Below are 416,839 nucleotides of genomic sequence, written 5' to 3'. Positions count from 1 at the left end.
GATCGTCAATGCGGCGGCGCACACGGCGGTCGACAAGGCCGAGAGCGAGCCGGACTTTGCGCGCAAGCTCAACGCGACCTCGCCGGGAATCGTGGCCGAGGCGGCCCAGCAGATCGGCGCGCTGATGGTTCACTACTCGACTGATTACGTCTTTGACGGCAGCGGCACGAAGCCCTGGAAGGAAGACGATGCGACCGGCCCGCTCAGCGTGTACGGGCGCACCAAGCTCGAAGGCGAGCAACTGGTGGCGCAGAACTGCGCCAAGCACCTGATCTTCCGCACCAGCTGGGTGTACGCGGCACGTGGAGGCAACTTCGCCAAGACGATGCTGCGGCTGGCGAAGGAGCGCGACAAGCTGACCGTCATCGACGACCAGTTCGGCGCCCCCACGGGTGCGGAACTGCTGGCCGACGTGACGGCGCATGCCATCCGGGCGACGCTGCAGGACCCTGGGAAGGCGGGGCTGTATCACGCGATTGCCGGCGGTGAAACGACATGGCATGGCTACGCGCGCTTCGTGCTCGAGCAAGCCAAGGCGGCGGGTGTTGAACTCAAAGCCGGGCCGGAGGCCGTCGAGGCCGTGCCGACCAGCGCCTTCCCGACCCCGGCCAAGCGCCCGCACAACTCGCGCCTGGACACCACCAGGCTGCAGGCCACGTTCGGCCTGCGCCTGCCGCCCTGGCAGGAAGGCGTCGCGCGCATGCTGCGCGAGATTCTTTGAACTTTCACGAGAAAAAGAACATGACCAAGACGACGCAACGCAAAGGCATCATCCTCGCTGGGGGCTCGGGCACTCGCCTGCACCCCGCCACGCTGGCACTCAGCAAGCAGCTGCTGCCGGTGTACGACAAGCCGATGATCTATTACCCGCTGAGCACCTTGATGCTGGGCGGCATGCGCGACATCCTGATCATCAGCACGCCGCAGGACACGCCGCGGTTCCAGCAACTGCTGGGGGACGGGAGCCAGTGGGGGATCAACCTGCAGTACGCGGTGCAGCCCAGCCCCGATGGCCTCGCGCAGGCGTTCATCATCGGGGACAAGTTCGTGGGTAATGATCCCAGCGCGCTCGTGCTGGGGGACAACATCTTCTACGGGCACGATCTTGTGCATCTGCTGTCCGATGCAGACACGAAGACTTCCGGAGCCACGGTGTTCGCCTATCACGTGCAGGACCCGGAGCGCTACGGCGTGGTGGCCTTCGACGCCAAGGGCAAGGCCAGCAGCATCGAAGAGAAGCCGCTCAAGCCCAAGAGCAATTACGCAGTGACGGGGCTGTACTTCTACGACAACCAGGTTGTCGACATCGCCAAGGCTGTGAAGCCAAGCGCGCGTGGCGAGCTGGAGATCACCGCGGTGAACCAGGCCTACCTGGACCGCGATCAGCTGAACGTGCAGATCATGCAGCGTGGCTATGCATGGTTGGACACGGGCACGCACGACAGCCTGCTGGAAGCGGGGCAGTTCATTGCAACGCTGGAGCATCGGCAGGGGTTGAAGATTGCCTGCCCGGAAGAGATCGCATGGCGCAACGGATACATCGACAGCGAAGTGCTCGCCAGGCTGGCTGCGCCGCTTCAGAAGAACGGTTATGGCAAGTACCTGAGTCATCTGCTGGCCGAAGAGGTTCGCTCATGAAGGCCATCCCGACAGCCATTCCTGACGTACTGGTGATCGAGCCCAAAGTGTTCGGCGACGCGCGAGGCTTCTTCTTCGAGAGCTTCAACCAGAAGGCCTTCGACGAGGCCGTTGGCCGGCATATCGATTTCGTTCAGGACAACCACTCGCGCTCGGTCAAGGGCGTGCTGCGCGGGCTGCACTACCAGGTCCGGCAGCCGCAGGGCAAGCTGGTGCGGGTCGCGCAAGGCGCGGTGTTTGATGTGGCGGTCGATATCCGAAAGTCGTCGTCGACGTTCGGCCAATGGGTAGGCGTCGAACTGACGGCGGACAATCACAAGCAGCTGTGGGTGCCCGCGGGATTCGCACACGCTTTTCTGGTGCTGAGCGAAACGGCAGAGTTTCTCTACAAGACCACCGATTACTACGCGCCGGCACACGAGCGCTGCATCGCATGGAACGACCCAGGCCTGGCGATCGCGTGGCCGGATACCGGCGTCAGCCCGCAGCTCTCGCTCAAGGATCTGGCTGGCACGAGACTGGAAAACGCAGAAATCCCTTAGAACGCCTCCGTCATCCCATACGCCCGCATCTGCGCCTCGAACCGCGCCACGTCGTGGCTCAGCACCACGAGGTCGTGCGTCACGCCCTGCCAGTCCTTCACGTGCTTGCTCAGCAGCGCCTCAGGGCGGAAGCCCAGGGCCTGAAAGACGGCGATGGCGCTGCGCTGGTCGACGGTCATGCGGGCGACGAGTTTTTCCGCTCCGCGCTCGATGGCCAGCGAGCAGGCCTCGCGCGCGAGCCGCTGGCCCAGGCCGCTGCCGCGCTGCTCGGGCGCGGCCAGCACGCGCAGTTCGGCGACGTGGCTGGACCACGAGTGCGGATCGCGGATCACCGCCGCGCAACCGAGCACCGCGGCGTCGCGCACGGCGAGCACGCTGTCGATGTCGCCGCGCTCGATGGCACGGACCCAGGCGTTCATCACCTTGGGCTGGGTGATGTCGCGCGGCAAAAAGAGCAGGTCGTGCGCGGGCAGCGCCTGTGCGAAGGCCAGCACGGCGGGCGCGTCGTCCGCGGTCATCAGGCGCAGGACGATGTTGCCTTCGCTGCTCGTCACGGTGCGCGGATAGGTCCGCGAGAAAGAATCGGAAACGGCGGTGATGGTCATGTCGATCGCACTCCAAGCCATTCGTCGAGTTTGGGCCACAGCCTGCGCACTGCATTCGGCCCGGCGGCAAGGCTGACGTGGCCGCCCTTGAGCACGACTTCTTCCTTGTCGGCCGAGCCGATGCCGGCAATCAGCGGCTGCCCCGCTTCATACGGAACGATGTGGTCGTGCTGCGCGAGCGCGTGCAGCACCGGTACCTTGATGTTCTTCAGCAGCACCTTGCGCCCGCCGAGCGTCAGTTCGCCCTTGTGCAGCTTGTTGCCCCACATGAGCTCCTTCACGGTCTGGCGGAAATACTCGCCGGCCAGCGGCAGCATCTCGGTGCCCCAGCGGTCGAACATGCGGTACGACTTGACGAACTCGTCGTTGTCCATGTTGTCCCACAGCTGCACCACGCCTGCGCTGCGGCCCGCCGGGCGCAGCATGTCGAAGGAGGCGAACAGCATCTCGGGCGGCACGTTGCCCACGGTGTCGACCAGCCGGTCGACGTCGAAGTAGCGCTTGTCCGACCATGCATGGAACATCTTCATGTGGCTGAAGTCGATCGGCGTGGTGAAGAGCGCGAGGTTCTTCATCGGGCCGCCGGGATGCAGCGCCGCGTAGAGCGTGGAGAGCACGCCGCCCATGCAGTAGCCGATGAGCGTGACGTCTTCCTCGCCCGAGCGTTCCTGCACGCGCCGCAGCGAGTCGGGGATGAAGTCGAGCACGTAGTCTTCGATGCGCAGGCGCTTCTCGTCGGAGCGCGGCGCGTTCCAGTCCATCATGTAGACGTCATAGCCCTGCAGCAGCAGGTGCTCGACCATGCTTTGGCCTGGCGCAAGGTCGAGGATGTAGCCGCGGTTGGTGGTTGCCATGACGATCAGCACCGGCACGCGGTAGATCTCGTCGACCATCGGGCGGTAGTGGTACAGGCTCAGCGTGCCGCGCCGGTGGATCTCGTCCTTCGGCGTCTGGCCGACGGTGGGCGTGGCCGAGGTGAGGAAGTCCAGGCCCTTGATGTTGCGCTGGATCGCGCGCTCGATCTCTGCGCCGATGTCGGGCAGGGCGAAGGCGTCGGGGGCGGTGGTCATGTGGGGCGCTTTCCTGCTGGCTTGCGCGTGCGGGCCGGCTTCGCTGTTGCGGCCGGCGGCGGGTTCGGCGGCTGGCGCGTGCGGCGCGGCTTCGGCGCAGCGGCTTGCGCGGTTGGCGCGGGGCCGGCGCCGCCCTCCACCGCACGGGCGATGCGCGCAAGGTGGTCGTCGATGCGCTGCAGTTGCTCGCCCAGCACCTGGAGGTCGGCGCGCGTGGGCAGGTTCAGCAGCGTCAGGTAGCGCGCCATCACGTCGCCCAGCGCCTTCTGCGCGGTGAGCGAGGCGTTCATGCCGCCGTGCATGCCCTGGCGGAACGGGTCCGAAGCCATGGCCTCGTTGGCGAATTCGTTGGTGCTCTTTTCCCACTGGGCGGTGAGCTCGCGCCACATCGCCATCGGGTCGAGCGGGGAGAACTTGTTCATGGCTGGTGCTCCCTTGTTTGTCGTTGTTGTCGTCTCAGGTGTTCGGGTGCCGCGCCGTGTGCGCCGTGTGCGCCGTGTGCGCGGAAATGGCGTCGACGATCTGCGGCCACATCGGAATGGGCAGCGCGTGGCCCATGCGCGGAATGCGCAGCAGCTGCGCGCCCGGGATGGCATCGGCCACGTCGACGCCGCAGGCCACCGGCACCAGCGGATCGGCGTCGCCGTGGATCACCAGCGTTGGCACGCGCACGTCGCGCAGCGCGGGCTTGCGGTTGCCCGAGGCCAGGATGGCCGCGAGCTGCCGCGCCACGCCGGCCGGGTTGAGTCCGCGCAGGAACACGAGCTGGGCCTTTTCGGCGTCGTGCGCCTCGTCGAGCGGAAAGTCAGACGGGCCGCGCAGCACGCGCCACACCCTGGCGTAGTGCGGCAGGTAGGCCTCGAAGGTCGTCGGCGAAGGCGTGAACAGCACGGCCATCGCCTCGGGCGTGGGCGGCGGCAGGCCCGGGGCGCCGGTGGTCGACATGATGCTGGTGAACGACAGCATGCGGTGCGGATGGTGAATGCACAGCTCCTGCCCGATGGCACCGCCCATCGAGGCGCCCACGATGTGGGCACGCGCGATGCCGAGCGCGTCGAGCAGCCCGACGCAGTCGGCGGCCATGTCGCGCAGGTTGTAGGGCGTTCGCAGCGGCTGGCCCGCCATTGCCTGCGCCATCAGCGCCTGGATGTCGGGCACGCCAAGGTGCGAGAGGTGCGTCGAATGGCCGATGTCGCGGTTGTCGAAGCGGATCACGCGGTGCCCGCCGGCTTCGGAGAGACGGGCGCAGAACGCGTCGTCCCACGCCACCATCTGCGCGCCGAGGCCCATGACCAGCAGCAGCGGCGGTGCATTGGCGTCGCCGAAGCTGTCCCAGGCGAACTCGATGCCGTTGGCGCGCGTGCGCTGCTCGACGCGGGGCGGGACTGCGGTCATGGCTGCGGCCCGGCTTACTTGCGCTGCAGCAGCTTCGTCACTTCGTCCACGTTGGCCTGAATGCGCTGGCGCACCACGTCGAAGGCGTCGGCCTGCGACTTGGCGGCGAGGTTGGCCAGCTCCTTGATGTCGTCGATGGCGCGCTGGAACGACTGGCGGCCGAGTTCGTCGAGCTTGGCCAGGTTTTCCTTCGGGTCCTTGCCCGGCATTGCCTTGGCGGCGGTCTGCCATTCGGTAATGGCGCTCTTGATCATCTCGGTCTGCCGCTGCACGACGGTCTGCAGGCCCTGGTAGGACTTCTCGTTGGCCTGCATCAGCGCCGCCAGGTCCTTGCGGCCGCTCTCCAGCAGCTTGCCGGCGCCGCCGGTCAGGTTGAGGTTCTGCAGCTTGTCGGCCATGCCCTTCAGTGGATTGAGCATGTCCGCGGCGGTCGGCATCGCCGTCTTCGCGCTGGCGGTGCTGCTGCTGGCAGTGGTCTTCTTGGCGGCGGCTTTCTTGGCAGTGGCCATGGTGCGGAATCTCCTGTGACGGTGAACGGTTGGATGGCAGGGACCAGCCTGGCGGCAAAAGTCCCTCGCCACGATACGCCGCACAGATGCACCGGAGGTTGCCGCAGCGACAAAAATGCCTGCGGGATTTCCCTTGGGTGCCGGGCTTCTTCTTACATCGGCGGCGCGAAGCCGTTGCGGCCGGCCGTGACGCGCAATGCCGTGGGCGTGCCGTTCTTCTCCTGCGCATTGACCAGCACGTGGGCGCCGGGCACCAGCAGCGCGTCGGTGCCGGGGCGGAAGGTGACCACGGGCACGTCGGGCGGCACGATGACGGTCTTCTCGCCGCCCTTGTAGGTCAGCCGCAGCTGCTGGCCGCCGCGCACCGACTTCGGCGCCGCGGCCAGGTCAGCGACCGTGGCGTTGGTCATGGTGCTCTGGGGCAGCAGGTCCCATGGGCGGTGGCCTTCGCCGGTGCCGCGCGCGGCCTCGGGGAACACCACCACTTCGAGCGCCTTCTGCGTGCCGTCGGCCTGCGGCATGGCGGCGGTACCGATGAAGCTGCCACGCTTGATGTCGGACAGCTTGATGCGATAGACCTCGGACACGGCCAGGTCGGCCGGGCGCGCGAGCGAGACGACCTCGCCGCCGCGGTCCTGCACGACGAGGGTGTTGGCATCGACGCGCACGATGGTGCCGCGGATGCGTACGGTGTCGGAGCTTTGCGCCGATGCTGCGACTGGCAGCACGGCGGCGGTCAGGCAAATTGCTGTGGTGGCGAGCAAGGCTCTGGACGGAAAAATTGGCATGGGATGTGGTGGCTGATGGAGGGCCGGTCAATGTACGTCGCGGCGGCGAATCGTGCAGAGCGCCGACTTAGCCCTGAATGAGCAATAGAAAAGGCCGCACACCGCGCGATGCGGTGTGCGGCCTTTTTTACGAAGAGCCCGGGGGCGTCAGTCGATCAGGCCGATTTCAAGCGCGCCTGCCGTGGCCGGGCTGCGCGAGCCGACCATCGCGAAGAGCTTGCTGCTCTGGCTCGCGAAGTGGAACGCGGTGCCGCCGAACGTTGCCGCGCGCATGTTGACGGGGCCGTTCGTGCCCATGGAGCCCAGGCTCGCATTGAGCGTGGCTGTGGAGCCGTCGGGGAGCGCCTGCGTGCGCGTGTAGTTCAGGGCGTCGATGGCCGTGCTGCCCCAGCTGCCGCTGGTGGCGCCGCCGCGCGCGGCGATGGTGGGCCAGGTCGCGCGCTCGGGCAGGCCGATGCGGAACACCGACCTCGTGGGCGTGGATGGCACGATGCCGGCCGAGAGGTAGATGTTCTCGCCGCCGATGCGCGCGATCGCGAAGCTGCCGTTGTCCGACGGATTGGCCACGTTCACGATGCGCCAGGTGTCCACGGTCGCACCGGCCGACACGGTGTAGGTCAGCACGGAGGCCGCGGGGCAGGTGTCGATTCGATAGATCACGTTGTCGTTGCACAGGTAGAGCACGGTGCCACCGCTGGCCACCTGGATCTGCGTGATCGACGAATCGCCGGCGGTGGCCGTCAGGTTGATGCCCAGCCGGTTGTAGGTGCCGTCGAGCGCTGTCTGCGTCTTCACCAGCGCACGCGATGCCACGAACGGCCGCACGCCGTAGCTCACCGGCGTGACCTGCGCGACCGCGAACGGGAACGATCCGACCACCGTGTCCGTCGCGAGGCGAAAGCGCGCCGTGTTCACCGGGCTTGTGATGCGGCTGCTGTCGAAGATGAAGCTGCCGGCCTCCGCCGTGTCTTCGGCGAAGCTGCCCGAGGCGACGGTGCCGGTTTCATCGGTCATCTCGTAGCGCTTGCTGTCCAGGTTCAGCGCCAGCGTCTGCCGCGTGCCGTTGGTGGCGTAGACCTTGTAGCGGCCGTTGCGTGCATCGGGCGCCGTGCCGGTGTCGATCAGGTTGAGCTGGATGTAGCCCTGCGTGCCGGGATTGCGAGTGCCGACCAGCACCGAAAGCGCGCCGCTCTGCATCGCGAAGTACTTGCTCGCGCCGCTCAGGTTGACGCCACGGATGCCCTGGGGTTGGTTCGGGTAGGCGGTGCTGTCCACGGGCATCGTCAGAACGCCATAGGTGTCGTCCGTGCCGGTGGCGGTGCGCACCGAGTTCGCGGTGTCGATCAGGTTCGTGCCCCAACTGCCCGTGGTCGACGAGCCGATGCCGCGGGTGGTGGGCCAGCTCGATGATTCGGGCAGGGCGATGCGCATGAACTGCTGGGCCGGAGTCACGCTGACGCCGCCGTTCAGATAGACGTTCTGGCCGCCGATGCGCGCGACGCGGAAGTTGCCGATGTCGCTGCTGTTGGCCACGTTGGTGGCGACCCAGGCGTCGTCGGTGCCGGCCGTGACCGAATAGGTGCGCTTCGACGCGGTGGGACAGAGGTCGATTTTGTAGATGATCGCGTCGTTGCAGATCTCCAGCACGGTGCCGCTGGCCGACAGGCGCATCGAGAGCATCGACGAGTCCTGCGAGCCGCCGGGGCTGCGCGTGACGCTGAAGCGGTTGTAGGTGCCGTCCAGCAGCGCCGCGGTGGTCACGAAGTCGCGCGCGGCCACGAAGGGCTGCGCGGCATACGTGGCGGGGCTCGAGTACGCGGTCTGGAACGGGAAGGCCCCGACGATGGCGTCGGTCGTCACCCTAAAGCGCGACGTATTGGCCGCGGTCGTGATGCGGCTGCTGGCAAAGACGTAGGTCCCCGGTTCGGTGAAGTCTTCGCTGAAAGTGCCGGACTCGGCCACGCCGAGGTTGTCCGTCATCGTGTAGTTGCCGGCGTCGAAATCGACCGCCAGTTGCTGTTGCGTGCCATTGGCCGCGTAGACGCGATAGCTGCCGTTGCGCGCGTCCACGCCCAGTGTCTTGCCGGCCGCGACCTCTGGCTTGCCGCTGCCGCCCGACGACAGCGAAAGGCCGCCGGAGCCGCCTCCTCCTCCTCCGCAAGCCGCCAGCAAGGCGACCATGCACCAACTCGCGAGATTCCTCGTTATCCTCATTTTTGTGCCCTTTTGTTTTCAGATAGGCTCGACAACAGGCCGGTTGGCTGCTGAACCAAACCCGGGGAAATCGTAACCAGAGGTCAATGTCACGCCGAGGGTGACAAATGCCAGCCAAGCCCCGAGCATTGGCGCAGGCTCTTGCCCCGTCTACAATCTGCCGTTCCGAGGAGCGTTGCAGCGCCGTCAGGCGTGAGGCTCGGACCACACATCGCAACCACGCTCACCCGCTGTTCTTGCGGTGAGTCCGTTCCCCGTACGCAGCGGCATCTTTCAAACCAGTTTTGTTGGAGTTCCCATGAGCGCTGTTCTCAAGCCCACCCCCGTTTCGACCGCCGACCAGGCGATTGCCGACCTGTCCCTCGCCGCCTGGGGCCGCAAGGAAATCAAGATCGCGGAAACCGAAATGCCCGGCCTGATGGCCATTCGCGAAGAGTTCTCGAAGGCGCAGCCGCTGAAGGGCGCGCGCATCACGGGCTCGCTGCACATGACCATTCAAACGGCCGTGCTGATCGAGACGCTGCAAGCCCTCGGCGCGACCGTGCGCTGGGCCTCGTGCAACATCTTCTCGACGCAGGACCACGCCGCTGCCGCCATCGCCGCCGCCGGCACGCCGGTGTTCGCCATCAAGGGCGAGTCGCTGAAGGACTACTGGGACTACACCCACGCCATCTTCGATTTCGGCCCCAAGGACTCGAAGGGCGAAGGCCCGAACATGATCCTGGACGACGGCGGCGACGCCACGCTGCTGATGCACCTGGGCCAGCGCGCTGAAAAAGACCTGGGCGTGCTCGCCAACCCGGGCAGCGAGGAAGAGCGCATTCTCTTCGCCGCCATCAAGGCCAAGCTGGCCGTCGACTCGACCTGGTACACCCGCAAGTCGGCCGAGATCATCGGCGTGACCGAGGAAACGACCACCGGCGTGCACCGCCTGAACGAGATGAGCGCCAAGGGCACGCTGCTGTTCCGCGCCATCAACGTGAACGACTCGGTCACCAAGAGCAAGTTCGACAACCTGTACGGCTGCCGCGAATCGCTGGTTGACGGCATCAAGCGCGCCACCGACGTGATGATCGCCGGCAAGGTGGCTTGCGTGGCCGGCTACGGCGACGTGGGCAAGGGCTCGGCACAGGCACTGCGCGCGCTGTCGGCGCAGGTGTGGGTGACCGAGATCGACCCGATCAACGCCCTGCAGGCCGCGATGGAAGGCTACAAGGTCGTGACGATGGAATATGCCGCCGACAAGGCCGACATCTTCGTGACGACCACCGGCAACAAGGACGTCATCACGCACGACACGATGGCCAAGATGAAGGACCAGGCCATCGTCTGCAATATCGGCCACTTCGACAACGAGATCGACGTCGCGTCGATCGAGAAGTACGAGTGGGAAGAGATCAAGCCGCAGGTCGACCACATCAAGTTTCCCGACGGCAAGAAGATCATCCTGCTGGCCAAGGGCCGCCTCGTGAACCTGGGCTGCGGTACGGGCCACCCGAGCTTCGTGATGTCGTCGTCGTTCGCGAACCAGACCATCGCCCAGATCGAGCTGTTCACCAAGCCCGACGCCTACCAGGCCGGCAAGGTCTACGTGCTGCCCAAGCACCTGGACGAGAAGGTCGCGCGCCTGCACCTGAAGAAGGTCGGCGCCATGCTCACCGAGCTGACCGACGCGCAGGCCGCCTACATCGGCGTGAGCAAGAACGGCCCGTACAAGCCGGACACGTACCGCTACTGATCGACAACGGATGCGCGCTGATCAACTGTTGGTGGAGCGCGGCCTGGCCGCGTCGCGTTCGCAAGCGGTGCGGCTCATTGCCGGCGGCTTGCGCTGGCGCGACGCGGGCACGAGCGACGCATGGCGCTCGGTCGTCAAGAACAAGGACGACGTGCCCGAATCGGCCGAACTCGAGCTGGTCGACGCGGCCGAGGCGCGCTACGTGTCGCGCGGCGGGCTCAAGCTCGAAGGCGCGCTGGCCGCGAGCGGCATCGATCCCTCCGGCAAGCTGTGCCTCGACGTGGGCCAGTCGACCGGCGGGTTTACCGATTGCCTGCTGCAGCGCGGTGCCGCGAAGGTGGTTGGCGTCGATGTCGGCCATGGGCAGCTGCATGCGCGCTTGCGCGAAGACGAACGCGTGGTCGCCATCGAAGGCGTCAATGCGCGTGCGTTGTCGCCCGACGACCTGGAGGAAGAAGGCGAGTCGCGTTTCGACCTGATCGTTGGCGACCTGTCGTTCATTTCGCTCACGCTGGTGCTGCCGGCGGTGGTCGAATTCCTGGCCGATGACGGGCGCCTGCTGATGCTGGTCAAGCCGCAGTTCGAACTGCAGCCGGGCCAGGTCGGCAAGGGCGGCATCGTGCGCGACGAGTCGATGTATGCGGTGGTCGAGAAGCGCCTGCACGACGCCTGCGAGGCGCTGGGCCTGCGGGTGCTGCAGTGGTTCGACAGCCCCATCGCCGGAGGCGACGGCAACCGCGAGTTTTTCATTCACGCCGTTCGTGCCGCCCAGGACGCGAACGACGGTTCCTAAGGAGACGCAGGTGCGCCTTCCGCTGAGTTTCGAATTCTTCCCGACCAAGACGCCCGAAGGCGCGGTCAAGCTGCGCGCCGTGCGCCAGCAGCTGTATGTGCGCAAGCCGCAGTTCTGCTCGGTCACGTACGGCGCGGGCGGCTCCACGCACCAGGGCACTTTTGGTGCGGTGCAGGAGATCCTGTCCGAAGGCGTGGACGCCGCGAGCCACTTCTCGTGCATTGGCGCCACGCGCGCCACTGTGCGCGAGCAGCTCGCCGAGCTGAAGGCCATGGGCGTCAAGCGCCTGGTGGCCCTGCGCGGCGACCTGCCGAGCGGCTACGGCATCGGCGGCGAGTTCCTGTATGCGAGCGACCTCGTCGCCTTTATCCGCGAAGAGACCGGCCGCGACTTTCACATCGAGGTGGCCTGCTACCCCGAGATCCATCCGCAGGCCCGTTCGCCCGAGGCTGACCTGCAGGCCTTTGCCGCGAAGGTGAAGGCGGGCGCCGACTCGGCGATCACGCAGTACTTCTTCAGCCCCGAGGCCTACTTCCGCTTCGTCGACGACGTGCGCAAGCTGGGGCTCGACACGCCGGTCGTGCCGGGCATCATGCCGATCACGAGTTCGACGCAGCTCATGCGCTTCTCGGACGCCTGCGGCGCCGAGATTCCGCGCTGGATCCGCCTGCGGCTGCAGTCCTTTGGCGACGACACGGCATCGATCAAGTCCTTCGGGCTCGACGTGGTGACCGACCTGTGCGCGCGTCTGCGCGACGGTGGTGCCCCGGCGCTGCACTTCTACACGATGAACCAGTCGGCGGCCACGCTGGCTGTACTGGAGCGCCTCGATTGAGAGGGCGCGCGGGGCTTCGTGCAGTCCTGGTCGCTGCGACCTGCGTTCTCGCGGGTTGCGCCATGCCGCCGGCCACGGACGCCGAAGGCGGAACGGCGAAGCTGCTGCCCTTGCCCCGTGCCATCGCGGTGCCGCCGGGCGCGGCGCCGCGTTCGAGCGTGCCGTCGGTGCGCTATGACCTGGCGGTGTCCGGAATGGGCGAACAGACGTCGGACGACGGAGTCCCCGGCGACGACGGGCCGCGCGAAATCTTCGAGCGTGGCGGCGCCTCGTGGTACGGCATCCAGTTCCATCAGCGCAAGACCGCCAGCGGCGAGCGCTTCGACATGACCGCCCTGACGGCGGCCCACAAGACCCTGCCTTTCAACACGCGCGTGTGCGTGCGCAGCCTCGTCAACGGCAGCGAGGTGCTGGTGCGCATCAACGACCGCGGGCCCTATGCAGCGGGTCGCGTGATCGACCTGAGCCGCGCGGCGGCCGACCGCATCGGCCTGACGGGCCTGGGCATCAAGCAGGTGGCGCTGTCGATCGTCGACCGTGAAGGGATGCGTTGCGGTGGCTTGCCGGTGGAGGCCGGCGATGCGTCGGCGCCAGTGGCGGCGGCGGCTGCGGCCGTACAGCAGCGAGCCAAGTCGCCGGTGCCCGCGCGGCGCAAGGTGGTCGTGCCGCCCCGTCGCCGTAAATAAGAAACGAAAAGGCGGGGGCTCAGCCGCCCGAATCGAGCGAGAAGGCGGCGTGCCGGTCTTGCGCCAGGCGCTCCACCAACTGCGGCAACGCGTCCGCCAGCAGCGGCTTCAGCGTGTACGGCGGATTGATCAGGAACATGCCGCTGGCCGGCAGCCCCGGCCGGTGCGTTTCGCCCGATGCGTCGGTCGTGATCTTGCTGGACTTGACCGTCAGCGTGGCATGCAGCCACGACTTGCCGGCCTTGGTCGCCATCGTCTTGAGCCGGCGCGGCAGGTCGTGCGCCTCGGGGCGCGGAATGATCGGATACCAGATCGCGTAGGTGCCGGTGGCAAAGCGCTTGAGCGCTTCGGCCGCGAAATCGAGCACGCGGCCGTAGTCGGTCTTCATCTCGTAGCTGGGGTCCATCAGCACCAGTGCGCGGCGCGACGGCGGCGGCAGGAACTTGGTGGCGCTGCCGAAGCCGTCTTCGCGCAGCACGGCGATCTGGCGGCCGGCCTCGAGTTGGGCGATGTTGGCGTCCAGCGTGCGGGCGTCGGTCGGGTGCAGCTCGAACAGCTTGAGCTTGTCGTGATCGCGCAGCAGGTGCTGCACGATGAACGGCGAGCCAGGGTAGACGCGGGCGCCGCCCTTGGGGTTGAAGTCGTGGATCACGCTCAGGTAGCGGGCGATAGCGTCGGCCAGTGGGGCTTCGGCTTCGGGTGCTACCTTTTTGCTAGCGGACTTCGCTGCGGGGGCGGGCGTGGTGGGCTCTTTCTTGTCCGAAAGAAGGCGCAGGATGCCGTCGGCCGCTTCGCCGCTCGTGCCGGCATAGTCGCCGTCGAGCCGGTACAGGCCGGCGCCAGCGTGGGTGTCGACGACCGTGAGGGCTGCCTCTTTTTCAAGCAGATGGTCGAGCGTGGCAATCAGCACCGTGTGCTTGAGCACGTCGGCGTGGTTGCCGGCATGGAAGGCGTGGCGGTAACTGAACATAGGGGGAGAATGGTAACGGTGTTGGGGCGCACATATGCGAATTTGCCAGCACAGGGCCATTCTTTATATAATCGCGGGCTTCGCAGCGTTTTTGTGGCCCCGCGGCGAAGACTACCTTCCCACCTAAGAGATTCCCGTCAGAGGAACGCCGACCGTGGAAAAGGGCCCGACAAACCCTCTTTTCAAGAGAAAAACTCATGACCAAAACGTTCAGCGCCAAGCCCGCTGACGTGACGCACGAGTGGTTTGTGATTGACGCGACCGACAAGGTCCTCGGACGAGTAGCCAGCGAAGTTGCTCTCCGTTTGCGCGGCAAACACAAGGCCATTTACACGCCTCACGTCGATACCGGTGACTTCATCGTCATCATCAACGCCGCGCAACTGCGCGTCACCGGCGCCAAGTCGATCGACAAGGTGTACTACCGTCACTCGGGCTACCCGGGCGGTATCACGGCGACGAACTTCCGCGACATGCAATCCAAGCACCCGGGCCGCGCCCTGGAAAAGGCTGTCAAGGGCATGCTGCCCAAGGGCCCGCTCGGTTACGCGATGATCAAGAAACTCAAGGTGTACGGTGGTGCTGAGCACCCGCATACCGCCCAACAGCCCAAAGTGCTGGAACTGTAAGGAGCCTTGAGAATGATTGGTGAATGGAACAATGGCACCGGCCGTCGCAAATCGAGCGTCGCCCGCGTGTTTCTGAAAAAAGGCACCGGCAAGATCACGGTCAACGGCAAGGACATCCAAGAGTTCTTCGGCCGCGAAACCTCGATCATGATTGCCAAGCAGCCCCTCGCGCTGACCAACAACCTCGAAGCTTTCGACGTGATGGTGAACGTGAACGGTGGCGGCGAATCGGGTCAAGCCGGCGCAACGCGCCACGGCATCACCCGTGCGCTGATCGACTACGACGCGTCGCTCAAGCCCGTCCTGAGCCAAGCCGGCTTCGTGACGCGCGATGCACGTGAAGTCGAGCGTAAGAAGGTCGGTCTGCACTCCGCCCGCCGTCGCAAGCAGTTCAGCAAGCGCTGATCCTGTTCACTGCGAACAAAAAGCCGCCTTCGGGCGGCTTTTTCATTGGAAGCCCTCTTGGCGCAAGGGCCTCCAACCCCACTTGCATTGGGGTGCACGCCACACCCACCCTGCCGAGAATGCGGCATTGCAGTAGCATTCGTTCTATTGGCCGCATGTCCGGCCCCCTAGGAGTTATCACCCCATGAGCGCCGTTGCCGAAAACATCCAGACCCAGATGCCCGAGCCGATTGTCTTCACCGACAGCGCGGCCGCCAAGGTGGCCGACCTGATCGCCGAGGAAGGCAATCCCGACCTGAAGCTGCGCGTGTTCGTGCAGGGTGGCGGTTGCTCCGGCTTCCAGTACGGTTTCACCTTCGATGAAATCACCAACGAAGACGACACCACCATGACCAAGAACGGTGTGTCGCTGTTGATCGATGCCATGAGCTACCAGTACCTGGTCGGCGCCGAGATCGACTACAAGGAAGACCTGCAAGGCGCCCAGTTCGTGATCAAGAACCCGAACGCCACCAGCACCTGCGGCTGCGGATCGAGCTTCTCGGCCTGATGCCCGGATGCTGCTGACCCAGCTTCCCCAATAAGCCGCCTCCGGGCGGCTTTTTCGTTCCTGTTTCTCTTTCCCTGCCTATGACCTCCGAGGCTGAAGCCGCCGCCGTCAATCCCGTCCGCAAGAGCCTGTTGTGGCTCGTCGCTGTCGGCTTCTTCATGCAGACGCTCGACGCCACCATCATCAACACCGCGTTGCCGGCGATGGCCGCGAGCCTCGGCGAGAGCCCACTGCGCATGCAGTCGGTGGTGGTGGCATACGCGCTCACCATGGCGATGCTGATCCCCGCCTCGGGCTGGATTGCCGACCGTTTCGGCACGCGGCGCATCTTCTTCTCGGCGATCGTGCTGTTCGCCGCCGGATCGGTGCTGTGCGCGCTCTCGCATGGGCTGGGCCAGTTGGTGGCCGCCCGGGTGGTCCAGGGCCTGGGCGGTGCGTTGCTGCTGCCCGTGGGGCGCCTGGCGCTGCTGCGCACGGTGCCGCGCGGGGAATTCCTGCAGGCGATGAGCTTTGTCGCCATTCCGGGCCTCATAGGGCCCTTGCTGGGCCCCACGCTGGGCGGCTGGCTGGTGCAGTACGCCTCGTGGCACTGGATTTTCCTGATCAACGTGCCCGTGGGGCTGCTGGGCTGCATCGCCACGCTCAAGTACATGCCCGACCTGCGCGGCGTGGTGCAGAAGCGCTTCGACAGCGTGGGCTACGCGATGCTGGCCTTCGGCATGGTGGCGATTTCGCTCTCGCTCGATGGCGTGGGCCTGCGCCAGGGCGGCGTAATGGTCGTGCTGATCTTCGGCTTTGCGAGCATCGTCGCCTATTGGCTTCGCGCCTCGCGCACGCCCGAGCCTCTGTTTGCGCCCTCGCTGTTTCATGTGCCGACACTCAGCATCGGCCTGATCGGCAACCTGTTCTCGCGGCTGGGCAGCAGCTGCATGCCCTTCCTGGTGCCGTTGCTGCTTCAGGTGTCGATGGGCTATTCGCCGGTGCGCGCCGGGCTGATGATGCTGCCGATCGCGCTGGCCGGCATGGCCATGAAGCGCTTCGCCACGCCGCTGATCACGCGCCACGGCTACCGCAAGGTGCTGGTGGTCAACACCATCCTCGTGGGCTGCACCATGGCCAGCTTCGGGCTGACGGCGCCGGGCCAGCCGATGGCGCTGCATGTGCTGCAACTGCTGGCTTTCGGCGCGGTCAATTCGCTGCAGTTCACCGCAATGAACACGATCACGCTGAAGGACCTGGACGGCAGCATGGCCAGCAGCGGCAACAGCTTGCTGTCGATGGTGCAGATGCTGGCAATGAGTCTCGGCGTGGCGGCCGCCGGCGCCGTGCTGGCGGGTTACAACGGCATCTTCGGCACCGAGACGCCTGCGCACACGCTGGATGCCTTTCAGGCCACCTTTGCGAGTATGGGGCTGATCACGGTGGCTTCAGCGATGATCTTCTGGTATCTGCCTTCGGAAGTGCGGGCGCCGCACCCCGCGCAGCCGGAGGTTTCCGGCCAGGGCTGAGGGCGAATCAAGCGGGATAGATCGCGCCGAGCACCCGTGCCCCGCGCGCGCCAGTCACGCTGGCCAGATTGCCCGCTTCACGCCTGACGGTGGCGCGGGCAAGCCATGCAAACGCCGCCGCCTCGACCTGCTGAGGCGGCAGGCCGTGATCGGTCGAGGCCGCCACATGGATGCCAGGCAGCAGCACGCGCAGGCGGTCGAGCAGATGGTCGTTCAGCGCGCCACCGCCGCAGACGATCAGCAGCTTGCTATCTTTTCCATAGCTCTTCACGTCTGCCGCACATACGTGCGCGGTCAATTCGGCCAGTGTCGCCTGCACATCGGCAGGCGCCATCGTCGTGGTGCCGAGTTGCGCGGCGAGCCAGGTCGGGTTGAACAGGTCGCGTCCGGTGCTTTTCGGTGGCGTCTTGGCGAAATACGGGTCGGCCAGCAACTGCGAGAGCAGGGCGGGCAGCACCTGTCCGCTGGCCGCCCATTGGCCGCCACGGTCGAAGGGCTGGCCCTGGTTGGTCTGGCACCAGTGATCCATCAGCGCGTTGCCAGGGCCGCAGTCGAAACCGAGCACGGTGGCGCCGCCCGCCGTATTCGTCGCCGGCAGCAGGCTCAGGTTGGAAATGCCGCCGATGTTCAGCACAGCGACCGTCTCGTCGGCCCGGGCGAACAGCGCGCGGTGAAAGGCTGGCACCAGCGGCGCGCCCTGTCCGCCGGCCGCGAGGTCGCGGCTGCGGAAGTCGCCGACCACGTCGATGCCGGTCAGCTCGGTCAGCAGCGAGGGGTTGTTGATTTGCAGGGTGTAGCCGACCTCGTCGAACTCGAGCGGCCGGTGGCGCACGGTCTGGCCGTGCGCGCCGATGGTGGTGACTGCCTTGGCATTGGTGCCGCTGTCCGCCAGCAGTTGGGCGACGACACCGGCATACGCACGCGCCAGCCCGTTGCCGGCCAGTGCCGCACGATGCAGTTCGTTGTCGCCGGGAGTGTTCAGCGCGAGCAGTTCGGCGCGCAGGCCCACAGGAAACTGCGCCGTGGCGTAGGCCTGCACCGCGATGCGGCCGCCGGAAAAGTCGGCGAGCACGCCATCGACGCCATCGAGCGAGGTGCCCGACATCAGGCCTATGAAAAGTTCGGCGGCCATCTTTGGATCAGGGCTGGAGAAGCCGGCCGCGCGACGGAATCAGTCGGCGCTGGCCTGGATGACCGAGAAAGCGGCTGCCAGCTCGGTGCGCGCGCCCACGGCGACGCGTTCGAAGGCCGGACGCATGGCGGCGGTGATTGGCGCGCCGCCTTCCTGTGCGATGGAAGCCGGGTCTTGATAGACGCCGCCCACGCGGAATTCGAAGTGCAGGTGCGGGCCAGTAGCCCAGCCGGTGGAGCCCACCGCGCCGACCGTCTGGCCCTGGCTCACTGCCTGGCCGGCCTTGACGTCGATGCGGCTCAAATGCGCATACGCCGTCTGCTGGTTGTTGCGGTGATTGATGATGACGATGTTGCCGTAGCCGTTCTGCGTGCCCGCGAAATCGACCGTGCCGTCGCCGACCGAACGCACCGAGGTGCCCGTGGGCGCTGCGTAGTCGATGCCGTTGTGCTGGCGCCAGCTGTTCAGGATCGGGTGCATGCGCATCGCGAAACCGCTGGACACGCGCGAGAACTCGACCGGCGTCGCCAGGTAGGCCTTGCGCAGGCTGTCGCCGTTCGGGCGGTAGTAGCTGCCCTTCTGGCCCGCGCCCGGGGGCTGGAACCAGACGGCCTGGTGGATCTTGCCGTTGTGCTCGAACTCGGCCGACAGCACGCGGCCGCTGCGCAGCGCCTGCCCGTCGGCTTCGAAGGTTTCGTACACCACGGCGAAGCGGTCGCCCTTGCGCAGCGCGCGCACGTCGACGTCGCCCGCGAAGATGTCGGCCAGCTGGCTCGCCACCGCGTCGGGAATGCGCGAGTCGTCGGTGGCGGCGAACAGCGAGGTGCGGATGGTGCCGCTTGCCAGGCGCGTGCCCGGCGTGAGCATGTCGCGCTCGGTCACGCCGGCAAAGCCGGTGGGCGTGCGTTCGATGACGAAGCGCTTGAAGCCGCCGTCGCCGTCGGGAATCCAGCGGGCGCTGAGCTTCTTGAGCTGGTTTTCCTGCGTGGCCTCGGCCGTCACGGTGCGGCCGGCGCGCGAGAACAGCGCGTTGCGGGCTTCCACGCTGCCGCGCACGAAGGCGGTGGCGGCCGGGTCGGAGATGCCCAGGCGCTTCATCAGGGCCTCGGCCGTGTCGCTCGAACGGGTGACGTCGGTGCGGAACAGGGTGAAGCTGAAGTTCTCGAGCGATTCGCTCTGGTCGGCGAACGAGACGGGCGCCGTGGCTTCGAGGATCTGGTGGACCGGGAGGTCGGATGCGTCAGGGCCGAGTGAGGCCACCGCGAGGGTGCCGGCGCTCAGCAGCGCGGCAGCAATGACCGCGGTGATCTGCTTGGGGTAGGTCCGGAATGTATAGGCCACGCGAGAAGCAAGTAGCTCCTCGGCGGCAAGAATGCCGTTGATCAAACTGTGAATTCCAGCTCAGGTTCTGCAAATCCGTGCTGCAAGGCCCAGTACGTTCAGGGCGGCAGCAGACGGTGCGGAAAAAAGCGCCGCTTAGAATTCGGCGCTTGAAAAGTCGGGCTGAGTATAGCTTCGGCACCCCAAAAGTCAGCTAAAAAAGCCCGTAAAGGCCGAATCTGTTACATCCATGAGCCTCTCAAATAGTGTAGGACGCGCGCTCGAAATTTCCCTCCGAGGCGCCGAAGAACTGCTGCCTCAGGACGAGTGGGTGCGCAAGCTGCAGCGTTCCGAAGCCACCGGAACCCCCCTGCGCATCAAATTCGGCCTGGACCCGACTGCCCCTGATATCCACCTCGGGCACACGGTGGTATTCAACAAGATGCGCCAGCTGCAAGATCTGGGCCACACGGTGATCCCGCTGATCGGCGACTTCACCACCACCATCGGCGACCCGTCCGGGCGCAACAGCACCCGGCCGCCGCTGACCCGCGAGCAGATCGAGGCCAATGCGGCGACCTACTTCGACCAGCTGCGCCTGGTGCTGAACGTCGATATCGCCGAAGTCCGCTACAACTCCGAGTGGAGCGACCCCCTGGGTGCCCGCGGCATGATCCAGCTCGCCGCCAAGTACACGGTGGCCCGGATGATGGAGCGAGACGACTTCAACAAGCGCTTCAAGGGCGGCCAGTCGATCTCGGTGCATGAATTCCTCTACCCGCTGATGCAGGGCTACGACTCGGTCGCGCTCAAGAGCGACCTCGAACTGGGCGGCACCGACCAGAAGTTCAACCTGCTCGTCGGTCGTCATCTCCAGCAGGAATACGGCCAGGAACCGCAGTGCATACTCACTATGCCGCTGCTGGAGGGGCTCGACGGCGTCGAAAAGATGTCGAAGAGCAAGAACAATTACATCGGCATCAGCGAAGACGCCAACACCATGTTCGCCAAGGTGCTGTCGATTTCCGATGACCTGATGTGGCGCTGGTACACGCTTCTGAGCTTCCTGTCGCTGGAGCAGATCGCGGCGCTGAAGGCCGAGATCGAGGGTGGCCGCAACCCGAAGGACGCCAAGGTCGCGCTGGCCAAGGAAATCACCACGCGCTTCCACAGTGCGGCGGCGGCGGATGCGGCCGAACAGGATTTCATCAACCGCAGCAAGGGCGGCGTGCCGGACGAGATTCCGGAGGTGTCGCTGTCGGGGGCTCCGCTGGGCATCGCCCAGTTGCTCAAGCAGGCGAACCTGGCGTCTTCGGCCGGGGAGGGCAATCGCCTGATCGACGGCGGCGGCGTGCGGATCGATTCGGCCGTGGTCAGCGACAAGGCGCTGAAGCTGCCCGCAGGCAGCTACGTGGTGCAGGTCGGCAAGCGCAAATTCGCCCGCGTGACCCTGAGCTGAGGGTTTTTCAGCGAACCTCGATGGTGACGCGCCGGTTCCGCGGCTCGTCCACCTCGTCAGCAGTCGGAACGGCCAGGTCGCGCTCGCCGCGGCCCACGGCCTCGATGCGGTTGGCCGGGAACTGGCGTTCCACGAAGAGCTGGACCACTTCCTGCGCCCGGCGACGCGACAACTGGTCGTTCTGCTCGCCGCTGCCCTTGGTGTCGGTGTGGCCCGTGACCACGATGTCGCTGCCGCTGCGTGCCAGGGCGGCAGCCAGCGCCTCGGTCATGATCTGCTGTGAAGCCGGCGTCAACGTGGTGCCGCCGAGCTCGAAATACACCGTGTAGCGCTGCGGCGGAGGCGGGCGCATGTCGAACAGCGGCTTGTTGTCCGCCTGCACCTTGGCCGGATCGGCCTGGTCGACCACCGGAGCGCCCTTTGCGCCCACCGCGGCCGTGGCGCGCTGGTAAGGTGTGGAAAGCACTTCTTCGCCGTCCTTGGCTCGCACCACCACTGCCGATGGCTTGCCGTCCGCCTGCGGCAGCAGCACCACCCGCGTGCCGGGCGTCGAGCATGCGGCCAGCAGCAGGGCGGCCAGCGCGGCCGGAAAGAGGAATGCGAGGCGGGACTGTTGGGGCTTGGGGGTCTTCATCATCATGGCTGGCCGTCGGCTTGCACGATGAAGTCGGTGCCGCGAATGCCGATGGTGGCCGTCTGCGTCTCGACCCGCACTGCGTCGGGGTTGGTCTTGCCGATCAGGCCGGTGATCATGCGCATGGAGCCTCGCAGCAGCGAGACCAGCATGCCGCCTTCGTGCGTCGTGCCGTCGAAGTGGAATTCCTTCAGGTCGAGCCGCGACGAGGGGCCGACCACCAGCGTCGTATCGTCGCGCAGTACCACGGAGGCTGAGGAATCGGGGCCGGTCACGATGCGGTCCACCGCGCCCAGCGCATCACCGGGGCTGGCGGCGCGGGTGGCGCCGGCGCCGTTGAGCAGTTGCACGTTGCCGCGCACGAACTTCACGAAGCCCGCCTGGGGATCCGCCTTGGCGGCTGGCGCGGCGGTAGCAGGCGCCGGTGCGGACGCGGCTGAGGCAGGTGGCGCCGCCACGGGAGCGGCCGACGGCGTCTGGGCTTGTGCCAGTGCGGCCGAGGCCACAATGGCGAGGCCGCCCAAGGCGATCACGAGGTTTTTCATCATCTGGGCTCTCTGCGAAGGACTGTTTCGCGTTGGTCGCGAATTATTAAGGCGAAGGCGTTACATGTAGACACGGGGCCGATAATTCAGACGGTTCTTGCGGCCTTTTACCGCTTTTTGCGTTGCCTTCTTGCCCAATTCCCTATGGTTCTTGCATGACGTTTACCCCAAAGACGCTGCTGCGCGTGTCCGTTGCCGTGGCTTTGATCACGATCGTGCTCAAGGGGCTGGCCGGCTACATGACGAATTCGATGGGCCTGATCTCGGACGCCATGGAGTCCTTCGTGAACCTGGCGAGCGCCATGTTCGCGCTGGCCATGGTGACCATCGCCGAGCGGCCCGCCGACGACGACCACCCCTACGGCCACCACAAGGCCGAGTACTTTTCCTCGGGCTTCGAAGGCATCCTGATCGTTGGCGCGGCCATTGCGATCCTCTGGGTGTCCATCCAGCGCCTGTTGTCGCCGCAACCGCTGGAGCAACTGGGCTGGGGCCTGGCGCTGTCGGTGCTCAGCTCGGGCTTTAACGCGGGGCTGGCTTTTCTGCTCTTCCGCGCGGCACGCACGCACCGATCGATCGCGCTGGAGGCCGACGGCCGCCACCTGATGACCGATGTCTGGACCTCCGCCGCCGTGGTGATCGGCATCGTCGGCGTGCAGCTCAGCGGCTGGCTCTGGCTCGACCCGCTGCTGGCCATCGGCGTGGCGCTGAACATCGTGCGGGAGGGCGTCAAGCTGGTGTGGCGCTCATCGCAGGGCCTGATGGACGAAGCCCTCGACCCTGAAACCCTCGCAACCGTGCGCGGCACGCTCGACGCCTTTGCCGCCCGCATGCCCGAAGGCACGCGGCTGCGCTTCGACGACATGGTGACCCGCAGCGCCGGCCAGCGCCGCTTCGCCGACCTGCACATGCACGTGCCCGGCGACTGGACCCTGCAGCACGCCGCCAGCATGCGCGACCAACTGGAGCAGGCCCTGATGGACGCCGTGCCCGGCCTGCGCGTGACGATCCAGCTCCTGCCCCTGACCATGGAAGCCCGCGCCACCCAGGCCGGCGAACATCACCCCCTATGAAAGCTGTTCTCCAACGCGTGGCGAATGCACGCGTCGACATTGCCGGCAGCACCGTCGGCGCCATCGACGCGGGCCTGCTCGTGCTGCTGTGCGCGGAGCGTGGCGACATCGACGCGCTCGCCGACCGCATGCTCGCCAAGATCCTCAAGCTGCGCATCTTCTCGGACGAGGCCGGCAAGATGAACCGCAGCGTGCAGGACATCGGCGGCGGCCTGCTGGTGGTGAGCCAGTTCACGCTGGCGGCCGACGCGAGCGGCGGCAACCGACCCAGCTTCACCCAGGCCGCGCCGCCCGACGAAGGGCGTCGGCTCTACGAATACTTCGTGGCGCAGGCGCGCGCCGCGCACCCGGTGGTGGCCACCGGCGAGTTCGGTGCCGACATGCAGGTGCATCTGCTGAACGACGGGCCCGTCACCATCCCGCTGCAGATGACGGCGTAGCGGCGGCGGCCGCTTATCTATTTGCCGTACGGGCTGCGAATGCCCAGGCCCGCAAGAATCTCGATTTCGTACGCTTCCATCTCGTCGGCGTCGGCCTCGCTGGTCTCGTGATCCCAGCCTTGGGCATGCAGCGTGCCGTGCACCAGCAGGTGCGCGTAGTGATCGGCCAGCGTCTTGCGGTTTTCCTTTGCCTCGCGCGCCACCACCGGCGCGCACAGCACCAGGTCGGCCATCACGAGCGGGCTTTGCGCGTAGTCGAAGGTCAGCACGTTGGTCGCGTAGTCCTTGCCGCGAAACTCGCGGTTCAGGCGCTGGCCTTCATCGGCGTCGACGATGCGCACGGTGATCTCGCCGTCGATGTCGAGCGCATGGCGAATCCATCGCGTCACGCTGTGGCGCGGCAATGCGGCGCGATGGCGCTCCACGCCCTTGAAGCGCCCGAACTGCAGCGAGAGCGAAAGTGCCGGAAGTGCGGATGCGGCCATCTCAGCGAGCTCCCGCACGCTTGCGTTGCCCGTCATAGGCATCGACGATCTTCGCCACCAGCGGGTGGCGCACCACGTCCACGCTCGTGAAGTGCGTCATGGCGATGCCGTTCACGCGCTTGAGCACGCGCTCCGCGTCGATCAGCCCGCTCAACTGCTGCTTGGGCAGGTCGATCTGGCTCACGTCGCCCGTCACCACCGCGCGCGCGCCGAAGCCGATGCGCGTGAGGAACATCTTCATCTGCTCGGGCGTGGTGTTCTGCGCCTCGTCGAGGATCACGAAAGCGTTGTTCAGCGTGCGCCCGCGCATGAAGGCCAGCGGCGCGATTTCGAGCGCGTTGCGTTCGAAGGCCTTCTGCACCTTTTCGTAGCCCATCAGGTCGTAGAGTGCGTCGTACAGCGGGCGCAGGTACGGGTCGACCTTCTGCGTCAGGTCGCCCGGCAGAAAGCCCAGCCGCTCGCCTGCTTCCACCGCGGGCCGCGTCAGCACGATGCGCTGCACGGCGGCGCGCTCCAGCGCATCGACCGCGCAGGCCACAGCGAGATAGGTCTTGCCGGTGCCGGCCGGGCCGATGCCGAAGGTGATGTCGTGCTTGGCGATGTTGTCGAGGTACACCGCCTGCGTGGGCGTGCGTGCGCGCAGGTCGGTGCGACGGGTGACGAGCATCGCTATGTCGTCGTCGCCATCGAGCATGCCGCCGTCGCCGGCCAGCGTGAGCTGCACCACGGCAGCGTCGATGGGCCGCTGGGCAATTTCGTACAGCGCCTGCAGTACGTCCATTGCGCGCTGCGCGGAGGCCTTGGGGCCGTCGACCTTGAACTGTTCGTGGCGGTGCGCGATCTTCACGCCCAGCGCTTCTTCGATGCGGCGCAGGTGGGCGTCCAGAGGTCCGCACAGGTGGCCGAGGCGCGAATTGTTCAGTGGGGTAAAGGTGTGTCGCAGAATCACGCCGGACATTTCAAGGAAAAAGGGCACCCATGATAGGCAAACTGACCGGCACGCTGGCCGAACGCAATCCGCCGCAGGTGGTTGTGGATTGCAACGGAGTCGGCTATGAGGTCGACGTGCCGATGAGCACGTTCTACAACCTGCCGAACCTCGGCGCGAAAGTCTCCCTGCTCACGCACTTCGTCGTGCGCGAGGACGCGCAGATTCTCTACGGCTTCGGCACGGCGGAGGAAAGGGCGGCTTTCCGCCAGCTCATCAAGATCACCGGCGTGGGGCCGCGCACCGCGCTGGGCCTGCTCTCGGGCATGAGCGTGGGCGAGCTTTCGCAGGCGATCACGACGCAGGAGCTCGGACGGCTCGTGAAGATTCCGGGCATCGGCAAGAAGACCGCCGAGCGGCTGCTGCTGGAGCTCAAGGGCAAGCTGGGTGCTGACATCGGCCTGCCGGCGCATGCGGCTTCCGATGCGCAGGCTGACATTCTTCAGGCGCTGGTCGCGCTGGGGTACAGCGACAAGGAGGCTGCGCTTGCGCTCAAGGCGCTGCCGAAGGATGCGACGGTGAGCGAGGGGATCAAGATGGCGTTGAAGTCGTTGGCTAAGTGAGCGCTGTTCTCCGGGGCGCGCTCACGCCGCCCGGTGTCATTCGCACGCACCCCGGAACGAAACTCTCGCCGCTCAGGGGTAGATCTTTTCGCCCTTCGCCAGCATCTCGACGAACTTCTCGATGCGGCGTGCCCGGGTTTCAGGCTTCTTCGCCCCCTGCGTACGGAACAGCACCGCAAAGCGGTTGCGCGCATCCAGCGTCGCGAAGAACTTCGCAGCTTTCTTGTTCGCATCCAGCGCGGCCTGCAGATCGGGCGGCACCGTCGCCACGCTCGCGGCTTCGTAAGCCGCGTCCCAGCGCCCGTCGGCTTTCGCGCGCTCGATCTCGGCCAGTCCGGCCGGCTGCATGCGGCCTTCGTCGATGAGCTTGAGCACCTTGGTGCGGTTGATCTGCGACCAGATGCTGCGCTTGGTGCGCGGCGTGAAGCGTTGCAGGAAATACTGCGCGTCATCGCTCTTGCGCTGGCCGTCGATCCAGCCATAGCACAGCGCTTCCTCGAGTGCGGCGGGGTGGTCGATGGAGGCGATGCCGCTGTCCTTCTTCGCGATGCGAAGCCATACGCCGGCGGCGGTCGTGTGGTGGCGCTTGAGCCAGCGCGTCCACGATGCGGCGTTGGTGCACTCGACTGGCGTGTCGTGCGGAATGCGCTCCGCCGTCTTCGTGGTCATGGCACCCACCAGTAGCGCAGCGCGTGGAAGTAGATGGGTGCTGCAAAGATCACCGAGTCGAGCCGATCGAGCATGCCGCCGTGGCCCTCGATCATCGAGCCCCAGTCTTTCACGCCGCGATCGCGCTTGATGGCCGACATCACGAGGCCGCCGAAGAAGCCCATCAGGCAGATCGTGAGCGCCATCAGTGCGGCCTGCCACGGGTTGAACGGCGTGGCCCAGTACAGCGCCGCGCCCAGCGCGGTGGCGCTCGCCACGCCGCCGATCAGGCCTTCCCAGGTCTTGGAGGGCGACAGCTCGGGCGCCACCTTGCGCTTGCCGAAGAGCTTGCCCCACACGTACTGCAGCACGTCGCTGCCTTGCACCACGATCACCAGGAACGCGATCAGCAGCAGGTTGCGGCCTTCGAAGCCAGGAATCTGCAGCGTGAGCAGGGCCGGCACGTGGCTGATGCAGAACACGCACACCATCAGCCCCCACTGGATCTTCGAGGTGCGCTCCAGGAAGCGGCGCGTGTCGCCGCCGACCGCCGCCAGGATGGGCAGCAGCAGGAAGGCATAGACCGGGATGTAGATCGCGTAGAGCCCGTACCAGTCGATCCAGATCAGGAAATACTGTCCTGGCAGCGCGAGGTAGAAAGCCAGCGCGATCGGCGCATGGTCGCCGCGCCGCGTATAGGCCAGGCTGATGAATTCGCGCAGCGCATAGAACGAGATCAGATAGAACAGCACGATCACGCCGCCCTTGCCAAAGGCAAAGGCAATGCCGATCACCGCCACCATCACCCACCACGCATTGACGCGCGAGTTGAGGTTGTCGATCACCGAATGCGGCTGGCCGTGCGCCACGCGCCACTTGAGCAGTGCGCCGATGGCCGAGGCCAGTATCAGCACGCCGGCCACGCCGCCGAAAAGCTTGAGCGTGGTCCACGCGAAAGGAGAGAGTTCGATCACGAGGCGCTCCCTCCGTTGCTTTGTCCGTTTTGTTGTTCGATGCGGTCGTATTCGGGGCGCAGGTCGAGCATCGCCGTGCGCGCGCGAGCGATGAAGGTGTTCTTGTCCTCACCCTCTGCCAGCTTGATCGGCGCGCCGTAGCGCACCGTGCAGGCCAGCGGAATCGGCACCAGCGTGCCCTTGGGCAGCACGCGCTTCAGGTTCTCGATCCACACCGGTACCAGCCGTACGTTGGGGCAGGCGCGCGCCAGATGGAAGAGGCCGCTCTTCAGCGGCAGCAGGATTTCGTCGCCCGTGTTGCGCGTGCCCTCGGGGAACATGATGAGCGAGTCGCCGGCATCCAGCGCCTCCTTCATCTGCTCGACCGGGTTCTCGCCCTGGCCCGAGCCGTCGCGGCGGATCATCAGCGCATTGAACACGTCGGCACCGATGAACTGGCGCGTCTTCGATGCCATCCAGTAGTCCTGCCCGGCCACCGGCCGCGTGAGCGCGCGCAGGTCGGGTGGCAGCGTGGCCCACAGCAGTACGAAGTCGCCGTGGCTCGTGTGGTTGGCGAAGTACAGCGTCTGCTCGGCCTTCGGCGTGGTGCCCGACCAGATGGCGCGCACCCCGGTCAGCAGCCCGGCCGCGCCGATGATCAGCTTGCCGGCCACGATGGCGAGCCCGCGCCGCAGCACGGTGCTTTCAGGCTTGTCGTTGTTCTTGTTGTTTTCTTCGGTCAAGAGAGGTCCTGTGTCATCAAGGCAAGGAGGAACAAGGCGCTCTGGCACGCGACCACGATGGCGTGGCGCTGCATGAGCTGTCGGGTGCCCTGTACGCGGTCGTCGAGCGGGCGCGTGGTGTTGTGTTGCGACGGCGGTGGCTCGCGCAGTCCCAGGGCGGAGAGTGCCTTGTCCAGCGCATCGAGCGAAGCGACGGTGTTGCGCGCGAGTCCGTCGAACAGCGCCTCGTCGAAGCGCAGCCGGAACGCGAAGTAGCGCTCCAGCGCGCCGAGGATCACGACCGCGCCGAAGCCCATGGTGGCAGTGGTCGAGAGCGAGCGCAGCGTCAGCGCGAGCACCAGCGCCGAGATGCAGGTGAGCGCAAAGCCCCAGAGGCCCAGCAGCGCGATGGCGCGCAGCAGGCCGGCCAGTGCGGCGCAGGTGGTTCGGTCGTTGTCATCGGTCATGGGGCGGTACCTCCGGCAAAGGTTTGAACGGCTCCAGTGACACCCGCCAGGCCCCCCGCAGCACGATCTGCGGCCGTGCGCGGCGCATCGTGTCTTCGGCCTGGGCGACGCCGCCGGCCGGGCCGTAGCGGCCCAGCCAGGCGATTGCCGCCGCAGCGCTGCGCGAGAAGCCGAGCGCGCAGCAGACCCACACTGTGGCACCGTCCGCGTTCCGGCGCTGGCCCTCGATGACGGCCGCCGCGCGCTGCAGGCGCACGGTTGGCGGCACCGTCAGGTCGAGCAGCGGCACGCAGCGCGCATGCGGCATAACGCCCGCCGGCATCTGCAGCTCGGCGCACAGGCTCACCAGACGGGGCTGTCCGGCGGCCAGCCACTCGGCGTGCGTCGGCCGGCGGCCCAGCCGCAGGCCCGGCACCACTTCGACCGAGGCGGGGAGCTTGCGCGTCCAGAGCCAGGCGTTGACGGCGGCGCCGAGCCGGTAGGGCGCCAGCATCCAGCGTGCCGCCCAACCCATGCGGCCGTGGCCGTCCATCTGGAAACCGCGTGCGCCGAAGCCGATGTAGTTCAACGCCACCAGCGCGAGCGACGCGGCCGGCCATGCGAGCCACAGCGCGACGCCACCGCCGTACAGCGCGGCCGCCAGGAACAGCGCCGCGCCCACTGCGTAGAAACCCGCGAGCTTCCAGCGCTGCGAGTCGCGCGTGATGCGCCACGCACGCGGCATCGACACCACGCGCTCCAGCGGCCACAGCCACACGCAAAACAGGCCGAGCAGCGCGCCGGTCGGAATGTCGATGAAGTGGTGCTGCCACGTCGTGAGCACCGACGCGCAGATGGCGAAGGCCCACACATGCAGCACCAGCCGCGCCCAGAGGGGCCGGATGAACTGGCGGTACCAGTCCCACAGGATCACGGCCAGCGCGATGTGCAGCGAAGGCGCCTGGTTGAACGGCTGGTCGAACCCGCGCAGCGCGTTGAACAGGAAAGCCGGCGCCCCATCGACCGGCGGTTGCCCGAAGCTGAAGTGCAGCGGCCAGAGGATGAAGCAGCTGCAGGCGATGAGCGTGGCCGTCACCAGCCGCAGCGCGTGCCGGTCGAGCGTGTGCCTGCTACGCGCCAGGAACAGCGACAGCGCATAGAAGACGTTGATCGTCCAGTACGGAAAGATCGTCCACGGCCAGAACGGCACCTGCCGCTCCCACTCGAAAGCCATCGACGGCACGTTCGCCCGCGTGGTCGCCCACCAGTTGGCGAAGCCATAGGTCGCGTAGAACAGCGGCCCCAGAAACACCAGCCATGCGGCGGCGCGCTTCCAGGGCCGTTGCGCCAGCCAGGCGGTCATTGCGTGACGCGCACTGCCAGCGACACCGTGAAGATGCCCCACTCGTCGACCCGCTGGTCGATCTTGCGGAAGCCCGCTTCTTCCACCAGCTGGTCCATCTCGTACTGCGTGCGGCGCCGCATCACCCAGGCCTCGCCCTGGCGGTGGCTGGTGAGGGCGCGCGCGATCATCTCGAGCTGCGGATGCCAGGGCTGCCCGGTGTAGACGAGGTAGCCGCGGTCTTCCACCGCGTCGCCCACGCCCGCGAGCGAGCGGCGCACCATTTCGTTGTCGGGGAACAGCTCGTACAGGCCCGACACCACGGCCAGCGTGGGCCGCGGCAATACGCTCGCGAGGCTCATGCGGTCGAAGGCATCGGCTTGCACGAATTGGGCGACGTCTTCCAGGCCCTTCTCGGCGATGAGCGCCCGGCCATCGCGCACGTTGATGTCGCTGTAGTCGCGCAGCAGGATGGAGCTGGCCTTGACGGGGCTGGCCAGCACCGCGTCGAGCACGTAGCGGCCGTGGCCGGCGGCGATGTCCATCACGCGCACCTCGCGGTGCATGTCGGCCAGGCGTTCCATCGCGATGCGCAGCAGCTCTTCGACGTGGATCTTGCGTTGGCGTATGCCGCGCCAGCCGATGGAGTCCAGGTAGGTCTTGTCGATGGAGCGGCCGATGGCCGAGCTGCCCTGCGGATGGTTGCGGTACACGTAGTCGAGCGTGCTGCCCGAGTCGAAGCCGGTGGCATGGCCGAGCTTGATGCCCTCGGACATCGTGCCGCCCAGCTTCAGGCTCGCGCGGGTCATGGCCCAGTAGGCGCCGCGCGGCGACAGGGGCGACAGCGGCTCGGCCAGCGCGCGCGACTCGTCGGCCGTGTCGCCGCTCAGGTGCGCCTCGCGGCGGTCCACCGGCACGGCGGGCTCGTCGAAGCGCTGCAGGATGAATTCGCGGATCGAGGCCACGGCCGGCGCCCGGTCTTTCTCGCCCAGGGTGTCGTGGAAGAAGCCCGGCAGCTCCGTCTTGGTCTTCACTGCGCTGCCCAGCCGCTCGAAGAACTGGTGCTGCGGCTTGTGGTGCACCACCCAGTCGGCGCCCGAAATGAGCAGCTGCACTGGCAGCGTGATCGCGTTGGCGTCGGCCACCACGCGGTCGGCGGCCTCGTACAGGCCCAGCAGGATGTTGACCGCGATGGGCCGCGAGATCAGCGGATCGCTCTCGTAGCTGGCGATGCGCTGCGGGTCGTGCGTGAGGAACTTCGCCTTCACGTAGCTGTTGACGAAGAACAGGCCGCGCAGCTTGTGCATCAGCCCGAGCCCGGCGCGTGCGAACGGCACGTAGAGCTTGACCTTGAAGGCCGGCGAGGCGAGTGTGAGGCCGCGTACCTTGGGCGCGTAGTCGTGCGCCCAGGTGGCGATCAGCACCGCGCCCACGCTCTGCGCGACCACGTGGATGTCCTGCTCGGGCACGCCGTGCGCCGTGCCGATGTGCTGCACGAAGGTCTGCACGTCGCGCACCGAAGTGCCGAAGCTCGGGCTGTAGCCGCGCTGCCCGGGCGAGCGGCCATGGCCGCGGGCGTCCCAGGCGAAGAAGTCGAAGTCGGGCAGGTTCAGCTCGTCGACCAGGTGCGCCATGCGCGCACCGTGTTCATGGCCGCGATGGAACAGCACGATGGCGCCGCGCCGCGTGGCGCCGGTGGCCGGCCAGTGGCGGTAGAAAAGAGATTCGCCGTCGTGCGTCTGGAAATGAAGCTCGTTCGGAGCGCGTGGAGTGGTGTCGTTCATTGAATCCCTGTGAAATCTTGTAGGAGCTTGTTCAGTGGCGGCCTGCGGCGTCGGCCTCGGCCAGTGCGCGGCGGATGCGGTTGACGGTGGTCCAGGCCACCAGCACTGCAAGCAGCGGCATCAGCCAGGCTGTCCAGCCCGGCAGCGGCAAGCCCAGCGCCACGTAGAGGCCGAGCGCGCCGAACACGAAGGCCCGGTCGCTCTTGCCCAGCGGGCCGTCGTAGCGGCGCGAGGCGCCCACCGTGGGGCCAAGCGCGCCGGCGAATTCGCTCAGCCCGGCCAGCACGATCACCGTGCCGACCCAGAAGCCGCTGAAAGGCAGCACCAGTGCAAAGGGCAGGTACAGCGCCGCGTCGGAGACCACGTCGGTCAGTTCGTTGAGAAAGGCGCCCAGCCTGCTCTGCTGGTTGTGTTCGCGCGCCAGCATGCCGTCGATGGCGTTGAAGGCCATGCGCAGGAACATCCACAACGGAATGAGCCCGAAGGCCGCCAGCGAGGGCGCCGCGAAGAAGAGCCAGAGCCCGAGCGCGACCGAAACGACGCATGCCGCCATCGTGACCTGGTTGGCTGTGACGCCCATCGCATGCAGGCGGACCACCAGCGGCCGCAGCAGGGCCTGGAAACGCGGCTTCAGTTCGTAGATCGACACGTGCTGGCTTCCCCTCGTTTGTTATGTGCCGAAGCATTCTGCCAGTCTGGCCCAAGGACTAAACTTGCCGACGCAGACCCTTACCCAATGACCATCCAGACAGACGACTTCGCGCCCGCCCCCCAACGCGTGGTGTCCGCAGCCCCCGCATCGCCCAACGAAGAGGCGATCGAACGGGCCCTGCGCCCCAAGCTGCTCGACGAATACGTCGGCCAGGCCAAGGTGCGCGAGCAGCTCGAAATCTTCATCGGCGCCGCGCGCAAGCGCAAAGAGGCGCTCGACCACGTGCTGCTGTTCGGCCCGCCGGGCCTGGGCAAGACCACGCTGTCGCACATCATCGCGGCCGAGCTGGGCGTCAACCTGCGCCAGACCTCCGGCCCCGTGCTCGAGAAGCCCAAGGACCTGGCGGCGCTGCTGACCAACCTGGAGCCGAACGATGTGCTTTTCATCGACGAGATCCACCGCTTGAGCCCGGTCGTCGAGGAAATCCTGTACCCCGCGCTGGAGGACTACCAGATCGACATCATGATCGGCGAGGGCCCCGCGGCGCGCAGCATCAAGCTCGACCTGCAGCCCTTCACCCTGGTGGGCGCCACCACCCGCGCCGGCATGCTGACCAACCCGCTGCGCGACCGCTTCGGCATCGTCGCGCGGCTGGAGTTCTACACGCCCGAAGAGCTGGCGCTGATCGTGACCCGCAGCGCCCGCCTGCTCAAGGTGGAGACCGACGAAACCGGCGGCTTCGAGATCGCCCGCCGTTCGCGCGGTACGCCCCGCATTGCCAACCGCCTGCTGCGCCGCGTGCGCGACTACGCCGAGGTCAAGGGCAATGGCCGCATCACCGAAGAAATTGCGCACAAGGCACTGGCCATGCTCGACGTCGATCCGCAGGGCTTCGACCTGATGGACCGCAAGCTGCTTGAGGCCGTCATCCACCGTTTCGACGGCGGCCCGGTGGGCCTCGACAACGTGGCGGCCAGCATCGGCGAGGAGCGCGACACCATCGAGGACGTGATCGAGCCCTACCTCATCCAGCAGGGCTACCTGCAGCGCACGCCGCGCGGGCGCATCGCCACGTTGGCGGCGTACCGCCACCTGGGCGTGACGCCGCCTTCGAGCCGTTCTGACGGACAAGACCTCTTCGGAGCCTGAAGACACATGCACACCCATGACCTGAGCGCCTGGCAGCACGACCACCATTTCGGCGCCGACACCGCCTCCGCCGAGCGCAGCACGCGCCTCGTGATGTGGATCACCGCCGCGATGATGGTCGTCGAGATCGGTGCCGGCTGGTGGTTCAACTCGATGGCGCTGCTGGCCGACGGCTGGCACATGAGCTCGCATGCGCTGGCCATCGGCCTGAGCGCCTTTGCCTATGCGGCTGCGCGGCGCTACGCGCGCGATCCGCGCTTTGCCTTCGGCACCTGGAAGATCGAAGTGCTCGGCGGCTTTGCCAGCGCGCTGGTGCTGTTGGGCATTGCGGCGCTGATGGTGGTGGGCTCGCTGGAGCGGCTGTGGTCGCCTTCGGCCATTCACTACCCCGAAGCCATCTCGGTCGCGGTGCTGGGGCTGGTGGTCAACCTGGTCTGTGCGCGGTTGCTGGGTGGGGCGCATCACCATCATCACGGGCATGACCACGGTCACGCCCATGAGCACGACGACCATGGCCACGACTTGAACCTGCGTTCCGCCTACATGCACGTCGTCGCCGACGCAGCCACTTCGGTGCTGGCCATCGCGGCGCTGCTGGGCGGCTGGTTCTATGGCTGGGCCTGGCTCGATCCGGCGATGGGCATCGTCGGCGCGGTGCTGGTGGCGGTCTGGGCCAAGGGGCTGCTGAAGGAAACCGGCAAGGTGCTGCTTGACCGCGAGATGGACCACCCGGTGACGCAAGAGATCCGCGAAGGCGTCGAGACGACGCTGGCCGATTCGGAAACGCGCGTGGCCGATCTGCACGTGTGGCGGGTGGGGCGTGATGCGTACGCCTGTGCGCTCACGGTGGTGACGCATTCCATGACGCTGACGGCGGACGAGGTGCGGGCGTGCTTCTCGATGCACGAGGAGATTCGCCACTCCACGGTGGAAATCCAGCGCTGCGTCGACTAGCTCCTTGTTCTTCCCGCAGGCCGCGTGTGCCGCACGATCAGAATCTGCGCCGCGTAGTAGGTCGCCAGCACCCACAGCGACGCCAGCGGCAGCGGTGACACGAAACGGTTTGTCGCCAGCAGCGAATCGCTCAGCATGAAGAAGCACGCGCCCACCGCCACCCACGGCGCGGACGGGTCCGCGCTGCGCAGCACGGCGGCTCGCCCGATGGCTTGCGCCGCCATGCAGGCGATCACGATCACATAGACGCCGACCGGCACCCGCAGGGCGACGGGCAGCCCGCCTTGCCAGAGAAACGCGTACATCCCCCCGCCGATCAGCAGCGTTGCCGCGAGCACGCCGCGGCGCGGAAACAGGCCGACCCCGATGCGGAACAGCGCGATGTACGCCAGGTGCGCCAGCAGGAAGCACACGAGCCCGGGCACGAACAGCTTGGCCGGCCCCATCAGCAACACGTCGCCCGCTAGCGAGGTCACCAGCCCCGTCAGCAGCAGTCCGTCGAAGATCGTTACGGCACCCGCCGCCACCGCCCGCCGCGCGGCGAAGAAGATCGCGATCGACAGGGCCAGCGGCTTGAAGACGAGGTGCAGCCAGCCAATGCCCAGCGCCGCGCTGGCCGTGGCCAGGGCCGCTGCCTCGATCAGCAGCACCTCGGTCATCGACAACCGCCCCTGCAGCACGCCGCCAATGGCCCACAGGCTCGCCGTCAGCGCGGCCAGCCAGACGGCGGCCTGCGGCAGCGGCATGGTGTCGGAGAACCACAGGAAGAATATGGCCCCCGCCAGCATCAGCATGAACTGCGCGCCCGCGAACCACTGCACGGCCCGGCTCACCACCGGTTCGTAGCGCGTCACCTTGGAAATGTCGAAGGCTGGTTTCGGAAATCGCGCCGCCACGTCCGTGGGCCGCCAGCCCGGTGGCTTGAACCACACGAGCAGCTTGTCGGCCCAGCTGCGCGCATGCCATGAATCCTTCGCCAGCGCCCAGTACACCTCGGCGTTGGCCCACAGCGGGTCCCAGCTGCGCAGCTCGCCGCGCGTGCCGTACACGCAGCGTTCGTCTTCCTCGCGGAAGCTGCCGAACATCCGGTCCCACACGATCAGGATGCCGCCGTAGTTGCGGTCGAGGTACTTGTCGTTCACCGCGTGGTGCACGCGGTGGTTCGACGGCGAGCAGAACCAGCGGTCGAACCAGCCCAGCTTGCCCACCTGCTCGGTGTGCACCCAGAACTGGTAGAGCAGGTCGACCAGCGCCACCACGCCGAACACCAGCGGCGGCACGCCCGCCACCGCCATCGGCAGGTAGAACACCCAGCCCAGCAGTGCGCCGCTCGAGGTCTGCCGCAGCGCGGTCGACAGGTTGTAGTGCTGGCTCTGGTGATGCACCACGTGCGCCGCCCACAGGATGGCCGACTCGTGGCCCATGCGGTGCAGCCAGTAGTAGCAGAAGTCGTAGAACACCAGCGCCAGCAGCCAGCCGTACCACGTCGTCCAGAAGTCGCGCGCCGCCTCTTGCGGAAACAGCGCCACCGCCGAATACACGGCCGTATAGATGCCGATGCGCAGCAGCCCCGTGAGCACCGCGCTGATCTGGCTCAGCATGCCCAGGCCGATGCTGTTCACTGCGTCGGCGAGGCGATAGGTGTCTTGCCCCGTGCCGCGTCGCGCGCGCACGCGGCCGACCGCGAATTCGATTGCGATCAGCAGGAAGAAAACGGGAGTTGCGAGAACGATGATCTGGCCGGGGCGCATCGCGCGATTGTGGCGTTGCCGTCGGACCACAAGTCACCGGGATGTCACGGAGGCGCCATCGTATGGTCACGTGGCGGTGGGAGCCTACCCGTCCATGCAACGCGACGACGCCTTCCTTCGTGCATGGCACGACACCGCGACCCGGGCCCTCGACCCCGAGGACGACGATCGCGTACGTCCACCCCTGCAATTCCGCACCCTCTGGATCTCCGATCTGCACCTGGGCACGCCCGGTTGCCAGGCTCGTGCGCTGCTCGATTTCCTGAAGCACACCGAGTGCGAGACCCTGTTCCTGGTTGGCGACATCATCGACGGGTGGCAGCTCAAGCGCCACTGGTACTGGCCGCAGGCGCACAACGACGTGATCCAGAAGCTGCTGCGCAAGGCGCGCAAGGGCACGCGCGTGATCTTCATCCCGGGCAACCACGACGAGTTCGCCCGCAAGTACCTGCATCACAACTTCGGCGGCATCGACGTGGCCGAAGAATGGATCCACGAGACGGCCGACGGCCGCAAACTCTGGATCATCCACGGCGACCTGTTCGACGGCGTCATCCAGTGCGCCAAGTGGCTCGCCTACGTGGGCGATTCGCTCTACGAGTTCACGCTCAAGCTCAACCGCCACCTCAACTCGCTGCGTGCGCGCATGGGGTTGCCGTACTGGTCGCTGTCCAAGTACCTCAAGGGCAAGGTCAAGCGCGCGGTGAGCTACGTGGGCGACTTCGAAGTGGCCGTGGCCCGTGAAGCCCGCAAGCGCGGTGCACAGGGCGTGGTCTGCGGCCACATTCACCATGCAGAGATGCGCGACATCGACGGCATCCTCTACTGCAACGACGGCGACTGGGTCGAGAGCCTGACGGCACTGGCCGAGCATGCCGACGGCACGCTGGAAATCATCGACTGGGCGCAGCACATGCCCGTGCCGACGAAGGCGACGCCGCAGCGCGAAGCCATCGCGGCCTGAGCCGGTCGGGCAGGCCGGTCAGCCCTTGCGGCTGGAGTCGTTCGACGTATGGCCGAGTTGCTCGCGCCAGACGTCGTAGTGCCGAAGCATGCTCTTGCCCACGTCGTCCATCCATAGCCACCAAGCCAGCGCGAGCTTCTCGGGGCCGTCGGGCTCCAGCGGAGAGGTCTGGAAAAGGGTGGCGGGCGGTTCCGGCAGTTCGTAGTCGCACAGCCGTTCAACGCTGCTGTGCGAGAAGCCGGGAATGACAGTGCTCACTGCTGTGCTCCTTCGAGGGCGGCGCGTTCTTGGGCGCCCGGAACAACTCCCGCACGCATTGGAGCAGGAACCGGGACGCCGACACATCGGATTATCCCGAATGGAAACAAAAGACTACGCCAGACGGTGGCTTTCGAGGCGCCATGTCGCGCGCGGCTCTACGTTCGTCCGATCCGACGATGCCGCTGAACCTCCTGGGGCGTCACACTCGGCCGGTGTATTCCGACAGCAGGAGACGACAGACACCATGGCCTGGGCACTCACGGCGGCGGAGACCGCATTCCGCGACGAGGTTCGAGACTTCCTGGCGCGTGAGCTGACGCCCGAGCTGCGTGCCGCGGGCCGGCGCTGCTCCGGCATCTTCACCGACTACGAATATGGCAACCGCTGGCACCGCGTGCTGGCAAAGCGCGGCTGGAGCGTGCCGAACTGGCCGGTCGAGCACGGCGGCACCGGCTGGACGCCGATGCAGCACTACCTTTTCGCGGCCGAGCTTGCCGCCGCCGATGCGCCGCCGCGTGCACCCATGGGCCCAGGCATGGTCGCGCCGGTGATCATCGCCTTCGGCACCGAAGCGCAGAAGCGCGCGTGGCTGCCCGGCATCCGCTCGGGCGAGGACTACTGGTGCCAGGGCTACTCGGAGCCGCAGTCGGGCTCCGACCTGGCCTCGCTGCAATGCAAGGCGGTGCGCGACGGTGATCACTACGTCATCAACGGCACCAAGATCTGGACCACCCACGCGCAGTACGCCAACCGCATGTTCTGCCTCGTGCGCACCACCTCCGGCGGCAAGCCGCAGCAGGGCATCAGCTTCCTGTGCTTCGACATTCCCGCGCCGGGCATCACCATCCGGCCGATCATCAGCATCTCGGGCGACCACGAGTTGAACCAGGTGTTTTTCGACGACGTGCGCGTGCCGGCCGACGGGCTCATCGGTGAGGAAAACCAGGGCTGGACCATCGCCAAGTACCTGCTGCAGCACGAGCGCGGCGGCGCATGGGCGCCGATGCTGCGCGCGCGTCTGCGCCGGCTGACTGCCGCGGCGGAAGCGGCCTTTTCAGCTTCTGGCGGCGACGCACACGAAGCCGACGACATGGCCCTGCGCCTGGCCGAAGCCGAGTGCGCCATCGACGCCCTCGAAGCTACCGAGCTTCAATCGCTGCGCGCGCAGGCCCGCGGCGAGCAGCCGGGCATCCGCCCATCGATGGGCAAGGTGCTGGGCTCAGAGTTGCGCCAGCGGCTGACCGAACTCGGCGTCGAAATCGCCGCGCACTACGCCGCCGCCGACCTGCCGCTGGACGACGGCTTGCATGGCGAGCTGCCTATTCCCGAAGACGCCGTGTTCTCGATGTCGGCCTACCTCAACGACCGCGCGGCTTCCATCTACGCGGGTTCCAACGAAGTGCAGCGCAACATCGTCGCGGCTCACCTGCTGGCGAACTGAGGTTCTTCCATGAGCACCCTCACCGAACAGGACGAAACCCTCGCGATGCTGCGCGACAGCCTCGCGCGCTACCTCGACGACAACCACGGCTTCGAGCAGCGGCTGTACGCGCTGCGCAAGGCCGACGATGCGCCACCGCCGTTCTGGCAGGGCCTGGCCACCGAGCTCGACCTGCTGGGCGCGGCGCTGCCCGAGTCGCAGGGCGGTCTGGGCGGTGGCATGGCCGCGCACCTTGCGATGATGGAAACGCTGGGCGGCGCGCTCGCTGCCGAGCCGTATCTGTCGACGATGGTGATCGGCGCGGGCCTGCTGCAGCGCCACCCCGGCGCGCTGGCCGATGCGCTGCTCAAACGCGTCGTTGCGGGCCAGGCCATGCTCGCCTTCGCACACGGAGAGCCGCAGAGCCGGCACGACCGCGCTGACGTGCAGACCGAACTCGCGTGCGACGGCAACGGCTTTCGCCTGAACGGCCGCAAGGCCGTGGTGCACGCCGCGCCATGGGCCAGCCACTTCATCGTGAGCGCGCGCAGCAGTGCCGGCCTCTCGCTGCTCGTCGTGCCCAGAGACACAGCCGGCGTGCGCCTGCGCGTCTACCCGACCCGCGACGGCGGCCGCGCCGCCGACATCGCCTTCGACGACGTGCGCCTGCCCGCTGAAGCGCTACTCGGCGCCGAGGGCAGCGCGCTGTCGCAGATCGAACGGGCGCTCGACGAAGCCACGCTCGCCGTCTGCGCCGAGTCCATCGGTGTCATGCGCCGCCTGATGCGCGACACGCTCGACTACGTGCGCCAGCGCAAGCAGTTCGGCGTGCCGATCTCCAGCTTCCAGGTGCTGCAGCACCGCCTGGCCGACATGTACATGGCGCTGGAGCAGGCGGCGGCGCTCACGGCGAGCGTTGGTGAATACATCGACACAGCCGGAGACAACGAACGCGCCCGTGCCGTGTCTTCCGCCAAGGTCGCAGCCGCCAAGGCCTGCAAAGCCGTGGGGCAGGGAGCGGTGCAGCTGCACGGCGGCATGGGCATGACGGAGGAGCTGGCGGTCGGCCACTACGTGCGCCGCGCCACGCTCATCGAAGGCCAGTTCGGCCCGCCCGCGTGGCATCTGCGCCGCGTCGCGAAGCTGCGCACCGCCGCAACGTAGATATGGCGAACGGGCCGCATTCGTCGCTTTGGACGATGCAGCCCCGCCGCCCCCGCGCCAAGATGCCTCCACACACAGGAGACAGACCATGGCAGGTCCACTGCAAGGCCTTCGGGTGATCGAGATGGCGGGCATCGGCCCCGGGCCCTTCTGCGCGATGCTGTTCGCCGACATGGGCGCGGAGGTGGTCCGCATCGAGCGCCCCGGCACGCGCACCGCGCCGCACGACATCCTCGCGCGCGGGCGCAGCACGCTGCAGGTCGACCTGCGCGCGGAAGGCGCGGCGCAATCCGTGCTCGACGCCATCGGGAAAGCCGACGTGCTCATCGAGGGCTTTCGCCCCGGCGTGATGGAGCGTCTCGGCCTAGGCCCTACCGAATGCCATGCGCGCAACCCGCGGCTGGTCTACGGCCGCATGACAGGCTGGGGCCAGCACGGCCCGCTGGCGCATGCGGCAGGCCATGACATCAACTACATCGCCATCAGCGGCGCGCTGCACGCCATCGGCCGCGCGGGCGAGCCGCCGGTGCCGCCGCTGAACTACGTGGGCGACTTCGGCGGCGGCGCGATGCTGCTGGCCTTCGGCATCCTTGCCGCGCTGCACGAGGCGAAGAACTCCGGTCAGGGCCAGGTGGTCGATGCCGCCATGACCGATGGCGCGGCACTGCTGTCGGCCATGATGTACGGATTCAAGTCGGCCGGCCAGTGGAGCAACCAGCGTGGCGAGAACATGCTCGACGGCGGCGCGCACTTCTACGACACCTACGCCTGCGCCGACGGCAAGTACGTGGCCGTGGGCGCCATCGAGCCGCAGTTCTACGCGCTCATGCGCGAGCGCTGCGGCATCGCCGACGACACCGCCTTCGACGCACAGATGGACGCCGACCGCTGGCCGCTGCTCAAGCTGCGCATGGCCGACGTGTTCCGCACCCGCACGCGCGACGAGTGGTGCGTGCTGCTCGAAGGCAGCGACGCCTGCTTCGCGCCCGTGCTCGACTGGGACGAGGCCCCGGAGCACCCGCACAACGTGGCGCGCGGCACCTTCGCCAACGTGGGCGGCGTGGTGCAGCCCGCGCCCGCGCCGCGCTTCAGCCGCACCGCGCCCGTGGTGCCGCCGGCCACGGCGCGCGACGACGGCCCCACCATGCTGCGCCGCTGGGGAGTGGCAGCGGATGCCATCGCGCCCCTGTGCGGCGCCTGAAAGAGCCCCGCATGTTCCTCACCCAACCCCTGCTCAAAGGCCGCCGCGAAAACGCCAAAGCCACCGCCGTGGTCTGCGGCAACACGCGCCTGGACTTCGGCGCCTTCACCGACCGCGTCGCGCGCCTGGGCGCCGTGCTGAAGCAGCTCGGCATGGCGCGTGGCGATCGCGTCGGCATGATGAGCCTCAACTCGCACCGCTTCGTCGAATACTTCTTCGGCACCTGGTGGGGCGGCGGCGTCATCAATCCGGTCAACATCCGCTGGAACCCGAAGGAGGTCGCGTACTCGCTCGACGACTGCGACACCCGCATCCTGCTGGTCGACGACCTCTTCGCGCCCATGGTGCCCGCGCTGCGCCAGCTGTCGAAGTCGCTGCGCACTGTGGTCTATTGCGGCGACGGCGTCGTGCCCGAAGGCATGGCCGGCTACGAGGCGCTGCTGGCGCAAGCGCAGCCCATCGACGACGCATCGCACAGCGGCGACGAGCTCGCCGCCATCATGTACACCGGCGGCACCACCGGCCAGCCCAAGGGCGTGATGCTCACGCACGGCAGCCTGTGCATCAATGCGCTGGGCACGGTGGCCGCATTGCCGCGCGACACGCACGACGCCGCCGCCATCGTCGCGGCGCCCATGTTCCACGTGGCCGGCTGCGGCGTGGCGTTGCAGAGCCTGTTGCGGCAGATGCCGGTGCACGTGGTGCCGATGTTCGACGAACTGGCCGTGCTGCAGACCTTGCAGTCAGCGCGCATCACCGAGATGTTCCTGGTGCCGACCATGATCAAGCGCGTGATCGAGCATCCGCGTTTCGCCGAGTTCGACCTGTCCAGCCTGCGCCTGCTGTCGTACGGCGCGGCGCCCATCGACGCAGCGCTGCTCGACCAGGCCATGCGCGCCTTTCCGGGCACCGCGTTCGCGCAGGTGTACGGCATGACCGAGCTGTCGCCCGTCGTCACCGCGCTGCCGCCGCACTGCCATCAGCCGGGGCCCGACCGCGAGCGCCTGCTGCGCTCGGCGGGCACGCCGATTTCCATTGCCGAAGTGCGCATCGTCGACGGCGAAGACAACGAGCTGCCCCACGGCCAGGTCGGCGAGATCGTCGCGCGCGGCCCCATGGTCATGAAGGGCTACTGGAACAAGCCCGAGCAGACCGAGGCCGCATTGCGCGGCGGCTGGATGCACACCGGCGACGGCGGCTACATGGACGAGCAGGGCTTCGTGTACGTGGTCGACCGCATGAAGGACATGATCGTGAGCGGCGGCGAGAACGTGTATTCGGCCGAGGTCGAGAACGCCATCGCGCAGATGCCGCAGGTGCTGATGTCCGCCGTGATCGGCGTGCCCGACGACAAGTGGGGCGAGCGCGTGCATGCGGTGATCGTGCGGCGCGAAGGCATGGCGCTGGAGGCAGAGGCCGTCATCGCCCACTGCCGCGACCACATTGCCAGCTACAAGTGTCCGCGCAGCGTGGAGTTCCGCGACGCGCTGCCGCTCTCGGCGGCCGGCAAGCTGCAGAAGTTCCAGCTGCGCGAACCCTTCTGGGCCGGCAGGGAGCGCCGCGTCGGCTGAGCGCCCGAAGACAGCAAGACAACAAACCAAGGAAGACAACATGTCCATCGATTTCCGCCGCTCCTGGAGCGACGAAGACCTGGAGCTGTACCGCGACAACGTGGTGCGCTTCGTCGAGACCGAAGTGCTCCCGCACGACGAGGAAGCCCGCAAGCGCGGCCACGTGGGGCACGAGGTGTGGCGCAAGGCCGGCGCCCTGGGCCTGCTGTGCGCCGACATTCCCGAGGAATACGGCGGCGCCGGCGGCGACTTCCGCCACGAGGCCGTGGTCTACGAGGAGATGTCGCGCCGTGCGCTCACCGGCATGGCAACTTCGGTGCACGCCATCGTGGCGCACTACTTCCTCAACCACGGCACCGAGGCGCAGAAGCTCCACTATCTGCCGCGCATGGCGCGCGGCGAACTGGTAGGAGCCATCGCCATGACCGAGCCCGGCGCGGGCTCCGACCTGCAGGGCGTGCGCACCCGCGCCGAGAAAACGAAGGACGGGAAGGACGGCGGCTACCTCATCAACGGCTCCAAGACCTTCATCACCAACGGCTTTCTCGCCGGCGTGGTGCTGGTGGTGGCCAAGACCGACCCAACGCAGGGCGCGAAGGGCACGTCGATCCTCATCGTCGAGACCGAGGGCTGCAAGGGCTTTCGAGTGGGCCGCGTGCTCGACAAGATCGGCATGAAGGCGCAGGACACCTCCGAGCTTTTCTTCGACGACGTGCGCGTGTCCGCCGATGCGCTGCTGGGCGGCGTGGAAGGGCAGGGCTTCTTCCAGCTCATGAGCGACCTGCCTTACGAGCGCACCATCATCGGCCTGAGCGCGCTCGCCACCATGGAAGGCGCCTACCAGGCCACGCTCGACTACGTGCGCGACCGCAAGGCCTTCGGCAAGCCGATCGCCGAGTTCCAGAACACCAGGTTCAAGCTGGCCGAGATCGCCACGCAGATCAAGGTGGGCCGCGCCTTCATCGACCGCTGCGTGGAAGACCTCGTGGCCGGCAGGCTCGACACCGCCACCGCCTCGATGGCCAAGCTCTGGGGCTCGGAGGCGCAGGGCCGCGTGATCGACGAGTGCCTGCAGCTCTTCGGCGGCTACGGCTTCATGAACGAGTACATGGTGGCGCGCATGTACGCCGACGCCCGGGTGCAGCGCATTTACGGCGGCACCAACGAGATCATGAAGGAAGTGATCGCCAGGGCGCTGTGAGCCTTGGCGACGTATTCATCAGCATCGTCAGGACAGCCGCCGGATCTCCGCCCGTGCAATCTCGCGGTGGGGGTACGACGGCGAGAGGCCGATGAACTGCGTGTACTTCTCGCGCGCCGCGTCGGTGTGGCCCGCGTCTTCCAGCTCCAGCGCTTCCAGCGTGAACTGGGTGAAGAGCCGGTTGGCATCGTTCTCGCGCGCCGACGCGGCCAGCGACTTGGGCTGCAGTTCGGGCTGCGCGGCGTAGATCTGCCGCTGCACTTCGATCACCTCGATCAGCGCGCGGCCGATGCGCTGGATGTTCTCGTCCACGGGGTCGAGGCCGGTGGCCCGCACATCCGCTGCGGCCTGGTCCAGCAGGTGCGAGGCCACGCGCAGCAACTGGTGGAGCTGCTTGTGTGTCATGGGTGGGCCGCTCCGCGCACGCAGCAGCTTTCGGGCTTCGCCGCTTCGGCGAAGCCGGTTTCGTGCAGAGCCTTCATCCGTTGTTCCGCTTGGCGCTGGATGCCGCCGCCCGTGCGCGCGGCTTGCGCTGCGAGGCTGGCTGGGCCGCAGCTTCTTCTTCGGCGCGCAGCTTCTCGGCGAGCTGACTTGTCCGCTCGGCGATGGCCAGGCTCTTGGCCATTTCGGCGCCGTGCACCTTCACCGAGAACGCCTTGCTCACGCTGCCCTTGCCTGTGCTGTAGGTAATGGCCAGCCAGTAGCCGGGATGGCTGGGGTTGGGCGTCTTGAAGTGCACGCCGCTCACGCCGCTGGTGTTGTTGCGCCGGGTGATCTCGGATTTCGAGCGCTTTGCCGTGCGCGGCCCGGGCGGATGGGCCGACAGCCCCATGCGGATCGCCTCCTCGGCCGGGTGTATGCGCGCCAGTCCCGTCATGCGCTTGAGCTGCTGCGCGCGCTCCTGGATCGCCAGCGCCTGCGCGTCGTCGCCCAGGTCCGCGACGGAGAAGTCGGTGCGAAGAATTTCGTCGGGCGCGATGTAGGTCTTGGCCATCCACGCCCGCACACGGCCGCCCGGCGCAAGATGGTGGAACACGCCCGTCACGCCGGTGCTGTTGTTGGTGCGGTGTTTTTCGGCCCGCTCGCGGCGCGCCTGCGGCGGCACGCTGCGCACGATGAAGTCGCGCCAGTCCTGCGCGTGGAGCAGGGCCTGTTCCGCGCCGCCATAGCTGGCCTTGCCGAACAGCCTGTGATGGCGAACGCCGTTGCGAACGATGGAAACTTCGAAACCCCAGGACCTGGAGTAGATGCCGTACATGGCTGCCGGGTTGGGGATACCTTTGGGCATTCTCGACGTGATGCTGCTACTTTTGCGCTCAGTTTTACTGAGTCTGATGGGCTCCCCGATCTGCTCGTCGCTCATCGGCGCGCGCATTTCGCAGCTATTTTGGCCGAAGCGCCATGACGATTCCGCGGAAGCGGTCATGCCCGGGACAAAGCGGGGGATAGCGCCGGGAACAGCACCGGGGATAGGGCGTGCATTTTCACCGGCCCTCGCGCGAACGAGGCCGGTCCCGAGGGGCTGCACTCTCACTGCTGCGGCCTCGCCTCGGCGGCGGCCTGGGTGGTCTGCCGGGTCTCCTGCCGGAAGGGAATGACGAGCAAGTCGGCGGTGGAGGTTTTCGGCATCAGCTTCTGCTCGAGCTGGCGCTCGCGCTCCTCGATGGCCAGCAGCTTGGCCTTCTCGGGCCCGTGCTCCTTGATGGAGAAGGCCTTGCTCACGCTGCCCTTGCCCGCGGTGTAGGTAATGGCGAGCCAGTAGCCCGGGTGGCCCGGATTGGGGGCCTTGAAATGCACGCCGCTCACGCCGCTGGAATTGGTGCTGCGCCTGATCTCGGACTTCGAGCGCTTGGGCGCCAGCAGTTCGGAGTGGCTGGCCGGCGGGCTCTTGCGGATCGTTTCCTCGGCCGGATGCAGCTTTGCCAGCCCGGCCATGCGCTCCAGCTGTCGCTCACGCTCCTCGATGGCCAGCGCCTGCGCGGCCTCGCCCACCAGGTTCACGGGAAAGTCGGTGCGCAGGATCTCGTCCTGCCCGATGTAGGTCTTGGCAACCCAGGCGCGCACCCTGCCGCCCGAGGCGACCTGGCAGAAGACGCCGGACACGCCGGTGGTGTTGTTGATCCGCAGCTTCTCGGCCCGGGTGCGCCGCGGCACCGGCGGCACGCTGCGCACCACGCCGTCGCGCCAGTTCTGTGCCTGCAGCAGCGCCTGCTCCTCGCCGCCGTAGCTGGCGCGGCCGAACTGCTTGTAGTAGCGCGTGCCATTGCGCACGATCGACACCTCGAAGCCCCAGGCACGAGGGTAGATGCCATACATGGCGGCGGGGTTGGGAATACCTTTGGGCATGGTGGCTTCGGCTTGCGTCGCTCTCTGTTGCTTGCGGTACCGCAGCGTTCGGAAGGCGCGGTTCCTGAGAGGGATGCTAGGGATTGCGAGGCGGCCGGGGTATCACCGGAATCCGTAGTAATCGTGACTGCCGAAGTCACGCCTGAAGAACAAAGTTCTACATCGAGAGCCGGGCAGGCCGCTACCTGATCACCCCGAGCCTGCGCGCGATTGCCACGGCCTGCGTCCGGCTCTTCGCGTCCAGCTTCATGTTGATGTTGCGCAGGTGCGTGCGCACCGTGCTGTCCGACACGAACAGCTTCTCCGCCATCGCGTTGTTCGAGTAGCCCTCGGCCAGCAACTGCAGCACGCGGATTTCCTTGCGCGTCAGCGGCTCCTTCATGGCGTTGTCGCCGGTCGGCGCCTCCGCTTCGCCTGCTACCGCCGGTCCCACGGCTTGCAGCAGCCGTTGCAGATGATCCGCCAGGATCGGGTCGTTGGTGCTGCTGCTGCGCGCGCCCTCATGCTGCGCCGCCGCATACCGATGCACCAGCATTCCCACGGCCGGCCCTTCGTCGAGGATCAGCCGCATGAACCCTTCCTGGCTTGCCGTCTGCAGCACTTCGCCGAATTCGTCGACGGCGGCGGCCACGTCGCCGACACGCTGCAGCGCCAGCGCGCGCAGCACCTTGAGCTTGAGCACGCGCCGGTTGCGGGCCGAGGCCAGCGCGGCGTGCAGCTCCGCGTCGAGCACGCCCAGCGCCGCGCGCGCATCGCCGAAGGCGATCTCCCAGCGTGCCTTCGCCAGCGCGAGGTAGTCGAGGTCGTGCGCGGGCAGGCGCTGCCGCTGCTCGCGTTCCCACAGCGCGGGGTCGTCGGCGCGCAGCAGTTCGTCGTGCGAGGCGGGCCCGTTGCCCTGCAGCAGCAGCATGCGCGAGCGCTCCAGCTTGGCGCCCGCCACCACGCGCGGCAGCTGCCGGTGGTGGCCCAGGTATTCGAGCTCGGTCAGGGCCTGGAAGGCTGCGTCGATGTCGCCCGCATGGAAGGCGAGGCGCGAGCGCATCACATGGCTCAGGATCATGTGGTCGGGCAGGCCCACGTCGCGCGCCAGCGGCAGGTACACGTTCAGCAGGTGCTCGGCCTGCACGAGCTGGTTGGTCTCGTACACGGCGCCCGCGTACAGCACGCCGGCCCATGCATTGCCGTGGCTGTGGTTGTAGGACACCGCATGCGTCGAATCGACCGCCATGCGCAGCCGCGCGGTGGCCTGCCGCAGCCGGCCTTCGTGCAGGTCGAACAGGCCCGCCAGCGACTCGGTGTACATGCGGTTGAAGGTGCTGTTGCCCTGCTCGCGCCGAGCCACGTCGAGCAGGCGCCGCGCTTCCTGCTGGTCGCCGCGCACGGCCAGGATGTGGGACATGGCGTTGAGCAGCACGCTGTCGGCAAAGGCCAGGCCGGTGGGCAGGCGCGCCAGGCTCGGGCGGCCGGCTTCGTAGGCCTCGTCGTGCCGGTCCTGCATGGCCAGCAGCAGGGGCACCAGCGTGTGGGCGCTGGCGCGCACTTCGGCAATGGGGCTGTCGAGGCAGCCCGACTGCTCGAGCTGCCGCATCGCGTCCCACGGGCCATGGGTGAAGCAGGTGGCCCAGAGCGAGATGGGCTGCAGGAACGGGTGTTCGCGCAGCTGATGCTCGGGTATGGCCGAGAACCAGCGCGCCAGCATGCGCATGCGGCCCTGTTCGAGGAACTGCGTCGCGTAGCTGTCGAGCAGGGTCAGCGCATACGGGTGGTCGCCGCCTTCGATGGCATGGTCGATGGCAGGCACGGGGCGGTCGTGCGCTTCGTACCAGCCCGCCGCCGCCAGGTGCAGGCGCTCCAGCTCGCCGGGCTGCTCGCGCGCCAGCTGCGCGCGCAGGAAGTCGGCAAACAGGCTGTGATAGCGCCATGCATCGCCGTCGCCGCTCACGGGCGTGACGAACAGGTTCGATGCGGCCAGCCGTTCGAGGATGGCCGCGCAGTCCACGCGCGGGCACAGCGCCTGGCACACCGACGCGTCGAGCTGCCGCAGGATGCTGGTGCGCAGCAGAAAGTCGCGTATCTCCTGCGGCTGGTGCGCGAGCACGTCTTCGGCCAGGTAGTCGGCCACGGCGCGGTCTGAGCCTGAAAAGCGTTCGACAAAACCGCTCGTGGTGCCATGCCGCTCCAGCGCCATCGACGCGAGCCAGATCGCGGCCACCCAGCCTTCGGTCTTGCGGTGCAGCTGCGACAGCATGTCGGCCGGCAACGCCTGGGTTGCCTGCACTTGGCGCAGGCTGAAGAAGGCGCTGGTTTCTTCGAGGCTGAAGCGCAGGCGGTCGGTGTCGATCTCCATCAGCTGGCCGCGCGCGCGCAGGCGCCCCAGGCCCAGGTCGGGCAGGCTGCGCGAGCCGATCACGATCTGCCCGCGTCGCGGCAGGTGCTCGATGATTTCGCGCACCAGCCCCAGCACGGCCGGCTCCTGCACTCTTTCGAAGTCGTCGAGAAACAGCGTGAAAGGCGAGTCGTGCGCGGCCAGCGCGGCCACAGCATCGAAGGGCGCATTGGCGAGCGGCTCTTCCACACCCAGGCGCTGCACGGCCTCGGCCAGGCAGGCGAGAAAACGCGATACGTCGTTGTCGGCACGGTCCAGCGTGAGCCACGCGGTGGCAATGCCCTGCGCCTCCATGCGCTCGCGAATCTGCGCCATGGCTGTCGTCTTGCCGAAGCCGGCCGGCGCCCGCACGAGCACCAGCTTCACGGCTGCCGAGGCGATCTCCTCGCTGATAGCGGTGCGCAGCACCTGCGTGGCGACGAAGGCCGGGGGGTTGAGCTTGGTTTCGAGAATCCGGGGTGTGGGGGACTGCATGCGGTGCTGCTGAAATCCCGTCGTTTCCGACGATGTGTGCGGCTGATTCTGCTTCCTAAACTGGCTGTGGACAAACCCGTCAAGACACCTCAAGGACACCAGCAGATGCAACTCGATTCCAGCATTGCAGCCGTCGTCACCGGCGGCGCCTCGGGGCTCGGCGCCGCCACCGCGCGCCGCCTTGCCAGCCACGGCGTGAAGGTCGCGCTGTTCGATCTCAACGCCGAGCAGGGCGAGGCCTTGGCCAAAGAGCTGGGCGGCGTCTTCTGCAAGGTCGACGTCACCTCCGAAGAGCAGGTCGACGCGGCCTTCGCCAAGGCACGCGCGGCGCACGGCCAGGAGCGCGTGCTCGTCAACTGCGCCGGCACCGGCAACGCGGTGAAGACCGCGAGCCGCGACAAGGCCACCGGCGAGATCAAGCACTTTCCGCTCGCGAATTTCGACCGCATCATCCAGATCAACCTGGTCGGCACTTTCCGCTGCATCGCCAAGTCGGCGGCCGGCATGCTCACGCTCGACATGCTGCAGGACGGCGAGCGCGGCGCCATCGTCAACACCGCCTCGGTGGCGGCGCAGGACGGCCAGATGGGCCAGGCGGCCTACACCGCGTCGAAGGCCGGCATCGTCGGCATGACGCTGCCGATTGCGCGCGACCTCATGAGCGAGGGCATCCGCGTGAACACCATCCTGCCGGGCATCTTCGACACGCCGCTGCTGCAGGGCGCGCCCGACAACGTGAAGGCCGCGCTGGCGGCGTCGGTGCCATTCCCCAAGCGGCTGGGCAACCCGGCGGAATACGCGACGCTGGCGGAGCTGATGATCACCAACGGCTACTTCAATGGCGAAAGCGTGCGGCTCGATGGCGCCATCCGCATGGCGCCGCGCTGAGCGGTTCGACCCTCCGCACGCTCGCGCACGGACATACCTCTTATGGGGGATGTGCAGGCGCGCACCTTCCGATTGAATTCGCAGCCAGAGGCAGCATGGCCGGCCGACGCATCGGCCGCACCAGGTGCCACTGGAGGGGAATTCGATGAGCGCTATCGACGAAGAGGTGACCAGGCGCCGTGCCGCGCTGGGCGACCCCGCCTTGACAGGTTCGACCCAAAAGTGGGGGCTTGCGCTTTCGGGTGGTGGCATCCGCAGCGCAACCTTCTGCCTCGGCGTCTTCAGCGCGCTCGCGCGGCGAGGGGCGTTGCTGCGCTTCGACCTGATGTCTTCGGTGTCGGGCGGCGGCTATGCCGCCTCCATGCTCGGGCGGCTCTTCAGCCGGGCGCGCAATCGCGCGGATCTCGATCGCATCCAGGACGAAGTCGGCAAGGCAGGGTCGAGCTGGTTCATCTGGTGGCTGCGCGCCAACGGTCGCTACCTGATTCCGCGCGGGCCGCTCGATCGCACCTTCGCGGTGGCGCTGTACCTGCGCAACCTGCTCGGTGTGCACGTGGAGCTGGGCCTGGTGTCCGTGCTGGCGGGGCTCGCGCTTGCAGCGCTGAATCTGGTGGTCTGGTGGGGCATGGCGGAAGTGGGGTATCTGCCCGGCATCGCGGGCTACTTTCAGTGGCTGGCCGAGTGGCTGCCGTCGTGGACGCCGGTGGTCTGGTTGGCGCTGCCGGTGGTCGGGGTGTTCGTGCTGGTCCATGCGTCGGCATATTGGGCCGTGCCGTGGGTGGCGGCCACGCGCCAGCAAGGCGGCGTCTGGAGGATCTGCCTGGGCGTGCTTGTCGCGAGTGCCCTGCTGCTCGGGCTGGGCCTGACATTCGGAGATATCCGCAGCGAGACCGGCGACGATCTCAGGAACTTTCTCTGGAGCGGTTTCGGCGTGCTGATCGCCGTCTGGTTCTTTGCCGTGCGTCTGGCGGATGGCGTGTTGACGGAGTCCGAGGACCGCGGCACCCACCAGCCACAGCCCGACAAGGCGCGGAACCTCCTGACGAACAAGCTCGCCTTCAGTTTTCGCGTGCTGATCGTCGTGCTGGCGGTCGGGCTGGCCGATCGGCTCGCATGGCATGTGGCGTTCCAGCAGATCGGGCTGGCGAGCGCGGGCATTTATCTCGCGATGGCAGCGGCAGTGTTGCGTGTGGTGCTGCCGCTGGCGTCGAACCTGGTGCCGGGGCGGTCGACGTCGAAGGCCCTCATGGCCATTGCGCATCTGCTGGGCTATTTGCTGGCCTTCCTGCTGTTCGCGTGGTGGGTGTCGCTGGTGTACAAGGCCGTGCTCGGCGGGCTGTTCGTGCCGCGCCAGGACCTGGCTTTTTCCGATGCATGGCGCATCTGGGGGCTGCTGCTGGTGCCGGTCGTGAGCTATCTCTGGTGCACGGGCAAGACGCCGGCGTTCCTGAACCTCTCGTCGTTGCATGCCTTCTACCGGGCACGGCTGATCCGCAGCTATCTGGGTGCGGCCAACGCGCAGCGTTTCGGCCAGCCTTCGGCGCAGGGCGCGTACGGGGTTCTGGGGGCGTTGGACTCCGTGCCGGCGGTGTTCCCGCCGAACCTGGACACCGCCTCGGTCAACACCATCGTTGCGGACGATGACGCCGATCTTGCGCACTACAAGCCGCAGGCCTCAGGAGGACCGGTCCACCTGCTCAATGTGTGCCTCAACCAGACCAAGGACCCGAGGGGGCAGCTCTTCAACCAGGACCGCCGCGGCCTGTCGTTGACCGTGGCATCGGGCGGCCTCATGCGAGTGGGGCAGGAAGAGTGGAAGGAGCTGAAAGGCAGCGACACGCCGATGACGCTCGGCAGCTGGATGGCCGTGTCGGGTGCCGCCGTGGCACCGGGCCTGGGCAAGCTCACGCGCGGCGGCGTGGCTGCGCTGCTCGTGTTCGCGGGCGTGCGGCTGGGCTACTGGTGGCGCCAGCCGGAGAAAGACAAGAAGCATTGGTCGGATTTCCTGACCAAGTCGTGGGGCCTGATGCGCGAGACGCTGGCGATCTTCGAGGGCAAGGAAGGCCGCGACTGGTTCATGACCGATGGCGGGCATTTCGAGAACACCGGCGCCTACGCGTTGCTCTCGGAGCGCGCGGAAGTCATCGTCGTGGTGGATTGCGGAGCCGACCCCGACTACACCTTCGGCGATGTCGAAAACCTGGTGCGCAAGGCACGCATCGACTTGCAGGCCGACATCGAGTTCCTGCGGCCCCGGCGGGCACTGCCGGGCGAGGTTCCGCGAGGGCTGGCGTCGGAGCCCTCGGGCTTCTACGGTGCGCTGCACGCATTCGGCTCGCTGCAGGAGCTGGCCTCGAACGCGAGCAATGCCTGCCTGGCGGTGGCCCGGATCAACTACGCCGACAGGGACGGAGTTGTGGAGGTCGGGCCGAAGCTGACGCGGGAGCGCGGAATCCTGCTGATCGTCAAGCCGAACATGTGCAAGGGCCTGCCCATCGATCTTCAGAACTTCAAGCGGGCAGCGCCAACCTTTCCCCAGGAAACGACCGCCGACCAGTTCTTCTCGGAAGCGCAATGGGAGAGCTACTTCCGGCTCGGGCAGGTCCTGGCGCAGGACCTGAGCCCGGCATTCATCGAAGCTCTGCGCGCGGACTGCGTCAAGCACGAACCGGCGCATTTCGTGCCGGACGACTGCTCGGTGGCCCTGTCGGGCGCTGCGCTGAACGGCGACGAAAAAACGGCGCGCGGGCGCATCATCGGCAGCGTGGGCGCCACGGCGGTGGGCGCGTCGATCGGGCTGGGCGCGGCGGCGACGCTGGGGGTGTCCGCGTGGCAGGCGATCGACAGCGTGAAGGTGGGGAGCGCCAGCCGCGTGGACAGGGAGCGCAAGGCGCTCGATGAACTGAGCGATCTCTGGAGCAAGCTGCCCGCGGCTCTTCCTGCGAATGCCAGGCCGACGCAGGTCGCTCCCCAGCTCGAGGCGCTGGCCAGCGAGCTTCTCAAGACCGCGGACACGCTGTGCCCGGCCGGTGAGGTGGACTGGTTCAAGCGCTCCGAGCTGGCCAAGCGCATCTACGCAGACACCCTCGCCGAGTGCAGCAAGGTGGTGCCTTATGTCTTTTCTCGCGCTTGCAAGGGGCTTGTGGAGGCGGAGCATCCGGAGGCGCAGAGCGGGCTTGCCGCCTGCCTCAAACAGGGGCCGGACAAGGTCGCCAAGGAGCCGCTGCCGCGCTATTGGGGTTATGACTATTCGGCCGCGGCGCCGCTCGATGGCATGCACCTTTGCAGTTCTTTCCGTGCCGAATTGCTTGTGGCCCGTAATCACTATCTGACGGATTACGGAGAGGCTGGCGATCAGAGCGCTTCGCCGTCCGGGAAGGATGCAGGAGCGTCGAAATCGGACGGTCTTGGTGAGCGTCGCGCGTGTCCCACGGTAGAGACGAAGCCAGCCGGGGCTCCGCCGGCGGTGGGTGCTCCTCCCGTGAATGCACCGGTTCCGGCGCCGCCGCCCGCGCCGGCGGCTTCCGCGCCCGCCCCGGCTGTACCTGCCGCATCGCCGCCTTCCGCCGCGCCACCTCCCGCCGCGCCGCTTGCACCGGCTGCTGCCGTGACGGCGCGAGCCACCTCGGCACCTGCGGCGACGTCTGGCAGCGAGGGCCCGAAGAGTGAAATCTGCAAGGGCGTGCAGGTCTACATCCAGATTTACGACGGCAGCCAGAGAGACGCCGCACGCACCTATCGTGAGGGTTGGCAGGGCATGGGCGCCAGCGTGCCTCCGATCGAGAACGTCACGGAGTCGGCGCGCAAGAACAACCTCCCGCCGCCGAGGCAGGTGAGCCAACCCACGGTGCGCTATCACGACAAGGCATCGATCGGTTGCGCCTACGCGCTGCGCCGCGATGCCAATTGGTCTGTGGAGCCGCTGTCCCCCCGACTCAAGCCGAGCAACCGCACCGTCGAAGTCTGGATTCCGACCTCGGCGTCACTCTCCGCGAAGTAGGGGTACCCAAAACCGTCCGTTCCGACGACGCCGCGCCGCGGTGCGGCATCAACAATGCTCCGATCTGCCGTACTGATCACGCAACCGGAGAATTTCCATGCCCGAAGCATTCATCGTCGCCGCCGCACGCACCGCCGGAGGCCGCCGCAACGGCCGCCTTGCCGGCTGGCACCCGGCCGACCTCGCCGCGCAGGTGCTCAACGCCCTGGTGGAGCGCACCGACGCCGACCCCGCGCTGGTCGAGGACGTCATCATGGGCTGCGTCGACCAGGCCGGCGAGCAGTCTTCCAATATTGCGCGCAACGCGGTGCTGGCGTCGAAGCTGCCCGAATCGGTGCCGGCCACTTCGGTCGACCGCCAGTGCGGCTCGTCGCAGCAGGCGCTGCACTTCGCGGCGCAGGCCGTGATGTCGGGCAGCATGGACATCGTGATCGCCGCCGGTGTGGAAAGCATGACGCGCGTGCCGATGGGCATGCCCAGTACGCTGCCGCTGAAGAATGGCCTGGGCTTCTACGTGAGCCCGCTCATGGCGCAACGTTACCCCGACATCCAGTTCAGCCAGTTCACCGGCGCCGAGATGATCGCCAGGAACTACGGCATCGAGAAAGACGAGCTCGACCGCTATGCGCTGGAAAGCCACAGGCGCGCCATTGCCGCCACCCAGGCCGGCCTCTTCGAGCGCGAGATCGTGCCGATTGCGGTGCGCATGGCCGACGGCACCGAGCCCGGCGAGCTGCACACCACCGACGAGGGCATCCGCTACGACGCCACGCTGGAGAGCATCGCGGCCGTCAAGCTCATTGCCGAAGGTGGGCGCTGCACCGCCGCCACCGCCAGCCAGATCTGCGACGGCGCCAGCGGCCTGCTGGTGGTGAACGAGCGCGGCCTGAAGATGCTGGGCGTGAAGCCGCTCGCGCGCATCCACCACATGAGCGTGATGGGCCACGACCCGGTGATCATGCTGGAGGCACCGCTGCCCGCCACGCAGCGTGCGCTGAAGAAGGCAGGCATGAAGATCGAGGACATCGACCTGTACGAAGTCAACGAGGCCTTCGCACCGGTGCCGCTGGCCTGGCTGCAGGCGCTGGGCGCCGACCCGGCCCGGCTGAACGTGAACGGCGGCGCGATCGCGCTGGGTCATCCGCTTGGCGCCTCGGGCACCAAGCTGATGACCACGCTGGTCCACGCGCTCGGCCAGCGCGGCAAGCGCTACGGCCTGCAGACCATGTGCGAAGGCGGCGGCATGGCCAACGTGACCATCGTCGAGCGGCTCTGAGCGCGGCGCGCCCGCGCTGCGGGGCGCCCGGATCGGCGATGCCAACATAATCGGGCCCCATGGGCGCCCTGCCAGCCATCCTCGATCCCCGCTCCGTCATCATTCTTGCGGGGCTCATGGGCGTGGTGATGGCGCTCGTGATGTTCTTCATGCGGCGCAGCTACCCGGCCACCATCCAGGGGCTGGACGAGTGGTCCCAGGCGCCGCTCATGGCGTTCGTGAGCACCATGCTGTTTGCGGCGCGCGGCTTCTTTCCGGACTTCCTCACGATCGTCGTCGCCAACTTCGTGCTGTACCAGGCCTGCATCCTGTACTACGCGGGCAGCCAGAAATTCCTGCTCGGGCGGCGCGACACCCGGGGCTGGACGGTGCTGAACGGCTGCCTGGCGCTGGCCATGTTCTGGTTCAGCAGCGTGAAGCCCGACTTCGAGACCCGCCTGCTGCTCATTACCCTGGCGGTGTCGGCGCTGTTTTTCTTCCACGCCCAGCTGTACATGCGCCACGAGGGCGGGGTGTTCGGCAAGCGGCTGATGATCGGGCTGCTGCTGGCGCAGGCGCTGGTGGCCGGCCTGCGCTTCGTGTCGGTAGTGGCGGGGCTGGCTGGCAGCAGCCTGATGGACGGCACATGGATCCAGGCGCTCTACATCAGCATGTACTCGTTCACCGTGCTGCTGCTGTCCATCGCCGTCATCCTCATGGCCACCGACCGGGTGCACACTGAGTTCGAATACCTGGCCACGCGCGACCCGCTCACCGGTGCGCTCAACCGTCGTGCGGTGCTGGATGCATGTGGCGCCGTGTTTACCTCGGGCCGCCGGCGCATGGCGCTGCTGATGGTGGACCTTGACCACTTCAAGGACATCAACGACCGCTTCGGCCACCAGATGGGCGACGCGGTGCTGCGCGAGGCCGTCGGCCGCATGCAGCGCGCCATCGGCGACAAGGGCCTGCTGGGGCGCTACGGCGGCGAAGAGTTCGTGGTGCTGCTGCCCGATGTCGGCAAGGCCGAGGCGATGGAGATCGCCGCGCGCCTCAAGCAGAACATCGACGAACCGTTCCCGGCCGATTCGCCGATGGCCGCTGTCGGCTCGATGGCGGTGAGCATAGGCGTGGCGGCCAGCGAGAGCGGCACGGGCAGCACTGGCGTCGACGATGTGCTGGCGCTGGCCGATGCGGCGCTGTATCGCGCGAAGGCGATGGGGCGGGATCAGGTGATTGCGGCTGCCTGAGGGTCGTTGTCACCGCCGGACCGCACCGCTCGCCAGCACGATCCCCGGCACCACCAGCGCCAGGGCCAGAAGCACCGCACCGGTGATCGGTTCGTTCATCCAGACCGCCGCGCCCAGCGTGGTCAGCACCGGCACCAGCGCCGCCGACAGCGACGCGCGCGGCGCGCCGAGCCGCGCGACGGCCACCATGTAGACCACCAGCCCAAGCACTCCCGCGACCACGCCTTGCGTCGTGGCTTGCAGCGCGATATCGGGCCATGGCGCGCTGAGCAGCTGCGGTGCACCGACGATCAGCAGCACAGGCAAAAGCGTCAGCGCCGACCACCCGTTCACGAACGCTGCGCCCTGCCACGGCGTGAGTCCGCAGTGCGCGAACGCGAGCGAATGCATGGCCCACAGCATGGCCGCCGCAAGGAAGAGCAGATCACCGCGCCAGTCGAGCGAGCCGCCGCGAAAGCTCCCCGCAGCGAACAGCGCCATGCCGATGGCAATGCAGGCCAGCCCAACAAGCCTGGCGCCCTCGACCTTCTGCCCCTTGTGAAGCCACGCGCCAATGGCGGTGAAGAGCGGCAGGCTGCCTGCCATGAAGATGCCCATGTGGCTCGCGGGCGCCCATTGCGCGCCGGCCAGCACCAGCAGCCCGAAGGGCAGGCCGCCGCCGATGACGAGGAGCGCGAGCACCAGCCGCGAGGCCTTCGGCGCGATGCGCTTGCTGCCGAACCACAGCGGCGCGAGCAGCAGTGCGGGGATGCCGTAGCGCATCAGCGCCAGTTCCATCGGCCCAAGCGTGGTGGTCACGCCGTGGCGCGAAACGAGTTGCCAGGCGCTGCCGATGAAGGCTGCGGTCAGCGCGGCGAGCAGGCCGGCGGAAAGATTGCGATCCATCATCGCGGCGAGTCTCGCGACCGCGCCGCGCGGCGGCTATCAAATTCGTGCGCTGCCGGCGAGCACGCGGCGGGCTTCGCCCAGCGTCACGCCCACCTCGCGGCGGAACACCGCGCCCAGGTGGCTCTGGCTGCAATAGCCGAGGTCGTGCGCGATGCCCGCGAGGTCGCTGTCGCCATCGACGAGCCGCTCCATGGCTACTGCGAGCCGCAGATGCTGGCGGTACTGATGAAGGCTCAGGCCAGTCTGCTGCCGGAAGCTGCGTGCCAGATGGAATGGCGAGCGCGAGACTGCGTCGGCCACTTCGCGCATCGGGAGCTTCGCCTCCCGGTCGGCGGTTTCCGCGAGCAGCCGCTTCGCGCGCATGACCGCACCCGTCAGCGGCAGTTGCCGGCGCGACATGCCGAGTTCATCGACCAGTGAAGCGATGGCATCGGCACCGGCATCGCCCGCACGCAGTTGCCGCTGCGCCGCGTGAACCCGGTACAGCGACCGTGGTGAAAGCAGGCAAAACACCGGCGCCGCATCTGCGCGAGACGGCCGGTGCCGACTGACGACCATGCTGTGTCGGGCTGCATGCACCACCGGCCGCAGTTGATAGACCATGGCGTCGCAGAACTGCATGGCGGTGAGCCCGTCGACCAGCCAGGTGCCGTTGCCCGTGCGCACATCTAGCACCGTGCGGCCCACCGGGAAGATGATGCGCCGCGATTCCAGCGTGTAGGGGATGCTCCAGTCAGGCCCTTGCTGCGCGTGGGAGCGCACGTGCTCGACCGTGAACTCGTGTCCGGTGTAGAGGAGGGTGCGTTCCTGTGGCATGACTGGATGGCCGTTGACTACTTTTCGCCCCAGCGCCAGCGCGGTGGCTCGCCCTTGATCCAGCAGACGGCGACGAGCGCGATGGTCAGCCCCATGAGGGCCGCGAAAAACAGCAGGGGTTCCCGTTCGGGGCGGATGGACAACACAGCCGTCACCACCAGCAGGCCGTACGCGGCCATCACCGCCCAGCCTTGCCAGCAGTTGGGCAGGCCCCAGCCCCAGCCGTAGCGCTTGGCGGGAAACCAGTAGGGCTGCTTTTGCATCACGTCTCCTTGTCGATTTGCCGGATTCTGTCCGCTCTGCCTGAAGAGATGCTGAGCTTCAGCCTCACGCAAACGGATAAGGCCCTTGCATCTTCCCGATGTGGCTCACATGGCTCACCATGCCGTGCACCTCGTCCCACAGATGCAGCATGCAGCCGGGCCGGCCCATGTAGGAGGCCGGCGCCGCATCGGCGGCCAGCTGCAGCGCGATCTCGGTCGTGCTGCTCGGGCATGAACACACGACCGTGCCCGCCCAGCGCCGCAGCATGGTGCGGTGCACGTGGCCGCACAGCACCAGCTCGATGTTGGGGGCGCCGCGCACGATGGCCTCGAGCGGCGCCGTGTCCATGTAGCGGTACGTATCCATGTAGGGAATGCCGCTCACGAAGGGCGGGTGATGCAGCATCAGCAGCGTCGGCTTGATGCGGTCGGCTTCGAGCGTGCGCCGCAGCCACTCCAATCCTTGCGCATCGATGCCGCCATGGTGAAGGCCGGGAATGCACGAGTCCAGCGCCACGATACGCACCGCATGGTCGTCGATGCAGTAGTGCAGCGCGCCTTCGGCCGGCAGGTATGCATGGTCCGCGAAGGCCGCACGAAAGTTCTCGCGGTGGTCGTGGTTGCCGGGAATCACGAGGTACGGAATCGTCAGCTTCGCGAGCAGGTGCCGCACCTGTGCGTATTCCTCGGGCTTGCCTTCGTCGACGAGGTCACCGGTCAGCAGCACCAGGTCGGGCTTGCGGTCGAGCGCGTGCAGGTGGTCGATGGCTTCCTCGAACATGCGGTTCGAGTCGGCCACGCCCTGGTAGAGCTGGCCGGCGGGGCGGATGTGGGGGTCGGAGATCTGTGCGATGAGCATGCCGCATCATCAAGCACGATCCGTTCCCTCCGGTGAATTCAGATGCCGACGAACTCGGCCACGTCGGCCAGCGGCGCGCGCTCGGTCACCAGCGCATCGAGCGGTCGGCTGCGGTCGGCATAGCCGATGGACATGCCCGTGAACAGCATGCGTTCGGGCGGCAGCGCGATGAACTGGCCGATGGTCTGCGGGTAGATCGCCCAGCACTCCTGCGGGCAGCTGTCGAGCCCTTCTCCGCGCAGCAGCAGCATCACGTTCTGCAGCATCATCCCCAGGTCGGACCACTGCGGCGGGCCCATGCGGCGGTCGACGCTGCAGAACAGCGCGAGCGGCGCGCCGAAGAACTGGTAGTTGCGCGCAAACCATTCGCGGCGCGCGGCCTTGTCTTCGCGGGGAATGCCCAGCCGCGCATACATCGCCTCGCCCACGGCGAAGCGGCGGTCGCGGTATGGCGCGACAAGCTCGCGCGGGTAGATGTCGTACTCGCTGCCTTCGCCGGTGGGCGCCTCCTGCACGCGCGTGCGCATGATCGCCTTGAGCTCGGCGAGTTTTTCTCCACCCACCACATGCAGGTGCCACGGCTGCAGGTTGCCGCCCGAAGGCGCGCGCAGCGCCTGCTCGACGACGCGGCGGATGACATCGCCGGGCACCGGCGTGTCGAGAAAGTCGCGCACCGAGCGGCGGGTGGCGATGGCGTCCTGAACGTTCATGCAAAAGTCCTCTTGAAGGGCCATGCTAGGGGCAACCCTCGAACGACCTCAATCGTCCGTTCCGACGATGCGGCGCCGAGTGGCGGCTGCCTAGCATCGCCCCAGCGTACAGGAGACAAAACATGTTCGGATTGATGCAAGACCGCCCGCTGCTGATCTCGTCGCTCATCGACCACGCAGCCACCTTCCACCCGCATGCCGAAGTCGTGGGTCGCACGGTGGAGGGGCCGGTGCATCGCACCAACTACGCGGAGATACAGCGCCGCGCCAAGCAGGTGGCCAACGCGCTGAAGACGCTGGGCATCGAACCCGGCGACCGCGTGGGCACGCTCGCGTGGAACACGTACCGCCACCTGGCGCTGTACTTCGGCGTGTCGGGTTCGGGTGCGGTGCTGCACACGGTGAACCCGCGGCTATTTCCGGAGCAGATCGACTACATCGTCAACCACGCCGAAGACAAGGTGCTGTTCTTCGATGCCAACTTCGCTCCGCTGGTCGAGAAGCTCGCCCCCGGCCTGAAGTCGGTGCGCGCCTTCATCGCGATGACCGACCGTGCCCACATGCCCACCATCGACGTGCCCAACCTGCTGTGCTACGACGAGCTCATCGGCGCGCAGAACGAGACCTACGCCTGGCCCGAGTTCGACGAACGCACCGCCTCGTCGCTTTGCTACACCTCGGGCACCACCGGTAATCCGAAGGGCGTGCTGTATTCGCATCGCTCCACGGTGCTGCACTCGCTGATGGAATGCGCGCCCGACACCTTCGGCGTCAACTCGCAGATGACGCTGCTGCTCGCGGTGCCCATGTTCCACGCCAACGCATGGGGCATGCCTTATGCGGCCGCGATGACCGGCATGAAGCTCGTCATGCCCGGCCCGCACATGGACGGCCAGAGCCTGTACGAGCTGATGCGCGACGAGAAGGTCGGCTTCTCGCAGGCCGTGCCGACCATCTGGCTCATGCTGTTCCAGTACTTCGACGCGCACCCCGAAATCGACACGCGCGCCATCGGCCTCAAGCGCATCGGCGTGGGTGGTGCGGCCACGCCGCGCAGCATGATCGAACGCTTCGAGCGCGACTTCGGCGCCGACTTCGTGCAGGGCTGGGGCATGACCGAGACCAGCCCCATCGGCGTGATCGGCAACCTGCTGCCCAAGCACCTGTCGATGCCGAAGGAAGAGCAGATGCGCGTGAAGATGCGCCAGGGCCGTGGCGTGTGGGGCGTGGAGTTGAAGATCGTCGGCGAGGACGGCCAGCGCCTGCCGCACGACGGCAAGGCCTTCGGCCATCTGCACGTGCGCGGCCCGTGGATTGCGAGCGGCTACTTCAAGAGCGAGGGCGGCCCGGCGCTCGACGCCGAGGGCTTCTTCCCGACAGGCGACGTCGCCAACATCGACGAAGACGGCTACGTGCAACTGGTCGACCGCGCGAAGGACGTCATCAAATCGGGCGGCGAATGGATTTCTTCCATCGACCTGGAGAACGCCGCGAGCATGCACCCGGCAGTGGCCGAAGCGGCGGTGATCGGCATCGCGCATCCGAAGTGGCAGGAGCGTCCGCTGCTCATCGTGGTGAAGCGTGCGGGTGTCGAAGTCACGCGCGAGGAACTGCTCACTTTCCTTGCACAGCGCGTCGTGAAGTGGTGGCTACCGGAAGACGTGGTCTTCGTCGACACGCTGCCGCATACAGCCACCGGCAAGCTGCTGAAGACCAAGCTGCGCGAGCAGTTCAAAGGTTACGTTGCGACGACATCTGTTTGACGGTTTGATGACTTGTTAGATTTTTCTGTGGACAACTCTGTGAGTTGTGGGTGGAGGCGCAGAGGCGAAGCGAGGATTGGCGTGGCTTCCCACCACGTTGCCTGTTGAATAGGCAGCCCGTCGATGGGGGAGGCCGAAAGGCATAGGGTGGGCGCATATGTATACAAACAGGAGGGGCGATCGGCGTCGACTCCCTCCTATAACTGGACACCGCGAAACTAGCTGGTGCCCCGCGCCAGCTGAGCCCGCCCGAACGGCGTGATGCGCCGGATCACCGCCAGCTCCTGCGGCTCGCGGCTCTCCTTCCACGCCAGCACCGGGCTGATCGCCGCGTCGACGAACCCGGCCTGCTTCAGCGCCTCGATGCAGTTGATCTCCTGCGCGTCGTCCACGCGAAGCGGGAATGTCGAACGCTCGATCATGCGCAGGTAGTGCAGCGGTTCGATGCCCATGCGTGCCGGCTTCGGTGGTGCGTCGGTGTTGCTGGCGTTGCGACCGCGCAGGTTGTCGATCTCGGCGTGCCCCTCGTCGGTGATGCAGACCACCAGCGCCGCCTGCGCCAGCCTGTAGCTGCCCCCGGTGTCGAAAGCAGGGTCGATGGCGGCCTCGATCAGGCCGGTTGCTTTCAGGACGGAAACGCGTCGCACGTCCTGCGCGTCCGTCACGTGCATCGGCAGGCGAGCGTGTTCCAACTGAAGAAGGTAACTGAGCGGCACCGAAGATCCCCTGTCTACGTTTTCCCCGGCCCTCAACGCCGCGTCATGCCGTCCAGCCAAAGCAGGGGCGGCAAGAACGCCCCCCGACTTCCTGAACAACTCATGCGCCTCGGACCAATCCAGCCCGCGAGGGTGTTGGTCGAGAAGGGTGTGAATTGTGAATATTTGTCAACAATTCTTGTAGGACGGCCGGTCGAGCGCCATCACCGAAACAGGGTATTTCCTCTGGCCGGGTTCTGGGGTTTCAGAGAAAGCAGTCGACGCGCTCGCTCAGTGCTTGTGACCGCCGTGTCCCGCGGGCTGCGCAGAGGCATTGAGCGCCCGCACTGGCGCTTTCACTTCGACGGATTCACGCTTGCCGTCCTTGCCTTCGAACACCAGCGTCAGCGGCACGGTGTCGCCTTCCTTCACCTGCTGCTTGAGGTCGAGCAGCATCACGTGATAGCCACCGGGCTTGAGCTCGACGTTCTTGCCCGCGGGCAGGTCGAGCGCGGGGACCTGGCGCATGCGCATCACGTTGTCCTGCATGGCCATTTCGTGCACCTCGACGACGGGCGTGACGGGCGAGCTTGCCGAGACCAGTTTGGTGTCTTTCGCGGCGCTGAGCTGCATGAATGCGCCGGTGGCCTTCTGTTGCGGCACGGTGGCGCGCACCCAGGCGTCCTTGACGGTGACCTGGGCGTGGGCGTGTGCGGCGAGCAATGCGGCGGTGGCGATGAGGAGGGTGCGTGCGATGGGGTTTTTCATGAATGAAATCTCCTGGAGTTGAAGTGATGGAAGTCAGGCGGATGCGGTCTGAAGGATCTGGCGAAGGTCTTGCGCGCATTCTTCCGCGCTCTGTTCGTGGCGCAGCACGAGGCGGATCTTTCCCTTCGGGTCGAACACGTAGCTGAAGGCCGAGTGGTCCATGGTGTACGAGGAGCCCGTGGGCACTTTCTTGTAGAACACCTTGAAGTCTTTCGCGGTCTCGCTGGTTTGCTGCATGTCGCCATAGAGGCCGATGAAGCTGGCGTCGAAGGCCTGCGTGTAGGCCTTGAGCACGACAGGCAGATCACGCTCGGGGTCGACGGTGACGAAGATCACCTGCAGGCGCTCGCCGTCCGCGCCGAGCAGTCGCTTGATTTCTGCCGCGCGCACGAGTGCTGTGGGGCACACGTCGGGGCACTGGGTGAAGCCGAAGAACATCATCACGGCCTTGCCTTTGAAGTCGGCCAGCGTGCGTTCATGGCCGTCCGCGTCGGTCAGGCGGAAGTCCTGCGCGTATCCGGCGCCGGTGATGTCGACGCCGTTGAAGCTGGCGGGCAGCACCTTGTCGCAGGCTGCGAGGGTCGTGAGTGCGGCGAGGCTGCCGACGGACAGCAGCAGGAAGCGCCTTGTTGGATGGGGTGTGTGGATCATTGAAAAAGCTCTCTTCGGCACAGGTGCGGGTGCCGATGGATTCATTGCAGGAACACACGCGATGGGCGAGCCTCGACCGAGGCGGCAGCATCACGCGCGCAAGAACTGAAGAAGCGTCAGGAGAGCGAAGGAGGCCCGCGCGCCGGCAAGGGCGCCGCAGTGACCGCGGCGATGTGCGCGGACGGAATCGCCTGGACTGCACGAGCCAGCGGCATGAGCGCGGGCAGCTCGACGATGGGTGTTGTCGCGGGCGGGGCTCCGTTGAGCACGCACAGCGGGCAGTCCATGTGGCCCGCGCCCAGCTCTTGCGCGCCGTCGTCGGTGTGCACGATGGCTTTCACCGAGCCGGCGTTCGAGCAGACCAGTTCCACGGTCTGCGGATGCACGACCGGCGAGGCGATGGCCGCGCCGAGCGACAGCGCGAACCACAGCAGCACCCAGCGGATCAGGTCCACGCCCGGACGCTGCAGGCCCGCGCGGGCGGCGGGCCGGTTCGGTGTGGCGTAGGGAGGCGCGAGCATCGGCGCGGATTATCGGTCAGCATGCTCGGTAAAGAAAAAAGCCTTGTAAGTCATTGACTCACAAGGCTTTTTCGTTTTGTTGGTGGCTCTTCACGGACTCGAACCGCGGACCTGTGGATTATGATTCCATCGCTCTAACCGACTGAGCTAAAGAGCCGTCAGTGCTGATTTGCACCGAGCCCAAAATTATAGCCCAGGCTGAGGGCCCAGTTCAACCACCCGCGGGCAACTTGCCCAATTCTTCGGAAACGAGCCGCACGATCAGCTTGTCCAGCGTCTGCACCGAGTAGTTGCCGACGTCGTGCACCGTCTGCGTTCCCGGGCCGCTCGCCGGGTTGGTCGCTTCCCTGTAGGTCAGGAACACGAAGCGTCCGCCGGTGTACTGCGCGATCTGGCGCTGGATGTATTCGCCCTGCTTGTCGAGCCCCGAGGCGCCCACGCTCAACACCTTGATGCCCTTGCCCAGCGCGGCGACCATGTCGTCGTCGTAATGCGGGCCGCCGTAGTCGAGGTGCGGCGGAGCGTCGGCCAGCAGCACCACGAGGCGCGTGGTGCCGTTGCCGCGCCAGCTCATCTTGTGGATGGTTTCGTTCAGGGCCTCGTTCATCGCCTCGGGGTAGTCGCCGCCGCCTGCAGCACGCAGCGCATCGAGCACGCCCTGGAAGGCGTTGAGGTCGTTGGTGAAGTCGTGGCGGCGCACGAGAAATTCGTCGGTGCGGTCGCGATACGCCACCAGGCCAAAGCAGGTGTCGGGGCGGCTCGGCAGTTTGGCGACCTGGTCGGCGATCGTGCGCAGGGTGGTCTTGAGCTTCGCGATCTCGTCGTCCATCGAGCCGGTGGCGTCGATCAGGAAGACCAGGTCGAGCCGGGCGCGCGCGGGCACGGCGCCGGGCTTGCCGTCGAGCACGACGTCGATGGCGTTCTTCTGGCCACGCTGCAGGAAGGCGGTGCTCTGTCGGCCGTTCTTGCGCACGGTCACTTCGTACACCGGGCTCTGCGCCTTGTCGAAGGCGTTCGGATGCAGCCATGCGCGCCCGCCCGCATCGGTGCGGGCCCACATGGCGGCGCCGTTCGCGGCCTGCACGGCCACTTCGGCATCGGGCACGACTGCGCCGCGCGCGTCGCGCACCTGGAGCAGGTAGCGCGCGCTGATGTCGCGCTCGCGGTGAACGACCTGGGTGCGGCCGCGAAAGGCCAGGTATTCGCTGAAGTCGGCGTTGTCGTCGACCATGCCGGCGGTGACGGGCTCGTTGGCGGGGCGCGGGGCCTGGGCTGGCGGCTGGAGGCCGCCGCTTATGCGTGCCGCGGGGGCTGCCGGTGTAGCGGGTGCCGGTGGAACTTCCGCGATGGCGGCGTCGGCCCGGGCCTCCGCTGCGGGAGCCGGCATGGATTTCGCCGCCGAAACCGAAGGCGCCACAGGGCGACGCAGCGAGTAGTCCTTCAACGCATCGGTGCCCGCGGGTTCGCGCCGGGTTTCGGAAACGCGCGCCATGCCCGGTGTCTCGTAGGTCTGGACCGGCCTCGCGCAGTGCGTGGCCGACGGCGCCTCGAAGTTCGGCACCGTCTGCGCTACCTGCAAGCGGCTGTCGGGTGCGGGCGTGGGCCAGCGCGTGGCGCCGGCAACGGCAGGGGGCTCGGTGGCGCCGCAGGCGGTCAGGAGCAGTTGGGCGCACAGCAGCACGACGAGCGGGCGGCGAAACCTGGGAACGAAAGCTTGGGTCATGAAAGCACTCCGGGTGGTTGGGTGCAGGCTGATACGGCCGGCCACCGCCAGCGGGGTTGAGCCTCGTCGACTTTTTTTGCCACCCCGAACCCCGGTGCGGTCCGCCGCCCGTACAAGCTGGGGTGAAAATCCTTCGATGTCCGCGCTTCCCCGCGCCTCTTCCGCCAAGAACGCCCCCGAGCGCCAGGCCATGCCCGACGACCAGTTGATGCTGGCCTACGCGCAAGGCGACGCCGCCGCGTTCGACGTGCTCTACGCGCGCCACGAAGGCGGACTGTTCCGCTTCGTCAAGCGGCTGCTGGGCGCGCGGCTCGTGGCGCAGGCCGACGAGGTGTTCCAGGACACGTGGGTGCGGATCATCTCGGCGCGCGACAGCTTCTCGCCACAGGGCGCGACGTGGCGCACCTGGGCCTTCACCATTGCGCACAACCTGGCGATGGACCGGCTGCGCGTGAGCGGGCGCGAAGTGACGCTCGATGCGCACCCGGACGACGACAGCGACCCCGTGCCCACGCTCGACCGCGGCGTGCGCGGGGCCGTCGATGCGGCGGCGCATCCGTCGGCCGAAGAGCTGGCGTTCTGGCGCGCCGCGGGTCGTCGCTTGCTGGCCTGCCTCGATGAACTGCCGGCTGAGCAGCGAGCCGCGTTCCTGCTGCACCATGAGGACGGCCTGACCGTCGAGGCGCTGGCCGCGAGCCTGGAGATTGGCTTCGAGACCGTGCGCAGCCGCCTGCGCTATGGCTTGCAAAAACTGCGCGGCTGCATGGAGCGCTATCTGTCGGTGCTGGAGCAACGGGCATGAGCGGCAACAACACCGAATTCGACGACGACAACGGCGATCTGCGCGACCCCGCGCTGCGCCGCGCGCTGGACCATGCACCCGACAGCGATGCCAGACCCGATCCGCGCACGCGCGACGCGATCCTGAAGATGGCGCACAACCTGGCTCCTGCGTCGGTGACAGCGAGCCCTGCCGCCAACAGCGCGAGCGCCGCGCCGTGGTGGCGACGCCTTTTCGGCGGTGGCGGTGAGCCGCGTGCGCGCATGCCGTGGAACGCGGCTTTCGCGACGGTGCTGGTGGCTGGCTTCGTGGCGGTGCTGTGGCATCGCGAGCCAGTGCCTGATGCGCGACTCGCTGGTGAAGCGCGTGTGGGCGGGGCGACTGCGCAAGCGCCGGCGCCGGTTGCACCACCTGCATCGGCACCAGCTGAATCGGCCGCGGAGGTTGCGCCTTCAGCCGAAGCACCGGCGGCCGCCGCTGCGCCGCCGCCAGCCGTCGCAAAAGCGCCCGCAGCACCTGCAGCCGAGCAACGCGCCAAGGCCCCTGTCGCGCGCGACTCTTCTTCCCCCAAGAAGGCCGCTGATGCGGCGAGTGCAGATGCCCCCCAGCGGGCTGCGCCGCAGCCATCTCTCAAGCAGGCAGCCCCTGCGCCCGCTGCGCCTGTGCCGGCCGCTCCCGCCGAGCCGGCCGTGCCTTCTACGCCGCCTGCCGTCGTGGCCGAGCAATCCGCACCCGCGCCCGTCGTTCGCGATGAACGCCGCGAAGCGCGCGTGGAAAACGAACGGCGAAGTGCTTATGCGGCAGGAGCGCCCGCGGCGGCAGCACCACCGCCACCAGCCGCCGCGCCCGCGAACCAGGACAACGCCAGCGCTGAACTTTCCGGCGGACTGAGTTCGACCGCGCCTGGCGCTGCCGCCAAGGCCATGACAAGGTCTCGGAGCGCGGCAACGTCCTTCTCCGCACTCGAGCGATGGACGTCCTTCAACTTCAAGCGTTCAGGCGCCAGCGTGCGCCACGAGCGCGGCGACATCGAAGGCCTGCCGGCGCTCGTGAGCACCGTGGCGCGTTCGGCCACGACGCCCGATGAACCACTCGCCGCACCGGTCGAGGCGCGGCTTGAGCTGTACCGAGGCAATGCGCTGCTCGCCGTGCTTGAAATCGCCGGCGGCCAGGTGCGCTGGACATCGCAGCCCGGCGGCGCGGCTCTCGTCGGCACGCCGCCAGCGCAGGCGCTCGACGCGCTGCGTTCGCTGCTTACGCGCTGATCAGATCAGGCGTTCTTGAAATCCGGCGCGCGCTTGTTGAGGAAGGCGTCCATGCCTTCCTTCTGGTCGACGGTGGCGAACAGCGCGTGGAACAGCCGGCGCTCGAACATCACGCCGTCGCTCAGGCCGCTCTCGAAAGCGCGATTGACCGATTCCTTCGCCGCCATCACCGAGATCTGCGAGTAGCCGCAAATGATCAGTGCCGCGCCCAGAGCCTCGTCGGCGAGCTTCTCGAAAGGCACCACGCGGCTCACGAGGCCGGCGCGCTCGGCTTCGGCCGCGTCCATCATGCGGGCCGTGAGCACCATGTCCATGGCCTTGCTCTTGCCCACCGCGCGCGGCAGGCGCTGCGTGCCGCCAGCGCCGGGGATCACGCCGATCTTGATTTCGGGCTGGCCGAACTTGGCGTTGTCGGCCGCGATGATGAAGTCGCACATCATCGCCAGCTCGCAGCCGCCGCCCAGCGCGAAGCCGGCCACCGCGCCGATCACCGGCTTGCGGATCGAGCGGATGGTTTCCCAGTTGCGCGTGATGTAGTCGCCCTTGTAGGTATCGATGAAGCTGTACTTGGCCATCGCCGCGATGTCGGCACCGGCAGCGAAGGCGCGCTCGCTGCCCGTGAGGATGATGCAGCCGATGGCGTCGTCCGCATCGAAGGCCTTGAGGGCCTGGCCCAGCTCGGTCATGAGCGCGTCGTTCAACGCATTCAGGGCCTTCGGACGGTTGAGGGTGATGATGCCGACCTTGCCTGCTTCGGTCCGCACTTCGATGTTTTCGTAGCTCATGGTGTCTCCGGGGGAAGGGGAAGAAAAACGCGCTTCACTATACCCAGCATGGCCGGCGCGGGTGGCGGGGCATTGCGAGTTCCCATAGAGTGCCCGCCATGAGTTCCAACTACGCCTACCTGTTCGTCGCCATCGTGGCCGAAGTGATCGCCACCAGTTTTCTCAAGGGGTCCGAAGGCTTCACCCGGCTGTGGCCCACGCTGGCCTCGGTGGTGGGCTATGTGATCGCGTTCTTCTTTCTCTCGCTCACGCTGCGCACCATCCCCACGGGCATCGCCTATGCGATCTGGTCCGGCGTGGGCATCGTGCTGATCTCGCTGGTGAGCTGGCTGTGGTTCGGGCAGAAGCTCGACGGGCCTGCCATTGCGGGGCTCGCGCTGATCATCGCGGGCGTGGTGGTCGTGAACGTGTTTTCGAAGTCGGTTTCCCACTGAGCGACCCTGCTCGGCACACGTGGCTTTTAGTTGAGAATTGTTCTCATCTAGAATGCCCGCCATGGAGTTCCCGATGCAAGAACATGCCGTGTTGCTGCGGGCCTATGCCCGCGTGCAGGAGCGCTGCTCGCGCCTGCTGGTCGAGCAGGCCGCGCTCGTCGAAAGGTTGGAAGCGCAGATCGTGCGTTTGCGTGGCGCGCTGGTGGCGCGCGACTCGGCCATTGCCATCGTGCGCGAAGAGCTCGCGGTGCGTGCCGCCGCGGGCGGTGCACTGCCGAAGCGGCTGAGCGCGCTGCTGTCGCCGGGCAGCAAGCGCCATCTGATGATGCCGCCCGAGCCGCAGGCGCCCGCCGATCTGCGCGAGAAGGCCGTGCTGTGCGTGGGCCATGAAGAAGAGGCAGAGGCGCCTTCGCTCGCGCGCCAACTGGTCGAGATTGCCGGTGGCCGCTACCTGCACCACGACGGTGGCGACGACGCGGACGATCCCGCGCTCGAAGCCAGCCTGCGCGCCGCCGACCTCGTGATCTGCCAGACCGGCTGCGTGAGCCACGGCGCCTACTGGCGTGTGCAAGACCACTGCCGACGCACCGGCAAACCCTGCGTGCTGGTCGGTGAACCGCAGCCGATGCTCTTCGTGCGGCACCCGACTGCGGCGGAAAGCGCCTAGCCGGCCAACCAGCCCGCCACCTTCGTGGCGTCGTGCGAGAACAGGCGCCAGGTGGTCACGCCGACAGGCAACACCAGCGGCAGCCTGATCAGCTTGCGGTCGCGCGCCACGATGGCCGTGCACTTCGTGGCATCGCCCAGGTACAGCGCCAGGTCGTCGAGCTTGGCGATGCGCCAGGCCTGCGCAGGCTGCTGCTGGCCCTTCTTGCCGGCAGCGGGCAATTCGATGCCGATCCACTCGTCGTTCGCGGAGAAGCCGGCCTTCTCGGCCGCGCCGCCGCGCAACACCACCTTGACCTGAACGCTGCCATTGGCCTCGGCCACGCGCAGGCCCAACGCCTGCGCCTGCTGCGACGGGTCTTCGAGCGTGGCCACGCCGTGCGCGCGCAGCAGTTGCGCGAGCGGAAGCTCCTCGGTCGAATGCACCCAGCGCGCCAGCTCCAGCGCATACGGGCGGCCGCTCACGGCCTCGAGCGCCGCTGCAATGTCGGCCTCGCTGATCGGCCCGCCGCTGCTGTGCGTCCACAGGTGGCGCATCACGTCGTCGAGCGAACCCTTGCCTTCATGGCGCAGCGTGAGGTCGAAGCACAGCGCCACCAGTGCGCCCTTGGTGTAGTAGCTCACCGTGCTGTTGGGCGTCTGCTCGTCCTGGCGGTAGTACTTGACCCAGGCGTCGAAGCTCGCGTCGGCCACCGGCTGCACCAGGCGGCCCGGCGTCTGCATGACCTGGTTGATGGTCTTGTTCATAAGGCGCAGGTAGGCCGCGTCGTCGATGCGGCCGGCACGCCGCAGCAGCAGGTCGTCGTAGTAGCTGGTGAAGCCCTCGAAGAACCACAGCAGCTGCGTGTAGTTCTCCTGGCTGTAGTCGTAGCGCGCGAACTCGGCCGGCCGCATGCGCTTGACGTTCCAGGTGTGGAAGTACTCGTGGCTGATGAGGCCCATCAGCGTGGTGTAGCCATCGGGCTGCTTCTTCTTTTCGCCGCGCTGCGGAAGGTCGCGGCGGTTGCAGATCAGCGCGGTGGAATGGCGGTGTTCGAGCCCGCCGTAGCCGTCATCGACCGCATTGAGCATGAACACGTAGCGGTCGATCGGCGGCTTCGGGCCACCGCGCTTGCCGACCTTGTCGCCGTGCCAGAAGCGCATCTCGGCTTCACAGATCGCCTTGGTGTCGGCAATCAGCTTCTCGCCGTCGAAGGATGCAGCGGCACCGGCAACCACGAAGCGGTGCGGCACGCCGCAGGCTTCGAACTCGGCACTCCAGAAGGCACCCAGCTCGACCGGGCTGTCGGCCAGTTCGTCGTAGCCCGAGGCCTGGTAGCTGCCGAAGCCGTGCTTGTCGGCCTTCAGCGGAACGAGGGCAGTGGCGCACGACCAGCGCGCGGCGTCGTCGGCCAGCTTGGGCGCGACGATCTCCAGCGCATGCGGCGCCTCGGTCTGGCCTTCGACGCGCAGGCACACGCTGGTGCCGTTGAAGAAGCCGCGCTCGGCGTCGAGCCAGGCAGTGCGCACCGAGTTGTCGTACGCGCAGACCTGGTAATGCAGCACCAGCGGCTGGCCGGGTGTGCATTCGACCAGCCAGCTGCATTTGTCGAGCTGCATCAGCGCCGGCTTGCGGCGGCCCTGCGTGGCGCGCAGGCCCTGCAGGTTCTTGGCGAATTCGCGCACCAGGTAGCTGCCCGGAATCCACACCGGCAGCGACACGTGCTGCTGCGCGGCGGGCGCGTCGATGGTGAGCGTTACGCTGAAGAGATGCGAGTGCAGGTCCGCGCATTCGACGCGATAGCGCACGCCCGCCACGGGTGCGGCGACAGCGGCGGCGCGCCGCGAAACGGTCTTCGTCGCCATCAGCTGGACGAAGCGGCGAGTTGCTTCTCGACCTGCTCTGCGGGAATGGCGCCGGGCGTGCGGGTGCCGTCGCTGAAGATCAGCGTGGGCGTGCCGGTGATGTTGTACTTGCGGCCGAACTCGACGTTGCGCTGCAGCGCGGTCACGTCGCAATTGCCCGTCGCGGTGGTGGGACGGGTGCTCGATTCCATCCAGTCGCCCCAGGCCTTGCCCTTGTCCTTGCTGCACCAGATGTCGCGCGACTTGATATTCGAATCAGGACCGAGCACCGGGTACAGGAACAGGTACACGGTGACGTTGTCGACCGTCTTCATGTCCTTCTCGAAGCGCTTGCAGTAGCCGCAGTTCGGGTCTTCGAACACCGCGAGCTTGCGCTTGCCGTTGCCGCGCACGATCTTGATCGAGTCCTTCAGCGGCAGCTGGTCGAAGGCGACGGCGCTGAGCTTTTCCACGCGCTCTTCGGTCAGGTTCTTGCGCGACTTCACGTCGATCAGGTTGCCCTGGATGAGGTAGTTGCCCTGCTCGTCGGTGTAGAAGATCTGCGAGCCGTTCACGCGCACTTCGTAGACACCCGGAATCGGCGACTTCGACACTTCGTCGATGGCCGGGAACTGCGGAATGCGTGCGGGCAGGTTCTTGCGGATCTCGGCTTCGCCGGCTGTGGCGGCCACGACCGCGCCCAGCGTGCAGGCGGCGAGTAGAAGGTTGCGTACGAGTGTCATCGGGAGATCCGTTGGTTCGGTTCTAAATCTAAAAGAGGTGCGGGTCGTGTCAGGCCTTCAGGCCCATGGCCTGCGCCGTGATCCAGCGCTTGACGAGGCGCGTGCGGTCGAAGCCGCGCATGCCCCAGTTGCGCAATGCAGGAAGCGGACCCAGGTTGTGCGCGAAAAGCTGCTGCAATCCGTCGGTCGCCAGGCTCATCTGCAGCACGTCGGCGCGGCGGGCGCGTTCGTAGCGGCGCAGCAGGCGTGCATCGCCCACGCTGCGCCAGTAGTCGCGGTTCTTGATCACGTCGGCCAGCGCGGCCGCATCGGCCAGGCCCAGGTTCAGGCCCTGGCCGGCGAGCGGATGCACCGTGTGGGCCGCATCGCCCGCCAGTGCCCAGGAGCGAGTCGGCTGTCCGGGCATGGCGCCGGTCCAGCGGTCGGCGATGGCGCGGGCCAGCGGCCAGGCGCCACGCTCGCTCGTGAGCTTGAGCGCGCCGAGCGCGTTGTGGCTGGCTTCGGTGATGGCTGCGTTGAATTCGTCGTTGCCCTGCGCGAGCAGTTCGGGCGCGCGCAGCTGGTCGACCGACCACACCAGCGCGACCGTCTTGCCGTGCGCGCCGCCGAGCGGCAGCAGCGCGAGCACCTCGCCCTTGTCGTTGAACCACTGGCGCGCGATGCCGTCGTGCGACTGCTCGGCCTCCAGGCGCGCCGCGATCGCGTGTTGCGGATAGCGCGTGACCTCGTAGCTCACGCCGAGGGCTTCGCGCGTGGTGCTGGCCTTGCCTTCGCACACCACGGTGAGCGGGGCGGCCACGGGCTCGGTCACCACTTCGATCAGGGGCTGGAAGCGCACTGCGTCGGCCAGTTGCTGCTCGAGCGCGGGCACATCGACGATCCAGGCCAGCGCATCGACCTTCTGGCGCGCGGCGCTGAACTGCACCCGGCCGCCTTCGTCGCCATGCACGAGCATTTCGCGCACGGCCGTGGCGTGGGCCGCATCGGGCCAGGCGCGCAGCGATTCGAGCAGCGTGCGGGAGGCGGTGTTGAGCGCGTAGGCGCGGATGTCTTCCTTGCCCTGCATGGCCGGCGGCACCACCAGCGCGACGCGCACACGCTCGCGCGCGAGCAGCAGGGCCAGCGTACGGCCAACGATGCCGGCGCCGCGAATGCAAACTTCAGGGGGGAGGGCCATCAAAGGATTGTAGGAGTTGCCCGCCAGCCCGCGCCCGGCGCCTTTCCCCCGGGGCGCCAAGGTCTTCCGGCTGCGGCGATGCGGGACAATTGCGGCCGAATTCCAAGGAACCCCCACCGTGTCCCAGCCCGCTTTCGACCTCGAAGCCACCATCGCGCGCCTGTTCGTCTACCCGGTCAAGTCCTGCGCCGGGGTCGAGCTTCCCGAAATGCTGCTGACCGAGACGGGCCTGGAGTTCGACCGGGCCTGGATGGTGGTCGACGCCCGGGGCGAATTCGTCTCCCAGCGGCAGCTGCCGCGCATGGCGCTGATCAAGCCGCAGATGAAGCACATGGAAGTGGTGCTGCGCGCCCCGGGCATGCTGGCGCTGCACCTGGCCTTCGACCGGGTCGAGGAGCCGGTGCGGGTGCGCGTGTGGAACGACGACGTGGCCGCCTACGACATGGGCGACATCGCCGCGCAGTGGTTCAGCGACTTTCTCTCCGAGCCCGGCAAGCCGCAGACCCTGCGCCTCGTGCGCTTCGACCCCGAGCACAAGCGCCTGTCGAGCATGAAGTGGACCGATGGCGTCGAGGCGCAGACCCAGTTCGCCGACGGCTACGCGCTGCTGGTGGCAAGCGAAGGCTCGCTGGCCGAGCTCAACGAACGCCTCGCGGCGCAGGGCCACGGGGCAGTGGGCATCGAGCGCTTCCGCCCCAACATCGTGCTGGCGGGTATCGAGTCGCACGACGAGGACCGGGTCGATGCGCTGCACATCACGACCGGCGAAGGCGAGGCTGAGCTGCGCCCCGTCAAGCCCTGCACGCGCTGCCCGATTCCCGACATCGATCCGGCCACGGCCCTCAGCAGCCCCGAGGTCGGCGACACGCTGCGCACCTACCGCGCCGATGCGCGAGTGGATGGCGGCATCACCTTCGGCATGAACTGCATCGTGATCCAGGGCGTGGAGCACATGCTCAAGGTCGGGCAGGCGGTGGGCGCGAACTACAAGTTCGAATGACCAGCGCCAGGCCGGCGCTTCAGAACTTCACTCCGGCGATCAGGATGATGTTCGCGTAGGGCGTGCACTCGCCCGTGCGCACGACGGCGCGGGCTTTTGCGCTGCGGCGCTTGAATTCTTCGTGCGACACCGTCTGCGGCGCGATGCCCAGCGACTGCGGATACCAGCCCGGCAGCTTCTTCGCATCGCCCAGCGCCTCGTCGGCCACCACGATGCTTTCCACCTGCATTTCCGACAGCACGGCCTGCAACACGTCGGTGAGCTGCGGCACGCCGCGCGCCACGGCGAGGTCGATGCGGCGCGGGCCGTCGGGAATCGGCAGGCCGGCGTCGCCGAGCACGAGCATGTCGCCATGGCCCAGCGAGGCGATCACATGGGACAGTTCGGCGTGCAGCAGGGGAGAGCGTTTCACAGCTTGATCCAGTCGGGAGGCAGGGGGCTGCGCAGCACGGCGTCGCGCTGCGGAATGGAGGGCTGGGCGCCGGGCTGCTGGATGCACAGCGCGGCAGCGCGGATGCCCAGGCGCACGGCTTCATCGAAGGACTGGCCTTCGCCCAGCGCGACTGCGAGCGCGCCCAGGAAGGTGTCGCCGGCGGCCGTGGTGTCGACCGCCTGTACCTTCGGCGCGGGATGGTGGCGCGCGCCGTCGGCATCGACTGCCACGGCGCCGCGCGCGCCGAGCGTGACGACTACGCGCGCAATCCCCTTGGCACGCAGGGCTTGGCCGGCCTGGGCGGCTTCCTGCGGGCTGTCGGCCGACTGGCCGCACAGCGTCTGCGCCTCGATCTCGTTGACGACCAGCGTGTCGATCTGCGGCCACAGCGGTTCGGCAATCGCCTGCACCGGCGACGGATTGAGCAACACCTTGCAGCCCGCACCATGCGCCACCGCGATGGCGCGCGCGACCTGGTCCATCGGTGTCTCGAACTGCGTCACGAGGAAGGCCGCGCCCTGCACCTGCTGCTTCAGCGCGGCTTCGTCGATCTCGAGCTGGGCATTGGCGCCGGGAATCATCACGATGCGGTTCTGGCCGCTGTCCTCCACGAGGATCAGCGCCGTGCCGGTCGGCTCGCCCGCCACGGTGCGCAGCGCGGCGGTGTCGATACCGTCGCGCTCCAATGCCTGGCGCAGCGACTGGCCGTGCGCGTCGTCGCCGACGCAGCCGATCATTTGTACCTGGCCGCCTTCGCGCGCGCAGCTCACGGCCTGGTTGGCGCCCTTGCCGCCGGGAATGTTGGCGATCGAATGGCCCAGCAGGGTCTCGCCCGCGGCCGGCGCGTGCGGCACACGCAGCACCAGGTCCATGTTGAGGCTGCCGAGCACCACGATGCGCGGCGCCTGGGAGTAACTGGTGGAAGAAGGCTTCAGGCTCACGGGGTGCGGGACTTTCGGGTTTCCGTTGAAGGCGTTTCGGTTGCGACAGGAGCTGCGGGCTCGCGGAAGCTCGCGTGCCGCGCGGTCGAGGCGCGCACGCGCAGCTCGGGCTGCAGCACCACCTTGCGCGCATCGCGCCGCTTGCCGCCGACGCGTTCGAGCAGCATGTCGACCGCCAGCGCGCCGATGCGCTCCTTGGGCTGCGCCACGGTGGTGAGCGGGGGGCTTGTGTAGGCCGAGAGTTCGATGTCGTCGAAGCCGACGATCGAGAGTTCGTCGGGCACCCGCACGCCGCTTTCATGCGCGGCACGCAGCGCGCCGATGGCCATCAGGTCGTTGCAGACGAACACGGCCGATGGCTTGCGCTCGGTGCGCAGAATGGCGTGCATCGCCTCGTAGCCGCCCTGGCTGGTGAAGCCGCCGCGCCACAGCAGCGCTTCGGCATTCGCGATGTCGGGTGTTGCGCCAGTTTCGGCCAGCGCCATGCGCCAGCCTTCGATGCGCTGCTCGCTCGGCATCACGCCCACCGGTCCGCCGATGCAGGCAATGCGCTTGTGGCCCAGCGACAGCAGGTGCCGCACCGCGAGCAGGCCGCCCTGCATGTGCGCGGTTTCCACCAGGTCGCAGGCCGGGTCGGCGATCTCGCGGTCGACCAGCACCGTGGGCATGCGCAGGCCGCGCAGCTGCTTCATGAGGGAGTCGTCGTCGCCCGCGCCGGTCGACACCACGATCAGCCCGTCGATGCGGCGTTCGGCCAGCACCTGCAGGTAGACGCTCTGGCGGTGGGGCTCGTCGTCGGTGTTGCACAGCACCAGCGTGTAGCCGGCGCCGAAGCAGCGGTCTTCCACGATGCGCACGATTTCGGCGAAGTAGGGGTTCGAGCTGTTGGGAATCAGCATGCCCAGCGTCGAGGTGGTGTTGCTCTTCAGGCTGCGCGCCATCGCGTTGGGCACGTAGCCCAGCTCGCGGATGGCGAGCTCCACGCGCTCGCGCACCTTGGCGCTCACGTGGCGGGTGTCGTTGACCACGTGCGACACGGTGGTGACGGACACATCCGCCTTGAGTGCGACGTCCTTGATGGTTGCCATGGCTTTTCCTGTTCCTGGTGGGGCGGGATTCTGTCGTCAGGCCAGACGGCGGTCGGCACGGCGCTGGCGCAGGGTGTCGATGATGACCGCCACCACAATCACGGCGCCGGTGATGATGCGTTTGCTCGGCTCGCTCGCGCCAACCTGCGCAAGGCCCGCTTCGAGCACCGCGATGATCAGCACGCCGAAGAAGGTGTTGATCACCGAGCCGCGGCCGCCCATGAGGCTGGTGCCGCCGATGACCACGGCAGCGATCACCTGCAGCTCGATGCCGACGCCGGCGTTCGGGTCGGCTGCTTCGAGGCGCGCCGATTGCATCAGGCCCGCGAGGCCGGCCAGCAGCCCGGTAACGGCGAACACGATGATGCGGATGGGGCGCGGGTCGACGCCCGCCAGGCGCATCGCTTCCTCATTGGTGCCGATGCCCACCACGTGGCGGCCGAATACCGTGCGCGTGAGCACCATCTGCCCGATGACCACCAGCACCACCGCCAGCACGAAGGCGGCCGAGATGCCGCCGATCCACGGCGCGGCCAGGCCCGAGATGGCGTCGCCCACATACTGCGTGCGCGAATCGGTCACGAGGTAGGCGCCGCCGCGCACCGCTTCGAGCATGCCCAGCGAAACGATGAAACTCGGCAGCCGCCACGCGACCGACACCGCGCCCGTGACCGTGCCGCAGATGAGCCCGGTAACGAGGCCGAGCACCGCGGCCACCGGCACCGAGAGCTTCCATTCGAGGATGGCCGCCGCCGTGACGGCCGCGCTCAGCGCCAGCACCGAGCCGACTGAAAGATCGATGCCCGCGATGATCAGCACGAAGGTCATGCCGACCGCCATCACCGCCAGCGCGGGAATCTCGTTCGCGATGGAGACGAAGGTCTCGCGCGTCAGGAAGTATTCGCTCAGCGAACCGAAGAGCGCGATCATGCCCACGAGCACGACCGTCAGGCCCAGGTAGGTGCCGAGCTGGCCCTTGAGTGCGGAGGGCGAGGCCGGCAGGTTTTGTTTGGTGGAGGCTTCGGCGTTCATTGTGTGTCGGCGGTGACCGGGGTCGAATCGGAAACGGGAGATACCGTCGGCGGGCTGGCGGCGCGTCCTGTCGCGTCGCTGAATGCTGCGGCCAGCAGCGATTGTTCGGTCCACTCGCCGCGCTCGAACACCGCGACCAGCCGGCCGGCGCTCATCACGCCGATGCGGTCGCACATGGCCATCAGTTCGCGCAGGTCGCTCGACACCATCAGCAGCGCCTTGCCGGCGTCGGTCATGCGGTCGAGTTCAGCGTACAGATCGGCGCGCGCGCCCACGTCCACGCCGCGCGTGGGTTCGTCGAGCAGCAGCACCTTGCATTCGCGATGCAGCCAGCGCGCGAACACCACCTTCTGCTGGTTGCCGCCGCTGAGCGTGGCCACCGGTTGCTCGATGCTGCGCGAGCGGATGCGCAGCAGTTCCACCAGCTTCTGCGCAATGCTGCGCTCCTTGGCGCGCTGCAGCCAGCCGGCGTGCGAGATCGCGCCCAGGTCGCTCAGCGTGGCGTTGACGCGGATCGATTGCGTCAGCAGCAGGCCTTGCGACTTGCGGTCTTCCGTGACGAGGCCGATGCCGGCGCGGATGGCCTGCATCGGCGAGCGCCAGCCCTTGCGCGCGTGCTGCGTGGGCTGGCCGTTTTCATAAAGGGTGATCTCGCCGCGGTCGGCGCGGTCGGCGCCGAACAGCAGCCGCACCAGTTCGGTCCGGCCCGAGCCGACCAGACCGGCCAGGCCCATGACTTCGCCCGCATGCAGGTCGATGTCGACGTCGCGCACGACCTGCGCCCGGCCGATGCCGCGTGCGCTCAGCAGCACGGGCCCGGCCACGCGGCGGTCGCGGCCTTCATGCTCGTGCACCGCGCGGCCGACCATGCGCTGCACCAGTTCGGATTCGCGCACGCCGGCCATGGCGCGCACGTCCACCAGCCGGCCGTCGCGCAGCACGGCCACGCGGTCGGCGATGCGCTGCAATTCTTCGAGGCGGTGCGACACATACACGATGGCCACGCCGCGCGTCTTCAGCAGCTCGATCTGCTCGAACAGGTGCGAGGTTTCGCGCGGCGTGAGCATGGCGGTGGGCTCGTCGAGCACCAGCACGCGCGTGTCGTCCTGCAGGTTGCGCGCGATCTCCACCATCTGCTGCTGGCCGATGCCCAGCCGCGCCACGGGCGTGGCCGGGTCGATGTTCTCCATGCCGATCTTGGCGAGCTGGCGCGCGGCCAGCTCGTGCAGCTTGCTGCGGCGGATCCAGCCGGTCTTGTTGGGCAGCCGGTCGAGCAGCAGGTTCTCGGCCACCGACAGCGTGGTGACGAGGCCGAGTTCCTGCATGACCATGCGCACGCCCAGCCGCTCGGCGTCGCGGCGCGAGCCGGGCGCAAAGGGCTTGCCGTCGAGCAGCATCTGGCCGCGCGTGGGCTGCACCAGGCCGCAGACGATTTTCGACAGCGTGCTCTTGCCGGCGCCGTTCTCGCCCGTGAGGGCCAGCACTTCGCCGGCATTGAGCACGATCGAGACGTCGTCCAGCACCGGCGCCGCATAGTCCTTGCCCATGGCGCTCAGCGAGAGCACGGGCATGGCCGTTGTGAGATTCATGGCGGCGGATGCTGTCAACGTCTGCTCTTTCTGGTTGCTTACTTCGAGTCTTTGGTGACCAGCACCACGTCGGTCTTCACTTCGGCGGGCATCTCCGACTGCTTCTTCTTGTCGGCGATGGCTTTCAGTGCGGTCTCGATGCCGAACACGGCTTGCTTGGCGGCGAACTGGTCGGCTGTGGCGAGCACGCGGCCGTCCTTCAGCATCGGCTTGATGGCGCCGATGTTGTCGTAGCCCACCACCAGCACCTTGCCGGTCTTGCCCGCGGCCTTGACGGCAGCCACGGCGCCCAGCGCCATGCTGTCGTTGCCGGCGAGCAGGGCCTTCAGATCGGGGTGCTCGCGCATCATGCCGGCGGCCACGGTGTTGCCCTTGTCGATTTCCCACTGGCCGGACTGCACGCCCACCACCGTCACGCCGGCGGCCTTCATTGCGTCCTGGTAGCCCAACGTGCGCTGCTGCGCATTGAAGGTGGTCGACACGCCTTCGATGATGCCGACCTTGTCGCCCGACTTCAGCTCCTTGGCCAGCGCGTCGCCCACCAGCTTGGCGCCGGCGCGGTTGTCGGGGCCCACGAACGGCACCAGGATGCCCTTTTCCTTCAGCGCGGCACCGTCGAGCTGGTTGTCGATGTTGACGACCAGGATGCCCTTGTCGATGGCCGCCTTGATCACCGGCACCAGCGCCTTCGAATCGGCCGGCGCGATGACCAGCGCGTTGATCTTCTGCGCCACCATCTGCTCGACCATCTTGATCTGGGCGGCGGTGTCGGTCTCGTCCTTGATGCCGTTGGCCACCAGCGTGTACTGGGCGGCATTGGCCTTCTGGTGCGCCTTGGCGCCGTCTTCCATGGTGCGGAAGAACTCGTTGGCCAGCGACTTCATGACCAGCGCGACCTTGGGCTTGTCCTGGGCGAAGGCGGGTGTTCCGGCGATGGCGCCCAGCAGCGTGAGAGCGGCGGCGCTTTGCAGGGTACGGCGGGTGAACTTCATGGTGAATGTCTCCTGAGGTGGTTGATCAGAACGGTGCGCCGGTCTTTGCCGGGGGCTCCGATGTTAGCTGAGGGAAACGTTTGCGCAAACGTTTGCCAGTCGGTGCTAACCCTGAGGTTTCGAGCAGGCAAATGCGAGCTCGAAGACCTGCCGGACGGGCCTGCAACCATGCTCGCCTAAAATCGCCGGTTACCCAAGAGGACCTCCCATGAGTTTGCAATGCGGCATCGTCGGCCTGCCCAACGTCGGTAAATCCACCCTTTTCAATGCGTTGACCAAGGCCGGCATCGCGGCGGAAAACTATCCGTTCTGCACCATCGAGCCCAATGTGGGCGTGGTGGAAGTGCCCGATCCCCGGCTCGCGCAACTGAGCGAGATCGTCAAGCCCGAGCGCGTGGTGCCCGCCATCGTCGAGTTCGTCGACATCGCCGGCCTGGTGGCTGGTGCCAGCACCGGCGAAGGCCTGGGCAACAAGTTTCTGGCGCACATCCGCGAGACCGACGCCACCGTCAACGTGGTGCGCTGCTTCGACGACGAGAACGTGATCCACGTGGCCGGCAAGGTCGACCCGATCTCCGACATCGAAGTGATCCAGACCGAACTCTGCCTGGCCGACCTGGCCACGGTCGAGAAGGCGCTGCACCGCCACACCAAGGTGGCCCGTTCCGGCGACAAGGACGCGCAAAAGCTGGTCGGCCTGCTCGAGCGCTGCCAGGCCGCGCTGAACGAGAACACGCCGGTGCGCGCGCTCGACTTCACCAAGGAAGAGCTGCCGCTGGTCAAGAGCTTCACGCTCATCACCGCCAAGCCTGCGATGTTCGTGGGCAACGTGGCGGAAGACGGCTTCGAGAACAACCCGTATCTCGACCGCCTGCGCGAATATGCCGCCAAGCAGGGCGCTCCGGTTGTCGCCATCTGCGCCAAGATCGAAGCCGACCTGGCCGAGATGGACGACGAAGACAAGAAGATGTTCCTCGCCGAGATCGGCCAGGAAGAACCGGGCCTGAACCGCCTGATCCGTGCGGCCTTCAAGCTGCTGGGCCTGCAAACGTACTTCACCGCCGGCGTGAAGGAAGTGCGTGCATGGACCATCCACATCGGCGACACCGGCCCGCAGGCGGCCGGCGTGATCCACGGCGACTTCGAGAAGGGCTACATCCGCGCCCAGACCATCGCGTTCGAGGACTACATCGCCTTCAAGGGCGAGCAGGGCGCGAAGGACGCGGGGAAGATGCGTTCGGAAGGCAAGGAATACGTCGTCAAGGATGGCGACGTGATGAACTTCCTGTTCAGTTCGTAGGGGGCAACACCTGAGGCCCGGCGGAGCCGGTTCCTCGGTGTCTCGCGAAAAGAGCTTCGCGATTTTCTTGATGTTGTTGGGTAGACTGCGCGCGCCCTATTTTTCCTGCAAGGCCCGCCTTCATGCTCACCGTCCACCACCTCAACAACTCGCGCTCGCAGCGTGTGCTCTGGCTGCTCGAAGAACTCGAGCTGCCGTACGAGATCGTTCACTACCAGCGCGATCCGCAAACCAGTCTGGCGCCTGCTTCGCTGCGGGCCATTCATCCGCTGGGCAAGTCACCGGTGGTAACGACGGATGACGGACTCACGCTCGCGGAATCGGGCGCGATCATCGAAACGCTCATCGAGCGCTACGGCCACGGCCGCCTTGCGCCTGCGGCCGGTTCGCCGGAGGCGCTGCGCTATCGCTACTGGCTGCACTTTGCCGAAGGCACGGCGATGTCGCCGTTGCTGCTCAAGCTGGTGTTCGATCGCATCGAGACGAGCAAGATGCCTTTCTTCGCGAAGCCGATCGCCAAGGCGATCTCGGCCAAGGCGAAGTCGGCGTTCATCAACCCGAACATCGCAAGCCACCTGAACTACATGGAAGCCGAACTCGGCAAGAGCGAGTGGTTCGCCGGCGATGCGTTCACGGGCGCGGACATCCAGATGAGCTTCGTGGCCGAAGCTGCGCAGGCGCGCGGCGGGCTCGATGCGAAGCGGCCGAAGCTGATGGCGTACCTGGAACGAATCCACGCGCGTCCCGCGTACAAGCGCGCGCTCGAACGCGGCGGACCCTACGCCCTGTTGAACTGATCAGAAGATCTGCAGCAGCGCCACCGTCATGGTGATGTAGCGCAGAAACTTGCCCACGGCCATGTAGGCAACGCATGGCCAGAACGGCAGCTTGAGCCAACCTGCGACCGCGCACAGCGGGTCGCCCACCAGTGGCAGCCAGCTCAACAGGCAGGCCTTCGGGCCGAGCCGCTCCAGCCAGCCCAGAACACGCACATGATGTTTCGAGTGCGAGTATTTGTCGGCCACCTTGTGCGCGCCGTAGCCCATCCACCAGTCGACCGCGCCCCCCAGCGTGTTGCCTATGGTCGCCACCGCGATGGCCGGCCAGAACATGTCGGGGTTGAGCTTGAGCAGCCCGAAGAGAAAGGGCTCGGAGCCCACCGGCAGTAGCGTCGCGGAGACGAACGCCGCCACGAACAAGGTCGAGAGACCGTACTGCGGCAGCGCCAGCAGCGCCATGAGGGAGTCGAGCCAGGCTTGCATAAGGTCGGCGCAGTATAGGCAGCGCTTGCTTCGCAACCCCGCAGGAGAAAGCCCCGGAATGCACCGGTGTTTGTACGGGTACCCAGGGCGCAAATCGTTTCAGTCGCTGAAATGCGGCGTGGCTACAATCGTGCCTCATTTTTCAGCAGCCGAACGCGCACGCTCCTCTTTCCAATGACCTTGCAGATCGGCACCCACACGCTGGAAAACCGCCTGTTCGTCGCGCCCATGGCCGGCGTGACGGACCGGCCCTTCCGCATGCTGTGCCGCGAACTCGGCGCCGGCTATGCGGTCAGCGAGATGGTCACGTCGCGCAAGGAACTCTGGGGCACGCTCAAGACATCGCGTCGCGCGAACCATGATGGCGAACCGGGCCCCATTGCGGTGCAGATTGCCGGCACCGATGCGGCCATGATGGCCGAGGCCACGGTCTACAACATCGAGCGTGGTGCGCAGATCATCGACATCAACATGGGCTGTCCGGCCAAGAAGGTCTGCAACAAGTGGGCAGGCTCGGCGCTGATGCGCGACGAGCCGCTGGCGCTTGAAATCGTGCAGGCCGTGGTCGATGCGGCGCAGCCTTTCGGCGTGCCGGTCACGCTCAAGATGCGCACCGGCTGGAGCCAGGAGCACCGCAACGCAGTGAAGCTCGCGCGCGATTTCGAATCGGCCGGCGTGCAGATGCTCACGGTGCATGGCCGCACGCGCGAGCAGGGCTACAAGGGCTTTGCCGAGTACGACACCATCGCCGCCGTGAAGGCCGCGGTGCGCGTGCCGGTGGTGGCCAACGGCGACATCCGCTCGCCCGAGAAGGCACGCGACGTGCTTGCGGCCACCGGCGCCGACGCGGTGATGATCGGCCGCGCCGCGCAGGGCCGCCCGTGGATCTTTCGCGAGATCGCGCACTTCCTGGAAACGGGCACGCATCGCGCGCCGCCGCTGGTCGCCGAAGTGCGCCGCTTGCTGCTCGACCATCTCGTGGAGCACTATGCGCTCTACGGCGACTACAGCGGTGTGCGCACGGCGCGCAAGCACATCGGCTGGTACGTGCGCACGCTGCCCGATGGCGAAGCGTTCCGCGCACGCATGAACACCATCGAGGACTGTGCCGAGCAGCTGCGCGCGGTCGGCGACTATTTCGACGGGCTGGCGGACCGCATGGATCGCATGCCCGTGCAGCACCTGGCGGACGAAGAGGCGTCGTCGGGTGAAGAGGAGGCGGCTTGCGCCGTCGATTGAAAAAAAGAGAAGAAGCAATGAGCAAGAAACATATCGAGGACTGCGTGCGCACCAGTCTGGACAGCTACTTTCGCGATCTGCGTGGCACCGAACCCGACGGCATGTACGAAATGCTCGTGCGTGTGGTCGAGAAACCCCTGCTCGACGTCGTGATGACGCGCGCAGAAGGCAATCAATCCAAAGCCGCGCAATGGTTGGGCCTGAATCGCAACACGCTTCGCAAGAAGCTCGTTGAACACAAACTTTTGAAATAACTCCACGGCATATCCAATGGCCCAGACCGCACTCATCTCCGTTTCCGACAAGACCGGCATTCTCGAATTCGCCCAGGCGCTGCATGCGCTGGGCATCAAGCTGCTGTCCTCCGGCGGCACCGCCAAGCTGCTGGCCGATGCCGGCCTGCCCGTCACCGAAGTTGCCGACCACACCGGCTTTCCGGAGATGCTCGATGGCCGCGTGAAGACGCTGCATCCGAAGATCCACGGCGGCCTGCTCGCGCGCCGCGACCTGCCCGCACATGTGGCTGCCATCAAGGAACACGGCATCGACACCATCGACCTGCTGATCGTCAATCTCTATCCGTTCGAAGCCACCGTGGCCAAGCCCGGCTGCACGCTGGACGACGCGATCGAGAACATCGACATCGGCGGTCCGGCCATGGTGCGCAGCGCGGCCAAGAACTGGAAGGACGTGGGCGTGCTCACCGACGCATCGCAATACGCCGTGGCGCTCGCCGAGCTCAAGGCCGACGGCAAGCTCAGCGACAAGACCAAGTTCGCGTTTTCGGTGGCAGCGTTCAACCGCATCGCCGACTACGACGGCGCCATCAGCGACTACCTCTCGGCCATCGACTTCGACGCCAGCATCGGCCAGCCCGCGCCCAAGCGCTCGCTGTTCCCCGCGCAAAGCAACGGCCGTTTCGTGAAGGTGCAAGACCTGCGCTACGGCGAGAACCCGCACCAGCAGGCCGCGTTCTACCGCGACCTGCATCCGGCGCCCGGTTCGCTCGTGTCGGCCAAGCAGCTGCAGGGCAAGGAGCTCAGCTACAACAACATCGCCGACGCTGATGCCGCGTGGGAATGCGTGAAGAGCTTCGACGTGCCGGCTTGCGTGATCGTGAAGCACGCCAACCCCTGCGGCGTTGCGATCGGCAAGGATGCGGCCGAGGCTTACGGCAAGGCCTTCAAGACCGATCCGACCTCGGCCTTCGGCGGCATCATCGCCTTCAACCGTCCGGTCGATGGCGCGACGGCCCAGGAGATCTCCAAGCAGTTCGTCGAAGTGCTGATGGCGCCCGATTACACGCCCGAGGCACTGGAGCTGTTCCAGGCGACCAAGAACCGGCAGAACGTGCGCATTCTCAAGATATCGCTGCCGCCGGGCGGCGCGAGCGACTGGGACAACGGCCGCAATGCGATGGACGTGAAGCGCATCGGCTCAGGCCTGTTGATGCAGACCGCCGACAACCATGAACTCGCGGCCAGCGACCTCAAGGTGGTCAGCAAGAAGCAGCCCACGCCGCAGCAGCTGCAAGACCTGCTGTTCGCATGGAAGGTCGCGAAGTACGTGAAGAGCAACGCGATCGTGTTCTGCGCCAACGGCATGACCATGGGCGTGGGTGCGGGCCAGATGAGCCGCCTCGATTCGGCGCGCATCGCCAGCATCAAGGCCGAGCATGCCGGCCTGTCGCTGAAGGACACGGCAGTGGCCAGCGACGCCTTCTTCCCGTTCCGCGACGGCCTCGACGTGGTGGTCGATGCGGGCGCTAGCTGCGTCATCCAGCCGGGCGGCTCGATGCGTGACCAGGAAGTGATCGATGCCGCCGACGAGCGCGGCGTGGTGATGGTGCTGTCGGGCGTGCGTCACTTCCGCCACTGATCGGCGGCCGCGAGACTTACTCGTGGTTGCCGAACCGGTATTTCAGCTGGAAGGTGATGGCGCCGTACAGCCGGTTCTTGATCGTCGGCACGTAGGCGATGTTGAGGCCCCAGTTCTTGCCTTCGATGGCAGCCACCGGAAGGATGGCCGGGAACCAGTTGCCGTTGCGGTAGTTTGGGTAGCCGTCGAAGCCGCCCACTACGGCGCCGAACTTCACGCCATAGAACTCGAAGGGCAGCGCGTACAGGCCCACGTAGTTCGACTGCCGGCGGTCGCTGTTGCGGAAGGTGCCCGCAGTGACGCGGAAGGTGTCGTTCAGCGGGTACTCGAAGCCCAGCCCCTGGTTGACGTTCTCCAAGCCCTTGCCGCCGTCGAAGTGCGCCGAATAGAAGCCTGGGTTGATCCAGATGTTCTTCGGATCGAAGGACTCCTGCGCTGATGCGAAGCCGGGAATGAGAAGAGCGATGCTCAGGACCGGCAACGTGCGCAGGGAGTTCATGGGCTAGGGCGTCCTGAAGATTTGTCTTGCGGCTTCGATGGTGGCGGCGATGTCGTCGTCGCTGTGGGTTGCGCTCACGAAGCCTGCTTCGTAAAGCGCGGGGGCAATATACACGCCGCGATCGAGCAAACCGTGAAACAACGCATTGAATTTCGCGTTGTCGGTTGTCATCACGGTGGCATAGTTTTGCGGCAGGTCCTTCATCAGGAAGAAGCCGAACATGCCGCCTTCGCTGTCGGCATTGAAGGGCTGGCCTTCGGCTGCTGCGGCGGCCTTCAGGCCGTCGACCAGCGTGCGCGTTTTCCTGCCGAGCGTTTCATAGAAGCCGGGCTTGGCGATTTCCTTCAACGTGGCGAGGCCACAGGCCGTGGCCACCGGATTGCCCGACAGCGTTCCCGCCTGGTAGACCGGACCCAGCGGCGCGAGCTGCTCCATGATCGCGCGCGGCCCGCCGAAGGCCGCCAAAGGCATGCCGCCGCCGATGACCTTGCCAAGAACAGTGAGGTCGGGCTTGATGCCCAGCACGCCTTGCGCGCCGTGCAGGCCCACGCGAAAGCCGGTCATCACCTCGTCGAAGATCAGCAGGGCGCCGTGTTGCGTGCAGAGTTCGCGGCAGCGCTTGGCGAACTCGGGCGTGGCGCGCACGAAGTTCATGTTGCCGGCAATGGCTTCGATCATCAGGCAGGCGATGTCGTTGCCGTGCAGTGCGAAGGCCTCTTCGAGTTGCTGCAGGTTGTTGTACTCGAGCACGATGGTGTGCTGCACCACCTCGGGCGGCACGCCGGCCGAGGTCGGGTTGCCGAAGGTGGCGAGGCCGGAGCCGGCCTTTACCAGCAGTGCGTCGGCGTGACCGTGGTAGCAGCCCTCGAACTTGATGATGCTCTTGCGGCCGGTGGCGCCGCGCGCCAGGCGCAGCGCGCTCATGGCGGCTTCGGTGCCCGAGCTTACGAGCCGCACCATCTCCATAGACGGCACCAGCGCGAGGATGGCCTCGGCCAATTCGATTTCGCGCTCGGTCGGCGCGCCGTACGAGAAGCCTTCGAGCACGGCCTTCTGCACCGCCTCGACCACGGCAGGGTGGCCATGGCCCAGGATCATCGGGCCCCAGGAGCCGATGTAGTCGATGTAGCGCTTGTCGTTGGCGTCCCAGAAGTAGGCGCCCTGCGCGCGCTGGATAAAGCGGGGCGTGCCGCCCACGGCCTTGAAGGCGCGTACGGGCGAGTTGACGCCCCCGGGGATCACGGCGCGGGCGCGCTCGAAAAGAATGTCGTTGCGGTCGGTCATCAGTGTCGGGTGTCGTGTGGGGGGAGGGCGAAGTCCGGTGCGGCGTCCGGGTCTTCATCGTCTTCGTCGTCCTCGGGCTCGGCCCAGAACAGGCGGTCGGGCAGTACGTGGCCCATGCCGGGGCGAAAGCCCGCGTCGAGGCAGCGGTCCATGTAGGCCAGCGCCTCGGTGGTTGCGGCCACGAGGTCGGTGCCGCTCGCCAGCAGGGCGGCCAGCGCGGCCGACAGGGTGTCGCCGGCGCCGGCGAAGACGGCTTCGAGCCGTTCGTACTTCTCGTTGGCAAGCACCGACTGCGGCGAGGCCAGCACGTTGTCGATGAACTGCTCGGGCAGCACCATGCCGGTTACCAGCGTGTAGGGCACGCCGAACTCGCCGGCGGCCTTCGCAATGTCGCGCGCGCCGGGCGGACGCTCGCCGTTCCAGTCCGGAAGCAGCCAGCGCCACAGAGTACTGTGGTTTCCAACCAACACCGTCGTCTGAGGCAAAACAAGTTCCCGAAAAGCGTCCAGATAGGGCTCGATCAGGTTCTCGTCCCACCACGAAAGGTTGGGCATGTAGGCCACCACGGGCACCTCGGGATAGTCGGCGGCGGTCTCGGCGATGGTGCTCAGGGCCTCGGGGGTACCGGCAAAGCCCACCTTGATCAGCTGGACTTCCACGTCCTCCAGGATGGCGCGCGCCTGCTCGGCGATGGCCTCCTCGTCGAAGGGAAAGTGGTCGAAAATCTCGGCCGTGTCCCTGGCGTAGGCGCCTGTGACGACGGGCAGGACGTGTGCGCCCACCGACGCCATGGCGAGGGCATCGGCGCCCAGCCCGCCCGCCCCGCTGGGGTCGCTGGCGTTGAACACCAGCACGCAGGGGGGATTCAGGTCGCGTTCGGCCAGCTCGCCTTCATCCTGCGAGGGGTCGTTAAGATCGCCCGGTTTGCGGGTTTTGTCTGCTGGAAGTAAGTAGATGGTCATACGCCGGGCGGAATCCCCTGGATGGTGGCATAGGCGCGACGTTTACCGTCTGCCAGTGAGATACGCATAGATACACTCGTTGCATTTAATGAACAAGGACTTTAAGCTCCGATGAATACGAAAACTTGGATGTGCCTGATTTGTGGGTGGATCTATGACGAAGCGGTTGGTGTACCGGAAGACGGCATCGCGGCAGGCACGGCCTGGGCCGATGTGCCGATGAACTGGACCTGTCCTGAGTGCGGTGCGCGCAAGGAAGACTTCGAAATGGTTGAAATCTGAAAGCATGGCATAGATAGAGCTACGCGGTCTGCGTCGATGTTCGGCGCGGCGGGCTTCCAAGTCTCATGAGCAGGAGCGTTTGCAATGGGCCCGAATGGATCAGGTTACAAGGTGCTTGTCATCGACGACAGCAATACCATCCGGCGCAGTGCCGAGATTTTTCTGAAGCAGGGTGGGCACGAGGTTCTTCTTGCGGAGGACGGCTTCGACGCGCTCTCCAAGGTTAACGACCACAAGCCGCATCTGATTTTCTGCGACATCCTGATGCCGCGGCTCGACGGCTACCAGACCTGCGCCATCATCAAGCGCAACGCCCATTTTTCCAACGTTCCGGTCGTCATGCTGTCTTCGAAAGACGGTGTATTCGACAAGGCCCGCGGCCGTATGGTCGGATCGCAAGACTACCTGACCAAGCCTTTCACCAAAGACCAGCTGCTGCAGGCCGTGCAGCAGTTTGGCATCGTTCAACAGGAAGTGCAGTAATGCCTATTCGCAAAATCCTCGTCGTCGACGACTCCAAGACGGAACTGGTGTTCCTGACCGACCTCCTCCAGAAGAACGGCTTTGCTGTCAAGACGGCTGAAAACGCCGACGACGCCATGCGCCGCCTGGAAGAAGACCACCCCGACCTGATCCTCATGGACGTCGTGATGCCCGGCCAGAACGGCTTCCAGCTCACGCGCGCCATCGCCCGTGACCCGAAGTACGCGGCGATCCCGATCATCCTGTGCACCAGCAAGAACCAGGAAACCGACCGCGTCTGGGGCATGCGCCAGGGCGCACGCGACTACATCGTGAAGCCGGTCAACGCAGCCGACCTGATGTCCAAGATCAGCGCGCTGAACTGAGCGAAAGCCTGCCGAGTCCATGGCGAATCGCGATGCTCTGAGAGCCTTCCAGTCCCGGCTGGCGAGCCGCCTGCAGGCCGCTCGCACGACGGGCGTGGCTGCCACGTGGCTGGCGGTCGAGGCGGGCGAGGGCAAATACCTCTTTCCGCTGGGACACGCCGGCGAAATCTTTCCCTGGACGCCGCCACAGCCCGTGCCCTACACGGAGCCGTGGTTCCTCGGCGTTGCCAACCTGCGCGGCGGCCTCTATGGCGTCGTGCAGCTGTCGGCATTCGCCTCCGGCGTTCCAGTCGTGCTGGCCGCCACCGAGGCGGCGCGCATCCAGTCGCGGCTCGTTGCTTTCAACGAGCTGCTCGAAGTCAACTGCGCATTGCTGGTCGATCGACTGGCGGGGTTGCGGGGGGCGGAGGCCTTCACGGCGTCCGAGCCTCCTGGCGCAGAAGCACCTGCCTGGCATGGGCATCTGTTTACCGATGCAGCGGGGGAGCGCTGGCAGGAAGTCAACCTGCAAGCGCTTTCGCAGCAACCCCAGTTTTTGAGTATTGGTGCGTAGTGCTCCCGCACGCCGTACCGGAAACCACCTGAAGGACCGACCGTGAGCTCGATCGCCGACAAGTTCAAGAAATTACTGCCCGTGAACAACGGGAACGACAAGGCCCGCGTCGATGGCTCCGGTTCCACGATATCGCTTGACGATGTCGACACCGTCCAGGTTCCGGACGAGAAAACCGTGCGCCTCGCCAGGAAAGGTGCCGCGACCACGGACACCAGCTTCGGCGAGCTCGACCTGCCGGGCGGCGGCGACGCCGCCAACGAGCCGGGCGCCACGGCTGCCGAAGCGGTGCCCGACACCACCGGCGGCCGCGCGGGCTCCAACCCTGCCAGGCAGCAGCGGATTCTGGCCATCCTGCTGGCCGTCGTGGTGCTGCTGCTGCTGCTGGTTGCAGGCTCCGCCATTCTTCGCGCGGAACGCCTGGCGCAGCAGGTGGCGGCCACCGGCCAGTCGCTGATGCAGTCGCAGCGTCTTGCCAAGTCGATCTCGCAGGCTCTTGTCGGCAGCGCCTCGGCGTTCGTCGAAGTGAAGGACAGCGCCGACGACCTCTCGCGCCGCGTGCAGGGCCTGACCAACGGCGACGACTCGTTGCGTCTGGAACGCGTGGGCAACCAGTACGACGAGGAGATGAACAAGATCAATCCTCTCGTCACCCGCGCCGACGCCAGCGCCAAGGCCGTGCTGGCCCAGCGCCAGATCCTGACGCAGGTGGGTGCCGCTCTGCGCGACATCAACCAGCAGTCGTCCACGCTGCTCGAAATGACGGAAACCGTCGCGTCGCTGAAGATGCAGCAGAACGCCACGCTGCCTGAAATCTCGGCCGCCGGCCAGCTCGTGATGCTGACGCAGCGCATCGGCAAGTCGACCAACGAGTTCTTCACGGTCGAGGGCGTGAACCCCGACGCCGTGTTCCTGCTGGGCAAGGACCTGAACACCTTCCAGGAAACCACCCGCGGCCTGCTGGACGGCAACGCGCAGCAGCGCTTCCCCGGTTCGAAAGACCCGCAGACCCGTCAGCAGCTCGAAGCCATCCTGAAGACCTACGAGCAGATGCGCACACAGGCTTCGGCCATTCTGGGCAACCTGCAGGGTCTGGTGGCGGCGCGCGAAGCGCAGGCTTCCATCCTGACCGACAGCGAGCCGCTGCGTAAGTCGCTCGGCGACCTGCAGGAAAAGCTCTCCGCACGCACCGGCCTGGGCGCCGGCACCATCGTGCTGCTGTTCGTGCTGTCGCTGGCCGCCCTGGCACTTGCCGGTGCCATCGGTTTCGTGCAGGTGCGCGAAGGCCGCGAACGTGCCGCCGTCGCCGAACGCGAACGTCTGGCTGCCGAGCAGGCTTCCGACGAAGCCGGCCGCGTGAACAACGCCAACCAGGCCGCCATTCTTCGGCTGATGAACGAACTGCAGACAGTGGCCGAAGGCGACCTGACGCAGGAAGCCACCGTGACCGAGGACATCACCGGCGCTATCGCCGACTCGGTGAACTACACGGTGGAAGAACTGCGACTGCTGGTGGGCAACGTGCAGAACACGGCTACCCGCGTGGCGCAGACGACGTCGCAGGTGGAAAGCACCTCGACCGAGCTGCTGGCCGCCTCGACCGAACAGCTGCGCGAAATTCGCGAAACCGGCCAGTCGGTGCTGACCATGGCCGAGCGAATCAACGGCGTGTCTACCCAGGCGCAAGAGTCCGCCACGGTGGCGCGCCAGTCGCTGCAGGCTGCATCCTCGGGTCTGCAGGCCGTGCAGAACGCCATTGGCGGTATGAACTCCATCCGCGACCAGATCCAGGAAACCTCCAAGCGGATCAAGCGCCTGGGCGAATCCTCGCAGGAGATTGGCGAAATCACCGAGCTGATCTCGGACATTACCGAACAGACGAACGTGCTGGCCCTGAACGCCGCCATTCAGGCCGCATCGGCCGGTGAAGCCGGACGAGGCTTCTCGGTGGTGGCGGAAGAAGTTCAGCGACTGGCCGAACGCTCCGCAGACGCTACGCGCCAGATCTCGGCGCTGGTGAAGGCGATTCAGACCGACACCCAGGATGCCGTGGGCGCCATGGAGCGCTCCACCCAGGGTGTGGTCGAAGGGGCCAAGCTGTCCGACAACGCGGGTACCGCGCTGTCCGAGATCGACCGCGTGTCGCGCCGACTCGCCGACCTGATTGAGCAGATTTCGCAATCCGCCTCCCGCGAAGCCGATTCGGCCAACGTGGTGGCCGCGAACATCCAGCACATTTTTGCCGTGACGGAACAGACCGGAGAAGGTACGCGCACCACCGCCCAGCAGGTGCGCGAACTGTCGCAGATGGCCGAAGAACTGCGTCGTTCGGTGGCTCGTTTCAAGATTGCCTGACCCACAAGATAGATAAGAACGGCGAGCACCCAACGTGTCGATTCAAACCCCTGCCACGGCCCCCCTCGCCGGCAACGTGCCGGCCACCGAAGACCTCGGGCCGCTGGCCTGGGTGCTGGGAGAAATCCAGAAATCCCTCGACGGTGTAGGCAAGTCGCTGCGGCGCTTCGTGCGCGACGTGGACGCTGCGGCCGAGCCCGAAGCCGGCCCGTTGCAGATGGCCCGCCAGCAACTGCACCAGGCCGTTGGCGCGCTGCAGATGGTGGGGCATTCCTCGCCCGCGCTGGTGCTTGGCGCCATCGAGTTCGCGGTGCAGGGCTTCATCGCCGAACCGCAGCGCTGCACCGATGCCGCGGTGGTCAAGATCGAGCGTGCCGGCTTCGCTGTCACCGATTTCCTCAACGCCCTGCTGGCCGGCAAGCCCGTGTCGTCGGTGGCGCTGTTTCCCCAGTACCGCGACGTGCTGGAACTCGTCGGCAACGAGCGCGTTCACCCCGCCGACCTGTGGAGCACCGTCTGGCGCTGGGTCGAGATCAAGCCCGCGCCGACGCAGGCCGCTATCGCCTATGACCCGGCCGTGCGCTCGAAGCTCGACCGCGAAGTGCTGCAACTCGTCAAGACCGGCGACGTGCAGGCCGCCCGGCGGTTGCATGCGCTGTGCCTGGGCCTCGGCCGCGGCGCATTGCTGCCCCGCGTCGCCAGCTTCTGGACCCTGGCCGCCGGCTTCTTCGAAGCGCTGGCCACCGGGTTGATCACGCCCGACTCCTACGTCAAGCGCGCCGCCTCGCGCGTGCTGCTGCAGTACGCCACGCTCGCGCGCGGCGACAGCCTCGTGTCCGACCGTCTCGGGCAAGACCTGCTGTTCTTCTGCGCGCAGGCCGTACCCACCGCCAGCGACGACGCCGCCACGCTGCGCACCGTGCGCAGCGCCTGGGGCATCGCCGGCGAACAGCGCATCGACTACACCGTCGAGCAGTTCGGCCGCTTCGATCCGCTGGTGCTGCAACAGGCGCGCAAGCGCATCGAGACCGCCAAGGAAATGTGGTCGGGCCTCTCGGGCGGCGATATCACCCGCACGCGCCAGGTGGCCGACACCTTCGCGCAGCTCGGCGAATCGCTGCAGAAGCTGCACCCGCCGAGCCTGCCGATGGTGCAGGCGCTGACCCATTCGGTCGAAGCCTCCGTGCGCTCCGGCCAGGCCCCGGGCACCGAACTCGCGATGGAAGTCGCCACCTCAGTGCTCTACCTGGAAGCCGCGCTCGAAGACCTGGACCCCAGCGATCCGCAGCTCACCTCGCGCACCCTGCAACTGGCGGGCCGCATCGAACGCGTGCGCGCGGGCGGCCATTCCGAGCCGCTCGAGCCGTGGATGGAAGACCTCTACCGCCGCGTGAGCGACCGCCAGACCATGGGTACTGTGGTCGACGAACTGCGCAGCCACCTGAGCGAACTCGAGAAATCGCTAGACCAGTATTTCCGCCGCCCGGCCGAAAAGGGCCTGCTGCGCACCGTGCCGACGCAGCTCCTGCAGATGCGCGGCGTGTTCTCCGTGCTCGGCCTCGACCAGGCCGCGCTCACCGTTCAGCGCATGCGCGACGACGTCGAGGCGATGCTCGTCAGCACCTCGCCGGCCGAAGAAATGGCCGGCTTCGACGCGCTGGGCAACAACCTCGGCGCGCTGGGCTTCCTGATCGACATGCTGGGCTACCAGCCCGCACTGGCCAAGCGCCTGTTCGTGTTCGACGCCGAAGCCGGCGAACTCAAGCCGCTGATGGGCCGTCAGGCCACCGACAGCGCGGTTGCCGACGGCGCCGCCCCGAGCCCGGCGCCGGTCGCTCAGGCCGTGCTCAGCATCGAGGAGGTCGACGCACAGATCGCCTCGAAGCTCGCCGCTCTCGCCACGCCCAACCGCAAGGCCAAGGTTTCGCCGATCGAGGAATTCAGCAGCAAGGCCGACAGCTGGACGAACAAGATTTCCGGTCCGTCCGCGCTGCCCGACACCGAAGTCACCGAGCTCGAAGAAGACGACCTGCAGAACATCTTCCTCGACGAGGCCCGCGAGGTGGTGCAGAACGGCCTGGCCGCCATTGCCGAACTCGCCAGCTACCCGGACGACACCGAAGAACTCACGATCCTGCGTCGTGCCTTCCACACGCTCAAGGGCAGCTCGCGCATGGTCGGCCTCACCGACTTCGGCGACGCTGCCTGGTCGCTCGAACAGGTGCTCAACACCTGGCTGGCCGACCAGCGTGCCGCCACGCCGGAACTGCTGTCGGCCACCGAACGCACGATGAAGGACTTCAGCCAGTGGGTCGAGGCCATCGCCTCGGGCTCTGCGCACGGCTGGCAATCGGCACCGTTCAGCCGCGTGGCCAACGCGCTGCTGGCCGGCGAGCCCGTGCCCCCGCCGGTGCGCGTGGCCGATGCGGAGGCCCTGGCGGTCGCCGCGCGCCACATCGCGGCCGAAGCGCCTCACTCCGCGCCCGCACCGCTCGAGGTTGCGGCGCCGGTGGCGGCGCAGCTGCCGCCCCTGCAACTGCCCGATCTGCCGGACCTGTCGCTCATCTCGGAAGCACCCGCACCGGTCGCGGCGCCCGAGGTGCCGTTCGAAACTGTGGCTTGGCAAGAGCCCGAGAAGGCTGCCACGCCCGAGCCCGACGACGATTTCGCATCGACCGACTTCATCGATTTCGAAGCGAAGCAGACCACCGAGCCTGCAGCGCTTGAAGCCTTGCCGAGCGGCGAGGAGTTCGATTTCCTGGCGCCCCCTGCGAAGACTCCAGCGGCCGCCGAGCCGGAGCCGGCAGAGCCCGCTCCAGTCATCGAATCGATCGAGGCCACCGTGCCGACCACGGCCGGCCTGCCCGACCTGGACTGGGAGCCCGAGCCGCTGCCCGTGCAGGCTGCTGCTGTTGTTGCAGCCGAGCCCGAAGTCATCGAAGCCGCGGCACTGCCGCTGCACGAAGAAGAGCCAGAAGAGCCGGTCGCCGCACCCGAGCCGCAACCGGTGGCCGAAGCAGAACCGGAGCCCGAGCCCGAACTGCCTGCCCTGGCGGTTGCCGAAGAAGTGGTCGTGCCCATCTTCGAAGCACCCCCGGTGCCCGAAGAAGCGCAGATCCTCGTTGCCGACAAAGAAACAGAAACAGAAGCAGAAGCGCCCGAACCCGTCGTGGCCGCTGCGCCCGTCGCGCCGCAGGAAAGCGCCGAAGACCAGGTCAAGGTCATCGGCCCGCTGCGCATCGGCATTCAGCTCTACAACGTCTACCTCAACGAGGCCGACGAGTGGTCGCGCCAGCTCGCCACCGACGTCGGTGAATGGGCGCTCGAATCGCACGAACGCCTGCCCGACTCGACCGTCGCGCTGGCCCACTCGCTGGCCGGCAGCTCGGCCACGGTCGGCTTCCACAGCCTGTCGGGCATGGCCCGCCTGTTCGAAGCCGCGCTGCAGCATCTGCAGATGCAGGGCAGCGGCACGCGTGAGCAGGGCATGGTGCTGGTGGCCGCGGCCGACGAGCTGCGCCGCCTGCTGCACCAGTTCGCCGTTGGCTTCCTGCGCGATCCGGCCGAAGGCACGCTGCAGGCGCTGCGCGACATCGCCAATTCGCCGATGCCGACCGAAGTTGCCATGCGCGCCGAAGTCCGGCCGCTGCAGCAGGTGGTGGTCAGCGAATCTGTCGCCGACGTGGCGCTGGACGATTCCGAAGACGCCATCGACCTGGCCGACGCGGTCGACGTCGACCTGTTCCCGATCTTCGAGGAAGAGGCTGCCGAACTGCTGCCCCAGCTCGGCGAGGCGTTGCGCCAATGGGCGCATCACCCCGACGACAGCGCGCCGCGCGCCTCGGTGCTGCGCACGCTGCACACGCTCAAGGGCAGCGCGCGACTGGCTGGCGCCATGCGCCTGGGCGAGCGCGCGCACCGCATGGAGTCCGAGATCGAAGTCCTGGGCTCCCAGGGCGCGGAACGGGCCGACATCGAAAAGCTGCTGACGCGCCTCGACGCCCTGCAGGCCACCTTCGACGCGCTGCGCGCGGCCGACGATGCCACGCAGGTCGAGCTGGCCCAGATCGTGGCCGCGGCCACCGCGACCGCATCCGCCGCCCAGCTGCTGCAGGTGGCGCCCGAAGCCGGCGTGCCGGCGAACGACGAAACCGCCGCCCCCGTGGCGAGCCTGGAAGACGAAGAGTTCGTCGCTGCCGCACCGGCTGCACCCACGACGCTGCAACCGCGCCCCGCGCCCGCACTGCTCACGCCCCTGCGTGCCGCAACGGGCCAGGCCGTGCGCATTCGCACCCAGCTGCTCGATCGCCTGGTCGCGCAGACCGGCGAGGTCATCATCACGCGTTCGCGCCTGGAAGCCGAACTCGGCCAGCTGCGCGGATCGCTGTCCGACCTCACGGGCAATCTGGACCGCCTGCGCCAGCAACTGCGCGACATCGAAGTGCAGGCCGAAAGCCAGATGCAGTCCCGCCTGGCGCAAGCCAAGGACTCGCAGCAGGGCTTCGACCCGCTGGAGTTCGACCGCTTCACCCGCGTGCAGGAACTCACGCGCATGATGGCCGAGTCGGTGAACGACGTGGCCACCGTGCAGCGCACGCTGCAAAAGACGGTGCAGGCGACGGAAGACGACCTCAGCGTGCAGGCGCGCCAGACGCGCGAACTGCAGCGCGGCCTGCTGCGCACGCGCATGGTGGAGTTCGAAGGCATCTCCGACCGCCTCTATCGCGTGGTGCGCCAGGCCTCCAAGGACACCGGCAAGCAGGTGCGCCTGGACATCGTCGGCGGCTCGATCGAAATGGACCGCGGCGTGCTGGACCGCATGACGCCCGCCTTCGAGCACTTGCTGCGCAACTGCGTGGCCCACGGCATCGAAGATTCGGCTGTGCGGGAGAAGGCCGGCAAGGACGCCAGCGGCCTGATCGTCATCGACCTGCACCATGAAGGCAACGACGTCTCGGTGAGCTTCCGCGACGACGGCGCCGGCCTCGACAACAAGCGCATCGCCGAGCGCGCCCGCGCTCTCGGCCTGCTGGGCCACGACCAGGAACTGTCGGCCGAAGAAGCCACCGAGCTGATCTTCAAGCCCGGCTTCTCGACGGCGGGCCAGGTCTCCGAACTGGCCGGCCGCGGCATCGGCATGGACGTGGTGCGCGCGCAGATCGCGGCGCTCGGCGGCCGCATCGAAACGCACAGCAATCCGGGCCAGGGCACCACCTTCAAGCTGGTGCTGCCGCTGACCACCGCCGTGACGCACGTGGTGATGCTGCGCGCGGGCGAGGTGTCGGTCGGCGTGCCATCGAACCTGGTGGAACTGGTGCAACGCGTGGGAGGAACCGACCTCGAGGCCGCCTACCTGCACAACAGCCACCCCTTCGGCCACGAACAGGTGCCGTTCTATTGGGCCGGCGCGCTGCTGCAGGCCTCGACCCGCAGCGAACATGCGGGCGCCAAGAACAACACGATCGTGGTCGTGCGAAGCGCCGCGCAGCGCGTGGCCCTGCACGTGGACGAAGTGCTGGGCAACCAGGAAGTCGTGGTCAAGAACCTCGGCCCGCAGCTCGCGCGGCTGCCCGGTCTGGCCGGCATCTCTGTGCTGGCTTCGGGTGCGGTGGCGCTGATCTACAACCCGGTGGCGCTGGCCGCGGTGCACGGCGAGCAGGCGCGCCAGCGCCAGGCCGCCGCGCTGGTGGCGCCGGCGCATGCCGCATCGGCCACGGCCGAGCAGGGTGGCGCACCGCAGGAGCCGTTGCCGGTGCTGGCCCCGGTGGCGCCGCAGATTCCGTTGGTACTGGTGGTGGACGACTCCATCACCGTGCGTCGCGTCACGCAGCGTCTGCTGCAGCGCGAAGGCTATCGCGTGTCGCTCGCGGCCGACGGCCTGCAGGCGCTCGAACGGCTGCAGCAGGAACGTCCGGCGGTGGTGCTGTCGGACATCGAGATGCCGCGCATGGACGGCTTCGACCTGGCCCGCAACATCCGCGCCGACGCCGCACTGGCCGAGCTGCCGATCATCATGATCACCTCGCGCATCGCCGAGAAGCACCGCGACTATGCGCGCACGCTGGGCGTGAACCACTACCTCGGCAAGCCGTACTCGGAAGAGGAACTGCTGCGCCTGGTGCGTGCGTACACGAGCGAGTCGACAACGCTGGCGGCCGCCGCCTGACGCGCGGTTTTCAGGCAGCGATAAAGAAAAGGGCCTTCGGGCCCTTTTCTTTTTCTATTTCTGCAGTGCCTTCGCCCGCGCCACCCCGTAGCGCTGCAGTGTCTTCTCGCGCGCCTCGGCGTGGTCCACCACCGGCTTCGGGTACGTCTCGCCGAGCTTGATGCCGGCCGCTTCCAACTCCACCGGCGACGCCAACCACGGCGCATGGATCGCCGCATTCGACAGCCCCGCCAGCTGCGGCAGGTAGCGGCGGATGAACTTGCCCTCGGGGTCGAAGCGCTCGCTCTGCGTCACCGGGTTGAAGATGCGGAAGTAGGGCTGAGCATCGCAGCCGCTCGAACTGGCCCACTGCCAGCCGCCGTTGTTCGACGCCAGCTCGAAGTCGTTCAGGTGCAGCGCGAAGTAGGCCTCGCCGCGACGCCAGTCCAGCCCCAGGTCTTTGCACAGGAAGCTCGCCACCACCATGCGCAGGCGGTTGTGCATGTAGCCGCTCTGGTTGATCTGCAGCATGGCCGCGTCCACCAGCGGGTAGCCGGTGCGGCCCTGGCACCAGGCGTCGAACAGCTGGTCGGCGTGCTTGCCGTGGTGCCAGGCGATCTTGTCGTACTCGGGCCGGAAGCTCTTCGACTCGCCGCCCCTGTGCACGTGCGGAAAGTGCACCAGGATCTGGAAGTAGAACTCGCGCCAGATCAGCTCGCTCAGCCAGGTCGTCGCCCCGGCGTTGCCCTGCAGCGAGAGCTGGTGCGCCAGGCTGGCCATCTGCCGGATCGACACCGTGCCGAAGCGCAGGTGCACGCCCATGTAGCTGGGCCCGCGCACCGCAGGGAAGTCGCGCGCCTCGTGGTAGCGGTCGATGCGCTCGAAGAAATCCTCGAACAGCAGGCCTGCGCCGCGCGTGCCGGTGGGGATCTCCAGCGCCGAGAGGTTGCTCTTCTCGAAGCCGATCTCCCGCAGCGTCGGCACCGGCTCGCCATAGGCCTGCGGCGAGGGCGCCAGCGCATCGGCATGGCTGCGCACCGGGTACGGCTTGAGAAAGAACGCATCGACCTTCGCCAGCCAGGCCCGCTTGTAGGGGGTGAACACCGTGTAAGGCTGGTCGGTCTTGGTCATGACCTCGTCGCGGTCGAAGACGGTGGAGTCCTTATAGGTGTGGAAGGCCACGCCGGCATTGGCCAGCGCGCCGAACACCTTGGCGTCGCGCTCCAGCGCGTCGGGCTCGTCGTCGCGGTTGGCGAACACCGCCTGCACGCCGAGTTCGCGCGCCAGCGCGGGAATCTCCTGCACCGCCGCGGCATGCCGCACGACCAGCCCGCCGCCCAGCGCGCGCAGTTCGGCCTCGAGCTCCACCAGCGATTCGCGGATGAATTCGACCCGCCGGTCGACCGTGGGCAGGGCGTCGAGGATGGCCTTGTCGAACACGAAAACACAGACCACCTGGCGGCAGGCCCGCAGCGCGCGATACAGGGCCGCGTTGTCGTCCACCCGGAGGTCACGGCGGAACCACATGAGCCCTTTGGGATAGGTCTTGTCAACGGCCAGTAAAATCGGGGGCATATGGCCGCCGATTCTGCCCCGATGAACCTTACGCATCACTTTTTGATAGCGATGCCCGGGATGGAAGACAAAACTTTCAACCGCAGCGTCGTATACCTCTGCGAACACAGCGAGCGCGGTGCGCTCGGCCTGGTAATCAACAAACCCAGCGACATCAACCTCAAGGTGCTGTTCGAGAAAATCGAGCTCCACCTGGCCCGCCCCGAGCTGGGCGAAGCCCCCGTCTTCCAGGGTGGCCCGGTGCAGACCGAACGCGGCTTCGTGCTGCATGAGCCGGTCTTCACCCAGGCAGAGAAGCCCGAGGAATCGGTCTACGCCTCGACCATGACCATTCCCGGCGGGCTCGAAATGACCACTTCCAAGGACGTGCTGGAGGCCCTGGCCACTGGCGCCGGCCCGCGCAAGGTGCTGGTCTCGCTGGGCTATGCGGCCTGGGGCGAAGGCCAGCTCGAGTCCGAACTGGCTGAAAACAGCTGGCTTACCGTTGGCGCCGACCCGGCCGTGATCTTCGACACCCCGATCGAGCAGCGCTACGACAGGGCGCTGCTGCTGCTGGGCCTCGAGGCGTGGAAGCTGTCGCCGGACGCCGGACACGCATGAGCGCAGCCGCCATGCCAGACGCTCCCGCTCCCACCGCTTCTTCTCCCGTTCCCGCTGCTGCCGTTCCCGTCCCAGCCCATTTCCAGACCTTCCTGGCCTTCGACTTCGGCCTGAAGCGCACGGGCGTGGCCAGCGGCAACCGGCTGCTGCAAACAGCCACCCCGCAGCCCACCATCAAGGCCGAGGGTGACGCCCGCTTTGCGCAGGTAGAGGCGCGCATCAAGGAATGGCAGCCCGACGCCCTGGTGATCGGCGTGCCCTACCACCCCGACGGCGCCCCGCACGAGAACACCCGCCGCGCGCAGAAGTTCGCGCGCCAGCTGCGCGGCCGTTTCAACCTCCAGGTGTTCGAGGTCGACGAGCGCTACAGCACCACCGAGGCTCTGTCATCGGGCGCGCGCGATGCCGACGCTGCTTCGGCCTGCATCATCCTGGAGCAATTTTTGAGGAGTCTCCCGTGAGTTCAATTCCCGATGCCGAAGCGCTCTACACGAAGCTGCTGGCCGGCGTGAAGGCGCTGATGCGCCCCGAGACAAAGCTGGTGGGCATCACCTCCGGCGGCGCCTGGCTGGTCGAACGCCTGCAGAAAGACCTGGGTCTGAGCGGCGCCCCCGGCGTCATCTCGTCGGCCATGCACCGCGACGACTTCGCGCGCCGCGGCCTCTCGGCGAGCGCGCAGACCGTGCTGCCCTTCGATGTGAACGGCACCGACGTGCTGCTGCTCGACGACGTGCTCTACACGGGCCGCACCATCCGCGCGGTGCTCAACGAGCTGTTCGACTTCGGCCGTCCAGCCAGCGTGCGCCTGGCGGTGCTGGTGGACCGGGGCGGACGCGAACTGCCCGTTGCCGCCGACTTCGCCGCTACCACGCTCACATTGCCAAACACTCAACTGCTTGCCCTCGCGCGCGCCAACGATGGTGCCTTCAGCCTCAAGGTGGAGGAAAACAAGTAATGCTCTACAAGCGAAATCCGCAGCTCAACAAGAACGGCGAGCTGATCCATCTGCTGTCGATCGAAGGCCTGCCCAAGGACATCGTCACGCACATCCTCGACACCGCCGCCAACTTCACGAGCGTGAGCGACCGCGAGGTGAAGAAGGTGCCGCTGCTGCGCGGCAAGAGCGTGTTCAACCTGTTCTTCGAGAACAGCACCCGCACCCGCACCACCTTCGAGATCGCGGCCAAGCGCCTCTCGGCCGATGTCATCAACCTCGACATCGCGCGCTCCTCGGCCACCAAGGGCGAGTCGCTGCTCGACACCATCGCCAACCTGAGCGCCATGGCGGCCGACCTATTCGTGGTGCGCCACAGCGAGTCGGGCGCGCCCTACCTGATCGCGCAGCACGTGGCGCCGCACGTGCACGTGGTGAACGCCGGCGACGGCCGCCACGCGCACCCGACGCAGGGGCTGCTCGACATGTACACGATCCGCCACTACAAGAAAGACTTCACGAACCTCACGGTCGCCATCGTCGGCGACGTGCTGCATTCGCGCGTGGCGCGCTCCGACATCCATGCCCTCACCACGCTCGGCTGCGCCGAAGTGCGCGTGGTCGGCCCCAAAACGCTGGTGCCGAGCGACATGGCCGGCATGGGCGTGCGTGTTTGCCACACGCTCGAAGAGGGCATCAAGGACTGCGACGTCGTCATCATGCTGCGCCTGCAGAACGAGCGCATGAGCGGCGCGCTGCTGCCGTCGTCGCAGGAGTTCTTCAAGACCTTCGGTCTCACGCCCGAGAAGCTGCAGCTGGCCAAGCCGGACGCCATCGTGATGCACCCGGGCCCGATCAACCGCGGCGTGGAGATCGACTCCACCGTGGTCGACGGCAAGCAGAGCGTGATCCTCCCGCAGGTCACTTTCGGCATCGCGGTTCGCATGGCCGTCATGAGCATCGTGGCAGGTAACGAAGCATGAACACACTGATCACCAACGGCCGCGTCGTCGACCCCGCTTCGGGCATCGACAAGAAGGCCGACATCGCCATCGCCGACGGCAAGATCGCCGGCATCGGCAGCATCCCCGCCGGCTTCAAGGCCGAGCGCACCATCGACGCCGCGGGCTGCATCGTCGCCCCTGGTCTCGTCGATCTTGCCGCGCGTCTGCGCGAACCAGGCTACGAGCACGAAGGCATGCTCGAAAGCGAAATGGCCGCGGCCATTGCCGGCGGCGTCACCAGCCTCGTGTGCCCGCCCGACACCGACCCCGTGCTCGACGAACCCGGCCTGGTCGAGATGCTCAAGTTTCGCGCCGAGAAGCTGCAGTGCGCGCGCCTGTTTCCGCTCGGCGCGCTCACGCGCAACCTCGCTGGCGGCGTGCTGACCGAGATGGCCGAACTCACCGAGGCCGGCTGCATCGGCTTCAGCCAGGCCGACGTGCCGCTGGCCGACACGCAGGTGCTGCAGCGCGCGCTGTCGTACGCCAGCACCTTCGGCTACACCGTGTGGCTGCGTCCGCAGGACCGCGACCTCGGCAAGGGCGTTGCAGCCAGCGGCCCACTCGCCACGCGGCTCGGCCTTGCGGGCGTGCCCGTGTCGGCCGAGACGATCGCCATCTTCACCATCGTCGAGTTGATGAAGGCCACCGGCGCGCGCGTGCACCTGTGCCGCATCTCCAGCGCCCGTGGCGTGGCGCTGGTGCGCGAAGCCAAGGCGCAGGGCCTGCCGCTCACCTGCGACGTCAGCATCAATTCGCTGCATCTTGTCGACACCGACATCGGCTACTTCGACAGCCGCGCGCGCCTGAACCCGCCGCTGCGCCAGCAGGGCGACCGCGAGGCGCTTTCTGCCGCGCTGGCCGACGGCACCATCGATGCGCTGGTGTCCGACCACACGCCGGTCGAGGCCGACGCCAAGACGCTGCCCTTTGCGGAAAGCGAAGCCGGCGCGACCGGGCTCGAACTGCTGCTGCCGCTCGCGCTGCAATGGGGCGAGCGCAGTGGCGCGGGCGTGGCGCGCGCCATCGAGGTCATCACCTCCGCGCCGGCACGCCTGCTGGCCGCCGAAGACGCGGGCACCGGCATCGGCCGCCTGGTGGAAGGCGGCGTGGCCGACCTGTGCATTGCCGACCCCGGGCTCGAATGGCAGGTGCTGCCCGATGCGCTCAAGAGCCAGGGCAAGCACACGCCGTTCGCCGGCTATCCGATGCAGGGCCGCGCGCGGCACACGCTGGTGGCAGGCCGGGTCGTGCACGGCTGACAGACAGAAAGAAAGAACGACGCCCCGATGGTTCATTCGTTGAAAGCCTGCTGGCGCCTGCTGCACGCGGTGGGGCATGCGCTGGTCGGCTGGTGGACGATCCGCTTCACCTTTCCCAGCCTCGAGCAGGCAGAGCGCAATGCGCGCGTGCAGGCATGGTCGAAGCGCATGCTCGAGATCATGGGCATCACGCTCAAGGTGCAAGGCACTCCGCCGCCCGAGGGACCGGTGCTGCTCATTTGCAATCACCTCTCGTGGCTCGACATCACCTGCCTCCATGCGGCGCGCCATGTGCGCTTCGTGTCGAAGTCGGACGTCAAGAACTGGCCGCTGATCGGCACGCTTTCCAACGGCTCCGGCACGCTCTACATCGAGCGCGAACGCCGCCGCGACGCGCTGCGCGTGGTGCACCACATGACCGAGGCGCTGCGCAACGGCGATTTGATCGGCGTGTTTCCCGAAGGCACGACCAGCGACGGCCGCGGCCTGCTGCCGTTCCATGCCAACCTGCTGCAGGCAGCCATTTCCTCGGGTGCACCCGTGCTGCCCGCCGCGCTGCGCTTTGCCGATGCTGCTACCGGCGAGACCAGCCAGGCTCCGCGCTACATCGACGACGACAGCCTCGCCGCCTCGCTGTGGAACACCCTGCGCGCGCCGCCACTGCTGGCCATCGTGCGCTTCGGCGAGCCGCAGGACCCGCATGGCCGCGAGCGCCGCGCCTGGGCGCAGTCGCTGCATGAAGACGTGCAGCAGTTGCGCCGCGAAACACACTGAAGTCAAAAAAAAGCGCTCCTCGAGGGAGCGCTTAACGACGCAGGAATGCGCCGTGAGGAGGAACCGGGAGCCCTTCGGCAAATGCTGCCTGCCGAAGACCTTCAAGCCTCCACTTTGACCGCGTGCGCGGCCCGTGCCTGCGGGATAAGGCAGGCCGGGCGCGTCGGTGCTTGCCTACATTCAGCCCAGCAGGCCGTGCAGGATGTTGGTGACCGGGCTCACCACGTGGCTCACCGTCTGCTCGACCTGGCTGGTGATCGGCGTCACCACTTCGGTCAGGCCCGAGCCGACGGCATGGCCCGCGCCTTCGACCACGCTGGCCACCGTGTCGACCACCGGCGCCACGACGCCCGTGGCCCCGGCCAGGATGTCCGTTGCCGGAGCCGCGGCGTGGGAGACCGTGCTGCCCACGGTCTCGACTGCCGGAGCGACTGCGTCGCCCGCCGGCTGCAGGACGTTGGCCACGGCGCCGTCGCCGCCCAGTGCGCCGAGCAGACTGCCGACGAGACCGTCCGCGCCCAGCAAGCCGCCGACCAGGCCGTCGCTGCCCAGGAGGTTGCCCACGATGCCGTCTTCGCCGAGTACGCCGCCGAGCAGGCCGCCACCGCTGCCACTGCCGCCGCCAAGTACGCCGCCAAGGAGGCCATCGTCACCCAGCACACCGCCCAGGAGACCTCCGTCGCCGCCGGTCACACCGCCGAGCACGCCACCCAGCAGGCCATCGTCACCCAGGACACCGCCCAGGAGACCGCCGTCGCCGCCGGTCACACCGCCGAGTACGCCACCCAGCAGGCCGTCGTCGCCCAAGACACCGCCAAGGAGACCGCCGTCGCCGCCGGTCACACCGCCGAGTACGCCACCCAGCAGGCCGTCGTCACCCAAGACACCGCCAAGGAGGCCACCGTCACCGCTGAGTACGCCGCCCAGCAGACCGCCTTCGCCCAGGACACCGCCGAGGAGACCGCCGTCGCCGCCGAGCACTCCGCCCAGCAGGCCGTCATCACCCAGGACCCCGCCGAGGAGACCGCCGTCGCCGCCGAGCACTCCGCCCAGCAGGCCGTCATCACCCAGGACCCCGCCGAGGAGGCCGCCTTCGCTGCCAAGCAGACCGCCCAACAGACCACCGTCGCCCAGCACGCCACCGAGCAAGCCGCCATCACCGCCCAGCAGGCTGCCGAGCGGGCCTTCGGCGCCGAGAAGGCCGTCGTCGGCCAGAACACCGCCCAGCAGGCCGTCGTCACCGAGAAGGCCGCCAAGCAAGCCGTTATCGCCCAGCACGCCGCTGAGCAGGCCGCCATCTCCTCCGAGCAAACCGGCCAGGGGTGTCTCGCTCAGCAGGTCGCCGACCACGCCGTCGGGTCCGAGCAGACTGTCGACCAGCCCGCCTCCGCCGAGCAGGCCGCCGGTGAGGCCGTCGCTGCCCAGCAAGCCGGCGAGCGAGCCGTCGCCGCCGAGCACGCCGCCCAACGGGCCATCGTCGCCGAGGAGGCCGCCAACACCACCGAGCACGCCGCCAAGCAAGCCACCGTCGCCGCCGAGCAGGCCACCCAGCAGACCGTCGTCACCCAGCACGCCGCCGAGCAGGCCGCCGTCGCCGCCGAGTACGCCGCCAAGCAGGCCATCATCGCCCAGGACGCCGCCGAGGAGACCACCGTCGCCGCCGAGCAGGCCACCCAGCAGACCGTCGTCACCCAGCACGCCACCGAGGAGGCCGCTGTCACCGCCGAGCAGGCCACCCAACAGGCCGTTATCACCAAGGACGCCACCGAGCAGCCCGCCGTCACCTCCAAGCAGACCGCCAAGGAGCCCGTCATCGCCCAGCAGTTGCCCGATCAGACCGTCTTCGCCGAGCACGTTGCCCAGCAGGCTGCCGTCGCCCAGCAGGCCTTCGAGCACCTGTCCGACCACGCCGTCGGTGCCGACCAGTTCGTCCACGAGGCCGTCGATGCCAAGGCCGGTGGTCACGCCGCCGAGCAGGCCTTCGCTGCCGAGCACGTTTTCGAGGATGTTGCTCAACGCATCGGTCAGGTAGTCGACCTGGCCGATCAGCGATCCGACGAGCGCGTCAGTCAAGCCGTCGCCCAGCAGGCCGTCCACCACGGGGGTGAGCACGCCGCCGATGTTGACGGCCAGGTTGTCGACGGTGTTGTCCAGCGGATCGAAAGCGTTCGGGTCGTCCGGCCTGAACTCGTTGCCCGCGATTGGCGAGAGCACGTCGTCCAGCAGATCCGTGAGGCCGTCGGCCGCGGGCATCAGCGATGCCAATGTGCCGGAGGAACTGGCGGCGACGCTTCTTGCCGCGGCGGCGCTGCCACCTCCGAGGCCGAGGACGTTGTCCAGGGAGCCGAGCAGATGGCCGGCGAGGCTGTCGCCTGGATCGAGCAGGTGGTCTGCATCAGCGTCTGCATCGGCGTCTGCGTCCGCGTCGGCATCAGCGTCCGCATCGGCATCGGCATCGGCGTCTGCATCCGCATCCGCATCCGCATCAGCGTCAGCGTCTGCGTCTGCATCACCGTCCGCATCCGAGTCTGCATCTGCATCCGCATCTGCGTCGGCATCGCTGTCGCCAACACCCGGAACGAAGAACGGAACCGCGCCGCCGTCACTGCCGCCGCCACCGCTCAGCGCGGCGCCGAGCGCGACGGCACCCAGTGCGCCGAGCGCGAATTCGCCCAGGCCGATGCCGCTGCCGGCGGCGGTCTTCTTGCTCACCGCAAGCGCTGCGGCTTCCGCGTCGCTGTCGGGCGAAGTCACTTCCAGGTCGCCCGAGGCCACGTCTACATTCACCTGCTCGAGGCCGCTGGCCAGCTTGGTCGTGCTGATGGTGGCGTCGGTGCCGCCCGTGAAGACGCCGGACAGCGGCGCCTTGTTGGTGGCCGATCCGGGAAAGAGAACGTTGGCGTGGCCGTCCTGTGGAACGATCACGCGGTCGCCGGCCATCAGCGCCTGGCTGCCGTCGACGGGAATCGAGACGCCGTCGCGCATGAGGACCGTGCCGGGCGTGGCATTCGAAAGCGATCCGATGCCGGCCGGTGCCGCGGGCTGAACTGCGGCGGCGCCAGTCCCCATGGGGGCAATCGGCTTCACTGTCGCCTGGGCGATGACCACCGGCGCAGCACCGTTGTCGGCGCCTCCGGCGATCGAAGAAATCGATGCATTGGCATCCGTCATGGCAGTCTCCTCGGTGGTGGGACTTACTGACGGGGCAACTTGCGTGCCGCATCTTCATGATGCATCGAGCGCGCAGGCGCCGAACGTGCAAGCTATTGATTCATATGAATTTTTTGCTGGATCGGTGCCGCGATGGGTGTCGGCGAAAGCCCTTTGCTGAGCGCTCTTCGGCGCTTGTTACGTAGCGTTGTTACGCGCTGGGGTCGTAACGAATGCTCGCGTAATGGCAGGTGGCCGGGTTGCTTGCGGGTCCGGCTCATGCAAAGCCAATGCACCCGCCGAAGGCTTCGGCTGTGGATTGTGCTACCCGACCGGATCACACTGGAGATGCGCATGGGCGTGGCGCATTTCTTCACCATACGCTGCCGCGCCTCGTGAGTTCGGGCATCGATAACTAGCGCACACCGGATGATCGCCACCCTGGAGGAGCTGCAGTTTCTTCAGAAGATGCCGGTCAAGGGCAAGTACGCCGTCGCACCCAAGCTGGTTGGATTGGCGATCACGCTGGAGGACGTCGCGTCGATGGTGCGGACACTGACGACATATGCAAATCGCATCGAGTGGGCGATCCATCCCAGGTGAGATCTGGGCGGATGCAGCCCCTTGAGTCGATCCTCACGACTCACGTGCTCCCGTTGTTTTTGACTCGTTCCCGACGATGTCGCGAACGAGCTCCAGGAATCCGATCGCGATTCTGGGCGCATCAGGCAGGTAGACAGCAGTGATCAGCAGCGGCGGGGCTCGAAACGGGCGAAGCACATTGGAAGGGTGTGGTCGATGTGGGTTCCTGATCATCGACGCGGGGACGAATGTGCAGCCAATTCCGATAGCGCTCAAAACGAGCATGGTGGAGCGACTGAACACCAGCGCCCCGATCTTTGGTTCCATGCCCTGCAGACGGAAGGCTTCGCGAATGATGTCGTGGCCGTGCGATGACCACATCGGGTCGCCGAGCAGAAGTTCCTGGTCGGTGAAATCCTGGCAATCGAGCGTGTCTTTCTCCGCGAGCGGATGGCCGCTGCGCATCGCCGCCAGCCAACCGTCGGACCACAACACCTCCGTCAGCAGCGACTCCGACAGGTCGACGACCGGCAGAATCAGGGCCAAGTCGAGCTCCCGTCGCTGGAGCGCCGCTACCAGTGCGGAAGATGAGTCTTCGACCAGGTGCACCTGTGTTGCGGGATACCGCTCCTTGTGTGCGGCAAGAAAATGCGTGAGCCGGTTGGTGACGGCCTCTTCGCACACACCGAGCCGCAGCTCACCGCCTTGGCCACGCGCTGCGCTTGCGGCTTGCGTAATGGCGCTCTCATGCATCTGCAACATTCGTTTGGAAGCTGCCAGATATTCCACACCCGCCGGCGTCAACCGGAAGGTCGCGTTGCCCTCCCGCTCGATCAGCCTTGTACCCAGCTCGCGCTCGATGACTCCGGCGTGAGACTTGAAGTGCGGCCAGGCTGATGGCGCGTCGCCTCTTTCGAGTGCCTGAGCAAACTCGATGAAGTAGTGGAGCTGGCGCAGATTCATGTGGACGAATCCGGTCGTTGCGAGGATGCCAGTCGGAGGCCGACCCTCTCGGAGGCCTCGTTCAACGGGTGATCTGCGGCGGGGGCCGGGGCAACCACGCCGATCTCGAGGCTGGGTGCAAGAAAGGGCACCATGCTCATGCCAGGCAGGTCGAGGAGCCGGAGTGATTCGGGCACGAAGGCAATTCCTCTGCCGGTTGCGGCAAGCACCATCATCGTCGAGCGATGCTTGGCGCGAACGACGCTGGGGGCCGGCATCCCGCTCTGACCGAACGCTTGCTCAATGAGTTGAAGGCCGGCGCCGGGCTCATCCCTTTCCCCGAGGATGAGCGACTCATTGGTCAAATCAGCCGGACTCAGTTGCGAGCGATTTGCGAGGCGATGCCCAGCGGGCAGCACCGCAAGCCAGGACTCGGCCCAACGATGTACGACTTGCAGCCCCTGAAGATCCATCATCAGCGGAACGAAGGCGAGATCGATCACTCCTGCACGGACAAACTGCACGAGCTCTGCGGGCGGCAACTCGACAAACCGCAGCATCAGGTGGTCCAGCTGTGCACACGCGCCAAGCGTGTGCCACACCGGACTCCCAGTGGCTACATCCTCGCAAAGCCCGATCTTGACGACTGCTGTGTGCCCGTTTGCGACATCCAGTGCCGACTGCCGGGCCATGCGCAACTGGACGACCAGTTGCTGGGCTGCAGGCAGGTAGCAAGCGCCTGCAGCGGTCAAACCAACGATGCGGTTCTGATGACGCTGGAGGAGTTCGAAGCCGAGCTCCGTCTCCAGGACCTGGAGTTGCACGCTCACCGCAGGCTGCGTCACACCAAGGCGTTTGGCTGCCAAACGAATGTTCAATTCGGCGGCGACCACAACAAAGGTCTCGAGGCGGCGAAGCTCCATTTGCCATCCAGCAGGCGGGCGGGTCCGCCAGGTTATCGCGTCATAAGAATGCAGATGTTGCCCCCGGACGCCCCCCGCCCATAACCTTCGGCAGCTGGCTTTACCCCATGAGGCCGGCCATTCTAGTAACCACATTCAAGGAACCCAATGAGCCCCAAGGAAATCGTCGAGGCGTGGCACGTCACCTGGCGTACGGACGTGGCCGAAGCAAACAAGCTCTACCTCGCGGAGAACGTCAAGGTGCTGCTTCCGGGCGCGAAGGCCGTCGTCGGTTGGGAGGCGGCAAACGCGCATTTCCTGCGCGTCGCCGCAGGCCTGAATGCCCAGACCCTGATCATGGATCCCGCCTATATCGTTTCGATCAGCGAGGGCAACAAGGTCGCGCGCCGATTCTGGTTGGACATCGAATCGACGGACGGCAGGAAGTGCGAGATGTTCGTCTTCAACTTCTACATCGTCGAAGACGGAAAGATCGTTCATTTCGAGGAGCACTTCGACACCTACGCGCGTGCCGGCAGCACGGACCTGTCCGCGTACCGCAAGGACCATGACCCGAAGGCCTGGATCATCCACTGAGTCCCGCGTCTACCACGTCGAGCACCACGAGGCATTGAAAGCACATGAAGACAGCGCGCAATGAGCAGTCCCCCGGCCTGCAGGCCATGGAAGAGGGTCCGGCGGTGGGAAGCGTCGGACCCGGTGCCGTCGAATTTCGAGGTGTGAGCAAGATCTACGACGGCGTGCCGGCTGTCGAGAACGTGGACCTGAAAATCAACCCCGGGGAGTTCGTTTCGCTCCTCGGACCCAGCGGTTCGGGCAAGTCCACGCTGCTGATGATGTTGGCAGGATTCACGGATGTGACCTCCGGGACCATTCTGGTGGACGGCCAGCGTCTGGACCGGGTCCCTCCGAATCGTCGCAACCAGGGCATCGTGTTTCAGAGTTATGCGCTGTTCCCGCATATGTCGGTCCGGGAAAACGTGGAGTTCCCTCTCAAGGCGCGCGGCGTTGGCGTTGCTGCTGCGAAAAAGCTGGTCGATGCGGCGTTGGATCGGGTGCGCATGTCGACGTTTGCCAATCGGCGACCGGCGCAATTGAGTGGAGGTCAGCAGCAGCGCGTGGCCCTGGCGCGCGCGACCGTCTTCGACCCCCCGCTGATACTGATGGATGAGTCATTGAGTGCGCTTGATCGCAAGCTCCGGGAAGAAATGCGCGTCGAGATCAAGGACCTTCACCTCGAGCTCGGCAAGACGATCATCTACGTGACGCACGACCAGCAGGAAGCGCTCACCATGTCGGATCGCATCGTGGTTTTGCGAAACGGCAAGATCGCCCAGGTTGGCAAGCCGCTGGACGTCTACGAATCGCCCAGCGACTCGTACGTCGCGGGTTTTGTCGGAGATGCCAATTTCATCTCGGGCGTGGTCGGCCTGGCCAGCCGCGGTGTCGTCGATGTCGTCACGCAGTCGACGCGCATGCAAGTGCATTCGGACCTGAAGTGCGCGGAGGGGGACAAGGTTGTAGCCATGGTCCGCCCCGAAGCCATTCAGCTCGGCCCTCGCGGCATGCACGTTGGCGACAGGGAATGCACCACCTTGCCTGGGATCGTCGGGCAGGTTGCATTTCTGGGGGATGCCCACGAGTACCACGTCAAGGTCGACGACCAGGTGATCGTTGCCAAGATTCCTCGCTCTTTCAACAACGTTCTGCACCAGCGGGGTGCCGCGGTCGAAGTGAGCTTTGCCATGGACGATGTCCATCTGTTCAACGCCTGAAGCCCCATCAAGGAGAAGCCCCTCATGAACACCGTTGTCCGTTGGTCAGTGATTGCAATCGCAATTTCCACCCTGGCTGTATCTGCCCAAGCACTCACCGTGGTCGTCGGGGGAGGGCTGCAGGGAGACAGCGCCATCAAGGCCTTCGTCGAACCATTCGAAAAGGAAACCGGCATCAAGGTCAACGTGGTGCGCGACCAGGCGACAACCGCAAGCGTGAAGCTGAAGGCGCAAAGCGGCAACATGGACTTCGACGTGGCGGGCTTCTCCCCGGCGGGAGGGACGATGCTGTCCAGGAGTGCGTTGCTGGAACCTGTCGACTACGCACGCTTCAACAAGGCCGTGATCGACAAATTGAGCCCGGAATCCAGGAAGCCGTGGGGCGTGCAATTCATCTACTACTCCTGGGTCCTGGGGCTGGACGCATCCAGGTATCCCGCCGGCAAGCCTGCACCCGCCAGCTGGACGGATTTCTGGAACGTCGAGAAATTTCCGGGCACCCGCGTGCTGCAGAACGGGGAGCTGGGCAGTCAAGGCCCCTTCGAGGAGGCACTGCTCGCGGACGGCGTGCCCATGGACAAGCTCTATCCGCTCGATGCAGACCGAGCGTTCCGTAGCCTGGACAAGATCAAGCCGCACATCCGCAAATACTGGAAGGTAGGCAGTGAACAGATGCAGATCTTCTCGAGTGGCGGTGCGGCGTTGGGCATGGGCTTCGACGGCCGTTTCACTGCGCTGTCTCAGTCGGGCAAGCCAATGAAGATCGTCTGGAACCAGGCAAAGATGACCGGCCTGTACTGGATCATTCCCAAAGGAGCCAAGAACGTTGGCGAGGCTCACAAGTTCATCGAGTTCACGCTGAATCCCGAGCGCCAGGCAGCGTACGTCACGTTGACCGGCTACAGCCCCGCCAATCCGGATGCGTTCAACTTCATCAGCAAGGAGATGGCGGACACGATGGTGACCAGTCCTCAGAACCGCAAGCACGCCTACATGGTGAATGACGCGTGGTACTCCGAAGTGGGACCCGATGGCAAGAGCAACGGGGAGCGTCTGGCGCAGCGCTGGAATGAATGGATCACGAAGTAATCGCGTTCTCTCGCGGACAACACCATGACGCTATCTCGCACCTCGATGCTTCGCCTGGCGGTAGCTCCTGCCGCCTTGTTGATGATCGGATTCTTCTTCTATCCGCTGCTGCGCATCGCTGGGTTGAGCGTGCACTTACCCGAATTTTCGCTGCGCGAGTACGCAGCGGCGTTCAACCCGATCAACGTTGGCATTGCAGTCAAGACGTTCACCATCGCCGGGACCGTAACGCTTGCCTGCCTCGTGCTCGGTTATGCGCTAGCCGCTTGCCTGGCGCAAACCCGGGGCAGGGTGAAGCAGGTGGTTGCGCTTTGCATCATTGTTCCGTTCCTGACGAGTTTTCTTGTCCGCACTTATGCCTGGGTCGTCCTCCTGGGTGACCAAGGCGTATTGAACGGCGCGCTGCTCGGCATGGGCCTGATCAAGGAACCGTTCGAGTTGCTCTACAGCCGAACCGGCATGTACATCGGCATGATCCACGTCATGCTGCCCCTGATGGTCCTGCCGATCTATTCGGCGATGCAGGCCATTGACCCGATGTTGTGGCGCGCCGCCCGGGGACTTGGCGGCGGCGGGCTGCGAACGTTTCTGACTGTCTATCTACCGCTGACCATGCACGGGGTCCGCAGCGGTTGCATCCTGGTCTTCGTCCTTTCGCTGGGCTTCTACATTACGCCGGCGATGTTGGGCGCTTCGCGCGACGTCATGTTGGGCAACCTGATCGCCACCAACGTGGAAACCACCCTGAATTTCGGCTTCGCCGCCGCGTTGGCTTTGGTGCTGCTGGGGGCAACTTTGGTGATCTACGCCTTCCTGCGTCTCGTCGGCGCGGGAGCCGCTGCACCCGACGGTCGGCGGCCTGCGTTCTCGCGCTGGCTGGGTGACAGGGGTGAAGCAATCGGCGCACGCCTCTTTGGCGGCGGTACACCCGCCGTTGCATGGAGCGGGGCGGGCTGGCGGGCTGGTTCGGGCCGATCAGCGGGGCGGTGGAAGGGCGCGGGCCGCCTTGCTCTGTTCAGCTTCGGGTTCCTGGCCTGCGCCTATCTGGTGGCGCCGAGTGTGATCGTGGCCATCGTTTCATTCAACGATGGCGACAATCTTGCGTTTCCTCCGACCCATTGGTCACTGCGCTGGTTCAGATTCCTGCTCGCCGACGAGCAATGGGCGGCGGCAGCGGTGACGAGCGTGAAGATTGCCTTTGCCAGCACGGTGCTCACGCTGGTTCTCGGAACCGCGGCAGCCTACGGCGTTGCGCGTCTGAACCACAGGAGGGAGGGGCGAGTCATCTACGCGCTGGCTCTGGCACCGATGGTGGTGCCCTCCGTGGTGACCGCGCTGGGCGCATTCGCCGTGTTGTCCGACATCGGCTTGTATGGAACGCTCACGGGCGTCATCACCATGCACGTGTGCCTCAGTATTCCCTTGGTGCTCGTCGTCATGGTGGCGTCCTTCTCGGGCTTCGATCCTCGGCTCGAGATGGCGGCGCAGAGCCTGGGCGCTTCCCGCATCCTCACATTCAGGCGTGTGATGCTGCCGATTCTCGCGCCCGGCCTGATGTCGGCCGCGATGCTGGCGTTCCTGCACTCGTTCGACGACGTGGTCATGACCAGCTTCATCGCCGGGACCAAGGTGGTGACCATTCCCCTCAAGATGTGGGAAAACATCCGCAACCAGGTCGACCCGGCCGTGGCCGCGTTGTCCACGCTGCTCATCCTGCTGCCCTTCATTGCGCTGGTGGTACGCCGAGGCACTCAGGCTGGCGATGTTCGTGCCGGGGCCGCATCAACGCCTGCCTCGGTCGCACACTGAAGCAGCGCCAACTGCGCAGGGCAACTCTTCAAGAGTGCCGCCCAGACATGTCATTTGTCGCAACCCCTTCGGCGCGCTGATTCGCCTGCCGGAGACACAAGCCGGACGCCAGTCGTTTCGGGGGATTTCGGCCGATTCCATCAATTTGAAAAACGGATTAATCGATCTAAACATTCGATTATGCGGATCACGATTCAAAAAATACATTAGCTCTGATGGTCACACCACACATCCGCGCCGAACCCCATGACTCAACTCAATGCCACTCATGATCCGGCGCGTCGCAGCTGGGTGGAAGCTGCGAACCTGCCTGCCCATGACTTCCCCGTGCAGAACTTGCCCTTGGGCGTTTTTGCGACGCCCGATCATCCGCCGCGCGTGGGGGTCGCGATAGGAGATCATCTGCTCGATCTTGCCGAGGCAAACAGGGCCGGGTTCTTCACGGGCGATGCCAGGGAGGCAGCGAACGCCACTGCGAGTGGTTCGCTCAACCAGCTCATGGCGCTGGGTTCAATTGCCAACTCGGCGCTACGCGCGCAAGTGTTCGAGATGCTGGCTGAAGGCGGCGCCCTGTCCGCGCGCGCGCAAGCTCAGGCTGGCAGGTTGTTGCTGCGCAATGACGCAGTGGCGATGCAGTTGCCTTGCACCATCGGAGGCTATACCGACTTCCTCACATCGTTCGATCACTTGTTTCGCGCGCGCCGAAGCACGCACCCCGAAAATCCGGTTCCCGACGCCTTCTTCCACTTGCCGCTTGCCTACAACGGCCGCGCGAGTTCGGTGAGGGCCAGCGGGCACGATGTTGTGCGCCCCAACGGACAGTCCAGGGGCGCTGACGGGACGATGTACTTCGGACCGGCGAAAGCACTGGATTTCGAACTGGAACTCGGTGCGTTCGTCGGGCCGGGAAATGCCCTAAGCCACCCCGTTCCCGTGCATGCGGCGCAGGAGCAACTGTTCGGATACTGCCTGCTCAACGACTGGTCCGCGCGCGACATCCAGCGATGGGAAACGACACCACTGGGCCCTTTCCTGGGCAAGAGCTTTTGCTCGGTCATCTCGCCCTGGGTTGTCTCTGCAGAAGCTCTTGCGCCTTTTCGTGTGCCGGCGCGGGCAAGGACTGCAGATGAGCCCGGCGTCATGCCCCATCTCCACGACTCCGTCGACGCCACACAGGGCGGGCTCGACTTGCAACTCGAGGCGTGGCTGACGAGCGCGAACATGCGATCTGCCGGCTTGCCGCCGTTGAACGTCACTTGGACCAATGCCAAACACCTGTACTGGACCTTCGCGCAGATGGTCGCGCACCACACCTCGAATGGCTGTGATCTCAGGCCGGGCGATCTGATTGGCAGCGGGACCGTATCGGGCCCCGACCTGGCCAGCCGAGGCTGCCTCGCGGAGTTCCAGGAGCCACTGCGTCTGCCGGATGGAACGGCCCGGCAATGGCTGATCGATGGCGATGAGCTCGTCTTCAAAGCGCGTGCCAGCAAGGATGGATACGTGCCGATCGGATTCGGCGAATGCCGATCGCGGATCTTGCCTGCGGCTCCCTGGCCAGCAGCGCGCTAGTTCTCAGAAGTTTCGTTCTCAAATTCAAATTCAAATAGACAGGAGACAAGGATGAAATCAACAGTCGTATTTCTTGCGCTTTTTGCAAGCGCGATTCACGCTGGCGCCCAGAACTATCCGGCGCAACAACCGATCCAGGTGATCGTGCCGTTCTCCGCCGGAGGAGCGGTGGACGGCATGGCGCGAGTTTTCAGCCGGGCGATCGCCACGCAGCTCGGTGCCCAGGTGGTTGTCATCAACAAGGAGGGCGCGGGTGGGACGATCGGCTTCTGGCAGGTCGCCAGAGCGGCACCGACCGGCTACACCCTGGCTTTCGGTCCGTCCACACCGGTGACCAGCGGCTCGATCCTGTTGAAAGGACCCAAGTACGACACGCTGATGCCGGTCTGCCAGACGCATGAAAATGTCATGACGGTGGTCGTCAGCGCCGACTCGCCGATCAAGTCCATTCAGCAGTTGATCCAGATGGCCAAGGCCGATCCGGGAAAGATCGCCTATGGCGCCGCCGGGCAGGGCACTGTGCCGCATCTGTCCGCCGAGCATTTTGCGCAAGCGGCAGGCCTGAAATTCAACGCCATCGCGTATCGCGGAGACAGCCCCATGCTCGTGGACTTGATTGGCGGCGCCATCCAGTTTGGCGTGTCCTCTGCCGCGGCCGCCGGAGCAAACGACAAGCTGCGGGTGCTCGCAGTTTTTGCGGAGCAACGGCAAGACCGCTATCCCGATGCGCCGACCTTCAAGGAATTGGGCATCGCTTCGCTGGCACCGGGCCTGAACGGTCTGTGGGCCCCCAAGGGGACTTCTCCAGCCGTTGTCGAAACACTGGCCAAGGCTTGCGAGGTCGCCGTGCAGTCGAAGGAGTTTCGCGACACCGCCAGGACGCTGTCGCAGCATCCTGCCTATCTCGGCAGCCAGCAATACCTTCAGCGCGTCAGTACCGACTTCCAGGCGCTGGAAAAGGTGATTCGATCGCTCCATCTCAAATCCGAATGACGAATGCCCAACCGGAAAATCACATGAACACGCCCCATCGCTCCATACGCCGGATCGTCACAGGCCATGACGCCGAAGGCCGCTCCTGCATCGCAGAAGACGCTTCAGCACTCAATGTGCGCACCGTGGAGTCCAGGCCGGGGTTTCAGGCAGTCAATCTGTGGTGTACGACGTCGTCGCCAACATCCATCGAAGCCGCGGACGGGTTGAACCACCTGCAGGGCATAGCGCCTCCACCACGAGGAACCGTCTTGAGGATCATCGACCTGCCGCCCGAATCGAAGGACCCGGAGGAAACGCGGCGGCGGATCCAGGCTACGTTCGGCAAGATGTTCGACGATGCGCATCAAGACGATGCCGGGACAAAGAAGCATCCAGGCATGCATCGGACAACAACGGTCGACTACGCGCTGATCCTCGAGGGTGAGGTTGTCGCGGTCCTGGATACGCAGGAAGCCACGCTTCGAGCTGGCGACGTTCTCATCCAGCGCGGCACGAACCATGCGTGGGCCAATCGCTCGGACGCTGTGGCGCGCATCGCTTTCATCCTCATCGACGGGGCCTGAGCCGTCGACCAGACGGATCATGAAAACAGCCCTGGCCGCCGAGGTCACGGCATTTGATTCCGGATGGTTGCACGCTCATGACTGGCGGCACGACGCCCTGAGACGCAGTTGCCCGCTTCCCCGTGAGGTTCCAAGCTGAGTTCGGTGAAGGGAGAGGGTTTGCCTTCTGAATAGCGCAGCACGATTGCAATTGCCGATCCGGCAACTAAGCATTCGAAATATTGCGCTGGTAGCACTAGCGCATCGCCCCTACGATGAATCGCCCCCCATGTCGGATGCATAAAGAACTCGCGCTGAGGAGACTTGTGGGTAGTCGGCGCATATTGAGCCTCCTCCTGCCGATTGCGACAGGGCAGGCCTTTCAAGGAGTCAAAGCACACGATGGTTTTCGGCGACGACAGTTTCGGCTTCGCGTTTTCCTGCAACGACGCGAAGATGTCCATTTGCGTCAGCACCTGGAGCAGGCGCCTGGCCCAGATCGGGCGCGTAGTCGGCCCCATCCTGATCATGTCCGGATCACTTCCGGACCCGGACTACATCTCGCAGATTTTGGGAAAGCGCCCCAGGGACATATTCATCATCGCAAACGCCGATGCCAACAGGGAGGCGAGGATGCTCAAGCTCCGCTTTCCCGATGTACGCATCGCACTGCATCGCAACACTAACGCCAAGGTTGTGCTTGTGGCGCCGGACACAGTCTGGGTTTCCAGTGCTGACTTCGGCAAGACGACGCAGATCGAATCAGTCATCGGCCTGCATTCGAACAACGTGTTCGAAAGAACGCGGGAAACTATTTTCAAGAAAGTGTGGGTGGACGCCAGCGAAATCGCCTGAGATCGACGCCTTGTCGTGCCAGTCCGAACGTGTCCGCGAGTGCACAACTTCGGTAGCGTCTCATCCAGCCGCTTCTTCGCCACCGTTGCCGGGGCCCGGCATGTCAATTTTCTTCAAGACAGGCGTTTTCCGGGCTGCAAGAATGGCTTCATGCGAGAAGACGGACATCGTGAGGAAGTACCGAAGGCCGATGGCCCTCGATCCCGGAATGCGGCCCAGGACGACGCGCGCTTTTTCACTTCCGGATGCATCACAGGCGAGGAGCGAGTGGATTGCCTGACCGCAACTTTCAGGAAGCACCGCTATGCGCTGCATGCGCACGAGACTTTCGTCATCGGGGCGATCACGTCGGGCTGCGGCACCCTGTGGCTTCAGGGCACACGGCAGCGCGCCGGCCCGGGAGACCTGACACTGCTCAACCCGGAGGATGTGCACGATGGGGCGCCACATGACGCCAAGGGCTACAGCTACCGGGTGACTTACCCTTCCGCGTCGCTCGTTCGGGGCCTCGCGGCCGAGATCGCGGGCCGCGAAGTCCAGCCGCATTTCCGATGCCGGGTGATCCGGGACCCCGCCGCGGCCACTCGCCTGGTGGCCGCGCACCGGGCGCTGGAGACGTACGGCTGGTCGCTGGGCACGGAGGAGTCTCTCCTGCTGGCCTATGCCTGCTGCCTCGAACGACATGCCGAGGGCTTCAGCCCCGAAGCCCTGAGAGGGCGGGAGCAACGGCGAGTGTCCAGAATCAAGTCGCTGCTGAACGAGCAAGCCACGTCGAACGACGTGTGCCTGGCCGACCTCGCCGGCGAAGTCGGCGTGAGCCGGTTCCACCTGATCCGCATGTTCCGCAGTGAAGCAGGGACGACACCGCACGCCTATCTGGTTGGCCGCCGCATCGAGGCGGCAAAGCGTCGCTTGCGCCAGGGAGAAGCGCCGATCTCCGTTGCGTCGGCGACCGGCTTTGCGGACCAGGCCCACTTGACGCGCGTCTTCAAGGCCAGAGTGGGCGTGACCCCCGGCGCCTACAGGGACGGGGTGTCGAAATGAGGCAGCCCGAGGGCCCCGCGTCTTCGCTGGCCACCGCCGCCGAAGGCGCAAAGGACATCCTGCCTGCAGTGATGGTCGCGGTTCCGATCGGTCTGCTGCTCGGCGCCCTGTGCAGGTCCAAGGGCATTCCGGCGGCGGAGGCCGGATGGATGTCCCTCCTCGTCAACGCGGGCGCATCGCAGTTTGCGGCAGTGCAACTGTGGGCGAACGACGGGCCAAGGCTGGGGCCCATCCTGCTGTCCACTTTGCTGATCAATGTGCGCCACGCGCTGATGAGCCTGACCCTCGTTCCCAAGCTGGCGAAGGCCGGCATGACGCGCCTGCGCATGCTCGTCGCGCTGGCCTTTCTCACCGATCCGACGTGGGGATTCGCAGAGCAGCGTGCGCGCGCGGGCCTGCCCGTCACCTGGCCCTATTGGATGGGCCTGGCGCTCACCTTCACGGCGGCGTGGACTGGTGCGACCATTGCCGGCGCGTGGCTGGGCGCCTATCTCGGGGATCCGCGGCAGATCGGCGCGGACTTCGCGCTGGCGGCATTGTTCATCGGCATGACGGCCAGGTTCTGGGCGGGGTGGCGGCGCACCGGTCTTGCCATTGCCGCCAGTGGCCTGTCGTCGGCAGCCGTGTTCCATACCCTCGGTGCACCGTGGCACGTGATTGCCGGTGCCGTGGCCGGCATTGCGGCGGCGTACTTCACGGCGCAGCCGGAGGAACCTCGGGAGCAGAAGTTCGCATGACGTTCCACGTGACAACACTCGAGGCGATTGTTGCGATGGCCGTCGTCACCTATCTCACGCGAGTCGTCGGCATGCTGGTGATGCGTTGGGATCGATTCTCCGTCCGGGGCCGGGCGAAAGCGGCCCTGGATGCCATTCCGCCAGTCATGTTCGTGACGATCATCGCTCCGACCCTGCTTGTCACCGGCTGGCCTGAAACGTTGGCGGGCTTGCTGGCGGCTGCGGCCTCGGTCCGCCTTCCGCTCCTGGGGACGATCCTTGTGGGCGTCGTTGCGGTGGCTGTGTTGCGTCTTGGCCTTGGCGTGCCAGGTGTTCCATGAGCGAGGGCGTGATGAGTCCGGCCGTACTCTCCTTTCTGACATCGAACAATACGATCTTCACCGTTCATGAGCATGGCCCTGTGGTCACGTTCCGGGAGGCGCAGTTATCGCTTCCCTTCGATCCCGACGCGATGGTCAAGAGCCTTGCCTTCCGTCTCCCGGGTGACCGATATGCGATTGCTGCGATGCGGGCGGCCGAGCGCGCGGATTACAAGAAGATCGCTGACGCGCTTGGCGTGAAGAGAGCCGACCTCCAGATGGCGACGGATGCGGAACTGGTGCAGGCCCTGGCGATGGTTCCGGGAGGAGTAGCCCCCTTGCCAATCAACAACGCGCAGGTGGTGATAGACCTCGGAGTTACGGCGATGGAAACGATCTATTGCGGCACTGGGCGCAATGATTCGACGCTGGAGATCCGCAGCGCCGAACTCCTCCGGGTAAATCGTGGTGCGCTGCGTGACCTCGTAAAGCGGTGATCGTCTGCAGACGACACGATCCGAAAGTCTCGTAGCGGCACGAGACCTCGGCGCACACGAAATCGCTGCGTGCCCAAGCTCTCAGCCTTGAACTGGACGGCGTGAGAACGTGAGGGAGTCCAAAGAACATCACGGCACTCACGATCGGCAAGCGAAGACCATCATTCGCCAGACTTGGGTAGCCGCTGCGGGCACCCGCGCCGCACCAGGAACCGATGATTCCTGGCGCGGCGTCCCTTTACCACTTCATGCGCAGCCCGATCGAGCCCTGCAGGGAGGTCTTCACATCCGTCGCGCCGCCCGAGGCCCACAGCTTGCCGATTTCGCCGTAGATGCTGGTGGTCTGGTTCAGCGCCAGGGTGAGACCCCCGGCCAGTTCGCTGACAGTGGAGCCGGTGCGGCTCGTGATGTCAGTCGTGGCGGCAGGTCCGATGAAGCGGGCGACGTCGGCGCCGCCGCTCGCCTTGTAGACGTTGAAGCGGCCATACGGCTGCAGCATGCCAAGGCTCGTAGCGATCTCGCCCTTCACGCGCACGCCGACGCGCGCGATCCAGCCGTCGTCGCTGTCTTGCCGCACGTTCGCACCGGAGATCGCGATGTCGTCCAGGCTGATGTGCTGGCGAATCAGCTGAAGTTGCGGCTCGATCTTCCAGCCGCTGTCGCCCATTGCGAATGCCTGGCCCACTTCGATGGATGCCGTCAGGCTGTCGCCCTTGCCCGAGCTGCGCTGAGTCGACAGGGGTTCGACGGTGTAACGGTGCCGCCCGGCCTGCAGCACGGCGTCGGCGTAGAAGCCCGAATCGGCGGTCCAGGTGCCGTAGGCGCCCAGGTACTGGCTGCGCAGGTCGTTGGAACCGACGGCCAGGTTGGCGATGCCGCTCGCGAAGCCGCTGACCCTGACGCTGCCGTCGAGCTGGCCGACGTACACGCCGGCGCGCCAGTTCGATGTGGCGAACAGATCGGTGCCGGCCTGGAAGCCCTTGACGTTGCCCTTGCTGTGCGGGTCGACGGTGCCTTGCTGGCGGATGTCGATGTCGGTGGCGATCACGCGGCCCCAGGCGCGGCGCTCGGTGTCGGTCGATGCGGCGGCGCCTGCCTTGACATCGTCGTCGCCGATGCGTTGATGCAGGTTGCCGATCATGGCCAGGTCCGCCTGGCGCACCTGGCTGGGCAGCGCGGAGAGCAACGGCACTTCGGCGCGGTAGGCCGGCACTTGCACGGCGCTCGTGCCTGCACCGCCCGTTGTGCCGCCTGTCGATCCGCCAGTGCCTGCGGTTGCCGTGGTGGTCGATCGCAGGTACCAGTTCTCGCCGGTGCCGCTGGCGTCGGCGGCATACAGGCGGTACTCGTAGGCACCCGCATCCACGTGGCCGCCCGCGAGCGAGAACGCGTCCTTGGTGGTCTGCGCGGTGGTGGTGGCGCCGTTGAGCGCCGAGACCACTTCGATGCCGTTGCCCACGGTCAGTGCGCCCAGGCCACCGAGCTGGGTGATCTGCACGCTGGTCCTGCCGCTGGCCGAGGCGCTTGCACCGTTGAGCACCAGCCGGTCGCTCACGCTGGTGCTGTCGCCCAGGAAGGTGCCCAGCCGCAGCACGCCGTTGTTGCCCACATAGGCGCCGTTGACGGTGAGGGTGGTGCCTGGTGTGGTGCCTACCAATGTGACAGTGCCGCTGTTGGCGAGCGAGGCAACCGTCTGGCTGAAGCCTGCAAGGTCGAGCGTGGCACCGCTTCGCACGGTGTGCGCCGAGGCTGCGCTGAAGGTGTCGGCGACGCCGGCCTTCAGGGTGCCTTCGGCCACATCGGTCGCGCCGGTATAGCTGTTGGAGCCCGAGAGCGTGAGGGTGCCGCTGCCGATCTTGGTGATGAAGCCGCCGCCGGTGATGTTGCCGCTGAGCGTGGCGCTGAAGCTGCCGGTGTCGATCACCGGGTCGTTGTTGCCGGTCAGCACCACGGCGTTGGCGAGGTTCAGGCCGTCGGCCGCGAAGCCGAGCGTGGTGCCGTCGTCCATCGCCAGCGTGCCGGTGCCCAGCGCCAGGTTGTTGCCGACGTTCAGCCGGCCTTGCTTGAGCGCGGTGCCGCCGCCGTAGCTGTTGGCCGCTGTGAGCGTCGTGGTGCCGGCGCCTTCCTTGACGAGCGAGCCGGTGCCGCTGATCGTGCCCGACAGCGTGAGCGCGTCCGAGCGGTTGATGACCAGCGTCGCGTTGTTCAGGACGTTGCCCACGATGCTGCCCGTGGTGCCGCCGTTGCCGAGTTGCAGCGTGCCGGCACTGATGACGGTGCCGCCCTCGTAGCTGTTGTCGGCGGTGAGGATCGTCGTGCCCGTGCCGGCCTGCACAAGCGCGCCGGAACCGCTGATGGTGCCCGACAGCGTCAACGCGTTCGAGCGCTGGATGGTCAACGTCGCGTTGTCGACGATGTCGCCTTTTACCGAGCCGGTGGTGCCGCCGCTGCCGAGTTGCAGCACACCGGCGCTGATCGTGGTGGTGCCGGTGAAGGCCTGGTCCTGCGTCAGCGTGAGCGTGCCCGCACCGGTCTTCTCGATGCCGCCCGTGCCGCTCACGAGGCCGGCGTAGGTCGCGTTGTCGGGCTGGGCGAAACGCACCAGCCCGTTGTCGGTGATTGCTGCCGGCGCGAATTGCGCGCTGCTCTGCAACACGCCGCCCGAACCGACGGTCATGCTGCCTGTGTAGGTGCTGGCATCGGCGCCCAGGATCAGGGTGCCGCCATTGACGGTCGCGCTGGTGATGCCCGAGGACGGCAGCGCCACGTTGAAGGTCCAGACCCCGGCATTGCTCTGCAGCGTCTGGAACCCGGCCAGGGAAAGCGGTGCAAACGTCGAGGCGCCGCCGTCTTCGCTTTCGAGCGTGAGAAGGTTGGCGCCGCCTCCGCCGCTGATGTTGCCGGTGATCGAGGAGCCCGTGTAGGCATGCAGCGCATCGTTGCCGTTTGCGAAGTTGAGCGACCCGATGACGCTGCCCTTGTTGGTGAAATCGACAGCAGAGGTGCCGTTGGCACCGAACACCGTGGCGGTGCCGGGGTTGGTGCTGCCCGATACATAGCCCGCCTCCATCGTGCCGGTGTTGACGATGGTGTTGTTGCCGGAGTTCGCCTGGAACCAGATCGCCGCATGGGTCGATCGCACGGTTCCGTGATTGATGATCGTGTTGCCGCTGCCGACGGGATTGATGGCCTCCGAATTGGTTGCGCTTCCATTCGCGAAGACGTTGGCGCCTTGCTCGATGGTGATGGTGCTGTTGCTGTTGAACTCGATGGTGTTGGCGCCGATGCCGCCTGGGTACGGGCTGTTTCCGTTGGTGGAGCTGTTCTGCACCGTGGCGCCGTTGCGAATCGTGATGGTGGCATTGTTGCCAAGGCTGATCGCGGAGTTGTTGACTGTGTCGATCAATGCACCCGACTGGACATCCACAGAGGTGTTGGCAGCCGTGGTCGGTCCCGTCCCGACGGTCGTGCCCTGCGTTCCTCCTGCCGAACTGCAGGCGATGGCCGCACCCGTGGCCACACAATCCGCCGCGGCCGGCATTGACACCGTGGCCAGAGCCAGTGTCACCGCTGCGCCTGCCGCGCTCACAGTGGCGCGAGCTTTCGCATGACCACGACTCAACTCCGAAACTACGGTCCATGCTGCGAGAGCATCGTTCCAAACAATGCCAAATACTTTGTTCATGATGTTCCTGGTTGATTCCGCCGCCGCGGAGTAGCGACACAATCCAAGCCAAGATCAGGCAGAACGGCCCTTGCCGCACAAGCCCTCAGCACTGGAGCGTCTAGCGTGAGGGCGCGAGCATATGTAACAAGCGGTCGCTCGGGGGCGATGCTTTGTTAACTCTAGTTAACTTTTATTAACTAGTTCACACATATAACGGGATTTCGCTTCAAAACCTTGTTGCCTGGGCCCGACGGGGCTTGGAGGACGACGTCGATCATGGTCCTCAATACAACCCCGTCAGACGGAGCGGAAACAGGCGAAGGCCGACACACCAACCGACGTGAACATCATTGCGCGTGTGCGGCAACTGATACCACGGCACGCAGACCGAGCAGGTAGCTGTCCACGCCAAAGCCGCAGATCTGTCCTTTCACGATCTCGGCGAACACCGAGTGATGGCGAAACGTCTCGCGCGCATGGATGTTCGACATGTGCAACTCGACCACAGGCACGGTGAGGATCGCCAGTGCGTCGCGAATGCCGTAGCTGTAGTGCGTCCATGCACCCGCGTTGATGAGCACCGCATCCACGCCCTCGGTGAAGCCGCGGTGGATGCGCTCGCACATCGCGCCTTCGCTGTTGGTCTGGAAGCTCTCGACCTCGGTGCCGAGCTCCTTGCCAAGTGCCTGCAACTGCGCGTCGATCTCGGCCAGCGTCACCGTGCCGTACTGCTTCGGGTCGCGCTTGCCGAACATGTTGTGGTTGATGCCGTGCAGCATGAGGATCTTCATGGGGGTCGTCTCCTGGTCGTCGGGTCAGACCAAGGGAATGGTCATGCGGTCGATGAGGCTGCGCGTGTCGGGCCGCACGCCGCGCCACCACAGGAAGGCTTCCGCAGCCTGTTCCACGAGCATGCCGACGCCGTCGGCCAGCTTCGGCACGCCGGCGTTCTGCGCCAGGCGCAGGAAGGGCGTCAGGCCCTTGCCGTAGGCGAGCTCGTAGGCCAGCTTCGCACCCTGCAGTGCCTGCGCGGGCAGGGGCGGCAATTCGGCCCTGAGGCTCGCGGAGGTGCCGTTGATGACGATGTCGAATCGCTCGCCTGCCAGATCGCCGTAGCCGCAGCCTTGCACGCGGCCGTGCCCGGCGAACTGTTTCGCCAGGTCGACGGCCTTGGCCTGCGTGCGGTTCGCCAGCACCACCACGGCCGGTTTTTGCGCGAGAAACGGCTGCAGTGCGCCACGCACCGCACCGCCCGCGCCGATCACCAGCACGCGCGCGCCCTTGAGCGGGAAGCCCAGGTTGCGCTGGATGTCGTTGGTCAGTCCTACGCCGTCGAAGTTGTCGGCAAGGATGCGGTCGCCTTCGAACTTGAGCGCGTTGGTGGCGCCGGCGAGTTCCGCGCGTTCGAGCCGCTCGGTGGCCAGTGCATAGGCCTGCAGCTTGAACGGTGCGGTGACGTTCATTCCGCGCCCGCCCGCCTTGCGGAATGCGTGCACGTCGTCGGTGAAGCGCTCCAGCGAGCCTTCGATCGCGCTGTAGTCGATGTCCTGGCCGGTCGCTTGCGCGAAGCTGCCGTGGATCATCGGCGACTTGGTGTGTCCTATCGGGTTGCCGATCACGGCGTACTTGTCGGTCATGGCTGTTTCCTTACTTGCTGTAGAGCACGCCATCGGCTTGCATGTCTGCGATCTGTGCGGCGTCGAAGCCGAGGCTCGCCGCGATTTCCGCGTTGTGCTCGCCCAGTTCGGGCGCCACCTGCGTGATCGAGGTGTCGCAACCCGACATGTGGAAGGGCAGGTTCGGCAGGCGGATTTTTCCGAGCACCGGGTGCTCCTGCTCGATCACCATGCCGCGCGCACGGATCTGCGGATCGGCCAGTACTTCGTCGATGCGTTGAACCTTGGCTGCAGGCACGTCGATGCCGTCCAGCATCTTCAGCACCTGCGCGACCGGGTGCGCCGCCACCCACGGCTTCACCACTTCGAGGATCTCGGCGCGATGGGCATTGCGCCCGGCCGAAGCGTGCAGCCGCGTGTCGCTGCCGAACCCCGCAGGGCCGCCGTTCTGTTCGACCAGCGCGGCAAAGCGCTTCCACGCGTCGTCCACCTGCGCGGCGATCACGAGGTTGCCGTCCTGCGCGCGGAACACGCCGTAGAGCGTGGAATTGGGCATGTCGTGCCCGGTCTGCACCGGCACCTCTTGGCCATTGGAAAGCGTGTAGCACTGCACCGCGTACTCGTGCATGGACACCAGCGTGTCGTACAGCGCCATGTCGATGTGCTGTCCGCGGCCAGACTTCACCCGCCCCAGCAGCGCGGCGTTGATTGCGGCGACCGCGTGGATGCCGGTGTACATGTCGCCGAGCGAGATGCGCAGCAGCGGCGGTGCTTCGCCCGGGTTGCCGACCATCTGCATGATGCCGCTCTTGGCTTCCGCGATGAGGCCGAAGCCGGCGCGGTGCGAGTCGGGGCCGGTGTGGCCGTAGGCCGAGATCGAGCAGTACACCAGGCCGGGGTTGGTCTCGGCGAGTTCGGCATAGCCCAGGCCCAGCTTGTCGAGCGCGCCGGGGCGGTAGTTCTCGACGAACACGTCGGCGCTGTCGACCAGCTTTTTCATCAGTGCCCGGCCGCGTGGGTCCTTCGTGTTCACGCTGAGGCCCTTCTTGCCCATGTTCTGCTGCAGGAAATAGCCGCTGTGGTCGCCGACGAACCACGCATGCTGACGCCCTGCATCGCCCGTGCCGGGGCGCTCGACCTTGATGACTTCCGCGCCTAGCGCGGCGAGGCAGCGGCCGACATAGGGCCCGGCCAGGAAGTGGCTGTAGTCGACGACGCGGAAGCCGGCCAGCGGCAGCGCTTGTTTTGGCGACGTGCTCATGCCGGCTTCCTCGGCACCATCACGCGGTGCTCGCCCTTTTGCACGACCTCGTCGCGCTGGTTGATGAGCTCGGACGGCAGCACGAGGATGCCCCAGCCCGGCTTGCTCTTCGATTCACGCTTGCTGCCGACGTGGAATTTCACGCGCACCGTGTCGCCGAGCTTGATGGGGGCTACAAAGCTCCATTCCCAGCCGAGCGACATGCCCGGCATGAAGCGCATGTCGCTCTTCGTCTTGAGCCCGTCGGCCACCGACAGGCCGAACAGTCCGTGCGCCACGCGGGTGCCGAAGGGCGTGGTGCGCGCATAGGCTTCGTCGGTGTGAACGGGGGTGTGGTCGCCGGTGAGGTCTGCATACGCCATCACGCGGGCTTCTGTCACTTCATAGGGCGGGCTGATGCACTCCTGGCCGACGACGGCGTCGTCCCAGTACTTGTCTTCGATGGTCAAGGCGGTCATTGGTGTGTGTCTCTGTATTGGGAGAGCGACTCTTCAGGCGCGGGGATCGATGGCGAGCGCGCGCGCCACGGCGCCGGCGCTGGCCTGGATGAATTCGACGGCCAGGCCGTCCGGCAGGCGCAGCCAGTTGCGGCCCTGCGGCATCTCGGTCACGCCGAAGGCCTGCGCGGCGGCGAGTGCGGCCTCGAGGTCTTCGCACATCACACCGAGATGGCCGAGGCGGCCTTCAGGCCCTGCGTAGTCCGGCTTGGCCATGAACTGCATGCCGCCGAGGGTCCAGTACTGCACCGGCTCTTCGAGCGTGCCCTGTACTTCGCGCATCGTCATGCCGCAAACGTCGTGGAAGAACCTGATGTGCCAGTGGATGTCCTTCACCCAGATGGCGACGTGCTCCACATAGGCGCGCGGCGTGCTCATTTCGCCTCCAGCCGGCGTTCGATGCCCTTGATGGCCGCAACCAGCGTCTGGTTGACCGGCGTCGGCACGTTGTGCTCGCGCCCGGCGCGCACCACCGCGCCGTTGATGAAATCGATCTCGGTGATGGAGCCTTTCTCCAGGCTCTGCAGCATCGAGGTCTTGAATTCGTAGGGCAGGCCTTCGGCGGCCATCACCCATGCGTCGCGCGGCGACTGGATAGACAGCTTCACGCCGATGGATCGCGCGACGGCCATGGCCTCGGCCACGGCGGCGACGGCCGTGGCCTCGATCTCGGGCACCGCGTAGAGGCTGCCGTACACCTGGCCCGTGATGCCGCTGAGCGCGCCGGTCGAGACGTTGATGAGCAGCTTGTCCCACATCACGCCCAGGATGTTGTCGCTGACCTCGCAAGGGAGTTGGGCGCGCTCGAATTCGGCCGCGATGGCCCTGGCGCGGTCGCTCACGCTGCCGTCGAGTTCGCCGATCACCGTGCGCTTGCCGCGCGTGCCGGCAATGACGCGGCCCGGGCCGAGCAGGACGCCGCCGACGTAGGTCTTGCCGGCCAGCACGTGCTTGCGGCCGGCGACGTTGGCCAGGATTTCCTCGTGGCCCATGCCGTTCTGCAGCGACATCAGCGCGGTGTCGGGTCCGACGATCGACATCGCGCCTTCGATGGCCGAGCGCGTGTGGAAGGACTTGACCAGCACGATCACCAGGTCGGCTGGTGCCAGGCCCTCGACGCTTGTCGATGCGCGCACCTTGACGCGGCGTTCCGAGTCGCCGTCCTTCATGAGGAGGCCATCGCGATTGATGGCGTCGACGTGCGCCTGGAACGGATCGATGAGCGTGACGTCCGACCCGCCTGCGGCGAGCGTGCCGCCGATGGCACAGCCGAGGGCGCCTGCGCCCAGGAAATAGATTTTCATGCCTGTCTCTCGAAAGAGTGTCTCGAAGGGGTGTCTCGAAGGGATGCCTTGAAGATAGGTTTCGAAGAACATTTCGTCCATGACATGGAGCGAATGGTCTACATTCCGTTTTGAAATGAATGCGGACGACGACAACCTCGATGCGAGCGCGGGCTTGCTCAGCCTGAAGCTGCTGCGCCTGTTCGACCTGATCTACACCACGCAGAGCGTGACGCGCGCGGCCGACCAGCTCGGCCAAAGCCAGCCGACGGTGAGCAACTGGCTGGGCCGGCTGCGCAGGCATCTGGGCGACGAACTGTTCGTGCGCACTGCGGCAGGCATGCAGCCGACGCCGCGCGCGGAAGAGCTGATCGTTCCGGCGCGCGAGGCACTGGCAGCGCTGCGCCGCGTGGCCGCGCCGCCTGAAGCGTTCGACCCGTCGCGTTCGACGCGGCGCTTCCGTATCTGCATGACGGACGCCAGCCACATCACGCTGCTGCCGCAACTGCTGGCGCACGTGCGCGCCGTGGGGCCCGGCATTCGCCTGGAGGCTGCGCGCATCGACGAGCAGACCGGGCAGGCGCTGCAGTCCGGCCATGCCGACCTTGCGATAGGGCTGGTGCCATGGCTCGAGTCAGGCTTCTATCAACAGGTGCTGTATCCGCAAGACTGGGTGTGCCTGGTCAATGCCCGGCACCCGCGGGTCGCGGCAAAAGGCATGGGCTTGCGCGACTTCAAGGCCGAGGCACACATCGGCATCGTCGGCGGTACGGGCGTGCAACTGCTGGAGGCGGCACTGCTGCGGCACCGCGTCGAACGGCGCATCTTGCTGGAGCTACCCGGCTTCCTGGGACTGGCCGCCATCGTGTCGACCACCGACCTCGTGGCCACCGTGCCCCGCCAGATCGGCGAGACGCTGGCCCGCACCAACGGGCTCGCTGTCTTCGATTGCCCGGTGCCTGTGCCGCCCTTCACCGTCAAGCAGCACTGGCATGCACGCTACAACCAGGACCCGGCGAATCGCTGGCTGCGCGGTTTGTGCGAACGGCTTTTTGCCAAGAAGTCGAACGCGCGTAAATAGAGGATCGAGCCTGTCGACGGTCAGGGTGAAAAGCACGATGCGCTTTGAGCGCCTGCTCCGGGCGATAGCTTCAACCCGGAGCGCAGTGAACGAAGTGGCCTTGATGGTGCAGCCCGACGGCACGACCGAATGGCATTGCGAGACCGACCTGGGCCCGATCACCGTCGCCCCAAGAAAACTCGAGTGGCCGATCAAGCTCTTGAGCGCCATGACCGAGCGCGTTGCGACGACCACGTTGGGCAGCGCAAGGTTCTGCCGCGCTGCACGTTTCGCCGTTTCGGAGAAATCCAACCGTCGCTTGGGTGGCACACGCCACCGTTGGTCAAGGCAGAGCCGCATTACCTGATCAATGCATTCACGCGTTGTCAGGCGAGCACCCCTCGCGAGACATCGAGCGAATCAGCTTCGCGCTTCCGGGGATGTCAGGTGCCGTTCGGCGTGTTGCGTGAGCGGCTCGCCGACATGGCTGTGGAGAAGCTCAGTCATCAGGATTGGGTGCCAGCATCCGGTGCATGGCGTTCAAAGGCTCTGCGCACGCCGTGAGAGAACGATGCCATTCCACTGAAAAATGAGTGAGTGAATCTCGATTTTCGATGCAGTCAAAAAACAAGGGATGAAGTCTTGGTTGCTCTACTCCGTCGATCGCTGCATCGTGAATGGAACGCCTTGTAATGCACAAGTGTTGGTTGATGTTAGGCCTGATGCGCCGGTATTTCCTTTTTTGTCGGACTCCACTTAAGAGCTGGCCATAACTTGTCACACGGTGAATCCGAAGCGACGCTCCGCGTCACTTTCCGGGATCAATTGGCGCGTTCTTCTCCGGCGGGGTCTGAGGCATGAATCGTGCGCCGCATGGCTTGGTCGGCGAGTGGATCCGGGCCCGAGCCTGCGACATGCCGCTGGCCATGCACGATGAAAGTATTCCCCGCATGCGAAGTACGCAACGCGTGCGGCGGCTGGTTCTCTTCAATCTAAAAAAATCATTCCCATGATGATGTTTCCCCGAGGATGCGTTTCCGCACTGATGCTTTCGGTGCTCCTGTCTGGCTGCGGCGGTGGAGGTGGAGGTGGCGGCAACCAGGGCAGTGGCCTGGCCGGCCTGTCCGGTCTGGGCAGTGGAAGTCAAGGCAGCAATGGCACCGGCCAAAGTGGCGGTGGCACAGGCGGCACAGGCGGCACGGGTGGCACGGGTGGCACGGGTGGCGGCACAGAAGGGGGCACTTCGCCCGTCGCAGCGACCACAGCACTGGTGACCAGGCTCGGCAAGCCCGCCCGGGTGCTGTTCGGGCTCGGCTCCGGTTCCATCGACGAGATGAAGAAACAGGACATTCATCCGGACATCGTGGACACCTACCTGGTAGGCACTGGCGCAGGCGCCTGGCCCACCTGGAACAGTCCCGACGGCGCGTACCTCACATACACCGCGCAGGCCAACCAGGCCTACGGCGCGATTCCGATGTTCACGCTCTACCAGATGCAGGGCGATCTGAGCGGCATCAACGACGCGACCTTCATGAACAAATACTGGGGGCAGACGCGGCTGATGTACCAGCACATTGCGGACCTGCGCGGGCCCGTTCTGATCAACCTGGAGCCTGACTTCTGGGGGTTCCTTGCGGCGAAGAGGCCCGATCACGATGCGACGCAAGTTCCAGCCGTCGTGAACAACCAGCCGGAATGCACCGGCTTGCCGAACACCGCCGCGGGCCTCGGCCAATGCCTCGTGCAGATGGGCAGGCAGATCGCGCCCAAGTCTATGTCGTGTTCACCAAAGAGACCGGACCAGGCGCCGGCGGTCCCGCCCGTCTCTACAAGTTCGACGGCACCAACTGGACCTTGCTCGACAGCAACGACTCCGCCGGTTACGGCGGCATGTCCGTCTCCGGCACCGGCTCGACCACGCGCATTGCGCTGGGTGTGACCAACACCTGGGGCGACTTCAGCGGCCAGCAAATCATCCAGCTGTCCGACGATGCCGGCCGCAACTGGCGCGAGATCGCGGCCACCATGCCGCATACGCCGGCCGACGCACCCTTCTGGGGATGGCCCGACGACATGGAGATCGATCCTGCCGACCGGGATCACATCCTGTACGGCCATGGCGGCGGTGTCTGGGAAACGCGCAACGCGTCCTCGGCCACGCCGAGCTGGAACGAGCTGAACGACGGCATCGAGGAGACTGCCGTCCTGGGCCTGGCCACGCCGCCGGCCGGCGCCACGTACACCGTGATCAACAGCACGGGCGACATCGGCACCTGGGTACACACCAACCTCGCGACCAAGCCGACCCTGACGCCGGCCACCAGCTGGAGCAACGGCTTCGCCGCCGACATGGCGTGGTCCGATCCGCAATACATGGCCACCATCGGCGTCGTCCTGGGCAACAGCACCGGCTACGGCGTGTGGTCCGGCGACGGCGGCAAGACCTGGGCGAAGTTCGCCACCTACCCGCCGGGCGTCGCGGAAAACAAGGGTGGGGAAGCGAGCATCGCCGTCACCGCGCGCAACAAGGCGATCTGGGCGCCCGGCTACTCGGTGCCGTCCTACACCACGGACAACGGCGCCACCTGGGTGCCGACCAATCTGCCCGCGATCAACACCATCTTCCCCCGCGCCTACCACCTGGTCGCAGATCGCAAGAAGCCGAACAAGGTCTATGCCTACGATTCCGGCGGCCACTGGTGGGGCACGCCGGGCAAGGTCTATGTCTCGACGGATGGCGGCCACACGTTCACGCTGAGCCAGGGCTCGGTGGACGCGGGGCTGGCCCCCAACTACTTCACGAACACCTCGCTGGCGGTCAACCCCAACGTCGAAGGCGAGCTCTGGCTGGCCGACGGCAACGCCGTGTACCAGTCGGTGGATTCAGGAGCAACCTGGACGAAACTGAGCCAGTTCGCGTCGATCATGGGCAGCAACCCGTGGCCCGACGTCCAAGGCGCCACCTTGGTGGCCTTGGGCAAGGCGGCGCCTGGTGGGGCGTACTCGGCCTCAGTCTATGTGGTGGGCGTGGTGAACGGCGTGTGGGGCGTGTACCGCTCCGATGACGCCGGCGTCACCTGGACTCGCTTCAACGACGACGCTCACCAGTTCGGCGGCATCGGCGTGATGGCGGCCGATCAGAACATCTACGGACGCATCTACTTGAGCGGCACCGGCCGGGGCGTGTTCTACAGCAACTGAACCCCGTCCGCTTCGTCCCCGCATCGCTCAACTGCTTCCTCTTGCCGCCCTACGGAAGCTCCTGTGCGCTGACCGGGTCCGCCGTAGGCGGCAGCGCCCCACGCAGCGGGCCGGGCGCCAGCTTGCGCGTATCGACCAGCGGCTGCGACGGCGGAATGAGCTGCGTGCCTTCCATGCGGGTGCTGCCCGCACCCCGGTTGTTCGAGCGCTGCAGCAGCGTATCGGGCAGCACCGGCGCGGCGTTCACCCCGCGCAGCATGATGTTGTCGGTGCTGGGCTGCGTCTGCAGCTGCTGGCCGCGGATCTCGTCGTAGCGGTCGTAGGCGAAGGCCTCGGTCGAGGCGCCATCGCGCATCACCGCCGGGCGCAGGAACATCATCAGATTGCTCTTGGTGCGCGTGCGGTTCTCGTTCTTGAACAGGTTCCCCAGCACCGGGATGTCCCCGGCCAGCGGCACCTTCTCGATGTTGTTGTTGTAGGTGTCCGACAGCAGGCCGCCGAGCATGACGAGACCGCCGTCTTCCACCAGCACGCTGGATTCGAGCGAACGCTTGTTGGTGGTGGGGCCGTTGGGGTCGGTGGTGGTGCCGGGCGCGACGTTCGAGATCTCCTGGAAGATCGTCATCTTCACGGTGCCGTTCTCGTTGATGGTCGGACGCACGCGCAGGGTGAGGCCGACGTCCTTGCGCTCGACGGTGGTGAACGGGTTCACGCCCACCGAGCCCGAGGTGCTGGCGTACGAGCCCGTAGGGAACGGCACGTTCTGGCCGATGATGATCTTGGCCTCTTCGTTGTCCAGCGTCAGCAGGTTGGGCGTGGAGAGCACGTTGGCATCGCCGTCGCTGTTGAAGAAGTTGGCGATCGCGCCCAGGATGTACTGGCCGCCGATCTTGCCGGCGATGCCCAGGTTCAGCCCCGGCTGGATCGAGGAGGCCAGCCCGGCGGCATTGCGGGTGGCCAGCGCCTGGGTCAGCGCCAGGATGTTGGTCTTGTTCAGGCTGGAGTTGGTGCCGATGACCCCGTTGTTGCCCAAGGCGCTTTGCCACTGCACGCCGAAGTTGGCGGCCTTGCTGGCGCTGACCTCCACGATCAGCGCCTCGATCATGACCTGCGCGCGGCGGCCGTCGAGCTTGTCGATGACGGCGCGCATCTGGCGGTACTGCGGCTCGGGCGCCGTGATGATCAGCGAATTGGTCGTCGGGTCGGCCTGGATCTGGCCGCCGGTGGAGGGCTGGTTGGCGTTGTTGAGCGGGGCGTTGGCGGCTGGCGAGCCGCTTTGGCCGCCCGTGCTGTTCTGCGTGGCCTGCTGTGGCGCGGCACTGCTGCCGTCGGGCGCACCCGCGCCCGTGGTGCCCGATGGCCGGTTCGCTGCCATCGCGGCGCGCAGCGTGGCCGCCAGACGTACCGCATCGGCGTTCTTCAGGTAGACCACATAGATGTTGCCGGCCGCGCCGTTGCTGCTTTCCGCAGGCGGGCGGTCGAGCTTCTCGACCAGCGTGCGCACGAGCTGCGCGCGCGCCGGGTTGGCCGCGCGCATGAGCACCGAGTTGCTGCGCGGGTCGGCCAGCAGCGTAGTGCGGAACGATGCGTCGGCACCACCTGGTGCTTCGCTGACGCTCGATGCACCCGACGCACCGCCATCGATGAGCCGCTGCACCAGCGGAATCAGGTCGGTGGCAATCGAGTGCTTCAGCTGGATGACCTCGACATCGGATGCATTCGGCACATCGAGCGCCGCGATGATGCGCGCGAGCCGGCGCATGTTGTCGGCGTAGTCGGTGATCACGAGCGAGTTGCTGCCCGGGTTCACGTTGATGGTGTTGTTCGGTGGAATCAGCGGGCGCAGCACCGGCATCAGGGCGTTGGGTGACTCGTGGTTGAGCCTGAAGATCTGGGTGATGACCTGATTGCTTGCCGACGCTGGTACGGCTCCGATGGAGGTGTTCACGGCGACGCTCTGCAGCTTGGCGTTGGCTTCGAGCACCACCTTGTAGAGGCCGTCGGCCTCCACCACTGCAAAGCCCTGCAAACGCAGCGCAGCGGCGAACTGGTTGAAGGCCGCGGCCGGCTGCACGGCGCGGTCGGTCACGAGGTCCATCGTGCCCTTCACGCGCGGATCGACCACCACATTGCGCCCGGTGACCACCGCCATGGTGCGCGCCACGGCCTCGATGTCGGCGTTGGAGAAATTGAGCGTGATCGGACTGCTGCGAACAACAGGCGCTGGCGCGGCCTCGGCCGGCGCGGACGTTTCCACCGTCCGTGTCTCGGCAGCGGCAACCGCCTGCAGCGTGACCCGCACCGAATTGCCTTGCAGCTCTGCCGTGTACGGCACCGGCTGCCGCAGATTCAACACCACCCGGCTGCGCTCGCCGGCCTGCACCACATTGATCGAGCGCAGGTTGGGCTGATTCACTTCGATGGCTGCGCGCCCGACATCGTTGGTGGCGCCAAGGAAGTCCAGTGCGATGCGCGCGGGGCTCGCGACCGAAAAACTGCCGGGCACGGCGGCGAGGGGTCGTGCCAGGTCGATCTGGATCACCTCCACACCCTGTTGCATGGCGCTTGCGACCGCCTTGATCGCGTTCTGCGCGCAGGCGGTGCCGACCGCGCCGGCCGCAAGCAGACCCAGGCACACGGCCCGGAGGCGGAACCGGGACCGGGACCGGAGAGCGCCCCGTGCGCCGAGGTCTTTCACTGGCGGGCGGTTCGTCTCAGATCGAATGGCCGAGCACCATCGCGACGCCCGGTTGCTTGTTCGGCCGAACGAAGCTGTCGCGTGTCAGGCGCCCCATCTTGATGGTGAGCGTGTGGGTGTTGAACCACTTGTCATAGAGCGCATTGATCTCGCCGCTGGCGTACAGCTGCGAGAGGCTCAGATCGACCGCCGCGAGCAACGCGGTGTCGCCCTTGCGCACCATCACGGCGTACGGTTCGACCGACAGCGCAAGCCTGCTCAGGCTGAGCGTATCGATCCCCTTGTCGTTCGACACGAGGCCCTGCAGCAGCGAGTCATCCTGCGCAAATGCGCGCACCTTGCCTTCCTTCAGGGCCTTGTAGGCCTCGCCGTTGTTGTCGTAGGTGGTTAACTTCGCGTCACGCAGCTCACCGTCGGCGAGTTGCTTGAAAAGCTTCTCCGAGGTCGAACCCTTGGCCAGCGCGATCGGCATGTTCTTCAGGTCCTTCACCGTCTCCACGTGAAGGCTCTTGTTTGTCAGCACGCGCATCCCGGCGACGAAGAAGGTGTAGCTGAAGTCCACCTTCTCCTGGCGCGCCATCGTGTTGGTGGTCGAGCCGCACTCGAGGTCGATTTCGCCTGCGAGCAACTTCGGAATGCGCTCCGGGCCGGCCACGAGCTTGTACTGGACCTTGATGTCGGGAAGCTTGAGCTCGCGCTTGATCTCTTCGACCGCGTGCAGGCACAGATCGATCGAATAGCCGACTGGCTGCTTCTGTGCATCGACGAACGAAAAAGGCGGCACGGCTTCGCGCACGCCGAGCACGATCGTGTGCGTTTCGCGGATCTTGCTCATCGTGTCGGCGGCCTGCGCCGGCACTGCCGCCAGCGCCATCAGCACGGGGACCAGGGGAATCATTGCGGCATGCAGCAGCCGCAGGGGAAAAGGGAACATGGGGTACGACGCCAACGGCGGTTTGAATTTCGATGTCGATCACACGCCGTTGCTGTCTCGCCGACCCTCGGGGGTCGCGTTCGCATCCACCGCCCGGCATCGCTCGCAAGAGATTCGGTTCTTGCGAGCGATGCGGACCCCATGTGTCATTCGGTAACCTTGCGCGCTGATTGTTTACTGAAACGTGTACCTTCCATTGGCATGAAAAATGGAATTCAGACGCTCGTTTTTCGAGTCAATCGCCACGTTCTGCCGGCGCTCGAGGGAGCCATGGTCGTTTCAGCTTTGTCCTGGACTTGCGACAACTCGCCCATCGGGTCAAAGACGCTCACGTTCCAGTAGGTCGGAACGTAGTCGTGCCCTGCCAGCGCAAGGGCATTGCAGATAACGATGTGCACTATATTTCTGAACGCTGATGACGAAAAAGGCCGAATCCAGACTGCTTTGTTGAGCCATTTCACTCACAGCCACTGCACGGCGTATTCCCTGGCAGCGGGATAACCCGTACAAGCGAAGTTTGTGAAAGCTGCCTAATAGTTCATGTTGCATTTGAAGTCGGGCAAAAAAGTGCACTTTCTTGCAGCTGCCCCTAACTTGAAGGAGACACATGAAAACTCATCAGCCTTTGGCAGTTTCCGCGATCGTCGCAGCCGTTCTCGCCAGTGGGTGCGGTGGCGGCAGCAACAACAACGCATTTCCTTTCATCGGAGTCAGCAACCCGCCTGTAGCCACCGTGCCGCCCCCTTCAGGCTCTGCGGCGCTGACATGTGATGACACGCTAAAGGCGAATTTCAAGCCTGACGCCAGCACGAGCGTTGTTGCGGTCAAGTCTTTCAAGAAGGGAGACGCTCTCGTCCTGGGTGGTGCGGCGACGGCGACAACGCCGGTGGCTGCCAGTGACGTCTGCATGGTCAAGCTCAATGTGGGGCTCGGAAATCCTGGACCCGAGGGCGCTCCTTCGACGTCGCCCGGCATCGGCATCGAGATCTGGCTGCCATCGAAAGCAGCCTGGAACTCGCGCGTTCATGCGTTGGGCGGCGGCGGCTGGCAAGGAGGCGCCGCCGGAAGTGCAACGGCGATTGCGAGTGCCGCAGCGGCCGACGTGGCGGGCAAAGAGGGCGCCGTTTCGTCGACCACGGATACCGGGCATTCCTCGCTCGCGGGCGGCTCGTTCGCAATGAACCCGGATGGCACCATCAACAAGACGTTGTGGACCGACTTCGCGAGCCGAGGCATTCACGAACAGGCCGTCAAGACGAAAGCGTTGGCAGCGGCCTACTACGGAACGCCGGCCAAGTACGCCTACTGGGAGGGCGGCTCGACGGGTGGACGCCAGGGGCTGAACCTGGCGCAGAACAACCCCACCGACTTCGACGGCATCATCGCCAACTATCCTGCCATCAACTGGAGCAGGTTCATCACTGCGGAGCTCTATCCGCAGATCGTCTTCCAGCGTGACCTGGGTGGTGTTGCACCGACCCAGGCTCAGCAGGATCTGGTTTCCAACGCCGCCATTGCCGCATGCGATGTGGTGGCCGGCCAGCACCTGGGCTATGTGCTCGACCCCGCTTCTTGTACGTACGACCCGACGACAGATCTCACGGTTCTCTGCACATCCGACGGTGGAACGAACGCAACGAGCGCGTGCGTCACGAAAGCACAAGCCACGGCCATCAACAAGGTCTGGTACGGCATGACCGCCGATGGCTCGGCACCGTCGCCGGCGACCGACAACGGCTGGTCTGCGACTTCGTCCTCCACGCTGCTTGGCTCCGCAAACCAGCGCTGGTACGGACTGAACCGCGGGGCTTCGCTGTATGGCGCCATGTTCGCTTCTTTTGGTCTGAACGGCCTGACCAGCCCGAATGGCGCATTCCCCATCGCGTCTGACCAGGTGGCGCTCGAGTTGCAGAACTCGACCATCGGCGACCCTTCGTTCGTGAATGCGACCGGCAACGGCCAATCGCTTTGGAAGCAACTGAGCTACGCGCAGTTGAGCAATGCCTACGACCGCGGCGTGACGCTGCAGCCGCAGTTCGGAAACATCAACACCGACAACCCGGACCTCTCCGCGTTCAAGAATCGCGGCGGCAAGATGCTGACCTGGCATGGTCTGGCCGACGAGCTCATCATGGCGCAGGGGACGGTCAACTACTACAACAGCGTGGTCGCCAGGATCGGCGGGTTGAGCGATGTCCAAGGCTTCTATCGGCTCTATCTGGTGCCAGGGGCCGGCCACGGCGATCCGAATGGAACGTCCAACCCGACAGCGGAAGTTCCCTACTTCACGCCGACCCAGTTCTACGACGCGCTGACGGCGTGGGTGGAAAAAGGCACCGCTCCGGATGCCCCGACCCTGCAGACCCTTGGCGGTGCAACATCGAAAACTCGTCCCATCTGCGTGTACCCGAAGAAAATCACTTACACCAGTGGCGACATCGGTTCAGCGGCAAGCTACACCTGCTCGTAGTTGCGGCCACGATCGGCGATTGTGGTGTGGCAGCCCGTGCGCGAACTTCGAGGCGCAGGGTGGTGGCTCTGACGGCGCCGACGAAGGTCGTCTCCACAGCGGGTGGTCCGCCGGCGGGGGGGCGGCCGGTTGCCAGGCTGCCGCACGCAATGGCCTCCTGCCAGCGCACCGCCGTGCGGCTCGCGGCCTGTGCGGGCGGACGCGCGGTCGCGTCGGGATGCGGAATTCAGAGGATGCCGGTGACTGTTGGCAGCTCCCGCAGGAGCTTGTTCAGCGCGCCGTGGCGATCGAATGGCTTCTCTCGCGAGCTCTCGACGTGGTTTATGCGCGATTCCGGCCCGACTTGGCAAAGCGTGGCGCGACTGGAACGCCCGAATAGGGTGCTTCGGCTGGAAGAATTCCGGCAACGGGTATCTGAACAGGGGCTTTCTGGTGCCTTCGACAGGAATCGAACCTGTATCTGAGTCTTAGGAGGACCCCGTTCTATCCATTGAACTACGAAGACGGATGAGGGCGCAGGGAGGCAGGACCCCACTGCGCGCCGCGATTTTATAGGCTTAGCGATGACAGGACGCGCAGGGCCCGCCAGCGCGGGCTAACCCGGATACGAAATCTTCGAAAAGTTGACCGCGATCAAGCAGGCGTGAATCAGTGGCGCGCACCATCGTGCCGGTCCGTATCTCTGCTCAGATCCAAGAACAAAAAAGAGCGAAACACTACACAGGAGACAACCTGATGAAGAAGATCGCCTCGCTCGTTCTGGGTCGTACGAAGGTCGTTGCCGCGGCCGTCCTGGCGCTGGCAGCCGCCACGCCCGCCCTCGCATGGGAACCCACCAAGCCGGTGGAGTTCGTGATACCCGCCGGCACCGGCGGCGGCGCCGACCAGATGGGGCGCCTGCTGCAGGGCATCGTCATCAAGTACAAGCTGATGAAGGAGCCGCTGATCGTCGTCAACAAGTCGGGCGGCGCGGGTGCCGAGGGCTTTCTGGCGGTGAAGGAAGCCAAGGGCGACCCGCACAAGATCGTCATCTCGCTGTCGAACCTGTTCACCACGCCGATGGCTACCGGCGTGCCTTTCAACTGGAAGGACATGACGCCTGTCGCCATGCTGGCGCTCGACCAGTTCGTGCTGTGGACCAACGCGACCGAGCCCTACAAGAACGCCGGCGAATACATCACCGCGGTGAAGACCGCGGGGCCGAGCAAGTTCAAGATGGCCGGCACGGGCTCGAAGCAGGAAGACCAGATCATCACCGTCGCGCTCGAGAAAGCCACCGGCACCAAGTTCATCTACGTGCCGTTCAAGGGCGGCGGCGAGGTGGCGGTGCAGCTGGTGGGAGGCCATGTGAATTCGACGGTGAACAACCCGATCGAGGCGGTGGCGCAGTGGCGCGCGGGCAAGCTGCGCGCGCTGTGCGTGTTCGACGACGAGCGCATGCCGTTCAAGGCCAAGGTCACGGACACGCAGTCGTGGAACGACATCCCCACCTGCAAGGAAGCAGGCGTGCCGACCAAGTACACGATGCTGCGCGGCATCTTCATGCCGCCCGGCGTCACGCCCGACCAGCTTGCGTTCTACAAGGACCTGCTGGTCAAGGTGGCCGCCACGCCGGAGTGGAAGGAGTACATGGAGAAGGGCGCCTTCAACCCGACCTTCATGACCGGCGACGCCTTTGCGAAATGGCTCACCGAAGCCGAGGCCACGCACCGCACGCTGATGGCTGACGCGGGCTTCCTCGCAAGCAACAAGTAGCCGACAGGCCGCGACGGCGGCACGCGCCGCGCGGCGCCGCCGGAATGTCGGCGGCCCGACGAACGGCGTGCGCGCCGCATCCGTCCCTTTTTTCTTTCTCACACACAACCACGATGGGGGCTCCATGGAGCACGACGAAACATCCGAGGGCCCGGCGCGTTCGGGCATCTCCACCCACCTGGTCGAAGCGGCGGTGGCATTGGCGCTGCTGGTGATCGGCCTGGTGGTGGTCTTCGAGGCGCGCAAGTTGGGCGCGGGCTGGACCACCGACGGCCCCGGCGCAGGCTACTTTCCGTTCTTCATCGGCGTGATCATCACGATCTCGGGCGCCGGCATCCTCTACCAGGCACTCCTCGGCAAGAGCCGCAACACCGCAGTGTTCGTCGATTCGGTGCAGCTCAAGCGCGTGCTGTCGGTGCTGGTGCCGGCCACGGTCTACGTGCTGGCGATCACCTTCCTCGGCATCTACCTGGCGTCGGCGATCTACATCGCGCTGTTCATGGTGGTGCTGGGCAAGTACGCGTGGTTCAAGAGCGTGCTTGCCGCGCTGGGCGTCAACACGCTGTTCTTCTTCATGTTCGAGGTCTGGTTCAAGGTGCCGCTGTTCAAGGGCACTCTCGATCCGCTTCGATTCCTCGGCTACTGAACCTACTCACGGAGCACAAGCGAAATGGAAGAAATCAGTGCCCTGATGCAGGGCTTTTCAGTGATCCTCACGCCGATGAACATCGGCCTGATGTTCGTCGGCATCATCCTCGGCGTGTTGATCGGCGTGCTGCCTGGCCTCGGCGGTGCCAACGGCGTGGCGATCCTGCTGCCGCTCACCTTCACGATGTCGCCGACCTCGGCCATCATCATGCTGTCGTGCATCTACTGGGGTGCGCTATTCGGCGGGGCCATCACCTCGATCCTGTTCAACATACCGGGCGAGCCGTGGTCGGTGGCCACCACCTTCGACGGCTATCCGATGGCGCAGAACGGGCAGGCCGGCGCGGCGCTGACCACGGCCTTCACCTCATCGTTCGTGGGCGCCTTTCTCGCGGTGGTGATGATCACCTTTCTCGCGCCGCTGGTCGCCAAGTTCGCGCTCAAGTTCGGCTCGCCCGAATTCTTCGCGGTGTACCTGCTGACCTTCTGCAGCTTCGTCGGCATGGGCAAAGGGTCGCCCTTCAAGATCCTGGCGTCGATGGCGCTGGGCTTTGCACTCGCGAGCGTGGGCATGGACACTGTTACCGGCCAGCTGCGCCTGACCTTCGGCCAGCCCGAGCTGATGCGCGGCTTCGACTTCCTGATTGCGGTGATCGGCCTGTTCGGCATCGGCGAGATTCTTCTGTCGATGGAAGAGGGCCTGAAGTTCTCCGGCAAGAGCGCGAAGATCGATCCCAAGGTCGTGTGGCAAACGTGGAAGCAGTTGCCCAAATACTGGGTGACCTCCATCCGCAGCTCGCTCATCGGCATCTGGATGGGCATCACGCCCGGCGGCGCAACACCAGCCTCGTTCATGAGCTACGGCCTTGCCAAGAAGATGTCGAAGAAGGGCGCCAAGTTCGGCACCGGCGAGATGGAAGGCGTGGTCGCACCCGAGACCGCCGCGCATGCAGCCGGCACGAGCGCGCTGCTGCCGATGCTGGCGCTGGGCATTCCCGGCTCGCCAACTGCTGCCGTGCTGCTGGGCGGCCTGCTGATCTGGGGCCTGCAGCCCGGTCCGCTGCTGTTCGTCGAGCAGAAAGACTTCGTCTGGGGCCTGATCGCCAGCATGTACCTCGGCAACATCGTCGGCCTGATCGTGGTGCTCAGCACCGTGCCGCTGTTCGCGTCGATCCTGCGCATTCCGTTCTCGATCATCGCGCCGGTGATCATCGTGATCTGCGCGATCGGCGCCTACACCGTGCACAACGCGATGCTCGACATCTGGTTCATGCTCGGCTTCGGCGTGATGGGCTATCTCTTCAAGAAGCTCGACTTTCCGCTCGCGCCGCTGGTGCTTGCGCTGGTGCTCGGCGACAAGGCCGAAGACTCATTCCGCCAGGCCATGCTGGTGTCGCAGGGCGACGTGATGGTGATGTTCTCGAACCCGCTGGTCGGCGGCATCACCACGCTGGCTCTGGTGCTGCTGTTCTGGCCGCTGATCTCCAAGGCGCTGGCGCTGCTCAACAGAAAGCCGAAGAAGCCCGACGAGTTCGCGGTCGAACGGCCGGTGGACTGAAACACAACGAGGAGCCAAAGACATGCCTGTGATCGCACTGACCCAGGAGATGGGTTCCCTCGCGAAAGACGTTTCGCTGAAACTCGCCGAGACGCTCGGCCTCGCCGTGATGCGCCACGAAGTCATCGAGCACGTGGCAGACCGCATGCAGGTCTCCACGAGCCTGATAGGCCGGCTGCGCGGCGGCAAGGCTGGCCTGGTGGAGCGCCTGACCACCGACTCGCGCAGCGTGGCGCTCTACACCGCCGAAGAGCTGTTCGCGCTGGCCGACCGCGGCAATGTGGTGCTGCGCGGCTGGGGCGCCACCTGCCTGCTGCAGCCGGTGCCGCACGTGGTGTGCGTGCGCATCACGCGCTCGTTGAAGAAGCGCGTCGAGTGGCTGATGGGCGACCTCGAAACCGACGACGCCGAATTCGCCGAAGCCGAGATCCGCCGCAGCGACCAGGCGCACGCCGCGCGCATGCACGCGCAGTTCGGCGTGACCTGGGGCGACCCGGTGCTCTACGACCTGGTGCTCAACACCGATCGTCTGTCCGTCGAGAGCTGCGTCGAGCAGATCCGGCTGATGGTGAGCCGGCCCGAGTTCGCAGAAACGCCCGCATCGCGTGCGCTGCTTGCCAACATGGCGCTGGAAGCACGTGTGCGCGCTGCGCTGAAGGAGCGTGAGGCAACGCGCGACATCAACGTGACGATCACCGCGAACCAGGGCGAGCTGATGCTGCGCGGCATCGTGCTCAACAGTGACGAGCGGGCGCAGACCGAGGCAGTTGCGGCGGAGGTGTCTGGTGTCAGCGGGGTCCACAACCAGTTGAGGCTGATGGCCAGCACGCGGCGCTTTGCTTCGGCGAAGCAGACCTGAGCGCGAGGCTCCGAATTCCCGATTTGCTCCCTCTCCCGCAAGCGGGAGAGGGAACCAATCCCTCAGCCGTGCCTAAATCTTCCCGCGCTTCCTCAATCGACTAAGGGTTTCTGCTGAGAGATTCAGATACGAAGCCAACTCCTTGCTGGGGATCCGGTCCTCGAGCTCCGGATGCTTTCGGATGAACCGATGCACGCGCCCCGCCGCATCGAGCAAATGCAGCGTGATCGTGTGCGCCATGATCTCGCTCATGCCCCGCATCACCAGGAACTCGAACAGTTCCTTGGTTTCCGCATGCCGGTTCAGAAAGGCGATCCATTCCTTCAGCGGAAGGCTCGCCACCCGCGCCTTCGTCACGCAGACGATGCCGTAGGGCGTCGGCGTACCCAGCCGCAGCGCGGCATAGCTCGTTTCCATGTCGTTCTCGTCGGCGAAGCGAAGGATCATTTCCTTGCCCTCCGGGTTGCTCACCACCCGCTTGAGGATGCCGTCGAGGATGAAGTATTGCTCCATCTCCCGCACCCCCTGGTGCAGCAGGAACTCGCCCTTGTTGCCGTCCACGATGACGAGATGGGTTTCCAGTTCGGCGCGGTCGGCTTCGCTCAGGTCCTTGAGAAGGATGTTCTGCCGGAGCTGGGCACGAATGATGTTTTTCTCCGGGTGGTTTTCCAACAACGTCATGGTCACCGTCTTGCTCGATTTTTTCGCTGCCGGCGCCATTCATCGGGGCGCGCCGTTTTCGGGAAAGTTGACCGAGGTCAACGGCCGAAAGCTTGAGCCCGAATCATAGTCTTGGCTCGGGCCTTGGCCATTCACCCATGCAGAAGGAGAGACATGTCTTCAGTCAGAACAGAGAAAGAGGCAACCACCACGCTGGACGATGCCCTCAAGCCCGTGAAAACCCGCGATGCCGATGGCGAACAAGTGGTTCGCGCCCTCAAGAGCTTGACGGAAGACACGCCGGCCGCCGAGACCATCGACGGCTTCCATCTTGTCATCGATGCGCTCAAGCTCAACGACATCGACACCATCTTCGGCCTGCCCGGCATCCCGATCACCGACCTCACGCGCATGGCCCAGGCCGAAGGCCTGCGCGTCATCTCGTTCCGCCATGAGCAGCACGCCGGCAACGCCGCCGCTGCAGCTGGCTTCCTCACGCAGAAGCCCGGCATCTGCCTCACGGTGTCGGCCCCCGGCTTCCTCAACGGCCTCACAGCGCTGGCCAACGCCACCACCAACTGCTTCCCGATGATCCTTATCAGCGGCTCCAGCGAGCGCGAGATCGTCGACCTGCAGCAAGGCGACTACGAAGAAATGGACCAGCTCGCCATCGCCAAGCCGCTGTGCAAGGCCGCCTTCCGCGTGCTGCACGCAGAAGACATCGGCGTGGGCATTGCACGCGCCATCCGTGCTGCACTGTCGGGCCGCCCGGGCGGCGTGTACCTCGACCTGCCCGCCAAGCTGTTCGCCCAGACCATGGACGCAGCGGCCGGCAAGAAGTCGCTCATCAAGGTCGTCGACCCGGCGCCGCGACAGATCCCCGCACCCGATGCCGTCAAGCGCGCGCTCGACCTGCTCAAGGGCGCAAAGCGTCCACTGATCCTGCTCGGCAAGGGTGCTGCCTATGCGCAGGCCGATGCCGACATCCGCGCATTCGTCGAGAAGACGGGTATTCCCTACCTGCCGATGTCGATGGCCAAGGGCCTGCTGCCCGACACCCATGTGCAGTCGGCCGCGGCCGCGCGCTCCTACGTGCTGCAGGAAGCCGACGTCGTGCTGCTGGTCGGCGCGCGCCTGAACTGGCTGCTCTCGCACGGCAAGGGCAAGACCTGGGCGCAGGAAAAGGGCGCCAAGCAGTTCATCCAGATCGACATCGCACCGACCGAGATCGACAGCAACGTCGCCATCGAAGCACCCGTGATCGGCGACATCGGCTCCTGCGTTGCCGCGCTGCTGGCCGGCATCGATGCCAAGTGGGCCAAGCCCCCGGCCGAGTGGACCGGTGCGATTGCCGAGCGCAAGGACAAGAACCTGTCGAAGATGGCCGTCACGCTGGCCGCACGGCCTTCGCCGATGAACTTCCACAGCGCGCTCAGCGTGATCCGCGACCAGGTGAAGGCGCGGCCCGATGCCATCGTCGTCAACGAAGGCGCCAACACGCTCGACTTCGCGCGCAGCATCGTCGACATGTACGAGCCGCGCAAGCGCCTGGACGTGGGCACCTGGGGGATCATGGGCATCGGCATGGGCTTCTCGGTGGCCGCAGCCGTCGTCACCGGCAAGCCGGTGATCGCCATCGAGGGCGACAGCGCCTTCGGCTTCAGCGGCATGGAGGTGGAAACCATCTGCCGCTACAACCTGCCGATCTGCGTCATCGTCTTCAACAACAACGGCGTCTACCGCGGCACCGACGTGAACGCCAGCGGCACGCCCGACGTGGCGCCCACCGTGTTCGTCAAGAACGCGCGCTACGACAAGCTGATGGAAGCCTTCGGCGGCGTCGGCGTGCACGCCACCACTGCCGATGAACTTCAAAAGGCCCTGGCCGAGGCGGTTGCCTCAGGCCGGCCGACCCTGATCAATGCCGTCATCGACGAGACCGCCGGCACCGAAAGCGGCCGCATCACGAGCCTGAACCCCAGCACGGCGAAGAAGAAGTAACCCGAGTTCCATCATTCAAGGAGATATCCAAATGAGCAGCAGCAACAACAAACCACTCAGCGGCATCAAGATCATCGACTTCACGCACGTGCAAGCCGGTCCCGCCTGCACGCAGATGCTGGCCTGGTTCGGCGCCGACGTCATCAAGGTCGAGCGCCCCGGCGCCGGCGACGTCACGCGTTCGCAGCTGCGCGACATTCCCGATGTCGATGCGCTGTACTTCACCATGCTCAACAGCAACAAGCGCTCGCTGACGCTGGACACCAAGCAGCCCGAAGGCAAGGTCGTGCTGGAGAAGCTGATCCGCGAATCCGACGTGCTGGTCGAGAACTTCGGCCCCGGCGCGCTCGACCGCATGGGCTTTACCTGGGAGCGCATCCAGGAACTCAACCCCAAGATGATCGTCGCCTCGGTCAAGGGCTTCAGCGACGGCCACCACTACGACGACCTGAAGGTGTACGAGAACGTTGCGCAGTGCGCCGGCGGCGCCGCCTCGACCACCGGCTTCTGGGACGGCCCGCCCACCGTGAGCGCCGCGGCCCTCGGCGACAGCAACACCGGCATGCACCTGGCCATCGGCATCCTCACGGCCATCATCGGCCGCCAGCAGACTGGCAAGGGCCAGCGCGTGGCCTGCGCGATGCAGGACGCGGTGCTCAACCTCTGCCGCGTGAAGATGCGCGACCAGCTGCGCCTGGACAAGCTCGGCTACCTGGAGGAATACCCGCAGTACCCGCACGGCACCTTCAGCGACGTGGTGCCGCGCGGCGGCAATGCCGGCGGTGGCGGCCAGCCGGGCTGGGTGCTCAAGTGCAAGGGCTGGGAGACCGACCCGAACGCCTACATCTACTTCACGGTGCAAGGCCATGCCTGGGCTCCCATCTGCGACGCCATCGGCAAGCCCGAGTGGAAGACCGACCCCGACTACACGACCCCGAAGGCACGCCAGCCGCACATCACCGACATCTTCGCGACCATCGAGGGCTGGCTGGCCGACAAGACCAAGTTCGAGGCGGTCGACATCCTGCGCAAGTTCGACATTCCCTGCGCACCGGTGCTGACGATGAAGGAACTGCTGCACGACCCGTCGCTGCGCGCCAGCGGCTCCATCGTCGAAGTGCCGCACAAGGAGCGCGGCAGCTACTTCACCGTGGGCAGCCCGATCAAGTTCTCGGACCTCAAGCCCGAGATCACCGGCTCGCCGCTTCTGGGTGAGCACACCGAGGAAGTGCTGGCGGAGCTGGGCTACAGCAAGGACCAGATCTCCAACCTGCGCGAAGCCAAGGCTGTGTAGGCCGGGTTCACTGCGGGGGCTTCACCCTCCGCAGTGAACGACGACATGTAGACAGGTAGCGCCGGGAGGCACGTATGCAAACGAACCTGGATTTCAAGCAGCTCGTCGAAGGCGCCGGCGACGCGATCATGGTGTGCGATGCGGCAGGCGCGATCACGTTGTGGAATCGCGCCTCCGAGCGCATCTTCGGCTTCACCGAAGCCGAGGCGCTCGGCAAGTCGCTCGACCTGATCATTCCCCAGCGGCAACGCCAGCGGCACTGGGACGGCTACAACAAGACGATGGAAACCGGCGTCACCAAGTACGGCGCCGACCTGCTGCGCGTACCGGCGCTGCACAAGGACGGGCACACGCTGTCGATCGCCTTCACGGTGTCGATGCTGTTCTCCGCCGATCACGAGGTCACGGGCATCGTTGCCATCGTTCGCGACGAGACCGCCCGCTTTGCCGAGGAGCGCAAATTGCGCGCCCGTCTGGTAGAAGTCGAAGCCACGATGATCAAAGAAGGAGACAGTCAATGAGCAAAGCACTCGAGGGCGTTCGAATCCTCGATTTCACCCATGTGCAGTCCGGCCCCACCTGCACCCAACTGCTGGCCTGGTTCGGCGCTGACGTGATCAAGGTCGAGCGTGCAGGCGAAGGCGACGCAACGCGCGGCCAGCTGCGCGACATTCCCGGTGCGGACAGCCTCTACTTCACGATGCTGAACCACAACAAGCGCTCGATCACGCTGGACACCAAGAAGCCCAAGGGCAAGGAAGTTCTCGACAGCCTGATCAAGACCTGCGACGTGCTGGTCGAGAACTTCGCGCCCGGCGCACTCGACCGCATGGGCATTACCTGGGCCCACATCCAGAAGCTCAATCCGCGAATGATCGTGGCCTCGGTCAAGGGCTTCGGCCCCGGCAAGTACGAGCACTGCAAGGTCTACGAGAACGTGGCCCAGTGCGCCGGCGGCGCGGCATCGACCACCGGCTTCGAGGACGGCCCGCCGCTCGTGACCGGCGCGCAGATCGGCGACAGCGGCACCGGCCTGCACCTGGCGCTCGGCATCCTCGCCGCGCTGTTCCAGCGCAATAGCACCGGGCGTGGCCAGCAGGTGCTCGCGCCGATGCAGGACGCCGTGCTCAACCTCTGCCGCGTGAAGATGCGCGACCAGCAGCGCCTGGAACGCACCGGCACCATGCACGAGTACCCGCAATACCCGGACGGCAAGTTCGGCGATGCAGTGCCGCGCGCCGGCAATGCATCGGGCGGCGGCCAGCCCGGCTCGATTCTCAAGTGCAAGGGCTGGGAGACCGACCCCAACGCGTACATCTACTTCATCACGCAGGCCGCAGTGTGGCCGGCGGTGTGCAAGGTCATCGGCGAAGAAGGCTGGATCAACGACGAGGCCTACGCCACGCCGGCAGCGCGCCTGCTGCACCTGAAACCGATCTTCGCGCGCATCGAGCAATGGACCATGACCAAGACCAAGTTCGAGGCCATGGACATCCTCAACGAGTACGACATTCCCTGCGGGCCGATCCTCTCGATGAAGGAGATCGCCGCGGACGAATCGCTGCGCGAGACCGGCACCATCGTCGAGGTCGACCACCCGGTGCGCGGCAAGTACCTGACGGTGGGCAACCCCATCAAGATGTCCGACAGCCCGACGGTGGTGACGCGTTCGCCGCTGCTCGGCGAGCACACCGAGGAAGTGCTGCGGCAACTCGGCTACGGCGCGGACGAGCTGGAGACACTGCGCGCCGAACGCGTGATCTGAGAAAGCGCGGCGGGCTCAGGCCCGTTGCCACCATGAGTTGAAAAGAAAGCGCTGCCTGCGGGTGGCGCGGAAGGCCCTTGGGCGCGTGGATTTGGCGCCTTCCATCCATAACTCATGGTGAATGGTTTTTATAAATTCATTTAATTTTTATTTATTGTCCGTCGACCCTACATTTTGAACTCGCCGGGATTTTTCATCCGATTTACCCATTCGGCATTCATTCAAGGAGAAGGTCATGGAAAACCATTCACCCATTCAGTACTGGCGCGACGAAATCGAGCGCAATGCCTATAACGCAGCATTCTTCGAATTGGGCCTGCGCTGGCATTGGGACGGCGAAACCTACGACCGCCTGATGGGCCTGAACCAGAGTGCCAACGAGCGTATCGGCCATTATCTGAAGACCCATCAGCCGCATCTGCTGAAGGCCTACGACGCCGAATTTTTGGCCGAGGCAATCGAGCAGAAGAAGGAATTGCACAGAAAGCGGGAAATGGCTTCGTCGAGCTATTTCAATTGGGCGGAAAGCCACGGCGTCGAGCTCGGCGCCTGAAATTCCTTGCAAATAAGCAATCTGCTCCGACCATGAACATCCACGAATACCAGGGCAAGGACGTGTTGCGCCAATACGGCGTGGCGACACCCCGTGGATTCGTCTGCCGTTCGTCCGACGAGGCGGCAGACGCCGCCACCCGTCTCGGCGGCCGGGCTTGGGTGGTGAAGGCGCAGATCCATGCAGGCGGCCGCGGCAAGGGCGGCGGCGTGAAGCCCGCGTGGTCCGTCGCCGAAGTGCGGCGGCACGCGGACCAGATGCTCGGCATGACGCTGAAGACGCCGCAGACGGGCCCCGAAGGCCGTGTGGTGAAGCAGCTGCTGGTCGAGGAGAGCGTGGAGATCGACAAGGAGCTGTACCTCGGCTTCGTGGTCGACCGCAATTCGCAGCGCGTGGCGCTGATGGCTTCGAGCGAAGGCGGCATGGACATCGAGGAGGTGGCCGCGCGCACGCCCGAGAAGATCCACAAGCTCTTCATCGACCCGGATACCGGCCTGCGGATTGCCGATGCAGACGGCATCGCGCGCCGCATCGGCATCTCCGAGCGATCGGTGGTGCAGGCGCGCGTGTTCATGCAGAACCTCTATCAAGCCTTCGATGGCAGCGACGCTTCGCTGGCCGAGATCAATCCGCTGGTGCTCACGCGCGACGGCCGCGTGATTGCGCTCGACGCGAAGTTCGACTTCGACGCCAACGCGCTGTTCCGCCAGCCGGAGATTGCCGCGATGCGCGACTTCGACGAGGAAGATCCGGTGGAGGTAGAGGCCTCGAAGTTCGATCTTTCGTACATCGCGCTCGACGGCGACATCGGCTGCCTGGTCAATGGCGCGGGCCTTGCGATGGCGACGATGGACGCAATCAAGCTCTACGGCGGCTCGCCAGCCAACTTCCTCGACGTGGGCGGCGGTGCAACGGCGGAGAAGGTGACCGAGGCCTTCAAGCTGATGCTGCGCAACCCGAAGCTCAAGGCAGTGCTCGTCAACATCTTCGGCGGCATCATGAAGTGCGACGTGATCGCGCACGGTGTCGTTACAGCAGCGCGAGAGACCGGTCTCACCGTGCCGCTGATCGTGCGCATGAAGGGCACCAATGAGGACCTGGGAAGGACCATCCTCGCGCAGTCGGGGCTGTCGATCATCAACACCGACGACATGGCCGAGGCTGCACAGCGGGCCATTGGTGCGGCTCGGAACTGGGTGCGCTAGGTATGAAAGCTTGCTTCCTCATTCGCTGTTTTTCGGGGTGCGCTCACGCCGACGGGGTACCTTGCTCCGCGAATGTCCCCCGGCCTGCGGCCTCCTCCTTTATTTCGCTGCGCAAGGCACCCCATCGACGTGATCGTTCAGAGCACTGGTTGATCGGCCAGCACCAGAGCCGCGCTTCTTGTGCACGGGGCATCGGGTACTCCCCGCAGCGAAATAAAGGAGGAGGCCGCAGGCCGGGGGACATTCGCGGAGGGGAGTACCCGGTGTCCTGTGCACGCACCCCGAAGCCAAGCAACCACAAGATGGAGCAAGTGAAATGTCCATCCTGATCAACAAGCACACCCGCGTCATCACGCAGGGCATCACCGGCAAGACAGGCCAGTTCCACACACAGGCCTGCCTCGAATACGGCAACGGCAGACACTGCTTCGTCGCGGGCGTGAACCCGATGAAGGCCGGCCAGTCGATGGGCAACATCCCGATCTTCGGCACCGTGAAAGAAGCAAAGGCCGAGACAGGCGCCACCGTCTCCGTGATCTACGTGCCGCCAGCCTTCGCAGCAGCGGCAATCGACGAAGCAGTCGATGCTGAGCTCGACCTCGTCATCTGCATCACCGAAGGCATCCCCGTGCGCGACATGATCCGCACCCGCCACCGCATGCAGGGCCGCAAGACACTGCTGCTCGGCCCCAACTGCCCAGGGCTCATCACGCCCGGCGAAATCAAGATCGGCATCATGCCGGGGCACATCCACCAGCGCGGCCGCATCGGTGTGGTCTCGCGCTCGGGCACGCTGACCTACGAGGCCGCGAGCCAGCTTGCAAGCTTCGGCATCGGGCAGTCGACTGTGGTCGGCATCGGTGGCGACCCGGTCGGCGGGCTGCGGCACATCGACGTGCTGAAGATGTTCAACGACGACCCGCGTACCGACGCCGTGATCATGGTCGGCGAGATCGGCGGCGATGCCGAAGAGGAGTGCGCGCGATGGATTCGCGACCACATGCGCAAGCCCGTTGTCGGCTTCATCGCCGGTGCCAGCGCGCCGCCGGGCAAGCGCATGGGCCATGCGGGCGCAATCATTTCCGGCGGCCGTGGCACTGCTGAGGAAAAGCTCGCGGTGATGAAGGAATGCGGCATTCACGTGACGCGCAATCCGGCCGAGATGGGAAAGCTGCTCGCGTCGCTCGTGATCCCCGACTACCTCCCGTTCGATTGACTGATTGACCGACGGTAGGCCGCCCAGAATTTTCATCAATCCAGAAAGCAGATAACAACATGGAACAGCAGCAGAAGAAATGGGTCCGCTTCGAGCATGCCGGTGGCATCGGCTTCGGCACACTGGAGGGCGATGCCGTGCACGAGCGCCAGGGCGACATGTTCGGCAGCTCAGAGCTCACGGGCCGCGTGTTCGCGCTGGCCGGGCTGCAACTGCTCACGCCCACCGAGCCGACCAAGGTCATCGCGCTATGGAACAACTTCCACGCATTGGGCGCGAAGCTGAGCCTGCCGGTGCCGGCCGAGCCGCTGTACCTGCTGAAGACGCCCAACTCATACCTCGCGCCCGGCGCTCCCATCCGCAAGCCGCTGTGCGACGGCAAGGTGGTATTCGAAGGCGAACTCGGCATCGTGATCGGCAAGACCGCCACCGCCGTCTCCGAGGTCGATGCGCTCGACCATGTGTTCGGCTACACCTGCGCCAACGACGTGACCGTGGCCGACATCCTCAACCGCGACGCCTCGTTCGCGCAGTGGGTGCGCGCCAAGGGCTTCGACACCTTCTGCCCGATGGGCCCGGTGGTCGCCACCGGCCTCGACCCTGCGACGCTCACCGTCACCACGCTGCTCAACGGCGAAGTGCGGCAGAACTACCCGATCAGCGACATGCGCTTTTCGGTGCAGCAACTCGTGAGCCTCATCTCGCAGGACATGACGCTGCACCGCGGCGACGTGATCCTCTGCGGCACCTCGGTCGGCGTCGGCTCGATGAAGCCCGGCAGCCTCGTGGAGATCGAGATCGACGGCATCGGCAAGCTCAGCAACCGCTTCGGCTGACACATCGCCGAAGGGTCGCGCAACGAATTCAACTCTTGGGGATCGACATGAAGATTGCAATCATCGGCGCGGGCGCCATCGGCGGACTGGTTGGCGCAAAGCTCGCGCTGGCCGGCGAGGACGTGACGTTCATCGTGCGCGGCGCCAACCTCGATGCCATCGGCAAGAACGGCATCAAGCTGATCTCGGCCGAAGGCGAGGAACAGGTGGCGCGCAACGTCAAGGCCACCGACCGCTATGACGAGGCCGGCCCGCAGGACATCGTCGTCCTCGCGATGAAGGCCCACCAAGTCGAGGCGGTGGCCAACGACGTGCCAAAGCTGTTCGGGCCCGACACGGTGGTCGTGACCATGCAGAACGGCATTCCGTACTGGTACTTCCACCAGCACGGCGGCGCGCTCGCGGGCACGCCGGTGCGCAGCGTCGATCCCTCGGGGCTGGTCGCCGCGAAGATCCCCGCGCAGCGCGTGATCGGCTGCGTGGTGTATCCGGCATCGGAGCTGATCGCGCCTGGCGTGGTCAAGCACATTGAAGGCGACCGTTTCCCTGTTGGCGAGCTCGATGGCTCGACGAGCGAGCGTGTGAACCGTGTCTCTGCCTGCTTCACAGGTGCTGGCTTCAAGGCGCCCGTGCTCGACAACATCCGCTCCGAGATCTGGCTCAAGCTGTGGGGCAACCTGACCTTCAACCCGATCAGCAGCCTCTCGCATTCGACCCTGGTCGACATCTGCCAGTACCCGCCTTCGCGCGAGCTTGCCGCAGCGATGATGCGCGAGGCCCAGGCCGTTGCGCACAAGCTCGGCATCGAGTTCCGTGTGACGCTCGAAAAGCGCATTGCGGGCGCCGAGAAGGTCGGCAAGCACAAGACATCGATGCTGCAGGACGTGGAGGCAGGACGCGCACCGGAGATCGACGCACTGGTAGGCGCGGTGGTCGAACTGGCCCGGCTCACTGAGACCCCGACGCCGCACATCGACACCGTCTACAGCCTGGTCAAGCTGCTCGCGCGCACGATGGAAGACCAGCGCGGCCGGGTCAAGCTCCATGAAATGACGACAGCATGAGACGCACACGCAGCGCAAAGATCGTCGCCACGCTCGGCCCGGCCACCACCGACGAGCCGGCCATCCGCGCGCTGTTCGAGCGTGGCGTGGACGTGTTCCGGCTCAACTTCAGCCACGGCACGCAGCACGACCACGCGCGGCGTCTGGAAACCATCCGTCGCCTCGAGAAGGAATTCAACCGGCCCATCGGCATCCTGCTCGACCTGCAGGGGCCGAAGCTGCGGCTGGGCACTTTCGAAGGCGGCCGCGCGCAGCTCGATGCGGGCGCGCGCTTCCGGCTCGACATGGACAAGACCAGCGGCAGCGCACGCCGCGCGCCGCTGCCGCATCCGGAAATCTTCGCTGCGCTGCAGGACGGCACCGAGCTGCTGCTCGACGACGGCAAGCTGCGGCTGCGCGTGGACAGCCACGGCGCCGACTTCGCAGAGACCACGGTGCTGGTCGGCGGGCCTATCTCCGACCGCAAGGGCGTGAACGTGCCGAGCGTGCTGCTGCCGATCTCGCCGCTGACACCGAAGGACCGCGACGACCTCGACTTCGGCCTGTCGATGGGCGTCGACTGGGTTGCGCTCTCGTTTGTGCAGCGGCCCGAGGACATCGAGGAGGCGCGCGCCATCATCGGGACGCGCGCCTGGATCATGGCCAAGCTGGAGAAGCCCGCCGCCATCGAGCACCTGGACGCGATCGTCGCGCTGTGCGACGGCCTGATGGTGGCGCGCGGCGACCTTGGCGTGGAGCTGCCGCCAGAGCAGGTGCCCGAGCTGCAGCGCCTGATCGTGCGCGCCTGCCGCAAGGGCGGCAAGCCGGTGGTGGTGGCGACGCAGATGCTCGAGTCGATGATCGCCTCGCCGGTGCCCACGCGCGCCGAAGTGTCGGACGTTGCGACCGCCATCTACGACGGCGTCGATGCGGTGATGCTCTCGGCTGAATCGGCTTCGGGCAAGTACCCGCTCGAAGCGGTCGCGATGATGGACCGCATCATCGTGCGCGTGGAAGCCGATCCTTCGTATCGCGCGGGCATCGATGCCACGCACGATGCGGCGCTGTCGACCACGGCCGATGCCGTGTGCGCCTCGCTGCGCCAGGTGGCCGCGCTTCTCGCGCCGGCTGCCACCGTCACATACACCTCCTCGGGCTTCACCAGCCTGCGCGCGGCGCGCGAGCGCCCGGCCGTGCCGATATTGAGCCTCACGCCCGACACCGTCGCGGCGCGCCGCATGGCGATGGTCTGGGGCGTGCATGCGGTGCTGGTCGACGACGTGCACGACGTGGGCGAGATGATCGAATGCGCCTGCCGCACGGCACGCACCGAGGGCTTCGCGAAGGCGGGCGACGACGTGGTGGTGGTCGCGGGCCTGCCCTTCGGGCAGTCGGGCACGACGAACCTGTTGCATGTCGCGCGAATACCGGACTGAAGCGGACTGAGCGCGCGGCGTCAGCGCAGGTGTTGCGCTGTACGATGCCGCTCGACTGCAGCCACCTTCTTTCCCGATGAAGCATGCGACCCTGCGCCAGTTGAAAGTTTTCGAGGCAGTGGCGCGGCTGCTGAGTTTTTCGCGCGCGGCCGAGGAGCTTCATCTCACGCAGCCCGCCGTCTCCACGCAGGTGCGCAAGCTCGAGGAACACGCGGGCAATGCGCTGTTCGAGCAGTTCGGCAAGAAGATCTACCTCACGCCCGCGGGCACCGAACTGCTGCAGATCAGCCGCGCGATCATCCAGCAGTTCGAGGCGGCCGAGAACGCGATGATGCAGTTCAAGGGCGTCTCGGGCGGAAAGCTCAACGTGGGCGTGATCAGCGCGGGCGACTACTTCTTTCCGCGCCTGCTGGTCGAGTTCGCTAGCCGCCACCAGGGCGTGACGCTGAACTTCACGGTGCACAACCGCGCGGGGCTGCTGACCCACATTGCCGAGAACCTCACGGACCTCGCGATCATGGTGCGGCCGCCGACCGATCTGGACACCGTCAACCAGCCGTTCGCACCGCACCCTTACGTGATCGTCGCGGCACCGGGCCACCCGCTGGTGGGCGTGAAGAAGATCCCGATGGCACGGCTGATGCGCGAGCCCTTCGTGGTGCGCGAGAAAGCATCGGACACCTGGCATTCGATGGAAGACGGCTTTGGCGGCGACCTGAGCGGCATCAACATCGCAATGGAAATCCGCAGCACCGAAACCATCAAGCAGGCGGTGATCGCGGGCATGGGCGTGAGCTTCGTGTCGGCTCACACGGTGAGCCAGGAGATGCGCGCGGGCAGTCTCTGCGTGCTCGATGTCGAAGGCTTTCCGCTGATGCTCAACTGGTACGTGGTGCACCGCCGAAGCAAGCGCCTGCCACCGGTGGCGCAGGCCTTCAAGGACTTTCTGCTGAGCGACGGGCCGTCGCTGATCTCGCAGATCGTGCCGTTCGGGAACCACAAAGAAAAAGAGCGCGGCGAGTAACTCGCGCGCTCTTTGTGGGGGAGAGGTCCGGTGCGGCGGCTCAACGCTGCACTGCCGCCCTGCGGCGTTGCATCAGCGCGGCGCGTGCGGCCTTGTAGAAGATCACGATCGGCAGTGCGGCGAACAGTTCGCGCATTGCGTCGTTGGCGGTGGACGAAGAGGCCGGAGTACGGAGGCTGCTGGAATTCAGGGTGGTGTGGCTCATTGAGGGCTCCAAAGGATTGAATCTAAAAGACCGAAGGGATTACCCTGAATTTTAGGGTTTACCCTAGACGAGAGCAAACGCCATTTTCGCGTTTCTTGACCTAGGTCAATTTTTTCGGAGGCAGACAGGTTCTTGCGTAGGCCTGCAACCCGTCTGCAGGAGCGCTTCCGGAGCACATGAGGGAGCGAGCAACGCGCATCGCAAATTCATGAAGGCCATCGCACGGGCCATCGAAAGTTCGCGCGAAGACTTCCGCGATTTTTTCTTCATCGCAATGCCATCGCATCGCGCGATGCACATCGCATGCAGCGTGATGCGTGCACGCATCGCAGTGTGTTCAGTGCGGCATCGACACACGCAAAGTGCGCGCGCAACGAGACCTCGTGCTAGGGATATCACGGGGGTCCCACGAGAGCGCGATTCGTGTGAACTTGACTGAGGTCAAGAGTTTTTGAGTCGCTCGGTCCGACAGTCATTCACGCGCAGAAAACTGGTGATCCCAATGCCGTGTAGCGATGCCAAGGAAACCTCGTCGCCTTTCGATGCGCACCGATCGCTCGACTGATTGCTCTGTATTCGCAGCCTGTCGGACTTAAACGAAAACACCAAGGACAACTCCATGACTCGGCCCACCTCCACGACCGCGGGTTCCAACCCCGCGATGTACCCCCCGTCCGAAACCTATGGCGCCACCGCGACGCGGTCCGAGGCGTTCCGATGGGGTCAGTTGCTGATCGGCATCGTCTGCATGGCGATGATCGCGAACCTGCAGTACGGATGGACGCTCTTCGTCAATCCGATCGCAGACAAGCACGGCTGGAGCCGTGCCGCGATCCAGGTCGCGTTCACCATCTTCGTGCTCACAGAGACATGGCTCGTGCCCATCGAAGGCTATCTGGTCGACCGCTTCGGCCCGCGTCCCGTGGTGCTGGTGGGCGGCGTGCTGTGCGGCCTGGGTTGGGTGCTCAACTCGGTGGCCGACTCGCTGCTGCTGCTGTACATCGCGGCGGCCGTTGGCGGTATCGGCGCCGGTGCTGTCTACGGCACCTGCGTGGGCAATGCGCTCAAGTGGTTCCCCGATCGCCGGGGGCTTGCCGCGGGCATGACCGCAGCGGGCTTCGGTGCGGGCTCGGCCCTCACGATCATTCCGATCTCCGCGATGATCAAGTCGAGCGGCTATGAATCTGCGTTTCTGTATTTTGGGATCGGGCAGGGACTCATCGTGTTCCTGCTCGCATGGATGCTGACCCGTGCACCGAGCCACTCCAAGGCATCGAACAGCCGCAACGTGCAGCAGGCGGGCCGCGACTACGCGCCGTCCGAGGTGCTGCGCTCGCCCGTGTTCTGGGTGATGTACGCGATGTTCGTGATGGTGGCCGCCGGCGGCCTGATGGCCACGGCGCAGCTCGCGCCCATTGCCAAGGACTTCAAGATCATGGACGTGCCGGTCAACATCATGGGCCTGGTGCTGCCCGCGCTGACCTTCGCGCTCGCCATCGACCGCGTGCTCAACGGCTTGACGCGGCCCTTCTTCGGCTGGGTGTCCGACAAGATCGGCCGCGAGCAGACCATGTTCATCGCCTTCGCGATGGAGTCGGTCGGCATCCTGATGCTCTACCACTACGGCCAGAACCCGGTGCTCTTCGTGATCCTGACGGGTATCGTGTTCTTTGCCTGGGGCGAGATCTACAGCCTGTTCCCATCGACCTGCGCCGACACCTTCGGATCGAAGTACGCGGCGTCGAACGCCGGCATGCTTTACACCGCGAAGGGCACGGCCTCGCTGCTGGTGCCGTTGTCGAGCGTGCTCGCGGCAGCCACCGGCAGCTGGCAGGCGGTCTTCATCGTGGCCAGCGCGGTCAATGCGCTCGCGGCGCTGATGGCGTGGTTCGTGTTGCGGCCGATGCGCCGCAAGCACATCGAGGCGAGCCGCGTCGTCGAATAAATAGACCAACATCGGCTTTCCGTCAGCCGGTACCATCCGGCTTTCTTTCGCCCACGCAGCCCTGCCATGAAGATGGCAGGGCTTTTCGCCGATGCACAGGAGCCCGCAGTGACCATCTACCGACTTGACGCGCATGAACCGGTCATCGACGCCAGCGCCCGCGTGGCCGAGAGCGCCAGCGTGATCGGCCAGGTCGTGCTCGCAGCCGGCAGCCGCGTCGGCGCGAATGCGGTGCTGCGCGGCGACAACGAGCCCATCACCATCGGCCGCGGCAGCCATGTGCAGGCGGGCGTGATGCTGCATGCCGACCCGGGCTATCCGCTGACCATCGGCGACGACGTGACGGTGGAGCCGCACGTGATGCTCCACGGCTGCACCGTCGGCGACGGCGCCGTGGTCGGCGAGCACACCATCGCGCTCAACGGCTCGGTGGTCGGCCGTGCGTGCATCGTCGAGTCCGGTTCGCTGCTGACCGAGGGCAAGGTCTTTCCCGACCGCTCGCGCATCGCGGGCAGGCCCGCGAAGGTCACAGGCGAGGTCGATGACGCTGAGGCCGAAGCGCTTCTGCGCAGGGCGCGCGACAGCGCCGGTCCCTTCGCCCGTTAGGGCCTTTCCGCACCCTCCCGAAACCCTGCGCGCCCGCAGGGTTTGTGCGCATTGGCACCGTGCTTGTTTCGGCGGAAATTGACTTGCGTCAAGGCCCCCGGCGCCCGATTCATCGACATTGATCCTCAAGCGGATGGCCGCGGGATTCACGTCGAATTTCATGACGTTGGTCCCGTGACAGAACCACGATGAAAACAGCTCCGCTTGCAAGCAGACAGCAATGCAGCAGCGGCGCCGGCAACGGACCAGATCGGACGGGATCATGAAACTACAACAAGCGCAGCAGGGGCACGAGGTACCGCATCCGGCCTTCGGCCCCACCGACAAGGAAGACGAACTCGTCGCCGTGCATCGCAGCCTGCTGCAGCATGCGGACGAACCCGGCGCGCTGCTGCCGATCCTGCACGACGTGCAGGACGCATTGGGCTACATCCCCGCGCACACGGTGCCGGTGATTGCCGACGCGCTGAACCTCTCGCGTGCAGAGGTGCACGGTGTCGTCACCTACTACCACCACTTCCGTGCCGAGCCGGCTGGCCGGCACGTGATCCAGATCTGCCGCGCCGAGGCCTGCCAGGCGATGGGCGCGGACGCCTTGCTCGCCCACGCGGAACTGCGCCTGGGTTGCAATGCGCACGGCACCTCGAAGGACGGCGCCTTCACGCTGGAGCCTGCGTTCTGCCTCGGCCTGTGCGCTTCATCGCCCGCGATGACGCTCGACGACCAGCCGCATGCGCGCATGACGGCCAAGAGCTTCGATGCGCTGGTCGCGCAGACCGCGGGAGGCCGCGCATGAGCACCATCACCGTCTACGTGCCTCGAGACTCGGCCGCACTCGCGGCGGGCGCCGATCGCGTGGCCCGATGCATCGCGAAGGAAGCCGCTGCGCGCGGCCTCATGCTCGAGCTCGTTCGCAACGGTTCGCGCGGCATGTTCTGGCTCGAACCGCTGGTCGAAGTGAACACACCGAGCGGCCGCATCGCCTACGGACCGGTGACGCCCGACGACGTGGCTGGCCTGTTCGATGCCGGCTTCCTCACCGGCGGCAAGCATCCGCTCGCGCTCGGCCTGACCGAAGACATTCCCTACCTGAAGAAGCAGGAGCGCCTGACCTTCGCGCGCATGGGCATCACCGACCCGGTGTCGCTGACCGACTACCAGGCCTACGAAGGCTTTGCCGGCCTGCGCCGCGCGCTGGCGCTCGCACCCGAAGAAATCGTGCAGCAGGTGCTCGACTCGGGCCTGCGCGGGCGCGGCGGCGCGGCCTTTCCGGCCGGCATCAAGTGGAAGACGGTGCTGGGCACGGCTGCGGCGCAGAAGTACATCGTCTGCAATGCCGACGAGGGCGACTCGGGCACCTACTCCGACCGCATGACGATGGAGGGCGACCCCTTCATGCTGATCGAGGGCATGACCATCGCCGGCCTCGCCACCGGCGCGACGCAGGGCTACATCTACGTGCGCTCCGAATACCCGCACGCGATCGCGACGCTGAACGAGGCCATCCGCATTGCCGAGGCAGCGGGCTTCCTCGGCGACAACATCCTGCGTTCGGGCAAGCGCTTCTCGCTCGCGGTGCGCAAGGGCGCGGGCTCGTATGTGTGCGGCGAAGAAACGGCGTTGCTCGAAAGCCTCGAAGGCAAGCGCGGCATCGTGCGCGCCAAGCCGCCGCTGCCGGCCATTGAGGGCCTGTTCGGCCAGCCCACGCTGATCAACAACGTCATCACGCTGGCAAGCGTGCCGCTGATCCTGGCGCGCGGCGCGGCCTTCTATCGCGACTACGGCGTCGGCCGTTCGCGCGGCACGCTGCCGATGCAACTGGCCGGCAACATCAAGTACGGCGGCCTGGTGGAGAAGGCCTTCGGCGTCACGCTGCGCGAGTTGCTGTACGACTACGGCGGCGGCTCCGCCTCGGGCCGGCCGATCAAGGCGGTGCAGGTTGGCGGGCCGCTCGGCGCCTACCTGCCCGAATCGCAATGGGACCTGCCGCTCGACTACGAAGCCTATGCAGCCGTCGGCGGCACGGTGGGCCACGGCGGCATCGTGGTGCACGACGACACGGCCGACCTGTCGAAGCTCGCGCGCTATGCCATGGAGTTCTGCGCGCTCGAGTCGTGCGGCAAGTGCACGCCCTGCCGCATCGGCTCGACGCGCGGCGTCGAGGTCATCGACAAGATCCGCAGCAACCAGAACCGTCCGCAGCAGGTGATCTTGCTGCGCGACCTGTGCAACACGATGGTCCACGGTTCGCTGTGCGCCATGGGCGGCATGACGCCGTTTCCGGTGCTCTCGGCACTCGACCACTTCCCGCAGGACTTCGGTCTCGTGGTTCCCGATCGCGAAGCTGCCTAGGCGGTTGCGGCGCAGCAGCAGGAGTAAGAAAGACATGTTGGACCATCTCAAGGAAACCGATTACGGCACCCCCAAGCGCGAATCCACGCGCGAGGTGACGCTGGAGATCGACGGCAACGAAGTGACGGTGCCCGCGGGCACTTCGCTGATGCGCGCGGCGGTGGATGCGGGCATCCAGGTGCCCAAGCTCTGCGCCACTGACAGCCTGGAGCCCTTCGGCTCCTGCCGGCTGTGCCTGGTCGAGATCGAAGGCCGCAAGGGCTTTCCGGCCTCGTGCACCACGCCCGCCGAAGCCGGCATGAAGGTGCGCACCCAGACGCCCAAGCTGCAGGACCTGCGCAAGGGCGTGATGGAACTCTACATCTCCGACCATCCGCTGGACTGCCTCACCTGCTCGGCCAACGGCAACTGCGAGCTGCAGGACATGGCGGGCGTCACCGGCCTGCGCAACGTGCGCTACGGTTTCGACGGCGCCAACCACCTGAAGAGCGAGAAGGACGAGTCGAACCCGTACTTCAGCTACGACCCGTCGAAGTGCATCGTGTGCAACCGCTGCGTGCGCGCCTGCGAGGAAACGCAGGGCACCTTCGCGCTGACCATCAGCGGCCGCGGCTTCGAGTCGCGCGTGTCGCCGGGTCAGGACGAGGCCTTCATGGATTCGGAGTGCGTGAGCTGCGGCGCCTGCGTCGAAGCCTGCCCCACCGCCACCCTGCAGGAAAAGTCGGTGATCTGGCTCGGCCAGCCCGAGCACAGCGTGATCACCACCTGCGCCTACTGCGGCGTGGGCTGCGCCTTCAAGGCCGAGATGAAAGGCAACGAGGTCGTGCGCATGGTGCCGTGGAAAGACGGCAAGGCCAACGAAGGCCACTCCTGCGTCAAGGGCCGCTTCGCCTGGGGCTACGCGACGCACCAGGACCGCATGCTCAAGCCGATGATCCGCAAGAACATCACCGACCCATGGCAGGAAGTGAGCTGGGACACCGCGCTCAACTACGCCGCGGGCGAGTTCAAGCGCCTGCAGGCCAAGTACGGCAAGGACTCGATCGGCGGCATCACCTCGTCGCGCTGCACCAACGAAGAAACCTACCTGGTCCAGAAGCTGGTGCGCGCCGCCTTCGGCAACAACAACGTCGACACCTGTGCGCGCGTGTGCCATTCGCCCACGGGCTACGGCCTGAAGCAGACGCTGGGCGAATCGGCGGGCACGCAGACCTTTGCCTCGGTCGACAAGGCCGACGTCATCATGGTGATCGGCGCGAACCCGACCGACGGTCACCCGGTGTTCGCCTCGCGCATGAAGAAGCGGCTGCGCCAGGGCGCGAAGCTGATCGTGGTCGATCCGCGCCGTATCGACATCGTGAAGTCGCCTCATGTGAAGGCTTCGCACCACCTGCAGCTCAAGCCGGGCACCAACGTGGCCGTGGTGACGGCGCTGGCGCACGTCATCGTCACCGAAGGCCTGATGGCCGACGACTTCGTTGCCGAGCGCTGCGACACGGCTTCGTTCAAGGAATGGAAGTCGTACGTCGAGCAGCCGGAGCAGTCGCCTGAAGCCACCGAGAACGCTACCGGCGTGCCGGCGGCCGAGCTGCGCGCCGCCGCACGGCTGTTTGCTACGGCAGGCAACGGCGCCATCTACTACGGCCTGGGCGTGACCGAGCACAGCCAGGGCTCGACGACGGTGATGGGCATCGCCAATCTCGCGATGGTCACCGGCAACGTCGGGCGCGAAGGCGTGGGTGTCAACCCGCTGCGTGGCCAGAACAACGTGCAAGGCGCCTGCGACATGGGCTCGTTCCCGCATGAGCTGCCGGGCTACCGCCATGTGTCTGACAGCACCACGCGCGCCTCGTTCGAAGCCGCCTGGGGCGTGCAGATCAACCCCGAGCCGGGCCTGCGCATTCCCAACATGTTCGACGCCGCCATCGGCGGCAGCTTCAAGGGCCTGTACTGCGAGGGCGAGGACATCGTGCAGTCCGACCCGAACACGCAGCACGTGGCGGCCGCGATGATGGGCATGGAGTGCGTGGTGGTGCAGGACATGTTCCTCAACGAAACCGCCAAGTACGCGCACGTGTTCCTGCCGGGCTCCTCGTTCCTCGAGAAGGACGGCACCTTCACCAACGCCGAGCGCCGCATCTCGCGCGTTCGCAAGGTGATGCCGCCCAAGGCCGGCTATGCCGACTGGGAAGTGACCGTGAAGCTCGCGCAGGCCCTCGGCTATCCGATGGACTACAAGAGCCCCGAAGAAATCATGGACGAGATCGCCGCGCTGACGCCCACCTTCCACGGCGTGAGCTACAAGCGCATCGACGAGCTCGGCAGCATCCAGTGGCCCTGCAACGACGAGGCGCCCGACGGCACGCCCACGATGCACATCGACCACTTCGTGCGCGGCAAGGGCAAGTTCATCGTCACGCAGTACGTGGCGACCGATGAGAAGGTCACGCGCAAGTTCCCGCTGCTGCTGACCACCGGGCGCATCCTCTCGCAGTACAACGTGGGCGCGCAGACGCGCCGCACCGACAACAACCAGTGGCACAGCGAAGACCGGCTGGAAATCCATCCGCACGATGCCGAGGAACGCGGCGTGAGCGACGGCGACTGGGTCGGCATCCAGAGCCGCGCGGGCGAGACGGTGCTGCGCGCCACGGTGTCCGAGCGCATGCAGCCGGGCGTGGTCTACACCACCTTCCACTTCCCCGAGTCGGGCGCCAACGTCATCACCACCGACAACTCCGACTGGGCCACCAACTGCCCCGAGTACAAGGTCACGGCGGTGCAGGTGATGCCGGTGATGCAGCCTTCGGCCTGGCAGCAGGAGTACAGCCGCTTCAACCAGACGCAGCAGGACCTGCTCGCGGCCGCATCGGCGCAGCAAAGCGGCGAGACGGTGCCGGCCAAGTGAGGATGCTCGCCGCATGAACCTCGTCACCGACGCCGTCCAGTTCTGCGAAGGCGCGCAGCTGCTGCCCGTGCGCGGTATGCGCGGTGGCCGGCCGTTCGACGTGCAGGACTGGGTGGCCGAAGAGGTGCCCGTGGCGCTCGAATACAACGGCATCTCGCATGCGGTGATGCTCGCGACGCCGCTCGACCTGGAAGACTTCGCGCTCGGCTTCTCGCTCAGCGAAGGCATCCTCGAAGCGGCGCACGAGCTCTATTCGGTGGAAGCCGAGCCATCGGCGCTCGGCGTCACGGTGCATCTGCAGGTGTCGAGCGCGGCCTTTGCGCGCCTCAAGCTGCGCCGCCGCTCGATGGCCGGGCGCACCGGTTGCGGCCTGTGCGGCACCGAGAGCCTGACGCAGGTTTCGCGCGAACTGCCGGTGCTGCGCAGCGACGGCGCAGCGCAGTTCGACCGCGAAGCCATCGGCCGCGCGATGTCGCAGCTGCCATCGCAACAGACTTTGCAGGAAGCCACCGGCGCCGTGCACGCGGCCGCCTGGTGTTCGGCCGATGGCGAAGTGATGTGGCTGCGCGAGGACGTGGGCCGCCACAACGCGCTCGACAAGCTGGTGGGCGCGCTCGCGGCCAACGACGTCGACGCCTCCACAGGCTTCATTGCCGTGACCAGCCGCGCGAGTTTCGAGATGGTGCAGAAGGCCGCGATGGCCGGCGCGCCGCTGCTCGCCGCGGTGTCGGCGCCGACCTCGTTCGCGGTGGCCACGGCGCAGCGCACGGGCCTTACGCTGGTGGGCTTCGTGCGGCAGCAGGACCTGGGCGTCTACAGCCATCCGCAGCGGCTGCGCACGGCAGACACGCAGCGCGTGCGCTGACGCTTCATCAACAAAAACTCAATTTTTCGAAGGCCCCATGGAGCACGATCATTCGGCACAGCTGGTCAAGATGGCCAATCAGATCGGCACCTTCTTCCAGGCGCAATCGCCGAGCGATGCCGGCGCCGCCACGCAGGCGATTGCCGGGCACCTGAAGTCGTTCTGGGCGCCGAGCATGCGCATCCAGCTGATACGCGATTTCGACTCCGGCAAGACGCCGCTGCTGATGCCTATCGTGGCATCAGCGATTCGCAGCCATCGGGCGACGCTGCTGCCTGCTGCGCCATGAGCAGCGACTCGTAGTAGAGGCACAGCGGCATTGCGACGAACACCATGCCCGCGACGTAGATCACGAGGCTGGTGACCGGGAACTGCATGTCGTCCCAGTACGGTATGGAAGCCACCGCCGCGCTGATGGCGATCAGCGTGATCACGCCGCGTAGCGCGCCGCGCATGAACGCGATGCGCGAGAGCCCCGGTGGGGCGTATGTCCGAGGGCCTTGCGCAAAGCTCTGAAGGCTTTGAAGGCGTTTGCCCTTGTCTCCATCTTTTTTCATCGTCGTCGCTCCTCGGTGAAGGCGAAGACGGTTCTTATCACGCGCGCAAGACGCGGGTCAAGACCGAAGTCCGGCTACTGCGGGACAACCCGCGCTCAGTCGTACTTCACGGTGTAGATCAGGTCGAGCCCGCTCGTCTGCCCCGCCTGCCCGCGCAGCGTGAGCCGCGTCGTCAGGTCGTAGAAGATGAAGATCGTGCCGAATGTGCCGCCCAGGCTGCGTTCGTAGGTGAGGTAGAAATCTTTAGACAGCCGCTTGCCCAGCGTGACCGCCGACTCGCGCAGGTCGCCGCCACTGCCCGGCCCCTTGAAGCCGAGTTCGTCTAGCCCGAAGCGGCTGGCCAGGCTGCCGCCGCTGCCACTGCCGCCGATCTTGCCGAGCAGCGACAGCGCGGCCTGCTGCAGCAGCGCAGACTCGCCGCCGCTGGTGGCCGAAGCGCGGCCCAGGATCACCCATGACAGCGTTTCGGCATCGGACAGCGCGGGCTCCGAGTACAGCTTTACGCGCGGCGATTGCGCGGTGCCGGTGATCTGCACGCCCGCGCGCTGCGACAGGTTCGGGCGGATCGCCAGGACGTCCAGCGCCGGGTTGTCGAAGGGGCCGTTGAAACGCGCCACGCCGGTTTCCACGTCGAGCTGCTGGCCGTAGGCGCGGTACTGGCCTTTCACGGTCTTCACTTCGCCGGTGATGCGCGGCGGGGCATTCAGCCTCGTGCTGCGGATCTCCAGGTCGCCTTCGAGCCGCGTGGTGATGCCGCGGCCCTGCACCGCGAAGTCGTCGCCAAGGTCGAAGTTGATGACGATGTCCGGCGGCTTGGCGGTCTGCGGCTTGGCGGCCTGCGCGTCGGCCTGGGCGGATTCGCGCTGCGCCGTCTCGGTGGCCTCGCGGTCCTTGGCGGCGGAGCGTACGACGACGTCGCTGCCGAGGCTGGGTGCGGTTTCGTCGGGCAGGATGATGACGGCACGGTCGGTCTTCAACTTGCCGCGCACGTTGAACTGGCCGTTGTCGAGCCGCGCCTGCACATCGCCCGAGAGCGTGACCTGCCGGTCGGTTCGCACCAGCACGCGCAGCGCGCGCAACTGGCCCTGCAGGGCCATGCGGATGCCCGAGGCCGTGCCGCTGGCGGGGCCCCAGCTCAGGTCGCCGCTGGCCGAGAGCGTGCCGCCGTCGCTGCGGGACTCGCTGGCCGAGGTGCTGCGGTTGCCGCTCTGGCCGCCGATGCGCGTGGAGCTGCCGGTGCCGCCCTTGAGCGTGAATTCGGTGATCTCGATGCGCTCGCCGCTGAGCGTGGCGCGCAGGCGGCCGTCGCGCAGGTCCAGCCCTTCGACGGGCGCGCGCAATGCGAGCTTGTCGGCGCCCAGCGTGCCGTTCCAGCGCGGCACGGTGCGGTTGCCCGACAGCGTGGCACTGGCGTCGAGCGTGCCGGCAATGCGCCAGCCCGGCGGCGCGAGCATCGACCACACGCCGAGGTTCGGCAGCGCGGCCTTGATGGTGCCGCCCAGCGGCGCGTCGGGCGCCCACTGCCAGCCGCCGGCGCGCTGCTGCACGCGGGTGTTGATGTCGGCGTCGATCTTGCCGGCGCGTTCGCTGTCCCACGCGAGCACGGCGTGCACCGCGTCGCCTTCGGCATCGAGCCGCAGCTCGGCCTGGCGCAGGCCGGCCGGCGTGCTGGGCGCGTCGCCGTTCCCGGAGGAGGAGTTCATCGTGCGCTCGCTCGCAGTGCCCGTCCCGGTGCTGGTGATGCGAGTGACGAGCGCGGCCTCGCCGGCCTGCACGCGAATGTCGCCGCTCTGCCGCCCGATGCGGGCCTTGGCGCGCAGCGTGTCGCCGGCGTCGATGTCCCAGTCGCCGTTGAACATCAGGTCGCCGCTGATGCCGTATTCGCCGAGCGTGGTGTTGGCGCCGAATGCGCTGGCCCACGCCATCGGCAGGCCCTGCAGCTGGCCCTTCGACTGCACGCGGAACACGCGGTTGGGCACCGCGCCGCTCTGGCTGAAGCGCAGCGGCTGCCAGTCGATGCGCACGGTGCCGGGCACCGGGCCGCGCAAGGTGGCCGCGGCGGCGGAGGCTTCAACGTCGAGGCGGGGCGCGTTGCCACTGGTGGTGCGGATGGTTGCCGTGACCTCGCGGCTCAGCTCCAGCACCCACGGGTCGCCGGGGCGGGCGCTGTCCTGTGCCTGCAGCTTGAGGCTGGCCAGCGCCGCGCGCCACTGGCCGGCGCCCGCGATGCCGCCGCTGGCACGGGTGTCGATGTTGAACTTCTGCGTGCCGGTGGTGGCTTCGCCCTTCAGCGTGAGCGAGGCCTGTGCGAGGCTGCCTTCGAGGTTGGCGCGCAGGTCGCGCAGTTGCACGGCGGTTGTCGTGCCGCCGGGCGTGGCCGAGGGCAGGCTCAGGTCGAGCCGCGGCACGCCGAGCATGGCCTTGAGGCTGGGCTCGGCGCCGCGCTGCGCGGGCGCGTTGGCGTTCTGCAGCCGGCGCTGGATGGTCTGCCAGCCGCCTTGCCAGCTGGCGTCGAGCTTCGCCGAGCCCTTTGCGCTGGCGTTGCCGAACACACCTGACAGCCCCGGCAGGCTTTGCACCCAGCGCTGCACGGTGTCGGCATCGTCGATGCTGACCTTGATGTCGCCACCGCCCGTAGACGGCGCGATGCGGCCATCGACCTGCGCGCTGCCGCCCGGCAGCACGAGGTTGAGCTTGCCGCTTGCCGCCCGCTCGGCCACGCGCACCTGCAGCCGGCCGTCGACGCTGGCGCGCTGGGCCTCGATGCGCAGCGTGCGCAGGTCGAGCACCTGGTCCTTCCACTGGCCCTGGGCCAGCGCGCGGTCGAGCGCGAAGCCAGGCAGGGCCTTGCTACCGGCGCCGCCCTCGGCACGCAGCGCAGCGTCGAAGGTGATGGTGCTTTCCTTCTGCTCGGCCTTGAGCTGCCCGCTGACGGGCGCGCCCGAGAGTTCGCTGTACAGCGCACCGGGCCGCACGCCGCGCACGGTGGCCTGTGCCTGCCAGGGCGACGGTGCGGGGCTCCACTTGCCGGCCGCGTCGATGCGCCCGCCGCCCGCGCGCACTGTGGCTTCGGGAACGGTCCAACTGGTGCCGTCGAAGCCGACCTTGGCCTGCACCTGCTCGAGCGGCAGTTTCTCTTTGTCCCACGGGCCGGGCACGGCGTTGCGGATGTCGGCCGAGGCCTTCCATGCGGTGGGGCCGGTGTCGGCGTCGGGTTGCAGTTCGACCGTGCCGGTGAGCTGCGTCTGGGGCGCGCCGGGCCACAGGCTCGACGCATCGACGTTGCGCAGGTCGGCCTTCGCGTCGATCACCGGCTGGGGCAGCCAGGGCGCGATCTGCGCCTGCAGGCTGGCTTCCATGGGCGCATCGGCGTTCTCTTCGGCCGGCTTCAATTCGGCTGCTACCTGCAGCCGCGCGGCGGTGCCGGCGAGGGTGCCCTTCACGGTGGCGGTGGCGAGCACGTCGATGTTGTGGTCCTCGGCCAGCGGCGCCTTCACGCGGCCGTCGAGCGACGCATCGATGGCCATCGGCGCGGGGCCTTGCAGCTTCACGCGGGTGCTGTAGTGGCCGTCGGCAATGTCCACGCCCTTGACCTCAAGCACATGCTCGGCGGCCTTGTAGCTGTAGCTGCCCGAGAGGTTGAGCGCCTGCAGCACGGGCGGGCCGGCCCAGCGCAGTTCGTCGATGCGGAAGGGCAGCTCGACCTCGATCGGCAGCGCGAGCTGCTCCAGCGGCTCGGTGGGCTTGTCGCTGGGCGGGCCGCGCTTTTCGATGAGCACCTGCTTCGCGTGCACCTCGCCGAGCTGCACCTTGCGTTGCAGCAGCGGCGCGAGTTGCCAGCCGATGGTGGCGTCGTTCACTTCGACGGCGATGCTCTCGCTCTGGTACTTGAGCCAGCCGATGCGGCCGCCGGTGCGCAGCGAGCCGCTCACGTCGCGGCTTTCGAGCGTCTGCCCGGCCGGCAGCCGCTGCGCTGCCTGGGCGAGCGCGAAGGCGAGCGAGGTGTTCGAGCCCAGCCACCACCACGCGCCCGCGACCAGCAGCACCACGGCGAGCAGCAGGCCGGCCACGGTCCAGGCCAGGGCGCGCATTGCCCGGCGCGCGCGCGAGCGGCGGGGGGCGAGGGGCGTTGGCGTGGGGTCTGCGTCGGTCTGCATCGAAAAAAATCAGAAGGTGAAGCCGAGGCGGAAGTGCAGGCGGAATTTCTTCGAGTCCACGCCGTAGGCCAGGTCGGCCTGCACCGGCCCCACGGGGCTGCGCCAGCGCGCGCCCACGCCCACGCCCACCTTGGGCTTGAGCTCGACGGGCTTGTCGGCCACGGCGCCGGCATCGGCGAACACCACGCTCTCCCATTCGGTGAGCTTGCCGTTGTAGACGAAGGGGCGCTGCCACTCCACGCTGGCCACTCCGAGGTAGCGGCCCGCAACGGTCTGGCCGTCGGCGCGCACGGTGCCGATCTGCTTGTAGCTGTAGCCGCGCACGGTGGTGTCGCCGCCGGTCAGGAACATCAGCGTGGACGGGATCTGCGCGCTGTCTTTGGCCGACACCGCGCCAGCCTCCAGGCGCAGCTGCAGGCGGCTGCGGCGCGCGCGTGCTTCCTTGTCGTCCGCGGAGCCTAGCGGCAGCACGCCGAGCCAACGCGCGTAGGTGCGCGTGAAGGGCGTCTGCTCGCCGGTGAGCGTGTAGCCCGCGGCCACTTCGAGCGCAAGGCCGAAGCCGCGCGAGGGCGACGCGTTGTCGTCGAAATAGCGGCCGGTCCAGCCCCAGTTGGCCGTCACGGCAGAGGCCGAGGGCGGTGCGTTGATGCCGCGGTTCTGCGCATAGTCGTACTGCAGGAAGTAGCTGCGGTCGATGTGGTCGCCCGACTTGCTGCGCCCACCTCGCAGGCGTCCGCTGTCGACCACGTAGCTGCCCGATTGCTCGCTCTTCAGTTCGGCGCCCGAGAACCATTGCCAGCCCCGGTCGTCGGGAATCGCCTTCCACTCGGTGCCGAGCGACTTGATGTCGTTGTCGACCGACAGCCGTGAGACGGAGCGCCAGCCCAGCAGCGGAATCTGGTTGTGGATGTGGTCGATCGACAGGCGCGGGCCGTTGTCGGTGGTGAAGCCCACGCCCATCACCACCTTCTGCAGCGGCGCCTCGCGCAGCTGCGCGATCACCGGCGCGGCCAGCGGGTTGCCGCTCTCGGTGTCGAGAGTGAGGAACACCGAGTCGTAGTAGCCGCTGCTGGCCAGGCGCTGCTGGGCATCGAGCAGCTTCTGCTGGTCGTAGTCGGTGCCGCTGGGCAGGCGCGCGATGCGGCGCGCGCCGTCGGGGTCGTAGCGCTGGATGCCGTGCAGCATCAGCGGGCCGAACTTGTAGGCCGGGCCCGACTGGTAGGTGACGCTGAGGCGGGCCTCGCTGCGGTCGGCATCGACTTCGGCGCGGCTGACCTCGATGCTGCCGGTGGGAAAGCGCTTGGCCGTCAGGCTGCGCAGCGCGGTGGTCTTGGCATCGTCCCAGGCCTGCTGGGTGAAGGGCTGGCCGGCGCGCAGGGCCCAGTTGGTGCGGATCGAGTCGCGCTGCGCCTCGGCAGTGGCATCGTTTGCGATGGGGCCGCCGTAGCTGATCTGCACGTTGCTCACCTTGGTGCTCTCGCCGGGCGAGACGGTGATGACGATTTCGCGCGGGGCCTTGGTGCTTTCGGGTGTCTCGTTGAGTTCGAGCGTCAGCGTGGGCGAGAAGTAGCCCATGGTGCCGAGCAGCTCGCGTGCATTGGCTTCGGCGGCCACCATGAGGCGGGAGATTTCCGTGGCGCCGAGGTCATCGAGCTCGCGGTAGCGCTGGATCTCGAGGTGCAGCTTGAGGTAGTCGCGTACGGCCTCGGGGCCGCGCACATCGACGGTGAAGGCGTCGCGCTTGTCGGCCTTTTTCTTGTCGTCGTCCTTGCCGTCGTCAGCGGCGGCAGTGCTGTCGGCGGCACCGCTGCGCACGAGGCCGGCCGCGGGCTTGTTGTCTTCGGGCGCCTCTTTCTTCGGCAGCAGGCTGCAGCCTTGCAAGAGCAGGACGCCGGAAAAAAGCAAAGCCGGCCACCATGCCGGCGAAGAAACTGAAACCACCCTGACCATGGGCGGATTCTGACAGCAAGATTCGCCGGTTCCTGAAGCGTCCGGATACAGATGGCTTCGTCCTACTTGGACAGCATGCGCATCGCGTCTTCGAGGCCTCGCAGGGTCAGGGGGTACATGCGGTTCGACATGAGCTGCTGCATCACCGCGATGCTCTGGCGGTACTGCCACACGCCTTGGGGCTCAGGGTTGATCCACGCGAACTTCGGAAAGGTGTGCGTGAGCCGCTGTATCCACTCTGCGCCGGCCTCTTCGTTGTTGTATTCGACGCTGCCGCCGGGCTGCAGTATTTCGTAGGGGCTCATGGTCGCGTCGCCGACGAAGATGAGCTTGTAGTCCTTGTTGTACTTGCGCAGGATGTCCCAGGTCGCGAACTTCTCGGAGAAGCGGCGCTTGTTGTTCTTCCACATGAAGTCGTACACGCAGTTGTGGAAGTAGAAGAATTCGAGGTGCTTGAACTCGGTCTTCACGGCCGAGAACAGCTCTTCCACGCGCTGGATGTGCTCGTCCATCGTGCCGCCCACGTCCATCAGCAGCAGCACCTTGACGTTGTTGTGGCGCTCGGGCCGCATCTTGATGTCGAGGTAGCCGGCATTGGCCGCGGTCGAGTGGATGGTGTCGTCGAGGTCCAGCTCTTCGTCATGGCCTTCGCGCGCGAACTTGCGCAGCCGGCGCAGCGCAACCTTGATGTTGCGCGTGCCCAGCTCCTGCGTGTCGTCGTAGTCCTTGTAGGCGCGCTGGTCCCACACCTTCACTGCGCTCTTGTTCTTGCCCGCGCCGCCGATGCGGATGCCCTGCGGGTTGTAGCCACCGTTGCCGAAAGGCGAGGTGCCGCCGGTGCCGATCCACTTGCTGCCGCCCTCGTGGCGCTCCTTCTGCTCTTCGAAGCGCTTCTTGAGCGTTTCCATGAGCTCGTCCCAGCCCATCTTTTCGATCTTGGCTTTTTCCTCGGCGGTGAACTCGCGCTCGAGCGTTTTCTTGAGCCAGTCGAGTGGCACTTCCTTCGTGAAGTCGGTCAGCATCTCGACGCCCTTGAAGTAGGCGGCGAAGGCGCGGTCGAACTTGTCGTAGTGCTTCTCGTCCTTCACGAGCGCGGTGCGCGAGAGGTAGTAGAAGTCGTCGATGCCGTAGGCGCCGTCGGAGTTGGGCCCCACCACGTCGGCCTGCAGGGCCTCGAGCAGCGTGAGGTATTCCTTGACCGACACCGGCAGCTTGGCCGAGCGCAGGGTGTAGAAGAAGTCGATGAGCATGGGGTGCTCCTTGTGTTTCAGCCGCGCGGCTTGTCGAGCAGGTACAGCAGCTGGGCCTTCACCTCGGGCCATTCGCCCGCGCGCAGGCTGTACATGACGGTGTCGCGGATGGTGCCGTCGCGGCGCATCACGTGGCCACGGATCACGCCGTCTTTCTTCGCGCCCAGCCGCTCGATGGCACGCTGCGAGGCGAAGTTGAAGTTGTCGGTGCGCCAGCCCACCACGTTGCAGCCGAGTGCGTCGAAGGCGTGTGTGAGCATCAGCAGCTTGCAGGTGGTGTTGACGTGCGTGCGCTGGCAGCGCGCCGCGTACCACGTGTAGCCGATCTCCACGCGCTTCACGCCCGGCAGGATGTCGTGGAAGCTGGTGCTGCCGAGCACCGTGCCGGTGGCCTCGTCGGTCACTGCGAAGGCGAAGCGGTCTGCGGTCTTCAGCGCGGTCTCGATGTAGGCGCGCGTGTCCTGCGGCTCAGGCACTGAGGTGACGCGCAGTTTCCACAACTCGCCATCGGCGGCCGCGGCGCGCAGGCCGTCTTCATGGGCCAGCGACAGCGGCACCAGCGCGATGCCGCGGGCCTTCAGCGTGACGGGTTCGACGAACGCCATTTCAAACTCTCTTGTGTTTTCAGCCTTTGGGATCGCCATACTTGCGCACGTACCAGGCGCGCGCCAGCTGCACCCCGCCACCGCCGCCCAGGCCGATCAGCAGGATCCCGAAGATTTCCTTGTTGCCATAGCCGGCGGCGCCGAAGGCATCGAGCCCCAGCAGCAGCCCGAGCCCGCGGCCGAGCAGCGCACCCAGCACGAACAGCACTGCCTGGGCAATGCCCAGCTTCATCAGTTGCCCGGTGGGATGCGGCGTCTGGCTCATCGGCTCACCCGTCTATCGGTTGTTGCGTTGCATGAAGACGAGCTTCTCGAACAAGGTCACGTCCTGTTCGTTCTTGAGCAGTGCGCCCACCAGCGGCGGCACGGCGACCTTGTCGTCCTTGCTCTGCAGCGCTTCGAGCGGAATGTCTTCGGCCACCAGCAGCTTGAGCCAGTCGAGCAGCTCGGAGGTCGAGGGCTTCTTCTTCAGGCCGGGCAGGTTTCGCACGTCGTAGAAGGTCTTCATCGCGGCCGTGAGCAGCTCTTGCTTCAGGCCAGGGAAGTGCACGGCGACGATGTGCTTCATCGTCTCGGCATCGGGGAACTTGATGTAGTGGAAGAAGCAGCGGCGCAGGAAGGCGTCGGGCAGCTCCTTCTCGTTGTTCGAGGTGATGAACACCACGGGGCGGTGCTTGGCGCGGATGAGTTCGCGCGTCTCGTAGCAGTAGAACTCCATGCGGTCGATTTCGCGCAGCAGGTCGTTCGGGAATTCGATGTCGGCCTTGTCGATCTCGTCGATGAGCAATGCCACCGGCTGGTCGGCCGTGAAGGCCTGCCAGAGCACGCCCTTGATGATGTAGTTCTGGATGTCCTTGACGCGCTCGCCGCCGTCGACGTCTTTCAGTTGCGAGTCGCGCAGGCGGCTCACGGCGTCGTATTCATACAGGCCCTGCTGCGCCTTGGTGGTCGACTTGATGTGCCACTGCAGCAGCGGCAGGCCCAGCGACTGGGCCACTTCCTCGGCCAGCATGGTCTTGCCCGTGCCGGGCTCGCCCTTGACGAGCAGCGGGCGCTTGAGAGTGATGGCCGCATTGACCGCGAGCATCAGGTCTTGCGTGGCGACGTAATTGTCTGAGCCCTGGAATTTCATGAGTGAGATGAGTGAGACGGAGGCTGGGGTGGAGAAAAGAACACACTCGACACGCGTTGTGCAGCCTCAGGGTTGGCCTGCACAGGGTTCCAGGGGACCCCTGCATATAATCGAATGTTGATTCGAAAAACTGTACTCTCCACGAGATTGTGCGCGCAAAATGAACAAGTTGTTGACCACGATGTTTGCCCTTGCTGTCGCTTGCGTGACGGTCTCGGCTGAAGCCCAGCAAGTCACTGGCAAGGCCCAGGACGGAGCAAAGAAGGTTGCGATGTGCGTGGGCTGCCACGGCATCATTGGCTATCAGGCCAGCTTCCCAGAGATCCACAAGGTGCCGATGATCGCCGGCCAGAGCGCCACGTACATCACGGCCGCGCTCACTGCATACAAGGGCGGCGACCGCAAGCATCCCACCATGCGCGCCATTGCCGACACGCTCACCGACCAGGACATCGCCGACCTCGCTGCTTACTACAGCCAACTGGGTCTGAAGGACGGCAGCGCACCGCCCGCCACGCTTGCCAAGGCAACGCCCCCGAACGTCGAGGCACTCGTCACCCGCAACGCCGACAACAACTGCACCAAGTGCCACGGCGCCAACTTCAACACGCCGAACGACGGCACCGTGCCCAAGCTGGCCGGCCAGCATGCCGACTACCTGTTCGTCGCGCTCAAGTCGTACCGCGTGAAGAACAACCCGCACCTCGGCCGCTCGAATGCGGTGATGGGCCAGCAGGTCGAAGACAAGAAGTTCACCAACGCCGAACTCAAGACGCTGGCCAGCTACATTAGCTCGCTGCCCGGCGAACTGAAGACGGTGCCCGAATCGCGCATTCACCACGGCGCCGAATAAGCACTTCGCTCATAACAAAAAAGCCCGCTGCGAGCGGGCTTTTTTGCGTCCGGGATTTCCCTGAGATCAGACGTCGAAGAAGGCAGTCTCGTCAGTACCCTGCATGCGGATGTCGAAGCGATACGTCACCGCACCGCCTTGCTCCACGCGCTCTGCGATCAGCGTGTGGCGGCGATCGGCCGGCACGCTCTGCAGCACTGCGTCCTTCGCGTTGGCTTCGGCTTCGTCGCTGAAGTACACGCGCGTGAACGCATGCAGCAGCAGGCCGCGCATCAGCACGATCACGTTGATGTGCGGTGCTTCACCGGGCGATTCGGCGCCGGGCTTCACGGTGTGGAACACGAAGCGGTTGCCTTCGGCGGTGCCTGTGCCGACGCGGCCGAAGGCACGAAAGCCGATGGCGCGCGCCTCGTCGGGCGTCTGCGGGTAGCGGCCTTCGCCATCGGGCTGGCTGATCTCGACCAGCGCGTCGTTGATCGGGTTGCCGTCGCCGTCGATCACCCGGCCTTCGAGGCGGATGCGCTGGCCTGCGGCCTTGTCGAGCGCCAGCACGGCGTCGAAGGGCTGGTCGAAGTCGTAGCCGTATTGCGTGGCGGTGAGGCCGTAGGCGAAGTAGGGGCCCACGGTTTGCGAGGGGGTCTGGCCGAAGTCGGCTTCCTGTGCGGTCATCAACATGGTGTGTGTCTCCTGGCTCAGCGGTTCTCGAAAGGCGTTTCGTCTGCGCCGCGCAGCACGATGTCGAACTGGTAGCCCAGTGCGTAGCCCTCTTCGGTGATGTCGAGGCTGAAGTCGGCGATGAGCCGGTTGCGGTAGCGCTCGGGCGTGCCGGTGATCATCGGGTCGTACTGCATCAGCGGGTCGCCGGGGAAGTACATCTGCGTGACCAGGCGGCTCGCGAAGCTCTGGCCGAACAGCGACAGGTGGATGTGCTGCGGGCGCCATGCGTTCGGGTGGTTGCCCCAGGGGTAGGCGCCGGGCTTGATGGTGAGAAAGCGGTAGCGACCTTCGCTGTCGGTCAGGCAGCGGCCCGCGCCCAGGAAGTTGGGGTCCAGCGGCGCGTCGTGCTGGTCGACCTTGTGCACGTAGCGGCCGGCGGCGTTGGCCTGCCACAGCTCGACCAGCGTGTTGGCCACCGGGCGGCGGCGATCGTCGAGCACCCGGCCGGTGAGGATCATGCGTTCGCCCAGCGGCTCGCCGTTGCGGCGCGCGTTGCGCGTGAGGTCGTTGTCGAACTCGCCGATGCTGTCGTGGCCGTACACCGGCTGCTGCAATTCGCCGAGCGAGGCCTTCAGCGGAATCAGCGGCTTCTGCGGGCCGCGCTTCACGGTGGACTTGTAGCCGGGATACACGTAGCTGGGGTGGGCTTCCCAGTCGCGCGGGGTGAGGATGGGCGAGGGGCCCTTGGTCTTGGTCAACATGTACGTTGTCTCCTGTCGTGGGACGAATCCGGAAGCCGCCACTTTAGAAGCGCCATCCGATGATGTAAATTGAAGATTGCTCCGTTTTCAATAACCAGAAGGCATTGAAAGACCGCGTGAAAGACTCCGCCGATCTTCGCCAGGACTTCGTGCGCAACGTGCAGTTGCGGCACCTGCGCTGCCTCGTTGCCGTGGCGCAGGAGCGCCACCTCGCGCGCGCGGCCGAACGGCTGGCGTTGAGCCAGCCGGCCGTGTCGAAGACGCTCTCCGAGCTGGAGGCGATCGTCGGCACGCGGCTGGTCGAGCGCAGCAAGGCCGGCCGGCGCGGCGTGCAAGGCCTCACGGCCGCCGGCGAGCAACTGCTCGCGCACGCGCTGCGCGTGCTCGAAGCGCTCGATGCCAGCGCGCAGGCCGTGGCGCCGGCGGCGGGCGGGCGCATCGAGCGGCTACGCATCGGCGCGCTGCCGAGCGTGGCGCCGGCCCTGCTGCCGGTGGCGCTGGCACGGCTGCGCGACAGCCGGCCCTCGGTGCAGATCGTGGTGAAGAGCGCCGCCAACCCCACGCTGCTCGACGAGCTGCGCGCCGGCGAGCTCGACCTGGTGGTCGGCCGCATGAGCGATCCGCGCCTGATGGGCGGCCTGAGCTTCGAGCTGCTGTACACCGAGCCGCTGGTGTTCGCCGTGCGCGCGGGCCATCCGCTGGCGCTGAAGGCGGCGTCGGTGCAGGCGGTGCTGGCCTATCCGCTGGTGGTGTACGGCGAGGGCACGATCCCGCGCCACAACACCGAGAGCTTCCTGTCGGCGCGCGGCCTCGTGCTGCCGGCCAATGCATTGCAGACGCTCGACGTGGCGGTGGCACGCGCGCTGGTGGCGGTGTCCGATGCGGTATGGATCACGCCGCTGGGCGCCGCGCGCGGCGAGCTGGCGGACGGGCGCCTCGCGCGGTTGCGCATCGAGACCGTCGGCACCGAGGAGCCGGTCGGGCTGCTCCAGCGCAGCGATGCAGAGCCTTCGGCGCTGCGCGGCGCCATGGCAGCGCTGCTGCGCGAGGCCGCGAAGCAGCAGGGCGCGGTGCCGCAGCGGCCCCGGAAAACCTCTCGTGGCTAACTGACTAGTCTTTCGTGGCCCTGCGCTGCACGCAGGCCACGTAGCCCTCGCCATCCGGCGGCCGGCCCGCGCGCTGGCTCTCCCACATCATCTGGCCCAGGCAGTCCATCGCCTCGTGATGCGCATGAAGCAGCGAGCCGCGGCGCGCGGCCAGCAGCTCGACGGCCTGGCGGATGCCGCGCGGCTGGTCGATGGAGCACTGCTCGCTGATCGACAGATGCATCGACAGATGAAGGAACGGGTTCTCGCGCCCGTTCGATCCGTCGTAGACACGCGCCACTGCCGCGTCGGCATCGACAAGGTCCTCGTGGTACTCGGGGTGTTCGTCGATCCAGCCGGCCGCGATGGTCTCTAGCGCTTCCATCGGCAGGCCCTGGCGGTGCTTGGCGTACACGTCGCAGAAGAAGCGGCGCACGTCTTCCTGGGAGGGGTTGAACATATATAGATAGAGCAGAAGAAAAAGAGGGATGGGAGCCGTGTGTGGGGGCCGTGTTTGCGAGCCGTTTCGCAGGCGGCTTCGGGAGCTTGGGATGTGTCGGATGTTCCGGGTACAGGGCGTTACATCGTTACGTAACGAATCGCCAAATGACCTTCTTACGAGCTGTTTCCACACCCCGGTGGAAACCCCCGCTTAAAGAAAAATTTCCATACAAATCAACAGGTTGCATTGCTCTGAACCGCTTTGGCATGGGGCGCAAAAAAAGCGGCACGCTAGTTGCCCCTTAGTAGGCATCTTTTGTCACAGAGGCTGCCATGACCGCTCAACAAGCATCGACCAATTCGACCGAAGGACTTGCCGCCGCTGGCGTCGCTCCTGTGGTCATTGCCCAGGCCACCGTCACTCCGCTGGGCGCTCCTGCCTCGCTGGGTTCGGCGGCGCCCGCCGCAGCTGCTGGCCCGTCCAGCATCGGCACATTATCGAATGCCACGCCGGGTGTCGCAGTGATGCGCGACGGTGTCAGCATTCCCGTCGATGGCAATCAGACGCTGATGGCCGGCGACCGCGTGATCGTTCCGCAGGACGGCCACGCCAATGTTCTCTTCCCCGGATCGGCCACCAACAAGGCCCCGCTGGCTGGTGTGTTCACCGGCGGCACCGACGCCACCATCGGCTCGACCAAGCTGCCGGGCGGCCTCGAACAAGTGAATGTGGATGTCGCCTCGGGCGACCTGCAAGTGACCCCGCCGGACAGCGACGCAGATGCCGCTGCCCTGGCCGTGACCAAGAAGCTCGCTGCCGGCAGCGGCATCGGGCTGGGTGAATTCGCACTCGGCGCCCTGGGCGCCGCAGCGCTTGGCGCCGCCCTCAGCGGCGGTGGCGGCGGCAGCGACAGCGTTGTTCCGCTGCTCGTCGGTTCGGGCAATCCGACCACGCCCACCACGCCGGGCGACTCCGACGCGGATGCCGACTCGGATGCAGATGCCGACGCCGACGCGGATGCGGACGGTGATGCAGACGCTGATGCCGATGCCGATGCCGATGCCGATGCCGACGCTGACGCCGATGCCGACGCCGACGCCGACGCCGACGCCGATGCCGATGCCGATGCCGATGCCGATGCCGATGCCGATGCCGATGCCGACGCCGACGCTGATGCCGACGCTGATGCTGATGCTGATGCTGATGCTGATGCCGACGCTGATGCTGATGCTGATGCCGATGCCGATGCCGATGCCGATGCCGATGCCGACGCCGATGCAGACGCAGATGCAGATGCAGATGCAGACGCAGACGCAGACGCAGACCACCTCCTCGATCCAGGCGACGGCGCCGTCGGTCACATCACCGACAGCCTCGGCAATGCGCTCGGCCTTGGCGACTCGCTCACGCCGGTCAACAACGTGGTCGACGGCCTGACCGACACGCTCGACGACGTGCTGGCTCCGCTGCTCGGCAGCGAGTTCACGCCGAACGATCCCAACCAGTTCGACCCCATCGACAACACCGTCGGCAGCGTGACCGGCCTGCTGGGCGACTCCCTGAGCCCCACGCTCGACAACCTGCTGGGCGAGGGCGCCACGACCGCCATCCTCGGCACGGTGCTGGGCCAGGTCGATTACCTGACCGACGCGCTGGACAACGGCCTGACCAACCTGATCGGTGACCACGGCATCATCAGCGGCCTGACCGACGCCCTCGGCCTCGGCGGCCTCACCGACCAGCTGGTGGGCGACGACGGCCTGCTGGGCGGCGTGCTCGGCAACGTGCTCGGCGACGGCAGCCTGGTGTCAGGCCTGCTGGCTGACGATGGCCTTGTCGGCGGTCTGCTCGGTGAAGACGGCCTCGTCGGCGGCCTGCTGGCCGAAGACGGCGCCGTGGGCGGCCTGCTGGGCAATGTGCTGGGCAGCGACGGTCTCGTGGGCGGCCTGCTCGGCGACGGCGCGGTGGGCAGCCTGACCGGCGGCCTGCTCGGCGACGAGGGCCTGCTGGGTGGCCTGCTCGGCGACGGCAGCGCACTGGGCGGCATTCTGGGCGACGACGGCCTCGTAGGCGGCCTGCTCGGCGGCGACGGCGCCCTCTCGGGCCTGCTCGGCAGCAGCGGCCTCACTGGCGAACTGCTGGGCCATGGCGGCCTGGTCGACAGCCTGCTCGGCCAGGACGGCGCGATCTCCGGCCTCATCTCTGACAGCCCGCTGGGCGGCCTGCTCGGCGGCGAAGGCGGGCTCCTGGGCGGCGCGCTCGACGGCCTGCTTGCAGACGACGGCCTGGTAGGCGGCTTGCTGGGTGACGATGGCCTCGTCGGCGGTCTGCTCGGTGGCGATGGCCTCCTGGGTGGCGTGCTGGGCGGCGACGGCCTGCTGGGCGGTGTGCTCGGCGACGACGGCCTGCTCGGTGGCGTGCTGGGTGACGACGGTCTGGTGGGTGGCCTGCTCGGTGGCGATGGCCTTCTGGGTGGCGTGCTGGGCGATGACGGTCTGGTCGGCGGCCTGCTGGGCGGCGACGGCATCGTGGGCGGCCTGCTCGGTGACGACGGTCTGGTGGGTGGTCTGCTGGGCGACGATGGCCTGCTGGGCGGTGTGCTCGGCGGCGACGGCCTCGCTGGCGGCCTGCTCGGGCCGGATGGCCTGGTTGGCGGCCTGCTTGGCGAAGACGGTCCGGTCGGTGGCCTGCTGGGTGAAGACGGCCTGCTTGGCGGTCTGCTCGGCGATGTGCTGGGTGGCATCGGCGGTGGCGGCACCCCCGGCACCGGCGCCGCGCTGCTCGACCCGGCCGACGGCGTGCTCGGCAACCTGGCCGACGGCCTGAACACCGGCCTGCTGGGCGGGCTCGGCCTGGGCAACGTACTCGGGCCGGTGGTCGGCGTCGCGGACGGCCTGACCGACACGGTCGACGGCCTGCTGGGCCCGGTGCTCGGCACCAGCTTCACGGAGAACGACCCCAACGTGCTCGACCCGGTCGACGGCCTCGTTGGCCAGGTGGCAAGCGGTGCCTCCGGCCTGCTGAGCCCGCTGACAGATCAACTGCTCGGCGCGAACACGACGGCCGCGCTGCTGAACGGTGTCACGGCTCAAGTCGACTACCTGACGGACGGTGTGGCCAACCTGCTGGGGGGCGATGGCCTGCTCGGCGGGGTGCTGGGTGACGACGGCCTGCTTGGCGGCGTCCTCGGCGGCGATGGCGGCCTGCTCGGCGGTGTCCTGGGTGACGACGGCTTGCTGGGCGGTCTGCTCGGTGGCGACGGCGGCCTCCTCGGCGGTGTCCTGGGCGACGACGGCCTGCTGGGTGGCGTACTCGGCGGTGACGGTGGCCTCCTCGGCGGTGTCCTGGGTGACGACGGCCTGCTGGGCGGCGTGCTCGGCGGCGACGGTGGTCTCCTCGGTGGTGTTCTGGGTGACGACGGCCTGCTGGGCGGTGTACTCGGCGGCGACGGTGGCCTCCTCGGCGGTGTCCTGGGTGACGACGGCCTGCTGGGCGGTGTACTCGGCGGCGACGGCGGACTCCTCGGCGGTGTCCTGGGCGATGACGGTCTGCTGGGTGGTGTGCTCGGCGGCGACGGTGGTCTCCTCGGCGGTGTCCTGGGTGACGACGGCCTGCTGGGTGGCGTACTCGGCGGTGTGACCGGTGGCGACGGCGGCCTGCTCGGCGGCATCCTCGGTGACGACGGCCTGCTGGGCGGCGTGCTCGGCGACGTGACCGGTGGCGACGGCGGTCTGCTCGGCGGCATCCTCGGTGACGATGGCCTGCTGGGTGGCGTGCTCGGCGGTGTGACCGGTGGCGACGGCGGCCTGCTCGGCGGCATCCTCGGTGACGATGGCCTGCTGGGCGGCGTACTCGGCGGTGTGACCGGCGGCGACGGCGGCCTGCTCGGCGGCATCCTCGGTGACGACGGCCTGCTGGGTGGCGTACTCGGCGGTGTGACCGGCGGCGACGGCGGCCTGCTCGGCGGCATCCTCGGTGACGACGGGCTGCTGGGTGGTGTACTCGGCGGTGTGACCGGTGGCGACGGCGGTCTGCTCGGCGGCATCCTCGGTGACGACGGCCTGCTGGGTGGCGTGCTCGGCGGTGTGACCGGTGGCGATGGCGGCCTGCTCGGCGGCATCCTCGGTGACGATGGCCTGCTGGGCGGCGTACTCGGCGGTGTGACCGGCGGCGACACCGGCGGCCTCCTCGGCGGCATCCTGGGCGACGACGGCCTGGTTGGCGGTCTGCTCGGCGGTGTGACCGGCGGCGACGCTGGCGGCCTCCTCGGCGGCGTCCTTGGCAGCGACGGCCTGGTTGGCGGTCTGCTCAGCGGCGTGACCGGCGGCGACGCTGGTGGCCTCCTCGGCGGCGTCCTTGGCAGCGACGGCCTGGTTGGTGGTCTGCTCGGCACCGTGACCGGTGGCGACGCCGGAGGCCTGCTCGACGGCGTGCTCGGTAACGACGGTCTCGTCGGCGGCCTGCTCGGCAGCGACGGCCTCGTCGGCAGCCTCCTGGGTCAGGACGGTCTGGTGGGCGGCCTGCTCGGCGGCCTGACCGGTGCCGACAGCCCGGTGGCCAACATCCTGCAGCCGGTGACCTCGGTCGCCAGCGGCCTGACCGACACCGTGTCCCCGATCGTCTCGAACGCGACGAGCGCGGTGCACGACGTGACGGCCCCGGTGACCGACATCCTGGCCGGTGCCACGACGGCGGCCGCTCCGGTGGCAGACGCTGTCAGCACCGTGGTGAACGGTGTCGAACATGCAGTCACCCCGCTGGTGACCGATGTCGTGACCCCGATCACCAGCCTGGTCGAACACGCCGCATCGCCCGTGACGAACATCCTTCACGGTCTGCTGGGCTGATCACTAAAAGACAAAGAAGGAAGAGGGGCGAGGGAGCTAGTAGCTGCTGCAGCACCAGGGACAGGCCACCACCGGCCTGTCCCGCGAAAGGACCGATATGAAAAAGAATTTCCAGACACTGACCATCGTCGCGCTCGGCGCAGTCCTCGTGGGCTGCGCGGCCCCGAAGACCGGCCGTGACGATGCAACGTATTACTACTCGAACAAGGCCGCCACCGCGGTGCCGAAGGTGGAGCCGGCACCGCCGCCGCCGCCGCAGAACGGACCCGTCGGCGTGCCGAAGATCGTCTACTTCGACTTCGACAAATACAACATCAGGCCGGGCGATCGCAACATCGTCGAGGCGCATGCGAGCTTCCTGCGCAACCGGCCGGCGAGCCGGGTCGTGATCGAAGGCCACACCGACCAGCGCGGCGGCCGCGAGTACAACCTCGCGCTCGGCCAGCGCCGTGCCGACTCGGTACAGCGCGCGCTCACGCAACTCGGCGTACCCGCCGAGCGCGTCGAAGCCATCAGCTGGGGCCTGGAAAAACCCGCGTCGCTCGAAACCACCGAGGAGGGCTATCAGCTCAATCGCCGAGCCGAATTCAGCTACCGCTGAACCGGATCACCGCGATGACTTCGACGACGGCGGTTTCCGGCCCACGCACACGTCATCAAAGCGAGAGCAGATGACGGGCGCGGCCGGTCTCCCGCATTCGTCCGGAGCCGAATGATGTCCTTCCCAGACCAGCTCCACGCCTGCCACGAACGCCTGGTGTCGGTGTGCGCGGCGCTGCCTGCCCCGTACCCGGCATTCACGCTGTTCTTCTCCGTGAGCGATGGCTCGCAGCGCGCACATGTCGTGCACGCGCGGGCCGCCGATTTCGAGACCGCCTGGCGCGAAGGCGCCGAGCATGCCGAGCGCTGGGTGCGCGAGCGCGGCATCGTGTCGCCGTGGCTGCGCATCGACTGGGTCGAGGGCGCGAGCCCGATGGACTGGGCCCAGTTCAAGACACAGCTCACTGCCGTCAAGCGCAACTACTTCCGCCTGGGCCTGGCCTTCGACAAAGACTTTGCGCTGGCCTTCACCGAGCAGGAGCTCAACGCCAACGCCATGCTGTGCGGCGATTCGACCATTCCGCATTCGGTGGTGAACGCGCGCAACTTCGAGGTCTACGGCCAGGCGCGTTTCCAGAGTTCGCCGCCGCTGGACATGCCCTCGGACCAGCCGGTCTACCTGCTCGCCACGGTGGGCGTGTTCTGCCAGCCCGACGGCGTGGTGCACAAGCTGGTGGGCACGGGGCTCGACGCGGGCCGCCGGCAGTTGCCGGCACTCAACCCGCAGTCGGTGCTCGACCTCGTGCGCAGCGGCTCGTCGTACCTGGCGCGCCAGGTGCAGAGCGACGGCCTCTTCGTGTACGGCTACTTTCCGTGCTTCGACCGCCGCATTCCGACCTACGACGCGATGCGCCATGCGAGCGCGCTCTACGCAATGATCGAAGCGTGGGAGCTCACGCGCGACGAAACGCTGCGCGCGGCCATCGACCGCTCGCTCGACCATCTCACGAGCTCGCTGATCCGCGACTACACGCTGGTGGACGGGCGCGCGGTGGCGTTCCTGGTCGACACCGGCGGCGAGATCAAGCTCGGCGGCAACGCAGCCTGCGTGCTCGCGCTGGTGAAGTACTGCGAGCTGACGGACACGCGCCGCTGGCTGCCGCTGCTGGAAAAGCTCGCGCTCGGCATCGCGTCGCTGCAAGACCCGGCCACCGGCCGCTTCAACCACGTGCTGCATGCCGCCGACCTCACGGTCAAGCAGGCCTCGCGCATCATTTACTACGACGGCGAAGCGGCCTACGGCCTCATGCGCCTGTATGCGCTCACGCGCGACCCGCAATGGCTGGCCGTGGTCGAGAAGGCCTTCGACCATTTCATCTCCAGCCAGCACTGGCAGGCGCACGACCACTGGCTCAGCTGCTGCGTGTACGAACTCACGCACTGGAGCCCGCAGGAGAAGTACTTTCGCTTCGGCCTGCAGAACGTGGCGGGGTATCTGGACTTCGTGCTCGACCGGAAGACCACCTTCCCGACGCTGCTCGAACTCATGCTGGCCGCGCAGCAGATGCTCCAGCGCCTCGAGGGCATGCCCGCGATGCGGCACCTGCTCGACGAGCTCGACGTCGAAAAGTTTTACCGCGCGCTCGACTACCGCGCGCACTATTTGCTCAACGGCTTCTTCTGGCCCGAGATGGCGATGTATTTCCGGCGGCCATCGACCGTCGTCGGTTCGTTCTTCATCCGCCATCACTCGTTCCGCGTGCGCATCGACGACGTCGAGCAATACGTGTCGGGCTTCGTCGCCTATCACCGCTACCTGGTGGAGCGGCGCGCCTCGCCCGGCGCGGCCGGCACGGGCGGCGGCAGCAGCACCGGCGTGGGCGGCGCGCGCGACGACGGCGCCGTCTGGACCGCGAGCGAGATGGCACGCGTGACCGGCGGCGAATGGGTCGTCAAGCCCGAGGACGGATGGCGCGCCACCGGCGTGGCGCAGCGCTCTTTCATGCGCAAGGGCCGCGTGGTGTTCGACCACCAGACACGTCCGTCGAAGACACCGCTGGCGGCCGTCACGCTCAAGGGCGTGCTTCAGCCGGCTGCAGCCGTGCTGTGCACCGACCCCAAGCCGCACCTCGACAAGCGCGTGCCCGTGCTCAAGGTGCCGAACGTGCTGCAGGCCGTGCTGGAGCTGGGCGACCATGCGCGCGCCGAGTTCACCGGCCGCGTGTGCGGCGTGCTCGGCAGCGCCGCGACGAACGGCGCGGCAAGCGGCACTGTTGCCGCCATGCTGGCCGGTGCACTCACCGTGTGGGGCGAGGTCGGCCAGCCCGAGGGCAACGTCAGCCTGCCATCGGGCATTGCCTGGAACATGACCTGCATGCCGCGGCATGCGGCCTACTGGGTGCTGGAGATGGGCACCTCGCACATGCCGGCGTCGGCGCAGCTGGTGCGGCCTTCGCTGGTGGTGGTGACGGGGCTGTCGGCCGCATCGCAGAAACACCGCGGCCCGTCGGAGGCCGCAGCGCGGCTCGACAGCCGGATCTTCCAGGCCATGGCGCCGGGCGACAGCGTGGTGCTCAACCGCGACATGCCCGAGTTCGCGACCTTCGCCGAAGCGGCGATGGCGCAGCAGCTGCAGATCGTGACCTGCGGCGAGCACAAGGACGCCGACGTGCGCCTGCTCGCCTTCGACCACGGCGAAGTGCAGGCGATGGTGGCGGGCGAGCCCTTTCAGCTGCGGCTCAATGCGCCGGGGCGCCACATGGGCGCGAGCGCCATCGCTGCGCTCGCGGCCCTGCAGGCCATGCGCCTGCCGCTGGCGGCCGCGGTCGAGCCCTTCGCGCACTTCGAGCCGCCGGGCGGGCGCGGTGCGCTGCACACCATTCACATCGGCGGCGGCAGCTTCAAGCTGATCGACGAGACCTACGACGCCAACCCGAGTTCGATGCGTGCGGCGCTGGAGCTGCTGTCGCAGGCGCCCTGCGAGCCGTCGCGCCGCGTGGCGATCCTGGGCGACATGCAGGAGCTCGGCCCCGCCGCGCAACGCCACCACCTCGACCTCGAAGCCGAGCTGCTGGCCTCCCAACCCGACCGCGTGCTGCTGTGCGGCCCGCTGATGCGGGCACTGCACACACGCATCCGCACCAAGGTGCGCTCGCACTGGTTCGTCGACGTGTCCGATCTGTCGACCGCGCTCGGCAGCCTGCTGCAGCCAGGCGACTGGGTGCTGGCGAAGAGTTCAGCGGGCGTCGGCCTGTCCCGGTTGGCCCGGGTTTTGAAAGCACTGCCATGAGATGGAACGTACTCGCGAACTCGCCCTTCGAACATGAGGCGCCGCTGCGTCGGCAGCCGTTGCGCCGGTGGTGGCTGGGCTGGCTGCAACTGCTGTGCGCATGGGTGCTTTGCATGCTGCTGTGCGCCAACATCGCATTGGTGTTCGCAGAGGGTTTGCCCCAATCAAACAGGGAGGCCAAAGCAGGGAGTCCGGCCGGTTGCGCGGTTAAGGGAAGCGCCGCGCACCGGAGCCGGTTCATGGGAGGCGAAAGCTGTCGTGTTGATGTGCACGGCGAGTGAATTTTTGCCTTGTAACAGCCGGGTAACAGTTGATAATGACGCAGGCGTCATTGCACGACGGATCGGCTCTTTCCCATGATCAAGTTCCTCTTGCCCAGTCAGTTGGTTGCCGACACGCCAGACGAACCTGGCGCCAGTCCCTATGCGGGCGCTTTGAACGCCGCATTCCGAGCGGCCTACCCGCTCGTGAAGAGCGCGGCGTGGCGCTCGCTGCCCATCAGCCTGTTCGGGCTGCTGCCTTCGATCTTTCTGCTGCAGGTGTATGACCGCGTGCTCTCGCGCAGCGGCACCTCGACGCTCGCTGCGCTGGTCAGCGGCATCCTGTTTTTCCTGTGCATCGAGTTCTGGCTGCGTACGCGCCGCTCGCGCCTGCTGCGCAACGCGGGCGCGATCATCGACCACGGTGTTTCTGGCGCGCTGCTGAACTCGATGCTGGGCCGCCCGCTGCGCGCGCTCGAAGCACGGCCTGCTTCTGTGTGGCACCTGTACTTCCGCGACGTGGCCTCGGTGCGCGGCACCGTCACCGGCGGGCTCGCACAATCGATCTTCGACCTGCCGATGGCCATCTTCGCGCTCATCGTCATCGGCATCGTCGCGCTGCCGGTGCTGCCGGTCGTGGCGCTGTTCCTGGCCATCATGTCTTTCCTCGCGTGGTGGTGGGCCGACGAAGTGCGCTCCGGCCGCGTCGAGGAAGTGCAGCGCGGCCGCGGCCTGGAGCGCGTCACGGCCGAGATCTGCAACGCGCGCGAAACCCTCAAGGCCCAGGCCAACGACGCGCCAACCATCGAGATGTGGCGCAAGACCTACAACTCATGGCTCACCGAGAGCTTCAGCAAGAACGGCCAGATCGAAACCGCGCGCGACGGCACCACCGTGCTGCTCACCGTGTTCTCCGTCGTCGTGGTGACCGTGGGCGCGGTCTCGGTGATGGAGCAGTGGATGACGGTGGGCGGTCTCGTCGCCTCGAACATGCTGGCGCTGAAGGCGCTGCAGCCGGTGGCGGGGCTGGTGTCGAACTGGCGCTCGCTGGCTACCGCCAAGGAAGCCGCCAAGCGGCTCGAAACCGTGCTGCGCGAACCGGTCGAGAAGCCGCCCACGGGCATGACGCTGCCGCAACCGCTGGGCCGCATCACCCTGAAGGACGTGAGCTTCAGCTTCACCGAAACCGCGCAGCAGCCGGTGCTGGAAAACGTCGACCTCGACATCGGCCCGGGCGGGCTCCACGTGATCGTCGGGCGCAACGGCGCGGGCAAGTCCACGCTGGTGAAGCTGCTGTCGGGCCTGTACACGCCCACGCGCGGCATCGTCAGCATCGGCGAGTACGACCTTTCTCAGTTCGGCCGCGAAGAGCTGTCGCACTGGATCAGCTATCTCTCGCAGGAGGTCTACTGGTTCGGCGGCTCGCTCATCGACGTGATGCGCCGCACGGCCCCGGGCCAGAGCGACGAGCAGATCGTTGCGGCCTGCAAGCTCTCGGGCGCGCACGACTTCATCTCGCGGCTGCCCGACGGCTACCGCACCATGGTCGGCGAAGGCGGCACCGGCGTGTCGGTGGGCGAGCGGCGCAAGCTGGCGCTGGCCATGAGCTTCCTGCGCAAGCCCTCGGTGCTGGTGCTCGACGAGCCCAGCAACGACCTCGACTTTCAAAGCGAGCGCAACCTGCTCGCTACGCTGCTCGCGGTGGCCAAGGTGCGCACCGTGGTGGTGGTCACGCATTCGCTGCGCATCGTCTCCGCCGCCAGCGTGGTCTACCACGTCACGGGGCTGGGCAATGTGGAGCAGGGCACGGCCGCAGTGATGGTGCCGAAGCTGTTCGGCGTGAAGAAGCCGCTGGTCGCGCTGGGCGATGCGGAAGACGGTGCAGCGGGGGCCACGGCCTCCCGCTCGATGGCGTGATACGCGAATGACGAGTGACCGGGGACGCGACTTGAAATCAGATTTGCCGCAGATTCTTCAGGACGAGAACGACAAGCGCGCGGCCCAGACCTCGCCGCAGGGGCGGCGGCGCCAGTGGATCATCGGCGGCGCGATCGGCGTGCTGGCCCTGGTGGGCCTCGGCTTCCCGATGGAAACCGTGGTGGTCGCGCCGGGCCGCGTGATTCCTTCGGACCGCGTCAAGTCGATCCAGCACTTGGAAGGCGGCATCGTCAGCAACGTGCTGGTGAAGGAAGGCGATAAGGTCAAGCAGGGCCAGTCGCTGGTCGAGATCGACCTTGGCGGCAGCGGCCTCAATCTCGAAGAGCTCACGGCCCGCTATGCCGCCACGCAGGCCACCCGCGTGCGCCTCATGGCCGAGAGCCGCGGCCAGCCGCTCAAGCGCGAATCTTTTGCCACCGACATCGACGAAGCCGTGTTCGAAGGCGAGACCGGCGCCTACCAGGCGCGCGCGCTCGAACAGCGCGGCGTGATGGCCGGCGCCGTGTCGGGCCTGGAGCAGGCGCGCAGCAAGCAGCTGGAGCAGCAGGCCAAGGTCAAGGGCCTGAGCGACCGGCTGGTGCTGGCGCAGAAGGAACTCGAAATCTCCGAGCAACTGCTCAGCGAGAAGCTGGTCGGCCAGGTCGAGGTGCTGGAGAAGCGGCGCCAGGCCGAGAGCGCGCGCAGCGAACTCGCGGTGGCGCGCCAGGGCGTGATTTCCGCCAACGCTTCCATTACCGAGGCGCAGGCCAAGATGGCCGAGGCCGAAGGGCGCTTTCGCCGCCGCGCGTCGGACGAGCTGGCCACGGTCGAGCGCCAGTTCGCGAGCCTGAGCGAAGACCTGGCGCGCGCCCGCACCCAGCGCTCGCGCACGGTGGTGAAGGCGCCGTCGGACGGCATCGTCAAGGGCCTGCGCAACTCCAGCCCCGGCTGGGTGGTGAAGCCCGGCGAGTCGATTCTCGAAGTGGTGCCCGACGAGGACGAGATCATGGTCGAGGCGCGGCTCAACCCCAACGACCGCGGCTTCATCGAAGTGGGCCAGCAGGCGCGCGTGAAGATCACCGCCTACGACTACCTGCGCTACGGCGCGGTCGACGGCAAGGTCAAGCTGGTGGCGGCCGACGCCGACCGCGACCCCGCCATCTCCAGCGGCGCGCCGTACTACCGGCTGCTCATCAGCATGTCGCAGTCCCATGTGGGGCGCGACGAGAACCGCATCACCGCCGGCATGGAGTCCGAAGTGGACTTGCGTGTGGGCACCGACCCGTTCATCTGGTACATCCTGCGACCTGTGCTCAAGCTGCGGCGCGAAGCCTTCCGCGAACCATGAAGTACCGCAAACCGGTCGACCTGCGCCGCATGGGCTCCGGCGCTGTCTGCGCGGCGTTGTGCGCGAGCTTCGCGCTGCCGCCCGCTGCCTTTGCGCAGGAGCAGCAACAACAGCAGCAGGAGGCGGGTGCCACGCTCATGCTCGCACGCCGCCTGTCCCCGCCGTCGCTCGGCGCCGCGAACTACACCCAGCAGGTGAAGCAGGCGCTGATCGCGCTGTCGCAGGAATACCCCGAGGTGCAGACGGCGCAGGCTGCAGCCAACACCAGCAGCTACAGCGTGGACGCGGCCAAGCAGGCGCGCTACCCGCGCTTCAAGCTCGGTACTTCGTCCGGCAACTACAACAGCGGCGCGGAAAACGCCAAGACGCAGAGCTACACCGTGCTCACCGCCGAGGCGCGCGTGAGCCTGATCGACGGTGGCGCCATGAGCGCCGCGCAGCGCGCCGCCGAAGCGGGCAACCAGGCGGACGACGAAGCCGTCATCACCACCTCGCAGAAGGTGGTGCTGGATGCGCTCACCGCCTACCTGCAGGTGCAGCGCTTCGACCTCAAGAAGCAGATTGCGCACAAGGCCACCGAGGTTGTAGCCGAAATCTCCAAGGCCGAGGCCCGCCGCGTGGCGCTGGGCGTGAGCGGCGACAACGACCTGAACATGGCGGCCTCGCGGCGCGCGCTGGTGGCCGCGCGCGAGTCCGACTTCGAGGCGCAGCGCGACGAGGCGCTCGCCAAGTTCCGCAACTACTTCAAGTTCTCGCCCAATGCCGAGTCGCTGCCCGTGCTCGCTGCACCGGCGCAATGGCGCATCGGCTCGCAGGAAGAAGCGCTGCGCCGCGCAGAGTCGCGCAGCACCGAGATCGCCGAGGCGCAGGGCCGCATCGACCGCGCCAAGGCGCTGGCCGACCAGCAGGACGCGAGCCTCTATCCGACGATCGACGCCGTGCTTGTGAAGAGCAAAGACCCGCGCGGCGTGTCGCCGCAAGACCCGACGCGCGCGGCCTTCGAGCTCAACTGGAACTTCGGCAACGGCTTCGACCGGCAGCTGCGCCTGAAGTCGGCACTGGCCGAAGTCGCGAACCAGGAAGCCAAGCTCGAAGGCGTGAAGCTCAACCTGTTCGAGCTCACGTCGGCATCGTGGTCGCGCACCGTCTCCGGCCGCGAGCGCGAGAAGCAGCTGATGGAAGCCGTCAGCACCGCCGGCCAGGCCTTCCGTGGTCGCCGCCGCCTGATGGAGTTCGGTCGCGAGACCCTGCCCAAGGTGCTCGACGCGCAACTCGACTACTACACGCTGCTGTTCGACTACGTCGACGGCGTGTTCGACCTGCGCATCTCCGAGCTGCGCCTGGCGCGAACCACCGGCGAACTGCGCATCGACCCGGTGGGCACCAACGGCTGGATCGACCGCCTCTTCGGCGCGCCCAGCCGCCAGGTGCTGACGGAAGACGGCCTGCTGGCAAAGCTCTGTATCTCGAGCAACACGGCCTGCGCGAGCGAGCCGGTGGCCGAGCGCAGCGTGGACGCGGCTGGAGCGAACCCACCGCTGCGCAGGACCCCGCGCCTTTCGACGCCCTGAGGCCGGCTGTCGTCGGTCAGGCGTCTTCGGGGATGCCCGGTTCGCCGTCGAGGATCTGGTACTTGCGCATCTTCTCCCACAGCACCTTGCGGCTGATGCCCAGGTGTTGCGCGGTGTCCTGGCGCTTCCAGTCGTTGATCTCCAGCGCCGCGATGATGCGGTTGCGCTCGCTGCTGTTCCAGCCCTTGCGGTCGGCGCTGCCGTCGAGCGAGCTGCCATTGCCGTTGCTGCCGCCGCTGCCCATGCCATTGCGGTCGGCGAAGATCGCCGGCGCGGGCGTGCCGCGCGTGAGTGCGATCGCGCGCTGGATCAGGTTCTGGTCCCAGGCGTGCAGTTGCCGCGCGATCACGCCCACGCGCTCCGCAAGATTGCGCAGCTGCCGCACGTTGCCCGGAAAGTAAGTCTCGGCCACCGCGTCGCTGAGCCAGTGCGGCGTTTCGCCGAGCGTTTCGAGCTCGTCGCCCAGCACGTTGGTCAGCAGCGCCTTGAAGATCGCGATCTTGTCGACTTCGCCGCGCTCTTCGAGGCTGGGCACGTGCAGCTCGATCACCGCGAGCCGGTAGAACAGGTCGGCGCGGAACTCGCCGCTCGCCACCATCTCGCGCAGGTTGCGGTTGGTGGCCGCCACCAGCCGGAAGTCGACGCGCACCGGCGCCGTTGCGCCCAGCCGCGTGACCGCACTGTCTTCCAGCACGCGCAGCAGCTTCACTTGCTGATAGCGCGGCAGGTCGCCGATTTCATCGAGGAACAGCGTGCCGCCCGTGGCCTGCTCGAAGTAGCCGCGATGCGCGTGCACCGCGCCCGTGAAAGAGCCCTTGGTGTGGCCGAAGAACAGCGACTCGAAGAGCCCGTCGGGAATCGCGCCGCAGTTCACCGCCACGAACGCGCCCTTGCTGTAGTGCTGATGCCCCAGGTGTAGCTGCTGCGCGATGCGCTCCTTGCCCACGCCCGTTTCGCCGCGCACCAGCACGCTGTGATCGCAGTCGGCAAAAGCGCCCACCTCGGCCAGCAGCCCCTTCATCGCTTCGGAGTGCGCCACCAGCACATCGGGCGGCTGTGGCGCCACCTCGCGCGCGCGCAACTGCCGCACCAGCTTCGCGACCATCGTGCGCAGCTCCGCGCAGGTGAAGTCGTACGGCAGCACGTGCAGGTATTCGGGCGGATAGGTCCGCGAGTCGCGCTCGCGCGAACCCGCCGCAACCCAGATCACCGGCATGCCCTGCAGCAGCTCGGTGGCATGCGCCAGCCCGCCGCTGTCGATGACCGTGACGCTGATGATCGCCACCGAGGGACGCAGCGCCACACCGCGATCCTGCGGCGGAGGGGGCAGGCCATCGGCCCGGATCACCTCCACGTCGAAGCTCGCCATGCACCGCGCGATGCGGTCGAGGATGTCGGCTTTGCCTTCCCAGACAAAGAGGTCGAGTTCGTCGAAGTTGGAGGCGGGGGAATTCATCGGAAAAGGGGCGTCAATACACAAGCATGGGCAGGCCCTTGCAGTCGAGCGACTTCAGGTTCACGTCGATCTGGCCGAGGTTGATGCCGAGTACGTTTGTCAGGAGAGGGGTGAGGACCGATGTACCGACGGCGTCGAGCAGCGGCTTGAGCAGGCCGGCCAGGACCGAGACGGCATTGGAGATTGCCCCGCTGGGGCTGCTGCTTTGACTCGCGAGGGTGTCCTTGAGCATGTTCTTGCAACCCTGCTCGCCAATGCTGAACAAGCCGGTGCATTGATTCAAAAGACCCGAGACCAGATCGAGGACGCCGTTGAGCAGCCCTGTTATCAAGCCGCTCTGTCCGGCTTCTTGTCGGATAGTGTTGATGGCGCTTGAGTACCGCTGACCCCAACAGAACACGTTGCTTGCCGTGCAGATGCTTGCGGTGTTGTTCCAGAGCTGCGTGGCCAGGTTGTCCAACTGGGTGCCAGTGGGCGTGCCCGTTGGGGCCTGGCCGCCGAAGAGCAGAGTGGTCAACTGGCTGAGGAGGGTCGACAGCGTCGTGCCGAGCTGCAGGTTGTTGACCGGCGTGGTGCCGGTTTCGCCCTCGGCAAGGGTCAGCTGCGCATCCGGCGTGGCTTGCAGCACACCTGCGTCCAGATGGCCATTCACCTTGAGCAAGCCCAGCACGTTGATGAGTTCCATGTCCTTCAACGTGGTCGGATAGCTGCAGGCGGAGGTCTTTGAGAAGCGATCCGCCGGCGCGATTTGCCCCACGCATATGTTCGCGATCTTGCTGTTCACGGAAAACTTCACGCGATCCTTGCCGCTCACCGGGTCCTGGAGCGCGGGAGTACACATGTCGGTGATCGTTCCGGTGCCCGTCACTGCATCGAGCACGATGGGCAGGTCGAGACTGACCAGCGATTTCAGCAGCGAGCCGAGCAGCCCTGCGTCGGTGGTCACATGAATGTAGGTGCGCACCTGGGCGTTGTAGGCCTGGGCTCCGATGCCGCCGATGCCGATGGACGGAGGCTGGATCACGCCCGCCTGGACCGTAACCTTCGCCAGCGACAGGAGGTTGATGTTGAGCGCGCTGACATCGATTGCATGCTGCGAAGTCGCCACGCCGATCGATGTGTAGAGCAGGTCCAGTGCGCTCACGCCCACGTTCAACGCGCCGCTTCCGCTGCCGCCCGGCGCGATGATCTGCGCGAACAGCCCGCGGGGACCGTCGGCCAGCGAACCCAGCTGCACCATGAGGTTGGTAAGCCCGAGCTTGGCCTGGATGGCCTGCAGCAGCGCGATGTTGCTGCTCAGCAGGCTGTTCTGGCCCGCCACCGTCACGATGGCGTTGAGCAGGTCGCCCAATGCCACGGAGCGGCCCGCGAGCAGCGTGTTCAACTCGCCCACGCCAATGTCAGCGGAGACCGGGATGCCCAGTGCGGCCAGCAGTCCGCCCGGCGTGATCTTGGCCTGGGCGAGGCCGTCATAGGCCACCAGGGAGGTGCCCGACAGGTCGAGCCCGATGCCCTTGAGCAGCCGCCCCAGCGTCGAGTCGCCGCTGACGGTGATGAGCTTGCTGCCCACGGAGAACTCGGCGAGCGGCGCGCTGAGTGCTGCCACGGCGCTGACGCTGATGAGCCGGTTGCCCGTGAAGAACGACAGCAGCGTGGGTGAAGCCTTCTGGAAGGCCACGCGCACTGCATTGGCCGGGCCCGTGACGGCGGGCGTCTGGAAGCTCGTGTCCTTGTCCCAGTAGCCGCACTGGACTTCGCCCGCGGCCAGCGTCAGCCCCACCGGCATGTTGGCGCTCGAGCCGCCCGGCGCACCGTTGGCGTTCAGTTGCGCCGCCGTGATTGCGGCCGCGCAGCCGCCACGGATCTGCTGCGCACCTGCCAGCGCGGCAAGGTCCGCCGTCTTCTGGAACTCCCGCTTCATGAAGTAAATGAAGCCGATCTCGGTGCCGATCAGCGTGATGACGACCAGACTCATCGCGATCGCAGTGTTGATGAGGACCGACCCGCGGGATCGCGTGCGGCGGGAGTGGCTCCGGAATGCGGCGTTCATGGCGATGGCGTCCTCTTCAGGACGATCGAAGCGCGGCGCTCGTCCGGCTTTGGAGTTGGGTGGGCATCCACTGCTCCACCAGTGGAATCTTCGGCAGCAGCTGGTTCGCGCTGTACGGATAGCTCACGGTGACGTCATAGCGGATGTAGGCCCCTGGGCCGCTCGGGTTGCTGCGGGCCACGTTCACCGGAACATTGGTGACGATCCAGCTGCGCCGTGTCGCCACGCTGCTGTTGGCCGATGCGGGCACCACGAGCGAGTTGGCCAGCGAGTCGTACACGGCGTCCTTGACCCGCTGGTCGCCTGCCGTCGGCGCCGGCGTCAGCAGGCCCACGGCCCGCGCTCCCTCCTCCGATGCGCGCGTGACCGACTGCTGCAGATAGAACACCGCCCCGAAGGTCACGAGTGCGTACAGCACGCTGAACAAAATGATGAAGACCATCGCGAACTCGATGGCGGCCACGCCGTGCTGCCGGCCGCGCATGACCGCGCCCTTGCTGCCGTTCGAACGGCGCCCGGTGCTCACGGCGCCCTCCCGTCGAGAAGCATGCTGGCTTTGCCGACGATCTGGTCGGGCATGGCGAAGCTGGGAAAGGGCGGCAGCAGGAGCTTCAGGTTGGTGGCCGTGACGGTCACGACCATCTGGCAACGGGTGTCCCAGGTGGCGCCACAAGTGGGGGCGGCGCAGTTGTTGGTGACCACCCCGCACACGGTGGCGCTGACGCTGCGCGTCACGGTGGCCGGCATCCAGCTGCTGCTTGTCGTGGCAGTGGTCTGGGCCAGGGTGGCGCGTGCTGGCAGGGTGGGCTGGTAGCGCAGTGCTGCGCGCGCGCCGTCTTCCGCCGCGTTCTGCAGCCCCAGGCGAAACGCGAACAGCATGCCGTAGCTGATGATTCCGTAGAGCAAGGAGAAGGAGATCAGGAACACCATGGCGAACTCGACCGCGTACGCGCCGCGCTGGGCGTGCGCTCGGGTGCGAAGGCGTTGGGTGTTCATGGCGATGCCTGGCGTGTCTGCCTCTGCCTACTTCGTCGGCGCAGCGCCGCCGCCGACCGCCGTCTGCTTGACGATCGAGCCCATGCTTTCCGGAATCGGGAACTCGAAGCTCTTCAGATAGCGTTGGTAGCTGCGACTCGCGATCTCGCCGGCAATGGGCCGCGGCGTGACGGATGCGATCTCGCCGCTGCGCTGCCATGCGAGCAGGTCCTGCGTGGCGTCGCCCACCTGTGGCGACCCGTACACGAACTCTCCTTCTGCCCCAGCCATTTCTTCCTGGCCCTGCGGCGGCACGGGCACGGGCACTGGCGCCGCCGCAGGTTCCGGCGCCTTGGGCGGCGTCGCCTGCTGTGCGAGCGCGGAGGGGGCGGCTGCCATCAGCGCGGCCGTGAGGCCGAATGCGGCCGACAGCGCGGCGAGACGGGTGGCGTGTGCTTTTCTCATGGGGTGCCTTGTGAGGTCGAGTTCGGCGAAAGGGAGACCGCGGCATCCGCGGTGGACGGATTGCGCTGGCTGGCCGTGCGGATGCCGCCCGTGCCGGACCAACGCGAGGCCTTGAGCATCAGGGGAGGCTGCTGCGGCGCCGGGTCTTCGCGTGCCGGTTCCTTGGTGGTGTTGGGAAGCGGGCGCACTGCCGCAACAAGAGGCGGCATGGCGCCGGCGGCCGCGAGAGGCACCGCGCCGCCCGCGCGCAGTTGCTGCGCGGCGTCCCGCACTGCTGCGCGCGCAGCGGGGGACATGCGGTTGGCCTCCATCAGGCTGTTCGCCTGCTCGCCCTGGCCTGTGACTTCGAGGTAGAGCGCGAGGTTGGACTGGGCCTGGGTGCTGTCGGGGCGCAACTGCAGCGCCTGCATCAGCGGCAGCCGGGCGTCGGCGATCTGTCCCGCGCGCAGGTTGGCATAGCCCAGATCGCTGAGCAGCAGGGCATCGGTCGGTGTCAGGCGCTGGGCCTGCTTCAACAGCTGCACGGCTTCGGGGTAGCTGCCGCGCGCGCCTGCCAGCAGGCCGAGGCCGCGGTAGCCGGCGCTTTCGAGCGGCGTGCCCAGCAGGCGCTTGTAGGCTTGCTCGCTCAAGTCGGCCTGGCCGGTCTGGCGCAGGGCGTCGGCGCGCATGCGCGTGGACTCGGGCGACACGCCCCAGCGCTGTTCGAGCGCGTCGATGTGCGCCAGCGATGCGAACCACAGGCCTTCCTTCTGCATCTGCTCGACGAGCTTGAGGTAGGTTGCCTTGGTGTCGACGGCGGCACCGGCCTTGGTGTCGGCGGCAGCTTCGGCGGACGCGCGCTGCTGCGCATCGGCAGCGGCTGCGTACTGGTCCTTGAGTGCGCCGCATCCGGTGATGGCCATGGCAGCGGCGGTGCAGGCCAGCACGCGGCCAGCAAGGCCCGCGTGCTTTGAAAGGGCTGGTGTTTTCATTTGCCGATGGCTCCCAGTGAACGGAATATGGCGATGAAGCCCGGCCCCGCGGTGACGATGACCAGCGCCGGCAGCAGCGTGATCACCATGACGCCGGTCATCTTCACGGTGATCTTTCCGATGCGTTCCTTCATCTCCGAGCGGCGGCTTTCGCGCAGCCGGTCGCTGAATATGCGCAGCGGCTCCTGCACCGCGCCGCCGTGCCGGTCGACCTGCACCAGCAGCGAGACGAGGCCGCGCATGTTCTCGTTCTTGTGCAGCGTCGCAAGGCGATGCAGCGAATGCTCGCGGGTGCGGCCCTGGCTGTATTGCGAATTGGCGATGCCCAGCTCGTAGCCCAGCACGCGCAGCACGTGCGAGAAGTCGGTGGCCATGATCTGCAGGCTCTGGTCCAGGCTCAGGCCCACGCCCTGCAGCAGCCGCAGCAGGTCGATGAACAGGGGAAGCTCCCGGGCCGCGCGCTCGCGCCGGCTGGCGGCAAAGCGGCCGAGCACCCACTTGGGCGCCATGAAGCCGACGGCCGCTGCCGTCGCGAGGACGATGGTGACTGTGCTGCGCGTGTGCCCGCTGCTCCAGAAGACATAGGCCAGCAGCGGGAGCGCCAAGGCGAGGGAGATCCGCGTGATCAGGAAGACCAGCTGCGCCCGCTTCGACCGAAGGCCGCACTGGTCGATGAGGTTGCGGTCTTCGTCCGCCACCAGTGCCCGGCCGAGACGCGAGTCCAACCAGTGGAAGGGCAGGTCGAGCTCGGGCTTGGGTGGTGCATCCGGGTCCGCGAGTTCGACGGCGGATTTCGGATCGGGTGCGACGACCGCCTGCCGGATGGCCCGGCCGATGACCTGCCCGCTGCGCGTGCGGCGCAGCTCGGCCGCGACGAGTGCGCCAGCGCCGACCAGCAGGCCCAGCGCCAGCAGCACAAGGCTGAAGATGGCAAGTTGATTGGGTGTCAACGTCATGCCAGCCTCGCCAGCCGGTATAGGAGCGCAGCGCCCGTCAGCTGCAGGCCCACCGCGGAAAAGATCAGGATGCGGCCCGTGCCGTCGTTCCACATTCCCATGAAATAGCTGGGGTTGGTGAAGATCAGAAAGGCGCCCACGCCCACCGGCAGCAGGCCGAGGATCCAGGCCGACAGGCGCGTTTCCGAGGACAGGGCGCTGAGCTCCTGCTCCGCCTGCTCGCGGTCGCGCATGAAGTTGCCAACGCGCTCCAGCAGCAGGTCGGCGCGGCCACCATAGCGCACGCCCAGGCCAAGAATGGAGGCAAGCAGGTACATCTCTTCGATGCGCACGTTGTCAGCCGTCTGGTGCAGCGCGCGGTCGAGGTCCACCCCCGCGCGCACCAGGGCCGCCGAGCGATCCAGATGACCGCGCAGCGGCGCCTGCGTGGTGGCAATTGCCAGCTGGAAAGCCGCCTGCGTGGAGTTGCCGATGGTGATCAGGCGCACCATGGCATCGATGTAGCCGGGGAGCTGATGAATCAGCTTGCGGCGGAACTTCTGCAGTTGCAGCCACAGGGCGAAGCTCGCCATCAGCAGCAGAAGAAACAGCACGCCCAGCGCCGCGAGCCATCCGACGAAAACGCCGACCAGCAGGCAGATGGCGACGATGGCGATCAGCGCGAAGACGATGGTGCGCGGCTCGATCACGCCCACCATCCACCCAGGGACCGCGCGCTCGAGCAGGCCGGTGCGAGCGGGCGTGGCGGACCCCGCCCCACCGTCGAACCACGGGTCCGTGGTCAGGCTGGAGGCAAGGCCCTCGCCGGGGAGATCCCGCAGGGGCATCGGCACGGCGGTTGCCGTGGCCGCCGTGCTAGTGGCCAGAATCTGCTGATTCAGATGCCGTTCCGTCGCCTGCCGCGCCTGCCGGCCCTTCGCCCATTGCCACAGCAGCACCCCTGCGGCTGCCAGCAGCAGCGCCACGCAGGCGACCGCGAGCAGGACTTCACGCACGGTTGTCTCCCCCATGCTGCGACGCACGCTGCAGCGACTGGCGGAAGCGCGTGATCTTGGGCGAGTGCGGCGCGATGCCCAGCGACACCCAGCGGTCGCGCTCCTCGCCGTCGGGCGAGGCGACCGGCTCGTAGCGGTACAGCTCCTGCATCGCCACCACGTTGTCGTTGACGCCCGTGACCTCGCTCAGCGAGATGATGCGACGCTGGCCGCTGGACAGCCGCCCGATCTGCACGATGAAGTCGATGGCATTGGCGATCTGCCGACGCAGGCTGACTTCGCTGCCCTGATAGCCGGCGAAGCCCGCGAGCATTTCGAGGCGGTAGAGGCACTCGCGCGGCGAGCTGGCGTGAATGGTGCCCATCGAGCCTTCATGGCCGGTGTTCATGGCCTGCATCATCTCGATCACTTCGGCGCCGCGCACCTCGCCCACGATGATGCGGTCGGGCCGCATGCGCAGGCTGTTGCGCAGCAGGTCGCGGATCGACACCACGCCCGTGCCGTCGAAGCCGCCGGGTCGGCTTTCGAGCCGCACCACGTGGCTGGTGCCGAGCGAGAGTTCGGCCGTGTCCTCGATGGTGATAACGCGCTCGCGCGCCGGGATGAAGCTGGCGAGTGCGTTCAGCAGCGAGGTCTTGCCCGAGCTGGTGCCGCCGCTCACGAGGATGTTGCAGCGCGCGCGCACCGCGATCTCCAGCAGCTGCGCCATGCCCGCGTCGAAGGTGCCGAGCTTCACCAGGTCGGCCGGCGTGAGCGGCTCCTTGCGAAACTTGCGGATCGAGACCGACAGGCCGTCGATGGCCAGCGGCTCGATGATCACGTTGATGCGGCCGCCGTCGGGCAGGCGCGCATCGACCATCGGGTTCGATTCGTCGAGCCGGCGGCCCAGCGGCGCGAGGATGCGGCGCACGATGCGCATCACGTGCTCGGCATCGGCAAAGCGCACGGTCTCGCGCTCCAGCATGCCGTGGCGCGACACGTACACGTTCTGGTAGCCGTTGATCAGGATGTCTTCGACCGCAGGGTCGTTGAGCAAGTCTTCCAGCGGGCCGAAGCCCGCGAGCTCTTTCGTCAGCGCATCGGAGATGAGCTGCATCTCTCGGTCGTTGATCGGCACGCGGCGCAGGCGCACGAAGCTGTCGACCTCCAGTTCGACGAACTGCTGGATCGAGGCGCGCGACCAGCGGCCGAACTCCGCGCCCAGCTCCTCGATGCGACTCAACAGGTGGTCATGCGTCCAGCTCTTGATGTCCTGGAACTGCTGGGAGTTGATGAACGCCTGGTCGTCGTCGGCAAATTCGATATCGGTGGACATGGGCTCAACCTTCGTGTGAACTCTTCCAGAGGCCGGTAACTTGCGACATGAGCGCAACCCAGCGTGGATCCTTGGCCGGGGGTTGGCCCGTGGCAGACATGTATTCCTGGTGCAGGCTGCGGGCGAGTCCCGTCACGGCCTGCGCATAGGGGTCGCTGCGCGCGGTGCGCACCAGCATCTCGCCGCGGCTGGCTGCAGCGAGCAATTGCGCGCTGCGCGCCGGCAGCACATGACGCAGCGGAAGTTCGAGGCGCTCGGCGATGTCCTTGGCCGACAGGCCCACGTGGCCGTCGAACTTGTTGACCACCAGCGACAGGCGTTCGATCTCGACGCCGCGCGCGCGCAGCTCCTTGAGCATGTTGGCCGTGGACACGATGCCGCCGATGCTCTGGTCGCACACGACCCACGCCTGCTGCGCTTCGCGCACGGTCTGCGCCATGAAGTCGATGGTCGAGAAGCCGCCAAGGTCGGCGATCTGGAAATCGAAGAAGTCGGCCAGGCGCTTGATCAGCGCGACCGAGTCGGCATGCGAGATCTCGCGCACCTGCGCCAGGCTCGCGGGTAACGGCAGCACGGCCACGCCGCTGGTGTGATGCGCGAGCGCGGTGTGCAGCAGTGTCTGGTCGAGCCGGCGCAGGTTGCGCACGCCGTCGACAAAGCTGAAGCCGCTTTGCGTGTCGAGGTAAAGCAGGCCGTCGCGCGCCGGCAGGCCCAGGTCGAGCAGTGCCACGCCATGCCGTGTGCTGCGGCCCGGCGGGCGCGCGGGCGCCTGCGTGAGTTGGTCGTTCAGCGTCAGGGCCAGGCTGGTGGCCAGCGTGGTCACGCCAAGGCCGGCGCGCGCGCCGAGCAGTGCCAGCGTGCTGCCGCGCGTGCCGCCCTGCAGGGTGCTTCGCCGCTCCAGCAGCGTGCGCAGTGTGGTCACTGCGTCGGAGGGAAGCGCGGCAATGTCGATGAAGTCGTCCACGCCCGCGCGCAGGGCCGAGAGCATGGCGGCGGGCTCGGCCGACACACCGGTGGCCAGCACGGGCAGCGTCGGCCAGTCGCGCTTGAGGCGCTGGTGGAGTTGGTTGGCGGCGGCGGCCTGGTCGGGCGAGAAGTCGATGAAGACCGCCACCGGCCCCAGCAGGGCGATGCGCTCGTCGATCGACTTCGTTTCCGGTGGCAGGACCACCACGGAGCCGAGGGTGCCGAGCGCATCGGTCAGCCAGGTGATGTGGCCGCCATTGCTCGAAGCGAACAGGTAGGTTTCGCTGCCTGTTTCAGGGATGCTGTCGCGTGGTGCGTTCATGGTGCCAGCCTGCGATGCATGTTCCGGGTCATCGTTGTTGCTGTCAGCGGGAGAAGCCGGGCACGGGTGTGTCGACTGCGCCGCCAAGGAAATACGAGCGCCACACTGCGCCGTCGCGCTGTTCGGCGCCGCCGGGCAGGTACGGTGTGAGGTCGGTGCCGCGCGCAATGGGCTTGACCAGGTGCGGGGTGACCAGGATCACCAGTTCCTTCTCGTTCATCTTGTAGTTGGTCTTGCTGAAGAAGGTGCCAATGATCGGCAAGTCGCCCAGCAGCGGCACCTTGTCGGCGTTCGAGGTGGTGGTGCGGCTCACGAGCCCGCCGATGATGAAGCTCTCGCCGTCGCCCAGCTCTACCGTGGTGTCAGCACGGCGTGTGGTGATCGCCGGCACGGCGACACCATTGAGGCTCAAAGAGTTGGTGTAGTCGAGGTCGCTGGCTTCGGGGGCGACTTTCAGCACGATGCGTTCGTTCGACAACACCGTGGGCGTCAGCGTGAGGCCGATGCCGAAGGGCTTGTATTCGATGCTGGTGGTGCCCAGGCCTTGTGGCACTGGAATCGGCAGTTCGCCGCCGGCCAGGAAGCTCGCACTCTGGCCAGACAGCGCCACCAGCGTGGGCTCGGCGAGCACGCGCGCCATGCCGTTGCCTTCGAGGAAGCCCACATTCAGGCCGATGCCGGCCTTGCTGAAGTTGAAGAGAAGACTGAAGGCCTGTGCCAGGGGGTTGCTGTACTCGCCACTGATCTGTCCGTTGGCCGCGAAGGTCGTGCTTCCGAGCGAGGAGGGCGAGAACACGCCGAAGCTGAAACCGTTCGAATTGGGGCGCGTGCTGAAGATGTTCAGGCCGGCCTGCTTGAGCACGCTGCGGTTGAATTCCACCACCTTCACTTCGACCTGCACGGTGTTGCTTCGCACGTTCACGACGGAGCGGTCGATCAGTTCGGCCTTGTCGCTGGCGCTGCTTGCCAGCGCGGTGTCGCGTGCCTGCTGGTGGGCGGGCATGCTGTCCATCGACCCCGCGAGCGTGGACGTGCGGCGCCGCACTTCGACGATGTAGGTCGTGGCTGCGGAGTTGCCCTTTTCCCAGACCATCAGCGAGGTGCGTCCCGCGGCCTTGCCGGTCACGATGAGTCGTGCCCCCGGCGAATTCTGTGTCTTGCGCGTGATGGTGACGCCGGCCACCGCCTCGTCGCCGATGGCCATCCGGTCGATGCCCTTGTCGATCAGCAGCTCTTGCTGCGTGCCGGCGGTCATCACCAGGGGGCGTTGCAGCTGTGGGCGCACCGGCTGTGCGTCCGCGGCCGTCGATGCCGCCGGCCAGACGGTTTGAGCCATCGCGCACAGGGCGATCAGGGACGGGCGCAGCAGCCGCGACGAGACATTCATGGGGCTGCGAATGGCACGGGTCGACTGCTCGCGAGGCTTATAGGGCATTTGTTTTTCCTGGATGACGGGTGTCGGCTGGCTGCGTGCTCAGTAGTTCACGGTTTCGCTGCGTTCGCCGCGAATGACCTCGACCTGGAGCCCGCCTCGCGCAGGCCCGGCGGCGCGTGGCGCGCCGGCGGCGGTGCGGACTTCGGCGGCTTGCGGACGGACGCTGGGGCCCTTGCCGCCGGTGACGAGGTCGGCGGCGGTCAGGCCGGCCTGGGCGCGGTCGAGTCCTTCGAGCGGCGCACGGCGCGACTCGCCTGCCTTGGGCGGTGGCAGCTGCAGGGCCGTGGGCAGTTCGGCGAAGAGCTTCGGATCGGGCTCCGACAGATCGGTCGGGTTGCGCAGGGCGAGCATCAGGCGGCCGCTGGCGTCGCCGATGGTCAGGCGGTTCACGTCGTCCAGAGGTACGGCAAGTACGGCCGTGCGGGCCTGCTCGCCGCGCTGGGCCTGCTGCGCGGCCGCCTTGTCCGGCGACTTGGAAGGTAGCCCGTCGACGGAGGCACTGCCGAAGGCCAGCACGCGCTTGCGTGCGAGCAGCAGGCGGGCCTGGCTGCGGTCCACGTCCTTGCCGTCCGACTTGAGCATGATGAAGACGTCGACGAAGTCACCGGGCTGGATCTTGTTGCCTACGCCCATGACTTCGTCGGCTTTGATCGCCACGGCGCGTTCACCTTCGCCGATGCGCAGTGCGAGGCCGGAGACCAGTTGGTTCTCCATCACCGGAGTGCCTTCGGCGAGATCGAGCACCGGCACGCGGCCAGCGGCAACGGTCACATCCTGGAAGGCGCCGGTGGGGTTGATCGTCAGTCGTTCCACGCGCAGCGCGTCTGCCGGAATCGCCAGGCCCGCGGGCAGCGGCTTGGCGGCCACCACGACCGGGTAGACAAGCACCTGCTGGGCTTTGGTGGAAGTGGCCGCAGTGCCGGTAGCCGCTGTTGCCGGTGCGGGCGCCTGGCGGCTCAGCATCCAGGCATAGACGCCCAATGCAATGGCCAGGAGCACCAGGATGGCTGCGAGGATTTTTGAGAGATTGATCATGGGCGGCGGACTGAGGGATGAGGGCAAGCAATCATGAAAAATGAGGGATGAATGGCCTGCATGGACAGAGGCAGCTGTCTGCTAGCTCTGTCGGCCCCAGAACATCCAAGCCACCGTGGCCAACGCAAGGTAGGCCGCATAAGGAATGAAGCGAGCCCGGCTTTGCGAAGCGCCGCCGGCGGCTGGAGAGGGCTGGCCCGACAGGATCAGAGCAAGCCGTGGGGAGACGGGCCAACGCTGCAGGGCGTACCAGAGTGCGCCATGCGCCCCGGCCAGCAGACCCGCGCCAATCCAGATCGGCGCCAGTGCCCACAGGCCGACCCAAAGTCCGAGAGCACCAGCGAATTTCACGTCGCCTGCTCCCATGAGACCCATTGCGTAGAAGAGCAACAGGAAGCCGAAACCTGATGCGGCACCCGCGAGTGCCGCTGTCCAGCTGACGCCGAAGGGCTGTGCCTCGAAGCCGATGACTGCCAGGGCCGCGATGGCTCCGGACAGGACCAGCCAGTTGGGCACACGCCGCTCTCGGAAGTCATAGACAGCGACACAGAGCAACCAGAGCAAACAGGCTAATGCCGGCATTTGCTTTTACGGAGTGACAGTCGATGTGAGCTTGTTGGTAATGTCTTGGAAGACTTTGGCCAGTCGTTTGCCAAGGCCGTCGTCTCCGGCCAAAACAGCCACGATCGCAACAGAAATAAGCCCCGCAATAATTCCATATTCAATTGCGGTTGCACCTTCTTCGTCGCGCAGAAAACGAGTAATAGAGCTAAGCATGATTTCCCCTTTCAGGAAGTGTTAACAAAGGCTTGCAAGGTGGATGTTATACAGCGTAACTCCGTGTATCAACAAGGCAAACCCGCAAGACTTTCGCCCAGGTGTGCTAGCCAAAAGGAGTAAAGCAGGATGGCTGCAAGCCTCCTGCCAGCCCGAGCCAGGAAGAGATCTGGTCAGCTGATGGACAGTTTGGAAGTGAATTTTTCCCTCTGTAGGGCGCGCGGCGCCTCCCATGAAGTGGGGATGCGACGTTACGTCGCCGGGAACGCGCGAAACGGGGGTGTTACGGGAACAAGTGCGTTACGTGTTACGTAGCACGAAGCCTCGAAGGGCCAGATGTAACAGTGAAAAAAGGCTAAACCCGTGAGCAAAAAGTCACGGGTTTGAGGGGGTGACCCCGTCGCCGAGAGGGATTCGACTGGGCCTCAGCCCAGGATTTCTTCGTGAAAGAGCTTCCAGTCGGTACCCTGGCGTAACCAGTACTGGCGCCGGGAACGTCCGCTCTTCTCGCCTTCGAACACTTCGCCGAAGGTAACAATCATGGTGTCGTCACCGTCCCGCCAGTGGAGGTACGACACGTCCTTGAATTGCACGCGCTTGCCCTGCGCGTACTTCACTTCTTCGTCGACAGCCGAAATTCCTTCAGTGGATTTTTTGCTGCTGCGCTGGAAATCGGGCAAATAGAATTTCTTTAATTGCGCTTCATTTCCATTGGCTCGCGCATCTTTCCAGCCATTGATGGCACTTGTAATTGACTGGGTTTCTTTTTCGGCCTGCGGTTGTGAAATCCATTGCAGGCTGCGCGCGGTGACCACCGGGGTGGCGCCGATTTGCACTTTTCGCAAAAGCTGCTTCAGGTCAGGGTTTGCCATGACCACGCACCCGTCGCTTGCCAGTGGCGCCCGGGCGAACTGCTGGGGCGGGGTGCCGTGCAGCCAGATGCCGCCGCCGGTCTTGCCGCGCCGCACGTCGTACGGGTTGGGGTAGTTGATGGGCAGGGCGCCCGCGCCGTAGAAGTCTTTCAGCGACTTCGGATCGAGGCTGCTGGTGATGTAGTACACGCCCAGCGGGGTGCGCGCATCGCCCTCGGTGACCTTGTCGGTGCCCGACTTGCCGACCGAGATGTAGTAGTCGGCCGTGAGCTTCAGGCCCTTGTCCGAGTTCTCGAACAAGTACAGCCGCGAGCGCGAGGCGTCGACGGCAATGGCATAGCGGCTGCGGGTGGACAGCGTCAGGAACTGCGACGGCACGGTGTTGGCCGGCGGACGCTCGCGCAGGGCCTGCAGGCGGCGTTTCGATTCTTCGTGCAGCTCGGCCATGGCGGGGTTGCCGCGCATCTTGGCGATGCTGGCGGTGTCGGGCAGGGCATTCGACGGGGGCACCTGCGCCGCGAGCAGGTCGCCGTAGACGAGCTGCGCGAGCTGGAAGTTCGGGTAGTCGCGCACCAGGTCGCGGGCCTTGGCCAGCGCAGGGCGGGCCTGGCCGCGGCCGAACATTTCATAGACCGCGATCAGGCGGGCTTCGGCGTTGCTGGCTTCCTGGATGGAGGAGGCGGATGCCGACCTGCGTGCGGGCCTTGTTGCCGTCGCGGCAGCCGTTCGGGCCTCTGCAGCAGCCAAGCCCTTCTTGCCCTTGGCGGAAGAAGAGCGGCTGGTCGCGCCGCGCGCGGTGGTAGGGCTGCTGCTCGCAGCCTTGGCCTTGGTGCTGCCGCCAGCGGCCTTGGCGCTGCCTGCCTTGTGGGTGCTGTTCGACGCCAGCGCCGCACCGGGCGCCGCCAGCATCAGCGCCGATGCGGTCATCAGCGCTGCGAGCAGTTGTCCGCTGCGCAGGCGAAACGGGGGATTCTGAAGCCGGCCATGCCGGACGATGTCTGCCACTAGCCGCCGACGCTTTCCTTGCGAATGTGCCATTGATTGCCGGAGCGCTGCAGGTCCAGCGTCTTGCGGCTCGAAACGTTGAGGTTGTCCGCGCGATAGATCTGGCGGAACTTGGCCGTCGCGTTCTGTCCGTCGACCTTGATCGCGAGGTTCTCGATGTTCACGCTGATGCTCGACTTGCCGACGATGCGGGCGCGGCGGTCTTCTTCCCAGCTCTTGCGGCTCTGGCCGCCGGTAGGCGTGAAGTCGGGGCCGTAGGCCGCGAGGTAGCGGTCCATGTCCTGGCTGGCCCAGGCCGAAGCCCATGCGCGTACAGCAGATTCGACTTCGGCATTGGAAGCGGTGTTGGCCGCGGGGGCCGGTGCGGGTGCTGGAGCCGGCGCTGCTTCGGGCGCCTTTGCCTCGGGCGCCTTAGGCGCGGCGGCCACCGGTGCGGGAGCGGCTGCAACCTTGACTGGCGGCGGTGGCGCAGCGGGGGCTGGCGCGGGAGCCGGCGCCTTTGCTGCGGGGACAGGTGCTGCCGAGGCCACCAGGGCTGTCGGCTTGGCGCCCGGCGGCGTTGGTGTGAAGAGCGTGCGGATCACCGCCAGCTTGGGCTGCACGGCCGTGTTGTTCTGGTCGAGCTGCAGGGCCTTGCTGTAGGCCTGGCTGGCCAATCGTGCATACACGTCGCCGAGGTTTTCCTGGGCGGTGGCGTAGCTGGGGTTGGTGCGAATGGCGCTTTCGAGCGCGCTGCGTGCCTTGTCGAACTGGTTCTGGCTCGCGTAGATCACCGCGAGGTTGTTGTACGGCTCGGGCAGCTCGGGCGCGTCCAGCGTGAGCTGCGTGAAGGCGGCGATGGCCTCGTTGCGCTTGCCGGTGTCGAGCTGGATCACGCCCTTGAGGAAGCGCATCTGCGGGTCGCGCGGCTTGTCTTTCAGGAAGGCGTCGGCCTTCGTCAGGGCCTCGTCGAGCTTGCCGGCCTGCATGAGCTTGTCGACCTCCTCATGCTCGATGGCGGCCAGCGCCGGAAGCGCGGCGCCACAGGTTGCCGCGGCCAGGAACAGGGCGCGCACGGTGGGGGAGAAGCTGAAACGGGCGCGTGGCCGGGGGCTCTTGGGCATTGCGGACAAGACCTCGTAGGGGTGGGTGATGCGGCTGGGATTGTAAGTGGGGCACGTAACTCCCCGACACAGGGATAACGGTCTTTCGCGGCCTTTAGGCTTGCCCGCAACGTCCCGTGGCGCCCCGCGCCGACCTGCCCCGCAGTACAGTGCCGCCGTGGACCGCCTCCAAAGCATTGAAACTTTCGTTCGCGTCGCGCAGACCCAGAGCTTTGCGGAAGCGGCGCGGCAGCTGCGCGTGGCCAATTCGGTCGTCACCACGCGGGTCAAGCAACTGGAGGAGTTCCTGGGCGCGCCGCTGTTCCACCGCAGCACGCGGGTGGTGCGGCTCAGCGACATGGGCCAGGCCTTCCTGCGCGACTGCACCGAGCTGGTGGGCCGCGCCAACGACATCGTCGACCAGATGCGCGACGCGCGCGGCACGCCCTCGGGCATCCTGCGCGTGCATGCACTGACCGGCATGGTGCTGGGCCGCTTCGCCACGCTGCTGCGCGAGTTCCAGACGACATACCCCGACATCCACCTCGAGCTGATCGTGAGCGACGCGGTGGCCGACCCGGTAAAGGCCGGCGTCGACTGCGCGCTGCAGATCTTTCCCGCGGCCTCGCAGGAGCTGGTGTCGCGGCCGCTCTTTCCGGTGCGGCGGGTGCTCTGCGCCACGCCGGCGTACCTCGAAGCGCACGGCACGCCTGCTGCGCCACGCGATCTGCATCGGCACAAGCTGGGCCTCTACTCGGGCTACCCCACGCGCGACCGATGGACCTTTCACCACGAAGGCGAGCAGACCACCATCTACCTGAACGCCGCGCTGCTGACCAACAGCGTGCACCTGCTGCGCGAATATGCACTGGAGCATGCGGGCATCGTCTGCCTGCCCACGCTGGTGGCGGGCGACGCCATTGCACGCGGCGAACTGTGCGTGGTGCTGGCCGAGCACCAGCTGTCGTCGTTCTCGCTGAGCGCGGTGTATGCGGGCACCTCGCGCAATGCGCTGAAGCTGCGCCTCTTCATCGAACACATCGCCACCCGCTTCACGCGCGTGCCGCCGTGGGACGCCACATTGATCGAACGGGGCCTCATTCCTGCCGAGCTCATCGAGTTCAGCCGCTCCAGCGGATAGCGCCCGAACGGGGGTAAACCCCTGCGATTGTTCGGAAGCTCCGAATAATCCTCTTCCAAACTGGTCCCTACCGGTGGCGGCCATTGACTCCTAGAGTTCGCTCATCCAAGGAGACAAGCCATGACAGCCACCACTTCGACCGCCTACAAGACCCGCTTCGGATCGCTCAAGCACTTCGAGAAGGGCCACGTCGAGCCGATCGACGACGACGTGCGCCACTACGCGTTTTCGAACTGCTTCGAGATCGCGAGCATCAGCAAGCCCTACGAGAAGGTCGTGTTCGGCCAGAACCAGATCTACGTGCTGGAGACGCTGCGGGCCGAAGGCACCTCGCCCTGGTTCACCTGCGCGCACGACGAGTTCGCGCTCGTGATGGACGGCGATGTCGAGGTGCACCTCGTGCAGCTCGACGCCGCGCAGACCGTTGCCGACAAGGAAAAGAACGGCGCCGTGCTCGTCAAGGGCGAGCCCAAGGGCAAGAAGATGGGCTGGATGAAGCTCTCGCGCGGTCACCAGGGCCTGCTGCCGAAGAACACCGCCTACCAGTTCCGCAGCGCCGGCGAGCCGGGCGTGATCGTCCTTCAAAGCTGCAAGGGCGACTTGTCCATCGAAAAGTGGGCCGACATCTGCCAATCGCACTGAGTGCATTGAACGCACCCGAACCCAGGAGCCACACACCATGAACGCACCCGCAGAACTCGCCAAGGTGATCGCGTCGCAGCCCGATGCCACGCTCGGCTACAAGGACTTTTCGCTCGGCAGCTTCAGCTTTCGCCGCGACGAATACTTCGTGCACATCGGCTGGAAGACCCGAGACGGCCGCCCCATGAGCCACACCATGGACGCCGGCAGCTACCTGCGCGCATTGATGCGCGACGTGGCCTGGGGCTTCTTCTATGGCTGGGTCAACTTCGACGACGTGTTCGGCACCGTCAACCACTACGAGTCGGTCGACCTGTACGCCGGCAGCTTCAACGGCACGATGAAAGACGCGGGCATCGACCTGCTCGAGAACTTCCCGACCGCGCAGATCCGCGCCACCTTCGAGGCCATGCTCGACGACTGGACCAACGAGAGCTTCGACCCCTTCGCCGCGCCGCAGGAAACCGGCTCGCCCTACGGCCGCAAGAACGGCAACAACACCGCCAAGATCACGAGGGCGCGCGAGCTCGCCAAGCGCTGCGTGGGCCTGAAGGGCGACCTCGACCTGCGCAGCGACGAACGCGGCGCTCCGGTGAACCGCGCCTTCGCCGACGTGCCGCAGGGCCAACCCGAGCTGCACCCCGAGCCCGGCTTCGAGAACGACGTGCACGCCTTCAATCTCTTCGGCTTCCTGAGCCGTTCGCAGGTCACCTGGAACCCGAGCTTCACCTCGGTGGTGAAGCACAGCTACATGTGCCCGACGACCGAGGAGCACATCCTGCCGATCATCCACGGCAACGACCGCGTCGAGTGGTTCTTCCAGATGACCGACGAGATCCACTGGGACTGCGGCGACAAGAACACCGGCAGGCCCATGGCCCGCGTGATCATGAAGGCCGGCGACATGGCCGCCATGCCCGCCTACTGCCGCCACCAGGGCTTCAGCCCCAAGCGCTCGATGCTGCTGGTGTGGGAGAACGGGTCGCCGAGCCTGGTGTTCGAGATCCAGAAGGGCGAGTCGCCCGAGATTCCCGTGCAGTTCTGAATGGCCCCCTCTCCCGCGAGCGGGAGAGGGCTGGGGTGAGGGTGGTGTTCGTGCCGCCGTCGCCCCCTCACCCCAACCCTCTCCCCAAGGGGAGAGGGAGGAATGCAAAGACATGAAGCCCAATGACATTGCCGCCTCGGCAGGCCTGCCCACGTCCATTCGCCACCAGCTCTTCATCGACGGCCGCTTCGTCGACGCCGAATCCGGCGAGACCCTCGCCACGCTGAACCCGCACGACAACACGCCCATCGCCCAGGTCGCGCTGGCCGGCAAGGCCGACGTCGACAAGGCCGTCGCCGCGGCGAAGCGTGCCTTCCCCAGATGGAGCCGCATGGCCGCCGCCGACCGTGGCCGCATCCTGTTGAAGCTCGCCGACCTCATCGAGGCCAACGGCGAAGAGCTCGCGCGCCTCGAATCTCTCGACACCGGCCACCCGATCCGCGATTCGCGCCGGCTCGACGTGCCGCGCACGGCGGCGTGCTTCCGCTACTTCGGCGGCATGGCCGACAAGTTCCAGGGCGAAACCATTCCGGTCGAAGAGGGCTTTCTCAACTACACGCTGCGCGAGCCCGTCGGCATCGTCGGCCAGGTGGTGCCATGGAACTTTCCGCTGATGTTCACCAGCTGGAAGATGGCGCCCGCGCTTGCGGCCGGCAATTGCATCGTGATGAAGCCGGCGGAGATCACGCCGCTGAGTTCGCTGCGCATCGCCGAGCTGATGGCCGAGGCCGGCCTGCCGCCCGGTGTGGTCAACATGCTGCCGGGCCTTGGTAGCGTGGCGGGCCAGTACATCGCCGAGCATCCGGAGATCGCCAAGATCGCCTTCACCGGCAGCACCGCCACGGGCCGGCGCATCGTGCAGGCCAGCGCGGGCAACCTGAAGAAGGTGCAGCTCGAACTCGGCGGCAAGGGGCCCAACATCGTCTTCGAAGATGCCAACCTGCAGGCCGCCGTCAACGGCAGCGCGTGGGCCATCTTCCACAACCAGGGGCAGGCCTGCATTGCGGGTTCGCGGCTGATGCTGCACGAGAAGATCGCCGATGCCTTCCTCGAGCAGTTCATTCCGCTTGCGAAGTCGATCCGCCTCGGCAACCCGCTCGACGAGGCGACGGAGATGGGCCCGCTCACCAGCGCGCAGCATCGCGAGCGCGTGCTGAGCTACGTGGAGGTGGCGAAAGGCGAGGGCGGCGAACTGCTCGCGGGCGGCAAGTCGCCAGGCGGCGATCTGGCGAAGGGCTGCTACGTCGAACCCACCGTGATGCGTGCCCGCTCGTACAAGGACCGTGTCGCACAGGAAGAGGTGTTCGGCCCCTTCGTCACCGTGCTCACTTTCAAGAATGACGAAGAGGCGATGCAGATCGCCAACGGCACCGACTACGGCCTCGGCAGTGGCCTGTGGACCAACAACCTGCAACGCGCCCACAAGGTCGCGCGCGACCTGCACGCCGGCATGGTCTGGATCAACAGCTACAAGCGCGTGAACCCCGGCTCGCCCTTCGGCGGCGTCGGCCAGAGCGGCTACGGCCGCGAGATGGGGTTCGATGCGATGCGCGAGTACACGCAGGTCAAGAGCGTGTGGGTGAACGTCGACGCGCAGATACCGCCGCACTTCGCGCGCTGACCCCTGATCGGGCGGCATCAAAAACACAAGAAACGGAGACAACCATGACATTCAATCGCAGACAGTTCACGCAGGCCACGGCCGCTCTGGTGGCCTCGGGCGCGACGCCACTGGTGTTCGCGGCCGACACGCTGAAGATCGGCTACGTGTCGCCGCAGACCGGCCCGCTCGCGCCTTTCGGCGAGGCCGACAAATGGGTCATCGACCAGATGAAGACTGCCTTCAAGGACGGCATCAGCGTCGGCGGCAAGAAGTACGCGGTGCAGATCGTGCTGAAGGACAGCCAGTCGAACCCCAACCGCGCGGGCGAGGTGGCGAACGACCTGATCCTGAAGGACAAGGTTGCGCTGGTGCTCACCGCCGGCACGCCCGAAACCGCCAACCCCGTGAGCGACGCCTGCGAACTCAACGAGGTGCCCTGCATCTCCAGCGTGGTGCCGTGGCAGCCCTGGTTCTTCGGCCGCAAGGGCGACCCGGCGAAGGGCTTCAACTGGACGTACCACATGTTCTGGGGGCTCGAAGACGTCATTGCCAACTTCACCAACGGCTGGAAGACGCTGGCCACCAACAAGAAGGTGGGCGGGCTGTTCCCGAACGACGGCGACGGCAATGCCTGGGGCGACAAGGAGCTGGGCTTCCCCAAGCCGCTCGCGCAGATGGGCTTCACGCTCACCGACCCCGGCCGCTTCCAGAATGGCACGCAGGACTTCAGCGCGCAGATTGCGGCCTTCAAGAAAGAGGGCGTCGAGATCGTCACGGGCGTGGTGATTCCGCCCGATGCCAAGACCTTTCTCACGCAGGCGCGGCAGCAGGGCTTCAAGCCGAAGATCATCACGCTCGGCAAGGCGCTGCTGTTCCCCGGCGCGATCGAGGCGCTGGGCGAGCTTGGCGATGGCCTGTCGACCGAGGTGTGGTGGAGCCCGTCGCATCCGTTCACCTCGAGCCTCACGCAGCAAAGCGCCAAGGCACTGGCCGATGCCTATGAAGCCGGTGCGAAGAAGCAGTGGACGCAGCCCATCGGCTTCGCGCATGCACTCTTCGAAGTGGCTGCGAATGCACTCGGGCGTGCCAAGTCGCTGAAGGCTTCGGACGTGCGAGATGCCGTGGCATCGACCTCGATCAACTCGGTGGTCGGCCCGGTGAAGTGGGGCGGCCAGGGGCCGTTCAAGAACGTCAGCAAGACGCCGCTGGTGCTCGGCCAATGGGGCAAGGGCCAGAAGTACAAGGTGGAGCTGACCATCGTGAACAACGAGGCGGCAACGAACATTCCCGCCGGCGGCAAGCTGCGGCTGCTCTGATCGTCATGACGCTGCTGGCACTGCATGCCGTGAGCAAGTCCTACGGGGCGCTCAAGGTCACCGACGACATCACGCTGTCGGTGACCGAGGGCGAGACGCTGGGCATTCTCGGGCCGAACGGCGCGGGGAAGACCACGCTGTTCAATTTGATCTCGGGCGACGTGCGCGTCGATGCGGGGCGCGTCGAATATGCGGGCCGCGACGTGACGCGGCTCAAGCCGCACCAGCGCTGTCATGCGGGCATCGGGCGCAGCTACCAGGTGCCGCAGCCCTTCGGCAACATGAGCGTGTTCGAGAACCTCGTGACGGCTGCCTGCTTCGGCGGGCAGCAGACCGAGCGCGAGGCATGGCAGACGGCGCATGAGGTGCTGGAGCAGACGGGGCTGATGCCGCATGCGAACAAGCCTGCGGGTGGGCTGACGTTGCTCGACCGCAAGCGGTTGGAACTGGCACGCGCACTGGCGACGCGACCGCAGTTGCTGCTGCTCGACGAGATCGCCGGTGGGCTGACAGAGCCCGAAGCTGCCGTGCTGGTCGGCGAGCTCAACCGCATCAAGGCGCGGGGCGTGACCATGATCTGGATCGAGCATGTGGTGCATGCGCTGCTGTCGCTGGCGGACCGCTTGTTCGTCATCAACTTCGGGCAGAAGCTGGCGGAGGGTGAGCCGCGTGCGGTGATGAACGACCCGGAAGTGCGGCGGGTGTACATGGGGATGGAGGCATGAGCGCGCTCGCCTGTCTTCGGACTTGTCCCCTCTCCCGCTTGCGGGAGAGGGCTAGGGTGAGGGCGGCGGCGTTCGAGTCGTCGCGTGCATTGCTATTGCCGCCGGCCCTCACCCCAACCCTCTCCCGCAAGCGGGAGAGGGGGCAAGAACCGGGGGAGCAAAGACCATGAACGCCCTGCTCGAAACTCATGCACTCAAGGCCTTCTACGGCGACGCCCAGGCCTTGTTCGGCATCGACTTCTCGCTGACTCGTGGCGAGCTCGTCGCCATCATCGGCGCCAACGGCGCGGGCAAGTCGACATTCCTCAAGAGCCTCACAGGCCTCGTGCGCGCGCCCCGCGAAGCGATCAGCTTCAAGGGCGATCCTATCGGCGGCCTCCCTCCCGGCGACATCGTGCGCCGCGGCCTCGCCATGGTTCCCGAAGGCCGCCGGCTGTTTCCCAGCCTCAGCGTCGAGGAGAACCTGCTCATGGGCGCCACCGCCGCGCGCAAGGGGCCGTGGAATCTTCAGCGCCTGTACGCGCTGTTTCCCATCCTCGCCGAGAAGCGGCACCAGCCGGGCACGTCGCTGTCGGGCGGCCAGCAGCAGATGGTGGCGCTGGGCCGCGCGCTCATGAGCAACCCCGAGGTGCTGCTGTGCGACGAGCTTTCGCTCGGCCTCGCACCCATCGTCATCCGCGAGATCTATGCCGCCATGCCCGCCATCACCGGCGAGGGCATGACGGTGGTCATCGTCGAGCAGGACGTGACCATGGCGCGGCAGGTCTCGCGGCGCATCTACTGCTTCCAGGAAGGCCGCGTGTCGCTCGAAGGCAATTCTGCCGACCTGACGCGCGAGCAGATCTCGCAGGCCTACTTCGGGATCGAGGCCGCCCATGCTTGAAACCATTGTTCAGGGCGTGCTGCTCGGCGGCCTCTACACGCTGTTCGCGCTGGGCCAGTCGCTGATGTTCGGCGTGATGCGGCTCACCAACACGGCGCAGGGCGACTTCATCATCCTTGGCGCGTTCGCGGTCATCGCGGGCGTGTCGCTGATGGGCGATGCCATGCCCTGGCTCGTGGCGCTCGCGGTGTTGCCGGTGGCCTTCGGCTTTGGTTATGCGCTGCAGCGCTACGTGCTCAACGGCACGCTCGGCAAGGATCCGCTGCCTTCGCTGGTCGTCACCTTCGGCCTGTCGATCGTCATTCAGAACCTGCTGCTCGAACTGTTCTCGGCCGATCCGCGCGCCATCGAGACCGGCGGGCTCAACACGCAGGGCATTGCGCTGGGCGATGCGATGTCGCTCGGCGTGCTGCCGCTCATCGTGCTGGCCATTGCGGTCATTGCAACGGGGGCGCTCCAGTGGCTCTTTGCGCGCACGGCGCTGGGCCGGTCGTTTCGCGCGGTGTCCGACGACCGCGAGATCGCGGAGCTCATGGGGCTGAACGCGAAGAAGGTCTACGCGCTTGCCACTGCGATCGCCTTCGTGCTGATCGCCATCGCGGGTGCGCTGCAGGGCATGCGAACAACCGTCTCGCCTTCCGACGGGCCGCTGCTGCTGCTCTTCGCGTTCGAGGCCGTGATCATCGGCGGCATGGGCTCCTTCTGGGGCACGCTGGCCGGCGCGATGATTCTCGGCATCACGCAGCAGATCGGCTTCAGGCTCGATCCGGGCTGGGGCATCTGGTTCGGGCACATCGTGTTTCTCGTGGTGCTGGTGCTGCGGCCGCAGGGGCTCTTTCCGAAAACGCGTGGATGAACCGAATGACGAGCATGCCCCCACCCCTCATCGCCGTCGAGCGCGCCACTGCGGCGAGCCGCGCCGCGCTCTTCGTCGGCATCGCCCTTGTGCTCGTTGCCGCCAGCCTCCCGTGGTGGGGTGAGTCGAGCTGGATGCGCGAGTTCGTCGAGATCGCCTGCTACTTCATCTTCGCGATGATGTGGAACCTGCTTGCCGGCTATGGCGGCATGGTGAGCATCGGGCAGCAGGCCTTCTTCGGCTTTGGCGGCTACGTGATGCTGATGCTGGGCAACTTCGCGGGCATCAACCCGTTCATTGCGATACCGCTGGGGGCGCTGGCGGCGGGGCTCATCGCCATACCGGTGTCCTTCGTCGCGTTCCGCCTGTCGGGCGGCTACTTCGCGATCGGCACATGGGTCATCGCGGAGGTGTTCCGCCTCAGCTTTGCCAACGTGTCGGCGGTGGGCGGCGGCTCGGGCACCACGCTCACTGCGCTGCGCGGCATCGAGAAGGCCACGCGCGAAAGCACCACCTACTGGATGGCGTTGGCTTGCGTGGTCGCGGCCATCGCGCTGGTGTACCTGTTCCTGCGCAGCAAGCGCGGGCTGGCGTTGCTGGCGATACGCGACAACGAAGTAGCGGCCGAGTCGCAAGGTATTCCGGTCGCGCGCATGAAGCTGGCGGTGTATGTGGTCGCGGCCTTCGGCGCGGGGCTCGCCGGTGCGCTGTACTTCGTGGGCAACCTGCGCATCAGCCCCGATGCGGCCTTCAGCGTCAACTGGACGGCCTTCGCCATCTTCATGGTGGTCATCGGCGGCATCGGCCGCATCGAGGGGCCGCTGGTGGGCGCGCTCATCTTCTGGGCGCTGAACAAGTTCCTGAGCGACTACGGCACGTGGTATCTGCTGGGCCTGGGGTTGCTTGCGATCCTCGTCACGCTGTTCTTCAAGCAGGGGCTGTGGGGCTATGCACAGCAGCGTTGGGGCTGGTCGCTTTTTCCGACGCAGCGGCGGTTGCTGGGGGCTTCATCGCGAAGGTGAAGTGCTGTCGCGTCCGACGCGAAAAGGCCCTGTGCAAACCTCCTTCTGACTTGCGCAGCGCAGCATGATCCTGTAACGTTTGAAACAAAGTGGTGACATTTCGCCGCTTCTTTTCATCGCTCTGGAGCTCCCCTTGACGATCACCAAACGCCGCTTGCTCGAAGGCGGCGCTGCAGCCGTTGCCACTTCGTTGTTCGCACCGGGCCCCTGGGCCCAGCAACGCCCGGCCGCCGGTGCCGACGCCTGGCCGACCAAGCCAGTCCACATCCTCGTGGGCTTTCCCGCCGGCGCATCGCCCGACCTCGCGACTCGCGCCATTGCCGAACCGCTGTCGAAGATCCTGCGCCAGCCGGTGGTCGTCGAGAACAAGCCAGGCGCCAGCGGCAACACCGTGGCCGACCTGGTGGCCAAGGCCACCGACGACCACACCATCGGCGCGCTGATCAACGGCAACCTCACCATTGCCAAGCTGCTCAACCCGGCGCTACCTTTCGACCCCGAGAAAGACTTTGCGCCCGTTGGTCTCATCGGCACCGCGCCGCTGGTGCTGGTGGTGTCGGGCAACGCTACGGGCAAGACCGCGGCCGATCAACTGCTGTGGGTGCGCAACCTCGGCAGCAGCGGCAAGTACGGCACACCGGGCGTGGGCACGGTGGGCCACCTGGGCATGGAACTCATCAAGAGCCGCGCGGCCATCACCGCGCAGCACAAGCCCTACACGGGCAACCCGCAGGTCATTGCGGGCCTGCTGGCCAACGAGATCCAGCTGGCGCTGCTGCCGCCCGGCCTCGCGTTGCCACACATCAAGTCGGGAAAGATCAAGGCTATCGGCGTGACCTCGCCCGAGCGCAGCCCGCTGGCCAGCGAACTGCCCACGATTCGCGATGCGGACGTGCGCGGCGCCGACCTCGAAATCTGGACCGCGCTGGCCGCGCCCGCCGGCATGAAGCCCTCGGCCGTCGTCAAGCTCAATGCAGCGCTGGTCGAAGTGATCAGCTCGCCCGAGGTGAGCGAGGCGCTGCTGAAGACTGGCTGGCAGGCACAGCCCGGCTCACCCGACACGCTGGCCAAGCGCATGCGCGCCGACACCACGCGCCTGGGCGGCGTGATCATCATGAAGGGCATCCACTCGGAGGGCTGACCGAGGAAGCCCCGACTCTCTTTACGTCTTCGACGCGACGCGCTTGAACAGCGCCTGGTCGAAGCGGATCGTGATGACTTCCGTGTCGTCCGGCTTGCCGGGGACGCGGCCGTCTTCCGTCGGAAAGTTGGTGTCGATCGCAACGGCCAGTGTGTTGTCGTCCACCACCTCGACGCTCTCGACCGAATCGAAGGGCATGCTGAACTTGCCGGCCACCACGCCGGCCAGCGGGCCGCCGATGTCCGTCGGGTCGGAGATGTTCAGCAGGTCGACCAGCAGCGTCTTCTTCAGCACGCCGTCGGCGTCCTTCACGTCGAGGTCGACCATGTACAGGCGCTTGACCACTGCCTTCGTGCCGAACAGGCTGTCGCGCTCGATCAGCACGAACTTGTTGCCGCCCACGTTGGTCATGTCGCCGATCACGATCTGGTTGTCCTTGGCCGGGCCGTCTTTCTTGTAGACCGGGTTCTTGCCGGTGTAGAGCATCGAGGCGGGATCGAACTCGAAGAAGTTCAGGTAGCGCTCGTCGTCAGCCACCGGCCGCAGCGAGGCCAGCGAGGGCGCGGCTTCGGGCACTGCGTAGAGGCGGGTCTTGTCGCCGTTGAAGGCGAGGCTCTCGAAACCGCGGCTCGAAAGCGAAGTCACTGTGGCGCCCTGGTTCATCACGAGCGGGTTGGATGGGCTGCGCAGGAACGGATGCGGCACCGGGTCGCCCATCAGCGTGCCGTTCTTGTCGAAGTGCAGGATGTAGGGGCCGAACTCCTCGCCCACGAACCAGGTGCCGTCCTTGGCGCGGGCGATCGACTCGACGTCGAGGTCGAAGCCCGTCAGCAGCCGGCCGCTGACGATGCGCGGGTCCACGGGCGTGCCGGTGTCGACGAGGTTGTTTCCATCGACTTTCTGGTAGTTGGCGAAGTCGGCGGTGATCTTCAGGTCGACGCCTTTGCCGTCTTTCAGGAAACCGTTGGCGTCGTTGAAATTGACGTGGCTGTTCACCTTGATGGTGCCGGGCACCGTCGTGCCATTGGGCACCGTGCGGAAGTCGATGCTGACGTTGTAGAAGCCGACTACGAAGTCGCCGGAGTTGCTCTTGCTGCCGTAGCCGTTGTCGGGCATTGCGGTCCAGGTGCCGTCATCGTTCTTCAGCAGTGCCGAGAAGCCTGGGAGCGGTTGTCCGTCGACGAAGGGTGGTGTCACACCGAGCGCGGCGGTGATGAACTGGCCTGTGGTCGGGCCGGGCCAGCGGAACGTGTCGGCCAAGGAGGCCCAGCCAGTCAGCTTGTGGGGCAATCCCGCTGTGTTGTCTTGCGGTGGTTGCGGAGCCGGTGCGGGCGCGGGTGCTGGAGCGGGCGTTGCAGCCACCGGAGGTGAGGCGATGCCGCCTCCGTTGCCGCCACCGCACGCGGCGAGGGCGGCAGAAGAAACGACCGCGAGCATCAGGTGACGCGGCAAGGTGAGCGAGGCGAAGCGACTGGACATGAATGGACCCTCCAACGGTTTTGTAGTGAGGGGCGCAATCTAGAAAACCGATGTGACGTGCCAATGAATGGGCCCAGTCAGAGCATGCGTGAAATCCGGTCCGCCGCTTCGCGCAGCGCGGGCAGCATCGTCTCCTGCATTGCCTTCGCGCTGGTGCGGTTCGCCTGGCCGCTGATGTTGAGCGCGGCCACCATGCGCCCTTGCCGGTCGACGATGGGGGCGGCCACCGAGATCAGGCCTTCTTCGAGTTCCTGGTTCACCAGGCACCACTGCTGCCTGCGTGCCTGCGCCACCTTGGCCATGAGCGCGTCGATGTCGGTCAGCGTGTGCTTGGTCAGCGGCTGGATGTCGGAAGCCTCGAGGCGTGCGCGCGCTTCGTCGTCATCGAGGTCCGCCAGCAGCAGCCGGCCCAGCGATGTGCAGTAGGCCGGCAGGCGAGAGCCAACGCCCAGGTTGATGTGCATGATCTTCTTCGTCGGCACGCGCAGCACATAGACGATGTCCGTCGCATCGAGCACGGCGGCCGAGCACGACTCCTGCACCTGCTGCACCAGCGCTTCCATCACCGGCTCGGCGCGGTTCCAGATCGGCATGGACGAGAGGTACGCGAACCCCAGGTCGAGGATGCGCGGCGTGAGCGTGAAGAGCTTTCCGTCGGTCACCACATAGCCGAGTGTCTGCAGCGTGAGCAGGATGCGCCGTGCTCCAGCACGCGTCAGCCCGCTGCCGGCTGCCACCTCGCTGAGCGTCTGGTGCGGCGCATTGGCGCTGAACGAACGGATCACCTGCAGCCCCCGCGCAAAAGACTGTACGTAGCTGTCGCCGGGTGCGGGTGTATCGGGTTGTGTGGGGTGGGTTGCCATGGTGCGCGATCCTCTCTAAAATTCATTATACGAACAAATGTTCTTTAGACGAACAAATCGGCGGTTCGCAGAATCGGTCGGCACGTTCAGGCGGTTCGTTTCTTCGCTTTCTTTTCCTCACTCCCGGAGACAGGCTTCATGATCAACAAGATCGCGCGCTCGGTCGCCGATGCCCTGGCAGGCATCCCAGACGGCGCCACGGTTCTCATCGGCGGTTTCGGCACCGCCGGCATTCCCAACGAACTCATCGAGGGCCTCGTCGAACAGGGCGCCAAGGACCTCACCGTCGTCAACAACAACGCGGGCAACGGAGAGACCGGCCTCGCGGCGCTGCTGAAGGCTGGCCGCGTGCGCAAGATCATCTGCAGCTTCCCGCGCCAGGCCGACAGCCAGGTGTTCGACGGGCTCTACCGCAGCGGCAAGCTCGAGCTCGAACTCGTGCCCCAGGGCAACCTCGCCGAGCGCATCCGTGCGGCGGGCGCAGGCATCGGCGCCTTCTTCTGCCCGACCGGCTACGGCACGCAGCTCGCGGGCAACCGCGAGACCCGCGAGATCGACGGCAAGCAGTACGTGCTCGAGTACCCCATCCACGGCGACGTGGCGCTCATCAAGGCCGAGCGCGGCGACCGCTGGGGCAACCTGGTCTACCGCAAGGCCGCACGCAACTTCGGCCCGGTGATGGCCATGGCCTCGAAGAAGACCATCGCCACCGTGCACGACATCGCCGAACTCGGCACCCTCGACCCCGAGACCATCGTCACCCCGGGCATCTTCGTGCACCAAGTGGTGCGCATTGAACGTGTCGCCACCCAGGCCGGCGGCTTCAAGAAGGCAGCATGACCATGACTTACACCCGTCGCACCAAGGACCAATTGGCCGCCCGCGTGGCGCAGGACATCTTCGACGGCGCCGTCGTCAACCTCGGCATCGGCCAGCCCACGCTGGTGGCCAACCACCTGCCCAAGGGCCGCGAGGTCATCCTGCAGAGCGAGAACGGCATCCTCGGCATGGGCCCCGCGCCCGAAGCCGGCGAAGAAGACTACGACCTCATCAACGCCGGCAAGCAGCCCGTCACGCTGCTGCCGGGCGGCTCGTTCTTCCATCACTCCGACAGCTTCGCGATGATGCGCGGCGGTCATCTCGACATCTGCGTGCTCGGCGCGTTCCAGGTGTCGGCCACGGGCGACCTCGCCAACTGGCATACCGGCGAGAAAGACGCCATTCCCGCAGTCGGCGGCGCAATGGACCTCGCCATCGGCGCCAAGCAGACGTGGGTCATGATGGACTTGCTGACCAAGCAGGGCGTGAGCAAGCTGGTGCAGGAATGCACCTATCCGCTGACCGGCATCGCCTGCGTCAAGCGCGTGTACTCCGACCTCGCCACGCTCGAATGCACGCCGCAGGGCCTGAAGCTGGTCGACCTCGTCGACGGCCTCAGCCGCGAAGAACTCGAAAAGCTCGTCGGACTTCCGATCGCAGCCTGATCCCTTTTCAAGCAATCAGACAGACAGAGAGAGACAGCTCATGACCAATCAAGCCTTCATCTGCGACGCCGTTCGCACCCCCTTCGGCCGCTACGGCGGTTCGCTCAGCAGCGTGCGCACCGACGACCTGGGCGCCGTGCCGCTCAAGGCGCTGATGGAACGCAACAAGAACGTCGATTGGCAGGCCGTGAGCGACGTGCTCTACGGCTGCGCCAACCAGGCGGGCGAAGACAACCGCAACGTCGCGCGCATGTCGGCGCTGCTGGCGGGCCTGCCGCTCGAAATCGGCGGCGGCACCATCAACCGCCTGTGCGGCTCGGGCCTTGACGCCGTGGGCACCGCAGCGCGCGCCATCCGCGCAGGCGAAGCCGGCCTGATGATTGCCGGCGGTGTGGAAAGCATGAGCCGCGCGCCCTTTGTCATGCCCAAGGCCGAGAGCGCCTTCAGCCGCAGCAACGCGGTGTACGACACCACCATCGGCTGGCGTTTCGTCAACAAGCTCATGAAGGCGCAGTACGGCGTCGACTCGATGCCCGAGACGGCCGAGAACGTGGCCACCGACTACAAGATCGAGCGCGAGGCGCAAGACCTGATGGCGCTGAACTCGCAGCTGCGCGCCGTGGCCTCGCAGAAGTCCGGCTTCTTCGACGCCGAGATCGTGCCCGTGAGCGTGCCGCAGAAGAAGGGCGACGCAATCATTGTCAACAAGGACGAGCACCCGCGTGAGACCAGCCTCGAATCGCTCGCCAAGCTCAAGGGCGTTGTGCGGCCCGACGGCACCGTGACGGCCGGCAATGCCAGCGGCGTGAACGACGGTGCCTGCGCGCTGCTGCTGGCCGACGAAGCCAGTGCCGCGAAGCACGGCCTCACCCCCCGCGCCCGCGTGGTCGGCATGGCCACCGCCGGCGTCGCGCCGCGCGTGATGGGCATCGGCCCCGCGCCCGCCACGCAAAAGGTGCTGGCGCTCACCGGCCTGACCATCGACCAGATCGACGTCATCGAACTGAACGAAGCCTTCGCTGCGCAGGGCCTCGCCGTGCTGCGCCTGCTGGGCCTGAAGGACGACGACGCCCGCGTCAACATCAACGGCGGCGCCATCGCGCTGGGCCATCCGTTGGGTGCCAGCGGTGCTCGCCTGGCCACCACCGCAGTCAACCAGCTGCACAAGGGCGGCGGCCGCTACGCGCTGTGCACCATGTGCATCGGCGTGGGCCAGGGCATTGCGGTGATTCTCGAACGCGTCTGACCGCGCCGCGAACACACGACGACAAAGACAACCAGAGAAGCAAGAAGACAAGGCCATCGGAAGCCGCAGGCATAGCGGCCCGATGGCATTTTTTTAACCCAAGAGGACAGAGAGAAAAGGATCAGAGGATGAAGAACCACACGTCGAAGACAACGCGCCGCAGCGCCGGCCTGGCCGCGCTTGCGCTGGCAACCGCAGCCCTGCTGCCTGCAACGGCACCGGCGCAGCAGGCCTTTCCCAGCAAGCCCGTGCGCATCATCACGCCGTTCCCCGTGGGCGGCGGCCCCGATGGCGTGGCACGCCTGGTGGCCGACAAGCTCTCGCGCGCCTGGGGTCAGCCCGTGGTGGTCGAGAACCGCCCGGGAGGCAACGGCTTCATCGCCATCGACGCCTTCAAGCGCGGCGCCAAGGACGGCCACGACATCATCGTGCTCGACAACGTGCACCTGGCCGCGTACCCCGCGCTGTTCAAGAAGCTGCCCTACGACTCGGCCAAGGACTTCGACGCGCTGCTGCCGCTGTTCAAGACGTATTTCTTCTTCACCGTTGCCACCAACAGCAAGTACAAGACCGTGGGCGACCTGATCGCCGACGCCAAGGCCAACCCCGGCAAGCTCGACTACGGCTCGTGGTCGGTCGGCAACCCGGTGCACCTGGGCTCCGAGCTCTTCGAGTCGGCCACCGGCACGCAGATGGAACACGTGATCTACAAGGAAACCACGCAGCTCTACACGTCCGTGGCAACGGGCGAGCTGGCCTTTGCGCTGGGCAGCAGCGCCACGGCCGGCCCGCTGCAGCGGGCGAACAAGCTGCGCTTCCTGGCGGCTGCCGCGCCGCAACGCGTGGCAGCCTTCCCCGATGTGCCGACGGTCAGCGAATCGGGCGGACCGAAGGGCTTCGAAGTCATCGGCTGGAACGCGATCGCGGTGCCCAAGGGCCTGCCCGCATCGGTCACCGAGAAGATCAAGCGCGACATCGAGAAGGGCCTGGCCGAACCCGACGTGCTGGAGAAGTTCAAGAGCTTCGGCTACGAGCCCTTCCCGACCACGCGCCCGCAGTTCGATGAGTTCGTGGCGAGCGAGACGAAGCGGTTCACCGACGTGATCCGCAAGGCGAACGTTTCGCTGGATTGATCGGGTTGCGCAGGCAGCCTGCGCCGATCTGACCGCCATGCGGCCCCCGCGAAAGCGCCGGGGCCGCTTTTGTTTGCGGCATCACTCGGCAACGCCTTGCCGACCGAGTGCCTGAATGTGACCCAGAAACGCCCGGAGCTGGGAGGGCCGCACCGGCTTCACGATGACCGGCAGCCCCGCCGCGCGCGCCGCATCCAGATAGTCGCCTCCCACATCGCCGGTGACGATCAACGCGGGCAGTTCGGCCTCGTTCAGTGCTGACCGCAGATCCTCGATGGCCTGGATGCCGCTCACTTGCGGCCCCAGTCGCAAGTCCACCACCAGCGCGTGGGGCCTGAAGCCGGCGTGAAGCACGTCCAGTGCGCCCCCGACATCGCTTGCGGACCGGACGTCCATTCCCCATGAAGCGAGCAGCCCGTCAAGCGCCTGCAACGAGCTCGGGTCATCGTCGACCACCAGTATTCGCACCGCCAATGGGGTGGCCGATGACGATGCGGCGGGTCGCTCGACATCCTCCCTCTGTTCGCTCATGGCGGCATCGGCCAAGGGGAGATGAAGTTCGAACACGCTGCCTTGCCCCTGTACCGAGCGGGCAGTCACCCGAAGGTCCAGCAGTTCGCTCAGCCGCTTGACGGTGGCCAGCCCCAGGCCGTAGCCCAGCCGCCGGTCGCGCGCCGGATTGTCGACCTGGTAGAACTCCTCGAAAACGTGCGGCAGATGCTCGGAAGAAATGCCGATGCCCGTGTCCTCGATGGTCAGCTTCAACCGGTCGCCGTCGATTTTTTGGCTGCTGATGCGCACCTGTCCCTCGCGCGTGTAGCGGATGGCATTCGCCAGCAGGTTGGTGACCACCCTGGCCAGCAAGGCCCGGTCGCTGCGCACGGCCACATGGCCGGCGGAGATTTCGAAGCACAGCCCCTTCGCGACGGCCACCGCCTGGTGCGGCCGGCAGCAGTCGCCCAGCAGTTCGTCGATGGCAAAGGTCGACCACTGCGGGCTGAGCGATCCGGCGTCGGCGCGCGTGATGTCGAGCAGGTCGTCCACCACGTCGGTCATGCCGTCGGCGCAGGCCACCAACTGCTCCGATATCTCCTTCACGCGGTGCTCGGTGCTGACGGTGTGCACGGTCTGCGCCAGCAATGCCATCGCATTGAGCGGTTGCCGAAGATCGTGGTTGGCCGAGGCGAAGAAGCGCATGCGCGCGGCCACGGCCTCTTCGGCTGTTCGCCGGGCCGAGCTGCTGCGCTCGTTTTCGGCACTCAGAGCAATCACCAGTTCGGCATTGCGCCGGCGCTGCGCCTGGATCTCGTGAAGCGCTGAGGACAGCTCCCTGGCGCTGAGCAACGTGTAGACGCCGATGAGCGACACGATCGAGGCCATGGCCACGTGATAGCTGCCGCCGAACCAGATGTCGCGCAATACCAGCGGCCCGAGAATGAGCACCACATAGACGGTGGCCGCTCGGCCCATCGTGGAGAGCCGGATCGCTCCGCCCAGCGAGACCGTGACCATGGTGATGTGAAGAATGGCCTCGGCCTGCGCCGGCCCGTCGCTTTGCAGCAGCACGCACAGCACACCGAACGAGAAGGCCATGAGCTGGTTGGTGGCCATGATGGGCAGCACCATCGCCGGCAGGTTCGCGCGAAGCCCCGGCCGCAACGCCCAAGCCAGCCAAATGCCCATGCGCGCGGCGACGATGACGCAGTAGACGGCGAACCATGCCTTCACGCGCTGGCCATCCACGCCGTCCCTGTATTCGAGGTAGCACAGAAACCCCGCGGCGGCGGCCAGGATCCACGCCCAGGGCGTGGAGCGGATCATCTGCTCCAGTTGCTGGAACTGAAGATCCGAGAAGGACAGGCGCGAGGCGATGAAGCCGCGTGCGCGCGGCGTTTGCGCGGGAGAAAAAGAGTCGGAAGTGGAGGGCTGCGGCCTCATCGCAAATCCAGCATCAGCCCCGCGCGCCGCGCCTGCACCAGAAGGTGGGTGCGGTTGCGCGCGTCCATGGTGTCGAGCAGGGCCGTGATGTGGAGCTTGACCGTGCGTTCCGCGATGTTCAGCTCGGCGGCGATCTGTTTGTTCTGTCGGCCTTGGGCGACCAGCAGCAGCACTTCGAGCTGCCGCGGCGTCAGGTTGGAAGCAGGCAGGCCGGCGCGCGGCTGCAGCACATCAAAAGCCTCGCCGCCCGCCGCCACTTCGTCCAGCGCGGCGGCGATGCGCGCCACCGACTGCGACTTTCCGATGAAGCCGGCCGCGCCTGCGGCACGTGCGCGCGCGGCGAGTGCCGGTTCTTCGTCGCCCGAGATCATCAGGCGGGACACGAGGGGGTGCCGGGCGCCGAACAGGCGCAGCCCTTCGAGGCCGTCTTCGCCGCCCAGGCGGTAGTCGATCAGCACGATGTCCGGCGGGCACTGCGAGGCGCGTTCCACGCCCTGCCCCAGCGACAGGGCGGTCTCCACCTCGAAGTCGGGCCGCGCGTGCGTCAGCGCATGCGCAAAGCCGACACCGAACAGCGGGTGATCGTCGACAAGCAGGAGTTTCATGGTGCCGTGATCCTCGGCGCGAGCCCGGCAGGCCACGCCATCTCCTCGTAGGGTGCCATTGTCCACACCGGTGGGTGTGGCGCGAGCCCGCGCCTCAGTTCTCAGTTGCAACGACCGGCGGCGCGCAGCAGCGCGTTGCAGGCAGGAGCGGGTGCTGGTGCGGTGCCGGTCGCCGGCCTGGCATTGGAACGACGCGCGGACGCGGGCGCATCGCTCTGGCGCATCTCCTGGCAGATGGCGTCGCTGACCACCCGGCCCACCACCGACACCGACCCTTCTACGTAGCAGTTGTACGTGCGGCCGCCGTCGGTCTTGGCCAGGAAGGTCGTTTGCACGCCGCTGTCGGCCCGGTTCGAGATGGTGAACGCAGAGGGCGGCAGGCCCAACGCACGCGAGGTGTTGGTGACGATGGCGTCGTCGGTCACGGCATGCGATGCGCACCCACCCACGAGGACGGTGGCAGCGAGAAGCACGAAGAAGAGGGAGGTGGGTGAAGGTGTCATGCAACGCCGGGAAGTTCAGGGATGCGAGCGAACCCGCACTGGAACCCCCAGCCTAGCCAAACACCGCACTCCGGGAAACAGCACCATCGGGCAGGTGCCCGATGGTGCTATGGCCCGCGCCGAACCTCCTTCCTACGATCCGACCCTCTTGAACGAGCACAGAAGGCGCCGGGCCCCGGTGTCAGCGAACGAGGAATGGCAGTTATGACGAAGAAGAGCGCCTGCAGGCGATGGATGGCTTGTGTGTGGAGCCTGGCCCTGTTGACGGCCTGCGGGGGCGGCGGCGCAGGAGGGGCCGGTGGCGGCTTGCTTCCACCCATCGGCTTTCCGCCGCCCGTCGCGGTGACGCATCGGATGGACGTGAGCATCACCGGCGCCGGTCGTGTCGCGTCGCGGCCTGCGGGCATCGACTGCGCCGACAGCTGCGGCGCGGACTTCGCGTCGGGCACGCAGGTCACGCTCACGGCCACGCCGGCGGCGGGGCAGGTGCTCGGCAGTTGGGGCGGCGCGTGCAGCAGCAATGCCGACACCTGCACCGTGCGCGTGGACGCCGCGCTCACCGTCACGGCCGCGTTCGTCGCCGCACCGCCGGTGGTCGGCTGGGGCGATGCGGTCACGCTGTCCGCCGCCGGAGCCAGCTTGCCGAAGGTGGGGGTCGATGCGCAAGGACGCGCGCTGGTCGTGTGGCGTCAACTCGAGGTCAATTCGCTGACGGACAGGCTGTGGGGCAGCCTCTACCAACCCGGCGGCGGCTGGAGCACGCCGCAGCGCCTCGAGGCCAACAACGGTGCGGTGCGCGACGTCCGTGTCGCCATCGACAAGCCGAGCGGCCGTGCCGTCGTGGTGTGGACGCAGTTGAGCTCGGTAACGGGCTATGACCTGTGGGCGCTGCAAGTCGACCCATCGACCGGCTGGGGCACGCCGGCGCTGCTGGAGACCGGCAGCGGCACGGTCGGCTTCGCGAGCGCAGGCATCGACGCCAACGGCAATGCCGTCGCCGTGTGGTCGCAGATCGGTCCCGCCACCCGCTTCAGTATCTATGCCAACCGCTACACGCCGGCGGGTGGCTGGGGCACGGCCGCGCTGATCGAGACCGACGAGGTTGTGGGCACCGTGGACGGCGACCCGGCGGTCGTGGTGGCGGGCTCGGGCGAATCGCTGGCCGTGTGGAAGCGCTCCACCGGCAGCAGCGCCTCGCTCTGGACCAATCGCGCCGATGCGGGCGGCACCTGGGCCGCGGCGGCTGAACTCGTGCCGGACGCCGGCACCGCGCAGTCGATCGGCGCGCACGATCTGGCAATCGATGCCGGCGGCAATGCGCTGCTGGCCTGGGGCCAGGTCGACCTGCCCGGCGGCGGCAACCAATGGGAGAGTGCCGTGTGGTTCAAGCGGTTCTCGGGAGGCGCCTGGCAGGGCGGCACCGCACGCGTGGGCGCGCCGTTCATGTCGACGCAGGCCTTGCTGAGCACACCTGTGCTGCGCATGAACGCGGCCGGTGCGGCCGTGGTGAGCTGGGGGCGGCTGGACAACGCGCTCATGGCCGCAACGGCGGCGCCGGGCGCGGCATTCGGTGCGGACACCGTGGTCCGGCCGGCAGTTTCACAGGCGCTGACGAGCCTGCCCGCGCTGGGCGTGGATGACGCGATGAATGCGCTGGCAGCGTGGACCCAGGCCAACGGCGCGGGGACCGGCGACCTCTATGCAGCCCGCCACACGCTGGCCGGAGCTTGGGGCGCGCAGGCGCTGCAGGAAAGCAGCGATGAAGCGGCCCAGACGCCCGACATCGGCATGAACGAACTGGGGAACGCGGTCCTGGCCTGGCAACAGTTTGACCCGGCTGCGGGAACGCGCATCTACATCCGCCAGTACGGTTCTGGCAGATAGGCCTCGCGCTGCTGTGTGCAGTCGCGGGCCGGGGCGGCGACTAAGCCCGCCGCCGCGCGGCCACGTGGAGCGTGCGCACGCGCGTCTCGTCTTGCGGCTGCGCAGGCGTCGATCTTCCCCACCCCTGCGGCAGCTCATGCAGCACGGTTTCCGCATCGAGCGAGCGAATGGCCACCGAGGTATCGGCCGGAATCCGCCCCTGCGCCACCATCGCCTCATAGCGCAAGGCGCACACCCGCAAGAACGACGCGAAGTTGCCGACTTCGCCGCGTGCCGCAACCAGCTCGTCATACAGCCGCTCGATGAGCTGCACCACGACCATGCCGTCGCGCTGCGCGATTTCTTCGAGCACCTGCCAGAACAGGTTCTCCAGGCGGATGCTGGTGACGACGCCGTGCAGCCGCACCGAGCGCGTGCGCGCGTCGTAGCTCTGCGGATCGGCACTGATGAAGACTTCGCACATGGGCGGCCTCCTTGTGAGGGATGAGGTGGGGACGCACGCACTGTAGCGCCGCCCGTGGCGCAGCGGGCGCCGGTCGATCAGTGTTCGATGCGCGTGCCCAGCACAACCAGGAACTGCGAGAGCCACGCCGGGTGCGCCGGCCATGCGGGCGCGGTGACCAGGTTGCGATCGGTCACGGCCTGATCGACCGGAATGCCCATGTACTCGGCACCCGCCAGTTCCACCTCGACCTGGCAGGCCGGGTAGGCCGACACCTTGCGGCCCTTCAGCAGCCCTGTGGCCGCGAGCAATTGCGCGCCGTGGCACACCGCCGCCAGCGGCTTGTTGGTGGCCAGGAAGTGCCGTGCGATCTCGACCACCCGGCTGTGCATGCGCAGGTACTCGGGCGCGCGGCCGCCGGGAATGACGAGTGCGTCGTAGGCCTCGGGGCGAACGTCGGCGAAGTTGGCGTTCAGCGTGAAGCGGTGGCCCGGCTTCTCGCTGTAGGTCTGCGCCCCTTCGAAGTCGTGGATGGCGGTGTGAATCCAGTCGCCGGCCTTCTTGTCCGGCGCCACGGCATGCACCGTGTGGCCTACGGCGAGCAGCGTCTGAAAGGGCACCATGGTTTCGTAGTCTTCGGCGTAGTCGCCGCAGAGCATCAGGATCTTGCGAGCCATCTCTTGTCTCCTTCGAATGAGGTTGGAATGCGGCTTGGCGCCGGGGCGCTGGCCGTCGCCGCATTATTCGAAGAGGGAGTGCGCAGCGGGTAGCAGCCGGCTGTGACTCCGCCTTGCAGAGCCTGGATCAACGGCGGCTTGTGGTTTGCCGCGATCGGGGCTTCCGCGAACTTGCTTTTGGACGTTGCGGAATGTATCTTCGCGGCGGGCGCGAGCACAGAGGCCGCGCCCGACAAGCAAGAACAACGAGGGGAAAACATGGGAGGAGATGCGCCGGCTGCGCGTGCAGCGGCCAGCCGGTTGGCTGCGCGTGCGGCAACTGCCCTCCTTCTTTTGCGTCGGCATTGCCGCATGCACAACCCCCAACCCATGCTCCTTCAAAGAGCGCCCCTTCGGCTGCGGCCCGCAGAGGGCGCCGTCGTCGTTCGCGCAACATTGCTTCGCTGTCCATCCTTCCAAAAAATGAAAACGAGGAGTCTTCCGTGAGACCGAGTGCCCCGCTCATCCAACGCGTCCTGCGATACCTTTCCTTTCTTGCCGCATGCGCCGTCCTTGTCGCTTGCACCACCGCACCCATTGCCTCCCAGCAGACATTGACTGGGCAGGAAGGCGCGGTAGTCCTCAAGCTCATTACCAATAGCCCCGGCGAAAACGATCCCGCTGAAAGCCTTTCGTCGCTTCATCTGGAGCGCGTGCTGGCGCCTGGCGAAAAGCAGACCGGGCGCGATCTCGTCACCCTCGTGCGGACCCGGCAGGCCACCTACACCACCGCCGTGTTCAGCGGCATGGTGAACCCGGGCCGGTACGTGATCAAGAACGCCATGGGCGGCCAGGGCAACATGGTCTACACCTTTCCGATCGATGCGAAGTTCGGCAGCTTTGATGTGGTGAAAGGTGAAGTCACGCTGCTCGGAACGCTGCTCATCCAGCCTCGCATGGGCACCCGCTTCTTCATCGCCTATGTGCCGCCCGAAGAGGAACTGCAGAAGTCCTTCGAAACGCTCTATCCGGCGCTGGCCAGCCAGACGCGGGGCCGTCCTACGCACGGCTTCACTCCTACGGCGGACCTCGAGCGCCGCGCCGCGCTGACGTCCGAGTCCAAGCGCAGAGCGTCGCTGTGGAACGGTCTTGTCCAAACCGCAGACGGCGAATTCATGGCCGGTAGCAAGCTGGGCAAGGTGCTGTGGCGCAAGGCGGGCACGACCCGCTGGAAGGAGCTCGACGTCGGTACCTGGCGCGAAGTGCTTTCGGTGCGCCCCTTCCGTGGCGGCTTGCTTGCTGCCGGCGAAGAGGGGCTGCTGCGTCTTTCCACGGACGAGGGCTTGAGCTGGAAGCAGTTTGCTCCGCCGGACGACGGCCTCATTCAGCTGGCCCAGCCGATGAGCGACGGCAGCGTGGTCGTCTTCTCTCGCAGCGACCGTCTCTGGTCAGCCTATGTGTCCGAAGACCTTGACGCCGGCAAGTGGCGCAAGCTCGGCGAGTTTCCGGATACGCAATCGATCAACGTCCCGTGGAAGCGGACGATGGTCGTCGGCCTGCCCAACGCGGCGGGCGTGATGATGCCCAACGGCGATCTGCACATGACGGATGGCAAGACGGTTACGCGAGTCAGCAGCGCTCAATCGACGCTCGACGTGAACGCATTGCCCGACGGCACGCTGGTGTCGCAGACCGTGCTCATGACGAAGTCCACGCTGCTCTCGAAGGACGTGGGCAAGACGTGGACAGACCTGAACACCAGCCGGTTCGTGGTCACGATTGCCTTCAAGGACAGCAAGACCGCCTATGCCGTCTCACCGATCGCACCCGGCGTTTTCCCGGGGCCGCTCGGTTTGATGACGACGCGCGACGGTGGAAGGAGCTGGGCGCACACGGGCAGTTCACCGGGTCTCACCGGTCCCTATGCGGTGCGGCAGATGATGGTGGACCGCTCCGACGGATCGCTGCTCGCTTTCTTGCCGGACAACGCGATTGTTCGATCCGCAGACGAAGGCAAGACTTGGCGGATCGTGAAGGACGACTGAGCGTCGACCGGGCGCCGGCCTCAGATGAGCGTCGCGCGCACGCCGCGCGCCATTACGCGCGCGTCTGGTTGAGGGAAGGCGCCGACGCGGTTAACAGAAGTTCGCAAAGATTGCAGGGCACGCCAAAGAGCTGTGCCACGCCACAGGGTCGTCATTGACCTGCCTTTTCGCCTGAATAGTCTCGCTCAGGGTTTTCCCGCATCTCCGGGCCGACCTCATCCGGACAGACAGACAACTCACAGAAAAGGCCGAATCATGAAGACCACCCAACTCGCCCTCGCTGCTGCGCTTACCGTGCTTGCAGTCGCTTCCGCCAATGCCCAGCAACGCACCCGCGAAGCCGTCGAAGCCGAAGCCATTGCCGCCGCCCATGCGCCGGACCAGAACGTCACGCGCGGCTCGCGCGGCGCCGATCCGTTCAAGTCCGTGGCCGATCCTGAAGCTGTGTACAAGCAGGCCGTCGAAACCGCCAGCGCGCCCAATCAGAACGTGACGCGCGGCTCGCGCGGCGCCGATCCGTTCACGTCCAGCCGCGACCCGGCTCAGGTCTATCAGGAAGCCATGGCCACCGCCGCGGCGCCCGACCAGAACGTGACCGGCGGCTCGCGCGTCAACAGCAGGGTCATCTCGACCATGCAGAACCCCGTGCTGCAGTCGGCACAGGGCAAGTAAGCAAGCTCCGAAGGCGCCGCCGCTACGCACTGTTCCGCGCGCGGCGCGCGGGCTCGGCCTGATGCAGATAGCCGGTGAAGGTGTCGGGCGGCGACGAGCCCGTGAGCCGGGTCAGGATGCGGCCGACTTCGCCCCGGTGATAGCCCGCATGGGTCGCCACGTGGGCCAGCATCTCCTCGCGCGACATCCGCCCCAGGTTTCCGTCAGTGAACGTGAACTCGATGCTTTCCTCGAACTCCTGAGGGTTCAGGCGTGCGACGTAGTCGACGTACCAGCGATCGGTTTCCCTCACCGCCTTGGCCAGTGCCTCCAGCAGTGGTGGCTCTTGCGCACCCGTCGCGGTGTAGGCGTGTGCCATGCGCTGGACATTCGCGACGAAGATGCGGTCGACGATGCAGGCGTGGTTGAAGACGCGAAGCGCCATGCGGTATTCGTCGGGTGGGCCTTGCCTGGCCAGGTCGGCCAAACCGGCGAGCAGCCCCTCGTCGGCCCAGGCCTTGTACTGGAACAGCGAAGTCAGAAGCGTCTGCGTACTCATCACAATCTCCCCTTGAACCATGAAATGCACGCCTCGCGTTTCATAGGATGGCCGCCAGCGTGCGGTCCTATTCTTGAGTGGAGCCTCGAACTTGGGTACTCGCATTCCCCCGCCGCGCAGGACCATGCGCAAAGCGCCGCGCCAGCAGCGTTCGCGCGTCACGGTGGACGTGATCGTCGAAGCCGCAACTCGCGTTCTGGCGCGCCGCGGATGGGCGCGGTTCACGACCAACGAGATCGCTGCCGTCGCGGGCGTGAGCGTTGGCTCGCTCTACCAGTACTTCCCGAACAAGCTGGCGATTGCCGAAGCGATCCGCCAGCGTCATCTCGACGAGGTGCTCGTGGCGTTGTCCAGCGCTGGGGATGACAACGAAGCCGTCTCGCTCGACCAGCGGGTGACACGGTTTGCCGACGGTGTCATTGCCGCCCATTCGGTCGACGAGGCGCTGCACCGGGTTCTGCTCGACGAGGTGCCGCTCGTGGCGCGGTCGAGCTATGCGGAGTTCGAGGCGGAATACCAGCGACGCTACCGGGCGCTGATCGCAGCGAGCGCGAACACGAACGGTGGCGCTGGTGACGACGAGACGGCCGCCCGCGTGCTCTCATCCGCCGTCGAAGGGGTCGTCCACGCGGCGGCGCATCGTGGCGACCTGGGCTTGCCCGCGCTCAGAAGCGAACTTGTCAGACTGATCTTTGCCTACCTGCGCGACCGCCAGCAGGCAGCGTGAACGCTCAGGCGTAGGCCTTGGTCGAGCGCAATTGCAGCAAGGCCAGCATGCGCGCTTCCTCTGCGTCCCGCAGGCTCTTGGCGGCCCGGCTGGCGGAGTACGACACGTAGAGCGTGTCGATCGCTTTCTCCCAGCACTGGGCCGTCTGGTAGATGCTGTCGGCACTTCCCGGCTTGGCTGGCACGGCGTATCCGGCCTTGCGGAGGATGTTGGCTTTGTGGTCGGTGCTGAGCATGACGTGGTCCCCCCAGTCGATGGTGTGAGGAGCACGATATCCGCGATGCGGCGTGTGCGCTATTGGCCACACGACGTATCTAGATGTAGGAAAAACCCGCCCTCAAGGGGCTTGGGCGGCCAAAAACTAGGCCATAAGGCTTAGCTCGTGTCTCTCGATTGCCACACGAGAGTGGCGGCGGTCAGGTCTTCCAGGGCACTGCCGACGGCCTTGAACACGGTGCGTTCTCCGGCGGCCGAGCGGCCCGGATGCTCCGCGCGGCACAGCGTGGCCAGCGTGCCCCGGACCTCTTCCGCACGCAGCGAGCCGGCAGCCATCGCGTCGAGCAGATCGCCAGATTTCTGCAGCGCCTCTTCTGTGTCCACGAAGGTTTGCGCGCCTGCAAAGCACTGCACGTCGGCCTCGCGCATCGCGGGTGTGAAGCTGCCGATCAGGTCCAGGTGCGAGCCCGGCGGAAGCCATTCGCCGCGCACCAGCGGCGCGGTGGCCAGCGTGGCGCAGCTCACAATGTCGGCCCGGCGCACGGCCGCTTCCAGGTCGGTGACCGCCCGCGCGTTCCAGCCCTCGGCGCGCCACTGCGCGGCCAGAGCTTCGGCGCCTTCGGCCCGGTGGTTCCACACCCACAGTTCGTCGATGGGCCGCACGCTCGCGTGTGCGGCCGGCAGCATGCGAGCGATGCGACCGGTGCCCAGCACCAGCAGCCGATGCGCGTCCTGCCGCGCCAGAAACGAAGCACCCAACGCCGACGCCGCGGCCGTGCGGCGCGCGGTGATCTCGTTGCCGTCCATCATCGCCAGCGGCACGCCGGTGTGCGCGTCGTACAGCACATAGGTCGCATGCAGCCCGGGCAGGCCGCGTGCGCTGTTGCCGGGAAAGATGTTGATGGTCTTGATGCCGAGGAAGCCCGCGTCGCTCCACGCCGGCATGATGAGCACGGTGCCTCTGCTGCTGCCGTCGCTTCCCGCAGTCTCGATGCCATGCACGTGGCGCGGCGGCACCTGGGCTCCGGCCGTGAAGGCCGCGCGCAGCGCGGGCACCAGTCGCTCGAAGCTCAGCGGTGCGCTGGTGGCGGCTTCGTCGAAATGCTTCATGGCTGTCGTCATTGCTGCAGCGGATGCTGCGCGGATTCGAAGAACGCGGTCAGCGCCTTGCGGTAGGCGGCGCCGTACCGCAGGGCCGTCATCGGCTCGAGGTGGCTGGCGCCTGGCACTTCGATCAGCCGCTTGGGCTCGCGCGCATCGGCCAGCAGGCGCCTCGAATGCGTGGGCGGAATCACCTGGTCGGCCGTGCCGTGGATCAGCAGCAGCGGAATGGGCGACACGGCCGCCACGTACTTCGACGCCGCGTACTCGTCGCTCACCAGCATGCCCGCACCCCACAGCTTGTCGTTGGCAATCGACGAGTAGGAATAGAAGGTCGACTCGATGGCCGCCGCCCTCACGCCGGCCCGGTTACCCGCACCCACCACCGCAATGGCATTGGTGCCGCCCAGGCTCTGCCCGAAGACGAACAGCCGCTGCGCGTCGACATCGTTGCGCGAGCGCACGTAGTTCAGCGCGGCGTTGGAGTCCTCGAACACGCCTTTGGGCTCCGGCTTGCCTTCAGACTGGCCGTAGCCGCGATAGTCGAACACGAACACGTTGTAGTCCTGCTTCGGCAGCCAGGCCGCGAAGCGCCAGTGCGTGCTCATGTTCTGCGCGTTGCCATGGAAGTGCACCACCGTGCCCTTGGCTTCCTTCGGATTCCGGCGGTTCTCCGCGGGCAGGAACCAGCCGCTCAGGCGCGTGCCGTCTGCGCTGGTGAACTGCACGCTCTCGTAGCGCAGGCCCAGAACGTCGGGCGTTTCATAGGCCACGCTGTCGGGGTAATAGAACATCGACTGCATGCAGCCCGCCAGCATGAGCGGCAGCGTGCACAGCGCCAGCTTCTTGCACCACCGGTGGACGGCGCTGTTCGTCATGTCTGCTTGCAGCCTGCGGTGGCCGCGCGGTTCTCCGCGAGCATGTTGCAGAAGAGGGCGCCTTGCTCGATGGCGTCGTCCAGCGCGACGTGCGTGTGCGGCAGCTTTGCGTCGAACCAGCGGCGCGGCATCGCGCGCTTGGTGCTGTCGCGGTAGTCGAGCTTGAGCATCGCCATTGCGAACGATTTGACGTCGAGCGCCGAGTGGCTGAACGGGCTCTCGCCCGCAAAGCGCATCAGGTACCAGTAGACAAAAAGAAAGTCGAAGCCCGCCGGGTAGGCGACGAACACCGGCCGCGCGGGCAGGCTCTTGAGCCAGCTCACGTAGTTCTTCATTGCGTGGGCCGGGTCCTGCAGATCGGTGCGGCAGGCGGCCCAAGCCTCGGGCTGGGTCTTCCACCAGGCGGCGGTCTTGGCGTCAGCCTCGGCGCCGGGCAGGGTGTGCAGGTTGGCGCTGAAGGTGGAGACGAGTTGCTTGTCGGCCGTATAGGCGGCCGAGCCGAAGCTGAGCATCGAGTTCGGGCCGGGGATGGGGCCGTCGGATTCGACGTCTGTGCTTATGTAGATTTCTGACATGGGGGTTGGAGTCTTTCCTGGCTGCAGATGTGCTGCATGCCTCCTTAATTCGAGGTAGCGGAGAGCCAGCGCTTCCACCACGGATGTTTTGCCGATGCGATTGCCGATGGAGCATCGGGCTCGGACGCATCCGGCGACAGGAATATCTTGCAGGCCTTTGCGCGATTTCTGAGGCTTTCGACGGTGCCTGCAGGTGCCCATTCCGACGGTTCGCTCTCGAGCTGGTCGAACGCCCAACGGAGTTCGGATTCCGCCACGTTGAGCATGGGATCGCCGGTGACCGCGCCCTGCGTGGCGGCCAGCAGCTGCTGTGGGCTGCCTTTGTCGAACCAGAACGCGCATGCGGCAATGTACGAAAAAATCGCGGCCTTCATGCCGGCGTTGTCAGGGCTGGGGGTTTTTGTCGACGACAGGTGCCGTGCCAGGTCGTGCTGCACGCCGAGCATGCCGTCCACCATTTCGTCGCATTCAACCGGCAACTCGAAATGCTGCAGCAGCAGTTGTGCCCACAGCACCTCATCCAACCGATCCTGCAGCGCGAACTCTTTGCCGAAGCCGATGGCCGAGGCGTAAGCCTCGAGGTTGGGATAAAGGGCTTGGGCGCAGAAGATCGCAAACGCCGCGGCCTTTGGGTTCGAGAGCTTCGACAGCCTGAGAGAGAAGGCCTCGGAGAAGCGGGTCTGTGCTTGCGACTCGGAGACTTGCTGGATGTTCTGCTCGACCCAGTGCAAGTACCAGTCGTTGAAACCCATAGGGGTTCCATCCTTGTTCAGGAAGGGCTCGATGCCGCCGTAATCCGCGCGCAGGTCGCGCCAGACGGTGCCTGCCAGCGGGCCGCTGACGACCAGCCAATTGCGCAAGGCGCATCCTTCATGGCAGATGGGGATGGCCCCGTCAGTGATGCTTGTTGCGTAGTAGTCGCTTTCAAGCCGTTTGTCCCAGGCTTCATGCAACCGGTCTTGTTCGTCGACGGGCATGTCTTCTGGCGGGTCGGGTTGTTGGCTCCAGAAGTCATCAGGGAGGTTCCATGCGCTGCGCAAGGGGAACGGTTTCGACAAGTCTCCGACGAGCTTGTAGCCGTCGTCCCAACTGGAGAGGTCGTGACTCTGGTCCTGCATGCCGAGAGGAAACACGCCATACGCCGGGCCTGCGCCGCCATTCCCGATCTCGGTGATGAACCTGCGGTACTCATCGGGAAACCTGCACTGGTGCTTTGCCTCCACCTGCGCGACCTCTTCTTCGGAAAGTGGCGGATTCAGGTCGTACCAGTGCGCTTTCGCCGCGAAGCAACTGCAGTCCAGGTCGAGCCGCTTGAGCGTTTGAAGGCGGGACAGGATATCGGTCACGACGGGTTCATTCCTCTTTGCGAGTCACTCGATTCCGAGGATCGATGGAATCGAGCGTTGAAGCTCTTCGACCAACTCGGGGTCCATGTATTTGTATTCATCCGGAATGTCGAGCACGTGGATCGGCTTGCCTTCCAGCATCCGCGTGAACTCGGCCATCAGCCGTGACTTGTGTTTTTCTTCCATCACTAGGATCACATCGGCCCATTCGATGTCGTCGACGGACACCTTGTGTCGCGCATTCGGGCTCGTGCCGGCGGAGCGTGCGGAAATCAGCGGGTGCCGGCGCCAGAGTTGTTCCGCGGTCGGGCTGCGCCACTGGTTGCGGCTGCAGATGAAGAGGACGTTGCGCATGAGTCGCGTGGAGGCTTGGGGCAGCCGGAAGACATGCAAGTCTTGCCAGCGTCCGGACGAGTTTTCGATCAGCGTGACTTCGGTGCACGCTGCATGCACGGTGCCAGACGCGAGGAGGCGAATCTGCAGTTCGGCCGCTGCAGCATCCGCGTCGAGCGAGTTGCCGTGCGCCACCGTCAGATGCGGAATGACGCCTTGGTGTTCGCCGCCGTACGGAGGGAAATCGGGGAAGGCTTCCACGAGCGCCATCGTCATTTCGATGAAGGGCGCGGCCGGCTCCGGTGCGAGGTAGGCGGTTTCGGGGAAGCGCCCGACCCTGGCCAGGGAAAAGTCAAACGACGGCGTCTTGTTCAGAACCTGCTGCGCACGCTCCAGCACTTCGGGCGTGATCAGTGCAGGGGCCATGAAGGGAACAAGCACCGTGATGTGCGCCGGCACTCCGAGTGCCACAGTCGCGTCGTAGCGGCAGCGCAGGTCCCCGACAAGAGCCTCGGCAGCGGGGACTTTCACGGCGAATGCGGAGATGGCCATCGCGGCGGAGGATAGCTCAGGCGTTGGCGATCTGGCCCCAGTCGAGCCCGTGCTTGACGAGGTACTTGCGCAGCCTGTCCGCATCGTTCACCACGCTGCGCTGCGCGCGTGAGGCCTGGAAGAGCTGGCGACCCGCATCGGACAGGCTGCGCGATTGCCGGCAGACGCGCACCACCGCTTCGAGCTGCAGGCGGTCGAACAGGTCGAGCGCTGCTGCGCGCTCTTCGCCGAGCAGCGTATCAAGATCGACGTCGCCGCTCGCAGCCGCCGACGGCCCCTGGTGCTTCCACAGCCACCGCAGCCGCGCAATCTCCGCCTCTACCAGCGCCGCCGGAATCCGCCCGCCATCGGCCAGCGTCGCCAGCCGCGTCACGCTCGCCGACAGATCTCGGAAGTTGCCACTCCAGATCGCTTCGCCGCTCTGCGCAAAACGCAGGTAGGCCGCGCGTGCCTCGGCGTTGAAGCGCACCACGCGATGGTTCTCCGTTGCGTGAATGGCCAGCAGGTGATCGACGTTGGGCTCGATGTCCTCGGGGCGCTGCGCGAGGCCCGGCAGGTCATACGTCCAGAGGTTGATCCGTGCGAACAGGTCTTCGCGGAACCGGCCTTCGGCCACGTCGCTGCGCAGGTCGCGGTTGGTGCCGGCAATCAGCTGGAAGTCGCTCTCCACTTCCTTGTCGGCGCCCACCGGGAAGAAGCGCTTCTCTTCGATCGCCTTCAGCAGCATCGCCTGCTCGTCGAGCCCGAGTTCGCCGATTTCGTCGAGGAAGAGGGCGCCCTGGTGTGCCGTGCGCAGCAGGCCCGCGCGGTCGCCTGCCGCTCCGGTGAAGGAACCTTTCTTGTGCCCGAACAGCGTGGACGCCGCCCCGTCCCCGCGCAGCGTCGCGCAGTTCACTTCCACGAATGGCCCCGTCATCTGGTGCCGTGCCTGCTTCAACTCGAACATGCGCCGCGCCAGGAACGACTTGCCCGCGCCCGTCGGCCCGATCAGCAGGATCGGCGCGCGCGATCGCACGGCCACGCGTTCGATTTCGTCGATCAGCGCATTGAAGCGCGCGTTGCGCGTGGCGATGCCACTCTTCAGGAACGCGACCGCATCGCGCTGCTCCGCATCGAAGCGCCGCGCGATCACGTCGTAGCGCGACAGGTCGAGGTCGATCAGCGTGCACTTGCCAGCCTCGCCTTCGCGCTGCTTCCTGGGCGGCGAGGTCTGCGCCAGCACACCGGGCACCACGCGCGATTCCGACAGCAGGAACATGCAGATCTGCGCGACGTGCGTGCCGGTGGTGATGTGTGTCCAGTACTGCTCGCGCTCGGTGTCGAAGCTGTAGCTGCGCGCCCAGTCGTACAGGCGCGTGTAGACCTCGCCGAAATCCCACGGGTCCGCGAGGTCGAGCGGCACGAGGTTGACAGTGGTCTCGGGCGACACGGTGGCGATGTCGGCCTTGACTACTTCCGCCAGCGCCTTGTGCCGCAGCGTGTAGAGCAGCTCCATGCGCGAGACGATCATGTCTTCGTGCTGGGCGAGCGAGACGGTGGGACGCCACTTGTTCCAGCGGCCCGCGCCCTGGCCGGCGTCGAGCTGGGTGCCGAGGAAGCCGATGACGACGATGCTTTTCTTCATTTATTGGCTAATTAGCTAGCAAAAATTATAAGAACTATGGATAAATTCACTAAGCCCTTTGAGATTGATTGCGCCTGAAATGAAAAAAGTTCAATCAAATCAACAGCTTGAAATATTTGGAGTCGAGCAAGCAGGAGTTGGCACACCCGTTGCAATACGGATCACACACAAGAAACGACTGAACAAAAAGAACCTCGCAAGGAGCAATCAAATGGCCAACCTGCAACTCTTCCAGACCCTGCGCGGCGCATTACAGCCGCAAGCCGCGGCCCGCAACGAAGCCGGTGGTGCTGCCTACGCGCTGTCGCCCAAGCACCAGTTGGCGCAGCTCGCAGCCACCGGTTGCCTGAACAACACCTTCTACGCACAAGCGCAGGATCAACTCGACGCCGTGCTGGCCCTGGCCCGCGAGGTCGATCCGGTGTTCGTGGCCAAGACGGCCGTGTACGCCCGCCGCGCCGGCCATATGAAGGACATGCCGGCGCTGCTGGCCGCCACGCTGGCGGTGCGCGACGTGTCGCTGCTCGCCAAGGTATTCCCCCGCGTGGTGGACAACGGCAAGATGCTGCGCAACTTCGTGCAGATGCTGCGTTCCGGCGCGGTGGGCCGTAAGTCGCTAGGTACGCGTCCGAAGAAGCTCGTGCAGCAATGGCTGCTCGAGGCGACTGAAGCGCAGTTGCTGAACGCCTCGGTGGGCAACACGCCGTCGCTGGCCGACGTGGTGAAGATGGTTCACCCGAAGCCCGCTGAAGCCTGGCGCGCCGCGTGGTTTGCATGGTTGATCGATCGTCCGTACGCGTTGGAGGCACTGCCTCCGGTGACGCAGGCCTTCGAACGCTTCAAGAGCGACCGTGCGCAAGAGGTGCCCGACGTGCCGTTCCAGATGCTGACCGCACTGGAACTGGATACGCAGGCATGGGCGCAGATCGCGCAGCGCGGTTCGTGGCAGATGGTGCGTCAGAACCTGAACACCTTTGCCCGCCATGGCGTGTTCGCACTGCCGGGCCTCGCGGAAGCGGTGGCCACCAAGCTGCGTGACCCGCAGGCTGTGGCCAAGGCCCGCGTGCTGCCGTACCAGTTGATGGCGGCCTACACCGCAACCGGCGCCGAGGTGCCGCACGTGGTGAAGGAAGCGCTGCAGGACGCGATGGAACTCGCGCTGGCCAACGTGCCGGTGTTCGAGGGCCGCGTGGTGGTGTGCCCTGACGTGTCGGGCTCGATGAGCTCACCCGTGACGGGCCACCGCGGCTCGGCGACCACCGCGGTGCGCTGTATCGACGTGGCTGCGCTGGTGGCTGCAGCGGTGCTGCGTCGCAATGCGGATGCGCGTGTGCTGCCCTTCGAGACGAAGGTGGTTTCGCTCAAGCTGAATCCCCGTGATTCGGTGATGACCAACGCAGCCAAGCTGGCGGCGGTGGGCGGTGGCGGTACTTCGTGCAGCGCGCCGCTGGCGTTGCTGAACCGCGAGAAGGCGCAGGCCGATCTGGTGGTGCTGGTGTCGGACAACGAATCGTGGGTCGACCCTGTACGTGGCCGTGGTACCGCGACCATGCAGGAATGGGCGGCGTTCAAGCAGCGCAACCCGAAGGCGCGGATGGTGTGCATCGACATCCAGCCCTATGCGACCACCCAGGCGCAGGAGCGCGACGATGTGCTGAACATCGGCGGCTTCAGCGATGAAGTGTTCAAGTTGCTGGCGGTGTATGCCGCGGGTGGCCTGGGCGCGGACCACTGGGCGGGTGTGATCGAGGAAACCTCGATCTGAAAGTGAAGAGGGTGCCGCAGGCTCGGCTTGCGGCACCACCCAAGGAGTTAATTGATGTCGTCGTCCGGCGAATGCAGATGTGAGTACATCCAACCATGTTCTCCTCACATCGATCGTTAGTCGCCGGACGGGGGCAAGGGTTGAAGTGCGAATGCAGGCAGGACTACATCTGGACGCCCGGGGGTCGAACCCCAACACCAGTTCGCTGGTGGGCATGTCCTGCCGTCCTCGTCGCACTGCTTTTTGCAGCGAATGCTGACGGAACTACAGACTCCTAATCTCGTGGTCGCGGGTTCGAATCCCGCCGGTCGGAAGACCGTAGCTCAGTGGTTAGAGCACGCCGTTTCGTCGATTCTTGTCGCTGCTTTTTTTGTTTTGAGGTGAATGCAGGCGGGTTTACAGGTAAGAGCGTCATGGTCTTGGCCATGAAGGTCCCGGGTCCGAGTCCCGGTCTGTTTCGGCAGATAGCTCAGTTCACAACCCGCCGCTCCTGGTCACCTCTTTTTGTTTCGGGCACGCAGGCACAGAAGGGAGCGCCACTGCCAAAAATGTTGATATTGCCGGCAGCCTGGGTAAGACCAGGTACGGCGGGAAAGTCGGTTGACGAGCAAGGTTGAGGATGCAGGTGCTGGCTCCGATGACGGGTCTGTCACTGGCGCGCGTTTCCAATCGTCGACTGGGCCATCGGACTCAAGAACCATGGTCGCCGTATTGATGCGGGTTCGAATCCCGCCGTGTCCACCAGGCTACTGAAGCATCGGAGAAAAAGAAAATGATCGTGAGCGAAGAACAATACAACCAGCTGCGAGCGATGTTCAAGAGCTTCGCTCCCCTGTATGCGGAAAGGTGGAGCAAGTTGCTGACCAGCAAGGCCACCGGCTGGCAGAAGATCCAGCCTTGGCGTGCATGGCCAGTAGATGTCTTCGGCAGCATGCCGGATGGCATGGCCTGGCCGGCGATGGTGGAGATGGCCGCGCGTGATGCGGCCAGCCGCAAGGTGAAGAACGGTGTGCTGCTGGCGTGTGGCCACAGCGCGCCATGCGTGGAAGACGTGCCGTTGCCGGCACTCGCGGAGCGGCTGTGCGGCACAAAGTCCGACACGCGCCTGCTCGAGGGATTTGTATCGCTGGTTCCCGGTGAACTGGCTCTGGCGACCAATCATGAAGGTGGTTGCTGGCTGATGAAGAAACTGAAGAAAGAAAAATGATGAACATCGAAAAGACTCAGTACAACCTCCACGAAGTCGAAAACGGCGTGCCCGTGAAGATGTGGACCCGCGGCGTGCCCGTGGAGCCAGAAGCGCAGAAGCAGCTCGAGAACGCCGCGCGCCTGCCCATCGTGTTCAAGCACATCGCGGCCATGCCCGATGTGCATTACGGCATCGGTGCGACCGTGGGTTCGGTGATCCCGACCTTCAAGGCCATCATCCCGGCCGCGGTGGGCGTGGACATCGGTTGCGGAATGATGGCGTGCAAGACCACGCTGCATGCCAATGACCTGCCCGATAACCTGGGCCCGCTGCGCGGCGCGATCGAGAAGGCCGTGCCGCACGGCTCGAACCCCAAGCGCATGGGCCGCGATAAAGGTTCGTGGGAGACCCCGCCGAACGAAACCGACGTGGCGTGGGGTGCGCTGAAGGACGAGTTCGACGCGATCTGCGAAGACTACCCGCGCCTGAAGAACACCAACAACCACAAGCACCTGGGAACGCTGGGTACGGGCAACCACTTCATCGAGGTGTGCCTGGACGAAGCGGGCTCCGTGTGGTTCATGCTGCACTCGGGTTCGCGCGGCGTGGGTAACGCCATCGGTACGCACTTCATCGAGCTTGCGAAGAAAGACGCCGAGCTGCACCAGCGAAACCTGCCCGATCAGGACCTGGCGTACTTCGAGGAAGGCGCCCAGTACTTCGGCGATTACGTGCGTGCGGTGGGCTGGGCCCAGAAGTTCGCGCGTGCGAATCGCGAAGTGATGATGCAGCGCGTGGTCGCGGCCGTGCGCAAGGTCATCACCAAGCCTTTCGAGGCGCACGTGGAAGCGGTGAACTGCCACCACAACTACGTGAGCCGCGAGAGGCACTTCGGTGAAGACGTGCTCATCACCCGCAAGGGTGCGGTGAGCGCGAAGGCCGGCGAGCTGGGGATCATCCCCGGCAGCATGGGCGCCAAGAGCTTCATCGTGCGCGGAAAGGGCAACCCCGATAGCTTCATGAGCTGCAGCCACGGCGCCGGTCGAAAGATGAGCCGTACCAAGGCGAAGAAGCTCTACACCGTGGCCGATCAGATTGCCGCAACGGAAGGCGTGGAGTGCCGCAAGGATGCTGACGTGATCGACGAGATCCCGATGGCCTACAAGGACATCGACGCGGTGATGGATGCGCAGAAAGACCTGGTGGAGGTGGTTTACACGCTCAAGCAGGTTGTTTGCGTGAAAGGTTGAACGCGATGCTGTAGGAAGGGAAAGGGCCCGCGAGAAGCGGGCCCGCCTTCGTAGCGTCGCATTACGAAGGTTTGAAGAAAAATGAAGAGCAACAAACAACGCCGCGCCGAGATCAAGGCGCATCGCCTCAGTCGCGCTGTCGCACAGGCTGCACGCCTGCGCGCGCAGGATGTCCGACCGCTGCGCGCCGACGACGAATACTCGCTTGGACGGGAGCTGGCGGACCGGCTCGTTCTGCAGCTGCATAACAACACGTATGGAATGCTGCCTGCCTTCTACGTAGCGCGCCCCTTCACCTGCCGCGATTGCGGCGCCGAAGAGGTGTGGACCGCGAAGCAGCAGAAGTGGTGGTACGAGGTGGTGCACGGCGCCATCGATAGCGGGGCGGTGCGTTGCCTTGCATGCCGCCGCGCGCGTCGCCAGTGCTTGCGGAACACCGGGCCGGGCGCGAACCTTCTGCGCGAGCAGACGGATCGCCTGCGTGCGTTGGGCGCAACGAAGCCCAACGCGCAAGCCGAAGCCGAAATCGAAGCGGCACTGCAAAGCAAGTGGTGGAGCCTGCGTGTCGTAGCGATTCAGACGCTCGGTCGTTGGGGAGGCGCGGAGAATCTCGCAAGGCTCCATGCGTTCATGGTGGCCCGTCCGGAAGGCGGACGCCGATACTTTGGTTGGGAGCGGGTCGCTGCAGACGCCGCGAGAAGCGCACTGATGTACAGGGAGCGATCGACGTGATGATGAAACTGACTTTCCTGGGGACCTCCTCAGGCACCCCCACGCGCCACCGCAGCGTCTCCGGACTCGCCGTGCAGACGGTGCTCAACGCCGACTGGTTCCTGATCGACTGCGGCGAGGGCACGCAGCATCGCGTGCTGCAAACGCCGCTGTCCTTGAACGACCTGGCCGCCGTCTGCATCACGCATGTGCACGGCGACCATTGTTACGGCCTGCCGGGCCTGCTCGCGAGCGCGGGCATGGGCAAGCGCACGAAGCCGCTGAAGCTGATCGCGCCGCTGCCGGTGTGGGAGTGGTTCGAAGCCACGCGCGCGCTGACCGACCTGCATCTGCCCTATGAGGTCGAGCACGTGGATCTCGAAGACCAGCCGCTGGTGTACGAAGCGCCCGGCGCGCGCATCGACCGCCATGTGCTGCGGCACCGTGTGCCCAGCCACGCCTACCGCGTGCAGGTCGAGACTCGCCGCTCGCGGCTGAAGGCCGATGCGCTGCGTGCCATCGGCCTGCCGCCAGGGCCCGCATGGCGCGCGCTGCAGACCGGCGAAGACGTGCCCTTCAATGGCGAGGTGCTGCGCAGTGCCGACTACGCGGAAACGCAAATCGACACGGCCACCGTGGTGCTTGGCGGCGACAACGCCGAGCCCGCGCTGCTGCGCGATGCGTGCAAGGGCGCGCAGCTGCTGGTACACGAAGCCACCTTCACGCAGGACGCGCTCGACAAGGTCGGCCCCGGGCCGATGCACAGCTCCGCACGCCTGCTGGCCGAGTTCGCGCAGGCCGTCGAAGTGCCGAACCTGATCCTCACGCATTTCAGCGCGCGCCACCAGAACGAAGAGGGCATGGCAGCGCTGATGGCCGAGACGCAGGCGCATTACCGCGGCAATGCGTTCCTGGCCAACGATCTGGACGTCTATGAACTCGACAGTGCCGGCAAGCTGACCATCACCCGGGACTGATTGAAGAGAAAGAAAAGAAGATTTTCATGAGCACCGAAGAAGAATTCCTGCGCTCAGCCCATCCGATCGAGCCCGCCATGCGCGTGCAGATCATGGAGGCCCTGCGCGACATCGAGGCGAAACACGACGTGACCGTGCTGTTCGCCTGCGAATCCGGCAGCCGTGGCTGGGGCTTTGCCTCGCCCGACAGCGACTACGACGTGCGCTTCATCTACGTCAACCGCCTGCCGTGGTACCTCACGGTGCAGCCGCGCCGCGACGTGATCGAGGTGCCGATCAGCGGCGACCTCGACATCAACGGCTGGGATCTGCGCAAGGCGCTGGGCCTGATGCGCGAGTCGAATCCGACGCTGCTCGAATGGCTGCGCTCGCCCATCGTGTACCGCGACGATGCGGTGGCGATGCCGCGTTTCCGCGCGCTGTCGGAGGCGGTGTTTTCCAACGCGCGCGGCTGGCACCACTACAGCTCGATGGCGAAGAAGAACTTTCGCGAGCATCTTCAGGCCGACGAGGTGCGCTACAAGAAATACCTCTACGTGCTGCGCCCGCTGCTGGCCGCGCGCTGGATCCGCTCGCATCCTGGCGTGCCGCCGATGCGTTTTGCCGACCTGGCGCAGCGAACGCTCGACCCTGTGCGCGATGCGGCGCTGATCGACGAGATCAACGCGCTGCTCGAAGTGAAGATGCGCGCCGGCGAAGCCGCGACCAGCCCGCGCTGGCCCGGCATCCACGCGTTCATCGAGTTCGAGCTGGCGGCCAATGCGGCCGAGCCGGTGACGCCACTGCCGCAGGCCGAAGAGGCCGGCCTCGATGCCTTCCTGCACGAGACGGTGCTGCGCTTCGAGAAAGAAAAGTCGGAGGCTGCGCATGATTGAGCTCGACGGCTCGCAGGGCGAGGGCGGCGGCCAGATCCTGCGCACCAGCCTCGCACTATCGGTGGTCACGGGCCAGCCGCTGGCCATCGAGAAGATCCGCGCGGGCCGCGCCAAGCCGGGCCTGATGCGCCAGCATCTCGCGTGTGTGAATGCGGCTGCAGAAATCAGCGGCGCACAGGTCGATGGCGCGGAACTGGGTTCGCAGTCGCTGCGCTTCCAGCCCGGCCCGGTGCGCGCGGGCGACTACCGCTTCGCGATCTCGGGTGCCGGCAGCTGCATGCTGGTGCTGCAGACCGTGCTGCCGCCGCTGCTGCTTGCCGGCGCGACGAGCCGCGTGCATCTGAGCGGTGGCACGCACAACCCGATGGCGCCGCCGTTCCACTTCCTGGAGCGCGCGTTCGTACCGCTGGTGCGCCGACTGGGCGCGGACCTGCAGCCGACGCTGCGCCGCTGCGGTTTCTATCCGGCCGGAGGTGGCGAGGTCGAAGCGACCATCGTGCCGGCGACAGGCGCGCTGCAGCCCTTCGACCTGATGACGCGCGGCGCGCACCAGTCGAACTACGCCGAGTGCCTGGCGCCCGGCCTGCCGCGCCATGTGCCGACGCGTGAACTCGACACGCTGGGCGGCGCGATGGGCTGGTCCGCCGAACAGCTGCGCTTCGGCTCCGTGCGCCAGAACGAGGGCCCGGGCAACGCGCTGCTGGCAACGCTGGCCTACGAGCACGTCACCGAGGTATTCACCGCCTTCGGCGAGAAGTCGCTGAGCGCCGAGCAGGTGGCGCATGGGCTGGTGAAGGAGCTGCGCGCGTTCCAGAAGAGCGAGGCCGCAGTCGGCCCGCACCTTGCGGATCAGCTGGCATTGCTGCTGGCGCTCGCTGCGTGGCAGAGCAAGAAGACCTGTGCCTTCACCTGCAGCGAGGTGACGGAGCACACGCGCACCAACTGCGCGGTGATCGAGCGCTTCCTGCGGGTGCGCTTCGCGATCACCGAGAGTCGTCAGGCCTGCACGGTACAGGTCTCGCCAGACTAGCTCAGGCGAGTGGTGTCGCGTTGGCGTACAGGCGCAGCAGCATCGCGCGCAGCGTCTTCACTTCCGCCGCGCTGAAGTCCGAGGTGGCCACCGCCTCGTAGTGCTGCGCGAGCGGAATCAGCTCGCAGGTCAGCGCGAGGCCGCGCTCCGTGAGCGCGATGCGCACCGCGCGCTTGTCGGTGTCGCACTTCTCGCGCGCCACCAGTTCGTTTGCCGCCAGCCGGTCGACGATGCGCGACAGCGCCGACAGATCGGTCGACGCGTGCGTCGCCAGTTCCGACAGTGTCTGCCGCGGCGTGTGCTGCAGCGACGCACACACGCGCCATTCGCTGAGGCTGAGTCCGTAGGGCTTCAAAGCCTTCGCAAAGGCATTGCCCATGCGTGCGCCGGCGCGTGCCAGAAGGAAGGGAATGGCCTTCTCGAGGTCGTGATCTTGGGGCAGGGTTTTCATCTAGACATGCTTGAACAATCAAGTATATAGTCCGCCGCAATTGCTTGAATAATCAAGCAAATACGGAGACGATCATGAGCCTGAAGCCTTTACGCCGAACTACCGTCGCATGCGCCCTCGCGCTGTCTTTTCTCGGGGTGATGCCACTGGCAAACGCTCAGGGAACGGCCGCCAAGTGGCCCCAGCAGGCGGTGCGCTTCGTGGTGCCGTTCCCCGCAGGGTCGGCGCCTGATGTGCTGATCCGGCACGTGGGCGCCAAGCTCGGCGAGAAGTGGGGGCAGGGCGTGATCGTCGACAACAAGCCCGGCGGCAGCGGCGTGATCGGCATGAATGCGATCCTGGCCGCGTCCGCCGACGGCTACACCTTTGGCTTCGTGCAGGGCTCTGCCATCTCGGTGGCGCCCAGCACCATCAAAGGCGTGACCTACGACTTCAACCGCGACTTCGTGCCGGTCACGCTCGCAGCTGTCGCGCCTTTCATGCTCGCGGTGCCGGCCAATTCGCCCTACAAGACGCTCGCCGACTTCATCGCCGCAGCACGCGCCAAGCCGCAGGGCATCGAGGTGGCAGACAACGGCCGCGGCACCGCGCCGCACCTGGCTTCGGCATTGCTTGGGCTGCAGTCGGGCGCGCAGTTTCTCGAAGTGCACTACCCGGGCGGTGCACAGGCCATGCAGGCCACGCTGGGCGGGCAGACGCAGATGATGGTCGAGACCTACAACGTGGTCGCCGGCAACGTGCAGGGCGGGCGCATGCGCGTGCTGGCCAGCATGGGCGACCGCGTCGAGGCCGGGCTGGAGCAATTTCCGCTCGCGAGCAAGACCGTGCCCGGTGCGGTGGCGCATGGCTGGTTTGCCGTCATCGCGAAGAAGGGCGTCGACCCGCAGGTGCTCGCGAAGCTCAACAAGGACATGAACGAGGCGCTGCTGCTGCCCGACGTGGTGGCCAAGTCGCGCGAGCTGGGCACCTACCCGCGCCCTGGCACCCCCGAGCAGCTGGCGCGCTACATCGCCGACGACCGCAAGACCTGGCAGGACGTGCTGGACAAGCTCAACATCAAACCGGAGTGATTCATCCATGAAGAACAAGATTGCGCTCGAAGAGCATTTCGCGATCGACCTGACGATCGGCGACTCGCAGGTATACGCCCGCCCTGAGGTGTGGCAGGGCCTGAAGAACAACCTGCTCGACTTCGAGCAGCAGCGCCTCGAGCAGATGGACGAGTGGGGCACCGAGCTGTCGATCCTCTCGCTCAACTCGCCGGCGGTGCAGGCCATTCCCGATGCGAAGCGCGCCATCGAGGTCGCGCAACGCGCCAACGACGTGCTGGCCGAGCAGACGAAGCGCCATCCCACGCGCTTCGGCGGGTTCGCGGCGCTGCCCATGCAAGACCCCGAAGCGGCTGCGCGCGAACTCGAGCGCTGCGTGACACAGCTGGGCTTCCATGGCTTCCTGGTCAATGGCTTCTCGCAGGTGGGTGACGAGAACACCGTCGTCTACTACGACGACCCGCGCTTCGCCGATTTCTGGGCCGTCGCCGCCACATTGAAGAAGCCCTTCTACATGCACCCGCGCGACCCGTTGCTGAGCCGCGAGCCCATCTACGAAGGCGCGCACTGGCTCACCGGCCCCACCTGGGCCTTTGCGGTGGAGACCGGCCTGCATGCGCTGCGCATCATGTCGAGCGGCCTGTTCGACCGGTACCCCGATCTGCAGATGATCCTCGGCCACTTCGGCGAGGGCATTCCCTTCAACATCTGGCGCGTCGACCACATCCTGCGCAAGGGCCGCCGCGGCATGCCCTGTGACAAGGAGATCGGCGACTACCTGCGCAGCAACGTGCACATCACGACCAGTGGCAACTTCCGCACGCCCACGCTGCTGTCGACGATGCTCGAAGTGGGGGCGGACCGCATCATGTATTCGGTCGACTATCCGTTCGAGAAGCACGAGGACGCGGCCCGTTGGTTCGACAAATGCGAGATCAGCGAGAACGACCGCCAGAAGATCGGTCGCGACAACGCGCGCAAGCTGTTCGGATTGAAGTGACATGCGCACTGTGAAAGACACCCGTCCCGTGCTCGTGGCCGGTGGCGGCATCGGCGGGCTCGCCGCGGCGCTGGCGTTGGTGCGCGAGGGCTATCGCGTGAAGGTGATCGAGCAGGCCGGCCAGATCGGTGAGATCGGCGCCGGAATCCAGCTCAGCCCCAACGCCTTTGCGGCCTGCGACGCGCTGGGCGTGGGCGAGCATCTGCGCGCCAAGGCGGTCTACACCGAAGAGATGGTGATGTTCGACGCCATCGACGCGAAGCGCGTGGCGAGCATTTCACTCTCTGACAGCTTCCGCGAGCGCTTCGGCAACCCCTATGCGGTGATCCACCGCGCCGACATCCATGGTGCGTTGCTCGAAGGTGTGAAGGCCACGACCGAAGGCATCGAGTTCCTCACCTCGACCAAGGTCGTGCACATCGAGCAGGACGACACGGGCGTGACGCTGATCGACGCGCAAGGCGGCCGCCACGAAGGCCAGGCCGTGATCGGCTGCGACGGCGTGCGCTCGGCGGTGCGACAGCAGTACGTGGGCGACAGCATCCGCGTGTCGGGCCATGTGGTGTTTCGCGCGGTGATCGACACGGCCGATTTCCCTGAGGCGCTGCGCTTCACCGCGCCGTGCATCTGGGTCGGGCCCAACTGCCACCTGGTGCACTACCCGCTGAAGGGCGGCGACAAGTTCAACATGGCCGTCACCTTCCACAGCGACCAGCCGGAGGAGTGGGGTTCGATGGATGGCGACCCGGCGGAGGTGCAGCGCTACTTCCGGCCCACCTGCGAGCAGGTGCAGCAGCTGCTGCGCATTCCGAAGGCGTGGAAGCGCTACTCAACGGCCGACCGCAACCCCATCGAGCAATGGACCTTCGGCCGCGCCACGCTGCTGGGCGATGCGGCGCACCCGATGGTGCAGTACCTGGCGCAGGGCGCGTGCATGGCTTGCGAAGACGCGGTGACGCTGGGCCTCGCGCTGCGCCGCGAAGAGGGTGACTGGCCGCGCGCGCTGGCTTTGTATGAACGCTCCCGCGTGGCTCGCACTGCCCGCGTGGTGCTCTCAGCGCGAGAGATGGGCCGCATCTATCACGCCAAGGGCGTCGAGCGGCTGGTGCGCAACAGCATGTGGACGGGCCGACCGCAGGAGCGCTTCTACGACGCGCTCGAATGGCTCTACGGCTGGACGGCCGCCAACTGCCTCGACGACGAGAAGGCCGCGTGAAATTCAAGGAAACGACATGACGACAAACGAACCCCTTCGCGGCTGGACCGTGGCCGCCCGCGTGCTGATGGCGGTGATCTTCCTGGTCGCGGGCGTGCGCAAGCTCATGACCTATGGCGCAACGCTCGGCTACTTCGCCAAGCTCGGCATTCCGCTGGCCGACATGGTGCTGCCGCTGACCATCGCGCTCGAGATCGGTGGCGGGCTGCTGCTGATTGCCGGCTGGCGCGTGCAGTGGGTTGCCGGCGCGCTGGCCCTGTTCACGTTGGCCACGGCCTTTGCAGCGCACGCGTTCTGGGCCGCCGATGCGGCGCAGTTCAACGCGCAGCTCAACAATTTCCTGAAGAACGTGGCCATGGCCGGCGGCTTCCTGCTGCTCATCGTGCAGGCGGGCGCTGGCGAGAAGACTGCAGGCAACCGGGGCTGAGCGGAAAACTCCTTTCCGTTCCTGTCGTTGAATGATTGGGCGGCCCGGCGGGACACTCGCCCGGCGGGCCGCCGGCGTATCGTGATGCCCGGCATCGGCCGTTCATGAACATTCGAGAGACAGACAGGAAAAGCCATGACCACACCATCGTTCGTCTACACCAGCGTGCCCCAGCGGGTGGTGTTCGGCGCGGGCTCGCTGCAGCATCTGGCGCGCGAGATCGACATGCTCGGCGTGCGCCGGGCCCTGGTGCTGTCCACGCCCGAGCAGCGCCCGCAGGCCGAGCGGGTGGCCGACATGCTCGGCGCGCACGCGGCCGGTGTGTTCGACCGTGCCGTGATGCACGTGCCGATCGAAACGGCGCGTGAAGCGCGGGAAGTCGCTGCCCGGCTGGGGGCGGATTGTGCCGTGGCCATCGGCGGCGGTTCCACCACCGGGCTGGGCAAGGCCATCGCGCTCGATTCGGGCCTGCCGATCCTCGCCATTCCGACCACCTATGCGGGTTCCGAGATGACGCCGATCTACGGCATTACCGAAGCCGGCATGAAGAAGACGGGCAAGGATTTCAAGGTGCTGCCGCGCACCGTGATCTACGACCCCGAGCTTTCGCTGGGCCTGCCCGTGGGGATGAGCGTGACCAGCGGCATCAACGCCATCGCGCATGCGGCCGAAGGGCTCTACGCGGTCGATTCGAATCCGATCATGGACCTGATGGCGCAGGAAGGCATTGCCGCACTGGGCCGCGCGTTGCCCGCCATCCGCGCCACGCCCAAGGACCCCGATGCCCGCAGCGACGCACTCTATGGCGCCTGGCTCTGCGGCACGGTGCTGGGCAATGTCGGCATGGCGCTGCACCACAAGCTGTGCCACACGCTGGGCGGCAGCTTCAACCTGCCGCATGCCGAGACCCACACCATCGTGCTGCCACATGCGCTGGCCTACAACGCCGAAGCGGCGCCGCAGGCCATGGCGCGCATCGCGAAGGCGCTTGGGGAAAGCAGTGCCGCGCAAGCCGTGTACGACCTTGCGCGTGACAACGGAGCGCCGGTTGCGCTGCGCGACATCGGCATGAAGGAATCCGATCTCGACCTGGCCTGCGAGCATGCGCTCAAGAACCAGTACCCCAATCCGCGCCCGCTGGAGCGCGATGCGATTCGTGCCTTGCTGCAGAACGCGTGGGAAGGTGTGCGGCCCTGATTTGCAGCAGGGCCGCGTCGCCGCTTACAGGCCGGCCTGGCGCGTGAACGACACCGTCGGCTTGCTGTAGGCCGAGGGCACCTGGTCGCGGTAGAACGCGCGGCGGTCCAGGCTTTGCAGCGGGTCGTGAGCGGTGGCCACGGCCCGGTCGCGCACCGCATTGCGGTCGAGCGTGGAGTTGACGGCCACAGTGCCTTCTGCGGCGCTGTCGGAGTAGGGATTGCCGGCGCGCGCGGCGGCCACGGCTTCGGCCTGCACGTCCATGCGGCTGGCGGACGAGGTGATGGCGTGCACGCCTTCGTAGGTTTCGGCATGTACCGCGCCCGCGGCACCCAGCATGGCGAATGCGGCGGCGGAGATGGCGATGAGTTGCTTGGTGTTCATGATGCGAGTCCCTTTGACTGTCAGTGTGGGCGGCGGACATTCGTCGTTGCCACGGGATGCAGTGTGAAACCGCATCGTGGTTTGCGCTGTGCGTTTGCGCACCGCTTTCAGCAACTACAGGGGAGCAGCGCTGTGCGGTGCGTAGAGCACCGCAAGAGGTTCGGAGCGTCCCCGCACGGTGAGCGTTTCGACCGCGCCCATGGCCTCCGCAACGCCGGCCTGCTCGGCCGCGAACAGCGAGACGACGAGGCGCGATGCGGCCGTCTTCGAATGGTCCTGCAGCCGGCTCGCGGTGTTGACCACTTCACCGATGGCCGTGAAGGTCGTGGTTTCCAGGTAGCCCACTTCACCCACCGCCGCACGGCCCGCATGCAGGCCCATGCCGAACTCCAGCCGCTGGCCGAACTGTGCCTCGAAGCCTTCGCTCCATGCGTCCATGCGCTGGCCGATCAGCTCCGTCGCGTGCAGTGCCTGCCTGCAGGCGGTGGGCAGGTCGCATTCGAGCCCGAAGATCGCCATCACGCTGTCGCCGATGAACTGGTTCGGCACGCCGCCGCTTTCGCGCACGGCCGCACCGACGGTGGCGAAGTAGCGGTCGAGCACATAGGCCAGGTCGAAGGGCCACTGCCGCTCCGACAGGCCCGACCAGCGCCGCAGGTCGACGAACAGGATCGCCACGTCGCGCTCGCGCCCGAAGCTGCCGACCGGCGCGGGCCGGCCTTCATTGGGCAACGGCGCGAACAGCGGCGTTACTTCGATGTCGCCGCGCGGGCGCAGCTGGCAGGCCAGGCGCACGTCGGCCGGCGCGCGCACGCGTTCGAGCGTGCGCTGCTCGTCGCGGCCGGGCTCGCCGATGTGCTCCGCCGGGCCGGCCACGCGCACGCGGCAGGTCGAGCAGCGGGCCCGTCCGCCGCAGATCGACACGTGCGCGATGCTGTGCGAGCGGCTCGCTTCCAGCACGCTCCAGCCGCGCGGCACCTGCACCGTACGGCCGGGGTAGCGCAGCGTGACCGATGGCTGCCGCGATAAGCGCGCGAAGCTGTTGCGCCCCCAGCGCGCCGCCAGCAGCGCGACCAGCGCCAGCCCGTAGAACCACTTGATGTTGCCTTCGGCCGTATTCAGCGCCTTGCCTTGCTCGGGCGTGGGAAGCACGGTCGGCGGCACGCCGCTCCACTGGAACTCGCGCCCCATGGAGACGAAGCCCATCGCCGCCGTCAACGGCAGCACAACCGCAATGGCCAGCAGCAGGTAGGAAAAGCGCCGCCAGGCCGGCTGCGCCCGCAGCGCGAAATGCAGGCCCAGGCAGCCGTGGACCCAGGCCGCCAGCATCATCAGCAGCTGTGCGGCCGCGCCCTGCCAGTCCCACAGCCCCCAGACCACGCGCACATACGAGCCCTCGATGCCATAGGCCAGGTAGGCGCCGCGCATGGCAGTGAGGTGCGTGGCCAGCAGCAGCGGCAGTGCGAAGCCCAGCAGCACGCGCAGGCCTTCGAGCGGCGGCATGCGCAGGGTGCGGCGCTCCCACAGGGCGACCACGGCCAGCGCCAGGTGCGTGGCGGCCGCGCCGTACAGCAGCACGGTGCCCGGCAGGCTGTGCCAGAACTTCTGCACGCCGCGCAGCACGGTTTCGGCCGCCGCAAAGGAATAGATGCCCAGCGAATGGTTCAGCAGATGCGCCGTGATGTAGGCCATCAGCACCAGCCCGCTCGCCCAGCGGAGATTGCGCCGTGTCGGCGGTCTCAGGGAAAAAGGGGGAGCGTGAGGGGAACGTCTGTCCATGAACGGGTTCGAAGCGGCACCCGAGCATAATCCGCGCGCCTAACCCCGTTGACCATCAACCCCCGGCATGGCCAAACCCGAACCTACCCCCCGCTCCAGCCTCGCGCTGCGCCAGATCGCGCTGTTCGAAGGCCTTTCAGACCAGCGCCTGGACCTGCTGGCCCAGCAATGCCTGTGGCACAGCGTGGAAGCCGGCAAGCCCTTGCTGCTGCGCGCCGAGCAGCAGGGTGACCTGTTCCTGCTGGTCTCGGGCCGGGTGCGGGTGACGACCTACTCGGCCAACGGCCGGCAGGTGACCTTCCGCGATTCCGAAGCCGGTGAGCACTTCGGCGACATCGCGGCCATCGACGGCGGCCCGCGCTCCGCCGACGTGGTCACGCTGGAGCCCAGCGTGGTCGCCAGCCTCGATCGCGCCGCCTTCATGGCCCTGCTGCACGACGAGCCCCTGGTGGCCCAGCGGGTGATGCTGCGGCTGGTGTCGCTGGTGCGGCAGCTGTCGGAGCGCGTCATCGACCTGAGCACCCTCGGCGTGCAGAACCGGCTGCATGCCGAGCTGCTGCGCCTGGCCCGCACCGCCGGCATCGACGGCAACCAGGCTCGGCTGGACCCGGCTCCCAAGCACGCGGCGCTGGCCAGCCAGATCAGCACCAACCGCGAGCAGGTCACCCGCGAGCTGAATGTGCTGGTGCGCGGCGGCGTGCTGCGCAAGGACGACAAGGCCCTGCTGGTGGCCGACGTCGCCCGCCTGGAACTGATGGTTTCGCAGGTCAGGGGCGACGCCGACTGAGCCGGAAGACGCTCAGTTCCAGCGACCCTTGACGCCGCCCACGCTGAAGCGGCCGGCACCCAGCAGCACCACCGTCAGCGCGCCGAACAGGTACAGGCCCTGCAGTTCCAGCGCCCAGCCGCCCTGCTTGGTCAGCGAGAACAGGTCGGCCATGTGCACGAGGCCGAAGGCCACCAGCATGTTGATGACCACCACGGCAGCGGCGGCACGGGTGAATACGCCCGCGATCATCAGCAGCGGAGCGACGATTTCGCCCACGTACACCAGGTAGGCCAGCCCACCCGGCAGGCCGGCCTTGGCCAGCATGCCGCCGATGAAGCCCACGCCGGCAGACAGCTTGAAGATGCCGTGCAGCAGCACCAGGAAGCCGATCGTCACGCGAATCAGCAGCTTGCCGGAATCGTCCAGCGTAGCGGGGGAGAGGGCGGAAAGCGGCGATGCGATCGGCGCACGCGAGGTGTTGGCGGCTGCGGCCTGGGTGTTCATGGCGGATCCTTGCTTGGTGGAAAACGGTGGGTCCGCCGCGGAATGCGACGGTTGCGGTTCCAGTTTGCGGAGCTGCCGAAATCAGGGATGTGCGTTTACGCACATGTTTTGGCGAAAGGCCGTTCTGCGCGGTCAGTGGCTGCCGAAATGGCTCGTCCACTTTCTTTCATAGTCCATTTTTGCGAAATGCGCCGCCATGAAGTCGATGAAGCTGCGCACCTTCGCTGACAGGTGCTTGCGGCTCGGGTACGCCAGGTTGATCGTCAGGTGCGGCAGGTCCCAGTCGTCCAGCGTGGGCACCAGCCGGCCGGCCACGATGTCTTCATAGACGATGTAGGTCGGCTGCACCAGGATGCCCATGCCGTCGAGCGCGGCGGCGCGCAGCACCTGGCCGTCGTTCGACTCGAGCAGGCCCGTCACCGACACCGTGTGCGTCTCGCCGCCTCGGCTGAAGCGCAGCTCGTTCGGGTTGTTGGCGTGGGTGTAGATAAGCAGCTTGTGCTGCTTCAGCTCGTCCAGCGTCTTCGGAAAGCCGTGCTGCGCAAAGTAGCGCGGCGATGCCGCCAGGATGCGCCGCGTTTCGCCGAGCCGGCGGATCGTCACGTTCGAATCGGGCTCGTACTCGCGCGTGCGGATTGCCACGTCGATGTTGTTGTCGATCAGGTCGAAGTAGCGGTTGGCTGCCTCCACGTGCACCGTCACGCCCGGATAGCGCTGCGTGTATTCGCGCAGCAGCGGCGCGATGTGGTGGATCGAGAAAGAGAGCGAGGCCGTCACGCGCAGCACGCCGGTGGGGTTCAGCGCGGTGGCGTTCACGGTCGATTCGGCATCCGCCAGGTCGGCCAGGATGGTGCGGGCGCGGCCGCAGAACTCGCGGCCGGTGTCGGTGAGGTACAGGCGGCGCGTGTTGCGCTCGACCAGCCGCGCGCCCAGCCGTTCTTCGAGCGCGCTCAGGTGGCGGCTCGCGGCGGCGTTGGACAGGCCCAGCGCTTCGGCCGCGCGGCTCAGGCTGCCGGCATCGGCGATCTGCACGAGCAGGGCGATTTCGGTCCAGCGGTCCATGGGCGGTGTCTCCGGGGCTTGTTTTCTTGTCGGGCTGATCTCAAGAAAACATTGTGCTGGATGGCGCACCGGGAGCCGGCTTCAGTGAACGAAATGTCCCCCCGCGCCGATCATGGTCATCTCGACGAACCGCGAGCCGTTGTGGTTGTCCGGCGTGAAAGACACGGTGAAGCCGCCCGCGTCCCAGTTGCCCATCGTCTCCAGCGCCGCCGCCAACCTGGCCCGCGTGAGATCGCGTCCCGTGCGGCGCAGCCCTTCGACCAGGGTCTTCGCGGCCAGGAATCCTTCCATCGATCCGAAGCTCATTCCTGGCACGCCAGCCTTCTGCATGGCCCGGGCATATTCGTTCTGCAAGGGCGAAGCCTTGCCCCAGGGGAAGGGCACGACTTCGGAAATCATCACGCCAGCAGCGGCGCCGCCCAGTTCGTCGGCCAGCGCCTTGCCGCCGACAAAGGACACGCTGACGAACTGGCCGGTGTAGCCGGTCTTCTTCATTTCCTTGATCAGGGTCGCGCTGGAAACGTAGGAGCTGATCAGCACGACGGCATCCGGGCGTGCTGCCTGCAGCGCCTTGGCAGCAGCCCCCACATCGGTGCTGTGCCGCTCCACCATCGCCGTTGCGACGATCGGCAATCCCCGCTTGGCTTTCGCCTTGGTCACGGCGTCGAGTCCGGCCTTGCCGTAGGCGTCATTCTGGTGAAAGACCGCGATGCTCTTCGTGCCGGTGACCGACAACTGGTCGAGGATGTATTCGGCTTCGTCGAAATAGCTCGCCCTGACGTTGAAGACCAAGCGGTTGAGCGGCTGGCGCAGCGCCTCGGCGCCAGTGACCGGCGCAAAGAACGGCACCTGGGCCGCCACGGCCAATGGCAGGGCCGCCAGCGTGGTGGAAGTGCTGACATAGCCGAACAGCGCAACAACATGGTCCTGCTCCAGCAGTTCGGCGGTGTTGCTCGCCGTCGTCTGGGGATCGTAGACATCGTCCTTGGCGCGCAGCTCGATCTTGCGGCCGTGGATGCCGCCGCCCTCGTTGATCATCTGGAAGTAGGTGCGCGCCCCGAGGTTGAACTCCGTGCCGAGCTGCGCGGACGGGCCGCTGAACGGCGCCGACTGGCCGATCACGATGGTGTCGTCCGCGACCACGGCCTTGTCCTTCTCCCTGGCGGAGCCCGGCAGGCTGGTGAAACCGAGCGAGGCGGCCGCGGTACAGGACACCAGCAGGGAACGCCGCGTGAGCGAGTCGGGCCGTGGGCTATGGGGAGTGGTCTGGCTGAGAGGCATGTTGTATCGAGAGACAAGGCGGAACGCGCTGTAGAGAAACATCCTGTGGCAATTGTTTGCGAACTTATGTACTCCTGACCAGTTGTCGAATTGGAATTCAGCCGATCACTTTTCGGGGTAATCGCCTGCCGCGTTATCAGCGCGCACGCCGGCAGACCGCCTGCGGCGGCGACGATTGCAGCGACGTCATCGGTCCTTGTTGGGCGAGCAATGAGGGTTCGACCATTCCGCTGGGCGGAAAAATCATTTGCGCCCGGGCGCTTTCGTGCGAACGGCGTGCGGCCTACAGTGCGCCGAGACAACATGGAGACAGTCACGATGCGCAACCTCAACCAGGACAACATCACCCAGGCCGTGCTCGCGCGCTTTGCCGACACCCCGAGCCCGCGGCTGCACGAGATCATGACCAGCCTGGTGCAGCACCTGCACGCCTTTGCCCGCGAGGTGAAGCTCACCGAGGAAGAGTGGTTCCAGGGCATCCAGTACCTCACCGCCACGGGCCAGAAGTGCGACGACAAGCGGCAGGAGTTCATCCTGCTGTCGGACGTGCTGGGCCTGTCGATGCTCACCATCGCGATGAACAACGACAAGCCCGCCGGCTGCACCGAGGCCACGGTGTTCGGCCCCTTCTACTTCGAAGGCGCGCCCGAGTACGAGCACGGCGACGACGTGGCCAACGGCGCCGTGGGCGCGCCCTGCGACGTGTTCGCCACGGTGCGCGGACTCGACGGCGAGCCGGTGGCCAATGCAGTCGTCGACGTGTGGCAGGCCGACGAAGGCGGCCACTACGACGTGCAGCACCAGGGGCTGGACCACGCCGAGAACCGCGGCCGCCTGCGCACGGCGGCCGATGGCTCGCTGCATTTCCGCAGCGTGCTGGCCGAGGCCTATCCGATCCCGGTCGATGGGCCCGTGGGCGACCTATTGCGTGCGACCAAACGCCACCCGTGGCGGCCCGCGCATCTGCATTTCAAGATCGAGGCGCCGGGCTACGAACGGCTCATCACCCACGTGTTTCGCGACGGCGACCAGTGGCTCGACTCCGACGCGGTGTTCGCGGTGCGCCAGTCGCTGGTCGCGCCGTGGACGAAGCAGGACAACGGCCACTGGCGGCTGGACTTCGACTTCGTGCTCAACCCGTTGAAGCAGCCTGCCTGACCAAACAAAAACAATGAAGGAGACAACGCAAATGACAGACACCCTGCAGCAGGAGCTGCTGATCCGCCGGATGATCGAACGCTGGGCCGTGTGGCGCGACGCCGGCGACTGGGAGCGCTTCGCCACCGTGTGGCACCCCGATGGCGTCATGATGGCCACCTGGTTCCAGGGGCCGTACTCCGAATTCATCCGCGTCACGCAGGAGGGCTGGGCCAAGGGCGTGAGCATCCTGCACTTTCTGGGCGGCTCGGCCATTGAGGTGGCTGGTGAGCGCGCCATTGCGCAGACCAAGATGACCATCTCGCAGCGCGGCATGGTCGAGGGCGTGTTGTGCGACGTGGTGTGCACCGGCCGCTTCTACGACTTCGTGGAAAAGCACGGCGGCGAATGGAAGCTGCTGCACCGCCAGCCGATCTACGAGAAGGACCGCATCGACCCGGTGGACCCTGCCGCCACCGTGACGCTCGATGCAGCCGTGCTGGCCGACCTGCCCGAAGGCTATCGCCACCTTGCCTACATCCAGCAGCGCATCGGCTACACGGTGAAGCTGGACATGCCGATGCTCAAGGGGCCGGCGGTGGAGGCGCTGTACCAGCGCGGTGCGCGCTGGCTCGCTGGCGGCGCACTCGAGCGCTGACGGAGCGGCCATGGCCACCACACTCGACCGCCGCAGCGTCATGGCTGCGGCGCTGGCGATGCTCGCCATGCCGAAACTCGTGCTTGCACAAGACTGGCCCGCGAAGCCGCTCAAGCTCGTCGTGCCGCAGCCTCCCGGCGGCGGATTCGACTTTGTCGGTCGGCTACTCGCAGAGCGCCTTTCGCGCGCTCTCGGCCAGCCCGTGATCGTCGACAACCGCTCGGGCTCCGGCACGGTGGTCGGCACCGACTTCGTCGCCAAGGCGCCGGCCGATGGCTACACGCTGCTGGTCGGCTCGGTGTCGAACCTCGCGCTCAACATGGGGCTGTACAAGAACCTGCCGTACGACTCGTTGCGCGACTTCGAGCCACTGGGGCTGGCCGTGGCCTACAGCTATACGCTGATGGCGCGCAAGGATCTGCTGCAGGGCACGCTGAAAGACGTGGTGGCGTTTGCCAAAGCCAACCCGAAGAAGCTCAACTACGCATCGGCCGGTAACGGCTCTGGGCAGCATGTGATCGCGGCGACGCTGTGGCAGCAGGCCGGCGTGGAGCTCACGCACGTGCCATACCGTGGCGCGCAGGCGGCCTATCAGGACCTGCTCGGTGGGCGGGTCGATCTCTTCTTCGATCTTTCGCCTACGGCGCGGCCGCAGGTGGTGGCCGGCAACGCGAAGGCGCTTGCGGTGTCGGGTACATTGCGGCTGCCGACGCAGCCTGACGTTCCCACCATTGGCGAGACTGGCGTGGCGAAGCTGGAGCTTGAATCGTGGTTCGGTCTCTTTGCTCCGGCGAAGACACCGCCGGCGGTGCTGGAGCGACTGCGTACCGAGCTTGCAAAGGTCATCGCAATGCCTGAGGTGATGGATTCGTTCGTGAAGGCCGGTGGCAAGCCGCTCGCGCTGTCGCAGCCTGACACGCACGCGCTGGTGCGCAAGGACGTGGAGCGCTGGAGTCGCACGGTGCGTGAGCTGGGTATTCAGCCGGAGTAGCGCCAGAGCGCCTGCACGGCGCGCCCTGTCCTGCTACGCTCGCGAAGCCCGCCGCCCCGGTGGGCTTTTTTCTGCGCTTCTTCTGCCCATGGCCTTTCCCCTCATCACCGACCCGCATTTCTATGCGGTCGCCATTCCCGCCGTGCTGCTGCTCGGCATCAGCAAGAGCGGCTTCGGCGCGGGCTTCGGTTCGCTCGCGGTGCCGATGATGGCGCTGGCCGTCACGGTGCCGCAGGCTGCGGCCATCCTGATGCCGCTGTTGCTGCTGATGGATGTGCTGGGCCTGGCGGCGTTCCGGCGCGACTTCGATCGCTCGCTGCTCAAGTTTCTGATTCCGTTCGGGTTGCTGGGTACGGTGATCGGCACGCTGCTGTTTCGCATGCTGTCGGCGCACACGGTGGCGGGCATCGTCGGTGTGTTCACGTTGCTGTTTCTGGCGCAGCGCCTGCTGCTTCCGCCCAAGCCCAATGACCCATTGCCTTCGCGCGGCGTGGGCGCAGTGTTGACCACGGTGTCGGGCTTCACCAGCTTCATCGCGCATGCGGGCGGGCCGCCGATCAATGCCTATGTGATTCCGTTGCGGCTCACGCCTGTGGTCTTCACGGCCACCATGGCCTACTTCTTCTTCGTGGTGAATCTCAGCAAGTGGATTCCCTACGCGTGGCTCGGCCTGCTCGACTTTCGCACGCTGGCCACGTCGCTGGTGCTGATGCCGCTCGCGCCTCTTGGCGTGTGGGTCGGCATCCGCATCGCGCGGCGCATCGATGCGACCTGGTTCTATCGCTTCGTGTATCTGGGCATGTTGCTCACGGGCCTGAAGCTCGTCTACGACGGCTTCCTGGCCTGAGCAGTCACCCCGGGCGAGATCAGAGCTCGACGATGCTCTTGAACCCGCCGAAGATCATCCGCTTCGCATCGAACGGCATGGTCTTCGGGTCCATCGCCGCGATGCGCGGGTCGGCCATGACCTTCGCGTTCACCGTGTCGCGGTGCTTGCGCGACTTGTAGACGATCCACGAGAAGGCCACTGTCTCGTCGGTCTTCAGCTTCACGCTCTGCGGAAACGAGGTCAGCTTGCCGGGCTTGACGTCGTCGGCGATGCACTCCACGTATTCGATCGCGCCGTATTCCATCCAGACCTTGCCGGCCTTGCGCGCCAGCTTGCGGTAGGCCTCGACGTTGGCGGTGGGAATGGCGACGATGAATCCGTCTACATAACGAGCCATGGGTGTTCTCCTGAATAAGTTGTGGAAACGCTGAAGAAAGAAAACCGGCGGTTGCATGGCGTGTTGCCGCTCACGATGCCGCCGTCCCCCGGGGTGCTCCTTTTTCGTCAGCCTTTTCGTTGTTCTCCATTTGCCCAGGCATGACGGTGCGAAGCAGCAAGGCCCCGATCAAACCCGCCGCCGCCGCGAACACGGCGCCGACGAGAAACGCAAGGTTGTAGCCACCGGTGAGGGCCAACGGCATCTGTGCACCTGCCGCTTCCATCGATGCGCTGCGCGCGGCCGCGGCGCTGGCCAGCACGGCCAGGCCCAGCGCGCCGCCCATCATGAAAGAGGTGTTGACCACGCCCGAGGCCAGGCCCGAATCGGACGGGCTCACCTCGCTCATCGCAGCCAGCAGCACCGGGTTGAAGGCCATGCCCGCGCCGAGGCCGAGCAGCATCATTCCGGGCAGCACGTCGGTCACGAAGCTGCCGTTGACCGGCGCGCGCGCGAACAGCGCCAGCCCGATGGCCGCGAGCCAGAGCCCGACGGCCAGCGGCTTGCGAATGCCGAAGCGCATCACGATCTTTGCGGAGAGGCCGAGCGAGAACACCGCCATGATCACGTTGGCCGGCAGGAAGGCCAGCCCGATCTGCATGGGCGTGTAGTTCAGCACCAGCTGCATATACAGCGCCGAGATGAAGAACCACGCGAACATTGCAGCGGCCCACAGCACGCCGACCACGTTGGCGACCGACACGCTGCGCAGCTTGAACAGGCCCAGCGGCATCAGCGGATGCTGCACGCGCGACTCGATGCCGATGAAGACAGCCAGCAGCACCACCGCCGCGCCGAGCAGGCTCACCGTTTGCGTGGAGCCCCAGCCGGCTTCGTTGCCGTTGACCACGCCGTACACCGCGAGCATCAGCGACAGCGTGACGGTGATTGCACCGGCCACGTCGAGCTTCTCGCCATGCGCATGGCCGCGCGCGCTGGGCAGCAGCGCCACGCACAGCGCGTACACAGCCACGCCGATCGGCAGGTTCACCAGAAAAATCCAGTGCCAGCTCAGCGTGCTCGTGAGCAGGCCACCCAGCAGCACGCCGATGCTGCCGCCGCCTGCGCACACGAAGCCGTACACGCCCATCGCCTTCGCGCGGTCGGCCGGTTCGGTGAAGAGATTCATGATGAGCGAGAGCGACACGGCCGAGACCACCGCGCCGCCCAGGCCCTGCACTGCGCGCGCCGCCACCAGCAGGCCCTGCGAGGTCGAGACCCCGCAGGCCAGCGATGCCAGCGTGAACAGCACCAGACCCGCGAGGAATACGCGGCGGTGGCCGTACAGGTCGCCGAGCCGGCCACCCAGCAGCAGGAAGCCGCCGAAGGTCAGCATGTAGGCGTTCACCACCCAGACCAGCGAGGTCTCGGTGAAGCCCAGGTCGGTACGGATCGAGGGCAGCGCCACATTCACGATGGTGGTGTCGAGCACGATCATCAGAACGCCGAGGCACAGCACCATCAATGCGAGCCAGCGCTTTCGGCTGTCGAGTTGGTTGGTCATGGGAAGTGCAATTCCTGTAGAGCGATGGGAGGAAGGGTCAGACCAGCGGCTTCCCGCCGTTGATCAGCCACGGCGTGCCGAAGCGGTCGGTCACCATGCCGAAGCCTTCGACCCAGAAGGTCTTCTCGAAGGGCATGGAAACCTTGCCGCCGTTGGCAAAGGCATCGAACACGCGGCGCGCTTCGGCGACGGTATCGAGGGTCAGCGCAACGCCGAAGCCCTTCATGCCTTCGTACGGCTGGCCGGGCATGGAGTCGGAGGCCATGAGCAGGCCGTCGCCGTAGGCCAAGGAGGCATGCATGATGCGCCTCTTCGCTTCGGGCGGAAACTGCTCGGTGTCGGGCGCTTCGCCGATGGTCATCATCATCTGCATGGTGCCGCCGAGCGTCTTCTCGTAGAAGCGCATGGCCTCTGCTGCGTTGCCGTCGAACGTGAGGTAGGCGTGAATGGGGGACATGAGGTTTCCTTGTGGGGTTACTTTTCGGTGGCCGTCTTGAGATTGGCAAGGCCTGCTTCGAAGTCCTTGCCGATCATCTGGTCCACGTTGAAGAAGATGCCCATGAGCTTTGCAACATAAGGGCTGGGGCCATACATGGCCCAGGTGACCTGCGTTGCGTTGCCCTGGGGCTGCAGCGTGAATTCGGCCGTGTTGTGGCCTTCGAAGGGCTTGATGAAGTCGAGCTTGATCGCGACCTTCGATGAAGGCGTCGACTCCACGATCTCCATGCTCCCGGCGCCCGCCTTGTCGTTGCCCTCCCAGGCGTAGGTTGCGCCCTTGCCGCTTGCCGTGCCGCCGAAGGTGCGCTTCATGGCGGGGTCGAGCTTCTCGTAGGGCGACCATGCGCTCCAGCGGTGGAAGTCGTCGATCAGCGGAAAGATCTTGTCGGCGGGTGCTTCGATGCGCGCGGTGCGTTCGACGCGGAAGGTGTCGGGCCGGGTGGCGGCGAAGATCAGCAGTGCGGCGATCGCGAGCACGATGACGAGGGCGATTTTCTTGAGCATGTCGGGAGCTTTCTCGGGAGATGGATGGAGCGTGCGGGAATCAGGTGGGGTGCGCGACGACCAGCAGCCAGCCCACGCCGAAGCGGTCGGTCAGCATGCCGAAGTTCGAGGTGAAGAAGGTCGGCATCAGCGGCTGAATGACCTGGCCGCCTTCGGCCAGCGCGTTGAACCACTTGACGACTTCGGTGTCGGTGTTGGCGGTGAGCGCGAGCATGATGCCCTCGAACTTCGCCTGGCCCGAGCAGCGGCCGTCGGAGGCCATCAGCTCGGTGTCGCCGATGCGGAACACGGCGTGCATCACCTTGTTTGCATCTGGCGTGCCACCGGCGCAACCGGCTTCGGCATTCTCCGAAGGGGCTCCTGCAGGCGCTTCGCTGTAGCGCATGAGCTGCACGACCTCGGCGCCGAGCGCCTTCTTGTAGAAGCCGAGCGCTTCGTCGCAGCGGCCTTCGAACGAGAGGTAAGACTGGACTTTCATTGCGATTCCTTTGGATTGGAGAGGTGACTCGGAGGCCCTGGTGTCATGGGCCGCAAACAATCGGATTACCTTGTGTACACCGTCCACAAAGAATAACAGGGATAATGGACAGTGTCCACATGGAATTGCAATGAAGCTCAACAACGTCCCCGACAGCCTGCCGCCCGCCCGCAGCACTTATCGCCACGGCGACCTGCGCCGGGCGCTGCTGGACGCGGGCATTGAACTGGCGCGCGACGGCGGCCCCGGCGCGGTGGTGCTGCGCGAGGCCACGCGACGCGCGGGCGTGGTGCCCAATGCGGCGTACCGGCACTTCGGCAGCCGGCAGGAGCTTTTGTTGGCGGTGCGCGAGGCGGCCCTGGCCGCGGCGGCGACCGCGATGGAAAAAGAGCTGGCGGTCCTGCCCTGCGACCAGCCACCCGCAGACTTCGCGCGGGCGCAAGTGCGCGCCGTCGGCACCGCCTATCTACGCTTCGCGCAGGCCGAGCCCGGCTTGTTCCGAACGGCCTTCGTGATCTCCGACGAGGGCAGCGGCGAACTCGGCCCGGGCAAGGCGGGCGCCAGCGGGCTGGACCCGTTCCAGCTGCTGGGCAAGGCCATCGACCGGCTGGTGGACGCGGGCGTGCTCGACCCGGCGCGGCGCCCGAATGCCGAATATCTCGCGTGGAGCGCAGTGCACGGGCTGGCGCTGCTCATCATCGACGGGCCGCTGCGCGAGCTGCCGGCCGAGGCTGCGCACAGCCTAGGTCAGCAGCTGATCGACATGGTCGAGCGAGGTCTCTGAGGCCCCTTCAAAACGCTAGAAATAGATCTTCTGCAGCAGCCGGATCAGCGTCTCGCGCTCCCGCGCGGTCAGCTTGGCGCTGGCGTCGGCTTCGAGCTGGATCACGGTCTGCTCGGCCTCGCGGACCAGCGTTTCACCAGCCGCTGTGAGATGCAGGCCGACGGCGCGGCCATCGTGCGGGTGGGGGCGGCGTTCGATCAGGCCCCGGCTGTCCAGCGTGGCCACCAGGCTCACGAGGTTCGGCGGCAGGATGTCCAGCGCGTTGCACAGCTGCCGTGAGGTGGCCCCCGGGTTGTGCGCCAGCAGCGACAGCACTGAAAAGTCGATCTGCTTCAGCCCGTAGGGCGCCATGCGCTCCGCGAAGAAGGCGCTGACGATCAGCCACGCTCGGCGCGCGTTGTAGCCGACCAGGGTTTCGAGCATGCGTGCGTCGAGCCGGTCCTGCTTGCCTTGCGGCACTGCGGCCTGCTCGCCTCTCGCGGGGGCGGGTTTCGGGGAGGGTGGCATGGTCCGAGCGTAACCGCGAGTGGAGGCATGCGAGCGCTTCGAGTGGCTAGTTGGCGACACCCGGGGGCGTCGCGGCATGATGGCTCAGGGCCACCGTCTCGCAAGCCCGCTTGACGATGCCCAGCCGCATTTCGAACTCAGGCAGCACCCAGCGGCGAAAGGCCGCCGCCGCCCGGGCCTTGTCAGCGTCTTGAGGCGCCACTGCCTCAATGCGTGCCCAGGCCCACGCCATCAGCGTGAGCATCGTCACGCGCAGGTAGTCGTCGGCCACCTCATACGGCAGTACCGGGTTGGCATGCGCCGCCATCGCGACAGTGGTGCCCAGGTAGCGCAGCTGCGCCAGCCGGCGCTGCACGTCGGCATCGGCTTCGCGCGAGGCGTCGAGCGTGTCGCGCAGCTCGAGCAGCACAGCCGACATGCCCACGCCGCCATCGGGCAGCACCTTGCGCACCAGCAGGTCGATAGCCTGGATCTCGTTGGTGCCCTCGTAGATCATGGTCACGCGCGCGTCGCGCACGATCTGCTCGATGCCCCATTCGCGCACGTAGCCGTGGCCGCCTGAACACCTGCAGGCATTCGCTCGCGCCATGAAAGGCCTGGTGCGTGCACGCGGCCTTGAGCACCGGCGTGACGAACGAACACCAGCGCTGCGCGCGCTCGCGCGCCTTGGGGTCGGCGTCGTGCGCGGCGACGTCGAGCATCAGCGCGCTGCGGTAGGCGAGGGTGCGCGCGCCGTCGATCCACGCGCGCTGCGTGTCGAGAATGCGTCGCACGGCCGGGTGCTCGGCGATCAGGTCGGCCGGCTCGCTACCGCGGCTGGCGGGCACGGGGCCGGGGGCGCGCATCTGGCGGCGCTCGGCGGCATAGGCGTCGGCCTTCTGCCAGGCGGCATCGAGCAGGCCGATACCTTGCAGCGCCACATGCAGGCGCGCCGAATTCATCATCACGAACATCGCAGCCAGCCCACGGCCGGGCTCGCCGACCAGCCAGCCGGTGGCGTCGTCGAAGCGCATCGTGCAGGTGGGGCTGCCGTGCAGGCCCATCTTTTCTTCTATGCGTTCGCAGTGCACGGCGTTGCGTGTGCCGTCGGGCAGCAGCTTGGGCACCAGCACCAGCGACAGGCCCTTGGGGCCGGCCGGGGCATCGGGCAGGCGGCACAGCACGAGATGCACGATGTTCGGCGTCAGGTCGTGTTCGCCGCCGGAAATGAAGATCTTGCCGCCGTTCACCCGCAGGCTGCCGTCGGCCTGCCCCATCTGCGGTGTGGCGCGCGTGCGCACCTGCCCCAGGTCGCTGCCCGCATGGGCTTCGGTGAGGCACATGGTGGCAAGCCATTCGCCGGTCGCGATCTTCTGCAGATAGCGCTGCTTCAGCTCCTCGCTGCCGTGGTGCTTGAGGCAGGCGTATGCGCCGTGCAGCAGGCCGGGCGCCATCGTGAGGCCATGGTTGGCGGCGGCCAGCCATTCGTAGAGCACCGCTTCGAGCACTGCGGGCAGGCCCTGGCCGCCGTCTTCCGTCGCGGCCGACAGCGCAGGCCAGCCACCGTCGACGAAGGCCTGGTACGCCTCGCGAAAGCCCGGTGGCGAGACGACTGCGCCATCGGCAAAGCGGCAGCCGATTTCGTCGCCGCCACGGTTGATGGGCGCCACCACCTCGCCGACGAAGCGGCCTGCCTCTTCGAGCACTTGCGATTGCAGGGCCTCGTCGACTTCGGCAAAAGGCGCGAGCGCAGCCAGGCGCGCGGGCGCGTCGAGCACGGCATTGAGCAGGAAGCTGACGTCTTCGGGGCGGGGCTGGTAATCCATCGGAGGTTCGGTAACTCGGTATCAGGGCGTCGGGAGCTTGCAGGCGAAGCTGCTCGCGCGTTCGGTGTCGCCGCCGGTGTAGGTTGCGACTTGCGGGTAGGGGCACAGCGGCCGCGTGCGTTGCGCCGACCAGTTGGCCGGCACCTCGGCGTTGGGCATCGGCGTGCCCGCGCCGCGCGCCGAGGCGGTGACCGATGCGGGCGCCTTGCCCTGCTCGACCCAGTCGACCAACGCGCTCAGCATGTCGAACTGGTCGGTGGCCGGGCCGCCCGCGCAGTGGTTCATGCCGGGCACCGGGAAGTAGCGTGCGAACGACGAGGCATCGCCGCCATTCGCGGCCTGCACACGGTCGTACCAGGCCTGCGTGTCGTCAGACGAGAACACCGGGTCGCTGGTGCCGTGATAGACGATCATCCGGCCTCCGCGGTCGCGCAACGCGCCCAGGTTGGCCGCGTCGGGCGGCGTCATGAACGACAGGGCCGATTCGCGGAACACGCCATCGGTGGCCGCGATGCGCGGTGCGTCGCGATCCATGTCGAAGCCCAGCGCAAAGGGCAGGCCCTGCGGCCGGTCGGCCAGTGGCGGCGTGCTGAAGATGAAGCCCACGGCACCCGCGTCGCGCGTCGGCGGGCTCGCGAACTTCCACTCACGCCAGTTGGCGCCGCTGACGCCCGCGTCGAACGGGAAGCTGCTGTAGATCGGCTGGCCCGCGCTGTTGCGCGCGCCCTTGAATACATTGGCGAGCGCATTCTTCTGCGGCGCGCTGAGGCACATGCCGTCACGCGTACCCGCCGCGCAGGTGGGCACCGCCGTCTGGATGTCGAAGCGCGTCTTGCAGGCATTGACGTTCGACACGATGCCGTCGGCCAGGCCGTCGAGCGCGTCGCAGCGCTGCAGCACCTTGTCGGCCACCAGCTTCAGCTCGGCTGGCGTGAACGCGCTCTGCAGGTCCGGTTGGCCGGCGGGTGTCTTCGCGCTGGCCACAGCCGCGTACTGCTGCGCGCCGTAGAGCTGCGCGACTGCCGCCTTCGGCAGGTTGAAGCCGGGGTCGCCCGCGAGGATGCCGTCGTACTGGTCGGCCGAGCGCACGGCAGCCACCATTGCATGCCGCCCGCCGTTGGAGCAGCCACCGAAGTAGGAGCGGTCGGGTCCGCGACCGTAGGCCTTGGAAATCAGGTTCTTGGCCATCGGCGTGAGTTGCGCGACGGCGTTGTAGCCGTAGTCGAGCCGCGCCTGCGGGTCAAGCCCGAAGCGCGGGCCCATCGAGCCCGCATGGCCGGCGTCGGAGCTGATGACGGCAAAGCCCATCTGCAGCGCGCTGCTGCGCGGCCCGCCGCCGCCGATGCCGCCGAGCGCCGGCACCACGACGCCGTCGAGCCCGCCGTTGGCCTGGTAGAAGAAGCGGCCGTTCCATGCAACAGGCAGCCGTATCTCGAAGCCGATGGCATAGCGCTGGTTGTCGATGGGGCTCGTGCGCTCGTTCATGCGGCCCTGCACGAGGCAGTGCGCGGGCGCGCTCATGGCCACGCCGCCAACCGTGACGGTGCCGGCCGGTACGTCGGTGACCGAGGTGTAGACCGTGCCCGGCAGAGCGGCGCGGGCGGCAAGGTCGGTGCAGGCCTGGAGCGTGCCGGGCCGCGCGGCGGCCAGCGGCGCATGCGGTGCCGTATTCGGTGCCGCGGGCCGGCCCGCGCAGGCCGCGAGCAAGGCGGCAACGCCGAGCGCGGTTGCGCACAGGCCGAGGTGGATGTGGCTCTGTCGGGTCATCAAGTTGTCTCCTTGCCGCGCATGCCGCGGCGTTCTTCTCGTCAGGCGGCTTTTCTTGCCGCGCCCAGGTAGGTGTCGATCACGCGCGAATCGACCGCGAGTTCTTGCGCCTTGCCTTCCAGGCTCACGCTGCCCATTTCGAGCACGTAGCCGTGGTCCGCCACTTCAAGCGCGGCGCGTGCGTTCTGCTCCACCAGCAGGATCGTCACGCCCGTGGCGCGCAGCGCATCGACCGTGCGGAAGATCTCCTGCACCACCAGCGGCGCCAGGCCCAGGCTGGGCTCGTCGAGCATCAGCAGCGTGGGGCGCGACATCAGCGCGCGGCCCACTGCCAGCATCTGCCGCTCGCCGCCCGACAGCGTGCCAGCCAGCTGAGCGCGGCGCTCCTTCAGGCGCGGGAACAGCGTGTAGACCTCGTCGATGCGGTCGCGCCACTGCCTGTTGCGCAGCCGCACCTGGCGGAACGCGCCGAGCACGAGGTTGTCTTCCACCGGCATGGTGCCGAACAGCTCGCGCTTCTCGGGCACCAGCGCGATGCCGAGCATCACGCGTTCCTCGAGTGACAGCGCCGAGATCGGCTGGCCCTTGAACTCGATGACGCCCTTGGCGGGCAGCACGCCCATCAGTGCATTGAGAAGCGTGGACTTGCCGGCCCCGTTCGGGCCGATCACGGTGACGACGCTGCCCTGGTCGGCCTGAAGGTCGATGCCGTGCAGCACTTCGGCGCGGCCGTAGCCGGCGTGCAGGTCGCGGATGCGGAGCAAGGGTGTCGTCATGTCAATGCTCCGTTCCCAGGTACGCGGCGCGCACCTTGTCGCTGTTCTGCACCTCGGCGGGCGTGCCCTCCATCAGGTGTGTGCCGAATTCCATCACCACGATGTGGTCGCAGATGTCCATCACCAGTCCCATGTCGTGCTCGACCAGCAGGATGCTCATGCCCTCGCCGCGCAGTTGCCGCAGCACCTTGCCCAGCGCTTCCTTTTCCTTGTGGCGCAGGCCGGCCGCCGGCTCGTCGAGCAGCAGCAGGGCCGGGTCGGCGCACAGTGCGCGTGCAATCTCCAGCAAGCGCTGCTGGCCCATCGCGAGGTTGCCCGCGAGTTCGTGCAGCAAGGCGCCCATACCCACGCGCTGCAGCTGGCGCTCGGCCTCGCGGAACAGCGCGCGCTCTTCGGCGCGGTCGATGCGCAGCATGGCTGCAATGGCGCCCTTGCGCCCGCGCAGGTGCGCGCCCAGCGCCACGTTTTCCAGCACCGTCATGTCGGCCACCATCTTCACGTGCTGGAAGGTGCGCGATACGCCGCGCTGCGCGATCTGCCTTGCGCCGAGCCCGCCGATGGCCTCACCACGGAAGCGCACCGCGCCGCCCGAGAGACCGAGCACGCCGGTCACCAGGTTGAAGGTGGTCGACTTGCCCGCGCCGTTCGGCCCGATGAGGCCGACGATCTGGCCGGCGCGCGTCTGGAAGCTGATGTCGTTCACCGCCACCAGCCCGCCGAAGGTCTTGCGGATGGCCTGCACGTCGAGCACCACTTCGCCAGAGGCGGGCTTGGCGCGCGCGGGCAGGTCTTTCGCGCCTTGCCAGTCGACGCTGCGGCGCGGACGCGGCAGGCGCCGGTCGACAAAAGCCCAGAGCCCTTCGGGCAGGTACTTGAGCACCAGCACGATCATGATGCCGAACACGATCAGCTCGTAGCTGCCGGCCGTTCCGATCAGCTTGGGCAGCAGCACCTGCAGCTGGTCTTCGAGCAGCTTGACCACGCCCGAGCCCGCGATGGCGCCCCACACATGGGCCGCGCCGCCGAGCACCGCCATGAACAGGTACTCGATGCCCATCTTCAGCCCGAAGGGCGAGGGGTTCACCGTGCGCTGGAAGTGAGCGAACAGCCAGCCCGAGATCGACGCGAGCATGGCCGCCAGCACGAAGATGCCGATCTTGAAGCGCAACGTGTTCACGCCCATGGCCTCGGCCATCTGCGAGCCGCCCGCCAGCGAACGGATGGCGCGGCCGCTGCGCGAGTCGAGCAGGCGGATCACCGCGAACGCCGCGAGGATCGCAAAGGCCCAGACCACGCCGTAGAACAGCCGCTGCTGGCCGAACTCGAAGCCGAACAACGACAAACCCTTCACGCCCAGGATGCCGTCGTACTTGCCGAGCGCGTCGAGGTTGCCCATGAGGTAGTACAGCGACAGCGCCCACGCGATGGTGGCCAGCGGCAGGTAGTGGCCCGACATGCGCAGCGTGATGGCGCCAATGATCGCGGCGCTGAGGCCAGTGAGCGCCAGCCCGATGAACAGAGTGACCCACGGCGAGAGGCCGGTGTTCACCGTGAGGTAGGCGGTGGTGTACGCACCGATACCCACGAAGGCCGCCTGCCCGAAGGAGGTGAGGCCGCCCACGCCGGTGAGCAGCACCAGGCCGAGCACGGGCAGCGTGTAAATGCCGATGTAGTTGAGCTGGATGATCCAGAAGTCGGGCAGCGGCAACAGCGGCAGCGCGATCAGCACCAGGATCAGCGCGAGCGGGCCCCAGGTGCGCAGCGCGCTCTTGTCGGGCACGCGGGTCGAAGAAGGGTTCAGGAGCGCGTCCATCTCAATGCTCCTCGTCCGAATGGCCGCTGGTCAGCGAGCGCCACAGCAATACCGGCAGGATGATGGTGAACACGATCACTTCCTTGAACGAGCTGGCCCAGAACGAGCCGAAGGCCTCGATGACACCCACTGCCAAAGCACCGAGCAGCGCACCCGGGTAGCTGGCGAGACCGCCGATCACACCAGCCACGAAGCCCTTCAGCCCGATGAGAAAACCCGAGTCGTAGAACACCGTGGTGGTCGGCCCGATCAGCAAGCCCGAGAGCGCACCGATCAGCGCCGCCATCGCGAAGGTGAGCTGTCCGGCCGCCTGCGTCGAGATGCCCATCAGTCGCGCGCCCAGCCGGTTCACCGCTGTGGCCCGCAGCGCCTTGCCGTACAGGCTGCGCTCGAAGAACAGCCACAGCAGCACGATCAACGCGCCCGACATGCCGAAGATGATCAGCGCTTGTCCGCTCACGTTGAGCGGCCCGAGCGCCATGCGCTCGTCCCAGAACGGCGGGTTGCGAAAGCCCTCCGCGCCGAAGAACAGCAGGCCCAGCCCGGTCATCGCAAAGTGCACACCCACCGAGACGATCAGCAGCACCAGCGAACTCGCGCCCGCTAGCGACTGATACGCCACGCGATACACCAGTGGCCCGAAGGCCGTGACGATGAACACCGTGAGTAGCGCCTGCACGCCGATCGGCAGGTTGCGCGGCCCGGCCCAGGCCGACACCGCGCAAATGATGGCCGGCGCTGCGAATGTGCGCAGCGCTGCCTTCAGTCCGCTCGCCGCGCTGCCGCTGTGGCGCCAGGTGGTGACCAGGTCCATCAGCGCGGCGACACCGGCCAATATGAGCAGCAGCCACACCGTGCCCGGCGTCTTGCCGGTCTGGAAGATCGCCAGCGTCAGCGCGCCGTACGCCACGAATTCGCCCTGCGGGATGAAGATGACGCGGGTCACCGTGAAGACGAGCACGATGCCCATGCCCAGCAGGGCATAGATCGCGCCATTGGTGAGTCCGTCCAGCGTCAGGATGCTGGCGATTGAAAGGTCCATGGCGTGCGGTCGTGGCGAAGAATTACTGTTCGACCTTGAAGGCGCCGTTCACCACCTTGAGCATCACGCCGGTCTCGGTCGTGTAGCCCCAGTGGTCCTGCGCCGTCCAGTTGAGCACACCGTGCGCGAGCACCGTGCGGCCCATGCTTTCGAGCGCGTCGCGCAGTGCGGCGCGGAATTCGGGCGTGCCGGGCTTGGCCTTCTTGAGTGCGACGGGCACGGCCTTTTCGAGCACTGTGAGCGCGTCGGCCGAGTGGCCGGCGAACTGGTTGCGCGAGCCGGGGCCATAAACCTTTTCGTAGCCCTGCACGAAAGCGACCGCGGCGGCCTTCGACGGGTGGCTGTCGGGCAGTTGCTCGGCCACGGTGGCGGGGCCCGACACCACGAAGGTGCCTTCGGCGTCCTTGCCGGCGGTGCGCATCAGGTCTTGCGTGGCGGCGGCATGCGTCTGGTAGACCTTGCCCTTGAAGCCGCGCTCCATCACCGCTTTTTGCGGCATGCCGGCGCCGCTGCCCGAGGCCACGATCAGGATCGCATCCGGGTTGGCGGACGTGAGCTTCAGCACCTGGCCGGTCACGCTGGTGTCGGCGCGTGCGAAGCGCTCGGTGGCGACGATCTTGATGCCGTTCTTCGCGGCTTCTGCGGTCAGCGCCTTCAGCCACAGCTCGCCGTACGCGTCGGTGTAGCCGAGGAAGCCGACCGTCTTCACGTTCTGCTTTTTCATGTGCGCGACCACTGCGAAAGCCATCACGTCATTCGACTGCGGCAGGCGGAAGAACCACTTGTCCTTGCCCGGCGGCAGGCCGGCGGGCGCGGTGGAGATCTGCGGCGTGCCCGCTTCGGCCGTCACGTCGGCCATCGGGATGGCGACCGGCGTGGCGCTGGAGCCGACGATGACGTCGGCCTTGTCTTCGGTGACCAGGCGCTGCGCGTCCTTCACGCCGGTGGTCGGGTCGGTGGCATCGTCGAGCACCACTACCTTGAGCGTTTCGCCCGCGATGGTCTTGGGCCAGATCATGATGCCGTTCTTCACCGGAATGCCCAGGCCCGAGGCGGGGCCCGTGAGCGGCTGCACCACGCCGATGGTGATGTCGGCATGGGCCATGCCGACCATGCCGGTGGCCATGAGCGCCAGCACGGCGGCGAGGGTGGTCTTCCTGAAGGTCATTGGTGTCTCCTGATACGTTGTAAGGGCGGGAACTTGGGAACGCAGAAAGGGGCTCAGCGCGGCGCCATGCGCAGGGCGCCGTCGAGGCGGATTACCTCGCCGTTGAGGTGGCCGTTGGTGACGACGTGGCAGGCCAGCTCGGCGAATTCCGATGGCTTGCCCAGGCGCGGTGGGAACGGGATCGACGCGGCCAGCGAGTGCTGCACCGCCTCGGGCAGCTCCAGCAGCAGCGGCGTGGCGAACAGGCCCGGCGCCACGGTGCACACGCGGATGGCGTGTTGCGCGAGGTCGCGCGCCATCGGCAGCGTCATGCCGACCAGGCCGCCCTTGGAGGCGCTGTAGGCCTGCTGGCCCACCTGGCCGTCGAAGGCGGCGACCGAGGCGGTGAAGAGCATCACGCCTTTTTCGCCGTTGTCGAGCGCGTCGAGCTTCGCGCAGCGCGCGGCGAACAGGCGCGCCATGTTGTAGCCGCCGATCAGGTTGATGTTGACCACGCGCACGAAGTCTTCGAGCGGCGCGGGGTTGCCGTCCTTGCCGACGATGCGCTTGGCGCTGCCGATGCCGGCCACGTTCATCAGGATGCGGGCGGTGCCGTGCGCGGCCTCGGCCTTGTCGAGCGCAGCGTTCACGCTGTCGGTGTCGGTGATGTCGCAGACGCAGGCGACGCCGCCAATCTCCGCTGCCACCTTTTCAGCGAGCGCGGCATTGCGGTCGAGCACTGCGACCTTGGCGCCCAGGCGTGCGAGTTCGCGCGCGGTGGCTTCGCCGAGGCCCGATGCGCCGCCGGTGACGAGGGCGGCTTGTCCTTCGATCTTCATTCTTGTGTCTCCTGGATGGGTTAGCGGGGCTTGACGGTGAAGGGCAGGGTGCCGTCGTGCATTGCATCGGCCAGCGCGGCGCGGTGCTTGAGCACGGAGCGCTGGTTGATGGAGCCCTTGTCGGTCACTTCGCCCTTGTCGATGGATGGCGGATCGGCCATCAGGTGCAGCCGCGCGATGCGGTTGGCGCTGCCTGTGGCATTCGCGGCCAGCGTGTCTGCGACCTGCTGGAAGTGCGCCTGCACCGGTGCGCTTTCGAGCACCTGCTGCATGGTGGCGTCGGGGGCCAGGCCGGCGAGCTGCCGCACCTTCTGCGTCGGGAAGATCAGCGCGCCGACTTCCTTCAGGTTGATGCCGGTCAGCACCGCGTCCTGCACGTAGGGCGCGCCGGCCGCGATGATCTTCGCGCGCATCGGGCCCACGCTCACGAAGGTGCCGGTGGCGAGCTTGAAGTCTTCTGCGATGCGGCCGTCGAAGCGCAGGCCGCGGTGGATGTTGTCGTCGTCTATCCACTTGACGGCATCGCCGGTGGAGAAGAAGCCTTCGTCGTCGAAGGCCTCGGCCGTGGCATCGGGTGCGCGCCAGTAGCCGGGCGTGATGTTGGGGCCGCGGTAGCGCACCTCGGTCTTGCCGTCGACGTCGATCAGCTTGAGCTCGATGCCGGGAGCGGGCAGGCCCACGTCGCCCGACTTCACGTCGGGGCCGGTCACGTAGAGCGCGAAGGGGCCCGATTCGGTCATGCCGAGGCCAGTGCCCATGACGATGCGCTCGCCGACTTCAGACTCCTGCGTTTTGTGCAGGCTGTCCCACACGGGCTGCGACAGCGCGGCGCCCGAGTAGAAGAACATCTTCACGCGCGACAGCAGGTTGCGGCGCAGCACCGCGTCGGTTTCCATGGCGTGCGCGATGGCCTCGAAGCCGGTGGGCACGTTGAAGTAGATGGTGGGCGCGATCTCGCGCAGGTTGCGCAGCGTCTCGGCCATGCCGCCGGGCGTGGGCTTGCCGTCGTCGACGTAGAGCGTGCCGCCGTTGTCCAGCACGATGCCCACGTTGTGGTTGCCGCCGAAGGTGTGGTTCCAGGGCAGCCAGTCGACGAGCACGGGCGGCTCTTCACCCAGCGCGGGAATCGACTGGCGCAGCTGCTGCTGGTTGGCGCACCACATGCGATGCGTGTTGATCACCGCCTTGGGCATCTTGGTGGAGCCCGAGGTGAAGAGGAACTTGGTGATGGTGTCGGGGCCGGTCGACTGCATGGCCGCGTCGATGGCCGGCGTGGCGGGTGTCGAGGCCAGTGCGTCGAGCGAGGTGGTGGCGCGGCCTTCGAGCTGGCCTTCTGCAATGACGACTTCGGTCTCGGCCGGAACGACCGCCGCAATGGCGCGGCCGTAGCGTGCGGCATCGGTGGCGAACACGAGGCCAGGGGTCAGCGTGTCGAACACGTGGCGCAGCTTCTCGAAGTCCTGGCTCACGAGCGAGTAGGGCGGCGACACGGGGCAGTAGGGCACGCCGGCGTAGAGGCAGCCCAGCGCGAGCAGCGCGTGATCGATGCCGTTCTCGCTGAGGATGGCCACGGGGCGCTCGGCGCTCAGGCCGCGGTTCAACAGGGCTTGTCCGATACCGCGGGCCTTCTGCAGCGCCTCGGCGTAGCTCACGCGGATCCAGTCGCCGGTGCTGCCGTCGGCCAGCCGTTCGCGGCGGGCGATGAAGGTGCGATCGGGTGTGGTCTCGGCCCAGTGCGCGAGGCGGTCGGTCATGCGCTCGCGGTAGGTTTCGAGCTGCGTCTCGGCGGTGAGGTACTGCGTGCCCGGTGCGCCGTCGCGCAGCACGGCGCGGGTGACGCCGAAGGCCAGGGGACGGTATCGGATGGCAGTCATGTCTTGCTCACCTTGGCGCCGCGGCCTTCGAGGAAATCGCGCACGCGTTCCTTGGCTTCCGGGGCGGCCTGTGCGATGCCGGCCATCAGCGCTTCGGTGAAGAAGCCGTGGTCGGCCGACTGCTCGGCGATGCGCGGCAGTGCGTGCATCAGCGCGTAGTTGGTCAGCGGCGCGTTGGTGGCGATGCGCTTGGCGAGTTCGAAGGCCTTGTCGAAGGCCGTGCCTTCGTCGACCAGGTACTGCGCGAAGTTGGCGCGCTCGCCGTCCTCGGCGTTGTAGACGCGGCCGGTCATCATCATGTCGGTCATGCGAGCCACGCCGATCAGCTTGGGAATGCGCACCGAGCCGCCGCCGCCCACGAAGATGCCGCGCGAGCCTTCGGGCAGCGCGTAGAAGGTGGAGCGATCGGCCACACGGATGTGGCAGGCGCTGGCCAGCTCGAGCCCGCCGCCGACCACCGCGCCGTGCAGCGCCGCTACTACCGGCACCGGGCCATGCTGGATGAGGTCGAGCGCCGCGTGCCACATGCGCGAGTGCTGCAGGCCCTGGCCGGCGTCGCGCTCTTTCAGCTCGCTCAGGTCGAGGCCGGCGCAGAAATGCGGGCCTTCGCCGTCGATCACCGCGGCGCGCACGGTGGAGGGCAGTTTCTCGAAGGTGTCGCGCAGCGCGAGGATCAGGCCGTCGGACAACGCGTTGCGCTTGGTGCCGCGCGTCAGGCGGACGATGGCGACTTCGTCGCGGAGCTCGATGTGAAGGTCTGGATTGGTCATGATGGTGTTCGGGGTTGCGTTGGATTATGGTTATGAGAAATAATCAATTCAAGGCATTTGGACCTGCCCGGGCCTAGGGACTTACCCGTACTGGAGACAAACACATGGACCACCAGAACCTGATTGCGATCGACATCCACACCCACGCCGAAGTGAGCTGCTGGAACCCCTTCGACAACTACGGCGAGGAATACGACCGCGCCGCCGACAAGTACTTCGGCTCCAGCGGCCGGCCCACCATTGCGGAGAGCGTGGCGTACTACCGTGAAAGAAAGATCGGCCTGGTGATGTTCATGGTCGACGCCGAATCGAACATGGGCCGCCGTCGCATCCCGAACGAGGAAATTGCCGAGGCCGCGCAGAAGAACAGCGACATCATGATCGCCTTCGGCAGCATCGATCCGCACAAGGGAAAGATGGGCGCACGCGAGGCGCGCCGGCTCATCGAAGAGCACGGCGTGAAGGGCTTCAAGTTTCACCCGACGGTGCAGGGCTACCACCCCTACGACAAGATGGCCTGGCCCATCTACGAAGTGATTGCCGAATACGGCCTGCCAGCCATCTTCCACACCGGCCACAGCGGTATCGGCTCTGGCATGCGTTGCGGCGGCGGGCTGCGGCTGGAGTACAGCAACCCGATGCACCTGGACGACGTGGCCATCGACTTCCCCGACATGCAGATCGTGATGGCACACCCCAGCTTCCCCTGGCAGGACGAGGCGCTGAGCGTGGCCACGCACAAGCCCAACGTGTGGATCGACCTGTCGGGCTGGAGCCCCAAGTACTTTCCGAAGCAGCTGGTGCAGTACGCCAACACACTGCTGAAGGACCGCATCCTGTTCGGCAGCGACTACCCGCTGATCACGCCCGACCGCTGGATGCGCGACTTCGAGGCGGCAGGGTTCAAGCCCGAGGTGATGCCGGGCATCCTGAAGGGCAATGCGGTCAGGCTGCTGAAGCTGGCGGCCTGACCGGTGGCGCGGGCGCTACGCGTCCGCTTCTTCCTTCGGCGCGGTTTCCTCGCCGTCCAGCCGCTCCCAGTCGCGCCCCGAGCGGCGCTGCCGCTCCTCGCGCTCGCGCGCCATCTGCTCCTCGAACTGCTGCCGGCCTGCCTTGTTGGCGGCGATCAGCTTGGCGCGGTCTTTGTAGTGCGGATAGATCTCGTCGCTGAGCTTGATGTTCCGGCGACGAAAGCGCATGGTCGATTCGCGCGCCTCATGCGCCGGCCAGCCCAGCGCCTCCAGTGTCGCGCGGGCGCTGCGTAGCGACGATTCGAACACCTCGCGCTCGACCTCTGTCACGCCGCGGTCGCGCAGTTGGAACAGGTGCGTCACGTTGCGTGCCCGCGCGATGATGCGTGCCTGCGGAAAGTTCTCCTTCACGAGGTCGACGATTTCGAGCGACTGCTCGATGTCGTCCACCGCCACCACGATGGCCTTGGCCGTGCCCGCGCCCGCGGTGCGCAGCAGGTCGAGCCGGGTAGCGTCGCCGTAGAACACGCGAAAGCCGAACTGCCGCAGGCCTTCGACGGTGTCGGCGTCGTGGTCGAGCACCGTCACGCGCAGGCCCTGCGACATCAGCATGCGCCCGACGATCTGGCCGTAGCGGCCGAAGCCGCAGATCAGCACCTTGGCGTCCTGCTGCTCCGAGATTTCTTCGAGCTGCGGGCCCTGATTGCGGCTGTAGCGCGGCAGCACGAACTTGTCGAGCAGCACCAGCAGCAGCGGCGACAGCAGCATCGACAGCGCCACCGCGCCGATCAGCAGCGAGGTGATCTCGGGCGGCAGCACGTCGGGCCCCGCGGCCTGGAACACCACGAAGGCGAACTCGCCGCCCTGCGCGAGCAGCAGCGTGAACACGGGCCGCTCCTGGTAGGCGATGCCCATTGCCTTGGCGAGCGAATAGATCACCACCAGCTTGATGACCATGAAGCCGACCACCAGCATCGCCATGACCCACGGGCTCGCGATCAACACGCCGAAGTTGATCGACATGCCCACGGCGATGAAGAACAGGCCCAGCAGCAGGCCCTTGAAGGGCTCGATGTCGGTTTCGAGCTCGCGCCGGTATTCGCTTTCTGCCAGCAGCACGCCGGCAAGGAATGCGCCGAGCGCCATCGACAGGCCCACCAGCTGCATCAGCGCCGCGATGGCCACCACCAGCAAGAGAGCGGCGGCGGTGAAGATCTCGGGCGTGTCGCTGCGCGCGATCCAGCGCAGGATGGGGCGCAGCAGCAGCCGGCCGCCGAGGATGATGCCGCCGATCACGCCGAGGATTTTTGCGGCTTCGAGCGCGCGCTCCAGCCCGGTAATGGATTGCTCGGCCGCGGTGGCGCCCGCAAGCAGCGGCAGCAGCGCGAGGATGGGGATGGCCGCCACGTCCTGGAACAGCAGGATCGAGAAGCCGGCCTGCCCGCTGGGCGTCTTCAGCAGGTTGCGTTCGCCGAACACCTGCAGCGCGATGGCGGTGGACGACAGCGCCAGGCCCAGCGCGGCCACCAGCGCCACGCGCCATTCGGCGCCCACGGCCCAGCCCACGGCGAACAGCACCACGGCGCAGCTCAGCACCTGCGCGGCGCCCCAGCCGAAGATGGGTCGGCGCAGGCTCCACAGGCGCTTGGGTTCGAGTTCGAGGCCCACGAGAAACAGCATCAGCACCACGCCGAATTCGGCGAAATGCAGCACGTCCTCGACGCTGGACACGAGCCCCAGCCCCCAGGGGCCGATGGCGATGCCGGCCACGAGGTAGCCGATGATCGAGCCGAGGCCCAGGGCCTTCGAAAGCGGCACCACCAGCACGGCGGCGCCAAGATAGATAAGGCTGTTGGTCAGCCAGGCGGGTGCGTGTTCCATGCTCAGGCCGCCTTCTTGCCGTGGTTGTCTGCGGAGGCGTTCGCAAGGCCGTGGGTCACGGCGGCATGGAAGGCGCTGGCGGCCGCCTTGTCGAGCTCATCGACCTCGGCCGGCCGATCGCTCTCGGGTACCGGACAGGCCACGCAGGCGTCGATCTCCTCGATCTCTGGCCAGTCTGGGTAGCTGCCCAGTCGCTGGGCGAAGGTTTCGACATGCGACTTCACATCCGCCTCGCTGGCGCTGCGCGCGCCGTAGAAGATCAGCGGCGGCAGAAAGCGCATGCCGCACAGCGCGGCGGTCTGCTCGTAGGGCGGCAGGAAGGCGTCGAAGAAATAGCGGTGGTAGTTCTGCGGGTGGTAGCTCGCCTCGGGGCTGCCCGTGGTGGCGACCAGCCACAAGTCCTTGCCCTGCAGGGCCGTGCCGCCGGGACCATAGGCCCAGCCGTAGCTGAGCACGTCGTCGACCCAGAGTTTTTGCAGCGCGGGCATCGAGTACCACTGGATCGGGTGCAGCAGCACCACCAGGCTGGCCTGGGCGAGTCGGGCCTGTTCGGCCTCGATGTCGATGGCGAAGTCGGGGTAGCTGCCGTAGAGGTCGTTCACGTCGACGCCGGGCACGGCGCGCGCGGCGGCGAGCATGCGGCGGTTGACGCGGGAGTCGCGCCAGTGCGGGTGCGCCGCCAGCACGTAGATGCCGCCGGAATTGCCGCCGGAGCTGTCGGCGGAAGTTCCCATGGATGTTGTTGTCGTCATCCCGCGAACATATCTCAGTCAGGGCCGGTGCGTCGGGCAAAAGCGCGCCAGCGACTACCATTCCGGCTGTCCCAGTTCTGGAGGAGAGCTTTATGCCGGTGGTTCTGGTCGCCAATCCCAAGGGTGGGGTCGGCAAGTCGACGATCGCGACGAATGTCGCGGGCTATTTCGCAAGCCGCGGCCATGCCGTGATGCTGGGCGACGTGGATCGCCAGCAGTCCTCGCGGCTCTGGCTGGGCCTGCGCCCGCCACTGGCCCGGCCCATCGCCACCTGGGAAGCTACGGGCGAGAGCACGGTGGTGCGCCCGCCGCGCGGCACCACGCACGCGGTGCTCGACACGCCGGCCGGCCTGCACGGCTGGCGCTTCAAGGAAGTGCTGGCGCTGGCCGACCGGGTGATCGTGCCGCTGCAGCCGAGCATCTTCGACATCTACGCCACGCGCGATTTCCTCGACCGGCTGATGGAGCAGCGCCGCGCCGAGAAAACGAAGATCGGCCTCGTCGGCATGCGCGTGAACGCCCGCACGCTGGCGGCCGACCGGCTCCACGAGTTCATCGCCGGGCTCGGCGTGCCGGTGGTCGGCGAGCTGCGCGACACGCAGAACTACGTGCAACTCGCGGCGCGCGGGCTCACGCTGTTCGACATCGCGCCCGGCCGCGTGCAGCGAGACCTGGAGCAGTGGCAGCCGATCTGCGAATGGCTCGACGCCTGAGCTGCTTGGCCGTCTTCTCCCGGTTTTCCCTGAGCCCGGTTGTCGCCCGCCCGACAGCCGCGCGAGCGCCCCGGACGCCAGAATGCCCCGCATGACCAAAAAGACATTCCAGACCCTTCAGGATCTCGCCGCCTGCGTCGGCCAGGAAGTCGCCGTGAGCGACTGGATCACCATCACACAGGAGCAGGTCAACCAGTTCGCCGAGGCGACGGGCGACCACCAGTGGATCCATGTCGATATCGAGCGGGCCAAGGCCGGCCCCTTCGGCGGGCCGATCGCCCATGGCTTTCTGACGCTGTCGCTGCTGCCGCGCTTCTACGAGACGGCGCTTGACGTGGTCGAGTCGCGCATGGGCGTGAACTACGGCCTGAACAAGGTGCGCTTCATGTCGCCAGTGCCGGTGGGCAAGCGCCTGCGGGCCCGCATGAAGCTGCTGACCTCTGAAGCGATTGCCAACGAAGGCTTCCAGATGACCTGGGAGACCACCATCGAACTCGAAGGCGCTGCCAAGCCGGCCTGCGTGGCCGAGTCGGTAGTGCGCCGCTACCGCTGAGGAAGCGGCAGCCCTTCCTCTTTCTTCTTACATCCGGCGATCGGTCACTTCGCCGTAGGTGGCTGCACCCTGGTGGGTAATGCTCAGTGCACTGGCGCGCACCGCGTTGCGGTCGACGTTGCTGCTCCTGGCCTGCTGCACGCCGGTGCCACCGTTATTGATCTGCAGCGGCTGGCGCGCTTCGGCCTGCACTTGCGTGCGCGACAGCGTCGACTGGAAAGGCGTGGGCGGCAGCGGGTTCTGTTCACCCTGGAAGGCCTGGGCGCCGCTGGCGAGGGCGAGCGTGGCGAAGGTGGCAGAGGCAATCGACTTGATGGCATTCATGGCAAGACTCCTTGGGGCAAAGCGGTGGATGGACCAGATGCCGGGTCGCTTTTGCGGCCGGCATGTCTTCCATACGGCCCGCTTCGCCGATCGGATGCGTCCCTGATGCCCGAAGGGGCGGCGGCTTTGTTTCTTTCTGTCAGCCGAAGCCGTTCTGCCGCCAGGCCTCGAATACCGTCACGGCCACTGCGTTCGAGAGGTTCAGGCTGCGTTGCCCTTCGCGCATTGGCAGCCGCAAGCGCTGCGGCTCGGCAAAGCCGTCGCGCACGGCGGGCGGCAGGCCGCTGGTTTCCGAGCCGAACACCAGCCAGTCGCCGGGCTGGAAGCGCACGTCATGCACGGCTCGCGTGCCGCGCGTGGTCAGGGCGAACATGCGGTCGGCCGCGGGTTGCTCGGTGGCGAGCAGGGCCTGCCAGTCGGCATGACGCTTTACTTCGGCGTACTCGTGGTAGTCGAGCCCGGCGCGGCGCAGCAGGCGGTCGTCCATCGAAAAGCCCAGCGGCTCGACCAGGTGCAGCGTGCAGCCGGTGTTGGCTGCGAGCCGGATCACGTTGCCGGTGTTCGGCGGAATTTCGGGGTGGACCAGGACGATATGGAACATGCGCCGATTGTCGGCGGCTCAGCGTGGCGGATCGGTCCGGGCCAGCACGACGGCGGTGATGTGGGCTGCGCCGGCCAGCCGCAGCACTTCGGCGGCGGCGAACAGCGAGGCGCCGCTGGTCATCACGTCGTCGACCAGCACGAGGCGCCGGCCGCGCAGCTCCTCGGCACGCTGCGGCTCCACCGCGAAGGCGCCGCGCAGGTTGCGCAGCCGGTCGGCGCGCGAAAGGCCGCTCTGGGCGGGCGTCTCGCGGGTGCGCAGGAGCAGGGTGGCGTCGGTCTTGGAAGGTGCCAGCCGCCGCGCCAGCTCGTGCGCCTGGTTGAAGCCGCGTTCGCGTAGCCGACCGGGCGCCAGCGGCATCGGCAGCACGACGTCGCAGGCTTCCAGCGCCGGTTCCACCCAGGGCGCGCTGCGCAGCAGCGTGGCGAACGGCCCGGCCCAGCCTGCCTCGCCACGGAACTTGAAGGCTGCGATGGCGTCTGGCCACGGCCACGCGTAGGTGCAGGCCGCGAGGCAGGCGTCCAGCGGCGGCGGGTGCTTCACGCATTCGCCGCAGCGGCTCACGCCCTCGGGCACGGGCAGCGCGCAACTGCCGCATCGCGCGGTGGGCGGCGCGAAGCGGGCCACGCAGGCATCGCACACCGGGCGCGAGGGCCAGGCGCGGCAGACCGCGCACTGGCTGGGCAGCCGTGCAAGCAGCGAAGTGAGGGGCCTGAACGGCGCGAAAGGCAGGAAAGGCCACAGGGCCCGATGGCTGAGCATTGCCTCAATATACTCACGGCCCCATGGCCACCGACCCCTCACGACGACCGCCGACCATCGATGCCACGGCGGCCGCCCGCTGGCGCCAGCTCGCGCCTGCCGACGGCTCCCCCTGGCTGCACGAAGAAATCGGCCGACGCATGGAAGACCGGCTGCAATGGATCAAGGCCCAGCCCCGCACTTGGGCCGACTGGGCGCCGCTGCGCAGCGGCCTCGAGGCGCATGAGCTCGTCGCCCGCCGCTACAAGGACGCCGCTTCTTTCGTGATCGAGCCGGAGCCGGCGCTTGCCGCCGCAACCGGCCAGGCGCTGAGCGCGCCGTGGTGGAGCGCGCGCCGCTGGCAGGCCGGCAAGGCGCGCTTCGACGCACCGCCCGAAGACGGCGTCGACCTGCTCTGGGCCAACATGTCGCTGCACATGGCGGCCGACCCCGAAGCGCTGATCTCGCACTGGCACAAGCTGGTAGCGACCGACGGCTTCCTCATGTTCTCCTGCCTCGGGCCCGACACGGTGCGCGAACTGCGCGCGCTGCATGCCCGTCTCGGCTGGCCTGCCGCGGGCCACGAGTTCACCGACATGCACGATTGGGGCGACATGCTGGTGCACGCCGGCTTCGCCGAACCCGTGATGGACATGGAGCGCATCGTGCTGACCTGGGCCACGCCCGAGGCGGCACTGGCCGAGCTACGCACGCTGGGCCGCAACCTGCACCCGTCGCGCTTTGCGGCGCTGCGCGGCAAGGCCTGGCACCAGTCGTTGAAGAAGGCGCTGCCCGAACTCGCGCCGGCCGAAGAAGGAGGCGGGCGCATCGCGCTGACCTTCGAGGTCATCTACGGCCATGCCTTCAAGCCGGCGCCGCGCGTGTCGTTGTCGGCCGAAAGCGCGGTGTCGCTGCGCGAGATGCGCTCGATGCTGCAGCGGGGTCGGCCGGGCGCTTGATCGCCCGTTCGATCGCCTGTTGATCGCGCGGCAAAAACGCTTGGCGCACGAGCCGTTTTTTGCCTACTAGTAGTGACCCGTAGGCGTCCCACAGGGCACTCGGGCGCAGATATCTACCCGCTACAATCCGCCGTTGCGTGAAACTCGCGGGTATTGTCCCGCGATCGAGGGGTGTCGAATCCTGTTTGTACGAGGGGTTTGGCGACCGTCGACGCACCGATTTGCTGAACTCGCCCGTGTCGAATTCCGTGTTTCGATTTGCCACCGTTTCAGGCCAGAGCATCCACTGGTTCCTGAAGCGGAATTGCTCGGTGACGCCGAGCCAGCTGGGCTGGCTCTACGCCTCGCTGTGCGTGGTATCGCTCGGCATCGGCACCCTGTTCTGGCTGCACGGTGCGCCGCTGGTACTGCCTTTTGCCTGGCTCGAACTGGCCGCTGTCGGATTTGCGTTCATGGTCTATGCACGGCATGCGACCGACGGCGAAAAGATCGCGCTGCAGGAAGGGCGGCTCGTCGTGGAGCTCGAGAACGGCGGGCACTACGAACGCACGGAATTTCTTCCGCACCAGGTGCGGATCGAACCCGAGACCGGCGATCGCTCGCTGATCGAGGTCTCGGGGCAGGGTCGATCGGTCAGGGTGGGGCGCTATGTACGCCCGGAGTTGCGTGCGGCTTTGGCCCGCGAGATTCGCATGGCGTTGCGTGGCGCCTGAGGGGGCTCGCGCAGTGCTGCACGGTTGGGTTTGTCGAAAAAATTGAAGAAACGTGAACACGATGAAGAGCATTTGGCGCAATAAGTACAGGCCGGCGAATCTGTTGCTGGCGGCCGGCGCGGCTTTCAGCAGCGCGGCGCACGCAGTCAACGATCTGCCCGGCGGCCCTTCGGTGCGCCAGTTGAATCTTCCGGTCGGCGTGACCAAGATCGCGCAGGAGCAGCATCTGCTCCACACGATCATGATGATCCTGTGCACGGTCATCTTCGTCGCCGTGTTCGCGGTCATGTTCTATTCGATCTGGAAGCACCGCAAGTCGGTCGGCCACAAGGCGGCCAACTTCCATGAGTCGGTGGTGGTCGAGGTCATCTGGACCATCGTGCCCTTCCTCATCGTGATCGTGATGGCGCTGCCCGCCACCAAGGTGCTGGTGGCCCAGAAGGACACCACCAACGCCGACCTCACGATCAAGACCACCGGCTACCAGTGGAAGTGGGGCTACGACTACCTGAACGGCGAAGGCGAGGGCCTGGCCTTCATCTCCACGCTCGACAGCTCGCAGCGCGCCATGTCCGACGCAGGCGCCAAGGGCGCGATGCCCGACGACTACCTGCTCAAGGTCGACAACCCGCTGGTGGTGCCGGTCAACAAGAAGATCCGCATCATCACCACCGCGAACGACGTGATCCACGCCTTCGCCGTGCCGCAGCTGGGCCTCAAGCAGGACGCGATCCCCGGCTTCGTGCGCGACACCTGGTTCCGCGCCGAGACCGTGGGCGACTACTACGGCCAGTGCCAGGAACTGTGCGGCAAGGAACACGCCTACATGCCCATCCACGTGAAGGTGGTCTCGTCGGCCGACTACACGACCTGGGTGGCCGCCAAGCGCAAGGAAGCCGCAGCCAAGCTCGACGACCCGACCAAGGTGTGGGCGCTGCCCGACATGCTGGTGCGCGGCGAGAAGGTCTATGCCGCCAACTGCGCCGCCTGCCACCAGGCCAACGGCAAGGGCGCTGGCCCGATCAAGCCGCTCGACGGCTCCCCGAAGGTGACCGACGCCGATCACAAGATCCAGCTGACGGTGCTGCTCACCGGCCAGAACAACGGCGCGATGCCCTCCTGGAAGCAGCTGAGCGATACCGACCTCGCGGCCGTGGCCACGTACACCAAGAACAGCTGGTCGAACAAGACGGGCCAGCTGGTGCAGCCGGCCGAAGTGCTGGCCCTGCGCGCCAAGTGATGCGGCAGCAGCGCCCCGCGACGAAGAAATTGCAAGGAACAACGAAATGAGTGCAGTCCTCGACCCCCACGGTCACGCAGTCCCCGGCGACCACGCACACGACGAGCATCACGACCACCACGCGCCCACCGGCTGGCGCCGCTGGGTGTTCGCGACCAACCACAAGGACATCGGCACGCTCTACCTGCTGTTCAGCTTCACGATGCTGATGGTGGGCGGCGTGCTCGCGCTGCTGATCCGCGCCGAGCTGTTCCAGCCCGGCCTGCAACTGGTGAACCCCGAGCTGTTCAACCAGTTCACCACCATGCACGGCCTGATCATGGTGTTCGGCGCCATCATGCCGGCCTTCGTGGGCTTCGCGAACTGGATGATCCCGCTGCAGGTGGGCGCCTCCGACATGGCGTTCGCGCGCATGAACAACTTCAGCTTCTGGCTGCTGATCCCGGCGGCGCTGATGCTGGTGGGCTCGTTCTTCATGCCCGGCGGCGCACCCGCCGCGGGCTGGACGCTGTACGCGCCGCTCACGCTGCAGATGGGCCCCTCGATGGACGCCGGCATCTTCGCGATGCACATCATGGGCGCCTCGTCGATCATGGGTTCGATCAACATCATCGTCACCATCCTCAACATGCGCGCCCCCGGCATGACGCTGATGAAGATGCCGATGTTCTGCTGGACCTGGCTCATCACCGCCTACCTGCTGATCGCCGTGATGCCCGTGCTCGCAGGCGCCATCACGATGACGCTGACCGACCGCCACTTCGGCACCAGCTTCTTCAACCCCGCCGGCGGCGGCGACCCGGTGATGTACCAGCACATCTTCTGGTTCTTCGGCCACCCCGAGGTGTACATCATGATCTTGCCGGCCTTCGGCATCATCAGCCAGGTGGTGCCGGCCTTTGCCCGCAAGCGCCTGTTCGGCTATGCCTCGATGGTGTATGCCACCTCGTCGATTGCCATCCTGTCGTTCATCGTGTGGGCGCACCACATGTTCACGACCGGCATGCCGCTCACCGGCCAGCTGTTCTTCATGTACGCGACCATGCTGATCGCGGTGCCCACGGCCGTGAAGATCTTCAACTGGATCGCAACGATGTGGCAGGGCTCGATGACCTTCGAGACGCCCATGCTGTTCGCGGTCGGCTTCATCTTCGTGTTCACGATGGGCGGCTTCACCGGCCTGATCCTGGCCGTCGCGCCGATCGACACGCAGCTGCAGGACACCTACTACGTGGTGGCCCACTTCCACTACGTGCTGGTGGCCGGCTCGCTGTTCGCCATGTTCTCGGGCTTCTACTACTGGGTGCCCAAGTGGACCGGCGTGATGTACAACGAAACGCGCGGCAAGGTGCACTTCTGGTGGTCGCTGATCTCGTTCAACGTGACCTTCTTCCCGATGCACTTCCTGGGCCTGGCTGGCATGCCGCGACGCTATGCCGACTACCCGATGCAGTTCGCCGACTTCAACGCGGTGGCGTCAGTCGGTGCGTTCTTCTTCGGCTTCGCTCAGGTGTACTTCTTCCTCTTCATCGTGCTGCCCACCATGCGTGGCAAGGGCGAGAAGGCCACGCAGAAGCCGTGGGAAGGCGCCGAGGGCCTTGAATGGGAAGTGCCTTCGCCGGCACCGTTCCACACCTTCGAGAACCCGCCCAAGCTCGACGCGACCGCCACCAAGGTGATCGGCTGATCGCCCAGTGACTGATTCGAAAGCACGATGACACCCGAACAGAAAAGGAACAACCGTCGCATGGGGCTCACGCTGGCTTCCATCGCGGTGGTGTTCTTCATCGGCTTCATCGTTCGCATGGTCTGGTTCAGCGGCCGCTGAACCCGCCACCCACGCAACGAACGGGAGCACAAGCATGAGCCTCGGTCCACGCATCCGCCGCGCCAATGTCCGCATGGTCGGCAAGCTGGCCGTCGTGGCCTGCGGCATGTTCGCGTTCGGCTATGCGCTGGTGCCGATGTACCGCGCCATTTGCGAGATGACCGGCATCAACATCCTCGCGCTCTCCGAGCTCGAGGTGCCGGGCGGTGCCAGCGGCGGCAAGAACGTGCGCGTGCCCGACAACACGCAGGTCGACATGACTCGCACCATCACGGTCGAGTTCGACTCCAACGTGCGCGGCGGCCTCTGGGACTTCAAGCCCGCGGAGCGGACCATCCAAGTGCATCCGGGCCAGCTCAACACGGTGATGTACGAGTTCCAGAACGTGCAGAACCGCCGCATGGCCGCGCAGGCCATTCCGAGCTACGCGCCGCAGCAGGCCGCGCCGTACTTCAACAAGCTCGAGTGCTTCTGCTTCAACCAGTACACGCTCGATCCGGGCGAGAAGAAGCAGTGGCCGGTCGCGTTCGTGATCGACCCCAAGATTTCGAAAGACGTGAAGACCATCACGCTGTCGTACACCTTCTTCGAGGTGGGCGGCAAGACCCCTGCGGCACCGGTGGCGGCCGTTTCGAACACTGCCAATGAGCCACGCTCGTGACCGATCCGCTGAACCAGCCAGGGCCCCGGCCGAAGGCTTCGCTGTGGGACACGGTGAAGGCGGTGGGCTGGTCGTTCTTCGGCGTGCGCAAGAACAGCGCCTACCAGGAAGACCTGGGCAAGCTGAACCCGCTGCACATCATTGCGGTGGCGTTTGTGGCCGTGATCGTCTTCGTGGTCGCGCTGGTGCTGCTGGTGCGCCATGTGGTCGCATCGGCCGCAGCCTGATTGACGAAAAAGCATTCCGCGACAGCAAGCAGAATCCATTGAATCGAGAGAAGAAAGAAAGCCAGGAGCTGATATGAGTTCAACCACCCACGGCACCACGCCCTACTACTTCGTGCCCGGACCGTCGGCCTATCCGGTCTCGGCCGCGATCGGCCTGTTCTTCGTGATCCTGGGCGCCGCGCAATGGATCAACGGCCACGAGTGGGGCGCGTGGTCGCTGCTGGCCGGCATGGTGATCTGGCTCGGTACGCTGTTCGTGTGGTTCCGCACCGCCATCGGCGAAAGCGAGAGCGGCCAGTACGGCCACAAGGTCGACCTGTCGTTCCGCTGGAGCATGAGCTGGTTCATCTTCTCGGAAGTGATGTTCTTCGGCGCGTTCTTCACCGCGCTGTGGTGGGCCCGCACCCATTCGCTGCCCGCGCTCGGCAGCCTGGACAACGCGATCCTCTGGCCCGATTTCAAGGCCGTGTGGCCCAGCGTCGCCGCAGGCGCCACAGCCTCGCCGGCCGGCATCGTCGAGCCCTTCCAGACCGTCGGCCCGTTCTGGCTGCCCACGATCAACACCGCGCTGCTGCTGAGCTCGGGCGTGACGCTCACCATTGCCCACCACGCGCTGCGTGCCGGCCACCGCGCACAAACGATCCGCTTCATGTGGCTCACCGTGCTGCTCGGCGTGATCTTCCTGGGCGTGCAGGGCTACGAGTACCACCACCTGTACACCGAACTGAACCTCAAGCTCAGCTCCGGCACCTATGGTTCGACTTTCTTCATGCTGACCGGCTTCCACGGCCTGCACGTGTTCATCGGCATGCTGATGCTGCTGTTCATCACGCTGCGCCTGCGCAAGGGCCACTTCACACCGGAGCGCCACTTCGGCTTCGAGGGAGCGGCCTGGTACTGGCACTTCGTGGACGTGGTCTGGCTCGGCCTCTACATGCTGGTCTATTGGCTTTGAGCGAAGAACCTCGCGGCATTCCAGAAAAAAGGCGCCGTAAGGCGCCTTTTTCATGGTTCTCGTGGAACGAGCACCATCTACTTGCCGAGCGGGAGTCCGGTGGGCTGGATGTAGCCGAGTTTCCAGGCGAGCAGCATGCAGAGGAACAAAAACACCGACAGGCCGATCCGAAAGGTGAGCGCTCGCGCCATGCCGCCGCTCTTGGCGCGCCCGTTGCGCCCGTCCTTCAGCATGAAGTACAGGGCGAACGCGAGGCTCGCGAAGATGCCCAGGAACACCAGGGCGACGAAATATTTCATGACCCGCATTATCGGCCGCACGCCCCGTTCTCTCCAGTGACCCCTGAACCTCTGTATTCCGAAGACCGGCGCCGCCCGGGCCGTTTCTGGCTGATCACCATCGCCGCCGTGCTGACCGTGGCGGCCACCGTTTCGCTGGGCCGCTGGCAGCTCTCGCGCGCCGCGCAGAAAGAAGCGCTGCAGGCCGACATCGACGCCCAGAAGCTAAAGCCGGCGCTGACCCAGGCCGAATTCCTGGCGCTGGAAAAAGCCTCCGACTCGCTGCACCGCCCGGTGCGCCTGCGCGGGCTCTGGCTGCCAACGCAGACCGTGTACCTCGACAACCGCCAGATGCACGGCACGCCCGGCTTCTACGTGCTGACGCCCTTCGCGCTCGAAGGTACCGAGCAAGCGGTGATGGTGCAGCGCGGCTGGATCCAGCGCAATTTCGTCGATCGCACGCACTTGGGTGCAGTCGAGACACCGGCTGGCATCGTTGAGGTCACGGGCCTGATCGAGCCGCCGCCGAGCCATCTGCTGGAGCTGGGTACGTCCGCACCGACACCCGCGCCTGCCGCCTCTGCGCCCGCCTCGGCAGCCTCCGCGCCGGCCGCCCCGGCACCGGCCGGCGAAGGGTATTCGCCCATCCGGCAAAATCTCGACCTGGAGGCCTTCCGTGCCGAGACCAAACTGCCGCTGCGCACCGACGTGTCGCTGCAGCAGAGCGGACCGGCTTCCGAGGGCCTGCAGCGCGACTGGCCGGCCCCGGCGCTGGGCCTGGAGAGGCACTACGGTTACGCATTCCAGTGGTTCGGCCTGTCGGCCCTCGTCGTCATCCTCTATGTCTGGTTCCAATTCATCACACCCTTCCGCCGCTCAAGGCGCCGCGCACGCGATGGCCGCTTCTGACGAGCCGCTGGGCCTGACGGTGCATTCGATGCCGTCGCCCAACCAGGCGCTCGACGGCGCGGAGGTCCGGCGCACGGTCATCGGGCGCTGGAAGATGATCGCCGTGATGCTGATGTGCGCGGCGCCGGTCATTGCCTCGTACTTCACCTATTACGTGATCCGGCCCGAAGGCCGCAGCGTCTACGGCGAACTGATCGATCCACAGCACGAGCTGCCGAAGCTGATCGCCACCGACCGCAACGGCGCGCCGGTCGACTTCGCCACGCTCAAGGGCCAATGGCTGCTGGTGGCGGTGGCCAATGCGGCCTGCGACGCACTGTGCGAGCAGCAGCTCTATCTGCAGCGCCAGTTGCGCGAGAGCCTGGGCCGCGAGAAAGACCGCATGGACCGCGTCTGGCTCGTGAGCGACGCTGCCCCCGTGCCCGAGCGCCTGAACAATGGCCTGCACGGCGCCACCGTGCTGCGCGTGCCGGCCGACCAATTGGCCAAGTGGCTCGCGCCCGTACCGGGTCACTCGCTGGCCGAACACCTGTATGTGGTCGATCCGATGGGCAACTGGATGATGCGTTTCCCCGCCCGTATGGACGCCGCCGGCGCCGGCCGCGCCAAGCGCGACCTCGATCGCCTGCTGCGTGCTTCGGCGTCGTGGGACGAACCCGGCCGCTGAGACCGCATGGACACGAGCTCGCTCTACGATCTGACGCCCATCGCCTGGCTCATGGCCGCCGGCGTGCTGATCGCGCTCGGCCCGCTGGTGTGGGTGTGGCGCCGTAATGCGGGCGCGGGCCCGGCGCGGCGGCTGCATGCGCTGACCGTGCTCACGCTGTTCCTCACTTTTGACCTGACGCTGTTCGGCGCCTTCACGCGGCTCACCGATTCGGGCCTAGGTTGTCCCGACTGGCCCGGCTGCTACGGCAATGCCAGCCCGGCCGGCGCGCGCCACGAGATCGCGATGGCGCAAGCCGCACAGCCGACCGGCCCGGTAACGCACAGCAAGGCCTGGGTCGAGATGGTTCACCGCTACCTGGCAACGGGTGTCGGCGTGCTGATCCTCGTGTTGGCCTTGGCGACCTGGCTGGTGCGATGGTGGCCTTCCATTGGGCCCAAGGCCGGCAACGCGCCGCAGCCTCCGCCTGCCATCGCGCAAGTTGTGCTGAATCCTTGGTGGCCGACGGCGACGCTCGTTGGCGTGAGCTTGCAAGGCGCATTCGGCGCGCTCACCGTCACCTGGAAACTGTTCCCGGCCATCGTCACCACGCATTTGATGGGTGCCATCGTGCTGCTGGCGCTACTGTGCATCCAAGCGGTGCGCTACCAGCAGAGCGCGGCGCAGCGGCTGCCCACGCCCGTGTCGCCCGCACTGCGCAATGGCCTCATCGCGACTACTGTGCTGCTGGTGCTGCAGATCGCCCTCGGCGGCTGGGTCAGCACCAACTATGCGGTGCTGGCCTGTACGCAGTTCCCGACCTGTCAGGACAGCTGGTGGCCGGCCATGAACTTCGCGCAGGGCTTCGAGATCTGGCGCCATCTGGGCGTGACCGGCGAAGGCCAGCCGCTAGATTTTTCCGCGCTCACCGCGATCCACTACGCGCACCGGCTGATGGCCTATGCGGTGTTCGTCGCGCTCGGCGTGCTGGCATGGCGCCTGCGCCGCATCGAGACACTGCGCCCGCAGGCGCGATGGCTCGCGGGCCTGGCGTTGCTGCAGCTGGCCACAGGTCTGGGCAACGTACTGCTGGGCTGGCCGCTGGCCGCGGCCGTGCTTCATACCGGCGGCGCAGCAGCGCTGGCCGTTGTGCTCACCTGGGCCCTGTGCGAGAGCCGGCGCGACCTGGCGGCACAGACCGCACGCGCCAGTGACAATGCAACCGGTCACAACAACAATCAAAGGAAGGCCGCAGCGTGAGCACCCCGATCCCCGTTCAGCAAACCAGCACCGCGAACGTGCTGCGCCAGTTCTACGCGCTGACCAAGCCGCGCGTGGTGCAGCTGATCGTGTTCTGCGCGCTGATCGGCATGGTGCTGGCCGTGCCCGGCCTGCCTTCGTGGGCTGACGTGCAACACGCCGTGCTGGCCTGCATCGGCATCTGGCTGGTGGCGGGTGCGGCAGCGGCGTTCAATTGCCTGGTCGAGAAGGGCATCGACGCGAAGATGAAGCGCACCGCCTGGCGCCCCACGGCGCGCGGGCAGCTCAGCGACCTGCAGGCGCTGATTTTCTCGGCACTGCTGTGCGCAGCCGGCTCGGCGCTGCTGTGGTTCACGGTCAATCCGCTCACCATGTGGCTGACCTTCGCTACCTTCGTTGGCTACGCGGTGATCTACACCGTGATCCTCAAGCCGCTGACGCCGCAGAACATCGTGATCGGCGGCGCGTCGGGCGCGATGCCGCCGGTGCTGGGCTGGGCCGCGATGACGGGCGACGTGGGGCCCGAGGCGCTGATTCTTTTCCTCATCATCTTCCTGTGGACGCCGCCGCACTTCTGGGCGCTGGCGCTCTACCGCGTCGAGGACTACCGCAAGGCCGGCCTGCCGATGCTGCCCGTCACGCACGGCAACGAGTTCACGCGGCTGCAGGTGCTGCTCTACACCTTCATTTTGTTCGCAGCCTGTCTGATGCCTTTCATCTACGGCATGAGCGGCTGGCTGTACCTGGCGGTGGCGGTTGCCGTGAGCGTCGGCTTCACCGGCTATGCGTTCGCACTGTGGCGCAACTACTCCGACACGCTGGCGCGCAAGACCTTCCGCTTTTCGCTGATCCACCTGAGCGTGCTGTTCCTGGCGCTGCTCGTCGATCACTACATTCACTGACCACGTTTCCATGAACAAGCGCAACGCTCTTCGACTGATTGCCGCGGGCGCCGGCTGGGTGGGCGTGACCGCCACCCTCGGCCTGGGCCTCTCGGCATGCAGCGAGACCAAGCAAAGCTTCACTGCGGTCGACATCACCGGTGCCGACTACGCCAAGGACTTCTCCCTGAAGGACGCGGACGGCAAGGTCCGCACCATGGCCGACTTCAAGGGCAAGGTGGTCGTGATGTTCTTCGGCTACGCGCAATGCCCCGACGTCTGCCCGACCACCATGACCGAGATGGCGCAGGTCAAGCAGCAGCTCGGCAAGGACGGCGACAAGCTGCAGGTGCTGTTCGTCACGGTCGACCCCGCGCGGGACACGGCTGAGGTGCTCAAGGCCTACATGGGCGCGTTCGACCCGAGCTTTGTCGCGCTGATCCCGACAGCCGACGAGCTGGTCGCGCTCGCGAAGGACTACAAGGTCTACTACAAAAAGGTCGACGGCAAGACGCCGACCAGCTATTCGATGGACCACTCGGCCGCCAGCTATGTCTACGACACGCAGGGCCGGCTGCGGCTCTACGCGCGCTACGGCGCCGGCGTGCCGTCGATGGTGTCCGACCTGAAGACGCTGCTGGCTTCCTGAGAAAGGCTCTGGGCACATGGACGCCGGCTCGGTCGAGCACCTGAAAGGGCGCAAGGGCGCCTTCCGTATTGCACTGATTCCACCCGAGGTGTTGGGCGCCCTGAACGACGGGCTGCTCGAAACCGTCAACCTCAACGAATTCATGGCGCTGGAGCTGCCCCGGCTGGCGCGCAGCGTGGCGGGGCACATCGGCCTCGATGCGCAGAGCGAACGGCTGGCCGACACGATCGCGATGCTGAGCGCCTTCAAGCCAATGCAGCGGCACGGGCACATCGCGCGTGCGCTCTACGACCTGACGGCGCTGCATGACGAGCGCGATGCCGTCGCCCACCGGCTGGCCACGCACGCAAGCGACGTGGCCCGCTGCTGGGCCGCTCAGTGGGTCACGCTCTCGGGCCTGTCGCTGCCGGTGCAACTGGAGGCAGTGCGCCGCTTTGCCGCCGATCCGCATTTCGGCGTGCGGGAAATCGCATGGATGGCGGTGCGCGACGCGGTCATCGAATCGCTCGACGAGGCGTTCGCGCTGCTGCAGCCATGGGTGCTTGACGCCGACCCCAACATCCGTCGCTTTGCCAGCGAACTCACGCGGCCGCGCGGCGTGTGGTGCGCGCAAATTGATGCGCTCAAGACCGAGCCGTGGCGCGCGCTGCCGCTGATCGAGCCTCTGCGTGCCGACCCCAGTCGCTATGTGCAGAACTCGGTGGCGAACTGGCTCAACGATGCGAGCAAGAGCCAGGGCGAGTGGGTCGACAAGCTCTGCGAGCGATGGGTGGCGGAGTCGGATACGGCCGAGACCCGCTACATCGCGAAGCGGGCGCTGCGGACGCTTTCCAAATGAAAAAAGCCCGGGGATACCGGGCTTTCTTCTTGGCGGGCGATTGGCTTACGCGTAGTCCGCGAGAGCCTTCTTCATCTTCTTCATCGCCGCGACCTCGATCTGGCGAATGCGCTCGGCGCTCACGCCGTACACAGCGGCCAGGTCGTGCAGCGTCATGCCGCCCGAGCCGTCGTCGTTCACCTTGAGCCAGCGCTCTTCCACGATGCGGCGGCTGCGGTCGTCCAGCGCTTCGAGCGCCGTGGCGATGCCGTCGCTCGACAGGCGGTCGCGTTGCTGCGATTCGAGCAGGGCGGTCGGTTCCTGCGTGGCGTCGGCCAGGTAGGCGATCGGGCCGAAGGTTTCGTCGCCGTCGTCGGACGGGCCCGGGTCGAGCATGACGTCGCCGCCTGACAGGCGGGTTTCCATCTCGAGCACTTCTTCAGGCTTGACGTTCAGCCGGGTCGCCATCTGCGACACCTCGTCGGGGCTCAGCGTTTCGCGGTGCGTGCCGTTGTCGGCCGCGGCCGAGTCGGCCTTGAAGCCTTGCTTCATCGAGCGCAGGTTGAAGAACAGCTTGCGTTGGGCCTTGGTCGTCGCGACCTTGACCATGCGCCAGTTCTTCAGGATGTACTCGTGGATCTCGGCCTTGATCCAGTGCATGGCGTAGCTCACGAGCCGCACGCCCTGGTCGGGGTCGAAACGCTTCACGGCCTTCATCAGGCCGACGTTGCCTTCCTGGATCAGGTCGCCGTGCGGCAGCCCGTAGCCCAGGTATTGGCGGGAAATGGAAACGACGAGGCGCAGGTGCGACAGCACGAGCGCGCCAGCGGATTCGAGATCGTTGTGGTCGCGCAGCTTGCGTGCGAAGCCCTGCTCTTCTTCGAGCGTGAGCATCGGCAGGCGGTTGGCGGCCGAAATGTAGGCATCCAGGTTGCCCAGCGGGGGAACCATCGACCATGGATTGGCGACGGCCAGCTGGTTGGCAGAGACTCCAGACAGCGTTGTCATCAGGGGAAACTCCTTTGTGTGGGCCATATTAGCACTCGGTTAGAGGGAGTGCTAAACCAAGGGTTCCCTTGAATTTCTATCGCTGAAATAGCCGATGGCTACTGTCGATTCTCAGTGACTCTCGAATTCTTCTCACCGACTCTTGAACTGCGGGAGAGGCTGTTTGAGTTGAACGTCGAGGCCAATTTCCGGCGACACTCTGCGGGAGGCTGTAATTTTATACAGTTCTAGGTATGTGTGTAAGCGTCTCTCTCATCTGAATTGACACCTTGAACGCTCGGCAAACTGGAAGTTGCCTCGGGTGAGCAACATGCCATCTTCTGCGGGCCAGCACGGTTAAAGCGCCAAAACTTTGTGGTTTTTCGCGCTAACCCTTGCTTGTTGTTTACCGTCGAAAATTGACCCAGCTAGCGCAGTAATTTCCGTCTAAGACTGACCCACGTAAAACCCTACCCTGCTGTTTTTTAAAGCAGGGGATCCTAGGAGTGATAGACGTGGCGACATTGAGTGTCATCAGACGTTGGGCCCTGCGCGAGCAGATGTCCATCCGCGAGATAGCCAGGCGTACAGGCCTGTCTCGCAACACCGTAAAGAAGTACCTGCGAGGCGGCGAAGAAATGCCGCGCTACGCCAAGCGGACGGGCTCGAGCAAGCTCGATCCCTATGCCGAGAAGCTCGCGACCTGGCTCGCGATCGAGGCCACCAAATCGCGGAAACAGCGGCGCAATCTGCGGCAGATCCACACAAGGAGAACACCAAGCACTTATCCACACCGTGAAGCCTTCAAGCTCACAAAGCGGGTGGGTCAGTATTCAATGGAAATCTAGGGTCAGAGATCGGCGGAATTCAACAGCGTGATGATCGACGCCGCTTCACCATTGCGCATGAACTCGGGCATTTTGTGAACTTGAGACACGTTGCCCCGCCAGGTGAGGAGCGGCTGCTGTGCGGTAAGGAACACCTTCGCGCGAGCGAGACTGGCTTGAGCGGCCGTTTTGGCATGGAAGCGCAGGCCAACGAATTTGCGGCATCCCTGCTCATGCCCAAGAGCCATATAGCCTCCTTGCCACTCATGAGAGGTAGCCCCGAAATTGCTCGAATCCTCGGCCTGCAGCAGCTCTGTAACGTAAGTAAGGAGGCGGCCGCGCGCAGGTATGCTGAGTTGCACGGTGACGATTTCGCAATCGTCTTCTCCCATGAAGGAAAGTTCCTCTACTCGGTCAGAGGTGGCGATTTCCCGTGGCTTGAACCGCGTCGAGGTCAGGACCTTTTTCGGGATTCACTTGCGCGAACGTTCGTCGGAGACGATGGGGATGTTTCCGACCAGGAGGAGAGTGATCCCCACTGGTGGCTTGGGGACCGAGACGTTCATAGTTGGGAGCTTTGGGAAGAGGTGCTTGTTCAGCAAAACGGGTATCGAATCACGCTGTTGATGGGCGAGCGCACGGATGAGGATGACTGATCCGCACGATCTTGGTGTTGTCAGTTGCGGCGAGGACTGCCGGCGACCAGCACCGCGAAATGATTAAAGGCCGTCATTTTTAAAAAGCCAAAATTCAATCCCCAATGATCAGAATTGGGCGAAATTCAAAAGTCAACGATTCATGAGTTCAAAACTCATGCGGCGGGAGTTGCGCAAGTCGTTGATCTGATTTGACGTCAGATTCAAGGGGCAATGAGAACCGACAGCTACCAGCGTACGCCCAGCTTTAGGAAAAGCTTGGACAGCACGAACAGCGGGCCAACCCACAGATATTGGATGTCTTCGAAGAACGAAGGCTTCTTGCCCTCGATCTTGTGGCCCACGAACTGAAAGATCCAAGCCACAACAAAGATAGCGGCTGAAATCGGCAATACAAGTCCGCCCATCGCATGCACCAGCGCCAGGGCCAGGGCGGTCAGCGCGAGCATGGTCAGCAGGAAGGCCGGGGCGCGCAGCAGGGCGTAGTAGACGAGGCTGGCGGCCACGAAAACATAGGCTACCCAAGGATGGAGCGCGAACAGCAGCCCGACGATGCTCAGCATGATGGCCGGGATGGCCACGAAATGGATCAGCTCGTTGGTCGGGTTGCGGTGGCTCTCTTCATAGTGAGCGAGCAGGCGGTCGACCTTGCGATCGCTCGATTCCAGGGGGGCGGCGGCGGTATGCGTCATGACAAGTCTCCGTGGACGCCGTCCGGTGCGGCGAGACTTTCGATGGTGCCCACAGAGAAGCCCGATGGCAAGCGCGCACGCGATGTGAAATTGCTATCAAAAAAGTAGCATAAAGCACTACAGCCACGGCGGCTGCCATGACTTTATGCACTGTCACAAGAAGGTTACATCGCTAAGATCGGCGCGTGGCATCCTTCGACTCCCCACCCGCACCTCTGTCACCGGCCGCGGAGACTGGCGCGCCCGCCCGCGCGCCCAGGGCGATCCTGGTTGTGGACGACCACGACCTGCTGCGCCTGGGTGTCTGCGCGCTGGTTCAGGCCCAGGCCACCCCGTCCGGCGCGAACATCGAAGTCTTCGAGGCCGGCAACGTTGCGGACGCACTCGCGCTGTACGAAACCCACCAGGCTTCCATCGGCCTCGTGCTGCTCGACCTGGCCCTGCCCGACACGCACGGCCTGAGCGGCGTGGCCGAGTTCCGGCTGCGCTTTCCGGCCGCGCGGATCGTGGTGCTCTCGGGCACCGGCAACAGCACGCTGGCGCAGGGCGTGCTCGCGCTGGGCGCCGCCGCCTTCCTGCCGAAGTCGGCCGACCTGAAGGAAGTGGTGAGCTTCATCCGCGCCTGCGGCCTGCTCGATCCCGGCGCGGCGGAGGTGCCGCCACTGGCCGTGCCCAAATCGCTCACCGGCTATGCCGAATTCGCCCACGCCAGCGCCTGGCAGGAGCTCACGCCGCGGCAGATGCAGGTGCTGCAATGGGTGCTCGAAGGCAAGGCGAACAAGGAAATCGCGCAGCTCGCGAACCTGAGCGAAGGCACGGTGAAGAACCATGTCTCGACCATCCTGCTGCTGTTCGGCATGCGCTCGCGCGCCCAGTTGATCAGCACCCTGCATTGAGCGTGCAGCCCGCCGCGTCGAACGACCCCTCCGCCGACCACGCACTCGGCCAGCGGGTGCTGCGGGAGCATGTTGCCTCGGTCTACAGCACCTACGGCGTCTCGACGCTGACGCACATGGCCTTCGTGGTGGTGTTCGGCAGCATCATCTATTCGCAGCTGAAGGACCCGAGCCTGCTGTTCTGGCTGGCCGGGCTGCTGATGGCCGACGTCTACGTGTTCTTCACGCCGCGCTGGAATCCGTCCCGGCCCGTGCGTGAAAGCGCGTACTGGGCGCGCAAGATATCGCGCATGGTCACGCTGGTGAGCATGGTCACGGCGGTGGTGCCCTGGCTCATCGTGCCGCACGACAACCTGCCCATGACCTCGCTGCTGATGGCCGTGATCGTCGGCAGCTGCGCGCGGGCGGCGCAGTCGCTCTGGCCGCTGAAGCCGGCGCTCTTCGGCTACACGATGCCGATGTCGCTGGGCATGATCACCGCGCTGGCCTGGCAGGGCGACGGGCTGCATCTGTTCCTGGCGGCAGCCGGTGCAGCCTACCTGCTGCTGACGCTGCACGCGGGCATTGGCCAGCACAAGTTGCTGACCGCGTCGCTCATGCTGCGCTTCGAGAACGAGGCGCTGGCCGCGCGGCTCGGCGAGCAGATTGCCGCCACCGAGCGTGCGAGCGAAGAAAAAACCCGCTTCCTCGGCACCGCCAGCCACGACCTGCGCCAGCCGCTGCATGCCATCGCCCTTTTCGGCGCTGCGCTGGAGAACGAACTTCGCGGCCGCCCCGAGGGCCGCAACGCCGAGCGCCTGATGCGCGCCGTGAACGCACTGGGCGCCTCGCTCGACACCATGCTCGACGTGTCGCGCCTCGACGCCGGCGTGATCACGCCCGCGCCGCAGCCAGTGCAGCTCGACGCGCTGTTCCTGCCCCTCAACCACACCTTCGCGGCGCGCGCCGAGCAGAAGCAGCTGCAGCTGCGCGTGCGCGCCAGCGGCCTGTGGGTGCACAGCGACCCGCAGCTGCTGCACCGCATGCTGTCCAACCTGATCGACAACGCCCTCAAGTACACGGCCCGCGGCGGCGTGACGGTGATGGCGCGCGAACGCGGCGACTCGGTGTGGATCGAGGTGCGCGACAGCGGCATCGGCATTGCGCCCGAGCAGTCGGGCCGGATCTTCGAGGAGTTCTATCAGATCAACAATCCGGGCCGCGACCGCTCGCGGGGGCTCGGCATCGGGCTGTCGATCGTGCAGCGGCTGTCGCGGCTGCTTGGGCATCCGGTGCAGATGCATTCGCGGCTGGGGCGGGGTACGCACTTTCGCGTGGTGGTGCCGGCCGTCAGTGCGGCGGCGCGCGAGCTGGTCGGGGTGCTGGCATCTGCCGCCACGGCCGAGGAGGCGGCCGAGCAGCGCCGCGGTCCGGCGCCAGTGTTGCCCGGGCGCGTGCTGCTGCTCGACGATGAACTGGAAATCCGCGAAGCCATGATGGGCCTGCTGCGCTCCCACGCAATCGACGCCCATGCGGTGGCGGACGAGGCCGGCGCCGCCGCCGCCTTGCAACAGGCGAGTGGCGAGGGTCGCCCCTTCGACCTGTTGCTGTGCGACTACCGACTGGCCGACGGCGCCGACGGACTCGATGCGGGCCTGCGGCTCAGCCAGGGCCAGGGCATGACGACGCCGCTGCTGCTCATCACCGGCGAGACCTCGCCCGACAGGCTGCAGCGGGTTCGCGAGTCGCAGGTGCCGGTGCTGTTCAAGCCGGTCGTGGCCGATTCGCTGCTGCAGGCGATGGCCGAAGTCGCCGTTGCCAGATAAGCCCATGACTTTCGGCACTGGCGAGCATTCGCTGCGCGCACTACCTTCACTGCATTGCGTTCCCGCAAGAGAAGGAAAAAGGGGAGAGGGAGAAAAAGCGAAGCGGTCCCGGCGCAAGCCGGGGCCGTTTTTTTATCCGAGCAGCGCTTGTGCGAACTCGCGGGCGTTGAAGGTCTCGAGGTCTTCGAGCTTCTCGCCCACGCCGATGAAATAGACAGGGATCGGCCGTTCGCGCGCAATGGCGCACAGCACGCCGCCCTTGGCGGTGCCGTCGAGCTTGGTCACGATCAGGCCCGTAAGGCCCAGCGTCTCGTCGAAGGCCTTGACCTGCGCAAGCGCGTTCTGGCCGGTGTTGCCGTCGATCACCAGCAACACCTCGTGCGGCGCCGTGGCATCGGCCTTGGTGACGACGCGCTTGATCTTCTTCAGCTCGTCCATCAGGTGCAGCTGCGTCGGCAGGCGGCCGGCCGTGTCGACCAGCACCACGTCCTTGCCGCGGGCCTTGCCGGCGTTCACCGCATCGAAACTCACGGCCGACGGATCGCCGCCCTCGTTGCTCACGATCTCGACCGTGTTGCGGTCGGCCCAGACCAGCAGCTGCTCGCGAGCCGCGGCGCGGAAGGTGTCGGCCGCGGCCAGCAGCACCGAGGCGCCTTCGGTGGCCAGGTGCTTGGTGAGCTTGCCGATGGAGGTGGTCTTGCCCGCGCCGTTGACGCCGGCCACCATGATGACGGTGGGCGTGAACTGGCCGATGACCAGCGGCTTCTCGAGCGGCTTGAGCAGGTCGGCCACGGCCTCGGCCAGCAAGACCTTGACCTGCGTGGCGTCGGTGGCCATCTGGCGCTTGACGCGGCCCCGCAGGTCGTCGAGCAGGTATTCGGTCGCCTTGACGCCGGTGTCGGCCATCAGCAGGGCGGATTCGAGTTCTTCGTAAAGCGCGTCGTCGATCTGCGCGTTGACGAACACGGCCTGGATGCCAGTGCCGGTCTTGCGCAGGCCGGTCTTGAGCTTGTCGAACCAGCCCTTGCGCTCGGTGGCGACGGCGATTTCGGCGGCGGGTGCAGGAACCGGCGCGGGAGCTGGGGTCGGAACAGGCGGTGGAACGAATGCGGGGGCTGATACGGGTGCCGCTACTGGAGTTGCGACAGGCGCTGGTGCTGGTGGCGCAGCAGGAGCCGGCGTTTCTTCGGCCGCCGGCTTCGAGCCGAACCAGCTCGAAGGCGAGAACACCGAACGCGGCGGCGCGGCTTCGGGGGCGGGCGCCGGTGCGGCTGGCGGGGTAGGCGCCGGCGTATCGGGGGTTTCGGCAGGCGGTTTTTTCTTGAAGAAACTGAACATCAGGAGCTTTTTACAATCCGACCCATTCTATGAAACACCTCCCGCCACGCCGTGCTGCGTCTGGTGCGGTGCTGGCGATGGCGCTTCTGGCGCCATGGGCCATGCCTGCACAGGCCCAAAGCAATCCATCTTCCGCCGCCGCAGCCGCGGCGCCCGGCCCTCAGCAATTCACGCTTGCCAACGGCATGACGCTGATCGTCCAGCCCGACCGGCGCTCGCCCACGGCGGTGCAGATGGTCTGGGTCCGCGTCGGCTCCATCGACGAAGTCGACGGCACCTCCGGTGTGGCACATGCGCTCGAACACATGATGTTCAAGGGCACCAAGGACATCAAGCCCGGCGAGTTCTCGCGCCGCGTGGCGGCCCTCGGCGGCCAGGAAAACGCCTTCACCACCCGCGACTACACCGGCTACTACCAGCAGATTCCGGTCGGCAGCCTCGAACAGGTGATGAAGCTCGAATCGGACCGCTTCGCCAACAACCAGTGGCCCGACGACGAGTTCAAGCGCGAGATCGAGGTGGTCAAGGAAGAGCGCCGCCTGCGCACCGAAGACCAGCCCCGTGCGCTGCTTGGCGAACAGCAGAACGCCGCCGTCTTCACCGCCTCTCCCTACCACCGCCCCGTAGTCGGCTGGATGAGCGACCTCGACGCGATGACGCCCGAGGACGCACGCGCCTTCTTCAAGCGCTGGTACGTGCCCGCCAACGCCGTGCTCGTGGTGGCCGGCGATGTCGACGTGGCCCAGGTGCGCGCCATGGCCGAGAAGTACTACGGCCGCATCCCTTCGAGCGCCGTGCCTGCGCGCAAGCCGCGCACCGAGCCGGCGCAGCGCGGCATCCGCCGAATCGAACTGAAGGCTCCGGCCGAGCAGGCGTATGTGTCGCTGGCCTTCCGCGTGCCGCAGCTCGCCAGCATCGACGACGCGAGCAGCGACGCCTGGGCGCTGGTGGTGCTGTCCGCCGTGCTCGACGGCTACGCCGGCGCGCGGCTCGACCGCGCGCTTACCCAGGGGCCCGATCGCGTCGCCGATTCGGCCGGCGCCTATTCGGGCTTCATGGGCCGCGGCCCGCAGCTCTTCGTGCTCGACGGCGTACCAGCCGCCGGCAAGAGCGCCGAGGTGGTCGAGGCCGCGCTGCGCGCCCAGCTGGCGCGCGTCGCCAAGGACGGCGTGGGCGAAGCCGAATTGGCCCGCGTCAAGACCCAGTGGGTGGCAAGCGAGACCTACAAGCGCGACTCGGTGATGGCGCAGGCGCGCGAACTCGGCAGCAACTGGGTCCAGGGCCTGCCGCTCGATGCCAGCGAGCGCATCGTCGCCCGGCTGCAATCCGTCACGGCCGCCCAGGTGCAGGCCGTGGCCGCCAAATACTTCGGTGACGACCAGCTCACGGTCGCCACGCTGCGCCCCCTGCCGCCCGAAGCCAAGCCCCGTGGCCGTGGCTTCGCGGCGCCCGCAGGCGAAATGCGCTGAAAGACAGGTCCCGTTCCATGAAAACTCTCAAGAAGATCGCCCAGTGCGCCCTGCTCGCAGGCGTCACCGCCATCGTGGGCATCACCAGCGCGCAGGCCGCGCTGCCCATCCAGCAGTGGACGCTGGCCAACGGCGCAAAAATCTACCTCGTAGCGACCAACGCGCTGCCGATCGTCGACGTGCAGATCGACTTCGACGCCGGCAGCCGCCGCGACCCCGCACCACAGGCTGGCCTGGCCAGCACCACCGCGACCATGGTCGAGAAGGGCGTGCGCGCCGGCAAGAGCGGCGAACCGGCACTCGACCAGAACGCCCTGGGCGAAGCCTGGGCCGATCTGGGCGCCAGCTTCGACGTGAGCGCCGGCACCGACCGCACCAGCTACTCGCTGCGCACACTGTCCGACCCTGCGTTGCTGAACAAGGCGGTGGCACTGGCGTCGCGCGAGATCGGCGAGCCGGCTTTCCCCGACGACGTGTGGCTGCGCGAGCGCGAACGCATCAACGCGGCCATCAAGGAAGCCAACACCAAGCCCGCGACTGTTGCGGGCCGCGCGTTCGCACAAGCCGTGTACGGCGTGCACCCCTACGGCCAGGAGGTGACGGAAGAGACGCTGGCGCGCATCGACACCGCTGCCATGCGCCAGCGCTACCAGCAGCTGATCGTGCCGTGCCGCGCCAAGCTCAGCATCGTGGGCGCCGTGACGCGCGCCGAGGCCGAGACGATCGCGACCACGCTGCTGTCGCGCCTGCCCGGCCCCGAGGCGTGCACGCCGCTGCCGGCCGTTGCAGCTGTAGCCGCGCTCACCGCGCCCAAGGACGAGCGCATTTCCTTCGACTCGGCGCAGGCCCACGTCTTCATCGGCCAGCCCGGCTATCCGCGCAAGGACCCGGACCACTTCGCGCTCACGCTCGGCAACTACGTGCTTGGTGGCGGAGGTTTCGTCTCGCGCCTGATGAACGAAGTGCGCGAGAAGCGCGGCCTGACCTACAGCATCTACAGCGGCTTCGCGCCGGGGCTCGAGGCGGGCGCCTTCCGCGTCGGCTTCCAGACCCGGCCCGACCAGGCCGAAGAGGCCGTGAAGATGTCGCGCGAAGTGCTCGCAAAGTTCGTGGCCGAAGGCCCGACCGCCAGCGAACTGAAGGCCGCGAAGGACAACCTGATCGGCGGCTTTCCGCTGCTGCTGGACAGCAACCGCAAGCTGATCGGCAACGTCGCCAACATCGCCTGGCACGACCTGCCGCTGGACTACCTCGACACCTGGACCGCGCGCATGAACGCGGTCACGGCAGCCGACGTCAAGGCCGCCTTCCAGCGCAAGCTGCAGCCCGAGCGCATGGTGACGGTGGTGGTGGGCGGCAAGGAAGCCAAGACGACCGCCAAGGCGCAGCCCTGACCGCCAGTCACATCACCAGGGCGTGCGGGCCGCTGCTGGCGGCAGCCCGCACCGCCGCCCCAAGCCGTTCGAGCAGCCGCGGCGCCGCCCGCGCCTGCTGCCAGTAGAGCGGCACCGGCAGCGTCGAGCCGGGCACCAGCTCCACCAGCCTGCCTTCGCTGATCGCACCGGCCACCATGCTGGCCGGATGCATGCCCCAGCCCATGCCCGCGCACGCCGCCTCGACAAAAGCGTTGGGCGAAGGGATCCAGTGCCGCGGCGTCTCGACGTTGCGGTGGCAGATGCGCCGCACCCAGCGCGTCTGCAGCCGGTCCTTGCGGTCGAACACCAGGCTCGGCGCTTCCGCCAATGTGCGCGCGCCCACGCCCTTGGAGAAATGTTCGCGCACGAACCCGGGGCTCGCGGCTGCCACGTAATGCATCGTGCCCAGCGCCTCGCTGTTGCACCCCGCCACCGGTTGCGCCAGCGCTGTGACCGCCGCGAACACCGCGCCGCTGCGCAGCCGTTCGGCCGTGTGGTCCTGGTCGTCCACCGTGAGATCGAGCAGCGCGGCCTGTTCCTGTGTGGCGAAGGCCGCGGCGGCGGCCACGAACCAGGTCGCAAGGCTGTCGGCGTTGACGGCCACCCGCATCGTGACGCGCTCGCCGCCCGCCTCGCCGCTGCCCATGCCGAGGGCGGGCAGGGCCTCGCGCAGCTCGTGCTCCAGCATGCCCACGCGCTCGACGTGCCGGCACAGCTGCAGCCCGGCCTCCGTTGCGACGCAGGGCTGCCCGCGCACCAGCAGCGCTCCGCCGGTGCGCTCTTCCAACTGCCTGATGCGCTGCGACACCGCCGAGGGGGTGACATGCAGCGCGCGGGCGGCGCGTTCGAAGCTGCCCTCGCGTACGACGGCGGCAAGGGCGTTCAGGGCGGCGTAGTCGAGCATGGCGATGAAGCAAAACTGAATTGGATTAAGAAAGTTTAGTTTGAATTAATCCTGAGCAGGCGTCATTCTCGAAGCATGCAAGCCGTACACGTCACCACTGCCTTCGCCAACGGGCTCTTCATGAGCCTGGTCCTCATCGTCGCCATCGGCGCGCAGAACGCTTATGTGCTGCGCCAGGGATTGCGCCGTGAACATGTGGGCGCGGTAGTGCTGTTCTGCGCGGCCAGCGACGCGGTGCTGATTGGTGCCGGCGTTGCAGGCATGGCGCAGGCGCTGCAAGGACGGCCGATGCTGGCCACCGTGCTCGCGGGGCTCGGCGCGGCCTTTCTCTGCGGCTACGGGCTCAAGGCGCTGTGGCGCTCGCGGCAGCCCGCCGCTCTGCAGACCACGGCGCAGGGCGCTTCGCTGTCGCGCGTGGCCGTGGTGGCGCAGGCAGCCGGCTTTACGCTGCTGAATCCGCACGTCTACCTCGACACGGTGCTGCTCGTGGGCAGCGCGGGCGCGCAGTACGCGGGGCTGCTCAAAGTCTGGTTCGTGGCGGGTGCCGCCACGGCGAGCGCGCTGTGGTTCACCTCGCTGGGCTTCGGCGCGCGGCTGCTTGCACCGGTGTTCGCGCGTCCGCGCGCCTGGCAGATGCTCGATGCGCTCATTGGGGGCACCATGCTTCTGTTGGCCGCCATGCTGGCACAGCGAGCGCTTGCAGGGCTCTGAAAGCGGGCACGCGGCGGCGTTAAGCTCGCCGCATGCCCCAGAAAGCCGCCCCCGCCTCCCGTCCCGCAGCACCCAAGCCCAAGCGCCCGTCGAAGCCCAGCGAGGTGCGCATCGTCGGCGGCGAATGGAAGCGCACCCGCCTCGCCGTGGCCGACAAGCCCGGCCTGCGCCCCACACCCGATCGCGTGCGCGAAACCCTGTTCAACTGGCTCGCGAGCCTGGCCGGCGCTGGTGGCGGCGAACTGCCGGGATGGCAGTGCATCGACGCCTTCGCGGGCACCGGCGCACTCGGCTTCGAGGCCGCATCGCGCGGCGCGGCGAACGTGCTGCTTTGCGAGCAAGACGCCGCGCTGGTCGTGCAGCTCCAGGCCGCCAAGACCAAGCTGAGCGCCGAGGCTGTGCGCATCGAGCGCGGCAATGGGGTCACCGCGCTCGAACGCGCGGCGGCCGGCAGCCTCGATGCCGTGTTCCTCGACCCGCCCTTCGACAGCACAGCCCTCTACGAACCGGCCCTGCGCGCCGCCGCGCGTGCGCTGCGTGCGGGCGGCTCGGTGTACCTCGAAGCGCCGCGCCGCTGGAGCGACGAAGAACTGGCCGCCTTCGGCCTCGTCGGATTCCGTTACCTGAAGGCCGGCGCCGTGCACGCCCATCTGTTGCGGCTGGCTGCCGAGGGGACTGCATAATCCGCCGAACAAGCCGCACCGGCAGCATGAGGAAGAAGCAACCATGGCCAGCAACGTCATCGCGGTTTACCCCGGCACATTCGACCCCATCACCCTCGGCCACGAGGACGTGGTGCGCCGTGCCACCCAACTCTTCTCCAAGGTGATCGTCGCCGTCGCGGCGGGCCACCACAAGAAGGCGCTGTTCACGCTGTCCGAGCGCATGGACATGGCCCGCGAGGCCGTCAAGCCTTACAGCGACCAGGTCACCGTCGAGAGCTTCTCGGGCCTGCTGCGCGACTTTGTCGTCGCGCGCGGCGGCAAGGCCATGGTGCGCGGCCTGCGCGCCGTGACCGACTTCGACTACGAGTTCCAGCTCGCGGGCATGAACCGCTCGCTGATGCCCGATGTCGAGACCGTGTTCCTGACACCCAGCGACAAGTACCAGTTCATCTCCAGCACCTTCGTGCGCGAGATCGCCATGCTCGGCGGCGAGGTCCACAAGTTCGTTTCTCCCAATGTGGAGCAGCAGCTGGCGGCAAAAGTCCGCAGCCTCGGCCGTGAATAAGCCGCGATGAGCGGCACCCCGCCGCCCCGGCTGCATCTTCTGGGCGATGCAGCGCTGCTCTGCGAGCTGCCCGCGCCGGCCACTCTGGCGCAGCAGCAGCGCATCTGGGCCCTTGCGGAGCGCGCCCGCCAGTGGCCCGGCGTCGGCGAAACGCTTCCGGGCATGAACAACCTCACGCTCACCTTCGACCCGACCGCGATCGATCTCGACGCGCTCACTGCGTACGTTCTCGAGGCATGGCCGAAGCTGCCGACTGGTGGCGTTGCGGGCCGGTTGGTCGAGATTCCGGTGTCCTATGGCGGCGAGCACGGGCCCGACCTGGCCGATGTCGCGGCCCACACCGGCCTCACGCCGGCCGAGGTGGTGCGGCGCCACAGCGCCGGTGAGTACATCGTCTACCTGCTGGGCTTCCTGCCGGGCTTCGCCTTCATGGGCGGCCTGGCGCCCGAACTCGCCACGCCCCGCCGCGCCGAGCCGCGCACCGCGGTGCCTGCGCGCTCGGTCGGCATCGGCGGCGAGCAGACCGGCATCTATCCGCTGGTGTCGCCGGGCGGCTGGCAACTGATCGGCCGCACCTCGCTCGAGCTGTTCGACCCCGCAGCCGAATCGCCGACGCTGCTGCGCCCCGGTGATCGCGTGCGCTTCGTCGCAGAGAGCGTGCAGACATGATCGTCATCCGCAAACCCGGCGTGCTCGCGTCGGTGCAGGACCTGGGCCGGCACGGCCATCGCCAGCTCGGCATCTGCCCGGGCGGCGCGCTCGACGTGCTGGCGCTCACGCTGGCCAACCGGCTCGTGGGCAACGCCGATGGCGCGGCGGGCCTCGAGCTCACAATGGGCGGCTGCGAGCTGCAGTTCGAAGCCGATACGCGCATCGCCCTCACCGGCGACGACTTCAGTGCCAGCCTCGACGGTGTGCCGTTGTGGCCCTGCTGGAGCGTGCCGGTCGCGGCCGGCCAGACGCTCAGGCTCGCGGGCGCCAATGCGCCCGGCGTGAAGAAGGTCGGCCTGCGCAGTTGGCTGGCAGTGGCGGGTGGCATCGACGCGCCGCAGATCCTCGGCTCGCGCAGCACCGACCTCAAGGCCGGCTTCGGCGGTCACGAAGGCCGTGCGCTGCGCAAGGGTGACCGACTGCCGACGGGCGCATCGCCTCTCAATGCCGCGCAGCGCGAACGCCGAGTCTTCGGCCTGCGCGGTCCCGACTGGGGCCCGGACGAAGGCGACGCAGCCATTGCCCTGCGCGTGCTGCCCGGCCCCGAATTCGAGCTGTTCACGCTGGCCGCGCGCGAGCAGCTGTGGGGCGAGCGCTGGCGCATCACGCCGCAGAGCAACCGCATGGGCAGCCGGCTCGCGGGCGCCGAGCTCAAGCGCAAGCGCAGCGGCGACATGCTCTCGTCGGGCGTGATCCCCGGCACGATCCAGGTGCCGCCCTCGGGCCAGCCGATCATCCTGATGGGCGACGCGCAGACCACCGGCGGCTATCCGCGCATCGGCGTGGTCATTCGCGCCGATCTCTGGAAGCTCGCGCAGGCGCCGCTCAATGGCAAGCTGCGCCTCGTGCAGGTCGACCAGCCGCAGGCGCTGGCCGCATGGGCCGACCAGCAGCGCTACCTGTCGCAGGTGGCACAAGGGCTGGCTGCTGCAGGCTGGCCGAGCCCGGCATAGACTCCGCGGAACTCGCGGAAAAGGAAGCCCCACCATGCAAATCGACCTCAATGCCGATCTCGGCGAAGGCGCCGGCAGCGACGAAGCCCTGCTCGCACTCGTCAGCTCCGCCAACATCGCCTGCGGCTGGCACGCGGGCGACGCGAAGACCATGCAGCAGTGCGTGCGCTGGGCGATGCAAAACGGCGTGGCCATCGGCGCGCACCCCAGCTTTCCCGACCGCGAGAACTTCGGCCGCAGCACCATGCACCTGCCGCCCGACGAGATCGTGGCCAACGTGCTCTACCAGGTGGGCGCGCTGGCGGCCATCGTGAAGGCCGAGGGCGGCAAGCTCTCGCACGTGAAGGCGCACGGCCAGCTCTACAACCAGGCCGTGAAGGAGCCCGAGCTGGCGGACGCGCTGTGCGAGGCGGTGCGCCGCTTCGACCCCTCGCTCAAGTTCTTCGGCCTCGCGGGCAGCAACATGATCGACGCGGCCCGTCGCGCTGGCCTCTCGCCGGTCGAAGAAGTGTTCGCCGATCGCGGCTACATGCCCGACGGCAGCCTCGTGCCGCGCAGCCAGCCCGGCGCGCTCGTCGAGAGTGAAGAACAGTCGATCGCGCAGACGCTCTCGCTGGTGCGCGACCACCGCGTGACCGCCATCGACGGCAGCGTCGTGCCCGTCAACGCGCAGACCGTGTGCCTGCATGGCGACGGCGCCCATGCGCTGGCCTTTGCGCGCCGCATCCGCGAACGGCTGCAGCAGGAAGGCATTGCCGTCCAGGCCATGGCCTGACGGACAACCTGAACACGCAACGGGCCGTGCCGTGGCAGCAAAGCCCATCAACGTCCTGCTGACCGGATTCGATCCTTTCGAGCAGGAGACGGTCAATCCCTCGTGGGACGCCGTTCGCGCACTCGACGGCTGGAAGGTCGGCCGCGCGACGGTGCATGCACGCCAGGTGCCCTGTGTCTTCGGTGAGGTCATCGATGTGCTTGCCCGCGCGATGGACGAGCTTCAGCCGCAGCTGGTGCTGTGCATCGGCCAGGCCGGCGGGCGCGCGGAGTTCACGCCGGAGCGCATCGCCATCAACATCGACGACGCCCGCACGGCCGACAACAAGGGCCGCGAGCCCATCGACGTGCCCGTGGTGCCGGGGGCTCCCGCCGCGTATTTCTCGACGCTGCCGATCAAGGCCATGGTGCGTGAGCTGCGCGCGGCCGGCGTGCCGGCCTCGGTGTCGAACAGCGCGGGTACCTTCGTCTGCAACCACATCTTCTATGGCCTGATGCACCGCATCGCGACGCATCCGGTGCCGGGGCTGCGCGGCGGCTTCATCCACATTCCGTACCTGCCCGAGCAGGCGGCGCGCTTTCCGGGCGCGCCGAGCATGTCGCTCGAAACGATGGTCAAGGCCTTGCGCATTGCCGTGACCACCGCGCTCGCGGTGAAGCACGACGTTGCCGAAACCGGCGGCCAGCTGCACTGAGGCGGCGGGCCGACACCGGCTCGTTCAGACGGCGGCCGGGAAGTGCTTCGCCAGCCAGCCGTTGAGCGCGGCGTTGACGAGCTCGGGCTTTTCCATCGTCAGCATGTGGCCGCATGCGGGCACCCACACGACTTGCGCCTGAGGCAGCAGCGCAGCCATCTCGCTCGTGCATTCGGGCGGCGCGAGCCGGTCTTCGTCGCCGCACACCAGCAGCACCGGCGCGCGCAGCGACGCGAGGTGCAGCCGCGCATCGGGCCGCCGCATCACCGCGCGGTTCTGGCGGATGAGCTGCTCGGCGCCCGCGCCCAGCACGATGTCGAGGTAGCGCTGCACCATCACCGGGTCGGCCGCCTGCGTGGGATGGAAGGCGAAGTAGACGTTCGGCTCGATCACGTCGCGCACTTCGCCGCGCTCGAAGTATTCGATGGCGCCTTCGCGCAGCGTGAACATGTCGGGCGTCTCGGGCCGCGCGCTGGTGCCGAGCAGCGCGAGCCCGGCAATGCGCCCGGGCGCCTGGCGGGCCGCCTCCATGGCAACCATGCCGCCCATCGAGGCGCCGCACAGAATCAGCGGCCCTTCGTTGTCGCGCAGCACGGCTGCGGCCATGCCCTCGATGGTGTCGTTGTGCCGCTGGACGTCGCTCACGCGGGCGTCGAAGGCGGGGGGAAGGGCGGGCAATTGGGCTTCCCAGATGCGCTCGTCGCAAGCGAGGCCGGGTAGCAGGATGAGATTGGGCATGGAGACGGATTTTGCGCGAATGCGGCAACCGGCGTCGCGGCATGGCGCATGGCATAGGCTTCCTGGCCAGCAGCCATCCGTAAGCGGCCTCGGCATACTTTTGAGACCCATGCCGAGGACTCTCAATGAACCTGGTTGAACGCGTGCAGTCCATCCTGCTCAAGCCCAAGGCCACCTGGCCCGAGATCGACTCGGAGCAGGCTGATGCTGCCTCGCTCTACAAGAATTACGTGATGATCCTCGCGCTGATCCCGGCGGTGGCGAGCTTCATCGGCCTGTCGCTGATCGGCATCGGCGCCTTCGGCGTGAGCTTTCGCGTGCCGATCGTCTCGGGGCTCGCGAACATGGTCGTGGGCTACGTGCTGTCGCTGGTGATGGTGTTCGTGCTTGCACTCATCATCGACGCAATGGCGCCGACCTTCGAGGGCACCAGGAGCCAGATCGGCGCGCTCAAGCTGTCGGCCTATGCGAGCACCGCCGCCTTTGTCGGCGGCATCTTCAGCCTGCTGCCCTCGCTGTCGGTCCTTGGCGCGCTGGCGGCGCTGTACGGCGTGTACCTGCTCTACACCGGCCTGCCAGTCCTCATGAAGTGCCCACCCGACAAGGCCATCGCGTACACCGCCGTGGTGGTGGTCTGCGCCATCGTCGGCGGCTTCATCATCGCGTGGGTGCTGGCGCTGCTTACGCCGTCGCCAGTGAGACTCTAGGCGCGGTGGCGGTCGAGCAACAGCTTGCGGGCTGCAAAAGCCCGAGCGTCACGCGCACGGTGGAAAATGGGTGGCAATGCCAACGCCCAAGCCCGACACCACCACCGACCTGATCCTCATCCGCCACGGCGAAACCGCCTGGAACCGCGAATTGCGCTTTCAGGGGCATGCGGATGTTCCGCTCAACGACATCGGCCACGAGCAGGCCCGCCGCCTCGGCCTGCGGCTGGCTGGAGAGACGGTGGTGCAGCACATCATCAGCAGCGACCTCATGCGCGCGCAGCAGACCGCGGCGCCCGCGGCGTCGCAGCTGTCGCTGCCGGTGGTCACTTCTGCGGGGCTGCGCGAGCAGTTCTTCGGCGTGGTCGAAGGCATGCGCTCCGACGAAATCCAGAGCCTGCATCCGCGCGCCTGGGAAGAGTGGCTGGAGTTCCGCGAGGACCACGCCATGCCCGAAGGAGAGACGGCGCGCGAGTTCCACACACGCATCATCGCGGCGCTGGGCAGCATCGCTGCCGCGCACAAGGGGCAGCATCTCATCGTCGTCACGCATGGCGGCGTGCTCGACATGGTGTGGCGCACCGCAAGGGGCTTGAGCCTGAGCGGGCCGCGCCAGAGCGACATCCCCAATGCGGGCTTCAACCGCATCCGCATCGCCGACGCGGCCCGGCCCGACGACATCGAGATCGTCGAATGGGCCGACACGCGGCACCTGGCCGACCTGCCGCCGCAGCCTACCTACGACCAGACGCGGCACCTGAAGAGCAAGGATTGAGGAAGGGCCCTCGGCCTCAGCCGCAGCTGCCTGCCTTCGGCGTGCGCAGCAGCGGCTGGCCGGCGCCAACGCCCGTGGGCTTGCCGCCGTCGACGGCGAGCCGCCCATTCACCAGCACCGTGCTCACGCCTTCCGACAGCAGCGCTGGCTGCGTGTAGGTGGCTTTCGCCGCATAGCGTGCCGGATCGAACACCACCACGTCGGCGTAGTAGCCCGGGCGCAGGTGCCCGCGCTGCTTCAGCCCCAGCGTGTCGGCTGTGAGCGACGAGCTGCTGCGGATGAACTGCGCCAGCGAGATCGTGTGCTCCTTCACCACGTACTGGTCGTACTTGCGCGCGAAGGTGCCGTAGGCGCGCGGATGGCCCAGCGACGAGTCGGACGAGGTCATGACCCACGGCCGCTTCATGAAGGCGCGCACGTCGTCGTCGCTCTGGTTGAACGAGGCGATCATCAGGTCGCCGTCGCGCAGCACCGCGATGGCGACTTCCACCGGATCGGCGTTCGATGCCTTGGCCACGTCGGCCAGCGTCTTGCCCACGTACTTCGTGCTGCCCGCCGAGAACAGGATGGCCTCGGGGCCGCCGCGCAGCCGCAGGTTCTCGCGCATGTCCTTGCGCAGGCGCTCCTGCACGGAGGCGTCGTCGAAGCGCTGCAGCGTCGCTGCACGGCCACCCTCGTTGGCCCAGGGCGGCAGCAGCGCAGCCGAGAAGCGCGTGCTCGACGCGGTCCACGGATAGTGGTCGGCCGTGATGTCCAGCCCGCCCGCGCGTTCCTTCTCGATGCGCTTGATGATGTCGCCGCTCTGGCCCTGCACGTCGACGCCCAGCGCCTTGATGTGCGCCACGTGCACCGGCAGCTTCGCCTCGTGGCCGATGCGGATCGCCTCGTCGATGGAGCCCTTGAGGCCGATGTTGTACATGGACTCGTCGCGGATGTGGCTGTCGTACAGGCCGCCGTGCCGCGCCGCCACCTTCGCGAGCTCGATGACCTCCTCGGTTTTCGAGAAGTTCTGCGGCGTGTAGAAGAGCCCGGTCGAAAGGCCAAGGGCGCCTTCGCACATGCCCTGGCTCACGCGCTTCTTCATCGCCTCGAGCTGCTCGGGCGTCGGTGCCCGGTTGGCTTCGCCCAGCTCGCTCATGCGCACCGGGCCGAAGCCCACGTACATGGCCACGTTGGTGCCCACCGGCGCGGCACGCAGCTTCTGCGCCTGCGCCGCGATGTCGAAGCCGCCGAAGCCGTCGTTGCCGATTACCGCGGTGGTCACGCCCTGCGTGATGAACGGGATGTTCAGCCGCTTCTTCGGATCGTTCGAGTGCAGGTCGGCATCCGCATGCGTGTGGGCGTCGATGAAGCCCGGGGCCACCACCATGCCCGTGGCGTCGATGACGCGCCTTGCCGTGAACTGCGCTGGCGCCGCCTTGCCCGCGAACACGATGCGGTCGCCCGCGATGCCGACATCGCCCACCACCGGCGTGTCGGAGTCGCCCGTGTAGACGGTGCCGCCGCGCAGCAGCAGGTCGAGCGCGACGGGCGTTCCGTCGGCGGCATGCAGGGTGGGTGCGAAGGGTGCGAGGGCCGAGAGAACGGCCAGCGTGACGAGAGACTTGCGCATGGGCGATGGGGCCTTGAAGGCTTCTTGTCGATAGGGAGCGGCCAGTTTAGGAGCCGCCTCCGGGTCATCGCCAATTCCTTTTGCACCATGCCCCATGACCTGAAGGCATGGGCTGCCGGGCAGTGCTCGCAGATGCGCTCAGGCGTGCGTCGCAAGCTGCCCGAGGCCGAGGCGCTCGTACACCGCTGCCGTCTGCCGGCGCAGGCGCAGCGACTCGGGCTGGCCATTGAGCTGTTGCTGGAGGATGCCCTGGGCAGCGGACAGCGAAGCCTCCGTGCCGCTGCGCACCAGCGCATCGAGATACACCTGCTCGAACAGGTCGCGCTGCGCGTGGCTGCCGCCGATCTCGATCATGCGCGGCAGGGCAGTGCCGAGCCCTTCGATGGCTGCCGCGAGATCGCCGTGCGCATGCGCCACCAGTCCATGCGCGGCCGGCACGCACACGCGCTGCCATGCCGCGCGCGTCGATGCCGGCGCGTTCGGCGCGAAGGCCACTATGTTGCGCAGCAGAACCTCCGCCTCGGGGCGCCCGGCGCGCGCCAGGCCGTAGAGGTATTGCAGGTCGAGAAAGGGCAGCACGTGGTCGGCCTGGCGCTGCAGCAGGTAGCCCGCCACGTCGTCCCAGCGCCCTCCCACGTCGATGCCCGCGAGCTCCAGCCGCGCGAGCAGCGAGACCGCGCCGATCTGGTCCTGCGAGTAGTCCTTCACCACACCCCATGCATGCTCGTCGTACACCGCAAGCGCCTCGGCGTCGCGGCCCAGGTCGATCAGGAACAGGGCCACGTGCCACCAGTTGTGCGTGACCATGAACGAATTGAGCCCGGTCCACGTGTCGCTCACGCCCTGCATGAACGCCAACCCCTCGGCGAGCCGACCTTCGGTGAGCATCACATGCGCCAGCGCGTGGTGCGCCCAAGGCTCCTTACGGCACATCGAGATGGCGCGGCGGGCGCTAGCCTCGGCTTCGCGCATCAGATGGCATTGCTCGTAGCCGAAGGCCGCCATGCCGTGCACATAGGGCACGTCGGCAGCATGCGGCAGCACCGCGAGCGCCAGCCGCAGCATGCCGGGGCAGTCGCCGGTGTTGAAGCAGTGGTACTGGCCGAGCTTGACCGACACCAGATCGCGCGGATGCTCGCGCGCCTGCTCCGCGTGCAGCGAGATGGCGCGGGCGATGTCGCCGTCGGCCCAGGCCTCGGTGGCCGCGATGTAGCGCTGCTCGCGCGGTGTGGCGCGTGCGGCGCCGGCGCGGGCTTTGTCGAGAAAGGGCCGGGCGTTGGCGACGGCCTCGCGCGATTCGGCGAACAGGTGCAGCGTGGCGCAGTAGGCCTGCACGATAGGGCTCGCATCGGTGTCGGCCACGGCGATCAGATTGACCGCGCGGGCCTCGGTCGAGATGAAGCCCATGACGAAGTCGTCGACCAACGGCAGGCTGGCGGGGTCGTCGAGGGTGAGCGGGTTGCCGAGGCTGTCGGCGAGTTGTTTTCCGAGGGGCATGGCGGCATGGTGCCATGCCCCCGGAGATGCTTCAACGACTCAGACGCCGGCCTGCTGGTGGCGGTACTCCTGCGTCTTGCCGCCGTAGCCGTAGGCCGCGCCGCGCGCGTCGATCACGTGGATGTACGACACCTCGTGCAGGTCCGGCCGGATCTTCGCCATGGCCGCGTGCACCTCGCGCAGGTAGCGCGCCTTCTCGGCCTTGGTGTTGGTCTCGTCGGTGATGCTGATGTCGAGGTGGAACGCCGACTTGCCGAGAGAGGCCAGCGTCTGGCCGCCGATGAACCAGGCGTCGGCGGCGATGTACTGCACGGTGATGGCGATCACCGGCAATTGCTTGCCGAGCACGCTCTGGGTGAGCTCGGCGACCGTGTCGACTGTCTTGCGGGTGAGGGCGGCGTCGGGTTGGCCGGAGAGGTGGACGACGATGTGGGGCATGGTGGACTCCTGGGTGAATGAGTGATCGATGGGGTGATTGTGGGAACTCCCTATCAATCGGAAAAGCGGGAAGATATGATGGATTCCATCGGAATAACGGATAGATGAGTCATGCAAGGCTTTGACCTGGAGCAGTTGCGCACGCTGGCGGCAGTCGTCGACGCAGGCAGCCTGACGGCCGCCGCGCCGCGCGTCTTTCTTTCGCAGTCGTCGGTCAGCGAGCAGATCCGCAAGCTGGAAGAGCGGGCCGGGCAGTCGCTGCTCACGCGCAGCAAGGCGGGCGTTTCACCCACTGAGGCGGGTGTGCGGCTGCTGGGCTATGCGCGGCGCATCCTGGCGCTGAGCGACGAGGCGTTTCGCGACCTGCATGGCGAGACGCTGCAGGGCGAACTGCGCCTTGCCGTCACCGACTACTTCCGGCCCGGCGACCTGACGCGCCTGCTGGGGCGACTCGGCGAGAGCTATCCGCAGGTACGGCTGCACGTCAGCATCATGAAGAGCGACGACCTGCGCGCCGCATATGCGCGGGGAGATTTCGATGTGGGGGTGGCGATGAACATCGCCGGGGTTTCCGCCGCGCAGCCCCGGGCGTCGGTGATCCGGCGCGAATCGCTGGTGTGGCTGGGCGCTGCGGGCATGCGGCTCGTGCGCGGCGAGCCGGTGCGGCTGCTGGCATTGCCGGACACCTGCTCGCTGCATCAGTTCACCGTGGCGCTGTTGCGGCGCCGGCGGGTGCCCTATGCGTTGGCGCACGTGGCTTCGGGCGTGGCGGGGCTGCAATCAGCGCTGGCTGCGGGGCTGGGCGTGGCCTGTCTCAACGAATCGGCCATCAGCGACGGCGTGGCGCGGCTGGCCACTCCCCACGGGTTGCCGGCGCTGCCACGTGTGGCCTTCGAGTTCTTGCCCGGTCGCAGGGGAGAAACGGCGTTCGTCACCCGGGCCCGGGAGCTGCTGGCGACCCATCTGGTGTGAGCCCGGCCCTGGGGTGGCGCGGGATTTGCGTCACGTCTGCCATGGATGCGCCACCTCCCACTACCCCACCGGAATGGCTGCGCCATTCCCGTTTCGATGACGCGCAGGCGATCTTTTCGGGCACCTTGTTCGTCGCCATCGCCATGATGCTGTTCGGCCAGGCGGGCCTGCTCACGGGCGGCACGGCCGGCGTCGCGTTTCTGTTGCACTACGCCACCGGCGTGAGCTTCGGCAAGCTGTTCTTCCTGGTCAACCTGCCGTTCTACTGGTTCGCATGGCGCCACATGGGCCGGGCGTTCACGATCAAGACTTTCTCTGCGATTGCCTTGCTCTCGCTGATGACCGATTGGGCGCCGCGCTACCTGTCGATCGACTCCTTGCACCCGGCCTTTGCGGCCGTGCTCGGTGGCTTGCTGCTGGGCACTGGCTGTCTGTTCCTTGCCCGCCATCGCGCAAGTCTGGGCGGTGCGACCGTGTTGACGCTGTATCTGCAGGAAAAGCGCGGCTGGCCTGCTGGCAAGGTGCAGATCGGTATCGACTGCACGGTGGTGTTGCTTGCCCTGTTCGTGATTCCGCCGCAGCGTGTGGGGTGGTCGGTGCTGGCGGCTGTGGTTATGGGGCTGTTTCTCTGGATCAACCACAAGCCTGGAAGGTATGCGGCGACTTGAGCTTGCTGTTCCGGGGTGCGTGCGAATGACACCGGGTGCTCCCCTCCGCGAATGTCCCCCGCCTTCGGCTCCTCCTTTATTTCGCTGCGGGGAGCACCCGGTGCCATTCGCACATGGGCGCAGCGCTCATGCGAGCCGATTAACCGCTGCGCCCATCGATCACGTCGATGGTGTGCTCTGCGCAGCGAAATAAAGGAGGAGGCCGAAGGCCGGGGGACATTCGCGGAGCAGAGTACGCCGTCGGCGTGATCGCTCCCCGAACAGCACCAAACAGCGTCAAGGCGCAACAGGCCAGGGCCGCTGCGGCTCCCGAATCTGCTCAAACGCACGCGAAACGCGCAGCACTCCGAGATCGTCGAAGCGCTGCCCCGCAATCTGAAGACCGATCGGCAATCCACTCGCCGAGTACCCGCAGTTGACCGAAGCCGCCGGCTGCTCCGACATGTTGAATGGCACCGTGAACCCGATGTGCTCCAGTGGCCGCAACGGGTCATTCGTGGGCGAGGGCGCCTCGGCCGCCGCCGGCATGTTCGGCGACACCGGTGAGATGACGTAGTCGAAACGCGCGCAGGCACTCACTGCCGCTACGCGCGTTGCATGGAACTGGCTGAAGCTGCGGAACACGTGTTCGCCGCTGAATTCCGCCGCACTCTCAGCCCATTCGCGGATGTAGGGCAGCACCTTCGAGCGTTGGTCGGCGCGCAGGCCCTTCATGTCCACCAGCGAGCGCATGCGCCACAGGTGGTCCATGCCGTCGAGCAACGCCTGCGACATGAAAGGCTGCATCGGTTCGATGATGGCGCCTGCCTTTTCCAGCAGGCGTGCTGCGTGTTCGACCGCTGTCTGGATTTCAGGTTCTACCGCCAGTCCGCAGCCCGCGTCGAGCAGCAGCCCGATGCGCAACCCGCGCAGATGGTCGGGCGACACGTCGAAGCCGGCCCAGGCTATGTCTTGCGGCGGCAGGTTCATGCTGTCGCGCGCATCGGGCTTCGACAGAGCCTGCATCGCCAATGCTGCGTCGCCCACAGTGCGGGTCATCGGTCCAGCAGCACGGCCCATGTACGGCGGATCGATCGGAATGCGCCCCAGGCTCGGCTTGAGCGTGAAGATGCCGCACCAACTCGCGGGCAAGCGCAGCGAGCCGCCGATGTCGGTGCCCAGGTGCAGCGGGCCATAACCGGCAGCGGCCGCAGCACCCGCACCAGCGCTTGAGCCGCCCGGCGTCAGGCGCAGGTCCCACGGATTGCGCGCCAGCGTGTGAAAGCTCGACAAGCCCGAAGACAACATGCCGTAGTCCGGCATCGTCGTCTTGCTCACGATCACCGCGCCGGCTTCTTTCAAGCGTGCGGCTGGCGGCGCATCGGCAGCCGCGGGCTTCAGGTCGACGGCGGCGGTGCCGGCCGGCATCGGGTCACCGCGTGTCGCGATATTTTCCTTGATGGTGGTCGGTACGCCGTCGAGCGGGCCGAGCGCATCGCCGCGCTGCCATCGTGCTTCCGAAGCGCGCGCCTGTTCGAGCGCGGCTTCGGGCCTGAAGAGCCAGGTGGCCTGCAGGTGCGGCTCCCAGCGCTCGATCTGCGCGATCACGGCCTGCGTCACCTCCACCGGCGAGAGCTTGCGATCGCGGTAGGCCGCGGCAAGCTCCTGTGCGGACAGGTCGTTCAACCCCACGACAGCGCCGACAGGTCGTTCACGAAGATCGGGTTGTCCTTCCAGATGCCCTTGACGTTCTTCTTTGCGACGGTCGGGAACTGCGGCTGGTACAGGAAGCCGTTGGCCGCGTCGGTGGCCAGCATCTTCTGCGCGTCGCCGAGCAGCTTGTTGCGCTCGGTGGCGTTACCGGTGGACTTGATCTTGTCGAACAGCGTGTTGAAGGCCTTCGATTGGTAGCCCCAGTAGTAGTCCGACTTGGCGTAGTTGCCGAGGTCGAAGGGCTCCACGTGCGAGACGATCGACAGGTCGTAGTCCTTGTTGCCGTAGGTGCCGCTGAGCCACTGCGCCCACTCCACGTTCTGCACCTTCACAACGATGCCGATCTTGGCAAGCTGCGCCACGATCACCTCGCCGCCCTGGCGCGCGTACGGCGGCGGCGGCAGCGTCATGGTGAGTTCGAGCGGCGTCTTCACGCCGGCTTCGGCCAGCAGCTTCTTGGCCTTCTCGATGTCGAAGGGGTTGATGCCCGTGGTGTCGACATAGCCCGCAGCACCCGGCACGTAGTGGCTGCCGATGGGCACGCCGAAGCCGTCGGCCGCGCCTTCGATCACGGCCTTGCGGTCGATGGCGGCAAGAATCGCGCGGCGCACGCGCACGTCGTCGAGTGGCTTCTTCTTGTTGTTGATCGAGAGAATCGTCTTGGCGCGCGAGCCGGCCAGGATCACCTGGAACTGCGGGTTCGCCTTGAACTGCGGCACCACGCGCGTGCCGATGCGCGCGAACACGTCGACGTCGCCCGAGAGCATGGCAGCGGCCTGCGCGGCGGTGTCGGAGATGAAGCGGAACGTGACCTTGTTGATCTTCGCGGTGGCGGGGCTGCGAAAGCCTTCCCACTTGCTCAGCGTGATCGACGAGCCCTTGGCCCAGCTGTCGAGCTTGTAGGGGCCGGTGCCGACCGGCTTGGTGGCGTTGCCATCGGCGCTCTTGGGCTCGACGATCACGGCCGTGGCCTGGCCCAGCACGAAGGGCAGGTCGGGGTCGATCTCCTTGTTGATGATGACGACGGTGTAGTCGTCCACCACCTGCGTTGCGAGGTTGGCGAAGGTGCGCTTGTCCTTGTTGGTGCTCTTCTCGCCGCCTGCGCGGTCGAACGAGAACTTCACGGTGGCCGCGTTGAAGGGCTCGCCGTTCTGGTACTTCACGCCGCGGCGGAGCTTGAAGGTGTAGGTCTTCAGGTCGGGCGAGATTTCCCAGCTCTCGGCCAGCAGCGGCGTGACGCTGCCGTCGGCGTTGATCTTGGTGAGCGTCTCGAGGATGTTGTAGTGCACCACCTCGGCGATGGCGGCGGCGGCGCCGGTGGTCGGATCGAGCCCCGGTGGTTCGAGCGCCATGCCGATCACGATGGCGTCCTTCCGGCCCTGCGCCATGCCGGCAAGCGGGGTGGCCAGCGCAACGGTGGCGCCAGCGGTGGTGAGAAGGGTGCGGCGGTTCAACATACGTGTGATCTCCGGATAGACAACAAGCCAGGTTCGAATGACGACTGCTCCGGCGTGCGCCATGCCCCGAAGGGAGGCGCGACGCCGCGAAAGACACGACACGCAGCACGAAAGATGCCACGTGCGCAGCCGGTCATTCTCTCGCAGCGGGCGAGCCGGCGCGCGGCCCGCGGGGCGGTTTTTCCTCGGGACGTTCCCGTAGAGTCCCGCAACGAGGGGGTGCCCGGATCAGCCCCAGGACAGGGCCGCGATGTCGTTCACGAAGATCGGCGCGTCCTTCCACAGCCCGCGCAGGTTGCGCGCCGCCACGGTAATGAACTGCGGCTGGAACAGGAAGACATTGGCCGCGTCTTCCGCCAGCAGCCGCTGCGCGTCGCCCAGGTAGCGCAGGCGGTCGGCGGCGCGCGCGGCGTTGCGCGCCTTGTCGAAGACCTCGTTGAACTTCGCCGACTGGTAGCCCCAGTAGTACTCGGGCTTGGTGTAGTTCACCAGGTCGAAGGGCTCGACGTGCAGGATCAGCGAGAGGTCGTAGTTCTTGTTGCCGTAGGTGCCGCTGATCCATTGCGCCCACTCGACGTTCTGGATCTTCGCGACGATGCCCACCTTGGCGAGCTGCGCAGCGATCAGCTCGCCGCCCTGGCGTGCATAGGGAGGGGGCGGAAGCACGAGTTCGAGTTCGAGCGGCGTCTTCACGCCGGCCTCGGCCAGCAGCTGCTTGGCCTTTTCGACGTTGTAGGGGTTGATGCCGGTGGTGTCGACATAGCCCGGCGCGCCCGGCACGTAGTGACTGCCAATGGGCACGCCCCGGCCGTCGACGGCGGCTTCGATCACCGCCTTGCGGTCGATGGCCGCGGAAATCGCGCGGCGCACGCGCACGTCGTCCAGCGGCTTGCGCTTGTTGTTGATGGCCAGGATGGTCTTGCCGCGCGAGGCGTTGAACACCACCTGGAAGCGCTTGTCGTTCTGGAACTGCGGCAGGCTGCGCGACACCGAAGCGTGCGGAAACAGATCGATGTCGCCCGAGAGCAGCGCTGTGGTCTGCGCGGCCGGCTCGGAGATGAAGCGGAAGCTGGCCTTGCGGATCTGCACCGTGTCGGCATTGCGCCAGCCGTCCCACTTGGCGAGCACGATGCCCGAGCCCTTGGACCAGCTGTCGAGCCTGTAGGGCCCGGTGCCGACCGGCTTGGTGGCGTTGGTCTCTACGGTCTTGGGCTCGACCTGGATTGCCGAGGCCTGGCCAAGCAGGAACAGCAGGTCGGGCTCGATCTCCTTCGTGATGAGCACCACCGTGTGCTCGTCGACCGCCTGCGTCGCGATGTTGGTGAAAGTGCGCTTGTCCTTGTTGGTGCTGTTGGCCGCGGCCGCGCGGTCGAACGAGAACTTGACCGTCTGCGCGTTGAAGGGCTCGCCGTTCTGGAACTTCACGCCACGCTTGAGCTTGAAGGTGACGGTCTTCAGGTCGGGCGACACCTCCCAGCTGTCGGCCAGCAGCGGCGTGACGCTGCCGTCGGAGTTGATCTTGGTGAGGGTTTCGAAGACGGTGTAGAGCACTACCTCGGCGATCTCGGCGCCGGCCTTGGCCGTGGGGTCGAGGCCCGTGGGCTCCAGCGTGAGGCCGATGACCAGCGCATCTTTTTTTCTCTGCGCCAGCGCGATGGTCGGCAGGGCCAGCGGTGTCAGGGCTGCGGCGCCGGTGGCGAGCAGGGTGCGTCGTTTGAGCATGAAGCGGTGTCCTCGGAACAGGGGGCAAGCATCATCCGCGAGAGCAGGGCGCCAGCGCAACCAGATGCTTATGACCCACTCATCCTAGAGACTGTGGGCGACGCTTCGGTGTCAGTCAGGCCGGCAGCAGCGTGCCGCCCGTGGGTGTGCGCGGCACCGCATCGAGCAGCGTGCGCGTGTACTCGTGCTGCGCGTGATGGAAGAGCTCGGCGGGCGGACCCTGCTCGACGATCTTGCCTTTCCACACCACGCAGACTTCGTCGCACAGGTGGTTGACCACCGCAAGGTCGTGGCTGATGAGCAGGTAGCTGATGCCGAACTGCTGCTGCAGGTCCTGCATGAGGTTGAGCACCTGGGCCTGCACGGATACGTCGAGCGCACTCACCGGCTCGTCGGCGACGATGAGCTTGGGGCGCGTGATGAGCGCGCGCGCGATGGCGATGCGTTGCCGTTGCCCGCCCGAGAACTCGTGCGGGTACTTGTCCATGTCGGTGGTGCGCAGGCCGACCGCTGCCAATGCTTCGGAAGCGCGTTCGCGCTGCACGGCGCGGCTGGTCTCGGCCAGCGCTTCGAGCGGTTCGGCGACGATGCGCGCCACGGTCTGGCGCGGATCGAGCGAGCCGTAGGGGTCCTGGAACACCATCTGGAAGTCGCGCCGCGCGGTGCGCAGTTCGGCCTTCGACAGCGTGTGCAGATTGCGGCCTTCGAGCGAGACGGTGCCCGAGGTGGGCGTGTCGAGCGCCATCACGAGGCGCGCGATGGTCGACTTGCCCGAACCCGATTCACCGACGATGCCCACGCTCTTGCCGGCCTGCACCTCGAAGCTCACGCCGTTGAGCGCCTTCACGGTGGGCGGCGGGCCGAAGAGCTTTTCGCGCGGCAGCGCGTAGTGGCGTACGAGATCGGTGACCTGCAGCAGCGGTGAAGTGGTGGTCGCGCTCACGGTGCGATGGCCCCTTCCGTGGCTATTTCTTCGAGCCGGATGCAACGCACCGCGTGGTCCTGCGGCAGCATCGTGGCTAGTGGCCGGGTGGTCTTGCAGGCATCGATGGTGTAGCTGCACCGGCCCGCGAACGGGCAGCCCTTCGGCAGGTCGACCAGCTCGGGCACGCTGCCCTTGATGGTGGCCAGCCGCAGGCCACGCGGTGCACCGATGGCGGGGCGTGCGGCGAACAGGCCCTGCGTGTAGGGATGGGCGCGGCGTGCGAACACCGCCTCGGTCGGGCCGCTCTCGACCACGCTGCCGCCGTACATCACGAGCATCTTCGAGACCGTCTGCGCGATCACGCCGAGGTCATGCGAGATCAGGATCAGCGCCATGCCGCGCTCGGCCACGAGGCTCTGGATTAGTTCGAGGATCTGCTTCTGGATGGTGACGTCGAGCGCCGTCGTCGGCTCGTCGGCAATCAGCAGGTCGGGCCCGCAGGCCAGCGCCATCGCGATGCCGATGCGCTGGCGTTGGCCACCCGAGAACTGGTGCGGATAGGCGTCGAGGCGCGAGGCCGCGTCGGGAATGCCCACGCGGTCGAGCAGCGCAAGCACTTCCTTGCGCGCGTCGGCCTTCGAGAGGCCGCGGTGCAGCCGCAGCGGTTCGCCGACCTGGCGCGCGATGGTGTGCACCGGGTTCAGTGCCGTCATCGGCTCCTGGAAGATCATGCCGATGCGGTTGCCGCGGATCTGGCACATGGCTTTCTCGTCGCGGCCGATGAGCTCGGTGTCGTCGAAGCGGATGCTGCCCGTGACCTTCGCGGTCGAGGGCAGGAGGCCCATAAGCGACATCACGGTGATCGACTTGCCACAGCCCGATTCGCCGACGATACCCAGCGTTTCGCCGCGCTCGAGCGTGAAGCCGATGCCGCGCACGGCCTCGGCGGGGCCGCGCTGCGTCTGCAGTTCGATGTGCAGGTCTTTGACTTCGAGCAGGGGCATCTTGCTTACCTCGCCCGCGCCAGGCGCGGATCGAGCAGGTCGCGCAGCCCGTCGCCGAGCAGGTTCAGGCCGAGCACCGCGAGCGCGATGGCCATGCCGGGGAACACCGCGAGCAGGGGTGACTGGAACATCATCGTCTGCGCCTCGCTGAGCATGCGGCCCCACGAGGGTTGCGGCGGCTGCGTGCCCAGGCCCAGGTAGGAGAGGGCGGCCTCGGCCAGGATGGCGATGGCGAAGCGGATTGTGATCTGCACGATCAGCACGGCCGAGATGTTCGGCAGCACGTGCTGCATCGTGATCGCGAACGGGCCCTTGCCGCAGGCGCGCGCGGCGGCCACGTACTCACGCGACCAGATCGCGTTGGCCGAGGCGCGCGTGATGCGCGCGAAGGTCGGGATGTTGTAGATGCCGATCGCGATGATCGCGTTGACGATGCCCGCGCCGAATACGGCGGTCATCATGATGGCCGAGAGGATCGCAGGGAAAGCGAGCGAGAAGTCGGTGAGCCGCATGATGGCTTCCTCGACCCAGCCGCGTTTTGCCGCCGCCAGCAGGCCCAGTGCGGTGCCGACCAGGAGGCCGATGCCGACCGCGATCACGCCCACGAGGATCGACGCGCGCGCGCCGACCAGCAGCAGAGAAGCCACGTCGCGCCCGTAGGTGTCGGTGCCCAGCCAGTGCGCGCCTGTCGGCGGCTTCAGCTTGTTGGCCATGTCCATGTCGTAGGGCGACCAGGGCGTCCAGACCAGCGAAACGCCGGCGGCGAGCAGCAGGAGCAGCGTCAGCGCGCCGCCCAGCACGAAGCTGCGGTGATGCAATGCGCGGCGCCAGAAGCCTGGCACCTTGAGCGCAGCAGCGCTCGGAGCTGTGATCGCGTTCATATGTCGCTGGCCTTGATGCGCGGATCGATCACGGCATACAGCACGTCGACCACGAAGTTCACGATGACCACCATGGCCGCCAGCAGCATCACGCAGTTGCGCACCACGATCAGGTCGCGGTTGCTGATGGCCTGGAAGATCAGCCGGCCCAGGCCCGGCAGGTAGAACACGTTCTCCACCACGATGGTGCCGGCCAGCAGCTCGGAGAACTGCATGCCCATGACCGTGATGACGGGGATCATGGCGTTGCGCAGCACGTGGGTCCACAGCACCATGCGCTGCGACACGCCCTTGGCGCGGGCGGTGCGCACGAAGTCTTCGCGCATCACTTCGAGTACGGCCGAGCGGGTGATGCGCGCGAGGATCGCGGCTTGGACAACGGCGAGCGACAGCGCGGGCAGCAGCAGCGACTTGATGCCCGAGAAGATGCCTTCGCTCCAGCCCTCGAAGCCACCTGCTGAGAACCACTGCAGCTGCACCGAGAACACGAGGATCAGCAGGATGGCGAACCAAAAATTCGGAATCGCGATGCCGACCTGGGCCATGCCCATCAGGCCGACGTCGCCGAGCTTGTTGTGGCGGGCCGCGGCCGTGACGCCGACGAGCAGCGCAATCACGACGGTGAGGGCCATCGCCAGCATGGCCAGCGGCACGGTGAGCGCGAGGCGCTCCAGGATCAGGTCGAGCACCGGTGAGCTGTAGGCGTAGCTGTCGCCGAGGTTGCCGGTGAGCAGGCCGCCGATCCAGTGCCAGTAGCGGGTCCATGCGGGCTGGTCTAGGCCGAGCTTGGTGGCAAGCGCCGCGACGGCTTCGGGCGATGCGTCCGGCCCCATCAACATCTGCGCGGCGTTGCCTGGCAGGATCTCGAGGACGAGGAAAACGATGATCGAGGCGCCGATCAACGTGCCGATCAGCGTGGCGAGGCGCTTGAATAGAAACAGACTCATGGGGCGGGGCGCAGCATAACTGACTCCTGCAACAAGTGTGCCCTGAATGTGGCCTTTGTCATTCACGGGCGGCTCGCCTGGCCGACCCCGCGATAATCGGGGGATGGCCCTCATGATCACCGACGAATGCATCAACTGCGATGTCTGCGAGCCCGAGTGCCCGAACGATGCAATTTACATGGGCGCGGAGTTCTACGAGATCGATCCGCACAAGTGCACCGAGTGCGTCGGCCATTTCGATGAGCCGCAGTGCGTGCAGATCTGCCCGGTGGCCTGCATTCCCCTGAACCCCGAGCACGTGGAAAGCCGCGAGACGCTGATGCAGAAGTACCAGCGTCTCACGGCGATCAAGGTGACGGCTGCTTCGACCGGCGCTTAGTCAGCCGACTTCCGCTTCTTTTTCTTGCGCTCAGGTGCGTCGCCGGCTGCCTTCGCGCTCTGGCCGCCGCTGAAACTCATGCTGGACTTGCGCGGCTCGCTGGCCGCCTTTCGTGCGCGCTCCCGCTCCCTTTGCTCGGACATGGCAAGCCGTCTTTCCGCCAGGGCGGCGCTTCTTGCTTCGCGGGCGGCCCGCTGATCGCGGTCATTGGCCGCTTTCTCCTGCGACAGCCGGGTGCGTTCCAGGCGGTCGGCATGGGTCTGCGCGCTGCGGGTGCCGGCGTCGGCGGCCCGGCGGTCTTCGTCACTGCGGTGGTCGTTCACCTTCACCGTCTTGCCACCTTCACAGGGCTGGTCGGAATAGGTGCTTCCGCAACGCCAGGTTTGAGCAGCGTTCTGGGCTGAGGCGCCCATGGATGTAGCGCAGGTTGCTATTGAAAATATAGCAATCACCGTCGCTCCGATTCTTTTTCTTCTCTTCTTCTCGCTCATTTTTTATTTCTCTCCCTCCTGCACTGCGATGGCCGGCTAGGTGGCGGCAGGCGCGCCTCCGTCGCCGGGCTCCCGCCGCGGCGGTTTGGGCCGGGGCGGTTTGCTCGTGTGAATGACCAGGGTCGCCTTCTCCATCTCGCCCGCTACCAGCGCGGGGATCGCGTGCAGGGTGCGAGTGATGGCGTCCTCGATCGCTTCGCGTTGTTCCTTGAGCGGCTTCTTGAGCACCCAGTTGACGACCTCCGACTTCACGCCGGGGTGTCCGATGCCCAGGCGCAGGCGCCAGTAGTCGCCGGTGCCCAACTGCGCGTGGATGTCGCGCAGTCCGTTGTGGCCGGCATGGCTGCCGCCGAACTTGAGCTTGACCTGGCCCGGGACCACGTCGAGCTCGTCGTGCGCCACGAGGATTTCCTCGGGTGCGATCTTGAAGAAGCGGGCGAGGGCGGCCACCGACTTGCCCGACAGGTTCATGAAGGTCTGCGGCTCCAGCAGCCAGATGCTCTGGCCGCCGATGTTGGCGCGCGCGGCCAGGCCGTGGTAGCTGCGCTCGGGCACCAGATTGAGTTTCCAGTCGCGCGCGAGGGCGTCGATCCACCAGAAGCCCGCGTTGTGCCGCGTGGCTTCGTACTCAGGGCCCGGGTTTCCGAGGCCGACGAACAGCTTGATCATGGGCGGGATTATCCGTGTCGAGGCGGGCGCCCGTCGTGGACGTTTTGAATCATTCTGATACGATTTTCGGTGCCCGCCGCAACGCAATGTTCGACGGGGAAAACAGCAATTACAGCAACAGCACACCCCGTCTGAGGAGGAGAGAAATCATGACAGTTCAGTTCATGGCGCAGCCGCGTCATCGTTGGACGCGCCTGCTTGGTGCGCTAGCAACCGGCCTGATGGCCCTGGCAATGGTCGGCTGTGCCAGCCACTACGTAGATGGCAGCACGAAGGAAGTGGACGCAGCAACCTTCAGGAAGCCTGCGGCGCCTGCGCCAGTGCAGGTTCTTTTCGAGTTCGAGACAAAGGGTGTTTCCAACACACGCGCAACGGACGCGCTGAAGAAGCAGGTGGTCGAGCAGGTGCGTGGCAGCGGGTTGTTCTCGGCCGCGGATGAAAAGCCCGTGCCGAACGGCGCGTTGCTAGGGGTCAAGCTCAACAACGAGCCGATGCAGGACGACGCGTTCAGCAAGGGCTTCGCGACGGGCCTGACCTTCGGACTCGCGGGCTCGCAAGTCTCCGATGGCTACATCTGCACGGTGCAGTACATGGCGCCTGGCAAGGAGCCGGTGGTCAAGGTTGTGCGTCATGCGATTCACACGACGATTGGGGCCGCGGCGACACCAGGCAATTCCCGGAAGGCGAAAGACATCACCGATGCGGTGAACACCATGGTTCGGCAGATCGTCGGCAATGCGCTGAACGATCTATCGCGTGATCCCGCATTCAACTGAGCATGATGAAAGACAGCACCATGTCCTCGAGCCTCATTCGAAAATTTGCGCTCGCCGTTGCTGGCGCCACCCTTGTGCTGCTCACCGGTTGTGCGCAGGTCAAGCTGGCGGAGCCGTCAGCCAGCATCGACAACATCCAACTGGCAAAGTCTTCAGGTCTCGCGCCTGTGGCCGTAGGAGCCTTTGTGCCTGCGGCAGGCTTGCCGAAGAGCGTTGACCAAAGCGTGAGCATCCGCAGCAACACTTTCTTCTCGCCCTATGACAGTTCGTTTTCCAAGTACCTCCAGCAAACGCTGAGCGTCGAGTTGAAAGGGGCCGGCTTGCTCGAGTCGACGAGCAAGACGGTCATTGGCGGGCAGCTGACAAAGAGCACGGTCGAAGCGGGCGCATCGCAGGGCGCGGCCAGCCTGGGCGCGCGCTTCAATGTCAGTCGCGATGGCAATACCGTGTACGAGAAGGAACTGGTCGAGAACGACAACTGGCCGTCTTCTTTCGTCGGGGCTGTCGCGATTCCTGATGCAGTCAATCACTACACGGCGCTCTATCGCCGACTGGTGGCTCGTCTGTTCAAGGACGAGGCCTTCAGGGCCGCCGTCAAGCCCTGAACATCAGTCCAAAAACAAAAACGCCCACTCGACGAGTGGGCGTTTTTAAGGTTGCAACGAGCGTAGTGCTCGTTCTTCGCAAGAGGGTTACTTCTTGGCAGGCGTCTTGGCAGCGGGGGTCTTGGCTGCAGGAGCAGCCTTGCCACCCTTGCCGGCCGGCGCTGCTGCGGCGGCTGCATCGGCAGCGCCTTCAGCGGGTGCGTCGACTTCTTCAGCCGCCGGCGACACGGCCGAAGCCAGCACCGGGTTGACCTTGCCGTGGCTGACCCACTTCACGCCCTTGGGCAGCTTGATGTCCTTCAGCGTGACGGTGCCGTTCTTCTTCAGGCCCGACAGGTCGACTTCGATGAACTCCGGCAGGTCGGTCGGCAGGCAGTTCAGTTCGAGTTCGGTCGTCACGTGATTGACCAGGTTCAGGTCGATCTTGACGGCTTCGGATTCTTCTTCACCCTTGAAGTGCAGCGGCACCTTCAGGGTCATGCGGGTCTTGGCATCGACGCGCTGGAAGTCGATGTGTTGCACCAACTGGCGGAACGGGTGGTATTGCACGTCGCGCAGCAGAACCTTGCTGACGTTGCCGCCCAGTTCCATTTCGAGCACGCTCGAATGGAAGGCTTCCTTCTTCAGGGCGTGCCACAGCGCGTTGTGATCGATCTCGATCAGTTGCGGCTGGGTGTCGCCACCGTAGACGATGCCGGGGGTCTTGCCCGAGATGCGGAGACGGCGGCTCGCACCCGTGCCCTGCTTTGCGCGCTCAAAAGCGACGAATTTCATAACTAGCTCCTGTGAGAGTCCACCGCGACCAGTGCGACTCCGGTTCAAAAAGGCTTCAGTAAGAAGCCCGCTCTTTGTCTCGGATCAGAACAGGTTGTCCTGGTCCGAGAACAAACTCATCACCGACTCGCCCTTGGCAATGCGCTGGATCGTTTCGGCGATCAGCGGTGCCACGGAGAGTTGGCGGATCTTTCCGCAGGCATTGGCGCCGTCGGAAAGGGGAATGGTGTTGGTCACGACCACTTCGTCGAGTGCCGAGCCCTGCGTGATGCGCTCGATGGCCGGGCCCGAGAAGATCGGGTGCGTGCAGTAGGCGTAGACGCTCTTGGCGCCGCGCTCTTTCAGCACTTCGGCTGCTTTGACCAGCGTGCCGGCCGTGTCGATCATGTCGTCCATGATCACGCAGTTGCGGCCGTCGATCTCGCCGATGACGTTCATGACTTCGCTGACGTTGGCCTTCGGACGGCGCTTGTCGATGATGGCGAGGTCGCAGTTCAATTGCTTGGCCAGCGCACGGGCGCGAACCACGCCGCCGACGTCGGGCGAGACCACGATCAGGTCTTCGTAGTTCTTCGCGCGCAGGTCGCCGAGCAGCACCGGCGAGGCGTAGATGTTGTCGACGGGGATGTCGAAGAAGCCCTGGATCTGGTCGGCGTGCAGGTCCATCGTGAGCACGCGCTCGACACCGACGGTTTCCAGCAGGTTGGCCACGACCTTGGCCGAGATCGGCACGCGGCTCGAACGCGGGCGGCGGTCCTGGCGGGCATAGCCGAAATAGGGAATCACGGCGCTGATGCGTTCGGCCGAAGCGCGCTTGAGCGCGTCGACCATGATCAGCAGTTCCATCAGGTTTTCGTTGGTCGGTGCGCAGGTCGACTGCACCACGAACACATCGCGCGCCCGGACGTTTTGGTTGATCTCGACGGTGACTTCACCGTCGGAGAAGCGACCGACGCGTGCGGCGCCCAGCGAGGTGCCGAGGTTGTGCGCGATTTCTGCAGCAAGGCCCGGATTGGCGTTGCCGGTGAAAACCATGAAATCAGGGTGATTAGCCTGCATGAGCGCGTCCCGGCAGTGCGAATTGGCTTAGGAAGCCGCCAAAAGGTTTGTGATGCGTGGCGGCCGGTGAGCCGCCGATTATTGCAGCGGGTGGGCTGCAAAAGAAGACTGCGGCCGTTGGGCCGCAGTCGTTGAAGATTTGGCAGGGGAGAAAGGATTCGAACCTTTGCATGCTGGAATCAAAATCCAGTGCCTTAACCAGCTTGGCGACTCCCCTACACGGGTCGATGGTTTTCACCATCAACCGATATATGTCGCATCGAACCGAATGAACGGTCCGATCATCTTCAGGTTGCCCATCCCAAGAGCGGATGGACTTCCAGGTTGCTGCATTGACGAACCTGCCAGCCTTCGGGGGCTTCGAGCAGTTCCGCTTCCTGCGGCGCTTGCGGCATCTTCGCGAACACCGAACTTCCGGAGCCGGTCATCCGGGCCTTCAATCCCTGGGCGCCGAGCCATTCGATGGCGTCGGTGACGGCGGGGCAAAGTCGCTGGGCAACCGGCTGCAGGTCGTTGTGGCCGAAGTCGAAAACCGGGTTTCCCAGGTTCGTCGCTTCCAGCGATTCGCTATCTGCAGCAAAGCCCGAGATTATAGCAACAGGTGTGGCGCGTTGAAGATCGGAAGCCGAAAAAATTAATCGGGTATCGAGTCCCTCGGGTGGTTTGGCCACCGCGAAACGCGCCGACGGCAGTGTAACCGGTGTGATTTCCTCGCCGATGCCCTCGACCCACGCGTTGCGGCCGCCGAGGAAGAAGGGCACGTCGGCACCCAGCTTCAGGCCGATGTGGGCCAGCCGCGACAGGGGCAGGTTGAGCCCCCACAGGCGGTTCAGCGCGAGCAGGCAAGTGGCGGCATCCGAAGAGCCGCCGCCCATGCCCGCCTGTGCCGGCACATGCTTGGCCACGCCGATGTGAGCGCCCTGGCCAGGCGCAGCGAATGGCTGCAGGGCGCGTGCCGCGCGCAGGATCAGGTCGTCCGCGGGCAGTTCGGTCGTCAGGTCTTCGCGGCTTAGCTGCCCGTCGCGCCGGAGTTCGACGTGCAGCGTGTCGCACCAGTCGATCAGCATGAAGACCGACTGCAGCAGGTGATAGCCGTCGTCGCGCCGGCCGGTGATGTGAAGGAAGAGATTGAGCTTGGCCGGCGCGGGAAGGTCGTAGATCGCCTTCATGACCGCTCGAACACGATGCGCAGGTCGGCCCGGGGGCTCGGCGATTCGCGCACGGCCTGCAGCCGTCCGTTGCCGAGTTGCGCAAGATCGGGCTTCCAGCCGGGGACGGGGTCGTTGCGGCCTGCGAGCCAGCCGAACAGCGCGCCGACCGGAATGGCAGCGCCGGTGGCGGCCTCGATCAGTTCGTCGACGGAGTCGAAGCGACGTGTCTTGCTGCCGTCCTTCAGCAGGGCCTCGCCCGGCGCCCAGTGCAGTTGCGCCAGCGTGCTGCCGATGGGCGTCGTGAGCGTCAAGTCGCCCGCGTCGGCGGAGCCACGCAACTCGAACAGCGCAGCGAAGGTCTGCACCGGTTCGCTCTCGATGCGCAGCGACATCCGGCCGCTCCAGCTGTCCGAGGATTTCGGTGCGGAAGAGCCGCCCGACAGCTGCGCGCAGCCTGCCATCAGGAGAAAGGCCGCTCCACCCGCTGCCAGAAGGGTGCGGCGGCCGTGACCGGCCTGTGCTGGCGCGAATGCCCCTGCTGCCTGCGCCATGCTATGGCTTCACCCGCAGGCGTTTCAGCGTTTCCTGCAGCGTCTCGTTTTCGGCATCGCTCAGCAGGGCTTCTTTCCAGATCGTGACCGCGCGGTCTTTCTGGCCGGTGCTCCACAGGACTTCGCCGAAATGCGCGCCGATCTCGGGATCGGGCCGCGTCTTGTAGGCCGCTTCGAGGATGCGGATCGCCTCGGCCGTGTTGCCGAGCCGGAACTCGACCCAGCCCAGGCTGTCGGCGATGAACGGGTCTTCCGGCGCCAACTGCACCGCCTTCTGGATCAGCGTGCGTGCCTCGTCGAGCCGGATCTTGCGATCGGCGAACGAATAACCCAACGCGTTGTATGCGTTCTGGCTCTCGGGCTTGAGCTGGATGAGCCGGCGCAGCAGGCGTTCCATGTCGTCGAGGCGGTTGAGCTTCTCGGCGACCATGGCCTGGTCATAGACGAGGTCACCGTCGTCCGGTGCTGCCGCCGAGGCCTGGGCGAGCATGTCGTAGGCCGCTTGGTATTGCTTCGCGTCGCGCAGCAGTTGCACTTCGGCGAGGAATTTCTGCTTCTTGTCGTCGGGCGTGCGCTCGGGCAGGCCGCGGATGATTTCGCGCGCCTGGGGCAGCTTGCCCTGGCGGGCCAGCAGGGCGGCGCGGCGGGTCTGGGCGGCCACCAGTTCGTCGGGGCCGTCGACGCGCGCGAGCCAGCGCTCGGCCGCCGTGAAGTCCTTGCGCCGTTCCGCCAGTTGCGACAGCGCAAAGTACGCCTGCGACACACCGCGCTTGCGGTCGGCGGCGTCATTGGCATCGCCGTCGGCGTCCTTGTTGGCGCTGCGGCTGCCCGACAGTTCGATGAAGCGCTTGATCGAAGTCTCGGCTGCGGCGTCCTGTTTGGCCTGCATCTGGAGGCTGCCGAGCAGCAGCCATGGCTCAGCCAGCTCGGGCCGCGACGTGGTCACTGCCTGGAGTTGCGTGGTGGCATCGTTGAAACGCCGGTCCTCGACGAGCGCGCGGGCGTAGGCAATGCGCAGGTCGGGCGTGGCCTTCGGGTTGTTGTTCAGGTAGCGCGTGACGATCGGCTCGGCGAGCGGCTGGCCGGGGTCGATCATTTCGAGCGCCAGTGCAGCGGGTGCATCGGAGCTTGGGTCGATCTCCTGGCCCTTGCGCGCGGCTTCCAGTGCGCCGGAAGCATCGCCTGCATTGAGGCGCAGCCGGCCGACGGTGGCCCAGGCCAGTCCGCCGGTGGTCGGGTTCTTCAGCTCGTCGACCAGGGCCTGTTCGACCACCGAGGCGGCCAGCTTCTTGTCGGCGGCGCGCGAGTAGTTGCGCGCGATCACGGCCATCAGCAGCGGGCGTTCGATTTGCGACGTGGCCGCCACTTCGGCGCGCAGCGGCTCGACGGTTTCGCTGATGCGGTTCAGCGCGATCAGGATCTGCAGTTCGATGCGGCGTGCATCGCGCGAAGTCGGCAGTGCTTCCTGCCAGGCGCGTGCTGCGGCGAGGGCCGCATCGCCGGAGCGCGATTGCAGGGCGATCTCGACCGCGCGCTGGAACAGCTTGCCGTCGCGCAGCCGGCGGGCGGCATCGAGCACCAGCGCGTAGCCGGAGCCGGGGTCGCCGGAGCGGGCGGTCATTTCGCCCATAAGGATTTCGTAGAACAGGTCGGCCGTCAGCGCGGAGGGCTGCGGTGCGGGTTCGCTGGCGGCCTTGGCCGTGATGGGCTTGGGCCTTGTCGAGGGCTTCGGCTGTGCCGATTGTTCGATGGTCAGCGCGGGGCCGTTGGGGGTTGCAGGAGCGGGAGATTGTGCGTGGGCGGCACAAGCCAGCAAGGCGAGAGACGCGGCCGCCGCAAGGCGGTGTCGGCGGGGCGAAAGATTCATCTGACCATAATAATCCAGGCTTTTGAACGAACCTTGCGTGGGGCTTAGTCAACGCCGCATTTGCCGGAGATTTACTTTTCATGCCTGAGCTTCCCGAAGTCGAAGTCACCCGTCGCGGCTTTGCCGACCGCATTGCGGGCGCGCGCATCGACGCAGTGCGCATCGGCAAGCCTCTGCGCTGGGCCCTGATGGTGCTGCCCGAGGCGCTGGTCGGGCGGCAGGTGCACGAGGTGCGGCGGCGCGGCAAGTACCTGCTGATCGATCTCGATCGCGGCATCCTGCTGCTGCACCTGGGCATGTCGGGCAGCCTGCGTTTCGACGCAGCATTGCCGCCGCCTGGGCCGCACGATCATTTCGACCTGGTCACCGATCGGGGCACGCTGCGGCTCAACGACCCGCGCCGCTTCGGCGCCGTGGTCTACGTGGAGGACGAGGCCGCCCCGTGGGCCATCAAGCTGCTTGGCGGCCTTGGCATGGAGCCGCTGGGCGATGCCTTCGATCTCGACGCCTTCCACGCCGGCCTGAAGAAGCGAAAGAGCGCCGTCAAGCAGGTGCTGCTGGCGGGCGACGTGGTGGTGGGCGTGGGCAACATCTACGCTTCGGAGGCGTTGTTCCAGGCGGGCATCCGGCCGACGCTGTCGGCGGCGCGCATCAGCCGTCCGAGGGCGGCCAAGCTTCATGCGGCTGTGCGCGAAATCCTGGCCCGGGCGGTGGAGAAGGGCGGCAGCACGCTACGAGATTTCTCCAATGTGGACGGACAAAATGGCTATTTCCAGCTTGAAGCGACCGTTTATGGCCGTGCCGGCGAGCCCTGTCGGGTTTGTGCAACGCCGATCCGGCAGCTGCGCCAAGGGCAGCGCTCCACCTACTATTGCCCCAATTGCCAGAAGTAGGCGCCGGGTCCAGATGCCGGATTCAGACGTGGATCTCAGGAGAAACAATTTGGAGACGTTGGTTGTTCGCCTCCCGATGCTATATTTGTAAATTGTTTCTTACATATTTCCCTTGAGCCGCTCCTTCAACCAACAACTCGATCAGCACGGTGCGTGGCGGAGCAATTTCGCCCACCGGCTGCAGTGGCTGTCCCGCTGGCTGACCGAGAACGAGCTGCTCGACCAGGCAGTGGCGGAGCGCCTGCGCGGGCTCGAAACGCAGATCCGCACCAGCAAGGTCATGGTCGCCTTCGTGGCCGAGTTCTCGCGCGGCAAGTCGGAGCTGATCAACGCGATCTTCTTCGCCGGCTACGGGCGGCGCATCATGCCCGCGAGCGCCGGCCGCACGACGATGTGTCCGACCGAGCTGGGCTACGACGCCGCGCTCGCGCCCAAGCTGCGCCTGCTGCCAATCGAAACCCGCTTGGAGCCACACTCGCTGGCCCATTGGCGCGAAAAGCCAATGCGTTGGACCGAGATCGCCATCGACGTCGGCAACGCCGAGCATCTGGCGCAGGCCATGAGCAAGGTGGCCGAGGTGCGCTGGGTCGCCAAGGATGAAGCGCGCACGCTGGGCTTCTGGAACGAGGACACCCCCGACGACAACCCGGTGCAGGACGCTGAAGGCCGCGTCGAAATCCCGCGCTGGCGCCATGCGGTGCTGAACATGCCGCACCCGCTGCTGGAGCAGGGGCTGGTGATTCTCGACACCCCGGGCCTGAACGCGATCGGCGCCGAGCCCGAACTCACGGTGAGCCTGATTCCGCAGGCGCACGCCGTGGTCTTCATCCTGGGCGCCGAAACCGGCGTGACGCGCTCCGACCTTTCCATCTGGCGCGAGCACCTGATCACCGAGGACGAAGGCAACGACACGCGCTTCGTGGTGCTCAACAAGATCGACACGATGTGGGACACGCTGAGCACGCCCTCGCACATCGAGCAGCAGATCGAACGCCAGCGCGAAGGCGCGGCCCGTTTGCTCGAAGTGCCGCTGGCGCAGGTGCTGCCGGTGTCCGCGCAAAAAGGGCTGCAGGCCAAGATCCAGCACGACGGCCAGCTGTTGCAGGCCAGCCGCCTGCCGGCGCTCGAATCGTTGCTGGCCGAAGGCGTGCTTGGCAAGCGCGAAACCATGCTGCGGCTCGCGGTCGACGCGGGCATGACCGCGCTGCGCGCCGAGGCCGAACGCATCCTGAAAGTGCGCCAGCGCGACCTGGCCGAGCAGGCGCTCGAACTGCAGGGGCTGCGCGGCAAGAACGTCTCGGTGATTCGCCACATGCGTGCGCGCATCGACCAGGAACATGCCGAGTTCGAAGGCAGCAACACGCGCATCCTGGCGCTGCGCTCGGTGCAGGGCAAGCTGCTGCGCGAGGTGTATGCCGTGCTCGGCCGCACCGCGCTGAAAGCCGACATGGTGCGGCTGTCGGCCGCGCTCAAGCGGCCCGGCGTCAAGTTCAACGTCCGCAAGGTGTACGGCGAGACTTTCGATTCGCTGCGCAACAACCTGCGCGAGGTGCAGGCGACCACGGCGGAGATCCAGTCGATGCTGCACGCCACCTTCCGCCAGTTGAATGCCGAGCAGGGCTTCACCCTGCAGGCGCCGGCCGAGCCCGATCTGACGGGCTTCGAGCAGGAGCTTGGGCAGATCGAGCGCAGCCACATCCACTACCTGGGCGTGGGCAACCTGCTGAAGCTCGCGCAGGCCGATTTCTGCGACAAGCTGGTTCGCGCGCTGGCCAGCCGGCTGCGGCTCGTCAATGAGGCGGCCATGACCGAGGTCGAGCGCTGGAGCAAGGGCGCGAGCGCGCAGATCGATGCGCAACTCAAGGAGCGCCGCCGTAACTTCAGCAAGCGCATCGAGGCCATTGAGCGCATCCAGAGCGCGGCGGGCAACCTCGACGAACGACTGATCGAACTTGCTGCGCAAGAGAGCAATCTCGCCGAGCTTCATGTGCAGCTGCGCGAGTTCACTTCGCTGATCGCGCAGCACGGAAAGCCGCAGGTCGCGGCCACTGTCGGCGAACTGCGTGCGGCCTGAAGCTTCCGCCTCCACGGCGGTTGCTGGCTTGCAATTGCCCCCGGATTTCGCTGCGCAGATCGTGAGCTGGCAACGCAGCCACGGGCGCAGCCAGCTGCCGTGGCAGAACACCCGCGACCCGTACCGCGTGTGGCTGTCGGAGGTGATGCTCCAGCAGACGCAGGTGACGACGGTGCTCAGCTACTTCGCGCGTTTTCTCGAACGCTTTCCCGACGTGAAGGCGCTGGCCGCCGGCACTGAGGACGAGGTGTTCGGGCTCTGGAGCGGGCTGGGCTACTACAGCCGCGCGCGCAACATGCATCGCTGCGCGCAGGAAGTCGTCGCGCGCTTCGGCGGCGAGTTTCCGCGCACTGCCGCCGAGCTCGTCACCTTGCCCGGCATTGGCCGCTCGACCTCGGCCGCCATTGCCGCCTTCTGCTTCGGCGAGCGCGTGGCGATCCTCGACGGCAACGTGAAGCGCGTGCTGACGCGCGTTCTCGGCTTTGCGGGCGACATGTCTTCGACGGCGCAGGAGCGTGCGCTGTGGGATCTGGCAACGCAATTGCTGCCGCCGGCAGAGCAGAAGGAAGCCATCGCGAGCTACACGCAAGGCGTGATGGACCTGGGCGCCACGGTGTGCCTGCCGCGCAAGCCGAGCTGCATGATCTGCCCGGTCAACAAGACCTGCGCGGCCCTGCGGGAAGGCGCGCCGGAGCGCTACCCCGTCAAGACCCGCAAGCTCAAGCGCAGTGCCCAGTCGCTCTGGCTGCTGCTGGCGCACGACGCGCAAGGCCGTGTGTGGCTGGAGAAGCGGCCGTCGAAGGGCATCTGGGCCGGGCTCTATTGCCTGCCCGTGTTCGACAGCCGCGAAGATCTTCTTGCCGCACTGCCGACGGCCGCGCGACGCGGCGTGCAGGACCTGCCGGCCTTCGTGCATGTGCTGACCCACAAGGACCTTCACCTGCATCCGGTGCAGCTTCAGGGCAGCCAGCCGCAAGGCGATGGCGCGCGCTGGGTCGAGGCCGAGGAGTGGGGCCGGCTGGGCCTGCCGGCGCCGATGCGCAAGCTGCTGGAGAGCAGCGCGGCTTGGTCAGCCGATCTTTAGTCGGCCAACCAGTCAGCTCGCGTCGAGCTCGCGGTGCCGCTTGAGCGCACCCCAGCGCGCACCGAACGAGCGCGCAAGCTGCTCGACCAGGAACACCGAACGGTGCTGCCCGCCAGTGCACCCGATGGCCACCGTCACATAGCTGCGATGGTCGCGCGCCAGTGCATCGAGCCAATGCGTGAGGAACTGTTCGATGTCGTTGTACATGCGGGCCACGTCGTCGTGCTCGCGCAGCCATTCGATCACCGGCTCGTCGCGGCCCGTGAGCGGGCGCAGCGCGGGCACGTAGTGCGGGTTTGGCAGCATGCGCACGTCGAACACGTAGTCCGCATCGAGCGGCACGCCGCGCTTGAAGGCGAACGATTCGAACACCAGCGTCAACGCACTCTGCGGCGCGGAGATCAGCGACTTGATGTAGCTCTGCAGCTGCGCCGGCCGGATCAGGCTGGTGTCGATCACGTCGGCGCCGTCGCGCAGGTCGGCCAGCAATTCGCGTTCGAGCTCGATGGCCTGCATCAGCACGCGGTGCTGCTCAGGCACGTCGGTGCGGCCTTCCTGGCGCGAGAGTGGGTGGCGGCGGCGGGTTTCTGAGTAGCGGCGCAGCAGGGCGTCGGTGGTCGCGTCGAGGAACAGCGAACGCAGCGAGATCCCGCCGTCGCGCCGCAGCGCTTCGAGCTGCTGCGGAACGATCGGCAGCGAGACGCCGCTGCGCACGTCCATGGCAATGGCCACGCGCGGCGTCTGCTGTTCGTGCTGCAACGCGATGAAGGACGTCAGCAGTTCGGGCGGCAGGTTGTCGACGCAGTAGTAGCCCGCGTCTTCCAGCGCATGCAGGGCCACCGACTTGCCTGAGCCCGACATGCCCGTGATGAGCACGAGGTCGAGGTTCATGGCGCGGTCACCGAGGTCTTGTGGCCGAGCATTTCGCGTGCGTGCGCGAGCGAAGTCTGCGAGACCTTCTCGCCGCCCAGCATGCGGGCGATTTCCTTGGCGCGGTTGTCGTCGTCGAGGCGCGACACGCCGCTCTCGGTGCGCGGGCCGTCCTTGCCGGCTGCTGCCGTCTGGCGCTTGGCCACCACGAGGTGATGGTCGGCGCAGGCGGCCACCTGGGGCAGATGCGTCACGGCGAGCACCTGGCGGTCGCGGCCGAGCTGCTTCATGAGGCGGCCGACGGTCTCTGCGACCGCGCCGCCGACGCCGGCATCGACCTCATCGAAGATCAGCGTCTGCGCCGCGCCGAGCTGGCTGGTGGTGACGGCGATGGCCAGCGCAATGCGCGACAGTTCTCCGCCCGAGGCCACCTTGCCGATGGCGCGCGGCGTGCTGCCGGTGTGGCCGGCCACGAGGAAGGCCACGTCTTCGAGGCCGGCGCGGCTGGGCTGCGCCAGCGGCTGCAGCTCGACGTCGAAGCGTCCGCCCTGCATGCCGAGACCCTGCATCGCATCGGTGACGGCTTCAGCGAGGCGCGGCGCAGCCTGCTTGCGGACCTTGCCGAGCGCCTTGGCTTCCTTCATGTAGGCCTGTTGTGCGTTTTGCTCGGCGCGCTCAAGGCCTTCGAGATCGCTTTGTGCATCCAGCGCCTGCAGCTCGGCCTGCCAGCCGGCCAGCAGCGCCGGCAGTTCGGCGGGCGGGCGCTTGTAGCGGCGCGCGAGCGACATCCAAAGGCCCATGCGCTCGTCCAGCTCGGCCAGGGTTTGCGGGTCGGTGTCGGCATCGCGCAGGTAGCCGTGCAGCGTGTGGGCAGCATCGGAGGCCTGGGCCACGCAGGAGGCGAGCACTTCGCCCAGCGCGCGGAACTCGGGCTCGATGTGCTCGCAGTTCTGCAGCAGCGTGAGCGCGCGCGCAAGCGCGGGGAGGGCGCCGTTGTCGTCGTCTTCCAGTGCCTGGCTGGCGCCCTGGGCCGCGTCGATCAGGGCCTGCGCGTTGGAGATGCGCGAGTGGTTGGTTGACAGCTCTTCCCACTCGTCGACGCCCGGTGCGAGCTTGGCGACTTCGGAGATCTGCCATTGCAGCCGCTCGCGTTCGCGCTGCAGCGAGTCTTGCGCCGAGCGCGCGTGTTCGAGCGCGGAAAGCGCCTGCCGCCAGCTTTGCCACGCGGCGTCGAGCGCATCGGTGCGCACGCCTGCATAGGCGTCGAGCAGGCCGCGCACGGCCTCGGGCCGCGTCAGGCTTTGCCAGGCGTGCTGGCCGTGGATGTCGAGCAGGCGGTCGCCAAGCTCGCGCAGCTGCGTGGCCGTGGCCGGGCTGCCATTGATCCAGCCGCGGCTGCGGCCCTGCAGATCGACGGTGCGGCGCAGCAGCAGCGCGTCGCCGGCTTCGAAGCCGCCTTCGTCGAGCCATGTGTCCAGGGCCGGGTCGGCGTCGAATTCGGCGCTCACGTCGAGCCGCTCGGCGCCTTCGCGCACCGCACCGGCGTCGGCGCGATTGCCCAGCGCCAGTTGCAGCGCGTCGATCAGGATGGATTTGCCCGCGCCGGTTTCGCCGGTCAATACCGTGAAGCCGCCGGACAGGTCGAGTTCGAGTGATCGCACGATCACGAAGTCGCGCAGTGCGATGCGTCGCAGCGCCATTTCAGGAGCCCCCTTCGTTCCAATGAAGTTTCTTGCGCAAGGTGTCGAAATAGCTCCAGCCGCGCGGGTGCAGGAAGCGCACTCGAAAGTCGGAGCGGCGCACCACCACGCGGTCGCCGATGGCGAGCGAGGCCAGCGACTGCATGTCGAAATTGGCGCTGGCGTCGCGTCCGCCCACCAGCTCGATCACGATCTCGTCGGCATCGGGCAGCAACACCGGGCGATTCGAGAGCGTGTGCGGCGCGATCGGCACCAGCACCCAGCCCGGCACGGCCGGATGCAGGAGCGGCCCGCCGGCCGAGAGAGCGTAGGCCGTCGAGCCTGTGGGCGTGGCGATGATCAGGCCGTCGGCGCGCTGGTTAGCCACGAAATGGCGGCCCACTGACACGCGCAACTCGACCATGCCGGAGGTGGCGCCGCGGTTGACGACCACGTCGTTCATGGCGAGCGCGTCGAACACCGAGGCGCCGTCGCGCACGACCTGCGCATGCATCAGGCTGCGGTGGTCTTCCTCGTACTCGCCGGCCAGCATCGGGATCAGCGTGGCCTGGTAGTTGTCGAGCGGGATGTCGGTGATGAAGCCGAGCCGGCCTCGATTGATGCCGATCAGCGGGATGCCGTAGCTGGCGAGCTGCCGGCCGATGCCGAGCATGGTGCCGTCGCCGCCGACTACCAGGCCGAGGTCGCAGCGCTGGCCGATTTCCTCGACGCTCAAGGCTTCGTAGCGTGGATGGGCGGGGGCGCCGTCATCGTCTTCCTCGCAGGTCGAGCGCTCGACGAACACTGTGCAGCCTTGCGATTCGAGGAAGGCGCCAATGCCTTCCATGACGCCGTCGCGCGAGTCCGCCTGCGCCCGGGCGCCGGAAGCCTGGTATTTGCCGATCAGGGCGACGTGACGAAAGCGAGAGGTCATATCTCACAAATTACAACACTAAAATCTTGCAATGCTGGACGACCGTGCCAAGTTGCTGCTCAAGACGCTCGTCGAGCGCTACATCGCCGACGGGCAACCCGTCGGCTCGCGTACGCTGTCGCGTTCCTCGGGGCTCGATCTGTCGCCGGCGACCATCCGCAACGTCATGTCCGACCTCGAGGCGCTGGGGCTGATTGCCAGCCCGCACACATCGGCCGGCCGCATTCCGACGCACCGCGGCTATCGCCTCTTCGTCGACACCATGCTGACCGCGCAGCGCGAGCAGATGAGCACGCCGAGCCTCGCGCCCGACCAGCCTCAGAAGGTGATCGCCAATGCGGCGCACCTGCTGTCGAACCTGTCGCAGTTCGTCGGCGTGGTGATGGCGCCGCGGCGCGCTTCGGTGTTCAAGCAGATCGAGTTCCTGAAGCTCTCCGACCGGCGCCTGCTGGTGATCATCGTCTCGCCCGATGGTGACGTGCAGAACAGGGTGATCTTTCCGGAGGCTGACTATTCGCAATCGCAGCTTGTCGAGGCGTCGAACTACATCAACGCGCACTATGCGGGCCTGACCATCGAGCAGGTGCGCGATCGTCTCCAGTCCGAGGTCGAAAAGCTGCGCGGCGAGATCGCCGCATTGATGCAGGCGGCGGTGCAGGTCAGTTCCGAAGTGCTGAACGAGGCGCAGGAAGACGACGTCGTGATCTCGGGCGAGCGCAATCTGCTGGCGGTGAGTGATTTCTCCAGCGACATGGGGCAACTGCGCCGGGCCTTCGAGCTCTTCGAGCAGAAGGCCCAATTGATGCGCCTGCTCGACGTGTCGAGCAAGGCCGAAGGGGTGCGCATCTTCATCGGCGGGGAGAGCCAGGTGGTGCCCTTCGAAGAGCTCTCCATCGTCAGTGCCAACTACGAGGTCGATGGACAGGTCGTGGGCACGCTGGGCGTGATCGGGCCGACGCGCATGCCCTACGAACGCATGATCCAGATCGTCGACATCACATCGCGCCTGGTGAGCAATGCGCTGAGCCATCGCAAGTAGGCGCCGCGGCGCGAATAGAATCGGGCCGCGTGGGCCGTTAGCTCAGTTGGTTAGAGCAGCGGACTCATAATCCGTTGGTCGATGGTTCAAGCCCATCACGGCCTACCACCGCTTCTTGTTTTTGCCCGTTTTCGGAACGAGCCTCAGAACAGGCTATAATCGAAGGCTCAGCGGCTGTAGCTCAGTTGGATAGAGTACTTGGCTACGAACCAAGGGGTCGTGGGTTCAATTCCTGCCAGCCGCACCATCTCCAGAAATGCCCGGAAGATTCATCTTCCGGGCATTTTTCTTTTGCGCCTTCGCATGGATTCGGCCGGGCAAATGCAGAAAGGGTCGAAGAAAGCGGGCTATAATTGCGAGCTGTGCGGCTGTAGCTCAGTTGGATAGAGTACTTGGCTACGAACCAAGGGGTCGTGGGTTCAATTCCTGCCAGCCGCACCATTACAAGAAAAGCTCGCAACGAAAGTTGCGGGCTTTTTTCATTTGGAGGATTCTGCTTTGAGCAAGGCATTCACCAAGGAAACAGACTCTGACGGGGATGACGACGGCGCCGATGGCGCGTTGCCTCCGTTGCCCGCAGGCAGCAAGAACTACATCACCCCCGAAGGCTACGCGCGCCTGCGCGACGAGCTGCTGCAGCTGATGGACGAGGAGCGGCCGAAGATCGTCGAAACCGTGCATTGGGCAGCCAAGAATGGTGACCGCTCCGAGAATGGCGACTATCTCTACGGCAAGAAGCGCCTGCGCGAGATCGATCGCCGTATCCGTTTTCTCACCAAGCGCCTCGAAATCGCGGAGGTCACCGATCCCTCGGTGCACCACGGTCGTGATCAGATCTTCTTCGGTGCCACCGTTCGCTATGCCGACGAGACGGGCGACGAGCGCAGCGTCACGATCCTCGGCATCGACGAAGCGGAGAGCGCTAAGTCGCAGGTCAGCTGGATTTCGCCGATTGCTCGGGCGCTGCTGAAGTCGCGCGAAGGCGACGTGGTGAAGCTCGTCACACCGGGTGGGGCGCACGAGGTCGAGATACTGTCGGTGAGCTATCCGGAGCCGCGCCCAGCCGCGGCGTAGCGGCGTCTCAGGGGGCGGGAACCGTCCTCGATGCGGTAAGCACCGACGCGGTGCGTCGGGCCGCGCGCAACACCGCATCCAGGTGCGTGCGGTCGCGCACGGCGATCACGAAACGCAGGTCGGTCGAATCCTGCGGGGTTTCGTCGGCCATTTCCACATGCGTGATGTCTGCTTCCGCATCGGCCAACGTGGCTGCGACCCGCGCCAGCACGCCCTTGTCGTTGCGCACGGTGATGACCACCCCGGTTTCGAAGGCGCGTGTAGGTTCATCTGCCCATTCGACGGCGAAGAAGCGTTCGCTGTCTTTGTGGCGCAACCGCTGGCCGACGCCGCAGTCTTCCGTGTGCACCACCAGGCCTTCGCCATGGCCGAGGTAGCCGACGATCTGGTCGCCAGGAATCGGCCGGCAGCACAGTGCAAAGCGCACTGACGAGTTCTCGCTGCCGTCCAGTGTGACCGCGCCCTGCGACACAGTTTCGTGCGAGATGAAGCGCTCGCGGCTCAACAGCAGCGCGTCGGGCCGTTCGCCCAGCTCGGAGAGCATTGCGACCAGTCGTTTCGCGACGATGCTGGCAATGCGCTTGCCCAGGCCAATGTCGGTCAGCAGTTCGGAGCGGGTGCGGTTGCCGGTGAAGCGCAGCAGCTTCTCCCACAGCGCCTGATGTTCCTCGTCTTCCTCGGGCAGCTTGCTCAGGCCTTCGGCGCGCAGCGCCTGCGCGAGCAGCTTTTCGCCCAGGCCTTCGGACTCGGCGTGCGCCAGGGTCTTCAGATAGTGGCGGATCTTGGAACGCGCCCGGCCGGTTCGCACGAAGCCCAGCCAGGCCGGGTTGGGCGTCGACACTGGCGCGGTGATCACCTCGACCACATCGCCGTTCTTGAGCTCGGTGCGCAGCGGCACCTGGTCGCCGTTGATGCGCGCGGCCGAGGTGTGGTCGCCGATGTTGCTGTGAATGGCGTAGGCAAAGTCGACCACCGTGGCGCCGCGGGGCAGCGCCATGATCTGGCTCTTGGGCGTGAACACATAGACCGCGTCCGGAAACAGGTCGACCTTGACGTGGTCCCAGAACTCGGCGGCGTCGCGTGTTTCGTCCTGGATGTCGAGCAGCGATTGCAGCCACTTGGTGCCCAGTCGATCGTTGCTGGCCGCGTTCGGCTCGGCCGCCTTGTACAGCCAGTGTGCAGCCACGCCCGACTCGGCCACCACATGCATCGCCTCGGTCCGAAGCTGGAACTCGACGCTCACGCCGGCCGGGCCGACGAGCGTGGTGTGCAGCGACTGGTAGCCGTTGAGCTTGGCGATCGCGATGTGGTCCTTGAACTTGCCCGGCAGGGGCTTGTACATCTGGTGCAGGATGCCCAGGCCGGTGTAGCAGGCGATCACGTTCGGCACGATCAGGCGGAAGCCGTAGATGTCGGTCACCTGGGCGAAACTCAGGTGCTTTTCTTCCATCTTGCGGTAGATCGAATAGAGCGTTTTCTCGCGCCCCGCAATGCGCAGCGTCATGTTGGCTGCGGCAAAGGCGGTTTCGACCTCGCGCTGCACCTTCTGGATCAGGTCGCGACGTCGGCCGCGCGCCTTGGCCACGGCCTTCGACAGCGTGGCATAGCGCCACGGTTTCAGATGCCGGAACGACAGTTCCTGCAGCTCGCGGTAGGTCTGGTTCAGCCCGAGGCGATGCGCGATGGGCGCGTAGATCTCCAGCGTTTCGCGCGAGATGCGGCCCCACTTTTCACGCGGCGCATCGGCCAGCGTACGCATGTTGTGCGTGCGGTCCGCCAGCTTGACCAGGATCACGCGCACGTCGCGCGCCATGGCCAGCAGCATCTTGCGGAACGACTCGGCCTGGTTTTCTTCGCGGGTGTTGAACTGCAGCTTGTCGAGCTTGGTCAGCCCGTCGACCAGTTCGGCCACTGGGGCGCCAAAGCGCTCGATGAGTTCGGGCTTTGTGACGCCGCAGTCTTCGATGGCGTCGTGGAGCAGGGCGGCCATCAGCGCCTGCGCATCGAGCTTCCACTCGGCGCATTGCGCCGCCACGGCGATGGGGTGGGTGATGTACGGCTCGCCGCTGTTGCGCAGCTGTCCGAGGTGGGCCTCGTCGGCGAAGCGGTAGGCGCGGCGGACCAGCTCGGTGTCTTCAGGGCTCAGGTAGTCGAGACGCGCGGTCAGTGCGGCAAAGCTTGCGGCGGCCGCGTTCAGCGCAGCCGGACTCGGCTTCGGCGTGCCCTTGGGGGCATGGGACTGAGATTTGGCTACCGCGCTCATGGCTACCACTTTAGCGTGACCGCTGTATGGACGCGTTCAGGCATAAAAAAAGCACCGCTTTGCGGTGCCTTTTCGTTGCAGGGCTGCGTCAGATCAGCCCGGCACCTTCTTGAGCATTTCGAGGCCGATCTTGCCTTCGGCGATTTCGCGCAGGGCGGTCACGGCGGGCTTGTTCTTGCTCTCGATCTTGGGGGCATGGCCCTGGCTCAGCATGCGCGCACGGTACGTGGCGGCCAGGACGAGCTGGAAACGGTTCGGGATATTGACGAGACAGTCTTCGACGGTGATGCGGGCCATGATGAGAATCTTTCTGTCTGTGAGCGGATGAACTCGGATATCAGGGGATGTTCAGTGCGGCGAATGTGTCGGCACGTGCACGGCGCTGTGCGGAATACCGGAGCCGCTGAGCGTGGACGATCGCCTTGAGATCGAAAAGCGCGCGCTCAAATAACTCGTTGATTATAACGAAGTCGAATTCCCCCGCCCGAGCCATCTCTTCGGCGGCGTTCTTCAGGCGCAATTCGATGACCGAGGCGCTGTCTTCGCCGCGCCGTTCGAGGCGGGAGCGCAATTCTTCCCAGCTGGGCGGCAGGATGAAGATCATGACCGCGTTGGCAAAGGTCTTGCGGATCTGCAGCGCGCCCTGGAAGTCGATTTCGAGGATGACGTCGGCCCCCTGGGCGATCCGCTCCTCGATGGCCCTCTTGGAGGTGCCGTACCGGTGGCCGTGCACATGGGCCCACTCCACGAAGCCGTCCGCCGCGATCAGGGCATCGAACTCCGTCGGCGAGGCAAAAAAGTACTCGCGACCGTGCTTTTCCTGCCCGCGCGGCGACCGGGTCGTGTGCGAGACCGAGGGCTGCACGGCCGAATCGAGCTCCATGAGCGCCTTGACCAGGCTCGATTTGCCGGCCCCGCTGGGCGCGGCCACCACGAAGATATTGCCGGGGTAATCCATTCTTTCGCTCGTCGTCATTCGATGTTCTGCACCTGCTCGCGCATCTGCTCGATCAGGACCTTCATGTCCACGCCGATGCGCGTGAGCTCCAGCGCCGCCGACTTCGAGCCCAGGGTGTTGGCCTCGCGGTGCAGCTCCTGGATCAGGAAGTCGAGGCGCTTGCCGATTTCTCCGCCCTTCTTGAGCAGCCGCTCGATCTCGTCGAGATGCGAATTCAGCCGGGTGAGCTCCTCGGCCACATCGATGCGGATCGCAAAGGCGGTGGCTTCGGTCAGCGCGCGGTCCTGGGCGGCTTCAGGCAGCGTGCCGCCCGTGCCGGCGGTCAGGCCCATGGCCTCCTGCCAGCGCTCCAGGAAGCGGGTGCGCTGCTGTTCGACCAGCTGCGGCACCAGCGGGCCCGCCTGCAGCACCAGGGTGCGCAACTGGCCCAGATGGGCTTCGAGCATCTTGGCCAGCCGCGCGCCTTCGCGCTGGCGGGCCGACATCAGGCCTTCGAGCGCCTTGCCGGCGACATCGAGCAGGTCGGGGCCCCAATCGCCGCGGGCGGCGCTGTCGCCGCCAGCCAGGCGCAGCACGTCGGCCACACTCAGGTCGCGGGCACTGGGCAGCCAGGCCTTGATGCTGTCCTGCACCCCGTTGAGCCGCTGGAGCAGCTTGACGGAGGGCTCGACCACACCGGCCTGGGCCGTGTTCTCGATGGCGGCCCGCACTTCGACCTTGCCGCGCTTGAGCTTGCCCGTGAGCAGCTCGCGCAGCGCGGTTTCATGCTGGCGCAGCTCCTCCGGCAACTTGAAGGTGAGATCGAGGAAGCGGCTGTTGACCGAGCGGATTTCTACCCCGAGCCGACCCGCGGCGGAAGGCCGTGCCTCGGCTTCGGAGTGGCTGCCTGCGGACCCGTTCTGGCCGCTGGCGTAGCCGGTCATGCTGTAAACTGGCATTGCGCCTCACTGTGGTTTTGCTTGCATGCACCGAGGCGTCGGCACGGCGTTCGCTTGCCGCACCATCGCCTTCGGGCGAAACTCCCGGATTATGTCAAAGGTCAAGCCTACGCCCCTGTTGCCCGATACGGTCATTGGTGGTTACCGCGTTGTACGCCGGCTTTCCGCAGGTGGGTTCGGTGTCGTCTATCTCGCCATCGACCCCAGCGGACAGCAGGTGGCCATCAAGGAATATCTGCCGTCCTCGCTTGCCACGCGGGGGCCTGGCGAGCTCGCGCCGCAGGTGCCGCCGGAGAAGCTGTCCCTCTACCGGCTGGGGCTCAAGAGCTTCTTCGAAGAGGGCCGCTCGCTCGCGCAGATCTCGCACGCCTCGGTGGTCAGCGTGCTCAATTTCTTCCGCGAGAACGAAACCGTCTACATGGTCATGAACTACCTGGAGGGCGCGACCCTGCAGGATTTCGTGGTCACGGCGCGCGACCTGAAGAAGCAAAAAGTGTTTCGCGAGTCGACCATCCGTTCGCTGTTCGACGAGATCCTGCGCGGCCTGCGCATCGTCCACCAGTACAAGATGCTGCACCTGGACATCAAGCCGGCCAACATCTTCGTCACCGACGACGACCGCGCCGTGCTGATCGACTTCGGCGCCGCGCGCGAAGTGCTCAGCAAGGAAGGCATCTTCATCCGCCCGATGTACACCCCCGGCTTTGCGGCCCCCGAGATGTACCGGCGCGACTCGTCGATGGGCCCGTGGACCGACATCTACGCCATCGGCGCATGCATCTACGCCTGCATGCAGGGTTATCCGCCCAATGACGCGCCGCGGCGCATCGAGAAAGACCGGCTCAGCCTGTCGCTGTCGCGCCTGCGGGGCGTGTACTCCGACAACCTGATCGAGGTGGTCGAGTGGTGCATGTCGCTCGACCCGCTGTCGCGCCCGCAATCGGTCTTCGCGCTGCAGAAGGAGCTCAGCCGCGAAGGCGAGCGCCGCTACACCAAGCTCACGGTGGGCGAGAAAGTGCGCCTGTCAATCGACAACATCCGCTCTTTCGACAAGAAGAGTCTGCCCAAGGCTGCTGCGCCCACCACGCGCCCTGCATGACATCATGAAATTCTCCGTCTTCCAGGTCAGCCGCAAGGGCGGACGTCTCAAGAACGAAGACCGCATGGGCTATTGCTACACGCGGGAATCGAGCCTGTTCGTGCTGGCCGACGGCATGGGCGGCCACCCGGAAGGCGAGGTTGCGGCGCAGCTGGCGCTGCAGACCATTGCCGCGCTCTACCAGCGCGAGGCGCGCCCCGTCGTGAAGGACGCCAAGGCCTTCCTGGCCGAGTCGGCCATGGCCGCGCATCAGCAGATCATGCGTTACGCGAGCCACAAGGCCATGCTCGACACGCCGCGCACCACCGTCGTCGCGGCCGTGCTCCAGGGCACAACCGCGACGTGGATGCACTGCGGCGATTCGCGCCTGTACGTCGTGCGCGACGGCCGCCTGCTGGTGCGCACGCGCGACCACTCGCACGCCGAACGCCCCAAGCCGCACGGCTCCGACATGCCCGTCAACCGCAATCTGCTGCTGACCTGCCTCGGCTCGCCGACCACGCCGCTGTTCGACGTCTCGGCGCCGCTGCAGCTGCAGCGCGGCGACCGCATCATGCTGTGCTCCGACGGCGTCTGGGGCGTGCTCGACGACGAACTGATCGTGCACACCCTCTCGTCCGACAAGCCCGTGTCCGACGCCGCCCCCGATCTCGCCGAGATGGCCTTGCGCAAGGGCGGTGCCCACAGCGACAACGTCACGCTGATCGCGCTCGAATGGGAAATGCCCGACAGCACGGGCGACGATCGCAGCGGCGTGTCTACCGAAACCATCGAAGACGGCGTGTTCGCCTCGACCATCCAGGCCGGCATGCCGTCGGACAACGAAATCGACGACCTCGACGAAGACGCCATCGAGCGCTCCATCGCCGAAATCAACGAAGCCATTCGCCGTTCCGCTGCACGCAAGACCTGAGCGCGCGGCTTTTCTCTTTCTTTTCTGTTCTCCAACAAATGACTGCTTTCACACGAAGCGGCGGCCGCGCCGCCGACCAGCTGCGCCCGGTGCGCATCACCCGCGGCTTCACCATCCACGCCGAAGGCTCGGTGCTGATCGAGTTCGGCCAGACGCGCGTGCTGTGCACCGCCTCGGTCGAAGAGAAGGTGCCGCCGCACAAGAAGGGCAGCGGCGAAGGCTGGGTCACCGCCGAATACGGCATGCTGCCGCGCGCCACGCACACCCGCAGCAGCCGCGAGGCGGCCAAGGGCAAGCAGACCGGCCGCACGCAGGAAATCCAGCGCCTCATCGGCCGCTCGATGCGCGCCGTGTTCGACCTCGCCGCCCTCGGCGAACGCACCATTCACCTCGACTGCGACGTGCTGCAGGCAGACGGCGGCACGCGCACCGCGGCCATCACCGGCGCCTTTGTCGCCGCGCAGGACGCCGTCAACAAGCTGCTGGCAGCCGGCACTCTCAAGGCCTCGCCCATCAAGGGCCACGTGGCTGCCATTTCGGTGGGCATCGTCGAAGGCACGCCGCTGCTCGACCTCGAATACACCGAAGACTCGGCCTGCGACACCGACATGAACGTCGTCATGACCGGCGCCGGCCATTTCGTCGAAGTGCAGGGCACGGCCGAAGGCGTGGCCTTCACGCGCGAAGAAATGAACATCCTGCTCGGCCTGGCCGAGAAGGGCATCGGCGAGCTCGTGACCCTGCAACAGCAGGCGCTGCTGCCATCGAACTGACCAACAGCTACTGGCGCTCGCCGAACGGGCGCCACAGCCACTTTTGACTTTTTATGAAACTGGTTCTGGCTTCCAACAACGCAGGCAAGCTCGCCGAACTCCAGCAGCTGTTTGCCGAGCTGTCCGTCACCCTGGTGCCGCAGTCGGCACTGGGCGTGGGCGAGGCTGAAGAACCCTTCCGCACCTTCGTCGAGAACGCACTGACCAAGGCGCGCCACGCCAGCGCCGCCACCGGCCTGCCGGCCATGGCCGACGACGCGGGCCTGTGCGTCGATGCCTTCGGCGGCCTGCCGGGCGTCGACACCGCCTTCTACGCCACGCAGTTCGGCTACACCAAGGGCGACGCCAACAACGTGAAGGCGCTGCTCGAACAGCTCGACGGCGTGGCCAACCGCCGCGCCGCGCTCGTGAGCACGCTGGTCGCGCTGCGCAGCCACGACGACCCCGAGCCGCTCATCGCCGTCGGCCGCGTGGTCGGCGAGATCGCGCCCGCACCCGTTGGCGACAACGGCTTCGGCTTCGACCCCGTCATGTTCCTGCCGGCCTTCGGCAAGACCTTTGCCCAGTTGCCGCCCGAAGTGAAGAACGCCAACAGCCACCGCGGCCGCGCGGCGCAGGCCATGCTGGCGTTGATGCGCGAGCGCTGGCTGTAATGGCCACCACCTTCCCGATCCTGCCGGCGCAGCCCACGGGCGCGCCGCAGGCCAACGACGTACTGCACTGGATGCGGCCCGGTCCGCTGCAGCTCAGCGCGCTGCCGCCGCTGTCGCTCTACATCCACCTGCCGTGGTGCCTGCGCAAATGCCCATACTGCGACTTCAACTCGCACGAATGGCGCGCGGCGAGCGAGGCCGAGATCGACGGCATTCCCGAGGCGGCGTACATCGACGCGCTGGTGGCCGACCTCGACGCTGCATTGCCGCTCATCTGGGGCCGTTCGGTCCACACCATCTTCATCGGCGGCGGCACGCCCAGCCTGTTTTCGCCACAAGCCATCGACCGCTTGCTGGGCGACGTGCGCGCGCGCCTCAAGCTCACGCCCGACTGCGAGATCACGCTGGAAGCCAACCCCGGCACTTTCGAGCGCAACCGCTTCCGCGCGTACCGCTCGACTGGCGTCACGCGCCTTTCGGTGGGCGTGCAGAGCTTCAACGACGAGCACCTGAAGGCGCTGGGCCGCGTGCACGACCGCGCGCAGGCCATCGCCGCCCTCGAAGAGGCCGCGAGCACCTTCGAGACCTTCAACCTCGATCTGATGTACGCGCTGCCGGGCCAGACCCTGGAAGGCCTCGACGCCGACCTGTCGCAGGCACTGGCGCTCGCGCCGCCGCACATCTCGGTGTACCACCTGACCATCGAGCCCAACACCTGGTTCGCCAAGTTCCCGCCCACGCTGCCCGAAGACGACATCGCCTACGCCATGCTCGACCGCATCACCGAGCGCACCAGCGCCAGCGGCATGTCGCGCTACGAGGTGTCGGCCTATGCGCGCGAGGGGCACCAGTGCGCGCACAACCTCAACTACTGGCAGTTCGGCGATTACCTGGGCATTGGCGCCGGCGCGCACAGCAAGCTGAGCTTTGCGCACCGCATCGTGCGGCAGGTGCGCTTTCGCGAGCCGCGCCTGTACATGGAGAACGCGCGCGCGGGGGCCGCGGTGTCGCAGAGCGACGAAGTGGCGCTGGCCGATCTGCCGTTCGAGTTCATGCTCAATGCGCTGAGGCTGAAGACGGGCTTCACGCTGCCGCAATTCAGCGAACGCACGGGGCTGGCGATGACGTCGATCCAGCGTGGTCTTGAAGAAGCAGAGCGCAAGGGGCTCGTGGCACGCGACCTGTTTCGCGTGTGGCCGACCGAGCGCGGGCTGGATTTTCTGAGCGATCTGCAGGCGATGTTCCTGCCCGATGGAGAGTAGGGCAGCGCCGTCGGCATAAAATCCACGGTTCCGGAGAGTTGGGTGAGTGGTTTAAACCAGCAGTCTTGAAAACTGCCGACGTGAAAGCGTCCGTGAGTTCTTATCTTAAGCAGAAATTTGTGCGTCTAATCTGAGGCGTACAGGTGGAGCTCTCAAGAGTGATTCATGTCAGTCGTCGCGTGCCGGTCATTTGTGCATCTAGTCGTTAATATGCTGCCCCTTTGGGGTAAACGATTGGAGTGCAATGGCGAAGCGAGGGCTGAAGAATCTTGTCCGGGAGAAAGATGTTCGCAATGGATTGCCGACATGGAGGCTGAAGACCCTGGACGGAACACCCGTTGAGGCATTCAGCGCCTTTTGTGAACACAACGTCGACTACTTGTTGAATTCCGCCGATCTCTGACCCTAGATTTCCATTGAATACTGACCCACCCGCTTTGTGAGCTTGAAGGCTTCACGGTGTGGATAAGTGCTTGGTGTTCTCCTTTTTAGGTTGAGGCTTTGCAGAATGTGTGGATCTGCCGCAGATTGCGCCGCTGTTTCCGCGATTTGGTGGCCTCGATCGCGAGCCAGGTCGCGAGCTTCTCGGCATAGGGATCGAGCTTGCTCGAGCCCGTCCGCTTGGCGTAGCGCGGCATTTCTTCGCCGCCTCGCAGGTACTTCTTTACGGTGTTGCGAGACAGGCCTGTACGCCTGGCTATCTCGCGGATGGACATCTGCTCGCGCAGGGCCCAACGTCTGATGACACTCAATGTCGCCACGTCTATCACTCCTAGGATCCCCTGCTTTAAAAAACAGCAGGGTAGGGTTTTACGTGGGTCAGTCTTAGACGGAAATTACTGCGCTAGCTGGGTCAATTTTCGACGGTAAACAACAGACCTTGATCAATCTCTGGTAATTCAATACGACCCGCGCGAACGGTGGTGGGGAATCGAGTTGGAGTTTCCTCCCGCATTGGATGAGCTTTTCGGCGTCACCAACAACAAGCAGCAAGCGCGCAACTTCTCGGAAGTGGCGGAAATGGATCTCACGTCACTCCTTGAGGGTGGGAAGAAGACGCTTTCCCAAGCCCGTGAGGAACTTGAGCTCGACGAGGACCCCAAGGCACCCTTGCTTTCGCTGGCCCACTTGATCGATAGTCGGCTAAGCCAGCTTCGTCGCCTGATTGAGCAGCAGACCAAGAACACGCGCGGCGGCCGCCGCCGCTACATTCCCGCGCCGGACAGCCCCGAGAAGGAAGCGACCGATAAGACCAAGGAGCGCCAAACGGAAGGTCACAAGGGCGGTAGCGACGCAGGTGAGAACCTCCCGCCGCAACAGAAGCAGACGGAAATTGAAACCGTGCTGCTCACGCAAGGGTTGCCTCAGGACGTTGCGCACGATCTTGCGGCGTCCACTGTCAAGGATTCTCTGAAGTACGTCTTCGTCGAGGCCGCAACTGACTCACCCGCATTCTTCTCGGTACAGCCGAAGGGCGGCGCGATCATCATCACGCTAAATACTACGCACCCAGCCTATCCGCGGTTGGTCGACGTATTGGAAAGCGGCATCGATGAAGACGCAGCGCAGGCCACTCCGGAGCAAACGATCGCGCGCCTAAATCGTGCCCTCAATGGCCTTAAGCTCTTGCTCATGGCATGGGCTCGATACGAGGACGAGCAACCAGATGGTCCCATTCGAGCACGTGCTCAAGACGCTCGCATCGATTGGGGGCGGATCGCACGCCGCTTTCTCCAAGAGGACTAGCCAGTGGTGTTGTGGGTGGGCCTCGGCACTAAGTTCGAAGCCTTGGCCGCAGGAGCTCGGGATCAGGTCGTTTTGGTCGCTCCTTTCATCAAGCAAGCCACGCTGCTTCGCTTGGTTGAGCATCTTCCTGCTTCGACGCCCGTGCTCTGCGTGACGAGGTGGCGGGTGGATGAGCTGGCGTGTAGGGTATCGGACTTGGACGTCTGGCAGACCCTTTGCGCGCGGGGCAATTCTCAACTCCTGCTGATCCGGGACCTTCACGCCAAGTACTTTCGCTTCGATGCCGATGTCATCGTTAGTTCATGCAACATCACTGGGGCTGCTCTGGGGTTCAAACAGCCTTCCAATCTCGAGATCGCGATCTCGGTCGAAGCCAATGCGCAAACAGCTGCGTTCGAGGCATACGTCGCAAGTCTTGCCGTACCGGCGACTCAAGAGATGTACAACGCGCTGCGTCGCATTCTGGAGTCATTGCCACCTATTCCGATGTCCGCCGTTGCAAGCGATGCGTCACCGCCGGATATTCTGCCTCTACCTGGCTCCAGCTCGGCTAGTCCTAATTGGTCGCACTGGCTTCCGACGTGCAGGACGCCGGAAGCGCTCTTCGATGCTTATTGTGGGCGCCTTGCCGATCTTACGCACGCTACTCGTAATGCGGCTCTGGCGGATCTTCTGCATATTGAACCGCCAGTTGGCCTCAGCCGCGACCAGTTCGAGTCCTTTGTTGCCGGAACGGTGCACTCGTCGCCGCTGATAGCAAAGCTTGCGGCCTTCGCGATAACGCCCAGGCGTTTCGGTGAAATGCGCGAACTCCTTCGAAAATTCAATCGACCTGACTCAGTGCTTGCTGATTGGCAGACCGTTATGCGGTGGTTGCTGCATTTCGCCCCCGATAGATTCTCCATGCGCGTCGCAACGTACTCGGAGATCTTTGAGGCCAAGTGGTAGTGTGCTGCCCCCTAGATATAGCCGCTTCCATCCGGCCTTTTCTTGGTCAACTACACTAGACGTCTTGGGGAAGGCTGGCCGAGCGGTTTAAGGCACCAGTCTTGAAAACTGGCGAGGGTGCAAGCCCTCCGTGGGTTCGAATCCCACGCCTTCCATACCTGATTAGATGCACATTTGTGCAACAAACCGGATGCGGGTCTGTCGCTGAGCCAGGTGGTGGTAAGTGTCAGAAATTGGTTTAGATAATCGTTCGAATCTCACACTCTCCGCCGAGACGAGTATTTTCAACACACCAGAACGCGCCGCAAGGCGCGTTTTTCATTGGGCAATGCCTATACTCTGCCGCCTCAAGCAGCCCTAACATGCCGTGAAAGCGCTTTTGGGATGGCCGGTGGTATGGCCGGCAGGAAGCGATGCCGAAGCGATCTCGTGAACTGTCTGCAACGGAGGTAGGGCGCCTGCGCGAAGAGGGCGATCACAACGTGGGCGGCATCCCTGGCCTGTATCTCCAAATCATCGACGGGTCACGCTCGTGGATCTTGCGTTACACGATTGAAGAGCCGCGGGGGGCGCTGAGAGTCAGTGATGAGAACAGTCTTGATCGAGGGAGCCGTAGGTGAAGCGTGACGTTGGTCTTGCGAGATTCCTGCTGCTTGCCGTTGTGCTTTCCGTGTCAGCGGCAACCGCTTGGCAGATCTGGTCGACTCGAAAGCATGCGCTGGCCGAGATCGACGTCGGCAACCTCAACCTGGCCAAGGCGCTGAACATCTATGCTGACGGTGTCTTCACCCAAAGCGCAGTCCTGTTGCTCGGCCTGTCCGAGCGGCTCGAGGCGGAAGGTCGCGAGCCGGAGAGCCTGCGACGCATACAGTCGTTGGTCAGAGGTCAAGAACAGTTGCTGGACCAACTCAGTGGCATCTCCATCCTTGATGCTCAGGGCGATTCGATCCTGCAATCCATGACGGGTGGACCCTCCGGCAACAGCAGTGCCGAGCGCGCTTATTTTCTGCACCATCGAAACAGTCCTTCGCGGGATTTTTTCATCGGCCCGCCCATAAAGAGCCGGTCTTCCGGAGAATGGGTGATTACTATCAGTCGGCGCCTTGAAGATCCCGATGGGAAATTCACCGGCGTGGTGGCCGTCACGCTTGCCGTCGAGAGTTTCCTGCAACCCTTTGGATCGATCGACATCGGTAGTAGCGGCGCGATTAGCTTGGCGACCACCAGCGGGCAGTTGTTGGTGCGTTATCCATACCGTGAACAGGACGTGGGCCGAGACTTCTCCAAGTCGCCGAACTTCCTTCGTCACTATGCCGATGTTGCATCGGGCACTGCGTCCTTCCGCTCGAGCCTCGACGGAATTCCGCGAATCTATGCCTTCCGCAAAAGCGATCGCTACCCGGTGGTAACTACCGTTGCACTCGGCCAGAGCGAGGCGTTGCGAGCGTGGCGGCGCCAGTCACTTCTGACGCTCAGCGTGGTTGGCGTTTTGCTCGCGACCATGGCAATGGTGGGCCGGCGTTTGATCATCAACATTCAGCATCGCGTCAGTGCAGAGGCTTCATTGATGGCTACGCGTGAAGAGCTTTTGAAAGCCAACGGCCGACTCGAACTGCTTGCGACCCAGGATCAGCTCACCGGGGTGGCCAATCGTCGTGGCTTCGATGAGACCTTGAGCTTGGAATGCCGGCGAGCCGCACGAGAAGGAGCCTCTCTTGCCTTGGTTCTCATTGATCTGGATTATTTCAAGCACTTCAATGATACCTACGGCCACTTGGCGGGCGATAAGTGTCTACAGGCCGTTGCCGCGGAACTGCAGCATTGCGCTCGCCGTCCGGGAGACCTGGTCGCGCTATGGAGGGGAGGAACTGGTTGTGATTCTGCCTCGCACTGATCTGCAGGGCGCCAAAGACGTCGCTGACCTGCTGGTAGCGCGCATCCATGCCTTGAATATTCCGCACCGCGCGAGTCCTCACGGACGCGTCACATGTAGCGCCGGGGCCTCGAGCTTTCAAGGAATCCATGCGGACGGCGTTGAGCGTCGACTTATCGAAGCTGCCGATCGCGCGCTTTACGAAGCCAAAGAGTCTGGGCGCAACAGGTCGGCGAGTTGAGTGCTGAGTATTTGTAAGCTACCGGCTGGCGCGCCGGTGCATTGGTCAGAGCGACTATTCGTCTGAGATGTAATAGTCCGCTCGAGGCCGTTGCTGACGGCTGGACCGTTTAGGGCGTGATGTCTGTGACGTGTTGAAGCAGAGCGAACGCCACGCGCCATGCGCTTCCGTCAAAGTAGTTTTTGAAGCCGAAGCGATTGGGGGAAGCGGACGAAAATTCGAACACCCGAAAGATGTGGCCATGAAGTTTCTTGATCTGATCGCGTTCTCCAGGCCTTCGATGCACGCCATACGCATCGAACTGAAGCGAGGCAACTCCAATGCAGTCGCGCACTGGCCAGTAGAGTTGGTGTCGTTATGCGCAGCTTGGCAGCAGCGATGTGCAGCCCCCGGATACCTGATGCAGCGAGGGCGCCCGAAGCGCTGGGCGGACCTGCAGGCGCACAACTGCTCGAGCTTCTCCTTGTCGAACCTGTCGCGCCCGGACGAATAAAGGTGCGCAGAAGCGCGTTGCCATCAAGGGAACCTTGCGGGCCAACAACGGGGATGCGTTGGTCACGGCCGCGGTTGCCGGGCTTGGTGTTCTTTACGAGCCCGAATTCATCGTGGCCGACGCCATTCGGCAGGGCGCACTGGAGCGCATTGCACTGGATGCCGATACGGCGGATCTCGGAGGGATCCATCTGGTCCGTGCGCCTGAGCGGGCGCCCCCAGCGAAGGTGCGCGTCGTGAGCGAATTCCTTGTCGCGGCATTCAACCCCAGTCCCCTGGACAATTTCATGATGTGCTACCTGCGCAGACGGCAATTGGACATGGCCGGGCGAGAATCGGCCACGCCAAGCCCGCTCTCTTGTCCTATCCGACTCGCCAAGCTCTCGTGACGTCCACCGAACTCAAGGGCTTCATCCTCACCCGCCACTGGCGGGATGCGCCCGCCGGCACGGAGATCGAGTACTGGCTGGCAACGGATGCGGGGCCGGTGAAAGTGGTCCTGACCTCCCAAAGCTCCGTCGCATTCGTCGCAACCCAGCACAGGGCAGCGGTAGAAGCGCACCTCGTGGCCATGCCAGGCTTGCAGATACGTAAGCTCGAGCTGAAGACTTTTCATCAGGAACCCGTCACCGGTATCTATGCGAAGCACTTCCGCCAGCTCGGCCGGTTGATGCGTGCTCTCCAGGCACAGGGCATTCCCCTGCTCGAAGCCGATGTGCGCCCGCACGATCGCTACCTGATGGAGCGGTTCATCACCGCTGGCGTGCTGGTGGAAGGAGGGCGGGCAGACCGCTCCACCATCGTCGACTGCAAGCTCAAGCCAGCGCCCGAGTTCCGGCCGGTGCTGAAGGTGGCGTCGCTGGACATCGAGACCAGCCAGCATGAGGCGCTCTATTCCATTGCGCTGGACGGTATGGCGGACCGCGTCGTCTTCATGCTGGGTGAGCCGCCATCCGGGTCGGGTGGGGCCATGGGCTTTTCGCTCATCTATTGCCCGACCCGCAAGGCCATGATCGAGAGGCTCAACGACTGGTTCGAGCGAAACGACCCGGACGTCATCATCGGCTGGAACGTCATCCAGTTCGACCTGCGAGTGCTTCAGAAGACCGCCAACGAGTGCGGGACGCAGCTCCTTCTGGGGCGGGAGCGGCGGCCCATCGAATGGCGTACCCATCCGGGCAAGCAGGGCTACCTGTTCGCGCCCATGCCCGGCCGGGTGATCATCGATGGCATCGACGCCCTCAAGGCCGCCGTGTGGAGCTTTCCCTCCTTCAGCCTGGAGACCGTCTCGCAAACGCTGCTGGGCGAGGGCAAGGCCATCGGCGACGAGTACGACAAGATGGCAGAGATCGAGCGGCGGTACCAGGAAGACAAGCCCGCGCTCGCGCTCTACAACATCCGGGATTGCGAGCTGGTCCTGCGCATCTTCGACAAGGCGAAGCTGCTGCAGTTCGTGATGGAGCGGGCCCAGACCACAGGCCTACAGGCCGACCACTTCGGTGGCTCCATCGCCGCGTTCAGCCACCACTACCTGCCGCGGATGCATCGCCAGGGCTACGTGGCGCCGAACGTGGGCGAGATTGCGAGCAAGGCCTACCCCGGCGGCTACGTGATGGACTCGAAGCCGGGGTTCTACGACTCCGTCGTGGTGCTGGACTACAAGAGCCTCTACCCCTCGATCATCCGGACCTTCCTTGTCGATCCGGTCGGCTTCATCGAGGGCTCGAATGCTGGCGACGCGACCATGCTCGTCAAGGGCCCGCAGGGGACTGTCTTCTCGCGCGAAAAGCACTGCCTGCCGGAAATCGTGACCACGCTCTGGCGCGCCCGGGACGAAGCCAAGCGGACGAAGAACGAGCCGCTGTCCCAGGCCCTGAAGCTGCTCATGAATTCCTTTGCCGGCGTGCTGGGTGCGGCCGACTGCCGTTTCTTCAATCCCAAGCTGGTGTCCGCCATCACCCTTCGTGGCCACGAGATGATGAAGCTCACGCGCGAATTCGTGGAAGACCGCAACTACGAAGTCATCTACGGCGACACCGACTCCATCTTCATCTGGCTCAGGCGTACCCACACCAACGAGAACGCGCATGCCGTTGCGACCACCTTGGTGAGAGACATCAACGCGTGGTGGACAAACTCCCTTCGCGAGGAGCACGGCCTGCAGAACTTCCTCGAGATCGAGTTCGACACCCACTACAAGAAGTTCTTCATGCCGACCATTCGCGGCTCGGACGTGGGCAGCAAGAAGCGGTATGCGGGCCTGAGCGTCGACGCCAACGGCAAGGAGGAGATGGTCTATCGCGGTCTCGAGATGGCCCGAAGCGACTGGACCCCGTTGGCGCGCCAGTTCCAGGAGGGCCTGCTTTCGCGCATCTTCCACGACGAGCCTTACAAGGAGTTCGTGACCGACTATGCAGAGGCGCTGCTGGCGGGCAAGATGGACGATCTGCTCATCTACAGGAAGCGCCTGCGCCACCGCCTCGATGCCTACCTGGTCAACGTACCGCCGCAGGTACGTGCGGCAAGGATTGCCGACGATCACAACAGTCGGGTCAACCGACCCAGGCAGTATCAGAACGGCGGCTGGATCCGGTATGTCATGACTCGCAGCGGCCCTGAACCCATGGAGATTCGTCAGTCCCGAATCGACTACGAACACTACCTGACCAGGCAGCTTCAGCCGATTGCCGATGCCATTCTTCAGCCCATTGGAGAAAGCTTCATGGCTTTGACGACGTCACAGCGCGGGCTCTTCTAGCGAGATCGAATGCAAGTGCTCAAGACCTCTTCAGCTTTTGAGGCGGCCGGTTGCCACTTCGACCGCGCGCTCCAGGAGGCAGCGAGTGCAGCCTCAGCCCCAGCGCGACCCAAGCGTAAGATTCCAGCCTCCCCCTACAGACTCAAAAGAGGTCTCGTGCCTTCAATCGTCTCGGTCAATCAGCTTTCCAAGACTTACGCGTCGGGATTCCAGGCACTCAAGCGTGTCGATCTGGATATCCACCAAGGAGAGATATTCGCGCTGCTCGGCCCCAACGGGGCGGGCAAGACAACGCTGATCAACATCATCTGCGGCATCGTCAACCCGAGCGAAGGCACGGTGCTGGCCGATGGGCACGACATCGTCACCGACTTCCGGGCCGCACGCACGAAGATCGGCCTGGTGCCGCAAGAGCTGGCCACCGACGCCTTCGAAACCGTATGGGGCACGGTGAGCTTCAGCCGCGGCTTGTTCGGCTATCCGCCGAATCCGGCCCATATCGAGAAGGTGCTTCGCGATCTTTCCCTCTGGGACAAGAAGGACACCAAGATCATGGCGCTTTCGGGCGGCATGAAGCGTCGCGTGATGATCGCCAAGGCGCTGTCGCATGAACCCCGGATTCTTTTTCTCGACGAGCCCACCGCTGGCGTTGACGTGGAGTTGCGACGCGGCATGTGGGAGATGGTGCGCAAGCTGCGGGAAAGCGGCGTCACCATCATCCTGACCACGCATTACATCGAAGAGGCCGAGGAGATGGCCGACCGCATCGGCGTGATCCGCAAGGGCGAGCTCATCCTGGTGGAGGACAAGGCCGCACTGATGAAAAAGCTCGGCAAGAAGCAATTGACGCTGAGCCTTCGGAACGCGCTGGTTGCCATTCCCGAAGCACTCGTCGACCGCTACCAGCTCGATCTGGCCGACGACGGCCACTCGCTGATCTATACCTTCGACAAGCAGGGCGACGACAACCAGATCGCCGGCCTTTTGCGCCAGCTCGGCGAGCTCGGCATCGACTTCAAGGACCTGCATTCCTCCGAAAGCTCGCTGGAGGAAATCTTTGTCAGCCTCGTGAGGGGGCAAGCATGAACATGTACGCAATCCGCGCCATCTACCTGTTCGAGATGGCGCGCACGTGGCGCACCCTGATGCAGAGCGTGGCCTCGCCCGTGCTCTCCACGTCGCTCTATTTCGTCGTGTTCGGTTCGGCCATCGGCTCGCGCATGGTGGATGTCGACGGCATCGCCTACGGCGCCTACATCATCCCGGGCCTTGTGATGCTGTCGCTGCTGACGCAGAGCATCGCCAATGCCTCGTTCGGCATCTACTTTCCCAAGTTCTCGGGCACGATCTACGAGGTGCTGTCCGCGCCCGTCTCGTATGTCGAGGTCGTGTGCGGCTACGTCGGTGCGGCGGCGAGCAAGTCGATCATCCTCGGGATCATCATCTTGATCACCGCCCGGTTGTTCGTGTCGTACGAGATCGCGCACCCGCTGTGGATGGTGGCGTTCCTCGTGCTCACCGCGGTGACGTTCAGCCTGTTCGGTTTCATCATCGGCGTCTGGGCCGACGGCTTCGAAAAGCTGCAGATCATTCCCTTGATGATCGTCACGCCGCTGACCTTCCTGGGCGGGAGTTTCTATTCGATCAACATGCTGCCGCCGTTCTGGCAGAAGGTCTCTCTGTTCAATCCGGTGGTCTACCTGATCAGCGGGTTCCGGTGGAGCTTCTACGGCGTCTCCGACGTGAGCCTGCCGATCAGCATGAGCGTGACGCTGGTTTTCCTGGCGCTGTGCCTGGTCGCCGTGCGCTGGATCTTCAAGACCGGGTACAGGCTCAAGGTTTGATTGGGCGTGTAACTACTCGGCGGTTTCATCTTCCTCTTCGTCTTCGGCTTCTTCAGCGCGGCGAACCGTCACAAAGTTTGTAGCGTCTTCCACGAATGCCATGAGCTTTTCGTCGGGCGCCATTCCGCGTACTTCGGTCTGGATGCCGTCGCCATTCTTGTAGTCGACCTGCACCAGCGCAAAACAGGCCAGCGGCTCTTCCATTTCTCCTTCATCGCCGCCGTCGTACACGGCGACCCACCCTTCGGCGGGCATGATCTGAAGGATCTTCACGTCTTCCATCGAGTTACTCCAAGTTCAAACAAAGATTGCGCGGCGCAGCATATCCCATGGAAAGGGCCCCGAAGGGCCCAGGATCGGCACGCAGGATCAATCGCCATGCATGCAGACAAGAGAAATGCCACCCCCATTTCTAGAATTGCTGCAAAGGGGCATCCATGTCACCGCAGCTCGTTCTTGCCCACGCAAGATTGTTCGACGGCGATCGCTACTTCGGTGACGACCACCACACCATCGGGATTTCGGACGGGAAGATTTCTTCCGTCGAACGAGATGACGGCGAGGGGGCTGCAGGCCCAGACATCCGTCGCGTGAACCTTGGGGGGGCGGCTGGTGATGCCGGGCCTCATCGACGCGCACACGCATGCCACCGATCGGTGCTGTCCACGGCCAGTGCCACTTTCCCTGGAGCTCATGGCAAACGAGGACGGCTCCAGTCGAGCCGGGCGCGGCGACATGGCCGCCGGGCCTTCACCTCCCGAAGGCCGTCATCCTGCTCGCGCATAGCGGCGTGAAGCCCTCAGCCCTGCTTGCGCATCGCGAAGCACGCCCCGGCCACGAGGATGAAGGCCCCGATGATGACCTTCTGCCAGGTGCTTGGCACCCCCGCCAGGATCAGCACGTTGTTGATCAGCGTGACCAGCACCACGCCCAGCAGCGTGCCGCCCACGGTGCCGCTGCCACCGGTGATGCGGGCGCCGCCGAGGATCACGGCGGCGATCACGTCCAGTTCGTTGCCCACCAGGTCGAAAGGATTGGCCAGCCGCGTGCTCGACACATGCACGATGCCTGCGAGGCCCGACAGGAAGCCCGCGTACGCGAACACGAAGACGTGAACGGTGCGCAGGTTGTAGCCCAGCCGCTCCGCAATCGCCAGGCTGCCGCCGATGGCGTACACCGCGCGGCCGATCAGCGTGCGGTTCAGCAGCCACCAGGTCAGCACCGCCGCGCCGGCCAGCACCAGCACGGTGGCCGGCAGCACCGCATGTAGGCCCTGCGGCGTGTCGAAGCGCCAGAGCGCGAGCTTGCCGAAGGCATCCATCGGCAGCGGCACGTTCATGAAGAACACGGTGCCGACAAAGGTCAGCAGGATGCCGCGGTACAGGTACTGCGTGCCGATGGTCACGATCAGCGAAGGCGCCTTGAGCCAGTGCACCAGCAGGCCGTTGAGCACGCCGAGCACCGCGCCGCTGGCCGCACCCGCCACCAGCAGCAGCGCGATCGGCGCTTCCGGAAAATAGTTCAGCACGAGCTTGGTGATGCTGTACATCGTGAGCGCGGCAATCGCCGCGAACGATACGTCGATGCCGCCCGCGGCCAGCACGATCAGCACGCCGAGCGCGAACAGGCCCAGCACCGTGCAGGCGCGCACGATGTCGAACAGCACCGGCAACTGGAAGAAGCTCGGGTTGATCGCGCCCACCGCCAGGCTCACCAGCACGATCAGCGCCAGTGTGAAGACCGAGGGGCGCTGCGCGAGCCAGTGGCGCCAGGACGTGCGGGCCCGGGGCTCGGGCGCTGCGGGCACAGCGGTGGTGTGCGCTTGCATGGTGGAAGCCGTCATGAGAATGCGGGAGAGGGGGTGTCGGAAACCAGCGCGCGGTACAGCTCGCTTTCGGCCAGCCCTTGCGCGTCGAAGTCGTGGGCGATGCGGCCCTTGCGCATCAGCAGGATGCGGTCGCAGTTCTGCAGCAGTTCCTGCAGGTCGTCGCTGACCAGGATCACGCCCAGCCCCTGCTCGGCCAGCCGCTGCACGATGCGGTAGATGGTGTCTTTCGAGCCGACGTCCACGCCCACGGTCGGGCCGTGCAGGATCAGCACCCGCGGATCGATGGCGAGCCAGCGGCCGATGAGCACGCGCTGCTGGTTGCCGCCCGAGAGCGACTGCACCGGGCGGTCCACGTCGGGCGTGGCGATCTGCAGGTCGGCCACGGTGCGTTCGGCCAGCGCCTGGCACTGGCGCGCATCGAGCGCGCCGAAGCGCCCGCGCAGGCGGCCGAGCACGGCCGTGACGATGTTGTCGCGGATCGGCTTGTCGAGAAAGAGGCCTTCGCTGAGCCGGTCTTCGGGCACATAGCCGATGCCCTGGCGGATGCCGTCGGCCGGTGTCTTCAGCGTGATCTCTTTCGCTGCGAGCGAGATGCGGCCGCGGTCTGCGGCTTGCACGCCCGCGAGCGCCATCGCCAGCTCGTTGCGCCCCGAGTCGAGCAGCCCGGTGATGCCCAGGATCTCGCCCTTGTGCAGCGTGAAGCCCACGTCGCTGAACTGTGTGCCGCGGCCCAGCGCTTCGACCTTCAGCAGCGCGTCGCCGTCATGCGAGCGGTGGCGATAGCGCGCGCCGTCGAGCTGCTTGCCGGTCATCCAGTGCGCAAGCTCGGCCTTGGTGAAACCCTTGATCGGCCCCTGCGCGACCTTGGTACCGTCGCGGAACACGATGGCCTGGCCGCCCATGGCCATGCACTCGTCGAGCTTGTGGCTCACGAACAGCACCGCCACGCCCTGCGCGCGCAGCGCCTCGACCACGTGCACGAGGTTGTCCACTTCCTTCTGCGTGAGCGAGGTGGTGGGCTCATCCATGATGACCATGCGCGCGCGCGTGGCCACGGCGCGCGCGATCGCCACCAACTGGCGCGTGGCAATGGGCAGTTCGTCGACGCGGCGCGCCAGGAAGGCGGCGTCGGTCGGCAGCTTCACCGTCTCCAGCGCACGCACGGCCGTGGCCGCGACCGCCTTGCCGTCGAAACGGCGCGCCAGCTTGCCGCCGGTGCTCACCAGCTGCTCGCTGAGCGCGACGTTTTCGGCCACGCTCATGTTCGGCAGCAGGGACAGGTCCTGGTAGACCGTCTCGATGCCGAGCGTGAGCGCCTGAAGCGGCGACAGCGCATCGTGCGGCCTGCCGTCGATCACGATGCGGCCCTGGCTCGGCGGCTGCGCGCCCGAGATGATCTTGATCAGCGTGCTCTTGCCGCAGCCGTTCTCGCCGAGCAGGTGGTAGATCTCGCCGGCCTCGATCGTCAGGTCGATGCCGCGCAGAGCGTGCACGCCCGCGAAGCGCTTGTGCACGTCCTGCACCTCGAGAAAGACGCGGCGCCCCGCCGGCGTGGCCGGGGCGTGCGTGGCCTGCATGGAGGGCGCTGCTGCAAGGGTCATGGTTCGCAGGCTCAGAAGGCGTACTTCTTGTAGTTCTGCTTGTCGACCTCGACCCAGGCCTGGCCCGTGACGACGATGCCGACGCCCGGCCCCTTCTTGACCGAGACCTTGTTGTAGCCCGGCACGCCCATGTCGGTGCCGTCGGTGATGGTCTTGCCGTCGATCAGCATCTTGGCTGCCTTGTTCATGACGAGGCCGGCGTCCTTCGGGTCCCAGAAGGCAATGCCGCCGACCGCGCCCGACTCGAGGAACTTGGCCGCTTCGCTGGGCAGGCCCGTGCCGAACACGCAGACCTTGCCCTGCAGGCCGGCTTCTTCCACCGCGCGGCCGATGCCCAGCACGTCGAGCGACGACGAGCCCTGGAAGCCCTTCAGGTCGGGGTGCTTGCGCAGCATTTCCTTGGCCTTGCCGTAGGCCTTCTCGGCGTCGTTGAGCGATTCGTTCTTGGCATCGACCAGCGTCATCTTGGGGTACTTCTTCGCGTTCGAGGCGCCGCCGTCGGCCCACTGCACCTGCGACTGGCTGCCCAGCGAACCCACCAGCGAGGTCCACTTGCCCTGCTGGCCCATGCAGGCCGCCAGGCGCTCGTTGATGCGCGCGCCGTAGGCCGTGTTGTCGAAGGCTTCGATGTCGACCATGGTGTTCTTCTGGTTGTCGGCCTCGTGCGTCACGACCTTGATGCCGCGCTCCATTGCGCGCTTGAGCACCGGCTCCAGCGTGGGCGGGTCCATCGAGACCACGGCGATGGCGTCGACCTTCTTGGCCACCAGGTCTTCGACCAGGCGCTGCTGCTGCGCGGCGTCCGACTGGGCCGGGCCGATCTGGCGCGTGGTCACGCCCGGCGTGCTCGCGCCGAATTCCTTCACCCCCACTTCCATGCGGTTGAACCAGCTGATGCCGGTGATCTTCACCACGGTGACGATGTCTTGCGGCTTGCCCTGCGCGTGCAGCGCCGAGGCAAAGGCCACGGCGGTGAGGGCGAGTGCGGTGCAGGCGATCTTTGTTTTCTTCAGCATGTTGTCTCCTAGCCCTCGGGGTTTCTTTGCGTCGCGCCAGGAGGGAGCTGGTGCGGCGGTGCGCTGGTGCGCGAAGTGGAAAGAAAGACGCGCAGGTCCTGCAGGCCGAAGCGCCCGTAGGCCAGGAAGAACAGCAGCAGCAGGCCCCAGGCGCAGTCGCGGAAGAAGTTGGAAATGCCCAGCAGGTTGAAGGTGCTCGACAGCAGCTGCAGCGCCACCGCCGAGAAGAACAGGCACACCATGCGCCCGTAGCCACCCTGCGGCCGCACGCCCGCCATCACCGTGATGAGGATGGCGATCAGCAGGTAGGAGTTGCCGTAGTCCGACTTCACGCTCGCGGTGCGCGCGGCGATGATCACGCCGGCCACGGCTGCGAGGAATCCGCACAGCGCATAGGTCGCGATCAGCATGCGGGCCTGCGAGATGCCGGCGTAGCGCGCCGCCTTGGCGTTGGTGCCGAGCAGGAACAGGCGGATACCGAAGGGGCTTTGCCGCAGCAGCCAGCCGACGGCCAGCAGCATCACGAGGAAGATCACGAACGGAATCGGCACGCCCAGCACCATCTCGTTGCCGATGGCCGAGAGCGCCTCGGCATCGCCCACGCGCAGGCTGGAGCCACCCGTGAGCACCACGGCCAGGCCGGTGTAGAGCAGCTGCGTGCCCAACGTGCAGAGGATGGGCGTGAGGCCCGCCTTCGCGATCAGCACGCCGTTGAGGAGGCCGCCGGCCAGGCCGACCGCCAGTGCGATGGCGGCGAACCAGCCGGTGTAGAGCCAGGGCGACACATCGGGCGCGGCCAGCTGCGGCGCGAGGGTGGCAGCCACCACGCCCGCCAGGTTGGCCAGCGCCACGCCCGACAGGTCGATGCCGCCGTTGCCCGAGATCATCGACAGCGCCACGCCCATGGCCAACAGGCCGAGCTCGGGCAGTTGGCCACCCATGGACTGGAAGTTGTAGACGTCGAGAAAGTCCCCTTTGGACAGCACCGTCGCCACCACGAGGATGAGGACGTTGATGCCGACCAGGAAGTTGAGTTCGCGGTCTGAAAACTTGAGCTTCATGGGCGGGGTCCTGTCAGGCGACGCGGGCCAGCAGTGCATCGACCTCGGCGCGCGTGGGCATCGAGGGCGCCGTGCCGGCACGTGTCACGGAGATGGCCGCGACCGCCGCGCCGAAGCGCGCCGCCTCGCGGGCGGTGGCGCCCTCGGCCAGCGCGGCCGCAAAGCCGCCGTTGAAGGCGTCGCCCGCGCCGGTGGTTTCCTTCACTGTGCCGGCGCGGAACACCGGGATGTGCTCGGAGCCGCTGGCGCTGTGCAGCAGGGCACCCTTGTCGCCGAGCGTGATGAGCGCGCAGCCCACGCCCTTGGCGAGGAAGAAGTCGCCCGCGCGGCGCGCGTCCTCGATGGTTTCGACGGGCATGCCGCTCAGGGCTGCGGCTTCGTGCTCGTTGGGCGTGATGTAGTCGCACAGCGCGTAGAGCGCGTCGTCGAAGGGCAGGGCGGGCGCGGGGTTGAACACGGTGAGCGTGCCGGCTTCACGCGCAATCTCCAGCCCGCGGCGCGCGGCGGCGGCCGGCTGCTCGAGCTGGGTGACGAACACGCGTGCGCCGCGGATCGCATCGGCTGCCGCGTCGACATCGGCGGCATCGATCAGCATCGCGGCGCCTGGCACCACGATGATGGCGTTGTCGCCGGTAACTTCGTGCACGTAGATGAATGCCGCGCCGGTCGGCTGCGCCGTCACCTGCGGCGCACGCGGCGTGATGCCTTCGCGCGACCACAGGGCGAGCGCGTCGTTGCCGAAGGCGTCCTGCCCCAGCTTGGAGATGAACGTGACCCCGGCGCCTGCGCGTGCGGCTGCCACGGCCTGGTTCGATCCCTTGCCGCCCGGGCCCATTGCGAAGCCAGAGCCGGCGATGGTCTGGCCCACGCCCGGAAGGCAGGACGCGCGAAATGCGAGGTCGGCAACGAAGATGCCGAGCACGGCGACGCCGTGCTGCCTGGAAGTGAGGACGGTCATGGGGTCAGGCCTGCGGCGCGAGCACGCCCTTTTTGAAGATGAAGCAGCCGTAGAAGCGGCGCTCGCCGGTGGCGATCACGCAGTAGGCGCGGCGCGCGGCTTCATAGAAGGCGAAGCGTTCGATGGAGCCCAGCGGGCGCACGCGCCCCTCGGCGGCGTCGATCTCGCGCTGCATTTCCTGCTGCACCGGCGGGATCTCGTGCGGCTGGCCCATGATTTCCATGCGGCGCGCCGGATCGTCCACCGCCTCGTCGAGCGGCAGCACCGACAGGATGGCGCGCGCCGCTTCCGTGGTGCCCACGCCGTCGATGCGCAGCAGCCGGCCCAGCGTGGTGTGGCGTGCCACCGAGTCGGCCGGAAAGTTGGCATCGCACAGCACCAGTTCGTCGCCGTGGCCCATGGCGCGCAGGGCGTACAGCACGTCGGCATTGAGCAGCGGATGGATGGACTTCAGCATGCGGACTCCTGGCGATGGAACGGTTCGGTTGGCTGCGATCTTAGAGAAAGAAAACGTTTGCGCAAACGTTTGCTATTGAGGGATTTCCCTTGGTTTTTGACGCTTTGGCGGCACTGCCGACGCTCATTCGCCATAGGGAATCCAGATGTTCTTGACCTGCGTGGCATGGCGCAGGAACAGCGGGCCTTCGGCCGCCGCGCCGTCGTGCCAGTCGGTGGCCAGGCCGTGGTCGACCAGCGTGCGCTTGAGGTTGCCGATCGACAGCCGCTCGGCGGCGCGCGACAGCTCCTTCGCACCGAAGACCCACAGCGCATCGACGTCGTCGTGCTCGGCCAGCGTCTGCGCAAGGCCGGCGGCAGGGCCGGTCACGAGGTTGACCACGCCGGCCGGCAGGTCGGAGGTCTCGAGCACCTGGTAGAAGTCGGTCGCGATCAGCGGATGCTTCTCGCTCGGCACGATCACCATGCGGTTGCCCATGGCGAGCAGCGGCGCGAGCAGGCTCACGAAGGACAAGAGCGGCGCCTCGTCGGGGCACACCACGCCGACCACGCCGATGGCCTCGACGGTGGCCAGTGCCACACCGCGCAGCGGCGGCACGTGCACCGTGCCCTCGTACTTGTCGGCCCATGCACCGTAGGCGAAGAGGCGGCTCACGGCGGCGTCGACTTCGGCCTGTGCGGCGCGCGCGGCCACGCCGGTCAGGCTCGTGAGGCGCGCGGCGAATTCGCCGGCGCGCGCCGAGAGGTTTTCAGCCAGGTAGTAGAGCGCCTGGGCACGGCGATGCGGCGTGGCGCTCGACCAGGCCGCGGCGGCGCGCGCGGCGGCCACGGCGTTGCGAATGTCCTTGCGGTTGCCGGTGCCCACCTCGCCGAGCCGCTGGCCGGTGGCGGAGAACACGGAGTGCGAGAGCTCGCCATCCGGGCGCACCTGCTTGCCGCCGATGAACAGCTTGGCCGTGCGGTCGATGGCCGGAAGCCCCGCGGCGACCGGTGCCTTGTCTGCCTCGTTCGCAGCTTGGGCAAATGCAGTTGCCGAACGCGGCTTGCGCTCGGCCCATGCGCGCGGCTTCAGGTATTCGTAGCAGCCCTCGCGTCCGCCTTCGCGGCCGTAGCCCGATTCGCGGTAGCCGCCGAAGCCCACGCCCGCGTCGAACAGATTGGTTGCGTTGACCCACACCACGCCGGCCTGCAACTGCGGCGCGATACCCAGCGCAAGGCCGATGGTCTCGCTCCACACGCTGGCGGCGAGACCGTAGCGCGTGTTGTTGGCCAGTGCCACGGCCTCGTCGGGCGTGCGGAAGGTCATGGTCACCAGCACCGGGCCGAAGATCTCTTCGGTCGCAACGGTGGAAGCAGGGTGCACACCCGTCAGCAACGTGGGCGGAAAGAAGCTGCCGCCCGCGGGCAGCACGCCCGGCGGCTGGTAGCAGACTGCGCCTTCGCGCACGCCGGTGGCCACCAGCGAACGCACGCGTTCGAGCTGCGAGGAGTCGATCAGGCTGCCGATGTCGATCGCCTTGTCCAGCGGCAGGCCCACGCGAAGGCTCTGCATGCGGCGCTTGAGGCGTTCGATGAAGTCGGCCGCAATGCCTTCCTGCAGCAGCAGCCGCGAGCCGGCGCAGCACACCTGGCCCTGGTTGAACCAGATGGCGTCGACCACGCCTTCCACGGCGGCATCGATGTCGGCATCGTCGAACACGATGAAGGGCGACTTGCCGCCCAGCTCCAGCGTGAGCGACTTGCCCGAGCCGGCGGTGGCTTCGCGAATCAGGCGGCCCACGTCGGTCGAGCCGGTGAAGGCGATCTTGTCGACGCCTTCGTGCGCCACCAGCGCCGCGCCCGTGGCACCGTCGCCGGTCACCACGTTCAGCACGCCAGCGGGCAGACCGGCCTGCGCCGCGAGTTCGGCGAACAGCAGGGCGCTCAGCGGCGTGAACTCCGCGGGCTTGAGCACCACCGTGTTGCCCAGCGCAAGCGCGGGCGCGATCTTCCAGGCCAGCATCAGCAGCGGGAAGTTCCAGGGAATGATCTGGCCGATCACGCCCAGCGGCACCTGGTCGGCGAACTCGCGCTCCTGCAGCTGGGCCCAGCCGGCGTGGTGATAGAAGTGGCGCGCCACCAGCGGCACGTCGAGGTCGCGGGTCTCGCGGATCGGCTTGCCGTTGTCCAGCGCCTCGACCACCGCGAGCAGGCGCGCGTGGCGCTGCACCATGCGCGCCAGGGCGTACAGATGCCGTGCACGGCCGTGGCCGCCGAGCGCCAGCCAGCCGGGCTGTGCGGCGCGTGCTGCGGCGACGGCGGCGTCCACGTCCTGCGCGGACCCCTGTGCGATGCCAGCGAGCCGCTGGCCGGTGGCCGGTTCGGCCGTGTCGAAATGCGGGCCGGCCGATGCGGCGGTGAATTGCCCGCCGATGAAGTGGCCGAAGCCTTCTGCATGGCGCGAGAGCCATTGGCGGGCGTCGGTGTCGCTCTCTGGCGCGGGGCCGTAGTCCATGGTGTCGAAATAGCGTGCGACGCTGCTGTTGCTGCTCATCGGGTCATCCGATCGGGTGGCGGTGGAAGGCCGAGTAGCGGCCCGTGACGTGGTGTTCCAGCTGGCGCTCGATGTCGGCCAGCAGGGTGGAGGCGCCGATGCGGAACAGGTCGGGCTCGAGCCAGGCGCGGCCCAGCTCTTCCTTCATGAGCACCTGGTAGTCGAGCGCGGTCTTGGCGGTGGAGACACCGCCGGCGGGCTTGTAGCCCACGCGAAAACCCGTGCGGGCTTCGTACTCGCGGATCATGCGCAGCATCACCAGCGTGACCAGCGGCGTGGCGTTCACGCCTTCCTTGCCGGTGGAGGTCTTGATGAAATCGGCGCCGGCCATCATGCAGACCATCGAGGCCTTGGCGACGTTGCGCAGCGTCTTGAGTTCGCCGGTCGCGAGGATGGCCTTCACGTGCGCATCGCCCGCTGCCAGGCGAAAGTCGCGCATCTCGTCGTAGAGCTTTTGCCACTGCCCGGTGAGCACGTGTTCGCGCGTGATGACGATGTCGATCTCGGCCGCGCCGTCGCGCACCGAAGCTTCGATCTCCTTGAGCTTGAGCTCGTGCGGAATCAGCCCCGCCGGAAAGCCCGTGGACACCGCCGCCACCGGAATGCCGGTGCCCGCGAGCGCATCCACGGCCGTGGCCACGAAGCGGTGATAGACGCAGACCGCGCCGGTGTGCAGCGTGCGATCTGCAAAGCCCAGCGCGGCCAGCAGGTCGGGGCGCACGGGGGCCACGGCCTTGGCGCACAGCCTGCGCACGCGCTCGGCCGTGTCGTCGCCGTTGAGCGTGGTCAGGTCGATGCAGGTGATGGCCTTGAGCAGCCAGCCGGCCTGTGCATCTTTCTTGACCGAGCGGCGACCGGGCAGCGTGGCCACGCGGCGTTCGGCGGCCGAGAGGTTGACGCGGATGTTGTCGAACCAGCCGGCGTCGAAGGGTTGCGCGGTGTTGCGTGCGATGGGGTGTGGCTTTTTGTCGTGCGTCGTCGCGGTGGCGGCGACTGGAGGCGACGCAGTCGCGGCGGCCGGAATGGGGCGCGAGCGCACCGCGCCGCTGGCGCGAACGAGGGAAGTGGAGGTCATGGAGTGATGAGCGCCGGGGCGCGCAGGCGCCGCGTGAGCGGCAGGCAGGCAAGGGGCATGTCTTTGTCTCCGATCGTTGTGCAGGCCGCCGTGCAGGGCCGGTGGCGCATTGGCGTGAATGTTATTTCAATAACATTTATCTGTGCAAGATGTTTTTGAAATAACATTTTTGATGCCCGATACTAGGGTGAATCGACATTCAAACGGGGCCGCGTTGGCCCGCTTTGCACCCGGATGCGCGAAGGGCGGCGCAGGCCAGAGTCATCTCTGGCCAAGCCGCCCGACAAAGCAGGCGGGTGCAAAGCGGGCCAACCCGAAGGGAAGGACGAATGCCGGGCGCAGTGCGGCGTTGCGGCTCGCTTGCGTAGCTAAGCTACGCGGCGCTCACCGCGCCTTGCACTGCACCCGGCATTCGTCCTTCGCGGCCCCGTTTGAATGTCGATTCACCCTAGGGCTTGTGGACCAGAGGAACCAGAACATGCGAAAGACCGCCGGCGCCGAGGCCCGGGCCTTGCGCCTTGCAAAGATGCAGGAGCTCGTCGAGGCCGGCGGACCGTTGCCGATCAAGCAGGCCGCCCAGCGGCTGGACGTGACGGAAATGACGATCCGCCGCGACCTGTCGGCCGCCGACTCGCCGCTTACCGCCCTCGGTGGCTACGTGCTTGCCACAACGCTGCCGGGCGCCGACAGGTACTCGCTCGACGAGGCCAGCGACCAGCACGCGGCGCACAAGCGCGTGGCCTGCGAACGTGCCGCCACATGGGTGCAGGCGCACGACAGCCTGTTCATCGACTGCGGCACCACCATGGCCCATTTCGCGGAGGCCTTGCCGCCCGACATGCCGCTGAGCGTGGTGTGTTACTCCACGAACATCGCGTCGATCCTCAGCCGCCGGCCGAACACGCAGTTGATGCTGCTGGGCGGGCTGTACCACGCGTCGTCGGCCACGTTCTTTTCCGACGAGGGGCTGCAATATCTCAATCGGCTGGGTGTGAACAAGGCCTTCATTTCAGCCGGCGGACTGGACCTGGAGCGGGGCGCGAGCTGCTCCAATTTTCACGAAGTGCCGGTGAAGCAGGCGGCGATCCGCAGCGCGTCGCAGAGCTTCCTGATCGTGGATGAAAGCAAGCTCAATCGCCTGCGGCCCGCTTTCTTCAGTCCGCTCGATGCGTTTGCGCGCATCGTGGTGGGCGGGGCGCCCGTGCCGGGTCTGCGCAAGCAGTTCAAGGATTTGCCGATCGAGTTTGCGCGGCCCACAACTGCTTGAATCAAGACGCGTCCGCAGTCGGCCACAACGCAAAAGGCGGCTACAGCCTGAAAGCCTTCGCCATCTCCACCACCGCCTGCTTGTCGAAGGCATTGATCTCGTCGATCAGCTCGTTGGTGAACAGCCGGTTCGGATCGCCCAGCTCCTCGGCCAGTTTGGGGTTCTTGCTGCTCTCTGCGGTCATCTCGATGTTGGCCTTCCACTCGGCCAGCGACGACGCGCCGATGCGCTGGTCGGGATCGTCCGGCCGGCGCATCCAGCTGTTCTTGCGGTCCTTCAGGACGAACGCCAGTTCCTTGCGCACCTCTTCCTCGCTGCGGCCCTTGGGCCGGCTTTCGGGGTACACGGCCCAGTGCAGATCGATGCCGGCATCGAGGTTGTTGTGCGCAAAGATCGTTGACTTCGCGATGCCGCGGAACAGCGCCACCAGCGCCTTGCGCTCCTCCTTCAGCAGCTTGCGCGGCACGCAGATCCAGCCGGACCCCACCTGGGCGAACTTCGGCGTGATCGGTACGTAGCGCAGCTTCGTGCCCATCAGCTCGATGCGCGCCGCGGCGGTGTCGAAGCTCACCACCGCGTCGACGCGATCGTTGTCTATCGCAGCGCCGGCCGGCGCACCGTCGCCGATGGCGATGTATTCGCACTTGTCGTCCTTCAGGCCCAGTTCGGCGAGCATGGTCTTGGTGACCACGATGCCGCTGTCGCCCTGGCTGCGCACGCCGATGCGCTTGCCCGCCAGGTCTGCCGCCGACTTGATCGGGCTGCCCGGCTTCACCACGATCACGTTGGCATTGCGCGGCAGCCACTTGTACACGCTCACCAGGTCCAGCGTCGGGTCCTTGGCCATCGCCGGCAGCAGGATGCCGGGCACGGCGGGCCCGAAATCCACGTGGCCGCCGCGCAGGCTTTGCAGCGCCTGCGTCATGTTCGACATGTTGACGTACTCCACGTCTACGCCGCCGGGCTTATAGAAGTTCAGCTTCGGATGCTGGCCCGCAGTCACGAAGCACTGCTGCGGGTCATTGACCGCCGCGGTGTTCGCCACCTTCATCACGCGCAGGTTCTGCGCCAGTGCCGGCAGCCCGCCGGCGAGTCCGAGGGCACCCAGCCCCAGGCCGAAATCACGTCGCGTCAACATGGTCCACTCCTTGCCGGCACGGGGCCGGCCACGTTGGAAGAAAACAGTCGTTCGTGCGGCTGGAGGCGCCCGCCGCACAAGGGCGAGTCAAACGTTCACGGTGCGTTGCGAGGTGTCGGCAGGCATCCAGTGCAGCACCCGCCGCTGCACGCGGCGCAGCAGCCCGGTCAGCAGGATGCCGATGACCGAGAGCACGACGCATACCGCAAAGCTGCCGCCGGTGTCGGCCTGCGCTTCCATCTGCAGGATCAGCACGCCCAGCCCGGCCTGGGCGCCGACGAACTCCCCCACAACCGCGCCCACCACGCTGAAGGCGGCGGCCATGTTCAGGCCGGCGAAGATGTAAGGCAGGGCACTCGGGAACTTGGCCTTGCGGAAGATCTGCCAGCGCGTGGCGGACAGCGACCGCAGCAGGTCGATGCGGTCCGGGTCTACCGCCTTGAAGCCCGCGATGCCGGTCACAAGCACCGGGAAGAAGGTGAGCAGGCAGATGATCACCACCTTGGAGCTGATCCCGAAGCCGAGCCAGACCACGATGATCGGGGCCACCGCCACCTTGGGCACGCTCTGCAGCGCGGCCACGTAGGGCTCCAGCAGTGCCTCCAGCTTCGGCATCTGCGAGACCACGATGCCGATCGCCAGGCCGATGCCGCTGCCGATGAAAAAACCCAGCAGGATCTCGGCGAGGGTCACGCCGCCGTGGTACCAGAAGCCGTCCTTCGCCATCGGCCCGGTGGCGAAGCCACGCCAGAGCGCGACCGCGATGTCGCTGACCGGCGGAACCAGGTGCCTGGGCAACTTGAACACCCGCACGGCCGCTTCCCACGAGCCGAGCAGCGTGATCAGCAGCAGGATGGATTGCACGCGCGTGGAGGCCAGCGGGTTGGCGCGGCGCGGGCGCGGCGTCTTCTTGGGCGGGGCGGCAACGGCGTCGGGCTGCGCGGTGGAATCGGAGGTCAACGTGGCGGTCGTCATGGCAGCGTCCTTTCAGTCGAATGAAGCGGCGTGCGAGAAGCGCTCGCGGATGGAGGCGGAAGCCGACGCGAAGGCCGGATGCGACATTGCTTCCATCGTTCGCGGCCGCGGCAGGTCGATGGGCAGCACGCGCTCCAGCGTGCCCGGGCGAGGCGACATCACGAACACCTTGTCGCCCAGGAACACGGCCTCGGGAATGGAGTGCGTGATCAGCACGACGGTCTTGCCGCTCTCCATCCAGATGCGCTGCAGCTCGAGGTTCATGCGCTCGCGCGTCATCGCGTCCAGTGCGCCGAAGGGCTCGTCCATCAACAGGATCTTGGGGTCGTGCAGCAGCGCACGCGCTATCGAGGCGCGCTGCTGCATGCCGCCGCTCAACTGGCGCGGCAGCTTGTGCTCGAAGCCGTCGAGGCGAACCATGTGCAGCAGCTGCATGGCGCGCTCGCGCGCCTTCTTCGTGTCCAGCCCGATCACCTCGGCCGGCAGCATCACGTTCTCCAGCACCGTGCGCCAGGGCAGCAGGATCGAGCTCTGAAACACCACGCCCACGTCGCGCCGCGTGCCCTGGATCGGCTGGCCGTCGAGCATCACGCTGCCGACCTGGTAGTCGAGCAGTCCGGCCAGGATGCGCAGCAGCGTGCTCTTGCCGCAGCCGCTGGGGCCGACGATGGTGACGAAGCTGCCCTGCTGGATGCTGCAGTCGATCTGCTGGAGCGCGAGCACGCCTTCGCTGCCCGTGCCGAAGTGCTTGGACAGCCCCTCGATCCGGATGTAGTCGGTGCTGTTCATGCCTTGGCTCCTTCGGGCTTCAGGAAGCGGATGAGGTGATGGGCAAGAACCTCCGGCGCCTGCATGGCCGCCACATGGCCGATGGCCGGCAGCAGCACGGCGTCCGCCCCGTGGATGCGGCCGGCCATGGCCAGCGTTACTGCAGCCGGCACCACGCGATCGAGTTCGCCGGCCAGCACCAGGGTTGGTGACACGATGTCCGCCACGCCGTTCTCCAGGGCCGTTGCCACGGTGGCCGTTCGCCGCCGGGAACGCGCCGACTCGGGCCGGGCATTCGCGAACACGCGCCGCAGTTCGGGCCGCTGCTGCAGATAGGCTTCCGGAAAGAACCAGGTCGCCAATTCGTCGGCGGTGCCGGGCAGTCCGTTGCGCAGTTCGGCCAGGCGGCGCGCCTCCGGGCACAGCTCTTCATACGGCCGCGGCAGCGGCCAGGTGCTGGCCAGCACCAGGTGGTCGATAGCCCGCGGATACAGCAGTGCCAGGGCCTGCGCCACCCTGCCGCCGAACGATGACCCGAACACATGCGCACGCTTGAGCCCGAGCGCCTTGATGAACTGGTGTGCGTCGCCGGCCAGGTCCGCCAGCGTCGCCACGCGCTCGGGCCCTTCGGTGTCGCCGCAATCGCGCTGGTCGTACGAGATCACGGTGAAGTGCTTCGACAGGTGCGGCACCAGCGCTGCGAACATTCCGCGCGTTGCTTCCGCGCCGTGCATCAGCACCAGCGCAGGGCCCTGTCCTTCGCGTTCGAAGGCGACACGCACTTCGCCGGCCTGCACGAAGTCGGTCATGCCGCACCGCCTTCTTCTTGATCCAGCCAGAAGGTCATCTCGATCTTCAGCCCGCGTGGGTCGTTCAGGAACAGCTGGTGGATGTCCCAACCCGGAATCGGCGCCTCGATATAAGACACCCCCAGCGCATCGAGGTGCTCGCGCATTTCTTTCAGTCCGCGCGACCGGAACGAGATGTGGTCGACGTGGCCCGTCACCGGCTGCCTCGCTGCGTCCGGCGTCGCAAGGTGCGCATACAGGTGAACGATCGGCTGGCCCTCCGCATAGAGCCAGGCCCCGGGCGCGGGGATCTCCGGCCGCGCCCCGACCTGCAGGCGCATCACGCGTGTGTAGAAGTCGATCAGCGGCGGCAGCTCGTCCGGCGTGCAGCGGATCGTGTAGTGGTGCAGTGCGGTGACGGGCATGGCATCAGTCCAGCAGCCTGGCGAGAACGGCGGACAGTTCGGCGGCCGGGTCCGACGGCGTCCACGGCATGCGGAATGCCACGTGCCCGTCCGGCCGCACCAGCACCGCGCCGCGCAGGCCGAGCAGCAGCCCGTCCTTCTCGTGGGCGTCGTCCAGCTGGTGTGCCTGCACCAGGCGCCCGCTCTTGCCGGAAACGGCGCGCGCCGCTTCCATCCACCCGTCTGCCTTGGGCCCTGCGACCAGCACGAACTCCCGGTCGAACCAGTCGAGCGTGGTGTGGCGCCGTGCCAGGTCCAGCCACAGGTGCGGAAAGCGTGCACCCGGCCGGTCGGTGGGTTCGTACCAGCGCGCGCGCGTCACTTGCCTGCCGGTGCCATCGGGAATCACCGCGCCGTCTTCGTAGCAGAAGCCCAGCGACTGCCCGATGCTGTGGATGTGGTTGTCGCTGTCGCGAATCCAGAAGTCGATGCGGTCCTTGTTGCCCGAGCGCAGAGCCTCGTCGCACCGGGTGAAGCGCGTCGCGTTGTGCAGGCTGAAGTCGGCATTCGATTCGGCCACGGGGCGGCGCTCCTGCTCATAGCTGTCCAGCAGGCGCGGGCCGGCGCGCCCCGTGAGCACGAACGCCAGCTTCCATGCGAGGTTGTGCGCGTCCTGGATGCCGGAGTTCATGCCGTAGCCGCCGTTGGGTGGAAAGCGGTGCGCCGAGTCGCCCACCAGCAGCACGCGGCCCTTGCGGAAGCTTGCGGCCACCTGGCGGCTCATGCGCCATACCGATCGGTTGATGACCTTCACATCGAGGTTGGGAACGCCGGAGACCGTGCGGGCGAGGCGCACGACTTCTTCATCGCTGCGCTCGCCGGCGCGCTCGTCTACCTCGCGGCCCACGGGCAACAGATTGAGCCAGCGGTCCTTGCCGTTCGTGTTGAGCACGGTGGTGATGGGGTAGGGCGACTCCTTCGCGTAGACGCGCCAGCCCGCGCACGTCTTCGCATCGCGCACATGGGAGAGATCGGCCTGCCAGAACTCGTTGGCCATCACGGCGAGCGTGGCCGGCCCGCGCATCTCGATGTCGGCCTGCCGGCGCACCGAGCTGGCGGCACCGTCCGCTGCGATCAGGTATTGCGCCTGCCAGGTGAGCATCTCGCCTGTGTCCAGCTTGCGGCCGCTCACGGCGATGCCGTCGGCGCTTTCTTCGTACTGCACGAACTCATGGCCGAACAGGAACTGGCCGACCTCGCTCTTGCGCGCATGGTCCAGCAGTTCCACCTCGACCGTGTCCTGCGACTGGATGATCTTCCAGCACGGCGAGTGGCCCACGTTGGGCTCGGGGTTGGTGCGGCCCCACTCGTGGCCGGTCATGGATTCGCAGAACGCGAAGAAGTCCGCGCCGTCGGGCAGCGCGTGGCGTTTCATCAGCCCGTCGATGCCCCACTGCCGGAAGATCTCCATCGTGCGCGTGTACGTGCCGCGCGCCTTGGGGTGATCGGTCGTGGTCGGGCTGCGTTCGAGCAGCACGAATTCGATGCCGAAGCGCTGCAGAAGAATGGCCATCGACAGCCCCACCGGGCCGCCTCCGACGATCACGACAGGAATTTTTGTTGGCATGGTCAGCTCTCCATCGGCGAAGTGAAGGACATATCGGTGAAGCGGTACGCGAGCCCGGGCGCGGCCGGCACCCAGCGCGCCGCGGCCAGTGCCAGGAGGCGGATGCCCAGCACTTCGTGCGGCTGCCATTCGGGGCGTGTGCCGAAGACATTGAACGTGGCGTAGCAGACGGTGCCCCGGAGCAGGGGAACGTTGATCACGCTCTGCAGGCCATACGGGCGCATCTGCTCGAAGTCGTCGAAATGCGGTGCCACGGCCTCCGCGCCCTCCGCCACAAACACCCGGCCCTGCACGAAGAGGCATTGCGTCCACGGCGTGAGCGTCTTGCGCTTGGTGCCGCCCGCTGGATAGCGCTCGGCCTCGGACGAATAGAAGCGGCGCAGCCGGATCTCGCCCGCCGGGTCGTGCGCGGTCGTCACGTTCTGCTGGATGCTGAAGATGCCGTCGCCTGCGATCAGGCTTCGCATGCGGTCCACCTGGCGCAGGGCTGCGTCGGCACTGCGCGCTTCGGCGAGCACGTCCAGAAGCTCGTTCGTGAGGGCCATGGGCATCGATGCGGTGGCGATGGGCATGAAGAAAGTCTAGGCGCCGTAATTCACCGAAGTGCATTAAATTCTGATGACCCGATAACCTGAGAGTTATGGCCATGCCGACCGCCCGTGACCCTGCCGCCGACCTGCAGCACACACTGCTCTCCCGCCTGAAGCTGCGGCAGTTGTCGTTGCTGCAGGCCATCGACCGCCACCGCACGCTGGGCCGCGTGGCCGCCGAAATGCGGGTGAGCCAGCCGGCCATCACCAAGGCACTGCGCGAGGCGGAAGACATCTTCGGCAGCAAGCTCTTCGAGCGCACCAGCCGTGGCCTCGTGCCCACGCCGGCCGGAGAGGCCGTGCTGCACTACGCGCAGCGCTGGCTCGCGGAGCTGGAGGCCACCACGCGCGTGCTCACCTCACTGGAGGCGGGGCGCAGCGGCCGCCTGCGGCTGGGCCTCACGCAGCAGGTGCCGCAACAGCTGCTGTCCGCGGCACTCACTCATTTGCTGGATCGCACCCCGCGCATGGCGGTGATGACGCGCGAGGGCACGACGGACGAGCTCGTCGCCGGCCTCGTTGCGCGCGAGCTCGATTGCGCGATCGGCCGTTCGTACGACGGCGATGCAACGGGGCTGGTGCAGGAGGCGATCTACCAGCAGGAGCCCTGCCTCGTGGTGGCTGCGAAGAGCGTCAAGCGCCTGTCGCGTGGGCCTCTTGACTGGGCGCGACTGGCGCAGCTCGACTGGATCCTGCCGCCGCCGAATACGCCCATGCGCAGAACCTACAACGCGATCTTCGTGGGTGCCGGCGTGCAGCCCCCGGTGCCGATGCTGGAGACCACGTCGATCCGCAGCATGGAGATGGTGCTGCGGACCGAGCCGAACGCGATCGCCATCCTGGCGCGGGACGTGGTGGCCGACATGGAGCGCGCAGGGCACTGGGCGGCGCTGCCCTACAGGTTGAACTGGAACCTGCCGCCGGTGAGCTTCTTCACGCTGAAGGAGCTGGAAGGGCATCCGATGGTGCAGTCGCTGAGGGACGTGGTGGGCAAGACCGCGCGGGAGATGCAGCGCAGGACGGGGTGAGGAAAGGAAAAGGAAAGGAGGGACCCTGCAGACATTCGGCATCGGCGAGACAATTGCCGCGCCCTTGTCCGCCCGGCGGGCGGCGGCAACAAATCCGAACCCTTCTGCGCATGTCAATCCCGCCCGCCGCTTCGACCTCTTCCCCCACGCCTTCGTTCTCCCTGTGGCGCATCGCCGTACCGGCCTTCGCCCCTTCGCTGTTGTTCGGATTGGGCGAGGGTGCCATCCTGCCGATCGTGCCGCTGACGGCGCGCGGCCTCGGTGCTTCCGTGCCCATGGCCGCGCTGGTGATCGCGATGATCGGCATCGGCTCGCTGCTCAACAACATCCCGGCCTCGATGATCACCATGCGCTGGGGCGAGCGCTGGGCCATCGTTGCGGCGGGGGTGTGGAGCGGTCTTGGCATGCTCCTGTGCATGCTCACCTCGCATCTCGGCCTGTTCGCCACGGGGTGCTTCATGGTGGGCATGTCGCAGGCGGTCTACAACCTCGCGCGCCAGAGCTACATGACCGAGGCGGTGCCCATCGAATACCGCGCACGGGCGCTGTCGACGCTGGGCGGCGTCATGCGCATCGGCATGTTCGCCGGGCCTTTCCTTGCTGCCGGGGCGGTGCATGTGTTCGGCCTGTCGGCGGCCTATGTGGTCGGCATCGTGGCGGTGATGGCGGCTGCGGCCATCGGCGCGCGCATTCCCGACCTCGAGGCGCCGCCGCTCCCGGCCGGGCAGGCGGCGCCGGCTTCGACGTCCGTTGTCTCGACGCTGCGGGATCACCGCCATGTGTTCCTCACGCTCGGTGTCGGCGTGGTGCTGGTCAGCGCGGTGCGCGCTTCGCGCCAGGCCGTGATCCCGCTGTGGGCCGACCACCTGATGCTTGCTCCCTCGGTGGCTTCGCTGATCTACGGCCTGGCCGGTGGTGTCGACATGCTGGTGTTCTACCCGGCCGGCAAGGTGATGGACCGGAAGGGCAGGCGCTGGGTCGCGGTGCCGTCGATGCTGATCATGGGGCTCGCGATGCTGCTGATGCCCCTGACGTCCGGCGTTCTCACGCTGTTGATCGCTGCACTGGCGATCGGTTTCGGCAACGGTATCGGGTCGGGAATGATCATGACCCTCGGCGCCGACCACTCGCCGCGTCACGGGCGCGCGCACTTCCTCGGCATATGGCGCCTGATGTCCGACATCGGCTCCTCGTGCGGCCCGGCGTTGCTGTCTCTTCTGGCGGGTGGGCTGTCCCTCGCTGCGGGAATCGCGGTGACCGGACTGATCGCCTTCGCTGCGGCGGGGACGCTGGCGTATTGGATTCCGCGGCACGGGCGCTGAATTCCGCAAATTCAGCGGTGGTCAATTGAATGACCAGCCAACTCGCACGTAGACCTGAGGGTCTCTAATTCCTCGTCCGCAATCAGGTCGAAGTAGGGCTGTGCCTCAAAGGATTCATCGATTCCGTGAATCTATTGCTGCCGAAAAACGGCGCACTTGACGCAGCAATTTCCGTTCAGAACTCCACAGGCAGAACTCCATCTCCAATTTCCAGACAGGAAATTCCGGAGGCGAAGCCCTGCGCGAACCGATCTCCATCCGCGGGGTGGCAAGGCTGCAGTTCTACCTGCAAGCTGTCTTTCGAATTCCTTTCGAATTAGTTGCTAATCGTCTTCTAATTCTATGGTCAGCTTGAGGTCAGTTAATTCTGGAAGCAAAGAAATTACGGATCGGTATGTGCTCTGTGAATTGGATATTCATTGCTCTTTTGACACATGAATGTCACCCGTTATTTCTACATTCCTCCTCGATCTGGCGCTTCTTACTGAAAAAGACGCGGCCCAGCTGTCCCTTGCCGGTCGGTAAAAACCATCCATAACTCACTGCCCCAGGATATACATGCTCATTCTCAATAAAAAAGCTTTGCTCACGTCATTGACGACGGTTGCGGCTTGCGTGCTCGCCGCTTGCGGGGGAGGAAACGACGGGGGCGGCGGCTTCTTCCCGATCACCACTCCGCCCGCCGGCACTCCCACCAGCACCAGCACGACCTTCAGCGGCGTGGTGACCGCCAGCGGCTACGTGCCGGGCAGCACCACGGGCAACCCGACCCTGAAGCCTGGCTACTACCAGAAGGCCACGGTCTTCGTCGATGCCAACGGCAACGGCGTGCTCGACAGCGGCGAAGTCTCGACCGTCACCGATGCCAGCGGCAAGTTCACGCTGACGACCACGCAGACCGGACCGCTGGTGGCCGATATCGGCACCGCCGCGATCAATACCGCCACCGGCGCTACCGTGGCCAGCCATCTGATCCTGCGCGCTTCGGCCGCCCAGATCGCCGACCAGGGCGCGAGCAAGATCGTCATCAGCCCGCTGTCGAGCGAAGCGCAACGCCTGGTGGAAGCCAACGGCAGCAGCTACGCGGCCGAGAAGGCCAACCTCGTCGCACGCCTCAATGGGCCGACCTTCAATCTGGGTACGGCCGCGTTCACCGATCCGCTGGCAGACGTCAACGCCCTGGCCGGCGCGACCCAGTACGCGGCGCTGTATGAAGACAACCAGCTGACCAACCGCTACACCTACGCGACGACCAAGCTCGACCGCAAGGACCTGTTCCCCGACAACCTGGCCGTCGCGGGCGGCGACCCCCGCCTCGTCGGCCTGTCGAGCGTGACGCTCACCAACAGCGATGGCAGCAAGGCCACCCCCACGGTGCCGGCGCAAAAGCAGACGCCCATCACCTTCGCGCAGGCGCAGCAGGCGGCCTTCAACGTGGAAGGCGTGCCGGCATACGACAACATCTTCGTCATCGTCGAGGAAAACAAATCGACCGACGTGATCGTCGGCAACCCGCGTGCGGCCAACATCAACTACATCCTGAACAACTACAACCAGCTGAAGACGTACTACTCGACTGGCAACCCGTCCGAGCCGAACTACACCGCGCTGGGTGGCGGCGACGACTTCGGCATCACCGACGACAACTGGTTCGGTTGCGGCGCTGTCGCTCCCTACGACATCAAGGACGTTGCATTCGCCGGTGGCACGGCTTCTGACGGCCAGACCATGCCCGCTCAGGGCAAGCTCCCGCCGGCGAACAGCCAGAGCCGCTCCCATTACTCCGCAGCCGACGCGACTTGCGGTGATAACCCGACCGGCGGCACCGTGCACAACATCCCGGGCAGCAACCTGTTCACGGCGATGTCCAAGGCGGGCCTGACCATCCGCACCTACAGCGAGTCGATGAACCCCGGCCAGGATGTGCGCGCCGACAGCATCCTCGACAATGTCGTTACCGCCACCTACGACTCGAGCAAGCTCAAGGGCGCCACCAACCTCGACGGCTCCGCCCCGGCCACCCTCGTCGGCTCCCCCAACTTCCCCGCGCAAGGTGGCCTCTACAAGGTCAAGCACGGCCCGTCGATCGCCTTCCAGGGCGCCCGCAGCCTGCCCGATTTCGTGGCCAACAACCGCACCATCTTCGGCACGCAGTACCAGGAAGCGGACTGGCTCAAGTCATCGATCTTCCCGGTTCCGAGCGGCTGGATCTACGACCAGTTCGGCAAGGACCTGGACACGGGCGATGTGGGCAACATCAACTTCATCGTTCCGGACCAGTGCGACGACATGCACGGTGTCGGCTCCGACACGAGCTGCGCGAACACCAACAACGACGGCCAGGCCGCCGGCACCGTGCGCGCCGACATCTACCTGGGCATGGTGGTCAACAAGATCCGGAGTTCGGCGCTGTGGAAGAACCCGCACAAGCGCGTTGCGATCGTCGTGATGTACGACGAAGGTGAAGGCGGCAACAACGGCTCCTGCTGCGGCTGGAACGCGGGCGGCCCAGCTTCCGGCGCCGCGCCGGTGACCGTGGACGCGAACGGCAAGGCGACGGCCACCACCCCACCGGCCAACTACGCCGGAGGCAACTTCGGTCACGGCAACTCGATCTTCGGCATCATGTCCAACCAGCAAGACTTGGGCACGGCGAAGAAGCAGGTTGCAGACAGCGATGCCTACAGCCACTTCGCGTTCCTGCGCACGCTGCAGGACATGTTCCAGATCGCTGACCCGGCCGTGGATGCGTCGTACCTGAACCGCACCAAATACACGGAAGCGTTCATCACGGCCAACATCCTTGCGCTGCCGGAATACCAAAGCAGCGCGGACACGCACTTCGACTCCGTGCGACCGATCAACCATGCCTACGTGATCCCGGCCAACTACACCCAGAAGCTGTACGCGAATGACATCGTCGGCGTGCAGGACGCCGCTACGGGCAAGCTGGAAGGTCAGATCACCCCGCAAGTCGGTCCCGACGCGAGCCAGAACAACGTCTGGGCGACCAAGTAAGCCGAAGGCCGCCCCCCAGGCGTGCGGTGTTCCAGGCGGAATCCTTTGCGGGGCCCGCCTGGAACAGCTTTTTCTGGCCTTCGAGCTCGCGCAAGGCGAACTCATCCAAGGCGACAAGGCAGCTCTTGCGAGATGCAACGGTGAATGATGAATCTGGTAATGGACAAGACAGTCCCGCTCGTCATGGTGCTCTCGGTAGCGCTATTGGCTTTGGTGGCTTGCGACGGCAAGAGCACTGCAACGACGGCAGGCAGCACCACTGGCCCGCGCAAGCCGCCCCTGAGCCTGGGCGCGCAGGTCGGGCAGTTGGCTTTCTTCGACAAGAACCTGTCGAGCGGCAAGAACATGTCGTGCGCGAGCTGCCATGACCCGCAATACGCCTACGGCCCACCGAACAGCATCTCGGTGCAGCTGGGTTCCGACATCACGCAAACCGGCGCGCGCGCCGTGCCCTCCTTGCGCTACAGGGCATCGACGCCGGCCTACAGCGACGACGCGCCGAACCCTGACGGCGTGACCACCAATTCGCCCGGTGGCGGTCTCATGTGGGACGGCCGCGCGGCGACGCTGGCGATACAGGCCGGGATGCCGCTGCTCAATCCGGTCGAGATGAACAACACCTCGAAGGAAGCGGTCGTGAAGGTGGTTCAGAACAGCACCTATGCAGGCTTGTTCAAACAGGCTTTCGGTGCCGATGTGTTCAACAACACCGACAAGGCCTTCGACGCTCTCGGCACCGCTATCCAGGCGCTGGAGACGGAAGACCTGAGCTTTCACCCGTACAGCAGCAAGTACGACCTCTATGTCTTCAACAAGATCGGCGGCACGCTGACGCCGGCCGAGCGGCGCGGCGAGGTTCTGTTTCACAGCACCGGCGTCACCAATTGCTCGGGCTGCCACTACACGGGCGCCAACTTCAATGGCAGCACCGGCCTGATGACCGACTTCACCTACCAGACCCTGGGTGCGCCGCGCAACGACAGATCGATCCCGAACAATCCGGACCCGATTCCGGCCAACGACGACCCGAAATACTTCGACATGGGACTGTGCGGCCCCTACCGCACCGACCACATGCCCGCCATGCCGGACACGGCAAACCCGTACTGCGGCATGTTCAAGGTTCCGGTGCTGCGCAACGTGGCGACGCGGGGGGCCTTCTTTCACAACGGCGTGCTCCACTCGCTGGAGCAGGTCGTCAACTTCTACAACACGCGCGACACCAACCCGGAGTACTGGTATCCCGCCAACAACGACGCCGCCGGTGCGCCGCAGGCCAACCCGGGCTGGGCGCTGCAACCCACCCATGTGCCGGGCGCAGCGGTCAACAAGTACAACGACCTGCCGGCCTCGCAGCAGGGCAGCATCGACGAGGAAGTTCCGATGGGGACCGGCGAGGGCGGCGACAAGACGCTTGCCAGCGGCACGCAGCCGCGCGCACCCGGCTCCCCGCCGGTCATGACACCGCAGCAGATCGCCGACCTGGTCTGCTTTCTGGGCACGTTCAGTGACGGCTACCAGCCTCCCTCCGCCGCACCGACCACGGGCAGGTGCGTGAAGTGAAGACGAACACAGCCTCAGCCCTTGCCCTGCGCATCGGCAGCGCCGCGTCCGTGCTGGCGCTGCTGGCCTCGCTGGCCTTGCTCGCCGGGTGCGACAACGAGCAGGCGCGCTTTCCGGACCGCGACAACTTCACGGCGACGGTCAACGACTATCTCGCGCAGCGCGGGCACGTGTGCCTTGCCAAATACGCCTGGCCGATCACGGTGCCGGCCGGATCGCACGAACCCGATGCGCAGCAGATGCCGGTGCTCGAGAAGCTGGGCCTGGTGACCGGCAAGGATGTCGCCATCACCGTGCCGGCCCGCGAATACGCGCTGACCGATGCGGGGCGCAAGTACTACCTGCAGGTGCCCGTGGTGATACGCACCACGACGCAGACGGTCACGCACCCGGCCGACTTCTGCGCGGCCACCCTGAGCCTGGATCGCCTGATCGGCTGGGACCCGCCGCAAACACGCGATGGCCGCACCGCGACCTCGTTGCTCTTCACCTACCGCATCGTGCCCGATCCCTGGGCAACAGCGCCCGAAGTGCAGCAGGTCTTCCCGCTGTTGGCGCGCGCCATCCAGCGCGAAGGAACGATGCAGGTGCGGCTTGGCGTTCACCTCACGCGGCGCGGCTGGGTCGCGGACGAACTGGATGCGCAGTAGGTCCGCGATCGCCATGCACTGCTTGCTACCCGTAAATCAACCAGAGACCCCATGAATCTCCGCTCTATCAGCCCGAGCCGGCATACCCGGACTTCGATCAAGACCCTGACGGGCATCGCCATCGTCTGCGCGCTGGCCGCGTGCAGCGCCAGCCACGATGCCAAGGCACCCACCGCCGAGAACCTCGCGGCTGCACTGGATGACCACCTGGCCCAGCGTGGCGACATCTGCCTTTCAATGTTCGACTGGCCGATCGACCTGACCGAAGCCGAGGCCGGCTCCGGTGCACGCCACGCCATCCAGTTTCCGGTGATGGAACAACTGGGCCTGGTGCACAGCACCATCGTCTCCGTACCGAAGAGCAGCGAGAACCCGGACGGCGCGGTCAAACGATTCGAGCTGACCGACGCCGGCCGCAAGTTCTACAAGCCGCATCCGTACGCAAACCACGGCACCGAGCACGCCAACGACTTCTGCGTGGCGCATCTCAAGCGCGAGAAGATCGTCGACGTCAAGGTCGATGCATCCGACGCAAGCCATCCGCTGGCGGTGGTGAGCTACACCTACCAGATCGACACGGCGCCTTGGATGCAGAGCGCCGACGCGCAGCGCGTGTTCCCGATGATCACGCGCATCACGAATGGCGCGGGCGGGCAGCTGCAGCTTCGCCAGGGCTTCACGCTCGGCGACAAGGGCTGGGTCGCCCGGATGGAGCCGGTTTGACTCGCACCTGTGGTGACTCATGAGCACCGTCATCCGCTTCTCGCCTGATCTGGGCCGCTGGCTCACGCACAACCTCAATGCCGGCCAGGCGCCGCAGGCGCTGGTGACCACCATGCTCAAGCAAGGCATGAACGAGCGCGCGGCGCAGGCCATCGTCGCGGCCTATGTCGATGCGCGCCAGCGTGGCGCAGCGATGCCGGCCGACGCCATCGAACTGCCGGACGAGGCTTCGTCCAGGCCCGTGGCACGACTCGCACCGGGCACGCGGATTTCGGCAGCCGACCGCGAGATCGTCGTGCACTCGCGCGGCGAAGACCCGGTCTTTGCTGCGCTCGGCAACGTCGTGGACGCCGACGAATGCAAGGACATCATCGAAATGGCGCGCCCGCGCCTTAAGCCTTCCACGCTGGTCGATCCGATGAGCGGCCGCGATGTGGTGAGCGACAAGCGCGCCAGCTGGGGCATGTTCTTCCGCTTGGGCGAGAACGATCTGGTCGCCCGTCTCGATCGGCGCCTGTCGGCGCTGATGAACCTTCCGCTGGAAAACGGCGAGGGGCTGCAGGTGCTGTACTACCCGACCGGCGCAGGCAGCGAGCCTCACTATGACTACCTGGCGCCCACCAACGTCGCCAACCGCGAATCCATCGCGCGAAGCGGCCAGCGCGTGAGCACCCTGGTGACCTATCTCAACGACGTGCAGGACGGCGGCCAGACCGTCTTCCCGCAACTTGGCCTGGCGGTTTCGCCGATTCGCGGCAATGCCTGCTACTTCGAGTACGCCGATGAAAACGGCCGCGTCGACACGCGCTCCCTGCACGCCAGCGCGACCGTGACCCAGGGCGAGAAGTGGGTCATGACCAAGTGGATGCGCGAGCGCCGCTTCGTGGCCGCCGGCGAAGTCGCGAGGCCCTTCGCGGGGCTTTGAAGATCATCTTCGTGCCCATCTGGATCTGGATTTCTGCAGGTCAGCGCAAGACCCGTTTCGAGGCACCAACGATCGTCAGCTCGACATAGCTCGATCCGTTGTGGCTGCGGTCGGAAAAGCGCACCACGTATCCGCCAAGGTCGAGTTCGCGAAGCCCTTCGAGGCCTCGCACGAGGCTCTCGCGCGTAGGGGACGAGCCAGCCTGCTGCAATCCTTCGACGAGCACCTTGGCGGACACGAAGCCCTCCATGTGGTTGTAGCCGACCTCCACTGCCTTGCGGCTCGCAAGGTCGGAGAGCTCGCGCGCAAGCTTTGTGGCGTTGCCCCACGGGTAGGGCATCACCTGGGCGATGGCGACTCCCTTGCTGCGATCGCCAAGGGCCTGAATCAGTTGCTGGGAACTGACCACGGACAAGGCATAGAACTGCGCGCTGGCTCCGGACGACTGATAGGCCGCGATGAAGTCGCTCGTGACCTTGCCTGCCGTAGCCAGGATGATCACCGGCGGCCTGGAGCGCGCGAGGTCTTGCGCCGCCTCTTGCAGCCTGCTGCCGTCGATCTCCAGCGGCGTTGCCGCCGCAAGCGCCACGCCACGCTTGGCGGCTGCGCTCTTGACGGCGTCGAGTCCTCCCGCGCCGAACGAGTTGTTCAGATAGGCCACGCCCACGCGATCGATGCCCAGGACGCTGAGGTGCTGCACGATCTTCTCGATCTCGTCCGCATAGCCCGCGCGCACGTTGAAGACGTATTTGTCGAGGCTGCTGCGCAGGACATCGGTTCCGGTGAAGGGCGCGATCAGCGGCACCTTGTACTCCCGCAATACCGGCAGCGCGGCCAGGGTGGTCGGCGTGCCCGCGAGATTGAAGAGCGCGAAAACGCCATTCTTCTCGATCAGCTGCCGCACGTTTTCTGCCGTGCGCTTGGGGTCGTAGGCATCGTCGAGCGCGACGAGCCTGATCTGCCGCCCGTGCACACCGCCCTTGGCATTGACCTGCTCGAAGCACCACCCGGCGCCTTCCTGGAGTTCGCGCGTCAGCGGGGCGAGCGGGCCGCTCAGCTGGCACGACTGGCCGATCAGGATCTCGGTGTCTGCCTCGGCGCGTGGAGCCGGCGACGCCCATGGCGCGGCAACCAGCGCCGCCGCCCCAGCCCCCATGGCTTGCAAGGCCCGACGTCGCGTTGCCGTAGCTGCGGTCGTCACGGCGTGCAGGTGAAGCTGGCCGCAGAGTTGACGTCGCCCGTCCCGTTGTAGCGCGGATACTTCGGCGCCTCGCAGACCGGCATCGTGCGGGCCGTGGCGCCCACCCTGAAGTTGTAGGTCAGCTGATCCGGCGCCTTGCTGTTCTCTACCCAGTCGACGATGGCGCTGAGCCAGTCGACCTCGGCCAGGTTGCCGCCCGCCCCGTGGGTCGAAGCGGGAACGATGAACATGCGGGCGTTGGTGCGAGGGTCGGTCAGCCCGAACGTCTTGGCGACACCGGACATGGTGGTGAAGTTGCGAACGTGATCGTTGACCGACAGCAGCGGATCTCCTGCGTCGTGCCACGAGAGCAGCTTGCGGCCCGACGCCACGTAGGCCGCGATGGCGTTCTTGTCGTGGTCGGCGCCGATGCGTTGAAGGCCGCTGCTGAAGACGTAGTAGTCGCGGTTGATGTCGAAGCTTGCCAGGTTGGGGGCCGGCGCCGTGCCCGGGGGAGGCGCACCGAACCACAGGGGATCGTTCGTTGCCAGGAACGCGAAACCGCCACCCAGGCCGCCGTAGCTCGTGACGCCCAGCGCCGGCACGCCGGGAATGGCGGAAGCAGGAGCGAAGTTGGTCCAGTTGTACTTGCTGTACGCGGTAGCGCCGGTGGCCAGCGTCAGGTCGCCGAGCAGGCCCGCGAGCGTGGGAACCTGCGCAGCCGACAGGCACAGGGTGGGGTCGGCATTCGCGCCGGGCTGGCCGCATTGCAGCGACGCGGCGGGGAGGGTGCAGGCACCGGGGTTGGCGAGGTAGCCATCGGTCGCGCCGTCGCTGGCGTCGCAGGCTGTCACTGCGGCTGTGTAGGCGGCGGCGTACTGGGCAGGGGTGATTTCGGCCGGCGTGGCAACCTTGGCGGCCGTGTTCATCAGGCCGGTGACGGCCCCGCCCATGTCCATGGTTTCACAGCCGGCGACGATGCCGTCGAATTCCTGGGGCCAGCGCTGCGCTGCGATGTAGGCGTTGCGTCCACCGTTGGAACATCCGTTGAAGTAGCTGTGCGTCGGCGCCTTGCCGAAGAAGGCCCTGGCGACGGCCTTGCCGAAACGCACCGTGGTGCCTCCCGCGGCGTACGCGTAGTCGACGGCCGACTGCTGGCCTTCGGGCGTGCCGCTTGCCCAGACGCCCGGCGCCGCCTGCGCAGGAACACTGGCCCGGTTGCCTCCGTTCGATGCCGCGTACACCGCGCCCTTCAGGGCGAGCGTGGGATCGACCGCGGTCACGGCACCGCCCGCGTCCTTCGTCACAACAGAGGCGATGCGTCCGTCGAAGCCACCGCCGCCCTGCTGCCAGTAGCGTCCGGTCCAGTTGTCCGGCACATCGATCTCGATGTCGAGGAAGGGCGCGCGCGTGCCGAGCACTTGGCAAAAGCCTGACGAATAGATCGGCGCCTTCGCCTCGAAGCGCGCAGTGCCCGTGACGGTCACGCCCTCGATGACCTGTCCGGTGAGCGCGTTGCAGGTGGCCTTGAGTTGCTCGGCGGTGGGCCCCGCAGGCGGCGGCGGTGCAGGGGGCGCAGGAGCAGGCGCGGGCGCAGGAACGATCGGCAGAGAGCCACCGCCTCCTCCCCCGCCGCCTCCGCAGGCTTGCAGGGCCAGGCCCGCAGCCAGCAGCAAGCCCTTCGGCAGCAGGGCTCGGGGGACACGTTTTTCGTCGCGCATGGTCGTCTCCAATGTTTGTTTTGTGCACCGGATATCCGGTGCCTCTCGTTGGGTCGGGTGATCGTCAAGATGCCGACCGACCGGTCGGTAATGGGCTGGGCGAGACTAACGCAGGAGCGCGAATACAGGCAAGCGGCGAAAGCTCGGGACTAACCCCTAAGATCGGCGATCGCGCTGCCGCCGCCTGGCGCAGGGCTCATCCATCTCGACCCATGACCGTTGACTCCCCCTCTTCCCGCCCGAGCGACCAGCGCAGCCTGATCGCCAGGAGCGCCGCCGAGCTGTTCGCCCGCAAGGGCTACGCAGCGACGTCGATGAACGAGATCGCCGAAGCCAGCCATCTGTCCAAGCCCGGCCTGTACCACCACTTCAAGGACAAGGCCGAGGTGCTGTTCTATATCGCGCACGGCCATGTCTCGCGCCTGGTCGACATCGTGACGGGCGTGGAGGCGCTGGACCTCGCCGCCGAGCAGCGGCTGCCCGAGCTGATCGAGGCGTTCATGCTCGAGTACGCGGAGGCGCAGAACGAGCACCGCGTGCTCACTGAAGACGTGCGCTTCCTGGACCCTGAGGCGCAAGCCTGCGTGCTCGACAAGGAGCGCACGGTGGTGCAGGTGTTTGCCGACGCCATCGCCGCGTCACGCCCGGACCTGCACGACGCGCAGCTTCACAAGCTGCTGACGATGTTCCTGTTCGGCATGCTCAACTGGATGTTCACCTGGTTCCGCCCCGAGGGGCGCTTCACCTACGAGCAGATGGTGCCGATCGCGACTCAGCTGTTCGTAAACGGCATCTCAGGGATGGACATCGAGCCACGGAAGACAACGCGCAAGCAGTAGCGCGAGCAACTCGAGGCCAATCTCTTCGGGATGCTGCACATGAGCCGGGCCTTCGCCGGATACGGCGTCCCGCCGTGACTCAATAGACATCGCGGCGATAGCGGCCCTGGGCGACCAGGTCGTCGAAGACCTGCTCACCCAGAGCCTCGCGCAGCGCCGAATCGACGCCCGGGGCCATGCCTTCGAGGCTGCCGCATACATAGATCACGGCACGCTCGGCAACCCATTGCCGCAGCGCATCGGCAGCTTCGCGCAACTGGTCTTGCACGTACCGGCGCTGGGCTTGGTCGCGAGAGAACACCAGGTCGATGCGCTCCAGCGCTCCGGCGGCCTGCCATTGCGCGATGTCCGTGGCGCAGAAGGAATCTTGTGCGGTGTTCCGCTCGCCGTAGACCAGCCAGTTGCGCCCGTGTCCCCGCCGCGCGCGTTCGCGAAGATGCGCGCGCAGGCCGGCAAAGCCGGAACCGTTGCCGATGAAGATGCACGGCATCTCGTCGTCGACCAGCGCAAAACCGGGATTGGGCAGCAGGCGCAACTCGATGGCGGTGTCTGTCGGGGCCGAGGCGGTCAACCAGCCTGATGCGATGCCAAGTCCGCCATCGTGGCGAACCTGGCGCACCAGCAATTGCACGCAGCCGTCCGCCGCAATCGATGCCACCGAGTAGCTGCGCGGCGCCAGCGGCACTAGCGTGTCGGCCAACGCCTGCGCGGTTGCAGCGGGTGTCGCCGTCGCAAGTGTGCTGCGAGACAGGGCATCTTCGAGCGTGCACTCATGGCCATCGAAGCGGACGGGTGTTCGCCCGTCGATCCCGGCGTCGCGCAGGAACCGCTCGACTGCGGGGCCAGCCTGGCGCGGCAGCAGTTCGACGAGTGCACCTGGCGCCCAGGCTGCCGAATCGGGGCGGGCCAGTTCGATCTCGAAAAGGGGGGCACCTTGACTGCCTGCGTTGAGCAGCGTGCGACGCACGAGGCGCCACGGCTCGAAGGGTGCCGCCTTCGGCTGGTGCGTTTGCCAAGTGTCGACCTGCACCGCGAACGCGTCGGCCAGCGACTGCTGCCAGCGCGCGAGGGCGCCGGCATCGCCGTTGCTCACTTCGATCATCGGGAACAGCGCCTGCGCGCCATGGCCGCGCAGATCGTGGTCGAGCGCTCTGCCGAAGCCGCAGAAGTTGGCGTAGTGCCTGTCGCCCAGAGCGAGCAACCCGTAGCGCACGTGCTGCAAGCCGGAACCGGTCTGTCGCGCGAACTGGCGTGCAAAGGCGCGCAGGCTGTCCGGCGGATCGCCGTCGCCGAAGGTGCTGGCCACCAGCAGCACCTTGCGGTAGCGCTGCAGCGCATCCACGCTCAGGCGGACCAGTGGCTGCAGCACCACTGCGACGCCAGCCGATTGCAGCACCGCCGCCGTCTGCAGCGCGATGCGCTCCGCGTGGCCGGTTTGCGTTGCGAAGGTGAGCAGCACGGGCTCGGCGCCGCGGCCGGCCGGTTGCAGGGCGGGGCTGAGGCGTGCGCGTTCGTCGCGCACTGCCCGCTTCGTGCGTCGGCGTCCGAGATAGAGCATCCATCCGGTGATCGCGAACAGCGACAGCCCCAGGCTGCTGAGCGTCATCACGATACGGCCGGGCAGGCCCCAGTAGGTTCCCATGTGCAGCGGATAGATGCTGTTGACCAGTCGGCCCGCCAACGGCTTGTCGGCATAGCGTTCATGCTGCGTGGCTTCACCGGTGACGGCATCGAGATAGAGACGGTTGCGCGCTCGCTCGTGTTCGGGGTTGGCACGCAGGTAGGTCGCTTCGATCTGCGTTGCGTTGCGCGTGGGCATGCGCAGCGTGACCAGGCTCCAGTCGCCGTTGGTTTCCTGCAGGAAGGATTGCCACACCCGTTGCAGGTCGGGCTTGGGTGCCACAGCCGTCTTGGCCTGTGCGCCGCCGGCCTGCATGCGTTGCGTGCGGACCATGCGACCTTCGCCTGCTGCGTTGTCGATCAGCGTTCGCACACCATCGAAGCCCCAGTAGAGGCCCGTCAGGCTGGAGGCCAGGTACGCCAGCAGTGCAATGGTGCCGACCACCGCATGCAGGTTCCAGAGAAATGCGCGACCGGTGAGTGCGAAGTCGAGCTTCAGCCAGGCCCGCCAGGCAAGCGGCCGGCGTGGCCAGCGCAGATAGAGGCCCGACAACGCCAGGATCAGCAGGCCCGTGGCCAGGGTACCGGTGACGGGCTTGCCCGTGTCGCGGGGCAGCAGCAGCCATCGGTGCAGGCTTTCGACAAACTCGAAGAAGGCGTCGCCTTTCGGCTCGGGCAGCAGCTCGGCCGTCCATGGATCGACCAGTCGCACTTCGCCCTGGCGCTGGCCTTCCGGTGGGGCGAAATTGACGCGTGCCGGCCGCCCGGGTTCGGCGAACACGGTGAGCGTGCCGATCCGGCGCTTTGGATGCGCCGCCTGCAACTGCTGCGCCAGTGCAGCGGGCAACAGCGCCACCGCGCCGCTTGGGTTGGGTGCGTGGCGCAGTTCGGGATTGATCGCGTCGATGATCTCGGCGCGGAAGGAGAGCGTGGCTCCGGTCAGCCCGATCAGCACGAGCACGGACCCGGCTGTGATGCCGATGAACCAGTGGATCTGGAACCAGGCGCGCCTCAGGAGGGCCATGTCGAGAAGTGGGGTTGGAGCCGCCGTGGGGGCGGCCGGGTTGTTGTTGGTGTCAGAGATCGATCAGAGATCGATCTTCAGCGTTGCCTTGACCGAGCGCGGCGTTCCAACGGCCAGCCGCGTGCCGGCCGCCGCCCAGTAGCGCTTGTCGGCGACGTTGTCGATGTTGATCTGCCACAGGGTGCGCTTGCCGAACAGCTGCGTGACGTAGCGGGCGCCCAGGCCGAAGATGGTGTTTCCGCCGATGAACGCCTGGTTCAGGTCGTCCACCGGGCGCCGCCCCGTGTAGTAGGCCCCGCCATTGACCGACAGGCCCGGCACCGCCGCGATGTCGTACGAGAGGAAGGCGCTGGCCGTTTGCTTGGCGGTGTTCTCGGGCATCTTGCCGTTGTACTGCGCGTTGATGTCGCGGAACTCGGCGTCGAGCGATTGGGCCGAGAGCTGCCACGCGAGTGCACGGGTCAGGCGGCCCTGTGCCGAGAGTTCGAGGCCGCGGTAGCGCTGCCGTCCGTCGGCCACGAAGGTGTTGGCGCTGTTGGTGTAGGCGCCCGGGCGCTCGATGTCGAACAGGGCGCCGGACAGCAGCATGCCGCCACTGGTGAGCCAGCGCAGGCCGATTTCTTTCTGCTTGCTCACGCCGGGTGGCATGTGGGCGTTCTGGTTGGTGGTGCCGGCAGGCGCAATTTCGCCTTCCTCTACGCCTTGTGCGTATGACACGTAGCCCACCAGGTCGGGCGTGAACTTGTAGCTGAGCGCCGCGAGCGGCGTGGTCTTGCGCACGTCGAAGGCGATCAGGGGGATCGTGGCGCTCGCGCCCTGCGTGCTCTCGAAGTGCGTATGGCGCGCACCGACCACCAACTGCCATTGCGGCGAGAAGGTGATGCGGTCGAGTGCGTAGAGGCCCAGTTCCTTGCTGTCCTGTGCCCCGGTGGTGGGCCGCGTCGGGAGCGCGGTCAGCGGCAGGTAGCCGATGACGACCGGGTTGTACAGGTTCTGCGCGGTGCTCGCGCCGCCGTAGTTGCGCTGGTAGATCGGGTCCTGCGTTTTCTTGCTCTGCGCGGCGCCGATGGTGAGTTCGTGCTGCAAGCTGCCGGTCGAGAACGTGCCGAACAGCTCGGTGCGGAACAGGTCGGAGGTCTGCTTCAGGCTCTGGTCGTTGCCGGTGATGCGGCCTGCGCCGGTCCGCACGTTGTAGTTGCTGAAGCTGGCGAGCCTGCGGTCGCGCTCGGCTTCGGAGTGCCCGGCTTCCACCGTCAGCGCCCAGTTGTCGCTGAGCGAATAGTCGGCGCGCAACTGGGTGTTGGTGACTTCGGCGTCGAAGACTGCCCAGGCCGGGCCCAGCAGCTTGTTCGGGTCGGGCAGGGCGGGCAGGGTGATCACGCCGTTGACGGCCGCCGGCCTCGTGATGCCAGCCTGCTCGGTGATGCGCTTGCGGTAGTTTTCGACGTCGGCCTTGAGGGTGAGGCGGTTGTTGACGCGCCAGTCGAAAGCAGCCGACACGAACCTGCGGTTGCCGTCTATGCCGTCGATGTTGGAGCCGACACGGCCGCCGGCCGCGTTGATTCGCACCCCGAACTGGTTCTGGTCGCCGAACTGGCGCCCGATGTCGGTGGATGCCTGTAGCGAACCCTTGTCGTCGACGGTGAGGCCAACGGAGGTCACCGGTGTGCTGCCGGCGCGCTTGGTCACCAGGTTGATGATGCCGGCCGGCGTGGTGAAGCCGTAGTAGAGCGCCGAGGCCCCTTTCAGCACCTCGACACGCTCCTTGTTCTCCATGGGGATCTCGGAGACGTTGGGAATTGCGAGCGAACCGTTGAGCCGGTAGTTCGTCCGGTTCTCGACCGCGATGCCGCGGATCACGAGCTGGTCGAAGGTGTCGCCGCCGTTCTGCTGGCGCGTCACGCCGGCAGTGTTGCGCAGCACGTCGTAGATACCTGCTGCACCCTGGAGTTCGAACACGTCGCTCGTGACCGTGTTGACCGTCGCTGGAACCTCCAGGATGTTGGCGCCCCGGAATGTGCCGGCCTCCACGGTATTCGCGACGAACCCGTTGGTGGCACTGGATTGCACCGTGACTGTGCTGAGTTGCCCGGACGCATCAGAAGCGGAGTCGGGCGTCTGTGCGTGAGAGTAAGAAACGGCGCCCGCGAGCGCGAGTGGCGTTGCCAGAAAGAGCTTGTGCATGGGAGCGTGCGAGCCCGCGCCGCGTGCAAGCGCGCAGTACTCAAAGAGAATTCAGGCGAAGTTTATCTCATGCGTACGGATGAGAATCATTCTCTCTTTTGTGCGGGTGTCTTCGAGGCGGAGTTTGCTGCTAGAGCTCGCGCCACCAGCGCTGCCCCGTGTGCGGCTCGGCGAGCGACAGCTGCTCGCCCATGCCCGGTGTGGCCAGTGCGACGCCTGCCGCTTCGGCCAGCGCCTGGATGCGGTCGAAGGGCTCGTGCCAGGCGTGCATCGCCAGGTCGAAGGTGCCGTTGTGCACGGGCATCAGCCAGCGGCCCTTGAGGTCGAGATGGGCCTGCAGCGTTTCTTCGGGCTGCATGTGCACCTCGGGCCACTGGGCGTCGTAGGCGCCGGTTTCGAGCATCGTCACATCGAAGGGGCCGAAGCGCTCGCCGATGGTCTTGAAGTCGGCGTGGTAGCCGGTGTCTCCGCTGAAGAACAGGCGCAGGTCGCCGGCCATGATCACCCACGACACCCACAGGGTGCGGTCGCTGTCGGTGAGGCTGCGGCCGGAAAAATGCTGCGCCGGCACCGCCACGAGCCGTACGCCCGCCACAGCCGTCTGCTGCCACCAGTCGAGCTGCTGCACCTTGGCCGCGTCCACGCCCCAGGCGATCAAACGGTCGCCCACACCGATGGGCGTGATGAACACATCCACCTTGGGCGCCAGCTTCATGATGGCTGCGTGGTCGAGATGGTCGTAGTGGTCGTGCGACAGGATCACGCCCTTGATCGGCGGCAGATCGTCGATGGCAATGGGCGGTGCATGAAAGCGCTTCGGCCCCATCCACTGGAACGGCGATGCGCGTTCGGAAAACACCGGGTCGGTGAGCCAGAACTCGCCGGCAAGCTTCAGGAGCAGGGTGGAATGCCCGAGACGGAACAAGCTTGCGTCGGGTGCGGAGGCCAGTGCTGCCGCGCTGAGGGGCTGCACCGGAATCGGCGCGCGCGGCACCGTGGTGTCGGGCTTCTGTGTCAGCACTCGCCAGGCAATGGCGAGCGTCTTGGCGAAACCGGGCTCCTCGCGTGGCACGACATTGCGGAACTTGCCGTCGAGCTGTCGCGGCGACGAGGCGCGAACGACGGGCTCGCTACGGCGAAGGCAGAGGGACTGGTTGGTCATGCGGAGCACTCCGATCAAGAGGGAGGATAAAAAGTACACCAGGCGGTGTAATTTTTCGGAGTGTACAGCGAATTCCGGAAAAGTAAACTCAGCGGTGTAAAATCCGCCCCATGACCCAGGCTATACGTCTTACCGACCGCAAGCGCGAGGCGATCGTCCAGGCCGCCATCGCCGAATTCCGCGCCAGTGGCTTCGAGGCTACGAGCGTCGACAAGATCGCCGCCCGCGCCGAGGTTTCGAAGCGCACGCTGTACAACCACTTTCCGAGCAAGGACGAACTCTTCGCCGAGATCCTGCGCGTGCTGTGGGAAAGTGCCGCGAGCCAGGAAGAGCTGCCCTATCGAGCAGATGTGCCGGTGCGCGAGCAGTTGCTCGCGCTGCTGATGCAGAAAATGTCCCTGCTGGCCGACGACAACTTTCTCGACCTCGCACGCGTGGCCATCGCGGCCGCCATCCATTCGCCTGAACGCGTGCAGGAGATGATGAATCGCCTGGGCCAGAAGGAGGGCGGGGTGCTCGGCTGGATTCGCGCCGCACAGAAGGACGGCCGCCTGAAGGCAGGCGACGCTTCACTGGCCGCGCAGCAACTGGAGAGCCTGGTCAAGGGCGTGGCCTTCTGGCCGCAGGTCGCGCTGGGCCAGCCCAAGCTGGCGCCACGGGCGCAGCGGCAGATCGCCAATGCGGCGGTAGACCTGTTCCTCAGCCACTACGAGGCATAAGCCGAGACTCGTGCTGCTGCACGAGAGTACGGCCGTCCGCGCCCGCAAGGTGCCGACGGCCGTAATTTCGTGCGTCACTTTCATCCCCTCCAACGCGGCTTTCGTCAACCCTCACGAGCGGAAAACAGCTTAACTACTAAATACTTGACACTTAAACTATTGAGTCATAAATTTACGGCACCACGAGAGTTCGTGTGCGGCTTTCGGTGGCATCGCCCGTAACGCACTTGTTCAATCAGCAGCGCGCTGACGCGCGCATTCAGGAGTTGCAAATGTCCATGCTCAAGATCGCAAAGCTCTTCACCGCCGCTTTCGGCGCCGCAGTCATCGCAACGGGTGCGGCCAGCGCTGCCGCCGCCACGACGGCAAAGCCCGGCATCGTCCTGGTGCACGGTGGTTTCGTCGACGGCTCCGGCTGGGAAGGCGTCTACAAGATCCTCACGAAGGACGGGTACGACGTCACCATCGTCCAGAACCCGACCATCTCGCTGGCTGACGATGTCGCTGTCACGAAGCGTGCAATCGCCGCGCAGAAGGGGCCGGTCGTTCTCGTCGGCCACTCGTATGGCGGTGTCGTCGTCACCGAGGCAGGCAACGACGAAAAAGTGGCGAGCCTCGTCTATATCGCTGCGTTCGCTCCCGACAAGGGCGAGTCGGTCGACTCGCTGATCAAGAACCCGCCGCCCGGCGCGCCGGTGCCCCCGATCCTTGCGCCGGTCGACGGCTTCCTGATGCTCGACAAGACGAAGTTCGCTGCCTCTTTCGCAGCGGACGTGAAGAGCGAAACGGCCGCCTTCATGGCGAATTCGCAGGTGCCGTGGGGTGTTGCCGCCCTCGCCGGAGCGGTCAGCGAACCGGCATGGAAGTCGAAGCCGAGCTGGTACCTCGTGGCCAAGGACGACAAGATGATCCCGCCGCCTGCGCAGCGCAACATGTCCAAGCGCGCGGGTGCCACCGTGACGGAAGTCCCCGGCAGCCACGCCGTCTACGTTTCGAATCCCAAGGCCGTAGCTGCGTTGATCAAGCAAGCCGCGAACAAGGTGTCTGTCGCCGCTGCCAAGTAATGGATCCGGGTGCTGCCTGGTGTGACGCACCGGGCAGCGCCGTCAGTCAACGCTTGTGCTCGCGCGCCAATTCCTTCAGCGCGAGAAAGCCGTCTTCCAGTGCAAGATCGAATTCGGGAAAGTTCTTCGGAGAGCGCGCCACCTGCACATCGATGATGTCCGTCTCCTTGCGCTCCATGAGCGTCCAGGAAAACGCGTGAGGTTCAACCTCGTCGATGATGACCCGCAGCTGGCTTGCCGGGACCATGGTGCGTTCCAAGGTGCGGCCTCCGGTGGTGTTTCAGTGTGCTGCCAGGACTTGCGCCTGATAGGACACATCCAGCAGCTTTCCTTTTCTCGCGTAGTAGCGGTCGATCCGCCACTCCTTCAGGATTTCCATCGCAAGACTGAAGGTGCCGAGGCTCAGCGTGTAGAGGCTGGCAAGAGGAAAGTCGCCCTCGGATTCCAGGGCCAGCACGAGTCGGGCCAGAGTCAGGGACTCCTCGCCGTTCGGGTCGGCCGTGATGATCTGGCGTGCTTCTTTGATCGCGTTCATCGGGGTCCTTTGTGGGGTCTCTCGAGCGCTGTCGCAGCGGCGAACCGCCGCCTGGGCCTACCGGCAGCCCCTTGGGCAATCTGTCTTGCCTTCAGGCCCGGCAGCAGGGCGTTCCGGTTGGAGCGGCGCAGTCTAGCACCGGCTTTTCGTCAAGGGGCACGTGCTTTCGCATGTTTCAAAGCGATGCGTCGTTCCTTTGCATACCGCGCTCTCCGGATTTTTATATTCTTTTTACAGCCCGCTCCCAAGATTTATCCCTGTTTTTACGCGCGCCTGCAGAGACTCACTGACTTGTTTCGTTTGCAGGAGTGATGAATGGACATCGTGTGGATTGCCGCCATTGCGGTCATGTGGGTCGTAGTGGCCGAACTGGTAGTCGGGCTGCACAAGCTCGATACGCCCAAGGGAGAACGGCCATGATCGGACTTGAAGTCCTTTACGGGTTCGCCGGGCTTATCGCCGTGATCCTGTTCGCCTACCTCGTCTTTGCGCTCATCTGCGCCGAGGAGTTCTGATCATGAGTAGCTCGGCCTGGGGGCTTCTGGCCCTCTATCTCGTCGTGCTGCTTTTGCTCGCATGGCCGCTCGGACGTTTCCTGGCGGCGATGTGCACTGGCCATATGCCGCGTTGGACTCAACGCGTCGAAGCACCGCTCTACAAGCTTGCCGGGGTCTCGCCCGACAACTCCATGCACTGGCGCACCTACGCCTTTGCGCTGCTCGCGTTCAACGCGGTCGGTGCACTGGCTGTCTATGGCCTGCAGCGACTGCAGGGCTGGCTGCCGTTCAACCCGGCGGGCATGACGGCCGTGTCGCCCGACTCGGCCTTCAACACCGCGGTGAGCTTCGTCTCCAACACCAACTGGCAGGGCTATGCCGGTGAATCGACCATGAGCTATCTCACGCAGATGCTCGGCCTCACGGTGCAGAACTTCTTCTCTGCCGCCACGGGCATTGCAGTGGCCTTCGTGCTGGTGCGCGGCTTTGCGGCGCGCCGCACCGACGGCAAGGGCTTCGTGGGCAACTTCTGGGTCGATGTCACGCGCATCACGACCTGGCTGTTGCTGCCGATCTCCTTCGTGCTCGCGGTGTTCCTTGCGGGCCAGGGCGTGATCCAGAACTTCGACGCCTACAAGACCGTGGACACGCTCGAGACCACCGCCTTCCAGCAGCCGAAGAACGACGCCAACGGCCAGCCGCTGAAGGACGACAAGGGCCAGCCGGTGATGGAAGACGCCACCACCAAGACGCAGACGCTCGCCATGGGCCCGGTCGCTTCGCAGGAAGCCATCAAGATGCTCGGCACCAACGGCGGCGGCTTCTTCAACGCCAACTCGGCGCATCCCTACGAGAACCCGACGGCGCTTGCGAACCTGCTGCAGATGCTTGCGATCTTCGTGATCCCGGCGGCGCTGTGCTTCACCTTCGGCCGCGTGGTCGGCGACATCCGCCAGGGCTGGGCCGTGCTCGCGGCCATGACGGTGATCTTCGTCATCGCCGTGGTCGTGCTCACCCCTGCCGAGCAGGCCGGCAACCCGCTGCTGACGCCGCTGGGCGTCGACCAGGTGTCGAGCGTGCTGCAAAGCGGCGGCAACATGGAAGGCAAGGAAGTGCGCTTCGGCATCGACGCCTCGGCCCTCTTCGCCGCCATCACCACGGCCGCCTCGTGCGGCGCGGTGAACGCCATGCACGACTCGCTCACTCCGCTCGGCGGCATGGTGCCCATGGTGCTGATGCAGCTCGGCGAGGTGGTGTTCGGCGGCGTGGGCACCGGGCTCTACAGCATGCTGATCTTCGCCATCCTGGCGGTGTTCATCGCCGGCCTGATGATCGGCCGCACGCCCGAGTACCTCGGCAAGAAGATCGAGGTCTATGAGATGAAGCTCACCTCGGTCGCCATCCTGGTGACGCCGATCCTGGTGCTGGCCGGCACGGCCGTTGCCGTGATCGCGGATGCGGGCAAGGCCGGCATCGCCAACCCCGGCGCGCATGGCTTCTCGGAAATCCTGTACGCGCTGACCTCGGCCGGCAACAACAACGGCAGCGCCTTCGCGGGCCTGTCGGCCAACACGCCGTTCTACAACGCGCTGCTGGCGGTCGTCATGTGGTTCGGCCGCTTCGGCGTGATCGTGCCGGTGCTTGCCATTGCCGGCGCGCTCGCCGCCAAGAAGCGCCTTCCGGTCACGGCCGGCACCATGCCCACGCATGGGCCGCTGTTCGTGACGCTGCTGATCGGCACCGTGCTGCTGGTGGGCTTGCTCAACTACGTGCCGGCGCTCGCGCTGGGACCGGTCGTCGAGCACCTGATGCTGTGGGCGAAGTGAGGCCCGGACCATGACTACAAAGACCAATACTTCCCTTTCGCTGTTCGATGCAGCGCTTCTGCGGCCCGCCCTCTGGGCCTCCGTCGCCAAGCTGAGCCCGCGGGTGCAGTGGCGCAACCCGGTGATGTTCATCGTCTACATCGGCAGCATCCTGACGACGCTGCTCTGGGTGCATGCGATGAGCTTCCCGGGCGACACCGGCATGAAGCCCGCCTTCGTGCTGGCCGTGACCATCTGGCTGTGGTTCACCGTGCTGTTCGCCAACTTCGCCGAGGCACTGGCCGAAGGCCGCAGCAAGGCGCAGGCCGCCTCGCTGCGCGGCCTGCGCAAGGACACCTGGGCCAAGAAGCTCAAGGAGCCTTTCCACGGCGCGGCGTTCTTGCCGGAACAGGCGCCCAACCTGCGCAAGGGCGACGTCGTGCTGGTCGAGACCGGCGACGTCATTCCGCTCGATGGCGAAGTGATCGAAGGCGTGGCCTCGGTCGACGAAAGCGCCATCACCGGCGAATCGGCGCCAGTGGTGCGCGAATCGGGCGGCGACTTCTCGGCTGTGACTGGTGGCACCCGCGTGCTGTCCGACTGGCTGGTGGTGCGCGTCTCGGTGAACCCGGGCGAGTCGTTTCTCGACCGCATGATCAGCATGGTCGAAGCCGCCAAGCGCCAGAAGACGCCCAACGAAATCGCGCTCACCATCCTGCTGGTTGCGCTCACGCTGGTGTTCCTGATCGTCACCGCCACGCTGCTTCCGTTCTCGATATTCAGCGTCGGTGCATCCAATGCGGGAACCGTGGTGTCGCTCACCGCGCTGGTCGCGCTGCTGGTGTGCCTGATCCCGACCACCATCGGCGGCCTGCTGTCGGCCATCGGCGTGGCCGGCATGAGCCGCATGATGCAGGCCAACGTGATCGCCACCTCGGGCCGCGCGGTGGAAGCCGCCGGCGACGTCGACGTGCTGCTGCTCGACAAGACCGGCACCATCACGCACGGCAACCGCCAGGCCACTTCGTTCCTGCCCGCACCCGGCATTCCGAAGGCCCGCCTGGCCCGCTCTGCGATGCTCGCATCGCTGGCCGATGAAACGCCCGAAGGCCGCAGCATCGTCGAGCTGGCCCGCCGCGACGGCCTCGACCCGGCAACGCCGGCCGAGGGCGCTCATTTCGTGCCCTTCACCGCGCAGACCCGCATGAGCGGCGTCGACCTGCCCGCCGCGCCGAACAGCCTCGACACCGACGCCGTCCAGCTGCGCAAGGGCGCGGTCGACGCGGTGCGCCGCCACGTCGAGGCGCTCGGCGGCAACATGGCACCCGAGGTGCTGCGCGCGGCCGAAGAAGCGGCCCGCCGCGGCAGCACGCCGCTGGCCGTGGCCGAAGGCAACCGCGTGCTCGGCGTGGTCGAGCTCAAGGACATCGTCAAGACCGACATCAAGGAGCGCTTTGCCGAGCTGCGCCGCATGGGCATCAAGACGGTGATGATCACCGGCGACAACAAGCTCACGGCAGCAGCCATCGCGGCCGAAGCCGGCGTCGACGACTTCCTGGCCGAAGCCACGCCCGAAGACAAGCTCGCGCTCATCCGCCAGTACCAGGCCGAAGGCCGCCTCGTGGCCATGACCGGCGACGGCACCAACGACGCCCCCGCGCTCGCGCAGGCCGACGTGGCCGTGGCCATGGGCAGCGGCACGCAGGCTGCGAAGGAGGCCGGCAACATGGTCGACCTCGACTCCAACCCGACCAAGCTGCTCGAAGTGGTGGAAACCGGCAAGGCGCTGCTGATGACGCGCGGCTCGCTCACCACCTTCTCGATTGCGAACGACGTGGCGAAGTACTTCGCCATCATTCCGGCGATCTTCGTGTCGACGTATCCGCAGCTGGGTGCGCTCAACGTGATGCGGCTCGCGAGCCCGTCGTCGGCCATCCTGAGCGCGGTGATCTTCAACGCGCTGGTCATCGTGTTCCTGATTCCGCTGGCATTGAAGGGCGTGCGCTACCGGCCCGTCGGCGCCGCCGCGCTGCTGCGCCGCAACCTTGCCATCTATGGCCTGGGCGGCCTGGTCGTCCCCTTCATCGGCATCAAGTTGATCGACTGGCTTCTTGTGGCCGTCCATCTCGTCTGAGGAGTTCCCAATCATGAACAACAACGGCAATATCGTTCGCCCCGTGCTCGTGGTCTTTGCACTGCTGAGCGCACTCACCGGCCTGATCTATCCGATGGCCGTCACCGGCGCCGCGAAGGCGGTGTTTCCGTCGCAGGCGGCGGGCAGCCTGATCGTGCTCGACGGCACGACCGTGGGCTCTAGGCTCATCGGCCAGAACTTCAGCGACCCGAAGCACTTCTGGGGCCGCCCGTCGGCCACCGCGCCGCAGCCCTACAACGCAACCGCCTCGGGCGGCTCCAACCAGGGTCCGCTCAACCCCGCGCTGACCGATGCGGTGAAGGCGCGCGTCGAGGCGCTGCGCGCGGCCGATCCGGGCAACACCGCGCCGGTGCCGGTCGACCTCGTCACGGCTTCGGCCAGCGGGCTCGACCCCGACATCAGCCCCGCCGCCGCGCAATACCAGGCCGCGCGCGTGGCGCGCGTGCGCGGCGTGCCGATCGAGCAGGTCAACGCGCTGATTGCAAGCAACACCCAGGCCCCGCTGTTCGGCTTGCTGGGCGAGTCGCGCGTCAACGTGCTGTCGCTCAACATTGGCCTCGACAAGGTGAAGTAATGGGCGATCGGATAGCCCGAGCTGCACCATGGTGACTGACCTGTTCCACGTCCTCTGCGCGATGGCGGCGCTGTTCATTCCTCTGGGGTTCGCGTGGTTCATCGTGTCCCGCACTGCACGCCGGCATGCGCGTGGAGCTAGGCGCAGGGAGCTCAAGGCAAGTGGTCCTGCTTCGCGCAAGGACCCCACGCAACGCTAGCAGGCCTTGTTCATGCAAGATGCCAATCGCCCGGACCCCGACGCCCTGCTGGCTCAACTGCGAAACGACGAAGCGCGCGCATTGCGCGGCAAGCTGCGCATCTACTTCGGCGCCAGCGCAGGCGTAGGCAAGACCTGGGCGATGTTGAGCGCCGCGCAGCGCGAGTGCGCCACAGGGCGCGACGTGCTGATCGGCGTGATTGAAACCCACGGCCGCAGCGAGACGGCCGCGTTGCTCACTGGGCTCGACACACTGCCGCTGCGCGAGCTGGACTACCGCGGCCGCACCCTCGCCGAGTTCGACCTCGACGCCGCGCTCGCCCGCAAGCCCGCCGTGCTGCTGGTCGACGAACTGGCTCACACCAACGCCCCCGGCTCGCGCCACGCCAAGCGCTGGCAGGACGTGCAGGAACTGCTGGCCGCCGGCATCGAGGTGTGGTCGGCGCTCAACGTGCAGCACCTCGAAAGCCTCAACGGCACAGTGGGCGCCATCACCGGCGTGCGCGTGCACGAGACCGTGCCCGACACCGTGCTCGACGAGGCCGACGAGGTGGTGCTGGTCGACGTCACGCCCGACGAGCTGACGGCACGGCTCGCGGCCGGCAAGGTGTACATGCCGCAGCAGGCCGAACGCGCCGCGCAGAACTTCTTCCGCAAGGGCAACCTGATCGCATTGCGCGAGATCGCGCTGCGCCGCACCGCCGAGCATGTGGAAGACGACGTGCGCGGCTGGCGCGTGGAGCAGTCGGGCGCTGGTGGCAACGGGCAGGGCCGCGAACTGCAGGCCTGGAACACATCGGGTGCGATCCTCGCCTGCGTCGGCCCGCATGAAGGCGCGGCGCAGACGGTGCGCACTGCGGCGCGTCTCGCGGGTCAACTGAATGTGCGCTGGCATGCGGCGTATGTCGAAACGCCGCGGCTGCAGCGGCTTGCTGCGGAGGAGCGCGATCGCATCCTCGCGGTGCTCAAGCTGGCGGAAGAA

At 66.3% G+C, this 416,839-nt stretch carries 388 protein-coding genes, 7 tRNA genes, 4 pseudogenes and 1 riboswitch (1 of these 400 cut by a window edge); of the genes and pseudogenes, 209 read left to right on the top strand and 190 right to left on the bottom strand.

Annotated elements, in window-relative coordinates; genetic code table 11:
• From rfbD to rfbC, 3 genes are all read left to right on the top strand, one after another.
• The coding region (gene rfbD, locus ACSFCA_RS10300) for a dTDP-4-dehydrorhamnose reductase (protein ID WP_435459063.1) at positions 1-721 on the top strand (721 nt) is incomplete at its 5' end.
• Positions 722-741: 20 nt separating this feature from the next.
• Positions 742-1,638 (top strand): glucose-1-phosphate thymidylyltransferase RfbA, encoded by an 897-nt coding sequence (rfbA, locus tag ACSFCA_RS10295; RefSeq protein ID WP_435459064.1) that lies wholly within the window; start codon positions 742-744, stop codon positions 1,636-1,638.
• Positions 1,635-2,180, top strand: a complete 546-nt coding sequence (gene rfbC, locus ACSFCA_RS10290) for a dTDP-4-dehydrorhamnose 3,5-epimerase (RefSeq protein WP_258352817.1) — start codon at positions 1,635-1,637, stop codon at positions 2,178-2,180. Before rfbA ends, rfbC begins: the two co-directional genes overlap by 4 nt.
• Here the strand turns inward: rfbC and ACSFCA_RS10285 are convergent.
• The 7 genes from ACSFCA_RS10285 to ACSFCA_RS10255 all read right to left on the bottom strand — a co-directional run bounded on the left by ACSFCA_RS10285 (position 2,177) and on the right by ACSFCA_RS10255 (position 8,728).
• A complete protein-coding gene (locus ACSFCA_RS10285; protein ID WP_258352818.1) occupies positions 2,177-2,785 on the bottom strand; it encodes a GNAT family N-acetyltransferase in 609 nt (202 codons plus the stop codon). The two genes, rfbC and ACSFCA_RS10285, sit on opposite strands and share 4 nt — an antisense overlap.
• Positions 2,782-3,855 (bottom strand): alpha/beta fold hydrolase, encoded by a 1,074-nt coding sequence (locus tag ACSFCA_RS10280; protein WP_435459065.1) that lies wholly within the window; start codon positions 3,853-3,855, stop codon positions 2,782-2,784. Before ACSFCA_RS10280 ends, ACSFCA_RS10285 begins: the two co-directional genes overlap by 4 nt.
• A complete protein-coding gene (locus ACSFCA_RS10275; RefSeq protein ID WP_435459066.1) occupies positions 3,852-4,277 on the bottom strand; it encodes a hypothetical protein in 426 nt (141 codons plus the stop codon). Before ACSFCA_RS10275 ends, ACSFCA_RS10280 begins: the two co-directional genes overlap by 4 nt.
• A 34-nt stretch (positions 4,278-4,311) precedes the next feature.
• Positions 4,312-5,250, bottom strand: coding sequence for an alpha/beta fold hydrolase (locus ACSFCA_RS10270; RefSeq protein WP_435459067.1), 939 nt, complete (start codon positions 5,248-5,250; stop codon positions 4,312-4,314).
• Positions 5,251-5,264: 14 nt separating this feature from the next.
• Entirely contained in the window at positions 5,265-5,759 is a 495-nt protein-coding gene (phaP, locus tag ACSFCA_RS10265) for a TIGR01841 family phasin (protein WP_258352822.1), read from the bottom strand.
• 152 nt (positions 5,760-5,911) lie between these two features.
• Positions 5,912-6,547: a single stranded DNA-binding domain-containing protein gene (locus ACSFCA_RS10260; RefSeq protein ID WP_435459068.1), complete on the bottom strand. Its 636-nt coding sequence runs from the start codon at positions 6,545-6,547 to the stop codon at positions 5,912-5,914.
• Between the two features lie 147 nt (positions 6,548-6,694).
• Positions 6,695-8,728, bottom strand: a complete 2,034-nt coding sequence (locus ACSFCA_RS10255) for a hypothetical protein (protein ID WP_435459069.1) — start codon at positions 8,726-8,728, stop codon at positions 6,695-6,697.
• Between the two features lie 194 nt (positions 8,729-8,922).
• A riboswitch (S-adenosyl-L-homocysteine riboswitch) is annotated at positions 8,923-8,993 on the top strand.
• A gap of 66 nt (positions 8,994-9,059) precedes the next feature.
• Here ACSFCA_RS10255 and ahcY point away from each other — a divergent pair.
• The 4 genes from ahcY (at position 9,060) to ACSFCA_RS10235 (ending at position 12,813) form a co-directional block, all read left to right on the top strand.
• Positions 9,060-10,499 carry an adenosylhomocysteinase gene (gene ahcY, locus ACSFCA_RS10250; protein ID WP_093078405.1) on the top strand — a complete coding sequence of 480 codons (1,440 nt, stop codon included), beginning with the start codon at positions 9,060-9,062 and terminating at the stop codon, positions 10,497-10,499.
• A gap of 10 nt (positions 10,500-10,509) precedes the next feature.
• Positions 10,510-11,292: a TlyA family RNA methyltransferase gene (locus tag ACSFCA_RS10245; RefSeq protein ID WP_435459070.1), complete on the top strand. Its 783-nt coding sequence runs from the start codon at positions 10,510-10,512 to the stop codon at positions 11,290-11,292.
• Between the two features lie 10 nt (positions 11,293-11,302).
• The gene (gene metF / locus ACSFCA_RS10240; protein ID WP_435459071.1) at positions 11,303-12,127 is read left to right on the top strand and encodes a methylenetetrahydrofolate reductase [NAD(P)H]; all 825 of its coding nucleotides are present in this window, start codon (positions 11,303-11,305) and stop codon (positions 12,125-12,127) included.
• A 62-nt stretch (positions 12,128-12,189) separates the two neighbouring features.
• Entirely contained in the window at positions 12,190-12,813 is a 624-nt protein-coding gene (locus ACSFCA_RS10235) for a septal ring lytic transglycosylase RlpA family protein (RefSeq protein ID WP_435459072.1), read from the top strand.
• 19 nt (positions 12,814-12,832) lie between these two features.
• On the opposite strand, the gene ACSFCA_RS10230 is transcribed toward ACSFCA_RS10235, so the two are convergent.
• Positions 12,833-13,783 (bottom strand): 23S rRNA (adenine(2030)-N(6))-methyltransferase RlmJ, encoded by a 951-nt coding sequence (locus ACSFCA_RS10230; protein WP_435459073.1) that lies wholly within the window; start codon positions 13,781-13,783, stop codon positions 12,833-12,835.
• 197 nt (positions 13,784-13,980) lie between these two features.
• On the opposite strand from ACSFCA_RS10230, the gene rplM reads away from it, so the two are divergent.
• The 4 genes from rplM to mdtD all read left to right on the top strand — a co-directional run bounded on the left by rplM (position 13,981) and on the right by mdtD (position 16,875).
• Positions 13,981-14,412 carry a 50S ribosomal protein L13 gene (gene rplM, locus ACSFCA_RS10225; protein WP_028259766.1) on the top strand — a complete coding sequence of 144 codons (432 nt, stop codon included), beginning with the start codon at positions 13,981-13,983 and terminating at the stop codon, positions 14,410-14,412.
• A gap of 12 nt (positions 14,413-14,424) precedes the next feature.
• Positions 14,425-14,817, top strand: coding sequence for a 30S ribosomal protein S9 (gene rpsI, locus ACSFCA_RS10220; RefSeq protein WP_093056698.1), 393 nt, complete (start codon positions 14,425-14,427; stop codon positions 14,815-14,817).
• Positions 14,818-15,001: 184 nt separating this feature from the next.
• Positions 15,002-15,367, top strand: coding sequence for an iron-sulfur cluster insertion protein ErpA (erpA, locus tag ACSFCA_RS10215; RefSeq protein WP_007827949.1), 366 nt, complete (start codon positions 15,002-15,004; stop codon positions 15,365-15,367).
• Between the two features lie 80 nt (positions 15,368-15,447).
• Positions 15,448-16,875: a multidrug transporter subunit MdtD gene (mdtD, locus tag ACSFCA_RS10210; protein ID WP_258352829.1), complete on the top strand. Its 1,428-nt coding sequence runs from the start codon at positions 15,448-15,450 to the stop codon at positions 16,873-16,875.
• Between the two features lie 7 nt (positions 16,876-16,882).
• Here mdtD and ACSFCA_RS10205 read toward each other — a convergent pair whose 3' ends face one another.
• Positions 16,883-18,007, bottom strand: a complete 1,125-nt coding sequence (locus ACSFCA_RS10205) for an anhydro-N-acetylmuramic acid kinase (RefSeq protein ID WP_435459074.1) — start codon at positions 18,005-18,007, stop codon at positions 16,883-16,885.
• Between the two features lie 39 nt (positions 18,008-18,046).
• Positions 18,047-19,393 (bottom strand): peptidoglycan DD-metalloendopeptidase family protein, encoded by a 1,347-nt coding sequence (locus ACSFCA_RS10200; RefSeq protein ID WP_435459075.1) that lies wholly within the window; start codon positions 19,391-19,393, stop codon positions 18,047-18,049.
• Between the two features lie 184 nt (positions 19,394-19,577).
• On the opposite strand from ACSFCA_RS10200, the gene tyrS reads away from it, so the two are divergent.
• Positions 19,578-20,786 carry a tyrosine--tRNA ligase gene (tyrS, locus tag ACSFCA_RS10195; protein WP_435459076.1) on the top strand — a complete coding sequence of 403 codons (1,209 nt, stop codon included), beginning with the start codon at positions 19,578-19,580 and terminating at the stop codon, positions 20,784-20,786.
• Positions 20,787-20,793: 7 nt separating this feature from the next.
• Here the strand turns inward: tyrS and ACSFCA_RS10190 are convergent, their stop codons facing one another.
• On the bottom strand, positions 20,794-21,420 hold the full coding sequence (locus ACSFCA_RS10190; protein WP_435476631.1) for an OmpA family protein: 627 nt from the start codon (positions 21,418-21,420) through the stop codon (positions 20,794-20,796).
• A 2-nt stretch (positions 21,421-21,422) separates the two neighbouring features.
• Positions 21,423-21,968, bottom strand: a complete 546-nt coding sequence (locus ACSFCA_RS10185; RefSeq protein ID WP_435459078.1) for a FecR family protein — start codon at positions 21,966-21,968, stop codon at positions 21,423-21,425.
• A 152-nt stretch (positions 21,969-22,120) separates the two neighbouring features.
• Here ACSFCA_RS10185 and ACSFCA_RS10180 point away from each other — a divergent pair, with 152 nt between their 5' ends.
• A complete protein-coding gene (locus ACSFCA_RS10180; RefSeq protein WP_258352834.1) occupies positions 22,121-23,038 on the top strand; it encodes a cation diffusion facilitator family transporter in 918 nt (305 codons plus the stop codon).
• Positions 23,035-23,478, top strand: coding sequence for a D-aminoacyl-tRNA deacylase (gene dtd / locus ACSFCA_RS10175; protein ID WP_258352835.1), 444 nt, complete (start codon positions 23,035-23,037; stop codon positions 23,476-23,478). The genes ACSFCA_RS10180 and dtd overlap by 4 nt, the downstream gene beginning before the upstream one ends.
• A gap of 17 nt (positions 23,479-23,495) precedes the next feature.
• On the opposite strand, the gene ybeY is transcribed toward dtd, so the two are convergent.
• Complete coding sequence (ybeY, locus tag ACSFCA_RS10170; protein WP_093056690.1) at positions 23,496-23,963, bottom strand: rRNA maturation RNase YbeY; 468 nt, start codon at positions 23,961-23,963, stop codon at positions 23,496-23,498.
• Between the two features lies 1 nt (position 23,964).
• Positions 23,965-24,921, bottom strand: a complete 957-nt coding sequence (locus tag ACSFCA_RS10165; RefSeq protein WP_435459079.1) for a PhoH family protein — start codon at positions 24,919-24,921, stop codon at positions 23,965-23,967.
• Positions 24,922-24,941: 20 nt separating this feature from the next.
• Here ACSFCA_RS10165 and ruvA point away from each other — a divergent pair, with 20 nt between their 5' ends.
• Complete coding sequence (gene ruvA, locus ACSFCA_RS10160) at positions 24,942-25,514, top strand: Holliday junction branch migration protein RuvA (RefSeq protein ID WP_258352837.1); 573 nt, start codon at positions 24,942-24,944, stop codon at positions 25,512-25,514.
• Positions 25,515-25,586: 72 nt separating this feature from the next.
• Here ruvA and ACSFCA_RS10155 read toward each other — a convergent pair whose 3' ends face one another.
• Genes ACSFCA_RS10155 through ACSFCA_RS10125 form a run of 7 tightly spaced genes read right to left on the bottom strand, consistent with a single transcriptional unit; the run spans position 25,587 to position 32,058 of the window.
• Entirely contained in the window at positions 25,587-26,183 is a 597-nt protein-coding gene (locus ACSFCA_RS10155) for a YdeI/OmpD-associated family protein (RefSeq protein ID WP_435459080.1), read from the bottom strand.
• Entirely contained in the window at positions 26,180-27,136 is a 957-nt protein-coding gene (locus ACSFCA_RS10150) for a phosphatidate cytidylyltransferase (RefSeq protein ID WP_093056687.1), read from the bottom strand. The genes ACSFCA_RS10155 and ACSFCA_RS10150 overlap by 4 nt, the downstream gene beginning before the upstream one ends.
• Entirely contained in the window at positions 27,133-27,858 is a 726-nt protein-coding gene (locus tag ACSFCA_RS10145) for a lysophospholipid acyltransferase family protein (protein WP_435459081.1), read from the bottom strand. The genes ACSFCA_RS10150 and ACSFCA_RS10145 overlap by 4 nt, the downstream gene beginning before the upstream one ends.
• A complete protein-coding gene (locus tag ACSFCA_RS10140; protein ID WP_435459082.1) occupies positions 27,855-28,304 on the bottom strand; it encodes a hypothetical protein in 450 nt (149 codons plus the stop codon). Before ACSFCA_RS10140 ends, ACSFCA_RS10145 begins: the two co-directional genes overlap by 4 nt.
• A complete protein-coding gene (locus ACSFCA_RS10135; protein WP_435459083.1) occupies positions 28,294-29,646 on the bottom strand; it encodes a phosphatase PAP2/dual specificity phosphatase family protein in 1,353 nt (450 codons plus the stop codon). The genes ACSFCA_RS10140 and ACSFCA_RS10135 overlap by 11 nt, the downstream gene beginning before the upstream one ends.
• The gene (locus ACSFCA_RS10130) at positions 29,643-31,409 is read right to left on the bottom strand and encodes a bifunctional alpha/beta hydrolase/class I SAM-dependent methyltransferase (protein WP_258352841.1); all 1,767 of its coding nucleotides are present in this window, start codon (positions 31,407-31,409) and stop codon (positions 29,643-29,645) included. Before ACSFCA_RS10130 ends, ACSFCA_RS10135 begins: the two co-directional genes overlap by 4 nt.
• A gap of 31 nt (positions 31,410-31,440) precedes the next feature.
• Positions 31,441-32,058, bottom strand: a complete 618-nt coding sequence (locus ACSFCA_RS10125; protein WP_258352842.1) for a CDP-alcohol phosphatidyltransferase family protein — start codon at positions 32,056-32,058, stop codon at positions 31,441-31,443.
• An 87-nt stretch (positions 32,059-32,145) separates the two neighbouring features.
• On the opposite strand from ACSFCA_RS10125, the gene ruvB reads away from it, so the two are divergent.
• Together ruvB and dmeF are read left to right on the top strand one after the other, a co-directional pair.
• Positions 32,146-33,210 carry a Holliday junction branch migration DNA helicase RuvB gene (ruvB, locus tag ACSFCA_RS10120; protein WP_093056682.1) on the top strand — a complete coding sequence of 355 codons (1,065 nt, stop codon included), beginning with the start codon at positions 32,146-32,148 and terminating at the stop codon, positions 33,208-33,210.
• A gap of 6 nt (positions 33,211-33,216) precedes the next feature.
• On the top strand, positions 33,217-34,164 hold the full coding sequence (gene dmeF, locus ACSFCA_RS10115) for a CDF family Co(II)/Ni(II) efflux transporter DmeF (protein WP_435459084.1): 948 nt from the start codon (positions 33,217-33,219) through the stop codon (positions 34,162-34,164).
• Here dmeF and ACSFCA_RS10110 read toward each other — a convergent pair.
• Positions 34,161-35,915, bottom strand: a complete 1,755-nt coding sequence (locus ACSFCA_RS10110) for a lysoplasmalogenase family protein (protein ID WP_435459085.1) — start codon at positions 35,913-35,915, stop codon at positions 34,161-34,163. The genes dmeF and ACSFCA_RS10110 overlap by 4 nt on opposite strands.
• Before the next feature lie 94 nt (positions 35,916-36,009).
• Between ACSFCA_RS10110 and ACSFCA_RS10105 the strand changes: the two genes are divergently transcribed.
• On the top strand, positions 36,010-36,879 hold the full coding sequence (locus tag ACSFCA_RS10105) for a UDP-2,3-diacylglucosamine diphosphatase (RefSeq protein ID WP_258352845.1): 870 nt from the start codon (positions 36,010-36,012) through the stop codon (positions 36,877-36,879).
• 18 nt (positions 36,880-36,897) lie between these two features.
• Here ACSFCA_RS10105 and ACSFCA_RS10100 read toward each other — a convergent pair whose 3' ends face one another.
• On the bottom strand, positions 36,898-37,137 hold the full coding sequence (locus ACSFCA_RS10100; protein ID WP_258352846.1) for a hypothetical protein: 240 nt from the start codon (positions 37,135-37,137) through the stop codon (positions 36,898-36,900).
• Positions 37,138-37,384: 247 nt separating this feature from the next.
• Between ACSFCA_RS10100 and ACSFCA_RS10095 the strand changes: the two genes are divergently transcribed.
• From ACSFCA_RS10095 to ACSFCA_RS10075, 5 genes are all read left to right on the top strand, one after another.
• Positions 37,385-38,581 carry an acyl-CoA dehydrogenase family protein gene (locus ACSFCA_RS10095; RefSeq protein ID WP_435459086.1) on the top strand — a complete coding sequence of 399 codons (1,197 nt, stop codon included), beginning with the start codon at positions 37,385-37,387 and terminating at the stop codon, positions 38,579-38,581.
• A gap of 9 nt (positions 38,582-38,590) precedes the next feature.
• Complete coding sequence (locus ACSFCA_RS10090; protein WP_435459087.1) at positions 38,591-39,724, top strand: acyl-CoA dehydrogenase family protein; 1,134 nt, start codon at positions 38,591-38,593, stop codon at positions 39,722-39,724.
• A gap of 88 nt (positions 39,725-39,812) precedes the next feature.
• Entirely contained in the window at positions 39,813-40,925 is a 1,113-nt protein-coding gene (locus ACSFCA_RS10085) for a CaiB/BaiF CoA transferase family protein (protein WP_435459088.1), read from the top strand.
• 11 nt (positions 40,926-40,936) lie between these two features.
• Complete coding sequence (locus ACSFCA_RS10080) at positions 40,937-42,496, top strand: long-chain-fatty-acid--CoA ligase (protein WP_435459089.1); 1,560 nt, start codon at positions 40,937-40,939, stop codon at positions 42,494-42,496.
• Between the two features lie 40 nt (positions 42,497-42,536).
• Positions 42,537-43,697, top strand: coding sequence for an acyl-CoA dehydrogenase family protein (locus ACSFCA_RS10075; protein WP_435459090.1), 1,161 nt, complete (start codon positions 42,537-42,539; stop codon positions 43,695-43,697).
• 27 nt (positions 43,698-43,724) lie between these two features.
• Here the strand turns inward: ACSFCA_RS10075 and ACSFCA_RS10070 are convergent, their stop codons facing one another.
• The 4 genes from ACSFCA_RS10070 to ACSFCA_RS10055 form a co-directional block, all read right to left on the bottom strand.
• The gene (locus ACSFCA_RS10070) at positions 43,725-44,102 is read right to left on the bottom strand and encodes a hypothetical protein (RefSeq protein WP_435459091.1); all 378 of its coding nucleotides are present in this window, start codon (positions 44,100-44,102) and stop codon (positions 43,725-43,727) included.
• 73 nt (positions 44,103-44,175) lie between these two features.
• A complete protein-coding gene (locus ACSFCA_RS10065) occupies positions 44,176-44,985 on the bottom strand; it encodes an AP2 domain-containing protein (RefSeq protein ID WP_258352852.1) in 810 nt (269 codons plus the stop codon).
• A 242-nt stretch (positions 44,986-45,227) separates the two neighbouring features.
• Positions 45,228-46,043: an AP2 domain-containing protein gene (locus ACSFCA_RS10060; RefSeq protein ID WP_435459092.1), complete on the bottom strand. Its 816-nt coding sequence runs from the start codon at positions 46,041-46,043 to the stop codon at positions 45,228-45,230.
• Between the two features lie 181 nt (positions 46,044-46,224).
• The gene (locus ACSFCA_RS10055) at positions 46,225-48,903 is read right to left on the bottom strand and encodes a winged helix-turn-helix domain-containing protein (protein ID WP_435459093.1); all 2,679 of its coding nucleotides are present in this window, start codon (positions 48,901-48,903) and stop codon (positions 46,225-46,227) included.
• A 105-nt stretch (positions 48,904-49,008) separates the two neighbouring features.
• Between ACSFCA_RS10055 and ACSFCA_RS10050 the strand changes: the two genes are divergently transcribed.
• The 4 genes from ACSFCA_RS10050 to ACSFCA_RS10035 all read left to right on the top strand — a co-directional run bounded on the left by ACSFCA_RS10050 (position 49,009) and on the right by ACSFCA_RS10035 (position 56,296).
• Positions 49,009-49,791: an SDR family NAD(P)-dependent oxidoreductase gene (locus ACSFCA_RS10050; protein ID WP_093056669.1), complete on the top strand. Its 783-nt coding sequence runs from the start codon at positions 49,009-49,011 to the stop codon at positions 49,789-49,791.
• Positions 49,792-49,936: 145 nt separating this feature from the next.
• Positions 49,937-53,791 (top strand): patatin-like phospholipase family protein, encoded by a 3,855-nt coding sequence (locus ACSFCA_RS10045; RefSeq protein WP_435459094.1) that lies wholly within the window; start codon positions 49,937-49,939, stop codon positions 53,789-53,791.
• Positions 53,792-53,888: 97 nt separating this feature from the next.
• Positions 53,889-55,067, top strand: coding sequence for an acetyl-CoA C-acetyltransferase (locus ACSFCA_RS10040; RefSeq protein WP_435459095.1), 1,179 nt, complete (start codon positions 53,889-53,891; stop codon positions 55,065-55,067).
• Positions 55,068-55,126: 59 nt separating this feature from the next.
• Entirely contained in the window at positions 55,127-56,296 is a 1,170-nt protein-coding gene (locus tag ACSFCA_RS10035) for a GGDEF domain-containing protein (RefSeq protein ID WP_435459096.1), read from the top strand.
• Between the two features lie 9 nt (positions 56,297-56,305).
• On the opposite strand, the gene ACSFCA_RS10030 is transcribed toward ACSFCA_RS10035, so the two are convergent.
• The 5 genes from ACSFCA_RS10030 to ACSFCA_RS10010 form a co-directional block, all read right to left on the bottom strand.
• Entirely contained in the window at positions 56,306-57,184 is an 879-nt protein-coding gene (locus tag ACSFCA_RS10030) for a DMT family transporter (RefSeq protein WP_435459097.1), read from the bottom strand.
• A gap of 36 nt (positions 57,185-57,220) precedes the next feature.
• A complete protein-coding gene (locus ACSFCA_RS10025; RefSeq protein ID WP_435459098.1) occupies positions 57,221-58,000 on the bottom strand; it encodes a helix-turn-helix domain-containing protein in 780 nt (259 codons plus the stop codon).
• A 17-nt stretch (positions 58,001-58,017) separates the two neighbouring features.
• Complete coding sequence (locus tag ACSFCA_RS10020) at positions 58,018-58,263, bottom strand: hypothetical protein (protein WP_435459099.1); 246 nt, start codon at positions 58,261-58,263, stop codon at positions 58,018-58,020.
• A 64-nt stretch (positions 58,264-58,327) separates the two neighbouring features.
• Positions 58,328-59,122, bottom strand: coding sequence for a phosphodiesterase (locus tag ACSFCA_RS10015; RefSeq protein WP_435459100.1), 795 nt, complete (start codon positions 59,120-59,122; stop codon positions 58,328-58,330).
• A 38-nt stretch (positions 59,123-59,160) separates the two neighbouring features.
• On the bottom strand, positions 59,161-59,832 hold the full coding sequence (locus ACSFCA_RS10010; protein WP_258352861.1) for a nitroreductase: 672 nt from the start codon (positions 59,830-59,832) through the stop codon (positions 59,161-59,163).
• A gap of 122 nt (positions 59,833-59,954) precedes the next feature.
• Here ACSFCA_RS10010 and ACSFCA_RS10005 point away from each other — a divergent pair, with 122 nt between their 5' ends.
• Positions 59,955-61,595, top strand: a complete 1,641-nt coding sequence (locus ACSFCA_RS10005) for a 3-(methylthio)propionyl-CoA ligase (protein ID WP_435459101.1) — start codon at positions 59,955-59,957, stop codon at positions 61,593-61,595.
• Positions 61,596-61,813: 218 nt separating this feature from the next.
• On the opposite strand, the gene ACSFCA_RS10000 is transcribed toward ACSFCA_RS10005, so the two are convergent.
• From ACSFCA_RS10000 to ACSFCA_RS09975, 6 genes are all read right to left on the bottom strand, one after another.
• Positions 61,814-62,287: a hypothetical protein gene (locus tag ACSFCA_RS10000; RefSeq protein WP_435459102.1), complete on the bottom strand. Its 474-nt coding sequence runs from the start codon at positions 62,285-62,287 to the stop codon at positions 61,814-61,816.
• A gap of 294 nt (positions 62,288-62,581) precedes the next feature.
• Positions 62,582-63,058 (bottom strand): copper chaperone PCu(A)C, encoded by a 477-nt coding sequence (locus ACSFCA_RS09995; RefSeq protein ID WP_258352864.1) that lies wholly within the window; start codon positions 63,056-63,058, stop codon positions 62,582-62,584.
• 33 nt (positions 63,059-63,091) lie between these two features.
• Complete coding sequence (locus tag ACSFCA_RS09990; protein WP_435459103.1) at positions 63,092-63,709, bottom strand: SCO family protein; 618 nt, start codon at positions 63,707-63,709, stop codon at positions 63,092-63,094.
• A gap of 116 nt (positions 63,710-63,825) precedes the next feature.
• Positions 63,826-64,230, bottom strand: a complete 405-nt coding sequence (locus tag ACSFCA_RS09985; protein ID WP_435459104.1) for a DUF2946 family protein — start codon at positions 64,228-64,230, stop codon at positions 63,826-63,828.
• 80 nt (positions 64,231-64,310) lie between these two features.
• Positions 64,311-64,387 (bottom strand) — tRNA-Met (locus tag ACSFCA_RS09980).
• A gap of 54 nt (positions 64,388-64,441) precedes the next feature.
• Positions 64,442-65,953 (bottom strand): vWA domain-containing protein, encoded by a 1,512-nt coding sequence (locus ACSFCA_RS09975; RefSeq protein WP_435459105.1) that lies wholly within the window; start codon positions 65,951-65,953, stop codon positions 64,442-64,444.
• Between the two features lie 136 nt (positions 65,954-66,089).
• Here ACSFCA_RS09975 and ACSFCA_RS09970 point away from each other — a divergent pair, with 136 nt between their 5' ends.
• Both ACSFCA_RS09970 and ACSFCA_RS09965 read left to right on the top strand, forming a co-directional pair.
• Complete coding sequence (locus ACSFCA_RS09970) at positions 66,090-66,755, top strand: sigma-70 family RNA polymerase sigma factor (RefSeq protein ID WP_435459106.1); 666 nt, start codon at positions 66,090-66,092, stop codon at positions 66,753-66,755.
• Positions 66,752-67,999, top strand: a complete 1,248-nt coding sequence (locus ACSFCA_RS09965) for a hypothetical protein (protein WP_435459107.1) — start codon at positions 66,752-66,754, stop codon at positions 67,997-67,999. Before ACSFCA_RS09970 ends, ACSFCA_RS09965 begins: the two co-directional genes overlap by 4 nt.
• Before the next feature lie 5 nt (positions 68,000-68,004).
• On the opposite strand, the gene ACSFCA_RS09960 is transcribed toward ACSFCA_RS09965, so the two are convergent.
• Positions 68,005-68,784 carry an enoyl-CoA hydratase gene (locus ACSFCA_RS09960; RefSeq protein ID WP_093078457.1) on the bottom strand — a complete coding sequence of 260 codons (780 nt, stop codon included), beginning with the start codon at positions 68,782-68,784 and terminating at the stop codon, positions 68,005-68,007.
• 98 nt (positions 68,785-68,882) lie between these two features.
• Between ACSFCA_RS09960 and ACSFCA_RS09955 the strand changes: the two genes are divergently transcribed.
• Both ACSFCA_RS09955 and ACSFCA_RS09950 read left to right on the top strand, forming a co-directional pair.
• Positions 68,883-69,218: an SMR family transporter gene (locus tag ACSFCA_RS09955; RefSeq protein WP_258352870.1), complete on the top strand. Its 336-nt coding sequence runs from the start codon at positions 68,883-68,885 to the stop codon at positions 69,216-69,218.
• A gap of 73 nt (positions 69,219-69,291) precedes the next feature.
• Positions 69,292-69,885 (top strand): DUF2325 domain-containing protein, encoded by a 594-nt coding sequence (locus tag ACSFCA_RS09950; protein WP_435459108.1) that lies wholly within the window; start codon positions 69,292-69,294, stop codon positions 69,883-69,885.
• On the opposite strand, the gene ACSFCA_RS09945 is transcribed toward ACSFCA_RS09950, so the two are convergent.
• From ACSFCA_RS09945 to ACSFCA_RS09935, 3 genes are read right to left on the bottom strand one after another with little or no spacing between them, the layout of a single operon-like run.
• A complete protein-coding gene (locus ACSFCA_RS09945; RefSeq protein WP_435459109.1) occupies positions 69,882-71,729 on the bottom strand; it encodes a M61 family metallopeptidase in 1,848 nt (615 codons plus the stop codon). The two genes, ACSFCA_RS09950 and ACSFCA_RS09945, sit on opposite strands and share 4 nt — an antisense overlap.
• Entirely contained in the window at positions 71,729-72,451 is a 723-nt protein-coding gene (locus tag ACSFCA_RS09940; RefSeq protein WP_258352873.1) for a DsbC family protein, read from the bottom strand. Before ACSFCA_RS09940 ends, ACSFCA_RS09945 begins: the two co-directional genes overlap by 1 nt.
• A gap of 49 nt (positions 72,452-72,500) precedes the next feature.
• Positions 72,501-73,628 carry an FAD-dependent monooxygenase gene (locus tag ACSFCA_RS09935; RefSeq protein ID WP_435459110.1) on the bottom strand — a complete coding sequence of 376 codons (1,128 nt, stop codon included), beginning with the start codon at positions 73,626-73,628 and terminating at the stop codon, positions 72,501-72,503.
• A gap of 118 nt (positions 73,629-73,746) precedes the next feature.
• On the opposite strand from ACSFCA_RS09935, the gene ACSFCA_RS09930 reads away from it, so the two are divergent.
• Positions 73,747-74,628 carry an MOSC domain-containing protein gene (locus tag ACSFCA_RS09930; protein WP_435459111.1) on the top strand — a complete coding sequence of 294 codons (882 nt, stop codon included), beginning with the start codon at positions 73,747-73,749 and terminating at the stop codon, positions 74,626-74,628.
• Between the two features lie 19 nt (positions 74,629-74,647).
• Here the strand turns inward: ACSFCA_RS09930 and rbsD are convergent, their stop codons facing one another.
• The 6 genes from rbsD to ACSFCA_RS09900 are packed head-to-tail and all read right to left on the bottom strand — an operon-like array spanning position 74,648 to position 80,703.
• Positions 74,648-75,040: a D-ribose pyranase gene (rbsD, locus tag ACSFCA_RS09925; RefSeq protein ID WP_258352876.1), complete on the bottom strand. Its 393-nt coding sequence runs from the start codon at positions 75,038-75,040 to the stop codon at positions 74,648-74,650.
• A complete protein-coding gene (gene rbsK, locus ACSFCA_RS09920) occupies positions 75,037-76,002 on the bottom strand; it encodes a ribokinase (protein WP_435459112.1) in 966 nt (321 codons plus the stop codon). Before rbsK (ACSFCA_RS09920) ends, rbsD begins: the two co-directional genes overlap by 4 nt.
• A complete protein-coding gene (locus ACSFCA_RS09915; protein ID WP_093056646.1) occupies positions 75,999-77,090 on the bottom strand; it encodes a LacI family DNA-binding transcriptional regulator in 1,092 nt (363 codons plus the stop codon). The genes rbsK (ACSFCA_RS09920) and ACSFCA_RS09915 overlap by 4 nt, the downstream gene beginning before the upstream one ends.
• 36 nt (positions 77,091-77,126) lie before the next feature.
• Positions 77,127-78,122 carry an ABC transporter permease gene (locus tag ACSFCA_RS09910; RefSeq protein ID WP_258352878.1) on the bottom strand — a complete coding sequence of 332 codons (996 nt, stop codon included), beginning with the start codon at positions 78,120-78,122 and terminating at the stop codon, positions 77,127-77,129.
• On the bottom strand, positions 78,119-79,711 hold the full coding sequence (locus ACSFCA_RS09905) for a sugar ABC transporter ATP-binding protein (protein ID WP_258352879.1): 1,593 nt from the start codon (positions 79,709-79,711) through the stop codon (positions 78,119-78,121). The genes ACSFCA_RS09910 and ACSFCA_RS09905 overlap by 4 nt, the downstream gene beginning before the upstream one ends.
• Positions 79,712-79,749: 38 nt before the next feature.
• On the bottom strand, positions 79,750-80,703 hold the full coding sequence (locus ACSFCA_RS09900; RefSeq protein ID WP_258352880.1) for a sugar ABC transporter substrate-binding protein: 954 nt from the start codon (positions 80,701-80,703) through the stop codon (positions 79,750-79,752).
• A 208-nt stretch (positions 80,704-80,911) separates the two neighbouring features.
• Between ACSFCA_RS09900 and ychF the strand changes: the two genes are divergently transcribed.
• Together ychF and ACSFCA_RS09890 are read left to right on the top strand one after the other, a co-directional pair.
• The gene (gene ychF, locus ACSFCA_RS09895) at positions 80,912-82,003 is read left to right on the top strand and encodes a redox-regulated ATPase YchF (protein ID WP_093056642.1); all 1,092 of its coding nucleotides are present in this window, start codon (positions 80,912-80,914) and stop codon (positions 82,001-82,003) included.
• Positions 82,004-82,125: 122 nt separating this feature from the next.
• Positions 82,126-82,800, top strand: a complete 675-nt coding sequence (locus tag ACSFCA_RS09890; RefSeq protein WP_258352881.1) for a glutathione S-transferase — start codon at positions 82,126-82,128, stop codon at positions 82,798-82,800.
• Here the strand turns inward: ACSFCA_RS09890 and ACSFCA_RS09885 are convergent, their stop codons facing one another.
• Positions 82,801-83,265, bottom strand: coding sequence for a YqaA family protein (locus ACSFCA_RS09885; protein ID WP_093056638.1), 465 nt, complete (start codon positions 83,263-83,265; stop codon positions 82,801-82,803).
• 174 nt (positions 83,266-83,439) lie between these two features.
• Between ACSFCA_RS09885 and dusB the strand changes: the two genes are divergently transcribed.
• Genes dusB through purH form a run of 3 tightly spaced genes read left to right on the top strand, consistent with a single transcriptional unit; the run spans position 83,440 to position 86,382 of the window.
• Entirely contained in the window at positions 83,440-84,504 is a 1,065-nt protein-coding gene (dusB, locus tag ACSFCA_RS09880; RefSeq protein WP_258352883.1) for a tRNA dihydrouridine synthase DusB, read from the top strand.
• Positions 84,505-84,521: 17 nt separating this feature from the next.
• On the top strand, positions 84,522-84,758 hold the full coding sequence (locus ACSFCA_RS09875) for a Fis family transcriptional regulator (protein WP_007838304.1): 237 nt from the start codon (positions 84,522-84,524) through the stop codon (positions 84,756-84,758).
• A gap of 16 nt (positions 84,759-84,774) precedes the next feature.
• Positions 84,775-86,382, top strand: coding sequence for a bifunctional phosphoribosylaminoimidazolecarboxamide formyltransferase/IMP cyclohydrolase (purH, locus tag ACSFCA_RS09870; protein ID WP_435459113.1), 1,608 nt, complete (start codon positions 84,775-84,777; stop codon positions 86,380-86,382).
• A gap of 16 nt (positions 86,383-86,398) precedes the next feature.
• Here the strand turns inward: purH and ACSFCA_RS09865 are convergent, their stop codons facing one another.
• From ACSFCA_RS09865 to thiD, 3 genes are read right to left on the bottom strand one after another with little or no spacing between them, the layout of a single operon-like run.
• Positions 86,399-86,881, bottom strand: coding sequence for a hypothetical protein (locus tag ACSFCA_RS09865; RefSeq protein ID WP_258352885.1), 483 nt, complete (start codon positions 86,879-86,881; stop codon positions 86,399-86,401).
• Positions 86,882-86,884: 3 nt separating this feature from the next.
• Positions 86,885-88,165 carry a glutamate-1-semialdehyde 2,1-aminomutase gene (gene hemL, locus ACSFCA_RS09860; protein ID WP_435459114.1) on the bottom strand — a complete coding sequence of 427 codons (1,281 nt, stop codon included), beginning with the start codon at positions 88,163-88,165 and terminating at the stop codon, positions 86,885-86,887.
• Positions 88,165-89,127, bottom strand: coding sequence for a bifunctional hydroxymethylpyrimidine kinase/phosphomethylpyrimidine kinase (gene thiD / locus ACSFCA_RS09855; RefSeq protein WP_093056633.1), 963 nt, complete (start codon positions 89,125-89,127; stop codon positions 88,165-88,167). Before thiD ends, hemL begins: the two co-directional genes overlap by 1 nt.
• Before the next feature lie 111 nt (positions 89,128-89,238).
• Here thiD and ACSFCA_RS09850 point away from each other — a divergent pair, with 111 nt between their 5' ends.
• The 6 genes from ACSFCA_RS09850 (at position 89,239) to ACSFCA_RS09825 (ending at position 99,331) form a co-directional block, all read left to right on the top strand.
• Positions 89,239-89,409 (top strand): rubredoxin, encoded by a 171-nt coding sequence (locus tag ACSFCA_RS09850; RefSeq protein ID WP_007838397.1) that lies wholly within the window; start codon positions 89,239-89,241, stop codon positions 89,407-89,409.
• Between the two features lie 84 nt (positions 89,410-89,493).
• Positions 89,494-89,892: a response regulator gene (locus ACSFCA_RS09845; RefSeq protein WP_021012487.1), complete on the top strand. Its 399-nt coding sequence runs from the start codon at positions 89,494-89,496 to the stop codon at positions 89,890-89,892.
• Complete coding sequence (locus tag ACSFCA_RS09840) at positions 89,892-90,257, top strand: response regulator (protein WP_093056632.1); 366 nt, start codon at positions 89,892-89,894, stop codon at positions 90,255-90,257. Before ACSFCA_RS09845 ends, ACSFCA_RS09840 begins: the two co-directional genes overlap by 1 nt.
• A gap of 19 nt (positions 90,258-90,276) precedes the next feature.
• The gene (locus tag ACSFCA_RS09835; protein WP_435459115.1) at positions 90,277-90,810 is read left to right on the top strand and encodes a chemotaxis protein CheW; all 534 of its coding nucleotides are present in this window, start codon (positions 90,277-90,279) and stop codon (positions 90,808-90,810) included.
• A 42-nt stretch (positions 90,811-90,852) separates the two neighbouring features.
• Positions 90,853-93,165 (top strand): methyl-accepting chemotaxis protein, encoded by a 2,313-nt coding sequence (locus ACSFCA_RS09830; protein ID WP_258352887.1) that lies wholly within the window; start codon positions 90,853-90,855, stop codon positions 93,163-93,165.
• 34 nt (positions 93,166-93,199) lie between these two features.
• Positions 93,200-99,331: a hybrid sensor histidine kinase/response regulator gene (locus ACSFCA_RS09825; protein ID WP_435459116.1), complete on the top strand. Its 6,132-nt coding sequence runs from the start codon at positions 93,200-93,202 to the stop codon at positions 99,329-99,331.
• 54 nt (positions 99,332-99,385) lie between these two features.
• Here the strand turns inward: ACSFCA_RS09825 and ACSFCA_RS09820 are convergent, their stop codons facing one another.
• A complete protein-coding gene (locus tag ACSFCA_RS09820; protein WP_435459117.1) occupies positions 99,386-100,885 on the bottom strand; it encodes a cryptochrome/photolyase family protein in 1,500 nt (499 codons plus the stop codon).
• On the opposite strand from ACSFCA_RS09820, the gene ACSFCA_RS09815 reads away from it, so the two are divergent.
• The 6 genes from ACSFCA_RS09815 to ACSFCA_RS09790 are packed head-to-tail and all read left to right on the top strand — an operon-like array spanning position 100,886 to position 105,456.
• Complete coding sequence (locus ACSFCA_RS09815; RefSeq protein ID WP_258352890.1) at positions 100,886-101,485, top strand: YqgE/AlgH family protein; 600 nt, start codon at positions 100,886-100,888, stop codon at positions 101,483-101,485. It abuts the gene before it with no gap.
• Between the two features lie 11 nt (positions 101,486-101,496).
• Positions 101,497-101,946 (top strand): Holliday junction resolvase RuvX, encoded by a 450-nt coding sequence (gene ruvX / locus ACSFCA_RS09810; protein ID WP_435459118.1) that lies wholly within the window; start codon positions 101,497-101,499, stop codon positions 101,944-101,946.
• Positions 101,943-102,440, top strand: coding sequence for a bifunctional pyr operon transcriptional regulator/uracil phosphoribosyltransferase PyrR (gene pyrR, locus ACSFCA_RS09805; protein WP_435459119.1), 498 nt, complete (start codon positions 101,943-101,945; stop codon positions 102,438-102,440). The genes ruvX and pyrR overlap by 4 nt, the downstream gene beginning before the upstream one ends.
• On the top strand, positions 102,440-103,402 hold the full coding sequence (locus ACSFCA_RS09800; RefSeq protein ID WP_435459120.1) for an aspartate carbamoyltransferase catalytic subunit: 963 nt from the start codon (positions 102,440-102,442) through the stop codon (positions 103,400-103,402). The genes pyrR and ACSFCA_RS09800 overlap by 1 nt, the downstream gene beginning before the upstream one ends.
• Positions 103,399-104,682, top strand: a complete 1,284-nt coding sequence (locus tag ACSFCA_RS09795; protein WP_093056624.1) for a dihydroorotase — start codon at positions 103,399-103,401, stop codon at positions 104,680-104,682. The genes ACSFCA_RS09800 and ACSFCA_RS09795 overlap by 4 nt, the downstream gene beginning before the upstream one ends.
• A gap of 27 nt (positions 104,683-104,709) precedes the next feature.
• On the top strand, positions 104,710-105,456 hold the full coding sequence (locus ACSFCA_RS09790) for a lysophospholipid acyltransferase family protein (RefSeq protein ID WP_093177416.1): 747 nt from the start codon (positions 104,710-104,712) through the stop codon (positions 105,454-105,456).
• A 180-nt stretch (positions 105,457-105,636) separates the two neighbouring features.
• On the opposite strand, the gene ACSFCA_RS09785 is transcribed toward ACSFCA_RS09790, so the two are convergent.
• Entirely contained in the window at positions 105,637-108,627 is a 2,991-nt protein-coding gene (locus ACSFCA_RS09785) for a hypothetical protein (RefSeq protein WP_435459121.1), read from the bottom strand.
• Positions 108,628-109,035: 408 nt separating this feature from the next.
• Here ACSFCA_RS09785 and ACSFCA_RS09780 point away from each other — a divergent pair, with 408 nt between their 5' ends.
• Positions 109,036-109,209, top strand: coding sequence for a hypothetical protein (locus tag ACSFCA_RS09780; RefSeq protein WP_258352896.1), 174 nt, complete (start codon positions 109,036-109,038; stop codon positions 109,207-109,209).
• A 33-nt stretch (positions 109,210-109,242) separates the two neighbouring features.
• On the opposite strand, the gene ACSFCA_RS09775 is transcribed toward ACSFCA_RS09780, so the two are convergent.
• Both ACSFCA_RS09775 and ACSFCA_RS09770 read right to left on the bottom strand, forming a co-directional pair.
• Positions 109,243-110,151, bottom strand: coding sequence for a LysR family substrate-binding domain-containing protein (locus ACSFCA_RS09775; protein WP_435459122.1), 909 nt, complete (start codon positions 110,149-110,151; stop codon positions 109,243-109,245).
• Complete coding sequence (locus ACSFCA_RS09770) at positions 110,148-111,053, bottom strand: LysR family transcriptional regulator (RefSeq protein WP_258352898.1); 906 nt, start codon at positions 111,051-111,053, stop codon at positions 110,148-110,150. The genes ACSFCA_RS09775 and ACSFCA_RS09770 overlap by 4 nt, the downstream gene beginning before the upstream one ends.
• Before the next feature lie 147 nt (positions 111,054-111,200).
• Between ACSFCA_RS09770 and ACSFCA_RS09765 the strand changes: the two genes are divergently transcribed.
• From ACSFCA_RS09765 to ACSFCA_RS09710, 12 genes are all read left to right on the top strand, one after another.
• On the top strand, positions 111,201-111,629 hold the full coding sequence (locus tag ACSFCA_RS09765) for a nuclear transport factor 2 family protein (protein WP_258352899.1): 429 nt from the start codon (positions 111,201-111,203) through the stop codon (positions 111,627-111,629).
• Between the two features lie 44 nt (positions 111,630-111,673).
• The gene (locus tag ACSFCA_RS09760) at positions 111,674-112,828 is read left to right on the top strand and encodes an ABC transporter ATP-binding protein (RefSeq protein ID WP_258352900.1); all 1,155 of its coding nucleotides are present in this window, start codon (positions 111,674-111,676) and stop codon (positions 112,826-112,828) included.
• A 24-nt stretch (positions 112,829-112,852) separates the two neighbouring features.
• Entirely contained in the window at positions 112,853-113,917 is a 1,065-nt protein-coding gene (locus tag ACSFCA_RS09755; protein ID WP_435459123.1) for an ABC transporter substrate-binding protein, read from the top strand.
• 24 nt (positions 113,918-113,941) lie between these two features.
• Positions 113,942-115,726: an ABC transporter permease subunit gene (locus ACSFCA_RS09750; RefSeq protein WP_435459124.1), complete on the top strand. Its 1,785-nt coding sequence runs from the start codon at positions 113,942-113,944 to the stop codon at positions 115,724-115,726.
• Positions 115,727-115,972: 246 nt separating this feature from the next.
• Positions 115,973-117,298, top strand: a complete 1,326-nt coding sequence (gene fahA / locus ACSFCA_RS09745; RefSeq protein ID WP_435459125.1) for a fumarylacetoacetase — start codon at positions 115,973-115,975, stop codon at positions 117,296-117,298.
• Between the two features lie 51 nt (positions 117,299-117,349).
• A complete protein-coding gene (locus ACSFCA_RS09740) occupies positions 117,350-118,291 on the top strand; it encodes a Bug family tripartite tricarboxylate transporter substrate binding protein (RefSeq protein ID WP_258352904.1) in 942 nt (313 codons plus the stop codon).
• Positions 118,292-118,314: 23 nt separating this feature from the next.
• Positions 118,315-118,857, top strand: coding sequence for a cupin domain-containing protein (locus ACSFCA_RS09735; protein WP_258352905.1), 543 nt, complete (start codon positions 118,315-118,317; stop codon positions 118,855-118,857).
• A 381-nt stretch (positions 118,858-119,238) separates the two neighbouring features.
• A complete protein-coding gene (locus ACSFCA_RS09730; protein ID WP_435459126.1) occupies positions 119,239-119,691 on the top strand; it encodes a hypothetical protein in 453 nt (150 codons plus the stop codon).
• A gap of 39 nt (positions 119,692-119,730) precedes the next feature.
• Entirely contained in the window at positions 119,731-120,735 is a 1,005-nt protein-coding gene (locus ACSFCA_RS09725; protein ID WP_435459127.1) for an AraC family transcriptional regulator, read from the top strand.
• Positions 120,732-121,472, top strand: coding sequence for an AzlC family ABC transporter permease (locus ACSFCA_RS09720; protein WP_435459128.1), 741 nt, complete (start codon positions 120,732-120,734; stop codon positions 121,470-121,472). The genes ACSFCA_RS09725 and ACSFCA_RS09720 overlap by 4 nt, the downstream gene beginning before the upstream one ends.
• Entirely contained in the window at positions 121,469-121,792 is a 324-nt protein-coding gene (locus ACSFCA_RS09715; protein WP_435459129.1) for an AzlD family protein, read from the top strand. The genes ACSFCA_RS09720 and ACSFCA_RS09715 overlap by 4 nt, the downstream gene beginning before the upstream one ends.
• Positions 121,789-122,268 (top strand): YbaK/EbsC family protein, encoded by a 480-nt coding sequence (locus ACSFCA_RS09710; protein ID WP_435459130.1) that lies wholly within the window; start codon positions 121,789-121,791, stop codon positions 122,266-122,268. Before ACSFCA_RS09715 ends, ACSFCA_RS09710 begins: the two co-directional genes overlap by 4 nt.
• Before the next feature lie 238 nt (positions 122,269-122,506).
• Here ACSFCA_RS09710 and ACSFCA_RS09705 read toward each other — a convergent pair whose 3' ends face one another.
• The 7 genes from ACSFCA_RS09705 to ACSFCA_RS09675 all read right to left on the bottom strand — a co-directional run bounded on the left by ACSFCA_RS09705 (position 122,507) and on the right by ACSFCA_RS09675 (position 130,613).
• Positions 122,507-125,953, bottom strand: coding sequence for an autotransporter outer membrane beta-barrel domain-containing protein (locus tag ACSFCA_RS09705; RefSeq protein WP_435459131.1), 3,447 nt, complete (start codon positions 125,951-125,953; stop codon positions 122,507-122,509).
• A 329-nt stretch (positions 125,954-126,282) separates the two neighbouring features.
• Positions 126,283-126,726, bottom strand: a complete 444-nt coding sequence (gene aroQ / locus ACSFCA_RS09700) for a type II 3-dehydroquinate dehydratase (RefSeq protein ID WP_435459132.1) — start codon at positions 126,724-126,726, stop codon at positions 126,283-126,285.
• A gap of 24 nt (positions 126,727-126,750) precedes the next feature.
• Positions 126,751-127,572: a shikimate dehydrogenase gene (gene aroE, locus ACSFCA_RS09695; RefSeq protein ID WP_435459133.1), complete on the bottom strand. Its 822-nt coding sequence runs from the start codon at positions 127,570-127,572 to the stop codon at positions 126,751-126,753.
• Between the two features lie 10 nt (positions 127,573-127,582).
• Positions 127,583-128,812, bottom strand: a complete 1,230-nt coding sequence (locus ACSFCA_RS09690) for a CaiB/BaiF CoA transferase family protein (protein WP_435459134.1) — start codon at positions 128,810-128,812, stop codon at positions 127,583-127,585.
• Positions 128,809-129,261, bottom strand: a complete 453-nt coding sequence (locus tag ACSFCA_RS09685) for a MaoC family dehydratase (protein ID WP_258355227.1) — start codon at positions 129,259-129,261, stop codon at positions 128,809-128,811. The genes ACSFCA_RS09690 and ACSFCA_RS09685 overlap by 4 nt, the downstream gene beginning before the upstream one ends.
• A 42-nt stretch (positions 129,262-129,303) precedes the next feature.
• On the bottom strand, positions 129,304-129,687 hold the full coding sequence (locus ACSFCA_RS09680) for a VOC family protein (RefSeq protein WP_258352915.1): 384 nt from the start codon (positions 129,685-129,687) through the stop codon (positions 129,304-129,306).
• Positions 129,684-130,613, bottom strand: a complete 930-nt coding sequence (locus tag ACSFCA_RS09675) for a ketopantoate reductase family protein (protein WP_435459135.1) — start codon at positions 130,611-130,613, stop codon at positions 129,684-129,686. Before ACSFCA_RS09675 ends, ACSFCA_RS09680 begins: the two co-directional genes overlap by 4 nt.
• Before the next feature lie 115 nt (positions 130,614-130,728).
• On the opposite strand from ACSFCA_RS09675, the gene ACSFCA_RS09670 reads away from it, so the two are divergent.
• The 3 genes from ACSFCA_RS09670 (at position 130,729) to ACSFCA_RS09660 (ending at position 134,856) form a co-directional block, all read left to right on the top strand.
• Positions 130,729-131,673, top strand: coding sequence for a LysR family transcriptional regulator (locus ACSFCA_RS09670; protein WP_435459424.1), 945 nt, complete (start codon positions 130,729-130,731; stop codon positions 131,671-131,673).
• 85 nt (positions 131,674-131,758) lie between these two features.
• Complete coding sequence (locus ACSFCA_RS09665) at positions 131,759-132,019, top strand: hypothetical protein (RefSeq protein ID WP_435459136.1); 261 nt, start codon at positions 131,759-131,761, stop codon at positions 132,017-132,019.
• Between the two features lie 1,415 nt (positions 132,020-133,434).
• A complete protein-coding gene (locus ACSFCA_RS09660) occupies positions 133,435-134,856 on the top strand; it encodes a WD40/YVTN/BNR-like repeat-containing protein (RefSeq protein ID WP_435459137.1) in 1,422 nt (473 codons plus the stop codon).
• A 49-nt stretch (positions 134,857-134,905) separates the two neighbouring features.
• Here the strand turns inward: ACSFCA_RS09660 and gspD are convergent, their stop codons facing one another.
• Both gspD and ACSFCA_RS09650 read right to left on the bottom strand, forming a co-directional pair.
• Positions 134,906-137,494, bottom strand: coding sequence for a type II secretion system secretin GspD (gene gspD, locus ACSFCA_RS09655; RefSeq protein WP_435459138.1), 2,589 nt, complete (start codon positions 137,492-137,494; stop codon positions 134,906-134,908).
• 76 nt (positions 137,495-137,570) lie between these two features.
• On the bottom strand, positions 137,571-138,488 hold the full coding sequence (locus ACSFCA_RS09650) for an amino acid ABC transporter substrate-binding protein (protein WP_435459139.1): 918 nt from the start codon (positions 138,486-138,488) through the stop codon (positions 137,571-137,573).
• 607 nt (positions 138,489-139,095) lie between these two features.
• Between ACSFCA_RS09650 and ACSFCA_RS09645 the strand changes: the two genes are divergently transcribed.
• Entirely contained in the window at positions 139,096-140,958 is a 1,863-nt protein-coding gene (locus ACSFCA_RS09645) for a tannase/feruloyl esterase family alpha/beta hydrolase (RefSeq protein ID WP_435459140.1), read from the top strand.
• A gap of 430 nt (positions 140,959-141,388) precedes the next feature.
• On the opposite strand, the gene ACSFCA_RS09640 is transcribed toward ACSFCA_RS09645, so the two are convergent.
• A tRNA-Arg gene (locus tag ACSFCA_RS09640) sits at positions 141,389-141,463 on the bottom strand.
• A gap of 230 nt (positions 141,464-141,693) precedes the next feature.
• On the opposite strand from ACSFCA_RS09640, the gene ACSFCA_RS09635 reads away from it, so the two are divergent.
• The 4 genes from ACSFCA_RS09635 to ACSFCA_RS09620 all read left to right on the top strand — a co-directional run bounded on the left by ACSFCA_RS09635 (position 141,694) and on the right by ACSFCA_RS09620 (position 145,778).
• The gene (locus ACSFCA_RS09635; protein ID WP_093057507.1) at positions 141,694-142,713 is read left to right on the top strand and encodes a Bug family tripartite tricarboxylate transporter substrate binding protein; all 1,020 of its coding nucleotides are present in this window, start codon (positions 141,694-141,696) and stop codon (positions 142,711-142,713) included.
• A 124-nt stretch (positions 142,714-142,837) separates the two neighbouring features.
• Entirely contained in the window at positions 142,838-143,359 is a 522-nt protein-coding gene (locus ACSFCA_RS09630; protein WP_435459141.1) for a tripartite tricarboxylate transporter TctB family protein, read from the top strand.
• Between the two features lie 24 nt (positions 143,360-143,383).
• Positions 143,384-144,919: a tripartite tricarboxylate transporter permease gene (locus tag ACSFCA_RS09625; protein ID WP_093057509.1), complete on the top strand. Its 1,536-nt coding sequence runs from the start codon at positions 143,384-143,386 to the stop codon at positions 144,917-144,919.
• 22 nt (positions 144,920-144,941) lie between these two features.
• Positions 144,942-145,778: a cytidylate kinase family protein gene (locus tag ACSFCA_RS09620; protein WP_435459142.1), complete on the top strand. Its 837-nt coding sequence runs from the start codon at positions 144,942-144,944 to the stop codon at positions 145,776-145,778.
• Between the two features lie 72 nt (positions 145,779-145,850).
• Here ACSFCA_RS09620 and ACSFCA_RS09615 read toward each other — a convergent pair whose 3' ends face one another.
• Positions 145,851-146,459 carry a Crp/Fnr family transcriptional regulator gene (locus ACSFCA_RS09615; protein WP_093057638.1) on the bottom strand — a complete coding sequence of 203 codons (609 nt, stop codon included), beginning with the start codon at positions 146,457-146,459 and terminating at the stop codon, positions 145,851-145,853.
• A gap of 153 nt (positions 146,460-146,612) precedes the next feature.
• Here ACSFCA_RS09615 and oxc point away from each other — a divergent pair, with 153 nt between their 5' ends.
• The 11 genes from oxc (at position 146,613) to ACSFCA_RS09560 (ending at position 158,811) form a co-directional block, all read left to right on the top strand.
• Complete coding sequence (gene oxc / locus ACSFCA_RS09610; RefSeq protein WP_258352927.1) at positions 146,613-148,439, top strand: oxalyl-CoA decarboxylase; 1,827 nt, start codon at positions 146,613-146,615, stop codon at positions 148,437-148,439.
• Positions 148,440-148,470: 31 nt separating this feature from the next.
• Positions 148,471-149,733, top strand: coding sequence for a formyl-CoA transferase (frc, locus tag ACSFCA_RS09605; RefSeq protein WP_258352928.1), 1,263 nt, complete (start codon positions 148,471-148,473; stop codon positions 149,731-149,733).
• Positions 149,734-149,807: 74 nt separating this feature from the next.
• Positions 149,808-150,254 (top strand): PAS domain-containing protein, encoded by a 447-nt coding sequence (locus tag ACSFCA_RS09600; protein ID WP_093079768.1) that lies wholly within the window; start codon positions 149,808-149,810, stop codon positions 150,252-150,254.
• Complete coding sequence (gene frc, locus ACSFCA_RS09595; protein WP_093057514.1) at positions 150,251-151,498, top strand: formyl-CoA transferase; 1,248 nt, start codon at positions 150,251-150,253, stop codon at positions 151,496-151,498. The genes ACSFCA_RS09600 and frc (ACSFCA_RS09595) overlap by 4 nt, the downstream gene beginning before the upstream one ends.
• 235 nt (positions 151,499-151,733) lie before the next feature.
• Positions 151,734-152,051 (top strand): HAD family hydrolase, encoded by a 318-nt coding sequence (locus ACSFCA_RS09590; RefSeq protein ID WP_435459143.1) that lies wholly within the window; start codon positions 151,734-151,736, stop codon positions 152,049-152,051.
• A 32-nt stretch (positions 152,052-152,083) separates the two neighbouring features.
• Entirely contained in the window at positions 152,084-153,256 is a 1,173-nt protein-coding gene (sucC, locus tag ACSFCA_RS09585; protein WP_435459144.1) for an ADP-forming succinate--CoA ligase subunit beta, read from the top strand.
• Between the two features lie 316 nt (positions 153,257-153,572).
• The gene (gene sucD / locus ACSFCA_RS09580) at positions 153,573-154,472 is read left to right on the top strand and encodes a succinate--CoA ligase subunit alpha (protein WP_307617006.1); all 900 of its coding nucleotides are present in this window, start codon (positions 153,573-153,575) and stop codon (positions 154,470-154,472) included.
• A 59-nt stretch (positions 154,473-154,531) separates the two neighbouring features.
• Positions 154,532-155,308: a fumarylacetoacetate hydrolase family protein gene (locus ACSFCA_RS09575; protein ID WP_258352932.1), complete on the top strand. Its 777-nt coding sequence runs from the start codon at positions 154,532-154,534 to the stop codon at positions 155,306-155,308.
• 47 nt (positions 155,309-155,355) lie between these two features.
• Positions 155,356-156,372 (top strand): 2-dehydropantoate 2-reductase, encoded by a 1,017-nt coding sequence (locus ACSFCA_RS09570; protein WP_435459145.1) that lies wholly within the window; start codon positions 155,356-155,358, stop codon positions 156,370-156,372.
• Entirely contained in the window at positions 156,369-157,787 is a 1,419-nt protein-coding gene (pyk, locus tag ACSFCA_RS09565; protein ID WP_258352934.1) for a pyruvate kinase, read from the top strand. Before ACSFCA_RS09570 ends, pyk begins: the two co-directional genes overlap by 4 nt.
• Before the next feature lie 76 nt (positions 157,788-157,863).
• On the top strand, positions 157,864-158,811 hold the full coding sequence (locus tag ACSFCA_RS09560) for a LysR family transcriptional regulator (protein WP_258352935.1): 948 nt from the start codon (positions 157,864-157,866) through the stop codon (positions 158,809-158,811).
• Between the two features lie 40 nt (positions 158,812-158,851).
• Here the strand turns inward: ACSFCA_RS09560 and ACSFCA_RS09555 are convergent, their stop codons facing one another.
• Positions 158,852-159,016, bottom strand: a complete 165-nt coding sequence (locus ACSFCA_RS09555; RefSeq protein WP_258352936.1) for a hypothetical protein — start codon at positions 159,014-159,016, stop codon at positions 158,852-158,854.
• A 661-nt stretch (positions 159,017-159,677) separates the two neighbouring features.
• On the opposite strand from ACSFCA_RS09555, the gene oxlT reads away from it, so the two are divergent.
• The 7 genes from oxlT to ACSFCA_RS09520 all read left to right on the top strand — a co-directional run bounded on the left by oxlT (position 159,678) and on the right by ACSFCA_RS09520 (position 167,981).
• Entirely contained in the window at positions 159,678-160,961 is a 1,284-nt protein-coding gene (gene oxlT, locus ACSFCA_RS09550; protein WP_375338464.1) for an oxalate/formate MFS antiporter, read from the top strand.
• Positions 160,962-161,027: 66 nt separating this feature from the next.
• On the top strand, positions 161,028-161,567 hold the full coding sequence (locus tag ACSFCA_RS09545) for a gamma carbonic anhydrase family protein (protein ID WP_258352938.1): 540 nt from the start codon (positions 161,028-161,030) through the stop codon (positions 161,565-161,567).
• A 262-nt stretch (positions 161,568-161,829) separates the two neighbouring features.
• On the top strand, positions 161,830-162,363 hold the full coding sequence (locus tag ACSFCA_RS09540; RefSeq protein ID WP_435459146.1) for a formate dehydrogenase subunit gamma: 534 nt from the start codon (positions 161,830-161,832) through the stop codon (positions 162,361-162,363).
• On the top strand, positions 162,360-163,919 hold the full coding sequence (locus tag ACSFCA_RS09535; protein ID WP_258352940.1) for a formate dehydrogenase beta subunit: 1,560 nt from the start codon (positions 162,360-162,362) through the stop codon (positions 163,917-163,919). The genes ACSFCA_RS09540 and ACSFCA_RS09535 overlap by 4 nt, the downstream gene beginning before the upstream one ends.
• A gap of 34 nt (positions 163,920-163,953) precedes the next feature.
• A complete protein-coding gene (gene fdhF / locus ACSFCA_RS09530; RefSeq protein WP_435459147.1) occupies positions 163,954-166,827 on the top strand; it encodes a formate dehydrogenase subunit alpha in 2,874 nt (957 codons plus the stop codon).
• Positions 166,828-166,840: 13 nt separating this feature from the next.
• A complete protein-coding gene (gene fdhD / locus ACSFCA_RS09525; protein WP_435459148.1) occupies positions 166,841-167,692 on the top strand; it encodes a formate dehydrogenase accessory sulfurtransferase FdhD in 852 nt (283 codons plus the stop codon).
• Positions 167,693-167,729: 37 nt separating this feature from the next.
• A complete protein-coding gene (locus ACSFCA_RS09520; protein WP_435459149.1) occupies positions 167,730-167,981 on the top strand; it encodes a formate dehydrogenase subunit delta in 252 nt (83 codons plus the stop codon).
• Here ACSFCA_RS09520 and ACSFCA_RS09515 read toward each other — a convergent pair.
• From ACSFCA_RS09515 to ACSFCA_RS09485, 7 genes are all read right to left on the bottom strand, one after another.
• On the bottom strand, positions 167,923-168,249 hold the full coding sequence (locus ACSFCA_RS09515; protein ID WP_435459150.1) for a hypothetical protein: 327 nt from the start codon (positions 168,247-168,249) through the stop codon (positions 167,923-167,925). The genes ACSFCA_RS09520 and ACSFCA_RS09515 overlap by 59 nt on opposite strands.
• A 95-nt stretch (positions 168,250-168,344) precedes the next feature.
• Positions 168,345-172,406, bottom strand: a complete 4,062-nt coding sequence (locus ACSFCA_RS09510) for a translocation/assembly module TamB domain-containing protein (protein WP_435459151.1) — start codon at positions 172,404-172,406, stop codon at positions 168,345-168,347.
• Between the two features lie 9 nt (positions 172,407-172,415).
• Positions 172,416-174,356, bottom strand: a complete 1,941-nt coding sequence (locus ACSFCA_RS09505) for an autotransporter assembly complex protein TamA (RefSeq protein ID WP_435459152.1) — start codon at positions 174,354-174,356, stop codon at positions 172,416-172,418.
• A 62-nt stretch (positions 174,357-174,418) separates the two neighbouring features.
• Entirely contained in the window at positions 174,419-175,606 is a 1,188-nt protein-coding gene (locus tag ACSFCA_RS09500) for a vWA domain-containing protein (RefSeq protein WP_093057530.1), read from the bottom strand.
• 17 nt (positions 175,607-175,623) lie between these two features.
• Positions 175,624-176,211 (bottom strand): GNAT family N-acetyltransferase, encoded by a 588-nt coding sequence (locus ACSFCA_RS09495; RefSeq protein WP_435459153.1) that lies wholly within the window; start codon positions 176,209-176,211, stop codon positions 175,624-175,626.
• Between the two features lie 19 nt (positions 176,212-176,230).
• Positions 176,231-176,476: a hypothetical protein gene (locus ACSFCA_RS09490; RefSeq protein ID WP_093057533.1), complete on the bottom strand. Its 246-nt coding sequence runs from the start codon at positions 176,474-176,476 to the stop codon at positions 176,231-176,233.
• Positions 176,477-176,488: 12 nt separating this feature from the next.
• The gene (locus ACSFCA_RS09485; RefSeq protein WP_093057534.1) at positions 176,489-177,343 is read right to left on the bottom strand and encodes an AAA family ATPase; all 855 of its coding nucleotides are present in this window, start codon (positions 177,341-177,343) and stop codon (positions 176,489-176,491) included.
• Positions 177,344-177,503: 160 nt separating this feature from the next.
• Between ACSFCA_RS09485 and ACSFCA_RS09480 the strand changes: the two genes are divergently transcribed.
• Complete coding sequence (locus ACSFCA_RS09480; protein ID WP_258352946.1) at positions 177,504-178,196, top strand: c-type cytochrome; 693 nt, start codon at positions 177,504-177,506, stop codon at positions 178,194-178,196.
• A 66-nt stretch (positions 178,197-178,262) separates the two neighbouring features.
• On the opposite strand, the gene pcaG is transcribed toward ACSFCA_RS09480, so the two are convergent.
• Together pcaG and pcaH are read right to left on the bottom strand one after the other, a co-directional pair.
• On the bottom strand, positions 178,263-178,871 hold the full coding sequence (gene pcaG, locus ACSFCA_RS09475; protein WP_435459154.1) for a protocatechuate 3,4-dioxygenase subunit alpha: 609 nt from the start codon (positions 178,869-178,871) through the stop codon (positions 178,263-178,265).
• A gap of 17 nt (positions 178,872-178,888) precedes the next feature.
• Entirely contained in the window at positions 178,889-179,614 is a 726-nt protein-coding gene (gene pcaH / locus ACSFCA_RS09470) for a protocatechuate 3,4-dioxygenase subunit beta (protein WP_435459155.1), read from the bottom strand.
• Between the two features lie 116 nt (positions 179,615-179,730).
• Between pcaH and ACSFCA_RS09465 the strand changes: the two genes are divergently transcribed.
• A complete protein-coding gene (locus ACSFCA_RS09465) occupies positions 179,731-180,720 on the top strand; it encodes a LysR substrate-binding domain-containing protein (RefSeq protein WP_258352949.1) in 990 nt (329 codons plus the stop codon).
• 4 nt (positions 180,721-180,724) lie between these two features.
• On the opposite strand, the gene ACSFCA_RS09460 is transcribed toward ACSFCA_RS09465, so the two are convergent.
• Entirely contained in the window at positions 180,725-181,159 is a 435-nt protein-coding gene (locus ACSFCA_RS09460) for a DUF1841 family protein (RefSeq protein WP_093057539.1), read from the bottom strand.
• A 314-nt stretch (positions 181,160-181,473) separates the two neighbouring features.
• Between ACSFCA_RS09460 and ACSFCA_RS09455 the strand changes: the two genes are divergently transcribed.
• The 7 genes from ACSFCA_RS09455 (at position 181,474) to ACSFCA_RS09425 (ending at position 194,913) form a co-directional block, all read left to right on the top strand.
• On the top strand, positions 181,474-185,988 hold the full coding sequence (locus ACSFCA_RS09455) for a hypothetical protein (protein ID WP_435459156.1): 4,515 nt from the start codon (positions 181,474-181,476) through the stop codon (positions 185,986-185,988).
• Positions 185,989-186,085: 97 nt separating this feature from the next.
• Complete coding sequence (gene pal, locus ACSFCA_RS09450; RefSeq protein ID WP_258352951.1) at positions 186,086-186,589, top strand: peptidoglycan-associated lipoprotein Pal; 504 nt, start codon at positions 186,086-186,088, stop codon at positions 186,587-186,589.
• A 111-nt stretch (positions 186,590-186,700) separates the two neighbouring features.
• Positions 186,701-189,817: a glutamate ligase domain-containing protein gene (locus ACSFCA_RS09445; RefSeq protein ID WP_435459157.1), complete on the top strand. Its 3,117-nt coding sequence runs from the start codon at positions 186,701-186,703 to the stop codon at positions 189,815-189,817.
• Positions 189,814-190,098: a hypothetical protein gene (locus tag ACSFCA_RS09440; protein WP_435459158.1), complete on the top strand. Its 285-nt coding sequence runs from the start codon at positions 189,814-189,816 to the stop codon at positions 190,096-190,098. The genes ACSFCA_RS09445 and ACSFCA_RS09440 overlap by 4 nt, the downstream gene beginning before the upstream one ends.
• Before the next feature lie 75 nt (positions 190,099-190,173).
• Positions 190,174-191,994 carry a peptidase domain-containing ABC transporter gene (locus ACSFCA_RS09435; protein ID WP_258352953.1) on the top strand — a complete coding sequence of 607 codons (1,821 nt, stop codon included), beginning with the start codon at positions 190,174-190,176 and terminating at the stop codon, positions 191,992-191,994.
• 31 nt (positions 191,995-192,025) lie between these two features.
• Entirely contained in the window at positions 192,026-193,342 is a 1,317-nt protein-coding gene (locus ACSFCA_RS09430; RefSeq protein ID WP_258352954.1) for an HlyD family type I secretion periplasmic adaptor subunit, read from the top strand.
• Positions 193,339-194,913 (top strand): TolC family protein, encoded by a 1,575-nt coding sequence (locus tag ACSFCA_RS09425; protein ID WP_435459159.1) that lies wholly within the window; start codon positions 193,339-193,341, stop codon positions 194,911-194,913. Before ACSFCA_RS09430 ends, ACSFCA_RS09425 begins: the two co-directional genes overlap by 4 nt.
• 16 nt (positions 194,914-194,929) lie before the next feature.
• Here ACSFCA_RS09425 and ACSFCA_RS09420 read toward each other — a convergent pair whose 3' ends face one another.
• The 16 genes from ACSFCA_RS09420 to ACSFCA_RS09345 form a co-directional block, all read right to left on the bottom strand.
• Positions 194,930-196,369 (bottom strand): sigma 54-interacting transcriptional regulator, encoded by a 1,440-nt coding sequence (locus tag ACSFCA_RS09420; RefSeq protein ID WP_258352956.1) that lies wholly within the window; start codon positions 196,367-196,369, stop codon positions 194,930-194,932.
• A 13-nt stretch (positions 196,370-196,382) separates the two neighbouring features.
• Positions 196,383-198,344 carry a TadG family pilus assembly protein gene (locus ACSFCA_RS09415; RefSeq protein WP_435459160.1) on the bottom strand — a complete coding sequence of 654 codons (1,962 nt, stop codon included), beginning with the start codon at positions 198,342-198,344 and terminating at the stop codon, positions 196,383-196,385.
• 91 nt (positions 198,345-198,435) lie between these two features.
• Positions 198,436-198,945 carry a TadE/TadG family type IV pilus assembly protein gene (locus ACSFCA_RS09410; RefSeq protein ID WP_258352958.1) on the bottom strand — a complete coding sequence of 170 codons (510 nt, stop codon included), beginning with the start codon at positions 198,943-198,945 and terminating at the stop codon, positions 198,436-198,438.
• The gene (locus tag ACSFCA_RS09405; protein ID WP_435459161.1) at positions 198,942-199,415 is read right to left on the bottom strand and encodes a TadE/TadG family type IV pilus assembly protein; all 474 of its coding nucleotides are present in this window, start codon (positions 199,413-199,415) and stop codon (positions 198,942-198,944) included. The genes ACSFCA_RS09410 and ACSFCA_RS09405 overlap by 4 nt, the downstream gene beginning before the upstream one ends.
• 27 nt (positions 199,416-199,442) lie before the next feature.
• Complete coding sequence (locus tag ACSFCA_RS09400) at positions 199,443-199,859, bottom strand: DUF3613 domain-containing protein (protein WP_258352960.1); 417 nt, start codon at positions 199,857-199,859, stop codon at positions 199,443-199,445.
• Positions 199,856-200,830 carry a tetratricopeptide repeat protein gene (locus tag ACSFCA_RS09395; protein WP_258352961.1) on the bottom strand — a complete coding sequence of 325 codons (975 nt, stop codon included), beginning with the start codon at positions 200,828-200,830 and terminating at the stop codon, positions 199,856-199,858. The genes ACSFCA_RS09400 and ACSFCA_RS09395 overlap by 4 nt, the downstream gene beginning before the upstream one ends.
• The gene (locus tag ACSFCA_RS09390) at positions 200,827-201,786 is read right to left on the bottom strand and encodes a type II secretion system F family protein (RefSeq protein WP_258352962.1); all 960 of its coding nucleotides are present in this window, start codon (positions 201,784-201,786) and stop codon (positions 200,827-200,829) included. Before ACSFCA_RS09390 ends, ACSFCA_RS09395 begins: the two co-directional genes overlap by 4 nt.
• Entirely contained in the window at positions 201,783-202,781 is a 999-nt protein-coding gene (locus ACSFCA_RS09385) for a type II secretion system F family protein (protein ID WP_258352963.1), read from the bottom strand. Before ACSFCA_RS09385 ends, ACSFCA_RS09390 begins: the two co-directional genes overlap by 4 nt.
• A complete protein-coding gene (locus ACSFCA_RS09380; RefSeq protein ID WP_093079695.1) occupies positions 202,774-204,096 on the bottom strand; it encodes a TadA family conjugal transfer-associated ATPase in 1,323 nt (440 codons plus the stop codon). Before ACSFCA_RS09380 ends, ACSFCA_RS09385 begins: the two co-directional genes overlap by 8 nt.
• Before the next feature lie 4 nt (positions 204,097-204,100).
• Positions 204,101-205,384: a CpaE/TadZ family protein gene (locus tag ACSFCA_RS09375; RefSeq protein WP_435459162.1), complete on the bottom strand. Its 1,284-nt coding sequence runs from the start codon at positions 205,382-205,384 to the stop codon at positions 204,101-204,103.
• A gap of 43 nt (positions 205,385-205,427) precedes the next feature.
• A complete protein-coding gene (locus ACSFCA_RS09370) occupies positions 205,428-206,819 on the bottom strand; it encodes a type II and III secretion system protein family protein (RefSeq protein WP_435459163.1) in 1,392 nt (463 codons plus the stop codon).
• 39 nt (positions 206,820-206,858) lie between these two features.
• Positions 206,859-207,854 (bottom strand): Flp pilus assembly protein CpaB, encoded by a 996-nt coding sequence (gene cpaB / locus ACSFCA_RS09365; RefSeq protein ID WP_435459164.1) that lies wholly within the window; start codon positions 207,852-207,854, stop codon positions 206,859-206,861.
• 81 nt (positions 207,855-207,935) lie between these two features.
• Positions 207,936-208,436, bottom strand: a complete 501-nt coding sequence (locus ACSFCA_RS09360) for an A24 family peptidase (RefSeq protein ID WP_435459165.1) — start codon at positions 208,434-208,436, stop codon at positions 207,936-207,938.
• 6 nt (positions 208,437-208,442) lie between these two features.
• Positions 208,443-208,631: a Flp family type IVb pilin gene (locus ACSFCA_RS09355; protein WP_258352968.1), complete on the bottom strand. Its 189-nt coding sequence runs from the start codon at positions 208,629-208,631 to the stop codon at positions 208,443-208,445.
• Positions 208,632-209,056: 425 nt separating this feature from the next.
• Positions 209,057-210,541, bottom strand: coding sequence for a L,D-transpeptidase family protein (locus tag ACSFCA_RS09350; RefSeq protein WP_435459166.1), 1,485 nt, complete (start codon positions 210,539-210,541; stop codon positions 209,057-209,059).
• Complete coding sequence (locus ACSFCA_RS09345) at positions 210,508-211,611, bottom strand: nuclear transport factor 2 family protein (RefSeq protein ID WP_258352970.1); 1,104 nt, start codon at positions 211,609-211,611, stop codon at positions 210,508-210,510. Before ACSFCA_RS09345 ends, ACSFCA_RS09350 begins: the two co-directional genes overlap by 34 nt.
• A 157-nt stretch (positions 211,612-211,768) precedes the next feature.
• Between ACSFCA_RS09345 and ACSFCA_RS09340 the strand changes: the two genes are divergently transcribed.
• From ACSFCA_RS09340 to ACSFCA_RS09295, 10 genes are all read left to right on the top strand, one after another.
• Complete coding sequence (locus ACSFCA_RS09340) at positions 211,769-212,731, top strand: LysR family transcriptional regulator (protein WP_258352971.1); 963 nt, start codon at positions 211,769-211,771, stop codon at positions 212,729-212,731.
• Positions 212,732-212,851: 120 nt separating this feature from the next.
• Positions 212,852-213,373 (top strand): cupin domain-containing protein, encoded by a 522-nt coding sequence (locus ACSFCA_RS09335; RefSeq protein ID WP_435459167.1) that lies wholly within the window; start codon positions 212,852-212,854, stop codon positions 213,371-213,373.
• A 37-nt stretch (positions 213,374-213,410) separates the two neighbouring features.
• A complete protein-coding gene (locus ACSFCA_RS09330; protein WP_435459168.1) occupies positions 213,411-214,418 on the top strand; it encodes a hydroxyquinol 1,2-dioxygenase in 1,008 nt (335 codons plus the stop codon).
• Between the two features lie 157 nt (positions 214,419-214,575).
• The gene (locus ACSFCA_RS09325) at positions 214,576-216,039 is read left to right on the top strand and encodes an aldehyde dehydrogenase family protein (protein ID WP_435459425.1); all 1,464 of its coding nucleotides are present in this window, start codon (positions 214,576-214,578) and stop codon (positions 216,037-216,039) included.
• Positions 216,040-216,083: 44 nt separating this feature from the next.
• A complete protein-coding gene (locus ACSFCA_RS09320; protein WP_258352973.1) occupies positions 216,084-217,337 on the top strand; it encodes an ABC transporter substrate-binding protein in 1,254 nt (417 codons plus the stop codon).
• Positions 217,338-217,342: 5 nt separating this feature from the next.
• Positions 217,343-218,062: an ABC transporter ATP-binding protein gene (locus tag ACSFCA_RS09315; RefSeq protein ID WP_258352974.1), complete on the top strand. Its 720-nt coding sequence runs from the start codon at positions 217,343-217,345 to the stop codon at positions 218,060-218,062.
• Between the two features lie 166 nt (positions 218,063-218,228).
• Complete coding sequence (locus ACSFCA_RS09310; RefSeq protein ID WP_435459169.1) at positions 218,229-218,945, top strand: ABC transporter ATP-binding protein; 717 nt, start codon at positions 218,229-218,231, stop codon at positions 218,943-218,945.
• Positions 218,938-219,801, top strand: a complete 864-nt coding sequence (locus ACSFCA_RS09305; protein ID WP_435459170.1) for a branched-chain amino acid ABC transporter permease — start codon at positions 218,938-218,940, stop codon at positions 219,799-219,801. Before ACSFCA_RS09310 ends, ACSFCA_RS09305 begins: the two co-directional genes overlap by 8 nt.
• Positions 219,802-219,815: 14 nt before the next feature.
• Positions 219,816-220,823 carry a branched-chain amino acid ABC transporter permease gene (locus tag ACSFCA_RS09300; RefSeq protein ID WP_258352977.1) on the top strand — a complete coding sequence of 336 codons (1,008 nt, stop codon included), beginning with the start codon at positions 219,816-219,818 and terminating at the stop codon, positions 220,821-220,823.
• Positions 220,824-220,956: 133 nt separating this feature from the next.
• Complete coding sequence (locus ACSFCA_RS09295) at positions 220,957-221,964, top strand: Bug family tripartite tricarboxylate transporter substrate binding protein (protein ID WP_435459171.1); 1,008 nt, start codon at positions 220,957-220,959, stop codon at positions 221,962-221,964.
• Between the two features lie 21 nt (positions 221,965-221,985).
• Here ACSFCA_RS09295 and ACSFCA_RS09290 read toward each other — a convergent pair whose 3' ends face one another.
• Both ACSFCA_RS09290 and ACSFCA_RS09285 read right to left on the bottom strand, forming a co-directional pair.
• Positions 221,986-223,443 carry an esterase-like activity of phytase family protein gene (locus ACSFCA_RS09290; RefSeq protein ID WP_435459172.1) on the bottom strand — a complete coding sequence of 486 codons (1,458 nt, stop codon included), beginning with the start codon at positions 223,441-223,443 and terminating at the stop codon, positions 221,986-221,988.
• Positions 223,444-223,520: 77 nt separating this feature from the next.
• Positions 223,521-224,306 carry an IclR family transcriptional regulator domain-containing protein gene (locus ACSFCA_RS09285; protein ID WP_258352980.1) on the bottom strand — a complete coding sequence of 262 codons (786 nt, stop codon included), beginning with the start codon at positions 224,304-224,306 and terminating at the stop codon, positions 223,521-223,523.
• A gap of 138 nt (positions 224,307-224,444) precedes the next feature.
• On the opposite strand from ACSFCA_RS09285, the gene ACSFCA_RS09280 reads away from it, so the two are divergent.
• The 4 genes from ACSFCA_RS09280 to ACSFCA_RS09265 all read left to right on the top strand — a co-directional run bounded on the left by ACSFCA_RS09280 (position 224,445) and on the right by ACSFCA_RS09265 (position 228,169).
• On the top strand, positions 224,445-225,146 hold the full coding sequence (locus ACSFCA_RS09280) for a 3-oxoacid CoA-transferase subunit A (protein ID WP_093057570.1): 702 nt from the start codon (positions 224,445-224,447) through the stop codon (positions 225,144-225,146).
• Positions 225,143-225,790: a 3-oxoacid CoA-transferase subunit B gene (locus ACSFCA_RS09275; protein WP_435459173.1), complete on the top strand. Its 648-nt coding sequence runs from the start codon at positions 225,143-225,145 to the stop codon at positions 225,788-225,790. Before ACSFCA_RS09280 ends, ACSFCA_RS09275 begins: the two co-directional genes overlap by 4 nt.
• A 40-nt stretch (positions 225,791-225,830) precedes the next feature.
• A complete protein-coding gene (gene pcaF / locus ACSFCA_RS09270; protein ID WP_258352982.1) occupies positions 225,831-227,036 on the top strand; it encodes a 3-oxoadipyl-CoA thiolase in 1,206 nt (401 codons plus the stop codon).
• 128 nt (positions 227,037-227,164) lie between these two features.
• A complete protein-coding gene (locus ACSFCA_RS09265) occupies positions 227,165-228,169 on the top strand; it encodes a Bug family tripartite tricarboxylate transporter substrate binding protein (RefSeq protein ID WP_097198037.1) in 1,005 nt (334 codons plus the stop codon).
• Positions 228,170-228,250: 81 nt separating this feature from the next.
• Here the strand turns inward: ACSFCA_RS09265 and ACSFCA_RS09260 are convergent, their stop codons facing one another.
• The 3 genes from ACSFCA_RS09260 to ACSFCA_RS09250 all read right to left on the bottom strand — a co-directional run bounded on the left by ACSFCA_RS09260 (position 228,251) and on the right by ACSFCA_RS09250 (position 231,215).
• Positions 228,251-230,107, bottom strand: coding sequence for a sensor histidine kinase (locus ACSFCA_RS09260; RefSeq protein ID WP_435459174.1), 1,857 nt, complete (start codon positions 230,105-230,107; stop codon positions 228,251-228,253).
• Positions 230,104-230,712, bottom strand: a complete 609-nt coding sequence (locus tag ACSFCA_RS09255; protein WP_258352985.1) for a response regulator transcription factor — start codon at positions 230,710-230,712, stop codon at positions 230,104-230,106. The genes ACSFCA_RS09260 and ACSFCA_RS09255 overlap by 4 nt, the downstream gene beginning before the upstream one ends.
• A 101-nt stretch (positions 230,713-230,813) precedes the next feature.
• Positions 230,814-231,215, bottom strand: coding sequence for a hypothetical protein (locus ACSFCA_RS09250; protein WP_093079644.1), 402 nt, complete (start codon positions 231,213-231,215; stop codon positions 230,814-230,816).
• 204 nt (positions 231,216-231,419) lie between these two features.
• On the opposite strand from ACSFCA_RS09250, the gene ACSFCA_RS09245 reads away from it, so the two are divergent.
• Positions 231,420-233,099, top strand: coding sequence for an InlB B-repeat-containing protein (locus ACSFCA_RS09245; RefSeq protein WP_435459175.1), 1,680 nt, complete (start codon positions 231,420-231,422; stop codon positions 233,097-233,099).
• A 40-nt stretch (positions 233,100-233,139) separates the two neighbouring features.
• On the opposite strand, the gene ACSFCA_RS09240 is transcribed toward ACSFCA_RS09245, so the two are convergent.
• Both ACSFCA_RS09240 and ACSFCA_RS09235 read right to left on the bottom strand, forming a co-directional pair.
• Positions 233,140-233,562 (bottom strand): ribbon-helix-helix domain-containing protein, encoded by a 423-nt coding sequence (locus tag ACSFCA_RS09240; RefSeq protein ID WP_256216909.1) that lies wholly within the window; start codon positions 233,560-233,562, stop codon positions 233,140-233,142.
• 77 nt (positions 233,563-233,639) lie between these two features.
• Positions 233,640-234,218 carry a DJ-1/PfpI family protein gene (locus ACSFCA_RS09235; protein ID WP_258352989.1) on the bottom strand — a complete coding sequence of 193 codons (579 nt, stop codon included), beginning with the start codon at positions 234,216-234,218 and terminating at the stop codon, positions 233,640-233,642.
• A 344-nt stretch (positions 234,219-234,562) separates the two neighbouring features.
• Between ACSFCA_RS09235 and ACSFCA_RS09230 the strand changes: the two genes are divergently transcribed.
• Together ACSFCA_RS09230 and ACSFCA_RS09225 are read left to right on the top strand one after the other, a co-directional pair.
• Positions 234,563-236,242, top strand: a complete 1,680-nt coding sequence (locus ACSFCA_RS09230; RefSeq protein ID WP_435459176.1) for a WD40/YVTN/BNR-like repeat-containing protein — start codon at positions 234,563-234,565, stop codon at positions 236,240-236,242.
• A gap of 255 nt (positions 236,243-236,497) precedes the next feature.
• Positions 236,498-236,914: a hypothetical protein gene (locus ACSFCA_RS09225; protein WP_093057575.1), complete on the top strand. Its 417-nt coding sequence runs from the start codon at positions 236,498-236,500 to the stop codon at positions 236,912-236,914.
• A 22-nt stretch (positions 236,915-236,936) separates the two neighbouring features.
• On the opposite strand, the gene ACSFCA_RS09220 is transcribed toward ACSFCA_RS09225, so the two are convergent.
• Positions 236,937-237,452 (bottom strand): DinB family protein, encoded by a 516-nt coding sequence (locus ACSFCA_RS09220; protein ID WP_435459177.1) that lies wholly within the window; start codon positions 237,450-237,452, stop codon positions 236,937-236,939.
• A gap of 124 nt (positions 237,453-237,576) precedes the next feature.
• Here ACSFCA_RS09220 and ACSFCA_RS09215 point away from each other — a divergent pair, with 124 nt between their 5' ends.
• Positions 237,577-238,179: a TetR/AcrR family transcriptional regulator gene (locus ACSFCA_RS09215; protein WP_435459178.1), complete on the top strand. Its 603-nt coding sequence runs from the start codon at positions 237,577-237,579 to the stop codon at positions 238,177-238,179.
• Positions 238,180-238,183: 4 nt separating this feature from the next.
• Here ACSFCA_RS09215 and ACSFCA_RS09210 read toward each other — a convergent pair whose 3' ends face one another.
• The 7 genes from ACSFCA_RS09210 to rtcR form a co-directional block, all read right to left on the bottom strand.
• Positions 238,184-238,414 carry a hypothetical protein gene (locus ACSFCA_RS09210; protein ID WP_093079631.1) on the bottom strand — a complete coding sequence of 77 codons (231 nt, stop codon included), beginning with the start codon at positions 238,412-238,414 and terminating at the stop codon, positions 238,184-238,186.
• A gap of 140 nt (positions 238,415-238,554) precedes the next feature.
• Positions 238,555-239,505 carry a bifunctional Delta(1)-pyrroline-2-carboxylate/Delta(1)-piperideine-2-carboxylate reductase gene (lhpI, locus tag ACSFCA_RS09205; protein WP_435459179.1) on the bottom strand — a complete coding sequence of 317 codons (951 nt, stop codon included), beginning with the start codon at positions 239,503-239,505 and terminating at the stop codon, positions 238,555-238,557.
• 8 nt (positions 239,506-239,513) lie between these two features.
• Positions 239,514-240,374, bottom strand: coding sequence for an alpha/beta hydrolase (locus ACSFCA_RS09200; protein ID WP_435459180.1), 861 nt, complete (start codon positions 240,372-240,374; stop codon positions 239,514-239,516).
• The gene (locus ACSFCA_RS09195; RefSeq protein ID WP_435459181.1) at positions 240,371-240,949 is read right to left on the bottom strand and encodes a 3'-5' exonuclease family protein; all 579 of its coding nucleotides are present in this window, start codon (positions 240,947-240,949) and stop codon (positions 240,371-240,373) included. The genes ACSFCA_RS09200 and ACSFCA_RS09195 overlap by 4 nt, the downstream gene beginning before the upstream one ends.
• A 44-nt stretch (positions 240,950-240,993) precedes the next feature.
• The gene (locus tag ACSFCA_RS09190; protein ID WP_435459182.1) at positions 240,994-242,295 is read right to left on the bottom strand and encodes an SMI1/KNR4 family protein; all 1,302 of its coding nucleotides are present in this window, start codon (positions 242,293-242,295) and stop codon (positions 240,994-240,996) included.
• A gap of 24 nt (positions 242,296-242,319) precedes the next feature.
• A complete protein-coding gene (locus ACSFCA_RS09185; protein ID WP_435459183.1) occupies positions 242,320-243,180 on the bottom strand; it encodes a 2'-5' RNA ligase family protein in 861 nt (286 codons plus the stop codon).
• 16 nt (positions 243,181-243,196) lie between these two features.
• Complete coding sequence (gene rtcR / locus ACSFCA_RS09180) at positions 243,197-244,804, bottom strand: RNA repair transcriptional activator RtcR (protein ID WP_435459184.1); 1,608 nt, start codon at positions 244,802-244,804, stop codon at positions 243,197-243,199.
• A 211-nt stretch (positions 244,805-245,015) separates the two neighbouring features.
• On the opposite strand from rtcR, the gene ACSFCA_RS09175 reads away from it, so the two are divergent.
• The 7 genes from ACSFCA_RS09175 to rtcA all read left to right on the top strand — a co-directional run bounded on the left by ACSFCA_RS09175 (position 245,016) and on the right by rtcA (position 252,601).
• Positions 245,016-246,569, top strand: a complete 1,554-nt coding sequence (locus ACSFCA_RS09175; protein ID WP_435459185.1) for a vWA domain-containing protein — start codon at positions 245,016-245,018, stop codon at positions 246,567-246,569.
• Between the two features lie 772 nt (positions 246,570-247,341).
• Positions 247,342-247,776 (top strand): hypothetical protein, encoded by a 435-nt coding sequence (locus tag ACSFCA_RS09170; RefSeq protein ID WP_435459186.1) that lies wholly within the window; start codon positions 247,342-247,344, stop codon positions 247,774-247,776.
• Complete coding sequence (locus ACSFCA_RS09165; RefSeq protein WP_435459187.1) at positions 247,773-249,008, top strand: RtcB family protein; 1,236 nt, start codon at positions 247,773-247,775, stop codon at positions 249,006-249,008. The genes ACSFCA_RS09170 and ACSFCA_RS09165 overlap by 4 nt, the downstream gene beginning before the upstream one ends.
• A gap of 81 nt (positions 249,009-249,089) precedes the next feature.
• On the top strand, positions 249,090-249,740 hold the full coding sequence (locus tag ACSFCA_RS09160; RefSeq protein ID WP_435459188.1) for a zinc-ribbon domain containing protein: 651 nt from the start codon (positions 249,090-249,092) through the stop codon (positions 249,738-249,740).
• Positions 249,740-250,696, top strand: a complete 957-nt coding sequence (locus tag ACSFCA_RS09155; RefSeq protein WP_435459189.1) for a ribonuclease Z — start codon at positions 249,740-249,742, stop codon at positions 250,694-250,696. The genes ACSFCA_RS09160 and ACSFCA_RS09155 overlap by 1 nt, the downstream gene beginning before the upstream one ends.
• Positions 250,697-250,722: 26 nt before the next feature.
• Entirely contained in the window at positions 250,723-251,571 is an 849-nt protein-coding gene (locus ACSFCA_RS09150; protein ID WP_435459190.1) for a nucleotidyltransferase domain-containing protein, read from the top strand.
• Positions 251,564-252,601 (top strand): RNA 3'-terminal phosphate cyclase, encoded by a 1,038-nt coding sequence (gene rtcA / locus ACSFCA_RS09145; protein WP_435459191.1) that lies wholly within the window; start codon positions 251,564-251,566, stop codon positions 252,599-252,601. Before ACSFCA_RS09150 ends, rtcA begins: the two co-directional genes overlap by 8 nt.
• 1 nt (position 252,602) lies before the next feature.
• Here the strand turns inward: rtcA and ACSFCA_RS09140 are convergent, their stop codons facing one another.
• Complete coding sequence (locus tag ACSFCA_RS09140) at positions 252,603-253,052, bottom strand: MarR family winged helix-turn-helix transcriptional regulator (RefSeq protein WP_093057588.1); 450 nt, start codon at positions 253,050-253,052, stop codon at positions 252,603-252,605.
• Positions 253,053-253,126: 74 nt separating this feature from the next.
• On the opposite strand from ACSFCA_RS09140, the gene ACSFCA_RS09135 reads away from it, so the two are divergent.
• The 5 genes from ACSFCA_RS09135 to ACSFCA_RS09115 all read left to right on the top strand — a co-directional run bounded on the left by ACSFCA_RS09135 (position 253,127) and on the right by ACSFCA_RS09115 (position 257,941).
• Positions 253,127-254,122, top strand: a complete 996-nt coding sequence (locus ACSFCA_RS09135) for a Bug family tripartite tricarboxylate transporter substrate binding protein (protein ID WP_435459192.1) — start codon at positions 253,127-253,129, stop codon at positions 254,120-254,122.
• A 7-nt stretch (positions 254,123-254,129) separates the two neighbouring features.
• The gene (locus tag ACSFCA_RS09130) at positions 254,130-255,101 is read left to right on the top strand and encodes an amidohydrolase family protein (protein ID WP_435459193.1); all 972 of its coding nucleotides are present in this window, start codon (positions 254,130-254,132) and stop codon (positions 255,099-255,101) included.
• Position 255,102: 1 nt separating this feature from the next.
• A complete protein-coding gene (locus ACSFCA_RS09125) occupies positions 255,103-256,317 on the top strand; it encodes a 3-hydroxybenzoate 6-monooxygenase (RefSeq protein WP_435459194.1) in 1,215 nt (404 codons plus the stop codon).
• A gap of 16 nt (positions 256,318-256,333) precedes the next feature.
• Complete coding sequence (locus tag ACSFCA_RS09120; RefSeq protein WP_258353009.1) at positions 256,334-256,744, top strand: DoxX family protein; 411 nt, start codon at positions 256,334-256,336, stop codon at positions 256,742-256,744.
• A 135-nt stretch (positions 256,745-256,879) separates the two neighbouring features.
• Positions 256,880-257,941 carry a maleylacetate reductase gene (locus ACSFCA_RS09115; protein WP_435459195.1) on the top strand — a complete coding sequence of 354 codons (1,062 nt, stop codon included), beginning with the start codon at positions 256,880-256,882 and terminating at the stop codon, positions 257,939-257,941.
• A gap of 24 nt (positions 257,942-257,965) precedes the next feature.
• On the opposite strand, the gene ACSFCA_RS09110 is transcribed toward ACSFCA_RS09115, so the two are convergent.
• Together ACSFCA_RS09110 and ACSFCA_RS09105 are read right to left on the bottom strand one after the other, a co-directional pair.
• The gene (locus ACSFCA_RS09110; RefSeq protein ID WP_435459196.1) at positions 257,966-258,325 is read right to left on the bottom strand and encodes an alpha/beta hydrolase; all 360 of its coding nucleotides are present in this window, start codon (positions 258,323-258,325) and stop codon (positions 257,966-257,968) included.
• A 114-nt stretch (positions 258,326-258,439) separates the two neighbouring features.
• Entirely contained in the window at positions 258,440-260,104 is a 1,665-nt protein-coding gene (locus tag ACSFCA_RS09105; RefSeq protein WP_435459197.1) for an adenylate/guanylate cyclase domain-containing protein, read from the bottom strand.
• A gap of 67 nt (positions 260,105-260,171) precedes the next feature.
• On the opposite strand from ACSFCA_RS09105, the gene ACSFCA_RS09100 reads away from it, so the two are divergent.
• Positions 260,172-260,891: a Crp/Fnr family transcriptional regulator gene (locus tag ACSFCA_RS09100; RefSeq protein ID WP_435459198.1), complete on the top strand. Its 720-nt coding sequence runs from the start codon at positions 260,172-260,174 to the stop codon at positions 260,889-260,891.
• A 12-nt stretch (positions 260,892-260,903) separates the two neighbouring features.
• On the opposite strand, the gene ACSFCA_RS09095 is transcribed toward ACSFCA_RS09100, so the two are convergent.
• From ACSFCA_RS09095 to ACSFCA_RS09085, 3 genes are all read right to left on the bottom strand, one after another.
• Positions 260,904-261,377, bottom strand: a complete 474-nt coding sequence (locus ACSFCA_RS09095; RefSeq protein WP_258353014.1) for a DoxX family protein — start codon at positions 261,375-261,377, stop codon at positions 260,904-260,906.
• Between the two features lie 132 nt (positions 261,378-261,509).
• A complete protein-coding gene (locus tag ACSFCA_RS09090) occupies positions 261,510-262,439 on the bottom strand; it encodes a LysR family transcriptional regulator (RefSeq protein WP_435459199.1) in 930 nt (309 codons plus the stop codon).
• An 81-nt stretch (positions 262,440-262,520) separates the two neighbouring features.
• Positions 262,521-263,720, bottom strand: a complete 1,200-nt coding sequence (locus tag ACSFCA_RS09085) for an ABC transporter substrate-binding protein (RefSeq protein ID WP_435459200.1) — start codon at positions 263,718-263,720, stop codon at positions 262,521-262,523.
• A 318-nt stretch (positions 263,721-264,038) separates the two neighbouring features.
• Between ACSFCA_RS09085 and ACSFCA_RS09080 the strand changes: the two genes are divergently transcribed.
• The 4 genes from ACSFCA_RS09080 to ACSFCA_RS09065 all read left to right on the top strand — a co-directional run bounded on the left by ACSFCA_RS09080 (position 264,039) and on the right by ACSFCA_RS09065 (position 267,353).
• Positions 264,039-264,878, top strand: coding sequence for an intradiol ring-cleavage dioxygenase (locus ACSFCA_RS09080; RefSeq protein ID WP_435459201.1), 840 nt, complete (start codon positions 264,039-264,041; stop codon positions 264,876-264,878).
• A gap of 31 nt (positions 264,879-264,909) precedes the next feature.
• Complete coding sequence (locus tag ACSFCA_RS09075; RefSeq protein WP_435459202.1) at positions 264,910-265,515, top strand: nuclear transport factor 2 family protein; 606 nt, start codon at positions 264,910-264,912, stop codon at positions 265,513-265,515.
• A 10-nt stretch (positions 265,516-265,525) separates the two neighbouring features.
• A complete protein-coding gene (locus ACSFCA_RS09070) occupies positions 265,526-266,506 on the top strand; it encodes a Bug family tripartite tricarboxylate transporter substrate binding protein (protein WP_435459203.1) in 981 nt (326 codons plus the stop codon).
• A gap of 88 nt (positions 266,507-266,594) precedes the next feature.
• Positions 266,595-267,353 (top strand): sulfite exporter TauE/SafE family protein, encoded by a 759-nt coding sequence (locus ACSFCA_RS09065; RefSeq protein WP_093057601.1) that lies wholly within the window; start codon positions 266,595-266,597, stop codon positions 267,351-267,353.
• A gap of 19 nt (positions 267,354-267,372) precedes the next feature.
• Here the strand turns inward: ACSFCA_RS09065 and ACSFCA_RS09060 are convergent, their stop codons facing one another.
• The 5 genes from ACSFCA_RS09060 to ACSFCA_RS09040 all read right to left on the bottom strand — a co-directional run bounded on the left by ACSFCA_RS09060 (position 267,373) and on the right by ACSFCA_RS09040 (position 270,755).
• Entirely contained in the window at positions 267,373-267,732 is a 360-nt protein-coding gene (locus ACSFCA_RS09060; RefSeq protein ID WP_093057602.1) for a DUF1428 domain-containing protein, read from the bottom strand.
• Positions 267,733-267,802: 70 nt separating this feature from the next.
• Complete coding sequence (locus tag ACSFCA_RS09055) at positions 267,803-269,275, bottom strand: DHA2 family efflux MFS transporter permease subunit (RefSeq protein ID WP_258353020.1); 1,473 nt, start codon at positions 269,273-269,275, stop codon at positions 267,803-267,805.
• A gap of 37 nt (positions 269,276-269,312) precedes the next feature.
• Positions 269,313-269,732 (bottom strand): VOC family protein, encoded by a 420-nt coding sequence (locus ACSFCA_RS09050; protein WP_435459204.1) that lies wholly within the window; start codon positions 269,730-269,732, stop codon positions 269,313-269,315.
• A 17-nt stretch (positions 269,733-269,749) separates the two neighbouring features.
• A complete protein-coding gene (locus tag ACSFCA_RS09045; protein WP_435459205.1) occupies positions 269,750-270,277 on the bottom strand; it encodes an SRPBCC family protein in 528 nt (175 codons plus the stop codon).
• Between the two features lie 40 nt (positions 270,278-270,317).
• On the bottom strand, positions 270,318-270,755 hold the full coding sequence (locus ACSFCA_RS09040; RefSeq protein WP_435459206.1) for a VOC family protein: 438 nt from the start codon (positions 270,753-270,755) through the stop codon (positions 270,318-270,320).
• 130 nt (positions 270,756-270,885) lie between these two features.
• Here ACSFCA_RS09040 and ACSFCA_RS09035 point away from each other — a divergent pair, with 130 nt between their 5' ends.
• Positions 270,886-271,539 (top strand): TetR/AcrR family transcriptional regulator, encoded by a 654-nt coding sequence (locus tag ACSFCA_RS09035; RefSeq protein ID WP_435459207.1) that lies wholly within the window; start codon positions 270,886-270,888, stop codon positions 271,537-271,539.
• Positions 271,540-271,554: 15 nt separating this feature from the next.
• On the opposite strand, the gene ACSFCA_RS09030 is transcribed toward ACSFCA_RS09035, so the two are convergent.
• The 10 genes and pseudogenes from ACSFCA_RS09030 to ACSFCA_RS08985 form a co-directional block, all read right to left on the bottom strand.
• Positions 271,555-272,046: a MarR family winged helix-turn-helix transcriptional regulator gene (locus ACSFCA_RS09030; RefSeq protein ID WP_258353025.1), complete on the bottom strand. Its 492-nt coding sequence runs from the start codon at positions 272,044-272,046 to the stop codon at positions 271,555-271,557.
• Positions 272,047-272,092: 46 nt separating this feature from the next.
• Positions 272,093-273,851, bottom strand: a pseudogene (locus ACSFCA_RS09025) (acyl-CoA dehydrogenase family protein).
• 21 nt (positions 273,852-273,872) lie between these two features.
• Positions 273,873-275,618, bottom strand: a complete 1,746-nt coding sequence (locus tag ACSFCA_RS09020) for a tannase/feruloyl esterase family alpha/beta hydrolase (RefSeq protein ID WP_435459208.1) — start codon at positions 275,616-275,618, stop codon at positions 273,873-273,875.
• A gap of 41 nt (positions 275,619-275,659) precedes the next feature.
• Entirely contained in the window at positions 275,660-276,394 is a 735-nt protein-coding gene (locus ACSFCA_RS09015) for an ABC transporter ATP-binding protein (RefSeq protein WP_093057611.1), read from the bottom strand.
• Between the two features lies 1 nt (position 276,395).
• Complete coding sequence (locus ACSFCA_RS09010) at positions 276,396-278,207, bottom strand: branched-chain amino acid ABC transporter ATP-binding protein/permease (protein ID WP_435459209.1); 1,812 nt, start codon at positions 278,205-278,207, stop codon at positions 276,396-276,398.
• A gap of 1 nt (position 278,208) precedes the next feature.
• A complete protein-coding gene (locus ACSFCA_RS09005) occupies positions 278,209-279,249 on the bottom strand; it encodes a branched-chain amino acid ABC transporter permease (RefSeq protein WP_258353029.1) in 1,041 nt (346 codons plus the stop codon).
• 22 nt (positions 279,250-279,271) lie between these two features.
• Positions 279,272-280,417 carry an ABC transporter substrate-binding protein gene (locus ACSFCA_RS09000; RefSeq protein ID WP_258353030.1) on the bottom strand — a complete coding sequence of 382 codons (1,146 nt, stop codon included), beginning with the start codon at positions 280,415-280,417 and terminating at the stop codon, positions 279,272-279,274.
• Positions 280,418-280,470: 53 nt separating this feature from the next.
• The gene (locus ACSFCA_RS08995; RefSeq protein ID WP_258353031.1) at positions 280,471-281,235 is read right to left on the bottom strand and encodes an SDR family NAD(P)-dependent oxidoreductase; all 765 of its coding nucleotides are present in this window, start codon (positions 281,233-281,235) and stop codon (positions 280,471-280,473) included.
• A gap of 20 nt (positions 281,236-281,255) precedes the next feature.
• Complete coding sequence (locus ACSFCA_RS08990; protein WP_258353032.1) at positions 281,256-283,109, bottom strand: feruloyl-CoA synthase; 1,854 nt, start codon at positions 283,107-283,109, stop codon at positions 281,256-281,258.
• A complete protein-coding gene (locus ACSFCA_RS08985; RefSeq protein WP_093057617.1) occupies positions 283,106-283,879 on the bottom strand; it encodes a crotonase/enoyl-CoA hydratase family protein in 774 nt (257 codons plus the stop codon). Before ACSFCA_RS08985 ends, ACSFCA_RS08990 begins: the two co-directional genes overlap by 4 nt.
• Positions 283,880-283,983: 104 nt before the next feature.
• Here ACSFCA_RS08985 and ACSFCA_RS08980 point away from each other — a divergent pair, with 104 nt between their 5' ends.
• Positions 283,984-284,850, top strand: coding sequence for an amidohydrolase family protein (locus tag ACSFCA_RS08980; protein WP_093177541.1), 867 nt, complete (start codon positions 283,984-283,986; stop codon positions 284,848-284,850).
• Between the two features lie 15 nt (positions 284,851-284,865).
• Here the strand turns inward: ACSFCA_RS08980 and kefC are convergent, their stop codons facing one another.
• Complete coding sequence (gene kefC, locus ACSFCA_RS08975; protein ID WP_258353034.1) at positions 284,866-286,731, bottom strand: glutathione-regulated potassium-efflux system protein KefC; 1,866 nt, start codon at positions 286,729-286,731, stop codon at positions 284,866-284,868.
• 2 nt (positions 286,732-286,733) lie between these two features.
• Entirely contained in the window at positions 286,734-287,483 is a 750-nt protein-coding gene (gene kefF, locus ACSFCA_RS08970; protein WP_435459210.1) for a glutathione-regulated potassium-efflux system oxidoreductase KefF, read from the bottom strand.
• Positions 287,484-287,575: 92 nt separating this feature from the next.
• Between kefF and ACSFCA_RS08965 the strand changes: the two genes are divergently transcribed.
• Complete coding sequence (locus tag ACSFCA_RS08965; protein ID WP_435459211.1) at positions 287,576-288,196, top strand: ParA family protein; 621 nt, start codon at positions 287,576-287,578, stop codon at positions 288,194-288,196.
• Positions 288,197-288,278: 82 nt separating this feature from the next.
• A complete protein-coding gene (locus ACSFCA_RS08960; RefSeq protein ID WP_435459212.1) occupies positions 288,279-288,749 on the top strand; it encodes a MaoC family dehydratase in 471 nt (156 codons plus the stop codon).
• Positions 288,750-288,776: 27 nt separating this feature from the next.
• On the opposite strand, the gene ACSFCA_RS08955 is transcribed toward ACSFCA_RS08960, so the two are convergent.
• The 3 genes from ACSFCA_RS08955 to ACSFCA_RS08945 all read right to left on the bottom strand — a co-directional run bounded on the left by ACSFCA_RS08955 (position 288,777) and on the right by ACSFCA_RS08945 (position 290,436).
• Entirely contained in the window at positions 288,777-289,073 is a 297-nt protein-coding gene (locus ACSFCA_RS08955) for a DUF4148 domain-containing protein (RefSeq protein ID WP_435459213.1), read from the bottom strand.
• Between the two features lie 139 nt (positions 289,074-289,212).
• Positions 289,213-289,674 (bottom strand): tRNA (uridine(34)/cytosine(34)/5-carboxymethylaminomethyluridine(34)-2'-O)-methyltransferase TrmL, encoded by a 462-nt coding sequence (trmL, locus tag ACSFCA_RS08950; RefSeq protein WP_056595198.1) that lies wholly within the window; start codon positions 289,672-289,674, stop codon positions 289,213-289,215.
• Between the two features lie 18 nt (positions 289,675-289,692).
• Entirely contained in the window at positions 289,693-290,436 is a 744-nt protein-coding gene (locus ACSFCA_RS08945) for a phosphoribosyltransferase family protein (protein WP_435459214.1), read from the bottom strand.
• Between the two features lie 23 nt (positions 290,437-290,459).
• On the opposite strand from ACSFCA_RS08945, the gene ACSFCA_RS08940 reads away from it, so the two are divergent.
• The 8 genes from ACSFCA_RS08940 to ACSFCA_RS08905 all read left to right on the top strand — a co-directional run bounded on the left by ACSFCA_RS08940 (position 290,460) and on the right by ACSFCA_RS08905 (position 296,998).
• Entirely contained in the window at positions 290,460-291,374 is a 915-nt protein-coding gene (locus ACSFCA_RS08940) for a class I SAM-dependent methyltransferase (RefSeq protein ID WP_435459215.1), read from the top strand.
• 236 nt (positions 291,375-291,610) lie between these two features.
• A complete protein-coding gene (locus ACSFCA_RS08935; protein WP_258355231.1) occupies positions 291,611-292,087 on the top strand; it encodes a DUF2244 domain-containing protein in 477 nt (158 codons plus the stop codon).
• A 61-nt stretch (positions 292,088-292,148) separates the two neighbouring features.
• Positions 292,149-293,327 carry a cytochrome c oxidase subunit II gene (gene coxB, locus ACSFCA_RS08930; protein WP_093079525.1) on the top strand — a complete coding sequence of 393 codons (1,179 nt, stop codon included), beginning with the start codon at positions 292,149-292,151 and terminating at the stop codon, positions 293,325-293,327.
• A gap of 46 nt (positions 293,328-293,373) precedes the next feature.
• On the top strand, positions 293,374-295,014 hold the full coding sequence (gene ctaD / locus ACSFCA_RS08925; RefSeq protein WP_093057627.1) for a cytochrome c oxidase subunit I: 1,641 nt from the start codon (positions 293,374-293,376) through the stop codon (positions 295,012-295,014).
• Positions 295,015-295,041: 27 nt separating this feature from the next.
• On the top strand, positions 295,042-295,155 hold the full coding sequence (locus ACSFCA_RS08920; protein ID WP_019656111.1) for a cytochrome oxidase small assembly protein: 114 nt from the start codon (positions 295,042-295,044) through the stop codon (positions 295,153-295,155).
• A 34-nt stretch (positions 295,156-295,189) separates the two neighbouring features.
• Positions 295,190-295,816 (top strand): cytochrome c oxidase assembly protein, encoded by a 627-nt coding sequence (locus ACSFCA_RS08915; RefSeq protein ID WP_093057628.1) that lies wholly within the window; start codon positions 295,190-295,192, stop codon positions 295,814-295,816.
• A complete protein-coding gene (locus ACSFCA_RS08910) occupies positions 295,813-296,043 on the top strand; it encodes a DUF2970 domain-containing protein (protein WP_258353041.1) in 231 nt (76 codons plus the stop codon). Before ACSFCA_RS08915 ends, ACSFCA_RS08910 begins: the two co-directional genes overlap by 4 nt.
• A 73-nt stretch (positions 296,044-296,116) precedes the next feature.
• Entirely contained in the window at positions 296,117-296,998 is an 882-nt protein-coding gene (locus ACSFCA_RS08905; protein ID WP_258353042.1) for a cytochrome c oxidase subunit 3, read from the top strand.
• A 77-nt stretch (positions 296,999-297,075) separates the two neighbouring features.
• Here the strand turns inward: ACSFCA_RS08905 and ACSFCA_RS08900 are convergent, their stop codons facing one another.
• Positions 297,076-297,306 (bottom strand): twin transmembrane helix small protein, encoded by a 231-nt coding sequence (locus ACSFCA_RS08900; RefSeq protein ID WP_093057631.1) that lies wholly within the window; start codon positions 297,304-297,306, stop codon positions 297,076-297,078.
• Between the two features lie 27 nt (positions 297,307-297,333).
• Between ACSFCA_RS08900 and ACSFCA_RS08895 the strand changes: the two genes are divergently transcribed.
• The 6 genes from ACSFCA_RS08895 to ACSFCA_RS08870 are packed head-to-tail and all read left to right on the top strand — an operon-like array spanning position 297,334 to position 302,459.
• Complete coding sequence (locus ACSFCA_RS08895; protein WP_258353043.1) at positions 297,334-298,185, top strand: SURF1 family protein; 852 nt, start codon at positions 297,334-297,336, stop codon at positions 298,183-298,185.
• Positions 298,172-298,852 carry an SCO family protein gene (locus ACSFCA_RS08890; RefSeq protein WP_435459216.1) on the top strand — a complete coding sequence of 227 codons (681 nt, stop codon included), beginning with the start codon at positions 298,172-298,174 and terminating at the stop codon, positions 298,850-298,852. Before ACSFCA_RS08895 ends, ACSFCA_RS08890 begins: the two co-directional genes overlap by 14 nt.
• 6 nt (positions 298,853-298,858) lie before the next feature.
• Positions 298,859-300,091, top strand: coding sequence for a COX15/CtaA family protein (locus ACSFCA_RS08885; protein ID WP_435459217.1), 1,233 nt, complete (start codon positions 298,859-298,861; stop codon positions 300,089-300,091).
• Complete coding sequence (cyoE, locus tag ACSFCA_RS08880) at positions 300,088-300,993, top strand: heme o synthase (protein ID WP_258353046.1); 906 nt, start codon at positions 300,088-300,090, stop codon at positions 300,991-300,993. The genes ACSFCA_RS08885 and cyoE overlap by 4 nt, the downstream gene beginning before the upstream one ends.
• Before the next feature lie 10 nt (positions 300,994-301,003).
• The gene (locus tag ACSFCA_RS08875) at positions 301,004-301,621 is read left to right on the top strand and encodes an SCO family protein (RefSeq protein WP_258353047.1); all 618 of its coding nucleotides are present in this window, start codon (positions 301,004-301,006) and stop codon (positions 301,619-301,621) included.
• Positions 301,622-301,637: 16 nt separating this feature from the next.
• Positions 301,638-302,459 (top strand): DNA alkylation repair protein, encoded by an 822-nt coding sequence (locus ACSFCA_RS08870; protein WP_435459218.1) that lies wholly within the window; start codon positions 301,638-301,640, stop codon positions 302,457-302,459.
• A gap of 45 nt (positions 302,460-302,504) precedes the next feature.
• Here the strand turns inward: ACSFCA_RS08870 and rpoH are convergent, their stop codons facing one another.
• A complete protein-coding gene (gene rpoH / locus ACSFCA_RS08865; protein WP_093059932.1) occupies positions 302,505-303,446 on the bottom strand; it encodes an RNA polymerase sigma factor RpoH in 942 nt (313 codons plus the stop codon).
• Positions 303,447-303,931: 485 nt separating this feature from the next.
• Between rpoH and ACSFCA_RS08860 the strand changes: the two are divergent.
• Positions 303,932-304,189: pseudogene (locus ACSFCA_RS08860) on the top strand (helix-turn-helix domain-containing protein); the annotation flags it as partial.
• A gap of 158 nt (positions 304,190-304,347) precedes the next feature.
• Entirely contained in the window at positions 304,348-304,908 is a 561-nt protein-coding gene (locus ACSFCA_RS08855) for an ImmA/IrrE family metallo-endopeptidase (protein WP_435459219.1), read from the top strand.
• A 227-nt stretch (positions 304,909-305,135) separates the two neighbouring features.
• Here ACSFCA_RS08855 and ACSFCA_RS08850 read toward each other — a convergent pair whose 3' ends face one another.
• Positions 305,136-305,600 (bottom strand): Mpo1 family 2-hydroxy fatty acid dioxygenase, encoded by a 465-nt coding sequence (locus ACSFCA_RS08850; protein ID WP_435459220.1) that lies wholly within the window; start codon positions 305,598-305,600, stop codon positions 305,136-305,138.
• 185 nt (positions 305,601-305,785) lie between these two features.
• Here ACSFCA_RS08850 and ACSFCA_RS08845 point away from each other — a divergent pair, with 185 nt between their 5' ends.
• Positions 305,786-306,496: a response regulator transcription factor gene (locus ACSFCA_RS08845; RefSeq protein ID WP_435459221.1), complete on the top strand. Its 711-nt coding sequence runs from the start codon at positions 305,786-305,788 to the stop codon at positions 306,494-306,496.
• A 2-nt stretch (positions 306,497-306,498) separates the two neighbouring features.
• Complete coding sequence (locus tag ACSFCA_RS08840) at positions 306,499-308,301, top strand: ATP-binding response regulator (protein ID WP_435459426.1); 1,803 nt, start codon at positions 306,499-306,501, stop codon at positions 308,299-308,301.
• 132 nt (positions 308,302-308,433) lie between these two features.
• Here the strand turns inward: ACSFCA_RS08840 and ftsY are convergent, their stop codons facing one another.
• The gene (gene ftsY, locus ACSFCA_RS08835; RefSeq protein WP_435459222.1) at positions 308,434-309,639 is read right to left on the bottom strand and encodes a signal recognition particle-docking protein FtsY; all 1,206 of its coding nucleotides are present in this window, start codon (positions 309,637-309,639) and stop codon (positions 308,434-308,436) included.
• 29 nt (positions 309,640-309,668) lie between these two features.
• Between ftsY and ACSFCA_RS08830 the strand changes: the two genes are divergently transcribed.
• Positions 309,669-311,108 (top strand): M16 family metallopeptidase, encoded by a 1,440-nt coding sequence (locus ACSFCA_RS08830; RefSeq protein ID WP_435459223.1) that lies wholly within the window; start codon positions 309,669-309,671, stop codon positions 311,106-311,108.
• A 17-nt stretch (positions 311,109-311,125) separates the two neighbouring features.
• Positions 311,126-312,502, top strand: coding sequence for a M16 family metallopeptidase (locus tag ACSFCA_RS08825; protein WP_435459224.1), 1,377 nt, complete (start codon positions 311,126-311,128; stop codon positions 312,500-312,502).
• A 7-nt stretch (positions 312,503-312,509) separates the two neighbouring features.
• Here ACSFCA_RS08825 and ACSFCA_RS08820 read toward each other — a convergent pair whose 3' ends face one another.
• Entirely contained in the window at positions 312,510-313,427 is a 918-nt protein-coding gene (locus ACSFCA_RS08820; protein WP_435459225.1) for a LysR family transcriptional regulator ArgP, read from the bottom strand.
• A 75-nt stretch (positions 313,428-313,502) separates the two neighbouring features.
• Here ACSFCA_RS08820 and ACSFCA_RS08815 point away from each other — a divergent pair, with 75 nt between their 5' ends.
• Genes ACSFCA_RS08815 through pcp form a run of 7 tightly spaced genes read left to right on the top strand, consistent with a single transcriptional unit; the run spans position 313,503 to position 318,501 of the window.
• Entirely contained in the window at positions 313,503-314,138 is a 636-nt protein-coding gene (locus tag ACSFCA_RS08815) for a LysE/ArgO family amino acid transporter (RefSeq protein WP_258353055.1), read from the top strand.
• A gap of 32 nt (positions 314,139-314,170) precedes the next feature.
• A complete protein-coding gene (locus ACSFCA_RS08810; RefSeq protein ID WP_435459226.1) occupies positions 314,171-314,821 on the top strand; it encodes an RsmD family RNA methyltransferase in 651 nt (216 codons plus the stop codon).
• Between the two features lie 43 nt (positions 314,822-314,864).
• Positions 314,865-315,368: a pantetheine-phosphate adenylyltransferase gene (gene coaD, locus ACSFCA_RS08805; protein WP_081269908.1), complete on the top strand. Its 504-nt coding sequence runs from the start codon at positions 314,865-314,867 to the stop codon at positions 315,366-315,368.
• 6 nt (positions 315,369-315,374) lie between these two features.
• Positions 315,375-316,037 (top strand): 5-oxoprolinase subunit PxpB, encoded by a 663-nt coding sequence (gene pxpB, locus ACSFCA_RS08800; RefSeq protein WP_258353057.1) that lies wholly within the window; start codon positions 315,375-315,377, stop codon positions 316,035-316,037.
• A complete protein-coding gene (locus ACSFCA_RS08795) occupies positions 316,034-317,032 on the top strand; it encodes a 5-oxoprolinase subunit C family protein (protein WP_435459227.1) in 999 nt (332 codons plus the stop codon). Before pxpB ends, ACSFCA_RS08795 begins: the two co-directional genes overlap by 4 nt.
• A gap of 34 nt (positions 317,033-317,066) precedes the next feature.
• On the top strand, positions 317,067-317,807 hold the full coding sequence (gene pxpA, locus ACSFCA_RS08790) for a 5-oxoprolinase subunit PxpA (RefSeq protein WP_435459228.1): 741 nt from the start codon (positions 317,067-317,069) through the stop codon (positions 317,805-317,807).
• Positions 317,808-317,838: 31 nt separating this feature from the next.
• Positions 317,839-318,501 carry a pyroglutamyl-peptidase I gene (pcp, locus tag ACSFCA_RS08785; protein ID WP_435459229.1) on the top strand — a complete coding sequence of 221 codons (663 nt, stop codon included), beginning with the start codon at positions 317,839-317,841 and terminating at the stop codon, positions 318,499-318,501.
• Positions 318,502-318,525: 24 nt separating this feature from the next.
• Here pcp and ACSFCA_RS08780 read toward each other — a convergent pair whose 3' ends face one another.
• Positions 318,526-319,239, bottom strand: a complete 714-nt coding sequence (locus ACSFCA_RS08780) for an alpha/beta fold hydrolase (RefSeq protein ID WP_435459230.1) — start codon at positions 319,237-319,239, stop codon at positions 318,526-318,528.
• Between the two features lie 125 nt (positions 319,240-319,364).
• On the opposite strand from ACSFCA_RS08780, the gene ACSFCA_RS08775 reads away from it, so the two are divergent.
• Together ACSFCA_RS08775 and ACSFCA_RS08770 are read left to right on the top strand one after the other, a co-directional pair.
• Positions 319,365-319,946, top strand: a complete 582-nt coding sequence (locus tag ACSFCA_RS08775) for a Yip1 family protein (RefSeq protein WP_093177570.1) — start codon at positions 319,365-319,367, stop codon at positions 319,944-319,946.
• Between the two features lie 76 nt (positions 319,947-320,022).
• The gene (locus ACSFCA_RS08770) at positions 320,023-320,721 is read left to right on the top strand and encodes a histidine phosphatase family protein (RefSeq protein WP_435459231.1); all 699 of its coding nucleotides are present in this window, start codon (positions 320,023-320,025) and stop codon (positions 320,719-320,721) included.
• 16 nt (positions 320,722-320,737) lie between these two features.
• Here the strand turns inward: ACSFCA_RS08770 and ACSFCA_RS08765 are convergent, their stop codons facing one another.
• From ACSFCA_RS08765 to ACSFCA_RS08755, 3 genes are all read right to left on the bottom strand, one after another.
• On the bottom strand, positions 320,738-322,333 hold the full coding sequence (locus ACSFCA_RS08765; RefSeq protein ID WP_435459232.1) for an N-acyl-D-amino-acid deacylase family protein: 1,596 nt from the start codon (positions 322,331-322,333) through the stop codon (positions 320,738-320,740).
• A gap of 138 nt (positions 322,334-322,471) precedes the next feature.
• Positions 322,472-323,830, bottom strand: a complete 1,359-nt coding sequence (locus ACSFCA_RS08760; RefSeq protein ID WP_435459233.1) for a tetratricopeptide repeat protein — start codon at positions 323,828-323,830, stop codon at positions 322,472-322,474.
• Between the two features lie 39 nt (positions 323,831-323,869).
• Positions 323,870-324,268 (bottom strand): tautomerase family protein, encoded by a 399-nt coding sequence (locus ACSFCA_RS08755; protein WP_093059894.1) that lies wholly within the window; start codon positions 324,266-324,268, stop codon positions 323,870-323,872.
• 111 nt (positions 324,269-324,379) lie between these two features.
• Here ACSFCA_RS08755 and ACSFCA_RS08750 point away from each other — a divergent pair, with 111 nt between their 5' ends.
• Together ACSFCA_RS08750 and ACSFCA_RS08745 are read left to right on the top strand one after the other, a co-directional pair.
• On the top strand, positions 324,380-325,240 hold the full coding sequence (locus ACSFCA_RS08750) for a LysR family transcriptional regulator (protein ID WP_258353067.1): 861 nt from the start codon (positions 324,380-324,382) through the stop codon (positions 325,238-325,240).
• Positions 325,241-325,281: 41 nt separating this feature from the next.
• Positions 325,282-325,908: a YitT family protein gene (locus ACSFCA_RS08745; protein WP_093059890.1), complete on the top strand. Its 627-nt coding sequence runs from the start codon at positions 325,282-325,284 to the stop codon at positions 325,906-325,908.
• A gap of 276 nt (positions 325,909-326,184) precedes the next feature.
• Here ACSFCA_RS08745 and ACSFCA_RS08740 read toward each other — a convergent pair whose 3' ends face one another.
• From ACSFCA_RS08740 to ACSFCA_RS08710, 7 genes are all read right to left on the bottom strand, one after another.
• A complete protein-coding gene (locus tag ACSFCA_RS08740; protein ID WP_435459234.1) occupies positions 326,185-327,579 on the bottom strand; it encodes an amidase in 1,395 nt (464 codons plus the stop codon).
• Positions 327,570-329,057, bottom strand: a complete 1,488-nt coding sequence (locus tag ACSFCA_RS08735) for an ABC transporter substrate-binding protein (protein ID WP_435459235.1) — start codon at positions 329,055-329,057, stop codon at positions 327,570-327,572. The genes ACSFCA_RS08740 and ACSFCA_RS08735 overlap by 10 nt, the downstream gene beginning before the upstream one ends.
• A 228-nt stretch (positions 329,058-329,285) precedes the next feature.
• Entirely contained in the window at positions 329,286-330,779 is a 1,494-nt protein-coding gene (locus tag ACSFCA_RS08730; RefSeq protein ID WP_435459236.1) for an ABC transporter substrate-binding protein, read from the bottom strand.
• Positions 330,780-330,894: 115 nt separating this feature from the next.
• A complete protein-coding gene (locus ACSFCA_RS08725) occupies positions 330,895-331,722 on the bottom strand; it encodes an ATP-binding cassette domain-containing protein (protein WP_435459237.1) in 828 nt (275 codons plus the stop codon).
• On the bottom strand, positions 331,719-332,708 hold the full coding sequence (locus tag ACSFCA_RS08720; protein ID WP_435459238.1) for an ABC transporter ATP-binding protein: 990 nt from the start codon (positions 332,706-332,708) through the stop codon (positions 331,719-331,721). Before ACSFCA_RS08720 ends, ACSFCA_RS08725 begins: the two co-directional genes overlap by 4 nt.
• Positions 332,709-332,713: 5 nt before the next feature.
• The gene (locus tag ACSFCA_RS08715; protein ID WP_435459239.1) at positions 332,714-333,589 is read right to left on the bottom strand and encodes an ABC transporter permease; all 876 of its coding nucleotides are present in this window, start codon (positions 333,587-333,589) and stop codon (positions 332,714-332,716) included.
• Positions 333,586-334,536, bottom strand: coding sequence for an ABC transporter permease (locus tag ACSFCA_RS08710; RefSeq protein WP_435459240.1), 951 nt, complete (start codon positions 334,534-334,536; stop codon positions 333,586-333,588). Before ACSFCA_RS08710 ends, ACSFCA_RS08715 begins: the two co-directional genes overlap by 4 nt.
• 103 nt (positions 334,537-334,639) lie before the next feature.
• Here ACSFCA_RS08710 and ACSFCA_RS08705 point away from each other — a divergent pair, with 103 nt between their 5' ends.
• The gene (locus ACSFCA_RS08705) at positions 334,640-334,915 is read left to right on the top strand and encodes a YfhL family 4Fe-4S dicluster ferredoxin (RefSeq protein WP_093059717.1); all 276 of its coding nucleotides are present in this window, start codon (positions 334,640-334,642) and stop codon (positions 334,913-334,915) included.
• Here the strand turns inward: ACSFCA_RS08705 and ACSFCA_RS08700 are convergent.
• Both ACSFCA_RS08700 and pth read right to left on the bottom strand, forming a co-directional pair.
• Positions 334,912-335,406 (bottom strand): hypothetical protein, encoded by a 495-nt coding sequence (locus tag ACSFCA_RS08700; RefSeq protein WP_258353075.1) that lies wholly within the window; start codon positions 335,404-335,406, stop codon positions 334,912-334,914. The genes ACSFCA_RS08705 and ACSFCA_RS08700 overlap by 4 nt on opposite strands.
• A gap of 36 nt (positions 335,407-335,442) precedes the next feature.
• Complete coding sequence (pth, locus tag ACSFCA_RS08695) at positions 335,443-336,075, bottom strand: aminoacyl-tRNA hydrolase (protein WP_258353076.1); 633 nt, start codon at positions 336,073-336,075, stop codon at positions 335,443-335,445.
• Positions 336,076-336,110: 35 nt separating this feature from the next.
• Here pth and ACSFCA_RS08690 point away from each other — a divergent pair, with 35 nt between their 5' ends.
• Positions 336,111-336,851, top strand: coding sequence for a YgdI/YgdR family lipoprotein (locus tag ACSFCA_RS08690; RefSeq protein WP_435459241.1), 741 nt, complete (start codon positions 336,111-336,113; stop codon positions 336,849-336,851).
• A gap of 5 nt (positions 336,852-336,856) precedes the next feature.
• Entirely contained in the window at positions 336,857-337,456 is a 600-nt protein-coding gene (locus ACSFCA_RS08685; protein WP_435459242.1) for a hypothetical protein, read from the top strand.
• Between the two features lie 87 nt (positions 337,457-337,543).
• Here the strand turns inward: ACSFCA_RS08685 and ACSFCA_RS08680 are convergent, their stop codons facing one another.
• The 6 genes from ACSFCA_RS08680 to ACSFCA_RS08655 form a co-directional block, all read right to left on the bottom strand.
• Entirely contained in the window at positions 337,544-338,230 is a 687-nt protein-coding gene (locus tag ACSFCA_RS08680) for a 50S ribosomal protein L25/general stress protein Ctc (RefSeq protein ID WP_093059712.1), read from the bottom strand.
• Positions 338,231-338,314: 84 nt separating this feature from the next.
• Complete coding sequence (locus ACSFCA_RS08675; RefSeq protein WP_081269883.1) at positions 338,315-339,289, bottom strand: ribose-phosphate pyrophosphokinase; 975 nt, start codon at positions 339,287-339,289, stop codon at positions 338,315-338,317.
• Between the two features lie 140 nt (positions 339,290-339,429).
• A tRNA-Gln gene (locus ACSFCA_RS08670) sits at positions 339,430-339,506 on the bottom strand.
• Between the two features lie 70 nt (positions 339,507-339,576).
• The gene (ispE, locus tag ACSFCA_RS08665) at positions 339,577-340,458 is read right to left on the bottom strand and encodes a 4-(cytidine 5'-diphospho)-2-C-methyl-D-erythritol kinase (protein ID WP_258353079.1); all 882 of its coding nucleotides are present in this window, start codon (positions 340,456-340,458) and stop codon (positions 339,577-339,579) included.
• On the bottom strand, positions 340,455-340,991 hold the full coding sequence (locus ACSFCA_RS08660; protein ID WP_435459243.1) for a lipoprotein insertase outer membrane protein LolB: 537 nt from the start codon (positions 340,989-340,991) through the stop codon (positions 340,455-340,457). The genes ispE and ACSFCA_RS08660 overlap by 4 nt, the downstream gene beginning before the upstream one ends.
• 1 nt (position 340,992) lies before the next feature.
• The gene (locus ACSFCA_RS08655) at positions 340,993-342,858 is read right to left on the bottom strand and encodes a tetratricopeptide repeat protein (protein WP_435459244.1); all 1,866 of its coding nucleotides are present in this window, start codon (positions 342,856-342,858) and stop codon (positions 340,993-340,995) included.
• 80 nt (positions 342,859-342,938) lie between these two features.
• Here ACSFCA_RS08655 and mutM point away from each other — a divergent pair, with 80 nt between their 5' ends.
• The 3 genes from mutM (at position 342,939) to mutY (ending at position 346,909) form a co-directional block, all read left to right on the top strand.
• Entirely contained in the window at positions 342,939-343,751 is an 813-nt protein-coding gene (mutM, locus tag ACSFCA_RS08650) for a bifunctional DNA-formamidopyrimidine glycosylase/DNA-(apurinic or apyrimidinic site) lyase (RefSeq protein WP_435459245.1), read from the top strand.
• A gap of 112 nt (positions 343,752-343,863) precedes the next feature.
• On the top strand, positions 343,864-345,825 hold the full coding sequence (locus tag ACSFCA_RS08645) for a dynamin family protein (protein WP_258353083.1): 1,962 nt from the start codon (positions 343,864-343,866) through the stop codon (positions 345,823-345,825).
• Positions 345,826-345,859: 34 nt separating this feature from the next.
• Positions 345,860-346,909 carry an A/G-specific adenine glycosylase gene (gene mutY / locus ACSFCA_RS08640; protein ID WP_435459427.1) on the top strand — a complete coding sequence of 350 codons (1,050 nt, stop codon included), beginning with the start codon at positions 345,860-345,862 and terminating at the stop codon, positions 346,907-346,909.
• 12 nt (positions 346,910-346,921) lie between these two features.
• On the opposite strand, the gene rapZ is transcribed toward mutY, so the two are convergent.
• From rapZ to ACSFCA_RS08625, 3 genes are read right to left on the bottom strand one after another with little or no spacing between them, the layout of a single operon-like run.
• Positions 346,922-347,800: an RNase adapter RapZ gene (rapZ, locus tag ACSFCA_RS08635; RefSeq protein WP_435459246.1), complete on the bottom strand. Its 879-nt coding sequence runs from the start codon at positions 347,798-347,800 to the stop codon at positions 346,922-346,924.
• Positions 347,797-349,479 (bottom strand): DNA repair protein RecN, encoded by a 1,683-nt coding sequence (gene recN / locus ACSFCA_RS08630; protein WP_435459247.1) that lies wholly within the window; start codon positions 349,477-349,479, stop codon positions 347,797-347,799. The genes rapZ and recN overlap by 4 nt, the downstream gene beginning before the upstream one ends.
• Position 349,480: 1 nt before the next feature.
• Complete coding sequence (locus ACSFCA_RS08625; RefSeq protein ID WP_093059696.1) at positions 349,481-350,392, bottom strand: NAD kinase; 912 nt, start codon at positions 350,390-350,392, stop codon at positions 349,481-349,483.
• A 31-nt stretch (positions 350,393-350,423) separates the two neighbouring features.
• On the opposite strand from ACSFCA_RS08625, the gene hrcA reads away from it, so the two are divergent.
• From hrcA to greB, 5 genes are all read left to right on the top strand, one after another.
• Positions 350,424-351,431, top strand: a complete 1,008-nt coding sequence (gene hrcA, locus ACSFCA_RS08620) for a heat-inducible transcriptional repressor HrcA (protein ID WP_093059694.1) — start codon at positions 350,424-350,426, stop codon at positions 351,429-351,431.
• Between the two features lie 31 nt (positions 351,432-351,462).
• Positions 351,463-351,539: transfer RNA gene (locus ACSFCA_RS08615), tRNA-Ile, on the top strand.
• Between the two features lie 62 nt (positions 351,540-351,601).
• Positions 351,602-351,678 (top strand) — tRNA-Arg (locus ACSFCA_RS08610).
• Positions 351,679-351,795: 117 nt separating this feature from the next.
• Positions 351,796-351,872 (top strand) — tRNA-Arg (locus ACSFCA_RS08605).
• Positions 351,873-351,929: 57 nt separating this feature from the next.
• On the top strand, positions 351,930-352,505 hold the full coding sequence (gene greB, locus ACSFCA_RS08600; protein WP_435459248.1) for a transcription elongation factor GreB: 576 nt from the start codon (positions 351,930-351,932) through the stop codon (positions 352,503-352,505).
• Between the two features lie 7 nt (positions 352,506-352,512).
• Here the strand turns inward: greB and ACSFCA_RS08595 are convergent, their stop codons facing one another.
• The 4 genes from ACSFCA_RS08595 to ACSFCA_RS08580 all read right to left on the bottom strand — a co-directional run bounded on the left by ACSFCA_RS08595 (position 352,513) and on the right by ACSFCA_RS08580 (position 356,664).
• A complete protein-coding gene (locus ACSFCA_RS08595) occupies positions 352,513-354,768 on the bottom strand; it encodes a RelA/SpoT family protein (protein ID WP_093081838.1) in 2,256 nt (751 codons plus the stop codon).
• 93 nt (positions 354,769-354,861) lie between these two features.
• Positions 354,862-355,065, bottom strand: a complete 204-nt coding sequence (gene rpoZ / locus ACSFCA_RS08590; protein ID WP_007835875.1) for a DNA-directed RNA polymerase subunit omega — start codon at positions 355,063-355,065, stop codon at positions 354,862-354,864.
• Between the two features lie 40 nt (positions 355,066-355,105).
• On the bottom strand, positions 355,106-355,726 hold the full coding sequence (gene gmk, locus ACSFCA_RS08585; RefSeq protein ID WP_093059689.1) for a guanylate kinase: 621 nt from the start codon (positions 355,724-355,726) through the stop codon (positions 355,106-355,108).
• Positions 355,727-355,740: 14 nt separating this feature from the next.
• Positions 355,741-356,664 (bottom strand): YicC/YloC family endoribonuclease, encoded by a 924-nt coding sequence (locus tag ACSFCA_RS08580; RefSeq protein WP_435459249.1) that lies wholly within the window; start codon positions 356,662-356,664, stop codon positions 355,741-355,743.
• A 91-nt stretch (positions 356,665-356,755) separates the two neighbouring features.
• On the opposite strand from ACSFCA_RS08580, the gene ACSFCA_RS08575 reads away from it, so the two are divergent.
• The 5 genes from ACSFCA_RS08575 to hemW are packed head-to-tail and all read left to right on the top strand — an operon-like array spanning position 356,756 to position 361,364.
• Positions 356,756-357,763 carry a serine/threonine protein kinase gene (locus ACSFCA_RS08575; RefSeq protein WP_042673779.1) on the top strand — a complete coding sequence of 336 codons (1,008 nt, stop codon included), beginning with the start codon at positions 356,756-356,758 and terminating at the stop codon, positions 357,761-357,763.
• Positions 357,764-357,767: 4 nt separating this feature from the next.
• Complete coding sequence (locus tag ACSFCA_RS08570; RefSeq protein WP_093059685.1) at positions 357,768-358,676, top strand: PP2C family protein-serine/threonine phosphatase; 909 nt, start codon at positions 357,768-357,770, stop codon at positions 358,674-358,676.
• Positions 358,677-358,714: 38 nt separating this feature from the next.
• Positions 358,715-359,449 (top strand): ribonuclease PH, encoded by a 735-nt coding sequence (rph, locus tag ACSFCA_RS08565; RefSeq protein WP_258353088.1) that lies wholly within the window; start codon positions 358,715-358,717, stop codon positions 359,447-359,449.
• A gap of 53 nt (positions 359,450-359,502) precedes the next feature.
• Complete coding sequence (locus tag ACSFCA_RS08560; RefSeq protein WP_435459250.1) at positions 359,503-360,102, top strand: non-canonical purine NTP pyrophosphatase; 600 nt, start codon at positions 359,503-359,505, stop codon at positions 360,100-360,102.
• Positions 360,102-361,364 (top strand): radical SAM family heme chaperone HemW, encoded by a 1,263-nt coding sequence (hemW, locus tag ACSFCA_RS08555; RefSeq protein ID WP_435459251.1) that lies wholly within the window; start codon positions 360,102-360,104, stop codon positions 361,362-361,364. The genes ACSFCA_RS08560 and hemW overlap by 1 nt, the downstream gene beginning before the upstream one ends.
• A 512-nt stretch (positions 361,365-361,876) precedes the next feature.
• On the opposite strand, the pseudogene ACSFCA_RS08550 reads toward hemW, so the two are convergent.
• Positions 361,877-362,134, bottom strand: a pseudogene (locus ACSFCA_RS08550) (helix-turn-helix domain-containing protein); the annotation flags it as partial.
• Positions 362,135-362,318: 184 nt separating this feature from the next.
• On the opposite strand from ACSFCA_RS08550, the gene ACSFCA_RS08545 reads away from it, so the two are divergent.
• The 9 genes and pseudogenes from ACSFCA_RS08545 (at position 362,319) to ACSFCA_RS08505 (ending at position 371,266) form a co-directional block, all read left to right on the top strand.
• On the top strand, positions 362,319-363,110 hold the full coding sequence (locus ACSFCA_RS08545) for a hypothetical protein (RefSeq protein WP_435459252.1): 792 nt from the start codon (positions 362,319-362,321) through the stop codon (positions 363,108-363,110).
• Between the two features lie 3 nt (positions 363,111-363,113).
• On the top strand, positions 363,114-364,058 hold the full coding sequence (locus ACSFCA_RS08540) for a phospholipase D family protein (RefSeq protein ID WP_435459253.1): 945 nt from the start codon (positions 363,114-363,116) through the stop codon (positions 364,056-364,058).
• A 68-nt stretch (positions 364,059-364,126) separates the two neighbouring features.
• A tRNA-Ser gene (locus tag ACSFCA_RS08535) sits at positions 364,127-364,213 on the top strand.
• Positions 364,214-365,016: 803 nt separating this feature from the next.
• Positions 365,017-366,172, top strand: a pseudogene (locus tag ACSFCA_RS08530) (sensor domain-containing diguanylate cyclase).
• 133 nt (positions 366,173-366,305) lie between these two features.
• Positions 366,306-366,665, top strand: coding sequence for a hypothetical protein (locus ACSFCA_RS08525; RefSeq protein WP_435476535.1), 360 nt, complete (start codon positions 366,306-366,308; stop codon positions 366,663-366,665).
• 22 nt (positions 366,666-366,687) lie between these two features.
• Positions 366,688-367,053 carry a LysR substrate-binding domain-containing protein gene (locus tag ACSFCA_RS08520; RefSeq protein WP_435459428.1) on the top strand — a complete coding sequence of 122 codons (366 nt, stop codon included), beginning with the start codon at positions 366,688-366,690 and terminating at the stop codon, positions 367,051-367,053.
• Positions 367,050-369,422, top strand: coding sequence for a DNA polymerase II (locus ACSFCA_RS08515; RefSeq protein WP_435459255.1), 2,373 nt, complete (start codon positions 367,050-367,052; stop codon positions 369,420-369,422). Before ACSFCA_RS08520 ends, ACSFCA_RS08515 begins: the two co-directional genes overlap by 4 nt.
• A gap of 9 nt (positions 369,423-369,431) precedes the next feature.
• Positions 369,432-370,508 carry an ABC transporter ATP-binding protein gene (locus ACSFCA_RS08510; protein ID WP_435459256.1) on the top strand — a complete coding sequence of 359 codons (1,077 nt, stop codon included), beginning with the start codon at positions 369,432-369,434 and terminating at the stop codon, positions 370,506-370,508.
• On the top strand, positions 370,505-371,266 hold the full coding sequence (locus ACSFCA_RS08505) for an ABC transporter permease (RefSeq protein WP_258353095.1): 762 nt from the start codon (positions 370,505-370,507) through the stop codon (positions 371,264-371,266). The genes ACSFCA_RS08510 and ACSFCA_RS08505 overlap by 4 nt, the downstream gene beginning before the upstream one ends.
• A gap of 12 nt (positions 371,267-371,278) precedes the next feature.
• Here the strand turns inward: ACSFCA_RS08505 and ACSFCA_RS08500 are convergent, their stop codons facing one another.
• The 9 genes from ACSFCA_RS08500 to deoC all read right to left on the bottom strand — a co-directional run bounded on the left by ACSFCA_RS08500 (position 371,279) and on the right by deoC (position 381,743).
• The gene (locus ACSFCA_RS08500) at positions 371,279-371,548 is read right to left on the bottom strand and encodes a hypothetical protein (protein WP_258353096.1); all 270 of its coding nucleotides are present in this window, start codon (positions 371,546-371,548) and stop codon (positions 371,279-371,281) included.
• Between the two features lie 517 nt (positions 371,549-372,065).
• The gene (locus ACSFCA_RS08495) at positions 372,066-373,109 is read right to left on the bottom strand and encodes an ABC transporter permease (RefSeq protein ID WP_354338106.1); all 1,044 of its coding nucleotides are present in this window, start codon (positions 373,107-373,109) and stop codon (positions 372,066-372,068) included.
• On the bottom strand, positions 373,106-374,695 hold the full coding sequence (locus ACSFCA_RS08490) for a sugar ABC transporter ATP-binding protein (RefSeq protein WP_435459257.1): 1,590 nt from the start codon (positions 374,693-374,695) through the stop codon (positions 373,106-373,108). The genes ACSFCA_RS08495 and ACSFCA_RS08490 overlap by 4 nt, the downstream gene beginning before the upstream one ends.
• A gap of 11 nt (positions 374,696-374,706) precedes the next feature.
• Complete coding sequence (locus ACSFCA_RS08485; protein ID WP_435459258.1) at positions 374,707-375,711, bottom strand: substrate-binding domain-containing protein; 1,005 nt, start codon at positions 375,709-375,711, stop codon at positions 374,707-374,709.
• An 8-nt stretch (positions 375,712-375,719) separates the two neighbouring features.
• Positions 375,720-376,772 carry an ABC transporter permease gene (locus ACSFCA_RS08480; protein ID WP_258353099.1) on the bottom strand — a complete coding sequence of 351 codons (1,053 nt, stop codon included), beginning with the start codon at positions 376,770-376,772 and terminating at the stop codon, positions 375,720-375,722.
• Positions 376,773-376,785: 13 nt separating this feature from the next.
• On the bottom strand, positions 376,786-377,730 hold the full coding sequence (gene rbsK / locus ACSFCA_RS08475; protein ID WP_435459259.1) for a ribokinase: 945 nt from the start codon (positions 377,728-377,730) through the stop codon (positions 376,786-376,788).
• Positions 377,731-377,734: 4 nt separating this feature from the next.
• Positions 377,735-378,187: an RbsD/FucU family protein gene (locus ACSFCA_RS08470; RefSeq protein ID WP_435459260.1), complete on the bottom strand. Its 453-nt coding sequence runs from the start codon at positions 378,185-378,187 to the stop codon at positions 377,735-377,737.
• 123 nt (positions 378,188-378,310) lie between these two features.
• Complete coding sequence (locus ACSFCA_RS08465) at positions 378,311-380,719, bottom strand: aldehyde dehydrogenase family protein (RefSeq protein ID WP_435459261.1); 2,409 nt, start codon at positions 380,717-380,719, stop codon at positions 378,311-378,313.
• A gap of 4 nt (positions 380,720-380,723) precedes the next feature.
• Positions 380,724-381,743, bottom strand: coding sequence for a deoxyribose-phosphate aldolase (gene deoC, locus ACSFCA_RS08460; protein WP_435459429.1), 1,020 nt, complete (start codon positions 381,741-381,743; stop codon positions 380,724-380,726).
• Positions 381,744-382,272: 529 nt separating this feature from the next.
• On the opposite strand from deoC, the gene ACSFCA_RS08455 reads away from it, so the two are divergent.
• Positions 382,273-383,061, top strand: coding sequence for a DeoR/GlpR family DNA-binding transcription regulator (locus tag ACSFCA_RS08455; protein WP_097200694.1), 789 nt, complete (start codon positions 382,273-382,275; stop codon positions 383,059-383,061).
• Positions 383,062-383,101: 40 nt separating this feature from the next.
• Here the strand turns inward: ACSFCA_RS08455 and ACSFCA_RS08450 are convergent, their stop codons facing one another.
• From ACSFCA_RS08450 to ACSFCA_RS08420, 7 genes are all read right to left on the bottom strand, one after another.
• Complete coding sequence (locus ACSFCA_RS08450) at positions 383,102-384,199, bottom strand: ABC transporter substrate-binding protein (RefSeq protein WP_435459262.1); 1,098 nt, start codon at positions 384,197-384,199, stop codon at positions 383,102-383,104.
• A gap of 87 nt (positions 384,200-384,286) precedes the next feature.
• Positions 384,287-385,174 (bottom strand): ABC transporter permease, encoded by an 888-nt coding sequence (locus ACSFCA_RS08445; protein ID WP_258353105.1) that lies wholly within the window; start codon positions 385,172-385,174, stop codon positions 384,287-384,289.
• A 12-nt stretch (positions 385,175-385,186) separates the two neighbouring features.
• Positions 385,187-385,963: an ABC transporter ATP-binding protein gene (locus tag ACSFCA_RS08440; RefSeq protein WP_435459263.1), complete on the bottom strand. Its 777-nt coding sequence runs from the start codon at positions 385,961-385,963 to the stop codon at positions 385,187-385,189.
• Positions 385,960-386,751, bottom strand: coding sequence for an alpha/beta fold hydrolase (locus ACSFCA_RS08435; RefSeq protein ID WP_435459264.1), 792 nt, complete (start codon positions 386,749-386,751; stop codon positions 385,960-385,962). The genes ACSFCA_RS08440 and ACSFCA_RS08435 overlap by 4 nt, the downstream gene beginning before the upstream one ends.
• Entirely contained in the window at positions 386,748-387,155 is a 408-nt protein-coding gene (locus tag ACSFCA_RS08430) for a VOC family protein (RefSeq protein ID WP_435459265.1), read from the bottom strand. The genes ACSFCA_RS08435 and ACSFCA_RS08430 overlap by 4 nt, the downstream gene beginning before the upstream one ends.
• Before the next feature lie 4 nt (positions 387,156-387,159).
• Positions 387,160-388,761 carry an FAD-dependent monooxygenase gene (locus ACSFCA_RS08425; protein WP_435459266.1) on the bottom strand — a complete coding sequence of 534 codons (1,602 nt, stop codon included), beginning with the start codon at positions 388,759-388,761 and terminating at the stop codon, positions 387,160-387,162.
• Positions 388,762-388,763: 2 nt separating this feature from the next.
• On the bottom strand, positions 388,764-389,333 hold the full coding sequence (locus tag ACSFCA_RS08420; RefSeq protein WP_435459267.1) for a GAF domain-containing protein: 570 nt from the start codon (positions 389,331-389,333) through the stop codon (positions 388,764-388,766).
• Positions 389,334-389,407: 74 nt separating this feature from the next.
• On the opposite strand from ACSFCA_RS08420, the gene ACSFCA_RS08415 reads away from it, so the two are divergent.
• From ACSFCA_RS08415 to ACSFCA_RS08385, 7 genes are all read left to right on the top strand, one after another.
• The gene (locus ACSFCA_RS08415) at positions 389,408-390,379 is read left to right on the top strand and encodes a LysR family transcriptional regulator (RefSeq protein ID WP_258353110.1); all 972 of its coding nucleotides are present in this window, start codon (positions 389,408-389,410) and stop codon (positions 390,377-390,379) included.
• A gap of 110 nt (positions 390,380-390,489) precedes the next feature.
• Positions 390,490-391,701 (top strand): MFS transporter, encoded by a 1,212-nt coding sequence (locus tag ACSFCA_RS08410; protein WP_435459268.1) that lies wholly within the window; start codon positions 390,490-390,492, stop codon positions 391,699-391,701.
• A 558-nt stretch (positions 391,702-392,259) separates the two neighbouring features.
• Positions 392,260-394,719: an alkaline phosphatase family protein gene (locus tag ACSFCA_RS08405; protein ID WP_435459269.1), complete on the top strand. Its 2,460-nt coding sequence runs from the start codon at positions 392,260-392,262 to the stop codon at positions 394,717-394,719.
• A gap of 159 nt (positions 394,720-394,878) precedes the next feature.
• Complete coding sequence (locus ACSFCA_RS08400) at positions 394,879-396,282, top strand: cytochrome-c peroxidase (RefSeq protein WP_435459270.1); 1,404 nt, start codon at positions 394,879-394,881, stop codon at positions 396,280-396,282.
• Positions 396,279-396,932 carry a hypothetical protein gene (locus ACSFCA_RS08395; protein WP_435459271.1) on the top strand — a complete coding sequence of 218 codons (654 nt, stop codon included), beginning with the start codon at positions 396,279-396,281 and terminating at the stop codon, positions 396,930-396,932. Before ACSFCA_RS08400 ends, ACSFCA_RS08395 begins: the two co-directional genes overlap by 4 nt.
• 51 nt (positions 396,933-396,983) lie before the next feature.
• Positions 396,984-397,655, top strand: a complete 672-nt coding sequence (locus ACSFCA_RS08390) for a hypothetical protein (RefSeq protein WP_435459272.1) — start codon at positions 396,984-396,986, stop codon at positions 397,653-397,655.
• Positions 397,656-397,674: 19 nt separating this feature from the next.
• The gene (locus ACSFCA_RS08385) at positions 397,675-398,580 is read left to right on the top strand and encodes a 2OG-Fe(II) oxygenase (protein WP_435459273.1); all 906 of its coding nucleotides are present in this window, start codon (positions 397,675-397,677) and stop codon (positions 398,578-398,580) included.
• A gap of 40 nt (positions 398,581-398,620) precedes the next feature.
• Here the strand turns inward: ACSFCA_RS08385 and ACSFCA_RS08380 are convergent, their stop codons facing one another.
• Complete coding sequence (locus ACSFCA_RS08380) at positions 398,621-399,781, bottom strand: ABC transporter substrate-binding protein (protein ID WP_435459274.1); 1,161 nt, start codon at positions 399,779-399,781, stop codon at positions 398,621-398,623.
• On the bottom strand, positions 399,778-401,481 hold the full coding sequence (locus ACSFCA_RS08375; protein WP_435459275.1) for a tannase/feruloyl esterase family alpha/beta hydrolase: 1,704 nt from the start codon (positions 401,479-401,481) through the stop codon (positions 399,778-399,780). Before ACSFCA_RS08375 ends, ACSFCA_RS08380 begins: the two co-directional genes overlap by 4 nt.
• A gap of 212 nt (positions 401,482-401,693) precedes the next feature.
• Here ACSFCA_RS08375 and ACSFCA_RS08370 point away from each other — a divergent pair, with 212 nt between their 5' ends.
• A complete protein-coding gene (locus ACSFCA_RS08370; RefSeq protein ID WP_435459276.1) occupies positions 401,694-402,320 on the top strand; it encodes a TetR/AcrR family transcriptional regulator in 627 nt (208 codons plus the stop codon).
• A gap of 79 nt (positions 402,321-402,399) precedes the next feature.
• On the opposite strand, the gene ACSFCA_RS08365 is transcribed toward ACSFCA_RS08370, so the two are convergent.
• The 3 genes from ACSFCA_RS08365 to ACSFCA_RS08355 form a co-directional block, all read right to left on the bottom strand.
• Positions 402,400-404,964, bottom strand: coding sequence for a PepSY domain-containing protein (locus ACSFCA_RS08365; RefSeq protein ID WP_435459277.1), 2,565 nt, complete (start codon positions 404,962-404,964; stop codon positions 402,400-402,402).
• A gap of 63 nt (positions 404,965-405,027) precedes the next feature.
• Positions 405,028-407,148, bottom strand: a complete 2,121-nt coding sequence (locus ACSFCA_RS08360; protein WP_435459278.1) for a TonB-dependent siderophore receptor — start codon at positions 407,146-407,148, stop codon at positions 405,028-405,030.
• 130 nt (positions 407,149-407,278) lie between these two features.
• Positions 407,279-408,310: an MBL fold metallo-hydrolase gene (locus ACSFCA_RS08355; protein ID WP_435459279.1), complete on the bottom strand. Its 1,032-nt coding sequence runs from the start codon at positions 408,308-408,310 to the stop codon at positions 407,279-407,281.
• A gap of 110 nt (positions 408,311-408,420) precedes the next feature.
• On the opposite strand from ACSFCA_RS08355, the gene ACSFCA_RS08350 reads away from it, so the two are divergent.
• Both ACSFCA_RS08350 and ACSFCA_RS08345 read left to right on the top strand, forming a co-directional pair.
• Positions 408,421-409,029: a TetR/AcrR family transcriptional regulator gene (locus ACSFCA_RS08350; RefSeq protein ID WP_435459280.1), complete on the top strand. Its 609-nt coding sequence runs from the start codon at positions 408,421-408,423 to the stop codon at positions 409,027-409,029.
• Between the two features lie 272 nt (positions 409,030-409,301).
• Entirely contained in the window at positions 409,302-410,093 is a 792-nt protein-coding gene (locus tag ACSFCA_RS08345; protein WP_435459281.1) for an alpha/beta fold hydrolase, read from the top strand.
• 46 nt (positions 410,094-410,139) lie between these two features.
• On the opposite strand, the gene ACSFCA_RS08340 is transcribed toward ACSFCA_RS08345, so the two are convergent.
• Both ACSFCA_RS08340 and ACSFCA_RS08335 read right to left on the bottom strand, forming a co-directional pair.
• Complete coding sequence (locus tag ACSFCA_RS08340; protein WP_093081869.1) at positions 410,140-410,352, bottom strand: hypothetical protein; 213 nt, start codon at positions 410,350-410,352, stop codon at positions 410,140-410,142.
• Positions 410,353-410,373: 21 nt separating this feature from the next.
• A complete protein-coding gene (locus tag ACSFCA_RS08335; RefSeq protein WP_258353124.1) occupies positions 410,374-410,628 on the bottom strand; it encodes a hypothetical protein in 255 nt (84 codons plus the stop codon).
• A gap of 416 nt (positions 410,629-411,044) precedes the next feature.
• On the opposite strand from ACSFCA_RS08335, the gene kdpF reads away from it, so the two are divergent.
• The 5 genes from kdpF to ACSFCA_RS08310 all read left to right on the top strand — a co-directional run.
• On the top strand, positions 411,045-411,143 hold the full coding sequence (gene kdpF, locus ACSFCA_RS08330; RefSeq protein ID WP_093059552.1) for a K(+)-transporting ATPase subunit F: 99 nt from the start codon (positions 411,045-411,047) through the stop codon (positions 411,141-411,143).
• A 2-nt stretch (positions 411,144-411,145) separates the two neighbouring features.
• Positions 411,146-412,951, top strand: coding sequence for a potassium-transporting ATPase subunit KdpA (gene kdpA, locus ACSFCA_RS08325; RefSeq protein WP_435459282.1), 1,806 nt, complete (start codon positions 411,146-411,148; stop codon positions 412,949-412,951).
• Positions 412,952-412,961: 10 nt separating this feature from the next.
• Complete coding sequence (kdpB, locus tag ACSFCA_RS08320) at positions 412,962-415,064, top strand: potassium-transporting ATPase subunit KdpB (protein WP_435459283.1); 2,103 nt, start codon at positions 412,962-412,964, stop codon at positions 415,062-415,064.
• Positions 415,065-415,077: 13 nt separating this feature from the next.
• Positions 415,078-415,659, top strand: coding sequence for a potassium-transporting ATPase subunit KdpC (gene kdpC / locus ACSFCA_RS08315; protein ID WP_435459284.1), 582 nt, complete (start codon positions 415,078-415,080; stop codon positions 415,657-415,659).
• A 211-nt stretch (positions 415,660-415,870) separates the two neighbouring features.
• On the top strand, positions 415,871-416,839 hold the start of the coding sequence (locus ACSFCA_RS08310; RefSeq protein ID WP_435459285.1) for a DUF4118 domain-containing protein. Its footprint extends 1,776 nt past the window's final position; 969 of the gene's 2,745 nt are visible here — the first part of the coding sequence; the start codon lies at positions 415,871-415,873; its stop codon lies beyond the right edge, outside the window.

The sequence above is a fragment of the Variovorax multivorans genome, assembly GCF_051216835.1.
In the GTDB taxonomy this organism is placed as follows: domain Bacteria; phylum Pseudomonadota; class Gammaproteobacteria; order Burkholderiales; family Burkholderiaceae_C; genus Variovorax.
The sequence above is the reverse complement of the archived record's forward strand: the minus strand, read 5'-3'. Positions and strand labels throughout refer to the sequence as shown.

What these genes read in the sequence shown, in the direction of transcription:
- rfbA (WP_435459064.1), top strand. Translation starts at nt 742, where the DNA reads ATGACCAAGACGACGCAACGCAAAGGCATCATCCTCGCTGGGGGCTCG.
- rfbC (WP_258352817.1), top strand. Translation starts at nt 1,635, where the DNA reads ATGAAGGCCATCCCGACAGCCATTCCTGACGTACTGGTGATCGAGCCC.
- ACSFCA_RS10285 (WP_258352818.1), bottom strand. Translation starts at nt 2,785, where the DNA reads ATGACCATCACCGCCGTTTCCGATTCTTTCTCGCGGACCTATCCGCGC.
- ACSFCA_RS10280 (WP_435459065.1), bottom strand. Translation starts at nt 3,855, where the DNA reads ATGACCACCGCCCCCGACGCCTTCGCCCTGCCCGACATCGGCGCAGAG.
- ACSFCA_RS10275 (WP_435459066.1), bottom strand. Translation starts at nt 4,277, where the DNA reads ATGAACAAGTTCTCCCCGCTCGACCCGATGGCGATGTGGCGCGAGCTC.
- ACSFCA_RS10270 (WP_435459067.1), bottom strand. Translation starts at nt 5,250, where the DNA reads ATGACCGCAGTCCCGCCCCGCGTCGAGCAGCGCACGCGCGCCAACGGC.
- phaP (WP_258352822.1), bottom strand. Translation starts at nt 5,759, where the DNA reads ATGGCCACTGCCAAGAAAGCCGCCGCCAAGAAGACCACTGCCAGCAGC.
- ACSFCA_RS10260 (WP_435459068.1), bottom strand. Translation starts at nt 6,547, where the DNA reads ATGCCAATTTTTCCGTCCAGAGCCTTGCTCGCCACCACAGCAATTTGC.
- ACSFCA_RS10255 (WP_435459069.1), bottom strand. Translation starts at nt 8,728, where the DNA reads ATGGTCGCCTTGCTGGCGGCTTGCGGAGGAGGAGGAGGCGGCTCCGGC.
- ahcY (WP_093078405.1), top strand. Translation starts at nt 9,060, where the DNA reads ATGAGCGCTGTTCTCAAGCCCACCCCCGTTTCGACCGCCGACCAGGCG.
- ACSFCA_RS10245 (WP_435459070.1), top strand. Translation starts at nt 10,510, where the DNA reads ATGCGCGCTGATCAACTGTTGGTGGAGCGCGGCCTGGCCGCGTCGCGT.
- ACSFCA_RS10235 (WP_435459072.1), top strand. Translation starts at nt 12,190, where the DNA reads ATGCCGCCGGCCACGGACGCCGAAGGCGGAACGGCGAAGCTGCTGCCC.
- ACSFCA_RS10230 (WP_435459073.1), bottom strand. Translation starts at nt 13,783, where the DNA reads ATGTTCAGTTACCGCCACGCCTTCCATGCCGGCAACCACGCCGACGTG.
- rplM (WP_028259766.1), top strand. Translation starts at nt 13,981, where the DNA reads ATGACCAAAACGTTCAGCGCCAAGCCCGCTGACGTGACGCACGAGTGG.
- rpsI (WP_093056698.1), top strand. Translation starts at nt 14,425, where the DNA reads ATGATTGGTGAATGGAACAATGGCACCGGCCGTCGCAAATCGAGCGTC.
- erpA (WP_007827949.1), top strand. Translation starts at nt 15,002, where the DNA reads ATGAGCGCCGTTGCCGAAAACATCCAGACCCAGATGCCCGAGCCGATT.
- mdtD (WP_258352829.1), top strand. Translation starts at nt 15,448, where the DNA reads ATGACCTCCGAGGCTGAAGCCGCCGCCGTCAATCCCGTCCGCAAGAGC.
- ACSFCA_RS10205 (WP_435459074.1), bottom strand. Translation starts at nt 18,007, where the DNA reads ATGGCCGCCGAACTTTTCATAGGCCTGATGTCGGGCACCTCGCTCGAT.
- tyrS (WP_435459076.1), top strand. Translation starts at nt 19,578, where the DNA reads ATGAGCCTCTCAAATAGTGTAGGACGCGCGCTCGAAATTTCCCTCCGA.
- ACSFCA_RS10190 (WP_435476631.1), bottom strand. Translation starts at nt 21,420, where the DNA reads ATGAAGACCCCCAAGCCCCAACAGTCCCGCCTCGCATTCCTCTTTCCG.
- ACSFCA_RS10185 (WP_435459078.1), bottom strand. Translation starts at nt 21,968, where the DNA reads ATGATGAAAAACCTCGTGATCGCCTTGGGCGGCCTCGCCATTGTGGCC.
- ACSFCA_RS10180 (WP_258352834.1), top strand. Translation starts at nt 22,121, where the DNA reads ATGACGTTTACCCCAAAGACGCTGCTGCGCGTGTCCGTTGCCGTGGCT.
- dtd (WP_258352835.1), top strand. Translation starts at nt 23,035, where the DNA reads ATGAAAGCTGTTCTCCAACGCGTGGCGAATGCACGCGTCGACATTGCC.
- ybeY (WP_093056690.1), bottom strand. Translation starts at nt 23,963, where the DNA reads ATGGCCGCATCCGCACTTCCGGCACTTTCGCTCTCGCTGCAGTTCGGG.
- ACSFCA_RS10165 (WP_435459079.1), bottom strand. Translation starts at nt 24,921, where the DNA reads ATGTCCGGCGTGATTCTGCGACACACCTTTACCCCACTGAACAATTCG.
- ruvA (WP_258352837.1), top strand. Translation starts at nt 24,942, where the DNA reads ATGATAGGCAAACTGACCGGCACGCTGGCCGAACGCAATCCGCCGCAG.
- ACSFCA_RS10155 (WP_435459080.1), bottom strand. Translation starts at nt 26,183, where the DNA reads ATGACCACGAAGACGGCGGAGCGCATTCCGCACGACACGCCAGTCGAG.
- ACSFCA_RS10140 (WP_435459082.1), bottom strand. Translation starts at nt 28,304, where the DNA reads ATGACCGATGACAACGACCGAACCACCTGCGCCGCACTGGCCGGCCTG.
- ACSFCA_RS10135 (WP_435459083.1), bottom strand. Translation starts at nt 29,646, where the DNA reads ATGACCGCCTGGCTGGCGCAACGGCCCTGGAAGCGCGCCGCCGCATGG.
- ACSFCA_RS10130 (WP_258352841.1), bottom strand. Translation starts at nt 31,409, where the DNA reads ATGAACGACACCACTCCACGCGCTCCGAACGAGCTTCATTTCCAGACG.
- ruvB (WP_093056682.1), top strand. Translation starts at nt 32,146, where the DNA reads ATGACCATCCAGACAGACGACTTCGCGCCCGCCCCCCAACGCGTGGTG.
- dmeF (WP_435459084.1), top strand. Translation starts at nt 33,217, where the DNA reads ATGCACACCCATGACCTGAGCGCCTGGCAGCACGACCACCATTTCGGC.
- ACSFCA_RS10110 (WP_435459085.1), bottom strand. Translation starts at nt 35,915, where the DNA reads ATGCGCCCCGGCCAGATCATCGTTCTCGCAACTCCCGTTTTCTTCCTG.
- ACSFCA_RS10105 (WP_258352845.1), top strand. Translation starts at nt 36,010, where the DNA reads ATGCAACGCGACGACGCCTTCCTTCGTGCATGGCACGACACCGCGACC.
- ACSFCA_RS10095 (WP_435459086.1), top strand. Translation starts at nt 37,385, where the DNA reads ATGGCCTGGGCACTCACGGCGGCGGAGACCGCATTCCGCGACGAGGTT.
- ACSFCA_RS10090 (WP_435459087.1), top strand. Translation starts at nt 38,591, where the DNA reads ATGAGCACCCTCACCGAACAGGACGAAACCCTCGCGATGCTGCGCGAC.
- ACSFCA_RS10085 (WP_435459088.1), top strand. Translation starts at nt 39,813, where the DNA reads ATGGCAGGTCCACTGCAAGGCCTTCGGGTGATCGAGATGGCGGGCATC.
- ACSFCA_RS10080 (WP_435459089.1), top strand. Translation starts at nt 40,937, where the DNA reads ATGTTCCTCACCCAACCCCTGCTCAAAGGCCGCCGCGAAAACGCCAAA.
- ACSFCA_RS10075 (WP_435459090.1), top strand. Translation starts at nt 42,537, where the DNA reads ATGTCCATCGATTTCCGCCGCTCCTGGAGCGACGAAGACCTGGAGCTG.
- ACSFCA_RS10070 (WP_435459091.1), bottom strand. Translation starts at nt 44,102, where the DNA reads ATGACACACAAGCAGCTCCACCAGTTGCTGCGCGTGGCCTCGCACCTG.
- ACSFCA_RS10065 (WP_258352852.1), bottom strand. Translation starts at nt 44,985, where the DNA reads ATGCCCAAAGGTATCCCCAACCCGGCAGCCATGTACGGCATCTACTCC.
- ACSFCA_RS10060 (WP_435459092.1), bottom strand. Translation starts at nt 46,043, where the DNA reads ATGCCCAAAGGTATTCCCAACCCCGCCGCCATGTATGGCATCTACCCT.
- ACSFCA_RS10055 (WP_435459093.1), bottom strand. Translation starts at nt 48,903, where the DNA reads ATGCAGTCCCCCACACCCCGGATTCTCGAAACCAAGCTCAACCCCCCG.
- ACSFCA_RS10050 (WP_093056669.1), top strand. Translation starts at nt 49,009, where the DNA reads ATGCAACTCGATTCCAGCATTGCAGCCGTCGTCACCGGCGGCGCCTCG.
- ACSFCA_RS10045 (WP_435459094.1), top strand. Translation starts at nt 49,937, where the DNA reads ATGAGCGCTATCGACGAAGAGGTGACCAGGCGCCGTGCCGCGCTGGGC.
- ACSFCA_RS10040 (WP_435459095.1), top strand. Translation starts at nt 53,889, where the DNA reads ATGCCCGAAGCATTCATCGTCGCCGCCGCACGCACCGCCGGAGGCCGC.
- ACSFCA_RS10035 (WP_435459096.1), top strand. Translation starts at nt 55,127, where the DNA reads ATGGGCGCCCTGCCAGCCATCCTCGATCCCCGCTCCGTCATCATTCTT.
- ACSFCA_RS10030 (WP_435459097.1), bottom strand. Translation starts at nt 57,184, where the DNA reads ATGATGGATCGCAATCTTTCCGCCGGCCTGCTCGCCGCGCTGACCGCA.
- ACSFCA_RS10025 (WP_435459098.1), bottom strand. Translation starts at nt 58,000, where the DNA reads ATGCCACAGGAACGCACCCTCCTCTACACCGGACACGAGTTCACGGTC.
- ACSFCA_RS10020 (WP_435459099.1), bottom strand. Translation starts at nt 58,263, where the DNA reads ATGCAAAAGCAGCCCTACTGGTTTCCCGCCAAGCGCTACGGCTGGGGC.
- ACSFCA_RS10015 (WP_435459100.1), bottom strand. Translation starts at nt 59,122, where the DNA reads ATGCTCATCGCACAGATCTCCGACCCCCACATCCGCCCCGCCGGCCAG.
- ACSFCA_RS10010 (WP_258352861.1), bottom strand. Translation starts at nt 59,832, where the DNA reads ATGAACGTTCAGGACGCCATCGCCACCCGCCGCTCGGTGCGCGACTTT.
- ACSFCA_RS10005 (WP_435459101.1), top strand. Translation starts at nt 59,955, where the DNA reads ATGTTCGGATTGATGCAAGACCGCCCGCTGCTGATCTCGTCGCTCATC.
- ACSFCA_RS09995 (WP_258352864.1), bottom strand. Translation starts at nt 63,058, where the DNA reads ATGAAAAACCCCATCGCACGCACCCTCCTCATCGCCACCGCCGCATTG.
- ACSFCA_RS09990 (WP_435459103.1), bottom strand. Translation starts at nt 63,709, where the DNA reads ATGATCCACACACCCCATCCAACAAGGCGCTTCCTGCTGCTGTCCGTC.
- ACSFCA_RS09985 (WP_435459104.1), bottom strand. Translation starts at nt 64,230, where the DNA reads ATGCTCGCGCCTCCCTACGCCACACCGAACCGGCCCGCCGCCCGCGCG.
- ACSFCA_RS09975 (WP_435459105.1), bottom strand. Translation starts at nt 65,953, where the DNA reads ATGACCCAAGCTTTCGTTCCCAGGTTTCGCCGCCCGCTCGTCGTGCTG.
- ACSFCA_RS09970 (WP_435459106.1), top strand. Translation starts at nt 66,090, where the DNA reads ATGTCCGCGCTTCCCCGCGCCTCTTCCGCCAAGAACGCCCCCGAGCGC.
- ACSFCA_RS09965 (WP_435459107.1), top strand. Translation starts at nt 66,752, where the DNA reads ATGAGCGGCAACAACACCGAATTCGACGACGACAACGGCGATCTGCGC.
- ACSFCA_RS09960 (WP_093078457.1), bottom strand. Translation starts at nt 68,784, where the DNA reads ATGAGCTACGAAAACATCGAAGTGCGGACCGAAGCAGGCAAGGTCGGC.
- ACSFCA_RS09955 (WP_258352870.1), top strand. Translation starts at nt 68,883, where the DNA reads ATGAGTTCCAACTACGCCTACCTGTTCGTCGCCATCGTGGCCGAAGTG.
- ACSFCA_RS09950 (WP_435459108.1), top strand. Translation starts at nt 69,292, where the DNA reads ATGCAAGAACATGCCGTGTTGCTGCGGGCCTATGCCCGCGTGCAGGAG.
- ACSFCA_RS09945 (WP_435459109.1), bottom strand. Translation starts at nt 71,729, where the DNA reads ATGGCGACGAAGACCGTTTCGCGGCGCGCCGCCGCTGTCGCCGCACCC.
- ACSFCA_RS09940 (WP_258352873.1), bottom strand. Translation starts at nt 72,451, where the DNA reads ATGACACTCGTACGCAACCTTCTACTCGCCGCCTGCACGCTGGGCGCG.
- ACSFCA_RS09935 (WP_435459110.1), bottom strand. Translation starts at nt 73,628, where the DNA reads ATGGCCCTCCCCCCTGAAGTTTGCATTCGCGGCGCCGGCATCGTTGGC.
- ACSFCA_RS09915 (WP_093056646.1), bottom strand. Translation starts at nt 77,090, where the DNA reads ATGGCAACCATCAAGGACGTCGCACTCAAGGCGGATGTGTCCGTCACC.
- ACSFCA_RS09910 (WP_258352878.1), bottom strand. Translation starts at nt 78,122, where the DNA reads ATGAACGCCGAAGCCTCCACCAAACAAAACCTGCCGGCCTCGCCCTCC.
- ACSFCA_RS09905 (WP_258352879.1), bottom strand. Translation starts at nt 79,711, where the DNA reads ATGAATCTCACAACGGCCATGCCCGTGCTCTCGCTGAGCGCCATGGGC.
- ACSFCA_RS09900 (WP_258352880.1), bottom strand. Translation starts at nt 80,703, where the DNA reads ATGAAGTTCACCCGCCGTACCCTGCAAAGCGCCGCCGCTCTCACGCTG.
- ychF (WP_093056642.1), top strand. Translation starts at nt 80,912, where the DNA reads ATGAGTTTGCAATGCGGCATCGTCGGCCTGCCCAACGTCGGTAAATCC.
- ACSFCA_RS09890 (WP_258352881.1), top strand. Translation starts at nt 82,126, where the DNA reads ATGCTCACCGTCCACCACCTCAACAACTCGCGCTCGCAGCGTGTGCTC.
- ACSFCA_RS09885 (WP_093056638.1), bottom strand. Translation starts at nt 83,265, where the DNA reads ATGCAAGCCTGGCTCGACTCCCTCATGGCGCTGCTGGCGCTGCCGCAG.
- dusB (WP_258352883.1), top strand. Translation starts at nt 83,440, where the DNA reads ATGACCTTGCAGATCGGCACCCACACGCTGGAAAACCGCCTGTTCGTC.
- ACSFCA_RS09875 (WP_007838304.1), top strand. Translation starts at nt 84,522, where the DNA reads ATGAGCAAGAAACATATCGAGGACTGCGTGCGCACCAGTCTGGACAGC.
- purH (WP_435459113.1), top strand. Translation starts at nt 84,775, where the DNA reads ATGGCCCAGACCGCACTCATCTCCGTTTCCGACAAGACCGGCATTCTC.
- ACSFCA_RS09865 (WP_258352885.1), bottom strand. Translation starts at nt 86,881, where the DNA reads ATGAACTCCCTGCGCACGTTGCCGGTCCTGAGCATCGCTCTTCTCATT.
- hemL (WP_435459114.1), bottom strand. Translation starts at nt 88,165, where the DNA reads ATGACCGACCGCAACGACATTCTTTTCGAGCGCGCCCGCGCCGTGATC.
- thiD (WP_093056633.1), bottom strand. Translation starts at nt 89,127, where the DNA reads ATGACCATCTACTTACTTCCAGCAGACAAAACCCGCAAACCGGGCGAT.
- ACSFCA_RS09850 (WP_007838397.1), top strand. Translation starts at nt 89,239, where the DNA reads ATGAATACGAAAACTTGGATGTGCCTGATTTGTGGGTGGATCTATGAC.
- ACSFCA_RS09845 (WP_021012487.1), top strand. Translation starts at nt 89,494, where the DNA reads ATGGGCCCGAATGGATCAGGTTACAAGGTGCTTGTCATCGACGACAGC.
- ACSFCA_RS09840 (WP_093056632.1), top strand. Translation starts at nt 89,892, where the DNA reads ATGCCTATTCGCAAAATCCTCGTCGTCGACGACTCCAAGACGGAACTG.
- ACSFCA_RS09835 (WP_435459115.1), top strand. Translation starts at nt 90,277, where the DNA reads ATGGCGAATCGCGATGCTCTGAGAGCCTTCCAGTCCCGGCTGGCGAGC.
- ACSFCA_RS09820 (WP_435459117.1), bottom strand. Translation starts at nt 100,885, where the DNA reads ATGCCCCCGATTTTACTGGCCGTTGACAAGACCTATCCCAAAGGGCTC.
- ACSFCA_RS09815 (WP_258352890.1), top strand. Translation starts at nt 100,886, where the DNA reads ATGGCCGCCGATTCTGCCCCGATGAACCTTACGCATCACTTTTTGATA.
- ruvX (WP_435459118.1), top strand. Translation starts at nt 101,497, where the DNA reads ATGCCAGACGCTCCCGCTCCCACCGCTTCTTCTCCCGTTCCCGCTGCT.
- ACSFCA_RS09800 (WP_435459120.1), top strand. Translation starts at nt 102,440, where the DNA reads ATGCTCTACAAGCGAAATCCGCAGCTCAACAAGAACGGCGAGCTGATC.
- ACSFCA_RS09795 (WP_093056624.1), top strand. Translation starts at nt 103,399, where the DNA reads ATGAACACACTGATCACCAACGGCCGCGTCGTCGACCCCGCTTCGGGC.
- ACSFCA_RS09790 (WP_093177416.1), top strand. Translation starts at nt 104,710, where the DNA reads ATGGTTCATTCGTTGAAAGCCTGCTGGCGCCTGCTGCACGCGGTGGGG.
- ACSFCA_RS09785 (WP_435459121.1), bottom strand. Translation starts at nt 108,627, where the DNA reads ATGACGGATGCCAATGCATCGATTTCTTCGATCGCCGGAGGCGCCGAC.
- ACSFCA_RS09780 (WP_258352896.1), top strand. Translation starts at nt 109,036, where the DNA reads ATGATCGCCACCCTGGAGGAGCTGCAGTTTCTTCAGAAGATGCCGGTC.
- ACSFCA_RS09775 (WP_435459122.1), bottom strand. Translation starts at nt 110,151, where the DNA reads ATGAATCTGCGCCAGCTCCACTACTTCATCGAGTTTGCTCAGGCACTC.
- ACSFCA_RS09770 (WP_258352898.1), bottom strand. Translation starts at nt 111,053, where the DNA reads ATGGAGCTTCGCCGCCTCGAGACCTTTGTTGTGGTCGCCGCCGAATTG.
- ACSFCA_RS09765 (WP_258352899.1), top strand. Translation starts at nt 111,201, where the DNA reads ATGAGCCCCAAGGAAATCGTCGAGGCGTGGCACGTCACCTGGCGTACG.
- ACSFCA_RS09760 (WP_258352900.1), top strand. Translation starts at nt 111,674, where the DNA reads ATGAAGACAGCGCGCAATGAGCAGTCCCCCGGCCTGCAGGCCATGGAA.
- ACSFCA_RS09755 (WP_435459123.1), top strand. Translation starts at nt 112,853, where the DNA reads ATGAACACCGTTGTCCGTTGGTCAGTGATTGCAATCGCAATTTCCACC.
- ACSFCA_RS09750 (WP_435459124.1), top strand. Translation starts at nt 113,942, where the DNA reads ATGACGCTATCTCGCACCTCGATGCTTCGCCTGGCGGTAGCTCCTGCC.
- fahA (WP_435459125.1), top strand. Translation starts at nt 115,973, where the DNA reads ATGACTCAACTCAATGCCACTCATGATCCGGCGCGTCGCAGCTGGGTG.
- ACSFCA_RS09740 (WP_258352904.1), top strand. Translation starts at nt 117,350, where the DNA reads ATGAAATCAACAGTCGTATTTCTTGCGCTTTTTGCAAGCGCGATTCAC.
- ACSFCA_RS09735 (WP_258352905.1), top strand. Translation starts at nt 118,315, where the DNA reads ATGAACACGCCCCATCGCTCCATACGCCGGATCGTCACAGGCCATGAC.
- ACSFCA_RS09730 (WP_435459126.1), top strand. Translation starts at nt 119,239, where the DNA reads ATGGTTTTCGGCGACGACAGTTTCGGCTTCGCGTTTTCCTGCAACGAC.
- ACSFCA_RS09720 (WP_435459128.1), top strand. Translation starts at nt 120,732, where the DNA reads ATGAGGCAGCCCGAGGGCCCCGCGTCTTCGCTGGCCACCGCCGCCGAA.
- ACSFCA_RS09715 (WP_435459129.1), top strand. Translation starts at nt 121,469, where the DNA reads ATGACGTTCCACGTGACAACACTCGAGGCGATTGTTGCGATGGCCGTC.
- ACSFCA_RS09710 (WP_435459130.1), top strand. Translation starts at nt 121,789, where the DNA reads ATGAGCGAGGGCGTGATGAGTCCGGCCGTACTCTCCTTTCTGACATCG.
- ACSFCA_RS09705 (WP_435459131.1), bottom strand. Translation starts at nt 125,953, where the DNA reads ATGAACAAAGTATTTGGCATTGTTTGGAACGATGCTCTCGCAGCATGG.
- aroQ (WP_435459132.1), bottom strand. Translation starts at nt 126,726, where the DNA reads ATGAAGATCCTCATGCTGCACGGCATCAACCACAACATGTTCGGCAAG.
- aroE (WP_435459133.1), bottom strand. Translation starts at nt 127,572, where the DNA reads ATGACCGACAAGTACGCCGTGATCGGCAACCCGATAGGACACACCAAG.
- ACSFCA_RS09690 (WP_435459134.1), bottom strand. Translation starts at nt 128,812, where the DNA reads ATGAGCACGTCGCCAAAACAAGCGCTGCCGCTGGCCGGCTTCCGCGTC.
- ACSFCA_RS09680 (WP_258352915.1), bottom strand. Translation starts at nt 129,687, where the DNA reads ATGAGCACGCCGCGCGCCTATGTGGAGCACGTCGCCATCTGGGTGAAG.
- ACSFCA_RS09675 (WP_435459135.1), bottom strand. Translation starts at nt 130,613, where the DNA reads ATGAAAATCTATTTCCTGGGCGCAGGCGCCCTCGGCTGTGCCATCGGC.
- ACSFCA_RS09670 (WP_435459424.1), top strand. Translation starts at nt 130,729, where the DNA reads ATGAATGCGGACGACGACAACCTCGATGCGAGCGCGGGCTTGCTCAGC.
- ACSFCA_RS09650 (WP_435459139.1), bottom strand. Translation starts at nt 138,488, where the DNA reads ATGTTCCCTTTTCCCCTGCGGCTGCTGCATGCCGCAATGATTCCCCTG.
- ACSFCA_RS09645 (WP_435459140.1), top strand. Translation starts at nt 139,096, where the DNA reads ATGAAAACTCATCAGCCTTTGGCAGTTTCCGCGATCGTCGCAGCCGTT.
- ACSFCA_RS09635 (WP_093057507.1), top strand. Translation starts at nt 141,694, where the DNA reads ATGAAGAAGATCGCCTCGCTCGTTCTGGGTCGTACGAAGGTCGTTGCC.
- ACSFCA_RS09630 (WP_435459141.1), top strand. Translation starts at nt 142,838, where the DNA reads ATGGAGCACGACGAAACATCCGAGGGCCCGGCGCGTTCGGGCATCTCC.
- ACSFCA_RS09625 (WP_093057509.1), top strand. Translation starts at nt 143,384, where the DNA reads ATGGAAGAAATCAGTGCCCTGATGCAGGGCTTTTCAGTGATCCTCACG.
- ACSFCA_RS09620 (WP_435459142.1), top strand. Translation starts at nt 144,942, where the DNA reads ATGCCTGTGATCGCACTGACCCAGGAGATGGGTTCCCTCGCGAAAGAC.
- ACSFCA_RS09615 (WP_093057638.1), bottom strand. Translation starts at nt 146,459, where the DNA reads ATGACGTTGTTGGAAAACCACCCGGAGAAAAACATCATTCGTGCCCAG.
- oxc (WP_258352927.1), top strand. Translation starts at nt 146,613, where the DNA reads ATGTCTTCAGTCAGAACAGAGAAAGAGGCAACCACCACGCTGGACGAT.
- frc (WP_258352928.1), top strand. Translation starts at nt 148,471, where the DNA reads ATGAGCAGCAGCAACAACAAACCACTCAGCGGCATCAAGATCATCGAC.
- ACSFCA_RS09600 (WP_093079768.1), top strand. Translation starts at nt 149,808, where the DNA reads ATGCAAACGAACCTGGATTTCAAGCAGCTCGTCGAAGGCGCCGGCGAC.
- frc (WP_093057514.1), top strand. Translation starts at nt 150,251, where the DNA reads ATGAGCAAAGCACTCGAGGGCGTTCGAATCCTCGATTTCACCCATGTG.
- ACSFCA_RS09590 (WP_435459143.1), top strand. Translation starts at nt 151,734, where the DNA reads ATGGAAAACCATTCACCCATTCAGTACTGGCGCGACGAAATCGAGCGC.
- sucC (WP_435459144.1), top strand. Translation starts at nt 152,084, where the DNA reads ATGAACATCCACGAATACCAGGGCAAGGACGTGTTGCGCCAATACGGC.
- sucD (WP_307617006.1), top strand. Translation starts at nt 153,573, where the DNA reads ATGTCCATCCTGATCAACAAGCACACCCGCGTCATCACGCAGGGCATC.
- ACSFCA_RS09575 (WP_258352932.1), top strand. Translation starts at nt 154,532, where the DNA reads ATGGAACAGCAGCAGAAGAAATGGGTCCGCTTCGAGCATGCCGGTGGC.
- ACSFCA_RS09570 (WP_435459145.1), top strand. Translation starts at nt 155,356, where the DNA reads ATGAAGATTGCAATCATCGGCGCGGGCGCCATCGGCGGACTGGTTGGC.
- pyk (WP_258352934.1), top strand. Translation starts at nt 156,369, where the DNA reads ATGAGACGCACACGCAGCGCAAAGATCGTCGCCACGCTCGGCCCGGCC.
- ACSFCA_RS09560 (WP_258352935.1), top strand. Translation starts at nt 157,864, where the DNA reads ATGAAGCATGCGACCCTGCGCCAGTTGAAAGTTTTCGAGGCAGTGGCG.
- ACSFCA_RS09555 (WP_258352936.1), bottom strand. Translation starts at nt 159,016, where the DNA reads ATGAGCCACACCACCCTGAATTCCAGCAGCCTCCGTACTCCGGCCTCT.
- oxlT (WP_375338464.1), top strand. Translation starts at nt 159,678, where the DNA reads ATGTACCCCCCGTCCGAAACCTATGGCGCCACCGCGACGCGGTCCGAG.
- ACSFCA_RS09545 (WP_258352938.1), top strand. Translation starts at nt 161,028, where the DNA reads ATGAAGATGGCAGGGCTTTTCGCCGATGCACAGGAGCCCGCAGTGACC.
- ACSFCA_RS09540 (WP_435459146.1), top strand. Translation starts at nt 161,830, where the DNA reads ATGAAACTACAACAAGCGCAGCAGGGGCACGAGGTACCGCATCCGGCC.
- ACSFCA_RS09535 (WP_258352940.1), top strand. Translation starts at nt 162,360, where the DNA reads ATGAGCACCATCACCGTCTACGTGCCTCGAGACTCGGCCGCACTCGCG.
- fdhF (WP_435459147.1), top strand. Translation starts at nt 163,954, where the DNA reads ATGTTGGACCATCTCAAGGAAACCGATTACGGCACCCCCAAGCGCGAA.
- fdhD (WP_435459148.1), top strand. Translation starts at nt 166,841, where the DNA reads ATGAACCTCGTCACCGACGCCGTCCAGTTCTGCGAAGGCGCGCAGCTG.
- ACSFCA_RS09520 (WP_435459149.1), top strand. Translation starts at nt 167,730, where the DNA reads ATGGAGCACGATCATTCGGCACAGCTGGTCAAGATGGCCAATCAGATC.
- ACSFCA_RS09515 (WP_435459150.1), bottom strand. Translation starts at nt 168,249, where the DNA reads ATGAAAAAAGATGGAGACAAGGGCAAACGCCTTCAAAGCCTTCAGAGC.
- ACSFCA_RS09510 (WP_435459151.1), bottom strand. Translation starts at nt 172,406, where the DNA reads ATGCAGACCGACGCAGACCCCACGCCAACGCCCCTCGCCCCCCGCCGC.
- ACSFCA_RS09505 (WP_435459152.1), bottom strand. Translation starts at nt 174,356, where the DNA reads ATGGTCAGGGTGGTTTCAGTTTCTTCGCCGGCATGGTGGCCGGCTTTG.
- ACSFCA_RS09500 (WP_093057530.1), bottom strand. Translation starts at nt 175,606, where the DNA reads ATGCTCATCGACTTCTTCTACACCCTGCGCTCGGCCAAGCTGCCGGTG.
- ACSFCA_RS09495 (WP_435459153.1), bottom strand. Translation starts at nt 176,211, where the DNA reads ATGGCGTTCGTCGAACCCGTCACGCTGAAGGCCCGCGGCATCGCGCTG.
- ACSFCA_RS09490 (WP_093057533.1), bottom strand. Translation starts at nt 176,476, where the DNA reads ATGAGCCAGACGCCGCATCCCACCGGGCAACTGATGAAGCTGGGCATT.
- ACSFCA_RS09485 (WP_093057534.1), bottom strand. Translation starts at nt 177,343, where the DNA reads ATGAAATTCCAGGGCTCAGACAATTACGTCGCCACGCAAGACCTGATG.
- ACSFCA_RS09480 (WP_258352946.1), top strand. Translation starts at nt 177,504, where the DNA reads ATGAACAAGTTGTTGACCACGATGTTTGCCCTTGCTGTCGCTTGCGTG.
- pcaG (WP_435459154.1), bottom strand. Translation starts at nt 178,871, where the DNA reads ATGTTGATGACCGCACAGGAAGCCGACTTCGGCCAGACCCCCTCGCAA.
- pcaH (WP_435459155.1), bottom strand. Translation starts at nt 179,614, where the DNA reads ATGTTGACCAAGACCAAGGGCCCCTCGCCCATCCTCACCCCGCGCGAC.
- ACSFCA_RS09460 (WP_093057539.1), bottom strand. Translation starts at nt 181,159, where the DNA reads ATGTTCAACCCCTCCCAGGAAGACGTGCGCCGCTTCTTCTGCGACGTG.
- ACSFCA_RS09455 (WP_435459156.1), top strand. Translation starts at nt 181,474, where the DNA reads ATGACCGCTCAACAAGCATCGACCAATTCGACCGAAGGACTTGCCGCC.
- pal (WP_258352951.1), top strand. Translation starts at nt 186,086, where the DNA reads ATGAAAAAGAATTTCCAGACACTGACCATCGTCGCGCTCGGCGCAGTC.
- ACSFCA_RS09445 (WP_435459157.1), top strand. Translation starts at nt 186,701, where the DNA reads ATGATGTCCTTCCCAGACCAGCTCCACGCCTGCCACGAACGCCTGGTG.
- ACSFCA_RS09440 (WP_435459158.1), top strand. Translation starts at nt 189,814, where the DNA reads ATGAGATGGAACGTACTCGCGAACTCGCCCTTCGAACATGAGGCGCCG.
- ACSFCA_RS09435 (WP_258352953.1), top strand. Translation starts at nt 190,174, where the DNA reads ATGATCAAGTTCCTCTTGCCCAGTCAGTTGGTTGCCGACACGCCAGAC.
- ACSFCA_RS09425 (WP_435459159.1), top strand. Translation starts at nt 193,339, where the DNA reads ATGAAGTACCGCAAACCGGTCGACCTGCGCCGCATGGGCTCCGGCGCT.
- ACSFCA_RS09420 (WP_258352956.1), bottom strand. Translation starts at nt 196,369, where the DNA reads ATGAATTCCCCCGCCTCCAACTTCGACGAACTCGACCTCTTTGTCTGG.
- ACSFCA_RS09415 (WP_435459160.1), bottom strand. Translation starts at nt 198,344, where the DNA reads ATGAGTCTGGTCGTCATCACGCTGATCGGCACCGAGATCGGCTTCATT.
- ACSFCA_RS09405 (WP_435459161.1), bottom strand. Translation starts at nt 199,415, where the DNA reads ATGAACACCCAACGCCTTCGCACCCGAGCGCACGCCCAGCGCGGCGCG.
- ACSFCA_RS09400 (WP_258352960.1), bottom strand. Translation starts at nt 199,859, where the DNA reads ATGAGAAAAGCACACGCCACCCGTCTCGCCGCGCTGTCGGCCGCATTC.
- ACSFCA_RS09395 (WP_258352961.1), bottom strand. Translation starts at nt 200,830, where the DNA reads ATGAAAACACCAGCCCTTTCAAAGCACGCGGGCCTTGCTGGCCGCGTG.
- ACSFCA_RS09390 (WP_258352962.1), bottom strand. Translation starts at nt 201,786, where the DNA reads ATGACGTTGACACCCAATCAACTTGCCATCTTCAGCCTTGTGCTGCTG.
- ACSFCA_RS09380 (WP_093079695.1), bottom strand. Translation starts at nt 204,096, where the DNA reads ATGTCCACCGATATCGAATTTGCCGACGACGACCAGGCGTTCATCAAC.
- ACSFCA_RS09375 (WP_435459162.1), bottom strand. Translation starts at nt 205,384, where the DNA reads ATGAACGCACCACGCGACAGCATCCCTGAAACAGGCAGCGAAACCTAC.
- ACSFCA_RS09370 (WP_435459163.1), bottom strand. Translation starts at nt 206,819, where the DNA reads ATGCCCTATAAGCCTCGCGAGCAGTCGACCCGTGCCATTCGCAGCCCC.
- cpaB (WP_435459164.1), bottom strand. Translation starts at nt 207,854, where the DNA reads ATGATCAATCTCTCAAAAATCCTCGCAGCCATCCTGGTGCTCCTGGCC.
- ACSFCA_RS09360 (WP_435459165.1), bottom strand. Translation starts at nt 208,436, where the DNA reads ATGCCGGCATTAGCCTGTTTGCTCTGGTTGCTCTGTGTCGCTGTCTAT.
- ACSFCA_RS09355 (WP_258352968.1), bottom strand. Translation starts at nt 208,631, where the DNA reads ATGCTTAGCTCTATTACTCGTTTTCTGCGCGACGAAGAAGGTGCAACC.
- ACSFCA_RS09350 (WP_435459166.1), bottom strand. Translation starts at nt 210,541, where the DNA reads ATGGCACATTCGCAAGGAAAGCGTCGGCGGCTAGTGGCAGACATCGTC.
- ACSFCA_RS09345 (WP_258352970.1), bottom strand. Translation starts at nt 211,611, where the DNA reads ATGCCCAAGAGCCCCCGGCCACGCGCCCGTTTCAGCTTCTCCCCCACC.
- ACSFCA_RS09335 (WP_435459167.1), top strand. Translation starts at nt 212,852, where the DNA reads ATGACAGCCACCACTTCGACCGCCTACAAGACCCGCTTCGGATCGCTC.
- ACSFCA_RS09330 (WP_435459168.1), top strand. Translation starts at nt 213,411, where the DNA reads ATGAACGCACCCGCAGAACTCGCCAAGGTGATCGCGTCGCAGCCCGAT.
- ACSFCA_RS09320 (WP_258352973.1), top strand. Translation starts at nt 216,084, where the DNA reads ATGACATTCAATCGCAGACAGTTCACGCAGGCCACGGCCGCTCTGGTG.
- ACSFCA_RS09315 (WP_258352974.1), top strand. Translation starts at nt 217,343, where the DNA reads ATGACGCTGCTGGCACTGCATGCCGTGAGCAAGTCCTACGGGGCGCTC.
- ACSFCA_RS09310 (WP_435459169.1), top strand. Translation starts at nt 218,229, where the DNA reads ATGAACGCCCTGCTCGAAACTCATGCACTCAAGGCCTTCTACGGCGAC.
- ACSFCA_RS09305 (WP_435459170.1), top strand. Translation starts at nt 218,938, where the DNA reads ATGCTTGAAACCATTGTTCAGGGCGTGCTGCTCGGCGGCCTCTACACG.
- ACSFCA_RS09300 (WP_258352977.1), top strand. Translation starts at nt 219,816, where the DNA reads ATGCCCCCACCCCTCATCGCCGTCGAGCGCGCCACTGCGGCGAGCCGC.
- ACSFCA_RS09290 (WP_435459172.1), bottom strand. Translation starts at nt 223,443, where the DNA reads ATGTCCAGTCGCTTCGCCTCGCTCACCTTGCCGCGTCACCTGATGCTC.
- ACSFCA_RS09285 (WP_258352980.1), bottom strand. Translation starts at nt 224,306, where the DNA reads ATGGCAACCCACCCCACACAACCCGATACACCCGCACCCGGCGACAGC.
- ACSFCA_RS09280 (WP_093057570.1), top strand. Translation starts at nt 224,445, where the DNA reads ATGATCAACAAGATCGCGCGCTCGGTCGCCGATGCCCTGGCAGGCATC.
- ACSFCA_RS09275 (WP_435459173.1), top strand. Translation starts at nt 225,143, where the DNA reads ATGACCATGACTTACACCCGTCGCACCAAGGACCAATTGGCCGCCCGC.
- pcaF (WP_258352982.1), top strand. Translation starts at nt 225,831, where the DNA reads ATGACCAATCAAGCCTTCATCTGCGACGCCGTTCGCACCCCCTTCGGC.
- ACSFCA_RS09265 (WP_097198037.1), top strand. Translation starts at nt 227,165, where the DNA reads ATGAAGAACCACACGTCGAAGACAACGCGCCGCAGCGCCGGCCTGGCC.
- ACSFCA_RS09260 (WP_435459174.1), bottom strand. Translation starts at nt 230,107, where the DNA reads ATGAGGCCGCAGCCCTCCACTTCCGACTCTTTTTCTCCCGCGCAAACG.
- ACSFCA_RS09255 (WP_258352985.1), bottom strand. Translation starts at nt 230,712, where the DNA reads ATGAAACTCCTGCTTGTCGACGATCACCCGCTGTTCGGTGTCGGCTTT.
- ACSFCA_RS09250 (WP_093079644.1), bottom strand. Translation starts at nt 231,215, where the DNA reads ATGACACCTTCACCCACCTCCCTCTTCTTCGTGCTTCTCGCTGCCACC.
- ACSFCA_RS09245 (WP_435459175.1), top strand. Translation starts at nt 231,420, where the DNA reads ATGACGAAGAAGAGCGCCTGCAGGCGATGGATGGCTTGTGTGTGGAGC.
- ACSFCA_RS09240 (WP_256216909.1), bottom strand. Translation starts at nt 233,562, where the DNA reads ATGTGCGAAGTCTTCATCAGTGCCGATCCGCAGAGCTACGACGCGCGC.
- ACSFCA_RS09235 (WP_258352989.1), bottom strand. Translation starts at nt 234,218, where the DNA reads ATGGCTCGCAAGATCCTGATGCTCTGCGGCGACTACGCCGAAGACTAC.
- ACSFCA_RS09225 (WP_093057575.1), top strand. Translation starts at nt 236,498, where the DNA reads ATGAAGACCACCCAACTCGCCCTCGCTGCTGCGCTTACCGTGCTTGCA.
- ACSFCA_RS09220 (WP_435459177.1), bottom strand. Translation starts at nt 237,452, where the DNA reads ATGAGTACGCAGACGCTTCTGACTTCGCTGTTCCAGTACAAGGCCTGG.
- ACSFCA_RS09215 (WP_435459178.1), top strand. Translation starts at nt 237,577, where the DNA reads ATGCGCAAAGCGCCGCGCCAGCAGCGTTCGCGCGTCACGGTGGACGTG.
- ACSFCA_RS09210 (WP_093079631.1), bottom strand. Translation starts at nt 238,414, where the DNA reads ATGCTCAGCACCGACCACAAAGCCAACATCCTCCGCAAGGCCGGATAC.
- lhpI (WP_435459179.1), bottom strand. Translation starts at nt 239,505, where the DNA reads ATGAAGCATTTCGACGAAGCCGCCACCAGCGCACCGCTGAGCTTCGAG.
- ACSFCA_RS09200 (WP_435459180.1), bottom strand. Translation starts at nt 240,374, where the DNA reads ATGACGAACAGCGCCGTCCACCGGTGGTGCAAGAAGCTGGCGCTGTGC.
- ACSFCA_RS09195 (WP_435459181.1), bottom strand. Translation starts at nt 240,949, where the DNA reads ATGTCAGAAATCTACATAAGCACAGACGTCGAATCCGACGGCCCCATC.
- ACSFCA_RS09185 (WP_435459183.1), bottom strand. Translation starts at nt 243,180, where the DNA reads ATGGCCATCTCCGCATTCGCCGTGAAAGTCCCCGCTGCCGAGGCTCTT.
- rtcR (WP_435459184.1), bottom strand. Translation starts at nt 244,804, where the DNA reads ATGAAGAAAAGCATCGTCGTCATCGGCTTCCTCGGCACCCAGCTCGAC.
- ACSFCA_RS09175 (WP_435459185.1), top strand. Translation starts at nt 245,016, where the DNA reads ATGGCCAACCTGCAACTCTTCCAGACCCTGCGCGGCGCATTACAGCCG.
- ACSFCA_RS09170 (WP_435459186.1), top strand. Translation starts at nt 247,342, where the DNA reads ATGATCGTGAGCGAAGAACAATACAACCAGCTGCGAGCGATGTTCAAG.
- ACSFCA_RS09165 (WP_435459187.1), top strand. Translation starts at nt 247,773, where the DNA reads ATGATGAACATCGAAAAGACTCAGTACAACCTCCACGAAGTCGAAAAC.
- ACSFCA_RS09160 (WP_435459188.1), top strand. Translation starts at nt 249,090, where the DNA reads ATGAAGAGCAACAAACAACGCCGCGCCGAGATCAAGGCGCATCGCCTC.
- ACSFCA_RS09155 (WP_435459189.1), top strand. Translation starts at nt 249,740, where the DNA reads ATGATGAAACTGACTTTCCTGGGGACCTCCTCAGGCACCCCCACGCGC.
- ACSFCA_RS09150 (WP_435459190.1), top strand. Translation starts at nt 250,723, where the DNA reads ATGAGCACCGAAGAAGAATTCCTGCGCTCAGCCCATCCGATCGAGCCC.
- rtcA (WP_435459191.1), top strand. Translation starts at nt 251,564, where the DNA reads ATGATTGAGCTCGACGGCTCGCAGGGCGAGGGCGGCGGCCAGATCCTG.
- ACSFCA_RS09140 (WP_093057588.1), bottom strand. Translation starts at nt 253,052, where the DNA reads ATGAAAACCCTGCCCCAAGATCACGACCTCGAGAAGGCCATTCCCTTC.
- ACSFCA_RS09135 (WP_435459192.1), top strand. Translation starts at nt 253,127, where the DNA reads ATGAGCCTGAAGCCTTTACGCCGAACTACCGTCGCATGCGCCCTCGCG.
- ACSFCA_RS09130 (WP_435459193.1), top strand. Translation starts at nt 254,130, where the DNA reads ATGAAGAACAAGATTGCGCTCGAAGAGCATTTCGCGATCGACCTGACG.
- ACSFCA_RS09125 (WP_435459194.1), top strand. Translation starts at nt 255,103, where the DNA reads ATGCGCACTGTGAAAGACACCCGTCCCGTGCTCGTGGCCGGTGGCGGC.
- ACSFCA_RS09120 (WP_258353009.1), top strand. Translation starts at nt 256,334, where the DNA reads ATGACGACAAACGAACCCCTTCGCGGCTGGACCGTGGCCGCCCGCGTG.
- ACSFCA_RS09115 (WP_435459195.1), top strand. Translation starts at nt 256,880, where the DNA reads ATGACCACACCATCGTTCGTCTACACCAGCGTGCCCCAGCGGGTGGTG.
- ACSFCA_RS09110 (WP_435459196.1), bottom strand. Translation starts at nt 258,325, where the DNA reads ATGAACACCAAGCAACTCATCGCCATCTCCGCCGCCGCATTCGCCATG.
- ACSFCA_RS09105 (WP_435459197.1), bottom strand. Translation starts at nt 260,104, where the DNA reads ATGGACAGACGTTCCCCTCACGCTCCCCCTTTTTCCCTGAGACCGCCG.
- ACSFCA_RS09100 (WP_435459198.1), top strand. Translation starts at nt 260,172, where the DNA reads ATGGCCAAACCCGAACCTACCCCCCGCTCCAGCCTCGCGCTGCGCCAG.
- ACSFCA_RS09095 (WP_258353014.1), bottom strand. Translation starts at nt 261,377, where the DNA reads ATGAACACCCAGGCCGCAGCCGCCAACACCTCGCGTGCGCCGATCGCA.
- ACSFCA_RS09090 (WP_435459199.1), bottom strand. Translation starts at nt 262,439, where the DNA reads ATGGACCGCTGGACCGAAATCGCCCTGCTCGTGCAGATCGCCGATGCC.
- ACSFCA_RS09085 (WP_435459200.1), bottom strand. Translation starts at nt 263,720, where the DNA reads ATGCCTCTCAGCCAGACCACTCCCCATAGCCCACGGCCCGACTCGCTC.
- ACSFCA_RS09080 (WP_435459201.1), top strand. Translation starts at nt 264,039, where the DNA reads ATGCGCAACCTCAACCAGGACAACATCACCCAGGCCGTGCTCGCGCGC.
- ACSFCA_RS09075 (WP_435459202.1), top strand. Translation starts at nt 264,910, where the DNA reads ATGACAGACACCCTGCAGCAGGAGCTGCTGATCCGCCGGATGATCGAA.
- ACSFCA_RS09070 (WP_435459203.1), top strand. Translation starts at nt 265,526, where the DNA reads ATGGCCACCACACTCGACCGCCGCAGCGTCATGGCTGCGGCGCTGGCG.
- ACSFCA_RS09065 (WP_093057601.1), top strand. Translation starts at nt 266,595, where the DNA reads ATGGCCTTTCCCCTCATCACCGACCCGCATTTCTATGCGGTCGCCATT.
- ACSFCA_RS09060 (WP_093057602.1), bottom strand. Translation starts at nt 267,732, where the DNA reads ATGGCTCGTTATGTAGACGGATTCATCGTCGCCATTCCCACCGCCAAC.
- ACSFCA_RS09055 (WP_258353020.1), bottom strand. Translation starts at nt 269,275, where the DNA reads ATGACCAACCAACTCGACAGCCGAAAGCGCTGGCTCGCATTGATGGTG.
- ACSFCA_RS09050 (WP_435459204.1), bottom strand. Translation starts at nt 269,732, where the DNA reads ATGTCCCCCATTCACGCCTACCTCACGTTCGACGGCAACGCAGCAGAG.
- ACSFCA_RS09045 (WP_435459205.1), bottom strand. Translation starts at nt 270,277, where the DNA reads ATGCTCAAGAAAATCGCCCTCGTCATCGTGCTCGCGATCGCCGCACTG.
- ACSFCA_RS09040 (WP_435459206.1), bottom strand. Translation starts at nt 270,755, where the DNA reads ATGAAAGTCCAGTCTTACCTCTCGTTCGAAGGCCGCTGCGACGAAGCG.
- ACSFCA_RS09035 (WP_435459207.1), top strand. Translation starts at nt 270,886, where the DNA reads ATGAAGCTCAACAACGTCCCCGACAGCCTGCCGCCCGCCCGCAGCACT.
- ACSFCA_RS09030 (WP_258353025.1), bottom strand. Translation starts at nt 272,046, where the DNA reads ATGCCACCCTCCCCGAAACCCGCCCCCGCGAGAGGCGAGCAGGCCGCA.
- ACSFCA_RS09020 (WP_435459208.1), bottom strand. Translation starts at nt 275,618, where the DNA reads ATGACCCGACAGAGCCACATCCACCTCGGCCTGTGCGCAACCGCGCTC.
- ACSFCA_RS09015 (WP_093057611.1), bottom strand. Translation starts at nt 276,394, where the DNA reads ATGACGACACCCTTGCTCCGCATCCGCGACCTGCACGCCGGCTACGGC.
- ACSFCA_RS09010 (WP_435459209.1), bottom strand. Translation starts at nt 278,207, where the DNA reads ATGGACGCGCTCCTGAACCCTTCTTCGACCCGCGTGCCCGACAAGAGC.
- ACSFCA_RS09005 (WP_258353029.1), bottom strand. Translation starts at nt 279,249, where the DNA reads ATGGACCTTTCAATCGCCAGCATCCTGACGCTGGACGGACTCACCAAT.
- ACSFCA_RS09000 (WP_258353030.1), bottom strand. Translation starts at nt 280,417, where the DNA reads ATGACCTTCAGGAAGACCACCCTCGCCGCCGTGCTGGCGCTCATGGCC.
- ACSFCA_RS08995 (WP_258353031.1), bottom strand. Translation starts at nt 281,235, where the DNA reads ATGAAGATCGAAGGACAAGCCGCCCTCGTCACCGGCGGCGCATCGGGC.
- ACSFCA_RS08990 (WP_258353032.1), bottom strand. Translation starts at nt 283,109, where the DNA reads ATGACTGCCATCCGATACCGTCCCCTGGCCTTCGGCGTCACCCGCGCC.
- ACSFCA_RS08985 (WP_093057617.1), bottom strand. Translation starts at nt 283,879, where the DNA reads ATGACCAATCCAGACCTTCACATCGAGCTCCGCGACGAAGTCGCCATC.
- ACSFCA_RS08980 (WP_093177541.1), top strand. Translation starts at nt 283,984, where the DNA reads ATGGACCACCAGAACCTGATTGCGATCGACATCCACACCCACGCCGAA.
- kefC (WP_258353034.1), bottom strand. Translation starts at nt 286,731, where the DNA reads ATGGAACACGCACCCGCCTGGCTGACCAACAGCCTTATCTATCTTGGC.
- kefF (WP_435459210.1), bottom strand. Translation starts at nt 287,483, where the DNA reads ATGACGACAACAACATCCATGGGAACTTCCGCCGACAGCTCCGGCGGC.
- ACSFCA_RS08965 (WP_435459211.1), top strand. Translation starts at nt 287,576, where the DNA reads ATGCCGGTGGTTCTGGTCGCCAATCCCAAGGGTGGGGTCGGCAAGTCG.
- ACSFCA_RS08960 (WP_435459212.1), top strand. Translation starts at nt 288,279, where the DNA reads ATGCCCCGCATGACCAAAAAGACATTCCAGACCCTTCAGGATCTCGCC.
- ACSFCA_RS08955 (WP_435459213.1), bottom strand. Translation starts at nt 289,073, where the DNA reads ATGAATGCCATCAAGTCGATTGCCTCTGCCACCTTCGCCACGCTCGCC.
- trmL (WP_056595198.1), bottom strand. Translation starts at nt 289,674, where the DNA reads ATGTTCCATATCGTCCTGGTCCACCCCGAAATTCCGCCGAACACCGGC.
- ACSFCA_RS08945 (WP_435459214.1), bottom strand. Translation starts at nt 290,436, where the DNA reads ATGCTCAGCCATCGGGCCCTGTGGCCTTTCCTGCCTTTCGCGCCGTTC.
- ACSFCA_RS08940 (WP_435459215.1), top strand. Translation starts at nt 290,460, where the DNA reads ATGGCCACCGACCCCTCACGACGACCGCCGACCATCGATGCCACGGCG.
- coxB (WP_093079525.1), top strand. Translation starts at nt 292,149, where the DNA reads ATGAAGAGCATTTGGCGCAATAAGTACAGGCCGGCGAATCTGTTGCTG.
- ctaD (WP_093057627.1), top strand. Translation starts at nt 293,374, where the DNA reads ATGAGTGCAGTCCTCGACCCCCACGGTCACGCAGTCCCCGGCGACCAC.
- ACSFCA_RS08920 (WP_019656111.1), top strand. Translation starts at nt 295,042, where the DNA reads ATGACACCCGAACAGAAAAGGAACAACCGTCGCATGGGGCTCACGCTG.
- ACSFCA_RS08915 (WP_093057628.1), top strand. Translation starts at nt 295,190, where the DNA reads ATGAGCCTCGGTCCACGCATCCGCCGCGCCAATGTCCGCATGGTCGGC.
- ACSFCA_RS08905 (WP_258353042.1), top strand. Translation starts at nt 296,117, where the DNA reads ATGAGTTCAACCACCCACGGCACCACGCCCTACTACTTCGTGCCCGGA.
- ACSFCA_RS08900 (WP_093057631.1), bottom strand. Translation starts at nt 297,306, where the DNA reads ATGCGGGTCATGAAATATTTCGTCGCCCTGGTGTTCCTGGGCATCTTC.
- ACSFCA_RS08890 (WP_435459216.1), top strand. Translation starts at nt 298,172, where the DNA reads ATGGCCGCTTCTGACGAGCCGCTGGGCCTGACGGTGCATTCGATGCCG.
- ACSFCA_RS08885 (WP_435459217.1), top strand. Translation starts at nt 298,859, where the DNA reads ATGGACACGAGCTCGCTCTACGATCTGACGCCCATCGCCTGGCTCATG.
- ACSFCA_RS08875 (WP_258353047.1), top strand. Translation starts at nt 301,004, where the DNA reads ATGAACAAGCGCAACGCTCTTCGACTGATTGCCGCGGGCGCCGGCTGG.
- ACSFCA_RS08870 (WP_435459218.1), top strand. Translation starts at nt 301,638, where the DNA reads ATGGACGCCGGCTCGGTCGAGCACCTGAAAGGGCGCAAGGGCGCCTTC.
- rpoH (WP_093059932.1), bottom strand. Translation starts at nt 303,446, where the DNA reads ATGACAACGCTGTCTGGAGTCTCTGCCAACCAGCTGGCCGTCGCCAAT.
- ACSFCA_RS08850 (WP_435459220.1), bottom strand. Translation starts at nt 305,600, where the DNA reads ATGACGCATACCGCCGCCGCCCCCCTGGAATCGAGCGATCGCAAGGTC.
- ftsY (WP_435459222.1), bottom strand. Translation starts at nt 309,639, where the DNA reads ATGTTCAGTTTCTTCAAGAAAAAACCGCCTGCCGAAACCCCCGATACG.
- ACSFCA_RS08830 (WP_435459223.1), top strand. Translation starts at nt 309,669, where the DNA reads ATGAAACACCTCCCGCCACGCCGTGCTGCGTCTGGTGCGGTGCTGGCG.
- ACSFCA_RS08825 (WP_435459224.1), top strand. Translation starts at nt 311,126, where the DNA reads ATGAAAACTCTCAAGAAGATCGCCCAGTGCGCCCTGCTCGCAGGCGTC.
- ACSFCA_RS08820 (WP_435459225.1), bottom strand. Translation starts at nt 313,427, where the DNA reads ATGCTCGACTACGCCGCCCTGAACGCCCTTGCCGCCGTCGTACGCGAG.
- ACSFCA_RS08815 (WP_258353055.1), top strand. Translation starts at nt 313,503, where the DNA reads ATGCAAGCCGTACACGTCACCACTGCCTTCGCCAACGGGCTCTTCATG.
- ACSFCA_RS08810 (WP_435459226.1), top strand. Translation starts at nt 314,171, where the DNA reads ATGCCCCAGAAAGCCGCCCCCGCCTCCCGTCCCGCAGCACCCAAGCCC.
- coaD (WP_081269908.1), top strand. Translation starts at nt 314,865, where the DNA reads ATGGCCAGCAACGTCATCGCGGTTTACCCCGGCACATTCGACCCCATC.
- pxpB (WP_258353057.1), top strand. Translation starts at nt 315,375, where the DNA reads ATGAGCGGCACCCCGCCGCCCCGGCTGCATCTTCTGGGCGATGCAGCG.
- ACSFCA_RS08795 (WP_435459227.1), top strand. Translation starts at nt 316,034, where the DNA reads ATGATCGTCATCCGCAAACCCGGCGTGCTCGCGTCGGTGCAGGACCTG.
- pxpA (WP_435459228.1), top strand. Translation starts at nt 317,067, where the DNA reads ATGCAAATCGACCTCAATGCCGATCTCGGCGAAGGCGCCGGCAGCGAC.
- ACSFCA_RS08780 (WP_435459230.1), bottom strand. Translation starts at nt 319,239, where the DNA reads ATGCCCAATCTCATCCTGCTACCCGGCCTCGCTTGCGACGAGCGCATC.
- ACSFCA_RS08775 (WP_093177570.1), top strand. Translation starts at nt 319,365, where the DNA reads ATGAACCTGGTTGAACGCGTGCAGTCCATCCTGCTCAAGCCCAAGGCC.
- ACSFCA_RS08770 (WP_435459231.1), top strand. Translation starts at nt 320,023, where the DNA reads ATGCCAACGCCCAAGCCCGACACCACCACCGACCTGATCCTCATCCGC.
- ACSFCA_RS08765 (WP_435459232.1), bottom strand. Translation starts at nt 322,333, where the DNA reads ATGCGCAAGTCTCTCGTCACGCTGGCCGTTCTCTCGGCCCTCGCACCC.
- ACSFCA_RS08760 (WP_435459233.1), bottom strand. Translation starts at nt 323,830, where the DNA reads ATGCCCCTCGGAAAACAACTCGCCGACAGCCTCGGCAACCCGCTCACC.
- ACSFCA_RS08755 (WP_093059894.1), bottom strand. Translation starts at nt 324,268, where the DNA reads ATGCCCCACATCGTCGTCCACCTCTCCGGCCAACCCGACGCCGCCCTC.
- ACSFCA_RS08750 (WP_258353067.1), top strand. Translation starts at nt 324,380, where the DNA reads ATGCAAGGCTTTGACCTGGAGCAGTTGCGCACGCTGGCGGCAGTCGTC.
- ACSFCA_RS08745 (WP_093059890.1), top strand. Translation starts at nt 325,282, where the DNA reads ATGGATGCGCCACCTCCCACTACCCCACCGGAATGGCTGCGCCATTCC.
- ACSFCA_RS08735 (WP_435459235.1), bottom strand. Translation starts at nt 329,057, where the DNA reads ATGTTGAACCGCCGCACCCTTCTCACCACCGCTGGCGCCACCGTTGCG.
- ACSFCA_RS08730 (WP_435459236.1), bottom strand. Translation starts at nt 330,779, where the DNA reads ATGCTCAAACGACGCACCCTGCTCGCCACCGGCGCCGCAGCCCTGACA.
- ACSFCA_RS08720 (WP_435459238.1), bottom strand. Translation starts at nt 332,708, where the DNA reads ATGCCCCTGCTCGAAGTCAAAGACCTGCACATCGAACTGCAGACGCAG.
- ACSFCA_RS08715 (WP_435459239.1), bottom strand. Translation starts at nt 333,589, where the DNA reads ATGAACGCGATCACAGCTCCGAGCGCTGCTGCGCTCAAGGTGCCAGGC.
- ACSFCA_RS08710 (WP_435459240.1), bottom strand. Translation starts at nt 334,536, where the DNA reads ATGAGTCTGTTTCTATTCAAGCGCCTCGCCACGCTGATCGGCACGTTG.
- ACSFCA_RS08705 (WP_093059717.1), top strand. Translation starts at nt 334,640, where the DNA reads ATGGCCCTCATGATCACCGACGAATGCATCAACTGCGATGTCTGCGAG.
- ACSFCA_RS08700 (WP_258353075.1), bottom strand. Translation starts at nt 335,406, where the DNA reads ATGAGCGAGAAGAAGAGAAGAAAAAGAATCGGAGCGACGGTGATTGCT.
- pth (WP_258353076.1), bottom strand. Translation starts at nt 336,075, where the DNA reads ATGATCAAGCTGTTCGTCGGCCTCGGAAACCCGGGCCCTGAGTACGAA.
- ACSFCA_RS08685 (WP_435459242.1), top strand. Translation starts at nt 336,857, where the DNA reads ATGAAAGACAGCACCATGTCCTCGAGCCTCATTCGAAAATTTGCGCTC.
- ACSFCA_RS08680 (WP_093059712.1), bottom strand. Translation starts at nt 338,230, where the DNA reads ATGAAATTCGTCGCTTTTGAGCGCGCAAAGCAGGGCACGGGTGCGAGC.
- ACSFCA_RS08675 (WP_081269883.1), bottom strand. Translation starts at nt 339,289, where the DNA reads ATGCAGGCTAATCACCCTGATTTCATGGTTTTCACCGGCAACGCCAAT.
- ispE (WP_258353079.1), bottom strand. Translation starts at nt 340,458, where the DNA reads ATGAAGGCGATCTACGACCTTCCCGCGCCGGCCAAGCTCAATCTCTTC.
- ACSFCA_RS08660 (WP_435459243.1), bottom strand. Translation starts at nt 340,991, where the DNA reads ATGGCGCAGGCAGCAGGGGCATTCGCGCCAGCACAGGCCGGTCACGGC.
- ACSFCA_RS08655 (WP_435459244.1), bottom strand. Translation starts at nt 342,858, where the DNA reads ATGAATCTTTCGCCCCGCCGACACCGCCTTGCGGCGGCCGCGTCTCTC.
- mutM (WP_435459245.1), top strand. Translation starts at nt 342,939, where the DNA reads ATGCCTGAGCTTCCCGAAGTCGAAGTCACCCGTCGCGGCTTTGCCGAC.
- rapZ (WP_435459246.1), bottom strand. Translation starts at nt 347,800, where the DNA reads ATGAACCTCGACCTCGTGCTCATCACGGGCATGTCGGGCTCAGGCAAG.
- recN (WP_435459247.1), bottom strand. Translation starts at nt 349,479, where the DNA reads ATGGCGCTGCGACGCATCGCACTGCGCGACTTCGTGATCGTGCGATCA.
- ACSFCA_RS08625 (WP_093059696.1), bottom strand. Translation starts at nt 350,392, where the DNA reads ATGACCTCTCGCTTTCGTCACGTCGCCCTGATCGGCAAATACCAGGCT.
- hrcA (WP_093059694.1), top strand. Translation starts at nt 350,424, where the DNA reads ATGCTGGACGACCGTGCCAAGTTGCTGCTCAAGACGCTCGTCGAGCGC.
- ACSFCA_RS08595 (WP_093081838.1), bottom strand. Translation starts at nt 354,768, where the DNA reads ATGAGCGCGGTAGCCAAATCTCAGTCCCATGCCCCCAAGGGCACGCCG.
- rpoZ (WP_007835875.1), bottom strand. Translation starts at nt 355,065, where the DNA reads ATGGCCCGCATCACCGTCGAAGACTGTCTCGTCAATATCCCGAACCGT.
- gmk (WP_093059689.1), bottom strand. Translation starts at nt 355,726, where the DNA reads ATGGATTACCCCGGCAATATCTTCGTGGTGGCCGCGCCCAGCGGGGCC.
- ACSFCA_RS08580 (WP_435459249.1), bottom strand. Translation starts at nt 356,664, where the DNA reads ATGCCAGTTTACAGCATGACCGGCTACGCCAGCGGCCAGAACGGGTCC.
- ACSFCA_RS08575 (WP_042673779.1), top strand. Translation starts at nt 356,756, where the DNA reads ATGTCAAAGGTCAAGCCTACGCCCCTGTTGCCCGATACGGTCATTGGT.
- ACSFCA_RS08570 (WP_093059685.1), top strand. Translation starts at nt 357,768, where the DNA reads ATGAAATTCTCCGTCTTCCAGGTCAGCCGCAAGGGCGGACGTCTCAAG.
- rph (WP_258353088.1), top strand. Translation starts at nt 358,715, where the DNA reads ATGACTGCTTTCACACGAAGCGGCGGCCGCGCCGCCGACCAGCTGCGC.
- ACSFCA_RS08560 (WP_435459250.1), top strand. Translation starts at nt 359,503, where the DNA reads ATGAAACTGGTTCTGGCTTCCAACAACGCAGGCAAGCTCGCCGAACTC.
- hemW (WP_435459251.1), top strand. Translation starts at nt 360,102, where the DNA reads ATGGCCACCACCTTCCCGATCCTGCCGGCGCAGCCCACGGGCGCGCCG.
- ACSFCA_RS08510 (WP_435459256.1), top strand. Translation starts at nt 369,432, where the DNA reads ATGCAAGTGCTCAAGACCTCTTCAGCTTTTGAGGCGGCCGGTTGCCAC.
- ACSFCA_RS08505 (WP_258353095.1), top strand. Translation starts at nt 370,505, where the DNA reads ATGAACATGTACGCAATCCGCGCCATCTACCTGTTCGAGATGGCGCGC.
- ACSFCA_RS08500 (WP_258353096.1), bottom strand. Translation starts at nt 371,548, where the DNA reads ATGGAAGACGTGAAGATCCTTCAGATCATGCCCGCCGAAGGGTGGGTC.
- ACSFCA_RS08495 (WP_354338106.1), bottom strand. Translation starts at nt 373,109, where the DNA reads ATGACGGCTTCCACCATGCAAGCGCACACCACCGCTGTGCCCGCAGCG.
- ACSFCA_RS08490 (WP_435459257.1), bottom strand. Translation starts at nt 374,695, where the DNA reads ATGACCCTTGCAGCAGCGCCCTCCATGCAGGCCACGCACGCCCCGGCC.
- ACSFCA_RS08485 (WP_435459258.1), bottom strand. Translation starts at nt 375,711, where the DNA reads ATGCTGAAGAAAACAAAGATCGCCTGCACCGCACTCGCCCTCACCGCC.
- ACSFCA_RS08480 (WP_258353099.1), bottom strand. Translation starts at nt 376,772, where the DNA reads ATGAAGCTCAAGTTTTCAGACCGCGAACTCAACTTCCTGGTCGGCATC.
- rbsK (WP_435459259.1), bottom strand. Translation starts at nt 377,730, where the DNA reads ATGACCGTCCTCACTTCCAGGCAGCACGGCGTCGCCGTGCTCGGCATC.
- ACSFCA_RS08470 (WP_435459260.1), bottom strand. Translation starts at nt 378,187, where the DNA reads ATGCTGAAGTCCATCCATCCGCTGCTCAATGCCGACGTGCTGTACGCC.
- ACSFCA_RS08465 (WP_435459261.1), bottom strand. Translation starts at nt 380,719, where the DNA reads ATGAGCAGCAACAGCAGCGTCGCACGCTATTTCGACACCATGGACTAC.
- ACSFCA_RS08455 (WP_097200694.1), top strand. Translation starts at nt 382,273, where the DNA reads ATGCGAAAGACCGCCGGCGCCGAGGCCCGGGCCTTGCGCCTTGCAAAG.
- ACSFCA_RS08450 (WP_435459262.1), bottom strand. Translation starts at nt 384,199, where the DNA reads ATGTTGACGCGACGTGATTTCGGCCTGGGGCTGGGTGCCCTCGGACTC.
- ACSFCA_RS08445 (WP_258353105.1), bottom strand. Translation starts at nt 385,174, where the DNA reads ATGACGACCGCCACGTTGACCTCCGATTCCACCGCGCAGCCCGACGCC.
- ACSFCA_RS08440 (WP_435459263.1), bottom strand. Translation starts at nt 385,963, where the DNA reads ATGAACAGCACCGACTACATCCGGATCGAGGGGCTGTCCAAGCACTTC.
- ACSFCA_RS08435 (WP_435459264.1), bottom strand. Translation starts at nt 386,751, where the DNA reads ATGACCGACTTCGTGCAGGCCGGCGAAGTGCGTGTCGCCTTCGAACGC.
- ACSFCA_RS08430 (WP_435459265.1), bottom strand. Translation starts at nt 387,155, where the DNA reads ATGCCCGTCACCGCACTGCACCACTACACGATCCGCTGCACGCCGGAC.
- ACSFCA_RS08425 (WP_435459266.1), bottom strand. Translation starts at nt 388,761, where the DNA reads ATGCCAACAAAAATTCCTGTCGTGATCGTCGGAGGCGGCCCGGTGGGG.
- ACSFCA_RS08420 (WP_435459267.1), bottom strand. Translation starts at nt 389,333, where the DNA reads ATGCCCATCGCCACCGCATCGATGCCCATGGCCCTCACGAACGAGCTT.
- ACSFCA_RS08415 (WP_258353110.1), top strand. Translation starts at nt 389,408, where the DNA reads ATGCCGACCGCCCGTGACCCTGCCGCCGACCTGCAGCACACACTGCTC.
- ACSFCA_RS08410 (WP_435459268.1), top strand. Translation starts at nt 390,490, where the DNA reads ATGTCAATCCCGCCCGCCGCTTCGACCTCTTCCCCCACGCCTTCGTTC.
- ACSFCA_RS08405 (WP_435459269.1), top strand. Translation starts at nt 392,260, where the DNA reads ATGCTCATTCTCAATAAAAAAGCTTTGCTCACGTCATTGACGACGGTT.
- ACSFCA_RS08400 (WP_435459270.1), top strand. Translation starts at nt 394,879, where the DNA reads ATGGACAAGACAGTCCCGCTCGTCATGGTGCTCTCGGTAGCGCTATTG.
- ACSFCA_RS08390 (WP_435459272.1), top strand. Translation starts at nt 396,984, where the DNA reads ATGAATCTCCGCTCTATCAGCCCGAGCCGGCATACCCGGACTTCGATC.
- ACSFCA_RS08385 (WP_435459273.1), top strand. Translation starts at nt 397,675, where the DNA reads ATGAGCACCGTCATCCGCTTCTCGCCTGATCTGGGCCGCTGGCTCACG.
- ACSFCA_RS08375 (WP_435459275.1), bottom strand. Translation starts at nt 401,481, where the DNA reads ATGCGCGACGAAAAACGTGTCCCCCGAGCCCTGCTGCCGAAGGGCTTG.
- ACSFCA_RS08370 (WP_435459276.1), top strand. Translation starts at nt 401,694, where the DNA reads ATGACCGTTGACTCCCCCTCTTCCCGCCCGAGCGACCAGCGCAGCCTG.
- ACSFCA_RS08365 (WP_435459277.1), bottom strand. Translation starts at nt 404,964, where the DNA reads ATGGCCCTCCTGAGGCGCGCCTGGTTCCAGATCCACTGGTTCATCGGC.
- ACSFCA_RS08360 (WP_435459278.1), bottom strand. Translation starts at nt 407,148, where the DNA reads ATGCACAAGCTCTTTCTGGCAACGCCACTCGCGCTCGCGGGCGCCGTT.
- ACSFCA_RS08355 (WP_435459279.1), bottom strand. Translation starts at nt 408,310, where the DNA reads ATGACCAACCAGTCCCTCTGCCTTCGCCGTAGCGAGCCCGTCGTTCGC.
- ACSFCA_RS08350 (WP_435459280.1), top strand. Translation starts at nt 408,421, where the DNA reads ATGACCCAGGCTATACGTCTTACCGACCGCAAGCGCGAGGCGATCGTC.
- ACSFCA_RS08345 (WP_435459281.1), top strand. Translation starts at nt 409,302, where the DNA reads ATGTCCATGCTCAAGATCGCAAAGCTCTTCACCGCCGCTTTCGGCGCC.
- ACSFCA_RS08335 (WP_258353124.1), bottom strand. Translation starts at nt 410,628, where the DNA reads ATGAACGCGATCAAAGAAGCACGCCAGATCATCACGGCCGACCCGAAC.
- kdpF (WP_093059552.1), top strand. Translation starts at nt 411,045, where the DNA reads ATGATCGGACTTGAAGTCCTTTACGGGTTCGCCGGGCTTATCGCCGTG.
- kdpA (WP_435459282.1), top strand. Translation starts at nt 411,146, where the DNA reads ATGAGTAGCTCGGCCTGGGGGCTTCTGGCCCTCTATCTCGTCGTGCTG.
- kdpB (WP_435459283.1), top strand. Translation starts at nt 412,962, where the DNA reads ATGACTACAAAGACCAATACTTCCCTTTCGCTGTTCGATGCAGCGCTT.
- kdpC (WP_435459284.1), top strand. Translation starts at nt 415,078, where the DNA reads ATGAACAACAACGGCAATATCGTTCGCCCCGTGCTCGTGGTCTTTGCA.